391 protein-coding genes, 2 pseudogenes and 2 riboswitches (2 of these 395 only partly in view) are annotated in these 461,373 nt (G+C 49.2%); of the genes and pseudogenes, 94 read left to right on the forward strand and 299 right to left on the reverse strand.

Features of this window, described 5'->3' with window-relative positions; genetic code table 11:
• Nucleotides 1-1,315, forward strand: partial view of a VanW family protein gene (locus MHB82_RS26980; RefSeq protein WP_341176261.1) — the 3' portion only. Its footprint begins 116 nt before the window's first position; the window shows 1,315 of its 1,431 coding nt (coding positions 117-1,431); its start codon lies beyond the left edge, outside the window; its stop codon occupies nucleotides 1,313-1,315.
• Between the two features lie 79 nt (nucleotides 1,316-1,394).
• On the opposite strand, the gene MHB82_RS26985 is transcribed toward MHB82_RS26980, so the two are convergent.
• The 4 genes from MHB82_RS26985 to MHB82_RS27000 form a co-directional block, all read right to left on the reverse strand.
• Nucleotides 1,395-2,960 (reverse strand): MDR family MFS transporter, encoded by a 1,566-nt coding sequence (locus MHB82_RS26985; RefSeq protein ID WP_341176262.1) that lies wholly within the window; start codon nucleotides 2,958-2,960, stop codon nucleotides 1,395-1,397.
• A 72-nt stretch (nucleotides 2,961-3,032) separates the two neighbouring features.
• The gene (locus tag MHB82_RS26990; protein WP_341176263.1) at nucleotides 3,033-3,725 is read right to left on the reverse strand and encodes a hypothetical protein; all 693 of its coding nucleotides are present in this window, start codon (nucleotides 3,723-3,725) and stop codon (nucleotides 3,033-3,035) included.
• A gap of 33 nt (nucleotides 3,726-3,758) precedes the next feature.
• Nucleotides 3,759-4,484: a polymer-forming cytoskeletal protein gene (locus MHB82_RS26995; RefSeq protein ID WP_341176264.1), complete on the reverse strand. Its 726-nt coding sequence runs from the start codon at nucleotides 4,482-4,484 to the stop codon at nucleotides 3,759-3,761.
• A gap of 14 nt (nucleotides 4,485-4,498) precedes the next feature.
• Nucleotides 4,499-5,122 carry a YhbD family protein gene (locus MHB82_RS27000; RefSeq protein ID WP_095359903.1) on the reverse strand — a complete coding sequence of 208 codons (624 nt, stop codon included), beginning with the start codon at nucleotides 5,120-5,122 and terminating at the stop codon, nucleotides 4,499-4,501.
• A gap of 293 nt (nucleotides 5,123-5,415) precedes the next feature.
• Between MHB82_RS27000 and MHB82_RS27005 the strand changes: the two genes are divergently transcribed.
• On the forward strand, nucleotides 5,416-6,204 hold the full coding sequence (locus tag MHB82_RS27005) for an alpha/beta hydrolase (protein ID WP_341176265.1): 789 nt from the start codon (nucleotides 5,416-5,418) through the stop codon (nucleotides 6,202-6,204).
• A 171-nt stretch (nucleotides 6,205-6,375) separates the two neighbouring features.
• On the opposite strand, the gene argH is transcribed toward MHB82_RS27005, so the two are convergent.
• The 7 genes from argH to argC all read right to left on the reverse strand — a co-directional run bounded on the left by argH (nucleotide 6,376) and on the right by argC (nucleotide 15,789).
• Entirely contained in the window at nucleotides 6,376-7,779 is a 1,404-nt protein-coding gene (gene argH / locus MHB82_RS27010; protein ID WP_341176266.1) for an argininosuccinate lyase, read from the reverse strand.
• A gap of 108 nt (nucleotides 7,780-7,887) precedes the next feature.
• Nucleotides 7,888-9,123, reverse strand: a complete 1,236-nt coding sequence (locus MHB82_RS27015; protein ID WP_095291411.1) for an argininosuccinate synthase — start codon at nucleotides 9,121-9,123, stop codon at nucleotides 7,888-7,890.
• 473 nt (nucleotides 9,124-9,596) lie between these two features.
• A complete protein-coding gene (gene argF, locus MHB82_RS27020) occupies nucleotides 9,597-10,562 on the reverse strand; it encodes an ornithine carbamoyltransferase (RefSeq protein ID WP_095359908.1) in 966 nt (321 codons plus the stop codon).
• A 206-nt stretch (nucleotides 10,563-10,768) separates the two neighbouring features.
• Nucleotides 10,769-12,025: an aspartate aminotransferase family protein gene (locus MHB82_RS27025; protein ID WP_341176267.1), complete on the reverse strand. Its 1,257-nt coding sequence runs from the start codon at nucleotides 12,023-12,025 to the stop codon at nucleotides 10,769-10,771.
• Nucleotides 12,026-12,303: 278 nt separating this feature from the next.
• Entirely contained in the window at nucleotides 12,304-13,143 is an 840-nt protein-coding gene (gene argB / locus MHB82_RS27030) for an acetylglutamate kinase (protein ID WP_341176268.1), read from the reverse strand.
• Nucleotides 13,144-13,384: 241 nt separating this feature from the next.
• Nucleotides 13,385-14,623 (reverse strand): bifunctional glutamate N-acetyltransferase/amino-acid acetyltransferase ArgJ, encoded by a 1,239-nt coding sequence (gene argJ / locus MHB82_RS27035; RefSeq protein ID WP_445671241.1) that lies wholly within the window; start codon nucleotides 14,621-14,623, stop codon nucleotides 13,385-13,387.
• Between the two features lie 116 nt (nucleotides 14,624-14,739).
• A complete protein-coding gene (argC, locus tag MHB82_RS27040) occupies nucleotides 14,740-15,789 on the reverse strand; it encodes an N-acetyl-gamma-glutamyl-phosphate reductase (protein WP_341176269.1) in 1,050 nt (349 codons plus the stop codon).
• A gap of 333 nt (nucleotides 15,790-16,122) precedes the next feature.
• On the opposite strand from argC, the gene cls reads away from it, so the two are divergent.
• Complete coding sequence (gene cls, locus MHB82_RS27045; protein WP_095359913.1) at nucleotides 16,123-17,571, forward strand: cardiolipin synthase; 1,449 nt, start codon at nucleotides 16,123-16,125, stop codon at nucleotides 17,569-17,571.
• 107 nt (nucleotides 17,572-17,678) lie between these two features.
• Here the strand turns inward: cls and MHB82_RS27050 are convergent, their stop codons facing one another.
• The 20 genes from MHB82_RS27050 to MHB82_RS27145 all read right to left on the reverse strand — a co-directional run bounded on the left by MHB82_RS27050 (nucleotide 17,679) and on the right by MHB82_RS27145 (nucleotide 41,777).
• Nucleotides 17,679-18,584 carry a YitT family protein gene (locus MHB82_RS27050; protein WP_341176270.1) on the reverse strand — a complete coding sequence of 302 codons (906 nt, stop codon included), beginning with the start codon at nucleotides 18,582-18,584 and terminating at the stop codon, nucleotides 17,679-17,681.
• A gap of 127 nt (nucleotides 18,585-18,711) precedes the next feature.
• Nucleotides 18,712-19,825, reverse strand: a protein-coding gene (gene prfB, locus MHB82_RS27055) for a peptide chain release factor 2 (protein ID WP_341176271.1) whose coding sequence is annotated in 2 segments (ribosomal slippage) — nucleotides 18,712-19,752 and nucleotides 19,754-19,825 — 1,113 coding nt in all. Because the reading frame shifts where the segments join, the coding sequence is not laid out codon by codon here.
• Between the two features lie 409 nt (nucleotides 19,826-20,234).
• Nucleotides 20,235-22,739, reverse strand: coding sequence for a preprotein translocase subunit SecA (gene secA / locus MHB82_RS27060; RefSeq protein WP_341176272.1), 2,505 nt, complete (start codon nucleotides 22,737-22,739; stop codon nucleotides 20,235-20,237).
• An 809-nt stretch (nucleotides 22,740-23,548) separates the two neighbouring features.
• Entirely contained in the window at nucleotides 23,549-24,112 is a 564-nt protein-coding gene (hpf, locus tag MHB82_RS27065) for a ribosome hibernation-promoting factor, HPF/YfiA family (protein WP_095359917.1), read from the reverse strand.
• A 357-nt stretch (nucleotides 24,113-24,469) separates the two neighbouring features.
• Nucleotides 24,470-24,667 carry a cold shock domain-containing protein gene (locus MHB82_RS27070; protein WP_024631599.1) on the reverse strand — a complete coding sequence of 66 codons (198 nt, stop codon included), beginning with the start codon at nucleotides 24,665-24,667 and terminating at the stop codon, nucleotides 24,470-24,472.
• Nucleotides 24,668-25,223: 556 nt separating this feature from the next.
• Nucleotides 25,224-25,559 (reverse strand): hypothetical protein, encoded by a 336-nt coding sequence (locus tag MHB82_RS27075; RefSeq protein WP_341176273.1) that lies wholly within the window; start codon nucleotides 25,557-25,559, stop codon nucleotides 25,224-25,226.
• Nucleotides 25,552-25,941 carry a flagellar export chaperone FliS gene (gene fliS / locus MHB82_RS27080; RefSeq protein WP_341176274.1) on the reverse strand — a complete coding sequence of 130 codons (390 nt, stop codon included), beginning with the start codon at nucleotides 25,939-25,941 and terminating at the stop codon, nucleotides 25,552-25,554. The genes MHB82_RS27075 and fliS overlap by 8 nt, the downstream gene beginning before the upstream one ends.
• 22 nt (nucleotides 25,942-25,963) lie before the next feature.
• Nucleotides 25,964-27,460: a flagellar filament capping protein FliD gene (gene fliD / locus MHB82_RS27085; protein WP_341176275.1), complete on the reverse strand. Its 1,497-nt coding sequence runs from the start codon at nucleotides 27,458-27,460 to the stop codon at nucleotides 25,964-25,966.
• Nucleotides 27,461-27,472: 12 nt separating this feature from the next.
• Complete coding sequence (locus MHB82_RS27090; RefSeq protein ID WP_341176276.1) at nucleotides 27,473-27,856, reverse strand: flagellar protein FlaG; 384 nt, start codon at nucleotides 27,854-27,856, stop codon at nucleotides 27,473-27,475.
• 187 nt (nucleotides 27,857-28,043) lie between these two features.
• On the reverse strand, nucleotides 28,044-34,355 hold the full coding sequence (locus MHB82_RS27095; protein ID WP_341176277.1) for an Ig-like domain-containing protein: 6,312 nt from the start codon (nucleotides 34,353-34,355) through the stop codon (nucleotides 28,044-28,046).
• Between the two features lie 174 nt (nucleotides 34,356-34,529).
• The gene (locus MHB82_RS27100; protein WP_341176278.1) at nucleotides 34,530-35,711 is read right to left on the reverse strand and encodes a flagellin N-terminal helical domain-containing protein; all 1,182 of its coding nucleotides are present in this window, start codon (nucleotides 35,709-35,711) and stop codon (nucleotides 34,530-34,532) included.
• A 144-nt stretch (nucleotides 35,712-35,855) separates the two neighbouring features.
• Entirely contained in the window at nucleotides 35,856-36,101 is a 246-nt protein-coding gene (gene csrA, locus MHB82_RS27105; RefSeq protein ID WP_341176279.1) for a carbon storage regulator CsrA, read from the reverse strand.
• Nucleotide 36,102: 1 nt separating this feature from the next.
• Nucleotides 36,103-36,519, reverse strand: coding sequence for a flagellar assembly protein FliW (gene fliW / locus MHB82_RS27110; RefSeq protein WP_341176280.1), 417 nt, complete (start codon nucleotides 36,517-36,519; stop codon nucleotides 36,103-36,105).
• Nucleotides 36,520-36,637: 118 nt separating this feature from the next.
• Nucleotides 36,638-37,207 carry a DUF6470 family protein gene (locus tag MHB82_RS27115; RefSeq protein WP_341176281.1) on the reverse strand — a complete coding sequence of 190 codons (570 nt, stop codon included), beginning with the start codon at nucleotides 37,205-37,207 and terminating at the stop codon, nucleotides 36,638-36,640.
• 19 nt (nucleotides 37,208-37,226) lie between these two features.
• Nucleotides 37,227-38,147 (reverse strand): flagellar hook-associated protein FlgL, encoded by a 921-nt coding sequence (flgL, locus tag MHB82_RS27120; RefSeq protein ID WP_341176282.1) that lies wholly within the window; start codon nucleotides 38,145-38,147, stop codon nucleotides 37,227-37,229.
• Nucleotides 38,148-38,170: 23 nt separating this feature from the next.
• Nucleotides 38,171-39,727 carry a flagellar hook-associated protein FlgK gene (flgK, locus tag MHB82_RS27125; protein WP_341176283.1) on the reverse strand — a complete coding sequence of 519 codons (1,557 nt, stop codon included), beginning with the start codon at nucleotides 39,725-39,727 and terminating at the stop codon, nucleotides 38,171-38,173.
• A 20-nt stretch (nucleotides 39,728-39,747) separates the two neighbouring features.
• Nucleotides 39,748-40,251: a flagellar protein FlgN gene (locus MHB82_RS27130; protein WP_341176284.1), complete on the reverse strand. Its 504-nt coding sequence runs from the start codon at nucleotides 40,249-40,251 to the stop codon at nucleotides 39,748-39,750.
• A gap of 11 nt (nucleotides 40,252-40,262) precedes the next feature.
• Complete coding sequence (gene flgM, locus MHB82_RS27135; protein ID WP_341176285.1) at nucleotides 40,263-40,547, reverse strand: flagellar biosynthesis anti-sigma factor FlgM; 285 nt, start codon at nucleotides 40,545-40,547, stop codon at nucleotides 40,263-40,265.
• A gap of 150 nt (nucleotides 40,548-40,697) precedes the next feature.
• Nucleotides 40,698-41,105 (reverse strand): TIGR03826 family flagellar region protein, encoded by a 408-nt coding sequence (locus MHB82_RS27140; protein ID WP_095359935.1) that lies wholly within the window; start codon nucleotides 41,103-41,105, stop codon nucleotides 40,698-40,700.
• Between the two features lie 261 nt (nucleotides 41,106-41,366).
• On the reverse strand, nucleotides 41,367-41,777 hold the full coding sequence (locus MHB82_RS27145; protein ID WP_341176286.1) for a ComF family protein: 411 nt from the start codon (nucleotides 41,775-41,777) through the stop codon (nucleotides 41,367-41,369).
• 297 nt (nucleotides 41,778-42,074) lie between these two features.
• On the opposite strand from MHB82_RS27145, the gene MHB82_RS27150 reads away from it, so the two are divergent.
• Complete coding sequence (locus MHB82_RS27150; protein ID WP_341176287.1) at nucleotides 42,075-42,287, forward strand: hypothetical protein; 213 nt, start codon at nucleotides 42,075-42,077, stop codon at nucleotides 42,285-42,287.
• A gap of 144 nt (nucleotides 42,288-42,431) precedes the next feature.
• Here the strand turns inward: MHB82_RS27150 and MHB82_RS32115 are convergent, their stop codons facing one another.
• The 53 genes from MHB82_RS32115 to MHB82_RS27420 all read right to left on the reverse strand — a co-directional run bounded on the left by MHB82_RS32115 (nucleotide 42,432) and on the right by MHB82_RS27420 (nucleotide 109,212).
• Nucleotides 42,432-44,345, reverse strand: a complete 1,914-nt coding sequence (locus MHB82_RS32115; RefSeq protein WP_445671242.1) for a helicase-related protein — start codon at nucleotides 44,343-44,345, stop codon at nucleotides 42,432-42,434.
• Between the two features lie 463 nt (nucleotides 44,346-44,808).
• Nucleotides 44,809-45,189, reverse strand: coding sequence for a hypothetical protein (locus tag MHB82_RS27165; protein WP_341176290.1), 381 nt, complete (start codon nucleotides 45,187-45,189; stop codon nucleotides 44,809-44,811).
• Between the two features lie 334 nt (nucleotides 45,190-45,523).
• Complete coding sequence (locus MHB82_RS27170; RefSeq protein ID WP_095291355.1) at nucleotides 45,524-46,246, reverse strand: response regulator transcription factor; 723 nt, start codon at nucleotides 46,244-46,246, stop codon at nucleotides 45,524-45,526.
• A gap of 4 nt (nucleotides 46,247-46,250) precedes the next feature.
• A complete protein-coding gene (locus tag MHB82_RS27175; protein WP_095359942.1) occupies nucleotides 46,251-47,411 on the reverse strand; it encodes a sensor histidine kinase in 1,161 nt (386 codons plus the stop codon).
• Between the two features lie 47 nt (nucleotides 47,412-47,458).
• Nucleotides 47,459-50,182, reverse strand: coding sequence for a stalk domain-containing protein (locus MHB82_RS27180; RefSeq protein WP_341176705.1), 2,724 nt, complete (start codon nucleotides 50,180-50,182; stop codon nucleotides 47,459-47,461).
• A 324-nt stretch (nucleotides 50,183-50,506) separates the two neighbouring features.
• The gene (locus tag MHB82_RS27185) at nucleotides 50,507-54,235 is read right to left on the reverse strand and encodes a SwmB domain-containing protein (RefSeq protein ID WP_341176291.1); all 3,729 of its coding nucleotides are present in this window, start codon (nucleotides 54,233-54,235) and stop codon (nucleotides 50,507-50,509) included.
• A 212-nt stretch (nucleotides 54,236-54,447) separates the two neighbouring features.
• Complete coding sequence (gene metK, locus MHB82_RS27190; RefSeq protein ID WP_095291347.1) at nucleotides 54,448-55,650, reverse strand: methionine adenosyltransferase; 1,203 nt, start codon at nucleotides 55,648-55,650, stop codon at nucleotides 54,448-54,450.
• A 255-nt stretch (nucleotides 55,651-55,905) separates the two neighbouring features.
• The gene (locus MHB82_RS27195) at nucleotides 55,906-56,181 is read right to left on the reverse strand and encodes an alpha/beta-type small acid-soluble spore protein (protein ID WP_221805727.1); all 276 of its coding nucleotides are present in this window, start codon (nucleotides 56,179-56,181) and stop codon (nucleotides 55,906-55,908) included.
• Between the two features lie 138 nt (nucleotides 56,182-56,319).
• A complete protein-coding gene (locus MHB82_RS27200; protein ID WP_341176292.1) occupies nucleotides 56,320-56,877 on the reverse strand; it encodes a hypothetical protein in 558 nt (185 codons plus the stop codon).
• 105 nt (nucleotides 56,878-56,982) lie between these two features.
• Nucleotides 56,983-59,544 carry a DUF4352 domain-containing protein gene (locus MHB82_RS27205; RefSeq protein ID WP_341176293.1) on the reverse strand — a complete coding sequence of 854 codons (2,562 nt, stop codon included), beginning with the start codon at nucleotides 59,542-59,544 and terminating at the stop codon, nucleotides 56,983-56,985.
• Nucleotides 59,545-59,715: 171 nt separating this feature from the next.
• Nucleotides 59,716-62,628 carry an S-layer homology domain-containing protein gene (locus MHB82_RS27210; protein WP_341176294.1) on the reverse strand — a complete coding sequence of 971 codons (2,913 nt, stop codon included), beginning with the start codon at nucleotides 62,626-62,628 and terminating at the stop codon, nucleotides 59,716-59,718.
• Nucleotides 62,629-63,217: 589 nt separating this feature from the next.
• A complete protein-coding gene (locus MHB82_RS27215) occupies nucleotides 63,218-63,559 on the reverse strand; it encodes a hypothetical protein (protein ID WP_095359948.1) in 342 nt (113 codons plus the stop codon).
• Nucleotides 63,560-63,763: 204 nt separating this feature from the next.
• Entirely contained in the window at nucleotides 63,764-67,618 is a 3,855-nt protein-coding gene (locus MHB82_RS27220) for an S-layer homology domain-containing protein (RefSeq protein WP_341176295.1), read from the reverse strand.
• Nucleotides 67,619-67,813: 195 nt separating this feature from the next.
• Nucleotides 67,814-68,941, reverse strand: a complete 1,128-nt coding sequence (locus MHB82_RS27225) for a glycosyltransferase family 4 protein (RefSeq protein WP_341176296.1) — start codon at nucleotides 68,939-68,941, stop codon at nucleotides 67,814-67,816.
• Between the two features lie 371 nt (nucleotides 68,942-69,312).
• Nucleotides 69,313-70,071, reverse strand: coding sequence for a WecB/TagA/CpsF family glycosyltransferase (locus tag MHB82_RS27230; RefSeq protein WP_095359951.1), 759 nt, complete (start codon nucleotides 70,069-70,071; stop codon nucleotides 69,313-69,315).
• A 7-nt stretch (nucleotides 70,072-70,078) separates the two neighbouring features.
• Nucleotides 70,079-71,248, reverse strand: coding sequence for a polysaccharide pyruvyl transferase CsaB (csaB, locus tag MHB82_RS27235; RefSeq protein ID WP_110758620.1), 1,170 nt, complete (start codon nucleotides 71,246-71,248; stop codon nucleotides 70,079-70,081).
• Entirely contained in the window at nucleotides 71,224-73,245 is a 2,022-nt protein-coding gene (locus tag MHB82_RS27240; protein WP_341176297.1) for a DUF5693 family protein, read from the reverse strand. The genes csaB and MHB82_RS27240 overlap by 25 nt, the downstream gene beginning before the upstream one ends.
• Before the next feature lie 225 nt (nucleotides 73,246-73,470).
• Complete coding sequence (locus MHB82_RS27245) at nucleotides 73,471-75,192, reverse strand: phospho-sugar mutase (RefSeq protein ID WP_341176298.1); 1,722 nt, start codon at nucleotides 75,190-75,192, stop codon at nucleotides 73,471-73,473.
• Nucleotides 75,193-75,305: 113 nt separating this feature from the next.
• Nucleotides 75,306-75,737, reverse strand: coding sequence for a 3-hydroxyacyl-ACP dehydratase FabZ (fabZ, locus tag MHB82_RS27250; RefSeq protein WP_095291326.1), 432 nt, complete (start codon nucleotides 75,735-75,737; stop codon nucleotides 75,306-75,308).
• Between the two features lie 481 nt (nucleotides 75,738-76,218).
• Nucleotides 76,219-76,443: a DNA-directed RNA polymerase subunit beta gene (locus MHB82_RS27255; protein ID WP_095359955.1), complete on the reverse strand. Its 225-nt coding sequence runs from the start codon at nucleotides 76,441-76,443 to the stop codon at nucleotides 76,219-76,221.
• 11 nt (nucleotides 76,444-76,454) lie between these two features.
• A complete protein-coding gene (locus MHB82_RS27260; protein ID WP_095359956.1) occupies nucleotides 76,455-77,294 on the reverse strand; it encodes a flagellar hook-basal body protein in 840 nt (279 codons plus the stop codon).
• A 30-nt stretch (nucleotides 77,295-77,324) separates the two neighbouring features.
• Nucleotides 77,325-78,209, reverse strand: a complete 885-nt coding sequence (locus MHB82_RS27265) for a flagellar hook-basal body protein (RefSeq protein WP_095359957.1) — start codon at nucleotides 78,207-78,209, stop codon at nucleotides 77,325-77,327.
• A gap of 102 nt (nucleotides 78,210-78,311) precedes the next feature.
• Nucleotides 78,312-79,310, reverse strand: coding sequence for a rod shape-determining protein (locus MHB82_RS27270; protein ID WP_095291319.1), 999 nt, complete (start codon nucleotides 79,308-79,310; stop codon nucleotides 78,312-78,314).
• Nucleotides 79,311-79,528: 218 nt separating this feature from the next.
• Complete coding sequence (gene spoIIID, locus MHB82_RS27275; RefSeq protein ID WP_024632710.1) at nucleotides 79,529-79,816, reverse strand: sporulation transcriptional regulator SpoIIID; 288 nt, start codon at nucleotides 79,814-79,816, stop codon at nucleotides 79,529-79,531.
• 170 nt (nucleotides 79,817-79,986) lie between these two features.
• Nucleotides 79,987-80,721, reverse strand: a complete 735-nt coding sequence (locus MHB82_RS27280; RefSeq protein ID WP_341176299.1) for a M23 family metallopeptidase — start codon at nucleotides 80,719-80,721, stop codon at nucleotides 79,987-79,989.
• A gap of 375 nt (nucleotides 80,722-81,096) precedes the next feature.
• Nucleotides 81,097-82,188, reverse strand: coding sequence for a stage II sporulation protein D (gene spoIID, locus MHB82_RS27285; RefSeq protein WP_441339398.1), 1,092 nt, complete (start codon nucleotides 82,186-82,188; stop codon nucleotides 81,097-81,099).
• 654 nt (nucleotides 82,189-82,842) lie between these two features.
• Nucleotides 82,843-84,189, reverse strand: a complete 1,347-nt coding sequence (gene murA, locus MHB82_RS27290; RefSeq protein ID WP_095359959.1) for a UDP-N-acetylglucosamine 1-carboxyvinyltransferase — start codon at nucleotides 84,187-84,189, stop codon at nucleotides 82,843-82,845.
• Nucleotides 84,190-84,705: 516 nt separating this feature from the next.
• Nucleotides 84,706-84,963, reverse strand: coding sequence for a DUF1146 family protein (locus MHB82_RS27295; RefSeq protein ID WP_095359960.1), 258 nt, complete (start codon nucleotides 84,961-84,963; stop codon nucleotides 84,706-84,708).
• A gap of 601 nt (nucleotides 84,964-85,564) precedes the next feature.
• Nucleotides 85,565-85,969: a F0F1 ATP synthase subunit epsilon gene (locus MHB82_RS27300; protein ID WP_341176301.1), complete on the reverse strand. Its 405-nt coding sequence runs from the start codon at nucleotides 85,967-85,969 to the stop codon at nucleotides 85,565-85,567.
• 63 nt (nucleotides 85,970-86,032) lie between these two features.
• A complete protein-coding gene (atpD, locus tag MHB82_RS27305; protein ID WP_095359962.1) occupies nucleotides 86,033-87,436 on the reverse strand; it encodes a F0F1 ATP synthase subunit beta in 1,404 nt (467 codons plus the stop codon).
• Between the two features lie 95 nt (nucleotides 87,437-87,531).
• Nucleotides 87,532-88,404: an ATP synthase F1 subunit gamma gene (gene atpG / locus MHB82_RS27310; protein WP_095359963.1), complete on the reverse strand. Its 873-nt coding sequence runs from the start codon at nucleotides 88,402-88,404 to the stop codon at nucleotides 87,532-87,534.
• 169 nt (nucleotides 88,405-88,573) lie between these two features.
• Nucleotides 88,574-90,088 carry a F0F1 ATP synthase subunit alpha gene (atpA, locus tag MHB82_RS27315; RefSeq protein ID WP_095291229.1) on the reverse strand — a complete coding sequence of 505 codons (1,515 nt, stop codon included), beginning with the start codon at nucleotides 90,086-90,088 and terminating at the stop codon, nucleotides 88,574-88,576.
• A gap of 16 nt (nucleotides 90,089-90,104) precedes the next feature.
• Complete coding sequence (locus MHB82_RS27320) at nucleotides 90,105-90,653, reverse strand: F0F1 ATP synthase subunit delta (protein WP_183523643.1); 549 nt, start codon at nucleotides 90,651-90,653, stop codon at nucleotides 90,105-90,107.
• Nucleotides 90,650-91,138 (reverse strand): F0F1 ATP synthase subunit B, encoded by a 489-nt coding sequence (atpF, locus tag MHB82_RS27325; protein ID WP_095291225.1) that lies wholly within the window; start codon nucleotides 91,136-91,138, stop codon nucleotides 90,650-90,652. The genes MHB82_RS27320 and atpF overlap by 4 nt, the downstream gene beginning before the upstream one ends.
• Nucleotides 91,139-91,252: 114 nt before the next feature.
• The gene (atpE, locus tag MHB82_RS27330; RefSeq protein ID WP_017691934.1) at nucleotides 91,253-91,477 is read right to left on the reverse strand and encodes a F0F1 ATP synthase subunit C; all 225 of its coding nucleotides are present in this window, start codon (nucleotides 91,475-91,477) and stop codon (nucleotides 91,253-91,255) included.
• Between the two features lie 79 nt (nucleotides 91,478-91,556).
• Nucleotides 91,557-92,375 carry a F0F1 ATP synthase subunit A gene (gene atpB, locus MHB82_RS27335; RefSeq protein ID WP_095291222.1) on the reverse strand — a complete coding sequence of 273 codons (819 nt, stop codon included), beginning with the start codon at nucleotides 92,373-92,375 and terminating at the stop codon, nucleotides 91,557-91,559.
• Between the two features lie 45 nt (nucleotides 92,376-92,420).
• Nucleotides 92,421-92,798 (reverse strand): ATP synthase subunit I, encoded by a 378-nt coding sequence (locus MHB82_RS27340; RefSeq protein WP_095291219.1) that lies wholly within the window; start codon nucleotides 92,796-92,798, stop codon nucleotides 92,421-92,423.
• Nucleotides 92,791-93,045, reverse strand: a complete 255-nt coding sequence (locus tag MHB82_RS27345) for an AtpZ/AtpI family protein (RefSeq protein WP_079350324.1) — start codon at nucleotides 93,043-93,045, stop codon at nucleotides 92,791-92,793. Before MHB82_RS27345 ends, MHB82_RS27340 begins: the two co-directional genes overlap by 8 nt.
• Nucleotides 93,046-93,232: 187 nt before the next feature.
• Entirely contained in the window at nucleotides 93,233-94,390 is a 1,158-nt protein-coding gene (gene wecB, locus MHB82_RS27350) for a non-hydrolyzing UDP-N-acetylglucosamine 2-epimerase (RefSeq protein ID WP_095359964.1), read from the reverse strand.
• Between the two features lie 38 nt (nucleotides 94,391-94,428).
• The gene (gene upp / locus MHB82_RS27355; protein ID WP_053782842.1) at nucleotides 94,429-95,058 is read right to left on the reverse strand and encodes a uracil phosphoribosyltransferase; all 630 of its coding nucleotides are present in this window, start codon (nucleotides 95,056-95,058) and stop codon (nucleotides 94,429-94,431) included.
• A gap of 230 nt (nucleotides 95,059-95,288) precedes the next feature.
• Nucleotides 95,289-96,536: a serine hydroxymethyltransferase gene (gene glyA / locus MHB82_RS27360; protein ID WP_095359965.1), complete on the reverse strand. Its 1,248-nt coding sequence runs from the start codon at nucleotides 96,534-96,536 to the stop codon at nucleotides 95,289-95,291.
• A gap of 230 nt (nucleotides 96,537-96,766) precedes the next feature.
• Complete coding sequence (locus tag MHB82_RS27365; RefSeq protein WP_095359966.1) at nucleotides 96,767-97,360, reverse strand: TIGR01440 family protein; 594 nt, start codon at nucleotides 97,358-97,360, stop codon at nucleotides 96,767-96,769.
• Nucleotides 97,361-97,502: 142 nt separating this feature from the next.
• Nucleotides 97,503-97,584, reverse strand: a riboswitch (ZMP/ZTP riboswitch).
• Nucleotides 97,585-97,721: 137 nt separating this feature from the next.
• Nucleotides 97,722-98,294 carry a low molecular weight protein arginine phosphatase gene (locus MHB82_RS27370; protein ID WP_110758615.1) on the reverse strand — a complete coding sequence of 191 codons (573 nt, stop codon included), beginning with the start codon at nucleotides 98,292-98,294 and terminating at the stop codon, nucleotides 97,722-97,724.
• 125 nt (nucleotides 98,295-98,419) lie between these two features.
• Nucleotides 98,420-98,980 (reverse strand): manganese efflux pump MntP, encoded by a 561-nt coding sequence (locus MHB82_RS27375; RefSeq protein ID WP_095291207.1) that lies wholly within the window; start codon nucleotides 98,978-98,980, stop codon nucleotides 98,420-98,422.
• Between the two features lie 215 nt (nucleotides 98,981-99,195).
• Nucleotides 99,196-100,329, reverse strand: a complete 1,134-nt coding sequence (locus tag MHB82_RS27380) for an L-threonylcarbamoyladenylate synthase (RefSeq protein ID WP_445671276.1) — start codon at nucleotides 100,327-100,329, stop codon at nucleotides 99,196-99,198.
• Between the two features lie 327 nt (nucleotides 100,330-100,656).
• The gene (spoIIR, locus tag MHB82_RS27385; RefSeq protein WP_341176302.1) at nucleotides 100,657-101,319 is read right to left on the reverse strand and encodes a stage II sporulation protein R; all 663 of its coding nucleotides are present in this window, start codon (nucleotides 101,317-101,319) and stop codon (nucleotides 100,657-100,659) included.
• Between the two features lie 240 nt (nucleotides 101,320-101,559).
• A complete protein-coding gene (locus tag MHB82_RS27390) occupies nucleotides 101,560-102,780 on the reverse strand; it encodes an FtsW/RodA/SpoVE family cell cycle protein (protein WP_341176303.1) in 1,221 nt (406 codons plus the stop codon).
• 250 nt (nucleotides 102,781-103,030) lie between these two features.
• A complete protein-coding gene (locus MHB82_RS27395; protein ID WP_095359971.1) occupies nucleotides 103,031-104,251 on the reverse strand; it encodes an FtsW/RodA/SpoVE family cell cycle protein in 1,221 nt (406 codons plus the stop codon).
• Nucleotides 104,252-104,336: 85 nt separating this feature from the next.
• Nucleotides 104,337-105,221, reverse strand: a complete 885-nt coding sequence (prmC, locus tag MHB82_RS27400) for a peptide chain release factor N(5)-glutamine methyltransferase (RefSeq protein WP_341176707.1) — start codon at nucleotides 105,219-105,221, stop codon at nucleotides 104,337-104,339.
• A gap of 25 nt (nucleotides 105,222-105,246) precedes the next feature.
• Complete coding sequence (gene prfA / locus MHB82_RS27405) at nucleotides 105,247-106,314, reverse strand: peptide chain release factor 1 (protein WP_095291198.1); 1,068 nt, start codon at nucleotides 106,312-106,314, stop codon at nucleotides 105,247-105,249.
• A 391-nt stretch (nucleotides 106,315-106,705) separates the two neighbouring features.
• A complete protein-coding gene (locus MHB82_RS27410; protein ID WP_341176304.1) occupies nucleotides 106,706-107,311 on the reverse strand; it encodes an SUKH-4 family immunity protein in 606 nt (201 codons plus the stop codon).
• A 222-nt stretch (nucleotides 107,312-107,533) separates the two neighbouring features.
• A complete protein-coding gene (ychF, locus tag MHB82_RS27415; protein ID WP_095291196.1) occupies nucleotides 107,534-108,634 on the reverse strand; it encodes a redox-regulated ATPase YchF in 1,101 nt (366 codons plus the stop codon).
• Between the two features lie 107 nt (nucleotides 108,635-108,741).
• Nucleotides 108,742-109,212 carry a GNAT family N-acetyltransferase gene (locus MHB82_RS27420; RefSeq protein WP_110758609.1) on the reverse strand — a complete coding sequence of 157 codons (471 nt, stop codon included), beginning with the start codon at nucleotides 109,210-109,212 and terminating at the stop codon, nucleotides 108,742-108,744.
• 159 nt (nucleotides 109,213-109,371) lie between these two features.
• Here MHB82_RS27420 and MHB82_RS27425 point away from each other — a divergent pair, with 159 nt between their 5' ends.
• Complete coding sequence (locus MHB82_RS27425) at nucleotides 109,372-109,806, forward strand: hypothetical protein (RefSeq protein WP_341176305.1); 435 nt, start codon at nucleotides 109,372-109,374, stop codon at nucleotides 109,804-109,806.
• A gap of 79 nt (nucleotides 109,807-109,885) precedes the next feature.
• Here the strand turns inward: MHB82_RS27425 and fni are convergent, their stop codons facing one another.
• The 9 genes from fni to MHB82_RS27470 all read right to left on the reverse strand — a co-directional run bounded on the left by fni (nucleotide 109,886) and on the right by MHB82_RS27470 (nucleotide 120,446).
• A complete protein-coding gene (gene fni / locus MHB82_RS27430; RefSeq protein WP_341176306.1) occupies nucleotides 109,886-110,953 on the reverse strand; it encodes a type 2 isopentenyl-diphosphate Delta-isomerase in 1,068 nt (355 codons plus the stop codon).
• A 230-nt stretch (nucleotides 110,954-111,183) separates the two neighbouring features.
• Entirely contained in the window at nucleotides 111,184-112,662 is a 1,479-nt protein-coding gene (locus MHB82_RS27435; protein WP_341176307.1) for a phytoene desaturase family protein, read from the reverse strand.
• Complete coding sequence (locus MHB82_RS27440) at nucleotides 112,659-113,807, reverse strand: glycosyltransferase (protein ID WP_095359977.1); 1,149 nt, start codon at nucleotides 113,805-113,807, stop codon at nucleotides 112,659-112,661. Before MHB82_RS27440 ends, MHB82_RS27435 begins: the two co-directional genes overlap by 4 nt.
• 1 nt (nucleotide 113,808) lies before the next feature.
• The gene (locus MHB82_RS27445; protein ID WP_095359978.1) at nucleotides 113,809-114,570 is read right to left on the reverse strand and encodes a lysophospholipid acyltransferase family protein; all 762 of its coding nucleotides are present in this window, start codon (nucleotides 114,568-114,570) and stop codon (nucleotides 113,809-113,811) included.
• Nucleotides 114,539-115,306, reverse strand: coding sequence for a carotenoid biosynthesis protein (locus MHB82_RS27450; RefSeq protein ID WP_095359979.1), 768 nt, complete (start codon nucleotides 115,304-115,306; stop codon nucleotides 114,539-114,541). Before MHB82_RS27450 ends, MHB82_RS27445 begins: the two co-directional genes overlap by 32 nt.
• Nucleotides 115,306-116,178: a phytoene/squalene synthase family protein gene (locus tag MHB82_RS27455; RefSeq protein WP_095359980.1), complete on the reverse strand. Its 873-nt coding sequence runs from the start codon at nucleotides 116,176-116,178 to the stop codon at nucleotides 115,306-115,308. Before MHB82_RS27455 ends, MHB82_RS27450 begins: the two co-directional genes overlap by 1 nt.
• Nucleotides 116,175-117,638 carry a phytoene desaturase family protein gene (locus tag MHB82_RS27460; protein WP_341176308.1) on the reverse strand — a complete coding sequence of 488 codons (1,464 nt, stop codon included), beginning with the start codon at nucleotides 117,636-117,638 and terminating at the stop codon, nucleotides 116,175-116,177. Before MHB82_RS27460 ends, MHB82_RS27455 begins: the two co-directional genes overlap by 4 nt.
• Entirely contained in the window at nucleotides 117,635-119,185 is a 1,551-nt protein-coding gene (locus MHB82_RS27465; protein ID WP_095359982.1) for a phytoene desaturase family protein, read from the reverse strand. The genes MHB82_RS27460 and MHB82_RS27465 overlap by 4 nt, the downstream gene beginning before the upstream one ends.
• 316 nt (nucleotides 119,186-119,501) lie before the next feature.
• Entirely contained in the window at nucleotides 119,502-120,446 is a 945-nt protein-coding gene (locus MHB82_RS27470) for a MerR family transcriptional regulator (protein WP_258377655.1), read from the reverse strand.
• Nucleotides 120,447-120,805: 359 nt separating this feature from the next.
• Here MHB82_RS27470 and MHB82_RS27475 point away from each other — a divergent pair, with 359 nt between their 5' ends.
• The 8 genes from MHB82_RS27475 to MHB82_RS27510 all read left to right on the forward strand — a co-directional run bounded on the left by MHB82_RS27475 (nucleotide 120,806) and on the right by MHB82_RS27510 (nucleotide 130,306).
• On the forward strand, nucleotides 120,806-122,176 hold the full coding sequence (locus MHB82_RS27475) for a phospholipase D family protein (protein WP_375335095.1): 1,371 nt from the start codon (nucleotides 120,806-120,808) through the stop codon (nucleotides 122,174-122,176).
• Nucleotides 122,177-122,300: 124 nt separating this feature from the next.
• Nucleotides 122,301-122,924: a TetR/AcrR family transcriptional regulator gene (locus MHB82_RS27480; RefSeq protein WP_095359985.1), complete on the forward strand. Its 624-nt coding sequence runs from the start codon at nucleotides 122,301-122,303 to the stop codon at nucleotides 122,922-122,924.
• Nucleotides 122,921-123,265, forward strand: a complete 345-nt coding sequence (locus tag MHB82_RS27485) for a DMT family transporter (RefSeq protein WP_110758598.1) — start codon at nucleotides 122,921-122,923, stop codon at nucleotides 123,263-123,265. The genes MHB82_RS27480 and MHB82_RS27485 overlap by 4 nt, the downstream gene beginning before the upstream one ends.
• Entirely contained in the window at nucleotides 123,265-123,579 is a 315-nt protein-coding gene (locus MHB82_RS27490; protein WP_095359987.1) for a DMT family transporter, read from the forward strand. The genes MHB82_RS27485 and MHB82_RS27490 overlap by 1 nt, the downstream gene beginning before the upstream one ends.
• A 111-nt stretch (nucleotides 123,580-123,690) precedes the next feature.
• Entirely contained in the window at nucleotides 123,691-123,822 is a 132-nt protein-coding gene (locus MHB82_RS27495; RefSeq protein ID WP_255247946.1) for a hypothetical protein, read from the forward strand.
• A gap of 201 nt (nucleotides 123,823-124,023) precedes the next feature.
• Nucleotides 124,024-124,974 carry a TetR/AcrR family transcriptional regulator gene (locus MHB82_RS27500; RefSeq protein ID WP_341176309.1) on the forward strand — a complete coding sequence of 317 codons (951 nt, stop codon included), beginning with the start codon at nucleotides 124,024-124,026 and terminating at the stop codon, nucleotides 124,972-124,974.
• A gap of 35 nt (nucleotides 124,975-125,009) precedes the next feature.
• Entirely contained in the window at nucleotides 125,010-128,222 is a 3,213-nt protein-coding gene (locus MHB82_RS27505) for an efflux RND transporter permease subunit (protein ID WP_341176310.1), read from the forward strand.
• A 434-nt stretch (nucleotides 128,223-128,656) separates the two neighbouring features.
• Complete coding sequence (locus MHB82_RS27510; RefSeq protein ID WP_341176311.1) at nucleotides 128,657-130,306, forward strand: PucR family transcriptional regulator; 1,650 nt, start codon at nucleotides 128,657-128,659, stop codon at nucleotides 130,304-130,306.
• Between the two features lie 12 nt (nucleotides 130,307-130,318).
• Here MHB82_RS27510 and MHB82_RS27515 read toward each other — a convergent pair whose 3' ends face one another.
• From MHB82_RS27515 to MHB82_RS27565, 11 genes are all read right to left on the reverse strand, one after another.
• The gene (locus tag MHB82_RS27515; protein ID WP_095359991.1) at nucleotides 130,319-130,546 is read right to left on the reverse strand and encodes a hypothetical protein; all 228 of its coding nucleotides are present in this window, start codon (nucleotides 130,544-130,546) and stop codon (nucleotides 130,319-130,321) included.
• Nucleotides 130,547-130,551: 5 nt separating this feature from the next.
• Complete coding sequence (gene hydA / locus MHB82_RS27520) at nucleotides 130,552-131,991, reverse strand: dihydropyrimidinase (protein WP_341176312.1); 1,440 nt, start codon at nucleotides 131,989-131,991, stop codon at nucleotides 130,552-130,554.
• Nucleotides 131,988-133,283 (reverse strand): NAD-dependent dihydropyrimidine dehydrogenase subunit PreA, encoded by a 1,296-nt coding sequence (gene preA, locus MHB82_RS27525; RefSeq protein WP_110758593.1) that lies wholly within the window; start codon nucleotides 133,281-133,283, stop codon nucleotides 131,988-131,990. Before preA ends, hydA begins: the two co-directional genes overlap by 4 nt.
• 92 nt (nucleotides 133,284-133,375) lie before the next feature.
• The gene (locus MHB82_RS27530) at nucleotides 133,376-134,746 is read right to left on the reverse strand and encodes an NAD(P)-dependent oxidoreductase (protein WP_341176313.1); all 1,371 of its coding nucleotides are present in this window, start codon (nucleotides 134,744-134,746) and stop codon (nucleotides 133,376-133,378) included.
• Nucleotides 134,747-134,817: 71 nt separating this feature from the next.
• The gene (locus MHB82_RS27535) at nucleotides 134,818-135,699 is read right to left on the reverse strand and encodes a nitrilase-related carbon-nitrogen hydrolase (RefSeq protein WP_110758591.1); all 882 of its coding nucleotides are present in this window, start codon (nucleotides 135,697-135,699) and stop codon (nucleotides 134,818-134,820) included.
• Nucleotides 135,700-135,791: 92 nt separating this feature from the next.
• Nucleotides 135,792-137,072 (reverse strand): M20 family metallo-hydrolase, encoded by a 1,281-nt coding sequence (locus tag MHB82_RS27540; protein ID WP_341176314.1) that lies wholly within the window; start codon nucleotides 137,070-137,072, stop codon nucleotides 135,792-135,794.
• A gap of 75 nt (nucleotides 137,073-137,147) precedes the next feature.
• Complete coding sequence (locus MHB82_RS27545; RefSeq protein WP_341176315.1) at nucleotides 137,148-138,521, reverse strand: aspartate aminotransferase family protein; 1,374 nt, start codon at nucleotides 138,519-138,521, stop codon at nucleotides 137,148-137,150.
• A gap of 22 nt (nucleotides 138,522-138,543) precedes the next feature.
• Nucleotides 138,544-139,605 carry an ABC transporter substrate-binding protein gene (locus tag MHB82_RS27550; protein WP_095359998.1) on the reverse strand — a complete coding sequence of 354 codons (1,062 nt, stop codon included), beginning with the start codon at nucleotides 139,603-139,605 and terminating at the stop codon, nucleotides 138,544-138,546.
• A gap of 80 nt (nucleotides 139,606-139,685) precedes the next feature.
• On the reverse strand, nucleotides 139,686-140,621 hold the full coding sequence (locus tag MHB82_RS27555; RefSeq protein ID WP_255247947.1) for an ABC transporter permease: 936 nt from the start codon (nucleotides 140,619-140,621) through the stop codon (nucleotides 139,686-139,688).
• Complete coding sequence (locus MHB82_RS27560) at nucleotides 140,618-141,430, reverse strand: ABC transporter permease (protein WP_341176316.1); 813 nt, start codon at nucleotides 141,428-141,430, stop codon at nucleotides 140,618-140,620. Before MHB82_RS27560 ends, MHB82_RS27555 begins: the two co-directional genes overlap by 4 nt.
• Nucleotides 141,411-142,226: an ABC transporter ATP-binding protein gene (locus MHB82_RS27565; protein ID WP_341176317.1), complete on the reverse strand. Its 816-nt coding sequence runs from the start codon at nucleotides 142,224-142,226 to the stop codon at nucleotides 141,411-141,413. The genes MHB82_RS27560 and MHB82_RS27565 overlap by 20 nt, the downstream gene beginning before the upstream one ends.
• A 577-nt stretch (nucleotides 142,227-142,803) precedes the next feature.
• Between MHB82_RS27565 and MHB82_RS27570 the strand changes: the two genes are divergently transcribed.
• The gene (locus MHB82_RS27570; protein WP_341176318.1) at nucleotides 142,804-145,026 is read left to right on the forward strand and encodes a methyl-accepting chemotaxis protein; all 2,223 of its coding nucleotides are present in this window, start codon (nucleotides 142,804-142,806) and stop codon (nucleotides 145,024-145,026) included.
• A 79-nt stretch (nucleotides 145,027-145,105) separates the two neighbouring features.
• On the opposite strand, the gene MHB82_RS27575 is transcribed toward MHB82_RS27570, so the two are convergent.
• Nucleotides 145,106-145,276: a hypothetical protein gene (locus tag MHB82_RS27575; RefSeq protein ID WP_341176726.1), complete on the reverse strand. Its 171-nt coding sequence runs from the start codon at nucleotides 145,274-145,276 to the stop codon at nucleotides 145,106-145,108.
• Between MHB82_RS27575 and moaA the strand changes: the two genes are divergently transcribed.
• Nucleotides 145,202-146,155, forward strand: a complete 954-nt coding sequence (moaA, locus tag MHB82_RS27580) for a GTP 3',8-cyclase MoaA (protein WP_341176708.1) — start codon at nucleotides 145,202-145,204, stop codon at nucleotides 146,153-146,155. The two genes, MHB82_RS27575 and moaA, sit on opposite strands and share 75 nt — an antisense overlap.
• 314 nt (nucleotides 146,156-146,469) lie before the next feature.
• A complete protein-coding gene (locus MHB82_RS27585; protein WP_341176319.1) occupies nucleotides 146,470-147,306 on the forward strand; it encodes a methyl-accepting chemotaxis protein in 837 nt (278 codons plus the stop codon).
• A 111-nt stretch (nucleotides 147,307-147,417) separates the two neighbouring features.
• On the opposite strand, the gene MHB82_RS27590 is transcribed toward MHB82_RS27585, so the two are convergent.
• A complete protein-coding gene (locus tag MHB82_RS27590) occupies nucleotides 147,418-148,026 on the reverse strand; it encodes a LysE/ArgO family amino acid transporter (RefSeq protein WP_341176320.1) in 609 nt (202 codons plus the stop codon).
• Nucleotides 148,027-148,205: 179 nt separating this feature from the next.
• On the opposite strand from MHB82_RS27590, the gene MHB82_RS27595 reads away from it, so the two are divergent.
• Nucleotides 148,206-149,693, forward strand: coding sequence for an aminotransferase-like domain-containing protein (locus MHB82_RS27595; RefSeq protein WP_095360003.1), 1,488 nt, complete (start codon nucleotides 148,206-148,208; stop codon nucleotides 149,691-149,693).
• A gap of 64 nt (nucleotides 149,694-149,757) precedes the next feature.
• On the opposite strand, the gene MHB82_RS27600 is transcribed toward MHB82_RS27595, so the two are convergent.
• From MHB82_RS27600 to MHB82_RS27625, 6 genes are all read right to left on the reverse strand, one after another.
• A complete protein-coding gene (locus MHB82_RS27600; RefSeq protein WP_095360004.1) occupies nucleotides 149,758-150,585 on the reverse strand; it encodes a carbohydrate ABC transporter permease in 828 nt (275 codons plus the stop codon).
• On the reverse strand, nucleotides 150,582-151,466 hold the full coding sequence (locus MHB82_RS27605) for a carbohydrate ABC transporter permease (protein ID WP_341176321.1): 885 nt from the start codon (nucleotides 151,464-151,466) through the stop codon (nucleotides 150,582-150,584). Before MHB82_RS27605 ends, MHB82_RS27600 begins: the two co-directional genes overlap by 4 nt.
• Before the next feature lie 78 nt (nucleotides 151,467-151,544).
• Nucleotides 151,545-152,825 carry an ABC transporter substrate-binding protein gene (locus MHB82_RS27610; protein ID WP_341176322.1) on the reverse strand — a complete coding sequence of 427 codons (1,281 nt, stop codon included), beginning with the start codon at nucleotides 152,823-152,825 and terminating at the stop codon, nucleotides 151,545-151,547.
• Between the two features lie 113 nt (nucleotides 152,826-152,938).
• A complete protein-coding gene (locus tag MHB82_RS27615) occupies nucleotides 152,939-154,039 on the reverse strand; it encodes a response regulator (protein ID WP_341176323.1) in 1,101 nt (366 codons plus the stop codon).
• Complete coding sequence (locus MHB82_RS27620; protein ID WP_341176324.1) at nucleotides 154,036-155,826, reverse strand: sensor histidine kinase; 1,791 nt, start codon at nucleotides 155,824-155,826, stop codon at nucleotides 154,036-154,038. The genes MHB82_RS27615 and MHB82_RS27620 overlap by 4 nt, the downstream gene beginning before the upstream one ends.
• A gap of 124 nt (nucleotides 155,827-155,950) precedes the next feature.
• Complete coding sequence (locus MHB82_RS27625; RefSeq protein WP_341176325.1) at nucleotides 155,951-157,954, reverse strand: beta-galactosidase; 2,004 nt, start codon at nucleotides 157,952-157,954, stop codon at nucleotides 155,951-155,953.
• Nucleotides 157,955-158,158: 204 nt separating this feature from the next.
• Here MHB82_RS27625 and MHB82_RS27630 point away from each other — a divergent pair, with 204 nt between their 5' ends.
• Nucleotides 158,159-159,133: an AraC family transcriptional regulator gene (locus tag MHB82_RS27630; RefSeq protein WP_341176326.1), complete on the forward strand. Its 975-nt coding sequence runs from the start codon at nucleotides 158,159-158,161 to the stop codon at nucleotides 159,131-159,133.
• Nucleotides 159,134-159,189: 56 nt separating this feature from the next.
• On the opposite strand, the gene mobA is transcribed toward MHB82_RS27630, so the two are convergent.
• Complete coding sequence (gene mobA / locus MHB82_RS27635; protein WP_341176327.1) at nucleotides 159,190-159,819, reverse strand: molybdenum cofactor guanylyltransferase; 630 nt, start codon at nucleotides 159,817-159,819, stop codon at nucleotides 159,190-159,192.
• A 135-nt stretch (nucleotides 159,820-159,954) separates the two neighbouring features.
• Between mobA and MHB82_RS27640 the strand changes: the two genes are divergently transcribed.
• A complete protein-coding gene (locus MHB82_RS27640) occupies nucleotides 159,955-161,148 on the forward strand; it encodes an MFS transporter (protein WP_341176328.1) in 1,194 nt (397 codons plus the stop codon).
• Nucleotides 161,149-161,526: 378 nt separating this feature from the next.
• On the opposite strand, the gene MHB82_RS27645 is transcribed toward MHB82_RS27640, so the two are convergent.
• Entirely contained in the window at nucleotides 161,527-163,254 is a 1,728-nt protein-coding gene (locus MHB82_RS27645) for a glutamine--tRNA ligase/YqeY domain fusion protein (protein WP_341176329.1), read from the reverse strand.
• Between the two features lie 191 nt (nucleotides 163,255-163,445).
• Here MHB82_RS27645 and MHB82_RS27650 point away from each other — a divergent pair, with 191 nt between their 5' ends.
• The 4 genes from MHB82_RS27650 (at nucleotide 163,446) to MHB82_RS27665 (ending at nucleotide 165,080) form a co-directional block, all read left to right on the forward strand.
• Nucleotides 163,446-163,601, forward strand: coding sequence for a DUF2164 family protein (locus MHB82_RS27650; protein ID WP_341176330.1), 156 nt, complete (start codon nucleotides 163,446-163,448; stop codon nucleotides 163,599-163,601).
• Entirely contained in the window at nucleotides 163,573-163,704 is a 132-nt protein-coding gene (locus MHB82_RS27655) for a DUF2164 family protein (RefSeq protein WP_341176331.1), read from the forward strand. The genes MHB82_RS27650 and MHB82_RS27655 overlap by 29 nt, the downstream gene beginning before the upstream one ends.
• A 32-nt stretch (nucleotides 163,705-163,736) precedes the next feature.
• The gene (locus tag MHB82_RS27660; RefSeq protein ID WP_095291130.1) at nucleotides 163,737-164,285 is read left to right on the forward strand and encodes a GNAT family N-acetyltransferase; all 549 of its coding nucleotides are present in this window, start codon (nucleotides 163,737-163,739) and stop codon (nucleotides 164,283-164,285) included.
• 213 nt (nucleotides 164,286-164,498) lie between these two features.
• A complete protein-coding gene (locus tag MHB82_RS27665) occupies nucleotides 164,499-165,080 on the forward strand; it encodes a hypothetical protein (protein WP_341176332.1) in 582 nt (193 codons plus the stop codon).
• Nucleotides 165,081-165,216: 136 nt separating this feature from the next.
• Here MHB82_RS27665 and MHB82_RS27670 read toward each other — a convergent pair whose 3' ends face one another.
• Nucleotides 165,217-166,005, reverse strand: a complete 789-nt coding sequence (locus MHB82_RS27670; RefSeq protein WP_341176333.1) for an SDR family oxidoreductase — start codon at nucleotides 166,003-166,005, stop codon at nucleotides 165,217-165,219.
• Nucleotides 166,006-166,031: 26 nt separating this feature from the next.
• Entirely contained in the window at nucleotides 166,032-166,535 is a 504-nt protein-coding gene (locus tag MHB82_RS27675; protein ID WP_110758571.1) for a GNAT family N-acetyltransferase, read from the reverse strand.
• A gap of 196 nt (nucleotides 166,536-166,731) precedes the next feature.
• On the opposite strand from MHB82_RS27675, the gene MHB82_RS27680 reads away from it, so the two are divergent.
• Entirely contained in the window at nucleotides 166,732-167,904 is a 1,173-nt protein-coding gene (locus tag MHB82_RS27680) for a methyltransferase domain-containing protein (protein WP_367076820.1), read from the forward strand.
• Nucleotides 167,905-168,046: 142 nt separating this feature from the next.
• On the opposite strand, the gene MHB82_RS27685 is transcribed toward MHB82_RS27680, so the two are convergent.
• From MHB82_RS27685 to MHB82_RS27695, 3 genes are all read right to left on the reverse strand, one after another.
• Entirely contained in the window at nucleotides 168,047-171,427 is a 3,381-nt protein-coding gene (locus MHB82_RS27685) for a GH36-type glycosyl hydrolase domain-containing protein (protein ID WP_341176335.1), read from the reverse strand.
• Between the two features lie 130 nt (nucleotides 171,428-171,557).
• Nucleotides 171,558-172,325 carry an alpha/beta hydrolase gene (locus MHB82_RS27690; RefSeq protein WP_341176336.1) on the reverse strand — a complete coding sequence of 256 codons (768 nt, stop codon included), beginning with the start codon at nucleotides 172,323-172,325 and terminating at the stop codon, nucleotides 171,558-171,560.
• 114 nt (nucleotides 172,326-172,439) lie between these two features.
• Nucleotides 172,440-173,456: a LacI family DNA-binding transcriptional regulator gene (locus tag MHB82_RS27695; protein WP_095360020.1), complete on the reverse strand. Its 1,017-nt coding sequence runs from the start codon at nucleotides 173,454-173,456 to the stop codon at nucleotides 172,440-172,442.
• Nucleotides 173,457-173,780: 324 nt separating this feature from the next.
• On the opposite strand from MHB82_RS27695, the gene MHB82_RS27700 reads away from it, so the two are divergent.
• The 3 genes from MHB82_RS27700 (at nucleotide 173,781) to MHB82_RS27710 (ending at nucleotide 176,097) form a co-directional block, all read left to right on the forward strand.
• Nucleotides 173,781-173,951, forward strand: coding sequence for a hypothetical protein (locus tag MHB82_RS27700; protein WP_341176337.1), 171 nt, complete (start codon nucleotides 173,781-173,783; stop codon nucleotides 173,949-173,951).
• Between the two features lie 95 nt (nucleotides 173,952-174,046).
• Nucleotides 174,047-174,250 carry a hypothetical protein gene (locus MHB82_RS27705; protein ID WP_341176338.1) on the forward strand — a complete coding sequence of 68 codons (204 nt, stop codon included), beginning with the start codon at nucleotides 174,047-174,049 and terminating at the stop codon, nucleotides 174,248-174,250.
• A 134-nt stretch (nucleotides 174,251-174,384) separates the two neighbouring features.
• Nucleotides 174,385-176,097, forward strand: coding sequence for an ABC transporter ATP-binding protein (locus tag MHB82_RS27710; RefSeq protein ID WP_341176339.1), 1,713 nt, complete (start codon nucleotides 174,385-174,387; stop codon nucleotides 176,095-176,097).
• A 98-nt stretch (nucleotides 176,098-176,195) separates the two neighbouring features.
• Here the strand turns inward: MHB82_RS27710 and MHB82_RS27715 are convergent, their stop codons facing one another.
• The 6 genes from MHB82_RS27715 to MHB82_RS27740 all read right to left on the reverse strand — a co-directional run bounded on the left by MHB82_RS27715 (nucleotide 176,196) and on the right by MHB82_RS27740 (nucleotide 184,137).
• The gene (locus MHB82_RS27715) at nucleotides 176,196-177,110 is read right to left on the reverse strand and encodes a class I SAM-dependent methyltransferase (protein ID WP_341176340.1); all 915 of its coding nucleotides are present in this window, start codon (nucleotides 177,108-177,110) and stop codon (nucleotides 176,196-176,198) included.
• Nucleotides 177,111-177,306: 196 nt separating this feature from the next.
• Nucleotides 177,307-178,530, reverse strand: a complete 1,224-nt coding sequence (locus MHB82_RS27720; protein WP_341176709.1) for an MFS transporter — start codon at nucleotides 178,528-178,530, stop codon at nucleotides 177,307-177,309.
• A 171-nt stretch (nucleotides 178,531-178,701) separates the two neighbouring features.
• Nucleotides 178,702-180,765 (reverse strand): molybdopterin-containing oxidoreductase family protein, encoded by a 2,064-nt coding sequence (locus tag MHB82_RS27725; RefSeq protein ID WP_341176341.1) that lies wholly within the window; start codon nucleotides 180,763-180,765, stop codon nucleotides 178,702-178,704.
• A 391-nt stretch (nucleotides 180,766-181,156) separates the two neighbouring features.
• On the reverse strand, nucleotides 181,157-181,996 hold the full coding sequence (locus MHB82_RS27730; RefSeq protein ID WP_110758564.1) for a formate/nitrite transporter family protein: 840 nt from the start codon (nucleotides 181,994-181,996) through the stop codon (nucleotides 181,157-181,159).
• A gap of 164 nt (nucleotides 181,997-182,160) precedes the next feature.
• The gene (locus MHB82_RS27735) at nucleotides 182,161-182,631 is read right to left on the reverse strand and encodes a DinB family protein (RefSeq protein ID WP_341176342.1); all 471 of its coding nucleotides are present in this window, start codon (nucleotides 182,629-182,631) and stop codon (nucleotides 182,161-182,163) included.
• 144 nt (nucleotides 182,632-182,775) lie between these two features.
• Nucleotides 182,776-184,137, reverse strand: coding sequence for an FAD-dependent oxidoreductase (locus MHB82_RS27740; RefSeq protein WP_341176343.1), 1,362 nt, complete (start codon nucleotides 184,135-184,137; stop codon nucleotides 182,776-182,778).
• A gap of 515 nt (nucleotides 184,138-184,652) precedes the next feature.
• Between MHB82_RS27740 and pelA the strand changes: the two genes are divergently transcribed.
• On the forward strand, nucleotides 184,653-185,825 hold the full coding sequence (pelA, locus tag MHB82_RS27745; protein ID WP_341176344.1) for a pectate lyase: 1,173 nt from the start codon (nucleotides 184,653-184,655) through the stop codon (nucleotides 185,823-185,825).
• Nucleotides 185,826-185,898: 73 nt separating this feature from the next.
• Here the strand turns inward: pelA and MHB82_RS27750 are convergent, their stop codons facing one another.
• The 11 genes from MHB82_RS27750 to MHB82_RS27800 form a co-directional block, all read right to left on the reverse strand.
• Nucleotides 185,899-186,378: a glutathione peroxidase gene (locus MHB82_RS27750; RefSeq protein WP_095291109.1), complete on the reverse strand. Its 480-nt coding sequence runs from the start codon at nucleotides 186,376-186,378 to the stop codon at nucleotides 185,899-185,901.
• A 143-nt stretch (nucleotides 186,379-186,521) separates the two neighbouring features.
• The gene (locus MHB82_RS27755; RefSeq protein WP_341176345.1) at nucleotides 186,522-187,334 is read right to left on the reverse strand and encodes a ferric iron reductase; all 813 of its coding nucleotides are present in this window, start codon (nucleotides 187,332-187,334) and stop codon (nucleotides 186,522-186,524) included.
• 91 nt (nucleotides 187,335-187,425) lie between these two features.
• The gene (locus MHB82_RS27760) at nucleotides 187,426-188,331 is read right to left on the reverse strand and encodes an ABC transporter ATP-binding protein (protein ID WP_095360030.1); all 906 of its coding nucleotides are present in this window, start codon (nucleotides 188,329-188,331) and stop codon (nucleotides 187,426-187,428) included.
• Nucleotides 188,332-188,654: 323 nt separating this feature from the next.
• Nucleotides 188,655-189,170 (reverse strand): hypothetical protein, encoded by a 516-nt coding sequence (locus tag MHB82_RS27765; RefSeq protein ID WP_341176346.1) that lies wholly within the window; start codon nucleotides 189,168-189,170, stop codon nucleotides 188,655-188,657.
• 221 nt (nucleotides 189,171-189,391) lie between these two features.
• Nucleotides 189,392-192,580, reverse strand: coding sequence for a GAP1-N2 domain-containing protein (locus MHB82_RS27770; protein WP_341176347.1), 3,189 nt, complete (start codon nucleotides 192,578-192,580; stop codon nucleotides 189,392-189,394).
• Nucleotides 192,580-193,839 (reverse strand): TRAFAC clade GTPase domain-containing protein, encoded by a 1,260-nt coding sequence (locus tag MHB82_RS27775; protein WP_110758559.1) that lies wholly within the window; start codon nucleotides 193,837-193,839, stop codon nucleotides 192,580-192,582. Before MHB82_RS27775 ends, MHB82_RS27770 begins: the two co-directional genes overlap by 1 nt.
• Nucleotides 193,840-193,886: 47 nt before the next feature.
• Nucleotides 193,887-194,534, reverse strand: coding sequence for a beta-mannanase (locus MHB82_RS27780; protein ID WP_341176348.1), 648 nt, complete (start codon nucleotides 194,532-194,534; stop codon nucleotides 193,887-193,889).
• 21 nt (nucleotides 194,535-194,555) lie between these two features.
• Nucleotides 194,556-195,839 carry a vWA domain-containing protein gene (locus tag MHB82_RS27785; RefSeq protein ID WP_341176349.1) on the reverse strand — a complete coding sequence of 428 codons (1,284 nt, stop codon included), beginning with the start codon at nucleotides 195,837-195,839 and terminating at the stop codon, nucleotides 194,556-194,558.
• Between the two features lie 72 nt (nucleotides 195,840-195,911).
• Complete coding sequence (locus MHB82_RS27790; RefSeq protein ID WP_341176350.1) at nucleotides 195,912-198,356, reverse strand: transcription initiation factor TFIID; 2,445 nt, start codon at nucleotides 198,354-198,356, stop codon at nucleotides 195,912-195,914.
• A gap of 1 nt (nucleotide 198,357) precedes the next feature.
• On the reverse strand, nucleotides 198,358-201,747 hold the full coding sequence (locus MHB82_RS27795) for a tubulin-like doman-containing protein (protein ID WP_341176351.1): 3,390 nt from the start codon (nucleotides 201,745-201,747) through the stop codon (nucleotides 198,358-198,360).
• A 53-nt stretch (nucleotides 201,748-201,800) separates the two neighbouring features.
• Complete coding sequence (locus MHB82_RS27800; RefSeq protein ID WP_095360037.1) at nucleotides 201,801-203,594, reverse strand: vWA domain-containing protein; 1,794 nt, start codon at nucleotides 203,592-203,594, stop codon at nucleotides 201,801-201,803.
• A gap of 433 nt (nucleotides 203,595-204,027) precedes the next feature.
• Between MHB82_RS27800 and MHB82_RS27805 the strand changes: the two genes are divergently transcribed.
• The gene (locus MHB82_RS27805) at nucleotides 204,028-204,960 is read left to right on the forward strand and encodes a hypothetical protein (RefSeq protein WP_095360038.1); all 933 of its coding nucleotides are present in this window, start codon (nucleotides 204,028-204,030) and stop codon (nucleotides 204,958-204,960) included.
• A gap of 468 nt (nucleotides 204,961-205,428) precedes the next feature.
• Here the strand turns inward: MHB82_RS27805 and MHB82_RS27810 are convergent, their stop codons facing one another.
• From MHB82_RS27810 to MHB82_RS27975, 34 genes are all read right to left on the reverse strand, one after another.
• The gene (locus tag MHB82_RS27810; protein WP_341176352.1) at nucleotides 205,429-206,958 is read right to left on the reverse strand and encodes a DEAD/DEAH box helicase; all 1,530 of its coding nucleotides are present in this window, start codon (nucleotides 206,956-206,958) and stop codon (nucleotides 205,429-205,431) included.
• A gap of 68 nt (nucleotides 206,959-207,026) precedes the next feature.
• Nucleotides 207,027-207,164 (reverse strand): hypothetical protein, encoded by a 138-nt coding sequence (locus tag MHB82_RS27815; RefSeq protein WP_341176353.1) that lies wholly within the window; start codon nucleotides 207,162-207,164, stop codon nucleotides 207,027-207,029.
• A complete protein-coding gene (locus MHB82_RS27820; protein ID WP_341176354.1) occupies nucleotides 207,164-208,612 on the reverse strand; it encodes a SulP family inorganic anion transporter in 1,449 nt (482 codons plus the stop codon). The genes MHB82_RS27815 and MHB82_RS27820 overlap by 1 nt, the downstream gene beginning before the upstream one ends.
• Nucleotides 208,613-209,154: 542 nt before the next feature.
• Nucleotides 209,155-210,825: an ABC1 kinase family protein gene (locus tag MHB82_RS27825; protein ID WP_341176355.1), complete on the reverse strand. Its 1,671-nt coding sequence runs from the start codon at nucleotides 210,823-210,825 to the stop codon at nucleotides 209,155-209,157.
• Nucleotides 210,826-211,206 carry a phasin family protein gene (locus MHB82_RS27830; protein WP_095360042.1) on the reverse strand — a complete coding sequence of 127 codons (381 nt, stop codon included), beginning with the start codon at nucleotides 211,204-211,206 and terminating at the stop codon, nucleotides 210,826-210,828.
• Nucleotides 211,207-211,278: 72 nt separating this feature from the next.
• Nucleotides 211,279-211,917: a ThuA domain-containing protein gene (locus tag MHB82_RS27835; protein ID WP_110758551.1), complete on the reverse strand. Its 639-nt coding sequence runs from the start codon at nucleotides 211,915-211,917 to the stop codon at nucleotides 211,279-211,281.
• Between the two features lie 36 nt (nucleotides 211,918-211,953).
• Nucleotides 211,954-212,676 carry an SDR family NAD(P)-dependent oxidoreductase gene (locus MHB82_RS27840; protein ID WP_341176356.1) on the reverse strand — a complete coding sequence of 241 codons (723 nt, stop codon included), beginning with the start codon at nucleotides 212,674-212,676 and terminating at the stop codon, nucleotides 211,954-211,956.
• A gap of 165 nt (nucleotides 212,677-212,841) precedes the next feature.
• Complete coding sequence (locus MHB82_RS27845; protein ID WP_341176357.1) at nucleotides 212,842-214,344, reverse strand: cobyrinate a,c-diamide synthase; 1,503 nt, start codon at nucleotides 214,342-214,344, stop codon at nucleotides 212,842-212,844.
• A 108-nt stretch (nucleotides 214,345-214,452) separates the two neighbouring features.
• Nucleotides 214,453-215,541, reverse strand: coding sequence for a cobalt-precorrin 5A hydrolase (locus MHB82_RS27850; protein ID WP_341176358.1), 1,089 nt, complete (start codon nucleotides 215,539-215,541; stop codon nucleotides 214,453-214,455).
• Nucleotides 215,534-216,331 (reverse strand): precorrin-4 C(11)-methyltransferase, encoded by a 798-nt coding sequence (gene cobM / locus MHB82_RS27855; RefSeq protein WP_127537319.1) that lies wholly within the window; start codon nucleotides 216,329-216,331, stop codon nucleotides 215,534-215,536. The genes MHB82_RS27850 and cobM overlap by 8 nt, the downstream gene beginning before the upstream one ends.
• Nucleotides 216,328-217,044, reverse strand: a complete 717-nt coding sequence (gene cobI / locus MHB82_RS27860) for a precorrin-2 C(20)-methyltransferase (RefSeq protein WP_095291300.1) — start codon at nucleotides 217,042-217,044, stop codon at nucleotides 216,328-216,330. The genes cobM and cobI overlap by 4 nt, the downstream gene beginning before the upstream one ends.
• A 32-nt stretch (nucleotides 217,045-217,076) precedes the next feature.
• On the reverse strand, nucleotides 217,077-218,357 hold the full coding sequence (cbiE, locus tag MHB82_RS27865; RefSeq protein WP_341176359.1) for a precorrin-6y C5,15-methyltransferase (decarboxylating) subunit CbiE: 1,281 nt from the start codon (nucleotides 218,355-218,357) through the stop codon (nucleotides 217,077-217,079).
• A complete protein-coding gene (locus MHB82_RS27870; protein ID WP_095360048.1) occupies nucleotides 218,320-219,474 on the reverse strand; it encodes a cobalt-precorrin-5B (C(1))-methyltransferase in 1,155 nt (384 codons plus the stop codon). The genes cbiE and MHB82_RS27870 overlap by 38 nt, the downstream gene beginning before the upstream one ends.
• Nucleotides 219,475-220,200: 726 nt before the next feature.
• Nucleotides 220,201-220,848 (reverse strand): precorrin-8X methylmutase, encoded by a 648-nt coding sequence (locus MHB82_RS27875; protein WP_183523483.1) that lies wholly within the window; start codon nucleotides 220,846-220,848, stop codon nucleotides 220,201-220,203.
• Nucleotides 220,849-220,917: 69 nt separating this feature from the next.
• The gene (gene cobK / locus MHB82_RS27880) at nucleotides 220,918-221,688 is read right to left on the reverse strand and encodes a precorrin-6A reductase (RefSeq protein WP_095360050.1); all 771 of its coding nucleotides are present in this window, start codon (nucleotides 221,686-221,688) and stop codon (nucleotides 220,918-220,920) included.
• Nucleotides 221,685-222,914, reverse strand: coding sequence for a sirohydrochlorin chelatase (locus MHB82_RS27885; RefSeq protein WP_341176710.1), 1,230 nt, complete (start codon nucleotides 222,912-222,914; stop codon nucleotides 221,685-221,687). The genes cobK and MHB82_RS27885 overlap by 4 nt, the downstream gene beginning before the upstream one ends.
• 203 nt (nucleotides 222,915-223,117) lie before the next feature.
• Complete coding sequence (gene cobJ, locus MHB82_RS27890; protein ID WP_341176360.1) at nucleotides 223,118-225,013, reverse strand: precorrin-3B C(17)-methyltransferase; 1,896 nt, start codon at nucleotides 225,011-225,013, stop codon at nucleotides 223,118-223,120.
• A 400-nt stretch (nucleotides 225,014-225,413) separates the two neighbouring features.
• Nucleotides 225,414-225,602, reverse strand: a riboswitch (cobalamin riboswitch).
• Nucleotides 225,603-225,798: 196 nt separating this feature from the next.
• On the reverse strand, nucleotides 225,799-226,623 hold the full coding sequence (locus MHB82_RS27895) for a uroporphyrinogen-III synthase (protein WP_110758542.1): 825 nt from the start codon (nucleotides 226,621-226,623) through the stop codon (nucleotides 225,799-225,801).
• Between the two features lie 131 nt (nucleotides 226,624-226,754).
• The gene (locus MHB82_RS27900; RefSeq protein ID WP_341176361.1) at nucleotides 226,755-227,957 is read right to left on the reverse strand and encodes a GerAB/ArcD/ProY family transporter; all 1,203 of its coding nucleotides are present in this window, start codon (nucleotides 227,955-227,957) and stop codon (nucleotides 226,755-226,757) included.
• Nucleotides 227,958-228,010: 53 nt separating this feature from the next.
• Entirely contained in the window at nucleotides 228,011-228,232 is a 222-nt protein-coding gene (locus MHB82_RS27905) for a hypothetical protein (protein WP_095360054.1), read from the reverse strand.
• Nucleotides 228,225-229,424 carry a Ger(x)C family spore germination protein gene (locus MHB82_RS27910; RefSeq protein WP_341176362.1) on the reverse strand — a complete coding sequence of 400 codons (1,200 nt, stop codon included), beginning with the start codon at nucleotides 229,422-229,424 and terminating at the stop codon, nucleotides 228,225-228,227. Before MHB82_RS27910 ends, MHB82_RS27905 begins: the two co-directional genes overlap by 8 nt.
• Nucleotides 229,425-229,428: 4 nt before the next feature.
• Nucleotides 229,429-231,012, reverse strand: a complete 1,584-nt coding sequence (locus tag MHB82_RS27915; RefSeq protein WP_341176363.1) for a spore germination protein — start codon at nucleotides 231,010-231,012, stop codon at nucleotides 229,429-229,431.
• A gap of 174 nt (nucleotides 231,013-231,186) precedes the next feature.
• Complete coding sequence (locus MHB82_RS27920; RefSeq protein WP_341176364.1) at nucleotides 231,187-232,173, reverse strand: siderophore ABC transporter substrate-binding protein; 987 nt, start codon at nucleotides 232,171-232,173, stop codon at nucleotides 231,187-231,189.
• A 39-nt stretch (nucleotides 232,174-232,212) separates the two neighbouring features.
• Nucleotides 232,213-232,971: an iron ABC transporter ATP-binding protein gene (locus MHB82_RS27925; protein WP_095360058.1), complete on the reverse strand. Its 759-nt coding sequence runs from the start codon at nucleotides 232,969-232,971 to the stop codon at nucleotides 232,213-232,215.
• Entirely contained in the window at nucleotides 232,965-233,927 is a 963-nt protein-coding gene (locus tag MHB82_RS27930) for an iron chelate uptake ABC transporter family permease subunit (RefSeq protein WP_095360324.1), read from the reverse strand. Before MHB82_RS27930 ends, MHB82_RS27925 begins: the two co-directional genes overlap by 7 nt.
• Nucleotides 233,928-233,929: 2 nt before the next feature.
• On the reverse strand, nucleotides 233,930-234,883 hold the full coding sequence (locus tag MHB82_RS27935) for an ABC transporter permease (protein ID WP_095360059.1): 954 nt from the start codon (nucleotides 234,881-234,883) through the stop codon (nucleotides 233,930-233,932).
• A 242-nt stretch (nucleotides 234,884-235,125) separates the two neighbouring features.
• Entirely contained in the window at nucleotides 235,126-235,461 is a 336-nt protein-coding gene (locus MHB82_RS27940; protein ID WP_341176365.1) for a hypothetical protein, read from the reverse strand.
• 55 nt (nucleotides 235,462-235,516) lie between these two features.
• Nucleotides 235,517-236,218: a pirin family protein gene (locus tag MHB82_RS27945; protein WP_341176366.1), complete on the reverse strand. Its 702-nt coding sequence runs from the start codon at nucleotides 236,216-236,218 to the stop codon at nucleotides 235,517-235,519.
• Nucleotides 236,219-236,429: 211 nt separating this feature from the next.
• A complete protein-coding gene (locus MHB82_RS27950) occupies nucleotides 236,430-236,840 on the reverse strand; it encodes a DoxX family protein (RefSeq protein ID WP_095360062.1) in 411 nt (136 codons plus the stop codon).
• Between the two features lie 26 nt (nucleotides 236,841-236,866).
• Nucleotides 236,867-237,727, reverse strand: coding sequence for a M56 family metallopeptidase (locus tag MHB82_RS27955; RefSeq protein ID WP_110758535.1), 861 nt, complete (start codon nucleotides 237,725-237,727; stop codon nucleotides 236,867-236,869).
• 1 nt (nucleotide 237,728) lies between these two features.
• The gene (locus MHB82_RS27960; protein WP_095291044.1) at nucleotides 237,729-238,145 is read right to left on the reverse strand and encodes a BlaI/MecI/CopY family transcriptional regulator; all 417 of its coding nucleotides are present in this window, start codon (nucleotides 238,143-238,145) and stop codon (nucleotides 237,729-237,731) included.
• A 254-nt stretch (nucleotides 238,146-238,399) separates the two neighbouring features.
• Nucleotides 238,400-239,860, reverse strand: coding sequence for a catalase (locus MHB82_RS27965; protein ID WP_341176367.1), 1,461 nt, complete (start codon nucleotides 239,858-239,860; stop codon nucleotides 238,400-238,402).
• A 234-nt stretch (nucleotides 239,861-240,094) separates the two neighbouring features.
• Nucleotides 240,095-240,901, reverse strand: a complete 807-nt coding sequence (locus MHB82_RS27970) for a winged helix-turn-helix domain-containing protein (RefSeq protein ID WP_095360065.1) — start codon at nucleotides 240,899-240,901, stop codon at nucleotides 240,095-240,097.
• On the reverse strand, nucleotides 240,877-241,272 hold the full coding sequence (locus tag MHB82_RS27975) for a Fur family transcriptional regulator (RefSeq protein WP_095291039.1): 396 nt from the start codon (nucleotides 241,270-241,272) through the stop codon (nucleotides 240,877-240,879). Before MHB82_RS27975 ends, MHB82_RS27970 begins: the two co-directional genes overlap by 25 nt.
• Nucleotides 241,273-241,546: 274 nt before the next feature.
• Here MHB82_RS27975 and MHB82_RS27980 point away from each other — a divergent pair, with 274 nt between their 5' ends.
• Nucleotides 241,547-242,671: a GGDEF domain-containing protein gene (locus MHB82_RS27980; RefSeq protein ID WP_110758533.1), complete on the forward strand. Its 1,125-nt coding sequence runs from the start codon at nucleotides 241,547-241,549 to the stop codon at nucleotides 242,669-242,671.
• A gap of 105 nt (nucleotides 242,672-242,776) precedes the next feature.
• Here MHB82_RS27980 and MHB82_RS27985 read toward each other — a convergent pair whose 3' ends face one another.
• Both MHB82_RS27985 and MHB82_RS27990 read right to left on the reverse strand, forming a co-directional pair.
• Nucleotides 242,777-243,715 carry an aldo/keto reductase family protein gene (locus MHB82_RS27985; RefSeq protein WP_095360067.1) on the reverse strand — a complete coding sequence of 313 codons (939 nt, stop codon included), beginning with the start codon at nucleotides 243,713-243,715 and terminating at the stop codon, nucleotides 242,777-242,779.
• Nucleotides 243,716-243,899: 184 nt separating this feature from the next.
• Entirely contained in the window at nucleotides 243,900-245,543 is a 1,644-nt protein-coding gene (locus MHB82_RS27990) for a GAF domain-containing sensor histidine kinase (RefSeq protein WP_341176368.1), read from the reverse strand.
• A 382-nt stretch (nucleotides 245,544-245,925) separates the two neighbouring features.
• On the opposite strand from MHB82_RS27990, the gene MHB82_RS27995 reads away from it, so the two are divergent.
• From MHB82_RS27995 to MHB82_RS28005, 3 genes are all read left to right on the forward strand, one after another.
• On the forward strand, nucleotides 245,926-247,887 hold the full coding sequence (locus MHB82_RS27995; protein WP_341176369.1) for an anaerobic ribonucleoside triphosphate reductase: 1,962 nt from the start codon (nucleotides 245,926-245,928) through the stop codon (nucleotides 247,885-247,887).
• Nucleotides 247,884-248,393, forward strand: coding sequence for an anaerobic ribonucleoside-triphosphate reductase activating protein (nrdG, locus tag MHB82_RS28000; RefSeq protein ID WP_095360070.1), 510 nt, complete (start codon nucleotides 247,884-247,886; stop codon nucleotides 248,391-248,393). Before MHB82_RS27995 ends, nrdG begins: the two co-directional genes overlap by 4 nt.
• Before the next feature lie 186 nt (nucleotides 248,394-248,579).
• On the forward strand, nucleotides 248,580-249,419 hold the full coding sequence (locus MHB82_RS28005; RefSeq protein ID WP_095360071.1) for a methyl-accepting chemotaxis protein: 840 nt from the start codon (nucleotides 248,580-248,582) through the stop codon (nucleotides 249,417-249,419).
• Between the two features lie 96 nt (nucleotides 249,420-249,515).
• Here MHB82_RS28005 and MHB82_RS28010 read toward each other — a convergent pair whose 3' ends face one another.
• Nucleotides 249,516-252,335 (reverse strand): glycoside hydrolase family 3 C-terminal domain-containing protein, encoded by a 2,820-nt coding sequence (locus MHB82_RS28010; RefSeq protein ID WP_341176370.1) that lies wholly within the window; start codon nucleotides 252,333-252,335, stop codon nucleotides 249,516-249,518.
• 385 nt (nucleotides 252,336-252,720) lie between these two features.
• Between MHB82_RS28010 and MHB82_RS28015 the strand changes: the two genes are divergently transcribed.
• From MHB82_RS28015 to MHB82_RS28035, 5 genes are all read left to right on the forward strand, one after another.
• The gene (locus tag MHB82_RS28015; RefSeq protein WP_341176371.1) at nucleotides 252,721-254,265 is read left to right on the forward strand and encodes an FAD-dependent oxidoreductase; all 1,545 of its coding nucleotides are present in this window, start codon (nucleotides 252,721-252,723) and stop codon (nucleotides 254,263-254,265) included.
• A gap of 261 nt (nucleotides 254,266-254,526) precedes the next feature.
• Nucleotides 254,527-254,856, forward strand: coding sequence for a PadR family transcriptional regulator (locus MHB82_RS28020; RefSeq protein ID WP_095360074.1), 330 nt, complete (start codon nucleotides 254,527-254,529; stop codon nucleotides 254,854-254,856).
• Complete coding sequence (locus MHB82_RS28025) at nucleotides 254,849-255,442, forward strand: DUF1700 domain-containing protein (protein WP_110758527.1); 594 nt, start codon at nucleotides 254,849-254,851, stop codon at nucleotides 255,440-255,442. Before MHB82_RS28020 ends, MHB82_RS28025 begins: the two co-directional genes overlap by 8 nt.
• Nucleotides 255,439-256,338 (forward strand): DUF4097 family beta strand repeat-containing protein, encoded by a 900-nt coding sequence (locus tag MHB82_RS28030; protein WP_110758526.1) that lies wholly within the window; start codon nucleotides 255,439-255,441, stop codon nucleotides 256,336-256,338. Before MHB82_RS28025 ends, MHB82_RS28030 begins: the two co-directional genes overlap by 4 nt.
• A gap of 78 nt (nucleotides 256,339-256,416) precedes the next feature.
• On the forward strand, nucleotides 256,417-257,136 hold the full coding sequence (locus tag MHB82_RS28035) for a 3-ketoacyl-ACP reductase (protein ID WP_153980267.1): 720 nt from the start codon (nucleotides 256,417-256,419) through the stop codon (nucleotides 257,134-257,136).
• 75 nt (nucleotides 257,137-257,211) lie between these two features.
• Here the strand turns inward: MHB82_RS28035 and MHB82_RS28040 are convergent, their stop codons facing one another.
• Nucleotides 257,212-257,760 (reverse strand): helix-turn-helix domain-containing protein, encoded by a 549-nt coding sequence (locus MHB82_RS28040; RefSeq protein WP_095360078.1) that lies wholly within the window; start codon nucleotides 257,758-257,760, stop codon nucleotides 257,212-257,214.
• A gap of 32 nt (nucleotides 257,761-257,792) precedes the next feature.
• A complete protein-coding gene (locus tag MHB82_RS28045; RefSeq protein WP_095360079.1) occupies nucleotides 257,793-258,164 on the reverse strand; it encodes a glyoxalase superfamily protein in 372 nt (123 codons plus the stop codon).
• A 211-nt stretch (nucleotides 258,165-258,375) separates the two neighbouring features.
• Here MHB82_RS28045 and MHB82_RS28050 point away from each other — a divergent pair, with 211 nt between their 5' ends.
• From MHB82_RS28050 to MHB82_RS28060, 3 genes are all read left to right on the forward strand, one after another.
• The gene (locus tag MHB82_RS28050; protein WP_095360080.1) at nucleotides 258,376-259,053 is read left to right on the forward strand and encodes an alpha/beta hydrolase; all 678 of its coding nucleotides are present in this window, start codon (nucleotides 258,376-258,378) and stop codon (nucleotides 259,051-259,053) included.
• Nucleotides 259,050-259,820 (forward strand): DODA-type extradiol aromatic ring-opening family dioxygenase, encoded by a 771-nt coding sequence (locus MHB82_RS28055; RefSeq protein WP_095360081.1) that lies wholly within the window; start codon nucleotides 259,050-259,052, stop codon nucleotides 259,818-259,820. The genes MHB82_RS28050 and MHB82_RS28055 overlap by 4 nt, the downstream gene beginning before the upstream one ends.
• Nucleotides 259,821-260,124: 304 nt before the next feature.
• On the forward strand, nucleotides 260,125-261,096 hold the full coding sequence (locus tag MHB82_RS28060; RefSeq protein ID WP_095360325.1) for a cation diffusion facilitator family transporter: 972 nt from the start codon (nucleotides 260,125-260,127) through the stop codon (nucleotides 261,094-261,096).
• Between the two features lie 149 nt (nucleotides 261,097-261,245).
• Here MHB82_RS28060 and MHB82_RS28065 read toward each other — a convergent pair whose 3' ends face one another.
• Nucleotides 261,246-261,833 carry an NAD(P)H-dependent oxidoreductase gene (locus MHB82_RS28065; protein WP_341176372.1) on the reverse strand — a complete coding sequence of 196 codons (588 nt, stop codon included), beginning with the start codon at nucleotides 261,831-261,833 and terminating at the stop codon, nucleotides 261,246-261,248.
• 129 nt (nucleotides 261,834-261,962) lie between these two features.
• Between MHB82_RS28065 and MHB82_RS28070 the strand changes: the two genes are divergently transcribed.
• A complete protein-coding gene (locus MHB82_RS28070) occupies nucleotides 261,963-262,982 on the forward strand; it encodes an AraC family transcriptional regulator (RefSeq protein ID WP_341176373.1) in 1,020 nt (339 codons plus the stop codon).
• Nucleotides 262,983-263,196: 214 nt separating this feature from the next.
• Nucleotides 263,197-263,697 (forward strand): hypothetical protein, encoded by a 501-nt coding sequence (locus MHB82_RS28075; RefSeq protein WP_095360084.1) that lies wholly within the window; start codon nucleotides 263,197-263,199, stop codon nucleotides 263,695-263,697.
• A 357-nt stretch (nucleotides 263,698-264,054) separates the two neighbouring features.
• Here the strand turns inward: MHB82_RS28075 and MHB82_RS28080 are convergent, their stop codons facing one another.
• From MHB82_RS28080 to MHB82_RS28095, 4 genes are read right to left on the reverse strand one after another with little or no spacing between them, the layout of a single operon-like run.
• The gene (locus tag MHB82_RS28080; RefSeq protein WP_095291007.1) at nucleotides 264,055-265,128 is read right to left on the reverse strand and encodes an ABC transporter substrate-binding protein; all 1,074 of its coding nucleotides are present in this window, start codon (nucleotides 265,126-265,128) and stop codon (nucleotides 264,055-264,057) included.
• The gene (locus MHB82_RS28085; protein WP_095360086.1) at nucleotides 265,125-265,931 is read right to left on the reverse strand and encodes an ABC transporter permease; all 807 of its coding nucleotides are present in this window, start codon (nucleotides 265,929-265,931) and stop codon (nucleotides 265,125-265,127) included. The genes MHB82_RS28080 and MHB82_RS28085 overlap by 4 nt, the downstream gene beginning before the upstream one ends.
• Entirely contained in the window at nucleotides 265,906-266,739 is an 834-nt protein-coding gene (locus MHB82_RS28090; RefSeq protein WP_095360087.1) for an ABC transporter permease, read from the reverse strand. The genes MHB82_RS28085 and MHB82_RS28090 overlap by 26 nt, the downstream gene beginning before the upstream one ends.
• Nucleotides 266,729-267,838 (reverse strand): ABC transporter ATP-binding protein, encoded by a 1,110-nt coding sequence (locus tag MHB82_RS28095; RefSeq protein ID WP_095360088.1) that lies wholly within the window; start codon nucleotides 267,836-267,838, stop codon nucleotides 266,729-266,731. Before MHB82_RS28095 ends, MHB82_RS28090 begins: the two co-directional genes overlap by 11 nt.
• A gap of 258 nt (nucleotides 267,839-268,096) precedes the next feature.
• Between MHB82_RS28095 and MHB82_RS28100 the strand changes: the two genes are divergently transcribed.
• Nucleotides 268,097-269,437, forward strand: a complete 1,341-nt coding sequence (locus tag MHB82_RS28100; protein ID WP_341176374.1) for an MFS transporter — start codon at nucleotides 268,097-268,099, stop codon at nucleotides 269,435-269,437.
• A 41-nt stretch (nucleotides 269,438-269,478) separates the two neighbouring features.
• Here MHB82_RS28100 and MHB82_RS28105 read toward each other — a convergent pair whose 3' ends face one another.
• The 11 genes from MHB82_RS28105 to MHB82_RS28155 form a co-directional block, all read right to left on the reverse strand.
• Nucleotides 269,479-269,946, reverse strand: a complete 468-nt coding sequence (locus tag MHB82_RS28105; protein WP_341176375.1) for an NUDIX hydrolase — start codon at nucleotides 269,944-269,946, stop codon at nucleotides 269,479-269,481.
• Nucleotides 269,947-270,083: 137 nt separating this feature from the next.
• Nucleotides 270,084-271,292: a nitric oxide synthase oxygenase gene (locus MHB82_RS28110; protein ID WP_341176376.1), complete on the reverse strand. Its 1,209-nt coding sequence runs from the start codon at nucleotides 271,290-271,292 to the stop codon at nucleotides 270,084-270,086.
• A 128-nt stretch (nucleotides 271,293-271,420) separates the two neighbouring features.
• The gene (locus MHB82_RS28115; protein ID WP_445671243.1) at nucleotides 271,421-271,900 is read right to left on the reverse strand and encodes a Dps family protein; all 480 of its coding nucleotides are present in this window, start codon (nucleotides 271,898-271,900) and stop codon (nucleotides 271,421-271,423) included.
• Between the two features lie 344 nt (nucleotides 271,901-272,244).
• Nucleotides 272,245-272,985, reverse strand: a complete 741-nt coding sequence (locus tag MHB82_RS28120) for an HAD family hydrolase (protein ID WP_341176377.1) — start codon at nucleotides 272,983-272,985, stop codon at nucleotides 272,245-272,247.
• Between the two features lie 500 nt (nucleotides 272,986-273,485).
• Nucleotides 273,486-275,225: an adenine deaminase gene (locus MHB82_RS28125; RefSeq protein WP_341176378.1), complete on the reverse strand. Its 1,740-nt coding sequence runs from the start codon at nucleotides 275,223-275,225 to the stop codon at nucleotides 273,486-273,488.
• 105 nt (nucleotides 275,226-275,330) lie between these two features.
• Nucleotides 275,331-276,389 carry an ABC transporter ATP-binding protein gene (locus MHB82_RS28130; RefSeq protein WP_095290989.1) on the reverse strand — a complete coding sequence of 353 codons (1,059 nt, stop codon included), beginning with the start codon at nucleotides 276,387-276,389 and terminating at the stop codon, nucleotides 275,331-275,333.
• Between the two features lie 18 nt (nucleotides 276,390-276,407).
• Nucleotides 276,408-277,199 carry an ABC transporter permease gene (locus MHB82_RS28135; RefSeq protein ID WP_095360095.1) on the reverse strand — a complete coding sequence of 264 codons (792 nt, stop codon included), beginning with the start codon at nucleotides 277,197-277,199 and terminating at the stop codon, nucleotides 276,408-276,410.
• Between the two features lie 6 nt (nucleotides 277,200-277,205).
• Nucleotides 277,206-278,027: an ABC transporter permease gene (locus MHB82_RS28140; RefSeq protein ID WP_095290986.1), complete on the reverse strand. Its 822-nt coding sequence runs from the start codon at nucleotides 278,025-278,027 to the stop codon at nucleotides 277,206-277,208.
• A gap of 277 nt (nucleotides 278,028-278,304) precedes the next feature.
• A complete protein-coding gene (locus MHB82_RS28145; protein WP_341176379.1) occupies nucleotides 278,305-279,243 on the reverse strand; it encodes a nucleoside hydrolase in 939 nt (312 codons plus the stop codon).
• A gap of 99 nt (nucleotides 279,244-279,342) precedes the next feature.
• Nucleotides 279,343-280,413 carry an ABC transporter substrate-binding protein gene (locus tag MHB82_RS28150; RefSeq protein WP_095360327.1) on the reverse strand — a complete coding sequence of 357 codons (1,071 nt, stop codon included), beginning with the start codon at nucleotides 280,411-280,413 and terminating at the stop codon, nucleotides 279,343-279,345.
• Between the two features lie 237 nt (nucleotides 280,414-280,650).
• Nucleotides 280,651-280,995 carry a Na-translocating system protein MpsC family protein gene (locus MHB82_RS28155; protein ID WP_095290982.1) on the reverse strand — a complete coding sequence of 115 codons (345 nt, stop codon included), beginning with the start codon at nucleotides 280,993-280,995 and terminating at the stop codon, nucleotides 280,651-280,653.
• 359 nt (nucleotides 280,996-281,354) lie between these two features.
• Between MHB82_RS28155 and MHB82_RS28160 the strand changes: the two genes are divergently transcribed.
• Both MHB82_RS28160 and MHB82_RS28165 read left to right on the forward strand, forming a co-directional pair.
• Nucleotides 281,355-282,263: a hypothetical protein gene (locus MHB82_RS28160; protein WP_341176380.1), complete on the forward strand. Its 909-nt coding sequence runs from the start codon at nucleotides 281,355-281,357 to the stop codon at nucleotides 282,261-282,263.
• A gap of 259 nt (nucleotides 282,264-282,522) precedes the next feature.
• A complete protein-coding gene (locus MHB82_RS28165) occupies nucleotides 282,523-283,263 on the forward strand; it encodes a DUF3105 domain-containing protein (protein WP_341176381.1) in 741 nt (246 codons plus the stop codon).
• Nucleotides 283,264-283,441: 178 nt separating this feature from the next.
• Here MHB82_RS28165 and MHB82_RS28170 read toward each other — a convergent pair whose 3' ends face one another.
• Together MHB82_RS28170 and MHB82_RS28175 are read right to left on the reverse strand one after the other, a co-directional pair.
• Nucleotides 283,442-284,395 (reverse strand): nucleoside hydrolase, encoded by a 954-nt coding sequence (locus MHB82_RS28170; RefSeq protein ID WP_095290977.1) that lies wholly within the window; start codon nucleotides 284,393-284,395, stop codon nucleotides 283,442-283,444.
• Between the two features lie 232 nt (nucleotides 284,396-284,627).
• Nucleotides 284,628-286,862 carry an MMPL family transporter gene (locus MHB82_RS28175; RefSeq protein WP_110758510.1) on the reverse strand — a complete coding sequence of 745 codons (2,235 nt, stop codon included), beginning with the start codon at nucleotides 286,860-286,862 and terminating at the stop codon, nucleotides 284,628-284,630.
• A gap of 175 nt (nucleotides 286,863-287,037) precedes the next feature.
• Between MHB82_RS28175 and MHB82_RS28180 the strand changes: the two genes are divergently transcribed.
• Nucleotides 287,038-287,661 (forward strand): TetR/AcrR family transcriptional regulator, encoded by a 624-nt coding sequence (locus tag MHB82_RS28180; RefSeq protein WP_341176382.1) that lies wholly within the window; start codon nucleotides 287,038-287,040, stop codon nucleotides 287,659-287,661.
• Between the two features lie 25 nt (nucleotides 287,662-287,686).
• Nucleotides 287,687-288,289 carry a GNAT family N-acetyltransferase gene (locus MHB82_RS28185; RefSeq protein WP_341176383.1) on the forward strand — a complete coding sequence of 201 codons (603 nt, stop codon included), beginning with the start codon at nucleotides 287,687-287,689 and terminating at the stop codon, nucleotides 288,287-288,289.
• A gap of 26 nt (nucleotides 288,290-288,315) precedes the next feature.
• Here MHB82_RS28185 and MHB82_RS28190 read toward each other — a convergent pair whose 3' ends face one another.
• Both MHB82_RS28190 and MHB82_RS28195 read right to left on the reverse strand, forming a co-directional pair.
• Nucleotides 288,316-289,212, reverse strand: a complete 897-nt coding sequence (locus tag MHB82_RS28190) for a diacylglycerol/lipid kinase family protein (protein ID WP_095360102.1) — start codon at nucleotides 289,210-289,212, stop codon at nucleotides 288,316-288,318.
• A 107-nt stretch (nucleotides 289,213-289,319) separates the two neighbouring features.
• Complete coding sequence (locus tag MHB82_RS28195; RefSeq protein ID WP_341176384.1) at nucleotides 289,320-290,531, reverse strand: serpin family protein; 1,212 nt, start codon at nucleotides 290,529-290,531, stop codon at nucleotides 289,320-289,322.
• A 278-nt stretch (nucleotides 290,532-290,809) separates the two neighbouring features.
• Here MHB82_RS28195 and MHB82_RS28200 point away from each other — a divergent pair, with 278 nt between their 5' ends.
• Nucleotides 290,810-291,403: a hypothetical protein gene (locus MHB82_RS28200; protein WP_095360104.1), complete on the forward strand. Its 594-nt coding sequence runs from the start codon at nucleotides 290,810-290,812 to the stop codon at nucleotides 291,401-291,403.
• 103 nt (nucleotides 291,404-291,506) lie between these two features.
• Here MHB82_RS28200 and MHB82_RS28205 read toward each other — a convergent pair whose 3' ends face one another.
• From MHB82_RS28205 to uxaC, 4 genes are all read right to left on the reverse strand, one after another.
• Nucleotides 291,507-293,390 (reverse strand): ABC transporter ATP-binding protein, encoded by a 1,884-nt coding sequence (locus MHB82_RS28205; RefSeq protein ID WP_095360105.1) that lies wholly within the window; start codon nucleotides 293,388-293,390, stop codon nucleotides 291,507-291,509.
• On the reverse strand, nucleotides 293,387-295,114 hold the full coding sequence (locus MHB82_RS28210) for an ABC transporter ATP-binding protein (protein WP_095360106.1): 1,728 nt from the start codon (nucleotides 295,112-295,114) through the stop codon (nucleotides 293,387-293,389). Before MHB82_RS28210 ends, MHB82_RS28205 begins: the two co-directional genes overlap by 4 nt.
• A complete protein-coding gene (locus MHB82_RS28215) occupies nucleotides 295,111-295,653 on the reverse strand; it encodes a MarR family winged helix-turn-helix transcriptional regulator (protein ID WP_095360107.1) in 543 nt (180 codons plus the stop codon). Before MHB82_RS28215 ends, MHB82_RS28210 begins: the two co-directional genes overlap by 4 nt.
• Before the next feature lie 182 nt (nucleotides 295,654-295,835).
• Nucleotides 295,836-297,278 (reverse strand): glucuronate isomerase, encoded by a 1,443-nt coding sequence (gene uxaC / locus MHB82_RS28220; protein ID WP_110758504.1) that lies wholly within the window; start codon nucleotides 297,276-297,278, stop codon nucleotides 295,836-295,838.
• A gap of 203 nt (nucleotides 297,279-297,481) precedes the next feature.
• Between uxaC and MHB82_RS28225 the strand changes: the two genes are divergently transcribed.
• Entirely contained in the window at nucleotides 297,482-298,231 is a 750-nt protein-coding gene (locus tag MHB82_RS28225; RefSeq protein WP_341176385.1) for an MBL fold metallo-hydrolase, read from the forward strand.
• Nucleotides 298,232-298,440: 209 nt separating this feature from the next.
• On the opposite strand, the gene MHB82_RS28230 is transcribed toward MHB82_RS28225, so the two are convergent.
• Together MHB82_RS28230 and MHB82_RS28235 are read right to left on the reverse strand one after the other, a co-directional pair.
• Nucleotides 298,441-299,913, reverse strand: a complete 1,473-nt coding sequence (locus MHB82_RS28230) for an alpha-amylase (protein WP_341176386.1) — start codon at nucleotides 299,911-299,913, stop codon at nucleotides 298,441-298,443.
• Nucleotides 299,914-300,020: 107 nt separating this feature from the next.
• On the reverse strand, nucleotides 300,021-302,366 hold the full coding sequence (locus MHB82_RS28235; RefSeq protein WP_341176387.1) for an ATP-dependent DNA helicase: 2,346 nt from the start codon (nucleotides 302,364-302,366) through the stop codon (nucleotides 300,021-300,023).
• Nucleotides 302,367-302,501: 135 nt separating this feature from the next.
• On the opposite strand from MHB82_RS28235, the gene MHB82_RS28240 reads away from it, so the two are divergent.
• Nucleotides 302,502-302,999 (forward strand): antibiotic biosynthesis monooxygenase family protein, encoded by a 498-nt coding sequence (locus MHB82_RS28240; RefSeq protein ID WP_095360112.1) that lies wholly within the window; start codon nucleotides 302,502-302,504, stop codon nucleotides 302,997-302,999.
• 158 nt (nucleotides 303,000-303,157) lie between these two features.
• The gene (locus tag MHB82_RS28245) at nucleotides 303,158-305,140 is read left to right on the forward strand and encodes an LTA synthase family protein (protein ID WP_341176388.1); all 1,983 of its coding nucleotides are present in this window, start codon (nucleotides 303,158-303,160) and stop codon (nucleotides 305,138-305,140) included.
• Nucleotides 305,141-305,260: 120 nt separating this feature from the next.
• Here MHB82_RS28245 and MHB82_RS28250 read toward each other — a convergent pair.
• The 4 genes and pseudogenes from MHB82_RS28250 to cidR all read right to left on the reverse strand — a co-directional run bounded on the left by MHB82_RS28250 (nucleotide 305,261) and on the right by cidR (nucleotide 308,502).
• Nucleotides 305,261-305,933: pseudogene (locus MHB82_RS28250) on the reverse strand (GNAT family N-acetyltransferase).
• Nucleotides 305,934-305,964: 31 nt separating this feature from the next.
• Nucleotides 305,965-306,642 (reverse strand): GNAT family N-acetyltransferase, encoded by a 678-nt coding sequence (locus tag MHB82_RS28255; protein WP_341176389.1) that lies wholly within the window; start codon nucleotides 306,640-306,642, stop codon nucleotides 305,965-305,967.
• A 51-nt stretch (nucleotides 306,643-306,693) separates the two neighbouring features.
• A complete protein-coding gene (locus MHB82_RS28260; protein WP_095290949.1) occupies nucleotides 306,694-307,551 on the reverse strand; it encodes a carbon-nitrogen hydrolase family protein in 858 nt (285 codons plus the stop codon).
• 57 nt (nucleotides 307,552-307,608) lie between these two features.
• On the reverse strand, nucleotides 307,609-308,502 hold the full coding sequence (cidR, locus tag MHB82_RS28265) for a cidABC operon transcriptional activator CidR (protein ID WP_095360115.1): 894 nt from the start codon (nucleotides 308,500-308,502) through the stop codon (nucleotides 307,609-307,611).
• 164 nt (nucleotides 308,503-308,666) lie between these two features.
• Here cidR and MHB82_RS28270 point away from each other — a divergent pair, with 164 nt between their 5' ends.
• The 3 genes from MHB82_RS28270 to MHB82_RS28280 all read left to right on the forward strand — a co-directional run bounded on the left by MHB82_RS28270 (nucleotide 308,667) and on the right by MHB82_RS28280 (nucleotide 310,339).
• Nucleotides 308,667-309,038 (forward strand): CidA/LrgA family protein, encoded by a 372-nt coding sequence (locus tag MHB82_RS28270; protein WP_341176390.1) that lies wholly within the window; start codon nucleotides 308,667-308,669, stop codon nucleotides 309,036-309,038.
• Nucleotides 309,035-309,715 carry a CidB/LrgB family autolysis modulator gene (locus tag MHB82_RS28275; RefSeq protein WP_095290944.1) on the forward strand — a complete coding sequence of 227 codons (681 nt, stop codon included), beginning with the start codon at nucleotides 309,035-309,037 and terminating at the stop codon, nucleotides 309,713-309,715. The genes MHB82_RS28270 and MHB82_RS28275 overlap by 4 nt, the downstream gene beginning before the upstream one ends.
• Before the next feature lie 105 nt (nucleotides 309,716-309,820).
• The gene (locus MHB82_RS28280) at nucleotides 309,821-310,339 is read left to right on the forward strand and encodes an AbrB/MazE/SpoVT family DNA-binding domain-containing protein (protein ID WP_095360117.1); all 519 of its coding nucleotides are present in this window, start codon (nucleotides 309,821-309,823) and stop codon (nucleotides 310,337-310,339) included.
• A gap of 196 nt (nucleotides 310,340-310,535) precedes the next feature.
• On the opposite strand, the gene MHB82_RS28285 is transcribed toward MHB82_RS28280, so the two are convergent.
• Nucleotides 310,536-310,907 (reverse strand): DoxX family protein, encoded by a 372-nt coding sequence (locus MHB82_RS28285; protein ID WP_095360118.1) that lies wholly within the window; start codon nucleotides 310,905-310,907, stop codon nucleotides 310,536-310,538.
• A 481-nt stretch (nucleotides 310,908-311,388) separates the two neighbouring features.
• Between MHB82_RS28285 and MHB82_RS28290 the strand changes: the two genes are divergently transcribed.
• Nucleotides 311,389-311,661 carry a winged helix-turn-helix transcriptional regulator gene (locus tag MHB82_RS28290; RefSeq protein ID WP_236146850.1) on the forward strand — a complete coding sequence of 91 codons (273 nt, stop codon included), beginning with the start codon at nucleotides 311,389-311,391 and terminating at the stop codon, nucleotides 311,659-311,661.
• 115 nt (nucleotides 311,662-311,776) lie between these two features.
• On the opposite strand, the gene MHB82_RS28295 is transcribed toward MHB82_RS28290, so the two are convergent.
• From MHB82_RS28295 to MHB82_RS28315, 5 genes are all read right to left on the reverse strand, one after another.
• Nucleotides 311,777-312,781, reverse strand: coding sequence for a Gfo/Idh/MocA family protein (locus tag MHB82_RS28295; protein ID WP_341176391.1), 1,005 nt, complete (start codon nucleotides 312,779-312,781; stop codon nucleotides 311,777-311,779).
• A gap of 68 nt (nucleotides 312,782-312,849) precedes the next feature.
• Nucleotides 312,850-314,511: a glycerol-3-phosphate dehydrogenase/oxidase gene (locus tag MHB82_RS28300; RefSeq protein ID WP_341176392.1), complete on the reverse strand. Its 1,662-nt coding sequence runs from the start codon at nucleotides 314,509-314,511 to the stop codon at nucleotides 312,850-312,852.
• A 403-nt stretch (nucleotides 314,512-314,914) separates the two neighbouring features.
• Nucleotides 314,915-316,402: a glycerol kinase GlpK gene (glpK, locus tag MHB82_RS28305; protein WP_341176393.1), complete on the reverse strand. Its 1,488-nt coding sequence runs from the start codon at nucleotides 316,400-316,402 to the stop codon at nucleotides 314,915-314,917.
• 81 nt (nucleotides 316,403-316,483) lie between these two features.
• Nucleotides 316,484-317,062 (reverse strand): glycerol-3-phosphate responsive antiterminator, encoded by a 579-nt coding sequence (locus MHB82_RS28310; RefSeq protein WP_110758811.1) that lies wholly within the window; start codon nucleotides 317,060-317,062, stop codon nucleotides 316,484-316,486.
• A gap of 233 nt (nucleotides 317,063-317,295) precedes the next feature.
• Nucleotides 317,296-318,063 (reverse strand): GTP cyclohydrolase II, encoded by a 768-nt coding sequence (locus tag MHB82_RS28315; protein ID WP_110758492.1) that lies wholly within the window; start codon nucleotides 318,061-318,063, stop codon nucleotides 317,296-317,298.
• A 324-nt stretch (nucleotides 318,064-318,387) separates the two neighbouring features.
• Here MHB82_RS28315 and MHB82_RS28320 point away from each other — a divergent pair, with 324 nt between their 5' ends.
• The 4 genes from MHB82_RS28320 (at nucleotide 318,388) to gntK (ending at nucleotide 323,145) form a co-directional block, all read left to right on the forward strand.
• Entirely contained in the window at nucleotides 318,388-319,662 is a 1,275-nt protein-coding gene (locus MHB82_RS28320; protein WP_445671244.1) for an ABC transporter substrate-binding protein, read from the forward strand.
• 45 nt (nucleotides 319,663-319,707) lie between these two features.
• Entirely contained in the window at nucleotides 319,708-320,658 is a 951-nt protein-coding gene (locus tag MHB82_RS28325) for a carbohydrate ABC transporter permease (RefSeq protein ID WP_227779678.1), read from the forward strand.
• Between the two features lie 21 nt (nucleotides 320,659-320,679).
• Nucleotides 320,680-321,507: a carbohydrate ABC transporter permease gene (locus MHB82_RS28330; protein WP_095360124.1), complete on the forward strand. Its 828-nt coding sequence runs from the start codon at nucleotides 320,680-320,682 to the stop codon at nucleotides 321,505-321,507.
• An 84-nt stretch (nucleotides 321,508-321,591) separates the two neighbouring features.
• Nucleotides 321,592-323,145, forward strand: coding sequence for a gluconokinase (gene gntK, locus MHB82_RS28335; RefSeq protein WP_110758490.1), 1,554 nt, complete (start codon nucleotides 321,592-321,594; stop codon nucleotides 323,143-323,145).
• 64 nt (nucleotides 323,146-323,209) lie between these two features.
• Here the strand turns inward: gntK and MHB82_RS28340 are convergent, their stop codons facing one another.
• Nucleotides 323,210-323,581, reverse strand: a complete 372-nt coding sequence (locus MHB82_RS28340; protein ID WP_341176394.1) for a nuclear transport factor 2 family protein — start codon at nucleotides 323,579-323,581, stop codon at nucleotides 323,210-323,212.
• A 158-nt stretch (nucleotides 323,582-323,739) separates the two neighbouring features.
• Here MHB82_RS28340 and MHB82_RS28345 point away from each other — a divergent pair, with 158 nt between their 5' ends.
• From MHB82_RS28345 to MHB82_RS28355, 3 genes are all read left to right on the forward strand, one after another.
• Nucleotides 323,740-324,048: an ArsR/SmtB family transcription factor gene (locus tag MHB82_RS28345; RefSeq protein WP_258377645.1), complete on the forward strand. Its 309-nt coding sequence runs from the start codon at nucleotides 323,740-323,742 to the stop codon at nucleotides 324,046-324,048.
• Between the two features lie 8 nt (nucleotides 324,049-324,056).
• Nucleotides 324,057-324,863: a hypothetical protein gene (locus MHB82_RS28350; RefSeq protein ID WP_341176713.1), complete on the forward strand. Its 807-nt coding sequence runs from the start codon at nucleotides 324,057-324,059 to the stop codon at nucleotides 324,861-324,863.
• 128 nt (nucleotides 324,864-324,991) lie between these two features.
• On the forward strand, nucleotides 324,992-325,951 hold the full coding sequence (locus MHB82_RS28355) for an MraY family glycosyltransferase (protein ID WP_095291280.1): 960 nt from the start codon (nucleotides 324,992-324,994) through the stop codon (nucleotides 325,949-325,951).
• A gap of 168 nt (nucleotides 325,952-326,119) precedes the next feature.
• Here the strand turns inward: MHB82_RS28355 and cydC are convergent, their stop codons facing one another.
• The 4 genes from cydC to MHB82_RS28375 are packed head-to-tail and all read right to left on the reverse strand — an operon-like array spanning nucleotide 326,120 to nucleotide 332,308.
• Nucleotides 326,120-328,021, reverse strand: a complete 1,902-nt coding sequence (cydC, locus tag MHB82_RS28360) for a thiol reductant ABC exporter subunit CydC (RefSeq protein ID WP_341176395.1) — start codon at nucleotides 328,019-328,021, stop codon at nucleotides 326,120-326,122.
• Nucleotide 328,022: 1 nt separating this feature from the next.
• Nucleotides 328,023-329,891 (reverse strand): thiol reductant ABC exporter subunit CydD, encoded by a 1,869-nt coding sequence (gene cydD / locus MHB82_RS28365; RefSeq protein WP_341176396.1) that lies wholly within the window; start codon nucleotides 329,889-329,891, stop codon nucleotides 328,023-328,025.
• Between the two features lies 1 nt (nucleotide 329,892).
• Nucleotides 329,893-330,948 (reverse strand): cytochrome d ubiquinol oxidase subunit II, encoded by a 1,056-nt coding sequence (cydB, locus tag MHB82_RS28370; protein ID WP_341176397.1) that lies wholly within the window; start codon nucleotides 330,946-330,948, stop codon nucleotides 329,893-329,895.
• The gene (locus MHB82_RS28375; protein ID WP_341176398.1) at nucleotides 330,893-332,308 is read right to left on the reverse strand and encodes a cytochrome ubiquinol oxidase subunit I; all 1,416 of its coding nucleotides are present in this window, start codon (nucleotides 332,306-332,308) and stop codon (nucleotides 330,893-330,895) included. Before MHB82_RS28375 ends, cydB begins: the two co-directional genes overlap by 56 nt.
• A gap of 389 nt (nucleotides 332,309-332,697) precedes the next feature.
• Here MHB82_RS28375 and MHB82_RS28380 point away from each other — a divergent pair, with 389 nt between their 5' ends.
• The 4 genes from MHB82_RS28380 to MHB82_RS28395 are packed head-to-tail and all read left to right on the forward strand — an operon-like array spanning nucleotide 332,698 to nucleotide 336,887.
• A complete protein-coding gene (locus tag MHB82_RS28380) occupies nucleotides 332,698-333,990 on the forward strand; it encodes a hypothetical protein (RefSeq protein WP_341176399.1) in 1,293 nt (430 codons plus the stop codon).
• Nucleotides 333,990-334,880, forward strand: coding sequence for a glycosyltransferase (locus MHB82_RS28385; RefSeq protein WP_110758484.1), 891 nt, complete (start codon nucleotides 333,990-333,992; stop codon nucleotides 334,878-334,880). The genes MHB82_RS28380 and MHB82_RS28385 overlap by 1 nt, the downstream gene beginning before the upstream one ends.
• Nucleotide 334,881: 1 nt before the next feature.
• Nucleotides 334,882-336,219 carry a glycosyltransferase family 4 protein gene (locus tag MHB82_RS28390; protein WP_341176400.1) on the forward strand — a complete coding sequence of 446 codons (1,338 nt, stop codon included), beginning with the start codon at nucleotides 334,882-334,884 and terminating at the stop codon, nucleotides 336,217-336,219.
• On the forward strand, nucleotides 336,216-336,887 hold the full coding sequence (locus tag MHB82_RS28395; RefSeq protein ID WP_341176401.1) for a class I SAM-dependent methyltransferase: 672 nt from the start codon (nucleotides 336,216-336,218) through the stop codon (nucleotides 336,885-336,887). The genes MHB82_RS28390 and MHB82_RS28395 overlap by 4 nt, the downstream gene beginning before the upstream one ends.
• Before the next feature lie 76 nt (nucleotides 336,888-336,963).
• Here MHB82_RS28395 and MHB82_RS28400 read toward each other — a convergent pair whose 3' ends face one another.
• The 5 genes from MHB82_RS28400 to MHB82_RS28420 form a co-directional block, all read right to left on the reverse strand.
• Nucleotides 336,964-339,027 (reverse strand): glycosyltransferase family 2 protein, encoded by a 2,064-nt coding sequence (locus MHB82_RS28400; protein WP_341176402.1) that lies wholly within the window; start codon nucleotides 339,025-339,027, stop codon nucleotides 336,964-336,966.
• 20 nt (nucleotides 339,028-339,047) lie between these two features.
• Nucleotides 339,048-341,000: a glycosyltransferase gene (locus tag MHB82_RS28405; protein WP_341176403.1), complete on the reverse strand. Its 1,953-nt coding sequence runs from the start codon at nucleotides 340,998-341,000 to the stop codon at nucleotides 339,048-339,050.
• Nucleotides 340,963-343,119: a glycosyltransferase gene (locus tag MHB82_RS28410; RefSeq protein ID WP_341176404.1), complete on the reverse strand. Its 2,157-nt coding sequence runs from the start codon at nucleotides 343,117-343,119 to the stop codon at nucleotides 340,963-340,965. The genes MHB82_RS28405 and MHB82_RS28410 overlap by 38 nt, the downstream gene beginning before the upstream one ends.
• 79 nt (nucleotides 343,120-343,198) lie before the next feature.
• Nucleotides 343,199-344,605 carry a DUF6385 domain-containing protein gene (locus MHB82_RS28415; protein WP_255247956.1) on the reverse strand — a complete coding sequence of 469 codons (1,407 nt, stop codon included), beginning with the start codon at nucleotides 344,603-344,605 and terminating at the stop codon, nucleotides 343,199-343,201.
• 43 nt (nucleotides 344,606-344,648) lie between these two features.
• Nucleotides 344,649-345,143, reverse strand: coding sequence for a DUF6385 domain-containing protein (locus MHB82_RS28420; RefSeq protein WP_095360138.1), 495 nt, complete (start codon nucleotides 345,141-345,143; stop codon nucleotides 344,649-344,651).
• 191 nt (nucleotides 345,144-345,334) lie between these two features.
• Between MHB82_RS28420 and MHB82_RS28425 the strand changes: the two genes are divergently transcribed.
• Both MHB82_RS28425 and MHB82_RS28430 read left to right on the forward strand, forming a co-directional pair.
• Nucleotides 345,335-345,877 (forward strand): hypothetical protein, encoded by a 543-nt coding sequence (locus MHB82_RS28425; RefSeq protein WP_341176405.1) that lies wholly within the window; start codon nucleotides 345,335-345,337, stop codon nucleotides 345,875-345,877.
• A gap of 9 nt (nucleotides 345,878-345,886) precedes the next feature.
• Entirely contained in the window at nucleotides 345,887-346,492 is a 606-nt protein-coding gene (locus MHB82_RS28430; protein ID WP_341176406.1) for a hypothetical protein, read from the forward strand.
• A gap of 90 nt (nucleotides 346,493-346,582) precedes the next feature.
• On the opposite strand, the gene MHB82_RS28435 is transcribed toward MHB82_RS28430, so the two are convergent.
• The 7 genes from MHB82_RS28435 to trhO form a co-directional block, all read right to left on the reverse strand.
• Complete coding sequence (locus MHB82_RS28435) at nucleotides 346,583-347,902, reverse strand: MFS transporter (RefSeq protein ID WP_341176407.1); 1,320 nt, start codon at nucleotides 347,900-347,902, stop codon at nucleotides 346,583-346,585.
• 79 nt (nucleotides 347,903-347,981) lie between these two features.
• Complete coding sequence (locus tag MHB82_RS28440; protein WP_341176408.1) at nucleotides 347,982-349,160, reverse strand: winged helix-turn-helix domain-containing protein; 1,179 nt, start codon at nucleotides 349,158-349,160, stop codon at nucleotides 347,982-347,984.
• 164 nt (nucleotides 349,161-349,324) lie between these two features.
• Nucleotides 349,325-350,119 (reverse strand): ABC transporter ATP-binding protein, encoded by a 795-nt coding sequence (locus MHB82_RS28445; RefSeq protein WP_341176409.1) that lies wholly within the window; start codon nucleotides 350,117-350,119, stop codon nucleotides 349,325-349,327.
• A gap of 2 nt (nucleotides 350,120-350,121) precedes the next feature.
• Nucleotides 350,122-350,982: an ABC transporter permease gene (locus tag MHB82_RS28450; protein WP_236146853.1), complete on the reverse strand. Its 861-nt coding sequence runs from the start codon at nucleotides 350,980-350,982 to the stop codon at nucleotides 350,122-350,124.
• Nucleotides 350,983-351,131: 149 nt separating this feature from the next.
• Entirely contained in the window at nucleotides 351,132-352,187 is a 1,056-nt protein-coding gene (locus MHB82_RS28455; RefSeq protein ID WP_341176410.1) for an ABC transporter substrate-binding protein, read from the reverse strand.
• A gap of 313 nt (nucleotides 352,188-352,500) precedes the next feature.
• Nucleotides 352,501-353,142, reverse strand: a complete 642-nt coding sequence (locus MHB82_RS28460; protein ID WP_341176411.1) for a helix-turn-helix transcriptional regulator — start codon at nucleotides 353,140-353,142, stop codon at nucleotides 352,501-352,503.
• 21 nt (nucleotides 353,143-353,163) lie between these two features.
• Nucleotides 353,164-354,051 carry an oxygen-dependent tRNA uridine(34) hydroxylase TrhO gene (gene trhO, locus MHB82_RS28465; protein ID WP_341176412.1) on the reverse strand — a complete coding sequence of 296 codons (888 nt, stop codon included), beginning with the start codon at nucleotides 354,049-354,051 and terminating at the stop codon, nucleotides 353,164-353,166.
• A 417-nt stretch (nucleotides 354,052-354,468) separates the two neighbouring features.
• Here trhO and MHB82_RS28470 point away from each other — a divergent pair, with 417 nt between their 5' ends.
• Entirely contained in the window at nucleotides 354,469-358,521 is a 4,053-nt protein-coding gene (locus tag MHB82_RS28470) for an InlB B-repeat-containing protein (protein WP_341176413.1), read from the forward strand.
• A gap of 99 nt (nucleotides 358,522-358,620) precedes the next feature.
• Here MHB82_RS28470 and MHB82_RS28475 read toward each other — a convergent pair whose 3' ends face one another.
• From MHB82_RS28475 to lspA, 14 genes are all read right to left on the reverse strand, one after another.
• The gene (locus MHB82_RS28475; protein ID WP_341176414.1) at nucleotides 358,621-359,727 is read right to left on the reverse strand and encodes a hypothetical protein; all 1,107 of its coding nucleotides are present in this window, start codon (nucleotides 359,725-359,727) and stop codon (nucleotides 358,621-358,623) included.
• A 60-nt stretch (nucleotides 359,728-359,787) separates the two neighbouring features.
• Nucleotides 359,788-361,293, reverse strand: a complete 1,506-nt coding sequence (locus MHB82_RS28480) for a sensor histidine kinase (protein WP_341176415.1) — start codon at nucleotides 361,291-361,293, stop codon at nucleotides 359,788-359,790.
• Nucleotides 361,290-362,000, reverse strand: coding sequence for a response regulator transcription factor (locus MHB82_RS28485; protein WP_110758457.1), 711 nt, complete (start codon nucleotides 361,998-362,000; stop codon nucleotides 361,290-361,292). Before MHB82_RS28485 ends, MHB82_RS28480 begins: the two co-directional genes overlap by 4 nt.
• A gap of 225 nt (nucleotides 362,001-362,225) precedes the next feature.
• On the reverse strand, nucleotides 362,226-363,104 hold the full coding sequence (locus tag MHB82_RS28490; protein WP_341176714.1) for a helix-turn-helix transcriptional regulator: 879 nt from the start codon (nucleotides 363,102-363,104) through the stop codon (nucleotides 362,226-362,228).
• Between the two features lie 180 nt (nucleotides 363,105-363,284).
• Complete coding sequence (locus MHB82_RS28495) at nucleotides 363,285-364,694, reverse strand: MATE family efflux transporter (protein ID WP_095290892.1); 1,410 nt, start codon at nucleotides 364,692-364,694, stop codon at nucleotides 363,285-363,287.
• Nucleotides 364,695-364,947: 253 nt separating this feature from the next.
• Nucleotides 364,948-365,811 (reverse strand): carbohydrate ABC transporter permease, encoded by an 864-nt coding sequence (locus MHB82_RS28500; RefSeq protein ID WP_110758790.1) that lies wholly within the window; start codon nucleotides 365,809-365,811, stop codon nucleotides 364,948-364,950.
• 56 nt (nucleotides 365,812-365,867) lie between these two features.
• The gene (locus tag MHB82_RS28505; protein ID WP_095290890.1) at nucleotides 365,868-366,749 is read right to left on the reverse strand and encodes a carbohydrate ABC transporter permease; all 882 of its coding nucleotides are present in this window, start codon (nucleotides 366,747-366,749) and stop codon (nucleotides 365,868-365,870) included.
• A 56-nt stretch (nucleotides 366,750-366,805) separates the two neighbouring features.
• The gene (locus tag MHB82_RS28510; RefSeq protein ID WP_341176416.1) at nucleotides 366,806-368,143 is read right to left on the reverse strand and encodes an extracellular solute-binding protein; all 1,338 of its coding nucleotides are present in this window, start codon (nucleotides 368,141-368,143) and stop codon (nucleotides 366,806-366,808) included.
• Nucleotides 368,144-368,268: 125 nt separating this feature from the next.
• Entirely contained in the window at nucleotides 368,269-369,057 is a 789-nt protein-coding gene (locus MHB82_RS28515) for a response regulator (RefSeq protein WP_095360151.1), read from the reverse strand.
• The gene (locus MHB82_RS28520; protein WP_341176417.1) at nucleotides 369,047-370,834 is read right to left on the reverse strand and encodes a cache domain-containing sensor histidine kinase; all 1,788 of its coding nucleotides are present in this window, start codon (nucleotides 370,832-370,834) and stop codon (nucleotides 369,047-369,049) included. Before MHB82_RS28520 ends, MHB82_RS28515 begins: the two co-directional genes overlap by 11 nt.
• A 249-nt stretch (nucleotides 370,835-371,083) precedes the next feature.
• Nucleotides 371,084-371,911 carry a carbohydrate ABC transporter permease gene (locus MHB82_RS28525; RefSeq protein WP_095290886.1) on the reverse strand — a complete coding sequence of 276 codons (828 nt, stop codon included), beginning with the start codon at nucleotides 371,909-371,911 and terminating at the stop codon, nucleotides 371,084-371,086.
• On the reverse strand, nucleotides 371,911-372,777 hold the full coding sequence (locus MHB82_RS28530; RefSeq protein WP_095290884.1) for a carbohydrate ABC transporter permease: 867 nt from the start codon (nucleotides 372,775-372,777) through the stop codon (nucleotides 371,911-371,913). The genes MHB82_RS28525 and MHB82_RS28530 overlap by 1 nt, the downstream gene beginning before the upstream one ends.
• 24 nt (nucleotides 372,778-372,801) lie before the next feature.
• Nucleotides 372,802-373,989 (reverse strand): ABC transporter substrate-binding protein, encoded by a 1,188-nt coding sequence (locus MHB82_RS28535; protein ID WP_445671277.1) that lies wholly within the window; start codon nucleotides 373,987-373,989, stop codon nucleotides 372,802-372,804.
• A gap of 315 nt (nucleotides 373,990-374,304) precedes the next feature.
• Nucleotides 374,305-374,796, reverse strand: coding sequence for a signal peptidase II (gene lspA / locus MHB82_RS28540; RefSeq protein WP_110758452.1), 492 nt, complete (start codon nucleotides 374,794-374,796; stop codon nucleotides 374,305-374,307).
• A gap of 240 nt (nucleotides 374,797-375,036) precedes the next feature.
• Between lspA and MHB82_RS28545 the strand changes: the two genes are divergently transcribed.
• Nucleotides 375,037-375,504, forward strand: coding sequence for a heme-degrading domain-containing protein (locus MHB82_RS28545; RefSeq protein WP_341176418.1), 468 nt, complete (start codon nucleotides 375,037-375,039; stop codon nucleotides 375,502-375,504).
• 75 nt (nucleotides 375,505-375,579) lie between these two features.
• Here the strand turns inward: MHB82_RS28545 and MHB82_RS28550 are convergent, their stop codons facing one another.
• From MHB82_RS28550 to MHB82_RS28625, 16 genes are all read right to left on the reverse strand, one after another.
• A complete protein-coding gene (locus tag MHB82_RS28550; RefSeq protein ID WP_341176419.1) occupies nucleotides 375,580-376,527 on the reverse strand; it encodes a nucleoside hydrolase in 948 nt (315 codons plus the stop codon).
• Nucleotides 376,528-376,772: 245 nt separating this feature from the next.
• A complete protein-coding gene (locus MHB82_RS28555) occupies nucleotides 376,773-377,177 on the reverse strand; it encodes a DUF350 domain-containing protein (RefSeq protein WP_110758448.1) in 405 nt (134 codons plus the stop codon).
• A 15-nt stretch (nucleotides 377,178-377,192) separates the two neighbouring features.
• On the reverse strand, nucleotides 377,193-378,509 hold the full coding sequence (locus tag MHB82_RS28560) for a glutathionylspermidine synthase family protein (RefSeq protein WP_341176420.1): 1,317 nt from the start codon (nucleotides 378,507-378,509) through the stop codon (nucleotides 377,193-377,195).
• 5 nt (nucleotides 378,510-378,514) lie between these two features.
• Nucleotides 378,515-378,799 (reverse strand): hypothetical protein, encoded by a 285-nt coding sequence (locus MHB82_RS28565; RefSeq protein ID WP_341176421.1) that lies wholly within the window; start codon nucleotides 378,797-378,799, stop codon nucleotides 378,515-378,517.
• Entirely contained in the window at nucleotides 378,799-379,266 is a 468-nt protein-coding gene (locus MHB82_RS28570; protein ID WP_341176422.1) for a hypothetical protein, read from the reverse strand. The genes MHB82_RS28565 and MHB82_RS28570 overlap by 1 nt, the downstream gene beginning before the upstream one ends.
• Before the next feature lie 250 nt (nucleotides 379,267-379,516).
• Nucleotides 379,517-381,442: a ribosomal protection-like ABC-F family protein gene (gene abc-f, locus MHB82_RS28575; protein WP_341176423.1), complete on the reverse strand. Its 1,926-nt coding sequence runs from the start codon at nucleotides 381,440-381,442 to the stop codon at nucleotides 379,517-379,519.
• Nucleotides 381,443-381,539: 97 nt separating this feature from the next.
• Nucleotides 381,540-381,701: a hypothetical protein gene (locus MHB82_RS28580; protein ID WP_176476091.1), complete on the reverse strand. Its 162-nt coding sequence runs from the start codon at nucleotides 381,699-381,701 to the stop codon at nucleotides 381,540-381,542.
• 124 nt (nucleotides 381,702-381,825) lie between these two features.
• Nucleotides 381,826-382,293: a hypothetical protein gene (locus MHB82_RS28585; protein ID WP_341176424.1), complete on the reverse strand. Its 468-nt coding sequence runs from the start codon at nucleotides 382,291-382,293 to the stop codon at nucleotides 381,826-381,828.
• 57 nt (nucleotides 382,294-382,350) lie between these two features.
• Nucleotides 382,351-382,635: a hypothetical protein gene (locus MHB82_RS28590; protein ID WP_095360163.1), complete on the reverse strand. Its 285-nt coding sequence runs from the start codon at nucleotides 382,633-382,635 to the stop codon at nucleotides 382,351-382,353.
• 40 nt (nucleotides 382,636-382,675) lie between these two features.
• A complete protein-coding gene (locus tag MHB82_RS28595) occupies nucleotides 382,676-383,674 on the reverse strand; it encodes a glycosyltransferase (RefSeq protein WP_341176425.1) in 999 nt (332 codons plus the stop codon).
• A 17-nt stretch (nucleotides 383,675-383,691) separates the two neighbouring features.
• Nucleotides 383,692-384,657, reverse strand: a complete 966-nt coding sequence (locus MHB82_RS28600; protein WP_341176426.1) for a phosphotransferase family protein — start codon at nucleotides 384,655-384,657, stop codon at nucleotides 383,692-383,694.
• Between the two features lie 236 nt (nucleotides 384,658-384,893).
• On the reverse strand, nucleotides 384,894-385,835 hold the full coding sequence (locus MHB82_RS28605; protein ID WP_110758782.1) for a glycoside hydrolase family 113: 942 nt from the start codon (nucleotides 385,833-385,835) through the stop codon (nucleotides 384,894-384,896).
• 45 nt (nucleotides 385,836-385,880) lie between these two features.
• Nucleotides 385,881-386,918, reverse strand: a complete 1,038-nt coding sequence (locus MHB82_RS28610) for a glycoside hydrolase family 130 protein (protein ID WP_341176427.1) — start codon at nucleotides 386,916-386,918, stop codon at nucleotides 385,881-385,883.
• A gap of 110 nt (nucleotides 386,919-387,028) precedes the next feature.
• Complete coding sequence (locus MHB82_RS28615; RefSeq protein ID WP_418039757.1) at nucleotides 387,029-387,868, reverse strand: carbohydrate ABC transporter permease; 840 nt, start codon at nucleotides 387,866-387,868, stop codon at nucleotides 387,029-387,031.
• Entirely contained in the window at nucleotides 387,865-388,752 is an 888-nt protein-coding gene (locus tag MHB82_RS28620) for a carbohydrate ABC transporter permease (protein ID WP_095290862.1), read from the reverse strand. Before MHB82_RS28620 ends, MHB82_RS28615 begins: the two co-directional genes overlap by 4 nt.
• Before the next feature lie 233 nt (nucleotides 388,753-388,985).
• Entirely contained in the window at nucleotides 388,986-390,299 is a 1,314-nt protein-coding gene (locus tag MHB82_RS28625; protein ID WP_095360168.1) for an ABC transporter substrate-binding protein, read from the reverse strand.
• A 221-nt stretch (nucleotides 390,300-390,520) separates the two neighbouring features.
• On the opposite strand from MHB82_RS28625, the gene MHB82_RS28630 reads away from it, so the two are divergent.
• From MHB82_RS28630 to MHB82_RS28640, 3 genes are all read left to right on the forward strand, one after another.
• On the forward strand, nucleotides 390,521-391,702 hold the full coding sequence (locus tag MHB82_RS28630) for an AGE family epimerase/isomerase (RefSeq protein WP_341176428.1): 1,182 nt from the start codon (nucleotides 390,521-390,523) through the stop codon (nucleotides 391,700-391,702).
• 2 nt (nucleotides 391,703-391,704) lie between these two features.
• Entirely contained in the window at nucleotides 391,705-392,889 is a 1,185-nt protein-coding gene (locus tag MHB82_RS28635) for a glycoside hydrolase family 130 protein (protein WP_095360170.1), read from the forward strand.
• Between the two features lie 202 nt (nucleotides 392,890-393,091).
• Nucleotides 393,092-394,105 (forward strand): LacI family DNA-binding transcriptional regulator, encoded by a 1,014-nt coding sequence (locus MHB82_RS28640; protein ID WP_110758423.1) that lies wholly within the window; start codon nucleotides 393,092-393,094, stop codon nucleotides 394,103-394,105.
• 144 nt (nucleotides 394,106-394,249) lie between these two features.
• Here MHB82_RS28640 and MHB82_RS28645 read toward each other — a convergent pair whose 3' ends face one another.
• Together MHB82_RS28645 and MHB82_RS28650 are read right to left on the reverse strand one after the other, a co-directional pair.
• A complete protein-coding gene (locus MHB82_RS28645; RefSeq protein ID WP_341176429.1) occupies nucleotides 394,250-395,677 on the reverse strand; it encodes a pectate lyase family protein in 1,428 nt (475 codons plus the stop codon).
• Nucleotides 395,678-395,969: 292 nt separating this feature from the next.
• A complete protein-coding gene (locus tag MHB82_RS28650) occupies nucleotides 395,970-396,485 on the reverse strand; it encodes a DUF2179 domain-containing protein (RefSeq protein WP_095290851.1) in 516 nt (171 codons plus the stop codon).
• A 314-nt stretch (nucleotides 396,486-396,799) separates the two neighbouring features.
• Here MHB82_RS28650 and MHB82_RS28655 point away from each other — a divergent pair, with 314 nt between their 5' ends.
• Nucleotides 396,800-397,900, forward strand: coding sequence for a Leu/Phe/Val dehydrogenase (locus MHB82_RS28655; protein WP_341176430.1), 1,101 nt, complete (start codon nucleotides 396,800-396,802; stop codon nucleotides 397,898-397,900).
• A gap of 141 nt (nucleotides 397,901-398,041) precedes the next feature.
• On the opposite strand, the gene MHB82_RS28660 is transcribed toward MHB82_RS28655, so the two are convergent.
• The 9 genes from MHB82_RS28660 to MHB82_RS28700 form a co-directional block, all read right to left on the reverse strand.
• Entirely contained in the window at nucleotides 398,042-399,697 is a 1,656-nt protein-coding gene (locus MHB82_RS28660) for a hypothetical protein (RefSeq protein ID WP_341176431.1), read from the reverse strand.
• A gap of 1 nt (nucleotide 399,698) precedes the next feature.
• Entirely contained in the window at nucleotides 399,699-400,484 is a 786-nt protein-coding gene (locus MHB82_RS28665) for an ABC transporter ATP-binding protein (protein WP_153980352.1), read from the reverse strand.
• A gap of 251 nt (nucleotides 400,485-400,735) precedes the next feature.
• Nucleotides 400,736-401,368, reverse strand: a complete 633-nt coding sequence (locus MHB82_RS28670; RefSeq protein WP_127537447.1) for a PepSY domain-containing protein — start codon at nucleotides 401,366-401,368, stop codon at nucleotides 400,736-400,738.
• Nucleotides 401,369-401,521: 153 nt separating this feature from the next.
• Nucleotides 401,522-402,310 (reverse strand): PepSY domain-containing protein, encoded by a 789-nt coding sequence (locus MHB82_RS28675; protein WP_341176432.1) that lies wholly within the window; start codon nucleotides 402,308-402,310, stop codon nucleotides 401,522-401,524.
• A 76-nt stretch (nucleotides 402,311-402,386) separates the two neighbouring features.
• Complete coding sequence (locus MHB82_RS28680; protein WP_341176433.1) at nucleotides 402,387-403,775, reverse strand: sensor histidine kinase; 1,389 nt, start codon at nucleotides 403,773-403,775, stop codon at nucleotides 402,387-402,389.
• On the reverse strand, nucleotides 403,772-404,515 hold the full coding sequence (locus MHB82_RS28685) for a response regulator transcription factor (RefSeq protein WP_110758407.1): 744 nt from the start codon (nucleotides 404,513-404,515) through the stop codon (nucleotides 403,772-403,774). Before MHB82_RS28685 ends, MHB82_RS28680 begins: the two co-directional genes overlap by 4 nt.
• A gap of 47 nt (nucleotides 404,516-404,562) precedes the next feature.
• Complete coding sequence (locus tag MHB82_RS28690) at nucleotides 404,563-405,207, reverse strand: SDR family oxidoreductase (RefSeq protein ID WP_341176434.1); 645 nt, start codon at nucleotides 405,205-405,207, stop codon at nucleotides 404,563-404,565.
• A gap of 317 nt (nucleotides 405,208-405,524) precedes the next feature.
• The gene (locus MHB82_RS28695) at nucleotides 405,525-406,706 is read right to left on the reverse strand and encodes an NAD(P)/FAD-dependent oxidoreductase (RefSeq protein WP_095290835.1); all 1,182 of its coding nucleotides are present in this window, start codon (nucleotides 406,704-406,706) and stop codon (nucleotides 405,525-405,527) included.
• A gap of 23 nt (nucleotides 406,707-406,729) precedes the next feature.
• Nucleotides 406,730-407,176: a DUF1641 domain-containing protein gene (locus tag MHB82_RS28700; protein WP_095290826.1), complete on the reverse strand. Its 447-nt coding sequence runs from the start codon at nucleotides 407,174-407,176 to the stop codon at nucleotides 406,730-406,732.
• 681 nt (nucleotides 407,177-407,857) lie between these two features.
• Here MHB82_RS28700 and MHB82_RS28705 point away from each other — a divergent pair.
• Nucleotides 407,858-408,031: a CsbD family protein gene (locus MHB82_RS28705; RefSeq protein WP_082704104.1), complete on the forward strand. Its 174-nt coding sequence runs from the start codon at nucleotides 407,858-407,860 to the stop codon at nucleotides 408,029-408,031.
• A gap of 169 nt (nucleotides 408,032-408,200) precedes the next feature.
• On the opposite strand, the gene MHB82_RS28710 is transcribed toward MHB82_RS28705, so the two are convergent.
• On the reverse strand, nucleotides 408,201-409,202 hold the full coding sequence (locus MHB82_RS28710) for an NAD-dependent epimerase/dehydratase family protein (RefSeq protein ID WP_341176435.1): 1,002 nt from the start codon (nucleotides 409,200-409,202) through the stop codon (nucleotides 408,201-408,203).
• A 168-nt stretch (nucleotides 409,203-409,370) separates the two neighbouring features.
• Here MHB82_RS28710 and MHB82_RS28715 point away from each other — a divergent pair, with 168 nt between their 5' ends.
• On the forward strand, nucleotides 409,371-409,886 hold the full coding sequence (locus tag MHB82_RS28715; RefSeq protein WP_341176436.1) for a hypothetical protein: 516 nt from the start codon (nucleotides 409,371-409,373) through the stop codon (nucleotides 409,884-409,886).
• 85 nt (nucleotides 409,887-409,971) lie between these two features.
• Here the strand turns inward: MHB82_RS28715 and MHB82_RS28720 are convergent, their stop codons facing one another.
• The 11 genes and pseudogenes from MHB82_RS28720 to MHB82_RS28770 all read right to left on the reverse strand — a co-directional run bounded on the left by MHB82_RS28720 (nucleotide 409,972) and on the right by MHB82_RS28770 (nucleotide 423,122).
• A complete protein-coding gene (locus MHB82_RS28720; protein WP_341176437.1) occupies nucleotides 409,972-410,826 on the reverse strand; it encodes a DUF1835 domain-containing protein in 855 nt (284 codons plus the stop codon).
• Entirely contained in the window at nucleotides 410,769-411,044 is a 276-nt protein-coding gene (locus MHB82_RS28725) for a hypothetical protein (RefSeq protein WP_341176438.1), read from the reverse strand. Before MHB82_RS28725 ends, MHB82_RS28720 begins: the two co-directional genes overlap by 58 nt.
• 73 nt (nucleotides 411,045-411,117) lie before the next feature.
• Nucleotides 411,118-411,774 (reverse strand): TVP38/TMEM64 family protein, encoded by a 657-nt coding sequence (locus MHB82_RS28730; protein WP_445671245.1) that lies wholly within the window; start codon nucleotides 411,772-411,774, stop codon nucleotides 411,118-411,120.
• Between the two features lie 251 nt (nucleotides 411,775-412,025).
• Nucleotides 412,026-412,463 (reverse strand): annotated as a pseudogene (locus MHB82_RS32120) (HNH endonuclease); the annotation flags it as partial.
• 1,097 nt (nucleotides 412,464-413,560) lie between these two features.
• A complete protein-coding gene (locus tag MHB82_RS28740) occupies nucleotides 413,561-413,686 on the reverse strand; it encodes a hypothetical protein (protein WP_255247963.1) in 126 nt (41 codons plus the stop codon).
• 225 nt (nucleotides 413,687-413,911) lie between these two features.
• Entirely contained in the window at nucleotides 413,912-415,087 is a 1,176-nt protein-coding gene (locus MHB82_RS28745) for an acyltransferase (RefSeq protein WP_110758396.1), read from the reverse strand.
• 321 nt (nucleotides 415,088-415,408) lie between these two features.
• Nucleotides 415,409-416,752, reverse strand: coding sequence for a cryptochrome/photolyase family protein (locus MHB82_RS28750; protein WP_341176441.1), 1,344 nt, complete (start codon nucleotides 416,750-416,752; stop codon nucleotides 415,409-415,411).
• Nucleotides 416,753-416,777: 25 nt separating this feature from the next.
• Nucleotides 416,778-417,941 carry a response regulator gene (locus MHB82_RS28755; RefSeq protein WP_341176442.1) on the reverse strand — a complete coding sequence of 388 codons (1,164 nt, stop codon included), beginning with the start codon at nucleotides 417,939-417,941 and terminating at the stop codon, nucleotides 416,778-416,780.
• A 126-nt stretch (nucleotides 417,942-418,067) separates the two neighbouring features.
• On the reverse strand, nucleotides 418,068-421,151 hold the full coding sequence (locus MHB82_RS28760) for an ATP-binding protein (RefSeq protein WP_341176443.1): 3,084 nt from the start codon (nucleotides 421,149-421,151) through the stop codon (nucleotides 418,068-418,070).
• Between the two features lie 234 nt (nucleotides 421,152-421,385).
• Complete coding sequence (locus MHB82_RS28765; RefSeq protein ID WP_375335088.1) at nucleotides 421,386-421,808, reverse strand: SRPBCC family protein; 423 nt, start codon at nucleotides 421,806-421,808, stop codon at nucleotides 421,386-421,388.
• A gap of 279 nt (nucleotides 421,809-422,087) precedes the next feature.
• Nucleotides 422,088-423,122, reverse strand: a complete 1,035-nt coding sequence (locus tag MHB82_RS28770) for an NADH:flavin oxidoreductase/NADH oxidase (RefSeq protein WP_095360190.1) — start codon at nucleotides 423,120-423,122, stop codon at nucleotides 422,088-422,090.
• Between the two features lie 535 nt (nucleotides 423,123-423,657).
• Here MHB82_RS28770 and pepT point away from each other — a divergent pair.
• Complete coding sequence (gene pepT, locus MHB82_RS28775) at nucleotides 423,658-424,896, forward strand: peptidase T (RefSeq protein ID WP_341176444.1); 1,239 nt, start codon at nucleotides 423,658-423,660, stop codon at nucleotides 424,894-424,896.
• Nucleotides 424,897-425,008: 112 nt separating this feature from the next.
• On the opposite strand, the gene MHB82_RS28780 is transcribed toward pepT, so the two are convergent.
• Complete coding sequence (locus MHB82_RS28780; RefSeq protein WP_095360191.1) at nucleotides 425,009-425,701, reverse strand: Crp/Fnr family transcriptional regulator; 693 nt, start codon at nucleotides 425,699-425,701, stop codon at nucleotides 425,009-425,011.
• Between the two features lie 287 nt (nucleotides 425,702-425,988).
• Here MHB82_RS28780 and MHB82_RS28785 point away from each other — a divergent pair, with 287 nt between their 5' ends.
• The gene (locus MHB82_RS28785) at nucleotides 425,989-426,831 is read left to right on the forward strand and encodes a methyl-accepting chemotaxis protein (protein ID WP_110758380.1); all 843 of its coding nucleotides are present in this window, start codon (nucleotides 425,989-425,991) and stop codon (nucleotides 426,829-426,831) included.
• Nucleotides 426,832-426,974: 143 nt separating this feature from the next.
• Here MHB82_RS28785 and MHB82_RS28790 read toward each other — a convergent pair whose 3' ends face one another.
• Nucleotides 426,975-428,411: an alanine/glycine:cation symporter family protein gene (locus MHB82_RS28790; RefSeq protein ID WP_341176445.1), complete on the reverse strand. Its 1,437-nt coding sequence runs from the start codon at nucleotides 428,409-428,411 to the stop codon at nucleotides 426,975-426,977.
• Between the two features lie 436 nt (nucleotides 428,412-428,847).
• On the opposite strand from MHB82_RS28790, the gene MHB82_RS28795 reads away from it, so the two are divergent.
• Nucleotides 428,848-429,777: a response regulator gene (locus MHB82_RS28795; protein WP_095360194.1), complete on the forward strand. Its 930-nt coding sequence runs from the start codon at nucleotides 428,848-428,850 to the stop codon at nucleotides 429,775-429,777.
• Between the two features lie 137 nt (nucleotides 429,778-429,914).
• Here the strand turns inward: MHB82_RS28795 and MHB82_RS28800 are convergent, their stop codons facing one another.
• On the reverse strand, nucleotides 429,915-430,091 hold the full coding sequence (locus MHB82_RS28800; RefSeq protein WP_095290779.1) for an aspartyl-phosphate phosphatase Spo0E family protein: 177 nt from the start codon (nucleotides 430,089-430,091) through the stop codon (nucleotides 429,915-429,917).
• 504 nt (nucleotides 430,092-430,595) lie between these two features.
• On the opposite strand from MHB82_RS28800, the gene MHB82_RS28805 reads away from it, so the two are divergent.
• The gene (locus tag MHB82_RS28805) at nucleotides 430,596-431,219 is read left to right on the forward strand and encodes an acetate uptake transporter (RefSeq protein WP_095290778.1); all 624 of its coding nucleotides are present in this window, start codon (nucleotides 430,596-430,598) and stop codon (nucleotides 431,217-431,219) included.
• Between the two features lie 176 nt (nucleotides 431,220-431,395).
• A complete protein-coding gene (locus MHB82_RS28810) occupies nucleotides 431,396-431,944 on the forward strand; it encodes an acyl-CoA thioesterase (RefSeq protein WP_095360196.1) in 549 nt (182 codons plus the stop codon).
• Between the two features lie 8 nt (nucleotides 431,945-431,952).
• Here the strand turns inward: MHB82_RS28810 and MHB82_RS28815 are convergent, their stop codons facing one another.
• Both MHB82_RS28815 and MHB82_RS28820 read right to left on the reverse strand, forming a co-directional pair.
• Nucleotides 431,953-433,029, reverse strand: a complete 1,077-nt coding sequence (locus MHB82_RS28815) for an anthranilate phosphoribosyltransferase (RefSeq protein ID WP_341176446.1) — start codon at nucleotides 433,027-433,029, stop codon at nucleotides 431,953-431,955.
• A gap of 18 nt (nucleotides 433,030-433,047) precedes the next feature.
• On the reverse strand, nucleotides 433,048-433,641 hold the full coding sequence (locus tag MHB82_RS28820; protein WP_095360198.1) for an ANTAR domain-containing response regulator: 594 nt from the start codon (nucleotides 433,639-433,641) through the stop codon (nucleotides 433,048-433,050).
• Between the two features lie 595 nt (nucleotides 433,642-434,236).
• Here MHB82_RS28820 and nirB point away from each other — a divergent pair.
• Genes nirB through cobA form a run of 4 tightly spaced genes read left to right on the forward strand, consistent with a single transcriptional unit; the run spans nucleotide 434,237 to nucleotide 438,717 of the window.
• Entirely contained in the window at nucleotides 434,237-436,681 is a 2,445-nt protein-coding gene (gene nirB, locus MHB82_RS28825) for a nitrite reductase large subunit NirB (protein WP_341176447.1), read from the forward strand.
• 16 nt (nucleotides 436,682-436,697) lie between these two features.
• Nucleotides 436,698-437,015, forward strand: a complete 318-nt coding sequence (nirD, locus tag MHB82_RS28830; protein ID WP_095360200.1) for a nitrite reductase small subunit NirD — start codon at nucleotides 436,698-436,700, stop codon at nucleotides 437,013-437,015.
• A gap of 53 nt (nucleotides 437,016-437,068) precedes the next feature.
• Nucleotides 437,069-437,950 (forward strand): formate/nitrite transporter family protein, encoded by an 882-nt coding sequence (locus MHB82_RS28835; RefSeq protein ID WP_341176448.1) that lies wholly within the window; start codon nucleotides 437,069-437,071, stop codon nucleotides 437,948-437,950.
• Nucleotides 437,947-438,717 (forward strand): uroporphyrinogen-III C-methyltransferase, encoded by a 771-nt coding sequence (cobA, locus tag MHB82_RS28840; protein ID WP_341176449.1) that lies wholly within the window; start codon nucleotides 437,947-437,949, stop codon nucleotides 438,715-438,717. Before MHB82_RS28835 ends, cobA begins: the two co-directional genes overlap by 4 nt.
• An 18-nt stretch (nucleotides 438,718-438,735) precedes the next feature.
• On the opposite strand, the gene MHB82_RS28845 is transcribed toward cobA, so the two are convergent.
• Complete coding sequence (locus MHB82_RS28845) at nucleotides 438,736-439,371, reverse strand: TetR/AcrR family transcriptional regulator (protein WP_341176450.1); 636 nt, start codon at nucleotides 439,369-439,371, stop codon at nucleotides 438,736-438,738.
• Between the two features lie 199 nt (nucleotides 439,372-439,570).
• On the opposite strand from MHB82_RS28845, the gene MHB82_RS28850 reads away from it, so the two are divergent.
• Nucleotides 439,571-440,335, forward strand: a complete 765-nt coding sequence (locus MHB82_RS28850) for an SDR family NAD(P)-dependent oxidoreductase (protein ID WP_095360204.1) — start codon at nucleotides 439,571-439,573, stop codon at nucleotides 440,333-440,335.
• Between the two features lie 161 nt (nucleotides 440,336-440,496).
• On the opposite strand, the gene MHB82_RS28855 is transcribed toward MHB82_RS28850, so the two are convergent.
• The 3 genes from MHB82_RS28855 to MHB82_RS28865 form a co-directional block, all read right to left on the reverse strand.
• Nucleotides 440,497-440,781: a hypothetical protein gene (locus MHB82_RS28855; protein ID WP_371859949.1), complete on the reverse strand. Its 285-nt coding sequence runs from the start codon at nucleotides 440,779-440,781 to the stop codon at nucleotides 440,497-440,499.
• 81 nt (nucleotides 440,782-440,862) lie between these two features.
• Nucleotides 440,863-442,155 (reverse strand): sensor histidine kinase, encoded by a 1,293-nt coding sequence (locus MHB82_RS28860; RefSeq protein WP_341176451.1) that lies wholly within the window; start codon nucleotides 442,153-442,155, stop codon nucleotides 440,863-440,865.
• Nucleotides 442,155-442,832, reverse strand: a complete 678-nt coding sequence (locus tag MHB82_RS28865) for a response regulator transcription factor (protein ID WP_341176452.1) — start codon at nucleotides 442,830-442,832, stop codon at nucleotides 442,155-442,157. The genes MHB82_RS28860 and MHB82_RS28865 overlap by 1 nt, the downstream gene beginning before the upstream one ends.
• A gap of 252 nt (nucleotides 442,833-443,084) precedes the next feature.
• Here MHB82_RS28865 and MHB82_RS28870 point away from each other — a divergent pair, with 252 nt between their 5' ends.
• From MHB82_RS28870 to MHB82_RS28880, 3 genes are read left to right on the forward strand one after another with little or no spacing between them, the layout of a single operon-like run.
• Nucleotides 443,085-443,903 (forward strand): polyphosphate polymerase domain-containing protein, encoded by an 819-nt coding sequence (locus MHB82_RS28870; RefSeq protein WP_110758360.1) that lies wholly within the window; start codon nucleotides 443,085-443,087, stop codon nucleotides 443,901-443,903.
• Nucleotides 443,896-444,576 (forward strand): DUF4956 domain-containing protein, encoded by a 681-nt coding sequence (locus tag MHB82_RS28875; RefSeq protein ID WP_341176453.1) that lies wholly within the window; start codon nucleotides 443,896-443,898, stop codon nucleotides 444,574-444,576. The genes MHB82_RS28870 and MHB82_RS28875 overlap by 8 nt, the downstream gene beginning before the upstream one ends.
• Nucleotides 444,577-444,612: 36 nt before the next feature.
• A complete protein-coding gene (locus tag MHB82_RS28880) occupies nucleotides 444,613-446,940 on the forward strand; it encodes a carbohydrate-binding domain-containing protein (protein ID WP_341176454.1) in 2,328 nt (775 codons plus the stop codon).
• A gap of 165 nt (nucleotides 446,941-447,105) precedes the next feature.
• On the opposite strand, the gene MHB82_RS28885 is transcribed toward MHB82_RS28880, so the two are convergent.
• Together MHB82_RS28885 and MHB82_RS28890 are read right to left on the reverse strand one after the other, a co-directional pair.
• Nucleotides 447,106-447,684 (reverse strand): class I SAM-dependent methyltransferase, encoded by a 579-nt coding sequence (locus MHB82_RS28885; RefSeq protein ID WP_110758353.1) that lies wholly within the window; start codon nucleotides 447,682-447,684, stop codon nucleotides 447,106-447,108.
• A gap of 29 nt (nucleotides 447,685-447,713) precedes the next feature.
• Nucleotides 447,714-448,403 (reverse strand): FHA domain-containing protein, encoded by a 690-nt coding sequence (locus MHB82_RS28890; protein WP_095360212.1) that lies wholly within the window; start codon nucleotides 448,401-448,403, stop codon nucleotides 447,714-447,716.
• Between the two features lie 211 nt (nucleotides 448,404-448,614).
• On the opposite strand from MHB82_RS28890, the gene MHB82_RS28895 reads away from it, so the two are divergent.
• Nucleotides 448,615-448,770, forward strand: a complete 156-nt coding sequence (locus MHB82_RS28895; RefSeq protein WP_176476095.1) for a hypothetical protein — start codon at nucleotides 448,615-448,617, stop codon at nucleotides 448,768-448,770.
• Nucleotides 448,771-448,992: 222 nt separating this feature from the next.
• Here MHB82_RS28895 and MHB82_RS28900 read toward each other — a convergent pair whose 3' ends face one another.
• Together MHB82_RS28900 and MHB82_RS28905 are read right to left on the reverse strand one after the other, a co-directional pair.
• Nucleotides 448,993-451,569 (reverse strand): DUF2339 domain-containing protein, encoded by a 2,577-nt coding sequence (locus MHB82_RS28900; protein ID WP_341176455.1) that lies wholly within the window; start codon nucleotides 451,567-451,569, stop codon nucleotides 448,993-448,995.
• Nucleotides 451,570-451,742: 173 nt separating this feature from the next.
• On the reverse strand, nucleotides 451,743-452,786 hold the full coding sequence (locus tag MHB82_RS28905) for an LCP family protein (protein ID WP_110758348.1): 1,044 nt from the start codon (nucleotides 452,784-452,786) through the stop codon (nucleotides 451,743-451,745).
• Between the two features lie 115 nt (nucleotides 452,787-452,901).
• Between MHB82_RS28905 and MHB82_RS28910 the strand changes: the two genes are divergently transcribed.
• Nucleotides 452,902-453,876: an aldo/keto reductase gene (locus MHB82_RS28910; RefSeq protein WP_341176456.1), complete on the forward strand. Its 975-nt coding sequence runs from the start codon at nucleotides 452,902-452,904 to the stop codon at nucleotides 453,874-453,876.
• A gap of 145 nt (nucleotides 453,877-454,021) precedes the next feature.
• Here the strand turns inward: MHB82_RS28910 and MHB82_RS28915 are convergent, their stop codons facing one another.
• The 3 genes from MHB82_RS28915 to MHB82_RS28925 are packed head-to-tail and all read right to left on the reverse strand — an operon-like array spanning nucleotide 454,022 to nucleotide 455,633.
• The gene (locus MHB82_RS28915; protein WP_341176457.1) at nucleotides 454,022-454,591 is read right to left on the reverse strand and encodes a MarR family winged helix-turn-helix transcriptional regulator; all 570 of its coding nucleotides are present in this window, start codon (nucleotides 454,589-454,591) and stop codon (nucleotides 454,022-454,024) included.
• The gene (locus MHB82_RS28920; RefSeq protein ID WP_341176458.1) at nucleotides 454,561-455,238 is read right to left on the reverse strand and encodes a TIGR00266 family protein; all 678 of its coding nucleotides are present in this window, start codon (nucleotides 455,236-455,238) and stop codon (nucleotides 454,561-454,563) included. The genes MHB82_RS28915 and MHB82_RS28920 overlap by 31 nt, the downstream gene beginning before the upstream one ends.
• Nucleotides 455,235-455,633, reverse strand: a complete 399-nt coding sequence (locus MHB82_RS28925) for a winged helix-turn-helix transcriptional regulator (protein ID WP_095290738.1) — start codon at nucleotides 455,631-455,633, stop codon at nucleotides 455,235-455,237. Before MHB82_RS28925 ends, MHB82_RS28920 begins: the two co-directional genes overlap by 4 nt.
• A 167-nt stretch (nucleotides 455,634-455,800) precedes the next feature.
• Between MHB82_RS28925 and MHB82_RS28930 the strand changes: the two genes are divergently transcribed.
• Both MHB82_RS28930 and MHB82_RS28935 read left to right on the forward strand, forming a co-directional pair.
• Nucleotides 455,801-456,988, forward strand: coding sequence for an MFS transporter (locus tag MHB82_RS28930; RefSeq protein ID WP_095360218.1), 1,188 nt, complete (start codon nucleotides 455,801-455,803; stop codon nucleotides 456,986-456,988).
• Nucleotides 456,989-457,211: 223 nt separating this feature from the next.
• On the forward strand, nucleotides 457,212-458,057 hold the full coding sequence (locus MHB82_RS28935) for an aldo/keto reductase (RefSeq protein WP_095290736.1): 846 nt from the start codon (nucleotides 457,212-457,214) through the stop codon (nucleotides 458,055-458,057).
• A gap of 148 nt (nucleotides 458,058-458,205) precedes the next feature.
• Here the strand turns inward: MHB82_RS28935 and MHB82_RS28940 are convergent, their stop codons facing one another.
• Nucleotides 458,206-460,308: a glycosyl hydrolase family 18 protein gene (locus MHB82_RS28940; protein WP_341176459.1), complete on the reverse strand. Its 2,103-nt coding sequence runs from the start codon at nucleotides 460,306-460,308 to the stop codon at nucleotides 458,206-458,208.
• Nucleotides 460,308-461,373, reverse strand: the 3' portion of a protein-coding gene (locus tag MHB82_RS28945) for a chitinase (RefSeq protein ID WP_341176460.1). It continues 512 nt past the right edge of the window; only the last 1,066 of its 1,578 coding nucleotides appear in the window; its start codon lies off the right edge, out of view; the stop codon is at nucleotides 460,308-460,310. Before MHB82_RS28945 ends, MHB82_RS28940 begins: the two co-directional genes overlap by 1 nt.

Below are 461,373 nucleotides of genomic sequence, written 5' to 3' on the forward strand. Positions count from 1 at the left end.
GGTTGGCGGCTGGCAGATCAGCGGCGTCAATCGGAGCGAGGCGCTTCTGGGACTGGACGAACGTTTGAAAAAGCTGGGGGACTGGCCTGTTACGCTGGAGGTGGATGAGCCCTCCCTGACGCTGAACATGACTGCGATCGAAGCCGGTGCGGAATACAGTGCGGACGCCTTTCGTGCGGCGGTACATGAGCTGGAGGAAGGGAATGTGTGGGAACGGGCGTATGCCCGTTATCATTTCGCGGAGGAATGGCCTCTCGAACAACGGTACAATAACCAATCCCTTAGAACACGTTTGAGCCCTGAGTGGGAAAAGGAAACCTTCGGCACCCCCGCAGACGCTGTCCGGCGGATCACCTCAAACGACAAGGTCCAGTACATCCCGGAGAAGGGCGTCCGGCGGATCGCTTGGGATGAACTGGAGGCTAGGCTGCTGGCGAAGCTTCCCCACGATTTCACCGTGCTGGACAATGCGAACACACCTGCTTCACTATTAATTCAGCTGCCGCTGTACACCCAGCAGCCTGAAGTCACGGTGGAGTCTTTACGGAAGGAAGGCATTGAGCGGAAGATCATCCAGTTCTCCACAGGGCTTGGCAACAGCACGGAAGGACGCATACATAATGTCAGCGCAGCAGCACAATCCGTGAACGGCATGATTTTGGAGCCTGGCGGCATGTTCGACTATGAAAAGATCATTCGACATGCCGAGAAGGAATACGGCTTCCGCGAAGCCCCGGTTATTGTAAGGGGGCGTCTCACCCCAGGGATTGGCGGAGGCATATGTCAGGTGTCGAGCACCGTATACAATGCTGCCTTGTTAACTGGACTCGATATTGTCGAGCGGCGCAACCATTCGATACCCGTCAAATATTTGCCGAAAGGACTGGACGCCACTTTTGCTTCTGGCGCTATCAATTTCCGTTTCAAGAATAATACGGGCAAATCCCTGCTGATCCTTGCTGAAGTGAAGAATCACCAATTAACCGTCAAATTTTTTGGTACTTTTCCCGAGAATGTCAGCTACGCGCTCGAATCCCACACCATCGAAACGCTAAGCGCCCCTGTAAAGTATGTATCCAGCAATGTGCTGCCGGATGGTGCCCAGCAGGTTTTGCAAAACGGACAGCCTGGCTACATTGTGGAAACCGTACGTATCAAGAAGGTGGATGGCAAAGTGGTGGAGTCCAAAACCATTTCGCGAGACACCTACAAAGCTCAGAATCGCCTTATCGCACGTTCAGGTCATAGCAGCCTGCCAGATCCGCAGGAGCCTTCTGTTGTAGAGGACGGCGTGAGTGATACCAAACAGCCATAAGAGTTGGACAAAGTAAAAACACACCATTCTATTGCTCCCATTGGAGACAGAATGGTGCGTCTTTGTTGTTCACTTCATATTAATGCCCTGCTGTGTATTCTCCCTGTTCCTCGCCGATCACCATCTTTTCTTTTCCCATAAAGAAAGCAGCAATCAGAGCCAGTGCCGCCGGAATGGCCGCCCAGGCAAACAACTGAACGATCGAGGAGGATAATGCTTGAGTGATAGCCTCCAGCACCTGAGGAGGAATTGCCTGTCTAAGCTCCGGAGAGAGCAAGGCGTGCGGGTCGCTCAGATTCAAGCCCTCCGGCATACCGCCCGCTGGTACTCCAGCTCCCGCACCGCCTGCTTCTGCAGCAGAACCGGCTAGGGCATCGTTCATTTTGCGCGTAAATACCTGGCTCTGAACAATTCCAAAGATCGTAATCCCCATTGTCATCCCGAGCGACCGCAAAAAGTTAAGCGTAGAACTTGCGGCACCCCGTCTCTGCGGTTCGAAGGCATTCATGGCCGCATTGCTGAGCACGGAGAACGAGGCTCCCACACCCAGGCCAACGAGCACCATAAATACCCGAATTGTCCAAAGGGAGGAGTTCTCGTCCAGTGTCGTCAGTAAGCCAAGACCAAGAACCAGCAGCGCCAGTGTCGGGATCATAATGTTCCGATATTTGATCTTGGTCATCAGCACCCCGCCCATCGAAGCGGTGACGACTGACCCCAGCATCATGGGCAGCAGCACAAGACCCGAATTGGTCGCTTTACCCCCGAGTACACCCTGAATAAAGATGGGAATGTACACCGATGCCGTGATAAATGCCGCACCACTGAACATGGCAATGACATTGCTGGACCAGTACACGCGATTGCGGAACATGTTAAAGGATATAATGGGTTCCTTCGCTCTTGATTCGGCAAATACGAACAGCAGCGCCAGCACTGCAAATCCGGCAAACAAACCGAGAATTTGCCACGAGTTCCAGGCATACGTTTTACCACCCAGTTCAAGGCCGAAGATCAGACATACGACAGCACCAATCAACGTCACTGCACCCAGCCAGTCAATCTGCTGGGATTGATGCTGATGTGATTCCTTGTAGAAAAATGCAATAAACACAAACGCAATCAGTCCGAGCGGCAGGTTAATATAAAATACCCATTCCCACGTGGCATACTGTGTGATGTATGCACCCAGCAGCGGTCCGAATACGCTGGATAATCCGAAGACAGCTCCAAACAATCCGCCCAGCTTGCCTCGCGCTTCCGGTGCAACCACGTCAAACATGATGGTAAATGCAATCGGCACCAAGGCACCTGCACCAATCCCCTGAATGGCTCTGTACATGGTCAACTCCACAATGGATGTTGCTGTTCCACATAACGCCGAACCAAGCATAAACACGATAATTCCGAATACAAAAAACTTCTTCCGTCCATACATGTCGGACAATTTACCGAAGATCGGCATGCCTGCCATCTCGGCCACCATGTAAGCTGAAGTAACCCAAACGAATTTGTCGAGGCCACCCAGCTTCCCGACGATATCCCCCATCGCCGTTGCCACGATGGTGTTATCCATCGAAGCCATCAGTATGCTGAGCAGCAGCCCTGCCAGCACCAATCCAATACTGTTTTTACGTGCAACCATTGTACTCAATCTCTCCATTCACGCTCTATTCATATGACTGAAATAGTATATCCGAAAAGCCGCCCCCAATAATCAGTCCACGGACCGATTGCGCTGAACCAAAACTTCGGATTGTGAATGGATCTGCAGCGAAGAACGGTATTCAACCGTACCAATTCGGCAGCCTGGGCCAATTTTTATTTTATCTCCCCGGACAACCTCGGCTACCGTGTTCTCTAACTCAATGTCATCTCCTTCAATCATGTTTGCCTTGAGAATCGATTGATTACTCGAGAACAAACCTTCAAGCAGCTTCCCCCGGCCGCTTTTCACAGAGATGATTGAACCGCCAATTTCCCTGGCTTCAGACGGACCCATAATTTTAAGTATCATTTGTTCTGCGGTAAGCATACCTCCGACCGTAAAACGACCATTGAGTTTGAGATTCTCCGCCTGGCAGTCACCCGGTAGATGAAACTCACCTACCACTTTCATTTTTTCAGCTTTTGCATGTAAGCTGGTTTCGCCACTCCCACTCTCATCTTCAGGGCCGACAGCTCGTTCTGTTAGGGTAAGGGTTCCCGTAATTTTAATATCGTCTGATTCAAGAGATCCGTAGATGACCGACGTACCCGTACATTTGAATTGATCACAATATAAATCATTGTTAAAGGAGGAGTCTCCTACAACCTTGACCTTGCCGTACACACCGCCAGCGGAGCTTCCTTCACCGATAATGCTGATGTCATTTCTTTTGTCTGATGGACTAACGTTATGGTTATTCAAGTCTCATCCCATTCCCTTCTCTACAAATTCCACTTAAATGCGCTGGCTGCTGCCCACCCTGGCATCCGGATCAATCTCAAGCTCGCCTGAGTATTCAACAAGTCTGATGCTGCAGCCACGGCCGATATATACTTTGCTTCCACGAACAATATCAGCTTCCGTATCTTCCAATACGATCTCATCCCCTTCAATTAAAGATGTTTTAAAGGAGGGTGTACCGCCCAGACCGATACTTTTCCAAAAGCCACTTTGTTCCTTTCGACGAATATCAATACGTTCTCCGCCAATCTCTTTGGCTGAAGAAGATGTGTGCAGCTTGATCTCAACGGATCCTGCATTCAGGAAGCCACTAATTTTGATGTTGCCCTGGACGTTCAGGGACTCACATTGTACGTCACCATCAATCGTGATCATGCCGCCAATCTCGATGCGTTCTCCATCCACTCGTCCACGTACGGTACACTTGCCGTTTACTTCAAGCTCAGGACTAATGAGGTTTCCATGAATGGTTGTCAGTCCATCCACACGAACACGGGAACTGTTCAGGGGGCCGTTCAGCGTGCACATGCCGTTAATGGTTGCACTATCCGCACTTAAGGCTCCGTGCATCTTCAATGTCCCATTCACACTCAAGGAGGTACAATCCAGATTGCCGTTTACTTTAGCCATGCCATCAATGGAAACCCGGTGAAAAGCTCCACCTGCTGTTTGGCTCAAGCCTGATACATTCAGATCATTTCTCAAATGACGTTCTTCCATGTCCATTCTCCCCTTTATCCCAATTTAAGTTTCAGCTCTTCCATATACGTGCCCAGCGGAAGTCTCAGTACCACTTTGACGCCCTGATCAAAATAAAGCTCTGATCCTGAACCAGTAAGCATGAATGTCGGTACGCCCATCTTGCGAATAAGCAGCAGCTCACTTGCTCTGTTTGCAAAACGATAATAATGCTCAGACATGACATCTATCAGCAATGAGCCCTCCTGACGGGTGATTTCTCCGCTAAGTAACAACTTCTCAAGGACATAGAGCATCATAATCTGCTCCAAGGCATACATGGGTTGTTCCCGTCCTGCCTCTCTTACCAATTCAAGCGAAGGCAATGAAACAATGTTTCGGTCCATTAATTGCTCCGCAGACATTTCAACCTCACCCAGTGTGGGCGAAAATACGTCTGCCAGCTCATCTAGTGATAAACCATCCTTCATATTGAGGATCTTATCGATACGTGTCAGCATCTGTTTTTTAGGAAAAAAAGTTTCTTGCCCTGTGTATGAAGACTTCCGAATAAACCATTCTTCCGGAATAAGGTTTTTCCGCTTCCAGCGGTATAACTGACCATAGGAAATCCCTGTAAGGTCCAGCAAGTCTTTTTTGGAGATCAACTCATCCGTCATATATGGTCCCCCTTTGTGTTGAAGTCAGTGTAACATAACATTGTTACGTTGTGAAGTATAGAAATCATTTTGCTCAACATGGAGCTCAATTAACCGCTACCTATTTAACTTTTTTTACGCTACCTGATCTTAGTTAATACATCACTTTCTTTAGCTATGAATGTTGTTGTTGCAATGGACGGGGTTTGGGTATAACCTGTGTGATAGAAACGAAGGAGCCATTAACTGTGAACGCATTCAACTCAAGCAGGACATTCAGTTAATGAATTCATGAAAGGGGTTACTTTGTAAAGATGGCACTCATTAAATGTGATTTTTACTCCGACACGCTAGGACTCAGCACGAGCATGCATGTTATTCTGCCACAGCAGACCCATAATCAGATTGGGATGGATAACGTTTCGGGCAAAGGACTTCATCCTACGCTGTATTTGCTGCATGGCCTATCGGATGATGATTCCATCTGGCTGCGCCGGACATCTATTGAACGTTATGTAGCAAACCTCGGAATCGCTGTTGTCATGCCGCAAGTGCATCGCAGCTTCTATACGGATATGGCCGAAGGCGGACGTTACTGGACATTCATCAGTGAAGAGCTGCCGGCCCTGGCACGCTCCTTCTTCCCGCTGTCTTCCAAACGAGAAGACAACTACGTTGCCGGCTTGTCCATGGGTGGTTACGGGGCATTCAAACTGGCCCTGCGCAAACCGGAGCAATATGCCGCAGCAGCAAGCTTATCGGGGGCTCTGGATATGGCTGCACATATGGATAACAAAATTCTCTCCGCACTGCAGCAGACCGAAATGGAGCGCATCTTCGGACCAGAGATCAAGGGCTCGGAGAATGACCTGCTTCATTTGCTAAAAGAAAGTCAGACAAGCCAAGGGCCACGTCCACTTCTCTATCAATGCTGCGGCACGGAAGATTTCTTGTATGAAGAAAACCAATCTTTCCGTGAGGCTTGTGCACAGACCGATTTTCATTTGACCTATGAAGAAGAACCTGGCGGACATGACTGGGCATACTGGGATGAGAAGATTCAGAATGTGCTGCGGTGGCTGCCACTGCCTGAACGGAAATAAAGAGAAGCGCGCCTCGGAGCATTGAAAGAAAGTAAGAGGATTTCCTGTTGAGAGAGCCTTCATATTCAGCTTGATTTGAAATATAAAAAAAGAAGCAGGCCGCGGAGGAATCTCCACTGGCTTGCTTCTTTTTATATCGTTCAACTTCAAACCGCCATAGCAGCCTTGGCATTAACCTCGGCTAGTGATCCATTGCGCCGTAATTTCCAGCACCTTTTCACTGCGTCCGATGGCTTCAGCCACTTGTCCGGAAGCTGTACCACCATACACGTTACGTGCGTTAACCACCGCTTCCGGTTGGAGCACATCGTAGATGCGGTCGTCGAACAACGGGGAGAACTGACGGAACTCATCCATGCTCAGATCCAGCAAATACTTGCCGTTCTGGATGCAGTACAGCACCGTTTTACCGATAACTTCATGCGCCTGACGGAATGGCAAACCTTCGCCGACGAGGAAGTCAGCAATATCCGTTGCGTTGGAGAAGTCCTGGTTCACCGCTTGACGCATCCGGTCCTTGTTCACTTTCATCGTCGCAATCATCGGTGCGAACAATTGCAGCGCGCCTTCGAGCGTAGCAACTGTATCGAACATGCCTTCCTTGTCTTCCTGCATGTCTTTGTTGTAAGCCAAAGGAAGAGATTTCAAAACGGTCAGTAAACCGATCAGGTTGCCGTATACACGTCCGGTTTTACCGCGAACAAGCTCCGGAACATCCGGGTTCTTCTTCTGCGGCATAATGCTGCTGCCTGTGCAGAACGCATCGTCCAGCTCAACAAAACCAAACTCGGTACTGCTCCACAGCACCAGTTCTTCACTCAGACGGGACAGGTGAGTCATGATAAGGGAAGCAGCTGCCAGAAACTCCACGATAAAGTCACGATCACTAACCGCGTCCAGGCTGTTCTCATAAACACCATCGAAGCCCAGCTGCTCGGCCACGAAGTGGCGGTCAATCGGGAATGTTGTTCCTGCAAGTGCACCTGCACCCAGCGGCAGAACGTTAATCCGTTTGTAGCTGTCCATCAGACGCTCTGCATCCCGCTGGAACATGGAGACATACGCCATCAGGTGATGAGCGAACAGAATCGGTTGTGCACGTTGAAGATGGGTATAGCCTGGTACGATTGTATCCAGGTTGTCCTTGGCCTGTCCGATCAACGCCTCCTGCAGCGCATGCAGCATGCCGACAAAACCAACTACACGCTCACGCAGGTACAAGTGCATGTCTGTTGCGACTTGGTCATTCCGGCTGCGACCTGTGTGCAATTTGCCACCGACAGGGCCAATGGTTTCGATCAGGTTTTTCTCAATGTTCATGTGGATGTCTTCATCCGAAACAGAGAATTCCACTTCGCCTGCACGGATTTTGTGCAGTACTGTAATCAAACCTTCCTTGATCGTCTCCACATCTTCCGCAGGCAAAATACCGCATTTGCCCAGCATGGTAACATGGGCGAGACTGCCCTGAATATCTTCCTCAGCCAAAGCTTTGTCAAAGTTGATTGATGCCGTGTATTCCTCAACCAGATGATTGGTTTGTTTGGTAAAACGTCCTCCCCACAGCTTGCTCACGGTGAGTTCTCCCCTTTCGTTCATGGACAAAGCCGCCCCTGCCCGATGTGCAAGAACGGCCTGCCCTGTAAAGTTATATTGGTCATGATATGAGGCTATTTCAAAGTATTATTTCTTGTTTTGTTCCACGCCGGAATTAACTTTCAGACGCAGGGCGTTCAAGCGGATAAAGCCGGTTGCATCCCCTTGATCATACGCTTGTGTTGGATCAGCTTCCATCGTAGCAATGTCCGGGTTGTACAGGCTGACAGGGCTTTTCACGCCTGCGCCAATGATGTTGCCTTTGTACAGTTTTACACGTACGGTACCTGTTACGTTTTTCTGGCTTTCGCTTACCAGCGCTTGCAGTGCCAGACGTTCCGGTGCAAACCAGAAGCCGTTGTACACGAGTGTGCTGTAACGGGTGATCAGACTATCACGCAGGTTCATCACTTCACGGTCCATGGTGATGGATTCCATTTTACGATGTGCCGTAAACAGGATCGTTCCACCTGGTGTCTCGTATACGCCGCGGCTCTTCATGCCAACAAAACGGTTTTCAACCATGTCGACACGACCAATGCCGTGCTTGCCACCCAGTTCGTTCAACTGCTCCATCACTTGAAGTGGGCTCAAACGCTCGCCATTGAGTGCTACGCAGTTACCTTGTTCGAATTCCAGTTCAACATATTCCGCTTGATCGGGTGCATCTTCCGGTGCGTTGCTGAGCAGGAACATGTCTTTGTTCTCGTCCGTGCTTGGGTCAAACCAAGGATCTTCAAGCACACCGCTCTCATAGCTGATATGCAGCAGGTTACGGTCTGTGGAGTAAGGCTTAGCAGCAGATGCCGTTACCGGAATACCGTGTTTCTCTGCATAAGCAATCATCTCGGCGCGTCCCGGGAACTGGTTGCGGAATTCTTCCAAACGCCATGGCGCAATTACTTGAACATCCGGTGTCAGCGCAGCTGCGTTCAGTTCGAAACGAACTTGGTCATTTCCTTTACCCGTAGCGCCGTGAGCGATCGCAGTAGCGCCTTCTGCACGAGCGATATCAACCATGCGTTTCGCTATTAGCGGACGAGCGATACTTGTGCCGAGCAGGTATTGTCCTTCATACAGAGCACCCGCTTGGAACATCGGGTAGATGAAGTCTTTCGCGAACTCGTCGCGCAGATCGTCGATATATACTTTGGAAGCGCCGGTAGCGAGTGCTTTTTCCTCGAGGCCGTCCAGCTCATCCTTTTGTCCGATATCTGCAGTAAATGCGATAATCTCTGCATCATAGGTTTCTTTCAACCATTTCAAAATTACAGATGTGTCCAGCCCGCCGGAGTAGGCGAGTACGATTTTTTCCTTAGCCATGTTCGTTGGTCCTCCCCAAATTCAATTGCCAATAAGTTAACAAGCTATGCATCTGTTAAAACTACGAGCCAGAAAACCCTCCGGTCGCTCTTATCCTCAGATCCATCGTTTCTTTTATATAGATAGCCTTTTAGAATGTTACACTACAACACTCCGATTGCAGTACCATCTTCCGATCACTCTTATCCCCAGATTTTTTTGATTCCCCTCTAAAGGGGAAAATCCGGGGATAAAGGCGAACGCTCCGCTTCTTCAGATTGGTTCTGCACTCTCCGTTATCGTGTTTTATTCAGGTTCAACTTATATAAATTTGAAAGACGTCCCAGGATAGATAAAAATCGGTCACCTCTACAAGTCTTTTCTGTCTCTCCGTTTTTGCGAATGCACCAATTTATCTTATTTTAGAGTATAAATAGATGAATCTATCATCGCTAACCCTGCGCCTAAAATCAACTCATTTAGACAAACAGCGGCTATTCGCTCATTAACGCGGCCATCAAGGCCTTTTGTGCATGCAGCCGGTTCTCTGCCTGATCAAAGATCAGGGAGTTCGGTCCATCAATGACGCCCGCACTTACTTCTTCCCCGCGGTGTGCCGGCAGACAATGCAGGAACATGTAATCTGGCTTCGCGCCTTTCATCAGTTCCTCATCGACCTGGTACGCAGCAAAAGCCTGCTCACGAACCTTTTGCTCCTCTTCAAAGCCCATGCTTGCCCATACATCGGTATACACGATATCCGCATCCTTCACAGCTTCCTGAGCACTGTACGTCACAGTCACTTCAGAACCACTTTCCTTCGCAATGCTGCGCGCCTGCTCTACCACTGCACTATCCGGCTCATACCCTTTTGGCGTCGCTACAGCAACATGCATGCCCATCTTCGCTGCACCCAGCATGAGAGAGTGTGCCATGTTGTTACCATCACCGACATATGCCATTTTCAGGCCAGCCAGTTTGCCTTTGTGCTCCAGTACCGTTTGGAAGTCCGCCAGTACTTGGCACGGATGAGCGGCATCGCTCAGGCCGTTAATGACCGGGATATCGGCATGCTCCGCCAATTCAGTTACATTATGGTGTCCAAAGGTACGAATCATGATGCCATCCAGGTAGCGAGACAATACTTTAGCTGTATCATGCGTTGTTTCCCCGCGACCAAGCTGGATATCGTTTTTACTCAGGAAGAGTGCGTGTCCACCCAACTGGAACATGCCTACTTCGAAGGATACACGCGTACGCGTGGATGATTTTTCAAAAATAAGTCCGATCGTTTTGCCCTTCAGCGGCTGATAGGCTACGCCGTTTTTTTGCTTGCCTTTAATCTCAATAGCCAAGTCCAGCAAGTAGCGGATCTCTTCGGCTGTGTAATCCGTAAACTCAATAAAGTCACGGCCTCTAAGATCAATCTTCTGGATTTTCTCCGTTTGTTGTGCTGTCATGTGAATGTTGTCCTCCTTATATCCGGTTCCCTGCACCCGCTCGGGGAGAAGAGAGCAGCCGTGGCAGCGCATTCTCAGGCAGCCTTGGCTTACTTTATCTTCCGCAGGTTCTCCGCGCGGCTACAGGGATTCATCATCTAGTTCTGCGCCGGGGCCATGCGAGGCCCCAGTACAGCATGCTTTTCATTTTGTCTAAATGGATTAGTTTAAGCCTTCTTCGCTGCTACGTGTTCTTCAATCAACGTTGCCACCAGGGATACCGCTTCATCAATCTCTTCCTTGCTCACATACAGATTCGGAAGCAGACGAATGACATTCGGTCCTGCGTTGACGAACAAGATGCCACGTTTCTGTCCTTTCAAAACGATATCGCCTACTGGCTCTGCACATTCGATTCCGACCAGAAGCCCCAATCCGCGAACTTCCTTCACAAATGAATGGCCTGCCAAACGCTTCCGCAGGGAACTCATCAGATAGTCACCCATCTCAGCAGCGCGCTCAGGCAAGCGATCTTCCAACATCGTTTCAATCGTGGCAATCACCACGGACGAAGCTAGTGGCGTACCCCCGAATGTCGTTGCATGGCTGCCTGGCGTAAACGCATCCCGCAGGAAACCTTTACCCAGCATCGCGCCTACCGGGAAACCACTGCCGATCCCTTTGGCCACCGTAAACACATCTGGCTCAATGCCATAGTGTTCATGTGCGAACAGCTTGCCTGTACGTCCCATTCCTGTCTGTACTTCGTCTACGATCAATAAGAGGCCATGCTCGTCACACAATTTCCGCACATGCTTGACGAATTCTAATTCAACCGGATATACACCACCCTCGGCTTGAACCATTTCCAGCATAATTGCAGCTGTTTTAGGGCCAATCGCCGCTTCCAAAGCTGCAATATCGTGTAAAGGAACGGTCACGAATCCGGCTGGCAATGGCAAAAATCCTTCTTTTACCTTATCCTGCCCTGTTGCTGTCAGTGTTGCGAGCGTCCGCCCGTGGAAGGACTGGGCAAACGTAATCACTTCATAACGGTCGTTCCCTTTCACCTTCTGGTGATAACGACGTGCAACCTTAATGGCAGCCTCATTGGCTTCCGCGCCACTGTTGCAGAAGAACACCGCATCGGCACATGTATTGGCTGTCAGCAACGCGGCTGCTTTCTCTTGGCCCGGAATCTGGAACAGGTTGGAGACATGCCATAGCTCATCGATCTGAGCTTTCAGCTTGGCTCCCACTTTCTCCGGTGCATGGCCAAGGCTCGTTACAGCGAGTCCGCACATGAAGTCGAGATAACGGTTGCCCTGATCATCCCATAACCAGCTGCCTTTACCCTTGACCAGACTGATTGGATAACGCGCATACGTTTGGAAAAGAGAGCTTTCCGTCTGTGCCGCTGCACCTGTTGCTGCTGCTCCCGCTACTGCTGTGCCAGAACCTGGCTGTTCATTGCCTTTTGCCATCACCTTTCACACTCCTATTCCTTTTTGTAAGTATACCGGTACTCCATATAAGACAAACCAACCTACACAGAGCCACTCCGATTGCAGCACCATCTTCCGATCGCTGTTATCCCAGGATCTTTTTGATCTAATTTTTTTAGTGGTTAACATCCGGGGATAAACGTGAACGCGCTGCTTCTCCAGATTGGTTCTGCACTCTACGTTCTTGTGTAACGTTGCTATTCAACTAATATAAATCCGTACAGAATATTAATCTATCTGTTTGCTTGAAATTCACTTTATTGCATGCGGATAATTCGGGTTCCGATCGTTTCACCCTTCAGCACGCGGCTCAAGATTTGTGGCTCGCTTCCGTCCACGATAATAACCTCGCGTACTTTGCCATGAATGCAAGCAATTGCTGCGCGCACCTTAGGGATCATGCCGCCGTAGATTTCTCCGGTTTGAATCATGTCCTCGATCTCTTGTACAGAGACTGATGGCAGAACTTTTTTCGCCCCGTTAACGGTCTTCATAATTCCAGGTACATCCGTCACAACAATCATCCGGCTTACACCGAGGTGGGAAGCTACCGCTCCTGCGGCTGTATCTGCATTGATATTATACCGTTGTCCGGTTGCATCCACGCCCACCGGCGCAATCACCGGCATATATCCCATGTTCACTATGCCTTGAATGATTTCTGCTTGAACGCCTGTTACGTCTCCAACCCAGCCGATCTCTGCATGATTCGCCACAGGTTTGGCTTGGATTAGTCCACCGTCTACGCCGGACAAGCCCAGCGCATGTCCTCCGACGCGCTCTATCAGGCGTACGATCTGTTTGTTGATACTCCCGGCCAGCACCATCTCCACGACATCCAGCACGGGTTCCGTTGTTTTGCGGAGTCCATTCACGAACTCGGTTTCAATGCCCAGCTTCGCCAGATTCTCCGATATTGCCGGACCTCCACCATGCACGATGACGGGCTGAGTTCCCTGGGACTGCAAGTCGCGCAAATCCGCAAAAAAGGATTCTGGCAAAGCCGCGAGCGTGCTGCCTCCGCATTTCATGACAAACGTCTGCTTCTCTGCACCTTTTTCCACTCCGGCACTCTTATTTTGCAATGTTGAATTCATGAGGAGCACTCCCTTCGTGTTCTCGTTCTATATAAAATCAACCTTTTACATTTGCCACTCCGATTGCAGCACCATCTTCCGATCGCTGTTATCCCCAGATTTTTTGATCCCTTTTCTAAAGGGTAAATCCGGGGATAAAGGCGAGCGCTTTGCTTCTACAGATTGGTTCTGCACTCTCCGTTACCATGTAAAATTGCACTTGTTAATATTGAATATCACAAGATAGTTTAAAGATGGTTTATTAAGTGCGGTATGCCGCGTTAATTCTTACATAATCATAAGTCAGGTCACAGCCCCATGCTGTAGCCTTTCCTTCGCCGTGGTGCAGATCCACCACAATGCGAACCGTATCAGTTTGCAAGTAGGCCAGTGCCGCTTCTTCGTCAAATACAACTGGACGGGACTGCTCAAGTACCAAGATATCTCCCAAACGGATATCTACGGTGTCCGGGTTAACCGGCTGTCCTGCACGCCCCACGGCTGCAATAATCCGTCCCCAGTTTGCGTCCGCACCAAACATCGCTGATTTCACCAGGCTGGAGCCGATAACCGTTTTGGCAATCGCCTGTGCCGACTCATCACTCACTCCACCCGTAACCTGCACCTCGACCAGTTTGGTTGCCCCTTCACCATCACGTGCAATTGCTTTGGCCAGCACTTCACACACATAAGTGAATCCTGCAGCAAAAGCTTCCCAGTCCGGATGGTCCGTAGTCAGTTCTTCGTTCCCCGCCATTCCACTGGACATCGCAACCAACATGTCGTTCGTGCTCGTATCTCCATCTACGGTGATCATGTTAAATGTATGGTTGGTCGCCTGACGAAGCAAACTTTGCAGTGCTTCTGCGCCAATAACCGCATCACTCGTCATAAAGGCGAGCATGGTCGCCATGTTGGGATGAATCATCCCAGATCCCTTGGCTGCACCTGCAATCGTAACGTTCTTGCCGTTTACAACGACAGATACGCAGGCTTCCTTTTTCACCAAATCGGTCGTCAGGATCGCTTGAGAGAATTGCTCTGCTTCATTGGGATCCTGCCCCAAACTTGCCGGCAATGCGCTGATACCCGAGTGTACTGCGTCCATTTTCAACAACTCACCGATCACACCGGTCGATGCCACAGCAACATCCTCTTCAGCTACGCCAAGTTCACGTGCGGCTGCCGAACGCATCGCATATGCATCCTTTTCGCCCTGCTGCCCGGTACAAGCATTGGCATTACCACTGTTAACAACCACGGCCTGAAGGCGTCCATTGCTCAAGCTCTCGCGAGTTACCTTCAGCGGCGCAGCCTGGAATACGTTCGTCGTATACACGGCAGCTGCCGTGGCTGGCACTTCACAACGGATCGCTCCGATATCGTTGCGTGATGTTTTTTTCAAACCGCAATGAAGTCCGCCAGCAGCGAACCCGCGCGGGGTTACAATCGTTCCGTTTTCCACTATGGTGTAAGCCTGTTGCTTCACATTTGTTCCCATATGTTATCCCCCGTTTGCGTTCGGCTGCATGCCGATTGACCGCCTGCTAATCCTGAATTCGGTGATCTCCTGAATGGCTCCGGAAGTGCAGCAGCCTGCTCTCCCGATCCCCTTCTTTACGGATATACCGGCGTCATGTTCAGCCCGAGGTTTTCCTCCCATCCCATCATCAGGTTCATATTTTGAATCGCTTGCCCGGAAGCACCCTTCACCAGGTTGTCGATGACCGATATGATTGTTAAGCGTCCGGTTCTTGGATCCACTGCAAATCCGATATCACAGTAGTTGGATCCTTGCACTTCTTTGGTCGAAGGCCAGATTCCTGGTTCACGTACCCTTACAAACGGTCGATTCTCATAATACTTGCGGTACAGATCTACCAGATCCCGATCACTGTGATCTCCCACCAGGCTGGTGTACATCGTACTCATGATCCCTCGTGTCATTGGCACCAGGTGCGTCGTAAACGTCACCGTTACCGGACTTCCGGTAATATTGCCGAGCACTTGCTCAATCTCAGGGATATGTTGGTGTTTGTTGAGTTTATAGGCTTTGAAATTTTCGTTCATCTCTGCATAATGGTATGCCTGAGCTGTTCCCCGTCCAGCACCGGATACACCGGATTTGGCATCGATAATAATTGTGGATGGATCGATCCATCCTGCTTCCACTGCAGGAATAAGTCCAAGAAGGGTAGCTGTAGGATAACAGCCCGGGTTGGAAATAAAGTTTTTGCCTTTTACTTCATCCCCGTACACTTCGGCCATCCCGTATACAGCCTTTTCGAGCAGATCACTCGGCGGAGCCGGGTGCTTATACCACTCTTCATACACGGCTCCATCCTTCAATCTGAAGTCCCCAGACAGATCGATCACCTTCAGCTCTGCTTCGAGCAGGCTCGGGACGAGCTTCGCGCTTACTCCGGATGGGGTAGCCGTGAATACCAGATCTGCACGTTCGGCAATCTCAGCTGGAACTACGCCATCCAGTGGCCTGCGAATCACATCCGTCAAATGCGGAAATCCGTCTGCAATAGACTCGCCGCTGCTGGATGAAGAGATCACCGAAGTGATTTCAACCTGTGGATGGTTCTGAAAAAAACGAATCAGCTCCACCCCGCCATAGCCGGTGGAACCGACAATTGCCACTCTCAATTTGTTACTCACTCTCGCTCCCCCAATCCTGTTGTATGCGATACTTATACGATGCTCACGCCCTCAAACGGCCCTCACACGGTAATTCCGTCGCTTCTATGCATATTTGTGTATTATTATACGACTCTAGTTATATAAATACAACACTCTACCATCAATTTCACATGGATTCTTATCAAATCCGAACATATCTTTCCAATATCTGCGGGACGAACCCGAATACTTCTGCTAAAATACGTTTTATAGGAAAGATTACATACCAAGGTCTTATTCATAACAAATTCTACACGAGGAAGGGTTTATGAATGGATTCACGTTGGTCATTACGAGACATGGGGGACTACAGTGCATATCGAATCCATTTTACTTATGGTACTCCTGGGCCTGAATATTATCTTCGCTGCAGCAGTCGTGTTCTTCGAACGTAAGGATGCCAGTGCATCCTGGGCTTGGCTGCTGGTATTGAACTTTATTCCTGTGCTTGGGTTTGTACTTTATCTACTAACAGGTCAGAATCTGACCCGCTACCGGCTGTTCCAATGGAAAGAGAGAAAGAAGCTTGGTCTGGAGGAACGCATCGCCGCACAACTCGAACAGCTGCATGACAATCGGACGCCATTCAACAACAGAGCCACCGAAAGCAGCCAGGACATGATCTATATGAATCTGAAACAGAACGGCGCTCTCCTTACGGAAGACAATGCTGTAGAGATCATCACCGATGGAACGGACAAATTCCAACGGTTACTCGATGATATTGAAGCCGCGCAGGATCATGTTCACGTGCAATATTACATTTACCGGGGCGACCGGCTGGGTAAACGCATTCGGGATGCTCTGATCCGCAAAGCGCGGGAAGGCATCAAGGTTCGTCTGCTGTACGACGCGCTTGGATCGCGGCGGGTATCGAACCGCTTTTTCAAAGAATTGCGCGAGGCAGGCGGTTTGGTGGAAGTCTTTTTCCCATCGAAATTCAGCCTGATTAACCTGCGTATGAATTACCGCAACCACCGTAAAATCGTCATCATTGACGGTAACCTCGGTTATACAGGCGGATTCAATGTGGGGGACGAGTACCTCGGGTTGAACTCCAAGTTTGGTTATTGGCGCGATACCCACCTGCGGATTCAGGGAAATGCCGTTCATGCGCTTCAGACGCGCTTCCTTCTCGATTGGAACGAGGCATCCAAGCAGCATGATACCCCTTATGTTCCTGAACATTTCCCGCATATTGAGGGTACAGGAACGACGGCGATGCAGATTGTCTCCAGCGGACCAGATGCAGAGACAGAGCACATCAAGAACAGTTATCTGAAGATGATTAATGGAGCCAAACATTCCATTCTGATTCAGACGCCTTACTTTATCCCGGATGCCAGTGTATTCGAAGCCATACGTCTCGCGTGCCTGTCAGGTATCGATGTACGCATCATGATTCCCAATAAACCGGATCACGCCTTCGTATATTGGGCCACGCTGTCTTACATTGGTGAGCTGTTAAAAGTCGGAGCAAAAGTATTTATATACGATAACGGCTTCATCCATGCCAAAACGCTCATTATTGACAGCATGGTCGCATCGGTGGGTACTGCCAATATTGATTACCGCAGTTTCCGGTTGAACTTTGAGGTGAATGCCTTTATGTATGATGAGGTCATCGCCACGGCATTGGTCAACACTTTCGAGCATGACCTTAAGGTATCTCGCGAGATGACGCAGGAGGAGTACAACAAGCGCAGCCTGAAGATTCGTTTCAAAGAAGCGATCTCCCGCTTACTGTCTCCAATTTTGTAACAGGGTCATTCAAAACGTAAAAAGCAGGGACATCCTCCGCCATGTTGGCTGGAATGGACATCCCTGCTTTTTTATTTTAAATGTCACCTCTTTAATAAGCGCTGAAATTATGCCTCGTCTCGCTTAAAGCCCTCGCCAAGCACTTCGTGCGCATTACTGATAATAACAAAAGCACCCGGGTCCACGGACCGGATCAGTGCTTTCAGTCTCGGCACCTCATTTTGCCCAACGACGACCATCAATACGATACGCTGGTCGTCCGTGTAGCCACCCTTCGCCTCCAGCTTCGTTAATCCACGATCCAGATCGGCTAGAATGACTTTAGTGATCGGCTCCGTCTTGTTGGAAATAATATAAGCAACCTTCGAGTAGCCAAGTCCCATCTCCACAGCATCAATGACTTTTCCGGTAACGTATAATCCAATCAGTGCATAAAGTGACTGTTCCAACGACAATACAAACGCAGCCATAATGATAACGGTAGCATCCATGATTACGACGCAAAGAGAGTAACTGAGTCCACTGTATTTCTGTACGATTCTGGCGAGGATACTCATCCCACCTGTTGAACCTCTTCCCCGGTATACAATGCCGATGCCGAGCCCCACACCAATACCTCCATATAGAGATCCAAGCAAAGGATTCGTCGTCGGAATGGCCCAGTCTTTCGTCAGATAAACAAACAGGGGCAGCACAATACTGCCGAGCACTGAACGGATCCCGTACTGTTTACCAATAAGCAGAAACCCTGCGATGAGAAGTGGAATATTGATGGCCCACTGCGTGTATGCGGGCTCGAGCCCCAGCCATTCCTTTCCGAGAATAGACAGCCCGGATACTCCACCTGAAGCGATCTGATTAGGTAATAAAAATAAATTAAAGGCTACCGCAATGAGAAACGAACCAAAAATAATGGATGCCGTATCTACTACGTTTCTCCAGGGTCCATTCAGGGGAATAAGGGTGGCTAACCTCTTTTTGCGGTTTGAAACGAAATGCTGATGCTCTTGCATGGTTGTCGTGCTCTCCTTTTATATGACTGATAAGTTGCTGATTTTTCTTCCCTATTTGGGCTCAAAAAAAAGCCCCTGTATACACCAGCATACGCCTACACGTATCCGGTCCATACAGGAACTTTGATTAATCGGTTTCTACTTTAATCTGGCTGCGCAAATAACCGTCGATGAATGCATCGAGGTCGCCGTCCATGACTGCACCTGTATTCCCTGTCTCTACGCTCGTACGGTGATCCTTTACCATACTATAGGGATGGAATACATAGGAGCGAATCTGGCTTCCCCATGAAATATCCGACTGATCGCCTCGGATTTCATCCAGCTGTTGTTTTTGCTCTTCAATTTTACGCTCATACAGTTTGGAACGAAGCATCGTCATCGCGCGCTCACGGTTCTTGATCTGTGAACGTTCGTTCTGACACGTTACCACGACTCCGGTAGGAATGTGTGTGATCCGTACGGCAGAGTCGGTGGTATTGATGTGCTGTCCACCCGCACCACTCGCACGATACGTATCGATCTTCAAATCCTCTGTCCGGATGTCCACTTCCACCGTATCATCAATCTCTGGAACAACGTCACAGGATACGAAGGATGTATGTCTGCGGCCCGAAGAGTCAAAAGGAGAGATCCGCACCAATCGATGGACACCCTTCTCTGCTTTCAAATAACCATAAGCATTGTGTCCCTTGATGGACAACGTAACACTTTTAATCCCGGCTTCATCACCTGGCAGATAATCGAGCACCTCTACCTTAAAGCCGCGTTTCTCAGCCCAGCGAGTGTACATCCGGAGCAGCATTTGTCCCCAATCCTGTGACTCGGTACCACCTGCCCCCGGGTGAAGCTCAAGAATGGCATTCATTTTATCGTACGGTTGATTCAGCAGAAGCTGAAGCTCAAACTCTTCCAGCTTGCTCACGATTGCCGTTACGCTGCTACCAACCTCGGCGGCCAGATCTTCGTCGCCTTCTTCATCGGCCAGTTCAACCATCATTAGGGCATCATCATAGTCCTGCTGGAGTTTGGCGTATTGATCAACCGATCCCTTCACCGCATTCATCTCAGCGATCACAGACTGTGCCTTCTCATTATCATCCCAGAAGTCGGGAGCCGACATCTTCTCTTCAAAGTTCTCAATCATTTCCTGTTTGAGATCTAAGTCAAAGAGACCCCCTAAGGTTTGTTAGTTTCTTGCCTATTTCACGCAGGTCCTGCTTCACGCTTGGATCAATCATGTGCAATTCCTCTTTTCATTAAGATAAGCTCCCCGCAAACCGGGCACTTCTCCAGATCGGGTGTCAGATGCTTCACCTTGGTGTCCAGATTACCATTATAGCGGCAATTCTCTTCACCTGGATCATGGCTGCATAGTTATAACTATGCACCAATCACCGGTTATGCATCCTTCATTTGATCATTTGAAATGCCCGGCTGCAAGGAGCCGTTCATGTATTCTATATAAGTTAATCTAGGAACTATTACACCATAACACTCCGATTGCAGTAGCATCTTCCGATCGCTGTTATCCCCAGATTTTTTTGATTCCCTTTTATAAAAGGAACAAATCTGGTGATAAAGGCGAACGCTTCGCTTCTCCAGATTGCTTCTGCAATCTCCGTTATGGTGTAAGAGAATATCGCTTAACTATTCTTGGCCGTGGCAGTGTTTATACTTTTTGCCGCTGCCGCATGGACAAGGATCGTTGCGGCCGATTTGGTCGGAGACTTTTACCGGACGCTTCTCAGCAGGTTCTCCGCTAGTCGAGATCTGGCTCTCTTCCACTACCGCCTGACGCTCCTGATTGCTCTCGATTTGAGCTCTCATCACATAAGTTGCCACTTCTTCCTGAATCGAAGCAATCATCTGATGGAACATTTCGAAGCCTTCAAATTGATACTCACGCAGTGGATCTGTACCGCCGTATGCACGAAGGTGGATACCTTGACGCAGTTGATCCATTGCATCAATGTGGTCCATCCATTTGCTGTCGACTGCACGAAGCACAACAACTTTCTCGAATTCACGAACCATCTCTTCACCGATACGCTCTTCACGTGCATTGTACTTCTTCTGCACTTTATCAAACAGGTACTCGATGATCTCTTCGGCTTCCTTGCCCCACAGATCGTCTTTGGTAATCGAACCATCATCCAGCAATTTGCTGTTCATATAGTCCGCTACTTCCTGCAGTTCCCAGTTCTCTGGAATGTCGTCACTGCAGTGCGCTTCAACAATACGTTCAATGGAAGGCTTGATCATATCCATAACGATCTGTTTGATATTTTCCGATTCAAGCACCTCGCGGCGCTGTTTATAAATAATTTCACGCTGTTGGTTCATGACGTCATCATATTGAAGAACGACTTTACGTACATCAAAGTTGTTTCCTTCAACACGTTTCTGTGCGGACTCAACTGCACGAGTGATCATGCGGCTCTCAATCGGTTGGTCCTCTTCAAAGCCAAGACGCTCCATCATGTTCAATACATTATCTGCACCGAAACGTCTCATCAGCTCATCACCAAGTGACAGATAGAACTGTGTAGAACCCGGGTCACCCTGACGTCCTGCACGTCCGCGCAGCTGGTTATCGATCCGGCGTGATTCGTGACGCTCTGTACCGATGATATGAAGACCGCCGACTTCAGCTACGCCTTCACCCAAAATAATATCTGTACCCCGGCCAGCCATGTTGGTTGCGATCGTAACCGCACCAGCTTGACCAGCTCCAGAGATAATTTCTGCTTCTTCCGCATGGTACTTGGCATTCAGCACCTGGTGTTTCACACCACGGCGTTTCAGCATGTCGGAAAGACGCTCAGAGTTCTCGATCGATACTGTACCGACCAGAACCGGCTGGTTTTTGCTGTGGCGTTCTACGATCTCTTCAACTACAGCTTTAAACTTGCCGTCGATGCTCTTGTATACAACATCTGCCATGTCATTCCGTTTGTTCGGACGGTTGGTAGGAATCTGCAATACTTCGAGGCCGTAGATTTTCTTAAATTCTTCTTCCTCGGTTTTCGCTGTACCCGTCATCCCCGCAAGCTTGCGGTACATCCGGAAATAGTTCTGGAACGTAATTGTAGCGAGCGTCATACTCTCGTTCTGTACCTCAATGCCTTCCTTCGCTTCAATCGCTTGGTGCAAACCATCGCTGTAACGACGTCCTGCCATCAGACGGCCTGTAAACTCATCGACGATCATGACTTCTTCTTCGCTGACTACGTAGTCGACGTCACGACGCATGATTACGTTCGCTTTCAGCGCCTGTACGATGTGATGGTTAAGCGTGACATTGGCGTGATCATACAAGTTCTCAATGCCGAATGCTTTCTCCGCTTTAGCTACCCCACCTTCAGTAAGGGCAACGGATTTCACTTTGATATCTACTGTAAAGTCATCTTCCGGCGTCAGACGTTTGACAAAACGGTCTGCAGCATAGTACATATCCGTCGACTTCTGAGCTTGTCCGGAAATGATCAGAGGCGTACGCGCCTCATCGACCAGGATGGAATCCACTTCGTCAATGATACAGAAGAACAGCGGACGTTGTACCATCTGCTCTTTGTAGAGCACCATATTGTCACGCAGATAGTCGAATCCAAATTCATTGTTCGTTCCGTACGTGATATCACAAGCATATGCATGCTGTTTCAGCGCATGATCCATGCCGCTCAGGTTAACCCCAACCGTCATGCCCAGGAATTCGTAGATCTGTCCCATTTCCTGGCTGTCACGCTGTGCCAAATAGTCATTGACGGTAACGACGTGTACCCCTTTGGACATCAATGCATTCAGGTAAACCGGGAGAGTTCCCACGAGGGTTTTACCTTCACCCGTTTTCATCTCGGAGATGCGGCCCTCATGCAGAGCAATACCACCCAGCATCTGTACGTCATAGTGACGTTTGCCCAGAACCCGGCGGGATGCTTCACGTACCGTTGCGAATGCTTCCGGCAGAAGCTCATCCGTTGTTTCCCCTTTTTCAATACGGGCACGAAACTCCTCGGTTTTGGATTTCAGTTGCTCATCAGACAATGCCTGAAATTGTGGTTCCAGTTTATTGATCACATCGACCGTCTTCATCAGACGTTTAACATCACGTTCGTTCATGTCGCCGAAGATCTTTTTGACAAGTCCTAGCATGGTATACCCCTTTCGTGCAAAACAGAATAGACCCCCTGCTGCCGCCATGCGACACCATCGGATGGATATGTGCATCCACTTGCCCGGGGGTGACAAACGATATAAAACATTAATATGGATGAATCAACTCCAGGCTTGGCCAGGATTACTCATGAAGCTGATTCGATATTCACGGACTCGCTCCTTGCATAATAAGGGCAAATCCAAACCTTACGAATCATGTTCATGGTGCTGTGCCTGTCATTGATTATGATTAGCGATCATTCGTTGACAATTCCTCATCAGGACAATGATTCTCTTGCATAAATTGTAACAGTTTGTAAGGGTCGCCGCAACACGCCGAGGCATACTTCTTAGAACTTCTGGAGCCTCTTCGTACACGTTTAAGTGCAAAAAATCATAGCCGTTAGCGGAAGCCTTTCTTTTCGCTGTTATATTTTCAGATCATATGGTGAGTCCAAGGAAATGTTCATGGTAAAATTGGAACCTTTTCTCAGTTTACTGAGTCTATCATAAAACTCCATTATTTACACTTTAAGAGTAAAAGTTCATCTTTTAGGTGGGCAGTGATCCTTCTTCCTACTCTCTATTAGACGCGTCTGCATGGGAAATAGTTTCATAAACTTGCTTGCACAAATTTTCCCGGCTGCGTCCATGCAGAAAAGAGCCCCATCCCGTATGGGACTGAGGCTCTTGTTAGTTTGTTCATTTAATCATACAGGATACTAAGATGTCCTCCTGTAGTCCAATTTTCGTAAGTACTCATTTTACCTTTTAATGGTTCAATCAGAGTCATTTGTACAAGGTGATTAACCTTGCTCGATTAAACCATATTTCCCATCGTTCCGTTTGTAAACAACGCTGACCTCTTCATTCTCAATGTTGGAGAATACGAAGAAATTGTGGCCGACCATGTTCATTTGGAGGATTGCCTCTTCCACGTCCATCGGTTTCAACATAAACCGTTTCGTCCGTACCACTTCAAAATCATCGTCCTCTGTATCCACATCCAGTTCAGCCGTAGCTACTGTACCTGTCGGATCTTCAACGAAGAGTGTCTTCAAGCTGCCTTCCTGGCGGAACTTCCGGTTAACTTTCGTTTTGTGTTTACGGATCTGACGTTCCAGCTTGTCTACCACAGCGTCAATGGAAGCGTACATATCATCGCTCTCATCCTCAGCGCGGAGCACAATGCCTTTCAAAGGGATCGTCACCTCGACCGTATGCAAGCCTCTCGTCGTGCTCAATGTAACAGCACCGTCAGAGTTAAGGGGTGCATCGAAATACTTCTCGAGTCTACTTAACTTTTTGTCGACATAATCTTTCAAAGCATCGGTAACCTCGATTTGTTGACCTCGAATACTTAAATTCATAGGGCACTCCTCCTTTTCCTTTGCCACTTCATTATAACACGAATGTAAGCGCCATGTAAAAACTCCGGGTGACCGAATCATGACATCTGTGCAAGTCACATCTGCCCACCTACGTGTAACGCCATATTTCGCGATATTTCATCATATTTAGGCGAAATTCTTTATTTACATGATGTTGATATAGGGCGCTTGAAGAAGTAATTAACCGTTTTCCTCATTCCTCAATCTATTATGTAATATCTTAAAAAGAATCTATTAGAAAAACAAAAAAAGACCCCGGAAAACCGGAGTCTATTGCTAGCGATAATTCAATTGGTAACCATCTAACCATATATGTAGGTCGGATTGTCCGGATGATTATAATTTGATTACGTTAGCGGCTTGAGGTCCACGTGCGCCTTCGACGATGTCGAATTCTACGGATTGACCTTCTTCCAAAGTTTTGAAGCCTTCGGATTGAATTGCGGAGAAGTGTACGAATACGTCGCCGCCATCTTCAGTCTCGATGAAACCGTAACCTTTTTCTGCGTTGAACCATTTTACTTTACCTTGCATGCACTAACATTCCCTTCGTCGTCAAATGAAGTGAGGCTCTTGCCCGAGGCCTTAGCCCACAATTCAGACTATACCATCCAAACTTATCCATTGTCAATTGGTAAAGAAAATGTTTTATTGGTATTTTTTGTAGGATAATATGGGTTTATGTTGAACCATGAAACATTGTGTAGTACAAAGCCTATTAAACTTCTAATTAGCTTAAAGTATTTTTAGGTGTCCAACAATTTATTACACTAAAAGTAGAACAAGAAAACGCAGACTTAGCAATAACTTTTTTTCACACTGAGTTCATTACAAGAGTTTATATTATTATAATGCTATATCAAAGGACCTACCACGGCTGTAATTCTGATAAAACAAATAAAGGAAACTATTCATTATAAAAATAACACCTCACGGAAATAAAATGGAAGATGCACTTACATTCCGTCCATTCTAACACCTTGAAACCTTTTGTTTATAGAATTTTTCCCTACAAAATTAAGCGCACCAGATCGAGCAAAAAATAAGATCCCTAGTTCAGTTATTTACTGTACTTAGGGATCTCTGTTTATCATTTTCTTTTGTCCATTAGGAAGCTATCTGGCGCATATCCCGCTTCGTATGCATTTCGCTGCATCTTGGCTTGTCCATGATTCTTGAGCCAGCTGCCAGCCTCCTCCTTCAAGCTATTCATTCTCTCAAGGAGAAGAGAGTCCTGCTCAAGGACGGCTCTTAAACGCTGCTGTTGCTCAGGCGTAAGCTGGGCTACCTCAATCATGTCAAGAATATGATCCACCAGTCCTTGACGCTTATCAACAAACTCCGCCAATTCTTCCGAGCTCACTTGATTGATCTGATCAATCATCTGCTGGGTCAGAGCCTCAAGGTCAGCAATACGTTCATCCATGAACTTTCTCCTGACCTGTAGTTACCTTTATAGCCTGCGCCCAGGTTGCTCTTAATTCTGTGAGGTAGCCTAGAGCCTCCTCAGCAGGCTCAGATTCCTTCTTCACATTTGACTGGGTCAGAAGGTGGTTCACATACTCATAAAGTGCTGAAAGTCCCTTGGAAACTTCATAAGAAGAATCCAGCGTAGACATGAGCTCACTAACTATGGTCTGAGCCTTCCCCAGGTTCAAATTTATTTTTTCCAAATCCTGATGTTTAAGCCCATCTATACCCGCACGTATAAAGCGTATAGCCCCATCATAAAGCATAATTAGAAGCTGCTCAGGTGTTGAAGTTTGAACGGACGACTGACGATACTTTTCATAAGGAGATGTAATCAATTGCTTTCACCCTTTACCTACTTTAGTACGAAGCACCAAACAAACTGGACGACTGGGACTGGAGTCTATTAATTGCTGTTTCCATAGCTGAAAACTGTTTATAATAACGTGTCTCTGCATCATTTAATCGAGTTGTAAGCGTAAGGATCTGAGCGTCAAATTCTCTTAATCTTCTTCCCATTACGCTACTTGGTGTAAATGTACCCGTCAGATCACCGCTGAACCTGTTCGTACCGGCACGATTTGCCAGGTTCTGCATGGTGTTTGTCATAGCCGTGCTCATTTTGCTGAACAATCCATCGCTCTTGGATTCGGAATTCCCTTGAAATAGGTTAATAACCTGCTGGGGATTATTCTCAAGCATCTTCTTCAGCTTATCCTCGTCTACATATAACTTACCACCTTCAGAGTACTCACCAGTGGTAATACCCATTGCACTTAACTGTCCCATATTACCACTTATAAGGGATCGCATGGAAGTAATTGCAGAGTTAAGAATACCATCGTTTTTGAGCAGACCGCTCTTCGCTTTAGCCTCCCAAGCTGTAATATCGCTTTCTTTCATCGCCTCTTTTTGCTCATCTGTAAGAGGCTGGAAGTCACGATATTTGGCTTCACCGACCTTGGTGTTCAAGAAGCTTAATAGATCATTATAACTTTGAACAAAAGCTTTAATGGTGTCCATTGCCTGTGTAGAATCTGCTGTTGTCGTTATTGTTGATGGATCCGTAGCTGCTGTTGTACTTAATAAAGTCATGGTAATTCCATTTACAGTTATCGAATTCGTTTTGGAGGTGAATTTCTCTGTTACTTTTGTGCCATTTAATGACTCTGTAGTTACACTGACTTCAGCATCTGCCGCTGGTGTAACTGAACTTGGGTTCAATTTTAACACTTGTAACAACGGAGAATCAGCATAACTCTGTGCTACCTCTATACTTGCATTACCGAAGTCTTTGGCACTTATTGAAAACTCCCCACTCACTTCGTTGTAGGAAGCATTGACACCAGCTGATGAACTATTAATTTTGCTGATTACAGCAGATATGGTATCTGTACTTGTAATTTTGATTTCTGTTTTGTTTATTGTTAAACTCATTGTTTCATCAATACTTGCATTTAGTTCATTTAGTTTAGTTGAAAGTGGAGCTTTCTTGCCAGGTGCTACCTCTATTGGACCTTGAGGTTGTATAGTTGCTTTCGTAGCAAGCTTTGTAACTGTAACCGTCATAGGAGTTGTCGAAGCACTTGGAGTAGCCACCGCTTTAATAGCAGATGTGTTGCCGGTCACCGTAGACTGCAGTGTGGTCATTGCCATTGATTTATTAAATGTATCTGTCAGCTTGTTTTGCTTAAAATCGAATAGCTTACTGTTGACTTCACGGTAACTATCCCGCTGCCAGTTGAGAAGTGTCTTTTGTTGGTTAAGTTTATCGAGCGGAACTCGTTTGGCTTGCATCAATTTGGTGACGGTACCATCAACGTCAAATCCTGAGAAGCCATTTACTCTTAATACCATTTGTAGTCCTCCTTATATTTTTTCATCAACGATAATTCCTACCAGTTCCATCATGTTTGCTACGATGTCCAACGTTTTCTCAGGTGGAATCTCTCGAATAACTTCTCCAGTATCCTTATTTAGAACCTTGACCATAATTTGATGTGTCCTATCGTGAATGCTGACATCCAGCGTAGTCTCTGGTCCTTCCAAGGTTCTCAGAGCCTTGTCAATATTACGAATCAGCTGCTCTTCACCAAATGGGACCGACACTCCCTGTAGTCCTTTTTCTGTGAGATCTTTAAGATTGCGAATCTTATCCGTACTGTATACTGAAGAAACTGACTCAGCTGAAAGTGCTGGTTCTGAAGTACCTCTGGTTGCCGCGCTTGTGGTTAACGAAAACTGTATATTCATCCAGATAACCCCCGACAAATTTGTATTGTATTTCTTATATCGGTCAATTCCATTTCTATATTTAGTTCAGACACTGATTTTCTTTGGCAATTTAATGATGGAATATATATAAATAACCTCATTTCTAAAAAAACAGGGTCTTTCTTATAAGAAAGACCCTGTTTACAACATAAAGCAGCTTTAAAGACTATTTAACAACTCGAATGATAACGGATTTGCTGAATTTACCGTTTTTAACCGTAATTGTTGCCGTTCCGGCTGTTGCATTCGCAGGAATCGTGATGTTTCCTTCGGAATCAACCGCTGCCCGACTTGAGTTGCTGCTCGTATATATGGTTTCTGTAGAACTGCTCGTTAAATCTTTCAGGCTGTCATCCCCCATCAAAGCAGTGACAGACAGTTGCTGAGTACTGCCAGCAGTCAAGCTTACTTCCTCAGGCGTAATCGTGATGCTCTTAATCTCCGATGCCGGATCTTTACTTATCGTTAACACTACTGAGGACGTTATACTTCCGTTCTTAACGGTAATTGTTGCTGAACCTAAAGTAGCGTTAGTTGGGATGGTGATCCGACCATCTGTGTCAATTAGAGCACGGGCAACATTACTGCTTGTATAAAGCGTACCGTTGTTTGAAGTGATATCTTTAAGGCTTTCATCACCCATGGTTCCAGTGACGGTTAATTGCAGATTTCCCCCAATGGCTAGTGTAGCACTATTTGGAGTTACAAGAATCCCCTTGACTTCCGTGGAAAGATCTTTGCTAACCGTTATAACAAGATTTGTTTGAAGCTTACCATTCTTTGCTACAATAACTACTGTTCCTGCACTTGCACTCACAGGGATTGTAACGAATCCTTCTGCATTCACAGTTGCTCGTGCGGGAATGGTACTGGAATACTCAGTTCCTTGGCTACTGGATGTAATATCTCTCTGACTTCCATCACCCATAACAGCATTAAGACTCAACTGATAAGTACTGCCCGTTTGCAATGCTAATGAATCCGGATTGAATGCCAAGCGGGAAACCTCTGTCGCAGGGTCTTGGCCAACGGTCACAGTGACCGAAGTTCGCGAACTTCCAATACTAGCAGTAATTACGACTGTACCTAAAGTCGCATCTCCAGGGATCGTTATCTGCCCTGATGCGTTAACTACTGCACGTGTCGGGATACTGCTTGTGTATTGAATATCTTTATTATTGGTCATGTCCTGTTGGCTACCGTCTCCCATGTTCGCGAGTACCGTTAATTGCTGCGTTTTACCTGCATGCATGTTGATCGGATCAGGACTGATGACCATACTTTTGATCTCAGTGGCCGGGTTCTTCTTCACTGTAATTATAAGTGTAGTTTGTTGCTTTTCATTTTTAGCAGTAATCACTACCGTTCCTGCTGATGCATAGGTTGGAATCGTAACCAATCCTTCCGCACTCACCACAGCACGCTCTGCATTACTACTAGTATATATCGTTCCAGCTGCACTGGAGGTTGCCTCTCTCTCACTGCCGTCTCCCATGGTCATTTTCACGGTCAATTGCTGCATTTCACCAGTCTGGATAGTCAATGGATTTGGCGTAATCGACAGTCCCTTGACTTCCGTTGCCGGATCATTCCCAACGGTTACTGTGACCGAAGTTCGGGAAGTTCCAATACTAGCAGTAATGACTACCGTTCCAAGTGTTGCATCTCTCGGGATTGTAATCTGTCCTGAAGCATCAACTACTGCACGCGCCGGAATACTGCTTGTGTATTGAATATCTTTATTATTGGTCATGTCCTGCTGGCTGCCGTCTCCCATATTCGCAAGCACTGTTAGTTGCTGTGTTTTGCCTGCATACATCGTTATTGGGCTAGGACTGATGACCATACTTTTGATTTCCGTAGCTGGGTTCTTCTTCACTGTAATCACAATCGTTGTTTGTTTGGTACCATTCTTGACAGTGATAACAACTGTACCAGCTGAAGCATACGTCGGAATAGTAACAAGTCCTTCTGCACTCACCACAGCACGCTCTGTATTGCTGCTGCTATATGCGGTTCCTGCTTGACTCGTAGTCACATCGATCTCACTTCCATCTCCCATAACCCTTCTTACGGTCAGTTGCTGCGTTTCCCCTGTTTGGAGCATCAACGGATTTGGCGTGATTACAAGTTCTTTAACTACAGTCGCTGGATCTTGTTCAACAGTTACTGTAACTGACGCTTGCTGAGTTCCAAGCTTAGCAGTAATGACCACTGTTCCCAAAGATGGATCTGCTGGAATGGTGATTAGTCCCGCTGCATCTACTGATGCACGTGTTGGATTACTGCTTGTATATGCAACTCCTTCAGCACTCGTCATGTCCTGTTGACTGTCGTCTCCCATATTTGCAATGACTGCAAGTTGCTGTGTTTTACCAGCATACAATGTAATCGGATTCGGTGTAAGGACCAAACTTTTAATTTCAGTAGCTGGATTTTTGGTTATCGTAATAACTACTGTTGCCTTTTGGCTTCCGTTTTGTACAGTGATGACGACCGTACCTGTTGTTGCATACGCCGGGATTGTAACAAAACCATCTGCATTTACTACAGCACGCTCTGTATTACTACTACTGTATGTGGTTCCGGCTTGGCTTGCGGTTACATCGGTTTCACTTTCATCTCCCATGACCCTTTTCACGGTCAACTGCTGTGTATCTCCTGTTTGAATAGTCAACGGATTTGGTGTAATGGTTAAGCCTTTCACGACAGTTGATGGGTCCGGTTCGACGGTTATTGTAACCGCAGCTTGCTTGGTTCCAATCTTAGCGGTGATCACTACCGTTCCCAGAGAGGCATCCGCGGGAATTGTAATAAGCCCTGTTGAATTTACTGAAGCACGTGCTGAATTGCTGCTCGTATATTCAATACCTTCAGAACTACTCATATCCTTTTGACTACCGTCTCCCATATTCGCAATAACTGTTAGCTGCTGCGTTTTACCTGGATATGTTGTGATTGGATTCGGTGTAATGACCAGACTCTTAATTTCAGTGGCAGGATTTTGAGTTACCGTAATTGCCACTGTCGCCTTTTGAGTTTTATTTTGGACTGTAATTACTACTGTACCTACAGAAGCGTAAGCTGGAATCGTAACTAGCCCTTCAGCACTCACCACAGCGCGTTCTGTATTGCTGCTGCTATACACCGTCTCTGCTTGACTCGCAGTTACATCAGTTTCACTACCATCTCCCATAACCTTTTTAACGGTCAACTGCTGCTTTTCTCCCGTTTGTAATGTTAACGGATTTGGTGTGATGGACAAACCTTTCACAACAGATGCTGGGTCCGGTTCAATATTTACTGTAACCGATGATTGAACAGTTCCAAGCTTCGCTGTGATCACAACTGCTCCCAGAGAGGCATCTGCCGGGACGGTGATTAATCCCGCTGCATCTACTGATGCACGTGCCGGAATACTGCTCGTATACTCCATCCTATCTTCGTGAGTTACATCTTTCTCACTGCCATCACCCATTAACGCTGTTACCGTTAACTGCTGCTCTTTACCTACGTACAGTGTGATGGGATTGGGCTTAATTGATATCGATTTAAGTTCTTTCGCAGGATCATTAGTTATCGTCAAAGCGATAGACTTTTGGAATGAGCCATTTTTGACCGAGACTACGACTGTCCCTACAGTTGCTGATTTTGGAATGGTAATTAATCCTTCAGCATCCACCAATGCTCGCTCCATGTTACTGCTTGTATATGTCGTTCCTGCTGTACTTGCCGTAATATCCTTCAGCGTGTCGTTCCCCATCTTCGCCGTTACCTTGACCTGCTGCGTATCTTCAGGCATCAAGGATGCAGTAGCAGGATCAACCTCGATGGATAGAATGTCATTCGAAGTATCCTTAACAACATTCAACACTGCTGTCGTACGGAAAGTCTCATAATTCACTGTAATAACCACTGTGCCCAGAGAAGCATCTTTGGGAATCGTAACTTTCCCTTCCGTGTTCACCAGAGCACGTGCCGGATTACTGCTTGTATAGAGAGTCCCTGCGCTGCTGGCGGTAATATCCTTCGTCGTATCGTTCGAGTATGTGGATACAACCGTCAGCTGTTTCTCTTCTCCCGGGAATACACTTAGTTTATCCGTCGTGATCTTGATGCCCGTAAGCTCTGGATTCCCGTCAATCGTGAGGACGCTCTGTACGACTAAGTTACTGTTTGTGGCTTTGATCGTAACAGTACCGCTAATGGCATCTGACGGGATTACCACCAACCCGTTCGCATCTACCCGAGCCCGTTTTGGATCAGACGAAGTGTATTTGGTCCCGTCGGATTCCTTGGTTACGTCTTTGCTTGTTCCATCGTTCATGAGTGCTTTCAATACCAATTGAAGCTTGTTATTGGTGAGTGAAAGGGTCTCTTCTGTTGGTGAGATCGAAAGGGACTTCACTACAGGTTGAGATAACTTGACTGTCGTGGTCGCTTTCAAGCCCTTATATTCCATATTAATATAGTATGTTCCTTGCTGATTCACTGAAGTCGTTTGGATTAAACCATCGGGGGTAACCGTCACAACCGCAGGATTACTACTCGTATAGGTGATTCCGCTAGAAGATTTAGTTACATCTTTGCGTTCACCATCATTAATTTCTACCACTTTAATCTGTTCCGATTGCCCAGTATGCATCGTTACCATAAGTGGAGTCACTGACAGAAATGATTCTGTAGCGCCACCATTAACTTTAACATCTACCGTTTTGCGCACGTTCCCGTAAGTTACCTCAATCGTTGCGTATCCTGAACCCGCATTAGCAGGAACCTGGATAAGTCCTTGTGCGCTGACTGTCAGCAAATTCGCATTGGATGAAGTATATTTGGTTAATGGATCTTTGGTAATATCCAACGGTGCAATCGCAGCATTGCTATACTCCAGAATTGGTTTCAGTTGATGACTCTGTCCTCGATTCATTTCCGCTGGAGCCGTTACAGAAATACTATTTGGTGTTCCTGGTGTAATCGTAATTTTGCCTAGTACGTTGAAATTAAATTCCGATAATGGGGAGACACCCAGTGTTTTTGCTGTACTGGTGTTACCGACATTATCACGTACTGTCAACCCACTAAGCACATATTCACCTAACTCATCATACTTGTCGATGGGAATAGTAGCTCTATACTTATCTCCGTCAACCTTTATAAAGTTAAGATTAACCGTTCTTCCACTTGGTTTTTTATAATTTCCTGTCAGTGATCCATTCGCTACCCCTGATAAGAGGTCTCCAACACCAATTGTCAGGATAACTTCTGCTTGCACATTAGAGATTTGCTTGACCGTAATGGAGCCTGAAGTAAATTCCGGACCTTCCCAGTCAGGTGTCGTTCCTGTTACTTCTACAGTGCAATGCTCAAATGTCTTCAGTTGGTTGTTATTGTCAGTATAACTAGTGATTGTACGATTATTTCCTAATATGTCGCTCAAGTATACCGAGGTTAACGTCCGTAACCCACGCTCTTCATACTGACCGACTGTCACTGATCCGACGAATTGACCGGTGGCATCCTTGCGCAAATCAATTGTGCTATTGCTTCCATCTGGTTTCTTGTATGTTACTCGTACTGTACCCACGCCGGATTCATTATCCGTTACTTCAGCGCGTACTTCAATTTTCTCATTTGGGTGCACCACACGGGAAGTTACCGATATATCGTGCAGCATTGGTGCTTCTTTGTCGACCGTCGTGCCACTAACCACAACCAGACAGTTATTGAAGTTTACCGTTTTGCCATTTTGATCTTGGTAACTTGTATAGGTTTTGGAATTCCCTACACGATCTCGCGCTGTTACCGAAGCAAGAACCCATTCCCCGCTGTCATCATATTTCCCTATGATATACGAACCCTCAAATTTATTGTTTCCACTCGCAGCCAAAGAAATTGACTTTGTCGCACCACTAGGTGTTCTGTAATACGCCACTACAGAAGCTACCCCTGAGTCATTGTCTGTAACTTCGGCAGTCAACAGTAATTTGTCATTTACGGTTAATTGATTCGCATTTACTTGAATGGAGTGCAGAACCGGTGCCTCTTTGTCAGTGGACGGAGGCGTTACTCCACTTAAATTCAAGTGCAGTGGTGTAAAATCAATTTTTTGCCCATTGCTCTGGGTAGAATTATGACCAAGCGTAATGGCATTATCCTTTTTATCTTTCAAATAGATTGTTGTAGCCTTCCATGAGCCAGCTGTATCATTACTGGCTGCAGTAATATTAGCTTCATAGAGCTTGGTATTTACATTATATACAAAAGACGCTCTAAAACTCTGATTGTTCGCTTTCGTATAGATGATATAACCGTCACTAAACCCAGAGAGATCATCCGTAATATCCGCGATCACCTTCACAGGTGTTGTGGGAGTGAGTTCAGTACTTGAAACACTGATGCTGTTAATTACAGGGGCTGTCAAGTCAGGGGTTGGGTCCTCAATGACAACATCTGTTGCATAAACTACAGTCTGTGTCATGATTAGCACCATAGCCATACAAAGAATAGTCCACTTTCTGAATAGTCGCTTCATCATTTATGCATTTTTCTCCATTTCAACTAGATATTTTAAAATGTATCTAAAATTAGGCTTAAAAAAATAGACCCCAGGAAATTCTGGAGTCTATTGTCGAAATAGGATATTCGACGAAAATTAACGAAGCAATTGCAGAACACTTTGTGGTTGTTGATTCGCTTGAGCAAGCATCGCTTGAGCAGCTTGAGCAAGGATGTTGTTCTTAGTTTGCTCCATCATTTCTTTTGCCATGTCTACGTCACGCACACGGGACTCGGCAGCTGACAGGTTCTCGGAAGAAGTACCCAAGTTGTTGATTGTGTGCTCCAGACGGTTTTGAACAGCACCCAATTTAGAACGCTCAGCAGATACGTTTTTGATTGCATCATCCAGTGTGGAGATGGCTGCAGTAGCGCCTGTTTGTGTAGAGATGTTTACGTTTTGTAGGAACAAGTCCGAAGTTTTCATTGATTCAACGCCTACACTAATTGTTTGGTTAGAGTTAGCACCGATTTGGAAATTAATTTCTTGAGTTGCCTCACCAGTTTTATTTTGCTCTTGGCGAGTCACCAACGTGAAGGAATCTCCAACTTTAATCTTTGTTGAATCCACGTTAACATCCAACCCTGATCCACCTAGGTTAGCAATTGCATCAGCTGCAGCGCCACCCGCTGTAAAAGTTGCTTCAGCACTTTCTACTCCAGTAGATTCCGGGGTGATAGTGTAGGAATACTGGTTCAAACTAGCATCAAATCCAGTTACTTTAACGACATAAGTATCATTCGTTTGTACAGCTCCAGTACCTGTTGGATCAGTTACCAAAGCAGTATCGATTTCTACAGTAAAATCTCCTGTTTTGCTTGCAATTGAAGCTGACTCAGCTTTGAATGCTTTGGATGACAAATCACCATTCAACAATTTCTTAGTGTTGAATTCAGTGTTGTTCGAAATACGATCCACTTCATCTTTCAATTGTTGAACTTCTTTTTGAAGCTCTTCACGGTCAGAAGCAGTGTTCGTATCATTCGCAGATTGAACAGCCAATTCACGAACACGTTGCAGGATGCTGTGTGTTTCGTTCAGTGCACCCTCAGCTGTTTGGATAAGGGAAATACCATCTTGAGCGTTTTTGGAAGCCATGTCCAAACCGCGGATTTGACCACGCATTTTTTCGGAAATTGCCAGACCAGCAGCGTCATCACCAGCACGGTTGATGCGAAGACCGGAAGACAGTTTTTCGATATTTTTGCTTGTAGCAGAAGTGTTTGCAGATAATTGACGGTGCGTGTTAAGCGCTGTGATATTGTGATTGATAATCATTTTTGTGTTTCCTCCCTGAAATAAGTTAGTTCCACATCCTTGTGGTAAACGCTGCGACATTAAGGTCGGCCGCCCTGCTGAAGCAGCGTCTAAATAATATATCGACGGGAGGTTAGCAACTGTTTATAGCAAAATGTAATTTTTTTAATCTTTTTTCTTATTTTCATTTCGCAGCCGTTCCATAAAGGCTTCGATGTTGGCTGCAAGTGGTGTTGCCGATTCCTTATTAGCTTCCTGAATGGCGGCATACACCTCCTGACGGAAGATATCAATGTGAGCGGGTGCTGAAATCCCCAGCTTCACAGTGTCTCCGTCTACTGCCAATACAGTGACTTCAATATGATCCTGAATGACGATGGACTCACCTTTTTTTCGAGAGAGCACCAACATGCTAGATCCCACCTTTCACTGATCTCGCTTCATCCGCTGCCCAAATAAGATGACGTGTTTCGTAATTCGATTGATGGAGAACAACCTGTTTACCCACTCTTTTTTCGGGGTTAAGAACAATTGGTGCAAGCAGGTTCATTGTTGACTTGCTTGCCTCTGCCTGAATTGTCACAATAGAATACACCGATACCTGATCTTGTATCTCCAGTTCTTCTTTGTCTGCCTCTGATAACTCAAAACTGTAATCTGGTACAAACAGGAATGGACTAACGAGAAGGAAAGCCAATGCTGGCTCTTTCACCGATTGTAAATAGCTGAATGGGGTATCCTCCCAAGGGACTATAACAAAAGCATCTTCCTCGTCAAAACCAGGCAGACCTTTGGGAAAGCAATATACGTCCTCTTCGGATAATTCCATTTCTCCCCATAACGTAGTCTGAATATGAATAATAAACGCCTCCTTATCATACGAAGTGTAGATAGAAAAAAAAGAGCCATAGCGGCTTATTTCAGACCGTATAGCTCTACATTATACCCTATAACCCAATGTCAATCTCTGGCGGAGTATACTGTATGGACCCATATTGTTTAACATACACATCCAATTTCCCACGATGGTATTCAATTTCAGGCTTGTTCACAATGACATTCAGTTCAGAAACTGCAGGTTCATAATGAAGGTCAGGCTGCCTTGTATTAAACCGCACATCCACATTACCTGAGGAAGCCGGTCCACGTGTCTCTGGAAAGGGTCTGGCCTGCCAATCCGAGCCCACAATGTTCGCAATCGTGTTCCCTGGTTTATGAATGGAAGCCAGCTGATTCCCTTGCTGAACGCGTTCAGCCATATTCTGAAGAAACAACTGCTCAATGCCCGAATAGATTCGTGCATTAAGTTCAGGCATTTTACCACCTGTATAGGCAGAGAAAGCTCTGCTCTGATCCACACTCATCTCTATGGGATGGCTCTGCACGGTCAATTGGGCAGGTTTCGTATTCATCTGAAGTTCTGCCTTCGGCTGGCGAATGGAGTATTCACCCAGCTTTGCTTCGAAATTCAGAACGGTTGGAGTCGTACGAATCTGAACAACGGGAAGAGTCTTCAAATCTTTCCCCTCCCTTGGCTTATCTTAGGAAATCAACTAAAGTAGGGCTGATAATTTTCGCACCTGTGGACAACGATGCGTTATAGATGTTTTCCTGAATTTTGGACTGCATGGCCAGTTCGGCAAAGTCTGCATCTTCCACCTTGGACTGCAAGTCGGTCAAGTTAATCCCCAGATCATCCAGGCGATTCATCATCAGATCCACGCGGTTCGTTTTGGCACCAATCTCAGCCCGGTGAGCCAAGATTTTACTCACACGACTATCAATAACGTCCAGTTGATCAGACAACTCCTTCTGCTTGCCTTCCGTTAAAGATTCGATAATGGTATTGAACATGACAAAAACATTATCATCTTCTGTCGCAGAACCGAACACTTCATTACCAGTAATATTAATAGGTAACTGCACCGACTCACCAACAATAAAATTAATTTTACCCGGGTCAGTCACAACGTTCCCAGCATTGGTAGTATCTATGGAACCATCAATATTTTTCGGGAAGTCGTATGGCATGGTATCGTACGTTTCACCATTAAAGATATATTTTCCGTTAAATTTGCTATTTGCAATATCAATCATCTGTTCTTTCAACTGCTTCATTTCTTCGTTGATACTATCCAATGCGGATTGCGGATTGGTACCTGTCGAACCTTGTACAACCAATTCCCGGACCCGCTGCAATACATCTCCTGCCTGAGTCAAGACAGTTTCATTAAAATCCAGCCACGATACTGCACTATCTACGTTCTTTTGGTATTGTTCATTGGAAGAAAGTTCTGCACGGTAACGAAGGGAATATGTAATCCCTACCGGATCATCAGAAGGTTTGTTGATTTTACGGCCCGTTGCCAGTTGAATTTGTGTGTTATTCATCTGTTGCGCATTGCGGTTCAAGTTAAGCAGCAATTGTGAGCTTAGCATATTATTAGTAACTCTCATCGTTTAAGCGACCTCCCTTCTACTTATCTTCCTACCACACCGGTGGAATTGATTAATTTATCGAGCAATTGGTCAAATGTTGTCATAAAACGTGCGGATGCACTATAGGCATGCTGGAATTTAATCATGTTAGCCATCTCTTCGTCCAAGGACACCCCACTAACCGACTGACGACGCATATCAACTTGCTCTACCAAGAACTCAGAATTGGACGTTTGACGTGCCGTTTCCTGAGATTGGACTCCCAGTTGGCCTACAATCGCATTAAACTGTGCTCCGATCGTAGCATTACGCAGGCCATCAGGCGATTTCATCGGTGTATCTTTCAGGTTGGCAAGCAAAATGGCAAGCGTGTTGTTCCCTTTAATTACAGTCTCTGCTCCTGAAGCGTCAGTAGTTGTCCTCAAAGAAGTGGCGATCTTGTTCGGATCAGCTAAAATGGCGGCATTTAATGAGATATTCCCTGCCGTAATGGCAGCACTGCCATCAGATGATGTAAAGAATGGCAATCCGGCAGAAGTCGTTCCATCCATGCTGTATCCCAGCTGGTGCAGCCCATTCAAGCCTTTAACCGTTACGGTCAGTTCAGCTGTCAATGTACGTGCAGCACCAGTGTATGTCACACCATTCAGAACCGTATTATTCGGAAGGACGGACCCTGCTGGCAGCGTTATTTCGATATCTCCAGTGGCTAGCGTATTGGCCAGATCATCCATTTGTTTGCGGTAATCACTTACCAAGGTATCCCGAGATGTTATCATCCCGTGAACCTCACCATTCGTCAGAGTCCCTGCAGTATATGCTGCATTTAAGAAGGCCGAATCAACGACAACCTGAACCGCTTCACCTGTAACCAGCGCCTGTCCATTCATTTGAATCGAGTATCCTTGCGGAGAGTCTGTAACCGTAACATTCATGATTTTGGATAGCTTATCTGCCATAAGATCCCGTTGGTCGCGCAAATCATTGGCATTGTCGCCTAGCGATTCGATCTTGATTATTGCACCATTCAAATTCGCAATATTACTTAGATACCCTTGAACCTCACTACTTTTTACATCAATGTTATTATCCAAGTCCTGGCTCAGCGCATCCAGCTGGCGGCTAATTTGGTTCATCGCATCTGTAAGTGCCAGAGTGGTTTCCTTCACAATACGGCGTGCAGTAACATCCTCCGGATTTTTGCTCAGATCAGACCAGGATTTATAGAAGTTATCCATTACGGTACGAAAACCGGTATCAGAGGGTTCATTCACGATAGCTTCCAATTTTTCCAGCGTATCACGCTGAATGGACCAACTCCCGAAGCTGGTATTTTCATTACGATATTGATCATCCAGGAATTTCTCACGAACACGAGTGATTGAGTCAAACTCTACCCCCGTTCCGAGTTGTCCCGGTGTAGTGCTGTGCAAAAAGGCAAATGGTTCCATTGGAATAGAGGCTTGCATATTTACTCTCTGCCGGGAGTATCCTTCCGTATTGGCATTGGCTACGTTATGGCCCGTTGTGCTAAGTGCTGCCGTTTGTGTAAACAAGCTTCGTTTAGCTGTTTCAATTGAATGAAAAGTAGATGTCACCTGGTTTCCCCCTAAATTAATCAGGCACGTGTATCAAAAAGTCCGATTCGTCCTGGATTTCCGTTCTTATCAGCAGGATGCTGATAAGTGGCATCCTGTTCTGGTCGTGAAGCAAATATGTCCATGGAAAAATCGATAAACATTAATGATTGCTCGATCAGTTTTTGATTTAATTGATTAGCTTCTTTTAGTTCCAGCAATGTTCCCGCCAGCTTATTCTGAACCTCGATTAAACGCTGTTTATCAGCCGGATCAAATATCAATTTGGAGATTTCGGTGATGTTCAAATTCAATAAGGATTTGATTCCTCGCTCTTGAAGCAGTTCATGAACTGCACTAAGCCGTTCGCTTTCCAGTGGCTCCTGCTGTTTCATAAACTTGGATTCCTTGTTCATTACGGCAATCAACTGATCCACATCGTTTTTGACAATGACCTGCCTTTTGATCTCGCTTAGTGCCAGCATCTCACGATGACTTTGTTCCATTTGCTGTAAAACTGCAATTAATCTGTCCAGTGCTGCCATTACGTAATCACCTATTCCTTATCAAAAGACTTAAAATACGGCAGAAGCTTGTCAGCAAGTTTACTGCTGTCTACCTGGTACGTTCCAGAACTTACCTGTTCCTTCAGTTCCTGTATACGTTGCATGCGTTCCGCATCTTGTGTACGACTTTGCTCTTCAAGCATCTTCATCGCCTCCGGAGAGATGGATACTTCGTCCTTACGGCGGCTTTTCTTAGCGTCAGCCTGCTGATTGGATTCAATGTTCCTTTGATAGGAGTTAATAGCACCAATTCTATTCGGTTCATTGATTTTCATTCGAAATACACTTCCTTCACCTTAGGATTTTACATTATCTTTATCATTGCGAACAATTCGGATAATAAAAAAAACCGATAATCTTTAATAAGTTTATCGGTACATTCCAAAACATTTGTTATAGCAGGAACTGCATTTAAGCCCTCGTTCCTATGAATCCCGTAGTTTGTCGACAGCATTGTAGGCTCGTCCGCCTATATTGCCATTATCCTTCTGACCTACCTCACGTGCTGCCCCAGCCAAGTCTTTCGTTAAGCGATTACGGCATGAGTCACACATATGCCCTTCACGGATTAGCGTTCCGCATACCTCACAAGGATACATCATATTCGGGGCGTTTTCGATGGAAATCCGTCCCTCCCGGATGAACTTGGTGATCTGCTTAATGGAAATCTCCGTTGCATCAGATAGTTCCTGTATGTTAGTGCCCCTATTCTCCCGTAAATAATCTACGCAAGTTTGATATTCCTGTTCTATTTCCTTAATGCAATTCGAGCATACATCCCGAAAGTTCAATGCATATAACCTGCCACAGCGAGGACAATTACCCAGATTCATCGCTTAAACGCCCCTCTCAAACTTCCTCATTCCGATGGATAATACCTATACATTACCTTATTTTCTCACATCTAGTCCATAGTCTATTTGCGCACCAAGAGGACCAAGAATGCGTACATACGCAAATTTTCAGAAGATATTTTATGGCTATAATTGAATAATTCCTATAATTTCCTCATTGTGAAAAAGATTTTTTTCTTTTATTTCATGATAATCTATTACATCTCTAAAATTCAAACTCTCCTGCAATCTTAAATATTACTATGATCGCGCCAAGGATAAGGTATAGATCTCTACTGGAATATCACTTGAGACAGCCCCATTTAAAATAACCCTACCACAAGCATCCAAGGTACTGCCCGTTGTGTAAATATCATCGATTAATAGCAATTGAAGTGGACAAGAGTACACTCTAGTAGAATTAAATCCTGCTTTGCCTATGTAGAGGTTCCTTAAAGTATCCATTACGCCGGGGCTTATTGAAAAAGCTTCCTTCATCGTCTCAATCCGTTCGCCACGTGTCTTAAAACTCTGCTTGGTGGTGTTGATCCGGCGCTGCAGCAGATCAACTACAGGTAGACGGCAGGCTACTGCGAGTCCTGAAGCGAGCCGCTCTGCCTGGTTGAAGCCGCGCTCGGCAAGGCGCTCGTTACTGACGGGGACGTAAGTCACCGCGTCAGGCCGCCATCGCGGCTTGGGGCCTGGGAGCAGCGATGGCGGATGGCGCGTCGCTGCTTGAGGGTTGGTGCGCACGGCTGCTGATGCGTGTGCACTTGGTGGCTGAACGTGCGCGTAAGTTGACGCGCGCGGGCTCGGTGGATGCAAGCTGGCATCCACCGGAGGTGAAGCAGAGGTGGCGGGATGAGCCACGGAAGCTTGGGTTTCTTTCGCCGCAACCAGACTCAGTTCTTCACTCATGGCTTGAAAGGCTTGAATGAGTAGTGACGTTAACAGCGGTGCGTAGCGCTCGTGGCCCCTGAATTTGTACATGCCGATCCATTCTTTCATAAGAGCATTGTATTGGACGGCACTGCGGTTGCAGATGAACGAGCGATTGGCCATATGTGGGCGGATGCAGTCCGGACAACCGATGGCCCGGCCACAACGCAGACAGCGGATGGAGCGAATCCAAGGAATTTGCTGAGCGCATCTTGTGCAAATACCCGGGTAGGTTGGAGATAGTACAGCACGAGTGCCACAGGTCAGGCAGGTTGCCCCAGGCGGAGCAAACAGGTTATGTAGGCAATGGGTCAGTTGGTGAACAAAGTCGGTTATATCGTTAAGCCGATCGAACATGATGCCAGTACCTCCTTAAATGGGGCGGATTTATCGTTGGGTCTGCTGGTACAGGTAACCCTTGCGACGGGCGATAGTGTTCATTTTCCGAATCTGTGCCACCGCTTTGACCTGAGAACGGGTGCGCCTAGAGGATGCGAAGACGACTCTGCCTGCCGGATCATCCATGGAACGCCCTGCTCTGCCCGCCATCTGTACCAATGAGGCCTCGTCGAAGAGCCCATTATCTGCATCCAAAATAAAGACATCACTGCGCGGAATGGTCACGCCCCGCTCCAGAATGGTGGTCGTCACCAACAGACGGATGTCTCGTTCGCGGAATGCCATGACTTTACTTGCCCGGTCCGTATCTTGGGATGATGTCCCTTGGATATGGATTTGGGGAAATATTCGCCGCATCAGGTTAACAAAGGCCTCAATCTGGGCAATGCGAGTTACGAATACAAACACCTGGGCATCACGCTGCAAGGAGGTTTGGATGCTATTCTTCAGGGCAGCGGGAAGACTCCTTTTTTTGATACACTCAGCAACAGTCGGTATCTTGATCAAATGCGGAACGGGCAGTGGATAGCGGTGAAAGCGTACCGGCACCCTCGCATGAGCGAGTTTCCGCTGTGAAACTTCTTTTTGCAGCCGGGCTGGCGGGGTAGCCGAGAGATATATGAAATTCCCATCTGGTTTGCAGGAAGCGGCCGCGGCATGAGCGAGCATGGGATCATTGTGATAGGGAAAGGCGTCCAGCTCATCAATGATGACCAGGTCGAATCCTTGGTAAAAACGCATCAACTGATGCGTGGTCGCGAGGGTGAGCTGTGCGTCTTTCCACCGCTCGGTACTGCCTCCGTACAGGGTGGCCAGCGCAACGTCAGGAAAGGCTTTGGCCAGACGTGGTGCCAGCTCCAACACCACGTCTCTGCGCGGCGTTGCTACAAGCGCTCTCCCTCCGCGGTCTAGCGTATGCTGGAGCAGCGGAAAGATCATCTCGGTCTTGCCGGCCCCGGTCACGGCCCAGAGCAAGAACCGCCCTGGCCCATCCTCGGCGGAGGTGGGCCGGGCCAAGTACGCCAGCGCCGCAGAAGCTGCCGCGCTCTGCGCTGCGCTTAGCCCCCACCGGGCGAGACCGCCGCCGGTGGCAAGAGCGGCCGTGCCACGCACGGCCGCAGGCGCTGCGCTGCGCAGCAGCAGCGCACAGGCACGGCTGCGCCCCAATGCGAGGCAGGCCTCGCAGTAGGCGCACGCCGCCAGGCCGCAGGCAGCGCAGGGCACGCGCTGCCTGGCAACGCTGCCGCACCGGCGGCAGCGGAGCGCGCCTTGCGCGCTGAGCCACGCGGGCCGGCGGCGCGTGGGCAGTTCCAGGGCGGCTGTGATGCTCAGCCGCCCATGCAAGCGCGCGAGCTGCGCAGCCGCGCGCCAGGAGGCCAGCTGCTGGACTGTGTCCGCCAGCAGCGCCTCCGCCTCGGCCGCCAGCAATTGGCGGCCGCGAAGCCGCTCAGCAAGCAGAGCTGCGCCCTGCTCCAGCTGAGCCCACCCTTCGGCGGGGTAAGCAGCAGGCATCCCGCCAACCCCAGCTCCCCTGGAGGCAGCAGCAATCCCACTTGTCCCAGCCCTACGTTCAGCTGCAGCTATCCCCGCTTCTCCCCCCAAACCTGCACCTTCTCTTCTGGCTGCTTGTTCTCCCGACAGCTTGTCATACGCCTCCACTTTACGGCGCATATATGCCAGCCAATGTCCCTCACTCCACTGATCCATTCCGCGCTCCGGCTCAAAATGTTCAACCAGCCATGACGCCTGACTTAGCGGCAACGCTTCATCCAACAACAACCAGCTCTGTACCTGCTGACCACTCGCTCCTTCCAACCACCATGTGACATCCACCCGCAGATCCAAGGACAATAGCATGTTCCACCTATCCTTGACTCGGCACACATAGAGCGCAACTCTCATCCAATCCCTCCTCAAACTTGAACTTCCATGAACGCAAAAAAAGCACACGCTTACCCGGCTATCTGCCGGAGCATGTGCTTCATGTCCTGATTTCATCCAATGTCTTATCTTACTTGTCTTTTTACTATATCAATTGCTCCAGTGCAGGACAAGCTTTGGGAAATTAAAATTCAGGTTTTAGGCCCATTTTACCAATTTAACGAATACCCCAAATCAATCTCATAAAGTGCGAAACTTTTTCCAATCGGTACCGTCTATACTTTTAAGTTAAGATGTACGGTTTCGAATCGCTTCATACTTCAATCTCAGGAGCTCAACATCCAAACAATAACCATAGATTGCATAAAAACCCATTTTTAATTTAACAGCAGACTTGGCTACAATGAACAAAAAAAGATTACAGCTATGCTGTAATCTTCATGTGGATCTATGGAAACGAATTCGATTCAGGCTTTACATAAAATTAATGCTCAGGCTCACGCAGATCAATAAGTCGAAACGCACGATCTCCATATGGTTTTGGACGTTCCATATCAGGTGGTACAGCTGCCAGGTATGAAGGCTCCAACCCCTGCTTGCGCATCAGCTTTTCAATAATCCGAACCGTTTCCGATTCCATACGATCAGCAACAACTGTCAATGTGAAGCTCTTTCCACGGTAAAACAGCTCCCGGCAAAGTGCTCTTACAACGCCTTCGATCCGCTGTTCCTGATTGGAAGGAATGAGCAAAATCTGCTCGTAACCCTCGGGTTCCGGACGAGAAAGATGACGCTGGTGCATGGCATGAACGGCCACTGCCGCCAGGAAGTATATGAGCAGAATCATAGTCAAATGAGCAACCATGGCAACTGCACCTCCTCGGAAGGTCATGCTCACCCATGGCGAACATCCCTGTATACGACAGTATATGCCGTACTTTCGAAAGGGTTACACCTGCACATTGCAAGCGCCATATTTCTTTCTAGTGACTTCGTCAAGGAAACGACAGGCCAGGTCATTCGTCCACTCATTCATAACCAAGCATGAACATTTGTTCCGCATGATTCCATACTTTGTTCTTATGCAGTAATAAAGTCCATTAACCCGCAGACCAATCCGGGCAATCGGGAAGGGTGCGAGTGAACAGATATCTATGGTACCATTCTAATTTTATTAACAGGAAATTCTTATACGTGTATTAGAGCGTAACCCAACCATACTTGATGGAGTTAATAACGGCTTGTGTACGGTCATCCACTTCCATCTTCTGCAGAATGCTGCTGACATGGTTTTTCACCGTTTTTTCACTGATGAACAGGAATTCACCAATCATTTTGTTACTCTTACCTTCAGCCATCAGACGAAGCACTTCTGCTTCACGACGAGTGAGCGGATTGTTATCGCCAGCGACAAATTTAACCCCAGCTTCTTTTGAAGCCCCTTCGCTCATCGCACCTGTTTCATTAAGATACGTCATACGACGCAGCTGCATGATCAGTTTGCCTGTTACTTTAGGGTGAATGAACGCATGCCCCTCATGAACGGAACGAATCGCATTGATTAGGGATTCAGCTTCCATATCCTTCAGCAAGTATCCGTTGGCACCTTTACGCAAAGTCTCAAATACATAACTTTCATCATCATGAATGGACAGAATAATGACTTTAACGTCCGGGAACAGCTCACGCAGTTTCTCCGTCGCTTCAACCCCGTTCTCCACAGGCATGTTGATATCCATTAGAACGATATCCGGCTTCTCTTGGTTGCAGAATTCAAGCACCTGAATCCCATCGCCACATTCGCCGATGACCTCAATATCGTCCTCCATGTTCAAAATGCGTTTTAGCCCTTCACGGAACAGCTGATGATCGTCAGCCAAAAGAACTTTAATTGATGTATTACCAGTATCACGGTTTTCCATCCTGCTACTCCTTTCCCTTATCCACGTTTGTCGGGATATGAATCACGATTTTGGTTCCTTGATTTTCTGCGGATTCAATCTCTATTCTGCCTTCCAGCAGTTCAACCCGTTCTCTCATCCCAATCAGACCGAAATGGTTGTGATCCTTGCTTTTCTTCGCAAGAAGCTCCGGTTTGAAGCCAAGCCCATTGTCCTGAACGACAATTTTGACGAGCTGAGCCTGGTATGTAATTTCCACTACAACATGAGTGGGATAAGCATGCTTTGCAGCATTGGACAGACCCTCCTGCACGAGACGGTAGATTGCAGCCTCCATTGCAGAAGACAAGCGGTGTTCCTTGCCTCTTGTTTCAAAAATCGAGCGAATTTTTGTTTTTACTTCAAAATCCTGCACGTATTTCCGAAGCGTTGGAATCAATCCCAGGTCATCCAGTGCCATAGGACGCAAATTGAATATTACTTTTCTCATTTCTTCAAGACTGGAACGAACCTGGCCTTTCAAATCTACTATTTCGGCCTGGACCATCTTAAAATCCTGCTTAATGAGCATTCTTTCTACAATTTCCGTCCTAAGTACTAGATTGGCGAGCATCTGCGCAGGCCCGTCATGTATCTCACGTGCAATGCGCTTCCGCTCTTCTTCCTGGGCCAAAATTATTTTCAAACCAATCATTTGTCGATTCTTGGCGGATTCGATAATCCGGGTCACTTGACCCAGCTCACCCGACAAGTACTCCAGTACGACCCCCATCTGCGAACCAATCGTTTCGGCACGCTCCACAGAAGCCTCCACATTTTTGGCACGCTTCTGCAGATCATCCCGACGGGCCTTCAGATACATTTCCTTCTCACGATAAATCATCAGGTCCAGCTGCAACTGCGTCGCTTTCTCATACGCCTGCTTGATATCATGCTCGGAATAACGGACGAAGTCACGGCTAACCTCAGTCAGACGGATCCGGGAGCGGCGGTAGTTGAGCTCCAATTGATCTACTTTCTCGATCGTTTCCGCCGTCTCCTTCAGAACCGACTTCAACTCCTCATTCAGAGTTTTTAGCTCCTCACGGGTTGAGTCCATGATTTCGAACATTTGATATTTGCTGTTTTCCATGACTTGTATGGCGTTTTTAATGACGCGGTCTATGGCATCGGCTTGTAAATCCACGTTAGTTCGACTCCATTTCTATCGTTTCCGGTATATATCATACCATATCACGATGAGATGGTAACGGTCTTCGTTTTCTGTTCCCATTTTACAGTCAATCCAAGTTGCTCGGAAACGAGTCGAAGAGGGACTAAAGTCCTACCTCCAGATACATATGGGGCTACTGTTGCGCTCTGTCTTTTTCCATTCAAAATGAATTCTTTCTGTCCCACGACCAGATCAATCAGTTTCCCGCCGCGAATAACGGTGATCCGCTGATTTTTGCTATCCCAGCTTGCCTGTCCGCCAAAGGCATCCAGTACATGTTTGATTGGGACATATGTTGTACCATTTTTCAGCACGGGTGCTGCATCAATTGCCTTTTTCGTTCCGTTCACGGTCATCGACTTCTGTCCAAGTACCAGGGAAGCTGTTCCTGTAGGCAGTCCCACTTCACTGGATTTCGATGGCATGGTGAAGGCAATGTTATCAAATGCAACGGTACCTGTCATGGTGCGCTCATCCTGGCCCTCTTCTACATTGACTACATAGACACGTTTCAGCTTGGCTGGATATGCAATGTTCAGACCGCTCAGGTCCACGTTCACTTTTTTCCACCCGCTCCAGTCAATGGCCTTCGCAAGATCGGCATACACTGTTTTTCCATTGGCATCCGTAAACTCTGCACGGAGCCAGTTCAGGCTCTTGTCACCCATTACATCCATCGACATGGTCGTTGCAGCTGAAGATACTTCTCTGCCTGTTGTCCCGTTCAATTGGGCATAAGCATACATTTTCCCTGTACCTGCAGTCATGTCGTAGCTCAGCTGAAGCACTTTGGAGCCAGCCTTTTCACCTGTACCCGCCGTTACGGCTGCTGAACCAGTTACGCCAGCGGCGTTCGTTGTAAAGTTGATTGGATAACTTACATTCTCGAAGTTCTCCCAGGTGGTTTCGCTGTCAGCAGCCGTAAGAACAACGACCGTACTGTAGCCGTCATAACGACCGATTGCATATCCAACCTGTGCTCCTGAATTTACAGAAGATACCGTTAATTGATCGTCAGCCACTTTACCTTTGAAACCGATAAATTCCCATGTCAGCGAATCAGCCGGAACGGTTACACTTTGTCCGTCTTTCGTCTTCGCAGTCACAGGGATGGACATGGTCGTTCCCGCTTTCAGCGAGCCAAGACCAGAACCCGCAGTCAGAGAGGATAGCTCGCTTCCACCGAGCACCGTTACTTTAATGGTAGAAGATGCCCCGCTGCTTGTGGCTGTGAGCGTAGCTGTTCCTGGTTTAACACCCTTGATCACGCCATTACTTACGCTGACGATGCCGTTGTTGCTTGATTTCCAGGTCAGCTTGATGTCTCCGGTCGCAATCGGGTTGTAATACGTGTCATACCCTTTGGCTGAATACTTGCCCTCTTGTCCTACCAGCAGCGTTTGGCTGCCACTTACAGCAAAGCCTTTCAGCTTGCCTTCCGGAGCCGTAGAGAATACGCCGAGCGTGTTTACGACCTGACGCTGCTCAGTGCCATATTCTGTGTTGAATGTGAGACTAGCATTTTCTTCCCCAAGCGGACGTGTCACCATGGTGGTAGAGCCGCCGCCGTCCAGGTTCATGCCTTTCCATACGCCGATACTGGTCATGAAGGATTGCAATTCAGTCAGCGACATGCCGCTGCTGTTACTGTTTTTCTCAGCCGCAATAATATAGACATATCGACCGTCCTGCGAATAACCTACCGCTGTTCTCGCACGAATACCTCCAATGCCGGAAGAGGCGATATCACGGGAGAACGTAGCTGCTTTGCCTCCATTGACAAGGATCGTATGACCACCAATCATCATCTCGAGATTACTCGGATCAACCGATTGTCCTGTTGTTTTGGCTACGAGCTTGTAGTCCGCACTTAATGTCTGTCCTACGGAGAGATGAGTCATAATCCAGGTAGCCGCTGTTCCATGTGCCCGCAAAATGTAACCGTCTTCCGGTACCGTCATGTCCAATGCTTTTTTGTCAGAAATTTGCGTAATGACGCCGTTCTGCACAAGCACCTCTGTTGGTGTGGTAGAAGGATCGTTCGGACGTTTGGTTGATGTCCAGGCTGGTGTATAAATATACATCGAGTTGGCGTGACTGTATTTGACCGAGCCTGATTCTACCGTATAGTCTTCCTTGTTAATTCCACGCAGAGCAAAGGTTGAACCGTCATCAGCCTTCACCGTACCGTCAAAAGAGTATTCGTCGATCATCGGTTTGCCATCTTTAGTCACGGTGAGGGCATACATTCCCGTCAGTTCCGATGGTGTGGAGATTAGAACCCCATCAGAGACCTGTCCACCAATTGGAGCAAGCTCCCCGGAAACGTTAAAATAATCACCGTTCACAGCAGCAACCGCATCATTTTCCTTGGCCATACCACCTGTGCTTTGTTTACTGTTCAAGTTGCCGCCCTTACCTGTCATCACATCGAGTTTCACATAAGGGTTTTGTAAATCCACCTGGATCACGTCTGCCAGTACATTCACTTTCGAACCGGATCTTGTGGTTGTATATTTGTATTTCATGAGCTTCGCGCCGGAAGTCAGAATTTCCTCACTTAACTTGCTTGTACTTGTAGATGCCGCAGCAGCTACCGACTGCCACGTCGTTCCCGACCAGACCTGCTGCCCTGCTCCCAAGACCGGTGCAATCCAGATCACACCTGCCAGTGTCACAATTGCCCATTTCTTCGCCTTGCTGCCCTTCACGTCTTCCTGCGGTTTCCCGTGTTTCCCCAGCATGTTTGAAACGTCTCTCCCATCTTGTATATCAATCTTAGACATCACGTGTCCTGCCGCCAGATGGCAGAGAACAGCCGGATCCCTAGTATACTCTACTATTAATAGACTGCTTTTCGTGGAAAAAGTTACGCCCGCAGCCAACTTTGAGGGTATTCCGCACAAAAAAAGACCCCAAGCATGGCATGGAATTGCCACACTTGAAGTCACATGTTAAATAATAGATTATTGTTTATACTGCTACTAACTTGGCATAAAAGAGAGAATCAATCTGATAAACTGTCACTCTCCACATTAACTAGATAGAACAGTTTAATCCCACTCGGACTACAGATAACCCAATTTGTTCAGGACACGTTTCAACATTACTGCTGCTTGTGCACGTGTTGCATTACCTTGTGGTACAAACGTCTTCGATGTCATTCCCTGAATAATGCCTTCCTGTACGGCCTTGGCAACAGAATCCTTGGATTGAATCTTGTTACTATCCTTAAACTTGGACAGTGTTGATGCAGCCGAAGTTTTGAGTACGGTTGGCTGACCTGCATAATCCAAAGCTCGAACCATCATAATAGCCATCTGCTCACGAGTAACGAGGCTATCCGGTTTGAAAGTACCGTCCGTATTACCCGTGACGATACCTGCTTTAGCCGCTGCACCAATATATGCACCCGATATATCACCATAACGAACATCTTTGAATTGTTGAGCACTAGCATAGTCGCCTGGCAATCCCAACCCTTTTGCCACTAAAGTAGCAAATTCTGCTCGTGATATCTGCTGATCAGGAACATACAAGGTTCCATTTTGTCCATTGATAATCCATTTCGCAGACAGCTCACCAATGACGTCCTTAGCCCAGTGTGAAGTAGTATCCCGATATGAAACGGGATGGGATGCAGCCACAATGGCCTGATTGCCTTTCAGCTGTCCTGTTATAATAACCGCTCCAGTTGCATTGGAGAAATGATGAGGAATATTAGCCAGAGCTGAAGTACCTTGATCAATGTAGACCAGACCCGTAGCCGGTCCTGTTGTCGTTGAAGGCAATCTCAGTGCAATTGAGCTCTTAACCAGTTGTTCTGCACGCTGGCCACTGTAGCCATTATATGCTGATAGATAAACATCCGTAATGTCAGATACTCTTTGTGCTCCGGCGGATGCAAGCATACCATCCATTGTACCGGAGACCGTTACAGGAACCGATTCGAGTTGAACATAAAAGTATGAAGAGCCCGAACCTGCATTCACGCTTTGTGCAATACTGGAAGGATTCAAATCCGACAAAGGCACTGACCACAGACGGTCTCCATATTTAACCCCAATAAATGAAAAACGTTCACGGGAAGCGATTTCTGTTAGCGTGTCTATTGGGAATCCTACATAAGCTGATGCTTCTGTTGAAGGAACTTCAAATACGACCATTCGACTTGAATTGTTGCTTAAGCTTGCATATTGAAAAGCCTGATTTAACTTGCTAGCATCCACATTAAACTGACGAGTAGAGCGACTATTGCGAGACTGGGCGGAAGTTATTTTCGCTGCTTCCGTGCTCATGACATACATGGACTGGTTAAAAGCCAATGTGTCCGATACGGTTAGCCATGATGGCAGGTTGCCACTTAAACTTCCAGTATTGGTAGTTGAACCTGTGCTTTGAGTTTGACTAATCGATAAAGGTCCAAATGCCTCAACAATGACGTTATCAAGCGTACGCAGCGGGATGATCCCCGGTGCATAACTTACCGTTCCTGTTTGTCCGTTGGTGCCCGAGCTGGACAACTTCAGAGTTAGTGTTGTACCAGTTGATGCTGCAGAAACCACACTTACCTGTGAGCCTCCCAACTGTACACCGAATTGAGATGGGGTAAGCAGCGTCTGTGACTGTAGAGATTCCCTAAAAGTAATAGTCACGGTATCTCCTTGCAATATAGCTGATTTCACCATACCATTACCCGCTGTGTAGCTTACAGGTGTTAAGTTGATATAACCAGCAGGATTACCGTTTAGGTCTGTTAAACGCAATGCACCCGGTACATAAGAAAGTGTTACATTCTGGTTCGTGCCTACGGCTGAGGCCAAAGTCAGCGTGACGGTTTCATCTTCAATATCCGTATCATTCACAAATAGTGGTTTGCCATCTACAAGGACAGAATACTGGCTTTTTAACGGTTTGTTGGTTGTTCTAAGTGGCTCGTTATAACGGATCCATAGCTTGGAGCCACTTATTTCGGCACTCTGAAATTCAGGTGCCTTGGTATCGATGCTATTCCGAACATAGAAGCCGCTGAATCCCGCAAGAGCTTGTCCACGACTGTCTTTTACAGGAGAAGAGCCAGGTGCATACGAGACACGAACCACTTCTCCATCGGTAATGGAACGGCTCAGATTCAATGTAACCATTGAACTATTAGTTAAGGATATGCTGTTAATCCCTACCGAAGACTGGTTTGCAGTCACACTGAATTGTGACGCCGCATCACTAGAGTTGATATATACCGTCTCGGGGTAGTATAGGTTAATTGTGCTGTAATATACAGTACCTTCCCTTGGTTTGGACATGACCGAATCAAGTGTATTCTCCACATCACGTGCTGCAAAAGAAGCAGCCGGGTTCAGGGAAGTATCCTGTATTGGACGCAATCCAGGTGTATACCCGATCCGGACAACCTGCCCTACAGCTACACCTGTATCGAGTACAACATATACGCTATCTCCTGATACATATGCAGTGCTGACATTACGCGCTTCCCCATTTACGGTTACCGTGAAGCTGCTATAAGCTGGATTCGCACTGAACAGACTTTCATCGTAAGTAAGTCGAATCGTATTGTTACTATACATCTTGACTGTTTTAAGTACTGGGGCTGTAGTATCTCTGCTCAGCGTCTTAAAGCCCCATGAACTGGTCCCTGTCAATCCAGTGAACAGGTTACCAGTCTTGTCCCTGAACACATTTGCAGGGATATCCACATAATAGCTCGTGTTGCTTTCCAGTGCACTCTGTGGGACGATTCGCAGCTGTCTATTGTTTGAACTGTTAATGGTCGTTGTTACTGCCACAGTTCCACCATTGGCCTTTCTCAACGTCGCATTGCCTGGATAATTAGTATCAAGCTCTTTATTAAATGTAACCGTTAGTTCTCCCGTCAAAGGCGCATTCGTCGTACCGTTCGTTGGGGAAACAGATGATACGGTGAGAGCAGTAGGATCCGAAATGACGCCAAAACCCCACTCGGTTCCTGTAATTCCACTGGTGTCGTTCCCCAGTTCATCCCTTAAAAAGCCTTCTGGCGTAACAACATAATATGTGCTGCTACTGTTCCAGTTTTTCTCTGGATTAATCACAATGGAATTCGTACCCAGACCAGTAATACGTGGGGAACCCGCGTTCACAGGTATTTCCTCATATAATGTAGTCCCTTGAAAAATCTGCAGTATCCCAGCACCTGCAAAAACCTTTTTATTAAATGTCATTGTTATGTTAGATGAAGGTGATACCTGCATCGCTGCATTCGCAGGAATCTTCTCTACCAATGATGCTGTGCCTACACCTTGTGTATGGAACGTCCATTCTTTGCTCAGTCCGTTGAAAGCTGTATTATTCTCATCCGCGTATACAAATGAATTTTTATCAATTTGAACATAGTATGTTCCTCCTGGCAGAGGGGCATGATTAATCGTCACTTTTCTCCCTACATCCGGAACACTGGCGTCATCTGGTATAATGCTAATATTACTTGATTCCGTTGGGTCCACTAAGATAGGTGGAATTACCTCCGTATCATCTGACACACGTTTTATTGATATGTATCCACTAGTAGTCCCCGCTGCTTTTCGAACAGGTTGGCCAAATTCGATCTCCAATGGGGCTGCTCCATTTACGTTCTTCTCTCCCGTTACAGGTAACGTTGCCGTGACCCCTAACGTAGTTAAGTCATCTGCTGCATAAGCCGTATTTTCCACTCCAAGCAAACCTGTTAGCCAACCTTGGGCAGTTAATAGTACGATTAAAAGCCCGATTGTACTCTTCTTGGCCATTCGTTTCAAACGCACGATTCGTCCCCCTCATCTTATATTTCTTCTCCTGTCTAATGAACAGACCTCATTATGTATGTCGGTTAGAACAGACATTTTATTTAGCCAAAAGGGAATAAAAGGAATCTTATTTCATTTATAAAACCTCCTAGTTAGCCAACTACTTATGTACGCAAAAAAGCCCCTGATTCCTGATCGGAACCAAAGGCTTTGATCGATCGCAATTAAACTTACAGACCCGCTTGAGCTTTCAAAGCATCAGCTTTGTCTACTTGCTCCCAAGGTACATCCAGGTCTGTGCGGCCAAAGTGACCGTAAGCAGCCGTTTGTTTGTAAATTGGGCGACGCAGATCCAGCATACGAATGATGCCAGCAGGGCGAAGATCGAAGTTGCTACGGACTAACTCAACCAGCTTCTCTTCGCTGACTTTGCCAGTTCCGTATGTATCTACGTTGATCGATACCGGGTTGGCTACACCAATCGCATAAGCGAGCTGGATTTCCACTTTGTCTGCAAGACCTGCAGCAACGAGGTTTTTCGCTACGTAGCGAGCCGCATAAGCAGCGGAACGGTCTACTTTTGTCGGATCTTTACCGGAGAAAGCACCACCGCCGTGACGTGCATAACCGCCGTAAGTATCTACGATGATTTTACGTCCAGTCAGGCCTGCATCTCCTTGAGGTCCGCCAATAACGAAACGTCCTGTTGGGTTGATGAAATATTTAGTCTGCTCATCCAGCAATTCAGCCGGAACAACAGGCAGGATAACTTGTTCTTTAATGTCTTTTTGGATTTGCTCAAGGGTAGTCTCTTCAGCGTGCTGAGTGGATACTACAATTGTATCGACACGAACTACTTTGTCGCCGTCGTATTCGATTGTTACTTGAGTTTTACCATCCGGACGGAGGTAATCCAATGTACCGTTTTTACGTACCTCAGCGAGGCGACGTGCGATACGGTGGGACAATGCGATTGGCAATGGCATGAGTTCTGGTGTTTCGTTCGTTGCAAACCCGAACATCAGACCTTGGTCACCCGCACCGATGTTTTCTGTTTCGCGAGCGACTTGAGCCGGATCACGGTTCTCCAGTGCTGCGTTAACCCCTTGCGCGATATCCGCAGACTGCTCATTCAGAGAAGTCAAAACGGCACAAGTATTGTAGTCAAAACCATATTTGGCACGTGTGTACCCGATTTCCTTAACCGTATTACGTACAATGGCCGGAATGTCTACGTACTCAGAAGCTGAACTGATTTCACCGATGACAAGCACTAGGCCTGTAGCCACGGAAACTTCGCACGCTACGCGAGCGTTTGGATCATTCGCCAGAAACGCGTCCAATACGGCGTCCGAGATCTGGTCGCAAATCTTATCCGGATGTCCTTCGGTTACAGACTCCGATGTGAATAGATGTCGGCCTTTAACAGACATGAAGTTTCAACCTCCCATAACTAGTAGTATGGCGATTGCCCGAACAAAACATTTACGGTGATTCGTTCACTGTACCCTCGAAAGCTTTCCGGGCGGAATAAGGACGCGGGGTCCGCAGTTACGAAGATAAGGATTTTTCAGGTAATTGCCCTAACAAAAAATCAACCTTTTCCTCCTGGAAAAGGTTGCATACCTCAAATGCCATCTTATCGCATTTGTCAAGCCGTGTCAAACCAAGTCGGATAAGGAAAAACCTTATAATAACTGCTTTTCTGCCTGACGAATCAGCCTTTTCGTAATCTCGCCACCAACCGATCCGTTCTCACGGGATGTCAGATGTCCCCAGCCTTTATACTGACCAAAGGAATGATCACTCACAGCTCCCAGCTCAGAACCAAACTCGGTATCTGCACCAGCAAGAGCATTTTGACCATACCCTACATTCAGACCAAATTCGGCAGCAATCTCATATTTCATCTGATCCAGCATCTGACGACTTTCCGGTACCACTCTGCGGTTACTTCTAGCCATGATTCCTGCACCTCCGTTAAATTGGTTTTGTACAATTATAGAGTGAGCAGGAACCCTGATGGCTAGCCGTATAAATGTTTGTTAGAACTGGTTAATCTACACATATGAAATGAATAAAAATGCGAATAATTGCTTAACCTATTTCAAAGAATATCCGCCGCGAACCATGACCGTCAGACTGTACTTGTTACCATCCAATACCGATATACCCCGTCCATCCCTTGGAAAAGAGAGCAGGTGATTGGTCGGCGCTGCCTGTCCATTCGTCAGGTCAACCCCGTCCGTCAGATCAGCTACACCGTTCGTACCTTCACTGACGATCACAGCCTTGCCGCTCCGTACAATGAACTCCGCGCCGGAGGCACCGATCAGCTGTTGACCCGGCTTCACGGTAACAATCTCTACCGCATCAGATGCTCCAGATACCACTGGTGGAAGCGAGGTGTCACCACCTGTGCTGCCTGTCCCGGTAGATCCGCTATTATTGCCAGCGGAGCTTCCCGATCCGGCATTAGTACCGCCGTTTAGTGCCTTTTGAATTTGTTGATCTACATAACTCTTCGTCACAACCGGATCATCCGCTGTTCCTGGTTGAATGGTTCCTGCACCGATAGCTGTGTTGCTGTATACAGACCCAACCCACACGCCAACACCAATAGCCAGTGCAGCCAGGGATACTTTCATATAAGGTTTCATTAATGATTGTACCTTCCCTTCTATTAAAACAATCTACATATATTTGTCGTCATTTTCTATCATATCTTTAATAGAAAGATTTAACAACGATGCTTACTCTATCATTTATTCAGCACCTGTTAGATTGCCGACAGCTGGAACAAAGCCCATCGCCTGTGTTGCCAGTTTAATCCGTTGACCTTGGAACTCATCATATATGGCAATGGTATAAGCTCCACTGCGTCGATCTTCAAAAACAACATCCTGAATGGTCCAATTCAAAAATTGATTGTTACCTTCCTTCAAGTCTTTATCAAGCACAATTTCTTTATCAAATACTTTTCCAGTAGGTTCAATTAGCTGCACAATAAGTTTGTGTTCACTTTCCGGCAAGTTCAATTCATTATTTCGAACAGCATCATAATTCCATGAAAGGTTTACGGTAGACCCACCACTAAGTGAAGCTTTAAAATCTCTCGTTTGAAGACTATATGGGTAAATCTCAAGATTCTTAATTGTATTTAATGTGGACTCCTGATCCGGTTTAAGTTCAAACGAAGCGGCATCAACATATCCCGCACCCGTAGTCGTTCCTTCTTTACCCGTGCTTTCACCACTTACTGTTTCACCAATTAACAACCTCATATCGGAGACAACGGTCTTCCTTGGGATTTTGGACCACATGGTTACTAAAGCAGAATCACCTGGTCCTGCTGGATAATCAATCTGTTTAACCGTTGTTTTATAATACTCACCATTCTTAGATTCGTAATATCCCGTTAATTTTGCTAGGTCGATCTGCCGATCCTCAACGTTCTTCACCTGAAGCTCTGTGTATACGATATCCGACGATGTTCCAGGATAGATGAGCGTTCTCCTTACCTGAATCTCAGATTTCTTACCAGGGGTATTTAATCCATGGCTAGTCCCCAACTCCACTTGTGGAACTTGCGGGAGTTGGCCAATGTGGGTAAGTCTGATCAATTCAGATGTGTTCTCACCCACAACTTCAGACAATGCCACCTGTAACTGAGCTACATCCAAATTGGTAGGTAGCGATGTTAATAGATGTACATCAACCGACATGCCTGGCCCAAGCAAAGCGGAGTTCTGACTAATTAACAGTTGCGTATCTGCTATATCTGCTGAATCTATGGATAACATACCTTTTAGCTGCGGGAGTTTAAGCGTATTGGTTGAAATATTACGCAAAGTAACTCTCGCTGACAGAACATCCGCGTTATCCCAAGGAAGACGCTGAATGGAGTTCCATGTTACACCCAATGTTCCATTCTCAATTTGAAGAGTACTCTCTGTACCAACAGACTGCTGCATGGAGTTAGCTTTCGGCAGAATGTACGTTCCAGCAGGATATGAAAATTTAATTTCTTTGCTTTCTGTACCCCCAGTACCCTCAGCTTTTGGAGTATTCATAACTAATTTCAGTGTTCCATCAGCTTCATCATAAGGCAAACTAAATGTCAGACGAACTAAGCGCTCTTCATCTGGTTTCAATTTCAAATTATCCAGTGCCTTGGTAGACAACGGATAATCATTTCCCTTTTTGTTTTGAACCGAGAAATCATATTTGGGTACGGTAACTTCCCTTGATCCCGTGTTTTTGAATTTGAAGTTGACCGTATAGTAGTTATTGCCATGAGTCTGACTGACACTGACATCTCCCACACTTGTAGCCATCTTGCCCTTGTTATCTTCGAGCATTATGGTATGGACCTTTCCAACCTTAACTTCTGTATTCTGCAACGAAGTTGATTTCGGCATTTGCATGGTCGCAAGTGGAATTACCGATTTCTCGGCTTCGTTCTCTTGTACCATAATAAGCTCAGCCCCATCCAACTTTACCTTCTTGGGAACAGTTGTTATATAATTGATGCTTTTGGACTCTTGAGGCTGTACGTTGTACGTTGTATCGTTCGAATTTAGATTAAGCGGGTAGCTGCTGCCACCTTTTGTTCTCAAAACCCACTTTACATTTGGATTCTCCAACCCCTTATAACCAACGTTATGCAAATTAATTTTCACACTTGCATAGTTGGATGTGTCCGAGGCAGAGAATGTCTGTAGACCCTGGACTTTAATTTTTACCGGAATATCATTGATCCGTACCTTTTTGACTGTATTCACTGGGGTAGCCACCGTGTACGAGGCAGGAATATTGATTTTCCCCAGAACGCTTTCATAATTTGGCTTACTGAAGTCCCATTTAACAATTTCAAAATTCAGATTGCTGAGCTGCACGTTTTTCCCAACAGTCGTCACATATGTAACGGATAAGGTAGAGCCAGCCGCAACACTCTTTTTCTCAGCATCCTGCGTCAGCAATTTGGAAGTATAGATCGTCCCACCCTTGCTTCGAACCTTTGTCCAGTAATCAACTAACTGCAAGCTTTTTTTCTCATTGTTCGTATATGTGAGGGTGTACGTAATCAACTTGCCTTCATCTTGAGTTAATATGTTGACATCAGTGATTTTTACACTGCTTTTGTTAGAGAGTTTTACCGATGGAAGGTTAGCCAATGTTTTTACAACTGTTTTTTTCGATTGCAAAGTGGCATTAGATTTCGAAGCCTCTGCAGCATCAACAGTTGCTATAGATCCACCCCATGCACTTTGCGTAATCGCCAACAAAGTTCCAGTAATGATTACTTTCTTCAAATTATTCTTCACTTGAAACCTCCATACATAGATTTCCATAATACTTATATTATAGACGAACAATAGAAACAGGAAGTTTCAAAGAGGTAACTTTTAATGATATTTAACATTTCTTGAATAAGAACATAACAAAAAAGCAGCCTTGCATCAATAAGATGCAAGGCTGCTTTAGGAAGATATAAATTACAGCTCTTTACCGAATGAGAACTCACCCAGTGCGTTGCCGTTTTCGTCGTTAATAGCTTTTGCTGCTTTGTTTTTAGCACCGTCGAATTTAACAGTAGCTACTTTACCATCAGTGTTACCAGCTACAGTTGCAGTAACAGTGATTGTTCTATTATCTGAACCGATAGAAGCACCTGTAACTGTAGTAGTCACGCCGCTACCTGCATCAACGCTGAACAATCCTCGAATGTAAGCAGAACCATAGCTGCCATCTGGTTTAAGATTTTCAGAAGCATATACTGTAAATGTAACAGTGTTACCAGTTCTAACGATATCTTTCAGTTCTACTGTTGGAGCAATACCGTCTAGTACTGGTGCAGAGAATGCTTTCAATTTGTTACCGAAGCTATCTTGAGTGCTAGGGTTAGTAGCAGTCAAAGTATAACCGTTAACATCATTAGCGATTGTGTTGTCAGCGAACTTCAGAACAAGAGTTTTGTTAGAATCAGCCATTGTGTAGCTTGTTGGGCTAGTTCCGTTCAGTTTGAAGTCTCCCAAGTTAACATTCGACAAAGCTGTGTTGAATTTAACTTTAACTTCGTTACGGCTTGTAGCGTATACATCGTCAGTTGTCGCGATTACTTCGGAAGAACCAACGTTAGATCCTACAGTGTAATTACCAGTGTTGAAGTATTTACCTTCAGAATCTTTAATGTAGCTTGCGGAAACTTTAACAGGTTGATCCCAGTCGATTCCAGTATCATTTGTAACAGCGATTCTAACAGTGTTTGTGGAGATCAATGTGATGTCATTGTTCTCTTTAGCGAGTTGCTTAGCTGTTCCAGTAGCAACACCGTCAGTATTAACGTTCACTGCCATATATTTAGCTGCATCCAGAGCATTACCATCACCGGAAGTAGCCAGAGTTTTGTTGAATTGAACATACACGTAACGAACACCGCTAGTCACATCGGACCATACACGTGTCACACTACCGTTTTGAGCAGTGTTAGCGTTCAATGTCGCAGTGTAAGGCAACAATACATTTCCGATAGTTGCAGTATCAACAACACCGGATACTGTCAATGTGTAAGTAGCATCAGATTTCAAGCTGCTTCCCAGGTTAACTTTAACAGTTTTGGTGTTTTCAGTATAACCTGGTGTGATTACTGGGTGACCTTTAGAAGTCAGTCCAGACTCAGTTACCACTTTACCTTCTGCATCTTTAAGAACATAGTTCTCAGCGTCTTCTGCAGAAGAAACTTTCAGGGATTTGCTGAATTGAATTTCAGCAATGTAGTTACCATTTTCCATTTTGAACTTAGTATCTACAACTGTAGGACGAACTGTATCCAGAGTTGGAGTTACTTTTGTATCAACGTTAGCAGAGTTATTGCTGTAGTCAGATACTGCAGTCAAGTAAACTGTGTTCTCAGATACATTCAACGGATTGTTGAATTTCAATGTAACTTTTGTGTCGTTGATTTCAATGGATTGTGCAGTGTTGCCTGAAGTGTTAGCATATGCACTTGCTACACTTTTCACAGTCTCATCAAATTCTACAGTAATTTCTTTCAAGTCGTTGGATTTAACGCCAACTACTTTAGGAGCAGCTGTATCTTCAGTTGCTGTGAATTTGCTTTCCACTGGAACGATTGCCAGACCAGAGTAGTCTTGTACGCCGCTCACACGCAATGTGTGCTCACCAGCAGTCAGATCAGTAGTTACAATTGCAACGTTAGGATAAGCGTATTTTACAGAAGCAGCAATTACGTTGTTATCCACACGGAAAGAAGTAGCGTTAACAGTTTCAGGTTTAACTGGCTCACTGAAAACTACTTTGAAAGCTTTTGTTCCCAAAGCTTTAACTTCTTTTACTTCTGGAACTGCAACATCAAGTGGAGTAAACTCTACTTTTTGTGTGAAAGTTTTTGTTGCATCAGCGTTTTTAACATTGTTGATTTGAAGACTAGTGGATCTTTGGTTAGTCAAAGAAGTGTTACCTTCAGATACCAACAAAGTTACAGTAGTTTTGTCATCGGACAATGTAGCGCTTTTGAAAGTCAATCCGCTAACAACATAGTTATTAGTGCTTTCAGCAGAGTTAGGATCTACAGTACCATCAAACTTAACTGTGATTTCTTTCAAGTTTGTAGCAGATACAGAAGATACTGCTTGAGCTACTGTAGTTACATAAGTAACTTTCTCAGTGAACTCTTTTTCTTTATAAGTAAATTTCACTTCAGTTTCTTTGTTAGCTTCAAGAGCTTTATCCAAAGTTACTTTAACGGATTCGCCGTCGCTCATTTTGAAAGTAACAACTTTACCAGCTTCAGTTACATCGTAAGAAGCAACTTTCAGGCTTTGCTCTTGATCAACTGCATAAGCAGCGCCAACGAGCAATTCGCGGGAAGCGTTGGATTGGAAGTTCAGGCTGGAATCAAGCAATCCTGCATTGATTGCCGCTTGAACATAACCTTTAGCCCATGCGGATGCTGTGTTGTTAGTTTCAGTTGGAACTTCAAGGTCAAGTGCACGAGTCAAGATGGTAGCCATCTCTTCGATTGTTACTTTACCGTTGAAATCGAAGATTTTTTTCTCAGTGTTTTTACCTTCCATGATGCCTGCAGCTGTTACTGCTTCGATGTAAGGAGCAGCCCAGTTTTTAGCATTGTAGTTTTTGTCAGTGTAAGAATATACACCAGTGATTTCTTTCAGGCCTAGCAATTTAGTGATGACTTTAGCGAACTCAGCGCGAGTCATTTCTTTGTTCAGTCCTGCAGTACCATCCGGATAACCGTTGAAGATACCTTTTGCTTTCAATGCATCAAACTGTTGTTGTGGTGAAGTAGCTGTATCACCAAATGCTACAGATGCAAACATCGAGAATGCCATTGCTGTAGACAAAGCTACGGATAAAATTTTCTTCATAACCTTTTTTTCTCCTCCTTGGGTGTTCATAACATGGGAATTTTCTTTAATAGTTTCGCTCGTGTTCCTCATATATTGTTGCACCCCCTTTCCAGAGTCCTGAGCAAGTTAATATAAATGATGTCTGTGAGCTTATCACAGAAACTTGTAAACTAGCTTAATATTAGAATCATACGAAAATAGAGTAGTTTCCTAATCCTACCTAACGTATTATACAATGGGTTACTCTCGCCGTAAAGCAATTTTTTCTAATAAATAGACAAGATTCTTCACGAGGTCATTCTTGGTAAGAGGCCCAATGTTTTTGACTCTACATCTTAAACGCAGTAGATTTCAAAAAGTTGCGGGTTCTGCAAAAAAAGTTTTGAACTTATTTATGTATTGATGCAGTGCGGGTAATTTACTGGGTCCAAAACTTTAAAATCAGTACTGTTGTGGTAGCCATAATGGGTTTCTATTGCGTCTGGGTTGATCTGAACGTTTATTTATACCCGCTTAGCCTGTACATGAAGCGACAAATTGTCCCAAAACAAAAAATAAAAGGCATTCCGTAAGGAATGCCTTCGTATCCAGTTCTTGCTATATAGACTTAGCGGATTTTCATCGCAAGATCAATAATTTGTGCACGCATCTCTGGATCACTATTCAGTCTCAGATACATATCATCAATTGGTTGTCTGTTTTCACGGTACGTCTTTTCATGCTTCATGGTGGTGTGAGACCATTCAATCAATTCATTCTCGGCGAGTACCAATTGGTTATATGCGTCATGGAAGCCAGTCGCTTGCACGAGTCCTTCCATCACTTCCTGGGTTACTTCCTGCGTTTTACGTGTATCTTCTATTTTCTTTTCCAGAATGACTGCCTGCTTCTCAAACTGTGTCTTTGCCTTCATGTAGCCCAACTGGGCCTTCGAATAAATCGGTTTCATTAGCTAACTTCACCCTCTAGATCATTGTGTATTTACCGTTATTGTATCTTAAACTCTAGCAAATTACAAAAATAGTTATTGGTAAAAAACAGTTTTCTTCTATTATAAAAGTGTTCTTTTGCCGATTCCTTTACAGTCAAAAGACCCGCCCCATTAGCACAAGGGACAGGTCCTTCCAATAATGCATACATGAACTCTGATGAATTAGCTCAAGTTTTTAGGGAATACTTTGGTGCTTTTCTTAAGCAGTTCAACAGCAATCTTACCCGCTTCTGCACGAGTCAAATTACCCTTTGGATTAAAGTTGTATTGTGGCTTCTTCTGGCCTGGAACCGTTACAGCAGCCCCTTCCATAATTTTGGCTTTAGATACAGCCACAATGGACGGTCCTGCATACGTTTCAATGCGTCCAGAATCTAGGAATGACTTCGCTAATGTAGCTTGCAGCTTACTATCATTGTTAGCGAGCTTCAATTTTAATGCGCGAGCAATCATTACTGCAGCCTGTTCACGTGTAAGCGGCTGATCCGGTCCGAATACTCCATCAGTAAGTCCAGTAACGATACCTGCTCTTGCCGCTGTTTCAATATGATCATAATCCCATGTAGCTGAACGTGCACCCGGCACCAGATCTGCGAAGGTTCGATTGCTGTCAGAATTAATCGGGAGGCTGAGCCCCTTAACCAACAAAGTAGCAAACTCACCGCGTGTTGTTTGATCATCTGTTCCGAATTGTTCAAATCTCAGATTGTTCATGAAACCTTTGGAATATAGCCCATTCAAGATATTACGTGCCCAGTTATGATTCGTAATATCATTATAACCACGGTTCAATTTCATTACTTTGTAATATCCAAACTCATCAAACGGAACAGTTACTGTATGGCTCTTCGTATCAACTTCCCCACCAATGTTCTCCCACTGGCGCTTGTCAGTGTACCGGTACACTGTGATTGTCGAACCTGCTTCGTCGACCACATTAGGATCAAACGATAGCGTCAACTCACCACGGTTAGATGGTGTAATTTTACGTTCAACCGGTGTCTGAGGATTACCAAACAATCCTTCCATTGAATACGGAGCTAAACCATTCGTAGGCGCTTTGTATGTTGCTGAACCTGCGTCACCACTCTCACCCAACCCACCATTAATCCAGTAAATTTCTGAGATTAATCCAAAGTTTCTGGAGGCGGTTGTTGAGCCAAAATTAAGAGTGTACTCATCCGGAATACTCCAAGAAGGCGCACCACTGTCTTCACCCGTCCCTGGGAATCCAATAATATTACCATAATCATTGCGTCGCTCTACAATACCTGTCACTGAATCAGCAATACCAAACAATAACTTGGTATCCGGATAGTACTTCGTGATCCCTCTAGGGGTCGTACTCTGCATTACAGTTCCTTTGGGAAATGTCAGTTGCAGTCCTTTGTTAAACACAGTGTATTTGTTAGCCACCTTAGGTGCCATATACTGTGCATCCACACCAACAGTTCCCGTATAAAATACTTCTATGGTATCGGTGTTGCTTGCACCAGTACGGTTAATGGTAATTTTGATTTTGTTTGACTTGTCCTGTTTTAATCCTACATAGTCGTAGACAAAACGATTTGGCCCCAAATCCGTGCGTTTGACAGCTGGGTCTTTACCAATGAGTACAGATGTTGCGCCTTCGGCTTCAATGTCAAAATGTACAAAGTTTTTATTGACGACTATTTGATCACCCACCGTTGGCTGCGGAGCAAGAATACGATATGCACTCACTTCTCGCACAATTTCTAATTTTCGGGATGTTTTAGCTCCGAGTTCGTTTACTAGTTCTAAGGTGTATACGTATGTTCCTGGTGCATCTGAAGTCAGATCCTGAATACGCATCATGAAGTCTTTTTGGTCCCCCGCAAACTCATAAGTGTATCTGGTATCCGCAAAAGTTACTACAGGATTACCCACTGCAGCAGTTGCCGGAATATCTACGGAAAGGATATTTTTCGTCCCCATGTTCAGGTTCAGCTTCGTGGCCCCGCTACCACGCAGAACGAGGTCATACTCCTTCAAGGAAGTTGTATACTTATTATCATTAAAAATAAATTCAGGTGTAAGATTGAAAATGTTTTTTACAACTTCACTCTCTCCACTATATTCTTTTGGAGGGAATGTTGGACGGTCTTTTCCCACTGCAGGCTGAAAATTCACAACCGTCGACACGTTGTTGTCAACCACATATATCCGAAGTTCTTTTCTAACTTCACGAGCCTGTCCTGTATTGTCCTTGCCTGTACCCGTAAAGATAATCCGGTTTTCACCGTAAACCAGCGGACCTTTATCGAGTGATATTGGAAGACTGAATTCGAATTCACCTGTATCTGTATCTAACCAGTCTGGAGTTTTGTTCTCTGCTGGTTCTGTCGAATACTCCTTAGCACCGTTCACTAGTACTTCAGCAACAAAATAGTCGCTTTTCAACGTATCGAAATCAATATATTGTCCTTTTACCAGCAAGCTTTTCGATGCCGAGGAGTCTACATTGTATGTCTGACCATCTGTCAGATTCTCAACATAGATGTAGTTCTTGGACGCATAAGAAATAGTTGCATCCCTATACGCTGTGGATTTTTCATAATTAAAACGTACAGTCTGGTTCCCGTTTTTCAATCCCTCAATTTTGTATACATATTGAAGTTTTTTTGTAGTTGCGTCAGTAGGTACTGTGTAAATGTATTTAACAGTAATTGAGCTAGTACCCAAAGGCAAATAGTTTGCCAATAATTTTTCCAAGTCAGCTGGTGTACTATTAGTTTCGACTAGGATATAAAAATCTCCTGAATCCACTTTGGCATTATTCAAAGGTTCTCCTGAAGGAACGTTTGCTTTATTATCTTCAGAATATCCTTTGAGATATTTCAGATTCGTAATTACCGTCTGACCTTCCATATATTGAAAGTCCATCGGTTTGCTTATTGTTTTCGTACCATAACTTACAGAAAGTGTATGATTTTGATCAACATCTACAACACTATTGGTCTTGGTAAAAGGCACTGCATCAATGTCAAATGACGCAAGCCAGTAAGAAGGTGTATTATCCTTTAAACTTGGAATAAACAACTCTGTCACGTTGGACGGTGTTATCGTTTGGTCGTCTACTGCAATAACCGCACCATCTTTAAAACTCTTTTTGGTTACTTCATCATTTGGTACCAACATTTGTACGTGTACTCTGGCAGATTCCGCTTTCTCAGTAAATACAGGTTCTGTACCAAGCAAGCTCTGTGCATTATTTAAAGAGTCCAAAATATCAAGTTTAACAACGGGATTTTTCTCATCATAAAAATAAAGGGAATAATTAAATGTGAGTTTATCCGATCCATTCTCCACAATCAGCTTAAGATCATTCACGCCCGGATTCATTAAAAGCTGAGGAGAAAAGAAGCTACCATTTTGTAGTAAAGAGGTTCCTTCAATATTTCCTCCATTCACTTGAATAGTCACCTTCGTTGCATTAACTGCCGTACCTTCGAGTGTGATCTCATCTTTGTTAATTACAATCTGAGTCCCCTCGTTCAATTCAAGGTTATCAGATCCACCTAGAACTTGAAGTCTCTCAACATAAGGCACTTTGTCAAATAGAACATAGAACGTTTCGGACCGTTCATTTTGCCCTTGTGCTCCCGTGAAAGTAATCTGGTTCATCCCTGGATACAAGGTTACATTTGCCTTAAAACGATTATCAGGCTGATCCGGATCAATCGTCACTACAGCTGGAGCAACTCGAGCCGGATCCTTGATCCACTTTTTTTCAGTTTGATCATAATTTATCAACTGAACATTGGCTCCCAATGTTGATCCTGTAACTTTGGTGAATGTTCCTGTAATCAGTTGCTCCGCACTGGTTACTTTATATACTTTTTCTCTCGTGACCTGATTCGTACCTTCTAGGGTAAGATCAACCGTATTTCTAAGATCAGATACGTCCGGAGTAAAATAACTCGTCTGTTTGTCTGCCGCCGATGCGACTGGTGCCAAGCCTGCCGGTATCAACGATACAACCAGTGCCACCATCATAAGCCAAATCATCGGCTTCTTCGTACGCTGCATGCAATCATCTCTCCTCTTTTTAAGTCAGTTACCTCTTATATCGGTGCCTAGGTTCCAATTATTTAGTAAAAACAGCAAATTAAACAAAAAAACCTTATCCATAACGGATAAGGTTTGGGGCTTGGATAATATTCAAGAATTGCAGTAAACAACCATTTATATCTAGGATTTTGAGCGGGTTTCCGGATTAATTTTGACACGCATGCGCATCAGGAAATTAATAACCGGTCTTCTGGTTTTACTTACAAGTCCAATCACTTCTGCACCAACCTGCAGGAAGAACATCATGATACAGATCACGACAAACGTTACCCAGTTGGCTTCGAACATGGCTGCCGACGATTGAATGATCGCCAGTACACCGAAGAATGCAGCAATACCGTAGATGATCAGCACCGTTTGACGGTGGCTGAATCCGAGCTCACGTAAGCAGTGATGCAGGTGACCTTTGTCCGGTGAGAAGATCGGCTTCCGTTGTACCGCACGACGGATGATCGCGAAGAAAGTATCCGAGAGTGGTACACCGATAATGATCAGCGGCGTGATGAAGGACACAACTGCAATTTGTTTAAACCCAAGCATGGATAGCATCGCCAGAGAGAAACCAAGGAATAGTGATCCCGTATCTCCCATGAAGATCTTGGCCGGGTGGAAGTTGAAGAACAGGAACCCGATAATGCTGCCCAACAATATAAGACACATCAAGGCAATCATCATATTGCCCATCAAGAAGGACATCACAGCAATGGTACCAATGGCGATACCGGATACACCGGCTGCAAGACCATCGAGACCGTCAATCAGGTTAATCGCATTCGTCACACCAACGATCCACAGAATCGTCAGCGGAATGGATACCCAAGCTTCAAGTGAAGAGTACGCATCCTGAAAAGGAATGTTCACAAAATCCACTCGGATGTTAAATCCGAATACTACGACTGCAGCAGCAATGAGCTGCCCGAGCAGTTTTACTTTGGCTGACAGTTCGAAACGGTCATCTAGTGCGCCGATCAGAACGATAATCGATCCACCGATCAGAAAAGCGCTGACAAAGCTCATATCTCTTGTTGTAAACCATGCAGATACAAAAGGAAGAAGTGCAGCTACTGTAATTATAAAAGCAAGAAAGATTCCCAAACCACCGAGACGTGGCATGATCCGAGTATGCACTTTACGTGCATTCGGTGTGTCCATTGCACCTATTCTAACCGCGAACTTTTTGACAAGCGGTGTCAGGGCAAGAGCCAGTCCCATCGACACGATAAATCCAATGATAAAGATCGCTACCATTTGAACATTCGACCCCCAATTATAATACCCATACGAAATTATAAATCCCCTGATCTCTTTTATATATATAAAGAAATATTGTTAGCCATATTTAATGAAGACTATTGGTTACACGATAACGAAGAGTGCAAGGAAAACCTGGTTAACGTTTGCCTTTATCACCGGATTTCTCCCTATCCAAAGGGAATAAAAGAAATCTGGGGATTACAGCAATCGGAAGGCTGCCTTGCAATCGTAGTGCCAAGTGTAACGGTTTAATTCATTGTTTGCGAACACACATGTAATCCGGAATGAATTATACGCTGATCACACGCGAAACGCCAACCTCAATTTTTAGCAAAAACGTGCATTTTTCTCGTAATAGCCTGTATTTAACGGGCTTTAGTCACGTTTTCTTTGTCCTGGATCACTTTAATCGCGAATTTTGGAAGCGCAAGCATGCGGCCTGCACGACTTGGTTCGCGAAGCAGTCGATAAAACCACTCCAGTCTTAGCTTCTGGAACAGTTTTGGGGCACGTTTACTTTTGCCGGAAATGACATCGAAACTGCCGCCAACGCCCATGGTTACAGGAACCTGAAGCGCCTCCTTATACTTGTGAATCCAGGGCTCCTGCGTATCTGCGCCGCGTGCCACAAACAGCAGATCAGGTGCCGCTTCGCGAATGGAAGCAACCACCTCTTCGTCCTCAGCCGGGCCAAAATAACCGTCGCGATAGCCTACAATACGGATCGCCGGATATTGCTGTTGTAACCGAACTGCCGTTTCTTGAATCACCTCAGGGGTGGAACCGAGCAAATACACACCCCAACGATAGTTTTCTCCAACCCGCAGCAATTCATGTAAAAGCTCAAATCCGGGTACTCGCTCTGCTACAGGATCCCCACAATAATTGGCAGCCCACACGACGCCTGTACCATCCGGTACAATCAATTCGGCAGATTGCATCACTTGCATCATGGACGGATTCTCCAGTGCTGCCATCACCATGATCGGGTTCGCTGTAATAACCTGATGCGGCTTCTTCGACAACACAGCTTCCCGGAGAGTCTCCACCGTTTCTTTCATCGTCAGTTTGGAAAAAGGAATGCCATAGATCGAAACGGTAGGTATTGGTCCGGTCTGATTCATCTTTATCTCACCCTTTGCGGCCTAAATAGTTAATAATTTGCTGTGCAGGCACTCTGGCCTCCTGCTTCAGTTCGGTAATGCGATCTTCGTTTTCCTTCAACCACTGTGAACGTTGATCCAGTAGAGAGGCTACGCTCTTCGCCAGCTTGTCCCCATCGAGTGCAGTCGTGCTTCCTACAGGCTCACTATCCAGACGAAGCATGAACTGATCAATTTTGGGATCATATGAGATAGCCACAGGTGGCACATACTGCGATGCGGCATAGATCAAGCTGTGCAGACGCATGCCAATAACAACATCACATTTGCTGACTTCCTCCAGCATGAGCTGTGGATCAGTCAGATTCGGAGTTATGCTGACCTCGCTGCCTTTAGTAGTGACGTCTCCGAGCATCTCCATAATAAAACGGGAGGCCTGTTCGTCTTTTGGCAAATGAAATGGCATAAAACGCAGATGCACTGCTTTTTTGGCACATAGCTTCTTCAGTCCTGAGGCAATCGCCGTCAGTTCCTTCCGATCGGATTCCCAGAAACGCACGGATACACCGATGACCGGAAGCTTGGTTTGCCCCGCAGATGAACCTTCACTCGATTGATCCGGCGCATTCCCCATCGTAACATCCTTTTCTCTGCTGCCCACAGGCAAAGGCAGTCCCATCACCGGATCAGGCACAACATGAATCTGATTCCACTGCAATCCAAGTCCGCGCAGATAATCAGCCGATTGTTCATCCCGAACCGATATATACTTACACCCCTTGAATACGGAACGGATCATCGGATTGAAGAATTTACGGTTAACGGGCCCAATTCCCTGAGCATAAATAAACGTAGGTTTTTTCAGCCACTGGGCCAGCTTGATTACCCCAAGATAATAGGGAATGGATTTCAGTCCGGTTGCATCCTGCAGCAAGCTTCCACCGCCACTGATCAGTCCGTCACTTTCCTTGATCGCTTCACGAACTTCCTTCAATTTCATACGGTGAACGGAACGTACCCCATACATGGAGGTCGTTGACTCCGGATCGATGGAGAGCACGATCGGCTCAATGTTGACGCCAGATCTGTGACTCTCCTCTTCCAGTGCAGTCAGAATCGACTTAAGTACCGCTTCGTCTCCGCTATTGCGGAATCCGTAATATCCCGAGATGACTAACTTTTGAGAAGTGGTGACCATTTTTTCCAACATCCTTCCGCTACTTGCCACACACCCACAGCAATGATACCGAAGATTAAGCCAATTCCGAGTCCCATCACTCCGCGAATGAGAGATAGTACAGCCGGTGTATGGATATGCGCGAACGTATCCACCATGGACAACTGTCCAATCGCAGCAATAATGAGTACAAAGATGACTTGACGATATTTTAAAGCGGCGAACACGCCTACGATAAACAGCGGGTGTCCCAGCACAAATTCTTTGAACCTTGGTCGTACGCCAAATGTATCCTCCAGCGTTGTACGCAGGAACATCTCAAATGGGGTTACTGAACCCGAGTTCCCTGTACGTGTCAAATAATAATATCCAGCTGCGGCTGCAACAACCGCCAGAACAACCATCAGTACATTAACCGGTGTACGCAGAATTCCTTTGAGCTGCTTAATGGAAATCGTACCCGATCCACGATAAAACAAGATATAAATAGCTACCAGTCCCATTGGAGCAAAGTGCAGCAGGCTCACGCCCCTAAACTGGTTAATGACCAGACTATACGTAATGCTGTTAAGCAATGCGATCATAAACGGCACGGCAAGGAACGACAGAATGGACGTTCTTACATATAAGATCAACGTTTGTGCCAATCGACGACCCGCAGATGCATTGGGTTGACGCTGCTGCTGATAATTCACGGTTCTCACCGCAAGCACCATCGCGATGGTTGGTGCCGAGATCGCAACGAGTAAGGCAATCCCCTGCTCAAGCAAGGTCGGTTTCAGCAGGAACAAGCCTGCACTTCCAATCAAACCTAGTACAAACACAAGCAAAGTCAACAGTGGTACGAAGTATGACACCATCAAGGTTATCATGGCAATTGCACCAACCAGCGCAACCAGCTTGGCATAACGCTGAATCGAAGATTCTTTTACTGTAAATGCCTCAGCCTGTCCAAGCTCGAATCCACGCTTCTCCATGCGTTCAATGGCATGTCCTGGCTCACCCAGACTGTTAATCAGGTTCTCAATCGGATCTGTAATCATGGCTTTGGCCGTGTTCCGGCTAGGCCCTGCATTCAAATAGAGCATGCGGATGTTACGGTCCTTGGTAGCAAGCACAAAACGGTCCGCAATGACATCTACATCCAGATTGGCATCTCCCTCACTTAACGAATACAAACGAGCAACGTTGTAGTCCGTTTTGTAGGCAAGGGTTTCAAATCCGGATTGAGGCTTCTTCAAGTTTTCAATGGCTGCAAGTCCAATGTCATGTTTGTTCAACAATTGTGCGAATTGATCGAGACTCTTCATCTCCGCATTATCATTGTACCCTTTCACTGCATCGCCATCAAACAGGATGCGTTTCACGCCATTCTCTTCAAAGAAGGTCAGCAGGCGCTCCATGGATTCCTGGCTGTATGGCACACTATCTGCGATCCTTGGCAAAATGTAAAACCCTTTATCACGCAGCATTTGGATGGCAACCGGATCCGGCTGCATCGGCTGCATGTTGGCATTCTCCGGAGGAGTCTGCAAAATCAAGCCGCTACGACCTTCAAATTCCCATGGTACCACCGGAATCTGACGATCCGCGAACGTTTGTTCAATGATGGGTGTATAGGTTTGAGCATTTTCTTCGGAAGTGAACAACACATACGTGAAGTTCTCGTTAGGAGAAACCACGTTCTGAGTCAGGTTAGCAACATCCTGCCCGTTATATACTGTCAGTTTCCGTGACTTTCTAAGCTCATCCAGCGTACTTTCGAATACGGCCATCGTTGTGACGCCGGCATCTTTCAGACGAGTCAATTGCTCATTCATAAAATCCTGGGGATGGGCTTGATAAGCCGATATATCCAACAAACCTCTATAATTGAATACAAGCTCCACCTTTTTGGCGGACGATTCCGTCTGTACCCGATCACTGATGACAGGGATGGAAGCGATCAGTCCTATAATGACAACAAGCCACAGCCACTTCCGGGAAGCGGTATTCCAATAAAGCCATTTTTGACGCACTACATGTACCTCCTCAAGTGTTGGAACCAAATCCACGTTCAGCTCAAGTAATTCATTCAAATAATTAACGGGTATATACACAGCTTGTGTCAACAAGCCTTCGAATATCCGATCAATCTGCTTCTGACTCTGTAAAAATCACACCTAAAAGAAAAGCCCCTCCGCCAACCAACCTTACGGTGCGGAGAGGCTTTTAACCATTCGTGCTTCGTACAACAACCGTACTTATTGTGCGTCTACTCGCGACATTACCGTGGAAGCCAAACGTTCAATGCGGCCTTCCGCATCTTCCAGGCTATCACCACGTACTGCGAAGTACACTTTGATCTTCGGCTCTGTACCGGAAGGACGTAGGCAGAACCATGATCCATCTGCCAAAATGAACTTCAGGACGTTTTCTTTTGGCAAGCCATCCAGACCAAGAGAGTAATCAAGCACATCTTGTACCGCGATACCCGCTACTTCTTGTGGCGGGTTCGAACGCCAATCCGTCATTTTCGCCTGGATTTGCGCTACACCGTCCTTGCCTTTCAGCGTACGGGACTCCAGCTTCTCCAGGAAATACCCGAACTGGCTATAGAGCTCCTGCAGGACATCGTACAGCGTTTTACCTTGGTTTTTGTAATATGCAGCAGCTTCTGCAATGAGCATCGAAGCCAGGATGGCATCTTTGTCACGGGCATAGCTGCCTGCCAGGTAGCCATAACTCTCTTCATATCCGAACAAGAAGGTATGGCTGCCAGTTGCTTCGAACTGGTTCATTTTTTCACCAATATATTTGAAGCCTGTCAGGGTGTTCATCACTTCTGCACCGTAATGCTCCGCAATGACCGCTCCCATCTCGCTCGTTACAATCGTTTTGACGACTGCGCTGTTGCTTGGCAGCTTGCCTGTCTCTTGCAGACGACTCAGCACGTAGTGCACCATAATCGCACCGGATTGGTTACCAGACAGTACGAAATACTTGCCATCATTGTCTTTCACAACTGCACCCATGCGGTCTGCATCCGGGTCCGTACCAATCAGAATGTCAGCACCTACGGATTCACCCAGTTTCATGGCAAGTGTGAATGCTTCGCGTTCTTCCGGGTTAGGAGACTTCACGGTGGAGAATTCAGCATCCGGCTGTTCCTGTTCTGCTACCACGTGTACCTGCTCAAAGCCGATTTGTTCCAATACACGGCGAACTGGAATATTTCCTGTGCCGTGCAGCGGCGTAAACACGATTTTGAAGTCACGGCCAACACCGGATTGAATCAAGTCACGACTCAGACTCACGCTGGCAACTGTATCGACAAATGCCTGATCTTCCTCTTCACCCAGCCATACCAGCAAGCCCTGTGCTTCAGCTTCTTCCTGGGTCAGCTTTTTCACATCGGCAAGGGAAGGAACTTCCTGAATGTACTGGATGACTTTCTCTGCTTCGTGCGGTACCAGTTGGCCACCTTCGTGGTTGTACACTTTGTATCCGTTATATTCCGGTGGGTTATGACTTGCCGTTACCACAATACCGCCCGTCGCTTGCAAGTGACGCACACTGAAGGACAACTGCGGTGTAGGGCGCAGGGATGTGAACAGCTTGGCTACAATGCCGTTTCCGGCAAGAACCAACGCAGCATCCAGCGTAAATTCAGGCGAGTAGTGACGGGAGTCATGGGCAATAACCACAGAAGGTCTGCCCTCCTTGTCCCCATGCTGTTCGAGCAGATAACGTGCAAAACCTTGAGTCGCCCGACCAACGGTGTACTTGTTCATCCGGTTGCTCCCGGCGCCAATGACCCCGCGCAATCCACCTGTACCAAACTCCAGATTTCGATAGAAACGATCCTCCAGCTCTTTCGGCTGATCCTGCAAATCACGAAGCTCCTGTTTCGTCGCTTCATCAATCGAAGCATCCTCCAACCACTGCTTTAACGTCTGTGCTGCTGTTCCGCTTAACTGTTCCATTCCTATAAACCCCTTCCGTCTATATAAATTCAATGGTTTGCTGAGCTGCTTCAGCATCTTGCATCAATCCGTTATATACACACTCTGACTGATGCAAATGCTCATGGTTGTAATCAGCTTGGGTCAGACAGGGCAAACATGATTTCGCCTTCAGCGACGACTTTGTCTTCCACACGGGCTGTCGCTTTGCCTTTACCGATCGAACCCTTCAGACGTGTAATTTCCACTTCCAGCATCAACGTATCTCCGGGCACGACTTGTCCACGGAATCGGAAATTATCCAGTCCCGCCAAAAAGCCGATTTTGCCTTTGTTGCTCTCCACGTTAAGAATCGCTGCTGCGCCAACTTGAGCCAGTGCTTCGGTGATCAACACCCCTGGCATTACCGGATATTCCGGGAAATGACCGATGAAGAACGGTTCGTTAATCGTTACGTTCTTCAGACCAACGGCGCGTTTTCCATCCTCCATTTCTACAATCTTGTCCACCAGCAGAAACGGGGGACGGTGCGGGATAATGGCTTGAATCTGTTTGCTATCGAGCACAGTGTAATCTCCTTTCAGGGTCATTTATTATGAAACTCTCCATAATGGACTGACCATGTGCGTGCTTGCGACCGTTACGGTTACGGATCGTTCTTTCGATCGCTGTTGTTTCTCGAATGTGTACTGAACTATTAATTAATGGTATACATTCGAAAACAAAGGCGAACGCTTCGCTTCTTTAGAATCGATTCCGTTCCCTCCACTAGTTCTCAGCATGAAATGGACAACCCAACTATTATAAAGTCGAGCTCATATAAATGTGGTTATTTTTATTTGGTATGAAAAACGCATTTTCAGTTAACACTACTAATATCCTTCATGACTGCAGTAGTGAAGGTTGAGATAAGGGGTCTCTCTTCGCGATGACAATCGTCTTTCGCAGGGGAGGCCTCTTTTGACGTCAAACGTCATCCATCATTATACTGTTTTCAACGCGAAAAAGAAAACTCCTGCCTGCGCAGGAGTTTTCGCTATTTCACGATCATGAAGCGAACACCAGATCATATACATGTTTCCAGGTACTCCACTGGAATACGGAGCCAATATCCTGTTTGCCCAGTACCACATAACCAGCGACCATGCCGCCAGCGAGGGCAAGAACAAGCAAGACCGGGATCAGGAACCATCTGGCGACGCGCCATCCACTCTTTTTCTTCTTGACTTCCTTCTTCTCTGGCTTGCTGTTCTGCTTCTGTGTATCTGTCATCGCATTCACCTTTATGCTCTTATAGTGTTGGCAAGACCTGCCATCGAATCACTTGATGTCAGTGCACGTGCTGCCAGCTGATAGGTCCGCTGTCCTTGCATCAATAGTGCCATCTCCTGTGTCAGATCCACGTTGGATTGCTCCAGAAAGCCCGCACGAATCGTAGCTACGGAATCACGTGTAGCCGCATTAGCGCCAAACACATCATCCTCGGTCAAGCCGGCATCCAGACCAAACAGATTATCTGCGTATTGCACAAGTCCTTCCGGACGTTCGATGTCTACAAGCTGCAGCTGGGCACCAATCGTTGCATTGGCTTCATTGCCGCGACGAATCAATAGATTACCCTTCTCGTCGAAGGCCACTTTACTATTGTTCGGAGCCGTGATCCGGTTACCTTGACGATCCAGCGCGAAGTAGCCTTCCCCATTAACCAGCACCATCATCTGAGGTGCATTGGGGTTCGGGTTAGGTGTTGGATCAGGGACAAAATGGAATGCTCCCTGACGTGTCCACATTTTCTGACCATTCGCTTCAACGGCAAACATCGCGTTGCCTTCGATTGCCAAATCCGTTGGACTGCCTGTCTCATTCAGTGTCCCCTGAGACATATCCTTCGTCACGCTCGTCAAACGGGCACCAAATCCCAGATTATATCCCATTGGGGTGGAACGTCCATCGAGCTTATACTTGTCCGGCTGCTGCTGCACCCGGGTCAGTACATCCTCGAACGCCGCCTGCTTGCTTTTATAGCCTGCCGTATTCACGTTGGCAATATTATCGGAAATGACATCCAGACGTTGCTGTATCGCGGTCATCGAGACCTTCGCACTAATCATGGAATTATTCATTTAGTAATTCATCCTCTCTATTGCCGCGCGTTATACACGACCTACATCATTGACAGCTTTGTCCAAACTTCGATCATAGAACTGCACAACCTTCTGATTCGCTTCATACGCACGATAGGCGGCATTCATATCCACCGTAGCTTGAGAAGCATCCACATTCGATCCTTCCAGGTAGCCCTGACGGATCTGCACATTATCTCCCGCAGCCATCATTCGCGCTGTAGCACCTTCCTGGTCATACAGACTAAAATTACCGTCACCCTGCCGAACCAGTTGGTTAGGTTGATCAATGACGCTGATTCCAAGCGTAACCCCCGTCGGTGCTCCCGTGCCTGCATCCACAAGACGGCCTTGCTCATCCACTTTAAATTGGTCCACTGAGCCTGTCAACACAACCGGCTGTCCATCATTATCCAGAACCTGAGCTCCCGTTGAGCTTAATAGTTCTCCCGTTCCGGTAACCTGGAAGTGACCATCACGTGTATATCTTGTATTGCCTTCCGCATCCCGCACCGTGAAATACGCTTGAGGCTGGTAGATCACCGTGCCATCAGCTCGTACAAATTTGCCTGAACCGTCAAAAGCGACAGGTTGTCCCGTCTGCGGATCATTAACGGACAGATTGGACGAAATGGCAAAATCACTCTTTTGACCACTCTCCATAATCGCTCCCTGCAAATTCATGGACAAGCTCTCTTCCGCGAACACCCCTGTGTTCAGCCTGCCCAGCCTCTTCGTCGGAACATTGGCATCTCCACCGACCAACGTAATGAGCATTTCCGGGAATGAACGGCTTACGCTGTTCACCTGTTTATATCCCGTCGTGTTGGCATTAACAATATTTTGAGTCGCTGTATCATGGCGGCGTTGCTGCGTAATCATTCCCGCGGTAGCGGTGTACAAACCTCTTAGCATGAATAAACCCCTCTCCTCAAGCGCTTGTCCTGCACTGCAGGATCAATGCTTGTCCGTTCTATTGCCGAGCATAGGCGAACCTTTGATACTTATATCGGCAGATCAGAACTTTTTCTTAACCACTTGATCCAAATTATTGAGCATAATGCCTGTCCCTTTTACGACACAATGCATCGGATCCTCTGCAACCCATACCGGTACATGCAGTTCATTGGACAAAAGCTCGTCCAGCCCATTAAGCAAAGCGCCTCCGCCTGTCAGCACGACACCCCGGTCAATAATATCCGCCGACAGCTCTGGTGGCGTCCGCTCCAATACCGATTTTGCTGCAACGATAATGGATTGCACGGAATCCCATAACGCTTCCTGTACTTCACTTCCCGACACCGTTACGGTAACAGGCAATCCGGATACCATATCCCGTCCGCGAATGTCCATCTCGGTTTGACGTCCAGCCGGGTTTACGGAACCAATCGCAATCTTCAGGTCCTCGGCAGTGCGTTCACCGATCATGAGTTTGTACTTGGCTTTGATAAACTTGATAATCGCTTCGTCGAACTTGTCCCCTGCGACTTTAATAGAAGAGGCGGTGACTACGTCGCCCATAGACAGGACTGCAACGTCAGTCGTTCCGCCGCCGATATCCACGACCATATTGCCGCTCGGCTGAAAAATATCCATTCCTGCACCAATGGCTGCCGCTTTTGGCTCTTCTTCCAAAAATACTTCTTTGGCACCACTGCGCTCCGCAGCCTCACGGATAGCCTTCTGCTCCACGGAAGTAATATTCGTCGGTGCACAGATCAGAATACGCGGGTGGCTGTACCAGCTTCTCGCCCCCACGCGATTAATGAAATGTCTGAGCATCGCTTCCGTAATTTCGAAGTCCGCAATAACACCGTCACGCAGCGGTCGGATGGCAACAATGTTACCCGGAGTACGCCCCACCATACGACGCGCTTCCTCCCCAACAGCAAGGACCCGCTTCGTATCGCTTTCAATGGTCACGACGGAAGGTTCATCGAGGACGACCCCACTTCCTTTCACGTGAATAAGCACGTTCGCCGTGCCAAGATCAATACCGATATCCTTGCTTAACATAAAAGAGCCCCCAAAGTGATATTATTTGGTCAGCGTATCCTGTGAAAAAGAGTCCCTTATCACGTCACCGCTCGTTCGACAAAGTGCAACATATATATGTAAAAATCGGGCTGATAAGATGTCATAATTCGATCCTGTACCAGCTTTTAACATATCATACTTCAGGGGAGGGATTCAATCCATGTGTGAGCTTTTTGGCCTACGTCTTTTCGCGATGTTTACGATTTAGCGGAAGCCAGTACTTCACGCTTTTTGCCGCTTGTTTTTTTGTATTTGATTTTGGTCGCTTCGCCGCCCCGCAAGTGGCGGATGGACTTGTGGTACTCCAGGATATGTTTCACCTGGTCAGCAAGATCAGGGTTGATTTCCGGCAGACGCTCCGTCAGGTCCTTATGCACAGTACTCTTTGACACGCCGAACTCTTTGGCAATGGTACGGACCGTATTCCTCGTCTCGACAATGCAGCGACCTATTTTTATGGTCCGTTCCTTGATGTAATCGTGCACGCTCCCGCCTCCCTACTGTGTGGATAGTTTGGTACATTATATGAGGAGCATGCCTATATATTCGCGGTTTAAAGGTGTGACAAGCTTCGGAGGTCCCAATAATTTCTGAAAACCACAAAAAAAGCAGAGGGGATTTCCCTCTGCCCTTTTCATTCTGCGTTAAAAATCATTTATTTTTCCGGAAGATATCCTTGTGGGTTAACCGGTTGACCGTCTTCGTATACTTCGAAGTGCAGGTGGTTGCCGAGCGTTTTTTCCAGTTCATTTACGCCAGCGGATGCAATTGCATCTCCCTGTTTCACTTCATCATCCTGTTTCACTTTGACGTCAGACAGGCTTTGGTATACGGTTTTGAGGTTATCACTGTGCGTGATTTCCACAACTTGACCCGTCAGCGGATTTTGCTCCACCCGTGTCACTTTACCGCCGAGTGCTGCTTTTACTTCAAATGATTTGTTATCCCCACGCGCCAGGTCTACGCCGGTGTTCGGAATAAACGTATCGTTGTACTGCACCATTGCGGCTTCATGTTCTTCGGTAGAGCCTTCGTTCTCATAGAACGGTTTAACAACAGAGATTTCCGACGGACTTGCTACTGGCCATGCAAAACTTTCCGACTGAGCGACAACTTCCACACTTTCTTCTCCACCAACTGCTGCTTCTTCTGTACCCGATGCTCCTGTTTCTACTACTCCACTAGCAGGATCGGAGTTCAGCGTTTTCTCGCCTGTACCCTGATAGACCCACACTAATGTTAGTATAATGCCTGCTGCTGCGATGTAGGCTGCCGGGAAGACCCAACGTTTGGACATTGCTCTTTTCCATGAAGAGGGCTGGCTGGCCGGTACTCCTTGAGTTGTTTTAGGAGTTTCTTCTTGGACTGTTTTTTTGTTTTGTTCATTCATCTTGATCACCTCAGTAACAAGTGTTACCGGGTGCAACTCTTTTATACACGCGCGACTCTAATTTTTTTCACGAAGGTTTCAGAGAGTGCTATATATGACTGATATGGGGATGTCCGTGCACCGCTCCGGGGCCAGAAAACCTTCCGACCGGCTGTTATCCCCGTATTTCCATATTATATTCTCCCAAGGGAGAAATCCGGTGATAAAGGCGGACGCTACGCTTCTAAAGGTCTTTTCTGTCCCCTGCGCTCTCCATATACTCTCACTTTCTGCATAAATAGCCGAATCTCGAAAGCTCCGGAATGGGTATTTGGTTGGTAGAGAAGCCGGATTAATTCAGATTGATTCGCATTTATTCAACTGTCTTGATGTCTCTTATTTCGAGGCCAGCATCTTCGATGCCTGTCCAAAGGAGATGCCTGTATAGTAGTGTTTCAGAATCTGTGTCGCAGTGTGTCCCTCCTGCGCCATGCCATTCGCTCCCCACTGGCTCATTCCCACGCCATGTCCGTAACCGAAGGTCGTAATCTGCACCTCGTCACCCTCTGTCGTCCAGCTGAATTGACTGGATCTCAATCCAAGCAGTTTACGCACCTCTGGTCCACTGAACGTTGAACCTGCGATCTGCATCTCCTTAATTCGGTGACCTTCTGTTGTAGACAGCACTTCCATCCAGGAGCCACCTTCCTGGGCAGTGACCGGGATAGCATTGGCACTCAAATTCAACTTCTGGAGAATTTCGCTGCGCTTCATTGTGACGGTCTCCTTGAATCCCGGGGCTAACTTCTGATCCCATGGACTCGCTACACTTTTCAAATAGGGTACGACATTTCCCCATACATCCTCAGCGTTCTCTGTATAACCGTTACTTGTAGAAAAAAAGGATGCGGTAATGGCCTTACCCTGATATGTCATCACGGCGTCCCGGCTTTCGCGGATGGCCTGCTGTAACTTCTCCCATTCCTCCGCTTTCCCCAACCGTGTCCATTCCTTTTCTACCTGGTCCGGTGGAAGAAACACCTGATGACTAACCGTATCCGTTACATCCGCATCACCCGATGGTACACCGCTGGTATCATGTGCTGCCAGCCTTCTGACGATAAAGGTCCGCGCTGCAATTGCCTGGGCTTTCAATGCCTCAAGCCTGAACTCGGCAGGCATCTCTGCAGCAACAACACCCGTCACGTACTCCTCAAGCGGAAGATTCATTGTTGTTCCCGTTGCAGACAGATACACTCTTACATGGGGTTCTGGGTATGTCACTGGCACAGCTGGGGCAGGGACGGTGTTCGTTACACTGCCTGTTGATGGTGCAACAGGGATCGGCTTCACCGGATCACTTGTCCGGGGCCACACTAATATAGCAGGGATCAGGAGTGCCAGCGCCAAGAGCCCTGATACAGCAGCAGCTGGTTGCCAGCGCCTGGATCCGCTTGACCACCTGCGTCCTCTTCCGAATGTCCTCATCCGACGTCTCTTTACTGGGCGGAACTGATCCAGTTCTATGACAGGTCCGCGGATTCCCCTTGACTCACGCTCAGACTGGTCTGATGCTCCTGTTGGGTTTGGATTGATTATTCTTTTGGCCTCTGCAGCTGAACTTCTGGTATTCATCGCTGTGAGCTTGTCTTTCTCCATTCCGGCATCCGAAGTCTGCTTGGACTCCTCCATCATTGGACGGGGGACAAGGGGCACCTTAACCTGTATACGAGCTTCTTTCATTTCGACATACCCTCCGTTGTACATAGGCCGTCATAGACCGGTCCTTTTGTTCAAATCCATAGTTTAGGGTATGAGCTGTTTCGATCTGATAGAACCTGATTTGAGAGAAAGAAAGAGCTTTTGATTCTTTTTAATGTTAGATTAACATTGCTCTGTTATAGTGGATAAACCGCCGATATACAGCCATTTTTGACATCCATAACCTTGCACCGCATTCTCTATTGAAATTCGTTTATTTGATTGTATATATTTAAAAATTTGACCCACAGTTCTTCCATTAGGACCAGCTATTAATAGAATCAGGTACTGAATTGTTGGCCATACTTTAATAGCATAGTGTCAAAAAAAGGCATAAAAAAAGCCAAGCCAGATGGCTTAGCTTTTTACTAAAAACATGATTTAAGCCCAAGTCGGTTGTACCTTGAACATCGGCACTTCTTCCTCAGCTTTTTCGGTTGCAGGCTTAGCTGCGTCCAGTTTCGGTTCTTCAACCGAAATACGGTAGATGTCGGCTCCGAGTCCATTTAGCTTTTCAGCCAGGTGAACGTAGCCGCGGTCGATGTGATGAACACCGCCGACTTCAGTTGTGCCTTCAGCAACCAGACCCGCAATAATGAGTGCAGCACCCGCACGCAAATCGGTAGCTGTAACTTTGGCACCCTTCAGTTTCGCATTACCTGTAATGATGGACGAACGGCCTTCCACTTTGATCTCCGCATTCATCAATTGGAATTCATCCACATGCATGAAGCGATTCTCAAATACCGTCTCTGTTACAACACTTGTTCCTTCTGATGCCAGCAAGAGCGCCATCATCTGGGACTGCATGTCAGTAGGGAATCCAGGGTATGGTAATGTTTTCACATCTACTGCCTTGAGTGGACGGTCCGCAATGACACGTACCCCATTCTCATCTGGCAGGATGGTCACTCCCATCTCTTCCATCTTGGCAATAACCGAACCCAAATGATCGGAGATTGCACCTTCGATGTAGACGTCGCCACCAGAAATAGCAGCAGCAGCCATGTAGGTACCCGCTTCTACCCGGTCAGGAATCACTGTGTGCTTCACTCCAGTGAGTTTCTCCACACCTTCGATGCGAATAACTCCTGTACCCGCTCCACGCACTTTGGCACCCATTCCGTTAAGGAAGTTGGCCAGATCCACAATCTCAGGTTCTTTCGCTGCGTTCTCCAGCACGGTAACACCGTCAGCCAGCGTTGCAGCCATCATAATATTTTGAGTAGCTCCGACGGAAGCTACATCCAGATAAATTTTTGCACCGCGCAACCGTCCTTGGCTGCGAGCTTCGATATAGCCTTGGCCCAAGCTGATCTCGGCACCCATGGCTTCAAAACCTTTCAAATGCTGATCAATCGGCCGTGTTCCGATGGCACATCCACCAGGAAGCGAAATTCTTGTATGACCCATACGCGTCAATAAAGGCCCCATGACCAGAAAAGACGCCCGCATTTTACTTACCCATTCATACGGGGCTTCGCAGGAAGTAAGTTTTTCCGCATTCACGGTAATCACCTCGTCCCGGTATGTAACACCCGCTCCCAGCGATTCCAACACTTTGTTAATCGTCATCACATCGTCTAGAGGAGGTGCGTCAATAATAACGCTTTGTCCTTCTTCCCCTAGTAGAGAGGCAGCGATGATCGGAAGAACAGAATTTTTAGCGCCGCTAACTTTGACACTTCCGGTCAACCTTTTGCCACCGCGGACGATAAATTTGCTCATCATGGTTCCCTCCGCGCTTTTATTCCCTTTTCTTCATTCCGGAATACGTAAGCCCTCTGTGTTAGAAAGGACTGTTGCTGTGTGTGGAATTTCGACATTCCCCGGCAAAAAACGCCTGATGTCTGTTCAGAAAAGAATTGGTTTATAATCCAAAATTGATGATAACACTTGCCGTGCTGATTGCCTGCAAACTTGTAATTAAGGCTTACAGGTCAGCAAAACATCAGGACAGACGGATTGGGATAATTATTAGCCGGCAAATACCGGGGATCCCGTTTATAACCTAAGGTTAAAGTGAACAATAGTTAATTCCCTAACTTCCATCATAACATTTTTGAATTGTACGATACAAGCATTTTTACATAAAACATCTCAGTTCAACCAATTATACGTCACACATTTTTCTTAATTGTTAACAGGTTGGTCATACTCTAATTGTTGACACAAACAATCGATGTTATTCGACAATCAGGCTGCATGAAGAACCTAACAGATGATTAACCAACCATCTCAACATTAAAACAAATGACGCAACATTTGGGTCCATGATAAATAATCAATAACGAACCCGGATACGGCATGACCCAGAATAATGGCAAACAGCAAATGCAGCAATCTTCCTTGAGCACCCTTCGGCTGTCTGATAATCAGATCAAGTTTCAGGTTTTGCAGTGCCCACCATGCGAGTGCTATACACAATAGCGAAACGACAATCGAAACTAACCCATTTGTGCTTAATGACTGGTTCAACTGATTCGTCAGATCAATATCCATATATTCATTACCTCCACATTTGTTGCAGCAACCAGCGCAATTTTGCTTGTCATCCTTAATTTAAAAGTCATAAGAATGGTTTGTTCCAGCAGAACACAACTGACTCACCGCTGAAGTACCCCATATGGAGATCCTTCGTGTTGCCCATTCATCGAGCAGCACAATCGGGCTGGAATGATCATGGAATTCATCTTCGCAGCTGCATTCTCTGCTGACTCTATGGAATATAGGCTCTTTCATCATACATTGTCAATTACATTGATTTCCACTTTGAGAATATTTTAATTTTAAACCATCGGGATTTTGTGACTAAAACGACATAAAAGAGCGCTATTTCGATATCGATCTTGTCATTTCCTCGGAAATAATTTGGTTTGAACTGGCCAAAAATGGGTCTATTAGTGGTAACTATCACCACTACTATAGTCCTATACTATATTCAATATCACACGAACGGTGATCATTGTTTACAAAAATTAACGGAGAATCTACATAAAATCATCCAGTAAATTACGATTGCATTAAATAAATATGGAAGCCATTTCTGCGAAACACAGCGAAAAAGCCCGGCAGACCAAGCCGCCGGGCTTCCTTTAATCGTTTATTTGCCGTATACGTTGATCCGGTTAACCGCTTTTTGCAGAGCAATCTCTGCCCGGCGGTGATCAAAGTGGTCCTGGTTGCTTTGGCTGCTGAGACGGCGTTCTGCCCGTTCCTTCGCTGCACGCGCACGATCCACATCGATATTTTCCGGGAATTCGGCACTTTCTGCGAGAACAACAACCTTATCTTTGCGGACTTCGATAAAACCGCCGCCAATAGCGACCTGCTTGTTCTCTTTTCCGTTCCTGATAATAATTGGTGCAATCTGCAATGGTGTAACCATAGGGATATGGCCTGGCAAGATCCCCAGTTCCCCTTCAATACCACGAGCGATGATGCTATCTGCTTGCTCCGAATAGACCAAACGCTCAGGCGTTACGATTTCCAACAAAAAGGTGCTCAATTCCATCCCTCCTGAAACTATCCGAAGGATAGCTCGCTTCATAAGGACAATCCTGGATTCAGATTATACCAGTGTTTTAGCTTTCTCCACTGCCTCTTCAATCGTACCCACGAAGAGGAATGCTGCTTCCGGCAGATCGTCATGCTTGCCTTCGAGAATCTCTTTAAAGCTGCGCACTGTTTCTTTAACCGGAACGTATTTACCCGGAATACCGTTAAATGCTTCAGCAACGTGGAAAGGCTGGGACAAGAAACGTTGAATTTTACGAGCACGGTAAACGAGCGCTCTGTCTTCTTCACTCAGCTCGTCCATACCCAGGATCGCAATGATATCCTGCAGCTCATTATAACGCGCCAAGATGCGTTTAACGCCTTGTGCTACGCTATAGTGTTCTTCACCTACAACTTCTGGTGCCAAGATCCGGGAGCTGGATGCAAGTGGATCTACCGCAGGGTAGATACCCATCTCGGAAATTTTACGCTCCAGGTTCGTTGTTGCATCCAAGTGAGCAAACGTTGTTGCAGGAGCTGGATCCGTATAGTCATCCGCAGGTACGTAGATCGCCTGGATCGATGTAACCGATCCTTTTTTCGTGGAAGTGATACGCTCTTGCAATTGACCCATTTCTGTTGCCAGCGTAGGCTGGTAACCTACCGCGGAAGGCATACGTCCGAGCAAGGCAGATACTTCTGAACCCGCTTGGGTGAAACGGAAGATGTTATCGATAAAGAGCAACACGTCACGGCCTTCTTCATCACGGAAATATTCCGCCATCGTCAGACCTGTGAGGGCTACACGAAGACGTGCGCCTGGAGGCTCGTTCATTTGTCCGAAGACCATTGCTGTTTTGTTGATAACGCCGGAATCACTCATCTCGTGATACAAGTCGTTACCTTCACGTGTACGCTCACCAACACCCGCGAATACGGAAATACCACCGTGCTCTTGCGCAATGTTGTTGATCAATTCTTGAATTGTAACGGTTTTACCTACACCGGCACCACCGAACAAACCGATTTTACCACCTTTGGCGTAAGGAGCCAGCAAGTCGATAACTTTGATACCTGTCTCCAGCATTTCAGCTTGAGTCGTCAGTTCATCGAATGCAGGAGCAGAGCGGTGAATCGGGTTTTTATGTTCAGCAGCTACAGTACCGCCAGTATCAATTGCTTCGCCGAGTACGTTAAATACACGACCCAGTGTCGCTTCCCCAACAGGTACAGAGATTGGAGCTCCTGTATCTACTGCTTCCATACCACGTACGAGACCGTCCGTGGAGGACATCGCGATACAACGTACCCGGTTGTCACCCAGATGTTTCGAAGCTTCGAGTGTAAGACTTACACTTACGCCGCTTTCGCTTACTGTAGTGATCGTAATGGCATTGAGGATTTCCGGCAGACCGCCGCGATCAAACTCGACGTCAACAACCGGACCCATGATGCTCACAACGCGTCCTTTGTTCATCTTAACGTTCCCCTCCTACAAGCCTGCTACTTTGACAAAAATAAAGTTCCGTTCGTTTATCTTTGCAGTGCAAGCCTTCATTAAATAAAAAACGGTTAGCCTTGTGCTGCGTTGGCACCTGCCACAATTTCCGTAATCTCCTGCGTGATCGCCGCTTGACGGGCACGGTTGTATGTCAATGACAAATCGTTAATGAGTTTGGATGCATTTTTGGTTGCATTACCCATTGCCGTCATTTTCGCGCCCAGCTCACTCGCCTTACCGTTCAGAAGTGCACCGTAGATCAGCGTTTCCGCATAACGCGGTAGCAAAACTTCCAGTACAGCTTCAGCTGAAGGCTCGTATTCGTAGCTCGCCGTCGGTCCTTCCGCAGCAGTTACCTCAGGTGTTTCCATTGGAAGAAGTTTTTCTACCGTAGGAATCTGGGTCAACGCATTCACAAAGCGGTTATAACAAATGTACAATTCATCAAATTTAGCCAACTCAAATCCTTGAACAGCCTCGTGTGCAATAGATTTGATGTCTGCAAATGCTGGTGAATCGGATAGATCCGTTGTAACGGATGCCATCGCAATTTCGCGCCGTCTGAAGTAATCGCGTCCTTTACGCCCAATAACGAACAACTCGTAGTCATCTTGGGAGTTATGGCGCTCTTTGAGCGTCAGATTGACCTGACGCAAAACGTTCGCATTGTATCCACCCGCAAGACCGCGGTCCGATGTAATGATCAGGTAAGCTGTCTTTTTGACCGGACGGCTCTCGAGCATCGGATGCTGGATCCCTTGCGTGCTTGATGCAATACTAGCCACAACTTCTTTCAGTTTCTCCGAATACGGACGGGCTGCCTCAGCTTTTTCCTGCGCTTTACGCAGTTTTGCAGCTGCAACCATCTCCATTGCTTTGGTGATTTGCTTGGTGCTTTGTACGCTTTTAATTTGCCGCTTAATTTCGCGCATGCCTTTTGCCATGATTTCACCACCTCAAAACTTTGACAAAGTCAAAGTTACTTCGTAAGCCCAAACCAGTTTTGACGTAGTCAAAACTACTTCGTAAGCATAATCTTACTTTGAAAGCATCAAAGTTTTACACGCAGACATGCGGAATCGGTTAAACAACTCCGCAGCTGCAATCATCTATTTAGACAGAGACAGCGAAGCTCTTTCTGAACTTCTCGATTGCACCTTTCAGTGCATTTTCATTGTCTGCAGTCAATTCTTTTGTATCACGGATGGATCCGAGAATTTCCGGATGGTTGCTCTCCATGAACGCGAGGAATTCGTGTTCAAAACGAGTCACATCACCTGTAGGGATTTCATCCAGGAATCCTTTAACTGCTGTGTACAAGCTTACAACCTGTTGTTCAACAGGCAGAGGCTGGTTTACACCCTGCTTCAGGATTTCCATCATACGAGCACCACGATTCAGGCGGGCCTGAGTGGCTTTATCCAGATCGGAACCGAACTGGGAGAACGCTTGAAGCTCACGATATTGAGCGAGGTCGAGACGCAGGGAACCTGCAACCTTTTTCATCGCTTTGATCTGAGCAGAACCACCGACACGAGATACGGAGATACCTACGTTGATCGCCGGGCGTTGTCCAGCATTGAACAAGTCGGCTTCCAGGAAGATTTGTCCGTCCGTAATGGAGATTACGTTCGTCGGGATGTAAGCAGATACGTCGGAAGCTTGTGTTTCAATAAACGGAAGTGCGGTTAAAGAACCACCACCAAGTTCATCATTCAGCTTCGCAGCACGCTCCAGCAAACGGGAGTGCAAGTAGAAGACGTCACCCGGATAAGCCTCACGGCCTGGAGGACGACGAAGCAGCAAGGAAAGCTCACGGTAAGCAGAAGCTTGTTTAGTCAAGTCATCATAGATAACCAGAACATGCTCGCCTTTGTACATGAAGTACTCGCCCATCGAACAACCGGAATACGGTGCGATGTACAAGAGTGGTGATGGATCGGAAGCAGCTGCAGTTACAACGATTGTGTACTCCATTGCGCCTTTACGACGAAGAGTTTCCACAACTTGTGCAACTGTAGATTGTTTCTGACCAATAGCCACATAGATACACTTCATGCCGCTGCCTTTTTGGTTCAGGATCGCATCAATTGCGATCGAAGTTTTACCTGTTTGACGGTCACCGATGATCAACTCACGTTGTCCGCGACCGATTGGTACCATGGCATCAATCGCTTTGATACCTGTTTGCATCGGCTCATGAACGGATTTACGATCCATTACGCCTGGTGCTTTACCTTCAACCGGACGGAATTCCGTTGTCGCGATTGGCCCTTTGCCATCGACTGGAATACCGAGCGGGTTCACAACACGTCCAATCAATGCTTCGCCTACAGGCACTTGCATGATTTGGCCAGTACGCTTCACTTGGTCGCCTTCACGAATATCATAGTAAGGTCCCAGGATAACGACACCGACATTGCTTTCTTCCACGTTCATGGCGAGTCCCATTACACCGCTTGGGAATTCAACCAACTCGTTGGACATGACGTTCTCAAGTCCGTATACACGAGCAATACCATCACCAACCTCGATAACCGTCCCGACTTCGACTACATCGATATCGGTCTTGTATTGTTCGATTTGGCTCTTAATTAATGTACTGATTTCTTCTGGTTTGATACTCAAGTGTCCTCACCCCAATCTACTGTACTCGTCTGTTAAAAGACTGCTCAAGACGTTCGAGCTTGCCAGCCAAGCTGCCGTCATAGATCGTATCGCCAATGGCGACTTTCAATCCGCCCAGCAGAGTCGAATCGACAATGTTCTCGATACGGATCTTTTTATTCACACGGCCTCCGAATTCACGGGCTACCGCTTCTTTTTCTTCATCATTCAATGCATAAGTCGAGTAAACGCGAGCATCGGCAATGCCGAGCGAGTCGCCCTCGATCTTCAGATAATCACTCAAAAGAGCTTCCAGCAGTTCAACGCGACCACGCTCAATCAAGAGCAGAACCGTGCGCAGGACAGGTTCGGACACTTTGCCATCAAGGCTCGCATGAAGCACGTTCCGCTTGGCTTCATCAGAGATGTTCGGAGATACGATGAACTTGATGATCTCAGCATCCCCAGTCAATCCGCTGACAACCGCACGCAGTTCCTGTTCAACTTCAAGCACCTGCTGCTGCTGGAGAGCGACTTCGAACAATGCTTTCGCATAACGCTTGGCAACAATCGTATCACGGCTCATTGTCGGCCCCCTACCTCATTGAGGTATTGGTTCACAAGCTCTTCTTGTGCTGGACCGTTCTCAACTTCTTTTTTGATCAATTTGGAAGCAATCTGAACGGAAGCTGTACCCAGTTCGCTGCGAAGCGCTGCAACCGCTTTGTTCTTCTCGCTTTCAATTTCACGTACCGCATCGTCTTTCAGACGATTAGCCTCAGCTTTTGCGTCAGCCAGAATTGACTCAGCCTGTTTGCCGCCCGTTTGTTTGGACTGTTCAATGATGTCGTGAGCTTCCTTGCGCGCTTGCTCCAGAGCTTGTTTTTGTTCCTCCACATAGGCAATGGCCTGTTCCCGAGTCTGAGCAGCCTCATTCATCTGCGTCAGCACGAGTTCGCGACGTTTTTCCATGATGGAGAACAAAGGACCGAAAGCATAACGGCTAAGCAGCCAATATAAAATTGCAAATGCGATAATCGCAAGAAGCGTATTTTCCCATACGAAACTCAATCTGTTCACTCCTTCCTGGAGGTATCCTTGAAACGTTCATCCGCATGAACGGACATTACCTAAAAAGAAGGCGCGGATGGCTATGGCCTTCCCCGCCAAACCTTATCAATTTAATTAAGCCATACCGTAGAACATGAACGCGAGTACCACACCGATGATCGGCAATACCTCGATCAGACCTACCCCGATAAACATTGTTGTTTGAAGAGTGGATTTTGCTTCTGGTTGACGCGCGATTCCTTCTACTGTCTTGCTGATTACCATACCGTTACCGATACCTGCGCCAAACGCGCCCAGTCCTGCAACAATTGCTGCTGCGATTAATGCCATTGCTCCCATTTGTATATCCTCCTTAAAATTATAAATCGAATTTTTTTATTGTTCAGCCTGGTGAAGAAATCTTCGTCGGGCTTGGAACTTAATGTTCGTCGTGCGTCTCGATGCTCTGTGAAATGTACACCATCATCAAGATTACAAAAACAAATGCCTGGATCGCGCCGATAAAGATACTAAAGCCTTGCCACACCATCAGCAACGGAATGGCAGCAATTGCGCCAAACACTTTGAATGTCGTCAGTTTCAGGATCGTTGTGATCAGTACCTCACCCGCGAAGATATTCGCGAATAGACGCATACCGTGTGTCAACAGCTTGGATGCCGTCTCAATCAAGTTGATGGGCAAGAACAAGGCGAATGGCTGAAGGTAGTGCTTGAGATAACCTCTCGTGTTGCGGAACAATCCGAGTCCATGAGATACCATGAACGCAACAAGCGCCAGTCCCATGGTTACCGATAAATCAGCTGTAGGTGATTTCCACCATGCCAATTCAACGTGTGGGTGTGCTTCAGGGTCTTTGGCATGCGCTTCTTCAAACGCATCGACCGCTGTAACGATCGGCTGACCAAACACCTGCGCATGCTCTGCGCTGTCCACTGCGGTTACTGCCTGGAACGGAAGACCCAGCATGTTACCGACAAAGATGAACATGATCATGGAAAGAGCGAGAGAGATAAAGTGCTTCCCTTTCTTCATATCCATCGTACTGGAAATCAGATTGCGGACGAATTCGACTGCCCACTCCATAAAATTTTGCAGCTTGCCGGGGTTTTCAACGGACAACCTCCGTGTAGCCAGTACAGCAAAGATAAAAACGAGGGCACCTGTAACAACCAGCATCAACACAACCGATAGATCCAATCGAAATCCGCCAAGCATAATAATTGGAGCTTCATGCATATTTTTCTCACCCCTTTCTCGACTTGAAAGCTGCAGCACCTAACATCATTCTGCTCTGCGGGAATAGACGATCCCTATAATCAGTAAGGAAAATTGCGCAATGACCAGACCGCCTGCAACCGCGTATGTATTGAAGTACTGCGGAAAGCGCATCGATATGAATATACCGAGCACAGCGAGTGCCGCTCTTGTCAAAAATCCCAGGTTCACACGCTTCAAGTTACCTTCTGCCGCATCATCAGACATTTTCCTTACTTTGTAGCCCAGGTAAAATGCATTGATCCAGCTAATTCCTGTACCCAGGGCCAGTCCCAAAGCAATTGTCTCCACACGTGGCATAAAGGCCGCTGCGAGAAAACAAATCATAAGAAAGTACATGATGAAAACAGTCATCCATCTGCGGTATCTGGTTAGTTCACTCATCACTTTCCCCCATGAATTTTTTCGCGATAAAGTAGATGCTCACGCCGCCGGCGGCCAGAAAAAAGAGAACGCTTACGGCGATCCATATTCCGTTACCTCCAATGGTCTTGTCCAACCAGGAGCCAACGTAATATCCGGCAACAGCGAGAATGGCAATCTCGATCCCAAAAGCTGTCACGAGTCCCATCGCTTTCCATACGTTATCGTCATGGTTACGGGATGAATTTGGTTTGTTCGAATCGGCCATTTTCCACGCCACCCTTGCAATCCCAGTTAATTTTACTGAATGATGAGAGCCTTTGTCAATTGATTGATTTTAGCGTTTTAAAGGGTAAAACGACGGGTTTACAGGCCCCCGGGAGCCCATAAACCCGCGTAAACCGTACAGTTTAACTGTATGCTGTACCCTTTATGATTCAGTCAGAAAAAACGAATTATTTTTTGAATTTTCTGTGAAATGATTCCGGACGCTCACTATTTACGCCAAAATGGTGCAAAATCGCATTGACAATTCTTTCCGATGCATGTCCATCACCGTATGGATTGGCAGCTTGACTCATGCTTGCATACAGCGTTTCATCTGTAAGCAGAGCTTTGGTCCGTTCATAAACACGTTCCTCATCCGTACCCACCAGTTCCAACGTTCCGGCCTCGATGCCTTCCGGGCGCTCCGTAGTATCCCGCAGAACCAGCACGGGCACACCAAACGAAGGCGCTTCTTCCTGCAAACCGCCTGAATCGGTCAAAATCAAGTGAGTATGCGGATAAAAGTTATGCAAATCCACCACGTCTAGTGGATCAATTAATTGAATACGGGGGTGATTCCCCAAAATCGCGTGAGCCGGCTCCTTCACAGCAGGACTTGGATGCACCGGGTACACGATGGCAATATCTTCGAACTCGTCGGCAATCCGTTTGACGGCCTGGAAAATGTTGCGGTGAGGCTCGCCTTGGGATTCACGGCGGTGAGCTGTCATCAGCACAAGACGTTTGCCCTGTGCCCATTCAAGTACCGGATGTGTGTAATCCTGCCTTACTGTATATTGAAACACATCTGTTACCGTGTTGCCTGTGACATAGGTACTAGACTCCGGTTTATTTTCTTTGGCAAGGTTGGAGAACGACCAATCTGTCGGTGCAAAATGCAAGTCTGCAAGTACACCGGTCAACTGGCGGTTCATTTCCTCCGGATACGGAGACAGCTTATTCCATGTACGAAGACCTGCTTCCACATGGCCCACCTGAATCTGCTGCAGGAACGCTGCGTAGCTGGCTACAAACGTAGTCAGCGTATCCCCGTGAACAAGCACGATGTCGGGTTTTGCTTCGCGCAGTACAGGCTCCAGGCCACCAAGCACACGAATCGTGATTTCATTCAGCGTTTGGCGATCTTTCATCACGTCCAGATCATAGTCCGGTTGAATGTTAAACACTTCAAGAACCTGATCCAGCATTTGACGATGTTGTGCGGTCACACAGACGATGGATTCGATAGATTCGGGATGTTTCTGAAGTTCCAAAATAAGCGGAGCCATCTTGATGGCTTCCGGACGAACTCCGAATATCGTCATGACTTTAATTTTCTTGGACATTCAAACAAAGCCCCTTTTCTATTCAGCATGCAGCATGCTTATTTAGTGCCGTACAGACGGTCTCCTGCATCTCCCAATCCGGGAACGATATAACCGTGATCGTCCAGACGATCGTCCAGAGCAGCCACATAGATGTCCACATCCGGATGCGCGTCCTGAACTGCTTTTACACCTTCAGGTGCTGCCACAAGGTTCATCATTTTAATTTGCGTACAGCCTCGTTTTTTGAGCACGTCAATAGCAGCAATGGCAGAACCGCCAGTCGCCAGCATCGGGTCGATGACAATCAATTGACGCTCTGTAACGTCGGTAGGCAGTTTGGTGTAGTATTCTACCGGTTGCAATGTTTCCGGATCACGGAACAGACCAACATGTCCAACTTTTGCAGCTGGCAACAATTTCACAACGCCATCGAGCATTCCGAGTCCTGCACGCAGAATCGGCACCAGTCCGAGCATACGTCCGGAAATAACTTTGCCTTGTGTTTCAGCTACAGGAGTTTGTACATCAATAGTCTCCAGTTCAACATCTCTTGTAATCTCGTAAGCCATCAGTGTAGCCACTTCATCCACCAATTCACGGAAATCTTTCGTATTCGTACGCATGTCGCGTATAAACGTCAGTTTGTGTTGAATCAAAGGGTGATCACATATTACTAATTTTCCCATCTAATTTGTCCCTCCGGTAAGTTCTTCATGTTCAGCATTTCCAATAATGCCTAATCATCATTCATAGGCCCGATAAATCCTGTATATTATATCATCACCTACACCGAATTACACCATCAAAGGACATGTAATCATTACAGAAAACCGAATACTATAAAAATAGGACCGGAAACTTGGCATGTTCCGGTCCTTTTTGCTCTAGTTGTACAATAATTCCATGTGTAGATGGACTAGTATTTCAGATCTGTGTACAGCGGGAATTGGTCTGTCAATGCCGTCACTTCCGCGCGGGCTTCATCCAGTTTCGCTGTATCTTTAGGATTTTTCAATGTTTTGGCAATGATTTTACCGATAGCTACCATGGCTTCTTCGTTCATGCCGCGGGAAGTAGCTGCCGGAGTACCAATACGAATGCCGCTCGTTACAAACGGGCTTGTCGGATCAAATGGAATTGCATTTTTGTTCACGGTAATACCGATGGAATCGAGGACATGCTCAGCTTCCTTACCAGTGATGTTCACGCTGCGCGTGTCGATCAGCATCAAGTGGTTGTCTGTACCGCCGGACACGATGTTCAATCCTTCGGCAATCAGTGTTTCAGCCAAAACCTGAGCGTTCTTCACTACGTTTTGTGCATAAGTTTTGAACGAAGGCTGCAGAGCCTCACCCAGTGCTACCGCTTTGGAAGCAATAACGTGCATCAAAGGTCCACCTTGGGAACCTGGGAATACCGCTTTATCAATTGCAGCTGCCCAGGATTTGCGGCACAGGATCATACCGCCACGAGGTCCGCGCAGCGTTTTGTGTGTTGTCGTTGTTACGAAATGGGCATGTGGAACCGGGCTCGGATGCAATCCAGCAGCAACCAGTCCTGCAATGTGGGCCATGTCCACCATGAACAATGCGCCTACATCATTGGCGATAGAAGCCATTTTTTCGAAATCAATGGTACGCGGGTATGCACTTGCGCCTGCTACAATCAGACGAGGACGGTGCTTGAACGCTGCTTTACGCACTTCATCATAATCGATCAAGAATGTATCTTCCTGTACGCCATAGGCCACGAAGTTGTAGAGCAAACCAGATGCATTCACCGGGCTGCCGTGAGTCAGGTGTCCACCATGGGCAAGATTCATACCCAGTACCGTGTCACCAGGTTTCAATGCTGCAAGGTAAACTGCCATATTTGCTTGTGCACCGGAGTGAGGCTGTACGTTTACGTGCTCAGCTCCAAACAGTTCCTTCGCACGGTCACGTGCGATATCTTCCACGACATCCACGTGCTCGCAGCCACCATAATAACGTTTGCCTGGGTATCCTTCAGCGTACTTGTTTGTCAGTACAGATCCAAGTGCCTCAATTACCGCTTCACTTACGATGTTCTCGGATGCAATCAGCTCAATGTTGTTCTGTTGGCGTTTCAGTTCCAAATTCATCGCTTCAAGTACTGCAGGGTCATTCTTACGCAATTGTTCCATGTTTAAATTCCTCCCAGTATATTTAGTGAAGTTATAAAGCAAAATTGATGTTTACACGAAAACGGAGAGTGCAGGACCAATCTAAAGAAACGAAGTGTTCGCCTTTATCACCGGATTTCCCCTTTAAAAGGGGATTCAAAAAATCTGGGGATAACAGCGATCGGAAGATGGTACTGCAATCGTAGTTAGGAGTGTAACCTTTCAGTTTCGCTTTATAGTAGGTTGAAGATTTAGTCGCAAAATGTCGAATCTGGTTGCTCTTCCATCTGATACACCGCACGTTCGCCGCCAATCAGCTTCGGACGGGTCAAGGCTGTCGTCACACGGGCTTCCCCGATGTAGCGAAGCGTTGTACGGAAGGGGACCGCCACATGCCGCAAGTGCATGCCAATCATCGTTTCCCCGATATCCACTCCTGCATGAGCCTGCACATGTTCAGCCAGACAAGGATCACTCAGCGAACGATATGCTGCGGATGCCATGGAACCGCCTGCCTTGGGAACCGGTACGGCGCCCACTTCAGTCAAACCAAGACGTGTGAGCAGTGAACGTTCCATCACCAATGCGCGATTCAAGTGTTCACAGCACTGAAACACAGGATCGAAGCCGAATTCCTGCTGCACCTCGCGAATCCCTGCAAGAAGCTGCTGTGCTACATCAACGGCACCACTCGTACCAATCTTTTGGCCTGCAACCTCGCTTGTGCTTGTACCGATCACAACGATCTGTCCAGGTCCAAGCTTTCCGGCAAGTGCCAGTTCACGCAGAATGGTTACGGTCTGTTCCTGCAATCCGGGTTGATCCGAATCTAACTCAATAGTCATCCTATCGCCTCCCGATAAAATCATGCCTGACTCCCACACGGCTGCCCGCTCTTGTATGCATGCACGGCATTTCAGGTACTATTATAGCGAATAATCAGATGAAAGACGAAAAAAAGAGCAGTCTGCGGGTATCGCAGAATTGCTCTTTTGCCCAGGCGACCGGCCGTTTGTTCCGGTGCTCCATTGTGGTTGTGCCCACTTCGTCGCCAGTTACACCGGATCCCTGTTTTCCCCTTCATCATAAAACAACCCACGCTTAAAATCAACGGGTAATTTACATTACATGTCCGTTTTTGCATAACAAATTAATTTAAAAATTCAATCTTCACTGCCTAATTACTATGACCTGCACAATCCCGGTTTATCCCAACTTGTCCAGGAGACGATCCAGCGCAGTTCTGATCTCCGCAGCGGCGATATTATAATCATCACGACTGCCGCCAAACGGGTCAGATATATCAAAGCTTGGAATACGCTGCCGGATCTCGATCACGCGCTCACGCTCTGATGCCAGAATCTCCTGACCGAGTGCACGCTTCAACTCCAGTGTGGCGAACAGGCTGTCCAGTTCCTGAAGATCATTCAGGACCTGATTATCATTCTCTACATACTCTTTCAGCGTGTACGTCTTGTGTACCGAATCCGGAAAAACCTGCAGGACATGCTGTTTATGGCTTCGCGTTAACGTAAGGACCAAATCTGCCCAGCCAATCAGGCTCGCGTTAAGCTGTGTGGAATGACCAGGCCCTTCCGCCTGATGATCTCTTAATACAGCTTCGGCATGACGGGAAATCGGCATTCCCGATGCTGCCGCCACACCTGCAGAACGAACCTCTACCTGAATGCCCCGTTCCGCTGCCAGCTTGCGCAAAAGCCCCTCCGCCATGGGGCTGCGGCACGTATTCCCTGTACATACAAACAAAATATGTTTCATTGTGAGATAGCCTCCCCATTTCGCAAATGTTGTCGAATGATGCAATATTTTAATTTTAAATGATGAAAATTTAAAGAGTATCGTTATGACTGCGCAATAGCTGCATCTGCTCCGCTCTATGACTATTAAAAAATAAACAACAGTCCAAACGCAAGCAGAATGGCTCCGCCAATCGCTTCACCATAATCGCCAAGGTTTTGGCTCACTCGTCGTCCCAGCAGCAGACCCATGACGGACATGATTCCACCACATGCACCAAAGGCAAGTACTGTCAGTACCAGATCACTGCTAAACATGCCGAGGGACACACCAACGGAAAACGAATCCACACTCACACTAAGTGAAAATAAAATCACACCGAGCATAGAGCGATGGTCCACCAGCTTGGTGTCTCCTTCACGAAATGCATTCAGAATCATGTGACCCCCGAGCAGAACGAGCAATCCACCTGCGGCATACGTCGTAATATCTCCTAAGAGAGAGCTGACGTATTTTCCCGTGTACATGCCGATCAGCGGCATGATGACATGAAACAAGGCCGTAACCAAACTGATTCGCAGCACATCACGCAAACGAATGCCTTTCATGCCGATCCCAATACCCAGCGAGAAGGCATCTAGCCCAAGGGCGACGGCCATAATCAAAATGGTTACCAACTGCCCCAGATGGGCAGACACATCCCACATTCCCATACCCCCAAGTCACGTAAAGGTTCTTGTACACGATATGCGGACAAGGACACAAACATGACGGGAGAACGAGAATGAATAGTCGGCAGAGACGCTGGCAGGCGTGTCAAAAGAGGATTGGTCTAATCGCCAGGCCGCGAGGTGGTTGTGCTTGCTGCCACGGCCTGCCGATTAGGTGGACCGGAGAGACATCGTCAGCTCCGGTCATGGTGTTACTGGTCCCCAACCTGTATAAGTTGGTGACCAGCAGCTTTGAGCAGCCGATTCATGACGGCTGCTCCCAGCCCTTCGCGTGAGCAGGCTTCAGCCACAATGTATGTGGCGCCCTGCTCATCGCAGCTGCGCAGCGCGGCGTACAGCCGGCGCGCTGCTTCTTCAAGCTCGCTGGCATCGCCCAGCGAGAATACGGCATCGGCGCGGTACTGCTCCGCGTGCTCGGCAAACGCCAGCACCGCAGTGCGCTCTCCGCGCTGCGCCGCCTCCGCGAGGGCGGCGCTGATCCAGGCCGCCACAGCTGGGGGCGGCCCCTCTACCACGCACAGCGCCCCTGTGGGCGCATAGTGCGTGTACTTCATGCCCGGCGAGCGCGGCGCCGGGCTGCCTTCGCCTTCGGACCCCTCAGCGAGAATCGCCGGGTCCGTGGCGACACGGGCGGCAACGGCGGACAACTGTTCCGCCGTAATGCCGCCAGGGCGCAGGATGGTGACGGTACCGTCGTCACCGACCTGCACTACCGTGGACTCGACGCCCACACCCGTGGGGCCGCCGTCCACAATGCCGCCGATGCGGCCAGCCAGATCCTCGCTTACATGTGAAGCGCGCGTTGGGCTCGGCCGCCCGGAGCGGTTAGCGCTTGGCGCAGCCACCGGACACGCGGCCGCTGCGAGCAGCTGCAGAGCAACCGGGTGATCCGGCATGCGAACACCCACCGTGTCCAAGCCAGCCGTAACCCGCGGGGATACGGCACCTGGCTTAACGGGCAGCACAATCGTGAGCGGACCTGGCCAAAAGGCTTTGATCAGCGCTTCTGCTGCCTCATTCACTTCCGTAACCAGTGAATCCAGCTGATCGCGATGTGCAATATGCACAATGAGCGGATTGTCTGACGGACGGCCTTTGGCTTCAAATATAGCCTCTACCGCAGCTGTACTGCGCGCATCCGCGCCCAAACCGTATACCGTCTCTGTCGGAAACGCAATGGTCTGGCCTTCACGAATGCAGGCAGCGGCAGCCTGCAAGTCAGCGAGTGCCTGCTCATAGGCGCTCTTTTTTTTCTCATCAGATCCCTGTCCCTCAGGTTCACCCATAACCAAATTACCCACAACATGCGGCTGTTTCTCACTCATCAATGCTCTGACATCCCACACCGAGGTAAGCAATCCTTCTGGGTTTCCCGAATCTTTGTTTCCTGTGTATTGGTCTTGTTCTCTACTCATATATCCATCATCCCTAAACTTCAATAGGTTAGTACCGCGGGGCCTCGACCTTGACGGTAGCTGTCTTGCTTTCATTTCGAATACCTATAATTATAGCATATCTGTTCAACCTAAGAACGGGCTCGCTATCTCTCTTATAACTCCCATCCGTTAAGCATGACAGCTTTTCATTTGAAAAATCGGGCAAAAGGGCAGCTTCCTGTATCGAAGTCGCCCTTCCCTATCATTCTCACGATATTATGCAAACAACCCGGCTGCCCAATCCCATAGTTTAACCGCCAGATCCACCAGGAAAAAACGCGCTTCCGGTGTTGCTCCCTGGACAGATGCTTCAGCATCTCCAGGCTCAGCAGCCGCCGCCGCAGATACCGTAGACGGATTTGCCAGCGCATCCCCTGTGCTTGCATCAATGAAGCATAATGGCGGAAACAGCACACACCACCAGTTCTGACCCTTTCCTTCTCCCAGTGTTATACGCACTGCTTCATAATCACCTGCGGGATATACCGTACCTCCATATAGTTTGGTAGGGAACGGAACGACACCAAGCTCTACTTGAAATGGATAGTCCAGTCCACGGCTGGCCAGCTCTTCTCCCACCCGATCTTCAACTTCAGACAAATGCTCACGAATGACATGGCGTGCTTCATCCAGACTTTGCGGATTATCCAGCTCTGTAACCCACTCACTCATCTGGGCAACCACTGCATCCCGAATCTCGCGTTTCACCAGTTGATCCCCTGGCGCATCCGAATTCGCAAGAATCCGCAAACGGATGGATTGCTCCGGAATCGCTGTAGCGGCTACAGCTGCATCCGTCTTCTGACCTTCCCACATCATAATAATCATCATAAGACAAACGATAATAAGTCCAATTTGCTTCACTGTTCTTCTGCTCATCCCGTTCTCCCCCTCGGCTCCCGTGATCATGTTCCCTGCAACTCTCTCATGTCTATCAGTATGCCCGGAAGAGACAGAAGTAAACCTAGCAATAATCATAAATCTAGCAAATTCATTCTCTCACTTAAACGTGGTTGAGCCGGATTAAGAAAAGGCCGACCACATCTGTTACAGATGTGCATCAGCCATGTTTAAGAGACCTATCGAACCTAACTGTTAATACAAAACCGTATTCAGTGATTACAACGCGCTCTTTTCTTTTCTCAGCAAATGCAGTAACCGGTCTGGCAAACCGGGCTTCTGCTCTCCAAGCAGCAGGTCATCTTCCTCTTCATCTCCATATAATTTAATGCTCATGACCAATCCGATACAAGCCATATTAATGAGCAATGAAGTCCCGCCATAACTGATGAACGGAAGGGTAATCCCTGTTAGTGGCATCAGTCCAAGGAACGCGCCTATGTTTTCAAACACTTGGTATAAGAGCATGCCAATAATGCCTACAATAATGACCGGTCCCGCCCGATCCTTGCATTCCATACCGATCAGAACCATTCGGTGAATCAGAATGAAGTACAGCAGTAACAGCACCGACGCTCCCACAAAACCGAATTCCTCAGCGATAACGACAAAGATGGAATCCGAATAGGTATACGGCACGCGTCCACTTTGGACGGAAGTTCCCTGCAAATACCCTTTGCCGACAATGCCTCCTGAGCCTATAGCCAAGCCGGCATTTTTGGTGTGCCATGTCGCCTTGGATGTGGCCTTTTCCGGTACGAGCCAGGGATCTATCCGTTCCGCCCAGTGTTCACGGCCTACCTTCTCGAGAAAGGTAAAGATTTCATCATGATATGTCGTGTAGGCTTTGACGAAACCAAAGAAAGTTACAGCTATAATAACAAGGCCAATGATTGCATGTTTTAGCTTGATATTACCGATCCACAATACCGCGGCCAAGATGACGACGTAACCGAGCGCGTTGCCCAAATCATTCTGAATCATGACGAGTGCAAACGGAACGAACGCCCAACATCCGATGGGAATGATATCCCTCCAGAACCCGAGCGTGTTTCGCTGGCGCTTCACGAGCAAATGTGCGAGAAATAGAATCAGGATCATCTTGAACAACTCCGCAGGTTGAAACGAAAGATTATCCCCAAGCTTGATCCAGCCATTGGCATTATTAATAGGTCCGCCCACAAAGTTGACGAGAACAAGCAGAACGATTCCTAAGGCATACAGATAAAAAGCATAATTCACATATAGTTTGTAATTTACTAGTCCGATGCCCACTACTGCGACAAATCCGATGATATAAAACAACAAGGTTTTGATATGATGCTTGGCCAAAGTGGCATCCGTCTGTGTACCACTATAAATGGCAAACACACTTGCGATCATCAGCAAAAACAATACAAAAAGAATAACACCGTCCATCTTTTTCAGCATTCTCCACATAACTGCAATCGTCCTCCCGGATACCTGTATACGCATTTTCCAAATTGACTTATAATTTCCATTGTATAAAATAGAGAGATAAATTGGAAATTTTAATCACTGCGTGGATGATCGATTTCAACTTACATAACCATTAGAGAAAATCTAGCAAAAGAAAAACCCTGGAAGCACCAAATCCAAATGGCTTGGATTGATCTTTCCAGGGTTCTATGACTCTCTTGTTTTTGTTTCCTGTACCTGATAAAAGGAATTACTGTTCCTGCTGGGACGGTTTCCTTCTGAACAACTTGAGGACGATATCCGTAATCCCCGGTTGTTCTGCAGAGCCCAGAATATCCTCGTTCTCTTCCGTATGAACCTTGATACTCATCACGATCCCCATACTGATCATGTTAATCATGATAGAGGTACCACCCGAACTGATAAACGGCAAGGTAATCCCTGTCAGCGGCATTAGACCAATAAACGGACCGATGTTGACAAAAATTTGGTACAGCAGCATCGCTATAATGCCGACAATGAGATAAGGCCCAGCGCGATCTTTACATTCGAGCGCAATAAGTACCAGCCTGTGGATGAGAATAAAGTACAGCAGCAGCAGCACTGAAGCACCTACAAAGCCAAACTCCTCCCCAATCTGCACAAAGATCGAGTCGGCATAAGCCAGCGGTACCCGATTTGACTGAATCGTTGTACCTTCCAAGTATCCTTTACCACTAATGCCCCCAGAACCAATCGCCAGCTTCGCGTTATAGGTCTGCCAGAGCACGTCTCTGGAAGTCTGATCCGGCACGAGCCATGGGTCGAAACGGTCTGCCCAGTGTGAACGCCCAACGTCCTTCAGAAATTTAACAATCTCATCATGATAATGAATATAAGCTTGTATACCGCCAATAAAAGCAGCCACTGCAATAACAAAACCAATAAGAGCATGAGAGAATTTAATATTACCAATCCATAACAGGCCCACGAGAATGATTACATAACTTAAAGCATTCCCCAAGTCGTTTTGAAGTAATACGAGTAGTAATGGCGGCAAAACACAGAGTGAGACCGGAATGACATCACGTCCAAAATAAAGCGGACGATTCTTCTTTCGGGCCAATAAGGCTGATAAGAACACAATCAGGCATAGCTTGAACAATTCAGCAGGCTGCAAACTTACACCGAATATGGATAACCAGCCCTTTGCCCCATAATACTCTTTACCAAAAAACATAACAAAAATAAGCAAGAGCATACCTACGCCATAGATATACAGATAGTTTTTGATAATGAATTTGTAATTAATCATCGACATTCCAAAAAAGACTACGAAGCCCAAAATATAATACATAATGGAACTTTGCGTGAGTCCCTCCAGCTTTGGCCTGCCAAAGGTCGTACTATAAATCGACAAAATACTGATAACCATCAATATAACCAATATAAAAACAATCGAGTAATCTATCTTTTTGAATTTATGCAGCATGTAGTTATGTTCCCCCAAGCATTCAGCAATCTTCGGTATATCCCATTGTAGAGGATTTCGCGGCAAAAAGAAAACCCGCAGAACCTTACATTTTCGTCACCTGTTCCGAAGTACGAACACCCAGGACATGCCGCTCGATCCCGGCAAGGTCCGGAACAATGATAATTTCCGGCCAGTGTCCGGCAGATTCAAGCAATGCGGCGATGTCGCGAGCCTGTCCCTGACCGAGTTCAAAACCAATGACCTGCGGTGGCGCAGGCAGCAGTGCCAGCTGCTCCAGCATAACCCGGTACGGTGCCAGTCCGTCCGGACCGCCGTCCAGTGCCGTGCGCGGCTCATGATCGCGCACCTCAGGCTGCAGCCCGGCGATATCCGCCGCCGGGATATATGGCGGGTTGGACACCAGAATGTCCACCCGCATCCCTGCGAACGGGGCCAGCAGATCGCCTTCGCGGAAGTCGATCTGTACTCCGTTCGCGGCCGCGTTCCGTGCGGCCACTTGCAGCGCCGCCGCCGAGATGTCTCCGGCGCCGACCTGCCAGCGCGGGCGCTGCGAGGCGATCGTCACCGCGATCGCACCGCTGCCCGTGCCAATATCGACGGCGAGCGGAGCGCCTCCGGGAAACACGCGGTCGGCTTCGCGCAGCACAGCCTCGACCAGCAGCTCCGTCTCCGGCCGCGGAATCAGCACGGCCGGCGTGACCTCGAACGGCAGCCCATAGAACTCCTGGCTGCCGATGATATACTGCGCCGGCTCACCCGCAGCCTTGCGCGTGACGGCGTCCTCCCAGCGGCTGCGCAGCTCGCTGGGGAAGGGTTCCGGCTGCATCATGTAATACGCGGCGCCATAGACGCCGAGTACATGCTCCAGCAGCAGCCGGGCATTATTCTGCGGCTCGTACACACCGCTCTTTTCCAAAAAAGAGGAAGCCTCCACGAAGGCTTCCCGACAGCTCTGTTCCGGCGTCATTACAAACTGCGCGCGGTTCACAGCATTATTCTCCTCTATCCATCATCTCCGTCTGCTCGGCAATCGTCAGCGCAGACAGGATTTCTTCAATCTCTCCGTTCATGACCTGATCCAATTTGTGCATGGTCAGACCAATGCGGTGATCGGTTACACGGCTTTGCGGGAAGTTGTACGTACGAATCCGCTCACTGCGGTCCCCTGTACCCACTTTACTCTTCCGTTCCCCTGCAATTTTCGCTTCTTCTTCCTGGCGCATCATATCGAAGATCCGGGTACGCAATACTTGCAGCGCTTTTTCCTTGTTCGAGTTCTGCGATTTACCATCCTGACATGTCGCTACGATTCCGGTTGGAACGTGCGTTACCCGTACAGCAGATTTCGTCGTGTTAACCGACTGTCCGCCGGCACCGCTGGAACAGAATGTATCCACGCGAATGTCTTTATCATGAATTTCAATATCGAAATCTTCGGCTTCAGGCATAACGGCTACCGTTGAAGTGGAAGTATGAATCCGTCCACCTGATTCGGTTGTCGGGATACGTTGTACACGGTGTGCACCACTCTCGTACTTCATTTTGCTGTATGCACCGCGGCCGTTGATGAGGAAAATAACCTCTTTGAATCCGCCGACATCATTCGTATTGGCATCCATCAATTCCACGCGCCAGCCTTGATTATCGGCATAACGTGTGTACATGCGGTATAGATCCGCTGCAAACAATGCCGCTTCATCTCCACCCGCAGCTCCGCGAATTTCCACGATGACGTTTTTGTCGTCATTCGGATCTTTGGGCAGCATGAGAACACGAATCAGTTCGTCCAGTTCTTTCTGACGGGCGCTGAGTTCTTCGATTTCCATTTTGACCATTTCACGCATCTCGTCATCCAGCTTCTCGCCTTGCATTTCTTTGGCTGCTTCGAGATCCTGACTCACCTGTTTGTACTCATTGTATGCTTCGTACGTAGGCTGCAGATCGGATTGCTCTTTGGAATACTCACGCAGCTTTTTGTTATCGCTTGCCACATCCGGGTCACAGAGCAGCTCGCTTAGCTTGTCATAACGGTCCGCCAATGCCTGTAATTTATCCAACATATATAGTCACCTCACGATTTATTTTCGGTTATACGCTGCACGTCTCCGGGCAGGCGTTCCATGTTTATTATCTATATCATCTATTTTCATAACGCATAGGTTCTCAGTCCAACCGAACCCTGACCGTAACATTCATTAATGACCGACGCAACATCGCTACAACGTCATCAAATCCTTTACTTTTAAGTTATATAAAAGAGCTCATGTACCTTACGCGAAGCCCCGCTTAAGTCTTACAAAAAGCTAGCTGAATCAACCTAGGTACACGACTCTTAATTATAGCATATTCTTCTCAGCCTGAACAGATGCTTTTCCACCTGCCTACAGGTTCGCTTTAGATTATGGCACAACTGACAATGGCATTATTACATTATTCTTCAATGGATATCAGCTACAACAAGCCATCTTCAAGCTGTTCAAGAACCAGGCTCCACCAAGCTTTTTCATTCGATAAACTACCTGGATCCTGTTCGGCAAAGAAAGCACGGAGTTCGCTTATGGCCTCTTTTCGGCCGGATACATGGCCCTTTTTCTTTCCTGGTGTAAGCTCTCCCCTTTGAAAAGCTGCCAGTTTGGCTTGGGCTTCTTCCAGTGTCATCACACTGGGCTCATGCACTTCGGAGAAATTCTCAATGAATTGAGCGTAACGCTGGAGAAATTCAAGAAACCGAACCAGACTGGTGTTGATCAACCCGTGTTCCCCTGACGATGCTTCTACCGAGTAAACTGCGCCCGTTCCTGTCTCCACACCGAACAAGGCGGATTTTTCCTCCCACTCATATCCGATCGGCAGAAGCGTAGTGAAGCCGTCATCACGTTGTACCTGAATCAAGCCTCGTTCCGGCATGGACCGAAAATGGACACCCAGCAGATCGTTACCCTCATCGCGAAACTGGGGTACTCCCTCAACAAGAAGCAGATCGCTAATCTCTCTCGGTAAATGCATCGCTTTCACATATGCTTCATCATATTGAATACGAGTTACTGCATTCTCCATTGTCCATCCTCCCCCATGCCCTTTTCCTCTATTATATCCACACCGCGCAAACAATCCAGTATAAGCAGAACAAGCGGTCGCTATCAGGGATCCTTCCCTGCTATTCTCGCCTACTCCCTCTAATCTGCTGTTCCCTTCATCCCAATTAAAAACCCTGCCATCTTCAGAGAAGACAGCAGGGCTGTTCATGTCTATCATGTACTGCTTAAATTGGTTAACCGATTATACGTTGAAACGGAAGTGCATAACATCTCCGTCATTGACAACATATTCTTTACCTTCCAAACGAAGCTGTCCGCGTTCTTTGGCACCGTTCATGGAACCAGCTGCGACCAGGTCTTCGTAGGAAACCACTTCTGCACGAATGAATCCGCGCTCGAAGTCCGTATGAATTACACCTGCTGCGCCCGGTGCTTTTGTACCCTTGCGGATCGTCCACGCACGAACTTCCTGTACACCTGCCGTGAAGTATGTGTACAGACCCAGCAGCTTGTAAGCGGCTTTGATCAACAGGTTCAGACCGGAATCCTCGATACCGAGCTCTTCCAGGAACATTTGTTTATCTTCGCCTTCCAGCTCGGAGATTTCTTCTTCGACTTTTGCACTGATCGGCACCACTTCTGCATTTTCAGCAGCCGCGAATTCTCTTACTTTTTGCACATAGGCATTGTTCGCCACATCACCGATCTCATCCTCGGCTACGTTAGCTGCGTACAGAACCGGCTTCAGGGTAAGCAGGTGCAGATCACGTACGATCAGACGCTCTTCGTCTGTCAATTCCATGCTGCGTGCCGGCTTATCTTCGTACAGAACTGCCTTCACTTTCTCCAGTACTTCCACTTCTTGAGCAGCCTGCTTGTTACCGCCCTTCATGTTTTTCTTGGAGCGATCGATTTTTTTCTCAACACTTTCAATATCGGCCAGGATCAGCTCCAGATTAATCGTCTGGATGTCGCTTACCGGGTCAATTTTGCCATCTACGTGTGTGATATTCTCATCAACAAAGCAGCGTACCACATGAACAATCGCATCGACTTCACGAATGTGGGCAAGAAACTTGTTACCCAAACCTTCGCCTTTACTTGCGCCGCGCACAAGACCTGCGATATCTACGAATTCAAACGCTGTTGGCACAGTCTTCTTCGGCACAACGAGTTCTGTCAATTTGTCCAAACGCTCGTCCGGTACTTCAACGATCCCCACGTTCGGGTCAATCGTACAGAACGGATAGTTTGCCGACTCGGCACCTGCTTGTGTAATTGCGTTAAACAGAGTGGATTTACCAACGTTAGGCAGGCCCACGATTCCAGCTTTCAAAGCCATGTATATGACAACTCCTCATTCATTACTTGTTCGGTATGGATAATCCTATACATTATATATGACAAACCCGGAGGCATCAAGGAACTTCGGGTTTCGTTTCTACCTGACTACCGTTTAAGTTCCTTGTACATCGTCAGATCAGTGATCTCGTACCCCATCTTGCGATACAAGCTGCTCGCCCGCACATTATGTCCAAACACATGCAAACCAATTCGATCCACCTGAAGACGGCGGGCCGCTTGTTCAAGTGCTTCCATCGTTTCGGTACCATACCCCTTGCCCCGATATGCTTCTTCGACAACAATATCGAGCAAGAAGGCTTCCTTACCCCGACGATTGTCCGTAATGTTAAACCAGATGTACCCCACATTACCGTCTACCGGATGCACCAGGTTATAGATGTAGGCTCCAGGCGTATTCAGTCCTTCAGGCAAATAGCGATCATAGGATGCCTCAGCGAGCTCCTGCGCTTCTTCCTCCGCCCATGCCCCTGCTTCTACTTTCTCAACTGCAAAATCCGTAATTGAACGCTTTCGGAAATTCGCAAACTCCTGATCATTCATGGATACAAGCTCCATAGTATTCCCTCCCAGGTTCCAATTCCGTTTTCAATCTTCTAACGACTTATCTTGATTGAAACGTTTTATTGTTCATCATACATGAAGTGAAAAAAAATCTGCATAACATTTATCAGACTTTCATTGTTTATTAACCATAACGAGAGGAGCACATATAAGATGAACAGACGTCGCAAACGGCCTTCAAGGAAAATCATCATTCTCTTGGCGGGTTTGGTTATCTTCATTGGAATCATCATAGGGATGGCGTATCCAACCATAGACCAATTCCGATCGCTCAGGATCACTATTCACAATCAATCAGACTTCGATCTTACAAATGTTAATGCAAGCCTGGTCCAAGGTGAAGGCCCAGTTAACAGTGAAAGAGATGGCTCCGTGTACAAGCTGAAGAAGGACATCGCCAGCGGTGATAAAGTAAAGTTCGCTCCTAGGCTTAGCCCTTCCGGGGAATCATCTGTCCACCTGGAATTTACGGATAGCCGAGGGGAAATTCATACCAAAGTCGTCTGTGGTTATACGGAGTATCTATCAGGCAAAACCTATGTCAACGTAACCAACGACAATATCACGGTAAAAGAAGAGTGTTGGTAATCCTTCTGTCTTTTCATAATAAAAAAGAGGGCTTCCCCCATGTCATCAGGTGAACATGACAGGTTGCCCCTCTTCCGTATTAACGCCGCTCGACCAATCGCTCTGTCTGCTGCAAATCTTCGATTCGCCCGGCTCCGATACCGAACATGACCGTACGAAGTTCGAACTCTACCTGCTCCAGCCGCCCATCCAACGCTTCATCCGAAGCCACTGCCGATTCGAGCAGGGAACGACCGAAACCGGCCAGGTCTGCACCCAGTGCGAGCGCCTTGGCTGCATCCACTCCATGATGAAGTCCGCCGCTGCCAATCACAACCCCTTCGGGATTTAGTGCTCTGACTTCCCGGATGCACTCGGCAGTGGGAATGCCCCAATCGGCAAAAGCCTCGGCTGCTGCCCGGCGAACCGGATTGTTGTTCCGGTATTTCTCCACCTGTACCCAGCTGGTGCCTCCCGCTCCGGCCACGTCGATAAATGCTGCACCTGCATCATACAGCCGCTGTGCCGTTATTCCATCAATGCCCCAGCCTACTTCTTTCACTCCAACAGGTACATCCAGCGTACGGCACAGATCTTCAATCCGGTTCAACAACCCGCTGAAGTCCGTATTGCCCTCCGGCTGGAAGATCTCCTGCAAACCGTTCAGGTGAAGTACCAGCACATCCGCACCGGCGATCTCAACGGCACGCTGGAAGTCGGCAGTGTTAAAGCCGTAATTCAACTGCACTGCACCCAGGTTGGCAATTACCGGGATGTCAGGGGCCCAGCGCCGTACATCGAAGGTCGGCGCCAGTTCAGGTTGTTCCACTGCTGCCCGTATGGAGCCTACGCCAAGCGCCCAACCTCTGGCATTGGCCACGCGGGCAAGCCGCTCGTTAATGGCACCGGTCGTTTGGCTTCCACCCGTCATCGAGCTGATGAGCAGCGGTGTACGCACCTCTTTTCCCAAGAACATCGTGTTCAGACTGACCTCATCAAAATTCAGTTCAGGCAGGGGGTTATGACGAAATACGTACCGCTCCATTCCGCTCGTGATCCCTTCTCCTGCCACATTCTCTTCCAGACAGAGGCGCACATGCTCCAGCTTCCGTTCTCCCGTAGCCACCTCGGGAAGCAGCCGCTTGCCGGCTCGCTCTTGTTCATTCATGATGAGACCTCCTTATGTGAGAAATTGTGCGGATGGACAGGGACCCCCTGCCGGTTCCGTTCAATTGAAATACTGCATTTGTTTGCTTTATTTTTGCTCATATGTAACGCACAATTCTGCAAGTAATAAATTCCTAGTAAGTCGCCGGTGATATCTTCCACGCGTCAACTCTACCCAGTATACCGTTCCGGACATGCTAATGAAAGGGCGCACTGCTCATCTCTGATGAATCATAAGAGCACGGATGCAAGCTGTTCGCCGACCAGCTGTCCGGATAGCGTTACGATCGGTGTCCCGCCTCCCGGATGCGTCGTTCCCCCCACGTACCATAACCCCTGTACATCCCTGCTTTTGTTCCCGGGGCGAGAGAAGGTCTGCCTCACTGAATTGGAGGAAATCCCGTAGATCGATCCTTGATGCGCCAATGTATCGCGTTCAATATCCTGTGGTGTATACCGTATTAACACATCGGATTGCTTTAATCCTGTAATTCCCCGCTGTTCAAGCTTATCCAGTACCAACTCGCCGTAGCGTTCCGTTTGCTCTTCCCAATTCCATGCATCCGACAGATACGGGGCGTTTACCAATATAAACAGATTACTCGCTCCTGCCGGAGCCATACCTGCCTCCGAATAACCGGAATAACAGATGTAGATGGTCGGATCCAGCGGCATCCTGCGTTCACGGAAAATATGGTCGAACTCCGGTTCATACCTATCCGGGAAAAAGACAGTATGATGCAGCAGGGAGTCATACTCCTTCCGCACACCTGCCAGAGTCACATAGCCGGAAATGGACGGCTCATATTTGCGAATTCTACCATCATTCATCTGCTTTCGATGTTCCGGCGCAAGCAGGAGACGGTTTACACTGAGCACATCCCCGTTGGCCACCACCTGATCGGCTTCATGGAAGCCTTGATCCGTATCCACACCTATGACCTTGCCATGCCGAACGATAATTTGCCGGACCTCGGTGCCCGTCATTATCCGTACTCCTTTTTCCTCAGCAAGCTTCGCCATGGCTTTGATCAGCTCATAGGTTCCGCCTTTTACACCGTATACCCCTTCATCTGCCTCTACATGGCCCATCATCGCGAAGATGGATGGAGCCTGATAAGGCGATGATCCGACGTAGGTCGCGTAACGACCGAACAGCGCCAAGGTGTTGGGATGACTGAAATAGGATCGCAGCAGCTGATTGAGCTTCACGGCCGGGCGCACGCGCAGCAAGCTGCGAAGCATCTGGAGATTGTACTTGTCTTTTGCGGTCAGCAGCAGTTTGCCAAGAAAATGACGATCGGCTTCCGCATAAAGCGCTGCAGATTCATCCATGAATGCATCGTAACGCAGTGCATCTTCCGGACTGTACACTGCAATCTGTTCCTCCATCCATTCACGCTTGCCGGACAGATCCACGACGGTACCGTCTGCAAATACATTGCGTGTTCGGGGCTCCAGCTCATACAGCTGGACGTAATCCTCCATTTTGGTACCTGCATGTTCAAAGACAGAGCGGAAGGTGGAAGGCATCGTAATCGTACTTGGACCACGGTCAAAATGATATCCGTTCCGTTCCACTTGCTGCAGCTTGCCACCCACATGTGTCTGACGCTCCAGCATGGTTACATGTATGCCTTGTGATGCAAGGCGAATGGCACAGGACAAGCCACCGAAGCCCGCGCCAATAATGACCACTTTTCTGCTCAACTATACCGCCTGCCTTTCCAAACGTATCCTTTCCCTGAGCGACCGGCACGCCAGGATGCCATTCCAATACCAATCACGCAGGCCATGCTGACAGATTGCAGACATGCAAGCCACCAGGGTTGGCCTCCTGTCTGGTCTGCCACCCTTTTCACCCCCATGCCCAGCAGCGTGCCAATAAGTCCATACATGATAGCTACAGAGCTTCCTGACAGTAATCCGAACAGCAATCCAAGTGGAGGGACAAGGTACATTAAGGTATACATAACTAGGGTACCCAGCAGGAGCACATCCCTGCGTCCCGTTCCTTCGTACATGTTCTTCTTATACCCGTTCCATACTTCGGTCCCATTCTGATACATCCGCGTGCTGACCAATTCATGCACATCCGCCAGCATAACTGGATGACCTGCACGCTTGACCGCCTTCGCCAGACTCATGTCATCCACCAGATCTCCTTGAATGGCTGCATGGCCACCGGAAGCTTCGTAACTCGAACGATGAATCAGTAGGAAGGCTCCGGTTGCTGCTACAAATAGCGGACTTGATGATCTGCGTATCATGAAGATGGGAAGATGACTGATGATCGTGAATACCATCATCGGTACGACCAGCTTCTCCATCCAGGTCTTGGCCACCTGATAGGGAAACCCTGTCACCAGACCTCTCCCCATCTCACAGCCGGCAGCTACGGTCTGCCGAATAGCCTCTGGCTCAAGCCTTACATCCGCGTCAACGAACATAAACCACTCGCCTTTGGCCTCCTGAACCAGTTGGTGGCACGCATATGACTTGCCCATCCAACCAGGTGGCGGCTCCACCCCATCAAGCAGCTGCACACGCGCATCCCGATTCGCAATCTCCTGAACCAATGCCGCCGTTTCATCCTCGGAACGATCATTCAGTACAAGCACTTCCATCCGGTAGCCGGTTGTGTTGCTTGCGAGTACACTCTCCAGGCATCCTTCAATATGCAGCCTTTCATTCCGAGCCGGAATCAGGACAGATACGAGCGTATCCTGGTGCAGCAGCCGGTCTGCAGAGAACGAACGAATTTTGGGAAGACAGGTCGCATTCCAGAGAGCAAAAATCAACTGCACACCGAGTGCAGTTGTCAATATGATCCATAATATTTCGGATGCACTCATGTTAACGGACCCCCCGCTTTCGTGCTGCATCGTATTTTTCACTTGTGGATCTTCCGTTACGAATCAGGGAAACTGCCCCCGGCAGACTCCCTTGTCCGATGCGAACCAGCTGAGACTTATGCTCATCTAACTGCTGTTCCAGCACCCGGCCAAGCCTGGCTGCAATTTCCTCGCTCTTCCATACATGCCAGTCTTCCATTAGAGGCGGACCGGCGAGCATCGAAACCTCCGGCATATCATGCTGAACCATACCATGACACAGGGTCACAGGAACGGCTAGCGTCTGCGGAGAGCGGCGAAGCAGTAACCCGATGCCGGGGCGAAATCGAATGGGTCTTGCATCCTGATGCAGGATTTCACCCTGCGGAAAGATCCACACCCTTTTGCCGGATTGAAGCAGGCCTGTTGTGTACTGCATGGTCTTTCGGATCGCAGAAGCGCTCTCCTTGTTGATGGAGTACGCGCCGAGCTTGCGAAAGAAGGCATACTGCTGCAGCTGCCTCTCTTCCATCATGACGTAATGATCCCCTGTTGAAGTACGGCGGGATGCATGATAGAGCAGCAGTCCGTCCCACCAGGAGCTATGATTCATGAAATAGAGAACAGGCCAGTTCGGGTCAATGGTAGAGCCTGACACGCTGTCAAACTGTGGATCCAGCGTCCCCGATAGCGTGAACGAACGAAAGCGACGACGCAGCAAGTAATACTGATTGTATAAATAAAACATTCGGTTAAACGGTTTTGATTTTGCGGCGGGAATCATAGAACCAGCTCCCTTCTGCTAGCAGCATGCCCACAAGCGCAATGATGAAACTGCCTGTGATGCCTTCCTTCCATGCGAGCAGACCGAATAGCAGGATAAACAACTGATACAGCCACTTTGCCCGCAGCAGCGAACTGCGGTCAGCAGGCATGGCTGGAAGAAAGAGCGACAGGAATGCACCCATAATGAACCAACTGATGTAATTGGACCAAGGGACGCCATAGAAGCCACCAGGGGCTTCCCAATGCCAGAAACCTCTGGCGTGCGCAACCGGATCCAATACCAGATCCAGCAAAATAGCCCAGAAGCCGGTCTTGATCGCCCGAATCAGCTTTCCCTTCCATGTCGAACCCCCGCCGCTTAACAGCGCAGAATTCCCGACGACGGCGATCCAGGCAAATCCCAGGGTAACCGGCACACTGAACAAGTGAATGCCGAAGAAGTCTGAATAGCCATATTCACCAAAGGGCCAATTCGTATGGACACCAATCCACTCGATCCCCATGCCACCCAGCCACAGAATGGCAGAAGACACCCATAGTCCTGGCTTCTTCCATATGACTGACTGGTCGGACATTCCATTCCTTCTTCGTCCCTGATAGATCAGTTCCACGACATAAAGTGCATAGAACACAAGAAACAGTCCGTTGGAAAACGATAATGGTTTAGGTACTCCAATGGTTAGCATTAGCGTGGCTCCAATGATGTACCATGCCCAATACAGACCCTGAATCATCAGGAGACCGCCGTACGGGAAGCCTGATAGGCGAGTACCGGATAACGTTTCACAATGGCTCCAAGCATCTCCAATTTCAGCTCATCGGTCACAAATGCCCGTTTGTTATATACGTCATATTCGTTACGTTCTACCGCATGTAATATAGTGGAGTAGAAGGCTGCCGCCAGTTCAATGGCAAATGCACTTTCCGTAGGATAAGTCTCCAGCCGATCCATGCCAAGACGGAACCATTCGAGTGCTGAGGCTTTCAATTCCTGAATGATGGCTACAAACCGTTCGTCCACAATACCTTCTGCCCAATCCTCTTCGGAGTACCCATGCTTTTCCATGATTTCGAGCGGAACATAACGGCGTGCTCTTGCCCGATCTTCCCCCACGTCACGAATAATGTTGACAATCTGCATGCCCTTGCCAAGAGCAATGCCGTTTACAGCCACTTCGGCGCCATTGTCATCACGCAGCACAGGAAGCAGCATCTCCCCTACCGTTCCTGCTACAAGATAGCAGTAATGCTCCAAATCCTTCATCGTTGCATAGTGAGTTACCTCGAGATCGGTCATCTGTCCATCCATCTGCCGAAAGAAAGGTCCTTTGTCCAGGTGGGGAAAGTTCGAGAATAACCATCTCAATGCAGGCCAGATAAAATGACCCTCTGCCTCTTCCAGATATTCAAAATGATCCCGAATCTCATGTATGGTATACATCGACTTCTCCGGTTCATCCACACTGTCATCAATGATGCGGCAAAATGCATAGATCACATACACCGCTTCACGGCGCGGACTGGGCAAGCCTCTGAAAGCCTGATAAAAAGAAGAAGATCCCTTCTGCATCAACTCTTCGCACCTGTTCAAAATCATTTCATTCATGTTCCCATCTCCTTCATGAGTAGATTGACGGCCATGCGTGCACTTTGCATTACGATCGGAACGCCACCGCCTGGATGCACCGATGCTCCTGCTGCGTACAATCCGCGTATCGTCGGAAACGGCTTCGGCTGCGGCCGATACACGCCCGATTGAAACAGAATTGGTGCAATACCGAAGCTTCCACCGCCGTAGAGTCCATCTCGCTCGGCATCTGCTGGCGTGCGTACCTTCTTCCACCTAATCGCTGCACGAAGTCCCGGGAAACCGCGTTGTTCCGCTTCCTCCAGAACACGTTCCACCAGAGCCCCACTCTCCCTGGACCAGTCCACACCTTCCGCATCTGGCACCGGAACAAGAAAATACAAAACACTTTGACCGGCTGGCGCAGCGGAATCATCAACAGCTACCGGGTTAAATACATAAAATGAAGGCTGTTCCGGAATACGGCGCTGATTGAATACTTCCCGCAAGCTTCCATCAAGACTGGGTGGCAGGAAAAATTGATGCGTCGTTGCATCTTCCCAGGTCTTGTCTACCCCTACATAAATCAACACACAACCGGATGAGGGACGATAGGGTTTCTTTTTGCGCACTGCTTCCGGTATGCCGCCGAATAGACCTGTCAGATGAGGGAAATCGCCATTATAGATGACTGCGTCCACATCTTCCGAACCTGCGGCCGTTTCAATACCTCGGCAAACGCCGTGTTCAATACGCAGTCCCGTTACTTCCGTATTCAGCACAACACGCCCGCCACGCGCGATCAGTTCCGATTCCAGAATCCCCGGTAATGCTGCATATCCACCCTTCACCATCCAGATTCCATATTCATGCTCTGCATAAGGAAGAAGGGAATAGATTCCCGGAGTACCGAACGGCGAACCGCCAATATAGAGACTCTGAAGTGAATAGGCGTCAACCAGTTCCTCATGATGAAAATAATCTCCTACGGCTTTACGTACGCTTTTGTGTGCACGGAGCCTGCCCATCAGGGAGAGGAGAGACGGTGTGAAGAAATCCCTTTTCCGCGGAAAAGCTCTTTCCAGGAAAGCAGACCGTCCTGCCGGGAACAGGGTATCCATGTCCCTCATGAATCTTGTGAATCCTCGGCTCTCCCCTGGGAATAACCGCTCAATCTCCTCGGCCTGCTGACCGCGATCTGTCATCTTGGTCATGACGCGTCCGCTGCTGTAGTGAACCCTGTATAACGGATCACAGCGGAGCAGCTCCACTTTGGAGCGATCCACGCCAGCCTCCTCCAGAATGCCATGCAGCATGTCGGGCAGAAGTACGATGGTTGGACCCTGGTCAATCCGATATTCCCCGTTCTGTTCGTAGCCGATGCGTCCGCCAACCCGGGAACCCCGTTCGTAAACGGTGACGTCCCAGCCCTGCTGATTCAGCAGAAGTGCCGAGGTCAGCCCGCCAATGCCTGCTCCTACAATGGCTGCCCGCTTCATGAATGACCTCCGGCTTCAGCGGTTTTCACATAAGAAGACCGGTTCGAGCGGGTTTTGGCATCCTCTTCCTGGATCAGCCTGACACTGATTCGAGCAGACTCAAATATGGTAGGCAGTCCGCTGCCCGGGTGGGTTCCACCGCCGACCAGCCATACCCCTTTCAGCTCTTCGAACTGGTTATGCGGACGCAGATACATCATCTGACCCAGATTGTGAGCCATGTTAAATGTCGCACCTCGGTACACATCCAGTTCATTTTCCCAGTCAAGCGGGGTAAACATCATGGACTCTTCGATACGACTCCGAATGTCTGCGAGCTCCGGGATCGCTTCAAGCCGCTGCATCATCGCCTCGCGTACATTCTCTCGTTCCACATCCCAATCAATGTCCCCTGTAAGGTTCGGAGAGGGCATAAGCACATATAATGCAGATTTTCCTGCAGGTGCGAGTGTCGAATCGAGTTTGGAAGGGTTATGAATATATAGAGACGGGTCAGCGGACAACACTTTGTGCTTCGTGATCTCATCCACGTTCAATCGGTAATCTTCGGGAAAATAAATCGAGTGATGCGGCAGATCAATCTCGCCGTCTACTCCCAGATAGAGCATCGCAGTAGAGCAGGAGTACTTCTTGCGTTTCATTTTCTCCGGGGTATATTTCTTAAGCACACCTGGTTCGAACAGATGGTTCACCGCATGGGCAAAGTCGGCATTAACGACCACGTGATCCGCTTCAATACGTTCACCGTTCTCAAGCAGTAGGCCCTCCGCACGGCCATTGTGCACGATAACCTTCTTCACCGGGCAGGATGTATGTATACGCCCACCATATTCCTTTACAATGTCAGCCATGCCCTGGAATACGCGATTTACACCGCCAATCGGATGAAACAGCCCATAATGGTGCTCGATGAATGACAGAATCGTGAATGTACCCGGACAATCCCAGGCAGACATGCCCAAATATTTGGATTGAAACGTAAAGGCCCAGCGCAAACGCTCGTCAGTAAAATAACGGGACAGGATTCCATAGACGGTATTGTTCACGTCCAGCTTCGGAAGAGCCGTTACCGCATCCTTGCGCAGATAATCTGTCAGCTTGCCGAAAGGCCGACGCAGCAAAGGCATGACTTTACCAAACTTAACTTCCTCATCCTGCATGAACCTCAGGTAATTGTCTTCATTACCAGGGAATAATTCCTTGATCTGAGCAGCAGTATCTTCACGATTACGGGAAGGCGTGAACACCTTATCCCCGAAGTTCAGGGCATACAAGGGCGTCAGTTCCTTCAGGTCCACGTAATCGGATAGTTTGCGTCCTACCAACTCGAACATCTCTTCAAGCAGCCCGGGCATCATCAAGAACGTCGCGCCCCGGTCGAATCGGTATTCTCCGAGCTCCAGCCTGGCAGAGCGTCCACCAATCACCGGTTGTTTCTCATAAACGTCCACTTCATATCCCTGACCGGACAATAACATGGCCGCTGCAAGCCCGCCTGGACCCGCACCAATTACAGCCGCACGTTTACGTTGCTGATTAGATATCATGCCACTCACCTTTCTTATGGTCCGAAACGCACTTATACCATTCTTAGTCTATTATTAAACCTTTGAAGAATCACCGAAGCGGATTATAGCTGAAACGTTATACAAATATAATACAAATATTATACGAACTTGTAAACATAAATATGACTCATGGGTCAAATAACTACAAAAATGATCGTTAATTTCAAAAAAAGACACCCCCTGACGCACTTGCGTCAAAGGATGCCTTTTCAACCATAGCCCTACATTATTATAGGAGAACATTCGCTTATTCAACTCTTCGGTCACATACACTAATCGTCTGATGAATGGGCGCTTAGCCCTGTGTTCGGGTTGGATTGTCGGTCAGATACTCACGCTCAAGCCATGCCTGCCAGTCTGATGAATCCTCCGGCATGATCCACTCCGGATAAGCTGCATTCTCATTGTGCTCATAACCCTTGCCTCCAAGGATAAAGCGCATATGCGGAAACTCAGTCATAATGCGATCGACAAGCCGGTCACACTGCTCGCTTAAGGCCGGATTCGTAATGGAGAGGCAGACCAGCTTGATCTTCTGCTCCCGGATTATAGGGAATACCCCTTCCTCGGGAGTATTGGCACCGAGATATAATACTTCGGCTCCATTTTTGCGCATAAACAACGAGAACAACAGCAATCCCACCTGATGATGCTCCCCCTCCGGACAGAGCGCCAGAACTTTGGGCAGATGCGGATAGATCGGGAACAGATGGAAAAACTGATAGAACCGCTGTGAGATCAGCTGGGTCATAAAGTGCTCCTGTGCGACTGATGCTCTGCCCTGCTCCCATGCATCCCCCACGCGAACGAGAATGGGTACAAGCACATGGTAAAACATCGAATCATATCCATACATGGTGAAACCAAAATCAATTAACCCGTTGGCACGTTCACCTTGGAAATGGTAGAGCGAGTCGTATATCTGATCAGCCATGCGTAAGTAAGCCTCTTCCATTGTGGGAACAGGTGCAGTAAGCGGGGCCGGAATGACCGCTTCTGGTGGTGTTGCTTTGTTTTCTTTTAACATGCGTACGGCTTCTGATATGTTGGTCTGATGCTGTTCAACCTGCTCCTTCAGCCAACGCAAATCTTCAACATTTTCATCCGTGTACAACCGATAACCCGATTCTGTCCGTTCAGGGGTTACCGCACTGTACCGATTCTCCCAAGCCCGGAGCGTAACCGTTGGAATGTCCAGCATGGCAGCGACTTGTTTGATGGAATACACTTGATTACCCACTCTCTTTTCTGAAATATCCCGACCACCTATAGGTTAACGAATACTTCCTCCGTCCTTGTCAGGTATATGGAAATCCCAACATTCTACAAAAATAATACACTCATTATACACAACGGCCACACACCTGTCGATTGCATTCAGGCAAATCATATATCGATAAAATACATTTCTCTCTGTCCCCTGCGCAGCCTGCGTCAATGTTCATGACAGAGTGGTAATAGTAGTCAGCACGTTTACAGAAAGGGGATATGCCGTTGTTTACTACAAGGCGCTCATCATCAGAACACCAAACATCCAGACGTCGTTTTCCATACATACGAACAGCTCTTGGACTCCTTATTCTATGGCTTGTGGCTGTCATGTTATATCAAACCTACAAACCACTTCCCGCAGGCATTTCCTATGAAAGCCCAGAATATCGCGTAGACGAGGTGGCATTCCTTCATGATCTCACTTATCCGTCGGCAGACGGGCAGATGGAACACGAGCAGCAGATTTTTCAGCGCATGCTGCAGATTGTGGAGGAGGCGGAGCAATTTGTGGTGGTGGATATGTTCCTGTTTAACAACTATCAGCATAAGGGTCAGCACTTTCCGCCGGTTAGCGTAGAATTCACAGATGCTCTGGTCGCCAAAAAAAAGCAGCATCCCGACATGCAGATTCTGTTCATTACGGATGAAGTGAACACCAATTATAATTCGGCACCCAATGAACTGCTGGAGCGAATGAAGCAGGCCGGCATTGAAGTTGTGATTACCAATGTGGATCCACTCCGGGATTCAACGCCCGTATACTCTGCAGTCTGGCGTACGTTCTTTCAATGGTTTGGCCAGTCGGGTGATGGCTGGATTCCGAATCTGATGGCAAGCGATGGCCCGGACGTTACCATGCGCTCTTACCTTAAGCTGCTTAATGTAAAAGCCAATCATCGCAAGGTCGTAGCCAGTGAGAAAAAAGCGATTGTCTCCTCAGGCAACATCCATGATGCAAGTGCCTACCACTCCAATGTGGCGTTTGAAGTAACTGGACCCGTCATTGGAGATATACTTCATTCGGAACAAGCCGTACTGGACATATCAGGGGGAGGTCAGGTTCCTTCCTACACAGCTCCTTCCACCGATCCAAACCAAGGCGATCTGCGCATTCGCTATCTGACGGAAGGAAAAGTGAATGATGCCGTATTGCATGAGATCAAACTGATGGAAAAAGGGGATACCTTGTGGATGGGCATGTTCTACATTGCTTCTCCAAAAGTACTGGACGCATTGCTTGATGCTTCCAAACGAGAAGTAGATATCCGGCTGGTGCTCGATCCAAACGAGAATGCATTTGGTCAGGAGAAAATCGGTATTCCGAATCGGCCTGTAGCCGCCGAGCTGCATAATAAATCGGATGGCAAGATCCAAATCCGCTGGTACAACACAACCAAGGAGCAGTATCACACCAAAATGCTGTATATTGCCAAAGCCACCGGGGATCATATTGTGCTTGGCGGATCAACCAACCTTACGCCTCGAAACATGAATGACTATAATCTTGAAAATGAACTATGGGTCGCTGCGCCTGCGGACAATGAGTTCAGTCGCAATGTGGCGGATTATTTTGAACGCGTGTGGAATAATGAGGATGCCGAGTTCACTCTGAATCTGGACGAATTCCAGGAGAAAACCACTTTCCTGAAGGGAATTCTCTATAAACTGCAGCTCATATTGGGATTTACCACGTTCTAAGCTACTCTGAGCTGTGTATTGGTCGCCTGTGAAATTTCTGCAGGCGGCTTTTTTAAATAGACTTGACATCTGATGTGAAATATGAAAATATGGTCTCCTAACGACCGTTAGGAAGGTGAATAAAATGACAGCACAATCCATTCGTAACGCAGCCTTGTTCCACTTTGCCAGAGATGGATATGAAGGGGCCTCCCTTCGCGCTATTGCTGACGATGTAGGAATTAAGAAACCGTCCATATATGCTCACTTCAGCGGCAAGGAAGACTTGTTCCTCCAGGCACTGGCTCATGCTTTTCAAGAAGTAAAACGCCATACATTGGAATATTTCCGCGATCATGCCGAACTTCCCCTGGAAGACAGACTTAAGGGTGTGTTTCCCTGGTTCGAAAAGGAGTATAACGCCAGCCCTTCAACACGCTTGATGCTGCGCATGTCCTACTTCCCCCCTCCCGGACTGTACAACGAAGTCATGGACATCGCGCATCCATTTCTGGATGGCATGGAGCGATCACTGAACCGGCTCCTGCAGCGAGCGGTACGTCATGGAGAATTACCTTCGATTCCAACGGAACAAGCTGCCATTGCCTTTATGACTTCTCTCGATGGAATTACCGTGGAGATCATCTATGGAAGTTCACGCCGTTACAATAGACGTCTTGAGGCGGCATGGCCTGTCTTTTGGCATGGCATTCATCATTTGAACGAAGAGGCACAGAAGATCGTGCTGGAAGGAGAATCATCATCATGAACCGCAATTGGTTATATGTATTTATCGGAGGCATCATCGAAATTGTCTGGGTAAGTGGACTGAAGCATGCCTCCAATCTATGGGAATGGGCGCTGACCGCTGCAGCCATCATCATCAGCTTCGCCCTAATCATCGCAGCTTCCAAGAGATTGCCGGTGGGCACGGTCTATGCCGTATTTACCGGAATCGGTACCGCAGGCACCGTGCTTGCAGAAATGCTGCTGTTCGGGGAGCCATTCCGTCTGGCCAAAATCCTGCTGATCGGACTGCTGCTCTGTGGCGTAATCGGACTGAAGCTGGTGACCGATCAACAAGAAGAAGCGAAAGAAGGTGTGGCATAATGGCATGGTTAGCAATCGTAGGCGCAGGTATCTGTGAGATTTTTGGCGTAATCGGAATCAACGGCGCTTCGACCAAAAAGGGCTGGCCTTATATCGTGCTTATGCTCATTTCCTTTGTATTCAGCTTCTCGCTGCTGTCCTATGCGATGACCTCCATTCCGATGGGCACCGCCTACGCTGTCTGGACAGGCATTGGTACCGTAGGCAGCACATTAACGGGCATGTTCCTGTTCGGCGAGCGCAAGGAGGTCAAAAGGCTGCTGTTCATTGCCATGATTCTGGTGGCTGCAGTCGGACTGAAACTGATTACGTAAATATGGTATTCATTCTGTAAAAACTAGGGCGACTTCCATCTGGAAGTCGTCTTTTTGGTATATCATGTAAATAGGCATATGGACTCTGTGAATGTGGAAAGGATGATTTGTATGAAGAAATGGTTGGTCCGTCTCAGCACGCTTGCAGGCTATTCATCCTTAGCCCTCCTGGCTGCATTTTATCTGGTCGCACTGACAGCCATCATTATTCTGGCCATACATGCCTTCGGGAATGGAGCATAGTTCTTACAGGTTCTTACATTTATCCGCGGCAACGCTCACTTCCACCTCTCTCTCCTTCTTGAAAAACGGGACTGCTCTGATTGTTCGAATTTCCAATTCCCTACCATTTGAATTCGCCCTTCCACTTCGTTTATACTTGTTCTGACCCTAAAGTCAATTCAAGAACTCATAAGTTCCGCAGATGAGGTGAAGGTATCGTTAATGAACCCAATTCATGAAATGAATGAGAAGAAAAAACTCATTATAACGACAGCTCTCAAGCTGTTTTCTGCCAAAGGCAGTGCTGCAACGTCCATGCAGGAAATTGCGGAGCTATGCGGAATGTCCAAGGGAAGCCTCTACCTGATTTTTAAATCCAAAGAGGAGTTGGAAGCCAGTACGATGGAGTACTGCATCTATACCCTGCTGGATGAAATGTCACAGATTGAACATGAGGCTGGCCTCACATCACGAGAACGTCTGCACAAGCAGATCGAGACGCTGCTGCTTCATGTATCCGAATTAAAAGAATTCCTTCGGGTGCAGCTGCGCAGCATGATGATGGATGATGAGCAGCAGCATCCCGGCAGAAAATGCGACCCGCATCACAGGGATATGGAGATCCGAACCCTGCACTGGTTCAAGGATAAGCTGGAGGATCTGTACGGTCCCGAGATTGAGCCATATACTGTGGATCTTATTTTGCTGACGCACGGCCTTTTCCTGTCCTACGTCAAGATCTGGTTTACGGAGATGCCTTCCCTTACCGTATCCAAAATGGCCGCGAATCTGCTGCAAACGATGGATTATGCAGCGCACGGTTTGCTGGATCAGCGACCTGAGCCTTTGATCAGCTTGGAAAACTGGCCGGCATGGACCAGCGAATCCAAATCGGATTCCACCATGATGCGTCACCCCATTCACATCATCAAACAGATGCAGGATATCGTAACTACCGATCTGTCCGCAGGACAATCCCGAAACGATGCGCTAGAAACCATCGCCATTCTCAAGCAGGAAATGATGGAATTCACGCCGCGCCGGGCTATTATCCTGGGCATGATGCACAACCTGGAGAACATTCCAGCCATCGAATCGTTGCACTCCGAGCTTCAGCATATTCTGGATGCCATGTATAGCCGGTTCATCCAGGCTGACTCGTCAAACAAATAGAAACAGGGAGAACAGAGAGGAGAAGAGACCATCGTATGAAAGGAATCATTAATTTTTCACTGAACAACAAGTTTGCGATCTGGATCCTGACCATTATCATTTCCTTCGCTGGTTTGTACAGCGGACTGACGATGAAACAGGAAACCATCCCAAACATCAATGTGCCATTTCTAAGTGTCACGGCGATTGATCCCGGAGCGGCTCCAGAGGGTATCGTAGAAGATGTGACCAAGCCGCTGGAACAGACTCTGCGCAATGTGGAGGGAATCAAGACACTCACTTCCACATCCATGGAGAATGCTGCTTCCATCACACTGGAATTTGATTATGGAACAGATCTGAACAACGCTACAGCAGCTGTTCGGGAGGCGCTAAATGAAGTGCAGCTTCCGGACGGTGTACAGAAACCGACCATTTCCAAATTCAGCATCAATTCATTCCCGGTTGTCTCACTGAGCTTGTCCGATAAGGACGGCGGAGATCTGGAGCAGTTGACCAGACTCGTTGAATCCGATATTCAGCCTGCACTCGAAGATATCGACGGTGTAGCCCAAGTACAGGTTTCCGGTCAGTATGTCAAGGAAGTCCAACTGAAGTTCAACCAGGACAAAATGAATGAACTCGGCCTGACAGAAGATACCGTTAACGGCATCGTTCAAGGTTCATCTGTCCGCGTTCCACTCGGATTGTTCGAACTGGACGAAGCACAAAAAGCCGTTGTGGTTGATGGTAATATCATTGATCTCGATGACCTGAAGAACCTTGCCATTCCTGTGGTGCCTAGCGGCGCAGGTGCAGCAGCAGATCCATCTGCTCAAGCAGGCGGTGCTGCAGGCCAAGCAACAGCTCCGGATGCCGCACAGGGGTCAACCCCGTCTGCCGCACCATCCGCGGGTGGAAATGCAAGTGCAGGCAGTGCTTCCGGTGCTGCCAATGCCGCAGGAATTCCTACGGTGAAATTAAGCGAGATCGCGAACATTGAGGTTATCGGTCAGGCCGAATCCATTTCACGGACAGATGGCATGGAGTCCATTGGTATCTCCATCGTGAAATCCAATGACGCCAATACCGTGGATGTCGTGAATGCCGTTAAAGACAAAGCGGAAGAATTGCAGTCGCAATTCAAAAACGCCCAACTGACGGTATTGCTTGACCAAGGTAAGCCGATTCAGGATTCCGTCAATACGATGCTTGGCAAAGCAATCTTTGGTGCCCTGTTTGCCATCCTGATTATCCTGTTGTTCCTGCGTAATATACGTTCGACCATTATCTCGATTATCTCGATCCCGCTCTCCTTGCTCATGGCATTGACTGCGCTCCTGCTCATGGACATTACACTGAACATGATGACTCTGGGCGCCATGACCGTTGCCATTGGACGGGTCGTGGATGACTCGATCGTTGTTATCGAGAACATTTATCGCAGATTGACCCTGAAGGGAGAGAAACTGAAAGGCCGTGAACTGATCCGGGAAGCGACTCGTGAAATGTTCATTCCGATCCTCTCTTCCACAATTGTAACCATCGCCGTGTTCCTGCCACTGGCACTCGTTAGCGGTATGGTAGGCGAGCTCTTCATGCCATTTGCATTAACTATGGTATTTGCGCTGCTGGCATCCTTGCTCGTGGCGATCACCATCGTTCCGATGCTGGCTCATACCCTGTTCCGCAAAGGTCTGAAGAACAAGCAAAATCATGAGGAAAAACCAGGGAAGATGGCAGAGGGTTACAAACGCCTGCTGAACTGGACACTTTCGCACAAAATCATTACCGTCGGCATCGCCGTGGTCTTGCTCGTCGGCAGTTTGTTCCTGTATCCATTCATCGGTGCAAGCTTCTTGCCAGAACAGCAGGATAAATATGTGACGATCACATACAGCCCGGAAACCGGCTCCCTGCGTGAAGACGTTGAAAAAGAAGCGCTTGCTGCTGAAAAATATTTGCTGAAGCAGCCTGGCCTGGAGAAAATGCAGTATTCCATCGGCGGCAGCAATCCACTGAGCAGCATGGGTGGAGGAAGCTCGAACTCGGCACTCTTCTATATCGAATACAATGAAGATACCAAAGATTTCAGCCAAGTGAAGGAACAGCTTGTAGAAGGTTTGCGTAAAGAAGTTCCCGTAGGTACCTGGAGTGAACTGGATATGTCCGGCGGTCTGGGAGGCAGCAGCCTGAGCATCTCCATCTACGGCGACAATGTGGAACAGCTTAAGCCTGTCACAGATGAAGTGTTCAAGCTGGTTGAAGAAGATACCGAAAACTTCGAAAAAGCAGACACCACACTCTCTGACACGTATGGTCAATATACCCTCGTTGCAGATCAGGAAAAGCTGAGCTCGCTCGGTCTGACTGCAGGCCAATTGGCTATGGCACTGAGCCCTGTACAGGAACGCCCGGTACTGACGGAAGTGGATATTGATAACAAAACCTATAAAGTGTATGTCGAGACAGATCAGAAGACATTCGACAGCATCACTGACATTGAAAATGAGACAGTGACTTCTCCGCTCGGCATCCAAGTACCGATCAAGGATGTTGCAAATGTTGAAGAGGGCACTTCTCCGAACTCAATCATGCGCATTGACGGCAAAGTCGTTGCACAAGTTTCGGCTACCATCCTGGCTTCCGATGTGCAGAAGGCTTCACAAACCCTGCAGGATAACATCGACAAGCTGGACCTGCCTGATGGTGTTGAGGTGAAATTTGGCGGTACAACCGAGCAGATCAATGACACCTTTACCCAACTCGGTCTTGCCATGCTGGCAGCCATCGCCATTGTATACTTTGTACTTGTCGTTACATTTGGCGGCGGACTCGCACCATTCGCCATCCTGTTCTCCCTGCCGTTTACCGTTATTGGTATCATGGTAGGACTGTTCCTGGCTGGCGGCACCATTGATGTCTCTGCCATGATGGGTGGACTGATGCTGATCGGGATCGTAGTCACCAATGCAATCGTCCTGATCGACCGTGTCATTCACATGGAGAAAGACGGCATGTCTACGCGTGAAGCCTTGCTTGAAGCAGGGGCAACACGTCTGCGTCCAATCCTGATGACTGCACTTGCAACGATTGGCGCCTTGCTGCCACTCGTTACCGGACTGGAAGAAAGTGCGGGAATCATCTCGAAAGGCCTGGGTATTACCGTTATCGGCGGTCTGATCAGCTCTACGCTGCTCACCCTGGTTATTGTGCCGATCGTGTACGAATTCCTGATGAAATTCAAGAAGAAAAGAATCGAAGACTAAGCTGTTCAATTGAACTTCGGTCCATAAAGAGCAATACGGAAATATAATAAACCTCCTGGTTCTCCATTGGAATGACTAATGACTGTCCATTCCAATGAGATCAGGAGGTTTTTTGGTTTGCCATTAAGGGGCTCCCTCCCTAAATGTCAGGTAAAACAACACCAATCCGAACCTGGATTATTCCAGATTACAAAAAAAGGAGCTTACTTTGTTATGTAAAACAAATCAGCGTCAGATTTCAGCCCATCATCGGTAAATGGACTTATAATATAGATTAATTATGTAAGTTAACGGATTTTAGACAGGTCATCCAGCTCGTACATCACAACATAACAGAAGCTCTTCAGAAACCTGCATCATGAGGCGGGATTGCAATCGGCATGCAATTGGGGAAGGACGGTGGTTGTATGGGGGAAACGACGCTCCAACTTCAGATGAGAGACATGTTGAAACGGCCTGTATTTCGCAAGGCAGAGGTACTGGCCAGTGAACGGGCACTGGAGAGGTATGTCCGTTGGGTCCATATTATGGAGGTACCGGATGTGGGCGATCTGTTAAACGGAGGAGAACTGGTACTGACTACCGGCATCGGCTGGCAGGCTGATGAGCAGCAAGGTTTGTCTTTCCTGCGGCAGTTAATTGCCCGTGGTGCGGCTGGACTCTGTATCGAACTGGGGATTCACACCAAGTCACAACTTGGAGCGATGAAGGAAATCGCAGCAGCAGATGACTTTCCCCTGATCTGGTTCCATGAACAAGTCCGCTACATTGATATTACACAAGACCTGCACTTCGCCCTGATTCGCAGTCATCAGCGGATGCTCGCCGAACTCGACAATCTGACTACCTCGTTCAACCAGCTCCTGCTAAACGGAGACGGCGTACAGCCGCTGCTTCGCTTGTTATCACGCACAACCGGCTGCCCGGTTGCATTATACCCGCTCGAGGGGGAAGCCAGTGCTGTTCCTTATTGTCCGCCAAAGCAATTGGAGAACCGCAGAATGGCTTGGTTAAGCCAGCGCAACCATTCACCTGAGACAGGACAATCAAGCCATTCCCATCGTTTGGAGCAGCCTATGGATGCCTATACCCTGCCTGTTCAGGCGCTCGATTACACCTTCGCAGACCTGGTACTCTTTCTTGAGAAACTTCCCGAACACGAGCCGGAGTCACTGCGTCACAAGCCTACTGATGAATTTGTCATTCAGGCGCTGGAGCGCTGCGCAGCCGCTATTGCACAGGACTGGATGCGAACCAAATACATGGAAGAGAAGCGTCGTTATAAGGAGGACATGTGGGTCATTGACTGGCTGAACGGACATCACACGGCCAAGGAAATCCAAGAGTACCTGTCCGCCAGCCCCCTGCTTGCTGCCAGCAAGGGCACCGTTGTTTTGTTTGACAGTAATCCGAATTATACGGACAGCCTCAAGCTGCAGAAGCTGCTTATCCAGCGCAATATCGTCGCCCGTTCTGTATTCTCCAGGGAAGGGTTCTCCCTGTTCAGCACGGTATTGAATCATCAGATCATCCTGATCATCCTCGATCCTCAGCCAGGTCCTCAGCGCAAAAGCCATCTCTGGCGCTGCATAGAGCAGCTACAGCACCACGAAACGGACCAGACCCATCGTCTGTTCTCCGGTCTGCTGGGCATTGGTCACAGCTGTGCCGATTTGTCACGACTCAAGGACAGCCTGGATACGGCGAAGGAAACGCTGCGCATTCAAAAGGATACCGGACCCATGCAGCAGCCGTTTTACAGCAATCTCCATGGTTACCGCATCATCGCAGGGATGAAGCAGAGCGGTAATCTGGAGGATTTTATTGAGGAATACCTCGGCCCCGTCATCCGGCATGATGCAGAGAAAGGCGGCCAGCTGCTGCGCACACTCAAGCAATATTTCGTGCTGTGCTGCTCCAAACAGGAGACCGCTACTGCCCTATTCATTGTCAGACAGACCCTCTATCACCGGCTCGACAAAATCGAAGCTTTGCTCGGAGAAGACTATATCCTCCCCGAGAAACGCGTCGCCATCGAACTCGCCATCTACGCTTATGAATACGTTCATGGTCCAATTGCATAAATGGCAAGAGGACTATGCCCCCCGCTGTTCCTGAAGCTGCCGGATCAGAAAGTGGACGAACCACTTTCGTCCGGACGCTGTACCCACATGCTGCTCTTTCATTTCGCCCGGATGATCGGGATGTTCCCATACGACACTGGCACCCTCCAGATGCTCCTGAACCGAATAGATTCGATATCCCAGCGCAACCATTCGTTCGATCGCCAATTTCTCCGCTTCAAATGCTTCATTCTCCATCATTCGCCTCAACCTCTCGTCACTGTCGTAACCGCCTGCCGCCCAGGCATGGGGGCACCTGCATCGTATTTGGCACGCTTCACATACTGGCCTGATCCTGCCACACCTGCAAACTGACGATCTTTAATGACATACTCCCCCCGACACAGCACGGTAACGGGACATCCCTCTACCTGCATGCCTTCGAAGGCGCTATAATCCACATTCATATGATGTGTACTCGCCGATATCTCCCGGGAAATGGACGGATCGAAAATAACGATATCCGCATCAGTACCGACTGCAAGTGTCCCTTTCTGCGGAAACATCCCAAACAGCTTGCTCGCCCGGGTAGAACACAGATCTACCCATTGATTCAATGAGATGCGTCCCTTCGCAACTCCCTCCGAATATAAAATGCTAAGCCGGTCCTCAATGACAGGCCCACCATTAGGAATTTTGCTAAAGTCATTCTTCCCCAGATCCTTCTGCCCCTTGAAATTAAATGAGCAGTGATCGGACCCAATGGTCTGCAACTGGCCGCTCTTCAGTGCGTTCCACAACACCTCCTGATGGGAGGCTTCCCGCAGAGGCGGGGACCAGACATACTTCGCCCCTTCAAAATCAGGCTGATCCATGATGGACTGATCCAGCGTCAGATACTGCGGGCATGTCTCGCCCCAAATCCGGTAGCCCATGTCGCGCATGCGTGCAATCTGCTCCACGGCTTCGGCACACGTCACATGCACAACATACAGCTGTGAATCCGCAAGGGCAGCCAGACGTGCAGCGCGTCCTGTCGCCTCTCCTTCCAGGATGGAAGGACGGGTAAGGGCGTGATGAATCGGCTCGGTCCGCCCTTCAGCGAGCGCCTGTCGCACAAGCAGATCGATGACATCGCCGTTCTCAGCATGCACCATGACCAGTGCACCGTACTCCTTGGCCTTTTGCAGCGTCTGATAGAGGATGCCATCATCCGCCTGGAACTGGTTTTTATAGGCCATGAACACTTTGAAGGAAGACACCCCTTCTTCCTCAATGACCTGCGGCAGTTCCTCCAATACCTGGTCATTCATCTCTCCGATCATCAGATGAAATCCATAGTCGATGGCAGCCTTCCCCTTGGCCTTCGCATGCCATTCCTTCAGGGATTCGGTAAGCGGTTTGCCTTTCTGAGTCAGACAGAAATCAAGGATTGTCGTTGTTCCACCAAACGCTGCAGCTGCGGTTCCCGTTGCAAAATCATCCGCGGTTACTGTCCCGCCAAAAGGCATATCCAGATGTGTATGCGGATCAATACCGCCGGGAATGACGTAACAGCCGGAGGCATCCACGATCTCCGTTCGGTCATCCGCCACCATGCCCATGCCAATCTGCGTGATTTTCCCGTTCTCGATGAGTATATCTGCTTCAAATGTGTCCGCTGCCGTGACCAACACGCCATTCCGAATCAGTTTGCGCCCACTCATGATATCGCCTCCTTGGTTGATTGATCTCTAATCGATTGCAGCACAGCAATTGCAGATTGACGTTCATTCCAGGTTAATGGAGTCTGTTCAGGTGCTACCTCGACCATTTCAATAGCCCCGTCCACCGGACACACAATCGAGCATAGGTTACATCCCACACAATCTTCCTCGACTACTTCCAGATAGGCGCCGGAAGGATCGGTCAGCATATCAATACACTGATGCGATGTGTCCTCACAAGCGATATGGCACTTGTTGCAGTTAATACAGACATCACGGTTGATGCGGGCGACCACTTTGTAGTTGAGATCCAGATCACCCCAGTCCGAGTATCGGGGGACTGTCTGGCCCACAAGTTCCGCTACACTGCTCAGGCCCTTCTCATCCAAATAATCATTCAGCCCATCGATCATATCCTCCACGATGCGAAAACCATGATGCATCGCTGCCGTGCACACTTGCACGCCTGTCGCTCCCATGAGCAAAAACTCGGCCGTATCCCGCCAATCGGATATGCCGCCAATTCCCGAAATGGGCACGCCCACTTCCGGATGGCGGGCACATTCGGCCACCATGTTGAGGGCAATAGGCTTCACCGCTGGTCCGCAATAGCCGCCATGGGCCCCTTTGCCGCCTACATGGGGCACGGTATTCCACGAATCCAGATCCACCCCCGCCAGAGAGTTAATGGTGTTGATAAGAGAAATGGCATCCGCACCGCCGCGCACTGCGGCCCGGGCCGTTGCCGTAATATCCGTAATATTCGGTGTCAGCTTCACGATCACGGGGGTCGTCGCGACTTCCTTCACCCACATCGTCTGCAGCTCAACCAGATCCGGCTGCTGACCGGAAGCCGCCCCCATCCCCCGTTCTGCCATGCCGTGAGGGCAGCCAAAATTCAGCTCCAGTCCGTCTACCCCAACGGCTTCTACCTTTTTGACAATTTCATGCCACTTCTCCCGCTTCGGTTCTACCATCAATGATGCAATGACCGCGCGATCCGGGAAACGTTTCTTTGTTTCAGCAATCTCTCGCAGATTGACCTCCAGTGGACGATCGGAGATCAGCTCAATATTGTTGAAGCCCGCTACCCGCTGTCCGCCGAAATGTACAGCGGCAAAACGGGATGACGTGTTAATGATCGGTTCACCCAGCGTCTTCCACACCGCACCTCCCCAGCCTGCCTCGAAGGCGCGCTGCACCTGATATCCTGTATTGGTCGGTGGCGCGGATGCCAGCCAAAATGGATTGGGTGATCGAATACCTGCCAGATTTATCGATAAGTCAGCCATAACGATCCCTCCTTGGTGTTGTTTGCATATATGGTCTTGCTCTGCACTCGGTGGCTTCGTAGTCTGAACAGCATACGAAGCACAAGCTCATCTCAAGCTGTCTCCTCCACCTGTCCAGGCAGTGCCTTCATCAGTGCTGCTGCGGCCAGCTTGCCCTGCTGTGCTGCTGAGACAACCATGGCTTCGCCTTGCCCCTGGCCGAAAACCACATCCCCTGCCGCATAGATCTGCGGATGAGACGTTCGGTAGGTCTGCTGCTCCACCTCGACAACGCCCCAGTGATGACGCAGACCGAAAGCTTCAATGAGAGGCAACAGCCGGTTCTGTCCGATTGCCCGGACGACGGTGTCACATTTAATCATGAACTCCGTTCCTTCTTGGGGTACGGGTAATGCACGCCCGCCTCCTGGCGGCGTGACCAGCTCCATTTTCACACACTCCACAGCCCGGACTCGCCCATTCTCATCGCCAATAATACGCTTCGGCATCGTAAACCAGCGGAACTCTATACCTTCCTGCTTCGCAAACGCATATTCAAACGCATAGGCCGTCATCTGACCCTCTCCGCGCCGGTAAAGCATCTGTACACGTTCTGCTCCCAGACGTACCGAGCAGGTGGCTGCATCCACTGCCGTGTTGCCCGCACCTATGACGGCTACTCTCAGACCCTTCAGCGCAGGCGGTACGCCCTGTTTCGTGGATTCCACCAGTTCAATGGCATCGTACACCCCTTCCAAGCTCTCTCCTTCGATCCCAAGCATCGGAACGGAACCCATACCACAAGCCAGAATGACAGCTTCATGCTGTTCCAGCAGTTGTTCAGGAGACAGATCCACGCCTATGCGTACACCGTACCGGATGTGTACTCCCAGCGCTTCAACCTGCTCCACTTCCCACAGGGACACTTCCAAAGGTAAACGAAAGGAGACGATCCCGTACGTATTTAATCCACCACCCTTAGGCTTCGCTTCATAGATCGTCACCTCATACCCTGCACGGCCAAGCTCTCTGGCTGCGGACAAGCCGGCAGGCCCGGCGCCAACAACTGCGATGGAACGGCCATTGGAGGGGGCTGCCTGAAACAAAGGTTCGTTGGCTGCCCGTGCCCAGTCCGTGGCATATCGCTGCAGATCACCGATGCGAATGGGCTTCGACGATTCGTTCAATACACAGGCGCCTTCGCACAATTCCTCGGTTGGACAGACTCTTGCACAGCTGGCTCCTACCGGATTGGCATCCATAATGGTTCGGGCCGAGCCTTTCAGATGACCTGTCGAGATTTTCCGGATAAACGAAGGGATATTGATGTCCGTTGGGCACGCCTTGATGCAAGGTGCATCGTAACAGTACAGACAGCGATTGGATTCCTCCATCGCTTCCTTGCCTGTCATGGCGGGTTTCATCTCGGCAAAACGGCTCTCCCATCCATAATCGGATAACGCTGCTCCCGTGCTGTTTATCATGAACATGCACCTCCTAGGGATTGAATTAGGGTCCGGGTTCTTCTTTTTGAATACAACCTTTCAAATGCCAGTTACAGGTTAACCAGATGCTCATACGTCTCAGGGCGCCGATCCCGGTAAAATTGCCACACATTGCGCACTTCACGGATGATTTCGGTATCCATCTCGCCGATGACAATCTCATCCTGATCCCTGCTGCCCATGGCGACCATTCGTCCGCGCGGGTCCACCAGATACGACTGACCATAAAATTCACCCATGTTCCAAGGCGCCTCCACGCCTACCCGGTTAATGGCAGCCACGTAATAGCCGTTGGCAACGGCGTGGGCAGGCTGTTCCAATTTCCACAGATATTCCGATGTACCCGCCACCGTGGCTGACGGATTGAACACAATCTCCGCTCCGGCGAGTCCGAGCAGGCGCGCTCCTTCCGGAAAGTGCCGATCGTAGCAGATGTACACGCCTACTCTGGCGTAAACCGTATCAAATACCGGATATCCGAGATTCCCGGGCCTGAAATAATATTTTTCCCAGAAGCCGTTCGTGCCCTCGCCTGCTTCTACATGCGGGATATGGTGCTTGCGATATTTGCCAAGATAGGAGCCATCGGCATCAATCACGGCAGCCGTATTGTAATATGATGCAATGCCTTCTACCTCGTACACAGGCAAAATGATCACAACGCCAAGTTCCTTCGCAAGCGCCTGAAATCGCCTGGTTGTCGGTCCCTCCGGCACCGGTTCGGCAGATGCGTACCATTTGGGATTTTGTTCGGTGCAAAAGTAGGGTCCATAGAAGACCTCCTGCAGTCCGATAATCTGTGCTCCTCGTGCTGCAGCCTCACGGACCAGGGTGATATGCTTCTGAATGGCAGCCTCCTTGTGATCTTCAACCGGTGCCGATCCTTCCACTTCATGCGAAGCCTGAATCAGGCCTATATTGATTTTCCCCATACGCCAGTAACGCCTCCTTCTACCCAGATTAGGATGTATTAAAGATGAATCCGATCGTCCATCGGTTCCTTTTTCATATCAGAAAAGGTGAATCAGCCCTCGGATTCATCGTCAGCAGGCAGCACCCTGCATATCTGCCGAATCGTGCGGTATAATACCTCCGTTCCCAGCGCAATGTCCTCCGGGGAGGAATACTCACTCGGATGATGGCTGATCCCATCCTTGCTGCGGACAAAAATCATGCCATAATCGCACACATAAGATAGCGCCAGTGCATCATGGAATGGACCACTCATAAGCTCCGGCAAGGACAAGTCCATCTCCTCTGCAGATGAGCGAATGGCTGCCTTGATTCGTTCCGCACAGTAGCGCGGTTCACTATTGGTATCTTCAGCCACGGAATAGGTAAGCCTATGCTGACCGCATACTTCAGCAAGCACATTCATCAGCCGGGCTTCAAGCTGGTTGCGGCGTTCCATCTCCATATCGCGCAAGTCCAAGGTGAAGCTGACTTCCTCAGGGATAATGTTGCGCGAGTCGGGGAATACCCTCAGACTGCCCACAGTACCAACCGTGGGTGCAGCCGGATCTGCTCTAACCATGTCGTCAAACGCTGCAATGACTCTGGCACTGCCTACGAGCGCATCATGACGCATGGCCATCGGTACCGAACCGGCATGCCCTGCCATGCCCTTGATCGTAATCGTGAGCCATAATGGACCGGAGATGCCCGTGACCAGTCCCACCGGGGCATCCAGCGATTCCAGCACAGGGCCCTGTTCGATGTGCAGCTCCAGATAGCTGCCGATGGAACCAGGTGCATAGACTCCTTCAGCGAATTTCTCTACCCAGTATCCGAAGGATTCCAGCGCCTCCCGGCGAGTCACCCCATTCCTGTCCTGCCGCTCCAGTTCTCCCTCTTCCAACTGCCCGGTCATTCCCCGGGAGCCGAACAGACCTTTGTTGAAACGTGAGCCCTCTTCATCGCAAAAGGCAACGACCTCTATCGGCATGGCAGGCTGGATGCCACTCTCCATCAGGCACTGCACAGCTTCCAGGGCACCCAGGACACCAATGGCACCATCATACCGACCGCCATAAGGCTGTGAATCAATATGCGAGCCGATCATCAAAATGGGCTGCGCAGGATCAGCACCTTCCATGCGGCCAATCAGATTCCCGAATGGATCCAGACGGGTCACCAGTCCAGCTTCTTCCATCCAGAGACGCACCTGGATAATGCCTTCCATATCTTCAGGGGTGAGGGCCAGTCGGCAAACGCCCGTCTCACCGATTCGTCCAATACGGGACAATTGTTCAATTCGTTCATTCAACCGAAGATGGTTAATGCCTATTCCGGTTGTGGTCTGCATCTTCCCTCGCCTCCACATGGTTTATTATTCACACGAGTCATACAAGAGTCGTTCCTGGAATTCTCTATCCATCCACTATCCTGCCTCCACACTCCGCAGTGCCTTAAGCAAACTTTCCGCGATCAGCTCCAGCTCTTCCTCCGTGGTGACAAAGGGCGGTGATATCGTCAAAATGTTGGCGAAACCGGGTACCGTGTCCCCGTTCTTACCAATAAGAATGCCGTCCCTCTTACAGCTGGCCAGCACGTGTGCTACCTTCCCAGCATCAGCTGGGGAGCCATCCGCTTCTATAAGCTCGATGCCGCAGGCGAAGCCAAACATTCGAACATCTCCGACCGCAGGCAGCTCCTGCAGCGGCTCCAGCTTCTCACGAAGGACTCGCCCCAGTTCATCGGCACGCTCCACCAGATTTTCACGCTCCAGAATTTCGATGTTGGCCAGTGCTACCCGGCAGGAGACCGGATTGCCGCCGAAGGTGTTCACATGGCGAAAGTGAGCATCCGGTCCGGGTTCCCGGAACGTATCATACAGATCCGCTCGCACGGCTGTAGCCGATAATGGAGAGTACGCGCTGGTCATCCCCTTGGCCATGGTGACTATATCCGGCTGCACCCCGTAATTCTGGTGTCCGAACTTCTGTCCCGAACGACCGAACCCGCAGATCACTTCATCCACGATCAGCAGTACACCATAACGCTCACAGATTTCCTTCACTGTACGCATGTAGTCCGAAGGTGGGACAATCATGCCGCCCCCCGTAATCACCGGTTCCATGATCACTGCGGCCACGGTCTCTGGGCCTTCCCAGCGGATGACCTCTTCATAGATGGTTGCACATTCGAGTCCGCACCCCTCCTTGTTCCGTCCAAACGGACAGCGGTAGCAATACGGGGGTGGGACATGGGAGAAGCCCACACCCAGCGGCTCATACTTGATCTTGCGGGCAGCTTGCCCGGTGGCACCGAGTGCGCCCATGGAGTTCCCATGATAAGCCCGGTGACGGGAGATGAACTTGTGCCTCGTTGGCTCACCATTCTGGTGATGAAACTGACGGGCTATTTTGAACGCCACCTCATTGGCATCCGATCCGGAATTGGAGAAAAAGATTCGATAGTCCCCCTCCAGCCATTCGTTCAGCTTCTCTGCCAGCAAAATCGCCGGCTCGTGGCTCTGGGTCATCGGCACATAAGCGAGTGATTTCATCTGCTCATATGCGCTCTTCGCAATCTCCTCCCGTCCATGCCCCACATTCACGCACCATAACCCGGACATGGCATCCAGATACCGCGTTCCATCCTGATCCGTGATCCAGCTGCCTTCCCCGCTGACCGCAATCATTGGATGATCATTATGAGGCGAGATGTGATGCCACACATATTTGCGGTCTTTCTCCAGCCATTCTTCCTTGGTACCGCTAAGCGGCTGAGGTTGCTGATCCACGGAGCTCATTCGCCATCCTCCTTCGACTGCCTTATTTCACCGCTTCTTCGTAAATGCTCTTCTCCAGCGCTTCATCCAGATTGGCTGCCTTCTTGATCAATCCATAATTCAGTGCAATATCTGCTGTACGGGCAAACGATTCATCCACAAAACTGCCCACCTGCTGCTCCGTAAATCCTTCCGGACGAATCAGCTTCGCAATCTCCTCCAGCATCGTAACCTGATGTTCACGGGTCGTACTGCCGTCGGTCACGTTGCTCATGACGATATCCACGGTTTCCTCCTGGTTGTCGATGGCATAGTTCCAGCCTTTCAGAATGGCACGGGTGACTTTAACGGCAAGATCGCGGTTGCCATCGACCCAGTCCTTCTTCGCGATCAATGTATCTTCCAGCATGCCTACGCCAGCGTCCTCAATGTTGAACACATCCAGATCGGACTCCTGTACGCCGCTCTCCAGCACGACGTGATATTCGTTATATATGGTTGCTGTCGCGACATCCACCTGGTCATTGAAAAACTGATCCATCGTAAACCCCTGCTTCACCAGCTCAATATCCTTCTTCGGATCAAGTCCGTTCTTCTCCATAAAAGCGAGGACCTGGAACTGCTGGCTGCCGAACCATGTGCTTACCTTTTTGCCTTTCATCTGGGCAGGATCCGTAATTCCTGCCGACTTCTTTGCGATCAGGCGGTAGCTGCTCTTCTGTGAAATCTGGGCAAGGGAGACCAGCGGCAGACCGTTGTCACGGCTCACCAGCAGACTGTCAACCCCCGTGATGCCGACATCGGCTGCACCGTTGACCACCTGCTGTTCAATAACGATATCCGGGCCACCCGGAATAATCTCTGCATCAATGCCTTCATCTTCAAAAAAACCTTGCTCCTTCGCGGCATAAATTCCGGCAAACTGGGCCTGCGGAACCCATTTAAGCTGAATTTTCACTTTCGTTAAGGACTGCTCTGCGTCTCCTCCTGAACTTGCAGCAGCAGGGTCAGCAGACGGCTCCGTCTTCGCGGAACATGCTGCCAGCAAGGCAACCGCCAGCATCAGCACAACGACCATCAAACCCGATTTCAACGTTTTGTACATATACAAACAACCCCCTGTTTATATAAGAATTCAATCAGGTACTGCAGCGGATCTGTGGTGTTCCCGCACGATGGTGAGGGTTATGCGTTAGTGCGCACACGGTTCCATGGAATGAGCCGCTTCTCCGCCAGTACAACGGCTTCATAGAGCACGATGCCGAGAGCGGCGGCAATGACGATACAAGACCAGGCAAGCGGCATGTTGGCGAGCCGAATCTGATCCGACAGCAGATATCCAAGACCTTGGGAAGCGATAAAAAACTCGCCCACAATGGCACCGATAATACTGGTGGACATGTTGATCTTCAGTCCGGCAAAGAGGGACGGCATGGCGTGTGGCAAACGCAACTTCAAGAACACCTGCATACGGCTTGCAGCCAGTCCGTCCAGCAGTTCACCGTACTGCGGCTGTATGGAAGTGAGCCCTTTGAACAGACTGACTGCCATGGCTGCCATCGTAATGACGGCCACTACGGCAATCCGTGACCAGATGCCGTCCCCAAACCAGTTGTTCATGATGGGCGCCAGTGCAACAATTGGTACTGCGTTAAGAGCCGACATCACTGCAATCCCTGCCTTGCCGCTGATGGGGAAGAACGAGGCACCTGCGGCTGCGACCGCCCCCAGAAGAGAACCGAGCAAGAAACCTCCCAGCATTTCCGTTCCACTATATAGAGCATATCGAAAGAGCATTTCCGCATTATCCCGGATGGAAGCTGCAATGGCTGAAGGTACAGGAAGCTGGTAACTTTCCAGTGAAAATAATTGATGAAACAACCGGAGCTGCCACAAGGCGAGAAAACATAGGCCCGCCAGCCAGGGGAGCAAATGTAGAATGACCCGTTTACTCGGCGCATTACCTACTGGCCGTTCCTGTTCTGCTTGTCCCTGCTGCCCCTGAATCTCCGAGCCGGGGACAGAAGCAGCCATAGCTGAACCGGGCAAAGCTGCAGAGCCGGATACAGCAGCCGTTCCGTTCTCATCCCGGCTGCGCTTCACCATTACCCCTTCCCTCATACCGTGTTCCCTCCCTTGGCTCTAAATTCGGGCTGCCAAGGCGTTAACCAACGCTCGGCCAGGCTGATGACCAGATACGAAATTAGGCCAATACCGATGCTAAGCATGATCGTAGCCCAGAACATGCCGGCTTGAGCACTGCCATAATACAAGGAACTGACCATCAGGACACCGAGTCCATCGGGTGCACCCATCAGTTCAACGACGATGGAAGAAGTAACAGCTAGCGGGGCAGCGATTTTCATGCCGGAGAACAGTCCTGGTAGGGCTGAAGGCAGCAGGCATTTGATATATCTGGCCGGCAGCGAGGCTCCGCAGGAACGCATCAGCTCCAGATGCTCCGGTGCGGCACTTTTTAACCCTTTTAACGTGTGAATGACAATGGGGAAGAATGTAACATAAGCCGCCATGACGATCCTGGCCCACTCGGCATGATGAATAATGCCGTACACGATCGGTGCGAGACCGATAATTGGGATCATCTGTGAGGAGATAACATAGGGAGATAATGTACGTTCCAGCCAGACGGCCGCACTCATAAGAAGTGCCAGCATTAGACCCAGCATTGCTCCCCCTGCGAATCCAATTGCTGCATTGCCGAACGTCACTGCCCCCTGCTCAGCGAGAGTGCCGGAGTAGCGAACCAGTGCGGCAAGAACGTCATGAAGATATGGCAGACGGGATGCAGCCTGCTGTGGCGACATCCACATGTGGAGAATCCAAGCTATGCCTTCCCACAGCAGCAATAGCGATAGAATCCATATCACGATCCAGGAACGGTAATCCAGTTTAAGTGAGCTCAGGGACATGGCCCGGATCACGCTCCTCATGAAAACAATTGCGAATGGTGGTCAGCATGTGGTAGAAGTCCTCGGTCTCTCTCAGGTCATTGGTTCGATCCGAAGGCAGCGCCACAGAGTGAATGGAATGTACTTGCCCGGGATGTGCCGAGAGGACAATAATGCGATCTGACAGAAATACGGCTTCGGGGATACTGTGCGTGACAAAGAGGAAGGTTTTGCCCGTGGACCGCTTGATCTCAAGCAGTTCCAGTTGAAGCTTCTCTTTCGTGAATTCATCCAGCGCGGAGAACGGCTCATCCATCAGCAGCAGCGGCGGATCCAGCGAGAGCGCACGGGCAATGGATACCCGCTGCTGCATGCCTCCACTGAGCTGCCAAGGATAGTGGTCAGCAAATCGGGTGAGCCCCACCATCTCAAGCAGCTCACTGCTGATGCGACGGCATTCTTTTTTGCTTGTGCCCAGGATCTCCAGCGGCAGCTCTACATTGTGACGTACCGTGCGCCAGTCAAACAGGGCTGGCGTCTGGAATACGATCCCGAATTGTCGCTGCAGACGCGCCTTTTCAGGTTCTGAGCCTGCAATGCGGACGCTGCCTGAAGTCGGCTGCAGCAGATCGGCTATGATTCTGAGCAATGTCGACTTGCCGCAGCCTGAGGGACCAAGCAGCGAGACGAATTCATTGGACTGGATGTGGAACGTCACATCAGACAGTGCGGTGACCTGTTTGGTTCCAGTACCAAAAACGACAGATACATGATCAATTTCAATGTGGCGATTTTCGGGGACGTTCATGGATGACATGGGCATTCTCCTTTTCGCGGGGAAGTTAGGTTTCATTTCACACCAAGGCCGAATGGAAGGTTTGCGTTCACGAACGTAACAGGTTTTTCTGGTTAGGTAATACTATAAATCATTGGGCGGAGATTACATTATACAGACTGTTTTGAGTATGGGCCTGTTCATGTTACACAGTGTAAAATGAGACAAATTCTCATTCAGAACGATGTCAGCCCATGGATGGTTTATCTGACACCATGTTATTCGATATGCATATATAGCCTTTATTTCAATGTTCTTTATGAATGGCTTATTCGAGCATACGTATAGAACTGGGTACGGATTCCAGTACATTAAGACCTATAATATAGGTCCTTCGCATACTAGTCCTCCTTAAAAAGCGCATGTTTCTTTGTATTTATTGAATAAATATTCGGAAAATTTGACATATACCCTCGTATTCTTGTCGTTTTTCTTGTATAACGTTTTATATGGAAAAGATAGGAATACCACTTCTTTTGGAAATGACAGAATCCATATCGTTTTATCAGGAAAGGGCTGTGCAATTAAGCTTTCAACTTCAAAGATCGGGGTGGTCTGTATGTTTGATTGGCTTGGCTGGAGAAAAGGGTGGCCGTTATGGCGGTCGTATCGGTTGAACGCACATATCAAGAATGATGTGGAGCAGATTTTTGAGGGAATTGCCGAAACTAGGCGGCAGCTTCTACTGGATTGGGCAGATGAACAGTGGCGTCATATGGATCAATTCGTGCACCAGATCCAGTCAGCAGGACTTCTGGACACAGCACATATCGTACAAAATAGCAGCAAATGGGATGCATGCTTCAAAGCAGCGTACATCCGGGCAGCAGATAGCACAGAGATTTTTATGTTGGACGAACAGAATCAGGTTGTATTTTCTACATATAAAAAACATATTGGGCAGATCTATGAAGATAACGAAGCTTCCATTGGACCTGGCTTGAAATATGCCAGAGCAGATGCGACCGGGAAAAGATGTCTCTATGGACCCTATTCGGACCCAGTGACCTTGGAGATCGGGCCTCGCTCCTCCTCTTTTCACGATGATGTCACGCTCATGTTCATTGAACCCATGATACAGGGAGGACGCTACATCGGTTCACTGTGCTGCCGAATCCCCAATGATGTACTCGGGGACTTGATCCAACGGGAGTCTGGACATGTCTATCCCGATTCGGGAGACAATTATCTCTTCATGGCCGAGTCGAAACTGCGTCCGCATCTGCAGCCAGGAACAGCTCTGTCTCGCAGCCGATTTGAGGATCATACATTTACACATGGCGAAAATCTCAAGGATGGTGTCACAACCAATTGGGGGATTGTATCCGTCAAAGAGCATACCGAACTGGAGTTGATGTTCACCGACCCTTCCACTGGGGAGCTGCATCCTGGCGTTGCTAATACCATTCGTAACGGGTCGAATCTGTTTGCAGCCTATCCGGGCTATTCCGATTACCGTCACATTTCTGTTATCGGCAAAGGCATCACCTTCCAGCTTCCCCACTGTCCCGATCGATGGGGCATGATGTGCGAAGGTGATCTGGAGGAAGTATACCGGGTACGCAGTATCGGCTGGCGTCAGTTCAAGCTGCACAGCCTGTTTATCGGTTTGTCTGGCATTGGGGGAGCTGCCCTCGTATATGCCTTATCAGGAAGTGCTTGGAGTGCAGCAGCTCTGGCGGCATTTAATATCATTCTGGGTTTGGTCACTGCAGATCAGCTGCAACGGAGACACAATCAACGTGTGCACGAGGACTTGCGGCGCATCAGCCGATTTATTCGGATCAACGCGGAAGGTCAGGGCGATCTGACCCAGCGGTTGGAACCATCCACTTTTGCACAGGATGAATCCGGTGAACTCGCAAAATGGATCAATAACATGATTGACTCGCTCGAAGGCATCATGCTCAAGGTTCAGGTTGCCACCGTGGATGTAATGAACAACCAGTATCAGATGCGCACTTCCACCAAAACGACCCAAGTTACGACCGAACGTGTAAATCATAAGATTGGGTCCATGATCCACGGCATACGTGAACAGCTGGAGAATCTCGATCAAGCCAAGCTGGCTGCCGATCATATGCGTCTTACCCTGCAGCAGCTGGAAGCCTCGGCTACAGAACAGATTGTGGTCGCACGTCAGGAAGTGGAGCGCATTGGCGGCAAAATGACACAGATCTCGGGGACCGTCAAGGATACGAACCGTACGATTCTTTCCTTTATGGAGACCATGCAGGACATTTACCGTGCACTTGCAGCCATTGATGAGATATCGGCTCAAACGAACCTGCTTGCGCTGAATGCATCCATTGAAGCAGCACGTGTCGGTGAGCATGGCCGCGGTTTCGCTGTCGTTGCCGGGGAGATTCGCAAGCTGGCTGAGCTGTCCCGTTCCTCTACCGAGGACATCCATCAGATTCTGAACAATATCACTACCGCAGCCGATACCGCTGCCCGCTCCATTCATGAGGGAGATCAGGTGCTTGCTGAAGGAAGCACACTGGTTCAAGCAGCTGCACAACTGCTGCAAAGTGCGTCAGCCGAAGATTCGCAGAGGACACAGGTCGTGGATCAAGTCGTTAGACTTATGGAAAATATCGCTGCCATCAGTCAACAAAACCGCTCCACGTCCGCAGAGGTGGAGACCGAGATGATGGCACTGCTGAGTGACATGATGCATGTTCAACAGTCTTCGCATAATGTGGAAGCCATCACTGTATTTCTGCAGCAAATCGTGGGTCAATTCCAGCTGACTCATCCCGAAAAAATTGCTGCCACCTGACGTTATCGTTGACGTGGATTGGAGAAATAGCTAAAATTTGATGCAACTGTTCTTTTGAATTTCGACATTGTCGTCTCGTTCATTTTATAGAAGCTTTCCAATCTGAATCAATGAAAGGGTGGTCTGCATGGATATGCTCCAGGATTCGTTTGGCAGGATCCATGACTACATCCGTATTTCCGTTACGGACCGCTGTAATTTGCGTTGTGTGTACTGCATGCCAGCCGAAGGCATGGAGTTCGCCCCGCATGATGAAATTATGAGCTACGAGGAAATCACCCAGGTGCTCAAGGTGCTCGCCCCGATGGGCATGCGCAAAGTTCGCCTGACTGGCGGTGAACCTCTGGTACGCAAGGATCTGCATAAACTTGTTGGCATGATCTCGGCGATCGACGGGATTGAGGATATTGCGCTGACGACCAATGCGCTCCTGCTGGACAAACAGGCCCAGGCACTGAAAGACGCTGGGTTAAACCGGATTAACATCAGTCTCGATTCCCTTCATGCGGACCGATTCTCCATGATTACCCGCGGAGGAGACGTCAATAAAGTGCTCAAGGGGATTGAAGCTGCAACGGCTGCTGGACTTGCGCCAATCAAGCTGAATGTGGTCCTGATGAAGGGCATCAATGATGACGAAATCAAGGATTTCATTGCGATGACGATCGATCAACCGCTGCATGTGCGTTTTATCGAATACATGCCAATCGGGCATGCTTCGGATTCATGGCGCAAATCGTATCTCCCGCTGGAAACCGTCACCGATGTGTGTGCGGAAGCCGGTTGGACTGTAGAGAGCACATCCGGACCAGCAGGGAATGGTCCTTCCCGCAACATGAAGATTGCTGGTTCACAGGGAACCTTCGGACTGATCCACCCGGTTAGCGATCACTTCTGTGATAACTGCAACCGGCTGCGCCTGACGGCAGACGGACACATTAAGGCCTGCCTGTACTGGTCGGATGAGTACAATGTTCGCCGCTATGTTGATGATCCGGATGCGATGGCTGCCCTCTTCCTCAAGGCACTCGGCACAAAGCCGAAGAATCATGAGATGGCGCTGGCGCTTGAGCAAAAAATGCAAAGCCATACCCCAACCGTACGGCGCATGTCCCAGATCGGCGGGTAGGTCTTCTTTTGAACCCTATAATGGGTACGAACGAATGAAGGAATTATGGATGGCAAGTGAGCTCAACCAACGTTGTGCTGCCAATACTAGCTTGTTCTGAAGTCGCGAAGGAGATATCCTTAGCGGCTTTTTTTTCATAGAATCCTAAGAGGATGACTATAAAATAGAACTTCCTTTTTCCTTACTGCTACTAAAATTGTTACAATAAAAGAGGATTTTATATATTTCCCTCTAGGTCTTCATAATCTCTGTGATCTGGACGATGTATAGTCAAAGAAAATCAAACAAATATACCGCACTTAGGAGCTGACTGGATGAACATTGTTGAAGCCATGGTCGCAGCAAGTCCATATTTCAAAACCATGCTTAAGGGACAAAATCTAATGATTGCTGTAACCGATACCGAGAAATTCTGGTATTATGCACCAAGTGAGGATCTTGACCTCGGCATTAAGGCAGGTGACCCCATTTCACTTGAGGATCCGACATTACGCCGTGCCCTGATTAATGGTGAGACTTCTGCCAATCATATTGAAGCACAGCATTACGGAACAGCCCTTAATTCCACAGCTACGCCTCTGCGCGATGATGCGGGAAACATTGTGGGTACCCTGGCCATTGGTTTCTCCCTCAAAAATGAAGAGCAGCTTGGACATTTCACCGAATTAATCAGCAGCATTAGCGGCAGGCTGACGGACATGGTCCAAACTGTTGCGGCCCAATCCGAAGAGCTGACTGCCTCCTCTTCACAAATTCTGGACAATACCAAGGTTGCCGTTCAAAATGCAGCGGAAGTCAATAAAGTGGCCTCGTTTATCCGGGAAGTCTCTGAACAAACCAATTTACTCGGCCTCAACGCAGCTATTGAAGCGGCACGAGCGGGTGAAGCGGGCGCTGGATTCAGTGTAGTGGCCTCCGAAGTGCGCAAGCTGTCCACCGGAACGAAGGAAGCTACCGTGAATATCGAACGCTCCCTTAAGGACGTGCAACATTCCATCCGTCAGATGGAGCAGGAGATTGCGTCCATCTCCCAGTCCAGCACCCAGCAGGCTGAACTCGTCACGGAATTTAGCGAGGTAATTGATCAGTTGAACAGTGTGAGTGATGAACTGAAGTCCTTCATTCAATCCATGATTCTGAAGACAGAATAACGATACACAGCAGCATGACCATATGTTACGACTGGCTGCAGCTCAGCTTATAACACAAAGAACCCCGCACGAGAGCGTGCGGGGTTTTTCTGAGCATAAATTCCCGAAACATTACATATGAATCAGTTTCCATATCATCATGGCGGCCATCACGATCATCACCACTGCCGATAACCGGTTGAAGACCAGACTGATTCGGCCAGTGGTATCTGTTCTTCCCATCCACCTTCCAGCACTTGCGAGTCCAAGGAACCATATCCACGAAACCGCCGCTGCCGTGATAGCAAAAGCAATCCGGTCCATCCTTTCATACTGAAGTGAGCTGGTGCCAATGACAGCTACCGTATCCAGCAGCGCATGCGGATTAAGCAGGGATACGGAAGCGGCGAAGGCGATCTGACGTCCTGCAGTGAGCGCGGATGCTGACTCACTCATGGTTCCGGATGATTTCCATATGCTCCATGCCATATACAGCAGAAATGCACTGCCGCCTGCATACAGCACACCGGAGAGCAGCGGCCACTGCAGCAAAATGAGGGACACCCCTCCGACCGCAGCTCCAATTAATAAGGTATCGCTAATACCAGCAGTGACTACTGCCGGAAGTGCACGCAGTAAACTTCGCTGGCTCATCCCCTGGTTAAAAATAAACACGTTCTGCACGCCAAGTGGCAGGATCAGGCCAAACGCCAGTACCACGGCGTGAATAATTACACTCATTGTACATCCCCCTTGTATATGTCTCTATATTAGCGGGGATGACTTTCCGTGTGACCAACCAATTGGATGGCATGGAGACCAACCAAAATGATATAGTTGTCGGTATACAATGTTGGTGTACAAATTCGGTATACAAATAAATGCCTGAATCATCTTATCCCACTGGAGGCTAGCTCCGTATGAAGCATTCCGATCCAAGACAGGGCATTGACTGGAAACCTGATCCTGCAATCCCCCTGCCTCTATTCCGTCAGATTGAAATATATATCCGTGAAAAAATAACGACCGGAGAGTGGACCGCGGGCTACCGCCTGCCTTCCCAGCGTGTACTGGCTCAGTCCATGGGCGTCAACCGCAGTACACTGGTCGCTGCGCTGGACAACCTGATCGCTGCCGGCATGATTGAAGGCAGACGCGGCGGAGGAACCTATGTCTCCGGTTCCGGCTGGCATGCACTTGCCCACGGGACGCCGCCCAACTGGAATGAAGCCATTGAGGAAGGCTGGTATTATCCCAACCTTCCTGAAGTACAGCTCATTAACCGCGCCGAGTTCCAGCCTGGCATCATTCGGCTCGGTACCGGAGAGCTAGCGCCTGAACTAATGCCGGAAGAGGCCTTCAATGACATCCTGCGCTCCCTCTCGGAACGTGCCCGTACGTTAAACTACCTTCAGCCTCAAGGCAGCCTGGAGCTGCGCGAGGCCTTGTCTGACTATTTGCTGACTTGCGGCATTCAGGCGTCTCCCAGTGCCATTCTAATTGTCTCGGGCTCGCTGCAGGCGCTGCATTTGATATCGGTGGGCCTGCTTCCCCGAGGGTCGGCTGTCCTGCTGGAGAAGCCCTCCTACCTCTACTCCATTCATGCCTTTCAATCCGCCGGATTAAAAATGCATGGCGTTCCCATGGATGCAGGTGGATTACACATACCGCGTCTGGAAGATTTGATCGAGAGTGGCACTCATCAGGGACATCCTTCGCCGCTGCTCTACACCATACCGAGTTTTCACAATCCGACGGGTTCCGTCATGAGTGATACTCGCCGAAACGAGTTGATGTCTGCAGCCCGTGCCGGAGGTGTGTCCATTCTGGAGGATGCTGCCTACACGGACCTGTGGCTGGACATGCCCCCGCCCCTATCGTTAAAAGCGAGGGACACGGATGGACGTGTGCTTCACATGGGCACACTGTCCAAGGCTGTCAGCCCTGGTCTACGTCTGGGCTGGCTGGTAGGACCTGAGCCGGTTATTCGCCGCCTGGCAGACATCAAGATGCAAACGGACTATGGTACCAGTTCACTGGCGCAGGAAGCGGCCACACTCTGGTTTGCAGAGGGATATCACACACGGCACATGGAGTGTCTGCGGCCAGAGCTTCGCCGCCGGAGGGACTTCATGCTGGATCTGCTGGAACGTTACTTCAACAGCATTGCAGAGTGGAACAAACCAGCCGGAGGCTTTTACATCTGGCTCAAGTTCACTACCGGCCCCCTTTCGATCCGCCAGCTGTTCCATACCTGCCTCCAGGATGGCGTGCTCATTCATCCTGGTTTTCTGTATGACCGCCTCGATGCGGACCACCTCAGACTGTCCTATGCGTATGCTTCGGAAAAAGAGATGGAGCGTGGAATGCAGCTGTTAGCCAAAGCAGCCAAAAAGCTGTTGGGTTAACAACAAATAAACCGCCTTGTACTGGAAGGAGGACATCCTTCAGCTCAAAGCGGTTTTTCACCTGTTATCCCTTAACTGCGCCTTCTGCAATGCCCTCCATAATGAACTTTTGGAAGAAGGCATAGATCACAACAACCGGAATGGCAGTGAGCACCAGGGATGACAGAATCAGCGGCCATTCCTTGTTATATTCGCCAAACAGCATATTGGTGGAGAGAATCAGCGTATAGCGATTCACATCAGTCAGCATAAGCAGCGGGAGTAAGAAGTCATTCCAGATCCACAGAAAGTCCAGAATGGCGATCGTAACCGTAATCGGCAGCAGCAGCGGAAAAATAATCTGGAAAAAGGTCTGCACCTCATTGCAACCATCCATCTGTGCTGATTCTTCCAATTCACGCGGAATAGACTTCACAAACCCGTGATAGAGGAAGATCGCCATATTGACACCAAGCCCAATATAGATCAGTGCGAGTCCGTATGTGCTTCCCTGTACCGCCATTCCTTTGGCAACCCGGGTGAGCGGAATCATGATGGAATGAAAAGGCACTAGCATCGAAGCCACGAACAGGAAGAAAATCAGGTTGCTCAGTCTTCCTGCAGTACGGGACAGCTTGTATCCGGCCAGCGAAGCGCAGAACACAATGCCGCCAATACCCAGGAAGGATACAATCGCTGAATTCATCGAGCTGCCCAGCAGATTGATTTTGTTAAACGCATCGGAGTAATTCTCCCAATGAAGCGTCGTCGGCAGTGCGATAAACGACTGGAACATCTCACCCTGTGTTTTGAACGAGTTTACGACAGCCATGTAGATTGGCAGCATGGCCACGAGGGAACCCAGCACGAGCAGCAGTCGGATCAGGTAGCTGTTTAATCGTTGCATCCTCATGCTTCCACCTCTTTCTTCTTCATGACGGTAATCTGGATGAGTGTGAAGATGAGCACGATAATAAACAGTACAACTGATTTGGCACTGGCATAGCCGTATCTGAAGTTGTTGGAGAAGGCTTCTTCATAAATATTCATAGTGATGACTTGCGTGGCTCTGCCCGGACCGCCACCTGTCAGACCATACACCACTTCAAACACCTTGAATGCACCGTTCAGCGTCAGGAAGAAACAGATGGTAACAGCGTGGGTGATCATCGGCAGCACCACATTGCGAAGCACCTGAAAAGCGTTGGCTCCGTCAATAACAGCCGCTTCCTTAAGGCTCTTCGGCACGCCTTGCAGGGCAGCCAGATAGATAATCATCATGTACCCTACACCGTTCCAGAGTGATACAGTCAGGATCGAGTAAAATGAAAACTTCGGATCCCCTAGCCATTGCTGATCCAAAAACGTGAAGGCCAGTTCCTCGGCCAGCTGTGGCAGAACTTGAGAGAAAATGAACGTCCACATGAAGGCACTGATGATTGTACTGATCATGTTCGGCATGAAGAACAGAGTCCGGAAGAGCCCCTTGCTGCGCGTCCGTGTCTCGATGAACACGGCGAGCAGCAAGGCAATCCCATTTTGCAGAATCAGCATAAACACCACGTACTTGAGTGTGAACCAAAGGGAATTCAGAAAGTCGGGATCCTCCTTGAACAATTCAACAAAATTTCCAAGTCCAATAAAGCTGTAATCCTGATTCAAGCCGTTCCAGTCCGTCAAACTGTAGAACATGCCGCTAAACGTGGGGTACAGCAGGAAAATCGCATAGATGACAAAGGCAGGCGCAGTGAACGCGAGCAGTGACAGATACTTTTTGAATACATTCGTAGCCATAGGTTCTCCCCCTCTTCACTATAAGCAGACTCGTGTAAACGGGGGAACGAAGACCGTTCTGCCAGCCGTTTCATCTGCCTACTTGTTGACTTTGTTGTAGGATTTCCACGCCTTGTCGAGCGCATCGATAACCTGCTGTTGATCCAGTTGACCGGAATAGTAACCTTGCAGTGCTTTGCCTGACTCGTCCTTAACGGCTTGAGGAATCGAAGGATCCTGATAGGCTTTGCCTTCATTGACATACTTCAATGCATCATCTACCCATGGGAAGCTTTTGAAGTCATGAATCTTCGCTACCGGATTAAATTTCAGGGCTTCGTAGAATGCACTTGAGTCCTTATCATCGAGAATATAGTTTACAAAGTCGAGTGCAACTTCCTTGTTTTTGCTTGAAGAGGATACCGCCAGTGACGTGGAGGTGCTCAGGTTGATTTTCGTATCATCCGGTTTATCATTGATCGGCAGTGGAGCCACGCCAAAGTTTATTTCCGGATTGGACTTCAGGATGGTCTCCGCGAACCACGGCCCCTGAATCCACATGGCTGCTTTGCTTGTTGCAAAAGCTGCTGATCCATCGTCTCCGCCTACTTCCAGTGCTTTATCCGTACCATTAGCATTCACGAGATCGAAGACATCGAACAATGCTTTCATATCCGCAAATGATCCCTGATCCTGATTCATCTTATCGATGAAGTCCTTGTGCTCCGATTGTGTTAGTGCACCCACGGTAAGCGGCAGGAAGAGCTGCGGGATCCAAGCCTCCTTGTAGGACAGTTCAAATGGTGTAATTCCCGCCGATTTGAGTTTTTCCACGACTGCTTTCATTTCCGTTAATGTCGTTGGTACCTCCAGTCCCTGCTCCTCGAAAATATCCTTGTTATAGAGGTAACCCCATGATAACGTTTCCATAGGGACGGCCACGACTTTGCCTTCCGCATCCATAACGGATGGTTTAACGGAATCGAGTAATTTGTCCACAAAAGGCTGATCGGACAGATCCTCCAGGTAGCCCGCTTTGCTGAATGGCGGGATTTCGTTCACGGCATGAAGCGCGAACACATCCGGAGCATCATTGGAGGCCAGCCTTGTCTTCAGAATCTGCGGTGCATTATCCGCTGGCGGCATCTCCAGTTGTACGTTAACCTCGATGTTTTTCTCGGCTTTCTCCTTGGCTTTGAACTGTTCTATATATTTATCGTAATGTTCTTTCAGCCGCGGCTGTGCTATGAAAACCTTGAGTGACACGGTGCTGCCTGATGCAGACCCTTCTGCCGAACCATCCGTACCTGCATTAGAACCGCAGCCTGCGAGCAACACACTCACCAGTACCGCACTTGCTACGCTTTTCCATACTTTCATCTCTTATGACCTCCCGGTGTGGCTGGTTTGTCTTTCATAGGCCCATTATATCTCACGAAATGAAAGCGCTTCATTGGATAAAATTAGACTCGTTTATTGGATTATTTTAAACCTTAATCCAGCCTTGGATTCTGCAGACCAGCCTCTCCTTTCCTCATCTCCCCAGGCGAAATTCCGAAATGCTTCTTGAATACCCGGTAAAAATAAGATACATCCTCATAGCCTGCCATCTCTGCAATATGCTTGAATGGAATCTGCTCGTCCAGCACCCATTCCCTGGCTCTGGTCATGCGCAGCTGTACAACGTAGTCCGTCACGGTCAAGCCGTATTCTTTCTTGAACATCTTGCTCAAATACTCCTTGCTGACAAAAAAGATCTGAGCCAGCTGCTCCAGCGTAATCAGCTCCATGCAATGGTGCTCAATGTGATGCTTCACCTCATCCAGATTCAGCTTGTTTTTGAACTTGCGCTGGGCAATCAATTGCTCCAAAGCCTGGTAATACGGCGCAGATACCCAGTCCACAGCCGAAGATATGGATGCCAGTGAGACAGAAGGTGGCAGCACGGCCGCAGAAGGCTGGTCACACAGCCCATTGGAAACACACAGCTCACCCATTAGTGTCTGCAATTCATATGCTATCCGTCCAAGCTGCTGGGGCCTGTGAATTAGGTTGATCTCCAACCTGTGCTCCAACTGCTGGAACAGTTCACGCAGCCCTTGTACATTGAGATCGTTGAAACGCAGGCGTACCTGCTGCTGGAACAGTGCAAACTCTCCGGAAAAGGCGGCGGGGTAAGGTTCCCAGAACTCCGGCCCCGATTCAGCCTTTTCCAATTCCCTTTTACATTTGGCGAGAACCGCATTCAATTCATCCGGATTCACTGGCTTCAGCAGATAATCCGTGGCACGATGGCGAATCGCATGTTTGGCATAATTGAAATCATCATATCCACTGACCACAACCACCTTGATGTGCGGAAACTGCCCGCTTAATGTCTGCAGCAACTCCACACCATCTATACCCGGCATTCGCATGTCCGTAATGATAATATGGGGCTGATGCTGTTCAATCAAGCGAATGGCCTCTTCGCCATCCTCCGCCTCTCCTGCTACAGTCATGCCGAGCGTCTCCCATTCGCCGAGACTGCGCAGTATATCCCGATTCCACGGCTCATCGTCCACCAATAACACTCTGTAATGTTCCTTGTTCACCCAGTTTCGCCTCCTGTGTCGCAGGGAATGACAACCGTAACCCTTGTTCCCTGGCCTTCTCCACTCTCCATCTTCATGCCGTATGCAGGCCCAAAGTGCATCACGATTCGCGATGCTGCATTGATCAGTCCGATGCTGGTGCCTGAATTCCATACCCTGTCTCCTTGCCTTGACAGCCGGGACAACCTCGATTGAATCTCTGCCAGCGTGCCCGCATCCATGCCAACTCCGTTGTCACGAATGCAAATGATGACTTGCTCGTCCTCGCGGGTAACTTCGATTTCAAGCCTCCACTCACCCTGCTTCTTCTCCAGCCCATGTACAAATGCATTCTCCACGATCGGTTGCAACGATAATTTGGGAATGTAACAATTCCCCAGGCCTTCTTCGACGTCCAAGGTATATTCTAACCTGCTGGCAAAACGCTGCTTCTGGATCAACATGTAATGTTCAAGCTGATCGAGTTCAGCCTGCAGCGGTACCAGACCATCTGGTGCACGTATAATGTAGCGGAACATTTCGCTGAGGGCACGAATAACCCGATAACTGTCCGCGGGTTTTTGGGAGTACACCATGCCACCAATCATCTGCAGCGTATTTTGCAGAAAATGCGGGTGAATCTGTGATTGCAGAGCCTTGAGCTCTGCTGTACGTTTTTCTAGATTCATATGGTAATTTTCACGGATATGCTCTCTGATCCGGCTTGCCATCCCGTGCAGATTTTTCTCAAGCAAGCCAATCTCATCGACCCGTCCACTGCGCACCAATTCCTTATCCTTGATCAGCTGGATGCCCTTCATGGAATTGGCCAGTCTCACGATGGGCTTCGACGTTTGCCATGCAAGGAATGCTGCCAATCCTATGGAAATCAGCGTAGCCAATCCGCCAACCACAAGTCCATACTTCATTGTTGCCAGCGCACTTTCATTAATGACATGGTCAGGGACAACTTTGATTAGACGCAACCCGGACGGATCTATCGAATGGTAGAATACATATTCCTTCGCAGTCCGAATGAAACCGGAGTTATTATTCGTCTGTGCAAGCTTCTCCAACGCTTCTGCCGATGGTTGTATCTCCTTGTTCGGCTGATAGACAGGATGGCCCGTCCCATCAGCAATGTAAGCCGAGTACTCGCCCCGGCTGTCCAGTAGCTCCAGCGTCTGATCGAATTCGGCCCACTTGATCTCCAGACTGATCGCCCCAATCTGCGCCTGATCTTCAAAGCGATTCATACTGCGGGTCATATGGAATTTCTCCGAATCGTTAGAATCATTGATAATGGTGAAGTCCTTATGCTGATCGAAAAGTTCATGATAGCCAGCCGGAACATCGTTGACCGTTCGGATCCGGCTTTCCATCGAATTGAATGTGAACAGCGTGTCCAATTCCTTCAGGTAAAGCTCGACACCAAATACGTAATTGCCAGCTGAATAATATACGCTATTCAGCATGTTGAATACGGCCTTCTGTTCATCAAACCGGCTGGCAGCCGGTGCTTCCATGTTCAGCGCCAAATACTGATGAAGCTCATCACTGATCTGAATGGAATAGATAATATTGTTCATCCGGGCAAACTGTTCTCCCAAATACACCGAGGCCCAGTTCATGTTGGCCCGATTGGTTTGCATAATTTCCTCCTCCATGGAAGATCGGGCATTCTCAGCTGCCATCGCGGTCATGGCAATGACCGGCAGAACCGCCAACAAGGTCATCGTCAGAATCAGCTTATTGCGAATGCTGCGTTTGAACGGATCTGTAAGCTTCCGGTAGAAGTCGGTAAACATGGCGCATCCACTCCCAGGCTTTAAATAAGACAAACGCCCTGGCATAAGCTGCAAGGGCGCTTTGATCTTGGTATCCTTTTTATATCATTGGAGTAAGGGTTGTCAATTCATTTATGATTTCCCATTATTGCTCAATGATTCGTATTCCCCACGGTTCCAGTTCGATGCTCTGTTCTCCGGCCACCACTGCCCCGGACAGAAGCTCCATCCCTTTTCCATGCGGGTTCACGAATGTTACCGCCTGATCGGAGTAGTTGAAGTAGTAGCGAATCGTATTCCCCTGATCATTCATACCTGTCTTCACGATGAGTGGGAAGGCAAGTTCCTGGTCGGCTCCCCATATTCCGGCTTCTTTCATAACACGCTCCAGCACCTTGCGGATCACGGCTGAACTGGTATAGCAGCCCACATAGGTTACCTTGCCTTTGCCATAGACATTCTCGGTGATCGCTGCATATTTGCCCCAATGAGGATGTTCATACCAGGCGAGCACCTCTGCTGTGGTCGGTGTAATCAGTTCCATCCAGGTATGAACCTGGTTCTGTTCCTCCCCAACCTGGAATGGATCATCACGGAGGCTAACCTTTTTCGGTTCTACGAAAAGATTGTAACTGATGCCACAAGCTTCGCTAATAATCCCTGGTTGGCGGGTAGAGCGTACCTTGATATGTTCATTGGCGAATCCGCTTTTGAAGGAATACACCACATGCCCGCCGTCCCGGGCAAATTGGTTCAACCTCTCCAGCAGTGCATCCGAAGCTGCATACAATGCCGGTACAACAATGACATCATAGCCTTTATAACTTTCAACTGACGGATCGATCAGATCACAGCCAATGTTCATCTTGTACAATTCGTCATACATCCAGCGCACCACGTCGTTGTAGTTTTTGTCACTGGTAAAATTAAATCCAAACCACTTGATTGACGTCAGGGCCTCATTGCTGAACAATACGGCAACTCGATTCGTTTTTTTCAAATTAACGAGCTGCGGGCTTAGTCTGGCAAAATCGCTCCCAATCGTTTTGGCCTCATCATAAACCGGGTTCGGTTCAAAATCGTGACTCAGCAGGCCTTTCCAGTAGGTTTCGAATGAGTTGTGTAACGAATGCCAGTGCCAGTAAGCGACCATGTTCGCTCCGGAAGCCAGATGGCTGAACGCCTGCAAACGGAGCTGTCCCGGATAGGGAACCCAGTGCCAGAATGCCTGCGCTTCAGTCTCCAGTACGAGATAGTTCGATTGCTTAGTTGAACGCGCCACGTCACCGCCGAATGAAATCTCAATGCCTGTCAGATCATCCTGGGAAGGATGGTAGATATCCACACTCGTGATGTCAAAAGGTTTGGATGCGGCAAAATGATCCACATCTCCCTGAATGCCGTACGAATATCCGCGCCAATCAAAGTCAAAGTTCTGGGTGACAAACTGGCCAGCCTGTTTGTATTCGTTCACGATCCCGACTTGCCACGCGAGAAAGTTTGTTACGAGCAGCCGCTGAAATTTGGCAAATTCGGCGCCGAGGCTGCCATTGATCGTCCCCACAACCGAAGGGAAGTCCTCCCAGCTATTGATGCGGTTGCTCCAATAATCGAGACCAAATTCCTTGTTTAGCTCATCCAGTGAGCTGAACTTGTTCCGCATATATTTGACGAATTGCAGTTGTACATTATCTCCGGCTGTATTGTAATGCTTCGTTTCATTATCGGTCTGATAGCCAATTACAGCGGGATGTGTGCTAACCCGGGAGATGAGCCTGCGGATAATGCGTTCAGCATAAAACAGATAGGTTGGATGTGTAATATCCATAATCTGGCGTGCACCGTATTTCCCTGGTCCCTGTACGGTAGTTGCCAAAACATCCGGATGTTCCTTGACCATCCAGGTGGGAACAGCATACGTTGGTGTGCCAACGATAACCTGAATTCCCGCATCATGCATGGCATCCAGTACACGATCCACGGAGGAAAAATCAAATACGCCATTTTGCGGCTCATGCGTACTCCAGGTCGATTCGGCGATACGCACAACATTAATCCCCGCATCCTTCATCATCTGAATATCCTTGTCCAATCTTTCATAGGGCATATATTCATCGTAGTAGGCTACTCCGTATAACAACTTGTTCATCTTCATATCTCCTTCTCTGCACTGAACTCGAATGTGATTCCAGCTATAGTTCAACTCCACAAATGTTAGCGTTTACAATGTTATCCATTCAAGTGTACTGTTATTGGAAACGACCTGCTTGGTTAAACCGATTATAATGAAGTATACTCAAGGTGCCGATTGCACAAAACGAGATATTTTTACCCTTTTCCGAGGTGAATGTATATGGATATCCGATCACAGTTAAGAGAAATGCCACATCATCCGCTGGCCCATTGGTTGCCCATCATTGACTGTAACATCAAGTTTTTTGGCGCACACAGCCAGCAGGTACCCCATGGCTGGACCATGCCGGAAGAATCCCATCCGGGATTCGAGATCATGTTGATTTTAAAAGGGACCCAGGCAAGTATAATTCATGGTTACACCTATACTGTTGAAGAGGGAGATATTCTGTTGATTCCCCCGGGATTCAAACATACCAATCAATGTGTTTCCGCAGAGGGCATGACGTATTTCAGCGCCCATTTCCATGTGGACGATCCGGTCTTCACCCTCAAGCTGATGTCACGGCATAGTGGTATCTATGAGGCGGGTACAGAGCACAATCTCCAGATGCGTGCTGTATTGGAGAACTGGATGGGCATGATCAAAACATCTGAGCCCTACACATCTACGGACAAATTTGTCATGCAAGCGCGCATGTTCGAACTGTTCGCTCTCCTGTCCCAGGCAACCGACCAGGAACCGCTACCTGTCCTATCCGGTGATGGGCCGAATACTCCGGCACCCTCTGCAATGCACTACGCAGGGGCCATCGCAGAGGCCATCAAACAAGCCTTTTACGCACAGCTTCGAAGCAAGGAAGGCCATGCTTCCACCGTGAAAGTGGAACAGATCATATCCTCCTTTGGCATCAGCCCAGGGTACGGCCTGCAGATCTTTCGCAAAGTATACGGGCAATCTCCACGAGCCTATCTGTCGAGTCTGAAGCTGCAGGAGGCCAAGTTCATGATTGAACAACCGGAACTCTCTCTCGGACAAATTGCATGGAAGCTGGGCTATACCCACCTATCCCACTTCAGCAGGCAATTCAAACGCTGGACAGGCCAGAGTCCGCTTCAATATCGGAATACCCTGCAGGAGACATCTCTCGATGTCAGCCAAAGACACCATGGTTGGCCAGTTGAATTAGAGTAAGGATGCTACAAAATCTACATGAGACATGGGCTGCATACTGAAATATGATGATCGATTCACATGCTCGGCGGAAGGTTGCCCACCAGGTTCCGATAATCCTGCATGGTGTTCATATTGATTAACTGTGCTGCTGCATCCTGGACCCCTGCTCTTTCCAGATCCTCTGCTTCCACATATCGGCACCCAACCTCATCCAGCCAGCGAGTGACCCGCAATCGGTCTTCGATCAGGCACTGTTCGAGGCTGGGAAGTACATCAATATGATAAATGCCTACCAGTGGATGGACCCGTCCTTCCAGACGCGGCACGATCGCCCGATGTGTCTTGTCCGATGCGGCTAACCGTTGCAATGTGGTAAAAAAGGAGGGCTGGATCAAAGGCAGGTCACAGGCACAGACCAGATTCCACTCGGTCTCCGATGCTTCAAGTGCGGCATGCAGCCCGGCCAGCGGCCCCTTTCCAGGATAGCCATCCTCAACACACGTATAACCTAGCGCTTGATAAGCATCCACATTGGGTCCGGCAGCAACGATGACACGGGATACTGCAGGAGCTATAGCCGAAGCCACATGCTCCAGCACAATGGAGCCATCCAGAGGCAGCAGTGCCTTGTTGGAACCCATCCGGCTGGATAAACCCCCTGCCAGTATAATGCCAGTCCATTCCTTCATGTCCACGGTTATCATCCCTTCCTGCTCTCATATAATAAACTTATTCTATACATTGAATCCCCTTTCAACAAATGATACATTGTAGAATATTGATTCTGAAAGGAATGGCTCTATTTGGACAGATATGCACCCGGAAGAGGCAATCCCTCTTTGGTTTCGCTGAAGCTATATAACTTTTTCATATATGGAGCCATCTCCATCTTCGCTGGCTTCCTCCAATTGTATCTGCAGGAGATCGGCATGACCAAGCTGGAAATCGGCAGTCTGATGGCCATTGGCCCCTTTGTCTCTTTATTTGCCAATCCGTTCTGGGGCTTCTGGAGCGACAAGTCCCGCAATATTCGCATCATTCTGATGATGATGATGGGGGGCACCTTCGTGCTGGCCCAAGCGGTCTTTCATGCGCCGACCTATGCCTGGATTTATGGAGCCATGATCTTCTTTTATTTCTTCCAAAGTCCGCTGTTTGCCCAAACCAACAGTCTTATTCTCGGGTATATCGATGGGACCACGCAGAAATTCGGTACATTCCGGCTGTGGGGCTCGCTCGGCTGGGCTCTGACTGCCGTAGCAGCAGGACCGCTTATCGACCGATTGGGTGTCGGCAGTGTTTCGATTGTGTTTGCCTGCTTGATTATCATTGCATTTGCGTTTGCCATGTTTCTGCCAAGGCAGCCGATTGCGTCGGACACTCCTGTAGTGACCTTCCGTCGTTTCGGCAGAGTGATGTTCAATCCGTATTTCATGACGTTTATCGGACTGGGTGTGCTGGTGTCGGTTCCCAATGCGATGAACAGTACATTTATGTCCCTCTATATAACAGAGATGGGCGGCAACAAACAGATGGTCGGGTGGGCCATCTTCACCTCATCCATTCTTGAAGTGGGTGTGTTCCTGCTGCTGGATCGCTTCCTGAAACGAAAAATGAGCATGCTGCTTGCAAGTCTCGTGCTCGTCAGCCTGTTATTCGCCGTTCGTTGGCAGCTGATGGCCGAGGCCGTTAATCCCCTGGAGATTGTATTTATCCAGCTGATGCATTCCATTACGTTTGGCGGATACTTCTATGTCGGGACCCAGCTGACCATGCTATTTATTCCGAGACCTTATCGTTCCTCTGGCCAAGCTGTGTATACGATGGCCTGGGGCGGTATATCCGGTGTCATTGCCGGCTTGTTCGGCGGCTGGTTATTCCAGAGCTTCGGTGCCGAGGTCATGTATAACATTGGCGTCTTCTTCTCTCTTATTGGTGCAGCAGGCTTTGGCGTCATGTGGCTAATCAATCGCAGAAATGGCTACCAGCCTATTGTGCTGACTGAAATGGGAAGCATGGATGAGGACGGATAATGGTTTGTTTCACAGAGGTTGAACCTTTGGAGCTACACTAGGCCACTGCGTGGACAGAACAATCTTCGATCGCTGTTATTCCCGGATTATTTGATTCCCTTTTTCAGAGGGTAAAATCACGGTGATAACGTATGCTTTCGAAGTGCTTTCTTGCAGAAAGCTTGCAGCGAACGCTTCGCTTCTCCAGCTTTATTCTGTCCTCTCCGTTATGGTGTATATAAAAAGATCAAACATTCAAACAAATGATTAAGAATTGTAGTAGAGAAAAAGGCGTCTCCATGGGCTTGTTGCCCCAGAGACGCCTTTTACGTTTATGACTCTAACTTGCAGCCTGACCTCAAACCCTATGCTTTACCTATTGTTGTACCTCTGTCCTACTTATGCCTTCGGCAGTTGGAACGAGCTTTTCAGCGATACGACCCGGTTGAATACAGGGCGGCCTGGCTCCGAATGCTTCGGATCCACACTGAAGTAACCATGGCGGAAGAACTGGAATTTATCCTGTGCTTTCGCCTCCTGCATCTCTTGCTCCACATACCCGTGAACAATCTCAAGGGAATTCGGATTCAATTGATCCAGGAATGTTTTTTCCGGTTGCTCTTCCACGATCTCAGCTCCGGCTACTTCCGGTTCTACATCAGCATCCGGTGCTTCTGCCAAGATCAATGGCTCATACAGACGGAATTCAGCAGGTACCGCTTGAGTGGCTTCTACCCAGTGAATCGTACCTTTAACTTTACGGCCTGTGAAGCCACTGCCGCTCTTCGTCTCCACATCATAGGTACAATGAATCTCGGTCACATTGCCTTCAGCGTCCTTGATCACATCATTACATTTGATGAAGTACGCATGTTTCAATCGAACCTCATTACCAGGGAACAGACGGAAGTACTTGTTCGGCGGATTCTCCATGAAGTCATCTTGCTCAATGTAAATCTCGCGGGAGAATGGAATTTTACGACTGCCCATCTCCGGATTTTCCACATTGTTCTCTGCTTCCAGCCACTCCACTTCCCCTTCAGGGTAGTTGGTGATGACTACTTTCAGCGGGTGCAGAACGGCCATGGTGCGCGGAGCTTTCAGCTTCAGATCCTCACGGACAAAGTGTTCCAACGTTTGCAGGTCAATAACGCCCTGACTTTTCGAAATACCTGTCTCGAATACAAAATCACGAATCGCTTCCGGTGTGTAACCCCGGCGACGGAGACCTGAAATCGTTGGCATGCGCGGATCGTCCCATCCATCCACATGTCCTTCGTCCACAAGCAATTTCAGTTTCCGTTTGCTCGTTACCATCTGGGACAGGTTCAGGCGACCGAATTCATACTGATGCGGCTGACTCTCCATCTCACATTCAGCGATTACCCAGTCATAGAATGGTCGTTGATCTTCGAATTCCAGGGAACAGAGGGAATGTGTCACACCTTCAATGGCATCTTCCAGCGGATGAGCAAAGGCATACATCGGATAGATACACCATTTGTCCCCAGTGTTGTGATGGTGTGCATGAGCGATACGGTAGATGACCGGATCACGCAAGTTGATATTAGGCGAAGCCATATCGATCTTCGCACGCAGCACTTTTTCTCCATTTTGGAACTCGCCTGCCCGCATCCGGGCGAACAGATCCAGGTTCTCTTCAACGGTACGATCACGATACGGGCTGTTCTTGCCCGGTTCGGTCAGCGTGCCGCGCATTTCCCGAATTTCCTCGGCGCTTTGGTCGTCGACGTAGGCCTTTCCTTTTTGGATCAGCAGGACAGCACGGTTGTACATCTCGTCAAAATAGTCCGAGGCAAAACGTTTTTCGTTCCACTCAAAGCCGAGCCATTTGACATCCTCCTGAATGGATTGTACGTATTCCACATCTTCCTTCACCGGATTCGTGTCGTCAAAACGCAGGTTCGTCTTGCCGCCGAATTCAGCGCCCAGCGTGAAGTTGATCCAGATGGCCTTGGCATGACCAATATGCAGATAACCGTTCGGTTCCGGAGGAAAACGGGTAATGACTTCCTGGACTTTTCCTGACCGGAGATCTTCGGTAATAATATTTTTGATAAAGTTAGGAGGGGTTGTACGATTGTCCACAGGTATCAAACCTTTCATGAATTGATTGGAGCTTTCAGAAATTACAAAGTGTTTCATCTAAATATACCTTTAACGAGGGACGAGTTCAATAAAGAACGGCACCAAAGTCCGGATTGCCTGTATACAAGATAGGCCAAAAACCATTTTGACGGGTTCGCACGAATCATGTAGCATGATAGTAAAAACAAAATATAGGGAGGGATTCCCACTTGAACACGCTGAAACTGACCAAAGAACAGCAGGATGAAGCCATTCGCACGATCCAGTCGTATTTCCAAGAGGAACGCGGCGAAGAACTTGGCGACCTGGCCGCTTGGGGGGGTGCTCGATCTGTTTATGACGAAGCTCGCTCCCTACATATATAATCAGGCTCTCGGTGATGCTCGCACCACTGTGAATCAACGCATGGCCTCCATGGAAGAAGATCTGTTTGCTTTGGAGCGCAAACTGCCCTCTGCTTCCCGCTAAACCACTACTTATAAAGAAAGAAGGTTGCACTCATGTTTACCTATTCATTGGATGAATATACCGAACTCCGTCCACTCTCTATAGAGCACACGAAGCCGCTGTTTGAACTTACGGATCGTTCCCGCGATCAATTGAGGCACTGGCTTCCATGGGTGGACCATGTCACCGAAATTGAACATACCTCAAGTTTCATTAATAACGCACTGAAGCAGGCTGCCGAGAACGGAGGCTTCACCGCAGGTGTATGGCTGAAGGGCGAGCTCGCTGGCATTATCGGATTCCACGAGATTAACTGGACCAATCGTTCGGTGAGCATTGGATACTGGCTTGGCAAGGGCTTTGAAGGACAGGGACTCATGACCAGCGCTTGTCGTGTTCTGGTCGATTATGCTCTGGTCACCCTGGACCTGAACCGGGTCGAGATTCGTTCAGCAACGAACAACAAGCGCAGCCGCGCCATCCCTGAGCGTCTTGGATTTGTCCTGGAAGGCGTTATTCGTCAGGCAGAGAAACTGCCTAAGGGATACGTCAATCATGCCGTGTACGGCATGCTGCAGCATGAATGGGAGCTTTTACGCTAACCCGCATACATATGGATACAACATGGAATGCCCCTACCTGCACGAAGCTACCTTCATGCAGGTAAGGGGCATTTTGGATTGGGCCGACAAATTCAACTTTTACTGCCCCTTAAGGTCATTTTCAGCCTCTCTTCATCCTGGATGCTTAAGATAACGTTGTGGGTTCTTGGCCCATACCATACACAACCATACTGAGAAAGAGGATGATCGCTGATGAAGAGAAGCAGAACATCAAGAACCATGATGATTACCAGCACGATGGCTTTGACGATCGCACTTGGCGGAGGATGGTTTGCAAACACCACCGCGAGTGCCGATCCTGCTGCAGGCACTTCCGCTCAGAAGAAAAATGCCAGCCCCGCAACGAATTCACATACATCAAAATCATCAAAATCCATAAATGCTAACAAGGGAGCCGGGCATGGCCGATACACCGATGAACTGGTCTCCGCCCTTGGCGTGACAGCAGACGAGCTGAAGGAAGCCCGCAAGGCAGGCAGCACGATTGCCGAGATTGCTGCCAGCAATCATGTGGACATGCAGACTGTAATCGACAAGCTAGTCGCTGCCGGGAAGAGCGAGCTGCAGCAGCAGCTGTCTGACGGGAATATTACACAAAGCCAGTATGACAAACGGATAGCCGGCCTGAACGAACGGGTGACGGACTTGGTAAACGGCGTATTGCCGGAAGCACGACAAGGTTCCAGAGGCAAACGTGGCGAGGCATCAGGAACTGAATCCGATTCGGGTAGCTCAGACGAATCCACCAGCACGAACAGCACGGATCAAGCCTGATGGATCGTGCCAGCTCGTTTGCATGATTCTACATGTTTTTGATCAAAAACCCTCTGTCTTCACCTATGGTGTGACAGAGGGTTTTACATCGTTCCTATATATAACCGGAACTCTTCATACAAATTACCTTTCCATCTTAGAGAGCTCGTACCATCCCGCCATCCACCACTAGCGAAGTGCCAGTAATGTAAGTATTGGCCCCGGATAACAGGAACACAACCGCTTTGGCGAACTCTTCAGGCTGACCGTATCGTCCCAGAGGGATTTCCTTGCGGAACTGTTCGGCTACCTCTTCTTCACTAATTCCATTCTGCTCTGCGCGGGCTGTGTCGAGTTCACGTATCCGATCTGTTCCGATTCGTCCGGGTGCCACCGTATTGATCAGAATCCCATAAGGGGCAAGCTCCTGTGACAACGTCTTCGCCAGACCAAAGACACCCGTGCGGAACGTGTTGGACAGTATCAGCCCCGGAATGGGCTGTTTCACCGAAGTTGAAGCAATATTCACAATATGTCCGCCGTTGGTCTTCATATAAGGCAGGGCCCCACGAATCATACGTACATAGCTCATCACATTCAACTCAAATGCACGTTCCCAATCCTCATCTGTCAATGATTCAAATGTTCCCGAAGGAGGACCGCCAGAGTTATTCACCAGAATATCAATCTGCCCGAACAGCTCCCCTGTCTTATGGATTAATGCGTTAATGTCTTCCTTGCGTGTAACATCCGTTACGCAGTATTCAACGCATCCTCCGCCGTCCAGTTCCAGCAGTTCTTGCTTGACGGCTGCGAGCTTGTCCTCGTTTCTGCTCGCAAGCATCACGTCTGCCCCTTCTGCGGCCAGCTGTGCTGCCACCGCCTTGCCCAGTCCCTGACTGGATGCCAGCACCAGCGCTTTTTTACCCCGAAGTCCCATATCCATTATATTGTTCCTCCTTCGTCATCGAACTACTGTTCATTCCGGATAAAATAACTCATGAGAATATCGTCCACATACTTCCCGGCGATATAAAATTCCGAAACCAGTCGGCCCTCCGTCTCAAATCCACATTGGGTATAAAAAGCGATCGCACCCGGATTGCTCGACAGCACGCGAAGACGCAGCTTATGAATCCCCTGTTCACGAGCATATTCTTTCATGGCATGCATCAGGGACGTGGCCACGCCACTGCGCCGGTCATTGGGATGGACAGCAATATTAATCTCGTAGACATGACGATTGACAGGCATCCCCGTAGGCGGATAAAAGCCCACATAGCCGCAGACCCGTTCTCCCTGAACGGCAACCAGCTGGCTGCCGGGTGGACAATGCTGCAGAAATTGCTGTCTGGACTTCCAATGGAATGGCGCTGGAGAGGTATGTATGTCCCACACGAGAGCATCCATCTCCATTAGTTGGGGTGCATCCTTCATCTCGGATGGCCGAATTTTATACGTTTGACGGGTAAGCATCGCATTTCAACCTTTCATACAGGTAATTACATTATTACAGCGCGTTGCATGGCCCTTGGATTATAGCTGATAGATGCCACTAGCGCATTTTTTTCATTTGATTCTATTGTAGCACAGCCCTAAGTCCGAGCTAAAATGGGGATCGCCTCTTAACCTTAACGTTACGTCATCGTTTATACTGATTATCATGAAGGAGGTGCGGCCATTGAATATCAAAGAGGCGGCAGGCAGGCTTGGCATATCCCCCAGAGCGATCCGTTTTTATGAGGAAAAAGGATTAATTCTTCCCGCCAAGCAGGCCAGTAATGGATACCGGAGCTACACGGAAAATGACATCTGGCGGCTTCAGACGATTGCCGCACTGCGGGAGATCGGCATGTCACTTCAGGATATTACTCAGGCGCTCGGTGAGATTGATCAAGGCAACCAGCAGCGTCTGGAGGAATATCTGGAGCTGCAGCAGGCCGTCATGTATGCCCAGTGGATTGAACTGAAACGCATGCTGGATACGACCGAGCGCATGATTGATCTCAATCGTCAGGACGGGCCGCTGGATGTTAGCCATCTCCATGAGCTCGCAGACAGTTCACGTCGCCTGCGGGAAGCACGCCAGAACTGGCATGATCGTTGGAACTATGATACCCAGGCAGCTATCCATGATGAGCGTGTTCACGCCAAGAGCGGCAGCATCCCTGCATCTTCCCCATCTTTCCCGGAAGAAGCCGGCAGCATGCCTTATAACGAATCCAGGGACGCCTTAGAACACCAGGATACCAATAAGGCCCCATCGTCTTCCTTTTATCTATATCACAACTATGACGAGGCGCTGGAACAGACTGCGAATTGGATCTCCCCTGTTCCCGGTGAACACGGACTCGATATCGGAACAGGTACAGGCAATCTTGCAGGCAAGTTATTGGAACGCCAAGCCATCATGACAGGGATTGACCAGTCCAGAGAAATGCTGCGCACATGCCGTACCAAGTATCCCGGGATGCATGTGAAGCTTGGGAACTTCCTTGCGCTGCCTTTTGCCGATCATACCTTTGATTTTCTTGTATCCAGCTTCGCCTTCCATCATCTGAGTCCGGACCAGCAGCAGCTGGCACTGCAGGAGATGCAGCGGGTACTAACCCCGCGGGGACGAATCTGTCTAACCGATCTCATGTTTGCGGACGCACTTCACCGCGAAGCTTATATAAGACAAGCTGAGGCAGATGGAAACGGTGAGCAGCTGCTTGCCATAAGAGAACGCCATTTCCCCCTGCTGGATGAATTAACCGGGTGGCTTGAGATGCATGGCTACGTTACGAAAACCGTTCGTCACAATGAGCTGCTGCATACGATGCTGGCAGTTCCGCTGCGTTGATAAAAGTGATCAGCCAGCGCGCTCTCCACATAAGACACAGGCCGTGGACCCTTGTCTCTTACTTATATAGAAAAAGGCCATCCTGCCTGTTAAGGAGGATGGCCTTTTCATTACACTCAAGCATCAAGCTATAAGGAGTGAGTTACATATAAATATCAACGATGGTACGGTCCGAAGTACGCAGCTGTCTGAACTCATCCAATGAGATGCAGACTCCGCCCTGACGGTAACGGTTCGCTGTAACTTCTGTGCGGATCTCCTTACCGTTTACGGTTATACGGTTAACCGATCCTTCGTTCAGGTGATAGATGAACGTTACCGGTTCACCTGCATATTCAAACTCGAATTGCATGCCGTCCAGCTCCGCTGGCAGGACAGGGTCAATGACCAGATCTCCACCTTCCTGACGGATACCGAGTGCATTCGAGATCAGCTGGTTCATGTAGATCCCAGGGCCGCTGGAGTAGATTCTCCATCCACCCTTCACCTGCACGGTACCTTTGCGCAATTGATCAAAATGCTCCTGCGCCTCATAACGCGTGTTGAATTTGCCGTCGGAACTGCTGAAGTACGCATTGGCCTGACGGATCTCTGCGTTAGGCACAACTTCACCGATTCCAACCGGATTGATCATCGCGAGTCCATTCCATACCTGATCGGTCTTACCGAGCTTGGCCATCGCTTCCACATAACGAATATGGGCGTGTACGTACTGCAACCCGATCTCGCGTCCGAAGTTGGATGCCTGTTCTGCCCGCTTGAAGTGGCTGCTTACACCGCCGGCATACTGAGCCGGACGATTCATCAAGCGCACGCCATCCGGGCACAGGAAATGCTCGCGAATCAGTGCATAATGCGATTCAGCTTGTTCTGCCGTAAGCAATTCACCGATCATGCTGCGTGTCATAGGCAGCAGACGATACTGAATGCCTGTCTCTGTATCGGTCGGATGCAGCATCAGCTTCGCCTGATCCGCGTCCTCCATGTACACAAAGCCCGGAATAACATCGGTTCCCAGCATGTAACGGTTGAAGTCTTCACGGATACCCTGAGCCAGAGCTTCAAGCTCCTCAGCGAAGGAAGCATCCTTGTATTTCAAGGCCTGAGACAGCACGTTGACGGATTGATACGTCAGAGCTACCGTCCAGCTGCTCACCATAAACTGCTTGAGCTGTGCATTGGCTGGCTGCAGGGTATCGTCCCAGTCCCCATCGCCATAGGAAGACAGGAACGTATCGTGCAGGAAGTGCGAACGAATGTATTCGATCTCTTTCTTCGCATGATCCAGTACGGTTGCTGTGTCTTCCGTGAATCCGAAGCTGTGTTTGACGGTGTAAGGCACCTTCTCATCCAGAATCGCATAGTCACGCGTCGCCGTCAGATAGTCTGCCAGCACTTTCAGCGGCCAGACGATGATATCGCCGTGACTCTCTTCCTGTTGAATGGCAAAGTATTTGTCAAACATGAACCATTGCGGCCAGTTGCCGTCATCCTCGTATTGATGCGTGTAGACCATTTTGATGATGTCGCGTACCTGCTCGTATTTTTGAGTAGCCATGAAGTATTCAACCGGACCCTGACATACGTCCCGTGTACCCCATGCTGCGCCGCCGTATTGCTCCAGACCGTGAGGCACGGAATAGTGAACCAGCATGTTGTGTGTGTACCACCAGGCCAAGGCATTCACTTTGAACAGATCCTCAGCGCGCTGACCTTCTCCGCGGGACAAACGGAAGCCATTCATTACACCCGCGAAGAATTCGCGATAAGCCTGTACTTCCTCTTCAAATGTAAGAGTTGATCCAGCTTCATCAGCTTGGCCTTCCAGTACACCCTGCACTTTAAGCGTCCATTCTGCACTCTCTTCCAGGCTAAGCGTAACGAGCGAAGCAGATCCACTGCGAATACCACTTGCCAGCAGCGTCTCGTCGCCTGCGTTCATCGAAGCACCTTCTACAGACATGCGATATTGCAAGTCAGGATATGTGCCGACACTGATTGCTTTTGGGTCTGCTTTGAAAACCAATGTATTACCATCCTGCATCATGTGCAGTGGATATTCGTATTCGTTCACGTTCATTGTGATCTGGTTGGTTACCAGATAGCGATAGGCTTTACCGCTTGTAGAACGTACATTCATGCTCACTTCGGTTGTGTGTGCACCTGTATAGTTCGTTACGATGATTGTATCGGATTCAGTTTTGTACATCCAGCGCACATAGTTGAAGCCAATTTCGAACAATGACGGCATTGTGAGCAGACGATATTGACCCTCCATCTCTACGTAAATGCGTTGTCCGGCAGTCTTCGGTACGTTCAGTGCATTGCGGGCGTTACTGATCATTTTGTTAAAATTGGTGTTGCCGATAACCAACTGCGAGTTGAAGATACCGTACATATAGGATGTTGTTGTAATAACCGGTGCTCCAAGCTTCACGTTGCCACCGCTCATCAGGATATGACCGTGAGGACGCTCCACCAGCAGTTCCTTGGCTTTCAGCACGATATGTTCGTAACTACCTGTGAAGAAGGACAGGAGTGAATCCTCATTACGCTCTTCCTGATGACGATCAGGGAACAGGTTCTTGATTTCCTCTTCCGTCATGTCCAGTGCCACAAGCGGCTCGCCCAGGCTGGAAGACAGCTTCACTTGCTCGAGTGTTTCACCGTGCTGAACTTCGAGTTTCTGTACAGCGTCCCAAGCCGCAGTCACTTCATCTGCATACTCCAGTGCGGAAATGCCTTCTGGATGATTGGACTTCGCCAGTCCATAGAAGACAACCTCAGCTTCCCCGTTCAGGTTCAGCAGCTCGGATTGCAGCGCCGTATATGCGAACTCATATTGATAAGTCTCATTAGCCAGAGTTTTACGGCTGAGACTTTCCGGTTCGTTGGTTTCCTTGTAGGACAGACCGAAGAACTGGAAGCCATCTGTAGAGTAACCGACTGCCTTGGTCAAAGAACCCTGCTGCATATATGGGAATGCGCCGCCCTGAGGCTGGTTTTGACGGGAACAAACGACATATCCCTTCGCTCCATCTTCAAAGACAGTATGGTCAATATACTGTGACAGATAGGCCTCGTTGCTGCGTACCGCACCCGGATCAGCCAGTCCAATATCCTGTCCGTAGACGATATCCACTCCGTTATGCTGCCCTTTCAGCTTGACATCCCAGAACCAAACGCCTTGCGATGTTGCCGTGAACACGACCTGATAACCAATGCCTTGTTCCTGGCCTTCCATTGGAACGCTGCCTTCCCAGATCAGTTGATTGTCTGGCTGAGTCTTGCTTGTAATCACTTTACTGTTCGAACGTGCACCCAGCAGCGGGAAAGAGCTAATGTTCTCGCCCTCATGTACTCGCAGGTACAGATTGTTCAGAGAACCATCGATCTGGTTGCTTAGCAGCTGGTTCAGCATGGTTGTACCGGATGTTGCCTGATACAAATCCCCACTGTTCAAAAAGGTAAACGTCAATTCCCCGGCAGTCAGCCGGATCGGTTCATTAATCATCGTTGTCATGTCTTTCACTCCTTCATTTAGTAAAAATCGAAACGTTTCGAATCGACCGAAAAAGAATAGGGTTCCTCTGCAAACCGACCTGTTAAAAGGCCAATTCGGTTACGAACCCCTGGTTTTATTTTCACGCTGGCTATACCTGAACAGGCAACCATTCCAGAACACGCTTGATCTTCATATCCCAATAACTCCACTCATGGCCACCTGGCTCTTCTTCATACGTCACCTGTACATCCAGTTCCTTCATCGTATGCCGAAATGTCTGGTTGGCTTCATACAGAAAATCTTCTGTCCCGCAGCATTGATACAATTGCGGGAACGCCGTCCCTGACGCAGCCAGCCTGCGGCTAACGGCCAGCAGATCGTCATCACTGCCTTCAATTCGCTCCGGACTCCCGAAGATGCTCTGCATTTCTGCAGGGGTGAAGTTCCCCTCGCCACGTACCCTGCTTGTCAGATCAAGTCCGCCCGAGAGGCTGGCTGCCGCAGCATATCGCTCCGGAAAACGCAGACCCAGCTTGAATGCACCATACCCGCCCATGGAAACGCCGGTTACAAATGTATCTTCACGGCGGTCCGAGATGGGAAAGAGCGACTTCACAAATGCAGGTAGTTCCTCACTTATATATGTAAAATAAGACCCGCCCTGCTGCATATCCATATAGTAGCTTCGCCCTGCCGATGGCATCACAACCGCAATTCCCCGGGCCTCGGCCAATCGTTCGATGGATGAATGCCGTGTCCATTCGGAGTGGTCTGCACCGCGTCCATGCAGCAGATACAGGACAGGCAGTTTTCCATCCCGGCTTGCGCGAAGCGGTGAATGCTCAGGCAGTATAAGTGTAATGTCTGTAGACACGCTAAGACTTTCGGCGAACAACTGGCATTGGATCAAAGCCATTGCTTCATCTCCTGTTCAACGAGATTTACGTAATGATCATTAGATTATTTAGTTGAGATACGGTCCCTTATGCTCCCGGCATACTAGGGACCATTCCCATTCAAATGCTGCTTCTTACGCGGGCTGGGTACCCGACTCTGCCTGCACAGAGCGTACAGACTCGCGTTCCACCATATCAATCGTCAACGTATATGATGGGTTCACGGCTTCACCATTCAGCATCTGGAACAGCAGATGTCCTGCAAGTGATCCGGCCTCGTGCTTCGGCTGCCTTATGGTAGTGAGGGGGGGACGAACGAATTCAGACAATTGAATGTCATCAAACCCGATAACCGAAATATCATTTGGCACGGATATGCCGCTCTCTTCCAATGCCTTCAAACCACCTATAGCCATTTCGTCATTCCCGTAAAATACAGCGGTTGGAAGCTCGCCCTGCATAATCATCATTTTGGTTGCGCTATGCCCACCTTCACGAACGAAATTGCCGCTTAGACGCCATTTGGATTTCTCCTCAAGCCCTGCTTCCTTCATGGCTCTCAGATATCCCTGGTAACGCAGGGCATTATCATACGAGTTGGATGGACCGCTAATGTAGGCAATCTTCCGGTGCCCCTCATTGATCAGGTGACGCGTAGCCAGGTATCCACCTTGTTCACCGTCAACCAGCACATTGACCAGATGGTCACCCGATAAATGACGATCCATTACAATAATAGGAAAACGCTGCCCGGCCGATTCCACCAAAATGTCATCATGGATGTTGTGTGCGAGTACAATCGCACCATCCACTCTCTTTTCCCGCAAAAACCGGACTGCAGTCGAATCACGACCACCCATCGAACTGCATGCAATCAGATCATATCCATTCGCAAGCGCCACATCCTGAACACTGCGAATCAACTCCGAGTAATACGGACCCGAAAGATCAGTCAGAATTAACGCAATCGTATTCGTCCGGCTCCGTTTCAGGTCCATGGCAAAGCCGTTTTTGCGATAATTCAGTTCCCGGGCTGCCTCCAGCACTTTTGCCTTGGTCTTGGCGCTAACCTTGCTGTCCCCGTTTAATGCATAGGAAGCGGTCGAGAGCGCCACACCTGCCAGCTTTGCCACATCCTTAATCGTTGCCATTCCACGCTCGCTCCTTCTAACTTGACCAATTATAAGTTACCTACATTTTATACTGTAAATGGTTGTGACAACCACCAAATTCTATACTTTATCATTAAATGATAGCCGTTTTTATTCAATCGAAACGTTTCGAAGCAATATCAAAAAAAATTCTTCCATTTGACTTCTTGCCCAACGGCTCATTTGGTCCAGCTTTAACCGGATATCCATTAGCATCGAGACAGGCCTTTCAATGTACAACTCAACAGGCAGTTCCTTACAAAGATCGTATGGACATGCTTCTTGGCAAGACATTGAAACGTTTCGACATTTTTATTATAGTCGGTGTTGATAGCGATTTCAACCTCTTTATTCATTTTCACCGAAATAAATGCCGTTGGCAATGGTCAAGTCTATGAGATTGAAGAAAACAAGTTTTACGGATTTGATCCACTATCGGTTATTGAACAGCTGCAGACTATAATGCACAAAATAACATTGTCCATGGAACATTGATCATAGTTGTCCATTTACAAATGTAAAATCTTCATCTATGTTATTAATGAGAATAATAATCATTATTGATTATCACAGGAGGAGCTTACCGATGTTTGCCGTCAATTAACGTTTTGGGCCATCATTATGATTCTGTCTGCCTGCAGCAGTGGTGCAGGTACGAAAACTATCAACGGTTCGACCGAAACAATCTGCCGGCTGTGAAGAACAACCAGGTGTACGAACTACAGGAGGATCGCTACTGGTACGTCGATCTGATCACAATCCAGGGTCAGGCAGGGGACAGAGGACTTCGCTGATATGATCGTGGAACGTGCGCAGCAGAACCGCAAGTTAATAGCATTTATAAAATAATCCAACACGACTGAACGCTGTGTCTGGACAGGCCTTGAAGCCTGCCTGGGCTTTTGCGTTATAGAAGGGAGAAATACATATGCTTCGCCGTTTCATGGCGTATTACCGTCCTTACAGAGGACTTTTTATTCTGGATTTCTCTTGTGCCATTGCAGCTGCCCTGCTGGAACTCGTGTTTCCGCTGGCAGTAAACCAGGTGGTGGACAAGCTGCTCCCTGAGGGCAACTGGTCTATGATTCTAACCGCATGTGCCGCATTGCTCGGCATTTATCTGCTCAGCTCCTTTTTCCATTTTGCAGTCACCTATTGGGGACATAAGCTGGGGATTAACATTGAGTCCGATATGCGGAGAGAACTGTTCACGCGTGTACAGAAGCAGTCCTTCCGCTTCTTCGACAATAACAAGACAGGCCACCTCGTTTCACGTATGACCAATGATCTAATGGATATCGGAGAGATCGCCCACCATGGACCGGAGGATCTATTTATCGCCCTGATGACTCTGGCAGGTGCCTTCGGTATCATGCTCAGCATCAATTGGCAGCTCGCCGTACTGACCTTCATCATCGTGCCGCTGATGATCTACCTGTCCCTGTATTTCAGCCGCAAGATGTCCAGTGCCTTCAAACGCATGTTTGCCGATATTGCAGACTATAATGCACGGGTCGAGAACACGGTCAGCGGAATCCGTGTGGTACAGGCTTTTGCCAATGAAAATCACGAAATCGGTCGTTTTACTGAAAATAATGAACGCTTCCGCCTCACTAAACTAATCACCTACCGCATTATGGCGTGGAACTCCTCGCTTAGCTTTATTTTGATGAAATTCGTCTCGCTGTTTGTGCTTGTATGCGGAACATGGTTTGTCATTCAAGGAAGTATGACCTACGGGGAATTTATCGCCTTCGTAATGCTGTCGAATATTTTCCTGGGTCCGATCAAACAGATTAACTCTGTCATTGAAACCTATCCAAAAGGCATTGCGGGTTTCAAGCGGTACCTGGAACTGCTCGAAGCTGTGTCAGATGTAGAAGATACACCGCAGGCCAAGCCTATCAAAAGTGTAAGCGGAGATATCGCTTTCCATAATGTTAGCTTTTCCTATGGTGAACATAAGCCTACATTGGACCAGGTCAATCTGGAGATTCAAGCCGGGCAGACCGTTGCACTGGTTGGACCCTCCGGAGCGGGCAAATCCACGCTGTGCAGCCTGATCCCGCGCTTCTATGATGTGGATGCAGGCCATATCACCATTGACGGCATTCCGGTCAAGAATATGACACTGGAGTCGCTGCGTTCCAATATCGGCATTGTTCAGCAGGACATATTCCTGTTTGACGGCACCATTCGTGAAAATATTGCCTACGGCAAATTGAATGCATCGGATGAGGAAATCTGGGAAGCCATCCGCCGGGCACAATTGGAAGAGCTGGTACGGTCACAGCCGGAAGGACTCGACACCATGATTGGTGAACGCGGCGTGAAATTGTCCGGAGGACAGAAACAGCGCCTGTCCATCGCGCGTATGATTCTGAAAAATCCGCCAATCCTCATCCTGGACGAGGCAACTTCGGCTCTGGATACCGAAACAGAAGCCGCCATTCAGCTGGCACTGTCTGAGCTTGCTCAGGGGCGTACAACGCTTGTTATTGCGCACCGACTGGCAACCATTCGGCATGCGGACCGCATTATTGTCGTAGAGAATGGTGGCGTGGCCGAACAGGGCAGCCATGATGAACTTCTCGAACGAGAAGGCTCCTATAGCCGACTGCATCAGGCGCAATTTGGATAAATTGTTTCATTATTAAGCTCAAACACCCTTCCTCCTGACTTATCGGAGGAAGGGTGCTTTACTAATTTAGAGTATGCCAAGCTACACCCTAAATTCGCTTATTTTTTTACAACATGGATAAAATGAATCGTCTCAAAAGCAATCAATTCATCTGTACGATTGTTGAAGTATCTCTCCTGAATATCGTCCGGTGTCAGATGCTCATAGATGAGAAGTCCTGCATCCGCCAGCAGGCGTTCGATCTCGTGATACGCAAAACAGGATTGCATTGGCTCGCCCGAGAACGCAGCCAGCTTCAACATGTTTTCTACCCGATTAAAGATGCCTTTCTCCTCAAAGAGTCGTTCATCTGCATAATCCAGTACCAACGAGCTTCCGGATGGAAGGTTGGCGAAAGCCTGCCGCAACAGATTGAACAATACCTCTTTGGGCAGGTAATACGAAACGCCAAGCAGGCTGAGGAACGTTTTCTGATTTTTGAAACCTCTGCTGGTCAGATTTTCATAAGCAAACCCATGCGTAAAGTCCATTGGGATCAAGTGCAAGTTGTCTGGGATCGACAGGTTGGCCCAACTCAGCCTATCACTCTTAAACTGCTGCGTGGCCGGATGGTCAACTTCAAAAATATTCAGCCTGTCGCCCAGTTCCGGGGTTCTTAACGCAAAAGTATCCATTCCGGCTCCCAGAATGACGTATTGTTTGGCTCCCAGGTTGACTTCGTGAAGCAGCACCTGCTCGCAATAGGCTGCCCTCGCCAAAGCAATGGGAGACAACTGGACTTGGGTGATCCACCTCAATACTTTATCGGGGTCCTCCTTCACCATATCGGCCATCTCGGGATTGAAGAAATGAATGCCCTGCACCATATTCTCCCGAATCTGTTCAAACTCCTGTGGAGAAATCAGAGCCTTGGCTATGTGATCATTGAAAATCAAAGGTGAGTCATACTGGCTGTGATAGGCGCGGCCAAAGGCCGAGATCAAAGACGTAATGCTGGATTCATTTGGCTTCATATTTATCCTCCCGCATAACAAAATAAGGTCCCCCTGGCCAGGAGAACCTTAGTATATACGGAATCAATCAATATGTAAATTATAGCATAAAAACACATTTTTGTCAATCGCAATTTTGTGGAACATACAGACAAGCTGGATGGATCTTCTGCTCATCCAACAAGTCTGCTCCAATGATACTCCCGCTTAGAAGACTCTAGGTATCCAACCCATACTCCTTCACCTCGCGGTGGCGATTCAGGACGGCATGAAGTGCAAAACCGAGCAGTGCCACCCCTGCCATCGCCGTTGCCAGCCAGGCTACGGAGATCAAGCCCTGTTTATCATACATCACACCCATCACATAAGGGCCGATGACACGACCAATCGATCCGATCCCGCCGGAGACTCCAATGTAAAATGGTGCAGCTCTGCCCGCATGGTCGGAAATGAAGGCAGGGGTTGCGGGTGAGATCAGCATTTCTCCAAAGGTAGCCAGCACCATCGCAAACACCATGCCCGGATAGCTGTACATCGTGATCATGACGATATAAGCCATTCCATAGAAAATCGCACTCGCTGCCATCTGCGCAGTGGAGGTGCGAGCCATGGTGCGTTTAACCCAGCTCGTGAAAGGTTGGCCCACGAAGATCAGAACCCCGTTCAATGTCCAGAGAAGCCCGTACATTCGTTTCTCCATCCCTTCCGAGATGATATACGGCGATACACCTGTATTCCAGATGGAATTGCCAAACAGGATGAATAATACCCCCAGGCTCATAAACAGGTATAACCTGGTGTTGCCAAGCAGCGCCCAGATCCCGGGACCATTCTGGACCGTTTTGCGTTTCGTCAGATGCACTTCTCCCTGGTCGGTATCCACCCGCGACAGATAGTACCAGAAGAAGACTGCAAACCCGGCAGAGGTCACGCCGTTCAGTACAAAGCTGAGGTGATAGGAAAAGTCAGCCAAGAAACCGCTGAGTGCCGTCCCAATCGCTACACCGATATTGTTCGCTACATAAATAATATTGAACAGCTCTCCCCGCCGCTCCGCAAACCGAAAGCCAATAAAGGCCTGGATTGCAGGCAGCGACAAGGAACTGAACAAACCGATCCAGCCCATGGCACATATAAATACAACCCAGTACGCACTAATCCAGGGCAGGGCAAACAGGCCAATTGAATTAAGGGCAAGCGATCCAATGATCAACTTCTTCACGCCGACCCTGTGATATAATGCACCGCCGAGCAGCTGGCCGAAGATGCCGCCGAGCGACTGGATCAAAATGACGAATCCCGCGTTAGCCATCGTCCGCCCGAGTTCATCAAATACGTACATTGTGGTCAGCGGCCACATCAGGGCACTGCCTGTCGCGTTAACCAGACTTGCCAGCAAAAATACTTTGACTTCTTTTGGATATGTATCCAACCATCTCATCATCTTCATTCATTCTCCTTGCTACCATAAACGAACAAAACAAACCTCCACTCACGGCGGCTTAAACTACCTGAGCGGAGGCCATTTGTATATTAAACATTGCCTTTTATTCTTGCTTCAAGGTTTATCCCTTGTTCATCTTACCTGAAAAGCCTCATTCTGCAAGTACACTCATTGACGCTTCACTTCGACAGTGGCCGAGAAGAACGTTGCCCCGTTGCCCATGTCCGACAGCCGATTAGATGTCAGTGAATTCACCCGCTGTTTCCGTCCGCTTCCATCCCACCATAAGCCTTGGCTAATAACCGTACCCGGCAGCATGGATTCGCTCACCTTGGCAATCAGTTCGATCCGTCCCCGGTCATTCCACACGACCACGGCATCGCCATCTTCAATGTTTCTGTGAGCCGCATCCTCCGGATGAATCTGCAGCATGGGCATTTTCTCCATACGTTGATGCTTCTCCGTATTGGCAAAGGTTGAATTCAAGAAATTGTGATTCGGTGGCGACAGGAACATAAGTGGATGCACATCATCAGGTCCAGCCGGATGTTCCCCGTCATACCCTTCAACTAGAGCACGATATGTAGGCAGCGGCGGAAGGCCTCTTTCTGCCATCGTTTCGGAATACAGCTCGATCTTCCCGGATGGTGTTGGCAGCTGTTCCAGGAATGAATCATGCGACGACATGTCCAGTTTCACAAAACGATGCTCCTGAAGGGCCTCCAGCGTTACTCCATTCATATAAGGATTACCTGTATCCGCGAGAGCGTCTGCAATCATCCGTTCCGGCGTCTCACCGAAAATCTCCGGGTCATATCCCATCGCCTGTCCCAGCAGCGAAAACAGCTCCACATTGCTCTTGCTCTCGCCCATTGGGGCAATGACCGGTTCCTGCAGATGAACATATTGATGCCAGTAGGACGTATACAGATCTGTCGCTTCAAACGAAGACTTGGCCGGCAGCACAATGTCTGCATACTTAGCCGTGTCCGTCATGAACAGATCATGCACAACAGTAAACAGATCTTCCCGTGCAAAACCTCGCTCCACCCGCTCGGTATCCGGTGCCACCACCAGTGGATTGCTGCAGTAGACCATCAACGCCCGGATCGACTGCTGGTCTTCCAGCAATGCTTCGCCAATCCGGTTCATGTTCACAACCCGTGCTTCCGGGTTGCTCCGAAGCTCTGGACGCTCCAGCGCGTCGCTATTGGTGCTCGCATAGCTGTTGGTGCGTACGGCTCCGCCGCCTCGCTTCAGCCATTGTCCCGTGATGGCAGGCAGACAGGCTATGCTTCGCACATTCATGCCTCCATTGTCATGGTGCTGAAGACCGTTACCGATATGAATATGTGCCGCCTGTGCGTTTCCGTACAGCTCAGCCAGCTTCACGATGTCTGCTTCCGGTACACCTGTTATATGCGCGACCCGTTCAGGGGTGTAGTCGCGGACATGATCACGCAGTGCCTCATGACCCACAGTGTACTTTTGCATAAAGGCCTCATCCGTCAGGCCCCGGTCAAACAGTACATTCATCAGTCCCAGTGCGAGTGCGCTGTCTGTCCCCGGGTAGAGCGGAATAAACCAGTCTCCCCATTGAGCTGTACGATTCCGGTGAACATCAATGACCACGATTTGAGCACCTTTTTTGCGGGCTTTTTCAGCCAGGACAACCTGGTGCATGTTTGTACTGACAATGTTGCCTCCCCAGACCAGAATAAGGTCCGAATGCTCCGTATCTTCGGGCAAAGTTCCCCGATTGGCGCCCATCGTATATTTCCATCCGGTATTCCCGGCCGCATTGCAGATGGTTTGCTCCAGCATACTTGCACCAAGCGCATTGAAGAAACGACGATCCATCCCATCTACTCCAAGAATCCCCATGTTGCCGTAGAAGCTGTATGGCAGGATACTCTCCGAGCCGTACTTCGCGGATATCGATTTGAATTTTCCCGCAATCTCATGGATAGCCTCATCCCAGCTTATACGTTCGAACTTGCCTTCACCTTTCGCGCCGACACGTCTCATTGGATATTGCAGCCGTTCAGGATGATATACTCGCTCTGCCATGTTTCTGACTTTATTGCAGATGGCACCTTTTGTAATCGGATGGTCAGGGTTCCCCGTCACCTTCACGATTTTACCGTTCTCCTTATGAAGCAGCAGGCCGCAAGTATCCGGGCAGTCAAGCGGGCAAACCGCCGGAAACACGCCATTCTCCTGATCGATCATATGTACAAGTCCTCCCCAATTAAATCTATCCTTACATCATATAATTTTGGAGGTAATGGCGTAAAGAGAACAGTCATGTTTTCCGCGTTTCAGGCCTGATGCTTTTATTCCAAAAAAAGTTTTGGCCCTATGATTCATCCTCGAATTTCAGGGGTAAATTAAAAACAAGGCATTAGGTTAGTGTTTCCCCACTTCCTCCTCATGCCATATCATGGACCACTCCCGAAATTCGCCATGAACAGGTTTCGTTCCCCCGAACCTTGTCATGGCGAATTTATTTTGTCTGCAAAAAAAGCGATCCCATCTTCGCCGGCTTACGGTATAACATACACCGTGACCTCATGGCAGTAAGGGATCGCTTTAATATATTCAGTTTTAATTGTGCAAGTGATTAGGCCTGTTTGCTCCACATCGGTCTGGCCTCCGTCTCTACTGGCTGAACAACCGCTTTGACATCGGGTTCGGCCTTCCGCAGGTACACCATCCAGTAGGCAGCAGCAACGAACAATGCGCCTCCCGTCAGATTACCGAGCCATACAGGGATAAAGTTCATGATGTACTGCCCCCATGAGTAATGTCCTTCGAAGATGGCAGCCGGAATAAGAAACATATTGGCAACCACGTGCTGGAAGCCAATAGCGACAAAGGCCATCGTCGGAAACCAGATGCCGAGCACCTTGCCGCTCATCGTATCCGAAGCGTAAGACAGCCACACCGCCAGGGCTACCAGCCAGTTACACCCAATTCCGGATATAAACGCCTGTAGCAAGCCGTCATGCAGCTTGTGACCTGCCATATCCACAACCTTGGTCAGATATACTCCTTCTCCTGTGAGACCAAGCACATGCCCGAACGCATATGCCACGAACAACGCACCCAAAAAGTTCCCGATCGTGACCAGAGTAAGATTCTTCAACATGCTTCCTACGGACAGTTTACGGGCTAGCGTAGCAAGCGGTACTGCCATCATATTGCCTGTCAGGAGTTCTCCCCCGCCAATCAATACCATGATCAAGCCTACAGGGAATACCGCTGCACCGATCAGGTTAACCAAGCTGCCCCATTCCGCCGGGGCGGAGGCAATCACGCGAATATCCAGCAGGAAGCCAAGCGCAATAAATGCCCCTGCCAGGAAACTGAGAACAAGCACAGAGGACACCTGGTTCTGTCCTTTCTTCATCCCTGTGTTCACCGTATATTGTGCAACCTCAAGAGGTGTCTTTGCCGCCATGCCATCCTCTCCTTCACTATTCATGAACGAAATCAGCTTACATTGTTGATATGTTCATTGTATCGCGAAGGACTCAGCAGGTTTGTTACTTTTATCACAAAGTTCTAAAAGTCCCCTTTTTCCAGCTTTTATACTCTCTTGCTTGAGTGCAGCTGGTTGGTTACTTATTCTGTTTCCAGGTTATGATGTTCACCAAAAATTTGCTGCAGATGGTGCTTCAGATGCTGGACGTAATCTTGTGCCAGCCATTCCATCGTAACCACACTTCCATCAGGTAGGACGCACGTTGGTGATTCTCCTGTCTCCGGCATGCTGGATAGAATACGTATGACGGACTGATTCAGACTGATCCAGAGATTTAACACCTCTTCAATTGGTGCACTGACATATTGTTGGCTCTCTACCCATTGGTCTTGATGATAAGGCGTTATAGACAATGGTTCGGTCTGATGCTGCATTTGGACAAACCGGCTTACGTTATGAAGAGCCGAGTCACATAAATGACCAAGAATCTGAAGACGCGACCATTTTCCTTCCATGCGTGGCTGTACAAGTTCATCTGGATTCAGCGCAAGAAACGAGCGAGGTACGGATTGTAGCAGAACTTTGAGCTCGGATACTGTAGTTGTAAGCATGTTGTGAACCACTCCTTCATGTTCATTATCTATTGCGGTATGACCTCTAAACTGTTGTTAATATATCACCAATTTCTAAAACCAACTACATCAAGTTAATTAAAAAAACTGCCGCATTTCTGCGGCAGTTCTCGGATTCATTAGTTATACCATCGCTGGTGCTTTTACTTCTACTGGAGGCAAAGCCTGAAGACCAGCCGAATTCAGGAAGTTCCATGGTTTGTTGTAATGCGGTTGGAAGAAGAAGTCGATGAAGGCCAGCTCATCTACGGTCATGTTGTTCTGAATGCAAACCGAGATCGTATTGATCGATTGCGTCAGATCCGCTTTGGACATCACTTGTGCTCCGACGATTCGGCGTGTAGCCTGTTCGTAAATGACTTTGAGCAGCAGTTTCTCAGCCGTTGGCATGAACTCCGGACGATAAGCATCTTCAAGCGTTACAGCTTCCACCACCAGCCCGTCATCTGTAGCAGATGTTTCGGTTAGTCCTGTACCTGCAATATTCTGGTCGTAAATTTTAATTCCTGATGTCCCTTGTGTACCCATGTACGGCGTTGTTGGACGAACCAGGTTACGAGCTACCAATGTACCCATTCTTACGGCATTGGTTGCCAGTGGAATGTAAGAAGCCTTGCCTGTTGGATTATAGTGAATGGCACAGCTGTCACCTGCAGCGAACACGTCTTTTTGGCTTGTTTGCATATATTTATCCACGATAATTGCGCCGTTCGGCAGCATATCCACCTGGCCTTTGAGCAATTCGGTATTTGGACGGAAACCGATGCACAGGATTACGAGGTCTGTCTCGAATTCACCTTTCGATGTGATCACCTTCGTTACCTTGCCATTCTTTCCGGTGAATTTCTGTACCGTCTGACCCAGTGCAAGCTTGATCCCGCGTTCAGTCAGTGTGTCCTCAATGGTATCTGTAAACTCGGGGTCCAAATACTTATTGAGAATCCGGTCCACACTATCGATCAAGGTGACTTCCTTACCGTTCATTTGGAATGCTTCAACCAGTTCAATACCGATGTACCCTGCACCGACAACGGTAACGCGTTTGGCTTCTTTGGCTTTTTCGATGATCGTATTGGAATGGTTGTAGTTTTTGCAGAGCAAGATGTTCTCCATCTCGATCCCCTCAAGTTTTGGAACGACCGGCCATGAACCTGTTGTCACGATGAGCTTGTCGAACGTATCTTCAAATTCTTCCCCTGTTTTCAGGTTTTTAGCCTGAAGTTTATGATTCGTGGCATCCACTGCTGTAACCTCATGCAGCATCTTGGTGACTACACCCAGCTCAGCCAACTGGTTTGGCGAAGAGTAGAACAGTCCATCCGGATCCTTCACAACCCCGCCGACATAAAGGGCAATACCGCAAGACAGGAAGGAAATGTTGTCATTGCGCTCATACACCGTGATGGTAGCATCCGGGTACAATTTGGCGGTATTGATAATAGCTGCGGTTCCTGCATGTGTACATCCGATAACTGCGATTTTCATAATAAAGGTCCCCCTTGGAGTTATAAAATATATGTGCTTCATTTATCAGTTTGCTGCGCTTGATTCCTGGAATTTAAGTCGACAATGGTTTTACTCTCTTGTGAATACATTCACTAATGAAACTAAACGATTATGTGAAAATATTCACTACCAACTTGGTGACTTTGTGATTTATTTCACTTCATGTACTCATTATAATGTGATCTTTTTCACATTACAAGTGTTTTCTTAAAAATATTTAAAAAATAGGATATCTCCCCTGCGGACGACCCGTTGCCTCAATCTCTAAGACCTATTGTCCCCTGACTAATAACTGTTTATGCTATTGAACCTTTTGGAGTAAAAAGGCCTTCATCCTCACCGCATAGTTAGGCTAGCGGTTGATCGGTGAGTAATAACAAATATAAATTTTAAGTTATCAGTTGATTTTTGTATTAGAAAGCGCTTACAATGATATCGACCCTTTATTTGGATTTTATATGAATAGAATACCAATTATGTTGGGAGGCATTCATTTGAAGAAACGTTCCATCTCTGTTTCATTAACACTGGTTCCTGTCACGGCAATCATCGCCATGTTGACCGCAGATATCGCCAGGCCCGTTGTTGCTTTTGCAGATTCCCCGCCTGTCACCATTAAAACGGAGGTGTTATCCTCCAAAACTTCTGCAGGGGTTGATGTATCTTCACTACTGAATAAGTTCAGGGATTACAGTACGTTCTCTACGGGAGACTTGGCCAAGGACACTGCTTATGCGCTAAACATCGTGTCCTGGCAGCTGCCGCATGGTGGATTCTTCAAAGCAATGGAGGAGAAGTACAAGTCTTCATGGGATGGCGTGACACCGCGTTCGGATTGGAAAGATCCCAAAGGCGTAGAGCTCGGAACGTTTGATAATGATGCAACTACAACCGAGATCCGCTTCTTGGCTGATATGTATGAAAAGACGGGCAACCCCCTCTTCCGGGACAGTGTCCGCAAAGCGGTGGATTTTATCCTCGTCTCCCAATATCCTTCAGGCGGATGGCCTCAGGTTTATCCACAGCGGAGCAATTACTCCGACAGCGTTACATATAATGACAATGCCATGGTGCGAACCATGGTGCTCATCGACGATATCATTGAGAAGCGTAAAGGCTTCAAAAACGATATTCTGAGTGAGGATACACGGTCGAAACTGGCTTCAGCCTTGGATCAAGGAATCGCATATACATTGAAAGCTCAAATTAAAAACGGCGGTGTGCCTACAGTTTGGGGTGCCCAGCATGACCCTGTAACCTATGCACCTGTATCCGGCAGAGCCTATGAGCTACCCTCCAAATCCGGATCGGAGTCTGTTGCCATCACGGCTTTCCTCATGTCTAGGCCTCAGACACCCGAGATTGAACGTGCAGCTAAAAGCGCCCTCCGCTGGTTTGACCAGGTCCGAGAAGATGGAACCAAATATAATCGTCAAGGACCGGTGTATTTCGAGCCTGACCCGTCCAGCGTGATCTGGTACCGTTTCTACAATGTAGATGAAGATGTGCCCTTCTACGCGGACCGTGACGGCAAGAAGTACATGGATATTATGGACATCAGCGAGGAGCGGCGGCACGGCTATTCCTGGGCAGGAAACTATGCCCGTAATCTCCTGCAGCTTGCCTCGGACCAGGGATATTACAATTTAAGCAAACCGCTTCCTTAACTTTCTTGGTAAAAATAGCATCAAAAAAGCCTGTCCTCCGACAATGGAGGCAGGCTTGATCTGTTCTATTTGATTATCCCAGCAGTTTCTCAATCTCTGCAGTCATCGCTTCAGGAGACTCTTTGGGTTCAAATCGTCCCACCACTTCACCTTCACGATTGACCAGGAACTTGGTGAAATTCCATTGAATCGTGTCGTCTTCAGCTGCCCCTGGCTGCTGCTGGCGAAGATACTGGAACAAAGGATGCGCATCCTCACCGTTCACGTCCACTTTGGCGAATACAGGGAAGTTCACACCATAGTTTATTTGGCAGAAGGATTCGGCTTCCTCGCTTGTACCCGGCTCCTGTCCTCCAAACTGATTACAAGGGAAACCCAGTACGACCAAACCCTGATCGCGGTAACGATCATACAGCTTCTGCAGCTCTCCATATTGCGGAGTCAATCCACACTTGCTGGCTGTATTGGCGATGACAAGAACTTTACCTTGGTACAGATCCAGTGATACTTCCTGATTGGCTGGTGTTACGGCCTGATATGAATATACGGACATGACTGATTCCTCCCATGATCGATGTTGGTTTTGGGGCAGCCGTCATTACCTTGTATGTATACAACATAATACAGCGCCTGTCTCCATATTATAGACCCGGTGCTTACCAATTACCAAATTCAGCCTTGAGGCCTTCCTGCCTGTTAGCCAGACTTGGATGCCAAGATGTCATCATAACGCTTCTGCCGTTCGGCCTTACTAAGTTTGGGACAGCTATAACAATAATTTTGGCCTCCGTACACCTGGTGATGAAGGCAGCATACCGGCTTCATCAGCATGGTCTCTCCCGGTTGATGTGGATTATCAATCTCTACCGGCTTGAACGATAACAGATTCTTCTTCATCCCGAGCAGACTGGCAGGTAGAGCAATGACATGTTCATACCCTTCAATCAACGCGTCTCGCTCAGCTTCTTCGATGTTCATTTGTAACGCTGTCATCTTGTACCAGCGGAGCATAGAGGCAAGCTGTGACCACATCTGACCAAGGTTCGCTTCTCCGGCAGAGGCAACCTCTTCGATTAAAGGACGAAGCTGCTCCGTGTAGTATGCGGTTAGGATATCTTTTCGCCATGAGGATTGGGCTGTATCTATGAGATTCACTGGTGCAGGGTGAGGATGCTCTGTTCCATCCAGCAGTTGAAAACGAAAAGCTGCACGGCCATCCTGAACCTCGAGCTGCAGCTTCATGTTCTCCAGTGAAAGATCAAGCCATGTATCACATAGTGCCGTCATATAATGAATCCCCAGCATCAGCCCACGCACCGAATGCATGAAGTACACCGCTGCGGTTCGGATTGAATCTGCCTGAAGATGTTGATTATATACATCCAGCAGCTCTCTCGCCTTCTCCGGTTGTCTAAGCTCGGTCATGTTAATCTCCCAAACTGGTTCATCCCCAGGAACGGTTGTGATTCTTCCATATTGCTGTAACCAGGTATAGTTGATTGCTCCCATCTCATCATGCCTCCCATGAATGCGAATGAGCCGCCTGCATATATGCAAAGCGGCTTATTCTATATTTCAGGACCACATATGGTCCGATATATTAACTTCCTGTTGCAGTGCGAACACGCTGTTCGGAGCGTCCTGCAGCATTCATCATGGCACCGTTCATCACCATTTGCTCTGACGCTGCAGTTTGCTCTGGCACTGCCGTTTGCTGGCGTTCGCCGGCAAGAGCATATGGCAGGCACAGCGGCACGCCGGAACGTGGATCAATTACGATATCGGCCTCAATGTTGAACACTTCGCGAAGCACGTCACAGTTCATGACTTCTACAGGGGAGCCTGTAGCGATTGCTTTACCTTTCTTAATGCCGATCATGTGATGGGCATAGCGGGAAGCATGATTCAGGTCATGTACAACCATAACGATAGTGCGGTTCGCTGTCTCGTTCAGCATCTCCAGCAATTGCAAAACTTCAAGCTGATGAGCCATGTCGAGGAATGTTGTCGGCTCGTCCAGGAACAGGATATCTGTTTCTTGTGCAAGAGCCATGGCAATCCATGCACGTTGACGCTGTCCGCCTGACAATTGATCAATTGGGCGGTCGTGGAACTCTGTCATGCCCGTTACTTCGATGGCCCACTCAATCATGCGCTTGTCTTCAGCACGCATGGAACCGAAGCCTTTTTGATAAGGAAATCTTCCGTAGGATACCAGTTCCGTTACTGTGAGTCCCTCTGGTGCTGTAGGATTCTGCGGCAAAATCGCAAGCTGCTTGGCTACTTCACGGGTGGATTGCTTATGAATGGACTTCCCGTCGAGCAAAACACTACCTGCTTTTGGATTCATGATCCGTGCCATCGTCTTCAGGATGGTTGATTTACCTGAACCATTGGCTCCAACAAGCGCTGTAATTTTTCCTTGGGGAATTTGAATATTCAGATCTTCAACAATCAGTCTTTCCTCATAAGCGATATCCAGCTTGGACGTCTCCAGACGAAACATGCGATCATCCCTCTCTCATTTATCCCGGTTATGTATTCCGGCTATCGATAACGAAAACGAATTTATATGTTCAGCGTATTTCCGGCGCAACAAATCTTCTATAACAAAGATACTGATAATCATTATCATTTGTCAATAAGAAATACCAAACTTCTTGCTTGTTTGGAGCGATTATATAGCAGTTTAGAGGACTTTCCGATCGGAATTCATCTCATTTATATGAGAGCTTTTCTCAACGTATACGTGCAGTTGGTCCCTGTTGGGGATTGTCCAAAAATGATGAATCCAGATTTTGTGTCTGATTTGTGAACTTAAGAAAGAATCTACTCTTCTTTCTGCATCAGAGCTTGGGAAGCACTTAGAATCATCTTCTTCTCGTCCTCATAACCTGACTGTCCGCCCTCAAAATAGGCATGCAGCACAATGTTGGCTTCTGATCCATCCATCTTTTCGAGCTGTGCTTGAGTCAGTGTTATTTCATACGGTTCCGTGTACCAATCCTCATTCGTCAATTCCGTTGTGAGACCTATATTCGTTGTTGTTCTTGGAGGTAAAATCGACTCCCCGTTTGCCTGTATATCCACCATAAACACTTGTTTGGAGTGAGCAATCGTATGGCTCGTATCCCTCCCCATATACTTCATCCCTGAGTGAAACATATACGTCTTCTCACCTGCCGGTTGAAGGACCAATCGAAGCAGGTATTCCCCAACTTGTTTCGTTGCGGTCACTGAGCCCCCATCTTCTAACTGAATGTGATCTGGCTGAGCATCCCTGCTTGCATCATTCGAAAAACCAAAGAGTACAATGCACATCATCAATATAAAATATGAACGCATTATGGTCCCCTGCTTTCCTTCGGTTTTGGTTTTGGAATTGGCCCCTCTCTTGTCAGACACCTCAGGAAACCGGAAAGTTGCATGATTTGTATCATCTCATCAAATAAGATCGTCCTTAAAGGATTGGGAGCAGGAAAAGTCAAAAAAAAGATGACCCCGATTTATAATCGAAGGTCATCCTGCAATGATTTCATTTTGGTTAAAAACAAATCATAACGGTCCTACAGCTTAGGCTCTGGCACCAATTGGATAACCATTGTACCGCTCTGGACACTTACGATATCTTCCGGAATAACCTCATCAGGCAGCTGCACTTGCTGACCATAAGGATACAGACGATCTGCCTCAGCAGGCGTCAATTCCGTTGAAGAGGAACTTCCTGACTCACCTGCTGTCCCTGAAGGTTCGGACGATGTGGTTCCTGTTCCTTCTCCAAGATCTTCATTCGTGTCCGCAGAACCGGACGCATTCCCGCTCGCCTCTGTGCCCTCCGCTGAATCTGCAGCAGAATCATCTGACGTAGTCGAATCTGTCCCCTGAACAGACTCCTCTCCCTGCTGATTGTCATTCACCGATCCGGTAGATGGTTCCTCATCGGTTTCCTCCGTAGAAGATGTACCGCCTGCTGAACCTGTCGTATCCGGGTCCTCATTGCGGTTAAAACTCTCCCAGTCCGACGCAGCATCCATCTCCAGCGTGGTGCCATCCTGCAAAGTTAATTGAACCGGACCAGGCAATAACGCATTGCTGTCCGCTTCATTCATGAAACGGATTACGAGCTGCGCTTCGATCGTCGTGCCATCCACCTCGGCTCCCGGAATCACATAGGCAATCTGCTCAGCTAACTGTACCTCAGGCTCTGCCGGAACCACGGGTTCCTGTGTCGATGGCGCTGCCTCTTCTGGCGCGTCCGTCTTATTCGTCAGGGCATACGTTACTCCGGCGATACCCAGGATCAGGATCACAATAACAGACCCTAGAAAAAGATTTTTTCTTTTGCCTGTCAGCATGCGCACAAGCGGTGATGAAAGTTCGTTCTTGGCCCGATCATAGACCGGCTTCATTGTTTTACTCGCTCTCGCGTAATACGGCTTGAATGCCGATTTGGACTTGAACGCTTCACGGTCATGTTCTTTGAAATAGGCTACAATGGCATCTGAGTAGGCTTTGCTCGCCTGGGAACTCCGTATGAACAACCTTTGGCTTCCCGACCATTCAAAAAATGAATACAATACTTCCTTACTGCCAGCACTGCTGCGGACAAACTCAATCAGCCCTGCATAGTCCAGTTTGCTGCCGCTTCCTCCCCGGTAAAAAGCCAGCGGAAGCGCCTCATATGCAGGTGTTCCCGGTTGATCCCGCAGTTCCCCTACGAGCCATCTTCGTACCCAACGCTGAAGTTCACTCCGCTCCGCAAGGCTAAGAGAATCAAGCACCTCTTCTTCACGGTCTTCACCGCTCAGCCATGCTCTGGCTGCCAGCATCATATTCGTACGAGCCGTTACATCCTGTCCCTGACGCGCCGCCCAATCACGCACCTCGCTGTCATGCAGCAAAATATCAATGCTCAGTAACTGCTCACGGTTCACTCGTTCCAGATCAAGGTCCTGAATCAAAAACAGGTTAATGACATAGGCCAGCTTGTCAGCCAGGCGTGTCAGTTCTTCCTGATACGCGGATAATCCCGATGCCTCGGCTCCACTCGAACGTCCGGATCGGGTGACCGTCTGAGACTGCCCAATTCGGGCCTTAATTCCATCACCCACGAGCATGTCAGAAGAAAGGCGATCCAGCACGCTAACTCGCTTAAGTGCTTCACTCGCAGCATGAACCGGATTCGGCGCCGAACATAAACGTTCACGCAGCTCTGTCGCGGTCCGGTCAAGCAGGAAGCTGTTGTATACCGCAGATACATGCGTGGTTACCCAGCGTTCAATTACGCCGATCACATCCGAAGCCGTCTCGGTACGTTTTAGCTGATTGTCCAGATAAGGCTCAAACAGCAGTTTTGTCAGTGATTCATTGGCCAGTACCTTATCGAAGAATGCACGATTCAGCCCGGAATCGCGGTCGAGCAGATCATACAGTTCCTGTACTGCCCTCATCCGCTTCTGAGACCTGGCATTGTTCACCGCATAGATGAAATAATCCACGATGCGGGATTGAACGACAGGCGCAGCGACACGGAAATATTCCGCGATGCGTGAGGCGACCGTCTCTTCAGGTACGTTCTCTCTTTTGACGCTGTCCAGTTCCCGGCTGAGCAGGGTGAGGAACAGTTCGTTCAAGCGAGAACGTCGCTGTACTCCGCCTTCAGGTTTTAGATAAGTAAGCAGCCCACTCAGAACCCCTCCCTTATCATTCAGGTAGAGGTCTTCCATCCCTTGTTCGAGACGATAAAACATCGACAACTCCCCATAGGACTGGATGGAAAGCTCGCGTCCCGGTTCTGTGCCGGCTAACATCTCGTCTGCAAAAGCATAAAACGCATCCGCCATACCTGGCTCCTGCAGAAGCGACCAGGCAAATTCCGCATAGGGAAGCTGGGCAACCGACACTTCCGCATGGGTTACCCTGCCCGTAGCCAAGTCGAAGGTAAAGTCCTTCTCCGTATTCCGGTCTTTTGGACGGAGCGTACCCCGCTCTACAAACTGAAGATGGACTCCCTTCTTGGCCTGAGGCTCCTTGGCAAATGTCATGAAGCCGAGCTGCCGCCTAAACGCATAGGGCAGTGCGGCATAGAGCAGGCGAAGCAGTTCCTTGGCTCCGGCTGTGATCTCCTCGGCAGGAAGGTCGAGTGCAATGTATACCTTCCGCCGGGTTGCTACAGCCTGCATGACGGCATAGAGCAGGCGCTTGAAGAGAGTTTCGTTCATTTTCAGTGAGGCCAGCAGATCTGCTGGCGCTACGGAGCGGGCACTTGGGCCTGCTCCTGCTCCGGTGGCAGCTCGGCCATTCAGTGGTGCACCCGGCAGTTCCATCAGGGAAGGCAATACCGTACCTTGTTCGATGTCATATGACGTGGCGAATACGGCATCCAGCCAGTTCCCCTGCTTCATCTGTTCCTCGGAGCGTTCCGGAGACAGGACATAGTTGTGTGCAAAAAAGGCGCTGCGCAGCCCGGTAAAATCTGCAGACTGGTACACATTCTGACCAAGGATCGTCTCTCCGCTCTCCAGATGAATCAGATGTATGGATGGCGGGAATTTCGCCTGGTCCTTCTCGCTCCGACCCGTTAATTCCGCTGGAGCGTCATAGACGCAATAAGGATGAAGTACTTTTTTAATAAAGGAAGGGTCTAGTCCCGGTGATGCTGCAACCGTATCGAACCCCTCCGTTGTGCGAAACACCCCACGCCGCTCTCTTGTGTACATCTGTTGTTCAATGGGCGGGGTCATGGAAGAACTCATCATTCCACTCTCCCCTCAATGTACTTCAGCTTGTACAGCAGCCATAGGAAAGGCTCGTCCACTCGGATGGGGCTTACGACGCCCTGCAGCTTCATATCCACCGGATTGCTGCCCAGCGCAGATACCGCGAAATAGGCCGTATCCTTGAAGTACACATCCATCGTGCCTTTGAACGGACGGTCCACCTTCTCGATAAAGCGCCGAATCTCCCCGTCGATATTCTCGAATTCGGTCAGATTGAACCAATCGCGGTGTACCATATTGCGGAATACATTGCTGTTGGATTTGATATAGTCCCCCTCTTCATCCTTAAGGGAATGCAGCATGTCGCTCTTGGTAAGCACAACAGCTGTAGGAATATTTGTCTTGGCTTTATCCTGATAAGCGATAAAATCACCGAACAGAGTCAGCACAACATCGCGTGGTTCATCATACCTTGGCGTCCACTCGCCCGGCTCGTTGCCGAGGTTAATGCGGATTTTGTCCCGAATGGAACGAATCTGGAGCGGATCCACCATGAACAAAATGCCCGCTGAGTTCTTGATATGCTGACCATGCAGACCCAGATAATCCTGCTCGACCATACCTTCACCTGCCACATCAAAAAAGACCAGTGTCAGCGGTGCCTTATCTTCATCCTTGAATACAAATTGGAAAATAAACGGCTCCTGCAGCTTCTCCTTCTGGGTGGAATCCAGCAGATCTCCCCGCTCAAACAGCGGTTCTTCGTAATCTGCGCGGAATCTGCGGCTAATTTCGGCATTCAGCGGCATGCAGGCCGCATCAAAATGGTCAGCCGTATAATGCTGAAGCGTATGAATCAACGATGTCATATACACCGATTTTCCCACCTGGGATGCCCCAATAATGGAAATGATATTGCTTGGTGCCTTGCCTGCCGTCACCGGCAGCTCATTATGACAATGCGGGCACAGTCGGCGCCGTGTAACCACACCATACCGGTCGTTCAGTCCCATCACGATGTTATCCGAATAAATGCGGTGTTCCTCAGGCACATCATGCGGAGCCAGAACGGCCTCCATATCAAATACCGTGTCCAGCCCAAAACGTTCACGATACCGATTAAGCTTCGCATCTTCCCCCAGTGCATAATCCTCATCATCATCCCGGTGATGCGCAGCCCGGAACACCACTTCTTCCGGCGAAAACTTGCTGAAGCAATATGGACAGACAATATCATAAAACAGCGGACGTTCTACAGGCTGCTGTTTCTTCAAAAACCGACTAAAAAAGCTCATAGCCACTCCCCTCCCTTTTCAGGCAGACTGAACTGCCTCACATTCATCTATTCTGATATTAGGCGGTAAACGGCTCCGTATCTCGGTCCGTCCGTGAAAAACAGCCTCACATAGTCATCCTTGGCCACTTCCACGGGCGGCATCTCATTTCTACCTGGAGTAAAATCACTGACAAAAGGATAGACCGTGCCATCTTCCTTATTGAGAGGAACTCCGCCCTGCTTGCGTACATAACAGAGGGCTTCCTTCGGCACGGGCACTTCAGCTGTCACAGTCATGAGAACCGTCTTCCTTTTTTGAAAAAAGCTGCTTTTGTAACGAATGGAGAAACGGATATCCGCTTTCCCTGCACTGGCGATGACCGTATTCTCTTCATTCTGCTGACGCAGCAGCACAGGACCGTCTTCGTCCATTCGGCAAACATGTATCGTGTACCGGATGGCACCAAATCCTGTCATCCGGTCTGTATATCCGTTACTCGCCTTGTATTCTTCTCTCGTATACAGTTTCAGCTTGCCATTCACAGTCTGATCCCTGTTCTGTCCACCTTCGACCATTTCCAGCTCCAACCGCTCCACGTACACGGCTTCTACGCCTTCGGGCCAGAGCCAGCGCAGGGTACAGTAACCATCATCCACAGCAAGTGTAAGTCTGCGAATCAGAGGTACCGAAGGGTCCGCATCTGCATATCGCATGTGTCGCCAACCTCCCGATGTTTAAAATCCTTTGCTGCGTGTGTCTCTCCCCCGCTGACCGAACCCGTCTGCGGTCGGAGTTCCCCTGCCCGCCTCACGGCGGCCCTTGCTCTTCCGCGGCGTATTCTCCTTGACCGGAATAATCCAGGTAAACAGGGTGAGTACCCCAGATAATATGAACATGGCACCCAGTCTCACCAATGCATCTCCAACAGAAGAACCGTCCAGTCCCCACTCCAGCAAAAGGCCTGCTAGCAGGCCTGACACCGCTCCACCGATGCCGAAGCTGACGGCCAGATGGCGGTTATCGAACACCAGCCCAAGCGATACGCCCAGTGCTACACCAATCAACAGCATAGCAGCAACGCGGAAGATGGCCAGATAGGTACTGTGTTCCATCATGCCTGTACGTTCCGTCACCAGCGTCCGTTCATCAATCGTATCGTAAATTTGCTGAAATGCCATGCTGAGTCCACCGGAATCCGGCACGTCATAGTACATGCCACCTGTCTGTTGAGCGATACTGCGCAGCAAGTCGGTACCCGATGGGTCGACCAGACTCAGACCTACCGTATTCACGGCAATCTGTTCGTTCGCGTACTGGGATAAGATATCCGAAGTATCGGCTTCACTGAATCCATCTGACAGTAAAATAGCTACGGTACCGCGTTTTGGATCCTGCTTGTTTTGGATCTGCTCCATGGCTTCCCGGAGCACGGCATCGAAGTTTGTACCGCCCGACGTTGTGACAATGCCGTCGATCTTATCGTTCACCTCTGCTTTTGCCGCATCACTATCTAGTGCGGTAAAAGGCTGCAATAACTGCGGCTGATCATCAAATGTAATGACTGCGACCTGCTTGTCACTTTCCATCTGACTGATTAACGTCTTGGCTGCCTCGAAACGTCCATTATCCGGGTCCGTTTCCGACATGCTGCCCGAGTTATCGATCATCAGTACAATGTCCTTCACCTGCTTCACGCCGCCTGGATTGATCTGATACAACAATTGAAAGACCAGCCCAACGACAAACAGGAACACCAGTGTTGCCGGAACGAGCAGTTTCCACGACAAGCCAAGATATCTCAGCTTCCAGGAAGCTCCGTTAAGCTTCGGCGAGATCATCTCGGCGAGCAGACAGAACAGACCTACGCTCAGCGCCAGCACGCCGAAGTATAACCCCATCAGCAGCAGGCGAGGCATCTCCCCAAGCCACTGATGCAGCATGATTTCTCCTGCCGCAAACCCCACGGCTCCGCCAATCAGGCTGAACAGGACCAGGAGAAGATTGATTTTTCGCTGCATGTTCGCATGCATCCTTTCCAAACCAGCCCATCTAGGCTGAATTAATACCGGAGTCGATCATGACATGTCGTTCTACCGCATAGGTGATAGCTTATCAGCCAGGCCGGAGGGATGAAGCTCATAACCGTTCTCCGTATACGACTCGTAATACACCTTGCCGTTGCGATAGACCATCAGATCCTCCAGATGGAACCCTCCCATCAGGTTCAACTTTTCCACACCACTGCTGCGTTCTTCGTACACAACTCCCAGCTTATAAATGCGGGACGTTTCCTCGGCATGCGCCGCATAATCCATAAAAGCACTGTGATGATCGCCAAAGAAATACTTTTCTTCATACCGATGTTCCTGGGTATAATCGAATACCCGTATTCTCACAACCGCTTGGTCTTCCAGCGTACGATACAGCCTGCGGAACAGATCATCGCGGGTCAATACGTTTTTGTCTCCATAGGTAATCGTTACATTCGCTCGCTGCAGCAGTTCTTCCTCAAAAGGTAATCTCAGTGGTTCTGCTGTGAGCAGCAGCGCATGGCATACCTCCATCAGACGTTGAAGCAGACGCTCGTTGCCTTCGGCAGCAAGCCGGTTAATGTCTCCCATATAACGCTCTTCGAACCAAACATCCCGGCCCCGCTTGGCCTCCAAATCGGCAATCAATGCTTCCGTTACCTTCCCGTAATACTCCATCACATTCTGTCCGATATATTCATCCGCTGCCGCGATACGCTCTTCTGCCGTTTCACGCAGCGTGCGTTCCAGCGCTTCCAGTGCTGTCGTTATGCTGCGGCTGAAGCTATGAAGCTGTTCCATCTCCGAATCGTAGATGCGAAGCAATTGCAGTTCATTTTCCAGCCGTAACAGCTCTGTCTTGGGCACATACACTCGTTCCAACAAACAATCGATCAGATTCCGTACATTCTGCTTGTCCCGAAATAACGCCCGCTTGATTGGCTGATCCTCCACTTGCTCCTGCTGACGCTGTTCCAGCAGGGCACGTGCCGATTCAAGCTGAACCGATTTGTCGCGAATGAGTCCCAGCAAAGCCTCACGTACGCTTCCAGGACTGCTGTCACTCCATGAAGCCCATTGGAAATAGCCAATCTCCGGGTACTCTGTCCGTGACTGCTCTGCCCGGCGGAGTAGGGAACTCTGACTGCTGCGCTGACGGAGACGTTCTTCCGCCGGACGTACCATATTGTCACGGAAGTACGCCTCTGCACCCTGACCGAATAGCGCCCGCTCTGCTTCACGCAGTGATAGCGGCTTGAGATCGGAGAAGCTGACGTTATGCGTCATAATGCCGCTCATACCACCCACCAGGTCCTGCTCGGGCAGCAGCCCTTCGACCTTGCGCTCTACGGATGAAGTGTCCAGACCGAAGAAAGCAAGCTTGTCTTTCATGCTCCATTCCGGCTCCTGTCGCATAAGATCCAACAGATAGCGATATAGATGATATAGTACCGCGAGCGCAATCGGTTGGTTGGGCCGTCTAATCTCTGCAAAACCCGCACTGGCATAGCCATGCTGATCCGAGGTTGTTCGAATGTTGTTTTTGAACGATGTATTATTGTAGGTATTGGCCCCTGTACTTGCAACCGCACCGAGTGCATCCGGATCCTGTTTCCGATTCTTCAGCAGGCAGATGCGGCAGATAATCTCGGCATTCTCTATCCATCCCCCAGCCACGCCGGTTCCTCGCTCATTTTTGTCAGACAGGATATAGACGAGATCAAACAAAGGCGAAGAAGGGTGCACAACGGGAATGGAAATCCCATCTTCCGTTACGAGCAGATTACCGCTGAACGTATAGTCCAGTGCTTGCATATGATCCAGTTCCCGCAAAAAGGCAAGACCGGCTGCACTTGCATATCCGAAGGACTCCACCTGCTCCATCTCGCTGACCAGTACATGCAGGTCTGTCTGAACCGACTTGAATGATTGGGCCAAAATGTTCTCGGTGAGCTTCGTCAATTCCGGAAGAAGCACATTCAGCGGATCATCTGCCCTTGTCACGACGGTTACATAGATCCGGTCAAACGACGAATATAATCGGCCGTATTCAGCGATCCGATTGCTCACCCGGCGCAGCGTGCGATTCAGACCAAAGAGTGCCTGCTCCGAATCGTGAAAACTGCGGTGTACATCCTTGCGCATGGTCTTCGAAGGACGTCCAGTCTGTTCGGTGGATAGAGGCAGGATATGACGGGTCACCTGACCGTCTTCCGAGGAATCTCGATGCTCCCTTCCCCCTTGTTCCTCCCGGCCCTCTGTTCCAATCTGGAGATACACCACACCTTCTCCGTTATCCCATTTCAACTGATTAATCTCGCGCACTGCAGCCATGGCAGGTTCGACCAGGTCACCAACAAACAGAAACAGGGCCGGGTAATGGATACTGCTTCGTCCATCACCCAGGCTGCCTTGCCGCTCCTGCTCTGCCGCATATTGTGCTGCGTACTTCTCCAGATCCCGCTTCAGGGTATTGTTCAACTTGAACTCCATCCCGGCACCCATGTTACTTCAGCCTTCTGCGGATGTCATTCAGCTTCGACGACATCGTTCTGTAGAACTGATAGATGTCTTCGCCGTTTGCCAGCTCCACGCGTTCATATTCCAGACGGTCGCGCGATTCCATAAACAGGGCAGCCAGATCATCCAGTTTGGCCAGCAGCGGAGCGATATCCTCTGAAGCCGTTAGTTCGTTATCCCGGCGGGAAGCTTTGCGCAGCAGTGTACTGCGATCTTTTTCAGGCAAACCGCGGAAGTTGCCAAACACTTCATACTCGGCAAAGTTGCGGCTCTTCATCAGGTTCGCGAACGGTTCCCAAGCATCCTCTTCCGGATCGCGGTCGTAGACGTAAAGTGCACCTTTCTTGACGATCGTATCGGTATATAGAGCTTCGATGAAGCGATCATACCACTGTTCCTCATCCTGATGCTGTGCCAGAATGCCTTCCAGTTCAGCCACTTTGGCCGAGATGGCATTCATCTTCGCCAGTTCTTCACGTACCCGTGCGATAAGCTGCGGGGAACGTACCAGGTTTTCTTTGGCCATATCTTCATTAATACTGCCGAAAATATCCTTGACCCCTACACGCGGCAGCCCTTCGGATTGCAGTCGTTTCAGTTCGGTCACTGCCCGTTTTACCTCACCCAGATTCGGGGTCGTCGACGTCAGACGCATGTCGTAAGCATTCAGCTTCGCGGTCAGGTCAAACGGTTCCGTTGTAACCACGGCGTACCGATTGCTCGTATTCTCATCGATTGTTTTGGCCGTAATGATGTTGTATCCAATCGCTTGCTCGAATTCGGTACGTACCCGCGCGTTATACTGCTTCACCCGGGCATTCTCGTAGACATCACCCCAGGACTTTTCGGGAATCGGAGATGGCAGGTAGGTCCAGTTGTTTTTCTCTGTCTGTACCAGATGGCGTCCGATGCCTTCCTTGTCCAAAATGGTGCGTTCATAGCTTTCCTCATAAACTTTGAGCGGCGTATACACAAATAGCGGCACCCCGTTGCGCGTATTCAGCCAGAAAATCCGGTTGCGGACTTCGCTTTCCTTGACGGTAAAGTGGGATTTGCCCACCGCATTGTTCTGATAATTGCGAATCCCTTTTAGAATGCCTGGCGCCTGTGTCGGCACAGAGACGAATCCCCATGACGGGAAATGCAGACTGCCTGTGCTGTTGCTGAGGTTGAACACCGGAACGGCCTCATCATCCAGCTTGCCAGCGATGTGACGCTCCACGAATTTCTCAACAGACTCGTCCTGCCCGTACTTAATCACCAGGAAATCTTCCATGGAACGGGTAATGAGGTCCCCGAACTTCTCAGTCAGGAAGTCCGAAATGGAGCTGACCACGTCGATTTCGTTCTCTTTCACCCACTGGTTGGAGTTCTCCAGCAGCTCACGTGAGAAGTCGCGGATCAGGTCATCCGTGTCGCGCTTGTCCAGCAGCCCATCCACCACATTGACGATATCCGGTACACTAACGACGTTCCAGTAGTAGGTTTTGTTGCCTTTGTGATCGGACTGTTCTTCCCCGCGAGTCAGAATATCTCCATTCTTGGAGAAAATCGAACTGAGCGCATTCAGCGTCTCGGTAAATACGTTATAGATGCGGCTGTTTTCCTGATTCAGCAGTTCATACAGATCCTCATAGAACTCGATCATCTGATCGTTGCGTTCCACGTCGGCGTGCAGCCAGTACTCATGAATTTTAGCTTCTATATAAGCATTCTTTTTCTTCTCTTTGGAGACGAAGGCACTCTTCGCGTCACCCAGTTTCTCCTCCGATTGCTCCTGCGCAGCTTCAATGTCGCGCGGAATCCGGAATGCATTCTCCCGCAGCGTTTCGATATACGACTGAATCATCTTCAGTACACAGAAGCCTTTTTCGGTGTAGATCAGACGGGAGACGTAGAACGGACCCTGTTCGGGATGCAAAAACATGCGCCGGATCTGTTCGGTAAACTGACCGGCAATCTCGCCCGGCAGCTGTTTCTTCGCCTTGATATATTCTTCGCGGGCACGGGCCAGGAAGTTCTGCTCCAGCTCGGTGTCCATGTTCACGACCTGTGATTTCACGACATTGCCGTATGACAGACGCTCACTGTTCTGATAACCCGGCAGCGGCTCTGGCACGCGGGACTCGAAGGACTTCACGACACTTTCGAGATCGATGCCCAGCTTGCGGGCGAACTTCTCCGTATCCTCCTGGTTCGGGGCTTTGGAGAACATGGTGCTCATTTTGTCGAACATCCGGTAAGCCAGATACGTCGTCATCTCTTCAATCGGCAGTACGGCTGAGGAAGCACCGATAATGTTGTAATCATAGTTGGCCGGATACGCCTTGTTCATCTGTGCAATGTTGGTACGAATGTTGCTGATATAATCGTGTATCGCGAATTCTTCGCCCGACTGTTTCTCCTCGCTGGCCATGAAGTTGGTGATGTTCTCGGCCGTTACGTTCATGCAATAATCATAGGCATTCTCCAGCAGCTTGCCTTCCGTATTCGTTGCCGATATCAGGTGACACAGGTTAAACGGCGGCAGCGGTGAATTAACGTTCAGGATATTGCCGTATTTCTGTGTGAATCGTTCCCCGCGGCTGTCGACGTTCATCCAGTAATCCAGCTCTTTGAGTGCAGCGTAGCCGTTTTTGCGAATATATTCGCGTGTGTGCTCGCTCAAACTTTTGTTCGATAGATTCACGTCTGGCGTAAACAGGTAACCCAGCGTATTGACGCGGTCGATCCCGGCAGAACCGTGATCCCGTTCAATGATGCCGCGTACGATATAGGAGATATCGAGGAAGCAGCCACTGCCTGTACCACCGGACAAACCGGTAAGCAGGAATACCATCAGTTTTTTGTTGGTTCCTACGGATAACGTTTTGATCTTTTTGTCAATCGCCTGCACGACCTGATTGATTTTGGTGAACAGCAGCAACCGTCCGGCCTGGCGTACCCCTGCTGCACCATTCATGCCGTCCGTGATGCTCAGCTCCGGAGACAACCAGTCCGTAATATACGGCTCCAGCACGCTGCGGTTCTGGAGCAGTCCACCGATCTCGGCATTGGACAGCAGGACGAATTCGTTAATCGGGTCCAGCCCGATGCCTTTGTACTTCTTCGCACGGTCCTGCTCGTTGGTTTCAAACGCGAGAAATTCCACGTTGTCCGGCTTGTCCATTTTCTTCTTGGATACCGGGTCCTGAGGCAGCTTGAAGCGGCGGTTAATCTGATATTTAAGACGCAGCAGCGCATCAATTCCCGTTCCTCCAAGACCGATAATCAGGATCGGGTTATCAATTGTATCGACCCTGATCTTCTCGCTGACAATTCCTCCGCCTAGCGATACATCCAGCTGCTGAATATGTTCTCTGACAATTGGTTTCATTCCATGTCCTCCCTTTGGTTAACGCACTACCTTGCTTAGGCACTCCAAACTTCTTAGACCAGATACTCAATCAAAATCGTCTTATCCGCCTGTTGCAGCGGGATGCTCAGCCGGTCACCATTCTTCAGTTCAACGCCTGAGCTTGCATCCACGGCACGTCCAGATTTCTCCAATGTACCGCCTGCGGTATTGCGAATGATGATTCGGTCCCCATTGCTGGGCGTAAATATATATTTCTCGGTTTCCTTCAATTCCGGATCCAGCTGTAAAAGCTGGTGCAGATGGAATCTGCCTCGGAAGGATGCCAGTTTTTTGTATTGGGGATAGGACTTGTCTCCGGTGTTCTCATCCCGAATCTCGACAATGATCTGGCCGACAAAGCCGCGGTTTTTGCGTTTCAGCCAGCCCATCAGGAACCAGGCACCAACTCCAATCACCAGCAAGGCTACGACTCCCAAAATCACAGGTAACCATGGAAACGGCTTGTCCTGCTCACTACCTGAGGTGGTTGGCTGTGTTCCCGCACCTGCCGTACCGCCTGCATTGATGGTAATAGGCGCACTTTCACGGTAGAAGCTGTCCTCCTCCGCACGAATCACCAGTTCATAGTTATGATTGTCCGGCACTTCAAAGGTACCTGCAAAGCCGCTGCCTGTATTCTCCAACGGTTGTTCCTTACTTTTGTTCGTATCCAGATCGTTCACGACCAATGTCGCCTTCATATCTGCATACAGATCGTTATCCTGAAGCGGCTGACCTCCATTTTCAAGCTTGGCTGTCAGATCTACCTTGTCACCCTTCGTATAGGACTTGGTCTTAATTGGGTCCACGACGAGCTGCAGATCATAGTTGAACAGCAGGTTGATATCAATGCTGTCTTTCGGAGCCCCTTTTACCCGAAGTTTCCAGTCGCCTTCCTGAGGCTTGAGCAGCTTAACCAGTGAATAACTTTTGGATGTCGAGAGCTTGGCTGCATCCGAGTTCAGATCCACCGCTTTGCCCGAAGGATCGGTCAATTCAATCTCTACCTGCTTGGAAGACATAATTGAAATGTTGGCCTCAAGCACGCTGTCATTCGGCACGTTGACCGTAACTTCCTGAAAATTGCCGTTGCCTGTGATGGAAGGCAATTTCACGACATTCAGCTTGGCATGATCTGCAAATATCTCACTCAGAATCTGCGGCAGATCATCCGGCGTATCTGTGATGAATGACTTGCCTCCTGTCTGACTGGCCAGATCGGCTAGCGCATCCTTGTTCAATTTTCCATCTGCGTTCAATCCGATCGTATAGACCGGAATGCCCTGATCTTGGGCTTCTTGAACGGCCTTCGCCAGATCTGCATCAGACTGTGCCTGGGTGCGGCCTTTGGTTTTGTTAAAATCATTGTTGCCGTCTGCAAGCAGTACGATCATGGGTGAGTGCGATGCATCTGCACCATGATTCAGCACATTCACCGCTTCGGCCACCCCGACGGAAATATCAGTGTATGGCCCGCGGCCGAGCTGATCAATAAAGTTCTTCAGGCTGCTCTTGTCCGCATCGGACTGAATCTCCAGCAGCGCTTTTTCCCGCTCTACCTGATCGGTATAAGCAACAATCCCTACCTTGTCCCCCTGGACCGGCAGCATATCAATAAACATTTTCATGGCTTCATTACTGATCTTGTCACGGTCACTTGTATTCATCGAATTACTTACATCGGCTACAAGTACGGCGTCGATCCCGCTCGTCTGTGCCTGAGCAGCTGCAGCTTGGGGCAGCAACGCCTTAGGAAGCAGCAGCGTTAGAAATGTCAGCAGAACCAGGGTTCCGCTAAGCCAGCGTATTTTGCGTGTCCGCAGCATTGGGTGTACTCCTTCACGTTTGAGATTAAAATGGGAATAGTTTATTATAGGCGTCAAGCCTTAAGGAAATCTTAACAGTCTACTAATATATTCTGAAAAGCACCCCTATCTTGAGTTACAGTTTTGTAATGACTGACAAAAATCGACCTATTCGGCGCTTATACTGGCATTTTAATTCCAACTATGGAAATATGATATATTTATTGCCAGCAAACTGCAATATAACGAAACCGTGTTTCAGATTTACACTATTCTGCATAACAACTATGCCTAGAAAGGAATCGATTATGGTTACATACGGATGCCTCGCCATATTGTTTCTTTTTGTCCTTATAAAAGGAATCTCGCTCTTTTTCCAGGGTCGCAAACCCGTGACCAGGGAGGATTCGGACCGTACCCTATACACTATACTGAATGGTGAGCGTGATTAAGCATGAGTGCCAAACAAGTGGTATCCATCAGACCTTTTAACCGAACGACCTATGCTTTTGAGAAGCTGCATGTCTGCAAGCATTGTGGACAATATACCTGCTTGTGGGAGGAGGAGTGTACCTCCTGTGGTCGCAGCGCCCTCGTTTCTGTCCAGGAGCGTGCCGGCTCACGAGTGAAACGCCGGATTGCACGCGATCTGTTCCTTGCCGTTATACTCGGATCTGCCGCCACCTACTTCGGTGAAACAACGGATCAGACCATGATGGCAGCCACCGTGACCCTGCTGCTGATCGGATGGCTCATCTTCATGCATCACCGTACATTCCCTGCCCAGCAAAACCGGCAGATGAAGCGCATGTTATACGAAGACCGGGAAGAGATTCGTCAGGGGATCAACCGTAACTGGGCGCTCGTGGCCGAAGCCCGCAAAGAAGACGAGGCGCTCGCTTACGAGATGCTGCGCGAAATTGGATCGCTCGTCTTTAATGACCGGATTCGCCTTCAGCAGGTTGCCCTGCTGCAATCCTTCGTGCTTCGAAGTGATATGGATCTGCAGCTCCAGCCCCTGCTGCTGCGCAGCTTCGAGCGGCTTCTCGCCGAATATATCGGTGAAATCGCCCGGCTTAAGCCGGAGTTGATTCGTGAAGATGCGATCCGATATATCGCCACGTACGAAGTTAATATTTTACAGCTGCACAACGGAATTCAGATTCTGACTGCTGTAGCAGCAGCGGCTGTGCGTAAAAGCAAATATATCGAGTTATTCCCAAGTCTTATTACCCGCTACGCACGCTTTATGCCCAAAGACCGATTCATGCGTCTCTATCGTACTCTTGAGCTGTATCCTGGCAAGGCACGTGGCGGCTTGGCTGAATCCGTTGGGAGAGTATATAACGAGAAATATCGGGACAACGTTGCAGATGTTCATGTCTAGAGCTAACGCATGTGGGTTGCATACGTAAATTAGTGCAAACTCATTCCCCATATATAGACGAGCCAAAATGGATGTACCCCTGCATATCTTTCGGGATTGGCTTGTAATCGCATGATTGTAATCATATAAGCTTCGATAAAAAAACACCCCATCCTTAGGTCTAGGATGAGGTGTTTTGATGTTTGGAAATTTTTTGTCTTGGATACCCTCATATGCCGCATCTGCAACATTTATGATTTACATGAGTGGATGCTTCAACCATATTCATACAAGTTATTACGATGTAAGGAGAATCCGGTAGTGTATAGGCATATCAAAAAAGGCCGCAACGAGATTACGTTGCGCCCCTTCATTGAGGACTCGGTACATCAGTGCCCGAGTGCTCTCGTATTCTCGCCATGCCGTTATCCTAGGCATGGCGTCAAACTCCTCGTCCAGCGCGGCTGCACTGCCGCGGACGACAAGGTCTTACCGTCCGCGACGAGAATCGCGGCGGTCACTCTTGGCTGGCCCGCGCCCGCCTGAATTACGCTTGTCCGCACTGCGGCCAGCCCAGCCGCTGCTGCGCTCATCACCGCTGCGACCTGCACTGCGCCCGCCGCGGCCACCTTGGCCTGCTGCACCGCGACTGCTGTCGCTGCTGCGCGCGGAGCCACGGCCTGCGCTGCGCTCGTCGCCACTGCGGCCGCCACTACGACCACTGCTGCGTCCACCTTCACCGCCGCGGGAACCACGGCCTCCACGGCCGCCTTCACTCCGGCCGCTGCGGCCTGCGCCGCGACGGGCACTGCCTGTTCCGGCAGAGCGTCCACCCGAACGTTCATCATTATCCTGACTGTTGATGGAACGTCTGGTTGCTCCCGTGGAGGCCACTGGACCTTCGCTCGTCCACTGAATGCGGGTCAGCTTCTGATTGGTGCCTTCCTCAATACGTGCAAGCTCCGGTCTGTCATGCTGCGTTGCAAACGTCACGGCAAGACCCGTTCCTCCGGCACGACCCGTACGGCCGATCCGGTGGATATAGCTCTCTGCGTCATGTGGAATGTCATAGTTGAATACATGCGTTACACCTTCAACATCCAGTCCGCGTGCCGCCACATCGGTAGCCACGAGGATTTGCAGTTTTGCATCGCGGAAGGCTTTCATGACATTCTCACGCTTGGATTGGGATAGATCCCCATGAAGCTCGTCACTTTCGTATCCTGCTTCGCGCAGATCTTCATTCAGCTTGGATGCACGGCGCTTGGTCCGGCAGAAAATAATCGCCAGGTACGGGCGATACGTATCAATCATGCCGCGAAGCGCATCGAACTTGCCACGATCCGTACACTCCAGCACCTGCTGACGAATCTGATTGATTGGGATAACCGATTTCGAAGATACTTTTACATCCTCGGGATCTTTCATGTAATTCTTCGCCAGGTTGCGAATACCTTTCGGCATCGTTGCCGAGAAGAGCATCGTCTGACGTTTATGCGGCAGTTCACGTAGAATGGTTTCTACATCATCCAGGAAGCCCATGTGCAGCATTTGGTCCGCTTCATCCAGCACCAGTTTCTTCACATTATCCAGCTTCAGCGTGCCACGGCGCAAGTGATCCAGAAGACGCCCCGGTGTACCGATGACGATCTGAGTCCCATTTTGCAGCTTACGCAGCTGTTTCTCCACGTCCTGTCCGCCATACACAGCAAGCACATGAAGCTTATCGTCATTGGCCGTCAGCTTCTTCGCTTCCTCTGTAATTTGCAGAGCCAGCTCACGCGTAGGGGCGATAATCAATGCCTGTGGTGAGCGGTCCGATACGTTGATTTTTTGAATAATCGGCAGCAAAAAAGCCAGCGTTTTCCCTGTACCTGTCTGTGCCTCAGCAATAATGTCACGTCCGCCCAACAGTACGGGAATCGAGCGCTCCTGTACCGGTGTCGGCACGGCGATCCCCTGATGTTTCAGGATTTCGCACCATTCCGGGCGAATGCCCAGTTGTTCAAAGTTTGCCAATCGTTACACCTCTGTATGTTCATTTAGATAAGCCCATTTCGATGTATTCTTCCCCATGAAATGGATTTTCAAAAAGCAATCAGTCCGCCTGCTCTTTTTCTCCATACCGTGTAGTTTACACGTTTGTCCAGCAAAACAAAAGGGCACCGGACATGTTCCGGCACCCTTTTATTGTATTTCATCTTCCAGAGATCAATTATCTTCATTAGCCATGGCTCTGTGAGACCGCAAACCCGCTTCTCTCCAGCAAACGCGAGCTTTCCTCGTTCAAGCCTCGGAGATGCACCGTTTTGCCCAGTTTCGCATATTTGAACTTCACCTTGCCGATGGCAACAACTGCCGTGTTATCCCAGATATGTGATCCGCCAAAATCAATCGTGATCTCCTCCGGATCCGTCTCGGCATGAAACTCATCCACGAAGCGGGATGAAGAGCCGAAGAAAAACGGACCGTTAACACGATACACCTTTTGACCCTGCTCCTCGCTGGCATGAACACGAATCTTGGCCTGTTTCCACCCAAAATGCAGGGCGCTGAGCACAACGCCAACCAGTACCCCGATGGATAGATCATTGGTGATGACGACGATCACAACCGTAACTACCATAACGAAGGCCTCTGCGCGTGGAACACGTGCAATATTTTTGACGGAACTCCAGTCAAACGTACCGATACACACCATAAACATGACACCCACCAGCGCACCCATCGGCACCTGTTTTACCACTCCACTGAGCAGCAGCAGCAGGATGGCCAGAAAGGCGCCTGCCGTAAATGTGGACAGCCTACCCCGGCCGCCGGACTTCACATTAATGACGGATTGTCCGATCATCGCACAGCCGCCCATGCCGCCGAATAATCCGTTAACGAAGTTAGCAATCCCTTGACCGCGCACCTCACGGTTTTTACTGCTCTTGGTCTCCGTCATCTCATCCACGATAGTAGCGGTCAGCAGGGATTCCAGTAAACCTACCAGCGCCATCGTGAATGAATAGGGCAGCAAAATCATCAGCGTGTTGAAGGACCACTCAATATTGGGCAGATGGAACATCGGGAGGGTACTCGTCAAATTCCCCATGTCGCCTACCTGCTTCACATCCAGATGGAACACCACCGTAATAATCGTCATGACGATAATCGCAATGAGAGGGGCCGGAACGCCTTTGAAAAACCGTGGCAAAATATAAATGATGGCCAGCGTACCTGCGACCATTGTATACATGATCCAGTTCGCACCTGTAAAATGCGTCAGCTGAGCCATGAAGATCAATATCGCCAGGGCATTTACGAATCCGGTAAGTACCGAGTGCGGCACAAACGTAATAAACTTCCCAACTTTAAAAATCCCCAAAATAAACTGAATAATTCCCGTCAATATCGTGGCCGCGAACAGGTATTCCACGCCGTAATCCTTGACGAGACCAACCATCAGCACCGCCATGGCGCCCGTAGCAGCCGAGATCATTCCCGGTCTGCCGCCTGCAATCGAGATCACAATTGCAATCGTAATTGATGCGTACAATCCGACCATCGGATCGACACCTGCAATGATGGAAAAGGCAATTGCTTCCGGGATCAGCGCCAGCGCTACCGTAATGCCTGCCAGCACGTCTCCGCGAATGTTGCCAAACCATTGTTGTTTTAACGTATTCATATGTTCTTACCGTTCCTCCTACACCGTTAACCTCGTGGGTTGATTACCTGTAATGCAGCAGCTAGGCACGTCACTGACCAACCCCGACAGGGCAGCACAAAACAGCGGAACACTCCCTCCGCATCATGGCCTGTACGTGTTGATATAAGAAGCTCTTTATCCGGAGTAAAGGATGTCCGAAGTCTGCAGCTATCCTGCTTAATCCGTTCCAGTGCGTTCCACATGATTCTGTTACATTATTCACAGGTTCGAGCTAAGAAGACATCAAAAGCCGACTCTTGATGTCGCTGGTCTTCCCCTCTCAGAAAGACCGGGTCCGTTATGTACTGACCTATTATTATAGACAGGGTGATCCTTTTATACGAACAGGCTATATCTTCGCAAACGATAGATTATCCTTGAATTGCTCTTATTTTTATAATATATCTCGGTCATGCTCTGTTTATCTGTTTTAGAGTTGATGCATTATTTTCCAGACCAAAAAAAGCTGTTAACGCTCCTTCGCCAAGAAGCATTAACAGCTCTTTCCTACCTAAATGTAACTAGAATCTTCCCGATTTAAAAATGGAATAGAGCAGAAAGGCCACCATCAGAATGGCAACCAGAAAGCCGATCTCAATGACCGGAATATCCCACAGCATCGTTGACTGATGACTGATTGAGGAACCAATAATGAGTCCGACCATAATGATACAAAAGGCGAGCAGCACGATACTGAAGGACAGACGATTACTGATCTGGTCCAGCCTGCGCATTAGCGTGTCCAGTTCGGGTACGCTGACCTCAAGCCGCAGCTTGCCTTTACTGATAATGGAGGATAGCTGCCGGAGCTGCCCCGGCAGTCCAATCACACTCTCAGTCAGGTCTGCCGCACTGCGGAACAGCCGATTCTTGATTCGGCCCGGACTGAACCGGTCCTTGATCAGCTTCCGGCCGAAGGGTTCCGCCATATCCACAATGCTGAGCGATGGATCCAGATGTTCGATCACGCCCTCCATCGTGAGCAGCGATTTCCCCAGCAGCACGATGTCGGCTGGCATAATGACCCGGTGTCTCTGCGCGACACCGAACAGATCGTTAAGCGCCTGACCCACACTGATTTTGGAAAAGGGAATATCATAGTATTTACTGCGCAGCTTGTCCAGGTCATGATGGAGGCCGCGGAGATCCATGTCATCAGGCATCATGCCCAGTTTCTCAATCGCCCGGATCATGCTGTCTGTATCCTTGCGCATCAACCCGATGATGAGCGAAGCCAGATGCTGCTTCATCTCATCGCTCAGAGTGCCAACCATGCCGAAATCAATAAATGCCAGTCGTCCGTCTTTTAACACCATTAGATTGCCAGGATGCGGATCGGCATGGAAGAAACCATGAATAAAGATCTGATTCAACAAGGAATCCACCAGTCGCTGGGCGATGTCATTCAGGTCATGCCCACGTCTGACCAGTTCGTCACGGTCATTCAGTTTGATGCCCTCCACGTATTCCATGGTTAACACACGCGAGGAAGTCTGATCCCAGTAGATTAGCGGGATTTTGACCTTGTTATCCTGCTGGTACTGCTGCGCGATCTTCTCGGTATTCCGCCCCTCGACGGTATAATCCAGCTCAGCCATCAGCGCCTGGGCATACTCTTCTACCATCTGCGGAATTTGGTACTGCTTCACCCAGTCCCATCGCTTCTCCGCCATCGCCGTCAGCTCACGCAAAATATCCAAATCTCGCTGCATAATCCGTGAGATGCCGGGACGCTGGATCTTAATAGCGACGGCCTCTCCGCTTCGAAGCTTGCCCAGATGCACCTGCCCGATGCTGGCTGCAGCCACAGGGGTATCCTCGAACCGGGAAAAGATCTCTTCCAGCGGTGTATCCAATTCCTGTTCCAAAATCCCCCGAGCCGTTTCCGAAGAGAAAGGGGGCACCTGATCCTGCAGCTTCACCAGTTCACGGATGACCGGCTCAGGCAGCAGATCCGCCCTTGTGCTTGCCAATTGCCCCAGCTTCACGAAAGCCGGCCCCAGCTCCTGCAGCACAAGCCTGATCCGTTCACTCAGCGTTTTGGTCGTGTGTGCTTCACGTGACATCCACCGCCGGGGTATGGCCAGCAGCTGGAACAGCCCCAGTTCCTCGACCATATAACCGAAGCCATGACGCACCAGCGCCATGGCAATTTCCCGGTATCTGCCGACATGTTTAATTCGCACAGCCATCTACTCGATCTCGTTTCCTTTGTGCGGAGGAGGAACTTCAAGTGGAGCTGGGGATACATCTGGTTGCATTTGTGGTGTTTGACCCAGTTCGGCGAGCTTTTTCTCCAGTACAGCAACGCGCTGTTCCAGACTGGTCACATCACTCTCCGAAGGTACGCCTACTTCCTGAAGCACCCGCTTGACCTGCTCATGAATCACTCGCTTGAGCTGACCCTGCTCTTCGTCGCCTCGTTCCATTAGACGCTCGACCAAGGCTTTGGATTCACCTGGCGCAAGTTCCCCGCGTTTGACCAGATCGTCTACGGTTTTTTCAATTTTTTCCTTACTTACGACGGTAAGACCCAACCCTAATGAGATCGCCTTTTTGAACAAATCGCTCATTCTTGTCATCCTCCTCTTCATTGATTTCTATATTATACCCTTTATACCCAGCACAACAAATAAGCGATCAGGTTACACGTATCGTGCTGCCCATTTGCCTGCCTGCAAAATCAGCTGGCGATAGGATTCGTGTGCAAAAGAAGGCACATGATGTCCTGGCATGAGGTATACAATCCGGCCCAGTCCATAGGTATGTGCCCAAGCCGCAGGCTTAGGTCCGTCTTCAGTCTGGTATTCAAGCAGAATCGTGGTTTCGGCGAATGATCCGAACTCGAACAGATAAGGCTCTTCTTCCATGGTGAATCCGGTAATCCCCTCGGTCACAGGGTGTTTATGATCCGTTACGGTAAACTCCAGCGGTCCATACGGTGGATGATGCAGGAATTTCGCACCAATCATCTGCTTGAGTTCATAACGATTTTGAAGCGAAATTCCGTTATGTAGAATAACCAGTCCGCCTCCATTGCTCACATACGACAGCAATCCAGCTGTCTGCTGAGGAGAGACTTTCCCCTTCCAATCGTCCATGTATGAAATACACACATCAAATCCCGATATGTTCTCCTGCAGCAGCATATTGCGATTCTCACTGCACTGCACGGTCATGCTATCATGAAAAATACGGCTGATCTCTGCGTCAACACCCTGCAGTGGATGCCAGTCCGGATGTGTATAATCACCGAGCAACAACGCCTTTTTACGATGGTCCATTAATAAAACTCCTTTCATGTTAAAGCTGTAACAAGATTACCAGGGAAGCTCATCCCCCTTGTAGTCTACATAGGCAGGCTGATCTCCCATAAAATCCTTGTGGCGGTCAATAAGTGCTGCGATATGCTGTGCCGATTGTTCTGACGTAAGGTCTGCGGCTGTGTTCAATTCACCGCTCATATAGCTCTGCACCCACCCGGGATGAATCAGCATGACCTGTCCACCTTCATCCTTAATCCCATTATGCACAAGCCGGGCCTGCATGTTTAGTGCAGATTTGGACATGCAGTAAGCGAACCAGCCATGTCTGTCGCATTGCTCAATACTGCCCGCCTCCGATGAGATGTCCACAATCAGCTTGCCCGCGCCCGCAAGAAGGAGGGGCAGCAATGCGTGAGTTACACGCAGCGAACCCAGCGTATTCACGTTGAATACCTCCGCCATTTCGGCAAAGTTTAATGGCCCGCGGACATGATCCGTAATATTCCCTAGTATAGCCGCATTATTGATAAGCATATCCAGACGAACTGTATCCAGTTTGATCGTTTCGGTAAACAGCGCAACGGACAGATCATCGGCAATATCCAGCTCAATGACCCGAAGATGCTTCGGATAAGCTTGCAAGAGCAGACGAATCCCCTCAGAATCCTCCATGTCTAAGCCCGCAGCATACACCGTATATCCTCTCTTCAGCATTTGTGCTGTCAGTGCCAATCCAAGTCCCCGGGCTGCCCCGGTCACACATACGGTTTTCACCATGCTTCCCCTCCTTATCCAGGCTACGCTGTCTTTTAATTCATTCCACATGGTCAGGCAAAAACCTTTAAATGTAAACAGGAATGCTCAACTTCACGACCAAAGTCTCATGATGTGATGAATGCAGGATTCTCTTTTCTTCTGTCACTTCATTTGATATATCTACACTTATATATGCTGACCACTTCTTCTCAGTCGGTATGACTGACAATGCTGCACCCATCTCCCTGCTGCACCCGGATGAGAACCGAGATGAACATGGGTATACCCGGCTACAACGTTACCTCTGGCATATCCCTCCTGCTTCATGCCCCGTAATCCCTTAGTCTCATAAGCATAGGGAATGTCGCCTTCCTCTTGGTAGGTCATGGTAGAGTAATGAAATTCATGGCCCCGGATCACCTCTCCTTTTTTCAGCAAAAAGGAATCCTCTACAGCTCTGGCCTCACGATATCCAAGTGCTGCACGCTTCGCTTGCATCTGTACTTGGGCAGGTATAATCCCTGCCATGTTATACGTTAGCCCTTCCCGGTTTGTTAATGTCTCCGCGAGCACCATATAACCTCCGCATTCCGCAAACAAAGGCATCTCACTGCGAAAGGCCTCACGCAGTCCCTCCAGAAACGAGACGTTATCTGCGATCAATGCCGCAAACTCCTCCGGGAAGCCCCCGCCAAGATAAATGCCATCTGCCTCAGACGGTATGTCTTCCCCTGCGAGCGGGCTGAAGTACTTCAATCGGGCTCCTGCTGCTTCGAGCAGCTCCAGATTATCCGGGTAATAGAAATTAAACGCCGCATCCCGGGCAACAGCTATTACCGGACTGGACGAAGTTCTGCGTTCATCGGACACGCCAGATGTGCTGTCTTCGCTGCACTTCAAATGGGCACCGGTCGACATTGGATCTGGGTTTTGCCGTGAAACATCCTCATGGTTCATGAATAACTCTTCTTCTATGTCAGGTGCTGCCTTCGCTATCGCAATAATCGCATCCAGATCGGTGCCTTCCAGCAATGCGTCCGCAGCCCGCTCGAACAGAGGCTCCAACTCTCCCCGTTCAATGGCAGGGACCAGCCCTAAGTGACGCTCGGGAATTGACATGTCCTCCTCCCGTTTCAGCCATCCGACCACAGGAATGCCGCACATCTGCTCAATGGCTTTCTTCACAATACTGTAGTGGCCGGCACTTCCGCAGCGATTGACGATGACACCAGCGATGTTAAGCTCAGGCTCCAGCTGCTGAAAACCAAGCACGATCGCAGCTGCACTGCGAGCCATGCTGCGAACATCCACGACCAGAATGACCGGAGTCTGTGTAACGAGAGCAATCTCCGCAGTAGACCCTGTGTTGCTTAAGGGATCTTTGCCATCATACAATCCCATGACACCTTCAATAATAGAAATATCGTGTCCCGCTGACGCTTTGGCAAATGCTTCTTTTACGTACTCCGGGGAGGTCATCCACGCATCCAGATTTCGCGATGCTCTGCCCGTTACAGCCGTATGATAGGTTGGATCAATATAATCCGGCCCGCATTTGAAGCCCTGTACGCTCATTCCGCTCCGGGCCAGGGCTTTCATCAGGCCCAGGGTCACGGTTGTTTTTCCTGCACCGCTCCCCGTTCCGGCTATGATCAGTCGGGGTCTGGCATGTTGATTTGAAATGGTCATGATCTATTCCCACCTTTCTTCGATATAACAAAACCGCACCAATAAACGATGCGGCTTAAATCAGCGATAATGGCTTCATCTCGTGAAGCGCATGATTCCAAATATAGTTTAGTCAAAAGGGATTCGCGTTACGGAAATCGTCAGGTTCCCGCTCTTTTTCTTCTCCAGCAGCCAGTGGTCCGCTCCGGAAGACAGTAATGCCGCTGGCTCGCTCACACCGTAAGCTCCAGTATATTTATATACCGTCTCCGATGGATTTGGAAGCTTGACGGTATTCAGCTCGGCTGGCGTATACGTCACAAGTTCCCAGCCGTATTTGGCGCATAGACCCAGCAGGCCTTCTTCATCCTTTTTCAGATCAATCGTCGCTATGTTTCGTACGCTTTTCACCGAAAGAGACAGCTCTTCCAATGTGGTGAGCATCCCCTGCTCCAGTTCCTCCATAGATGTGCCGCGATTGCAGCCCATGCCGAGTACGAGGCTCTTCGGTCGATACAACACCCCATTTGTCAGAAAACGTGTCTGTTCATCTTCCGTGAGCAGGCGGTCGCTGATCACAAGTGCCGCATTGAATGGAAATGACTCGGTTTCCTCCATGCTGCTGAAGACGCGGATATGATCCGGTACAGGCTTGTTATATCGCCACCAGTTCCGTTCTCCCGTCTCCTGAATCAGCGCAACCGGCTCCTCGTTAACAACTGCTGCACTGACTGGCGTGGCCTTGTCGAAGCTGTCCACGATCCAGCCCAGCTCCCGTCCGAACATGTCTACCGGGATTGTTCCTTGCACATCCGAAGCGGTTGTAATTACTGCGCGTGCACCGAGTACTTCCGCAACCTGACGAGTCAGTTCATTCGCACCGCCAAGATGGCCGGACAGGACACTGATGACATTCTCTCCGCGGTCATCAATGACCAGCACGGCAGGATCCACTTTTTTGTCCACCAGAATCGGAGCGATCATGCGGACTACCGCTCCCAGCGAAATAAATAGAATGATGCCATTGTATCGCTTGAACAGATCCGGCAGAATCAGCTTCACCGAGCCTTCGAACAGCTGATAACCCAGCTCCTCTTCGTCCCCGCGAGCGAACTTGCTCATGTAATACACATCCGTACCCTGGAATTGTCCAGCCAGATGGCGTACCATCTCCACGCCATGCTTCGTGATAGCCACGGCTGCAAACGGATTACTCACCGGACTTCACTCCTTTGCGATAACCATGGGTGAAGGATTTGTCATACAGCTTGGAACGATGGGCATCCCGGTTCACGAGATCGGGATCAAGTGCCCAGCCTGCCAGAATCATCGCATGCATCGTAATACCAGCGGCACGCAGATCGGCAGCCAGATTGGCGAGCGTGGTCCGTACAATTTTCTGATCCGGCCAAGTCGCCCGCTGCACGACCGCCACCGGTGTATCTTCGCTCCACCCTGCGGCGAGGAATTCAACCACGACCTTTTTCGCCAGCGTAGCACTCAGGAATAGGGCCACCGTACAGTGATGTGACGCCAGATCACGCAGCTTCTCGCGTTCAGGCACTGGTGTGCGTCCTTCTGCGCGTGTCAGAATAACCGTCTGCGTCAGTTCCGGTACAGTTAATTCCGCTCCGAGGGCGGCCGCCGAAGCAAAGACCGAGCTAACACCCGGAATAATCTCATACTCCACGCCCTGCTGCTTCAGCAGTACCATCTGTTCCAGAATTGCGCCGTACATCGCCGGATCACCGGTATGCACACGAGCTACACTGCGGCCTGCACGAGTGGCTTCACACATGAGTTCAACCTGCTGCTCCAGATCCATGCCGGAGCTTTGCAGCACTTCTGCTTCAGGTTTTGCCGTCGCTATCAGTTCATCGTTTACGAGGGAGTCTGTGTACAGGACCAGATCCGCATTTCTCAAAATGTTCGAGCCCTTCACCGTAATCAGTTCGGGGTCACCCGGGCCTGCACCTACGATATATACTTTCGGTTCCAGCGTTTTCATTTGCTCACCACCATCAGGCTCAGATATTCCAGCTCCTGCCCTTTCAGTTCACGGGCATCGCGCCAGACCAGTTCATATGGAGAAGTGACTTTGGTGACTACCGAGGCTTTGCCGCCGAGACCCATCTCGTCCAGCAGTTCAAGCATCGGGTCAAGAACCTTCGCCACTTTGATAAACACAATCGTATCGTGATGCTCAATTGCCTGACGCATCGCTTCCTTATCGGCAGTCGCGGGGATAATGCCCACCTGCTCATCGCCGTCTGCCAGATGGATATCCAGTGCAGCTGCGGCGCCCAGTACAGATGAAATTCCCGGAATCGAAGCAATCGGTACCTCGGGATGCAGTTCACGCATCAGCCTTGCCAGATGAATGAAGGTGCTGTACAGATTCGGATCGCCTTCAGTTACAAAGGCCACATCCTTACCCTCCTTCAGCGCACCCCAGCAGGCTTCGACGGTTTTGCCCCACTCCCGTTCAAGGACAACCGGGTCCTTGGTCATCGGAAAGATCAGGCCGAGCATCTCTTTCTCTTCCGGGTTAACATACAGTTCCACGATCTCGTGGGCATACGATTTGCCGCCTTTGCGTTTCTTGGGATATGCCACCACCGGACACTCCCGGATCATTCGGTATGCCTTCACCGTAATCAATTCCGGGTCTCCCGGCCCGACTCCCACGCCATACAGCGTACCTACTGCTGCCGTACTCATGTTGTTTTCCCCCTTGTCCTGTCCTTGAAAAGTCATTCTTCCGCTCCGGCTACCGCTTCCTCTGTCACGGAGTGCTGGCCCGTGATCACGTAGATCGGATTCAATCCGTCAAAACGGGTCATGTTCAGAATCGGCTTGCTGCGCGCCGTCTGAAGCAGTGTCACGGAGGCGTCCATGCCTGCATCGCGCATGGCCTTCATGCTGTCATGCAGCGTCTCGATTGTCGCTGCATTCACGACGATGCGTCCCTCGGGGCTCAGCCGGGACGCGCACAGGGCGATCAGCTGCGCGAGCTCGCCGCCGCTGCCGCCAATGAACACCGCATCCGGATTCGGTAGTTCGTCCAGCCCTGCTGGTGCTTTGGCATGAAGGACGGTAAAGTCTGTCCGGAATTTGATCCGGTTGGCCTCGATGTTCACGAGGTCACCTTCGTTCTTCTCGATGGCGAAAACCTGGCCCCGCGGCGCCAGCCGCGTGCACTCCACCGCCACCGAGCCGGAACCTGCGCCGATATCCCACACGATGCTGTCCTCGCCAAGCCGCAGCTCTGACAAGCTGAAGGCGCGGACCTCGCGCTTGGTAATCAGGCCCTTCTCCGGTTTGCGCTGATGGAATTCCTCATCCGCAAACCCAAACCCTTTGCGCGGCGCAGGCGCATCCTTGCGGCGCAGCAAAATGACGACGTTCAGCGGGCTGCATTCGGCTACTGCCAATTCGTCCAGGGTGTAATGGCGGGCACGCTCGTCTGGCCCGCCGAGGTTCTCGGCAACGTAGGCATCATACTCGGTCATGCCGAACTGCTGCAGATAAGCCCCAACCGCAGCGGGGCTGTTATGCTCGTCCGTGAGCAGCGCAATTTTGGCTTGGCCATTAATGCGCTGTGCAAGGCCTTTGAGCGGACGACCGTGCACGCTTTCGAGCACGGCGTCGTGCCAGCTCTCGCCAAGCTTGGCGAATGCCAGCTGCAGCGAACTGAGATTAGGCCGGATCTCCAGTTGATCCGGGCCCAGCTTGCGCGCAAGGTACCCGGCGATGCCGTAGAACAGCGGATCTCCCGAGGCAAGCACAACGATGTTGTGCGTGTCCTGCAGCGCTTTTATTTTCACAACCAAGTCGCTTAATCCACTCTTAATCGTGTGTTTCTCTCCCGCAAATGCAGGGAAGTACTGCAGCTGACGTTCACCGCCCACCAGTACATCCGCTTCCTGAATCAGATTCAGGCTATCCGCCGTCAATCCTGCCGCACCTTCTTCACCTACGCCGATGATACGGATTCTATGATTCTTTGCTCCAGCTGCTGTCGTCCAGTTCACTGATTTCCGCCCTCCCCAATTCCATTCCTTTCATCGTGACCAATACCACTTCGACCGTTACCCCGCCTCCGGCATGCTCCAGGCAGTGCCTACAGGCATATGTACATAGCTTTTCAAAATAGGGCAAATAACCCGCCTCAGTCATCATGTCGGCCACTTGAGTCGCCGTGTTGGCTTCCTCGATCGCTTGCGCCAGTTCATCTCCAGCCCCGGTCTCGCGGGCCACGGACGCAAGAAATCCAAAATCCACCGGCGCACTCTTGGAGTGCACCATCATGACCCCTTGGGCCACTTTGGCAAATTTGCCCGGCATCCCCACCAGGCTGATGCGCTTCATGCCCAGTCGTTTCCCGTGTTTGATGGCGAACCCGACAAAGTCACCCATCTGAATGAAGGCTTCTTCGGGCAATTCGGGCATCATTTTCATCGCATATTTCTCACTGCTGCCGCCTGTCGTCAGCACAATGTGATCACAGCCAGATGCCTGCGCAACTGAAATGGCTTGTACCACACTTGCTTTGTATGCAGAGGTGGAGAATGGAACGACCACGCCACGTGTGCCCAAAATGGAGATGCCGCCCAAAATGCCGAGACGCGAATTCAGCGTCTTCTTGGCAATCTCTTCGCCGTCCGGCACGCTAATGACGACCCTCACACCTCTGGCTGTCCCATGTTCGGCAAGCACCTGGGTCACGGCCTCGGTAATCATGCGGCGCGGAACGGGATTAATCGCAGCTTCGCCGACAGGAACAGGCAAGCCGGGTTTGGTCACACGACCTACCCCGATGCCGCCATCCAGCTCCACACCAGGCTCCTCCCGCCAGGATACATGTGCGATGATCTTCGCCAGATGCGTAGCATCCGGATCATCCCCGGCATCTTTGATGGTGGCACAGGTAGCCGTGCCGTCCGTCATCAGTTCCTGCTCGATCAGTTCGAACGAGTGGTCAAAACCCGCGGGCAATGAAACCACAGCCTGTGCAGGGGTAACCCCGGTTAACAGAATCTGCGTGGCCCCCTTGGCAACGGCCGTAGCGCAGGCTCCAGTGGTGAAACCGGAACGCATCGGTTTGTCCGGATCGGGTGCTTCCCCGCTTTTCATGCGTTTCTTTTCCATGGCTTTGAACCTCCCGTCCTTTCTTATCACATTACATAGTAGATGACACTTGGCTCACCGCGTATGCGAAAACTATGGGGTAGCCGCTACGGGTACGGATCGTTCTTCCGATCGCTGTTGTCTCCAGATTTCTTTGATTCCCTTATGTATAGGGAGAATTCCGGAGACAAAGGCGAACGCTGTCGCTTCTACAGAATCGATTCCGTCCCCTTCGCTACTCCCTGCGTCTTTGCATACCTAACAAAGTTCGTGATCAAACCTCATGAGCTAAACAATGTCATGAGGTTTATTATGGGTAACTGGACATTCCATGCTACTAGCAGATAGCTTGGAATGTAGTTACCAAGTTTACGGTTCATGCCATCACAATTTAGCAATTGAGCGATGTTTAAGGATTGAATCTACCTCATGCACTTTATACCCTGCATGCTCCAACATTCGCTCCGGTTTAGTTGATGATTGCTATTCTCTAACGAACTCAGGAAGTGCTATTCGAGCCGATTTCCACACACTGAAAATCTAACGAATCGTAGCGATGCTATTTCACCAGGAATTCGATGCCTCCACCGTTTTTGGCATCTTTGAGCAGAATAGCTTCACTCAGGTTCGTTAGAGTTTAAAACTCATGATTATCTGCGAAATAAGGCTCTTGATGTTCGTTAGTACTGCCCTTGTACTCCCTGCTAGGTACGCTCTAGCTACGCTCAGCGTAGGCTGAAGCAGCGACTAGGCCTTCACTGCCATCAGCGAGATGGCGTTCAGGGCCGCTACCACGATGGTGCTGCCGCCTTTGCGGCCGATGTTCGTGATAAATGGGATGTCCAGCTTGCGCAGCTCATCCTTGGATTCGGCTGCGGACACGAAGCCAACAGGCATACCAATGATCAAGCCTGGCTTGGCTTCGCCTTCTTTTACCAAACGGATCAGCTCAAGCAATGCTGTCGGTGCGTTACCGATGGCATAAATTCCGCCATCGTAGGCCTTGGTTGCTTTGCGAGTCGAGATGATGGCCCGCGTTGTATTCAATCGCTTCGCTTCCTCCATCACATCTGGGTCGGAAATATGCACGTGCACATCTCCACCGAACCCGCGAATACGATCCTTGCTTACTCCAGCCTGGATCATCTGTACGTCGGCAATAACGGATTGTCCTGCACGAAGGGCTGCAATTCCTGCCTGAATGGCATCCGGATGAAACACCATGCTGCGGCCAAGTTCGAAGTCAGCTGAGGCATGAATGACACGCTGTACAACGGGATATTGTTCTTCCGTGAATGGGTGCTCACCCAGCTCCTCGGTAATCATCTCGAAGCTTTTCCCCTCAATCTCCTGAGGCTGTACAGTTAAAGGTTTAAATTCCGTTTTGAAATCCATATGCACTCACTCCTTCAATCGTAATATGATTCAAAATGGGTCTATCCTAATTTGATCTATTCGGGTGTCCTACTCCATCAATACGCGCTTCAACTCGGAGAGTACGCCTTCAAATTCATCAAACACCGTTCCGAATTCAGCTTCTGGGCGGGATATCAATACAACCTGAATGCCAAGCTCCAGCGCAGATTGAATCTTCTCATCTACAGCCCCGGTCTTGCCGCTTTCCTTGGTCACCATCACGGTGGTGGCATAATGCTTGTACAATGCTTCATTCATTTCACGGGAAAAGGGCCCCTGCATCGCAATAATATTGCGCTGTTCCACACCCAGTTCACCGCATTTCTCCATATTGTCGAGACGCGGAAGCATACGGGCAACGAGACGAATATCAGGATCACCGAGCAGATGCTTGGTGAAAATCTGCAGCGTTTTGCTTCCAGTCGTTAACATGACAGAACCTTTGAGTTCTTTTGCCTTAAGAGCTGCTTCCTCATAGGAAGGCACGACATGAAGCAGCGGATGGTCATCGTAGGCAAGTCCCGTCCGCTCGTAACGGATATAAGGAATTTCTGCCTGTCTAGCTGCTTCCATGGCATTGGCATGGGCCTCTTCCGCAAAGGGATGACTTGCATCCACTATGGCACGGCTACCTTTTTCACGGACAAGCTGGACCATTGCCTCTATCGTCAGCCTGCCTGTTCGAACCGGCAGCCCCGCCTCGGACAGACTGTGCGCTGCACTCTCAGTTACAACCGATGTGAGTACGTCCATCCCCTGCTGCTGAATCTGTACAGCCAATTCCCGCGCATCACTTGTACCGCATAACATCAAAATCATGGACGGTTCACCCGCTCCGAAGCAGCTGCGATCTGAGCATGCCCTGCATCTTCTAGTGAGATGTTCTCTCCGTCTCCGCCCTCTTCATCTTGATTATGTAACGCACCTTCGTGGTCATGATGCGAATGGTGAAGTTCTCCGTCGTGGTCATGATGATAATCCAGCGATGCTTCACGGCTGCTCACGGCATGTTCGTGAGTATGATGCTCCTCATTGTGGTGCTCGTGATCATGGGCGTGATGATCGTGACTGTGTCCATGGTCTTGGTCATGATGATGATGGTCATGACTGTGATCATGTGCATGATCATGATGGTGGTCATGGTCATGATCGTGATGATGATCGTGCCCGTGATCGTGATCATGGTGATGGTGGTGATGTTTGGCAGCCTCAAGTCTGAATTGGCAGTTGTCACAGTTGGCCGCTACCCGTCCATTCAATCCTTCGTTCGCGCGTTCCAATACCAGTTCCACCAATTTCGGATGGAATCCAAAATATCCACCGATCTCTACCTGAACTTCCGGATGTGCCGCAGCAAATTCTGCGGTCATCTCATCAATCCGTTTGATCAGCACCCCTGTGAAAAGGAAATAAGGCATGATGACGATTTTCTTCGCCCCGAGCAGGAGACAACGCTGCAATCCATCCGGGAATGAAGGCTGCGTCACGCCGATAAAGCTGCCTTCGGCCCATTTGTACGGTAGCTTCTCCCATAACATCCGGGTCATTTTGAAGAAATCACTGTTGGCATCTGGGTCACTGCTTCCCCGTCCAAGGACAAGTACGGCTGTCTCTTCATCCGTAACAGGAGCGGGTGGAGCCGCCACTGCTGCGCCGCCTTGCTTGGCGGTAACAAGGACAGGCTGTGCTTCCTGCAGACGGGTCTGCATAATTTGTACGACTTTTTCATGTACGCCAATCGGACGCCCATATACGAATTCCACTTGCGGATAACGGATCTTGGCCCGGTCGATGGCATTCGGGATATCAATTTTGGCGTGGCCCGCAGCAAACAAAATAATCGGCACCAATACGAGGCGCGTTGCCCCTTTATCTACACAAGCCGTAACCCCTTCGGCGATGCTCGGTCTTGTTAATTCTAGAAAACAGGTCTCTACCACGGTATTCTCCGGCGCTTTCTCCGCTACCGCTCGTGCAAACTCCATTAACTCCCGGTTTCCCTCTGGATCACGGCTGCCGTGTCCAACCAGCAAAATGGCATTCATCATGGCTTCTTCCTCCCCCGCCTGATCCATAGACCAGGCATCTCAATTTTAGGTTGTGCTTACTTGGTAAACGAGCCTTTCACGAAGGGTAACCTGGTTACCCAATCATTTCGATCTATATAAAAGTGCAATGGAATTTTTCCGGTATAACTACAAACGCTGGTTAAAAAAATATTCAGATGGTAACAAAACTGGCACAATCCCTAGTCGCCGCATACCGGGTTTACTTCCACGGTCACAGGCGCATCGACGTGACGGAAGCCTTGGATTACTCCAACGCGTTTGAAAAATTTATGGAACCTCTCATTCGGGTGTCCTTTTTCCTTGTACTCCGCTACGATTCGCTCCACAATCCCGCCAATCTGATCACCTGGAATCCCTTCGGCTACCGGCTGGGCAGGGTGAGCGTTTCGTCCGAACTTCTTGCCGCCAAGGAACAGGTCGTATCCGCCCTTGCGGTAGACGATACCGATGTCCTCCAGCACGGCGCCGTAACACGCCATGCCGCAGCCATTCAGAGCTACGCTGGTCTCTTTCGGCGCACTAAGTCCGCCTATAACAGCCTGCAAATGATTGGCCATCGGAACAGCATCATCCTTCTCCATATTGCAGAAGTCACAGGCCTTCACCTTGATAACGTCACCGATCGGCACCACGATGAAATTCGCTGCACGCAGTTCTTCTACCAGCTGATCCGGCTCAAAGGTCGGTACCCGCAAAATAATCTGATGCTCCGGCGTGTATTCCAGCTCGCCTTCTTCACTCGCGCATTGTGCCAGCAGCGCCATCTGGGCTGCGGTAAACTTCTTGTTGCCAACGCCAGGCGACACGCCAATCTCAAACAGCGGTGCCTTGCGTCCCGGCTCGGGTGCTGTCCGCACAGCAGCTGCCCCTGCAGCCTGCGTTCCGGCTGGAACACCAGACCCGGCTGCATCCAGCCAGCGGCTGGCCGCTTCGCCAGCGAGCTTGCCGCCTGCCGCAAGCCGCGTCAGTGCTTCGGCAGCCAGTTCGGCTGGACCAGCATGCGGCACCGCCAAGGCAGCACGAGGTGCGCCTTCGACCGCTGCAGGCCGCTCGGCTGCAAGCACCGCGGTGCTGCCGCTCGCTGGCTGAGCAGCAGGCAGGCCAGCGCCCTGCTGCCCTTGCGGGCCCATGCCCGTACTGGCGCTAGCGCCGCGCAGGGCTGGTTCCGCAGCCGGCTGCGCGATCTGCGTATCGCGGGCCGCGCTTGCTGCATCGGCGGAAGCGGCAGAGCGGGCCTCCATCGCACCGAGCGACCAAGGCTCAGCTTCCGTGCGGAGCCGCTCATGCGGTCTGAGCGGCTGTTCCACGGTATTCAGCGTGTATTTCCGCTGATATCCGCGCGGTGTGACCATGAGTCCTTCGTACATCATGGTCGAGGAGTTACCAATGATCACAGTCGTAAGCATGCCGATATCATGATTCAACATGTCTTCCAGCGTGGTCATCACAACATCTTGACGTTCTCGATAGGCACTTTTTACAAGCCCCACGGGTGTCTGAGGACTACGGTACCGCAGCAGCATCTCCTGCGTCTCCACGATCTGGCGTGTCCGGCGTCCACTGCGAGGGTTGTACAGAGCAATGACAAAATCAGCTGATGCTGCTGCTTCAACACGGCGAATAATCGTCTCCCATGGCGTAAGGTGGTCACTCAGACTGATCGTACATGCATCATGCATCACGGGTGCACCCAGCAAGGAAGCACAGGATTGAATGGCAGATACACCCGGGATAACTTCAACGCCAACGCCCGTTTCCGGCTTCCAGCCTTGCTCCATCAGCACCTCATACACTAATCCGGCCATGCCATATACACCTGCATCGCCACTGGAGATTACTGCAACGATTTTGCCCATCTCGGCCTGTCTGACCGCTTCCTGTGCCCGGCTTACTTCCTCGGTCATGCCTGTCCGTACAATCTCCTGTCCGTCCAGGAGTGGACGAATCAGATCAACGTAAGTGTTATAACCAATGATGACCTCACTCTCCCGAAGTGCCTCCAATGCCCGTGTGGTGATATGCTCCATCGCTCCTGGGCCAAATCCGATAATCAGCAGCTTTCCTTGACTCTGCATTGCTTCTCCTCCTCCATCTCCCTGTTCACCCTTAACACGCCAACCACATCTATATCATCGCTACTTTAGCCGTTGTCTGTAGCGAGCTCTTGATTATTGAGTTGCTCCGTGCAGCTCAACCTTCTTATCCCGGCTATTCCAAAACAGTGAAAAAGGACGGCTTGACCGACCTTCTTCTTCGCGGCATGTTCGATTAAATCCAGTTCCAGATCGACTGTAAAAAAACAAAAAAATCCCATCCTTATAACGGATGGGATACGCATGTACGTACACTCAAGAAGACAGTCCACGGCCCTATAGAGGATAGACCTGTGGCTGCATGGCCGCAAAGGGCCTGCCAGGCGAACCGGTTGTTCGCCCGTTTCCTGATTCTTCGTACACCACTCCTTTCCGCGAAGGGTTCGGTGACACATGCAAGGTAGGTCTCCTGGCTCTGGATCATCAGCTTCCTTTTCTGTCTTCCCCGAATGTACGAGTGACCTGGATGAAAAGGGCTTCACCATTACAGTGGCGGGACCGCTCGGGATTTGCACCCGATTCCCTGTTACCTCTTGCTCGACGCAAGAGCACCTTGCTTGTTTTCATGAATGATATTGCTTTCATCATAACATCGCTCAGGAAAAAATGTCCATGCTTATGATGTTTGTCCTTGATTCTATTTTCAGACAAAACAGAAAAAAAGTTCTGATCCAGAACCGATCAGAACTTGAATTATGATATGCATATGAGAAACCCTCATAACAATCTTACTAGATACTATATTAGACTACGTCCTGATCTGCTTATCAGGATTGATCTGCGTGTGCTGCAGCAATATATCGTCCCAGCTCAACGATGAGCGCTCCCATCTTTTCTTCCTCCGGAACAACTCGTGCTTCAATCCCTTCTTCACGCATGGCGTTCGCAGTCACTTTGCCAACAGATGCAGGAATGACACCGTCCCGGAAGGCCTGCTGCATCTGTTCCAGCTTTCCTTGGGAAGCCGCATACGCTGCCAAAAACCTTACTTGGGGACCGCTCGTGAATGCTACGGCATCAACCTCACGCTGCACGATCTCATTCAAAAGCAGTTCCAGTTCAGCCTCTTCCGGCGGTACATGGCGATAAGGCAGAACCTGTCTTACCTCGGCACCCTGTTCTTCCAGCCAGTTGACCAGCTTCGGCGCAGTCTCCCCATGAAGCTGGAGCATGACTTTCTTGCCGGCAAGATCATGTGGCGTGAATTCGCGGATCAGCCCGTCCGTACTGCCATCATCATCCCGGACCAGCGGTACGAGCTTGCGCTTGCGAAGTGCATTCACCGTTTTGTATCCTCTTGCCGCAATTGAAGCTTCCGACAGGACATCCAGCAGTTGACCAGCTATGTCCATATCCTCTGCCATTTCAAATATGGCATCGAGCCCCATGCCAGTAGTTAATACTGCCCAATCGGGTGGATCAGAGATTAAGGATACGAGACCATTACGTATGTTCCGATCATCCAGGAATACCGTTCCCTGTGCTGGCCGCACGAGTGGAATGCCACCCATTTTCTCAACTAACAACGCCATTTCCTTGGATTTACGCGGTCCCGTCAGTGCTACACGTATACCTGCCAAATGTTGAGCCATTCATGTTTCCCCCCAGTTCGTTCGTCCGAACGTCATTCGTTTGACTACAGTATACAGGGTAGTTTCATGGAGGGAAACCACGTTTCACGTCATTTGGCCTGATCTTCTATAACGATTTTTTATGATTGGCATCAGGAAGGCTGAAGCTCGCCCCCCTGCATGTCATCCTTTCCAGTTTCGTCTTCCTGGTCCGAACCACGTCTTTTCTTCTCCTGTTCATGCTGCTTTTTGGATGGTTCACGATGCTTCTCTCCTTGACGTGAAGAGTCTCTTTCCTTTTTACGTGGTCGGAGAAACACGAAAAGAATGATGGGAAAGAGAACTTCGAACAGAATGGCAATCCATGTCCATTCCCGCGTGAAGCGGAACAGTTGAATCGCATTCTTGAAAAACCAAAATGCACATACGAATCCTAACAGTGCAATTGGACCCGTCATGAGCTTCCCGGAAACTTTGGGAATGATCCGTTTCAGACCCCAACAGATAAAATACAGGTCAAACCCAATCTTCGTAATCATCGCTGGCATGGTTACTGCAGCTAGGGCCAGGTCAAACCGGTCCAGAAAGTCACTTACCTGCAGCTGTCTGGCAAGTTCGTATGACGGGTATACCAGCCTCGACGCAATCGGCACACCAATGGAGGTAATGGTCTCGATCATAATCAGCATCATCAGCAAGGCACCGATCGTTATTCCCCATGTTATCGGTTTGAACCGAAAGTCGCTTCCCTTAACGACAAAAGGCAGTGCAATCATCTCTCCAAAGAAGGAAAAGATGTACCAGCTTCCCTTGCCTACACCAGCTACATCAATATCAAAGTACGGCATCAGATTATCCAGGTTAACTTGTTGAATCAACATGAATGGGACAATGACTGAGTTGAGCAGAAACAAGGTAATGTACAGCTCAGACATCCCAATTAAGGAACCCAGCCCTCCTCTGACAATAAACACAGCCATGACCAAGAGAGATAACACGATAATGGATATGGGCGTCGTCTCAAGCAAGGTTATACTTACATAGTCACCGATTAACCGGATATCACGAGCAAATATCAAAAGAAAAAACATGATATACATCAGGCCCGTCACCCTTCCCAAGAAGGGGAATCTTTTGACCAGTGACTCGAAGAGGTCCTGATCGGGAAACCGGCTTTGGACACGATTTAACATCCACATAGATGCAAATGTGACCAGAAACACAGGAATATAGGATAGATAGGCATGCTGTTCGGCATAGAAAATGGCCTGTGCATGGGGCTGAATCAGCGTACCTGTTACACTCAGCAGCAAGATTAGCAGCGTTAGCTGCCGGCTAGTCACTGCCTGATTCATCAAATTACCTCCTTTCTATCTGCTCAACCGGAATGTCGATATGTGACAAACATCTATGGCAGCGGTAAATTCCGCTGGATCCAATGGGTCAGCCAAACCGTAATAAAGAACGTTTTGCTTAAATGAGTAACATAGAACCAAATTCCGGTACTGCCTGCTATCACCACATAAGATAACCAACGGTTGATCGCCGCCGCCTGCTTCAGATGCTTAAAATCCATGATAATGACGATGATGACCATCGCCAGGTAAGTAAACACGAGCGGCTTAATCATGGACGATCTCCTCCTCAGTCAATCCAATCGGTTTATTAGTAATACCTACATTCTCTATGATGATATGGGGCTCTACCACAACCTCCATATTTGGATATATGTCATACCAACGGTCCTTGATCCTGTCCCATTCTTTTGGCATCTGCTGATGGATGGACCGACCAATCCCCAAAATATCGGCATTATACTTACGCTGGAGCAGCCTTACGCCCTCCTCGATATCTTCCTTCACTTTTTTGTGAAAAGCTTCGTTAAGCGTCAAAATCTCACGTTCCCGCAGATCGCCGTAATTCGATTCGTTATCCACCAAAACTCCCTTGGCGTATAGTTGAATCGTGACACTCACTTTGTCATTACGAATATGCGGCTGGAACGAAGAATTGTTTTCGTTCAGCTTCAGGAACAACATCCCCTCTCCCTCTGGAGCTTTAACCATTACCTCTGGGGTATTGGCTTCACCCATGGCCAAAATCAGTGCATCCGCAGGAGCCTTTTCGATCATTCCCACCAGTTTGTCCTTTTTGAAGATTGCCAGTCCATCCAGCTTGATATTGGTTTTGACATCCTTCCAATCCTTCGGTACGTTTTCCGTAAGGGAAGCGATCGGAAGAAAGGGATCTATGCCGTCGGCAAGAATGGAGTCTATAAACAATTTGAGCGAACGCGGATGCCGCATATTCAGGAAGCATAACTCCCGTACCATTTCCGAAGGAAATTTTTCAATGGGTGCGTCTGCATCAAGAACCTTAAATGCTTCTCCCTTGGTCACGACTGGCATGGCTGACAGGCGGTTCAGCGGATATCTGGTTAATAGGTCCAGCATCGGAGCAATGCCTTCCCTGGCCAGGTCCTCTCCGATCAGCAGCGTACGACGATGAGCATAATAGAGACGCCGGGATAAGGCCTTTTGCCCTTCTAGCGAGGTCCCGCGAAACGTTTTGGCTGTCGTGGACAGCATGAACCAGGATTTGTCCCCGCTTGTCCCTCCCCCGCCACCTTCACTTCCGGAAGCGCCAGACTGACCAGGTAACGCTATTTGCAAACTTGTCCTATAATCCTGCTTCTCCTTGTCCACTGCAATTCCAATCACAAATGCAACATCATTAATCTCTTCGCGATCCCAACAGCCTGATAACAGGAGGGTACACAGGAAAAGCAGCACCACGGTGCGATACTTATGCATGAAATGCATGAGCTTACCATCCCTCCTCAGCTTCTGGCGAACCATTGATCTTGGCATTCATACGCTTCTGATCCCGATGCACCGTAGAAGGACGATTGATCATCTTCCACCAAGGTGTACGAATCACAATATCCTTGGTATCCGTTCTGTTATAAGGACTAAGACCTGACAGATACGGTACACCGAAAGAGGTCATTTGCGTCAGATGCACAGAGATCAACACCAATCCAACCACAATCCCATACAACCCAAGCGCTCCGGCAAGAAGCATGATGGGAAACCGCAGCAAGCGAACCGTGATGGCAAAGTTAAAGCGTGGAATGGTAAAAGACGCAATACCAGTCATGGATACAATAATAACCATCGGTGCAGATACAATTCCGGCCTGAACTGCTGCTTGCCCGATCACGAGCGCACCTAGGATACTGACGGCTTGGCCTACCGTTTTCGGCAACCTGACCCCGGCCTCTCGTAAAGCTTCGAATGACAATTCCATAATGAGAGCTTCCACAAGGGCTGGAAACGGAATGGCTTCCCTTGCACCGGCAATACTCAGAATCAGCGTGGTTGGCAGCATATCCTGATGAAAAGTTGTTACAGCGATATATAGTGCTGGCAGAAACAGTGCGATGGCTACAAACAAAAACCGGATCCACCGTATCAAATTACTGATAAAGAACCGTTCATAATAATCCTCGCTGGCCTGCAGCATTTGCCACATGGTAACTGGCCCAATCAACGCAAACGGGCTGCCGTCCACAAGTATGGCAAAACGGCCCTCCAGCAGATTACCAACCAGCGTATCGGGCCGTTCGGTATAATGCATCTGCGGGAACGGGGAATACGGATGATCTTCGATCAATTCCTCAATATATCCCGTTTCTAGAACGCCATCAATTTTAATCTTGTTTAGGCGTTTTTTGACATCCTTGATCAGTTTGGGGTCCGCAATGTCATCCAGATACGTCAGTACAACATTGGTTTTGGTCTCTGTTCCGATGTTCATGCTCAGCATCTTGAGCGAAGGACTTTTTAATTTGAAACGAATCAGTGCCGTGTTTACACGCAATGTCTCCGTAAAACCTTCACGGGGGCCCCGAATAACCGATTCCGTTTGAGGTTCCTCTACTCCCCGGCGGACGCCGCCTTTGACATTAAAGAGCCAGGCTTCCCGGCTTCCATTAAGCAGCAGCAGTGCCGAGGATTCCAGCACACCATCGGCTGCGGCAGCCCAGGTGTCTACCTTTTTCACCTGAGTTAGTGCAATCCGGGTATCATCGATGGGGACGTCAGGTTCATCGGTACGCTGCTCGATCAGTCCCCGAATCAGTGGACGGAGCATATGATCCTGGATATCAGCCGAATTGACAATCCCTTCGATATACACCAGAAGTCCCTGAACTTCAGGGGATATCATGACATTGCGGAACACCACATCCGAACTGTCCGAGAAAATGTCTTCCAGGGCAAGCATATGGCTCTCATGTGTCAATCCGATGGGCTGCTTCAATATGGGCGGAGATGGCAGCCCCAAGGGGATATGTTTTTTTTCGGCTGCGTTTGAGGCAGCTTCTTTTCCTGTTGTCCTGTCGGCCATGTCCGTCCCTCCGCTCTTTTTTATACAAGGTAGCTTGTGCCAAATGAACGGGAATTATGTGGACGATTTACAAAAATCCATGCATCCTTCCGTCTTCAGGAAAACAAAAAAAGATCCCTGCGTTCGCAGAGATCCTTCTTCCCAATTCCAATACGTTGCTGTTATATACTTCCGTTATTTGACGCTTGCGTCCACTTCCTTGATCATTTCCTGAATGGATTCCAGGCCGCCACCGGACAAGTACCAGTAGTTGGGGTCAAGGTACACGATATGTCCTTCTTTGTACGCTGTTGTATTCTTAACCAGATCATTCTCGATGACCTGTTTAGCTGGAGCTGCTTCCCCACTGCCTGCAACCACTGCACTGCGGTCTACCACAAACAAATAATCCGGATTAGTCTCCATCACATATTCAAAGGAAACGCTCTGTCCATGCGTTGACACTTCAATATTGGCATCTGCTGGTTTAAAACCAAATACGTCATGAATGACTCCAAATCGAGAGCCTGCACCATATGCGCTCAGTTTGCCTTCATTTGTCAACACGATCAGTGCGTTTTTGCCTGCAGCCGTTACTTTGTCTTTCAAGGCTTGAGCAGAGGCTTCAATGGTAGTCAACGCTTGTTCTGCTTCAGCTTCCTTGCCGAAAATCTCACCAAGTGTCTTCACGTTTTCCGTCAGGGAATTCATGTAATCCTCGGTGTCTACCGCCATATAAATGGTCGGTGCAATCTTGCTCAATTCTTCATATGAATCGGCCAAACGTCCCGAGATGATAATCAGGTCAGGACTCATGGCATTTACCTTTTCAAAATCGGCTTCTTTCAAGCCACCAACGTTGGTGTACTTTGCATCATTATACTTTTCCAGATATGGAGGAACGCCTTCTTGGGGAACACCGGCAACTTCTACGCCCAACTGATCCAGGGTATCCAGCACGCCATAGTCAAACACCACCACGTTTTGCGGATTTTTCTTCACTTTGGTTTCGCCAAGTTGATGTTTAATAACAATCTCCTTATTGGACTGTGCTGCCCCCGCATTGGCCTCTGAACCTGTTCCTGTACTTGCACCCGCATTCTCCGCTGTTTTATTACCCCCGCATGCTGCCAGCACCACAGACAATACAACGAGCAGCGTAAACAACCAACCCTTTTTCATAAATAGACACCTCTCACTCTCTATATTGGTTTAATTTCCTTACGAAAAGTACACACAAATCTTGCGTCCATCGATCACCTGCACTGGTATATGCATGTCATATACCTGCTGTAATACTTCCGTATCAATGATGTCCTCCGTTTTACCTTCCTGAACGACACGGCCCTCTTTGAGCGCAACAATATAATCGGAGTAGCAGGATGCAAAATTGATGTCATGAATGACAATGACTATCGTTTTGCCAAGCTCATCCACCATTTTGCGCAGCACCTTCATAATCTGCACGGAATGTTTCATGTCCAGGTTGTTCAGCGGTTCATCCAGCAGGATATATTCGGTGTTCTGCGCAATAACCATGGCGATGTACGCCCGCTGCCGCTGTCCACCGCTGAGCTCATCCAAATACCGTTTGCGGTACGGACCAAGATCCATATAATCAATGGCTTCCTGTACCCACTGGCGGTCTTCTGGCGTAAGCCGTCCTTGTGAGTAAGGGAAACGCCCGAACGCCACCAGATCCTCCACTGTCAGCCTGATATTGATATGATTGGATTGTTTGAGCACAGATATTTTCTTGGATAACTCCTTGCTCTTCCAGCCTTCAATTTCCTTGCCTTCAATCAGGACCTGACCAGTGTCTTTGCCAATGAGCCTGGTAATCATGGATAACAGTGTACTCTTACCGGCGCCGTTCGGTCCGATAAAGGACGTGATCTTCCCTTTGGCAATATTCAGTGATACGTCATCCACTACCCGGACGCCGCCGTATTGTTTTGAAACATTTCTGACTTCTACCACGACTTACTCTCCTTTAGCAGCAAATAGATGAAATACACACCGCCTACAAAGTTGATAATGACACTTACGGTTGTAGAGAAGGTGAATACCCGTTCCACGATCAGCTGTCCGCCTACCAAGGCAACGACGGCGATGATGACCGAGCCCCAGATCAGCACGGTATGCCGGTGCGTCCGGAACACCTGATGAGCCAGATTCACCACCAGCAATCCTAGGAACATAATCGGACCTACAAGTGCAGTAGAGATGGACACCAGCACCATGACAACGAGCAGCAGCCGTTTGACGATATAGTGGTAATCCACACCGAGGTTCACCGCATGATCCTTCCCAAGTGCCAGAACATCAAGATACTTGGTGAATTTCCGCGCATACAGCAGGATCAGAAGGATGGAAGCCATCGAAATGATCAACAGATCCGTATTTACATTGTTAAAACTGGCAAACATTTTGCCTTGCAGAATGAGAAATTCATTGGGATCAATCAGGACCTCCATGAAGGAGGACAGGCTCTGAAAGAGCGTTCCTAGAATCAGACCCACAAGCAGCAGCAGATAAATATTGCGCCCTCGTTCCCGCTTGAACATGAATTGATGCAGCAGCAGGGCAAAGAGGGTCATTAGCAGGACAGACACTGCAAAATTAAGATTTTTATTTACAAAGCTGATATGACTGCTTCCAAACACAAACACCGCAAACGTCTGAAACAACATATACAGGGAGTCGAGTCCCATGATGCCAGGTGTTAGGATGCGATTGTTGGTTATCGTTTGGAAGATGGCCGTTGAGTATGCAATACATGCTCCCGTGAGCACGATGGCCAGAATCTTCTTTCCCCGGCGCGGCAGGATATAATCCCAATTGCCCCCGGACTGAATAACCAGAAACACACCAATCAGAATGAGCGCCGCTGCGATCAAGATGCCAAACTTTAGAGTATTCGCTGAATATTTCATTCTCATGACCCATTTGCCTTTCTTCGAAGCAATAAATACAGAAACAGCACACTGCCTACGACTCCCACTGTCAAACTGATGGACAGCTGATACGGATAAATAATTAATTGACCCAGAATGTCACAGACCAGAACGAATATCGCCCCCAATACTGCCGTATGAGGCAGTGTGTCACGCAAGTTATCTCCCTTATAGAGCGTAACAATGTTAGGCACGACCAGACCCAAAAACGGAATGGTTCCTACGGTGATAATGACCACAGCCGAGACCATGGCTACCAAAATCAATCCGAGGTTCACCACTCTCCGATACGCCAGGCCTAGGTTGGTAGCGAAGTCTTCTCCCATCCCCGCCAGTGTGAACCGGTTGGCGAAGAGATAGACGATAATCAGCAGCGGAATACTGATATAGATCAATTCATATCGGCCCTTCATGATGGTGGAAAAGTCACCCTGCAGCCAAGAGGATATGTTTTGGATCAAATCGTTTTTGTAGGCAAAAAAGGTCGTCACCGAACTAACGATGTTACCGAACATCAAGCCCAGAAGAGCGATGTAGATCGTGTCCTTGAATTTGACCTTCTCGAGAATTCGCATAAAGATCAGCGTACCTGCCAGGGCAAAGGCGAAGGCGACCAGCATTTTTTGCAGAGAGGACGCTCCAGGGAACCACATCAGGGTCACCAGAATTCCAAGCCTTGCGGAATCCATGGTACCTGCTGTTGTAGGCGAAACAAAGCGGTTGCGTGTCAGCTGCTGCATAATCAGACCAATAACACTCATACTGATGCCCGCGACCAGAATGCTGATCAGACGGGGAAACCGGCTGACTTGCAGTACCTGCAGCTGCACTGGGGTCAAGTGGAATATATCCAGGGGCGAAATGTCCGAATTGCCGATAAATATGTAAACGATAGACAGAACAACCAGTGCGATCAACATATAACCTAACTTCATCTCTCTACTAAACCCCTCACCGATAGCCTTATGACAACGTAATGACTCTATTCTTCCATATGATATTGATATTCATTATCAATTAATATGGATTATATCTATATTAATTTCCAGATGTCAACCTTCTTTGTCTTCGCGATTTCTGGGATTTCCTAAAACAACCTGAAAGGCATCACATCCCATATGAAATAGACAAAAAGAAATAGGCCTTCCGGTTTGGAAGACCCATCTAAGTATGATCATTAATCAGCAAAGTAATCTTCAGGCACATATCGAATCTCTGAATTCGCAAAAATTGTAAGGGTACCACGATCCTTATCGTATGCAACCCGGTCTCCATGGACGTAGTACCAGTGCTTCAGGAGGGGTTGATCCTTGCGCTGTACGAATCGAAAGACGTTCAGCTCCTGCCTGAGCTCAATGATCTGTTCCACGGTTTGATCATCCAAACCTGTAACTGTGAATACGAAGCCTTTGCCCTCTTTTTGGAACCGATAGGACAGGGAATCTGTTTTGCTATTCGCCAGACCTCGCCCGGTTACCCCATGTTTAACCATAAACCATTCCTGCTGTGCCATAGACGTATATCCTCCCTTAGTGCTCGTGTCTATTAAATGCTGCGTTCCACTCAAGTTAAGGCAAATCAATGAGCATGAAGATCGCATCCTCACTTGCCTGAAATTCCGTGACCTGAGTCTGTTCTACCCTCGCTGTATCGCCTGCAGTTAAATCGTGCTCACCATTCAGTCCAATCTTACCCTCAATCACAAAAATATACTGGCGGCGCCCCTCATCCTGGTTATATGTTAATGCCTCACCTTTAGCCAAACGGCTTAGATATATCGTCATATCCTGATGAATGGATGCAACCCGCGGTCCGCCTTCAGGAGATACTACAGGCAGGAGCGCTCCCGTTAGTGCAGCAGGATCAAATGATGTCGTCTCATACGAAGGCTGCAGCCCCCTAGTCGTAGGCATGAACCAGAGCTGAAGCAAACGTACCTCTTCCGTATCGGACGCATTGTGCTCTGTGTGAATCATGCCGCTGCCCGCGGACATTCGCTGAATCCCCCCAAACGAGGTTACAGCTACATTGCCAAGATTGTCTTCATGACGAAGCTTGCCGTTCAGCACGATAGACACGATCTCCATGTCACTGTGCGGATGTGCACCAAAACCACGCCCAGGTGCAATCACATCATCATTTGCTACCCGCATCGGCCCAAACGCTGTGTTCTCCGCATCCTGATATTCTCCAAAGGAAAAGCTATGACTGCCGCGCAACCAGCCCCGGTCGAAGCTGGCACGGGCTTCAGATGGAATGATATTAATCATAAAGCACATCCTCCGTAATGTTCTTATTTTTTCTTAGTAGCATACTTATTCTCATTGTACCAAAAGTTTAGGCTTGGCGTCCAAAATAAAAAACCTTCTCCTGCCAGAGCAGTTCACAAGTATAATTACCCGCAAACCAATCCAGCAGAAAAAGGCTTCGATGCAGGCTTAGCCTGCTTTTTATGAAATACATGCTCACAAACGGTGAGTCTTATGAGCTTGCATTCTGAACCTTACTTTGTCTGGCTATAAACTGATCCACCGCGAGGAAGCGGCTGCCTGTGAATAGCAAGGTCAGGGAACCTGCCAGCGTCAGATAATCAAATTCAGTACCACCAATAAATGGCTGATCTACTTTGGCCGTAAACAGAACCCCTGCCATCAAGATAATAAACAACGCAGCAAACACACGTGTTCCCAATCCCAGAATCATCGCGGCCCCGCCGGCCAGCTCAATAATGGCTACAACAGATGCGAGGAACCCAGGGATACCCATGCTCTCAAAAAAACCTACTGCACCACTGATTCCACCTTCAAACTTGCTCCACCCATGCAATACAAAGATGAGACCGATCATGATTCTTAAGAAGAACAAACCAATCTCTACACTCCTACTATTCATGTACATCTTCCTCCTTGACATTCAAATTATCCGATCGACCACACAAACAAAACAGACATCAACAGAAACACTGTCGCCGACATTATTATGGCGAACCATGGGAGAGCCAGCTCAACATCTTGTTCCGGATCAAGCAAACGAGAGATGCGCACATTCACCGACGTATCGGCAAACGAGGATTGCACAGCCATCTCCCGTACCCGCCATGGTTCCGGACAAGCGCGGATCAGTTTGAGCAAGGCACTGCCAATTCCCGCTGCATTTCCCGTACGTTCAATCGCTTCATTATCGGCTAAAATTTCGCGGACGATATGATATTGTTTCGAAGTATGCTTCAAAACAGGAATATACGGCATCATCATGGCAAACACCGACAGCAGCGTGGTCTTCAACGGATCACGGTGCCATAGATGATGGACTTCATGATACACAACAGCTGCTTCTTCTTCAGCATCGAGCATGCCGAGCAACCCCGTCGAGAGAACAATGTAAGGCCTCCATAAACCAATCGTAAAAGCAATCGGTGACTGCTTGTCCACGACGATGAACCCCGGTTGTTTGAGATGGCGGTACTTGACCTCAAGGGCTCTGGACATCGCTTGGTTCTCGATCGCATGGAGCTTGCGTACGGCTGCTCGCGTCTTCATCATTCGATGCATGAACAGCCAGCCTGTTCCTCCAAAAGTTAGCACGACAAGCAGCATCAAAAAGTGGCCTACCGACAACCAGCCTATCCGGCTCATCCAGTGATTGCACAGCCAGAGCAGATTAAAGGGAATGTCCCAGCCAAACAGTTTGTACATGGCGTACATAAACATTTGAATGAACACAAGTAGCGGAATGCCAAACCCGACAGTAAACAACAGTTTCGAGCGGGCCTTCCACATATCAGTCGCTATCCTTTTTCCATTGTTTGATCTTCTGCTCCAGACGTTCAATCAACCCCGCATCGGCTTCATCCAGTGCATCCAGCATGTGGCTCACTGCAAGTGCACCGAATTCGTCTACCAGTTCATGCGACAGCTCCTTCGATTGGTCGTTCATAAACTCCTCCTTGCTCTGTACAGGGTGATACAGTGACGTCCGGCCTTTCTGTGTTTTGCGAAGCAGCCCCTTGTCCACGAGCCGGTTCATAACCGTCATGACGGTATTGAAATTAACATCTTTATCTTGTTCAAGTGCTGTTTGCACCTCACGGATGCTGCTGCCTGGACGCGCCCATAAGATATCCATAATCTTCGCTTCCAGCGGGCCAAAAAAACGATTCAGCCCACGCTCACCCACTTTAAAATTGTGTATTTTCATGTTCAGACACCCCTCACACTACCCATTGTAGTGCCATCAAACGAGAAGTCAACCTCTATGTCAGCTATTTATTGTAAATGATTTGTAAATTTGTTTTCCATTTCAGAATATCACTGGGAGCGTATATGAGAAACCAGGTCGGCTGCAAAGACAGCAAAAAGACTGGACAGTCCTGCATTTCCTGCAGTCATGCCCAGCCTTATCAGTATTAATTTTATTTCACGTTATGAAAATATATTAATAATGTCTTTTATTTACGGTCTGCCGGGTGGCATGTATGCCGAGATATCTACACCAAGTCCACGAGCCAGACGTCCACCAAGCTGTCCGTCAGCCTGGAAGAAGTGACATAATGCACGCATCTGCGTCTGGGCCGGAACACCTTTCAGGTCATTAATCAGATTATCAAGCAGATTTTTCTGTTCTTCCGCCGTAAAGGAACGGAACAATTCGCCAGCCTGCGTGTAATCATCGGTTTTCTCAATTTTCTCCCGTGTGACATGACCGTGCAGCGGCACCTGAGTATCCCGGTATGCCGGATCTTCCTGTGGACTGCTGGAGGAGCTGTTCGGCTCATAATTCACAGGGGAGGGATCCTGATTCACATTCATGAGTCCATCGCGCTGATGGTTGCGAACCGGTGCATACGGGCAGTTCACCGGAATCTGCAGATAGTTTGGTCCAAGCCGGTGACGCTGGGTATCCGGATAGGAGAACAGGCGTCCTTGCAGCAGTTTATCCTCAGATGGCTCAATCCCAGGCACCAATGCACTTGGCGAGAAAGCCGCCTGTTCTACTTCAGCGAAGAAGTTTTGCGGATTGCGATTCAGGGTCATGGTTCCTACCGTTTGAAACGGAATGATATCTTCCGGCCAGGTTTTGGTCGGATCAAGCGGATCAAATGAGAAATCATCCATCTGCTCCGGCTTCAGAAGCTGTACCTGCAGCTTCCACTGCGGATACTGGCCGTTTTTGATATGGTCATACAGATCCCGGGTAGCGTGGTTGAAGTCCTGTCCTTGCACTTCAGACGCTTCCTGAAGAGAGAAGCCGCGCACACCCTGCGCAGATTCCCACTTATACTTCACGTAGTGGATCTCGCCTTGAGCATTAATCCATTTGAACGCGTGCACACCGAATCCATCCATCTCACGGTAACTCGCAGGCGTACCCAGATCAGAGAACAACCACGTCATCATATGTGTGGATTCAGGTGAAAGGGTCATGAAATCCCAGTACCGTGCAGGGTCTTGAATATTCGTATCTGGCGCAGGCTTCAGGGAATGCACCATATCCGGGAATTTCATCGCATCACGGATGAAGAATACAGGCAGATGGTTACCGACAATATCATAGTTGCCCTCCCGTGTGTATAGCTTGACGGCAAACCCCCGTGGATCACGCGCAGTCTCTGGCGAACCCGTTCCGTGAATTACCGTGGAGAAACGGACCAGTACTGGTGTTTCCGTTCCAGGCTCCTGCAGGAAATCCGCTTTGGTGAACTCTTTCATGCTATTCTCCAGGGTAAATACCCCATGAGCACCTGCACCTCTAGCATGCACTACCCGTTCCGGAATACGTTCACGGTCAAAATGGGCAATCTTCTCGATCAAATGATAATCTTCAAGTAGAGTGGGTCCTCTTCTGCCTGCTGTGCGGGAATTCTGGTTATCACCCACGGGTGCTCCCTGGTTAGTTGTCATACGTTCTGTCATTTCTGCATCCTCCTCATGATGGCCTCATGCCTGCGTATCTATTATTTAAATCATATTCGTCATTACTTTAAATATACATTTAGACTTGATCTAACTGTTAAAATGATTCTAACATGTCCCATATAGCGTCTGCATGAGCTTCACATGAGGTTATCATGAGCATCCTGATCGTTTCATGAATGAAGGATGAATATCTGCTTATGTCATAAATAACTGGAAATAAAAAAAAGCGGACTAATCCGCCAGGCGGTAGCCCACTCCTCTTACTGTAACAATATATTGCGGGGAAGCTGCGTTATCTCCAAGCTTTTTGCGCAAGCTTTTGATATGAACATCGACTACATTGCTTCCACCCGTAAAGTCAGTCTCCCAAATATCGCTGAGCATCTCCTCCCGCGAAATGACAGCTCCTTTGGCATCAATCAGCTTCAGCAGCAAATCGTATTCGGTCTTCGTCAAGTGAATCCGCTCATTGTCCCGCTGAACACTCATCCGCTCACGATCCAGCCACAAGTCTTTGAAGCTGATCCGTTGTCCTTCCTCGGGCAAGAAGCCGCGCTTGGGCGTAACCGGACTATTGCCAATCATGCGCTGCACCCGGTACAGTGCTTCCTGCGGACGGGCTGGCCACACCAGCAACTCTTCCTGAAGCATGGGTCCGCTTGCGCTTCCTATCATATTCTCGCCCACCAGATAGAGGCAAGGTGCCATACGCTCTGCCTCCCGGTTCAAACGGCTGCTGATGCCAGCGAACGCATCAATCGTTCCAGCCACAGACAGATCATAGATCAACAGATCAAATACCAGCCGTTCATGAAGATCCGGTTCCCAGCGATGAAACACCAATACATCGAAGCAGCTGTCCGTCAATGCTTTGACCAGTTCATGAACCTGGCCTGGCATCGGACTTATCAGAATGACACGCCGTGTAACAGGACAAGCCTCCACAAAGGGAGCTGGATCAGCAAGAGCTGGCTTGACCCGCAGCGGCAAACGTCGATCAGACATCCTGATTTTTACTTGATCCGTTTGTTTTTGCATTCCCCGCAGACACCTCCAAAGACCACATGAGCGTGATCAATTGCATATCCGGTTTCCTCGGCCACCTGCTGCATCCACGCCGAAGGGACCTCTGTCATAACCTCATCCACTTTGCCACAGACTTCACACATAATATGCTGGTGGTCATCCATGCGGGCGTCATATCGGCTGGCAGTCTCACCAAGCTTAAGCTCCCGGATCAATTCCTTGTCCGTTAAATAACGCAGCGAATTATATACGGTGCCATAAGCGAGATTATAGCCTTGTTCGACCAGACGGTTCATCACGTCTGCAGCAGTCGGATGGTCTTCCGAGTGGCGTACTACATCATATACGGCCTGTCTTTGTATCGTCAGATTTAGAGTTCTCACGGCAATTCTCCTTTATTAATCCATTCCAGAATATATACAATGACACAGCAATCCATCGATCGCTATGATTCCCAAAAACGTTGAAACAAATTTTGATTTAGATTAAGTATAAATCTTAATGTATAATGAAGTCAATACGAGTTCATTACCAGAAAACTTATATTAATAATAGACCTTTTCCAGCAATCGAATTGCACATTTGCTATAATATGGTTCGCTACTGTGCTCTTTTTCAGATAAAATATAGTAATGTGCGTTAAAGGAGGGCTGTTCATTGTTAAGCACGTTCTTTATAAATATTTGTGTTATGATCACATTCATGTACATATCCGGAATTATTGCCAAATACTATAACATTCGCGTCCCGTTCCCCTCATTACGTGTGCAGATGATCGGCGGCTTCCTGTTTGGTATCTATGGTACTGTGCTAATGAACTATTCCTTCCCTCTTAATGAAGATACCATTGTGGATCTGCGCCATCTTGCGATTGTTACAGCCGCAGTGTATCTGGGAGGTCTGGCATCGGTCATCTCTGGACTTGTCATCTCCATCCTGCGCATTGCCATCTTTGGTATGTCGTCTCCAGCGATTGATGCCGGTTTCGTCATGACACTAATCGGTTTATCCGGTGTATATTTTGCCTATGCTTCCTGGTCGAGATTAACCAAAATCATAACGATGAACCTGCTGGGCATAACACTGATTTTTGTGATTCTGGTGTTGAATTCCAGCAGCATGAATTCATTAATGAAAGTATATCCGTTACAAATGACGATTTCTTTTGTCGGTGGGATCTTTATTTATTTTATCGCCGAATTTATTAATAAATCGAATGAGATGTTATTCCTTCTGGAACGCAGAGCATCCACAGACCACCTCACTAATCTCAGCAATCGCCGTCAGTTTGAGAAATCCCTGGAACTGCAGCTGGAGCGTGCCCGGGAAAACAGACAGAAGCTTTCCCTGCTCGTCATTGACATCGACCGCTTCAAAAAAGTGAATGATACGTACGGTCACAGCGCTGGAGACGCTGTTCTGAAACAGCTGGGGCAATTACTAATTGAACATTCGCGATCAGCTGACATGGTCTCACGTAACGGTGGCGAGGAATTTGCAATCCTGCTGCTGGACTGCGGCAATCATCAAGCCCTGGCCATTGCAGAATCCATTCGCCAGTCTGTTGAAAAGTATCTGTTCGCTCTGCCGGATGGCACAACCATTCGCCTGACCATTTCGATTGGGGTGGCCGTCTTTCCGGACCATTGCGACGAGCAGGATGACGCTGACTTCTTCGAGCAGGCAGACCGTGCATTATATGAAGCCAAAAATACCGGGAGAAATCGGGTCTGCGCCATTCCGAAGCGATCCAAGGTGCTTATTGGCAATCGCTTGCTCTAGCTTAAAACCCAAAAAGGATGTCCCGCAGTTAAGCCTTATCTGGCTGCGGAGCATCCTTTTTTACGATTTAGTTTACATAACTACGCCTTGAAAGACGGTTAACCACTAAGACAGGATCTGCTCGATCTCTTCAATAATGGCTGAATCCAGCTTCACACCTGAAGCAGCAGCATTCTCCTTCACCTGCTCCGGACGGCTTGCCCCTACAAGTGCACTGGACACATTGTTTTGACGCAAAATCCATGCAAGTGCCAGCTGCCCAACCTTCAGATCCAGCTTGTCCGCTACTTCAATCAGCTGACGCACTTTTCCGATTTTGTCTGCATTGATCTTGCCTTCATCCCAGCCGAGCTTCGCCGCACGGGAATTCTCCGGAAGGTCTGAAGCCGAGGTGTACTTGCCGGTTAACAGGCCTTGTGCAAGTGGAGAATAGACAACTTGTCCGATTCCCTTGCGCTCACCAAGTGGAATAATCTCCTTCTCAATATAGCGGTCAAACATGTTATAAACCGGCTGGTTGACCACGATATGATCGAGCAGCAGACGGTCAGCGGTACCGAGCGCTGCCTCCATCTGAGCAGCAGTCCATTGGCTCACGCCTACGTACAGCACTTTTCCTTGACGAACCAGGTCATCCAGTGCCCGCAGCGTTTCTTCGATCGGTGTTTCCGTATGATAACGATGGCAATAGTAGATGTCCACATATTCCACGCCTAAGCGTTTCAAACTGGCATCACATTGCTCCTTAATATGTTTGCGGGATAAGCCCTGATCATTCGGACCGTCGCCCATTTTGCCGAACACTTTGGTTGCAAGAACATAGGAATCACGGGAATATGCTTTCAAAGTCTGCCCAAGCAGCTCTTCCGCCGCGCCGCGTTCGTATACGTTTGCTGTATCAAAAAAGTTGATGCCTTCATCGAATGCGGTTTCAATCGACTTCACCGCATTTTCACGCTCCACATATCCTCCGTACGTCAGCCAGCTGCCCAAGCTGATCTCGCTTACTTTCAGTCCGCTTCCACCCAATCTGCGGTATTCCATTGAATGCACATCCTCCTCTAGATTAATTAGTATGATTCTTACTTTTCTATTGTAACGTAACCAGCGTGGATGAAAAGGGATTTAACAAAAGAAAACGGATAAATAAACAGATCGGATTTGAGGCGCGCTCTTTTCGTATACAATAAAAAAAGCGTACCTGATTAGGTACGCTGCTTATATTTTATTATGCCCGGTGCAATGTCGCGCTCAGTGCGTTCAGCAAGTCCAACTGTCTAACCGGCTTGGTTAAGACAGCATTAACGTTCCCCGTCTCCTGTGGATCCATATGCATTCCGTAGGGGACCAGGATGATGATGGGCAGTTGTTTTGCCATTCCCTTTAATTCATGAATAAACTCCATGGCCTTGTCTGGCTCTAACCCCATGTCAATAACCGTAATTTCAGGCTCAAGTCCATCTTCAATCCAGTGTTTTGCCTGGCTCGTGTCTGATGTCATATTTACATCCATCTGCCACCTGCGCATGAGGGAAGATACCCCCTGCAGAATATCAGGAGCTTTGACCAGCAGTACCGTTTTACCTTTCAACCGATCTTGAATGCCTGTAAGCTGCGGAAGTTCCCAGTGCTTCATCAGGGGCAGCCTGATCTGAAATTCCGTCTCCTCTTCACCCAGGCTGCTCACCTCTATACAGCCATGCATGAGAATGGCGAGATTTTGGCTGACGGCCAAACTGAGGTTGGTACCCACAAGCTTTTGAATGCTGATATTTCCGTCCAGTGTATTAAACGCCTGCAGTTTTTTGTCCGATGTCAGCATCCGACCTGTATATTTGATATGAAGCAGCAGCGTACCCACCTCATCCACATTCTGACTATCGACGGCTGCCGTAACGAGCACGGAACCTGTACGCGTGGAATCAATGGCATATTTCAGCACATTTGCGAGCAGCTGACCGATCTTGACCTCGTCTCCCACGAAGACCTGAGAGACATTCAGTTCAAGGTTCAGTCCCAGCTCGATTCCTTTCTCCATCGCCAGCCCGGCATGAAGATACACGGTACTCTCAATAGTAGAAACCAGATCAAAGGGATCATCATGAACTACCGTTCTACCTGTTTCATTAATATTAAAGTTCATTATATTATTCAGCAAAGACAGGAGGATGTGGCCACTGGTCTCAATCATGTCCACATATTCCACATGCTCTTCGGGCATATCCGGTGTACGCATCAGATCGGTTAAACCAAGAATGCCATTGAGCGGGTTGCGAATCTCATGACTCATTAGCGCAATCATCTGGGACTTCGTCATCGCTTCCGATTCAGCACGTTCCTTCTCCATCTGCAGCTGTTGTTTCAGCTGCTCCGTATCGTTCAGCTTTTGTTTCTGTATGAGCAAATTGTTCTCCAAGTCAACGACATATCCAAGAAATACTGCCATGGCGTTCAACGTCTTCATATCTGTCTCACGGATAACATAGTCCGGGTTGTCCATTAAACAAATCGTCCCAAAGGTTTCACCCGAACGCCGCATAATGGGTATGCCCACAAAAAAACGGTTACCGAGCGCCTTGGTTACATCCATTGAGCAAGTCAGCGGATGTGCTGCAGTATCCGTTATGGTCAGGTTTTCTTTTGTATTTCGCAGTACCAGACTGCAGTAGGAAGAATCAAATGGAAGTTCACTGCCATTGATAACCAGTTCCTCGTTTCGGTTAAAAGCTTCCAAAATGACATTGGTCGTTCCGTCATTGGTGGCAACAAAGATCGTATTGACCTCCAATATACCGCTTAACACGTCCACGATGTGGGACGCTGCTTCCTGTACATTTTCATAGAAGCCTCTTGTTATCCCTGCCGTTCCCATGATCCACCCCTCAAATCTTAGCTGTATTTCTACATCTTTATCTCAAAATGAATCTATCCTGTATATGAGGGTCAAATTTCTCAAGTTAACTGTCACAACATGTACATATGTGTTTACCACCATAGAAGCCCAAGAGAATCATAGTGCACGAAAACCACTCTTATCCCTAGTGCAGCATAAATAGGAATTATACTCTTCCAGGTTCACTTTGAAAACCATTATCCACTCTCCCTGATGCAGTTCCTGCCGGTAGAAGGTTACGGTGTGAGAATGATCACACCCAAAAATCCACATATAGTTTATAAATGGATAATGCAAATCTACATATAGTGTTTAGATGAAATAACCGATATTATAAATCAATATTTGGGAGGAATCTCACATGAACCTGCTTGAGTATGCCACTCCACCGGCATCCGATCTATTATCCGACCTGGGAAGACGAATAATTGGCGCAGAAGACGCAGACACACTGAGGGAGAACGCTAACCTCAATGGTGATTCGTTCAGCGGCAAGATGAGCAGACTCGGCTCGGAGACAGCCAAGTGGCATGCTCTTCGTCATGTGCTGCCGGAAGAGCTTGCTGCATCTGTGGAGAATGGAGATCTCTACGTTCATGATCTGGATCAGTATGCGCTTGGAACAACCAATTGCATCTTTATCCCGTTTGATCGACTGCTGGCCTCCGGCTTCAATACGGGTAACGGCTCCGTGCGTACCCCTCAGACCATCATGTCGGCAATGGCGCTTGTCGCCATCATATTTCAATCACAGCAAAACAGTCAGTACGGCGGGGTATCCGCCAACAAAATCGACTGGGATCTGGCTCCTTATGTACAACGCTCCTTCCGCAAACATTATCGCAAAGGACAGCGTTTGCTTGGAGAGCACACACAGATTGACGACGAGCATCTGCACCTGGACAGTTCACTGGCACGGGAAGCATGCCCGCGTGCTTTCGCTTTTGCCTGCGAGGAAACAGAACTGGAGACCGGACAGGCTGCCGAATCCCTGATTCACAATCTGAATACCATGAGCAGCCGGGCAGGTGGACAGATTCCTTTTACCTCGCTGAACTATGGACTATGTACCTCAGCCGAAGGCAGGCTTGTATCCCGTTCCCTGCTGGAAGCAACCATCCGCGGCCTTGGTGGCGGGGAAACCCCCGTGTTTCCACAGCATATCTTCCAGTGCAAACAGGGAATTAACCAGGCACAAGGGGAACCCAACTACGACTTGTTCCGACTAGCCGTGACTTGCTCTTCCCGGCGCATGTATCCGAACTTTGTCAACGTGGATGCCTCATTCAACCTGCCTTATTATCGTCCTGAAGATCCGGATACCATCATCGCCACCATGGGATGCCGTACACGTACGCTGGCAGACCGCTTCGGACGCAATCGGCAGAGTGGCAAAGGCAACCTTTCGTTCAACACCATCAATCTGGTCAAACTTGGCATTCGCTATGGCATCTGTCAGGGTGCACGGGCCGTCGCCGACCGTACGGGGTTCTATAAAGCTCTTGAAAAGGTCATGGAACGTGCTGCTTCCGGACTGCTGCACCGCTATCGTATCCAAACGGCACAGCCTGCCAAGGCATCTGATTTCATGATGCGGGAAGGTGTGTGGGAAGGCGGTGAGCAGCTCGCACCAGATGAACCGGTAGCCGAACTATTGAAGCATGGCACCTTGTCTATTGGTTTTATCGGGCTTGCCGAATGCATGACCGCACTGTATGGCCGGCACCATGGACAGGACCCCCATATCCACCGTGAGGCGTTGAACATTATCCGCACCATGCGTGAATTCTGTGATCGCATGAGTGAACTGCATAACCTGAATGTTACGCTCTTTGCCACGCCTGCCGAAGGGTTATCCGGCAAGTTCACCAAGATTGACCGCGAGCGATATGGCCTCATTGCTGGGGTCAATGACCGGGAATATTACACAAATTCATTTCACATTCCGGTCTATTACACCCTGCCAGCCTACCGCAAAATTGAACTGGAGGCTCCCTTCCATACGCTATGTAATGCCGGGGCCATTTCCTATGTTGAACTGGATGGAAATGTACGGGCCAATACCAGCGCCTTCCAGCGTATTGTTCAATATGCACTCGCACAGGATATTGGATATTTCTCCATTAATCACCCGATTGACCGCTGTCCGGCATGCGGATATGAAGGTGTCATCGGTGATGTATGTCCTGGGTGTGAGGCACATGAGGACCACGTGCACTTCCAGCGATTGCGCCGGGTCACCGGTTATCTTACGGGCGACTACAAGGTACGCTTCAATTCCGCGAAACAGGCAGAAGTGCGGGATCGGGTGAAGCACAAGTGAATCTGTACGGTTATATTCCCGAGTCTGTAAATGAAGGACCTGGTCTGCGAGCTGTCATCTTTATCAGCGGGTGCCATCATGCCTGCCCAGGATGCTTCAGTCCGGATTCATGGAGCTTCCGGGCAGGAGAACATTTCACCGCAGAGCGGCAGCAGCAGATTATGCATGAGGTAACTGCCCATCCCCTGCTGGATGGGGTTACATTATGCGGGGGTGATCCCTTTTTCTCAGCAGAGGAATGCATCCCTTGGGTTCGCCGTTTCCGCGATGCATGCCCTGACCGGACCGTGTGGGCCTATACGGGATTCACCTATGAAGAGCTTGTCGCTGATCCCATACGGGCTGAACTGGCTTGGCTGTGTGATGTCATTGTAGATGGCCCCTACGTGGCTGCCGAACGGGATATATCCTTACCTTTTCGGGGCAGCCGCAATCAGCGCTTGGTGGATGTGCAGGCGACGTTAAGAGATCAACAAATTGTTACAATTAGCCTTGATTCGTTGTAGCCCCATCTCAATCGATATTCTCATTGAAAATACGCAGAGAATGAATTGCGTGTATTTTCCGATGAGAATTTTTTTGTTTTTCACTACTCACTTCTTTATTGCATGTCGATATACTATATAGGTGGTTACTAAAATAAACTTTGGTACTTTTCTATATTAAACATTTTAGGAGGCATTTACCCAATTATGGATATTATTCAAGCACTCATTACATGCATGCCGTTTTTCCGTGATACCATACGCCAGGATGTAACCCTTTCCATTATCGATCGGGAGAAGTTCCTGTACTTTTCTGCAGGAGAGTCCTTAAAACAATTGGAATTCAAAGCGGGAGATCCTTTGCTTGAACCCAATCGTAATTTTGCCGATCTGAAAGGCACTACGGAGAAGCAGTTCGATCATTACCCCAAGGAATTATTCGGTGTTCCATTTGATGTATCGTACCTGCCGATCAAAAACGAACAGGGTGAGGTCATCGCCATATTCAATCTGCTCTACAGCATGGACGACCAGGCTCAGTTACAACAGCTCATGGAAGCAACGGAGCATCTGACCAATCAGCTTATTGATAGCGTGCAGCATGTAGCTGCACATTCCCAGGAGCTGAGCGCCACGACCGAGGAAATTCGGAATAACTCCAAACAAGCTGTACAGAAATCAGGAAACGTAACTCAGGTTGCGAGCTTCATCCGGGAAATCTCCGAACAAACCAACCTGCTCGGTTTAAATGCTGCCATTGAAGCTGCCCGTGTAGGTGATGCAGGAGCAGGTTTCGGCGTCGTTGCGAAAGAAATCCGTAAACTGTCGGTAGATACCAAGCAAGCCACCACCCAAATTGAAGAATCCCTCCTCGCTGTCCGGCAATCCATTCAAATGATGGAAAATGAGCTTGGAGAGATTACCGCCAGCTCGCAGGAACAGGCGGAACTCGTCAACAATTTCATGAGTACCATTGAACAGCTGAATGAAACCAGCCAGCAACTGAAACAATTCGTGAACAAACTGATTACGTTTGACGGCAGATAATTTACATACGATGTTCAAGTCGAAAAGCCCCCGAATCTGATTCGGAGGCTTTTTTATTCAATTATTCAATAGGCTGTACGCTCATTCTATTTGTTTTTAGCGAATCTCAAAATGGCTTATGCGTACACCCGCAGACAATACAAGATAGATGTCTCGCTGACCTGCTGCGCCTTGAAGATCGGCTTTCACCGTAGACCATTGCTGTGCACCACTTTGTGCAATATCGATACGTCCTGCCAGCGTTCCATCCGCTGCATCCAGACGAACTTCCAGCACCGCACCTGGCTGTTCTGACGATACACGCGCTTCAATGGCTGCTGCATGAGCGCCCAGATCGGCGTCTTTGAAAGCAATCCATCCTTGTTCACCCGTCACGCGGACAGAAGTTCCACCTTCTTTGCTCTCATCCAGATCCACACCAAAGTAAGCATCATAATTCTCAGCACGGGTCGCGACGCTCAAATTACGGGCAGGGATCGTTTCACCATCAACCGTCAGATCAGCTACAAGCTGAATATCGGATGACGACTTGCCGACCATGATCGAATACGTTCCTGCTTCAACCACATAACGATCACGGGTGACATCCCAGATGGCCAGTTCCTGTACTGGCAAGTTGAAACTCACTTTTACGGTTGCGCCAGCTTCAACATGGAGACGACGGAATCCTTTTAACGTTTTGAGTGGACGTTTCACCCGGGATTTGCCGGCGCGTACATACAACTGTACCACTTCATCACTGGCAATGGTTCCGGTGTTGGTTACGTCGACGGTTACTTTGACCGTTCCTTCTGTTCCCGCTTGGTCAGGATTCAACTCCAGGTTGCTGTATTTGAACGCAGCATACGTTAATCCATGTCCGAATGGATACAGTACATTGCCTTCAAAATACTGATACGTACGTCCGGATTGGATGATGTCATAGTCCTTGATATCCGTTAACTGATCTGCGGATTGCACCCACGTCATGTTCAAACGGCCTGCTGGTGCGTAATCTCCGTAGAGCACATCGGCCACAGCATTACCCAGTTCCTGTCCTGCATGGGAAGTGTACAATACAGCCGGGATGTTCTCTTGAACCCAATTGGATGTGAATGGGTAACTGCCCACAATAACCACAATGGTGTTCGGATTGGCCGCATATACAGCTTCAACCAGACGTTGTTGGGATTCAGCCAGATCCAGGCTTGGACGGTCAATCTCTTCTTTCCCGTTCACAAGCGGATTGTTCCCGACAAATACAATGGCCGTTTCTGCTTCTTTCGCAGCTGCTACCGCTTCATCCAACCCGTTCACAACGATATCCTTCTTAAACGTCTCAGTCACACCAAAAGACTTCAGCTCTTCTGACACGGCAAATGCGTCGTTTCCGCCATTTGGCGCGGTTACCGTTTTGCCATTCCATGTTGTCAGACCAACACCGCCATCTTCCTGCGGAAGCAAGTGGAATACTTCCTTCACGAACCAGCCGTACACTTCATCTGCTGAAGCCGTTACCGATTCTTCGTCTGTAGTCAGATATTTGCCATTGCTTTCTGCCTGCAAAGTAAGACTTCCGAACCCCCAATCCGTCAGCGTGAACGTCTCCGCTTCTCCCGAGGCAATGAGAGGTGATTTCTCGCCTTCGCCCAGTCCGATTGCTTTTCCATTCGCTACGGAAGTTAATGTAATCCGGTCATTTCCATCCTTGAACGCAACCTTATCGCTGCCTACCTTGCCGCTGATCGCCTCAAGCGGAGATACACTGTAAGGCATGGTGCCAGCATACCAGTCACGGTAAACGGTGCCGCCCAGCTGACCAATGACAGCCACTTTGCCTGATTTTGTTTTATCCAACGGCAGGGTACCTTTAGCGTTTTTGAGCAGTACAACCTGTTCTCTTGCTGCTCTTAGCGACAGGGCCTTCGCCTTCTCTGTCATCATCGCTTCTTCGCCAATAGATGCATACGGATTGCCTTCAGCTGGATCGAATTCACCCAGACGGAAACGTACACGGAATGTATTGAACAATGCCTGGTCGATATCTTCCATTGTTAGCGTTCCTTGTTCCAACCCCTCGCGCAGTGCTTGCTTGGACAGATCCGCATCATCGGTAATACTGTCGATTCCCGCTTTTACAGACTCCACCGTGCCCGGTGTATGAGAATCATAGTACTTATGATCGTTCTTGATCCCCATCACATCACCTGCATCGCTGACGATGAAACCATCCATGCCCCACTCGCCTTTGACAATTTCGTTCACAAAAGGATGAAGCAGTGCCGGCGTACCGTTAATGGAGTTATACGCGGTCATCATCGACTGCGCTCCGCCTTCCTTGAAGGGCTTCTCGAATGCTTTCAGATAATATTCACGCATATTGCGCGGATCAATGCTCGATGAGCCGCTTCCGCGATCCACTTCATTATTGTTGGCAAGGAAATGCTTGAGCGTTGCAACAGCCTTGTAATATTTCGGATGGTCTCCCTGAATCCCCTTAACCAGTGCGGTGGTAAGTTCGGCAGTCAGTTCCGGATCTTCGCCATAAGCCTCTTCATTGCGACCCCAACGCGGGTCACGTTCCATATCAACTGTAGGTGCCCACAGGGTGAGACCATTTACAGCTGGATTGCGTTTGTAGAACACGCGCGCCTCGTCCCCAATGACAGAACCGATTTCTTTCATAAGTTCCGCATCCCATGTGCAAGCCAGTCCAACAGGCTGCGGGAAGGAAGTAGCTTCGCCAAGCCATGCCAGGCCATGAGCGGCTTCTGTTCCGTGTTTATAAGCAGCAATACCCAGGCGTTCTACCGCTGGCTGGTATTGCAGCATGGATTCAATCTTTTCATCTTCCGTCAGACGGGATACCAGGTCCTTAACCCTTGCGTCCAGTTCGAGCGTTGTATCCTGAAATGGATATTTGGTTTGATTAGTCATGGGTTGAAATCTCCTTTATACTTCAGATCGTTTATTGGCTAATGATAGCGAATACATGAAATGTAATGAACACTGTGCACTTCAATAAATATTTGACTCGTTTTATATAAGTAAAAACATTGTTAAATCAGCATTTTCACATCTGTATATATTACCTTATTACATTTACTAAAACGGTTTCGATAATCCTATCATAATGCATGTCTGGCAAAAAAAACAGGGGTCCTCTCCAGGAAAATGTGAACAATGATTTGTAAAGTCTCTGCCACCTCGTTTTATTCGGACATAGTGTGGCAATCATGGATAGGAGTACATCCCCTTCGTGCTTGCCTGGGATACGAACCATTTAATTATAACCTGAAGAAAGATCAAGGAGGACAACCGAATGAGCAACAATCAACAGCCCCCGGCGGGCCTGCCCCCCATACCGGAATCGATCTGGAGGGCTACTCATAAATTTGATGCCTATCCGAAGCTTACTGAAGACATCACTGCAGATGTAGCCATTATTGGTGCAGGGATTGCAGGCATCACAACAGCCTATTTGCTTGCCCAAACCGGGATGCGTGTTGTGATGCTGGAAGCCGGGAAAGTACTCGATGGTACAACCGGACATACCACAGCCAAGGTTTCTGCGCAGCATGGGGTCATTTTCGATGAACTGCTTCACCACTTCGGACAGGAGCAGGCACGCATGTATTATGAAGGCAATGCTAATGCTGCCAATTGGATGCGCAATCTGGTGAAAGAAAAACAGATCGATTGCCAGTGGGCAGAGGAGGATGCCTATGTCTATATACAATCCGAAGATAACCTGAAAAAGCTGGAGATCGAGCTCACCGCTTACGGCAAGCTGAACATTCCAGGTCAGTGGGTCGATCCGCTTCCGATTCAAGTTCCAACGAGAGCAGGCATTAAGATGCCGGGTCAAGCCCGCTTTGACCCTCTCGCCTATTTACACCATTTGCTTGATTCTGCCGTTAAGCAGGGAGTACAGATCTATGAGCATACGACCGTCACCGACGTGGAAGAAGATGCATCACTTCATGTACGGACTTATGGTAATGGTCCATCCGTGACAGCAGAACATGTTGTTGTAGCCTCCCACTTTCCCGTGTATGACCCCGGCTTTTATTTCACAAGGTTGCACGCCGAGCGTTCTTATGCCGTTGCCGTAGAACCTCAAAAGCCCTATGCTGGCGGCATGTATATCTCGGATGATGAGCCAGCCCGTTCCCTTCGCAAGGTGATCCATGAAGGAAAGGAACTCATCCTTTTCGGCGGGGAAAACCATAAAACCGGACAAGGAATCTGCACCTATGGTCATTATGAACGCCTCGAGCGGTTCGCAGAGGAAACGTACGGCATCCGCAGCATTCCGTTCCGCTGGTCCGCCCAGGATCTGATATCCATTGATAAGGTTCCCTATATTGGACCGATTACCGGAAGGCATGAACGAGTTTATGTTGCTACCGGATTCGCCAAGTGGGGCATGACCACCGGAACGATGGCCGGACATATCCTGGCAGATCGTATCACCGGTCGTGACAATCCCCATGCCGCTGTCTTCGATCCAGCCAGATTCAAGACAGATCCAGGTGTGAAAAACTTTATCATCGAAAACGCAAATGTAGCGAAAGAGCTGATCTCTGGAAAAGTAGGCATCGTTCACAAGGACGTCAGCGAGATCGGCAATGACGAAGGTGCCGTTGTTCGTCATAACGGCAAACGTGCCGGTGCTTACAAGGACACCAGCGGCAAACTGTTTTTGGTCGATACAACCTGCACGCATCTGGGTTGCGAAGTGGAATGGAATGAAGGGGAACGCTCGTGGGATTGCCCTTGCCACGGTTCCCGCTTCGATTTTGCCGGCAAAGTCATTGAAGGACCGGCTGTCAAAGATCTTAAAGTGCTTGAAGCCACAGAATAAACAGAGTAGATTCAGTTTCCAGACCCGGGTAGGATTCCGTCTTCGGACGGAGGCATCCTACCCGGGTTTTACGTATGCTGTTCTTATGGGAAGTCAATCGAAGTTTACACCAACATCGGGTGTCTGTTCTTGAGCACAACCATGACACGGAACTATTTTTAAATCACTACCTTGCAATATACAGTACTGAATGGTATTATGATTTCACAACTACTGATCAATACACACTAGTGATTGAAGAAGGATTAAGGAGGAACCTGTGTGAACGTGAATATCCAGTTCAAAAAGGGAGTACTGGAGCTATGCGTCCTGGTGCTGATTAACCGCCAGGATCGGTATGGCTACGAACTGGCTCAGGCGGTTTCCAAACATATTGAAGTTGCCGAGGGTGCACTGTACCCATTACTTCGCAGACTTGTTCAAGACGGGTACTGCACCACCTATTTGCAGGAATCAAGCGAGGGTCCGCCCCGTAAATATTACAAGCTGTCGGACACAGGTCGTGACTACATGCAGGCACTGACTACGGAATGGAATGAATTTGTGCGCAACGTCGCAAATCTGATTGAGGAAGGAACCGATAATGAATAGACAACAATTTATGCAGGCCATGGAAATCCATCTGCGGCCGATGGAGCCTCAGGAACGGGCGGAGCTGCTCGCTGACTATGATCAGCACTTCGAGCTTGGGCTTCAGGAAGGAAGAACTGAAGAGGAGATCGCCCGCGAGTTAGGCCATCCGGAAGAGATTGCACGGGAAGCACTCGGTGCCCGCTATGACGTGAACACGCCGGGTTCCGATCCCTTCTACGCTCCGACTTATGGTGAAATGCGGCCGCCGAAGAACAGCAACCGGGCAGCTCGCAACTTTTTTACAGGTATTGGCCTGATTTTTCTGAACTTGATTCTGGGCATTCCTCTGGGGTTAACCCTCTGGTCGCTATGGCTCGCCATTGCCAGTATGTCCTTGCTGGTATTGGCCCCGGTCGCAGCTGCGGTGGACTTCCTGTTCCTCAGTCAATTTGATAAGGCAGAGCTGTTCGTGGCTATTGGAGCATTTGGTGTTGGGATTCTGTTCTTTTTGGCCGCAAAGCGAGTATTCAATGCCTTCAAGGCCGTCACGCTACAATACATTAGATGGAATAGTAAAACAATGAAAGGAGACGTTTCCGCATGAGTACAAAAAAGTGGTTGGCTCTGGCTGTCATCTGTATCGGAATAGGTTTGCTCGGAACGTCCATATATGGAGTTCAGTTCGGAGATGATCGGGAAGCTTACTCCAAACGGTGGGATTTCAAAAATGATGAGTTGCAAAATGTAATTATGGATGCCAATTTTAGCGCAGATATCGAATTCGTGGTCAGCCCGGATTCCAATGGTTATATTGAGGTAGACGGTAAATGGGACCCGGTCGTCATCCAAAGTTTCGAACAGGCCACGTTATCTGGCGGCACGTTCAAGCTGGCGCAGACACAACGTGAGCGAATACAGTTTTTCACCCTGTATTGGAGTGATCGGGATTCCAAAATCACCGTAGCCCTGCCTGAAGGTCACCAATTAAATGAGGTTAAACTCGATTCATCCTCAAGCGACTGGAAGTTGGCCGGTTTACATGCCAATCTGCTTGAGCTCAACAATACCTCGGGATCCATTCGTCTGGAAGATATATCGGCCCCGCGTATTGATCTGGACCTCACTTCAGGGGACATCAAGGTATCAACTATCGATGGTGACATGACTGTAACTCAAACCTCCGGAAGCTTCACCGCAGATCAATTAGAAGGTAATGTGAACAGTGAAATAACATCAGGAGATGTAGAAATCACACAGTTAAATGGAGCAGCGAATATCCGCTTCACTTCTGGAAGTGTTCATATCGAACAGACCCATTCTGCAGCGGTAGATGTGTCGGGACAATCAGGCGATGTTTTCATTCAAGCTGCACCCGATTTTGAAGGAATCTACGACGCTCGTGCCACTTCCGGAGATGTAAATGTACCGGAATCTACGATGAACAGCAAGGAAGTCATCAAGGCCCGTACCACCTCTGGCAGCATCCGTATCACCAAGTAGTGATGAAGCAAATATCAGAACTGTGGGTAATATAGTATAATCAACTGCCATTCCAACATATAAGGAGGAATTACCCACATGGAACTTAAAAATAAAACGGCTGTCATTACAGGAGCCGGTAAAGGTATTGGCCGCGCCATTGCCGAAGCACTTGCCAAGGAAGGTGTGCATCTCGGCTTGATTGCACGTACGGCTTCCGATCTGGAGGCCCTTCAGCTAACGTTAAGCGAGGCATATGGCATTAAAGTCACAAGTGCTGTAGCTGACATTTCTGATCGTACACAGGCAGAAGCAGCAGTAGCAGCAATAGAAATGGAGCTTGGTGCGGTTGACATCCTCATTAATAATGCAGGTATTGCCAGCTTCGGCACCTTGCTCGACATGGAGCCTGAAGAATGGGAGCGTATCCTGCATGTCAACGTTATGGGTACATACTACGTAACACGTGCCGTCCTGCCGAGCATGATAAAGGAAAGCAGCGGCAGTATTATCAACATTGCTTCTACAGCAGGTGAACGTGGTTTTGCTACAGGTTCAGCATACTGTGCATCCAAGTTCGCACTGCTAGGGATGACCGAATCCCTGATGCAGGAAGTACGCAAATCCAACATTCGTGTAACGGCGTTAACCCCAAGTACAGTCAATACAGAGCTTGCTACCAATGCCGGATTGAAAATCGGAGACGAGGATCGCATGATGCAAGCGGAAGATGTAGCCGAGCTTGCCCTGGCAACACTTAAGCTCTCCGATCGTGTATTTGTCAAAGCTGCTGGAATCTGGACAACCAATCCGCAGTAACAGCATAAATAAATCTGGCCGCCCGGAAACCTCCTGGCGGTCTATTCATTTTGCCTATGAGGAGCTGCCACGCCCCTATTTGTCCCACAAACGGTCCAGATCCAGCTCTTTGGACACTGCGATTAACACGACTGCTGGCTCATCTCCAACATTCGTAACCTCATGAGGAACAATGGCATTCCAGCTAAACGAATCCCCCACTTCCAATATCTCAACGTCTTCACACTGTGCTGCACGAATCCTGCCCTGGAGGACCAGGTGACTCTCTTCCCCAGCATGCTTGTTAACCCCTGTGGAAACACCCGGCGGCAGTTCTACAATCGACATGCGCATGGCCCCTTTTGCCGTCAGATGCTGTACCTTGATTGAACCGCTCCCCGCAGTCGTTTCCTCCCGCTCATCCTTGCGCACCACATTCATCCGCTGTTCTGGTGTAAGCAGTAGGTAAGGCAGGGGAACCTCCAGATAATCCGCGATACTTTCAAGTGTAGCAATGGAAGGGGATGTCTTGTTATTTTCGACGTTGCTTATGAAGCCCTTTGACAACCCCGTTCCCTCGCACATTTGCATGATCGTAATCTGTTTCTGCTTCCGAATCGTACGAATGGCCAAACCGATATCCATAATGCTTCTCCTACCCTTCTCTTCCTAAATCCTCAGTCTGTCACACGGGGAGACTCATAATAAATGATCCGATTGCCAAACGGATCTGTCACGGTCATTTCCCTTAATCCCCAAGGCGTATCCGTAATCCCCGGCCTGGACTGTTTGTATTTTTTCTGATTAAGCCTGCCACAGAGTGCACCCAGATCATTCGTTTCTATTCGCAGCGCAGCTCCCGGAGTACAGTCGCCGTGATGCTCGGACAGGTGAAGAACAATGGAATCAAGCGATATCTGCATATATAAGGGCATCCCCTCTTCAAATCGATGCTCCCAATCTACGACAAACTCCAAGTAGTCGACGTAAAACTCTTTGGCCTTATCCTCATCAAATATTCTCAAAATAGGCACGATCCCTTGCAGCATCCTGATCACATCCTCGGAATTATTATGAAAATCACAATCAGCAACGTTATTTTAGTATTTAATTAGATATTCTAATACGTAACATATTTTCATAATACAAAAAAAATATTGACCCTACAATGGATCCATGATAAATTTTGTTCATCAATAAGAATATTTATTTCATATTAGTGAACTATTATCTTATCACTTTCTTCAGGCGGTGATTCCAATGAATACCTCATTTACTTATGAAGTTCGATTGCCTTCGGATTACCATACAGATCAGCAATATCCCGTTATTTTCGCCCTCCATGGCATGGGTTCGGACGAGCAGGATATGCTTCGTCTAATGGAACCCCTGCAATCTGATTTTATTATCATAGCTGTTCGGGGGCCCCTTGTTCAGGGCAGCGGTTATGCCTATTTTCAAATTAAAAGCATTGGTAATCCTGTTCGTGAGCTGTTTGACGCTTCGGTTCAAGGCTTGCATCAGCTGATCGGAGATTTGTCCTCTGAATATGCCATTGACCCGGCTCGGCGTTATATTGCAGGATTCAGTCAGGGTGCTATTATGGCGATGACGCTCTCCTTGATCATGGACGATGCTATCAAAGGAATCGTAGCCATGAGCGGATACATTCCGCAATTTGTAAAAGACGAATACCCAATAGAGCCTGGAACAGCGTTATCCGTATTTATCTCCCATGGAGACCAGGATCACATGTTTCCCCTGCAGTTGGGGGAAGACAATGCGAATTATTTCCGTGAACATGCTCGAAGTGTAACTTACGTTCCTTATCATGGCGGACATCACGTCACCGCAGAGCTTCACGATCAATTCCAATTATGGCTTCGCAGCGATGCTGAACTGGCTGCCGTCAATACGAAAGGACTGAATGCACAATGATGCCATCCTTCTTTATCGCACATGGTGCGCCTTCACTTGCACTGGAGGAGAATGTTTATACCGAATTCCTGCAAAAACTCGGACAGGAACTGCCGAAACCGCGAGCCATCGTTTTATTCTCCGCCCATTGGGAGTCTGCAACTCAACTTGTATCCTCTACGGCTCAATATGAGACAATCTATGACTTTGGTGGTTTCCAGCCGGAACTGTATCAGATCAAATATCCGGCTCAAGGGCACGCAGAGACAACGGCAGATGTTCTTCGTCTGCTCAAGAAAGCTGGCATTCCCGCTGAGGCTGATTCCGTGCGCGGGCTGGATCACGGTGCCTGGGTTGTTCTTCGCTTGCTCTACCCGGATGCGGATATCCCGGTCATTGCGCTTTCCGTGAATCGCTACTTGACGAATGAGCAGCAGTATCAGATCGGTCAAGCCCTTGCTGCACTTCGCGAACAGGATATCCTTGTGATTGGCAGCGGCGGCACAGTCCACAATTTGCGCCAGCTGAACTGGGAAAGTAACGGCGTGGACTCCTGGGCCATGGAGTTTGACCAATGGCTGGAGGACAAGCTTGTCCAGTGGGATACGGAAGCCCTCTTCGCTTATGACAAGGTCGCACCATCCGCTTGTGCTGCAGTCCCTACACCAGAGCATTTTGTTCCCCTGCTGCTGGCTATGGGAGCTGGCGATCAGACCAAGAAGGCATCCCTGTTATTCAAAGCATATCAATACGGCAATCTAAGCTTGTCCTGCTGGAAGTTTGAATAAAAATTTTAAGCAGGAGTATTCATCGCTGAACGCAAGGAATACATCAATCGGCACTCCCTGGGAGTGCCTTTTTTCATGCCTATTGTATGAATTGAATATCTACGATTCCTCCTTATTCAAGATCTTAAAATTTGTCCATATTATAATATGGCCTTTTTTGCATAATGCTGGGATATGTAAAGCAGGTTATAATAACATTTAGTGGTAATGCACAAGATGTAACTAAGAATCTTAAATTTTACACCTATCAAATCTTCTGGGAGGAACAATCAACGTGGCTGATCAAGCAAAGTCAGAGAGCTTTATGTCTCTCGTCAAAAAGGGGAATACGTCCTCGGCTGTAGCTATGGCAGGTAATGCCGTACTTGCATTGTGCAAAGGAGGAGCCTTTCTATTCAGTGGCAGTGGGGCCATGTTTGCCTCAGCCATGCACTCGCTCGCCGATGCCATCAATCAGGGGTTCGTCTTTGTCGGAAGTGTGTTATCCGAGAAAAAACCGACACGCCGCTTCCCGACCGGTTTTGGACGGGTCATCAACATCTTCTGTATGATTGCCGTCATCGTGGTTACGATTATGGCTTATGAAACGATCCATGAAGGCATTCATCTGCTGCAGCACCCTGCGGGTCATTCAGGCGGACTCTGGATCAACATCGGCGTACTCATCTTGAACATTGTGATTGATGGTGCCATTCTGATTAAAGCGATGAAGGAAATTCTCGTGGAAGCACGTGCGCCCAAGGCTTCCGGTTTCTCCCTTGTTCCGGCAGCGATCAAAAACGTAGGACGCGCTGCACCGCCGACACGCCTTGTGTTCTACGAAGATGTGGTGGCTGTACTCGGAGCTACACTTGCCCTCGTCTCTGTCGTTGTTATTGCATTGACCAATTTCGCATTGCTGGATGGCATTGTGACTACCCTAATCGGCTGTCTGATGATTGCTGTAGCCTTCCGCGTCGGATATGACAATATGATTGGACTCATTGGTGTAGCTGCACCACAGGATATCGAGGACAAGGTGTCCCAAACGATCTTGGCAGACTCCCATGTGGCCGATATCCAGATGATGCGTATTATCCAGGAAGGCCGTTATTATCATGTTGAAGGACTGATTGAGCTGACCAAAGGCCTGTCCTTGGCCGATGCCGATGATATCAAGTTCCGTATTCAGGAGAAATTGATGACCAATCCGGATATTGCCGATGCAGCCATTTCCATTATCGAAGATGATGGTGTGAACAGCTGGGGCAAGAAACATTCGGACGTTGTAAAATAACGCCTTTTTATTGTATATCCAAAGTGAGCAAGCCCACTCTTCGGAGTGGGCTTGCTGCATGTTCAACGAATAATCTTCAACCATTGTCTTTGGATAAGACTTTAATTGGAATAGTAGAATTCGTGCCTATCGCCGGGATTGGTACCTTATCATCTCTTTCCCTGTTTGGCTCCCATTTCCTCGATTTTCCCCAGCCATTTCATCCGGAATGCTTCGGTAGACCCCTTGATCGGACTAATCTCCGTAACCCGTACCGGGGATACACCAGAGAATTTCAATATATTTGAACTCATGACCCGGTGCCCGGCTTGCCTGTAGATCAATCGGTAATACCAGCGGGGTGTATCCATCGTCACGATGAGCTGTGCGGACTTTCCCTTTAACAATTTGTCCCACAGGGGCGAGCCTTCCCGATATCTCATGGCAAACCCCGGCAGGAATACCCGGTCGAAAAACCCTTTCAGAACAGCTGGCATCGCCCCCCACCACAACGGATACACAAACACCAAATGATCGGCTTGACGGATCAATTCCTGGGCTTTGACCAGATCCTCCTCAAGTTCGGTCCGCTTACGATAACCGTATTTAAGGTTCGGATTAAATTCCATTTGGCTCAAATCAAGCAAATTCACGTCACTGCCGGATTTCCGGGCGCCTTGGATATAAGCATCCGATAACGCTCTACAATAGCTCTCGGGATCCGGGTGGCCGTTAATCACCAGAATATTAGATTTCATACTTAGGTTCCTCCTGTATAATAAATGAAAGCCGAAGAAGCTGGCGTATCCCCATCATAAAGTGACTTTACATCTAAACAAATGATCGAGGGCGCCGAAAATGTTGCTAATTCGCGCAAATGGAGGTACATGAACAACCACAATATCGGAGTATCCATATCCTTGCTTTATCCAATTATGAAAACTCTTGTTCACAAAGGGTTTGAACCCGAAGCATTTTTCAAATATGCCGATTTCGATTCGGCTGTCCTGGAACATGCCGACGCCCGAATTCCGGTTGAGGAACTGGAACGAATAATGCAGCAAGCTTCTGCATATTCAAACGATTTGTATTTTGGCCTCAATCAGGGTCTGCTGCTCGACTTCGCAGATCTGGGCCTTCCCGGTTACATGATGATGCATTCCCAGACCATTGGTGATGCCCTCGCCGCATATCAGCGATATAACATCATTCTGTACAGCGGCTTCAATCTCGATTGGGAGATTCAGGGACAGGATGTGGTCCTTCGTCTGTTTTTGCAATCGCCGCAGCAGATGTCCCGTCATTGTGTGGAAGACATGGCCGTATCTGTTATGTATCTGATCCGCAAGCTGGCGAATCGTCCGGCAGAGGTAAAAGAGGTCCGTTTTAGCCATGAAGCTCCGGATAATTCAGGAAATCTCAGCCCATATGTTGACATGTTCGGCGTGGTTCCCCAATTCGGGGATCCCCATAATCTGCTGCGTCTGCACAAAGACATTCTCCGTCAGCCTGTGCTCTATTCGGATGCCAAAATGCTGCAGGTATTTGAAACGATGGCCGAGAAAAGCAAGGATCTGCTGCAGCCTTCTCATACGTTCTCTGGCAAGGTCAGCCGCTGGCTGATCAACAGCCTTCCGGCCTCCTTCCCCACATTACAACACACCGCAGAACATCTCGGCGTGAGCATTCGCACACTTCAAAGCAGGTTGCGTGAAGAAGGTACGACGTACCATGAAATCTCCGTTCAGGTACGGAAGGAGCTTGCCCTGAATTATTTGCAGGAAGGACAGTATTCTGTCGGTGAAATTGCCTATGCCCTTCATTTTTCAGAGCAAAGTGCGTTTCAGAATGCTTTCAAAAAATGGACTGGACAGACGCCGGGACAATATCGAGCGGGTCTGACCTGAATCCTTTATAGGCACCTGTGCAGGAAACACACGGGTTAAGGCCTGATGATGAAAGTCACCCTGTGGTTCCTACCTAGACTTAAGTCTAGGTTCTTTTTAACGCCAAAGACCGAGGATGGAGAATTCCAGTTCATGGTATGCTGTGTGTAACGAGAAAAAGAATTACATATCTGTTCGGAACGACGCTAATGAAACGATGAAAAGGAGAGATATCATGGCTAAACGTACGATCCTGGCGCCTGTACTCATTTTGCTGGGCGTGTATCTGATTCTGAACCAGGGAGGTTCACTCGGTCCGGGTACGATCTTTGCCAACTTCTGGCCTACCCTGTTCGTCATCCCGCTCGGCCTGTTCTTTCACTGGCTGTACTTCTCCATGATTGGCAGAGGGGTGGGCTTGCTTGTACCGGGCGGTATTTTGCTGACTGCCGGCGTAGTTAGCCAGATCGCCATGCTCTTTGGTAACTGGGGCACGATGTGGCCTGGCTTTATCCTTGCGGTTGCTGTAGGTTTGTTTGAATTGTACTGGTTTGGCGGACGAAACAAGTGGCTGCTCATTCCCATCAACATCCTGACGGTGATCTCGCTGCTCTTCTTCACGGTGATGTCCATCGGTTCGATGCTGAGCAGCATGTCCTTCATTCAGCCATTTGTGGCCATTGTGCTTATTATGGGCGGGGCTTGGTTAATCGTGGGCCGCAAAAGAAACATGTAGGGATATAAGTTTATTACACTAGGCCACTCCGATGACAGAACAACTTCCGATCGCTGTTATTCCCGGATTTCCTTGATTCCCCCTTCGACAGGGAGAAATCCGGGAATAGCTTATGCTTCCGAAGTAGCTTTCTATCAGAAAGCTTTTAGGCGAGCGCTTCGCTTCTACAGTTTGTTCCGTCCTCTCCGTTCCGTGTAATCCGAAAGTTCATCTTATATACCAATAGCAAGTACATTTTGCTCTAAAGGTAAGGGTAAGAGAAAACCCCGATCATCCTGGAATGGATGATCGGGGTTTTGACTTTATAAAGCACATTCAAGTATGCAGATCATGCGGCATCTGTTATGCCGATCAGTGTTATTTGCTGTGCATTTTAAACTCAAGGAACAGGTCGTTATAATGCGAAAGCATTTTTTTACCCAGATTATCGTACACTTCCAACTTGCTTGTCAGTGAATCATCCGGATAGAACCGCTCATCACTGGAGATATCCTCTGGCAGCAGTTTGAGCGCCTCAGCGTTTGGTGTGGAATATCCGACATATTCGGCATTACGTGCGGCATGATCAGGGTCCAGCATAAAGTTGATAAACTGGTGTGCTCCTTCAATATTGCTTGCCGTCTTCGGAATGACCATGTTATCGAACCAGAGGTTCGATCCTTCCTCAGGCACCACGTAATCGAGCTTGTCATTCTCATCCATAATCTCCGAAGCGTCTCCAGACCAGACGAGTCCAACCGCCGCTTCCTCATTGGCCAGCAGCATTTTGATCTCATCACCGACGATGGCTCTGACGTTAGGCGTTAGGGTAGACAGTTTCGCCAGCGCCTCCTGAAGATGGTCTTCATTGGTGTCATTCAGGGAATAATGCAGACTGTTTAGTCCCATCCCGATGACTTCACGGGCACCATCCAGCAGCAGAATTTGATTTTTTAGACGCGGGTCCCACAGGTCATCCCAGCTCTCAAACGTCAATCCGTCAACCAGCTCAGGATTGTAGACAATTCCCACTGTTCCCCAGAAGTATGGAATCGAATACTGATTGCCTTCGTCAAAGGACAAGTTCAGGAAATCAGGATCTATATTGTCCAGATTGGTTAATTTGCTGTGATCAAGTGGAACGAGCAGGTTCTCTTCTTTCATTTTGCTAATCGCATATTCGGAAGGAATCGCTACGTCAAAGGTTGTTCCTCCCTGCTCAATTTTGGTGAGCATCGCTTCATTGGAGTCAAACGTCTGGTAGATGACCTTGATGCCAGTCTCTTCCTCAAACTCCGCCAGCAGATCCGGGTCGATATAATCGCCCCAGTTGTAGATGGTCAGCGTATTGCCGCCCGAGTATCCCTGACTCTTGTTGAGATAGGAGGCCAGGATCATGAGGGCAAAGGCTGCCACAAATACAATCGCAAATGTCCGTACCAATTGCTTCATGGACGCAGCCCCCTTCCGGCAGGTGTCCGTGCAGCACGGCGGTTAATGAAGTAATAGCCAATAACCAGCAGCACCGTTAGCAGGAAGAGCAGTGTCGACAGTGCGTTAATGGACAACGACACACCCTGTCTCGCCCGGGAATAGATCTCTACGGATAGCGTCGAGTACCCGTTCCCCGTTACAAAGAATGTTACCGCGAAGTCATCCAGGGAGTACGTCAGCGCCATGAAGAATCCGGCAAAAATCCCCGGTTTAACGTATGGCAGTACTACACGTGTGAGGATCTGCCATGAGCCTGCGCCCAGATCGCGTGCCGCATCCATCAGCGTTGGGCTCATCTCCTGCAGTTTTGGCAGCACCATGATGACAACAATCGGCACGCTGAACGCAATATGGGACAGCAGGACCGATGTGAAGCCCAGCTTGATCCCGATCATGGTGAACAAAATCAGGAAGGATGCACCGATGATGACATCAGGGCTTACGATCAATACGTTATTGAGAGATAACAGCGTATTCTTGGTCCGTTTACGCCGCACATGATAGATCGCGAGCGCTCCGGCCACGCCAAGGATCGTCGAGATGGCCGATGACAGCAGCGCGATAATAAATGTATTGAGTACAATAATCAGCAGCCGGGTATCGGCAAATACCTCCCTGTACCATTCCAGTGTGAATCCTTCGAAATTACGCATGTGACCGCCGCTGTTGAAGGAATAGAAGATCAGGTACGCAATCGGTGCATACAGGATCGCAAAGACGACAGCCAGATAGACGTTAGACAGCTTTCCGTTTCTTCCCATTACGCACCTCCTTCTTACCTGATCCGGTCAGAAACATAATGATCGCCATCGCAATAATCAAAAAGACGGCAATCGTCGACCCCATCCCCCAGTCCTGGGTGACGAGGAAATGCTGTTCAATGGCTGTTCCCAGCGTAATAACCCGGTTACCCGCAATAAGGCGGGTGATCATGAACAGGGACAACGCAGGGATAAATACAGCCTGACATCCCGATTTGACTCCAGTGAGCGTCAGCGGGAAGATGACCCGGCGAAATGTCAGCCAGGATGAAGCCCCGAGATCCCGGGCCGCATAGATCAGCGAAGGGTTCATCTCTTCCAGCGCGTTGAAGATCGGCAGAATCATGAACGGGATGAAGATGTACACCGAAACGAAGATAAAGCTGAAATCGGTGAACAAGATCTGCTGTGAACCGATGCCAATCACCTCAAGCAAGGAATTGGTCAAGCCGTATGTTCCGAACAGGCCGATGAAGGCATAGGCTTTTAACAACAGATTGATCCAGCTAGGCAAAATGATAAGCAGCAGCCACAGCTGCTTATGCTTCGTCCGGGTCAGCAAGTATGCCGTCGGATACGAAACCAACAGGGCAAACACCGTAATCAGCAGCGCATACCAGAATGAACTCAGTGTCATCTGCATATATACGGGCGTGAAGAAGCGGGCATAGTTGCCAAACGTGAAATTGCCCTCTACATCAAAGAATGAATAATAGACAACCAGCAGTACCGGAGCGACAACGAACAGCACCATCCATAATACATATGGAATCAGATACGCATTGCGTGTACTCGCCTTACTCTGCATGGATGGCCTCTTGATAGGCTTCGAGTCGTTTGTCGAATTCCTCTTCGGTCTCGTTGAAGCGCATGACGTGAATGGCCTCCGGATCAAAATACAGCCCGATACGTTCACCCACGACTGCTTTCTTCGTGGAATGTACCAGCCATTCATTCCCTGCATCGTCATAACTGGAAATCTCGTAATGCACCCCGCGGAACAGCTGGGAGTCGACATTGACCTTCAGCTTGCCCTGATCCTCGGTCGTAATCTCCAGATCTTCCGGCCGGATCACGATCTCAACTGGCTCGTTTGGCTGCAATCCCTGGTCGACACATTCATACTGTGCACCAGCGAATTCCACCACGAAGTCCTGTTTCATCTTGCCGGATACGATGTTCGATTCACCGATAAAGTCGGCCACAAAACGGTTAATCGGTTCATCATAGATGTCATTCGGCGTACCGCTCTGCTGAATTACGCCGCCATTCAGAACGAAAATCTCATCCGACATGGCCAGTGCTTCCTCCTGGTCATGCGTAACGAAAATAAACGTAATGCCCAGGCGCTGCTGCAGCTCACGCAGCTCGTATTGCATTTCGGTCCGGAGCTTCAGATCGAGTGCGGACAACGGCTCGTCCAGCAGCAGGATCTCAGGCTCATTGACAATCGCACGTGCAATGGCGACACGCTGACGTTGTCCACCGGACATTTCGCCAATCTCACGGTTTTCATACCCCGACAGGTTGACGAATTTGAGGGCTTCCAATACTTTGCTGCGTATTTCAGCCGTTTTCATCTTTTTGATCCGCAAACCGAAAGCCACGTTCTCAAATACATTCAAATGTGGAAATAATGCGTAATCCTGAAATACGGTATTCACCTGGCGCTGGTGGGCAGGAACACGGTTGATCAATGCTCCGTTAAAATAAATGCTGCCCTGAGTCGGCTCCGCAAAGCCGGCGATCAGCCGCAATATCGTCGTTTTGCCGCAGCCCGAAGGGCCAAGCAGCGTATAAAATTTACCCCGCTCAATCTCGAAGCTGACTTCCTTCAATACGGCTTCATCCTGATCGTATTGCTGGGTCACCCGGTCGAACCGGATAATTGGTTGTTGATCTGACATGTTTCATCTCGCCCCCTTAAACTTGAGGTACAACTTACCCTGTACACTTTCTATAATCACATCATTATTACAAATCCCATCTATTATATATGATTCAGCTATATCCGCAATGGTTTTGATGTAAACGCAGTATGTCTTTTCTTCTTATTTTCACAAATCCTGCATACATTACGTTTATATGTCGATATCTACGCATCCTATAAGGCGATTGGAGGGTTTTTGAGCTTACCTGAGTTCGTAGGAAAGGAGTCTTCGAACGTGGACATTCGCCGTAACCTGCCTTTGCTGATGATCATTTGTTTTCTTAGTCAGATGGGCGGTTTCATGATCCTCCCCCTGTTTCCTTTATTTATTGAGGAATTCGGCCTGTCCGGCTGGATGATGGGGGTTATTTTTGCACTCTTTTATGTTGGAAAAGTCATTGGAGGGGTTCCGGCTGCAGCACTCTACCGCAAACTGGGAGGTCAACGGGCGTTAATCGTCATGCTGCTCATTCTCGCGGTCTGTATGGGTGGCTTCGCAATCTCTTCTGCTGCACTTCTGTTTGGTTTGCTGCGGCTGCTGCAGGGGCTCGCTTCCACTGGACTCACCGTCATTGTCCGGTCCATCATCGGGGATGGGGGCAATGCGGATAACCGCGGTCTGTACAATGGATATATCAGCAGCAGTGAAGGCGGAGGCATGGTGCTTGGGCCGGTGATTAGCGGCTGGCTTGCGCTGCACTGGCCGTTATCGGTTCCATTTCTGCTCGTTACGCTATGCTGCCTGATCGCCATGGGAACGGCTATGGGGATCAAGAACAGGCCAGAATCTAAACAGATGTTTACAACCGACGAGCGCGAGCAGATGCCAGAACTGGACTCAGGGGCAGACCCAGACATTCGGATAAATCATGCCCATGAGAATAAACGTCTCCCTTCGGCATCTAAGGATACCGCCATCAACGATATTGCAGTGCACGATACGGTTGCTGCTTCTCCAACACCTAGTGCTCCCGACCATATCCATGCAGGATCTCGGACAAGGTTGACCCTACGACAGCAGTTAATCGGTTACGGTACGGTACATTTCCTCGAGATGAGTGCATATGCGGTATTTCTGACGTACTTCGCTCTCTATGCAGCCCACATGATGCATTGGGACCCATTTGCGACCAGCCTGGCTTTTACCGTGGCAGGGATCTCCACGCTCGCTGCTGCACCCGTAGCCGGTTATCTATCCGATCGCATGGGTGACCGACTGCTGCTCTGCATGCTCGGCATGCTGATGATCGGCATTGAAGTGGTTGTTTTTCTAAGCACCTCTTCTTATGCGTGGGTTTACATGGGCATGCTGATTGGCGGGGTTGGCGGTGCCTGTTACATGGATTCCTTTTTCGCTCATATCGGGGACCACATCCCTGATGCAGGCAGAAGCGAGGCCATTGGCAAAATCGTCTCTGCGGCGGAGATCGGCTCCATCATTTCTCCTCTGATTGCTGCGCTGCTTGTAGAGTACGTTTCGCTCTACGCCGTGTTTGTATTCAATCTGGTGCTGATCGTTGCTGCTATTGCCGTGCAGGCAGTGATGCGGAGCCGGTACAGAGCGAAACAGGGGTAACGTACAAAAACCGCTCACATGAGTGGGCGGTCCTTATCCTTTTATTTTCTTCCTATTAAAGAGACGATATGTTGAGCATTTTCTTGAATTTTTCTTTTTAAGTATGGGTCTGTCTTGTCAGGTAATTCTGTTGGTTTGTAAAACTTCGCTTCTAAAACTTCTACGCCATCGGGCTTAGGTTCACCTTCAAATTCCGTACAAACGTATCCAATGACCACATTATGATATTCATGCCCGTTTCTTAACTTCGTATATAATTCTTTACCGGAAAAGACGCCGAATAGCTCCAGTTTCTTTATTTTTATCCCAATCTCTTCTTGAACCTCTCTCATCGCTGCCTCTTCTACAGACTCTCCCAACTCCATGAATCCACCGGGCACTCCCCAAGTATCATCATTATGCCGAACTAACAGAATTTCACCAGCCTTATTCAAAATCAGAATACTCGGTCTCACCAAAATTACAGGAGCATTGCCAACCAAGCCCCTCAATGTCTCAATGTAACCCATGGATTATCCCCTCCTATGCGGATTCATGACTCATTATAGAAGAGTTTTATCTATCCATATAGAGAAAGATTCCCCTTAACCTTTTCCTATTTTGCAGACCTTAAGCTGATGGAAAAAGAAAAAAACCGCTCGCACATCTAGTGTGCAAACGGGCATCTCATGGATGAATCTCCAGCCTGTGGCCGATGGTGATTGACATCTGTATTCTGTTGTTCAACATTCTCTGGTTCAGCACCAGATGATTCTCCATCTAATGTATACGCTGATTCCTGACGGAAAAAGTTCGGCTTCACGATTTCATTGCGATAGGAGCTGTGGAAAATATGCGTCGTTGCCGGTGAAACAGGTGGGATCAGCCAGACCCAATCTCCAGTCAGCTCACGTCCCGCTACTTCCTCCCTCTGCTCAAACAAAGCAAATTGCGATGCCGCCGTATGGTGATCCACCATGCTGACACCTGCTTTCTTGAAGGAATGCAGTACGGCTACATTCAATTCAACAAGCGAACGATCCTTCCATAGCGTCGTTTCGCTGGATGTGTTCAGTCCGAGTGCTGCCGCCACTGCAGGCAGTTTATTGTAGCGGAAGGTGTCTGCCAGATTACGTGCCCCAATTTCCGTCTCCATATACCAGCCGTTAAACGGCGCGGCCGGATAAGAGATGCCTCCAATCTCAAGCCGCATATCCGCAATCATCGGTACACCGTACCAACGCATGCCGAGTTCGGCAATTTCAGATCGCTCGGGGTGTTCAATGTTCACTTCTACAAGGTCCTCATGGGGTACAGCGTACCACTCGGGAGCTTGCCCTTGCGCCTGAATAATGAGCGGTAATACATCGTAATCTCCCCCTGTCCCTTGCCAGCCAAGTGACAGGGCCGCCTTGGTCAGTTCCAGGGATGCAGGATCTCCAATGATCCCTTGTTCCGTCTCGTATCCGGCATAACGGATAAGCTGGTGATTCCAGATCCGCACAGGAGCTCCACTTGGCCCATTTGGCGGAAGAATCGTAATCATGGGGATAATCTTACCCCCATTGGATGCCAGTCGGATGTGATTCATTACGGCCTCCGCAGCAGTTCCGGCTGTGTCTGCATGACGCGCATCCACAATCCGCAGCTTGTCCCAGAACAATCGTCCGATACAGCGGTTGCTGTTCCGCCATGCCATTTTGCAGCCGTGCTCCAGTTCTTCGGTCGTATGCACATAAGTGCCCGTATCTACAATCTCCTGATGAACAGCAATAAGCCGGGCCTCCGCGTCTTCTCGCGAATGGCCCAGCTCTTCATAACATGTATATATAAACCGTTCAGCTTCTCCCTGTAATGGATCCAGGTCTGTCCGCATCATTCATTCCACCAATCTGTGTCTCTCGAATGCCATTATTATACGGCAAGCACACCGGATTTGTAAGCGAACGGGGACTTTGTTCACGGACTCTACATATCGTTTGTCAGGATGCAGGTTATCTTAGCTTATTTGCCCAGAAATGCGTTTAACATCCAGATTTCTTTGTCCAATGCCGCTGTGAATCCAATCAGCATATCTTCCGTAGCGTTATCCTCTGCTTCTCCTGCTGCATGGATGCCTTGCTTAATCACTTCTACCATGGTGTGCAGATCAGCAACCACCGACTCTACCATACGCTCAGCAGACAACTGTCCATGTGCCTCATCAACTGGAGACAAACGAAGCTGTTCAGACATCGTAGCTACCGGACGTCCACCAATAGCAAGCAAACGTTCTGCGACTTCATCCATGTTCGCTGTAGCCAGGTTATACAGTTCTTCGAATTTGGCGTGAAGTGTGAAGAAATGTGGTCCTTGAACATACCAGTGGAAATGGTGCAGTTTCGTATACAATACAGACCAGCCTGCAATCTGACGGTTCAGGACCTCTTGCAATGCTGCGGTATGGTTGGCAATAGTGTTCATTGATGTTTGAAATGTGCTCATGGATAGGTTCCCCTCTCATATACAATATAATGTGATTTTGATTCAATAAATTCTGATTATTCGTTGCACTCTTTAATTTAGACTTAATCTAAATCTTGTTTTAATTATAACACCACCTATCTACTTTGTGAAGGCTTTAGCCTGCTCTTCCAAATGAAGATTCCATGAAGTTCCACTTCATCTTCCTATAAAAGTGAGATCTTGCTGCTTGTCAGAATACACACCGCATTTATACCTCGGATTCACTTGATGTGCAGCGATTATCCTCACATTGTCCACAATCTAAAAAGCCCTGTTGCCTACCTTAGTATGGCAAACAGGGCTGCAAAACACACAATCTCTCTTTATTGTAGAACAAATTCGGATGTAAGAATGCGAGTTATTTCATTATAATCTTGTGCCACATGATGGGGCTGATGATCGGATTCTGGCAGAGCATTCCGATGGTTGAACCAGATGACATTCCATCCGGCGTTTACCGCACCTACTACATCATTACGCCATGAGTCCCCGACATAATAACTGGAACGAGCAGCCGTGCCCGTCTGTTTATTCACATGTTCAAACAATTGCCGATCCGGCTTGGCATACCCGAGGGTTCCTGAGATGAAGATTCGCTCCTCCGGGACGAGGTCAAACACCTTCAGCGCTTCGAGCTTGCGTCTCTGATGTTCCCCCTCACCATTCGTAATAAGTCCTACAACGTGTCCGTCTGCCATAAGGCTCCTCATCAGATCATAAGCACCATCAAATGGCTGAATCTGAAACTGTCTGCTCAGATACTGCGCTTGCAGTGCTTCAGCCTGTCCTTCAATTAAGGGTACCCCGAACTCCTTCATCGTCAGTTCAAATCTGCGTCTGCGCATCCGTTCTACGGCTTCTGCTTCCGGAACGGCAGAGAGACCCTCCTGATCGGACAACCAGTCGCTGTAGTAGCGGAATCGGTGATAAACCTCGGCATAAGGAACATCAACGGCTAGACCAAGAACCTCCTGCAATGCTCCTCTAAGAGGCTCCAAGTGGTCATACAATGTATCATCTACATCAAAAAATATGGCCTTTTGAGTTTGGTCTTTGGATATCATAATGGTCCTCCTTCTCTATCTTCAATGAAGTGAGTTATAGTTCATTCATAAAATCAATAAAATATTAGAATATTATGGGAACAAACTTTAATAAATGATACAATAACTTTTTAACAAATCTGCAAGGAGGCAGCCAAACTGCATGACATTCTCCACATACCCGAAAGAAAAGAAACAACATAATATTTATAGCTTAGTCCTAAATCTCATTTTTTTCGTGATTACTGCATTTATACTAGTCTACGCCTATTATACTTACGATGCCAAACCCTCTTCCAGCTATCTGTTAATCGTAATCCCGATGACGGGGTGTGCAATAAGGTCAGTGTACCACGCAGTAAAGCTCATAAAAATGAAGAAGCGTAAAAATGAATATTGAACGTGGAAAAGAAAGATCGACGTTATCTCGCCTTAAACCAACAGCAAAAAAGGTAGATATACTGCACTCTTTCTACAGCATACCTACCTATTCATGTTCTTCAATTGAATGAACTATCCATTCACTCTACAACCAGCGGTACAACCTTGCCTGCATTCACATCAATCAAACCGTGATCTGTAATTTTCAGCGCAGGGCTCACTGCAAGGGAATGGGTGCTGATCGACATGATCGGGTTATAGTGAACATAACCAAGAGAGAGCATCGCTGCCCGCAATTCCTTCACTTGATGAGACACAACGGCGAGCGGTTCTTCTGTCAAAATGCCGCCTACAGGCAGTTCCAGATGAGACAGCACTTTGCCATCCTCTACCACACAGAAGCCACCCTGGCTCGAAATGACGGTGTTAGCCGCCAGAATCATATCTTCACGGTTGCGGCCAACGACCAGAAGGTTGTGGTTATCATGTGAATATGTCGTCGCGATGGCTCCCCGTTTAATCGTATCTCCACCGATCAAGCCATGTGCCCGATTGCCGTTCACACCATATCGTTCAAAGGTCGCAATCTGTCCGTATCCACTATCTTCCCACTGAAGTTCGCCACTCGCTGCCTGAACCTCTGCGATATGTTCTTCCACAAAGGTCGAGCCGTCCTTCACCATCATTACACGGCAGTTGAATGAATCTTGTTCCGCCTGATTAGCAGTATCCCTAACTTTGGGATCGCTCAATGAAATCGTGAAGTCCTCTGCTGTCAGCTTGTCCAATTGCACACTGTTATAGAAATGGGGCGGGAACTGCCCTGTCATCCGTTCCTGCTTATACGGTTCGTAGTCGTCATAAGCTTTCCGGCCATTTTTGTACACTTGATCAATCGCCAATGTTTCCAGATTCGATATGAGAACGTAATCTGCCACCTTGCCTGGGGCGATGCTGCCCCGATCCGTCATTTTCATTCGGGATGCTGGTGTAGACGTTGCTGCATAGATGGCATCCTCCGGACGCATGCCCATCTGAATGGCCTTACGCACAATATGATCCAGATGACCTCGTTCGACGAGGGAGTCCGGCATAACGTCATCCGTCACGAAGCAGAAATGCTGAGCCACATCATGCTGAATTAGGTATTCCATAACTTCAGGGGTCATCGATTTCTCCTGGATCTCAATGAACATGCCTGCTGAAATCCGCGCCTGCAGTCCTTCAATGCTCTGATGGGTATGATCCGAGTCCACACCTGCATAGATCAATCGGTGCAGGTCAAGCCCTAGCAATTTCGGTGTATGACCTTCAATCACGAGATCCGGATAATTTCGGCGAATATGCTGGAGAATCTGGTTGGTCTTACATTCCGGATCACGGATGACATCCACGTAGTTCATGATTTCACCCAGACAGATGATCTCTCCGGTTGCGAGAAGTACATCCATATCTTCGATCTCAATAGATCCGCCCGTTGTTTCCATCGGCGTTGCCGGAACGGAGCTCGGGATGGCATAGAACATGTTGACCGTGGTCTCCCGACTCGCAGCCATCATCTCCTGTACACCCTCCAGTCCGAACACATTTGCCATTTCATGCGGTTCCGCTACAATGGACGTTACTCCGCAGCGAATCAGGCCATGGGAAAAGGTAGCCGGCGTCACCATGGTACTCTCAATGTGCAGGTGAATATCGATCAGGCCAGGAATCATGTATCTTCCCCGCGCATCGATCACTTCGTCTGCCTGAATCAGCTCAGGACCGCCGGGTCCGACATACATGAATCTGCCGTTAAGTACGGCAACGTTATTCAATTCAAACCGTTTATAATAACTGTTATACACATTTACATTCACAATCAGTTGATCTGCACGCATGGGGCATAATCTCCTTCTTTTGAGCATGCTGCATATCCAATCATGCAGCATGCTGCCTTTGCTGCTTCTGTTCCTGCTTCCTGCTGCTATTCACGAATATTACTTCTATTCAACGAGGACAAGCTTGTCCTGTGGGAAAATCAGGCTGACACGCTGACCGCTGAGGTACGGTGTCTCCATCTCCTGGTTTGCCGTAAAATCACCGAGTTCGGTCTCAATCACATATTGATAGCTGCGTCCAAGATACGTACTCACCTTCACGATACCTGGCAACGCGTTGGCCAGATCCGCTGACGTATCTCCACTGACGATCAGATCATCCGGGCGAATTGCACCTTTGCGAGCCCCAGGACGTGCTGTTCCAGGATGAGCTGTCGCTGTAAACAAACGACCTCCCGCTTTTAGCGAGATCTGGTCTCCTGCATCACTGCGTTCAGCAAACTCAATAAAGTTATGGAATCCAATAAATTGGGCTACAAATTCCGTTGCCGGATATTTGAAAATGGTCTCCGGGCGATCGAGCTGCTCGACAACGCCCTTGTTCATGATGGCTACCTGATCCGAGATCGAGAAGCATTCTTCCTGGTCATGGGATACATACAGTGTTGTAATACCAAGCTCCTGTTGAATCCGGCGAATCTCCACCCGCATGTTCAGTCGCAGGTTGGCATCCAGGTTACTGAGCGGTTCGTCAAACAGCAGCAGATCCGGTTCGATTACGAGTGCACGTGCAATCGCCACCCGCTGCCGCTGTCCACCGGACAGTTCCTGCGGAAAACGCTTCTCGAAGCCGTTCAGGTTCACCACTTCCAGAATACGCATAACGCGTGCAGAGATATCCTTGTCTTTTACCTTGCGCATCCGCAGGCCGAAGGCCACGTTGTCATAGACAGACAGATGCGGGAATAGCGCATAACTCTGAAATACAAATCCGAAGTTCCGCTTGTTTACCGGAACCTTCGTATAGTCCTTGCCGCCGAACATAAACTTGCCCTGTGTTGCTTCCAGGAATCCGGCGATGAGGCGCAGCGTAGTTGTTTTGCCGCAACCGCTCGGTCCGAGCAGGGAGAGCAGCTTACCTTTTTCCAGCTCCAATTGAAAATCCTTCAGGATCGTCTGGTTATCGTAAGCCACCGATACGCGATCCAATGTCAGCAATGCCATAGCGTTCTGCGCCTCCAATTAACGTTTAGTAAAGTATGAAAATCCGCCCATGATCCGTTCGATCACGAACATTAAAAGTCCAGTCAGTACCATCAGCAGCACGGAAATGGCTGCGATTGTTGGGTCAAAGTAGTTCTCCACATACGTCAGCATCTGAATCGGCAGTGTACTTACCCCTGGTCCGGTCATGAACACGGAGATATCCACGTTGTTGAACGACTCCAGGAAGGCAATCAGCACGGCCGCCAGAATCCCCGAACGAATGTTGGGCAGCACGATCTGGAAGAACGTTCTTACCCGTCCTGCCCCGAGACTCAGTGCAGCTTCTTCCACAGCAAAATCAAAGCTCGAAAGACTGGAAGCAATGACGCGAATGATAAATGGAAGCATGATAATCGTATGACCGATCAGCAGACCCAGATACATCGGCAGATGATAGATTACGATCAGATATTTCATCAATGTAAAACCAAGCACGATTCCCGGAATGAGTACCGGGGACAGGAACAATGCGTTCAGCACAGACTTGCCTTTGAAATCGTAACGACTGAGTGCATAGGCAGCCGGTACTCCGAGCAGCAGTGCCAACAGATTCCCCAGCAGGGAAATGATGATCGACGTCTGGAACGTTCGGAGGAACCCGCCTGTGTTAAAAATATTTTCGTACCAGCGGAAGGAGAAACCCTCCGGTGGAAATTTGAGTACCGTTCCCGGTTCAAACGAAGTGACCGATATGATCAGAAGCGGGCCCAGCAGAAAGATAAAGACCAGCAGACTGAACAGGCCCAGCCCGATATGTTTCTCCCGCATATGTGTCTACCCCTTCGGATTTAAAGTTTTGGCCATTTTGTTCATGACACCGACCACGACAAACGTGATGACAATCATAATTGCGGCAACGACCGAGGCCAGATACCAGTCGTTAAGGGTCATGGCATTTTGATACAGGAACGTGGCAATAACGCGCTGCTTGCCTCCAAGAAGCGCAGGTGTCGTATAAGCTGTGAGGCTTCCGACAAAGACAAGCACGGCTCCGATCACAAGCCCTGGCACAGCCAGCGGGAATACGACCCGGCGGAATGCCGTGATACGTGAGGCTCCCAGACTTTGTGCCGCTTTGAGCAGATCATTATCGATGTTCTCAAGCACACCGACCAGAGAAATGATCATGAGCGGCAGGAACAAGTGAGTCAGACCAATCATCATGGCTGCCGGCGTGTACAGGATATCCAGCGGTTTGTCCACGATGCCCAAGCCAACGAGTGCATTGTTGATCAGACCTTTGCGTCCAAGGATGATCATCCAGCTAAACGAGCGCACAACCGGGCTTGTCAGCAATGGGAAAATGGCCAGTGCCAGCAGGATACCTTTGCGGCGCGGCGCTTTCTGCGAAATATAATAAGCTGTCGGGAATCCGAGCACCACACAGACGAGGGTGGTGACCACGCTGACCTGCAGCGTCGTAAGCAATATTTTCAAAAAGTAAGGGTCTCTGAAAAAATGCATGTATCCTTCAAACGTGAAGGAGTTTTCCTGGAAAAACGTTGATCCGATCGTCAGGACAATCGGAATGATCATAAATGCCGCCAAAAACACGAACCCCGGCAGCAATAGCCAGTAGATTACTGATTTCTTCATCGCGGTACTCCTGACTTATAAAATGGTTTGTATCGAAAGTTTAGATCATTTCAAAAACAAGTACTTACTATCTCTGCTTGGCAACCGTTCCGGTCCGAATCGTTCTTCCGATCGCTGTTATCCCCGGATTTCTTTGATTCTTAATTAAAGGTTAAAATCCGGGGATAAAGGCGAACACTGCGTTTCTTCAGAATCGATTTCGTCCCTCCACTATCAGCGAATCATATTAAGAACTAATTTTAAGACTGAGCCTAACTTTACTCACTGAATAGAGTAGCTACGCATTTAATGCGTTAATAAAAAGTTCAAGGAACGCTTCCGCGTCCACCGTTTCGCAGACAAGCGTGTTAGGCTGCTGGCCCAAACGGTTTTGAAAGTCACATACCATCTGGCCATCGCACAGGCGGCTGGCCGTTTCGACATCCACGTAATATGATTTGCGTCCTACCAGTTCGGGTGCAAGGGCAACGCCCACTGCCAGCGGATCATGCAGTGCGCAAGCCCGGATGCCGTTCATTTGTTCGTAACGGTTGATGTAAATCTCTGTGCTTTGAGCCACGTACGCGCGCAGCGCAGGATCTGTGAGACGTTCAATCGTAGCTTCATTCAGCAGCGTTTGACGCGTGACATCCAGGCCAACCTGCGTAAGCTTCTCAATGCCTGCATGCAGAACAATACGTGCAGCTTCCGGATCAGCGTACGTATTGTACTCTGCGGTCGGTGTAATATTGCCATGTCCACGAACAACGCCACCCATGAAGATCACTTCCTTCAATAAAGAAGGCAATTCTGGACACTTCAGCAAGGCAAGTGCCAGGTTGGTTAAAGGCGCAGTCATAATCAGCGTAAGTTCACCCGGATACAGCTTGGCTTGCTCTATAATATAGTCCGGCGCAAAACCCTCTTCCGCTTGCTTGGACACGGCCGGATCAGGCAGTGCTCCGCCCAATCCATCCTGTCCATGTACCCGATGTTCATAATGTGATTGTCGGGTGAGCGGACTGGCCGCTCCAGCAATCACTGGAATATCAGGCGCATCCGCCAGTTCAAGAATCTTGCATGTATTATCCGTTGCCTGCTGGAGCGATACGTTCCCGCAGACTGTGGTAATGCCGAGAATGTCCAGCTTCCGGCTCTTGACGGCCAGCAAAATGGCCAGCGCATCATCAATACCCGTATCCACATCCAAGATGATACGTTGTAACGCCTCACTCATACGTTCTCCACTCCTTACCATTGATCGTGCTTGCTGCAAAGGTTATTCATTTCGATAAGTCGCTATCTGTCTTTCTGATCTAGCTCTATTTAATGTTTCTTATTGTGCAATTTCACGGTTCCAACGATCCGTCCAAGCTTTCGCTTGTTGGTTCACGAATTCCATATCCAGCTTGTTCAGCTTCTCAACCACGTCAGCGCCATACGTCACGCCTTCTGCTTCTTCTGCAGTCAATTCAACCTTGGTATTTACCGGTGAATCCACTTTGGCTTTGGCGGACTTCGCTTGTACATCCTGGCTCAGCTGCCAGTTGATGAACTCTTCAGCCAGTTCTTTGTTTTTGCTGCCCTTCACGACGTTAATTGTATTCATGACTGCATATGCGCCTTCACTAGGTGCAACAAACTTCGCATTTGGCACAGCTGCTTTCAGATCTTTGAAGTACATTTCCATGATCGGTCCGCCTGCAATCTCTTCTTGCGAGAACATGTTCACGAACTCGGACGTTTGGCTGTAGAATTTAACGACATTGCCGCTCAATTCTTTCAGTTTCGTAAATGCCGCATCTTCATTAAATGTATCGTTTCCAGCTACGCGGGAAGCTGCATCCACGACCATTGGGCCTGCTGTTGCCGTAATATTCGGGATCGTCAGGTTGTTCTCGAATGCCGGATCCCACAGATCACTCCATGAAGTCACTTCTTTGGAAACGAGGTCAGGATTGTAGGCAATTCCGAGCTGTCCAACCGTGTAAGCCGGGCCATAATCTTCGCCAAGTGGTGCTTTGGCAATATCGTAAATATCATTAACATTCGGAATTTTGGAACGATCGATTTTCTCAAACAGACCTTCATCGATACCTTGTTGTGCATAGTAGTCGGAGAGGTAAATGACATCAACATTCGATGTACCTTGACGGATTTTGTTCAGACGCTCAGCGTTGTTGCCGACTTCAAGCACGATGTCCACATTATGTTCTTTTTCGAATGGACCAAATACTTCTTCATTGAAGAAATCTTCGGAGAAGCCCCAAGTGGAGATCACCAGTTTGTTCGCTGCTGTTCCCTCGCTGCCTGATCCACCTGTCGCATCATCCGTGCTGCTGCCGCAACCTGCAAGTAATACCGATGTCATTGCCACTGCTGCCAAACCGCTAACCCACTTTTTCATCATGATCCTGAATTCCTCCTGAAATGTGTGATGTGTATAAAAAAAACAAAAAGAAAAGCATTCTTGTAAGAACAAGAACACTTTTCTTCGTAAACAAAGGAAAGCGACACCCGCTGCCGGTACATCATTGGTTTCTGCTTCAGAATCAATCCGAAGACTAGACGCCATCATATGAAATTGTTGGGGACGATATAATCGAAACGCACGCATGACCCGAATCGAACCAGTCGATCCACGTTATGCCTGTTCCAGAATGATATTCGTAATGGCCCACTGTGTGGACGCATCGTAATCCCTTAGTACAGCTTCAATTGGCAAACCCATGTGCTGCTCGAGCTTCTCCCGGAATTTCTTCTTATATAAGACAGACATGCGGAAGTCCACTTCCAGCTTCAAGCCGGGGGCCTCCCCTTCCAGGGCGTCAGAGCGTGGCGAACGTCGGTGCTTGGCAAAGAAGGTCACAATATTCTGATCCACGGTCACTCTCAGGAGAGTGGTACCGAAGCCGAATAGTTCCTTCGAAATTTCGTTGTAATACTGGCACATCTTTTTCTTACTTTCATTACTGTCCAGCAGTTCCATGAATTCACCTTCATCATTTACTACCGTACATTCGACGTGTTAACACGTTTGATTATACATAAATATGAGGTAGGAGGCAACCCAAAAGATATACTTAACATGCAAATAACACATAAAAGCGAACGATGACCAAAAAAACACCGAAATTCATATGCCAATTCCACTGTAAACGAAAACTCTCTACCTGATGACTTCCTATAATATTGTTGCTTGGAAAATCATTTTTGATACACCGTTCGTTTGATTTGGGAAATTACGGTTATTAATTACGCTGTAAACATAGACAAACTTCGGCACCAACCGTTAAAATGAGACAAAATGTCTATATTACTTCATATATGAAATTGGAGGCCCCTGTTATGAAATGCCCGGTATGCAATCATGAAAATGGAAATGCACATTACTGCGAGAGGTGTGGTACAGATCTGACTCAATCCCCATCTTCTTCTACCACTCCCCGTGACCACGAATCAGCAGCTGCTGCCCAATCGGAATATACACGTTGGTCCAGTACGCAAGCAGCACCTTCTTCATCCGTTCCATCCCGTACACCTTCTGCTCCAACACCTCATGACCAGACATATGGCAATTCCGGCCCGAATGACCACTCGACTGCAGGAGACACCAATCAGTGGAACAATGTCATGCAAAATGAGAAGGTGCAGCAAGCCAAAGAAGTCAGCAAACAGTACATATCCTATTTTCTTAGCGTCCTAGCCCGTCCTTACCAAACGATGAAAACTGTCGGCGATCAACACGCGCTGAACGGATTAATTACGATGGCTCTCATTGCAATCCTTTCCTCTACATACTTTTTGCTTACCTTCAGTCGCTTGGATATGGGTGGTTTATTCGTAGCCGGATTCATTCGCCCGCTGCTGTTTACCGCCATAATCCTAATTGTGGCCGTAGTACTAATCTACGCTGTATTGAAAATAGAGAAAGTTACGTTCAGGCCCAAAACGCTGGTAGCACAGTATGGTACCCTACTCGTTCCGTCTGTTGCATCGCTCGTACTCGCGAACTTATTTATCTTTATTTCATATCCGATCGCGATCTTCCTTCTGGTTGTTTCGTATGTCATTGTTTTTGCAGGCATGAATGCGGTGCTGTTCCAACATCCGCTCAATCGTACGAAGTCAGCCATCGACAGCATGTATACAGTCCTTATTGCCAACGTTGTTTTGCTCTACATTTTGTACCGTTTGCTCGCAGGCTCCATTCTTGGAATTCTGGGCATGATGCTTTCACCATTTGGTCGTTTGTAATCCGATTTTCATTTCAAAATTACATCTACGAAAAGACTCCTCTGCTTTGTTCAGAAGAGTCTTTTTTCGTTTCCCGATCCAGGATTGCACTGGCATCTTCGATACACTATAATGTGTAGTGCAAACCTTATGTTTGAATTTACGTACCGAGACAATTCAATGTCCTTTTGATGAGTAGTTCTCGGCGCACTTATACACTACATCATGTAGTGTTATTAAGGACATTTCCATTTTCGAAAAGAAAGAAGAGGATCAATCGATGAATCACGATATGAATCACATGCAAATGAACCAGGCAGGAACATCCTATCTGTGGCTCGTTGTAGGGGCAGTCCTGCTGCTGCTATCCATCGCAGCTTATATTCTAGCTTCGCGTACACAGGGCAAAGTACTCAGTCATATGAAGAAGGATGAACGAGCCACCATCAAAAAGAAAAGCCGCTCCATCCGGCTGGCTGCACACGCATTGCTCGGCGTCTCTGTCATAATCCTTATTCTGTTCTTCACGCAAGGTGCATTCGACAAATATGACGTGGTTGATCTTAACGCTAATGCCAACATTGAAGTAACGGATGACCCTTACTATGGTGCAGAACATACGAAAGACCCTATTGATTACGACATGACTATTCCCACTTCAGGGCCTCATAACCCACATGACATCAAGTTTGGCTTTTACACCGATTTCCCGGGATATCCTTATCTTGTTCACAATCTGGAGCATGGCGATATCATCATCTATTATCGGGAGAACGCCAGTGACGAACTGAAGGAGCACCTGAAATATCTGACCAAGTTCCGTGAGGCCGGGGCCGGTATACTGGCTGTACCAAACAAGGATATTCCAGAGGGCAGTGAAGTCGTCGTGACGGCCTGGACCAAAACGATGAAGCTGAACACCTTCGACGATGCCAAAGTCGGTACATTTATTAACCGGTACATTAACCAGGGACCTGAGAAAATCCCTCCTTCTATTCGCCAAGGTGGCGGAACGATGTAATCGTTGATGCTCCATTACACGTCGAATCCTGGATTCACGGAGAACGCAATGACACGCAGCTATGTTTGTGTGATTAAAAAAAGCCGCACGGCAGCACCCGGGAGAAATCCCGGGCGCTCTGCCTGCGGCTTTTTTTATGATCTTCTAATAGCAGAAGACAACGCTGTGGTTGTCTGGATTAGTAGCGCTGCGGAGCAGCCTTTTTACCCAGATCGGTCATATAAGTAAAGAATGCATCCGGATCCGTATCGTACACCAGCTGCACAGGACGTCCGTCCGCTTGCTCTACCGTACGGCCCTGGCTTGGACCATCCGGAATTACGATGCAGTTCACGGTTTTCTTCTTCACGATATCTTCGCGACCAACGGAAGCTGTTGTCAGCACGTCCCACAGATAATATGTGGAGTTTGTTTCACTGTACACCAGTGGCGGGCATCCTGCGTAACAGTTTCCGAGGAAGTCCACGCCTTCGAAGCGGCGCTCTGCTGCCCAGCGATTACGCACAGCAGGTGTAAGAGGTACTTTGTTTGTGCTCTCCAGCGCAACCAGGTCAATCTGGATGCCGCTTTCCCATACGCGGTAAGCCGCTTCCGGATCCCAGAATACGTTCCATTCGGCTGTGCCGTCATGCTCAGGCTCTTCCACGTTTCCTTTTTCGAACGTACCGCCCATCCACACCAGCTTGTCGATTTTCTCTTCAATGTCTGGTGCTTCGTCAAGTGCACGTGCGAGGTCCGTCAGTGGGCCTGTGAACAAAAGAAGTGTTTTGCCTTCCGTGTTACGTACCTTCTCAATCAGGTGCTGGTGAGCCGGAACAGCTGACAAAGGCGCTTCCATTTTGCCAGATTCGTTCAGTATAGGTAGTGCATCTACATAGAAGGAGTGCAATCTCCACGCTGCAGGAAACGGATTTTTACCTCTGGAGTTGGATTTCGATACTTCGACGGAATATGTACCGAAGCGATCAATAATCTTACGGCTGGCATCCGTCGCTGGCTCCAAATATCCGTCTGCCGGAATAACCGATACACCTGTAACTTTTACATTATCCATCTGCAGAAGCATGAACAGCGATACGAGGTCATCCACGCCGCCGTCATGGTTAAAATACACATTAAGTTGGTTCGTCATTACTTACTTTCATCCTTCCCCTGGTTGTCCCATTGATGTACTTTCATCCGTCAGCCCCTGGACCAACGTTCCCTCTATTATGTCCCAAAACCCTGTTATACGTAAACCATCCCCTCAGAGTTGCCATAAAAATGCGGGCAGTGCTGTTGTTCGCACTGCCCGCATCTTCTAAACCCATGCACTGCTCATCGAGGGTGGAATGGATCCATCCTGGCTGAATTCGGACTTCAAATTACATGGAGGAGGACGTTTGCTTCTCTCTTGCTTCCTCGGCGACAGGCTTGTATTTGCCTGGCCAGAATGCCCATTTGCCCAACAAGGCTGTAATGGCCGGTACCATGAATGGACGAACAAGGAATGTATCGAGCAGCACACCCGCTGCCGTAATAATTCCGAACTGCACCAATACCTGAATAGGCAGTGTTGCCAGCACGGCAAACGTACCTGCAAGAATCAGACCTGCGGAAGTAATAACAGAACCTGTCTCGCCTACACCTTCCTTGATCGCTTGGCGTAAAGGCATCGTTTTGCGTTTCTGCCAGATACTTGAGATCATGAAGATGTTATAGTCCTCACCGAGTGCTACCAGGAATACGAATGAATACAGCGGAATCGCACCCTGAATGGCATCTGCACCCAAGCCATAATGGATGATAAGCCATCCGAGACCCAGGGCCGAGAAATAGGAGAGCACCACTGTTGCAATCAGATACGCCGTCGCTACAACAGAGCGCAGGTATAACAAAAGCAGCAGTGTAATCATGCCGATGACAACAGGGATAATGATGCTCGCATCCCGCTCTCCGGTTACTTCGATGTCGTACTGCTCCGCAGTCTGACCATCAATCCAGACGTGACTGTCCACACTGGTAATTCCTGCGTCAGTTAATGCCTGCTCAGCCGTCGCCCGCAAGTCCGGAATATGCTGCATGGCCTCCATGGAGTATGGATTCAAGTTAAACTCGACATCATAGGCGGTGATGTTGGCATTCTCAGCACCCTGCTGGGCTTCACCTACCTTACTTACATAATCCAATGCTTCGAGACGCTGCTTCAGATCGGTTTCCTTGCCCTCTGAATCTATAATGACCTTGGCTGGAGCCAATTCGCCTTCGGAAAACTGTTCCCCAATGACCGTAAATCCTTCACGTGAAGGTACGTCTTCCGGGAAGGAAGACAGCAGGTCATACGTAAATTTGATCTGGCTGGAGAAGGCAGCCAGTCCACCGAGCAGTACCAGCGTAATGGCCAGTACAGTCCATGGTTTGGTGATGACTGTGCGACCAATCCAGCTTTCCTTGATTTTGCGCGGAGCCGGAGCTGGTTTGCCTTTTCTCTTGGCACGCTCCACTTCCATTTCGTGCGTACGTGGTACGAACGGGTAGAATGATCCTCGCCCGAAGATGGCAAGCAGTGCCGGAACCAGCGTCAAGCTGGCAATAAACATGATGAAAATGGACAAACTGAATGGAACAGCAAAACGGTGATATGCACCGTACTCAGCCAGCAGCAGCACGAGCAGGGCTGCAACGACTGTGAATCCACTCATGGCGATCGCACCTGATGATCCGGTGATGGCCTGGAACAACGCCTTCTTTTTGTCCGGCTCATGATAGAGAATCTGGCGGAATCTGGAGATCATGAACAGGCAGTAGTCCGTACCCGCTCCGAACAATAATACGGTCATGATGGAAATGGACTGTGCATCAACCGTAATCCAGCCCTGATCCGCCATGAAGCCGAGTATCGGACTCGTGACCATGTAGGCGAAACCAACCGCAATAATGGGGATGATCGCCAGTACCGGAGAACGGTAGATTAGCAGCAGGAGTACCAGAACAAGTACCACCGTTGCGATCAACAGGGATACGTCGGCCGATGAAAATAGTCCGCTCGCGTCAATGGATATCCCTACAGGTCCGGTGACCCGTGCAGTTAAAGCACTGGCATCATCTATAGCGACATCAAACGGATTGGAGCCAAAAATGTCCTCCGTTTTCTGCTCGACCGCCTCAATGCCTTCCTTCAATTGTTCAGAGTCTGCTCCTTCATTGAAGAAAAGCGGCATAACCAGCGTACTTCCGTCTTCCGACAGCTGGCCTTGAATCGCCTGTGGCGGCAATTGATACAATGGCACAACCGCTTGCTGCTGCTCTACCGGATCCTGATCCAGCCGCTCGGTCAGCGCCTGAATCTGTTCGATCTGCTGGTCTGTCAGCCCGCCGGCTTGATGCCAAACAATTAATGCAGGGAGGCCTTCTCCACCCGGAAACTCCCGCTGGGCAATCGCAGCTGCCTGTACGGACGGCTTGGAATCACTCAGGTCTTGTGCGTTATTCGTCTCGCGCTCGCCTACGGCTGGCCACACCACGCCGAGTACAACCGCAATAATAATCCATACTAACAGTGTAATCCATTTGGTTCGTTTGCCCGCAACCCAGCGGCCGTAGCCCGATCCTTCTTGCATCGTTTCTTCATCTCCTGTTCTGTTTCTATGAAACCGTATTGTATATGAATTGTAGAAATGAACCACGGGTCATAGTATAATCGAGTTAATTATATATACCGTAAGGTTAATTTTGCAATACTAATTTTTTGAACACTTTATGCCAAGATAATTTTTATGTAAAGAGGTATGCCGCATGACTAAAAAAACTACGCCTTCCCGGTCACCAGGAAGACCAAAAGCAGGTACCGATCAGACATCAGTCCAGTCCAAGATACTAATGACTGCTTCGCAGTTATTTATGGAATATGGTTATGAACCCGTCTCTCTACAGCAGATTGCCACACTATGTCATGTGACCAAGGCGTCCATCTATTATCACTTTTCCAGCAAACCGGAGCTCTTCACTGTCGCCATAACGCGTATGATGGCCATGGGCCAGCAGCAGACGGCACTTCGTTTGGAAGAGCCCGGATCCTTGCAGCAGCGGCTGGAGAATGTTGCTGCAGCCAAAATGCAGCAGTCCCATGTGGACACGGAAACAATGATGCGTGAAGCTGAATCCTATCTCAATGCCGACCAGCTTGCGCAGATCCGTGAAGCCGAGACTCAGATCTTCGATGTTCTCGCCACACATTTTAAGCGGGAGATGGACAGCGGCTATTTGCGCTCTGCGAACCCTATGCTGCTCGCCCAAGCATTCACATCCCTGCTCATGCTCGCGAACAGGGAGGATGTGCGCAGCATGCATGGAAGCATTGAAGACTTGGCTCATGAGCTGGTTTCCTTATTTCTGGAGGGTGCCGTTCAGCGAAAGTGATGTATACTTTAAGGAGGTATCACGAATGTCCCAACCAACATCATCCCCACGTGTTCCCCGTCTGCTCGAGACAGAACGCATCTATCTTCGTCCGTTTGAGACGACGGATGTCAATGACTACTTTCCAGGTCTGTTTGACCCTGAGATGCGAAAACTTACTGGAACACAGAACAGCTTTACCCGTACACAGGTGGAACGCTTTGTCGAGAACGCAGGTCAGGACGATTCCCGGCTCATGCTGCTCATCGCCTTACAGGAAAATGATCAGCTCATCGGCGAGGTTGTCCTCATGGACATGCACGCCAAGAACCGCAGTGCACACCTGCGAATAGGAATCGATCGTGCGGAGCACCAAGGCAAGGGCTATGGCAGCGAGGCGTTGCTGTTGATGCTTGATTACGGCTTTGGCATTTGCAACCTGCATCGAATTGAGCTCGAGGTGTATGCCTTCAATGAGCGAGCCGTTCGTACCTATGAGAAGCTGGGCTTCCAGCGCGAAGGTATCCGAAGAGATGCACTGTACTACAACCATCAATATCATGATGCCATTCTCATGAGTATGTTGGAGCATGAATTCCGTGAGCGGCATGCCCCAGGGCAGATGACAGGCCCTGCGCAGCAGGGGTAATTTATATAAAAAAACCGGAGAAGTGCTTAGTAAACATCTCCGGTCAAAAACGTCAGATGACCCGCCAGCACCGACAGCTCGGCGGGTGTCTTCATGTACAATTCGCCATCCGTATCAACGGGCATGGGAGCATCCGTCTCCAGCAGCAGGGTTGACGCCTTGAAGTAACTGATGCTTTCATTCTGTGGCTGCCACTCTCCCTCCGGTTTGTGCGACAGGATCTCTCGCAGCAGCGGAATGCCCGTCTCATGAATAATGAGGATATCCAGTTCACCGTCCTGCAGCGCATCTGGCGCAAATGGAAGTGAATTCGTTCCAAGAAACCGTCCGTTCGCCGCGTAGATCATGACGGCTTCCCCTTCCATCGTTTTGCCGTCTGCCTCCATCCGGTAATGAAAAGGCTCGGTATTACTAATGGTCTGCAATGTGCTGATGAAATAGCTCAGCTTACCCAGCGTACCCTTCAGGTTGGAGTTAATATTCTGCGATGTATCACTGATTAATCCAATGCCGAAAAAGTTCGTGAATACCCGGTCATTGGCCCGTCCAATGTCGATCGAAACAGCATGACCTTCAAGCAGCTGACGTGCCGCAACCTCCACATCCGGTGACAATCCGAGAGAACGTGCAAAATCATTACAGGTCCCCCCAGGCAAAATCCCGATCAGCGGCGGGTTCTGCAGACTCGCCAGTCCATTCACGCATTCATGCACCGTACCGTCCCCACCCAAAATAAAAACGACATCGAACTGTTCCCCGCGATCCCGGCACAAGGCTTCCCCCTCTCCGGGTTCGTCCGTGCGTACAACAACAAGCTCACCAACAGCAGGTGCTAGTACCCCGGTTGCAGTACCTACAGCATCTGCACGATTTGCTTTTCCGGCATGATTGTGATGAATTAACAACGCTTTGTTAAATGTCATCGCTCTCTTCCTCCATTCTAATGCTTGTTTACCCTTTAGCCGTCAAGGTTGAAGCAGTAGCGATATGATTTGGGTAGAGCCAATACTTCTAACTTACAGCTAAAATGTCAGTGGGAAGCGACCTGTTCAGGTTGCTGAATGGCTCCAGCGAAAACCCATGCTCCAGTTGAATCATCTACCAAAGCAACCATGAATGGACGATTAACCTCCATCTTGACACGATCCGTAGGTGGAGCACTCCCAGCTCTCATCTCCAACAGTGTAGAAGCAGCCGCTACGGTTCCTTGCTCACTCACTTCCATCACAGCTCGGTGGATAATTTGTCCAATATAGGCCTGCCAGTCCGGTCCACGCGGGATCATTTTTGTAAAATCAGCAGCATACGGATCAAAGGCCTTCTCTATCCCAAGCTGCTGCATGGCTTCTTTTAAATGAACTCCATACTCGGATCGAAAACGGGGCAAAGACAAGTCTACCAACCTGAAGTCAGATGTTTCATTCAACTTTTGGGGATGATCCTCCAGCTGCTGCTGGATTTCTTCCAACGTATGACCTTCCCGGGGCAATACAACCAGCATATACATTTGTCCATCCCCATAGGGAAGCCGAATAGCCTGCCAATCCTCATTTTCCGTGTAATGAAACTGCTCCGATTGATGCATCATCGGCACAGACATCGTGCTTCCGTTTGCAAGCCGGAAATCGCTGTCCTTGGTATGCTCAGGTTGAAATTCATTCATCCAATTGCCGTCAAATGCTATGGCATTCACGAGAATCATGAGTGTTTCCGCTGCAGGCGGTTTCTGCATCATTTGAGGGATCATGCCACGAGTATGCTTTTCCACCCAACGATTAATCTCATCCTTGGCCTGTTCGGGTTGTGCATGTAATGACCCCATTTCGGCTTCAAATGTTTGCCGTAGTTTCGCTTTATACTCATTTTCTACCTTGATTCCATTCTTAATCCACACCGCATTGGCAATCTGCATCTCTATTCCAGAGCCAGGATGCATTAATAATTGATGCAGTGCGGCATCCGCAGTATTTAACTGCCTATCATCCCATTCCGACCAACCCATCGCTTCTGCCATTTCCCGCCTTGTTTCTCCCTCACTTCCAAGGTATGCCATACCCATAGCTACTGCGATACTGTAAGGAGAGATCAGCAGATTCTTCGCTCTCGATTCCTCCTGCGCTCCAAGCTCTCTGATCAGCTGCAGCCCCAATCTGTTCATCGCCTCAATTTGTTTCGGCTCGATTTTCTTCAGAAGTGCATTCTGTTCTTCAGCGGATAATTCCTGATTGGTACTGGATTCCACCTTGTCCTTCCCCTCCTGTGCTGAACAGCTTGTAATGAACAGCCAACATACACAACATAATAACAGGTGTACATATAACCGTGTATGCATCGTAATCCCCTCACATCCGTAATAAATAGAAATCGTACATGGCCAATGAGTATTTTCCTTTTTTTACTAAACGCATGGTAGAGGGAAAAGGTTACTTCACGCTCAATATTCAGCCCCACGGGGGAAACGCCATTCAAAAGGAGTTAAATCGGTTATATCTTTACCATATACGAATGGAGGGATTTCCTATGATTCCGGCAACGTTGGAACAATTGGAGCAAGTCCGCAAGGAATGCCGCACGATGGTCCGCAAGAGAGCAACCGCTTCTGCTGGTACTACACTTGTCCCTTTACCTGGTACAGACGTACTGGCTGATGTGGGGATGCTTATGCAGCTATTGCCTGCCATTAACAATAAATTCGGATTGTCGCAAAAACAGCTCGACGGCATGGATCCTGAAACCAAATCCATGATTTACGGATTCGTCATGTCCATCGGAAGCAAAGTCATCGGCCGCATGGTAACGAAGGAACTTGTCGTTCAGGTACTGAAACGGGTCGGAGTACGCGTAGCCACTAAATCCGTTGCCAAGTTCGTTCCACTTGCAGGCCAAGGTCTAGCCGCAGCTCTCAGCTTCACAGCCATGCGTTATGTGGGTAACAAACATGTCGATGACTGTTATGAGGTCGTGAAACGCATGCTTGAACAGCGTGAGCAAATTCCGGGCGAACCCGCCCCGTCAGCTCTTCAAGAAGCGAACACGGACGCAAAGTCCGAAGAGAAGGCCGATTCCCGTGATGACGCAGATCGTACAGCTGTGGTGGAATCCAAAGACAAGTAATTCATTTCAACTTTGCGGCAAAATGGATGCTGCCCAACAAATAAGCCGGGCTCCCAACAAGGGAGTCCGGCTTATTTTCATATCATTATATGCATCGTTTCAATTAGATCGCCTGGGGCTGCTGCTCAGCAAACTGGCTGTTGTACAGATCCGCATAGAATCCTTGCTGTGCCATCAATTCCTCATGATTGCCCTGTTCAATCACATTACCGTGATCCATGACAAGGATGAGATCCGCCCCACGAATGGTAGACAAGCGGTGAGCAATGACGAAGCTGGTACGATCCTTCATCAGGTCATTCATTGCTTTCTGAATAAATACCTCAGTCCGGGTATCCACGCTGCTTGTTGCTTCATCCAGAATAAGAATGGACGGATTCGCCAAGATGGCTCTTGCAATTGTCAACAGCTGTTTCTGTCCCTGAGAGATGTTGGATGCTTCTTCGTTCAGCACGGTATCATAGCCATCCGGCAGCGTACGGATAAAGTGATCGGCATGGGCTGCATCTGCCGCCTTAACCACTTCTGCTTCGGTTGCACCCTCACGTCCATACGCGATGTTGTCCCGAATGGTTCCGTTAAACAGCCATGTATCCTGAAGCACCATTCCGAACAGACTGCGCAGCTTGCCGCGTTCCATGTCCCGGATATCAATACCATCAATCGTGATTTTTCCATCCTGAATTTCGTAGAAACGCATCAACAGGTTGATCAGTGTCGTCTTACCGGCGCCGGTTGGTCCTACGATGGCTACGGTTTGACCCGGCTTAACATCAATGTTCATATTTTTGATAAGCAGTTCATCCGGTTTATATCCAAAATTAACGCCTTGGAACGCAACCGCTCCTTTGGGTTGCTGTATTTGCAGAGGCTGTTTTGACTCAGGAACCTCTTCCTCTTCATCCAGCAGTTCGAACACCCGCTCCGCCGAAGCGATAGTGGACTGAATGATATTGGAGATGTTGGCAATCTGGTTAATCGGTTGTGTGAATTGACGAGAGTACTGCGTGAACGCCAGAATATCCCCGATCGAGATGGCGCCACGTGTAACAAAGATCCCGCCGACCACGCAGATCAAAACATAACCCAGGTTACCGACAAAGCTCATGAGCGGCATGATGATCCCTGAGATAAACTGAGCCTTCCAGCCCGATTCATACAGCTCTTCATTCACTTTCTCGAATTGCTGCACCGACTGTTCTTCGCGTCCAAATGCTTTTACGACCTTGTGTCCGGTGTACATCTCCTCGACATGTCCGTTCAGCTCACCCAGTGATTTCTGCTGTCCCGCGAAATGCTTTTGTGAACGGGATGCCACCAGCATCACAACGATTACACTGAGTGGCAGCGTCAAAATGGTGATCAGTGTCATCCATGGACTAATCGTCAGCATCATGATAATTACGCCGACAATGGTTACGACAGAAGTAATAAACTGGGCCAAACTCTGCTGAAGCGTATTACTGATGTTGTCCACATCATTGGTCGCCCGGCTGAGCGTCTCCCCGTGAGTGCGGGAGTCAAAGTATTTCAGTGGCAGCCGGCCCACTTTGGCGCTGATCTGCTCACGCATGTCATAAACCACTCGCTGAGCAACGCCAGCCATCAGGTATTGCTGAATATACATAAATGCTGCACTGAACAGGTACAATCCCAGGAGCAGATACAACACTTTCATTAATGCAGGAAAATCAATACCCGCGCCCTGTATCCCCTGTAGAATGGCGATGGCGCCTTGGCTCAGTATATCGGTTCCTTCAGCCATAACCTTCGGACTGATAATACTGAACACGGTACTGAGAATCGCTGCGACAAGCACACCAAGCAGACGATAACGGTGTGGCTGGAGATACTGAATCAGCCGCCGCAGTGTACCTTTGAAGTCCTTCGGCTTCTCGCCCGGAGGACGCATGCCCATACCGCCACCAGGGTGACCTGGTCCGCCGGAACGTGGTGCTCTGCTTTTATGTTCGGTACGTTCACTCATGCGATCTCCTCCTCTGTCAGCTGGGATGATACGATCTCGCGGTACACTTCATTGTTCGCGAGCAGTTCCTTATGGGTACCGGAACCAACAATGCGTCCTTCATCCATAACCAGAATGCGATCTGCATCCATAACTGTACTTACTCGCTGTGCAACAATCAGTACCGCCGCTTCGGTCGTTTCAGATTTCAGCGCAGCACGAAGTTTGGCATCTGTTTTGAAATCCAAAGCGGAGAAGCTGTCGTCGAAAATATACACTTCCGGGCGACGAACCAGTGCGCGTGCAATGGACAAACGCTGTTTCTGTCCACCAGAAACGTTATTACCACCTTGAGCAATAAGACTGTCATACCCGTCTTTCATCTCGGAAATGAAGTTCTCGGCCTGAGCAGTCCGGGCTGCTTGAACGATCTCCTCCATCGAGGCATCTTCTTTCCCGTGTCGGATATTCTCCGCAATCGTTCCCGTGAAGAGGACTGCCTTTTGTGGCACAAAGCCAATTTTCGCTCGTAAATCTTCCTGACTAATCTCACGTACATCCGTACCGTTAACCCGCACACTGCCTTCTGTTACATCATAGAAACGGGGAATAAGGCTGAGCAGCGTGGATTTCCCTGATCCTGTACCGCCAATAATGGCTGTGGTCTCTCCGGGACGGGCCGTAAACGAAATACCCGACAATGCCGCATTCTCTGCTCCCGGATATCGGAAGGTAACATTGTCGAATTCAATGGTGCCCTGCAGGGATTTCATGCCACGAGGCTGCTCTGGATCACTAAGATCAGGCTGCATATCCAGTACTTCGTTAATCCGTTCTGCGGATGCAGAAGCTCTTGGAATCATGACAAAAATAATGGAAACCATAATCAGTGAGAACATGATCTGCATCGCATACTGGATAAACGCAATCAGGGAACCAATATTCATGTTTCCACTGTCTATTCGCTGTCCTCCGAAGTATAGAATGGCGATCATGGAGAAGTTCATGACAAGCATCATGACAGGCATCAATGTTGCCATAAGAACGTTAACTTTAATAGAAGCATCTCTCAGATCCGTATTTGCTCCGTTAAAACGAACGCGTTCATGTTCTCCGCGGTTGAAAGAACGAACAACACGAATACCTGTCAATTGCTCACGCAGAACCAAGTTCAGTCGGTCCAGCTTCTTTTGGATTTGTTTAAATAGCGGCAGACCCTTGGCCCCAATCAGTGCAATAGCACCAGCCAGTACAGGCAGCACGACCAGGAAGATCGTAGACAACTTGGCGTCCTGGGATACAGCCATGAAGATACCACCGATACACATCATCGGAGCCATGATCATCATGCGCAGCATCATCGTTAATACGTTCTGAACCTGTGTAATGTCATTCGTTGTACGAGTAATCAGTGATGCGGTACCGAGCTTATCAAATTCCTGCAGCGAGAAATTCTCCACATGGCGGAAAACCCGGCTGCGCAGCTGCTTGGCGAATCCGCCTGCTGTACGGGAAGACAAGTAACTGGCCAATACGGAACACGCTGTGCCCCCAATGGCAATGACCAGCATCCAGCCGCCAATTTGCCAGATGTACGGAACATCACCTTTGACGATACCATCATTGACGATATCCGCCATCAAGGTTGGCAGGTACAGCTCGGCGAGCGATTGCAGCAATACCAGACCCAAAATGAAGATAATGGGGATTTGATAAGGCTTGAGCATGCGAAACAATTTCATCATGGCGTGTCATCTCCTTCTGTTGAATGCCCCTTTTGCTGGGAAGCGAGCGAGTCAAAAAAGCTATATACTTTCGTCAGCAGCTCGGCTAACTGGGTACTGTCTTCCTCTCCCAGATGCTCAACCAATCTGTTGAATATCTGCATGCGCTCTTCATGAGCAGCCCGAATAATATCACGGCCTGCTTCCGTAATCGTAATACGCACGGCACGGCGGTCATCGGGGTCCATGGTTCGCTTGACCAGCCCCTCGTCCTCAAGTCCACGAATGACTGGGGTAATCGTCGGTGATTTTACTCGCAGCAGCGCACTGATCTCCGATACTTTCAGTCCTGGATGATCTTCATTCAATTCGCTGTTGAAATCAGGGGGATTATCTCGCCAATCCAGACGCTCTCCCGGATGTGAACCGTGGAGCAAACAGGCCAATACCATAATTTCATTATGGTTGCGCCCGTGGGGTTTATGCTGTCTCCATTTGCCTTTATTAAACTGCATGATGGAATACAGCAGCTTCTGGGCCACTGGATCCAGACCTGTCATATAGGGTTCCTCCTTTTTACATTCTCATTGAATTCTCAATTAACATAGGATCACTATTAAATAGTACATCAATTAATTAGGTATCCTAATTATATTTTCGTCAGCGGTGGAAGTCAAATAGGTAAATGACACCACAAAAAAACCGCGGCAGATCGCCACGGTTTCGAAAAATTCTATGTTTATTAGGACTGCGAAGCAGATACTTTTTTGAGGGAAGCCGAGAATGGGAAATACTCCTTGGCATTGTTGTAGGCAATGCCCTGAACCATCTGTCCGAGCAATTCCATATCATGCGGTGCCTCTCCTTGCTCCACCCATTCCCCGATCAGATTGCAGACCAGACGGCGGAAATATTCGTGTCTTGTATAGGAGAGGAAGCTGCGAGAGTCCGTCAGCATCCCCACAAAACGGCTCAGCAAACCGACGTTGGCCAGTGCTCTCATCTGAGCGAGCATGCCATCCTTGGTATCGTTGAACCACCATGCTGCGCCAAGCTGAATTTTGCCAGGTATACCGCCACCCTGGAAGCTGCCGACAATGGCAGCCAGCACTTCATTATCACGCGGATTCAATGAATATAGAATGGTTTTGGGCAGTGCCTTCTCCTGCTCCAGTGCGTCCAGCAGACCGATCATCGCAGAAGAGAGCGGTGTATCATTCACCGCATCATATCCGGTATCCGGTCCAAGCTGAGCGAACATCCGGCTGTTATTGTTACGGGCTGCATTCATATGGAACTGCATCACCCAGCCCCGCTCCGCATATAGCTTGCCCAGGAATGTCAGTGTAACGGTCTTATACTTATTCTCTTCCTCACGGCTTACTTGATGACCTGCGAGTGCTTTGGCAAAAATGGCTGCCGCTTCTTCTCGTGTTGCCCTGCCATATGGCACATAGTCCAGTGCATGGTCGGAAACTCTGCCACCTACGGAATGGAAAAACTCCACCCGGGATTCCAGCGCAGAGAGGAATGAATCATAATCCGAGATTGCTGTACCCGAAGCCTGAGACAGCTTGCTCACCCATTCGATGAAGGTATCCCGATTCAGTTCAAGCCCTTTATCCGGACGGAAAGAAGGCAGCACAGCTGTATCAAAGCCTTCGATTTCCTGAATCTTCAAATGGTATTCCAGTGAATCACAAGGATCATCGGTCGTGCACACAACCGTGACATTGGATTTCGTAATCAGGTCACGTGCGCCAAATCCTTCACTGTTCAGCTTGGCATTTACCTTTTCCCAGATTCCTGGAGCACTGCTCTCATTCAACACTTCATATACCCCGAAGTACCGCTGCAGCTCCAGGTGGGACCATGCATATAACGGGTTGCCGATCATCATGGGTACCGTTTTGGCATAAGCCAGGAAGCGATCGTAATCGGTCACGCCCTCACCACCTGTGATGTACTGCTCTTCGATACCGTTTGCCCGCATTAGCCGCCACTTGTAGTGATCCCCGTACAACCAGGCTTCCGTAATATTGCCAAACGTCTTGTTCTCGTAGATCTCCTGTGGACTGAGATGGCAGTGATAGTCAATAATCGGCATGTCCTTGGCGTAATCCTCATATAACTTGACGGCCGTCTCATTGTGCAGCAAAAATTGTTCATCCAAAAAAGACTTCATTCGCTTCGCACGCTCCCTTTGGGTGAGTTTACGTTCATATGGGTACACTTCCCATCTTTACGCTACACTGTTTCCTATCAAAGTTCAATAAAAAATGATAGCGTATTCAAAAAAGGTTGATTTAGGCATATGCCCCCGAACAAGATATACTGGTTTTAATGAACGATATGCTGATCTGAAGATCATACAAGGAGATGAAATCGTTGAAAATTACATTTCTGGGCACAGGGGACATGTTCAGCGTAGAGCAGCATCACAACAGCATGCTCGCCGAATTTGGTGGCACGCACCTGGTCATTGATTTTCCGGAATCGAATGCCAAAGCGCTCAAAGAGGTCGGGTTCCCCATGACTGATATCCATAATGTATTTATCACACATTTGCATGAAGACCACATTAACGGTGTACAGATGCTAGGATACTATTCGCAAATTGTGGGTGACCGCAAACCGCGCCTGTTTATCCACGAACAGCTGGTCGAGCCGCTATGGAGCATCTTATCTCCAGGCATGCGCTACACCACCGATGGCGAGCGTACAATGAGCGATTATTATGATATCGTTTCACTGCCGGATGGTGGCACATTCGAACTGGGCGGTGTGACGTTTGAGACATTCCGTACACAGCACGTTCCGGGCATGGTCAGCAATGGTATTGTTGCGAAGCCCTACTTCTACTACAGTGCAGATAGCACGCTGGATCAGGAACGGGTAGAACAGGCTGCCGCAGATGTGCAGCTGATTTTCCATGAATGCCATATGCATGATTTGGTGATCAAATCCCATACCTCGCTGAAGGACCTGGAACAGCTTCCTGCGGAAGTACGGCAAAAGACCGTCTTAATGCATTATCATGACGAATATGCAGATGCAAGTACCCGGGAACGGTTCAACCACGAGCATGACCTGCGCATGGTCGGTACACTGGAATCGTTTGAGCTGGATGAGAAATAAGGTAAGTATAGGATGCTTCGAGTAGTTTCAGGAGCTGAAGCACCGTTCTACTAGAAGATGAGGTGGCCTTCGTTCACGTTCCCAAATGGAGCCGAATAGAGGCTGCCTTCATTAGCACAATAATAAAAGCTGGACCCAGCAGAAAAACCACCTGCAGGCATTCCGTCGCCATTTCAGGTGGTTTAGTTGTCTTTATTTATATCCCGATCTTACTCATTCACACTCTCGTCATCAGGCAAAGCCCATACGGATAAACCTCCGCCACACACATGGAACGTAGCCCAACCGTCCTTCTCAATGGTGATACTATCCTCGCAGCTGTGCGTCAGATCGGTCCATACTTCACCTGCACGATGTTCGCCGACAAACATTCGTTTCTCGCCATCATCCCCGTTCGAGACCACCACCGCGCAACCGGAGCCCTCGATTTCTTCCACGCCGCGGCGTACCCATCCAATGGTATTGGGATGGTCGAAATAATCCTCCTGCTCGCCATAAGCTTTGTTATAACGTGCAGATAGCAGGATATCCAGAATCTCCTTTTTACCCTCAACAGGCTCGGGGCCACCAATACCATAATAATCTCCGTAAAAGACGACCGGATACCCATCACGACGCAACAGGGTCAATGCATACGCGCTGGGTTTAAACCAGTCCCCAATCCACGATTCCAGTGCTTCATGCGGCTGGGAATCATGATTATCGACAAACGTTACAGCATGCGTTGGGTGTGTCTGAACGAGCGTATCATCGAAGATTTTGGACAGGTCGAAGTCTCTGCCTGCCAGTGATGCCTCATGCAGCTTGTAGTGAAGGGACACATCGAACAGATCGATCTGATAATCCACCGTATCCAGGAATTGACGGCAGGCATCAAGATTGGAATTCCAGAACTCCCCTACGATGTAGAAGTCCTGCCCCCGCTTGCGAATCATCTCTGCTGCAAATTCCTTGATGAATTCATGGTTAATATGCTTGATCGCATCCAGGCGGAAACCACTGCATTGCAACGTGTCGATCAGCCATTTTCCCCATTGGAGCATCTCCTTGCGGACGTCCGGGTGATTGTAGTCGATATTGGCAAACATCAGGTAATCATAGTTGCCGAACTCGTCATCGACATTCTGATTCCATTTCTTGTTCTCTCCTGCGATGCGGAATATGCCGCTCCGTTCTGTCTTGGCATCAAAGTCCGTACCGTTAAAGTGCTCGGATGTCCACTTGAAGGACGAGTATTGGTCGCCACGACCCGGAAACGTAAATTTGGTCCAGCCTTCGATCTCGAACGGTTTAGATATATCCTTCGTCCGGTCGTTAGGGTCAACTTCGATGACTTTGAACACTTCCTTCTCGTCGGCACCTGCCTTGTGGTTCATCACCAGGTCGACATAGACGGCAACACCGTTTTTCTGACACTCGGCAATGGCATCCACCAATTCCTGTTTGGTACCGTACTTCGTCCGCACACTGCCCTTCTGGTCGAACTCCCCGAGATCGTACAGATCATAGACACCATATCCGGTATCCTCCGGGGTAATAGCTTTGGTCACAGGGGGCACCCATACCGAATCAATGCCTTTGGCTTTCAGCTCCGGAGCCATTTGGGCCAGTCGTTTCCAATGCTTACCGTCTGCAGCCAAATGCCATTCAAAAAACTGCATCATCGTATGATTTCTTTTCATCAAAAACCGACCTCCTTGATTGCTTTCGAAGCGGACGTTGGAACGGATATGTATTCGCCCTTGTTCGTTCGTTTGCTATCCAAGTAATACCCTTTTTGGCCTATGCTTCAATCACCTGCAGAGAAGTTTCCGGTTGAAGGCGAGATGCGCTTGTAGTCCAGCCACTCCTCGGGCAGAAGGGAACGATACGGCTCCTGGGTGAACCGATCATCCACCAATACGAGTACGCCCGTATCCTCTTCTGTCCGAATCAGCCTGCCGCCTGCCTGCAGCACCTTGTTCATCCCCGGAAAAACATAAGCATAATTGAAGCCATTGCGTCCTGAGCGGTCAAAATAGTCACGAAGCACGTTGTTTTCCAGTCCAATCTGCGGAAGCCCTGCACCAACCACAACAACCCCATTGAGACGATCTCCCGGCAGATCCACCCCTTCTGAAAATACGCCGCCCATCACGGCAAATACGAGCCTGGTTCGTACCGGATGCGGCTGGAATGCATTCAGGAATGCCTCCCTTTCCAACTCATTCATGCCTTGTTCCTGCATGACCGTATCGGCCTCACCAGGAAGCTGCATGTAGGTCTCGTAGACTTCACGCATATACGGATATGAAGGGAAAAAGACAAGCAGGTTGCTCCGCGGCCACTCGGATACGAGCTGATGCAGCATGTTAGCAATCGGCTGCCTGGAACGCTGTCGGTCCTTGTAGCGAATGGACAAGGGAAGCAGCCTTACATCCAATTGTTCCCGCTGAAAGGGTGAAGGGATACGCAACGTGTAGTCCTCTTCCTCCGCACCAAGCATGTCCCGGTAATAACCCAGTGGTGACAAGGTTGCCGAGAAATGAATGATGGAACGGAACCCCTTCGCTGTCTGACGGAGCAGCACGGATGGATCAAGACAGAACAGCTTCACTCTCACTTCGCTTCGCACACATTCAGCATACGTGACGAATCGTTCATCATACAGCTTGGCGATACGCAGAAAGTTCTGGGCTGTGAAGTAGGCATCCAGCAGCAGTTGATCCGTCTCGGGATTTCCCGAACCGCCTTCCACAAGATTCTGCTCCGCTACCATGACAAAGGGCTCCAGCAATTCAATCAGTTCCTCCGGTGCCTCCTGCTGCAGCAGCTTGCCCTCTTCTCCTCCATTTTTGCGCAGGGTGATCAGGTACTTATCGATAGCTCCCGCATGGTCTGTAATGGCCTTCGCAGCAGCGACACTGCTGCCCAGCGTCTTAAACTCCCTTTTGACATCCAGAAAAACAGCCTTCTCCAGCTCAGCGGAGAACATCATGCGGCCGCGATCGACCAGATTATGCGCCTCATCGACCAGCAGAACCGTCTTGCGTTTCTGCTCCTCCAGCATGCGTTTGAGGGAAATACGCGGGTCGAAAATGTAGTTATAGTCACAGATGACTGCATCGGCCGCATATGCCGCATCCAGTGAAAATTCGAACGGACACACCCGGTGCTTGCGAGCATACTGTTCAATGACTGGGCGTGTCATCAATGTTTCATGCTCCAGCATATCCAGCACTGCCCCATTAATGCGATCATAATACCCTTCACACATGCCGCACTGTCCGGTATCACAAGCTTCCTCTTCCTTGAAGCAGATCTTGTCCTTGGCAGTCAAACTGATCACGTGCATGTTCAGCCCTTCCGCCTGCATTCTGGCAAAAGCCTCTTCTGCGGCAACACGAGTCGTCGTTCTTGCCGTAAGGTAGAACAATCGACTGGCTTCGCCTTCACCAATTGCCTTCACTGCAGGAAATAAGACGGACATTGTTTTCCCAATTCCGGTCGGTGCCTTGGCCATCAGTCCCTTGCCTTCACGGATAGTCTGATATACTGCGCCTGCCAGCTTGCGCTGCCCTTCCCGATATTTGCGAAAGGGAAACGGCAGTTCTTTAACAGTGACATCCCGCTTCTCTTCATATGCAGCAATCATCTCGGCATAAGGAGCATATCCGGCAATGACCTCAGCAGCAAATTGCTCAAGCTCCTCACGTTCGAGCATCCGCCGATATCTTCTCTCCTGACTATTCACGGTCTGCACATAGGTAAGCTGTACTTGCATTCTTGGCTCATCATGCTGAACGGCATACATATATGCATACATGATGGCCTGCGCCCAGTGGACCGGAAGTCCGTCGCCCAGATCATCCAGGTTGCCGGCTGTATATTTGATCTCATCCACAGTCAGCTGACCCTCCAGACGAATCAGACCGTCACATCGCCCTTCCACTACATAGATCAGGTCCCCGTGCTGGATTTCAGCTTCAAGCACAACTTCTTTCAGATCTTCTTCCGTATAGTCCTTTTGCACCCGCTGGTGAATTCGGGTTCCCTCCTGCATGGATGCATTGGAGCGGAATCCAGGACGAATACTGCCGCTGCGATATACATATTCAACCAAAGGCCTGACTGATATTCGAATGGTATTTGTCATACGATCACCCGTTCTGTTTTAGTCTTTCTACTTTATCATGAAAAGACCTGGCCAAACCAGCCATTCGGCAGATTGGACTCGTCCCTCCCCATATGCTATGTTGAAGAGGAACGTACATTTAAGGAGGCAGATTCCATGTATATTTATTTGGTTCCTTCCCCGATTCCGGACGTGCTCGCTGCATATCCGCACCTGACCTTGCGGAGCGAAGAACAGGTTCGTCTTGCCATCGAAACGTCTGAACGTCTGCTTCATATTGAGTCAGATGACAGCATAGCCGCATATGAGGCATTTGATGCCGCAGGCTCCTGGACAGGTGGCAGCTTTGCGGTTTTGAATAATATCCCGGTGACGGAAGACGGCCGTGGTGACTTCGAGGATCGGTTCAAAAACCGTGCACGCAAAGTGGAGGACGAGCCAGGTTTTGTCGGTATCCGTGTGCTCCGTCCCCTGAAAGATGATACGTATGTTGTACTTACCCTGTGGGAGTCAGAGGATCACTTCAAAAGCTGGCAGCAGTCTCAGGCCTATAATCATGCCCACCGCAATCGCAGTACAAGTGAGGGGCTGACCGCACAGAAACCAGCCATGTTCCCAAGAGCCTCTTATGTCACGACATATACGATAGAATAATGGGTAGCCTGACAGACTCAAGCGCCCCATTACTTTTTCAGCAGATCACAAGGCCTCTCCCCGAATGGGAGGGGCTTTTTCTATTTCATACTTTTGACACGACATACCATGAGGTAGCATAATACTTGTTAAATGAAACTTCGGAAGGGAAGGCGGTTATGTTGTCACGCAGTTCACTCACCCGGTTTCTAAGCGGACCGTTTATATTGTTTACCGTGATCATGATTATCAAAAGCTCCCTGGCCTGGATCGTCATTTTCGATGATATCCCGGTCTGGAAACCTTTGCTCACTGAGCTGCCGCTGATCTGGATCTGCTTCTGTCTGATTGAGTGGTTTGCAGCCAAAAGACGGATGTGGGCCTATCTTGCACTGAACCTGGTGCTGTCAGGTATTTTTTTCGCTGCCATTATGTATTACAAATATTATGGGGTCATCGTCAATTATCATGCGCTCGCGCAGGTGAATCAGGTGACGTCGGTGAAGAGCAGCATGTTCTCCCTGCTGGACCCGTATTACTTGTTTATTTTTGCGGATATTCTGATTATTGGCGGCATCCTGATCCGGCGCCGGATCAAGCTCGGCGTTACCGAACGTCCGGGAAAGATACCTCTGGATCGGAGAAGCAGACGCAGAGTCGCCTCCGTTATTCTGATGATTTCCCTGATAATCTGCATGCTGAACATATACCCGAACCGGGCAAGCATGAGCGAAATCACGCAAGCGGAACAAATGGGAATCCTCGGTTACGAGGCTTATACCATTCTGGCGGATCGGCCTGACAAGCCCGTTCCCCTTGATGAAATTGATCAGGATCGAATCGATCAGATCAAACAAACGACAAATCTGGAGGCAATCGTGGATTCGGGGGCAGCTAAAGGCCGAAATGTGATTATCCTCCAGCTGGAATCATTTCAGAATTTCCTGATTGGTCTGAAGGTGGATGGCCTGGAAGTCACGCCACATCTTAACCAGCTTGCACAGGAAAGCCTGTATTTCCCGAACTTCTATCAGCAGGTAGGTCAGGGGAATACATCGGATGCCGAGTTTGTTGTAAACACATCATTCTATACACCGCCAAACGGAGCGGCATCGACGGTCTATGCCGATAAAGCCCTGCCAAGTCTCCCTAAACTATTGTCGTCAAACGGGTATCAGACGGCTACATTCCATTCAAACGATGTTCGTTTCTGGAATCGGGATCAGCTCTACCAGGCGCTTGGTTTTGACCAATATTATGATATCGATTATTTTGGCACAGCGGACTCCATTGCTTTCTCGGCATCGGATGAGGTGCTGTATTCCAAAACGCTCGATAAATTGGAAGAATTGCAGGCAGAGGGCTCGCCCTTCTATGCACAGATCATCTCCATGTCTGCACATCACCCGTACCATTTGCCAGAGAGAAAGGTTAGCCTGACGCTGCCGGAGCGGTACACGGACACCCTGCCTGGCGATTATCTGGTATCCCAGCATTATGCTGATCAGGCGGTGGGACAATTCATCGATGGTTTGAAACAACGCGGACTATGGGAAAACAGCCTGCTGGTGGTATACGGAGACCACCTTGGCCTGCCCATCTACTCGCTGGACCGGGATGATAAAGAGTTAATGAAGGAAATCTATGGCCGGGAGTATACATCTGCGGACATGATTAACATTCCGCTCATCATGACGGCTCCCGGTGTCACGCCTGCAGAGCAGCTGGATCAGATCGGCGGACAGGTGGACATTCTGCCGACGATAGCCGGACTCACGGGAGCATCTCTCCAGGATCAACTGCACTTCGGGCAAGATCTGCTGCGGGAGTCAGGCAATCTGCTGCCGGAACGCTATTATCTGCCTACCGGTTCCGTGCTTAATGATGCCTCATTATTCATTCCGGAGACCGGTTATGGTGACGGAACCCATTACTCGCTTGCCGATGCCGGAAGGCAGGACATCAGGCAGGTGGAGAACCGTTCGGAACCAAAAAAGGAGTCATCGGAAGAGGCAGCTGTTCCGGCAACTGCCACAACGGATGACGACACAGTGTCCTCCTCGGGTTACATTACCAAGGACGAGTATGAGCGTGCTTTGGATCTTATGCATTTGTCCAACAGTTATTTGATTCAATTGCCTGATCGAAATACAAAAAAGTAGCTGGAAGCAATCATCAATCTATTAAAAGAGCCCATGATACAGGAATGGAATCCTGCTTCATGGGCTTTATGCATTTCCAGCCGTTCGCAGGCTGTGTCATGCTGTATATTCAATTCGTAATTACAAAGGCAGCAGCGGCACCGAGGTGCGAGCTTTCAGCTGATCCACCAATCGCAAGCCATTCCTGCGGTTTATTCGGCAGGACAGCATAATAGCGATTCAGGAAATCGGCCACCAGGCTGGCTGGCAGCTCCCCTTGCTCCTCATTGCCCGGCATGAAGCAGAGGTCAAGTCCACCCACCGCTTCTCCGTCTCCTTGCCAGGAAGGATGAACGTACGGGAAATCCAGTCGTTGATATCCCAGATGGGACAACACTTCGCGCCGTACATACGGATCCATGGGCTTAATGCCGCCAAATTCATGATCCTGGCTAAGATACGGGTTATAGATCTCGGCGAACATGCCGAACAGTTCCTTGCCGTTTGCCGCGGCAAGCTGCTGCAGGTCACGCTTCCGGTGGTTGGCAAGGAAACTGCCGATGCCCAAACCTTCGCGGCCGATGATCGTAAAATCTGTCATGGCCACATTCCAGTCTTCGTAGTAGCGGTATTCAGTCGCTCCCACAACGTTCCCTTCATGCACAGCCACAAATACGCGAATGCCGGGGTCTTCCAGCGGTTCCTGCCACAGCGGAAAGTCCAGCACTTCCTCAGGCGGGAAAATCTCCTGCATCAGCTTGTGCATTTGGGCAAACAAAGGATCATTAATTGAAGTAATTCGTGTAAATTCCATGGATTCATCTACCTCCAATGTTAAATGTGCTTTATGTCTTGAATGGATTGCGCCATTCCATAAGGGCTGCATAGTTGCAGGACTCCTCATCATCCAGATACTCCGTCGCCACGCCCACCGGCATACGCCCGCAGCGCAGCAGGAATGAGATTACCGGATCATGTTTCTCGCCGGATACCACCTGCTCCAGGTACGATTCAGCCGTCATTTCATCTGCCACCAGGTGGTACCCGGGCATTCTGCCGGCACCAAGCAGCCGATCGAGCCCCTGTGCAATGACCAGATGATACATGGCCTGCATCATGAGCTGTGCCAGCCCCCACTTGCGAAATTTCGGACGTACACAGAGATCAACAATGTAGAGCGTGTTGCCAGCTGGCTGATGATTGCGGATATACCCGTCATCGGTCACTTCAGCCCACGTGTGGCTTACCGGATGTGAAGGGTCCCATTGCATGCGCAGCGAGGTCATCGATCCCGCCAGCTCACCATCTACCTCAATGCAGATGGCCCCATCCGGGTAATTGGCTACATGACTGGCAAGCTGCTCATGGTTCCAGAGCAGCTCTTCCGGATAAGGCGGAGGAAAGCTCTCGGCCTGGATGCGAATCAGTTCATCGAAGTCAGCCTCCTGATACGTACGAACGACAGCTTTTACGGGCTTACCGTGCTTATCCGGACCGGTAATCAACATTTCTTTTTGATACATGCTGATAATCTCCTCCTCCCAACAGACAATACGGGTAGTTCAAGCCTCGAACTACTCCCAGTCGGTATATAGATCGGTGCGGCGGTCACGCCAAGTCGTTACAGATCCACGCTCACGTACTTCATAGAGCAAATCCAGATCCAGATCTGCTGTTACGATCATATCATCGTTAATCTCACCTTCGGCCAGAATACCGCGCGGCGGGAACGGGACATCATTCGGCGTAATGATGGCAGCCTGTCCGTAGTTGGCACGCATGAAGTCCACTGTCGGCAGATTGCCTACTGTTCCGGTCAGTACAACATAAACCTGATTCTCCACTGCGCGCGCATGACTTGTATAGCGCACCCGGTAGAATCCGTGCCGATCATCCGTGCAGGAAGGACAGAAGATGACGTCAGCTCCTTTGGCTTTTGCCATACGCACAATTTCCGGGAACTCAATATCGTAACAGGTTAGCATCGCAATTCTGCCTTTATCCGTGTCGAAAACTTCAAGGCCATCACCCGGTGCCATATTCCATTCCTGTACTTCGGTCGGTGTAATATGGATCTTGGCCTGGCGTGCAATACGACCATCCGGATAGAACATGTGGGCGGTATTATACAATTTCCCTTCACGCCGGATGACATGGGTTCCCCCGATCAGATGCATGTTGTACTTCGCTGCCAGGGATGTAAACAGCTGTTCATACTGCTCCGTAAAATCTGGCAAGTCCTCAATAGTCAGCGCGTTGCCCTTACCGTCACCAATGGACATGAGCTGAGTTGTAAAAAATTCAGGGAACAGCACAAATTCAGTTCCGAATTCGTCGGCTGTCCGTATGTAATGCTCGGCTTGAGCAGCAAACTGCTCAAAGGAGCTGATGGTTTGCAATTGGTACTGTACAGCGGATACCCGCAATTTCATGTTTCTCCACCTCCATCATTATTCTGCTCTCATTGTATCAACGATATGAAGTAATTTCTATTTCCTTTCTTCGCTCAACATCGCCTTGGTGAAACCGATCCATTCCCTTGTGGCAAAAGAAAGATAACGGTCCTTGCGCCAGATCATGCCGAGCTGCCAAGGGATCACAGGTTCCACAACAGGCATAATGCGTACACGCATATGATCCACTTCACGGCAGATGGTCTCGGGGAGTAATGCCACACCCAGATTGGCCGCAACCATTGCACTGAGCAAATCCCACTGGGAGCTCTCATAGACAACCCTCGGCTGGAATCCTACATGCTGACAGGCAGCAATAATCCGATCATGCAGGGCGAAATCCTCCCTGAACAGCACAAAGGCATCATGCTCCAGTTCAAGCAGGGCAACCGATTCTTTGCCTGCCAGCGGATGCGAAGGGTGAACGAGCAGATTCAGCTTTTCTTCCACGAACACAAAATGATCGAGCAGCTCATCCACCGTCGGCAGCACAGCCACACCAATGTCCAGTGCACCACTGATGACGTCGGCCTCTACCTTTTTCGCACCATCCTCAAACAGTTGAATGCTCACTTGCGGATAGGCCTTATGAAATTCACCGATGATCATGGGAAAAAAGCTCGAGCCTACCATAGGCGGCAGTCCGATGCGCAGATGTCCCTTCTTCAGGTTCATCAGATCATCGAGTTCCGACGACAAGCTGCGAAACGATTTTTCAATTTCCAGTGCCTGCCGAAAAAAAACATGCCCTGCATCGGTCAATTCGACTCTCTTGCCGTACCGATCCAGCAGCGTAACCCCCAGCTCATCTTCAAGACTTTTCACGGTTTTGCTGATGGTTGGCTGCGTGATAAACAGCACCTCGGCTGCCTTGGTAAAGCTCTGCTGACGGGCAACTTCCAGAAAATATTGCAAATGGCGGATATCCATCGTCTGATTCCAGCCTCTCATAGATAAATGGAATAGAAAACATTCTTAATATGCATTTTACTCATGAAAGAATGCGATGTAAAATTTGTAACAAGAAAGTATGTTTCCATTCATTTTCATAAACAATCAAATCAATTACGTTGATGATATAAGGAGGAATTGAAGTGAAAAAATGGGGACTTGGTATATTGCAGGTTGCTCTCCTCATGGTCTTTTCACTGCTCATGGACCTGTTGGCCCGTGCTCTCCATTTGCCTGTGCCGGGTTCGATAATCGGTATGGTTGTACTGTTTATTTTGCTTCAGACTCGGGTCGTGAAGCTGCGCTGGATTGAAGTCGGAGCCGCATGGCTGCTCGGAGAACTGCTGCTGTTCTTCATTCCTTCAGCCGTTGGCATCATGAACTACATGCCCATGCTTGAACATGACGGACTGCAGATTCTGTTCATCGTCCTGCTGAGTACATTTCTGGTTATGGCCTGCACCGGCCTGGTTGCTACACGAATCGCCAAACGAAAGGAGCGTCACACCGGATGATTGGATTTCTCTGCTTGTTGTTAACTGTAGGTATTTACTTGATTGCCAAACGCATGTATCGCCAATTGCCCAAGGTTTATCTGTCTCCACTGCTAATCACGCCCCTGCTTGTCGTTGGCGTTCTGCTTGCGACCGGGACAGATTATGCAGATTACAGCAGCGGCGGCAAATGGCTTAGTCTTCTGCTGCAACCGGCTACGGTAGCTTTTGCTGTACCGCTCTATACCTTTTTCCATGTGCTTAAAAAGCATATATCCGAGATTGTCTTCAGTGTCATGACCGGATCAGTGGTGGCCGTACTCTCTTCAGCCCTGCTCGCCAAATGGCTTCAGCTGGACTCCGGGCTGATTCACAGCCTGATTCCACGTTCCATTACAACTCCGATTGCCATGAATGTCTCGGCTACCATTGGGGGTATCCCCGCTGTTACTGCGGTTTTTGTCATCATGACCGGTTTGCTTGGTGCGATTATGGGTCCTTCTATCGTTAAAATGCTCCGTATTGATGGAGAGATTGCCCGCGGAACCCTGCTCGGAACGGGTGCCCACGGCACAGGGACTTCCAAGGCTTTTGAGCTCAGTTCCCTGACAGGAACCATCTCCAGTATCTCCATGGTACTCGCTGCATTGTTCACTCTAGCGGTGGCACCTATTCTTTCTAAACTTATTTTCCCATAATAGATAGAATTGTCCCTATTATTTGAAATATTATTGTTGTATTAAAGCCCTTTCTTCCTTACAATAAGGACATGTTTTATAAGCGAATATTGCGGGGGAGATGCGATGAAAAGAACCGGAATGAAGAGATCTCTGGACCGCCTTGGACGAATTGTCCTTCCCAAAGAAATGCGGGATACGATGGAAATCCATATCGGCGATCCGCTTGAGTTTTTCATTGAAGGGAAAGAGTTGATTTTGAGAAAGTACAAATCAACGTTGTGTGTGTTTTGCGGTGATATGGATACGGATATGTATTTCAAAGAGCAATTCATCTGCCGGACGTGTGCTGTTCAATTAAAACACCCGGATGACACTCCCGAATGGTTCGTTCCTCAGAACAAACAGGCTCCTGCAGCCGTGGAGCGTCCTGCTTCCGATTCCGCCAAAGTCTCGTCTCCAACATGGGATGAGGGAACTGTACCTGCCAGCACTGAGTATCCTGACCTGCGGCCCAAGACGGCTCGCATGCTGCAACAGATGAAAGAAATTGTTGAACAGAATCCTGGTTTGGCTCAGCAGCAGATTGCGGAAAAGCTTGGTATTAGCCAAGGACGCGTCTCCCAATTAAAGAAATTGCTATAATATGATTTCATTTTATTATTTATAATCAGGAGATCTTCCGATGAGGAAGTCCTACTGCAAGAGAACCCTGTGTATGTGTGGGTTCTTCTTTTTTTCCTCTAAAGAAAAATGAATTACATGAAGGCATCGTAAAAGAGGGCAACTGTTTTGGCAGCCGCCCTCTTTGATTATTCAATCTATACGTGCTCTATCTAGGTTACGCCTGAATGACTTCCAGGACCTCTTCTTCCTCCAGCTTGCGCATACCGATCGCCAGAACGACAATATTGGCAACGAGCAAGATTGCCGGAAGCGCAACTGCCCCGTATTGTCCGTAGATCAGATGACTTCCGAGTGCACCAATCAGAATAAATGTCAGCACACCTGCTGCTACCATGCGGGTACGCGGGATCAATAAACCTACTGCACTAAGCAGTTCTACCGCGCCGAGCAGATACATCGTCCACTTGGGATACGAGAAGCTCTCGAACGTCTGCACCATCATCTCAGCACCCATTACCTTGTTAAGCCCCGTCATCACAAATACACCTGCAAGCACCACCAGAAAAATATATCCAATAACTCTCATTATGTATGTTCCTCCTGTAACTGATCTAAAGGTTAGATGAAAAGAAAAGCTGGAGCATCTTGTCTGCTGCACATGCCGAATTCAATTCAAATCTGCAAGATGCTAAATCTATGTCAAAGCCGTCTTACGACGACTCGGTTTTCAAGCCAACATGTGAACGAATAATTGGTCCGTATCTATCTATTAGGTATTATTAGATACTGACTTACTTTTATGAAGTGAGTATATAATAATAAGATTATTTATTCAAGTAATTTTTTGATAAATAGTGTATAATACATACAAAAGGGTTGTTGCATGGATTTTTGCCGTAACCTTTATGAATGAATGCTTCTTATTTTTCGTCAGAGTGGCGGTAAGCCAGGCACTTTTTTTATATACAAGACAGTTAGACCATTCCAACATTGTTATGCGAATTGAGGTGAACACGTTGAAGCTGAGAAAAGCAAAATCACCAAGTCCCTGTTTGATCACACAAGCTATGGACATCATTGGTAAGAAGTGGGTTCTGCTGATCATGTATCAGCTGCTCTCCGGACCTAAGCGCTTCACAGAGCTGGAAGCGGAAATGGCCATTAGCGGCCGTCTGTTATCCGAGCGTTTGAAGGAAATGGAGATGGAAGGCATCGTAACCCGTCATATGTATCCTGAAATTCCGCCACGGGTTGAATACGAGCTGACTCCCAAAGGCAAGGCTATTGAGCCGGTGATCAACCAAATTTATGGCTGGTCCTCCGACTGGCTGAAACGATAGCAATGCAGATCCCTTTAATCTAAAACACCAAAAGCCTGAATAGGTGCTGATCTTCTCCAGATCAGCTTCCCATTCAGGCTTTTTTCTTGAATTACCATATAACTATTGAAATAAATTAATGTGAAAGGTTTCTAATAGGCTTCAGCTGCACCGGCAGACCGGAATCGGCAGATGCCAGCGCTGCTGTTGTAATCTCCTGAGTACGGCAGGCATCCGCGTAATCAGACAGAATCCGCGTACGGTCACCCGTCCGAAGAGCATGAATGAATGCCTCGTTCTCCCGTTCATACGGGTTATGTCCTGCCGGAATCTCCTGACCTGCCATTGCGTGAGCAGCAGCACTCGGCAGCAGCAGACGGTCCGGTGTCCAGTCCCATACCCCCGCTTCCGTGTAGAACTGAAGTCCGGCACCACCTTCTCCATCCGGCAGCAGACATGTATTGGCAATGCTCGCAATGGCACCGCTCTCCAGCTTAAGCGTAACATTCGCCACATCTGCCACGGTAACATGATCGTGCTTCTCATGCATCACACGCTGGGCTGCTGCAGCATACACCTCAGTAACTTCGCCTGCACAGTACCGGAGCAGATCTACAATATGTGTTGTCTGCTCGACAAACTGTCCTCCGGATCCTTCCTGACGGCGCCACCAGGCTACGCCTGGCATACCACCCATCCAGCGTCCAAGTGCCATGCCGATCGTCTGATCCTTCATTGCCCCCCGAAGCACCTGGGCTGCTTCCTGATAGCGGAAGTGATAACCTACCGAAGTAAGCAAACCTGTATCCTTCACCTGATCTAAAATCTTGCGCGGAATATCCATTCCTGTACTTAGTGGTTTCTCTACAAGGAAAGGGATGCCGCGACGAATCAGTTCCAATTCGATTGAACCATGCGACATTGGCGGAACGCAGATGTAAACTGCATCCAGCTTCTCCCCGTCCAGCATATGTTCAAGCTCGCTGTAGCCAGCTGCATCATACACGGAAGCCATGGCCTCAGCTTTCTCCAAGGTGGTCCCGAGCACACTTGCCACACGGACGCCTTCCATTCGTGCCAAAATATCTGCATGTACTTTGCTGAACCAGCCTGTTCCAATGATGCCGATCTGTAACGTCATGGATGTAATCCCCTCTCTTTGTTACGCGCTTACATGTTCCATTCGACCCCATCATACAAAATCCTGCATTATATTTTGCCAGATGCCCCCAATATCAGCTGGTCCAGCTCTTGTTCATACCCTGTTCTCTGCTCATCCGTCCAGTACAGCCGATCATTCATGTATTGGATAACTGCCGACTTATACTGACGCACCTCGTCAATTCGGAAAAATAAATCGCCTGTTCGTCGCACCAAGAAGTCTGCCGGGGTTACGGCCATTTCTTCCTCAATTGCATAATTCAGCATGAGCAGCAGTTCCTGCGGCATGCCATGCAGTTCGGCCGCCTTGGCCCGTGGATCAGGCAACCGGTCATACAGGGCATCCACATTGGATCCATAGGTACGAGCCAGCCGCTCTGCAGCTTGCCGATTGAGTCCGAGCGCTACCCCATCCTTAATCTTGCGCTCTATATAGACGGAATACCCTGCTGAGCCACCAACGTCCCCACCGGAAATCGGCATCTTCTTCGTTATGCAGGGCCCAATCGATTTCCCTGTTTCCTGTTTCAGCTCCCGGGCAGCCAGATCCACGACCATTTCAGCCATTTTGCGATACCCGGTCAGCTTGCCCCCCGCAATGGTGATCAATCCGGAGGGGGAGACCCATACTTCATCCTTGCGCGAGATTTCGGAAGGACTCTTGCCTTCCTCATGGATTAATGGACGTATGCCAGCCCAGCCTGATTCCACATCTTCGGCATCAATCTGAATATCTGGAAACATGCCATTTACCGCATCGATTACATAATTCCGATCTGCTTCAGAGATCAGAGGATGCGCCGGGTCATCTCGGAAAACAGTATCGGTGGTACCCACATATGTTTTGCCATCACGCGGAACTGCGAAAACCATTCGCCCATCAGGGGTATCAAAATATACAGCTTGCCGAAGAGGAAACCTGGACCCGTCGAATACCAAATGAATGCCTTTAGTCATTTGCAGTGTCTTGCCCTGACGTGAACCATCTACCTTGCGGAGCTCATCCACCCATGGACCCGAAGCATTGATTACCTTGCTTGCCCTTAATTGAACACGCTCGCCTGTGATCTGGTCCGTGGCCTGGATGCCAATGATCTTTCCGTTTTCCTTCACAAATCCGTCTGCTTTTACATAATTCACAGCTTGGGCTCCACGCTTTACCGCTTCTTTCATCACTTCAATGGTAAGCCGTGCATCATCCGTCCGGTATTCCACATATAACCCACCACCCAGCAGTCCATCTCGGCGCAGCAAAGGTTCGCTGTCTGAGACAGCTCCAGCATTAAGCATCGTACGGCGCTCGCTGCGCTTCACACCCGCGAGCCGGTCATACACCATCAAACCAATGGATGTGCTGAAGCGCCCAAACGTACCTCCCGTATAGATGGGTAGGAGCATCGGCTCCGGTGTCGTCACATGAGGTCCATTTTCATAGACAATTGCCCGTTCGCGTCCTACCTCAGCCACCATTTTCATTTCGAATTGCTTCAGATATCGTAAACCTCCGTGGACCAGTTTGGTTGAACGACTAGACGTGCCCGCTGCAAAATCCTGCATTTCAACCAGCGCAGTCTTCAGTCCGCGGGACACAGCATCAAGGGCAATGCCTGCCCCAGTGATCCCCCCGCCTATAACCAATATGTCAAAATGTGCATTCGCCATGGATTGTAGATACTCGCCGCGCATCGCTGCCGAGAAAGGTAAAGTCATCGGTATGCCTCCCATTCATTGCCTTTATTTTTGCTAACCCATCCTCAAAAAAGAACAAAAAAAAGACCACGTCATTCGCTGCAGCAATTGCTGAGCGGTACGTGGTCTCTCCCGATCTCCAGACATCATTTTTTAACTTGTGCCTTAATCCTATCACACATTTTGAGTGGCGTGAAGGCCTGAAATGACACATTATTCAAAAAAAATTCAAAAAGTTGTTCTGCCCAAGGACGTAATTTCAAACTGATCCACTAACCTCTTTATTTTCCTAATCATGGATATATGCATTTCGTTCTCCAGGAAAATATCCCCTGTAAGTTATGCATCTTTTTCCACCAATAATTATCATGTATTGAATTTGTTTAATGAAAAAGTACAAATAGCTAAATCTTCATATTCCTACTTATTTGAAGGCCATCGCAGCCTTCACTGCTCGCTGCCAACCGGCGTACAGATCATTTCTGGTATCCTCTTCCATCAGCGGATTGAATACACGCTCCGTGTTCTCATGATCCTTCAGTTCATCGGCACTTTCCCAGTACCCGACAGCAAGACCTGCCAAATAAGCAGCCCCTAGAGCCGTTGTCTCGTTCACCGTTGGGCGCTCAACCGGTATGCCCAGAATGTCGCTCTGGAATTGCATCAGAAAGTCATTGGCCGCTGCGCCGCCATCGACGCGTAACGAATTGACAGCAATCCCCGAATCGGATTCCATAGCCGCCAGGACATCCTTGGTTTGATACGCCAGCGCTTCAAGCGTCGCTCGAATAAAATGTTCCTTCGTGGTGCCGCGTGTCAGACCGAATACGGCACCCTTCACCTCGCTGTCCCAATACGGACTACCTAGCCCCACGAAGGCCGGTACCATATACACACCGTCTGTGGAAGGTACCCGTGCAGCATAATCCTCACTATCCTTGGAGGAACGCAGCATCCGTAATCCGTCACGAAGCCACTGAATGGCGGAACCCGCCACAAAAATGCTGCCTTCAAGTGCATACTCTACCTTGCCATTAACACCCCAGGCAATCGTTGTGATCAATCCATGGTCCGACTTTACCGGATCTTTCCCGGTATTCATGAGCATGAAGCACCCGGTACCATATGTGTTTTTCATACTGCCCTTGTGATAACATCCCTGACCAAATAAAGCTGCCTGCTGATCCCCCGCTGCGCCAGCAATGGGAACCCGGTGGCCGAAGAAATGATAATCCATCGTGTGCGCATACACTTCAGAGGAACCTCGTACTTCCGGCAGCATCGCTTTTGGAATATCGAGAATACGGAGCAGTTCGTCATCCCATTGCAGATCATAGATGTTGTACATCAATGTACGGGAAGCATTGGATACGTCCGTTACATGGGTACCTCCGCTGAGCTTCCAGATCAGCCAGCTGTCGATCGTGCCAAATAGCAGTTCTCCCTGCTCCGCGCGTTCACGCGCTCCTGGCACATGGTCCAGAACCCACTTGACTTTCGTACCGGAAAAATAGGGATCAATAAGCAGTCCCGTTTTCTCACGAAAAAGGTTAGCCAGTCCCTTCGTCTTCAGCTCATCACAGATATCAGCAGTTTGTCTCGACTGCCAGACTACGGCATTATAGATGGGGCGGCCAGTCTCCTTGTCCCACACCACAACCGTCTCGCGCTGGTTCGTAATCCCGATGCCGGCAATCTGGGCAGGCTTAATTCCGCTCTCTGCCAAGCATGAAGCCATAACCGCAAGAATGGAGCTCCAGATTTCATTCGCATTCTGCTCGACCCAGCCTGGTTTGGGGAAATACTGCGGAAACTCCTGCTGGGCAATATGTACAATCTCCCCATTGTGGTTAAACAGAATAGCCCGTGAACTCGTGGTTCCCTGATCAAGGGCCATAATATACTTTTCCATATCGACAACCTCCTGTAAGCATATTGCATTATTCGATATCACAGGTGCCTGATTGACAGATGCAATAATGTTGAAACTATGCTATTGTTTCGGTTCTGTAAGCGATTCCCCAAAATGTCGGATCAGGTCAAAATTGGACGTCGTCACCGCTGTTGCCCCGGCCTGCAGCGCGAGCTCAACCTCTTGGGCAGACCGGATCAGCCCTCCGGCAATAATGGGAATCCCAGTCCGTTCCGCTACCTCGGTAATAATATGCGGAATAACGCCAGGAAGCACTTCAATATAATCCGGCTGTGTCTTCGTCAGCAGTTGATAACTTTTCTCCAACGCATTTGTATCTAGCAAAAACACTCGCTGAATTGCGGTGATCCCCTTTTGTTTCGCCTTTTGAATTACTGTCGCCCGTGTAGAGATCAAACCCGCCGGTCGAATATGCTGACACAAATATTCTGCCGCGTACTCATCGTTCTTCAGCCCTTGGACCAGATCGGCATGCAGCAGGATTTTTTTGCTTCGCCGCCTTGCCTCATCCAGCAAACTCTCCAGCTGAGCAATGTGGGTATCCAGCAAAACCCCATAGGTGTAAGGGCCATCAATAATCGCTTCGAACTGCTTCATGCTCTTGGCAGCGGGTAACATGCTCTGTCCCTCAAATGGCACCATCGTTCCTCCTGCATCATTCAGATTGCCTATATTGTATAATCCGTATGGTAGATCGGCAAGCAGAGCCCGGCACCAGGAAGCATCCCCATAGTGTTCATTACTCTGTCGTAAACACCAAAAGGCCGTTGTCGTGCACCCCTAAGGAGTGAACAACAACAGCCACTTTTTGTCGATTTCACAGCAAGATACCTTCACTGGAATCAACGCTGATTTAACACAAAAGGTGAAATTTAAGCTTGCGCATGCGGAAGCAGCACATCTGCACCGGCCCAGCCATCGTTCTCAGCCAGGTGACCTGAACGACTCACTTTCGTTTGCAGGTATTTCTCATTGAACGCCGAACGATCGCCCCACAGCGGAACACGTCCACCCACATTCAGTCCCGCTTCCTGCAGTGCAGCCAGCTTCCGCGGATTGTTGGTAATCAACGTAACAGGTGCAGAACGCAGTGCACGCAATACAGCAATGGCATCGTCATAGTTACGAGCATCGTCCGTAAAGCCAAGCTGCAGGTTCGCATCTACGGTATCCAGACCTTCCTCTTGCAGGATGTACGCCATCGCTTTGCTGAACAGACCAATCCCGCGACCTTCATGGTTCGCCAGGTAGAACAAGGCACCCGCTCCATGGGCTGCGATCATTTTCATGGATTGCTCCAGTTGGAAGCCACAATCACAGCGCTTGCTGCCAAAAATATCGCCTGTATGACAGATGCTGTGCATCCGGATCAGCGCTTCCTGGGCTTCGGCAAAATCGCCGTACACGAGCACACTCGACTGCTGACGTTCTGCCAGCTCGGCAGTAGCCAGCGATTCAATCAGCTCGCCGCTCTCCATGACCTTATCCGATTTCAGCCAGCTATACCACTGGAATGTATGCGTCTCTCCATCCAGATTGACCGGGAGCTTAATCGGTCCAACCAGATATATAAATTCTTTTCCACTCGGAAAAGTCTGGATTTTGGGGGCAAGTAGTTGAATAATATGTGAATTGATCATAATGTTTCGTTCCTCCTGTTAAGCCATTTGATATACAGATTGATTCGTATCCAGATCGAAAAAAGATCACTGGACGTTTATAGTACGTATCTATATTATTGTCATCATCATTAGTTACTTTATGTAAGCAAGTTTAAAATAAAAATTATATTGTGTCAAGTAACTTTTGTTTTTAAAGTAACTAATAAAATCAGGATACGAAACCGACACAAATTTGTGTTTCATTTTCGGAATATTGGGTATGAGTTTATAAACTGCTCATAGAATGATGTTGTAGTCCAAAGTACTTCATGCCTCGAACTTAACGATGAGGGGGTTGTGCACATGATCCGCCGGAAAAGAACCTGCTGGACAGCCATCATGATGGTCTGCGTCCTGCTTATAAGCGGATGCTCCATCTGGCCAGGACAAGACGATTCTGCGAACAACAAAAAGGTAACGCTTACACTTTGGTACTGGAACCGTTCCATTGATGATAAGCTGATTGCCAAGGCCAAGGAACAGTTCCCCAATATTGAACTGACTGCCCAGAAGATCGGCGGTGACTTCAAGGCGAAGCTCAAGACAACGCTGGCCGCCAAATCAGGCGAGCCCGATATTGTTGCCCTAAACGACTGGATCATGGAACTCTTCCCCAGTGAAGACCGTTTTTATAATCTGTATGATCTCGGCGCTGGGGACGTCGAAGACCAGTACCTTGAATGGAAATGGAAGCAGGGCGTCACGCCCAGCGGACAGATGATCGGTTTCCCGATGGATACGGGACCGACAGCTCTCTTTTACCGAGCAGACCTCTTCAAGGAGGCTGGACTGCCATCTGAACCCGAGGATGTAAGCCGACAGCTGAATAGCTGGGAAGCATACGCCGCAGCAGGCGAACAGATCAAAGAGAAACTTGGGGGCAAGGTATTTCTGACCGATAACATTGGAAGCGTTTACAACCAAGTGTTGTCCCAAGGAGCTGAGCGCTACTTCCGCCCGGATGGTTCGTTTATCGGCATGGATTCTCCTCTGGTACGCACAAGCTGGGATACGGCCATTGATTTCAAGCAAAAGGGATTGCTGGCGAATGCAGACGGCTGGACTCCAGGCTGGAATGCAGCGATGAATAATGGGGAAATTGCATCCTTCGTGGGTGCGGTCTGGATGAAGCAGGTGCTGCAGGAAGCTGCGCCAGATACATCGGGTAAGTGGCGGGTGGCCCGTGCTCCTGGCGGAGATGGCAATAACGGCGGTTCTTTCCTGTCCATTCTGAAGTCCAGTGAGCATCCTCAGGAAGCCTTCGAGCTGGTGCGCTGGCTGCAGAGTCCGGAAAATCAGCTGGAGCAATATCAGACGTTGAACCTCTTCCCTTCTGCTCCGGGTGTGTTCGACTCTCCCGCAATGAAAGAAGAGGAGCCCTTCTTCGGCGGACAGGCGACAGGGCCTGTATTTGCCGAATCGGCACAGCATGTTCCAGACGCTTTTTTTGGTGAACGTTACCCATCGGTACACAACATTATTACGCGGCGCCTGAATGATGTCGCGAAGCAAAATGCAGATCCCCAGCAGGTCTGGACCGATACCGTACACCGCGTTGAGCGGGAACTCCAGCGTTGACCTGAAGAACGTGTGTGTTCGATATCCGCATAAGGAGGAATTCATATGGCTGTAACCGAACCCCATCTCACTCCCGAACCCGGAGCTGTGCGTCCGGACCTGGATCGGAAGAAATCTCTCCTGTCCCAAATTTGGGAACATCGTGCCCTATATGCAGCGATCTCGCCGTTTTATATTCTCTTTGCCGTGTTTGGCCTGTTTCCCATCGGCTTCTCATTGTACCTGGCCTTCCATAAGTGGGACGGCATTGGCGTAATGACCTATAACGGGCTGAACAATTTTAAATACATGCTGACGGATGCCGAGTTCTGGCAGGCAGTGGGCAATACGTTCATGATCTGGATATACTCGACCATTCCCATGCTGTTCTTCGCCCTGATTGTTGCCTTTTTGCTGCATGCGCCGTTCGTGAAGTTCCGTACACTGTTTCGGGTCGGTTACTTCCTGCCGAACGTCACATCCATCGTGGCCGTGGCGATCATCTTTGGTGCACTGTTTGCCAACAACTATGGCTTTCTCAACTATCTCCTGCAGTCGGTCGGGCTTCCGGTCGTGGAATGGCTTAATGCGCCTTGGGGTATTAAAGTGGCGATCTCCTCCATGGTCGTCTGGCGCTGGACAGGGTACAATGCGGTCATTTATCTGGCCGGACTTCAGAGTATACCCCAGACCTTGTATGAAGCAGCCAAAATTGACGGCGCATCCGGTATACAGTCCTTCTTCCGAATTACAATTCCGATGCTGCGCCCTGTGATTCTGTTCACGGTGATTACATCAACGATTGGCGGCATGCAGCTGTTCACCGAACCTCAGATTCTCGTGGGCAACGACGGCGGTGCAGGCGCAGCCGGGATGACCATTGTTCTGTACCTTTACCGTGAATCGTTCATCAACAATTACTTCGGATATGGTGCAGCGGTGGGTTGGGGCATGTTCCTTATTATCGCCCTGTTCTCCATCGTGAACTGGAAGCTTGTTCAAGGCAAGTCATCCTGATGTGACAAGGGGGGAGCGCTCATGACATCCAAATACCTCAAATCGCTCGTATTGTATACCGGTCTTATCGGGGGCATGCTCATTTCCATGTTCCCGTTCTATTGGCTGATTGTAATGTCCACACGGACAACGTCCGACATCTATGCATTTCCGCCCCAGCTCTGGTTCGGTGGCGAACTATGGAATAATATCAGCCGGGTGCTGGAGCAGATCGACTTCTGGGGTGCATTTGTCAATACACTGTTTGTATCCGGCATGGTGACCGTGCTCGTGCTGTTCTTTGACTCATTAGCGGGTTTTGCGTTTGCGAAGTTTGAATTTCCAGGCAAAAAGTGGCTCTTCGTCCTGCTGCTGGCCACCATGATGGTGCCTTCCCAGCTGTCGCTCGTGCCTTCCTTCGTGCTCATGGCCACGTTCGGTTGGGTCGGTTCCTTCAAGGCCCTGATTATCCCGGGCATGGTGAATGCCTTCGGCATCTTCTGGATCCGGCAGTATGCCACGGAGTCCATCCCGAATGACCTGCTCGATGCAGGCCGGATCGACGGCTGTAATTTTTTCCGTCTCTATTGGAATGTGGCGCTGCCCATCCTGCGACCTGCGTTTGCGTTTCTCGGCGCATTTACCTTTATCGGAGTATGGAACGACTACCTGTGGCCGCTCATTGTGCTGACAGATGAACGGAAATACACGCTGCAGATTGCTCTCTCACAACTAAACGGACTGTACAACACGGATTACGCGATGGTTATCGCCGGTACTCTGCTGGCTGTTATTCCGCTCATTATCATGTTCTTGTTCATCAGCCGCCAGTTCATTTCGGACATTGCCGCAGGAGCAGTGAAAGATTAAGACACGGCATTTTGATCCATCCCTCAAGTCTGATATTCTTATCTAAAGATAAATACCAGATGCTCCAGAGAAAGGGATGACAAAATGGCTTCTTCACCCTATATGATTGGCGTAGATATCGGCACCACATCCACCAAGGCCGTATTGTTCGAACAAAACGGCACCATCGTGGCTCAGGGCGGTGCCGATTATCCGCTATATACCCCTACTCCTGCGATTGCTGAGCAGGATGCGGACGATATTTTTCAAGCTGTTGTAGAATCCGTTAAACAGGCGACATCCAAGGCGGGTGTCAAACCGGATGAGATTCTGTTTGTATCGTTCAGCTCGGCGATGCACAGCATCCTGCCTGTTGACGGGCAGGGTAAACCGCTGATGCGTGCCATGACGTGGGCAGACAATCGCAGCGCCGAATGGACCGAAGCACTCAAAACTGAGATGAACGGTCATGAAATCTATCTGAGAACAGGAACACCCATTCATCCGATGTCACCGCTGACCAAGATCATGTGGCTGACCCGGGAACAGCCGGAACTGTTCAAGCAAACTCACAAATTCATTTCCATGAAAGAATACGTGTTCCTCAAGCTGTTCAATGAGTACGTGATTGACCACTCCATGGCGTCTGCCACCGGAATGATGAATCTGGAGAAGCTGGACTGGGATGAGGAAGCTCTGCATGTAGCAGGAATTACACCAGATCATTTATCCCAGCTTGTGCCGACCACGCATGTGCTCAAGCAAGGTCTGAACCCGGATTATGCCGAGAAAATGGGCATTGCAGACACGACGCCATTTGTCATCGGGGCAAGTGACGGTGTGCTCTCCAATCTTGGCGTAAATGCAATTGATCCTGGCGTGGTAGCAGTAACCATCGGCACCAGCGGAGCCATTCGTACGGTCGTGGACAAACCGGTTACCGATCCGAAAGGACGCTTTTTCTGTTACGCGCTCACCGAGGATGCGTGGGTGATCGGTGGGCCCGTGAATAATGGCGGGGTCATTTTCCGCTGGATTCGGGACGAGTTTGCAGCATCTGAGGTAGAAACAGCGAAGCGGCTGGGGATCGACCCTTATGAAGTGCTCACGCGTGTCGCGGAAAATGTACCACCGGGATCGGAAGGTCTGCTCTTCCATCCGTATATGACAGGTGAGCGTGCTCCGCTCTGGAATCCGAATGCCCGCGGCTCGTTCTTCGGTCTGACACTTCATCATAAGAAGGAGCACATGATCCGTGCGGCCCTGGAAGGTGTGTTGTTCAATCTGTATACGGTCATGCTGGCTATTGAGGAGAAGATCGGCCGTCCTACCAAAATTCAGGCAACGGGCGGCTTCGCCCGCTCCGAATTATGGCGGCAGATGATGGCCGATATTTTCGACCAGGATGTGATTATTCCCGAAAGCATTGAGAGCTCCTGCCTTGGCGCAGCCGTGCTTGGCTTATATGCACTAGGCCGAATTGATTCCCTGAGTGCGGTATCCGGCATGATCGGATCCACACATCGCCATCAGCCTGACCCGGATCATGTCCGCATCTACCGGGAATTGCTGCCGATCTTTATTCGGATCTCCCGCAAATTTGAGGAAGAGTATGCGGATATCGCTGCTTTTCAAAATAAAACGATGCATCAGAAATAGTTCCAGAAAAAACAGGTGTCCATTTAAGGGCACCTGTTTTTTTACCTACTTATGAATACATTACTCATTTATATTTACTGAATGCATCCTTGTCGCCCTGCACATTTTCCAGATACATAATCTGTCCCTCATCATTCACGCGGGCGATATCAATCCCTGTTTTGGCATATACCGTGCCATCAGCAGCTTGCCCACATACGGCCCAGTTCGTCTGATAGCTGCCATCCGGCTGAAGCACCCACCCGTCCCACATATGTTTGACGTCCATGTTGTACTCGTAGAATGCTTTCATAAAACCTTCAAATCCCCTTCTGCTGGTTCCGTTCAGCACAATCTCAGCATCCGGTGTGAACAGGGACAGTAAATCCTCCATCGCACGTGCATCCGTACGGGAAGCGTCAAATAAACGAAAATAGTTGTTTAACAAGGTAATCATGGTGTTCCTCCTGATGGTCATAAACCGATATGAATTACAGTTCGAATAATTTCGAACTATTGAACAGAAATGTATCACACGACCAGTCTCCTTACAACCCTCAGTTCGAAAAAAATCAAACATTGAAAGAGACGTTTCAATATGCTACCGTCATAGATATGAAAACACCTACGATACCCATGACTTCGGAAATGGAGTTTACCACGGTCTGCAATGCACTTGGTGATCCAGTGCGCATGAAGATTGCACACTGCCTGGCCAGCTCCGGCGAGAAAAACTGTTCCGCCTTCGAAGTAGACCATATTTCCAAATCAACATTGTCCCATCACATCAAAATCCTTCGTGAAGCAGGCCTGATCCAGCCACGTATTGAAGGCAAACAGCATTTTTACTCTTTGCGAAAGGATGATCTAAACAGTCGTTTCCCCGGTCTTGTAGAATTAATATTGAATACGACAGGAGGTTAATTGCATTGTTGGATAAAAAAGCGGCAAAAATACTGCTGAGCACATTCTGGGGAGGTGGCGGCTGGAAGACAGAACGTGCACCATTCTCCGGAGATGATTTTGAATATGCCAAGAGCAAGCATGTCATGTTCGATCCGCAGACCACCACCCACGACGAGATTGTCCGGCGTCTGCATGAAATTCATCAGGACATCACCTTGAAGGACAGGGTCGTTTCGGCTTTTCTGCACAGCCTGTCTACCAAAAAAGTATATTTGCGCAGTGTGCTCTCCAGTTGGGCACTAACCTCACGTTTACCTCTGCATACCTATGCGGAACGGCCCGCGCTTCATGCCAATACTAGTGCATGTGGGGATTGCAATTACCTGCGGTTACAGTCGGACAAGCAGTATGTGAACGTGGATCTGAACGTCCTGAATTTTGAGCGGATCAAATGGGGCGGGGTCCGTCATGGATGGCTGCTCTACTGTTTAATGGATCTGGAGCTGCTGCTTCTTGATAACGATTCAAGCTACGAGGTAACCTCGGAAGACAAGGCCATCCTTGAACAGCTTCTCGCAGCCTGCCAGACTGGTGATCCCAAGGATAGTGCCCGCTCGCTTGAAAAGCTGTGGAAAGGTCTTCTCCCTTCGAGCAAACAGGAACGGGATGCCCTGATTGAGATCTGGGCTGCTGCCGGACTGCTGGTTCCTGGTGATACGCCGAGAAGAGGCAAGGGTGGTTCCGGCGATTTTATCTTTGCAGCTACTTGGCAAGGAGATGACGGCTATCATGTGGAAACAGCTAACCACTTCTTTGGATCTTATTTGCGATAAATATTCTGAACTTTGGCTTTCTGCCAACATGTGCGATCTTGCAGGTTACAATAATGACATCGACAGATTTCCGCTTTAGCTCGTATAATAGGGGAAAAATGGTAGATGGGAGTGAATCAAGCAATTTTATGGTATACATAATGGCCTTTTTGCTGTCTTTTGTTGTCGTGCTTCTGCTCATTCCTCCGCTTAGCCGACTGGCCCACCGCCTTGATTTTGTGGACAAGCCACGGGAGGACGTAGAGCGCAAGCTGCACAGGCAGCCCATTCCACTGACGGCGAGTTACGCGATATTCACCGGATTCTTCCTGACATACATTGCTTTTACGAAGCAGTTATCCATGGAGACAGCCGCACTGGTTGCAGGCGGTATGCTCCTATTAACGATTGGCACCATTGATGACTGGTACAAAACAAAAGGCAAAGACTTTCCCGCCCTGCCCAAAATGATCATTCAGATCTCTGCAGCCGTGCTCGTATTTGCTTCCGGCATTGCATTCACCGGGTTTGTGAACCCGCTGACCTCGGAATACATCATGCTTCCGTTCTGGCTGCAGTTCATTCTGACAATCCTGTGGATCTTCGGCGTAACCACGGTCATTAACTTCTCGGATGGCATGGATGGTCTTGCTGGCGGATTGTCAGCGATCTCGGCAGTCACGCTGTTTGTCGTTGCCCTGGCCAAAGGCCAGAGCGATTCGGCACTCATGTCCATCGTGCTTGTTGGTGTTACGCTTGGGTACCTGAAATACAACAAACCTCCGGCTAAGGTATTTATGGGTGATGCCGGAGCGACATTTCTTGGTTTTATTCTGGCTGTCATTGCCCTTGACGGGGCATTCAAGCAAGCCACCATGCTGTCCCTATTCATCCCGATTCTGGCCCTTGGTGTACCGATCTTCGACAATATCTTTGTCGTTATCAAACGTTTCATTCAAGGCAAAGCCATCTATCAGGCCGATGCAAGCCAGGCTCATTACCGCCTCCTGCGTGCAGGGCTGAACCATAAGCAGGTGGTTGGCGTTTTGTATCTCATCAGTACCTGCCTCTGTCTCTCTTCCATCATTCTCATGTTGGTCGAAATGTAGGGACGGACAATATTGCTTTATACAGGTAAAAAAAAAGAAGAGCCCGTGAATCCACGGGCTCTTCTTTTTGCTGATATGACCCTTACATCAGCTCTGTAACTTGGAGTAAGTCTCTCTTTTCATCCGATCAACGTGATCTCAGCCCTCAATTCTCGAAACCAACCACACTTACCTGGAAGCTGCCGGCGGCAAGGGAACCCCTGGCTTTTGCCAGTCTGTCCATCCTGGTCGGTCAAGTTCCACGAGGCGACGATAGCGCTCTTCCCGAGCCAGCAGCTGTTCGTGAGAACCCTGCATGGCAATCTGTCCATTTTCCATAAAAATGACCTCGTCCATCTGTTCAGCACCAATGAGATGATGGGTAACCCAGATCATCGTTTTGCCCTGCATGCTGTCCAGAATGGTGCGCATCAGTGCGCGTTCCGTCACAGGATCAAGTCCCACTGTAGGTTCGTCGAAGATGACGACAGGTGTCTCCCGCAGCAGCACCCTGGCCAGGGCGATCCGCTGTCGTTCGCCACCCGAAAAACGCATACCCGTCTCCAGCATCGGGGTATTGTACTCCTGCGGCAGAGATTCGATAAGGCCGGACAAACCGACTTGTTCAGCCACGCGTCTGATCTCCTCATCCGTTGCGTGTGGACGGCCAATTCTCAGATTGTTCGCGACCGTCGTATCGAAAAGGTGCGGATTTTGATTTAGCACCGCAATGACATCAGGTACATTCTCCCCCAGCGTCTGAATAGGCTGATCATTGATCAGAACTTCCCCGGCTGAAGGGAGCAGAGCGCCTTGAATCAGTTTGAGCAGTGTGGATTTGCCTCCACCACTGCGCCCGAGAATCGCTAACCGTTTGCCTTGGGGCAGATGGAGAGATACACCCTGTACCGCATGGGCATCTTCGGAAGCATAGCGGTAACTTACATGATCAATTTGAATATCCGCCCTCAGCTTCGGAGGGATACGCAGACGAATACGTTGATCTCGTGAACGATTCGTCATCTCCGCTGATTCAGAAGGGGCTTCAGCCAACTGCTTCGTTTCATCTATGCCTGACTTAACACCATGAGTATGTCCCTTACCCTCCAGATGCTGCAATCGATCCAGCGATTGACGGTACTCGGGGATACGCTCCACCGCATCGGACACAGGCAGTAAGGCTTCCGTAAGTGGAAACAGAACCAATACAAATGCCGCGATCATAACGGCGGGCAGCTGTCCTGCCGCAGCCTCGTTTCCTGCCCACAATGTCACGGACACCACCATCAGTCCGATGATACATTGTGCAATCAGGTCACGCCAGCGCGTCCATCTTCGCAGGCTGCGCCGAACGGAATCTGCCCGTTCCTCCCCCTCTTCCTGAAGACAAACGAACTCCGCTGCCCGGCCACTTGCCAGCCAGTCTCCAAGGCCAAGTACACCGTCAGTAAGCCGCGTATATAGATGGCTGTTCTCCTTTTTCAACCGCACTTTCTGTTTCCATGTAATCTTTAGCGTAATGGCTGGAAGCAACCCAATAAGGAATAACAAGTACAGACCCATCCACAATGCAAAACCCAGATCCACGGTTCCAAAAGAGATAACTGCCGCACCGTACAGGATCAATGCTGTGATGGCTGGGAAAACCGTACGCAGATAAATATCCTGCAGCCGTTCGACATCCTCTGCAAGTGCACCAAGCACATCCCCCGTTTGCATTCGTGAACGCAGGAACAGGGCTTGGGGCTCCAAAATTCGGTACAGCTTCACCCGTTGATCGGCAAGCACACGCAGTACGGCATCATGACCAGCCAGACGCTCAATATATCGAAACACCGCACGGAAAATCCCGAACGCACGAACACCCACAATCGGTACATATACCATCAGAATGTTTTCAGGGCGGAGCGCAGACTTGGAGATCAGGAACCCTGAAGTAAAGAGCAGCAGCACGGCACAACATGCAGCACATGTCCCCAGTGCAACAACTCCGGCAAATCTCCAGCGGTACTGTACCACGTAAGGAGAAATCCAGCTGCTCTTCACACTCCCGTTTCGGGCCGTTTCTATCTGCTCATGTTCAGCTTCCATGTTATACCGCCTCCATCTGGGCCCGAATCATCTGGTAATATACGCCTTGTCTTGCAAGTAACTCTTCATGTGTTCCCGTCTCGGCAACCGTCCCGCTGTCCATCACGATGATGCGGTCCATATGCGGCATCCAGTGCAGGCGATGCGTAGCCAAAAATATGAGTTTGTTCTCAAAACACGGAAGCATCGTCTGTTTCAGCTCGTACTCGGTCTCTACATCCAGATGTGCGGTTGGCTCGTCCAGCAGCAGTACCGGCCGTGCACTTAGCAAGGCTCTCGCCAAAGCTACCCGTTGCTCCTGCCCACCACTGAGCTGTCTACCGCCGGCTCCAATTCGCTCATGCAGTCCGTTTGGCAGAGAAGAGACCAGCTGGTTCAAGCCTGCTGCATTAGCAGCCACTGCAACCTCCGCATCCGATGCTTCCGGCATATAAAAGCGGACGTTATCAGCAAGGGTTCCACTGAATATATAGGGATGCTGCGGAATGGCAGCCGTTTGCATTCTCCAGGATTCCATCATCTCCGGGGACACGGGCTGACCGTTCACCAACACTCGTCCTGATGTGGGCAGTTGAAAACCAGCCAGCACGTCAATCAATGTGGATTTCCCTGCACCGCTTGCACCGATAATACCAACCTTGATCATACCGGAAATCTGAAAGGTGACATCCTCCAGCGAGGTGGCTCCGTCCTCTTCATGACGCACTTGGATGTCGGTAAGCGCCAGTCGGCTGCCCTTGTTCCAGAGCAGATTCGATGAAGCTGCAGACACTTGTCTGGCAGTGCGATCATCATCCAACACAACGCGTATGGTCGAGGCATGTTTACATTCGGAAGAAGACTGCTGTACAGATCTCACTCCGTCCGTCCCTGCCTGTGTCTGAAGAAAAGTAGTGGTGTACACTTCTCGCTGTCTCTGCTCGACTGCCTTCCCCCGCTCAATCATCTGTACAATTGCTTCGCCGGCTTCCTTGCCATCCAATGTGGCATGATAATCCGCACCCACCATACGCACAGGCAGGAAATACTCCGGTGCCAGAATAAGTACCGTCAGTGCCGGTCCGAGCAGCATCTGTCCTTCCGTTAGCCGCAAGCCAAGGCCAACCGCGACCGAGGCAACCGAGAGCATGGTGAAGAAGTCCAGCGCGAAGGAAGACAAAAAGGCCATCCGCAGTGTAGACATCGTTGCTTTTCGGTAGCGCTGGCTGACTCGAATAATCGTATCTGTATGTTTGCCGCTCTGGCCCAGCGTTTTCAACGTTTCGAGTCCGCGAAGCGTATCCACAAAGTGATTGGCCAGTGCCTTGTATGACTTGAATTGTCCATCAATCTTACGCTGTGCAGCCAGACCTACCAGAATCATGAACACAATTAGTATGGGAAGGGTCACCGTCAAAATAACACCGGACATGATATCCAGCTTGAATACATACAAGAGAATAACAATTGGGGTAAATCCCATGCCCAGCATGCGGGGGATAAATAGCTCCAGATACGTCTTGTACTGAGCTGTTCCTTCGCGTGCCAACGTGACCAGATGCCCTGTCCCTTCCGTTTTGGCAAAACGCGGGCCAAGCCTGAACCACTGCTCCACCATTTGCCTGCGCAGGTCTGTTCCCGTTTTCTCTGCATATCGCATGGCCACCAGCTGCAGCCAGAAGGAAATGGCGTACCGGGCAGCAAAAGCAGCCAGAAACAGCAGCAGCACAGGGTACTGCTCTGCGATGGATGACCCTTCGAACAATGCCGTTATGGCCTCGGCAAGCCATTTTGCCTGCATAATGATCGTCATCGCCTGCAGCAGTACCAGCGCTGAAGCCAGCGCCAGTACAGGCCGGATCCCCGGCAGCTTCAGCAATCCCCGTCCCATGTCAGTACTCCAGGTGATGCTGCTCGTTCAGACGTTTACGGAAAATGTAATAACTCCAGATCTGATATCCGAGGACAAAAGGCAGCAGTGTGCAGGCTACAATCGTCATCACTTTCAGTGAATACGCACCGGAAGCCGCATTATACACGGTCAGATCGAACGCTGAGCCCAAGGAACTGACCATGACTCTTGGAAACAGGCCAATGAATACAGAGGCAAACGCGATGGCAATAACGGCTCCAGTCATGCCAAAAGCCCAGCCCTCACGCTTATGCCGCACGAAGTAAGCAGCGAGACCCAATGAAACGGCACCAAGGACCACCATGATCCAGAGCGCCCAGCCGCGAACCGCGAACACATCTGTCATGAAGTAGGTCATCACCGCATACACCGCAAGAATGGCGGCCAGCGGCAGCATTAATTTATTTGCCATATTCAATGCCCGTTCCCTGAGATCGCCAACGGTCCGCAAGGAAGCGAACAGCAGACCATGAACGAGACATAACAAGGTTACACTTAGACCGCCAACAACAGTATACGGGTTGACGATGTCCAGGAATCCCGCACGCATCTGCATCTCTGCATCAATGGGCAAACCCTTCATGAGCGTTGCAAAGACAACTCCGAACAGAAATGGCAGGAGGCTGCTTGAGACGACAATGATGATATCCCATGTTTTGCGCCAGCGCTGCTGCTTCATCTTGCTCCGGAATTCAAAAGCGACTCCACGGCCGATCAATGCGAGTAATACAACGACAAGCGGCAGGTAAAAACCGCTGAACAAGGTGGCATACCAATGCGGAAAAGCAGCGAACATGGCGCCGCCTGCCGTGATTAGCCAGACCTCGTTTCCATCCCAGAACGGACCGATGGAGTTGATCAGGGTACGACGTTCACGATCTGATTTGGCAATCAGGCCTGTGGACATTCCCACACCAAAATCGAAGCCTTCCAAAAAGAAAAAACCGACAAACAATACAGCGATCAACAGGAACCAAAGCTCACTTAGTGACAACGGAATACCCCCCATCCATGCCGAACGGATCGGCCGATTCATCGTGTTCCTCCGGCTTATCTACTGCGTGCGGACCTGCCTTGATCTCACGAACGAACAGATAGACCATGACAATGCCCAGAACCGTATAAGCCGCCGTAAATGCAATGGTAGAGAACAGAATCTGGCCTGCGCTCACGTTAGGCGATACACTGGCTTCGGTCGTCATATATCCGAATACCGTCCAAGGCTGCCGCCCCACCTCCGTCATAATCCAGCCCGACGTATTGGCGATGAAAGGCAGGGATATGGCAAAAACCATCAGGCGCATAAACCATGTTCCAGCTACCTCCAGCTTCTTGCGCATCGCCAGAAATGTACCGTACAGGGCGAGTACAATCATTAAACCACCCGCAGCAATCATGATACGGAAGCTCCAGAACGTCGTCCGTACTGGCGGGATGTAGTTCCCTGGCCCATATGTCTGCTGATACTCGGCATTGAGTTCCTTCATGCCTTGAACACTGCCAGAGAATTTGCTGTAGGATAGATAACTGAGCAATCCAGGAATCTTGATCTCACCGGAGTTCTCCTGTTTGTCCGGATCTATTGATGCGATGACCGTCCAAGGCGCGGGATCCTCCGTTGTTGTCCAAGTTCCTTCACTGGCTGCCATCTTCATCGGCTGCGTCTCCACCAGATATTGCGCCTGGAAGTGCCCGGAGAACGCCACACCGAATGAGGAAACAAGACCAATGATGATGGCAATATTGAACGATTTGCGGAAAATCTCCACATCCTGCTTTTTCATTAATTTGTATGCACTGATGCCAGTTACCACGAAGGCCCCTGTCATTAATGCGCCAAAGATCGTATGCGGGAATTCAACCAGCAGCTGACCATTGGTAAGCAGCGCGAGGAAATCATTCATCTCGGCACGGCCGTTGTTAATCTCGAAACCAACTGGATGCTGCATGAATGAATTGGCTGCCAGAATCCACAATGCGGACAGGAATGTGCCGACAAATACAAGCCAGATGCAGGCCAGATGCACCTTTTTGGATAACCGGTCCCACCCGAAAATCCAGAGCCCGATAAATGTAGACTCCATAAAAAACGCCAGTAAGGCTTCAACCGCCAGTGGCGCCCCGAACACATCCCCGACAAAGCGTGAATACTCGGACCAGTTCATGCCGAACTGGAACTCTTGCAGAATACCTGTCACGACCCCGACGGCAAAGTTAATCAGGAACAGCTTGCCCCAGAACTTGGCCATCGTTTTGTAGATCTCCTTGCCCTTGACTACGTACAACGTCTCCATAATGGCAACCAGCAGTACAAGACCGATGGACAGCGGTACAAAAAAGAAATGGAAGATCGTTGTGAGTGCATATTGGATACGCGATAGCATAATCGGATCCATACCGTTACCCCTTCTTTCTGTTTACATCGCAGTGATTTGCATTTGGCATGGAAGCTGCACCTTCGCTGTCTGTCTGTCCGCCAAATACGTGATGAACGTATTGTGCCAGATTGCCTATTTTGTACATGTGACAATTATCACAATCTACATCGGAATTGCGAAAAAAATGTGACGATGGTCACACATTGGATAAAATTCAGCCTAATATGCGGCTTATCTGCTTCGTCTATTCAGGGAAGTTGCTCATGTTTGGCACAACATGCCCATATGCTAGAGTCAGACATATCATGCGAAGTGCCTTAAGGGCTGTACATATGATGTGGAGAGATGGAACACCTCCGGAAGCGGGGGCGGAACGTTAGAATGCAGTCAAAGTGAGGTGATGACCTATGGATAAGCCTGAATCGATACCGGAGATCAACGGGAAAACAGCGTCAAATGAGGATGGCAGCAAATGTCCTCCCAATCGGTACATTCTTTTTCCCCGCAAAGGGGGATGGTCCACTTTTCCTTATCCGGACATTGCTGCCCTACTCTCGGCCGAGGGAGAGGTCTTACATGTAAGCAGTCAGGAACGTTCTGAAGAGATGCCCCCGGCCATTTCAGTAATCACCCTGCCAGAAGCAGAGATTCTGCTGCAGCAGAACCGCACCGCTGCCGTCATTGCACACCCTTACTGGCTTACAGCAGTTCAATCGATGCATCCGAAGATCAGCATTGTGCTGCTTCCCGAGCCTGCAGGCGATGAAGCAAGCTCTCCGCTGTGGGAGGGTTGCATATCCAGACTGGTTGGTACTGCCGATCTGATCGGCACGTCTTCGGAAACACGGTACATGAAGCTTGCCTTTCAGGGCGTCCGCGCGGTCTGGCTGGGCGGTGAAGACAAGGCTCCGGCTGGCTCCATACACAAGGATGATCTCGAAATTCCGCTAAGAGATTATGAGCTGCTTTTTCTTCATGCCCTCAGACAAACCGTTTCCGAAGCACCGGACATCATCACTCCGCTCCAGTGCAGCATGCGTGCAGACTATTACCGCCAGCTCCGTTCCAAAACGGGGCCGCATGAGACGATCTCCTTTTTGCTGGCAGCCTACGAATATTTGCTGGACGACTCCCGTGCAGCAGCGTCCCTGAAGGAGGCCTTTACACATGCGATCATGAACGGACGAAGTGATTGTGTGCAATCACACTATCGGTTTCTATCAGCCATTCATGCCAAAGCAGGAGAAGTTGAATCTGCGCTGCAAGTCTACGGAATCAGTGCAGGCAGCGAACAGGAACGGCATCACTATGAACAGCTGTGCCGCTGGCTGGAGGCAGGAGAGAATCAGCTTGTGCAGGCAGAGCTGCTGCGGTTAAACGATGATTACGGAGCTGCGCTGGGGATATTGGATGCGCTTGGAGGAGAAACCGCCCGGCATTGGAAGTTCCGGATATATCAGGAGACCGAATGTGTGGAGGATGCTCTGGCTCTGGTCCATGCGGCAGATATTCAGGATCGTTCCAGCCGCAGGGATTATCAGGAGTTATCTGGGACTGCCATGGCCTTGCGGGGAGATCGTCACGGGGCAGTGCGACAGTTTCTCGAAGCTGCAATGGAGAATGAAGAGGCTCTCGCACGGATTGTGGAGATGGAACTGCTGGATCACGCTGTACAGCAGCTGCTTGGGGAGGTGCCGTGATGCTGGACCCGAAGAAGCGCACGCAGCATAATCGGGGGCTGGGCATGCAGTCTGACATTCGGACTGAAGTTCCCCCCTCCTCTTCCGAAACATTGGCAGACCATCAGATGGACTCGAAGAGCAATGAGGTGGAAAGCGAGCATTCACGCCCCACATCTTCTTCCATCCGCCGTATCCGCAAAAGTCAGGGAAACAAACTGACTGCCATGCTGCAGGTCCGTAACGAACGCGGACGATACCTCGAGGAAGTCCTCCGTGATCTGAGTGAATTCGTGGATGAGATCGTTATCGTGGATGATGCGAGTACCGATGGAACACCAGACATATGCAGGTCCTATCCAAAAGTGATTCGGCTCGAGATCCTGGAGAAGCCTCTATTTGCAGAGGAATGGCGGCTCCGCAATGCGTTATGGCAAGCGGCTGTAAGTACTTCACCGGACTGGCTGCTGTCCGTCGATGCGGATGAACTGTACAGTACGGAGGCCAAGGAAGCGATACGCGATCTGATCAACCAGGACCATGCAGACTGGGTGGCATTCCGATTCTACGATATGTGGGGCGGACGGACCCACTACCGGGATGACGAACTTTGGGGTCTGCACAGACGGCATACGGCATCACTTGTCCGCTATCTGCCGGAGTATCCCTACTTTTACCCACAGCAGAACCATCATGTTCCCCGTCTCCCCTTGTCCAGTTCAGTATTGCCAGGCATTCGCACAGAATTAAAAGTACAGCATCTGGGATGGGCGGGCAGCCTCGAAGACCGGGTTCGCAAGTATCTGCGTTACAAACGCATTGATCCCAGCGGCGAGTGGGGCAGTCTGGAACATTACGAATCCATCCTGGACCCGGAACCTCGGCTGGTTCCCTGGAAGGAGGAGCAGTGAGATGGGAGTGGTCAGCATTTTGACACACAGCTTCACGGATGGATACAACCGGGAGTTCGGACGGGTATTCGGAGGGGGGCTTGAACGTTATATTCTGGATCTGTGCAGTGTGATCCGCGAGCTGGGGCATAATCCCGAAGTGCATCAGTTGTCTTATTATGAAGCCTTTCAGACACGTACGGAGCAGATTGATGTATTCGGGTACGCCTACGATATGGATGATGTGCCTGAAGCCTTTGCCCGGATGGCAGCTGCAGCTCGCGGCCCTGTCATCTATGCCAGCTGTCTCTGGCAGCCCATCAGCTACAAGCCCGGCAGTCTGGGCATCTGCCACGGCATTAACTGGGATCGCCCCGGATTGCCGCTGGAGACCAAGCAGCAGGTGGCTGAGCACATCCAATTGGCACTGGATGGACTGGTCCGCATCGTATCGGTAGACTCCCATTTTCAGACCTTTTGCCGGGCAGCATGCACGTTTGATGATCCCCAACAGGTTGTCCTTATTCCCAATGCTGTGGATACCTCCTACTTCACTCCCGCTCCCCCCAGACCGAGGTTCGGACAGGAACAGGAAGCGGAATGGCTGTCTGCATGGAAGGAGGACCTCGCCAGCCAGGAAGAAGCCGGGGTCGCCATCTCCGGATTGAGTGCAAAGGAAGCTATTTTGCTTGATAACGCTGACAATTCCGATCAGGCAAACGAGATCGCTGATTCTGCTTACAGCATCCCCAGTACTGCTCTGTCATCAAAGATTGTCCGTCCTCTGCGAATTCTGTATCCGCGCCGGATCAGTATGGAACGGGGCATCATCCCCATGATGCTGGCGGCAGATCGGCTGCTGGGCGCCTATCCGGATCTGGAGATTGAATTTGCAGGAGAACTGGTTGAAGGCAGCACGGTGGGCAGGGTGTTTCGGTATTGGCACCGCACTCATCCGCACCAGGATCGCATCTTGCAGCGTACGTACGACTTCAGGGATATCCGCGAGGCCTACCATCAGGCTGATATTGCCGTGATTCCCACGGTGTTCTCGGAGGGAACCTCCTATGCCTGCCTGGAAGCCATGAGCTGCGGCATTCCGGTCGTTGCCTCCAACGTGGGCGGGTTAAACGATCTCATACAGGACGGTTTCAATGGGCTGCTTGTGCCCCCTGGCGATGAAGCACTAACCGCCGCTCTGGTTCGCTTGCTGGAGGACAGAGCTGAGCGGGAGCGCCTCGGCATATACGCTAGGGAAACAGCTGTCGCCTACGATCTATCCGGATGGCGGCGCAAGTGGCGTTCGGTATTGGAAACGTTCTTGGCAGATGCAGGATTGAGAGAGGGGATACGGGGATGATGGACACACCTAATCAGAATGAGGCATTAGTATCCAGATATGTTCGGCAAAGCGATCCCAAAACAGATACGCTGGTATTTCCACTGCATCCGGCATGGTGGAGCAGACCTTACGAATATGAATGGGCCCGCCAGTTCGCCCAACAAAACGACGTGGTACTGGATGCAGCCTGCGGCATTTCCCATCCGTTCAAGTTTTGGCTGGCCGAACACTGCCGGGAAGCTCACGCCTGTGATTGGGATGAACGCATCTTGTCGGAGGAAGCAATCCGTCAGGATATTGCCTCCGATTTCGGCGAAGAAGCTGCGCGCCATTTACCGGAGCACTACTTGACCAGGCTGCATCGCGCTCAGGCAAACCTGGCGCAGCTGCCTTATGCCTCCGGCATGTTTGACCGAATATTCTGCATTTCGGTTCTGGAGCATCTGGATACAGGCACGATGCTGCGTGCCTTTCGCGAATTCGCCCGGGTTATGAAGCCGGATGGACAATTAATTGCAACCTTTGATGTGCCGGAGATGCGGCCCGATTTACTCGAGACCATCATGGCCGTTACCGGTCTCACCATTGATGGAAAGCTCGTGGTGGAAGAGCCTGATGATGCCATCTGGTCCGACATGTATGGGACGCCAATTCGCTGCTTCCGGGCGATCATTCGGAAAGGGTAGCCATTTTCGGTAGCAAGATGAAGCTGTCAAACGCTAGCAATTGGGTTGGCTGTTATGTGGGTGAAAGCCGGGTATGTCAGAGATGGACGAATAGCATCTTACAGCGGGATGCAAAGCCTTCGGTTGCTGATGCGCCGGGAGATGTCAGGCGCAGCAGCATGTGCAGCCCCGGCGAAGATACATTCGCCGGGCGGCCAGAGGCGGCAGGCTGAAGCGCGATATGCCGGGCCCTCCTGGCCCATTCCTGCGCGGCGGACTGCCGCCCGGCGAGCAGCGCGAGCGTGCCTGCCAGCAGTGCCTCTGTGGCACCAGCTGCGGCGGGCATTTCGTCCATGAAGGGCTGCTGCATGGCCGGCGGCAAGCCGAATAGCTCCAGCAGCCCTTCACGGACGCTTGCGGGCGCGCGCAGCAGACCGCAGCGTGCCGCAGGCGGAAGCGCCGCGAGCAGCGCCGGGGCTGCACCTTGCGGCAGAGCCTGCAGCAGGCGCAGCCATGCGGCCCAGGCGTTCACGCGCGCGAGCGCCTGCGCAGCGGCGTGCACGGCCTGCAGCGGCGCAGCTGCTTCGGCGCGTGACGCAGGGGCTGCGCTGCGCGGAGCAGCATTGCACGGCGCTGCATTGCCCGCCGCCGAGCCGCACAGCAGCGCATCGGCAGCATGTGCCGTTGCAGGGAGCGCGCATGCTGTGCGGCCCTGCAGCGGCTGGTGGGCGCCTGCGCATGCAAATGCGCGCCCATCGCTGCGCTTGTGGCCGAGCGCCCACAGCGCCAGCGACGCCTCGGGCCCGAGCTGCGCATGCGCTGCCCAAGGCTGCAGCGATGCCCGCGCTGCTGCATCTTCGCCCAGCTGGGCCAGCACCAGCCCGGCGGCGAGCGGCTGCTGCCGCAGCACAGCCGCCAGCGGTGCGGCATGGCGCAGCAGCCATTCCGGCCGGTGCGCATCCAGCGCGGCCGGAACAAGTGCCTGCCATGCAGCAGGCGGCAGCAGTGCACGCGATGCGGCATCTGCAATGGCGTTTGGCCGCTCGGTGGCTGCGGCCAACAGCAGCAGTCGCTGCCACGCAGCCATGCTTCCGGGCTGCGCTGCCAGTGCAGCAATATAGGCTGCCTCAGCCTCTTCCCAGCGGCCCAAACGCTCATGCGCGATGCCTTCCAGCGTTAGGCTTCGGTACGTTCCGGCACCTGAAACGGAAGTGTACTGTCCGGTTGTTTTCGCTGCGGATCGAGCCTTCTTCAACCAGGCCAGCGCTGCTTCTTCTCTGCCGAGGTCCAATTCCAGCACCGCGCCAAGTTCCAGCACATCCGCGAAGTCAGCATATACAGTAGTCCACGCCTGTACCACAGCCAGCGCCCGTTCCGGTCGCCCACTTTCCCTTAAGGCATATGCTGTTTTGAGTACCAGATCCGAATGATAACCGCAGGATGGCCCAAGCCGGGCAAGCAGCGGTTCCAGCAGTCGCAGTGCCTCATTGTACATCCCTTGCTGAAACCACTCCGCAGCCAGCGCATACAGCAGCTCCGGCTGCTCATCGGCCCCATCGTTCAGAGCGGAACGAATCAGACGCATATTCCGCTCTGTTTTATTTTTGCGTACAATTACTTTTTCCAGATAGCCATAATGCAGGACTTCCAGCTCCGAATACACCAAGCCTTCAGGAGCAAAAGCCAGGATGGATGATGCGACCTCTTCGTGGATTCTACCCTTGAATGTAATCCGGCGATCGTTCCTGAATAAGCGGCACACCGCATCCGTCACCCGTTCTTCACCAGACCGCCCCAAGAGACTCGTCACCTTGATCCAGTATCCCCAGACATGATCAGGGCTCACGGGTAGTATGTGCGTAAGCTCTGTCTTCATTTGCTCCGTCTGCCCCCATACTTCATCTGCATCCAATACCAGAATCCAGGGCTGGGTTGCAGCGGTAAGAGACTGATTGCGAGCAGCAGCAAAATCCCCGTTCCATTCTGCACGAATGATCTTGGCACCATAGAGGGCGGCAATTCGAAGCGTATCATCTGCTGAACCGGTATCGACAATGATTATCTCATCCACGATTCCCCTGACAGATTCCAAGCAGCGCCTAAGACCATCCTCCTCGTCCTTCACAATCATGCACAGGCTGATTCCAGGCTCCAAGCTCATCCCTCCATACTGACAATGATTCAGATCTCAAAACCATCCGGTCCCGGCAATTCCAGCCGAAGCTGTTGAATCACTGGCCAGCAGCGGTGACGTTCACCATTCGGTTCTCCGGCCAACTCCTGTAAATGATAATCTGCGGCACCTACGAGACTCTTCGCCAGCCAGCCCGCTCCTGCAGCGGTATTGAAACCTCCGACAAAAGGTTCCTGCACATATTTCGAATTCCGGTTCAGCGCTTGCCCTTGATGGAGCTCTTCCGACGAGCGGACATCCGCTGCCAAAAATCGTTGGCAGATCTGAACGAGCCCAAGCAGCTCGGCCCATTTACCGGAGTGTACGCATCCCTCCATCAGCAGAGCCAAGGCCTGCCAGCCCTCGTAAGCTGTTGCTTCAGTCTTTGATTCAGCATCACCAGGCTTTCCATTGACTTCGGCATTGGCATTAGTACTGGCAGTGGTATGCAAGACGGCCTTCTCTTGTCCTGCAGATTGTTCTGGCCCCGATTGCACACCGTGATTCAGCCATATCGTTAACGGATCCGATGCTGCTGTCTCTCGCCCTTCCAGCCAGTTCACACGCTCCAGCCAACTGGCTGCTTGGAGCGCGTAATCACCTTTTTTACGCCGAACGGTATCCAGCTTGAGCCTAGCCTTGTTCCATCTCCCCTGTCCGATATGAAGCAGCGCCTCAGCAAATGACAGCCGTTCTCTCATTTCCTTCGAAGGTTGCGAAGCTGCGCCTGGCAGCATCTCCAGCGCTGCATCATAACAACGGGTCTGCTCCAGAATGCCAATGATCTTGTGAGTGGCCTCTTCGGAAGACAGGGCGAAACGATGGGTAATCAGTGCGGGTATAACCGATTGCTGCCCCGATACCCGCATGATCCGGAATATTCGGTAGAGAGGTGGCAGCAAACTGGATTTGGCACGTACGGCTTCCACGTAAGCATCGACTGCACCCTCAAGGTCTGCCCGCCCTTCCAGCAGCCGCCCGAGGGCGTACCAGGTCTGATAGGTGCCCATTCCTTCTTCCGTATGGTACACAGGAGGCGGCGGTCCCAACTGAATGGCTTCACGCAATGAATGCTCTGCCTGCTCCGTGTGACCCAATGCTTCCTGACACACTCCGCGGTTATGCAGCAGATCCGTATAATCCGGGAATAACACAAGTGCTTCCTCAATGTGGCCCAATGCTTCCTGCCAGCGATTCAAGTGTTGAAGGCATCGTAACTCATACTTGAATAACAAGTGGGCATAACTGGTCACCAGAGGATCGATGCCTGCCTTAGCCACACGAAAGGTCTGAAGTGCCCGCTCCGCTTGCCCCACACGCAAGTACTCGACGCCGAGATTATAATAATGGAACGATTGCTCCGGCTCTTCCTCCACCGCCTGTTCCAATAATTTCAGATTCCGATTCACCTTGCCCTTGCGCTCCACAACCGCAGTCTGATAACCATAATGATGGATCATCATGTCTGTCACATGAAAAGCAGCATCCGGATTCTTCCGGCAAATGGCCCCTGCAATCTGTTCATGAATCCGCCCTTCGAACCGATGCTCAGGAGCATTACGGAACAACCGCAATACCGGATTCACTGTAGCTCCCTGCTGACCCGTACCTGTATAGTTATGAATGTTCAAAAACAATCCGTCGCATGGGCTGGCTGCCGTCCAGCTCCGAAGCTGCTCCTGCGCTGCTGCATCCAGTGCCTCGTCCGCATCCAGGAACAGAATCCATTCCCCTGTCGCCTGCTCCAGACCTGCATTACGTGCAGCCGCAAAATCATCACACCACACATATGGCACTATCCTAGCCCCGTATTGCCGCGCAATATCGTTGCTCCGATCCGAAGAGCCGGTGTCCACGACGATAATTTCATCTACAGCTCCCTGGACACTCTCCAGACATTGCGCGAGCCACTCCTCCTCATCCTTAACGATCATGCATAGCGAAATGCGGTTGCTCGGCAAGCTGGTTCCTCCTCTCTCTGGCATGCCAATCTGTACGCCAAGGAATGCCTTGGGCTGTCCTTAACCTTTGAAGAAGGGCATCCTGCTCCGCTATAAGGCCCGGGTTAGAAGGAGAGCGAATCAGCTCCATTTGAATAACGCCCAGAGCCAAATACAAATAACTTATGGCAGCTCCGGCTCGTGCCTGATGCGATCCTGTATCTCGCTCCAGCGCCTGCTGAAATAGAGACACAGCCTGATCGTAATGCCCTTTGGCAAACAACGCTTCCCCGAGGTAAAAGGTACCCTCAGCATCCAGCTTCCCTTCCGTCATGCAGCCAATTAGGAGATCAGCGGCCGCCCGGGTATATCCTTCGCGATAAAGAATGCCTGCAAGCCATCTGCTGAACTCTATACATCGGTCCTTATCCGTGCATCCATCCATCCACTTCTCAAACCACTGCTGGGCCACTCTCAATTGTCCTGTTTGGACAGATCGCTGCACGATGTCCCGGACCAAGTTAAGCGCAGGCGATTGCAGTACTTCAGGCAACCTTTCCCCACTCTGTCTCATGGGGCTCCACGCCTGCACCTGTTGTCCTCTGAACCACCCGTCCACCGTCCCCCAGACTTCGCGATCTTCCTGCTCAGATGACTCCAGAAAAGCAGGAGAAAGGCCTGATCCACTGGCCCAACAAGCAACTGCCCATTCCAGTCGCTGCTCGGGCAGGAGAGGTTCGACACTCACATCACGTTCACCCCACAGCTGTTCTGCAAGTTGTACGGCTTCCAGGCGCCGGCCCGCACATAACATCCAGTGCAGCTGAACTGCAGGGTCAATCTGAACCTTCCGGGCCAGATCCTGGAGCAGGGACAAAGCCTGCCCATAAGCTCCGCAGGATGCAAGCGCGTGAATAATCTTCCTGATCTCATCTGCACCTTCTCCTGTATGGTCCTGCTCCCGCAAATTCAACCGTTTCTTCCAGCGAAGCAGTAATGCCTCAGCAATGACCTCATCGGATTCTCCAGATTGCTGCAATACATCTGCGAGCCCCTGCAGTGCAGGGGGATATGCAGACATGTAGTCCAAGGCCAGACCATACAGATGGGCCGATTCCTGCAGGAACCCTCTCTTCTGTGCCAGACGTGCCATGGCGGTATAGGGTCTGTATGTGTCTGTACCTTGTTCATGTACATATTCGGACTGACTGCGAACATCTTCGGATGTATCCACTGCTCTTGCATAGAATTGATAGGCTCGTTCTTCGAGACCTTGTTGTTCAAGAAAGTCACCGTATAGAAAGTGAAGGTCAGCGTAGTCCGGGTAATGCTGCGTTTCCACTGCCAGAAGCGCGCGGCCTTTATCATAACGTTCCAGGGCTCCAAGAACTTTCACATAATCGCGCACAAGTGTAGACCGGTACGGTGCACCAAGCTCCGTTAGGCGCAGTGAATGGGCAAACGAATCCGCTGCCTTCCCCATCTCTCCCAGCTGGCAATACGTCACTCCCAAGTTGTAGAGATGAAAAGGCTGATCCGGGTGCTCCTTTAATTCCTGCTGCAAAAGTTTAAAATTCCGCAAAGGTTTGCGCCCCTGAGCGATTTGGGAAGCAAGATACCCATCATGCCCAAGCCGCAGCGGAGCCACGGGGTCGGATTCCTGCCTGGTGTTCTCCGTATCATCACACACCAGCTGCTCATGAATTCGACCTTCATAGCGGTATCCGTAACCCGATCGAAACAGGCGTACTGGCTGAAAGATAACTTGATCTTCCGTCTTTTCATCGATCCGATTCTCTATTGTCACTTTTAACTTCGATACGCTCTTATGGACTGTGGGCAGATAATTCATTAACTCTTCCAAACCATCTATGGCATATTCATCCGCGTCTACACACAGAATCCACTCGGTACCTGCCAGCGGCAGGCTAATATTGCGTGCCCGTGCAAAGTGATCTTCCCACTGGGCATGAAGTACGGTTGCCCCGAATTGTCTCGCGATCGCTGGCGTGCGGTCACCCGAGCCTGTATCTGTAATAAACCATTCCATACCGGGTTGATAGAAACTATTCAGACAGCGGGGCAAATGTTGTTCCTCATTTTGAACAATCATGTGAATTCCAAGCAGCCTGTTCTGCATATGCTGTCACCTCCAACGCAAAAAAGTACATGAAGTCCATTAAATGGGACTCCATGTACCTATATGATTGAGAACCTGGTTATGTGCCTTGTCCATTGAAGAACACATCGATTGTACTTGGTGCACCGATGAGACTGGAACGATAGGAAAGGCGTGTATATTTGAGAAAACGCTGGGGAACCAGTACATCCACGGAGCCTGCCAGAATTCCCGTTACTGTCGTCACATCCGTGTACCAGTTCGAGCCGTTGGCGCTGATTTCTACCTGGGCATCCACACGATTGATCCCTGGCCCCCTGTTGTATACAAAGAAGGAATATGTGCCAAATACACTGGTTGTCACCGCTGGTAGAGGCGTAAACGTATTGGCAGTGGGAGTATTGATCAGCTGCGATTCCTGGAAGCTCTTTTGGGAAATCGACGTTACGCTGCTAAGTGTTCCGGCTGTGATGGTCGCGCCGAGTACACTGGTGATCGTTCCGTTCAGTAGATTCGACAACGTTCCCGCGGTAATTGTGGCACCAAGCACGTTCGTGATTGTACCGTTAAGCAGGTTCGTTAATGTTCCGGCCGTGACCGTTGCACCAAGTACACTGGTGATGGTTCCGTTCAGCAAGTTTGTCAGCGTGCCCGCCGTGATGGTCGCGCCGAGCACACTTGTGAGGGTACCATTCAGCAGATTCGTCAACGTTCCGGCTGTAAGCGTCGCTCCCAGAATGCCTGTGATTGTACCTGCAGTAATCGTCGCACCCAGTACACTGGTGATTGTTCCTGCTGTAATTGTGGCACCAAGCACATTCGTGATTGTACCGTTAAGCAGGTTCGTCAAGGTGCCTGCGGTTACCGTGGCTCCGAGTACGCTGGTGATTGTTCCTGCTGTGATTGTGGCGCCGAGTACACTCGTAATCGTACCATTCAGCAAGTTCGTCAAAGTCCCCGCTGTGACCGTGGCCCCAAGCACGCTTGTAATGGTTCCGGCTGTGATGGTTGCTCCAAGTAAACTTGTAATCGTACCATTTAACAAGTTCGTCAGTGTGCCTGCCGTGATGGTCGCTCCGAGCACACTCGTGAGGGTACCATTCAGCAGGTTCGTCAACGTTCCCGCTGTCACCGTAGCTCCAAGCACGCTCGTAATGGTTCCGGCTGTAATGGTTGCTCCGAGCACACTGGTGATCGTACCATTCAGCAAGTTCGTCAAGGTCCCCGCTGTCACCGTAGCTCCAAGCACACTTGTAATCGTACCTGCTGTAATGGTGGCCCCGAGTACACTCGTAAGGGTACCATTCAGAAGGTTGGTGATTGTGCCTGCATTAATGGTGACCGTCGTCAAACCCGAGATGTTACTGATCGTTCCGTCCAAAATGATCCCGACAACATTACCACTCGTATCCGTTCTGACGGGCTGGGCCGTACCGGTAGCATCCTGACCAAAGATCAGGGTCCGCAGATTGTCCGGATTCGTGTTAAACGTTGTGAAGTTAGGCATAAACCCCGTCCTCCTCCCTGGAAATCAGTCATGTTATTTCACCTTAGGGCATGCGCTGTGCCTGAAAGTAAACATCCAGCCTGGTGGGTTGATCCGGTTCCACCGATTGAATCGCAAGCCGCGTATATCGAAGGAACCGCTGCGGAACCAAAGCTTTGGTTTGGCCCTCCGCAATCACCTCCTGGCTGTCCACCGCATAATCCACTGCATTGGGACTAATCTGGATCTGTACCAGAGCCGGATTCTTGCCCCGGTTCACAATGCCATATGTGTACAAGCTGAGCGATGATGTATCCTGAGCAGGAAGAGCACTGGTGGAACTGCTGGTTTCGGCCCCGACATAGGTATGCTCTGTAAAACAGTGAGTAGCACCAGGGAGTATCGTGCGTGAGGGACGACCCTGCTTGACCCGGGGACGATTAATCCGGGAACAAGGAGGTTTCAGCAGTTTAGCGCGGCAGGATCGGCGGGGTCGGCGGCGGCTCACATATTTAGTTGGTCTCAATCTCTTCTTGCTTCGCTTCGCTGTTCGGCTCATCTCGATTCCCCTTAAAAAATGTGCTTCCGCATCGTATGCCCGGACTTAAAATACGGGCACGGCATCTGCCGCGATTTTCAATTTTGCCGTTCTTGCCCCAAACGCTTCCTCGATGTTGTACATACACTGTAAGTACAAGGACGAGAGTATCATTTGCATACCAAAGTCAGTTCAGTTCTATCAAATCGGAGGTGGGTAAGATAACGAACTATAACGTGTTCAACCAATCTAACGGTCCCCTGTTTACCCAGCTTACCAATACATTTTCCGCCCCCGGAATAGAGGCTTCGGCAGAGAGCGGTGCAGCCTCGGCCGGCAGCTTCTTCGCTTTAACCACCAATAATGCCGCGATTCCTTCCAACCAAAACCTACTTCTGCAAATTCTCAATGCTGCTGGCAGCGGCAGAACCTTGCGAATATCGAGCATATCAGGTGGAACAACCGCTGCGGCTACGCTTGTCGTATATTCCGGGGGTACTGTTACGGTGGGAAGTACACCCGTCCCAGTGAATACATTGCTTGGCAGTACGAATACCAGTGTAGTCACGACGAGGCAAAATACAGGGACGCTGGGCGGTGCGTTTACAAGCCTGCTAAGTCTTCCGCTAACCGCCGGCATGTTTCGGATGAACTTCAACGGTTCCATTATCGTGCCACCGGGACAGACGTTATCCGTTAGCGTGGGTGTTGGGAATCAGACGGCAGCCATTAATTTGTTCTGGTGGGAATTCTGACAGATAACCATGAAGGAAAGGGTGGTGAATACCTTGCCGAATAATAATGTGTTCAACCGGCTAACTCAGCCTGTGTATACATCCAACACCAATACCTATACATCTCCAGGCATTGTTGCCCCACCGGAAAATAATGCAGGAATCTCTGGGAGCTTGTTCAATTCTGGCACAACCAACTCCACCACCCTTGGATTATTGGGCGGAAGCGTAATTGCGACGGTCCAGTTAAGCAACCCTTCGGGAAGTGGGAGAACGCTGTACTTATCAAAGCTCTCCGGTGGAATTACGGTTGCACTCAACCTCCTGTCCTCCTTCAGCGGCTCCATGGTCCTGAGTGCCAATGGAACACTGACCTCGCCAAGTACGCTGCCATCCGTGAACAGCAATCTGTCCAGTACCAACACCAGTGTTGCAATTGTACGATTTTCCACCGCTGCACCTACCGGAGCAACTACGCTAATGACGATGCCTTTACAGGCAGGGCCCTTTTCATCCAGCGTATTTGGGAGCTATGTTGTCCCCCCAGGTCAGGCCATTAATCTGACGGTCAGTGGTTCTCTTTCCGTTGGAGGCTTGCTGGCGTCCACAGCCTACTTTGTTTGGTGGGAGGTCTAATGGCCACCTCTACCTTTCCAAATGATCAAAGCCGCCTCCGGCGAACCGGAAGCGGCTTTAGCGTATTTCTTTTCACACCAGATATAGATGTTATACGTGTTCCTTCAGGACATTGCCATGTGATTCCCGGATTCCCCACAATACACGCTGCAATACGATGCCTGCCACTCCAATAGCGAGCGTAGCAATGCCGATGAATTGAAAGGTAAGGTCGGGCCCCATAATATGAATCAGCGCACCACCTGCCAGCGGAGCAACGACAAGCACAACACTGGACATCGAATTTTGGATGCCGAAGACACGTCCTACATAAGCAGGAGGGGTTTCCTTTTGCAGCAAATAATTCAAAGTGACCATAGAGAGGCCGTTTCCGAGACCAATGCACAGCCCCCAAACGATAATCCATACATCCGGGGTAAGGGGAACTACCCAGCCTAGTGCAGCAATACCTGCGCCAATAAGGACAAAACCTCCACCGAGCCCCCATCCATAACTGACTCGCGGCAGCCGATTCAGCAGCAGAATCATGATAACAGCACCTGCACCTGCCGATGAGCCCAGCCACCCGATCAAAGTTTCATTCCCCGGCTTGATGCTTCGGAAAAGGGTTACGAACTGATAATCAATCATCAGAATGGCCATTAGGCCCAAACAGCCAAACAACAGCGTGCATAGAATGGCCCGGCTGTTTCGTATAAAGCTCCAGCCTTTCGTCCATTGCGTCAGCACCGATTCCGTCTCTGCTTGGTCCTGCTGATCTTGTGTCTCATTACCTATAGAGTGTTCCGGCTTCTCCGTTAACCGTCGCAATGGCCATAATACCAACCCGGATATTAGACGGGTGCAGGCATTGATCACAATACAAATCTGGGGTGAAAATACCGCCAGGATGACGGCACCCAGAAGCGGTCCGGCCACCTTGGAGCACTGTCCGACAAAGCCGTTCAGAGACGATGCCTGAAACAGATGCTCCTCGGCCACCACTTGACGCGTCAGCGCCTGCTGGGCCGGAATGTGGAATACGCCCATCATGGCTCGCAGGGCCAGAAGCGGAAGCAGCCATGCCGCGCTTGGGGCGAACAAAATGGCAACCGTAAGCACAACGGTGATTACATCACAGAGCAGCATGATCTTTACTTTGTGCAGACGATCTGCAAGTGTACCCGCGACCGAACCCAGCAGGATACCCGGGACAGCCATACAGACGGGAATCAGTGCGATGATCAGTGGATCGGCACCCCATCGATAGGCCACCAATATCTGAATGGCAAGGGCATCGAACCAATCCCCGAAGGTAGCGAGCGCATACGCGATAAACATGCGCATGAAGCGGAAGTTGGTCCACAAACTTTCGGGTGGCATTTGGGACGAAGGTGATGAGCGATGAGATTCATTTGAAACAGTATTCATTATGGGGGTTTCCTCCTACTCCTCTGATTACAGCCTTGTTGTCAGGCTTACATGTCCCTTGGCTGTAATCATACGAGAGTTATATCAGAGGAAGATCAGACGCTGGAGAAAATGGGGATAAATACGCGCGGACTTCATTCGTAATACGCTGCCCATACATAGGGACACCGTATTCTTTGGCAATTTCAGCATAGACTTGACGGTATTTATGAACCAGACGTCCCTCAATGCGGTGGTGTGCCATGAATAATAAGATCTGATTCGCTGAATTAATGTATAGTGGTGCGTTCAATGTCATTTTGAGAACATCCAGCCCGTCATCCATTCTAGGCTCTGCTTCTCGAGCTCTCCCCTGCCTCAGCAGCCACAGCCCCTCCATGACCTGAAATCGTCCAATCTCACGCAAATATGGCGCGTCCTTCAGACTTGAACGTAACATGCTCATCTGTTCTTCTACTCTTTCACCACTGCCGCCCCACAACTCTACATACAACTCCGACAGGGATACGGGCAGCTTGAAATTGATCAGATGATCTGTCTCAATGACGTGATACGTCTCTACTAATTGTGCTTTGGCACGCCGATATTGGCCAACCTCTGCATAGACCTCGACAATATTCAAGATACGGAGCTCCCGAAGCTGATCCGCAGACAGCGCGGGTGAATTCAACGCCCGCTCATACAGATGCAAACTCTCCGCTGGTTCGATTAACGCATGTACAAAAATCAGCAGCCAGTATAAACGCTCCTCAAAAGGGAATTCCTCGGTGGTCATTAGCCATTCCAGATCCCCCTGGATAAAATGGATATACAGCTGATAGAACGAATCAATCTGGATACCCAGAGCATCCTGCTGATCAAACAAGGTTAACATCGATTTCCCCTGTCCAAACAAATGATATTTGCGGAACAATCCATGAATCACTTCCCGCATCTCCAGATCGTGTGCGGAGGGGTTCGCGGGCAGCACTGCCATATTCGTCCGTATGGTTAGTCTGTAACCGTAGCCCCGCACCGTATCCAGCGAAACTTCTTCCCAATGCTTCAGTTTCTTACGCAGCCGGTACACATGGTCATCCACAGTGCGTTCAACCGGATACTCCAGCGGCCATACGCTATCCAGCAGCTGGCTGCGGGTAAATGCCTTTTCCTTGTTTTCATATAGAAAATGAAAAAGCGCGAATTCCTTCGCGAGCAGCTGGATGGAATCCGTGCGCCGGGTTACGGTATATGTACCTTCATCAAATTGCAATGACATGCCTGTTCCCCCTGTATATGCTTGCTTATCTCTTGTTTGGGTTCATTCATAATGTGATTAAACTAAACCTGGTATTCGTTCATGTAGAAAACAACATACCACAAAAAACCTCTTGCGGGTACGCAAAAGGTTTTCTGTATAATACGCCCAGCGTATGGACTGGCTTAGCCAAGTACCACGCGGTCGTCTGCCATCTTTTTGCCGCTGATGCGCTCGAATTCGCCCAGCAGCTCAGGTACGGTCAATGTGCGCTTGCGCTCTTCACTGACGTCCAGAATGATTCTGCCCTTATCCATCATGATCAGACGGTTACCCAGACGAATCGCTTGCTCCATATTGTGAGTTACCATCAGGGTCGTTAATTTCATCTCACGGACCAGCGTTTCGGTCAGCTCGGTAATCAATTCGGCACGTGAAGGGTCAAGTGCCGCCGTATGTTCATCAAGCAGCAGAATCTGCGGCTGGGTAAAGGTTGCCATCAGAAGGCTGAGTGCCTGGCGCTCCCCGCCCGAGAGAAGACCCACTTTGGCATTGGGACGCTTATCGAGTCCAATCCCCAGCTTCTGCAGCTGGGCGTTGAAGATCTCCCGTCTTGCCCGGGTAACCCCGAAGCCAAGGCCACGTCCTTTACCGCGTTTATACGCCATTGTCATGTTTTCTTCAATGGACATATGCGGGGCCGTTCCTGCCATCGGATCCTGGAACACCCGGCCGATCCAGCTGCTGCGCTTATGCTCAGGCAGGTTTTTGATGGACCGGTCATTGATCAGCACATCACCCATATCCGGCTTCATTACACCAGATATGATATTCATCAACGTAGATTTTCCCGCACCATTACTGCCGATGACCGTTACAAAATCCCCCGGATTCATCGTCAAATTCACGCCAACCAGTGCTGTCTTCTCGTCTGTCGTTCCCGGATTGAATAGCTTCGTCACATGTGAAATCTCCAGCATGATCACATGCCTCCCTTCGCTTGTTGACCCGTGGATCGCATGAGCTCTTCCGTTCGTTTGCGAGCAAGGCTCTTCTGCTTCATGGAGCGCTGCATGGTTGGGAAGACAAGAGCAATAATGACGATTACCGCGGTAATCAGCTTCAGATCAGAGGTATCGAACCATTCGACCTGAAGAGCAAGCGCAACGACAATCCGGTAAATAATCGAACCGACCACAGCAGCGAGCGTTGCCCAGAATACCGTTCTTGCACCCAGAATGGCTTCTCCGATAATAACAGAGGCCAATCCGATCACGATCATACCAATCCCCATCGTAATGTCTGCGAAGCCTGATTGCTGGGCAATAAATGCCCCGGACAAGGCAACCAGTCCGTTGGACAAACTGACACCGACGATAGTCGTTACATCGGTATTTGCACCGAAGCTGCGGATCATGCGTTTATTGTCGCCTGTGGCGCGCAATGCAAGTCCAATATCGGTTTTCATAAACAGGTCCAGCATGATTTTAAATACCAGTACAACAATGATGATCAGCACCATGACATGCTCGCCCGAGAATGGATTATCCATTCCCATAATGGATTTGTTCGGCGCACCAAGAATGCGCATATTAATGGAATAGAGAGCGATCATCATGAGAATCCCGGATAACAATCCATTGATTTTGCCTTTGGTATGCAGCAGACCGGTACAGGCTCCAGCTATCATTCCTCCAGCCATTGCCGCCAAACAGGCGAGCCAAGGAGAAAAGTCATTGGAGATCATAACCGCCGCGATTGCGCCTCCTGTTGTAAAACTTCCGTCTACGGTAAGATCGGGAAAATCGAGAATCCGGAACGTAATATATACACCAAGGGCCATGAGGGCATATAACAGACCGAGCTCGATTGCCCCTTCGATTGAATTCCAACTTATACTCACGCTACTTCCTCCCTGTCTATCGAAAAGAATGAGGCGAACCCACTGCACGTCCGCCTCGCTTCCGTACTGCCGGTTGTCATCCGGTCAGATTATTGAATAATGTTGTTATCCTGATCTTGTACTTCAGCCTTCATCTCGTCCGTAACCGTGATGCCTTGAGCTTCAGCTGCTTTAAGATTCAGGATCAGATCGAGCTTGTCCGGAACCGTTACTTTCATATCGCCAGGCTTCGTGCCATTCTTCAGGATATCCGCAGCCATTTCGCCCACTTGATATCCATGGTCATAGTATTTGAAACCTACGGTAGCAAAAGCACCTTTTTCAACCGTGTCCCGGTCACTGGAGAAGAACGGAATTTTGTTGCTGTTTGCTGTCTGGATGATTGTATCCACTGCACTGACAACCGAGTTGTCGAGTGTGATATAGAAGGCATCCACTTTGCCTACCAGAGAGTCTGTTGCCTGTTTAACTTCAGATGTATTCGTAACTGGAGCTTTGACCAGCTTGATTCCGTGTGTTGCCAGTGCTTTTTCGGCATTGTCTGCCATGACAACGGCATTCGGCTCGCCCTCGTTAATGACCAAACCTACCGTTTTTACGTCCGTCATGTATTTCGCGATAAAATCAGCCAACTGCACAATTGCTTCCGGATTCGTATCCGATGCACCAGTGACATTGCCGCCTGGCTTGTCCAAGTCACTAACCAGTTTGGCACCCAGCGGGTCCGTTACTGCTGCGAAGAGCAATGGCTTTTCTTTGACCTGCTGAGCCAGTGCCAGTGCAGATGGGGTAGCAATCCCGAGCACCAGGTCATTCTTCGAATCCCCTGCGATTTTTTGGGCAATGGACAGGTTGTTGGTTGAATCCCCTTGTGCATTGTTGTAGTCAATGGTCAGGTTTTTGTTTTCTTCGATTCCCACTTCCTTCAGTGCCGCAATGAATCCTTCACGTGTTGCATCCAGGGATGGATGTTCCACAATTTGCGAGATGGCAATGCGGTAGGATTTTTCTGCAGTACCTTCACTTGCTGGAGTACCGGATCCTTCGGATTCCGTACCCGTACCCGTGCTGCTGTTATTTCCGCAACCTGCGGCTACAATCATTGAGGCAACCATCATCAGTGACATCCAGAATTTCTTTTTCATGTGAGAACCCCTCTCCATCTTCTAAATGTGTTGCCCATCTCTCATCCTAGTGACACGATAGGGCGGGACAAAGCGAACGCTTCAACGCATTGTTGCTTTTATCGACAAAAGCAGACAAACATAGACATTCCTCATGCGACTGAAGTCCATGACTCGTATTGGTCATTTTGTGTTTCTCTAATATTAAGGTGCGACTTCTTTCCCGTCAATGGTTGTACCGCTTCCAATTTGGTTTATTCCTTAAGCGTGATAGAAAACATTACACAAAATAAAAAAGAGACTGTTTCGAATAATCGAAACAATCTCCTTACGTTCATCCATTTCCCGCGGCTTCGCGAATCTGGTATGTGCATTTTTTGCCGCCCTCAGCGTAACATTCCGTGCGCTCAACATCTGCCTGCAGCAAGGAACGGAAAAGATCCAATTCACAGCGGCAAGCCTGACGATATACGCTCGCTACCTGTACAATCGGGCAGTTCAGCTCTGTCAGCACATAAGAACCGTCTTCTTCTCTCGACGCGTCAGCCATGTAGCCATTAGCATTCTGTATGCGTGCCAATTCCTCCACACGCCCGGCCAGATCCTGGCCCTCCATCTGTGGCAATTTGCTCCGAAGCAGCTTGTCGCGCCGGCTCTCGAATAACGTGTCTACAATGCCTTCACCGGCAGACTCCGTCAGTTCTTCCAGCAATTCAAGCGTAAGCGATGGATAGGATTTTGGGAAAAAACCATCTCCGCGTGCGGTCAAGTGGTACACCGACGATGGGCGTCCGGCTGTGGCCCGAGCCTCCCGAACTTCAATTAGTCCATCCTGCTCCAGTGCCGTCAGATGACGACGAATCGCCATGCCGGTCAGTCCCAGTTCGGCTGTCATTTCTCTTGCGGTCATCGTGCCCTGCCGCTTCAGCATGAACAAAATCCGTTCACGCGTCGTCATTTCGTCTTCACGCTTCACGTGCAGCACCTGCTCTCCTGCTTATGCGTGTACTGGTGCTGCCTCCCGGCAAGCATCCGAGCAAAAGCGGTTATGCGTCTCTTCGCAATCCTCACAGCACACATGCTGCAGGTTGCAGGTTGGACAATTTATATATCGGTCATGTGTCGTTCCACAGTGATAACAGCTGGCAATAACGATATCCTCATCTGTCTGGTTAATCGGCACGGAGATACGTTCGTCAAATACGTAGCACTTACCATCAAACAGTCGACCTTGTACCTCAGGGTCCTTACCGTAGGTTACGATGCCACCTTCCAGTTGAGCCACGTCCTGGAATCCCTCTTTGATCATGAAACCGGTCAGCTTCTCGCAGCGAATGCCGCCAGTACAGTAGGTAATGATCTTTTTGTCCTTCATGTCGCCCAGGTTCTCCCGGATCCACTCCGGAAACTCGCGGAACGACTCAACGTCCGGACGAATGGCTCCGCGGAAATGACCAATTTCGTATTCGTAGTCATTGCGGCCATCGATGACGATGACGTCATCACGTTGCAAATGCTCGTGGAATTCCTTCGGCGAGAGGCGTTTGCCGCTAGTCACGTTCGGGTCCAGGTCCTCGTCTACGCGGAAGGTTACCAGCTCCGCTTTGTGACGAACGAATATTTTTTTGAACGCATGCTCTTCCACGTCATCAATCTTGAATACCATATCGCTGAACAGCGGATTGGCATGCATATCCTTCATGTATTGCTCCGTCTGCTCCGGCGTGCCGGATACCGTACCATTAATACCTTCCGATGCAATTAGAATACGGCCTTTTACACCCAGGTCCTTGCAGTATTGCAGATGTTCTTGAGTAAATGTCTCGGGGTCTTCAATCTTCACGAACTTATAATATAAAAGCACGCGGTACGCGCTGTTACACATGTGTATCACCTGTTCCTATTCCATGTTGATATTGGCCGGATCATCCGACAAGCCTACAACGTTGCAACCTTGCTCATTAAAAAAGAAAATAAACAGCCGCCCGAAACATCGTCTCGAACTGCTGCCCAACATACGACTTTTATTCCTGCACTCTAGTTTATCGGAATCGGAAGGGCTTAGTCAATATAAATGTATAGAAAGGGATGAAAGTTATGGAACATTTCAACCATAATTGAGGTGTCTCTGGAAGATATCAAAATTTATTTTAAATTTGAATTAAAATCATATTCATTTTTGCCTTCGTATCCAGTACACTATGCTCATCATTATATGGCTTACCACTGTAAATCACGAAAGAACAGTGGATGGGGATAAGCATTACGTGAATATATCTATGAGGAAAATGGGGATGAGATTGTGAGTTTAACTTTATTGAAGAAAGTAAGTATCATCTGGTTGGTATTCCTGATTGGACTGAGTGGTCTGTGGAGTAACTCCGGTATTCTCGAACGGGCACAGGCAGCGGGAGCAGAGCCTTACCTTGGGGAGATCAGATTATTTCCCTACAGTGCAATACCTCGGGGCTGGATGCCAGCTAGAGGGCAATCAATGTCGATCACCCAAAATACGGCTCTTTACTCTCTCCTCGGAAATAATTTTGGGGGGGATGGAAAAACAACCTTCTCATTGCCCAATCTATCCGGGGCTGCACCTGATGGCATGGGCTATTACATAGCGTTAAACGGAAATTTCCCTTCGCGTGATGAAAGTATTTATGGTGCGGGACCATCTGTTCTTGGAGAAGTTCGTCTGTTTCCGTATCGGTTCACCCCTCCAGGTTGGTTAGCCTTGAATGGCCAAGAAGTATCCACATCCACTTACAGCGATTTATATCAGATGATCGGCACGACTTATGGCGGAGATGGGAGTACCACATTTAAACTTCCTAACATGCCCAAAATGAACGATATCATTTACTATGGGATTTCTACGGATCCAACCCAGCGTGCTGAGAATGGAACAGGTGACGAATATATAGGTGAGATCATACCTATGCTGGTTAGTCTCCCGACAAACCATTGGATACCGGCAAACGGACTAACACTGCCCATCAACCAAAATCAGCCCTTATTTAGTCTACTCGGCACCAGGTTCGGGGGTGATGGTCAAGTTAATTTTAACGTACCTAATCTCAACAGCAGCCAGTCTGCTTTCGTTTATTATGTTGCCAACACAGGCGTTTTCCCGACTTTAGACGGCGGGGAACTCCCGGAAGCCATTGAAGACAACTATGTTACTAACCAAAGCACCGCTTTGGTTGTTTCTGCCCCAGGCGTACTTTCCAACGATAGAGCCGCTTCTGCCGCTATATTGAAAAGTGGGCCGTTGTACGGAACACTCGTTATGAATGCCAACGGCTCGTTTATGTATACTCCGGTGACTGATTATGTAGGAACTGACAGTTTCACTTATAGTGCTTATAACGAATGGGGTGAAAGTATACCTGTGGCAGTTACCCTGACGATTGAGCAAACTACAGCCCCTATCGTTAGCGGCGTAACCGACGGCAAAATGTACAATCAAGCGGTCACACCTAGATTTAATAATGGAACCGCACTGCTAAATGGCGCTCCATTTACAAACGGCACTACAGTCACGGTAGATGGAGATTATACCCTGGCCGTTACCAATAGCATTGGTACAACAACGATTCACTTTACGGTGGATACTCACCCTCCTATTGTTACAGGCGTTACCCAAAACGGAGTCTATACCATTGGTCCAGTCATCACTTTTAATGAAGGTACAGCGACGTTGAATGGTTTCCCATTTAACAATGGAGATAACGTTCAGGCCGAAGGAGATCATGTACTGATTGTCACGGATCGTGCAGGCAAAACAACAACTATTCAATTCAGCTTTCATACGCCGCGGACCATTCATTTTGACAGTAATGGCGGTTCCGAGGTCCCTGAACAGAACGTGAATTACGGAGACAAAACGAACGAACCTGCTGATCCAACCAAAGCTGGACACAGTTTTGTTGGATGGTTCACCGATTCTGGTTTAAGTCAGGCTTTTGACTTTGACAATACACCTGTAACTACCGATCTTACCTTGTATGCAAAATGGACGATCAACTCCTACACCGTCAACTTTGAATCTAATGGCGGTACTGCGGTCGATGATCAGTCCGTTCCATATAGCGAGTTGGCGACGGCTCCTACTGATCCAACCAAAGCTGGACACACTTTCGCTGGGTGGTTCACCGATTCAGGTTTGAGTCAGGCTTTTGACTTTGACAACACACCTGTAACTGGCGATCTCACCCTTTATGCAAAATGGTCGATTAACTCCTACACCGTCAACTTCGACTCTAACGGCGGTACAGTGGTTGATGATCAATCGATTCAATACGGTGAGTTGGCGACCGCTCCTGATGCCCCAACCAAAGATGGGCATACTTTCGCTGGATGGTTCGCGGATTCAGGTTTGAATCAGGCTTTTGATTTTGACAATACAACTGTAACAAGTGATCTTACCCTTTATGCAAAATGGTCGATCAACTCCTACACCGTCAACTTCGACTCTAACGGCGGTACAGTGGTCGATAATCAATCGATTCAATACGGTGAATTGGCGGCGGCTCCTACTGATCCAACCAAAGTGGGATACGCTTTCGCTGGGTGGTTCACCGATTCAGGTCTAAGTCAGGCTTTTGATTTTGACAATACACCTGTAACTGGCGATCTTACTCTGTATGCAAAATGGTCGATTAACTCCTACACCGTCAACTTCAACTCTAATGGCGGTACGACGGTCGATGACCAGTCCGTTCCATATAGTGAGTTGGCATCGGCTCCTGATGCTCCAGCCAAAGATGGGCATACTTTCGCTGGGTGGTTCACGGATTCAGGTTTGAGTCAGGCTTTTGATTTCAACAACACAGTCGTAACCAAAGATATCACCCTGTATGCGAAATGGTCGATCAACTCCTACACCGTTAACTTCGACTCTAACGGCGGTACGGCGGTCGACGATCAATCGATTCAATATAATGAATTGGTAGCGGCTCCTGATGACCCAACCAAAGATGGGCACACTTTTGCTGGATGGTTCACCGATTCAAGTTTGAGTCAGGCTTTTGACTTTGACAACACACCTGTAACCGGCGATATCACCCTGTATGCGAAATGGACTGCTGACAAGTACACCATCTCCTTCGATACTCTTGGTGGATCTACCGTAGATGATGTATTGATTGAGCACGGGAATAAGCTTACAGCTCCGGTTTCACCAAGCCGTTCAGGCTACACGTTTAGTGGATGGTACGTCGATCCTGAGTTGAAGACACCGTTTGACTTTGATCAAACGGAGATGATCGCCGATCTTACCTTATATGCGAAATGGAACGTAATTCCTTCTCCACCATCAGGCGGCAATGGTAATAACGGCGGTGGTTCCGGTAGCCAGAACAGTAACGGATCGAGCAGTAACTCCTCGTCACCCAACTCGGCGAACTCATCAACAAATGGCCGTTTAACACTGGCAGCGGGGCAGGCAGGGCAAGTAAGTTTGGGAAATGGCATCACATTAACTATTCCTGCCGGGGCGATGAATCAGGAGCTGAAGATCACCATCGATCAGGTTAAAGATTCATCCGATCTGCTGACCAATCAAGCCCAGCTGCTCAGCCCGGTATATGAACTACTCAAAAATGTGACTAAGAATTTCGACAAACCCGTAACCTTGAAGATGGCCTTCGACGGATCAAGCTTGCGAAGCAATCAGCGAGCTGAACTATTTTATTTTGATGAACAAGAAAAGATATGGTTTTCTGCTGGAGAATCCTCTATGGATGGCGATCTGATCCAAGTCGACGTAAATCATTTCACCAAATTTGCTGTATTCGCGGTTGATCAGCCTAACGCTCCAGTAGAAGTCGCATTACACGATATAAAAGGTCACTGGGCGGAAGAGCTCATTCAGCAAGCTGTCCGTGATGGCATCGTGAAGGGATATGTGGATGGATCGTTTAAACCAAACGCATCCGTTACACGTGCCGAGTTCACAGTAATGCTGATGAATGCACTGCAAGCCGATTATGCAGAAGCACCTTTATCATTTACGGACCGCTCAAACATAGGCGCCTGGGCAGAGTCTGCCGTAGCGCGTGCCGTACAGGCAGGATTCATTCAAGGGGACTCGGGCGGTGCCTTCCGTCCAAATGATGCCGTAACCCGTGCAGAAATGGCCGTCATGGTGGCGAATGCCCTGCAATTGAAGACAGAATCCGGAACCAGCTCAACCTTTGCAGATAACGAACAGATTCCTGTATGGGCGAGAGCAGCTGTTGCTGGAATGCAACAGTCCGGGCTGTTGAATGGTAAGGGATTGAACACCTTTGCGCCAAGAGACAACACGACGCGTGCCGAAGCAGTGAAGCTGCTCATGAGTATGCCAAATTAAAGTTCCATAAATAAAGCCTGTGTTCTGGCAGCACCCTCTCTAAACTGTATAAAACAGTTGGAGAGGAGCTACCTTAGAACACAGGCTCTTTGTGTTTAGTTACTCCGAAATCGTAATAACAGAAGTGACAAAGTGATACGATTCATTCTGTAAAACCGCTTGAGACAGCAGAATCTTGTTGCCTTCCGGGCTCCATGCTAGTGGATCGGAGATGTCGTCCATATCGGCCGAGATCTGGAACTGCTCTGCTGATTCCGTGTTGGAGACGAACAGCCCTTTCTCATCATCGCTCTCCGAGTTAATCGTGTACGCAATCTTGGAATCATCCCCGGACCAACTGGTCCCGAAGATCTGAGTGCCTCTGGCAAGCGTCGCCTTCTCGTTGCCTTCCAGATCGGTAAGCACCAGCGCCCGTTTCGTATCCGCTGTTTTTTTCACAATGGCCAGCCTGGTTCCATCATTGGACGGAATAACCCACTCCACGCTCTTCAGGACCTGTTTTACATCACCTGTAGTTGTATCATAGGCATTCAGTTGTCCGTCTTCACCGGTAATATAGTAGATCATACTTCCCGAGACTCTGACGCTGCGCACGTTAAAATTGCCGGTCTCCACCAACACCTTGGTTGTTCCATCAATACTGGCTGAGACGAGGTCTCCCTTCATATTCGGAAAGACAACATGCTCATTATCCAGCCATGCGCCTTCCTGAACGAAACCATCTTCCTCACCCGCATTCACCGACTCCCCGTTGTGCAAATTCAGAAAGAAACCTTTGCCTGTCGATTCCTCCGGCTCCCGGTAGAACAGGTACTGCCCATCCGGTGAGACAATCGGCGAGCTTAGACTGACTTCGCTCTCCTTGAGCGGTGTATCGGTTCCTTTCGCCAGATCGTACATATATAAGTTATGCGGATATCTCTCCTGGCCTTCAACCGTGACGGGTTTCATTGACGTGTTCTCTTTGTCCGATACGATCCAGTCATCACTTAGCCAGGCCACGCCGCGCATATTGGGCAATTTGTCAATTTTCTCGAGTTTAAAGCTCTGATACACCGATGTATTCGTATTGTCTTTTACCGTGATATCCGTGCCCGTTTTTCCGCTTGGTGTACTGCCTCCCGGCGCCGTAGTCCCCCCGCAAGCTGCTGCGGACAACAGAGCTAACGCACCCAATGTACCCAATGCCGCCTGCTTCCAATTCATCATGGTCCCCCCCTGCTTTCTCTGCTATAGACCAAGCATACACATGTCATACTTCCAAAGTTATTCAGACTTGTTTCCAACTTGTAAACTTGAATCGGCGAGCGGGAGAACAAGCTGGAACGTTGTTCCTTCCTCATTCTTCATTTCACCCGGCAGCAGGGTGATCGTCCCGCCCTGTTTCTCTACAAATTGCTTCACGAGTGACAGACCGAGTCCGGTTCCGCCTGTTTTTCTCGCCCGGTCCTTGTTGACGGTATAAAAAGGTTCAAAGATCTTCTCTCTTGCCTCTTCCGGAATCGGCAGACCCGAGTTGTAGATGCGAATCATCGCTTCACGCGTCTGTGGCCGCTGCTCGCTCTGTACCCGAATGATGCCGCCAGGCACGTTATACTTGATCGCATTATCGAGCAGATTGATGAAGATATGCATGAGGCTCTCCCGATCACTGCGGATAACGGCAGGCTGAATGTCCAGCTCCATACGAAGCGCAAACTTCTCAGCTTTGCCTCGCATTCGTCCGCAGGCGTCCTCCAGCAGCGCACCCACCTCTACATCCTCCGCCTGGTTCTCAAAATCATATTTCTCCAATGCCGATAAATGCAGCACCTTCTCGACCATCTCGTATAACCGTTCCGTTTCCTTGCCAATGTTGCTGGATGCATCCTCCAGCAGCTGAGGGTCATCCCGATACATATCAAGCAGTTCCACATAGGCCATAATCGAGGTTAGCGGCGTTTTGAATTCATGGCTGATGTTGCCGATGTATTGTTTCTGCTGCTGCTCCAGTGCCTGCAGCTTCTCAATGGCCAGCTGGAGCTTCTGCTGCTCTGCATGCATGCCTGTAATGTTTTGCTGAATGGACGTGCTCATGTAATAAATGCCTTGCCCCAGTTCGCCCAGTTCATCTTTGCGTTTAACAGGAGATTCGCTGATATACTCGCCTTCCCGAATGGAATCCGCTGATTTCTTCAGCTTGGTTATCGCAACCGCGAACCGATTATAGAATAGGTACCCGAGAATAAAGCTCAATACAACGACGGCAATTCCCGCCCATAGGAACAACTGTAAAATGCGTGCGTAGAATTCATGGTAACTCTGGACAGAGTACTGCATCCATATCGCACCCATCTGACCATCCGGACCATCCAGCGGTGCCGCATAGAGCAGCGTGTCCCCCTGTTCACGATAGGCGATTTTATTTTGCAGAGCATAGTTCAGCGTCTCCTGGATCTCCAGACTCTCATCCGGTGTAATGGACGAGCCTACCTGTGTCCCATTCATGTCATAGAGCGCAATGGGCAGACCTGTCGAGTTCGCCAGTTCCTGGGCCAGCCTGCGGCCATTTTGCTTCAGAAAGGCATCCGTCTCCAGCCGTATGGCTTCCGTATAGTAGGCCTGACGCACATTCAGATTGACGAGACGCGTCTGCTGTGACAGAATGCCCTCGATCTGTGACTGCTGGTTGCGTTCAATTCCTCGCAGAACGAGTGAACTGAGCACCCCAACGGTCAGGATGAGCAATGCCGCCAGAAACACGCTGAATTTCAGCTTGATGCTGACCCTCATGCCGAACCGCCCGGTTCAGGAGCTGACGCTTTATAGCCAATGCCGTACACCGTCTGCAGCTTTTGCTGATCCGTATCGCCGATTTTTTTGCGCAAACGCTGAATATGAATATCCACTGTGCGTGTGCCTCCTGCGTATTCCATGCCCCACACCCGATCCAGCAGATCATCACGGGTGTACACCCGCTCCGGATTAGACATCAGGATCGTGAGCAGGTCGAACTCCTTGGGCGTCAGATCCAGCTTTTCTTCCTTCACCGTCACCGTCCGGTGAGCCACATGAATGCGCAAGTCCCCATTAACGATGGCCTGATTCTTCTGCTCGTCTGGCGGTGGGCTGCTCTTCTCCACCCGGCGCATGAGCGCCTTCACCCGGGCGAGCAGCTCGCGAATCTCAAAAGGCTTGGTCATGTAATCATCGGCGCCCATTTCCAGTCCAACGATTTTGTCCACGATGTCATTTTTCACGGTCAGCAAAATAATGCCGATATCCTCGCGGTCCTCCAGTCTGCGGCATACGCCGTATCCATCGAGCCTTGGCATCATGACATCCAGAATCATGACCTGCGGATGGAATGATGCCACCTTGACCAGTGCCTCCTCGCCATCATTTGCTGTCTCCACTTCATATCCTTCACGCCGGAGCGCATAAGCAATGGCACTGACGATGCTTGATTCGTCATCTACCACAAGCACTTTTTTAGTCATCGGATTCATCCTTTTTATTGATGTCATAAGTTCTATATTCCTGGATCTATGTTAACAAGGTCTGGCCGGATAATCCATGGAGGACGATATGATTTATACAACAAGCCGTATTCTCTAAGCTTGGACTTCGCTCCACTTTTTTTATACCCGTACAAGGCAAAAAGACCTCACCTGGAATGGATCGGCCTTCGTCTTTTACCACTTTTGAGCTTACGAACGATCAAGCTATTCTTCAAACGACAAATTCATCGGCTCGTCCGACATCTCAACTTCCGTCTCCATATGGGTCAAGGGCGTATTCAGGTCTACTTCCTCGAAGCGGAAGCTGTCCACCCAGACCTTGCCTTTACCGTTCAGGATCACGCCAAACGAGATTACTGCGCTCTCTGCGGGAACATCCAGCACAATGCTGTATTGATTCCAGGGCTGTGTTCCCGTAATCGGCCTGTCATGCATATTATCAAACTGCAGCACGTCCTGGACATGATTATCCACTCGCATCCATAGTCCGCAGAATGCGTCCACACGATCGGTTTTGACAAAGCCGGACAGCTTCATCCGTTTCCCCACATACTTGTCTGCAAGGAATTGCTGCATCATCGTGGCAAACTCATTCGGCTCCATTGGTGTAACGGCCTTCAAATACCCCGATGCCTTCCCTTGATGTACTTCGGAAGGATCAATGCCCATCTCATAATTTTGCGGGTGGCTTCCGGTTAACATCCAGCCTTTGATTGCCGTTGCAGAATTCATCTTTAACTCTCCTCCTCTGGTTTTTTGATCGAATATTCTCAGATCGAACAATTTGCGAAAACGTCCAGGCGGCATGCCATACATTTTGCGAAAGGCCCGGGTGAATGCTTCCTGACTTTCGAAGCCGCAGGCGAGAGAAATATCCAAAATGCCTGCATCCGTGGAGCGCAGTGCGGTAGAAGCCAAGCTCATCCGGCGATGACGAATGTAATCGATAACGGTCATGCCCACCTCATCCCGGAATACCCGGTGATAGTGATACGGCGATAACAAAGCCTCCGACGCCACCTCTTCCAGTCCGATCTCCTCATGCAGATGTGTCTCAATATAGAACAAGCTGTCCTGAATCATCTCCTGATAACGGCTCAAGTGGAGATTAACCCCCTTCCATATCCTTACTATACGTGTTCGACAAGCAGCCGTTTTGATCATTTTTGCGGAAAATATAAAAAAAGAAGAGCCGGATCAGGGACAACGATGTCCTTGACCAGCTCTTTCTTGAAAGCTGTATATCCAATAGTGGCAAACGAATCAGACTGCTGGAACCGGCTCTGCACCAACCTCGTCCTCATCATGTTCCACCAGTTCATGTTTCTCCCACGCCCGGCTCTTCCAGCGGAAGTACATAATGACCGCACGTGTCCATTCGTCTGCCGCAATGGCAAGCCACACACCTGCCAGACCCAGATCAAGCTGGAACACCAGCAGATATCCGAGAGGCAGACTCATGCATACCATTGAAATCAGCCCCATATATACCGGGAACTTGGCATCCCCTGCCGCACGCAGGGAACCGATAATGACAATGTTGCAGGTACGTCCGGTTTCAAGCAAAAGACTAAGCAGGAGTACCTGAGCGCCCAGCTTGATAATCTCCGGGTTTTCCGTAAAGATGCTCATTAATGGTACGCGGAAGATAATAATGATCACATCAATAATAACGGTGGCCAGAAGGGCCCATTTTACACTGTCGAATACCCGTTTGTATGCCTCATCTTTGCGGCGTGCCCCCACAAGACGACCAACAATGATGGATGTACCCATGCCGATCGCCATGCTGAACAGATAAATATAGCTGGAGATATTGCCGGCATATTGCTTGGTTGCCATGGCTTCCGCACCAAGATAGGTCACGTACAACGTAAATATGAGTTGGCAGGAATGATACACCATGGATTCCATCGCAGACGGAATGCCGATGCGCAGAATTTTGCCGATAAAATTTTTGGACAATTTAATGTAATAACCGAACTCTACCCGAACCTCACTCACACGGTACAACAGCCAGAAGAAGATCAGCAGGCAGATGAAACGGCTTCCCACCGTCGAGATCGCTGCCCCTTCCACGCCCAGCTTGGGCAGGCCAAAATGTCCAAAGATCAGGGCATAGTTACCAATCACGTGGATGACGTTCATAAACACGGATACGTACATCGTTTCCTTGGTATACCCGTGTGTACGAATGGTTGCAGCCAGCGCATTGATAAGAGCCTGCAGGAAAATCCCGCCCCCGACAATGCTTATATACGAACGAGCGTAATCATAGATTTCGCCTTGAATATTCAGAAGTGTCAATAAATGTCCACCAAACACCAGAAAAATAACACTCAGGATCAGCCCAACCATAAGGTTCAGCGTAATCGCATTCCCTGTAACCTGTGCTGCTTCACTCAGTTTTTTGGAACCTATATATTGGGCTACTACAATCGCAGCACCATGTCCGATAACTTCCAGTACAAGAATGGCAATCGAAATAATCTGGTTGGCTGCACCCACCCCGGAGACTGCATTATCCGATACCGAACTAAGCATGAGCGTATCTACGCTCCCCATCAACATAAACAAGAAGAGTTCCAGGAAAATCGGCCAGGTCAGCCGAATCAGCTTCAGATCCTTGGCATCTGAACGGAGGGACTCTTTGGTCGAGGATATTGCTGTCATTTTCTCACCTTTCTAACGTGGGCTTGATTTCATAGGGTATGTTAGCACAGGTAATTTGAAAATGCAGTAGTTTTGTGAAAATAATTGAAAGTTTTTTGAAATACCAGAAATAGGGATTTTTTTGTTTCATAAAACCTGTCATGCAGTCACCGCCACATTGCTCTGTAGACATCGCCGAGACATAGCAAAACCCTTCTATTAAACGCAGACGATGCGTCTAATAGAAGGGCATTACCGGACAATTACCGGACCATTATCCTTTGACCGAACCGGCCGCGATCCCTTCAACAATCCGTTCACTCAGCACCAGAAATGCAATCAGGATCGGCAGGATGCTGATCATCAGCGTAGCACCAATGGCACCCCAATCGGTGGTATACTGCCCAATAAAGTTCTGTACACCAACCGTCAGCGTTTTATACGCATCCGAGCTAATGAAGGTATTGACGAAAATAAATTCGTTCCAGTCATAGATCATGTTAATGATGGCTGTTGTCGCAATTACGGAAGCGGTCATCGGCAGTACAATGCGGAAGAAGATCCGGTTCACCGAGCATCCGTCCATCACCGCCGCCTCCTCGACCTCTCTCGGAAGTGAATAATAGAATCCAAGCAGGATCATAATCGTGATCGGCATATTAAATGCAATGTAAGACAGAATGACCGATAACGGATGGTCTGTGAGATTCAGCTTCAGGAACAAGCTGAACAGTGGGATCAGCGTGGAGTGCACCGGGATCATCAGACCCACCATGAACAGCCCCAGCACCAACGAACGTCCCTTCCAGCGCATCCGTGTGATGGCAAACGTGACGAGACTGGCAAACAGAACCGTGAACACCACAGAAACCACCGTAATCCATACACTGTTGAAAAAGTATAAGCTGATATTACCTTCCGTCCATACCTTGACATAGTTCTCCCAACGCGGCGTAGCCGGGAGGGCAAAAGGAGCCATGTCAAATACTTCCTGATTATTTTTGAGCGAGAATAACAGCAGCCAGATCAAGGGCAATATCTGAAGCACAGCCACCAGAGACAAGAGCACATACAGCAGCACATATCCAAACCTTCTTAACCATGCTGATCCTTGACCCGTCTCCGGATGTACGGGCAGCCGAACAGCCGTATCCGTCTTCACCAGGATAGACCTCCTTTCATTTTACGTTCACGTCAGGAATACTCGATCGTATCTTTGGAAGCCGTCGCCTTGCGGAGCAACCATGTGACCACCAGACAGATCAAGAGCAGGAAAAAACCTACAGCACTGCCGTAACCAAAGTCGAAACTGCGGAAAGCCTGACGATACATATAGGAGGCCATAACTTCACTGGAGCCATTTGGACCCCCATCGGTCATCACATAGATGAGGTCAAAATACTTAAGTGAGCCCACCACGGCGAGCACCACGGTTACCTTGATGACTTCCGTGATGAGTGGCAGCTTGATCCGAAAGGCAATCTGCCACGGATTCGCACCATCAATTCGGGCAGCCTCGACCAGAGATTCCGGGATGTTTTTCAGCGCCGCATAATAGATCAGAATATAGAAGCCCGCATACTGCCACAGAATCGGCACGAATAGTGCATACAGCACGAGCGATGGCTCCGCCAGCCAGGCCGGCGGATTGCTGAATCCGATCGCTTCCAGGAAGGTGTTCAGCACACCGTTACTGGGATGATAAATTTTCAGCCATAACTGAGCAATTGCAACCGAAGACAGCAGCATCGGGATCAGATATATTTTTCGAAATACATTCGCGCCCTTGATCTTGCCTGACAGCACAAGTGCAATCATCAGATAACCAATCAGGCTCAGCGCAGAGAACAGGGCGAGCAAAAACGTATGATTGGCGCTCTGCCAGAACGTACTGTCCTGAATCAATCTGGCGTAGTTATCCAAACCAATAAACGTCATTGCCCCAATCCCATCCCATTGCATCAAACCGTAATATCCGGTGAGCACAATCGGGATATAGACCAGAACCAGCAGCAGAAGCAGCGCAGGCAGCACATACAGCGCAGCAACCAGACGGTTCGACATGACTTTGTCCAAGACGTGATCCTCCCTTCAAACGTTCTAACCTTCAAATGGTGTAGGTGAGGTGTACATCAGTTGCCTTTATCAATTGCAGCCTGATGATTCTTCACAAAGTCCTCCGGGGTGACCGCTTTGCCAAACAATGCCTGAATCATGTCCAGATGCACCTGAGCAGCAGCCGGTTTCATCTGCACATCTGCAAAGAGTGTCAGGCTGCTTGCCTGATTCAACTCGTTCAGCAGATCGATATAGAGCTGTGGCAGCTGTACTGCCGCCGTATCGACTTTGGTTGCAGGAATGACCCCTGCTTCGGTCACGGAGCTTTCACCCCATTTTTCCACAAAGTACTGCACAAACTTCTGCGCTTCTTCCTTCACTTTGGAGTTCTGGGCCACAAACAGGCCTACGCCCGGTCCACCTACCCAGCTGTTGATGTCTCCTTTGCCGCCGTCAATCGTCGGAAATTTGAAAAATCCAACCTTATCCTTGAATTCCTGCGGAATATCCGGGTTCGTAGTAAAGTTCGGCAGTTCCCACGTTCCCATCAGGTACATGGCAGCCTTCTCATTCATGAATTCGGATTTGCCTTCGTCATTGGATAACCCGTTAAAGCCCTTGTTGAATGCGTTCATATCGACAAGCTTCTGCACTTCTGCCGCGGCCTGTGTCAGCGCAGGATCTTCAAACTTGCCTGATCCACTAATCGCTTTCTCCAGCGCATCCCCGCCTAAACGGTTCGCCAGATACATATACCAGAGTGAACCGGTCCAGCGGTCTTTATTCCCGAGTGCAATCGGCACTTCGCCGTTCTCGGTCAGCGTCTTCAGCACATTCAGGAATTCATCGTATGTGGCTGGCGGCTGCAAATTATATTTGGCAAAGATCGCTTTGTTGTAATAAATGGGGGATATATTCAGCTCAATCGGGAGCGCATAGGTTTTGCTGTCTACCGCGTAAGCCTCTGTTGTTCCAGCGATGAACTTCTCACCAAGGGATCCATTCAGCAGTTCATCGAGCGGCGCAAACAGATTGCCCTTAACATAAGGCTCCAGGAAGCCTGCGGCCCAGGTTACCCCGACATCGGGCAGTTCATTGGATGCGGACAAAATCTTCAGTTTATTCTTGTATTGTTCATTCTCCAGCACTTCCTGCTTGATCGTCACATTTGGATGATCCGTCTGATACTGCTGGATAATATCATTGACCAGCTTGTTCTGCTGTGCAGAACTGCCGGCCGGCCAGAGATGCATAAATTTCAGCGTGACCTTTCCGTCTGTGGTACCGCCCTCTCCACTGCCATTACTGCCGGATTCGCTGCCTCCACCGGAACCCGCGCTGCTGCACCCCGACAATATGACAGCGAGAACCAGCGTCCATGACAGAAGCATTGCCAGCGTTTTTTTGCTCATAATTCCAGCCCCCAATAGTGGTTTTTCGGTTAATGTAACCGCTTTATTGAAATTGTAGCACGGGCATAACCACGCTATAAGGTCAGGACGATTTGGTAAAACTCCACTATTTTAAGGTGAACTTGTTAACTCTTTTCATTTACGGCATGACGGTATTTGCTTGGACTGAGCCCCTCCAGGCTTTTGAAGACTTTGATAAAATATTTATCGGTCTGGTAGCCAACGCTCTCCGCGATCTCCGAGATGGGCATCGTTGTCTGCACCAGCAATTCCTTGGCCCGCTGTACCCGTTTACGCATAAGATACTCACTGAAATTCAGCCCGACCTGCTCCTTGAACAGCACGCTGAAATAACTGGAGTTCAGATGCAGCGAATCGGCAAGCTCACGCATGGTCATCGGTTCACCCAGATGTGCCTCAATGTATGCCAAAGCTTCGCCAATCGGGGTATTGCCCTGCTGTTCTCTTCGCTCCTTGACCTCGAACAGCTTCGGATCAACCATCTCCTGTATCGTTTGGATGCGCCGCTGCTGTTCATGGACGTGCAGTGCCTTCTGTACCGTTTGCAGCAGCTGCTCTTTGTCAATCGGCTTGAGCAGATAATCGACCACACCGAGCTTGATCGCCTGGTGGACATAATCAAAGTCCGCATACCCCGACATAATCAGGACAGCCGGCTTGCTGGGAAAATGCTGAATGGCCTCCACCAGCGACAAGCCCGAGAACTCCGGCATACGAACATCGGTGATCAGCAGATCTGCAGGCTGGCTGGCGAGCCAGTCCCTGGCTTCAACACCGCTTGCGGCCGTCTGAATCCGGTTTCGCCCAGTAGACCAGGCCTCAAGTGTTTTGCGTATGCCTTCTCTTGTACGCGGCTCGTCATCCACAATCAGAATGGTTTTCTCATGAATCATGTGCAGCCCCCATTTCCCTCGGAATTTCAAAACATATGATGGTGCCTCTCCCTATTTCGCTCTCCACCACAAGTTTGGCTGCATCGCCCAGTTGGCTGCCAAAGTAGACTTTCAGCCGGCGATGCACATTGATCAGCCCCACTCCCGTTCCCTTCGTGGATGCAGCAGGCCCGCCGTCCAAAGCTTGAACAATGGATAGCAGACGTTCCTCATCCATGCCCGGCCCATTATCTTGGACCTTGACGCGTACACGACCTTCTACCGAGGAAGGTTCAACACGAATCTCCACCTTTCCCGGTTTTAACGTATTTTCAATCCCGTGCAGTATCGCGTTTTCCACCAATGGCTGGATCAGCAGCTTGGGGATAGGCACGCTGCGCAGTTCCTCGCTCAGCCTGATCTCCCACTGCATTCTCTCGCCCAGCCGCATCTGCATAATGTTTAAATACCGCTCCGCATGCTCCAGTTCGTCCGTGATCGTAACCCATTCATCCTGATGAGGACCCGGGATGATGTAGCGAAATAACCGGGACATGGCAATAACTCTAAGTGCCAGCTCCTCTTCTCCTTTTTCCTCCAAAGACCAATAGAATGCCTCCAGAGTATTAAACAGAAAATGCGGATTAATCTGGGATTGCAGCGCCTTCAGCTCGGCCCGGGACTGCATGACTTCCTTCTCATGCACCACACGTGTCAATTCGTTCTGCCTGTACACCATCTGGTTATACACATCATTCAGCTCATTGATCTCCATGGTGGAACTGACCATCAGATTCGGTCTCATCGCTCCGGGCTGTGCCCCGCGCATGGCCCGCATCAGCCGAATCAACGGACGTGTGATCATGGTGGACAGGAAAAAGGACATCACAAGAAACAGCCCCACACCAATAATTCCCGAAACGAGCAGCGCTGTTCTGAGGATCGATACCCCTTCGGTTGTTTCTCCTAGCGGTGTCAGCACAGCAAGTGTCCATCCCGTCAGCTCGGACTTATGGCGGACAACGATATAGGATTCCTCTCCATTCTGAACGACGGATCCACTGTCCAAAATGGCCTTGGGATCAAGGTTAATCTGCAGATTGGAAGTCACCACTTCACCATCGCCGTCCAGCAGCAGGATGGAATCCTGCAAACCCTCAGCCTCATTCGAGTCATTCAGTTGAAAAAAACTGCGCTGCATCCGCACCACAACATAGCCACCATGTTCAAAAGAATGCTCCAGCAGGTTGATTCGACGAATGGCGAGAAGTACACCCGGGTCTTCAGGGTCAGAGCCCGCCCACACCAATCTGCCTTTGCCTTCATCCGCTTGGGTAATCCAGCTGCGCTCCACTCGGAGATCCAGGGATCGGTCATCCATCGGGAATATACGGTTGTATCCGGTTGTGTAGATCTCCATACTTTGCGCCCCGTTAATAAAAGATTGATAGCTGCCTGCAATCTGAAGCAGTGCCTGACGTTGATTAAAGGTGGCCGGTTTACCATGCTTCTCGTCACTGAGCAGACGCTGCACATACGAATCATCCGCGACCTGGGCCGTCAGGGAGTTCACCTGTGCAATGAGCGCATCCAACCGACCACTGGCCTGCACTGCGGTCTGATGGATATGTTTCTCGGCATTGCTCTTCAGCAATGCAGCCACCCGGTCATAGGCTGTTACACCTGCGAGCAGCAGAACAATGAGCATCACCATGACGAAACCGACGAAGATCTGATTGCGGAGCGAGTTATAACGCCCTGTTTTCCTCTGCAATTCCGTCCATTCTCCTTTCTGCATGTAAAAAAAACCACCATCCTACTCCCTTGCTCTTGAGATTGAGTACACCGATGCTGGTTTCATTCACTTATTTAATTAAAGCGCTTGCAAAACACGACACTCGCCTTCTTTGTTTAACGATTAAACTAACGAATAAAAAATAGCACAGTTTCCCGGGTTAATCAATCCGTTCGAAACGTTCAGGATGCGTCCTTGGAATAAAAAAAGAGAGGAGGACTCTTAGGTCCGCCCCTCTATATTCACATCCCTTTATTTTACAGAACCTTGGGTTACCCCGTTAATGATCCACTTCTGAGCAAACAGATAGATGATAATCATCGGCAGCAAGGCCAGCAGGTAGGATGCAAACGCCAGGTTGAAGTCGGTATTGAACTGACCCTGGAAGACGTATTGCACCAGCGGCAGTGTGTACTGTGCCGGATCACTGATAATGATGAGTGGCAGCAGGAAGTCATTGTAGGTGGACAGACAAGTCAGAATACCAACTGTAGCACTGATTGGTGCCATGAGCGGGAAAATGATTTTCCAGAATGTGCCCCAGGTTGTTGCTCCATCCACAAAAGCTGCCTCCTCAAGTGCCACCGGAATGGACCGGATATATCCAACATACACGAAGACGTTAAAGGCGAGTCCATACACCGTATGTAATAAGGTCAAGCCAAGCAGGTTCGTCATCTCCAGTGAAGATGTCAGTTTGACAATCGGCAGCATGATGATCGGAAACGGAATGAACATCGCACTGACGAAGTAATAGTACAGCCCTTTGAAAAACTTGCGTTTCTCCATATTGCGTGCGATAGCGTAAGCCACCATGGAGTTACTAAGGAGCGTCAAAATGACGGTAGATGCAGTAACGACAGCACTGTTACGGAACGATTGGAAGAAGTTCGTCATGTCGATGGCACTTGCGAAGTTCTCCCAGTGCAATTGGGTCGGGAAGGCAAATACCGACTGAGCCATTTGCTCCGGATTTTTCAACGCAATCGTCACCGTCATATAGAGCGGAAATAGTATGAATAATGTGCCCAGAATAACGAGCAGCATCACCAGCCAGTTGGTACGTGTACGGCTTCTCATTACAGATCCATCTCCCTTCTTTGCAGGAACCGGATTTGCAGAATCGAAATCACCGCAATAACGATGAAGTAAATAACCGAGTTCGCAGATTGATATGCATATTCGCCGCCTTCAAATCCACCTGTGTAGATCAGGTGAGAAATGGACTGTGTTGCTCGGCCGGGTCCACCGTTGGTCAAGGCAACGATCTGATCGAAGACCATCAGGGAATTTTTCATGGCCAGTACCATATTGATCGTGAAAAATGGGGCAATGAGCGGGAAGGTAATACTCCAGAATTCTCGCCATTTGCCTGCACCGTCGAGGTTGGATGCCTCGTACAGCGTTGTTGGTATCGTTTGCAGTCCGGCCAGATACAGAATCGTATTAAGTGCTACCGATTGCCATACGGCCACGATAACGATCCCGATCCATGCCAGGCTTTCGCTACCCAGAATGTTTGTCGATAGGGCATTAATCCCCAGGTTCTGTCCCCAGATTGGAAACACGTTGGAGAACAGGTAGTTAAATATGTAACCCACGATTAATACACTCAGGATGTTCGGAAGGAAGTAAATGCCGCGGAAAAAGTTGCGGAACTTGATCTTGGCATTCAGCCCAAGTGCGATGAGCAGGCTTAGAATATTGGTCAGAATGGTTACCACGATGGCAAACTTGAACGTAAACCAGTAAGCATTGCCCACATTGTCGTCCTGAAACAGGTTGAAATAGTTTTTGAAACCAACGAAATCATAGCTTTTCCCAAATCCGTTGTAGTTCGTAAAGGAATAATATATCCCCTGGAGAGCCGGCAGCGTCATAAACACGAAGAACAATACCACCGCCGGAACCGTCATCCAGTAATAGGGTGCCATACGTTTGTTCATACTCCATCCTCCTTTGGACAAGGCTTAACGCCGGTTCGCTACCTTGTCCCATTCTTTGTCGAGTGTATCCAGATAGTTGTCGATGTCTTTGTTCTGCAAAAAGGACTGTACGATGGAATTCAGCTGCACCGCAGCCGGAATGTAGTGATCGGCAAAATCAATAACCTTGCCCTGCTCGATATAAGGCGTCAGCTCCTGTACCGCAGGGTCGTCCTGCTCCACACCTTCGACTGCGGCAAATAACGTTTGCTCTTCAATGTATTTTCCGATGTTTTCGGGTTCCAGCAGGAATGCGATAAACGTCTCAGCCTGTTCCCGGTTTGGCGTATCCGCCGCGATCGTAAACAGGGAGTCGATACCGTTCACCAGCTTGATCTCGCTTGGATCATTTCCAGTCGGGAACGGGAAGAAGCCGATATCCACATTCGGGTTGGCTTTGCGAATCTCGGAGATCGCCCAGGTTCCCTGGATATACATGAATGCTTCACCGTTGGCAAAAGCACGGTTACCGTCGGAATAGGCCTTACCGAAGTTGTCGCCATGTCCGTAATTCATCAGTTCAAGCTGCTTTTCCGCCACCTCGAGGTATTTCTCCTTGAAGGTCACCTTGTTCTCGCGACGCTCGAGATAGAAATCAATACCGACCAGGTTGGGTCCAAGCGCATTGAACGGGAGATTGGTCTGCCAGTCATCCTTATAGGTGAAGTAAAACGGAATCTTGCCTGCATCCTTGATCTTTTGGGCGGTAGCAATCAGCTCGTCCCATGTCTTGGGAACGTCCAGGCCCATTTCCTTAAACAACGTTTTGTTGTACATGATGCCGTTTGCATTAGTTGCGTAAGGAATACCGGTCACTTCCTCCATACCCGTGACATCCTTCAGCATTTGTATGTAATTCGGATCAATCGTCTTGGTCAGGGAGCTATCCGTCAGATCGGCGAAAATTTCACTTTGGGCCAAAATCGAATATGTATCGGTTGCACCCATGGCCATAATGTCAGGCACATCGTTCTTCACGACGCGGGTCTTCAACACGGTCTCCGCATCTGGCGGATTCACCTGAGTGACCTGTATATCGGAATGCTCCGCATTGAAAGTTTTGATCAGTTCGTCAAAAGTTGCTTTGGCTTCGGGTTTGTTCTGGAAAAATTCGACCTGCACTTTGCCGTTTGCGCTCTCCCCACTTGTACAAGAGGATAGGAGCACAGCCATTATTCCACACAGCAGCATTGTCCCGAGTGCCTTGGTAAGCGATGTTCTCATGTTGTACCTCCCTCAGCGTTATATACGTAAAACTTTACCCATTAAACTGGTGAAATAACCATATGGTTAATCCTTTCACCTTATCCACCTTACAGAATGGCGTTATTCAACCCTTTTCTATTTCTAAAACGGTTTCGGTTAAAATGAATCATGGATGTATTTTCCAGATTATATGGCTGTATAACAAAAAGAAGGGCATCGGTAACTATCCAATGTCCTTCTTTTTTCCATTTTGTGTGATTGCAGCACTTGATTATTATCGTATTACCAACGTTCAATTTTGGGCAAGGCATTGCGCGATCGCTTGGCCCGGTAGCTCTTCCATGCACGGATTAACATTCCGATCACCAAGAGTATCACCCCAATGTTAATCGCTACATCAGCCAGGTTGAGGATCCCTCGGCCAGATGGAAATACTAGAAAATCCGTTACTTTTGCAAATACAAAACGGTCGATTGCATTTCCCAAGGCTCCACCGACCATGAAGCCTGCTCCTGCCTGCATCCAGAAACCACGAATTTCACCTTTTCTCCGATAATACAGAATGCCGGCAATAAACAGAATGGCGACAACGCCAAACAGACGCGCATTTCCCTGGAACATGCTTCCCGCCATCCCGCTATTCTCATAATGCTGCAGCTGCATGCCGGAGTCACCGAGTCTCATCATGTCGCCGACTTCCATATACATTCTCACGGCCAGCTTGGTACCCTGATCCACCAGCGTAACCAGCAGTGCTATAAAATAAAACAGCATATTATCTCTCCTCCAACCCAACTCATTTTGCCCTATCCTATGTAAACCTGTGGAATGTCCAAAGTTTCGTTCCCTTCACTTTACCACAGCCAAAGTCATGTCTCCAAATGGGCTCCTTTGAAAGGCAGATTTAGAGCCAAACGATAACCCAGCCTGCATCCGGAAGGGACCACCCTACCCTACGTCGAATGTAGACATAAACTACACATGTAAAGGGGCTGCCTTAGATTGAACCTGACGATGACAGAGAGATTAAAGGAAATGCAGCAGGAAGAAAAGGACTTGGTATTTCGTACATTTGACTCTGAACTGGCCCTACAGCTTGGGCTCCAACTGATCGAGGAGGCAAAAAGCCGTTCACAGGCCGTAACCATCGACATTACCCTCCGTGGGCACCGCCTTTTCCTGCATGCCATGGAAGGCACTCATCCGGACAATGAAGATTGGATCCGGCGTAAAAACAACGTGGTAAACCACTTCTCCTCCAGTTCATGGCATACCGCTCTTCGTCTGCGCAGCGAGAATAAAGCGCTTCAGCAGGATTTTAGCCTGCCTTCCTCTGACTTTGTACTGGCTGGTGGTGCCTTTCCATTGATTGTGGAAGGTCAGGGACAGATCGGAACAATTACGGTATCGGGTCTGCCTGATGAAGAGGACCACGACCTGGTCACCACCGGAATCCGTTCATTTTTGCTGCAGCAAGGCTAACGAAATGTATCAAGAAAAGCCCACCAGGTCCTTACGGACCCAGGTGGGCTTGCCGTGTTTAGATCATTCCTTGGTTCATTGAATAGCTGACAAAACATCCAGCAGCATGGATTTAAACTTCGGCCGACCGATGGCTTCACATACGCGCACGTTAGGTTCTTTGCCGAAACGTCCGTTGATGTCCACTACGCTGTATCCACGCGTGAGTTCTCCTGCGGCTTCCACATCCACGTAATATTGACCGGACTTCGTCATCAGCGATTCGTCTGCTGCTACCGCCATCAGCAGTGTATCCGGGTGTGTGGTGCCATTCAGCTTATGTACTGACTTGTTGAACTGCATAACCACTTTGTTGATCGCTGTGAAGAAATCGGCTCCGGATGTTCCGAGCGCTGCAATTTCTGCATGGTCATCATCATCCATAACGGAATATTGGGTACACATCTCCCAGCCGACCATCGTGGTTGGAATACCAGCATGCAGTACAATTTTGGCAGCTTCAGGGTCAACGTAGAAGTTGTATTCCGCCGCTGGCGTAATATTGCCCAGTGCATTATTCGTACCGCCCATGATGTAGAGATGAGCAATCTCTGGAATAATTGTCGGGTCCTTTTGAATCGCCATCGCAATGTTGGTCAGGGGTGCAATCGCCAGAAGAGAGATCTCTCCCGGATTGGCATGCACTTTCTCAATGATAAAATCAACCGCGTGGCCGCTTTCGGGACGCTGATCTGCCTTGGGGAAATGCGCGCCGCCCATGCCGTCGTCGCCATGCACATCTTCCACTGTGCGGTGCTGCACCTGCCCGTAGGCCATCAGCGGACGTTCGCACCCTTTGTATACAGGCACCTTGCCGCCATGTCCAGCCACCTGCACGGTGTACAGGGCATTTTCAACCTCTTGGTCAAACTGGACGTTACCGCCCGTAATGGTGATGCCTTCCACTTGGAAGTGGTGCAGAGCCGTCAGGATCGCAATTGTATCGTCTCCTGCTGTATCTGTATCAATGATGACTTTTCTCATGATGCCGCGCTCCTTCTTCCGTTTAATATTCATTTAGAACGAACATATAAGAAATACACACTTGCACTCCAAGTACAGAACAATCTTACGATCGCTGTTATCCTCAGATTTTTTTATACCTTCTGAAAAGGTGAAAATCCGATGATAAAGGCGAACGCTTCGCTTCTCCAGATTTTTTCTGTCCTCTTCATACCTGTGTAATTATTATATTCCCTCTAAATTATCATGTATCGCTAGGGTACATTTTACATCAAAAACGTACCGATGACGATGGAAACGCCGATGATGATGGAACGCAGCAGCTGTGCTACCGCCAGATTGCCTCTTGCGATTTCATCGCATACACGCATTTTCGGCGTCAGGAAATCAAATATAATATAGACCAGACACAAAATTATGATCCCTAATGCAGACCAGAGCAGCATATCAAGCCATGAGTGCGTGGAGAAAGACACCATACCAACAATGATGCACAGTCCCAGCAGCTTGCTGCCCATGTACATGCCCGCCGCTTCGTTGCCTTTGGCAATTTCCTCACTATCGTTATAGCGGGTCAGTTTGCTAAAAGCAAAATACCCACATACCAATACCACCAGCAGAATGCCGATACCCACCGCCACATTCAGCAGGTTCAATCCCAAGTTATCCATTCCTACTCCTCCTCATCATCCAGTACGTTTATTGACCGCAGCCGCACAATAATAGGCCATATCTCCGGTTACTTTCTCCCCTATCCGGGGCAGTACACCGGCGAAACGCCCCCCTATGACAAACACGCCTGTCAGCAGATAGCCGCTATATTCCCCGTCTTCTGTCACGATGCTTGCCTGTTCCATCGGAACCAGCTGCTGATAAATCTTCGGTTGGTTGTTATAATACGCAGCGATTTCTTCATCTTCGTCCTGTCCTGCTTCTGGTGCGTTACTCTCCGTTCCTTCACCCAGCAGCAGTGTGCCTCGGCCCTCACGGCCCCAATAGCTTTTCTCGACATAAGGAGTGGACTCCAGTTCAAAAGGTCCTGCTTCGAAATAAGTGGGCAACAGATACCGCGAAATGGACTCAAGCTCCGCATCCGTAAACAACCGAAAACCGCAGTACTCCGGTGTCTGTTCATTGCGCTCATACAGTGACCAGATCGCAGCCATGAAGCCTTTGCTCTGCATCAGGACATGCTGTACGGGGTTCATCAGCCCAAGCCGGCCTTCCTGTACCAGTGCAAGCAGTGCTGCACCGATGTCCACACCTGTTGTCTCATCCCGATCATCAACGAGATACTCCAGCGGATACAGACGATACAGCAGCTGAATCTCGTGTCCATCATGATACAGTGCCTCTCCGGGAACAATCTCAAGTTCCTCCAGAGGAGCATAACGCACCTCATATCCAGCCTCTTGGCAGCGTCTCATCAGATATTCCGTATTGGTCCGATCCTCCACATGCTCACCAAATGAAGTAAATGTCACTGGTCCTCGCAGCCCTTGCTCGGCATAAGACTCTAGCCACCTGCGGAAGCATTCCCGGATGCAGGCATCCATGTCTGCTGATGGTGCCCTGAAGTCATCACGTTCGGCCATGCCCACCATCATGCGCTCCAGCACTGCAGCTTCAGGTATGCCCGTAGGCGTGTCGGTATTGTTTTCGATACACTTGAACCCCGCCTCACCGATGATCCAGTCCTGACGCGTAATACCACCCGTCACTGTCTCCATCCTTGCTGTCGCAACGAGCCCTGGATGAATACCCAGCTGCTGCTCCAGAAAGCTATCCGGCATGTATTGCTGGATAAACCGCATGACTTTGCAGTATATTCCATCAACCTGTGCAGCGGCATGCTGCAATTCCTTCATTTCTTGAGGCGTATACAGGGTTAGTGAGGGTACACAATATTGCTTGCCATACATCCGGTGATATGGAACATGCTGCCCTGCTTCGCCCGCAAACACCTCTTCGTGTCCATATGGCAATGAGTGGATATGCCTCATATCCATTAGCCCCCCGAACTGCGGAAGAAGCTGCCAAATCCGCTCGATTTGGACTTCGAGCTACTATAGGAGCTGTTCTTACTACTACTGCTGCTGCCACCGTATGAACCGCCATAATAATAATGCCCACTGCTGGAATCATACTCACATCCGGTGTCATAATCCGGGTCGCACTCGTCATTGCTGCCGCAGCCCGACAATACCGCGGGTACAGCCAGCATCAGGGAAAAGGCAACCAGCTTTGCCTTTGACCCGGGTTTCGATGAATGGTACCGCTCTTCTTCTGTCATTACAGGTCTACCTCCTTCATAAAAAACAACACTTTCCGGCGATCCGCATCCAGCACCGAATACACGAATTCATACGTCGTTCCGTTACGAACCATATAATGGTCCAGCAGCCGCTCGGCGAGTTCCATCGTGTACGAGGACGAGTCTGCGAGTTCCAACTCCTGAAATGCCTTTCCATTCCACAGCATGTACTCTGCGCTGTACATCGAGGAGACTTTGCACATGGCCAGTGCAGCGTCCGCAATCGCTGTACCGTAATCTGCTGGCATCTGGCTGTCGTACGCAGTCACATAGATGGAATGATCCCGCAGATCCTCACACTCGTTGGACAGGTGGGCCCACAGTTTGTTTTTCATCAGGGTTGCATCCACCAGTTTGCGCATAAACAGTTCATCCCGGGTAACAGATACGTACTCCAGCTGCCCGGTCTCAGCCTGCCGATCGTCCGACCAGCTTCGATAAGTCAATGCGTAATAGATAACGATAACCTCCCTTTTGTGTAGCTCTAAGTTGAGCCGCTTCAAAATCATACAAACGTATTTAACGCATGAGAAGGGAAAAAGTTACACTATTCCCTATGACATGTAAATAAGGACATTCCCAATGCACCTTTTGAAGCCAATTGCAGTGTAGGATGACTGTATTCACCATTCAGAAAACAAAAAGGCCGGAGACCATTCTCCGACCTTTCATGTTCGTCCTTGCCTTGACGCACGATCATAATTCAGCCCATTGGGCCAATAACTCATTATATTCACCCGACAGCTGCTCACGCTCATTCCACAGCTGTTCCAGCTCAGCAGAGCTAGCCTGCAATTCAAGCTGGTGGTCGAGCTTCTGAATCTGTGCCTCCAGACGAGCCAGCTTCTGTTCGAACTGCTCGGCAGACTGTCGTTTCCCCGCTCCGTTCTCTCCTTGGCGAGAATTACGTTGTTCCTTAGATCCTGCACGCTCACGAGGAAGAGCCGGAATCGGAACGGCATGCTGGGCCGCTTCACCTACTCGGATTTGTAGTTCAAGCTTTTTCTCCCGATAGGCTTCATAATCCCCGAGATAGGTGGTCATCTCACCATTCTCCAGCTCCCAGACACGTGAAGCCATACGGTTCACGAAGTAGCGATCATGAGAGATGGCAAGCACCGTGCCTTCAAAGTCAACCAAGGACTCTTCCAGTGCTTCTCTTGAAGCAATGTCCAGGTGGTTGGTTGGTTCATCCAGCAGCAGTACGTTCGGCTTGCGATGCACCAGCAGGGATAACCGTAGACGGGTCCATTCCCCGCCAGATAACTGCCCAACCGAGCGGAATACATCTGCCCCATAGAACAGATACCTTGCCAGAATGCCACGTGCTTCGCCTTCTTCCACACCTGCCTCCAGGCGGAAATGTTCAAGCACGCTCAGCTTCGGATTGGAAGGCTCCTCCTGCTGTGCCAGATAGCCAACATCCACCCTTGCTCCCCATTCAAGCTGACCGGAAGTAGCCTGCTCTTCTCCCAGCAGCAGCTTGAACAATGTGGTCTTGCCTGAGCCATTACGGCCAATCAGGGCAACCTTGTCTCCGAACTCCAGCAGCGCTGAAACGCCGCGCAGGATCGGTCGTTCTCCGTAAGCCTTCTCCACCTGTTCAATTACCGCCACGCGGCTGCCCGTGCGGTCTGTAGGCCGCACATCGAAATCTGCATTGCGCCGCTCCAGCACAGGCCGCTTCACCTGCTCCATCCGCTCCAGTGCCTTCCGCATCGAAGCGGCCCGCCGGAAGAACTTCTCGTTCCCGCCAATGCGTCCCCATTCCTCCAACTGACGGATCGTTTCCTTCATTTTCTTCATGACCTTCTGCTGTTCCTTGAACTCCTCAAATTGCTGCAGCAGCCGTTGTTCCTTCACCTTCATGTATTCCGTATAACCACCTGCTGACGTTTGCGCTTCGCCATCTTCCAGCTCCAGTGTTCGGGTCACCACCCGGTCCAGAAAATAACGGTCATGGGAGATCAGCATGATCGTGCCTGTGTACTCCCGAAGATAGCCTTCCAGCCATTCCACCCGCTCCAGATCAAGGTGATTGGTCGGCTCATCCAGCAGCAGCAGATCAGGGCGGACGATCAGCTGTGAAGCAAGTACGACGCGGGTCTGCTCTCCTCCGGAGAGGGAACCGAACCTCCAGCCATAGTGTGCTTTGACAATATCCAGTCCGTCCGCCACCTGATCAATCCGTGCGTCCATCTCATATCCTCCCTCACGTTCAAACTGTTCCTGCAGTGCGGCATATCGTTTCAACAAGCGTTCCAATTGGTCTGGATCTGCTGCATAGTCCGGGTCAGACATCTGCTGCTCCATTTCCTTCATGCGGCTGCGGCACTCCATAAGCGATTTGAATCCCAGAGCCAGCACATCCAGTACCGTATAATCATCCAGTCCTTCTGGTACCTGGGCTACATAGCCGATCCGTGTATCTTTTTTGATCATCAATTGCCCTTCGTCCGGCTGATTCAGCCGGGCCATCAGGCGCATCAGTGTCGTTTTGCCGCTTCCGTTGCGGCCGATAAGGGCGACTTTGTCCCCCTCCATAATTTCAAAAGTAATGCCGTCCAGCACCAGATGTGCTCCGTGGTATTGAGTCAGTTGCTGCGCGCTAATGATCATCATAATAAGGTTCCTCCTATGGTATGGAAGATCCTGACCGCAACACAAAAAGAGCCGCAGAGGTTAGCTCCGCGGCCCTTCAGAATTCAAGCTTAATCGCTTATCGTCCGAATGAGGTCAAGGCAGGCATCTTCTCGCAATGGTTAACTTCCGTATATTCAAAATTGGACAGACTTCTCCCGTTGTCGCGAAAAGTGTGAACAATGCCAGCCATAGCAATCGGCAGCTGGCTAATACGGTTGTTAAGCATCTCGTGATTCACCTGTCTTCACCTCCCTTGTCATAATTAATGCCAATATATCACAGACGATTGCATCTCTGCAACCATGTCATGCGCCTATCATTTTCGTCCTTTTTGCAGACGTCACCTCAAATGGCTGCAGTTATTACCTAAGATATGTCATCTTAATATCTACCAGGGTATCCAAATTTATTTCAATACTCATGTCTCCATGTTCATTGATAGCAATCAGCGTTTTCCCTTTAACACTTAATTTTTTTATGGGATTGGTCTCATCCAAAAAAATACCCCAGACCAAACTGTCGTTTGCGTCTGTGCAGGCAATGAAGCCTTCATTCCCCATTTGGCCATCCCCGCCATAGATTTTCCCACCCTGATAGTCCATACTTGTCCAAGCATCAACTTCAGTCCAATAATCATCGTTATATTTATCAATGCTCTCGATGGTTGTATCACACAGGGGAGTACAGGAGATTGTGCGCTCATTGTTGTTAGGGTTGTAATATTTGCTGATATTTAAGATGATGATGTCTCCATTTGCAAAAGCAATGCAATTCATTCCGGGCAGCTCGCGTTGTTCGGCGGACCAGTGTTTTATGATTAGGCTGTTCATCTTGTTATCCTTTCAGTTAGTGCATCAAGTCCGTGGCTCCTTCCCCCAAAAACCCGATCATTTCCTTCCCCGACGCTGCAGCACCAGAGCAGTAATGGCAACCGTGATCAACGTCAATAAGCCCGATGTACCCAGAGCTGCACCAAGCAGTGCATACCCGATACCGTTCCATTCACCAATTTCGATGCTGATCATAATTACAATAGCCCCTCCGAGCAAAGTCACACAAGGCAGGATGGACTGAACCCATGTCATTCGGCGGCCCTGGATCCGGTACACAAGCCATTCCATTAACAGCTGTACTGCCCACATGCCAAGCGTCCAAAGAATAACGATATCCACAAAATCCTCTCCTCACAGTTGGAGTTTGCTACTCATCAGCTTATTTCAACCAATCTGCAAAAAACGTCCGGTACCCTTCCTTCATAATTGTGCGCGAAAAGGCTCCAAACGCATACTCACGGTTATCCTCCGATACATTGCGCGGTGCAGCAGCTGCCATATTCACCAGCTCAAACCAGTTATCCTCATTGCCTGCAAAGGCATGTGTAGAACGAATATGGCCGTAGCACGCATGCTCAGGCTTCACGATCATTTTGCCCATAGCCATCGCTTCCGTCAGGGGCATCGCAAACGTATCAAACGCAGAGCAGCTCCAATATACCTTGGCAGAGTTCATCAGAGTAAAGACCTCATCCTGGGTCAATGCAAACTGAAGTTTCACATTATCCGGAATGTCATACTTCTTCATGCTCTCCTCATAACGCCGTCCGCCAAATACCATGTACACTTCCTTGTCCGGGTTCTGCCGGGCATATTCCAGCACCAGATCCGGGCGACGATTCGCTTCATCCCGGCCGATCCAGAGCACGCGGTTGTGCACGACCTGACTTGGGTCATAATGGCGGTGTGCCAGTTCCTCATTGAAGCCGATCGGAATGACGCTCACGTCATGTACGCCGAAGTTGCGTCCGAGTTCCGTTTTCAAAAACTCTGTCTGCACAATGGCTTTATCCACCATGCTATAGAATGGCTTCATCATCTCATACCCCGTCAATGCCGGGTCAGGGAAGCTGTGCGGAAACAGTACACTTTTGGGCAAAAACATTTTCAAAAACGTAAACCCGGATACCGTGTAGATGACATGCTCTATATTTTGGCTATAAATCTGGTCAAGCACGATATCGTAGTTTACCAGATCTCCCTTCTCGTGTTCATAACCGGGCAGCCAGTCATACCCGCTCACATGGCGCTCCGGCGATATAAACACAATATCTACCCCAAGCTCCAGACCGATCTGCTTCAGCCGATCAGCGAATACGCGTGGTCCCTGCGCCTCGGTGAATTGAATTTTGCGCATAACGAGTCCTACTTTACGCATGTTCTGCCCCCTCATGTCTATTCAGTAAATAGCTGGTTCATGCACTGTTCCAGCGTGGTTGCCGTCTCATTCCATTGATTGCGCAGCTGCTCCTCCGGCCATACGCAGTCTGCCTTCTGCAGATCCGAATCAATCAAGCGCAGCATCCAGAGCGAGAATACAACGGCATACGCGGCATACCATCTTCGAAAAGAAATTCCCTCGGCCTGCCGCCCGCGCTGCTCCAGCTCGTTCAGATACGTCTGAATGATCCGCTCCCGAAGCTGTGGTGTAACTTGTCTCGGAAACAGCGGATGAGACAGATCCACCAGATGATATACATCCCAGAGGGGCGTATTCAGATGGGCATGTTCCCAATCGATAATGACAAGTCTGCCATTCACATCGGCCATATTACCGGGATGCAGATCCCCGTGACACAGGACAAGCGGAAGTTCTTTGTCAGCTGTTTGAATAAGCGCCCTGATCTCGTCCCAAGCAGGTGCAGAGAGCGTCATTCCCAGCTTGGACAGCAATTCATCCGTTGATTCCTGGGCATCCCAGAGTTCCTGCAGCATGTTCCCAATGGACGGCTTCTGGCCTACACGCGGCAGCTCGTCCCATTGGGGTGCCCAGAGCGTGTGCCATTCCGCCATATGTACAGCTGCGGACAGCATTGTATCTTCCTGCAAATCATGCACAAGCGGCCCCAGGTCCTCGTAGATCAGCCAGCTCTGTTCCGGAGCAATGGCTTCGTCCGAGGAATCTATTAGCCTCGGGTAGATGGAAGGCAGTAAGGACAGTACATGCATGGATACCCACCGTTCACGCCCATGCTGTCCCAGATTCGTGAGTGGTTTGAAAATGTAACTCTCTCCGCTGTGGACCGTAAATCGCTCCACATACCTGGCGTTCATCCCCTTATAGAGCCGTTCCCGGCTGGTTATAACCTGTTCATTCAGGGTCCCTTCAGCCGTGACCCAGCCATGTGCATGTTTGTTCATGATTGACACCTTCCATTCGTCTTTCCGTACCTGCTCATTGATATGTTCTATCCATCATACGTTGCTGCGCACATGCCCGCAAGCGTGAAACGAAGTACTCTCGCCCTAAGGAAAACAAAAAAAGACGCACATGAGGATAATCCAAGATTATCGACATGTACGCCTTTTTCTTCGTCATTGCTCGCTCTGCTTCATCATCAATGTCGCAGTTCGTAACTTCCCTATAGCTAGTGGGGCTAAACTTCGACCGACAACCTTTCATAGAAGCGACGAATAACACGCTCTGCCGGTTTACCATACACGCCGTAACCATCATCGGTCAGGGCATTCTTTTCCTGATACAGGTTCGCACTCCAGTCCCATAGACCGAATCCTCGCACCCATTCCCGCTGGCTGGCATGCCTAAACATGGCCTCGTAGAAACGCTCCTGTTCCTCTGCACTGACCACACCTTCCAGGCCCCAGTCATTCGGCACTTGGGCTGATCCACTGCGGCTGGGACAGCCTGCTTCGGCGAAGAAAAAGGGTTTCTTGTAAGGCGCAATCTCCTGTTCAATACGGTCCAGCTGCGCTTCCCAGTCTCCGATGGGATAATATCCGCTCGATGAGATCACATCCACTGCATCCCACCATGCCACATGACCTTCTTGATACTTGTCCGTATTGTATGACACAAGTCCGGTGTACACCTCACGTACAGCCGCAATCACCTCGCGCCATTCCGCGCTTCGACGCTCGGACTGTACCATCTCGCAGCCAACAATAAACATCTCGCATTTCTCCTGCTCCGCAATGGCTGCATAGTGCTTCTGATAAGCGGTATAACTGCGGAACCAGTCCGTCCACTTCGGCTCACACGGCACATCGATATCAAAAAAGTTAATGTGTGCACGCCACGTGCCATCGGTGCAATTAACGGTTGGTTTCAAAATCACGCGCAGCCCAAGGGTGCGAGCGTAACGAATCATGTCCAGCAATTCGTCATCCTCGACCATATGCTCTCCCCGATACTTCACTTCTACCGCTTGCGGGTGATCCTGGAGTGCCGCCAGCGCAAAGATGACATGCGAACTGCCCGTTCGTTCAGCCATTAGGCGTAGAGACTCTTTGGCTTCCGGTTTACGGAATTCCCCTCTGCCGCTCATCCAGCCAAATGTAAACCCCTTAATGTACTCCATATGCATTGCCTTGTAGAACCCCTTTCAATCTATAGAAATGTTCAATTACAGCTTGCCTTCCTCACGGTCTCCGGCGATGACTTCGTCCGTCTCGATGACGTAATTTACGATCTCTTCCACGGTGGTATACGCCACGCCAACATACGTATCTGCAGCTCCATAATAGATGGCGATTCGTCCTGTCTCCGCATCATGCAGTGTGGCGCATGGGAAGATGACATTGTCCACAAAGCCTTGCTCCTCATACCACTTCTCAGGCGTCAGCACGAAATTGGAGGAACGATATTTTACTTTTGATGGCTCCTCCAGATCCAGAATGACTGCACCCATGCTGTATACAAAACCGTTGCACGTTCCAGTGACGCCGTGGTAGAACATCAGCCAGCCTTCAGATGTTTCAATCGGAGCTGGACCGCCGCCAATCTTGACCGATTGCCACCAGCCCTGACCGCCTTTGCTCATGACATGGCGATGCTTGCCCCAGTACACAAAATCCGGACTTTCACTCAGGAAAATGTCGCCGAATGGCGTGTGGCCGCTGTCACTCGGTCTGGACAACATGACATAGTTATCATTGATTTTGCGTGGAAACAACACGCCATTGCGGTTGAACGGCAGCATCGGGTTTTCGAGGCGCACGAACGTTTTGAAATCATCCGTTTTGGCCAAGCCCAGCGCTGCACCGTAGAAATCTGTACACCAAATGATATAATACGTGTCTTCTACCTTCACCAGACGCGGATCGTACGCATAGTTCGGCATGAAGGGATCACCATTCTCATCCACAAAAGAAATGCGTTTCTCTTCAATGGTCCATGAAAGACCATCTTCACTCGAACCCATATGCAGGTGCGGACGGCCATTAATCGTTTCGGCGCGGAACACACCAATGAACTTCCCTTCATAAGGAACAACGGCACTGTTGAAAATGCGGGCAACTCCCTTGACCGGGTTACGCGGAACGACCGGATTGGCTGAATGTCTCCAGACCGGCCCTTCTGTTCCCTCCGGTTTATCCTCCCAAGGCATATTGGGCAAAGCATCTCCAACAATGTGTACATTTTTTGCATCAACTACTGTCATCGTTTCATTTCTCCCTTCGGTGATAAAGGCGAACACTACGTTTCTCCAGGTTTTTTCTGCCCTCTCCGTTCCTGTGAATTTTCATATTAATTTCATATAGCCTACGTTTTTTATTTCACAGAGCCTTGGGCGAAGCCGTTGTAGATGTACTTCTGTAACAGCAGGAAGATGATCATCGTTGGAATGATGGCGATCATGATGCCTGCGCTGATAACCTCCCACTGGGAACCAAATGGCCCCTTGAATTTGAACAAGGCAGTAGATATGACCTGCAAATCGGTCTTTGGCATGTATAGAAACGGTGTGTAGAAATCGTTATAGATGTTGACCCCTTTTACGATGATGACCGTAACAATGGCCGGTTTCAGCAAGGGCAAAATAATTTTCCAGTAGATCGTGAAGTAGGAGGCCCCATCCAGCATGGCGGATTCATCGAGTGCATTGGAGATGGAACCCAGGAACTGGAGGAAAATATACACGGCAATGATATCTGTCCCCAGGTACATCACAATGGCTGCCCAGCGGGTGTTGAACAGGTCCAGGGCGTTAATAATCTGGAATGTGGCGACCTGTGTCGTAACACTCGGGATGAGGGTAGCGAGCAGGAACGCGGCAACCATGATTTTTTTTCCTTTAAACTTGAAACGATCCAGCACGTAAGCGATCATGGAGCCCGTTAAAGTCGCACCCACGATGGAAATGATCAGGATAATAATCGTATTCTTGAAACCGACCAGCATGTTGCCGTCCACAAAAGCCTTGGTATAGTTTGCAAAGTTCAGCCAGTTGGCTGGTGGGGCAAGCGGACTGCTCGTGGCATATTCGGCGTTGGTCTTAAGCGATGCAAACAGCACCACAACGATGGGTACAAGCGCAATGAACGCTGCAAGAAGGAGTGAAGCATATTTGAATAGGCTCGCAAGGGTGTATTTGAGTTGATGCACGTTCATTCCTCCCCTTTCATGGTCACACGCTGAACGAGCGTAACGAGAATGACGATGAACAGCAGCACAACGGCCATTGCCGATGCCAAGCCCAGTTTGCCGTACTTAAATGCCAAGTGGACAGTCTGGATGACAAAGGTCTCACTTCCGTTGGAGCCGTCGGTCATAATATATGGAATATCGAACGCACTGATTGCGCCGCTAATCGCCAATATCAGGTTAAGCTGCAGGATACGTGTAATACTCGGCAGGATGATATGGCGGAACTGCTGCCAGCGATTGGCCCCGTCAATATCCGAAGCTTCATAGACATCCTTTTGAATGGAAGAGATCGCACCGAGGAAGATGATGAAGTTAAAACCCATGTATCTCCATACGGATGCGCCTGCGAGTGATACGTTAATAATGTTCGGATTCCCCAGCCAGAGCTGGGTATACTGCCCAAGTCCAACCGCCTGCATGAGCGTATCGAGGGTACCGTCCGGTTTGAAGAAAAAGAGGAAGATAAATCCGATAGCTACGCCATTCAGCAGATAGGGAAAGAACAATATCCCTTTGAAAAAGTTTTTGCCTCGAATTTTGAAACTCAGGATTGTTGCAAAGTAAAGGGCCAGGCCCATTTGTATGAACGTGGCAGCAAAATAGTAGAGACTGACAATAAACACTTTGAAATATTCAGGGTCACTGAATATCCGCGTGTAGTTCTCAAAACCAACATAGTCGAATCTTTTGCTGTATCCGTTCCAGTCGGTGAAGCTGTATTTGAACATGTTGATAACAGGTAAATAAGCAAACGTGAACAGCAGTGCCAACGGAATAATTGAGAAGGCACAGATGATAAATATGCGCTGCGCTGAATAACCCCAATTCGAAATCTTTAAGTATTTCATGCTCTCCACACCTCCAAGCGGTTCTGCCGCTTTTATATCGAAAGACTCCCGCCCAATTACGCTGATAAAACCACTACTGAAGATGGCATTTCACATCCGTTAATCAGATGCAAAATGCCTTGATGAAAAAGGGAAACCCTTCTTCCTTCAGTCCGTGTGCGATGCCTCGCTGTATGTCAACGGTGGTCAGACGTACGTATTGCAGTGACAACGATGCATCTGCTGTATACCGCTTACTTCGTGAGTTCTGCCCGCGCTTTCACCCATTTGTCATTCAGGTCCTTCATGATATCGTCATACGATTCGCTGCGGTTACCGATGGCTGCTTCGATAATGCGTTTCTTGAAGTCCGGCTGCCAGAGGCCGATCTCGCCTTCATTGTCGATTTTATCAACCAAGCCTTCCTGTCCTTCTTTGGCAGGGGTTAATGTGGAGAATGTAACGTCCTTGTATTGATCCAAGATGGGTGGCAGCTCCGCATTTTTGTCTGCGCTCATGCCTCCGCCCTGCTCAACCGCATAGTTTGATTCCGCGAGGAACCAGTCAATCCATGCTTTCGCGGCAGGTTTGTTCTCGCTGTTCACGTTCATGCCGATGTTATAGTCTGCGGCGAGCGGTACGACTACATCACTTGCATTTGTAGGGAATGGCAAGAATCCGATATTATCCGGTGTATCCGTCAAGCCCTGAATTTGCGTAATCGCCCATGATCCCAGCGCCATCGTTGCAATTTTGCCATTTGCAAGGTCAGCCTTGGAGCTTTCCCAATCGGTTGTGGTTGGATCCTTCTCGATCAGGCCATTCTTGGCTGCATCATAGAGCACTTTATACAATTCATAATGCGGCTTGCCGGCCACAAAGTTCTCATCCGTGTTCGGCTGATCAATGTTAACGTAGTCCACACTGCCTGCAACTGTCGCCAGATCGGATTCCCACTGCGTCAAAGCCCAACCGGACGCATAGTTGGTGTACAGAGGAATCGCATCCGTGTTGTCTTTCACAAGTTGGAGTGCTGCCTGGAACTGCTCAGGCGTCTTGGGCACTTCTGTAATGCCGGCATCCTTGAATACCTGCTTGTTATAGATAATTCCAGAGAACGTGATAACTGTTGGGATACCATATACCTGGCCATCGACCATGCGTTCTTCAATCCCTGTGTACTTGTCTTTCAACTCGTCATACGTGCCCAGCGGTTCAAAAAAGTCCGGGATATCGGCAATAGGTACGCTGGTCGGAATCATCAGCACGTCACCGTAGTCTTTGGTACTCATCCGGATTTTCACTTGGCCCTCGTAATCCGCCAGTGACTGGAAGTTAACTTTGACATCCGGATACTCCTTGTTAAATGCTGCTGCGTAATCCTTGAACACGGTATCAACGATATCCGTACGCTGCGTCAAAACGGTAATTTCACCCTTGATATCCGCAGGATCTGTGCTGATTTCCTCCCCTGCCTGTGAAGATTCACCTCCGGAAGAACAAGCTGCGAGTAGTGAAGTAATGAGCAGCATGGTAAGCAGAAGCATCCAGCCTTTGTTTTTCTTCAATTGATTCGACCCCTTTGCTAAGTTAATTTAAGTTATCGTTAAGGTTACAAAATGGATTTTATTATGGTAACGCTTACCTGTCAATTAAATTATTTATTACTTAACAAAAGTTTTTCTTAAACGATTCGTTGACAACGTCTATATCCGAATCTAATATTATTAAATAAAGTTACCGATAACTTAACTAAACTTGATCCTGTAATTCGAAGGGGCGCTTACTTATGACGAACAGCAGTGACATCCGGACTGAAATAAAAGAACACTGGGAAGGACATATTTTGCCATTCTGGTCTGCCCTCAAGGACCATAACCACGGCGGATTCTATGGTTGGGTTGCCAATGATCTTCAGGTCGACCCTCTCGCTCCCAAAGGCGGAATCGCCACGGCACGACAGCTGTGGTCTTTTGCAGCAGCTTATCGGGTGACCGGAAATGAAATCTGGCGCGATCACGCAGAACACGCCTACCGTTTTCTTGCGGACCATGTCCTTGATCCGGAATTCGGCGGCATGTATTGGATGGTGGATGCCCAAGGAGCACCACTCGATACAAGTAAACATGTGTATACGCAATCCTTCGGGGTGTATTCATTGAGCGAGTACTACCGTGCAACTGGGGATGCCTCTGCTTTGGAACTTGCAAAAATGCTTTTTGCTCTGATTGAGGATAAGGGCCTGAATGCAGAATTACCTGCGTATAAGGAACAATTCGACCGCTTCTGGAATGAACAACCGAATGAAATGCTGAGCGAGAATGGCGTGATTGCGGATTACACGATGAATACACATATCCATGTGCTGGAGGCCTACACCACCCTCTACCGAGTATGGCCGGATCAGCAGGTAAGAGCGGCACTAGAACGCCTGCTCGGCATCTTGTATGAACGGGTGTACGACAAGAACACGAAGTTTCTCGGGGTATTTTTCAACAAGGCTTGGGAATCCATTATCGATCTGCAATCCTTCGGGCATGACATTGAAGCCAGCTGGCTAATTGACGACACGTTGAGAGTGCTGGGGCTGGATCAACACCCGGAGTATTCCGCGATGGTGACGGATATTGCCTATAACATCTCCAATGTGGCCGTACAGGCCGACGGCTCTCTTATGAATGAACAAGAAGGAACTCATGTGGATGAGAAACGGATATGGTGGGTGCAGGCAGAGGCGATGGTCGGCTTCTATAACGCCTATCAGCGTACTGGCGACAATTTGTTTCTGGAGAGAGTGAACCGCTTGTGGGCATATACGAAGGAACATATTATTGATCGCCGTGCTGGCGGGGAATGGTACTGGTCGGTAGACGGGGACGGCATTCCGGATCAGAGTGAAATTGCAGGACCATGGAAATGCCCGTATCACAATAGCAGGTTTTGTATTGAACTAATCGAGAGGATGGGATAACGATGATACACCCAAAGTACAAGGAGTTACTGGAGCAACAGGAGCAGCTGCTTACACGCCAAAATGAGATTGATCCTACATTCTACAACGGTGTATATGATCGGTATCGTTATCCGGTGATTACTCGCCATCACGTGCCGCTCCACTGGAGATTCGATCTGGATGAAACGACCAACCCCCATTTCATGGAGCGCCTGGGTATTAACGCTACGCTTAATCCGGGGGCCATCTACTTCAATGGCAAATACGTGATGGTCATCCGAACCGAGGGATTGGACCGCAAATCGATCTTTGCTCTGGCTGAGAGCGACAACGGCATCGACGGATTCCGCTTCACGGGCAAGCCATTAGTGTGGGAAGACATCGATGCAGAAGAGACCAACCAATATGATATGCGATTGGTGCAGCATGAAGATGGCTGGATCTACGGCATTTATTGCTCTGAGCGCAAAGACCCCGAAGCTCCGGCATTTGATACGTCCAGCGCGGTGGCACAGGCAGGTCTTGTGCGCACACGAGATCTGGTTAGCTGGGAGCGCCTGCCCAACATTACGACAAGCTCACCACAACAGCGGAATGTGGTTCTGCACCCGGAGTTTGTAGATGGCAAATATGCATTTTACACCCGTCCTCAGGACGGATTCATCTCCACTGGCAGCGGCGGTGGAATCGCCTTCGGTCTGTGTGATGATATTCTGAATCCGGTTATTGACAAAGAAACCATTATCGACGAGCGCAAATATCATACGGTATACGAAGTGAAAAACGGCCAGGGACCTGCCCCGCTCAAGACAGATCGCGGCTGGATTCACATTGCGCACGGGGTACGCAACACGGCGGCGGGTCTGCGTTATGTACTGTACACATTCGCCACGGATCTGAATGATCCGGCACGAATCATTGCCAAGCCGGGCGGGCATTTCATTGCACCTTATGACGACGAGCGCGTAGGCGATGTATCCAATGTTATTTTTTGCAACGGTGCGGTGGTCAATGAACAGGGTAAGGTCTTCATTTATTACGCATCCAGCGATACCCGTTGTCATGTCGCCACAACGACGCTGGATAAACTGGTCGATTACACCTTCAACACCCCGGCCGATCCGTATCGTTCCCTGGATTGTGCCAGCCAGCGTGGTGATCTGATCGAACGGAATTTGGAACTTTTGCAAAAACAATCGTTTTAATATGAAGACCAACCTTCAACCATAAAACGCAAGATGCTGAAAAATTAGCGCAGATCCTGCCAGAATTTCTTTATTCCATGTGGGTAACGATGTATACTAATATGGATGGTTATTATGTTTAAGTAAGCGCTAATCATAATGACAGCACATTGTATGTAAACCGGCTTGAAGGAGGCGACCAAAGCTGAAGAACAATATCACCATGCGGGATATCGCCGACAAGCTCGGAGTTAGCAGTGTGACGGTCTCGAAAGCATTGAATGATAAAGATGGCGTCAGTGGCGAATTGAAGGAAAAAATTAAAGTGCTTGCCGTTCAGATGGGCTATCGGTATAATGCCGCAGCCCGCTCGATGAAGGAAGGCTTAACTCATAATATAGGCGTTATTATCCCGGAGCGTTTTACGGGTCCTACCCAATCGTTCTACGTACGTGTATTCCAGCGCATCACCAAGCATTTGGAGGACCAAGGATACTATGGTATTCTGCACATTCTGAATGGTCAGGACGAAGAGGATCTAACACTGCCCAAACTATACAGCGACAGCAAAGTGGATGGGTTCATTGTGCTTGGGCAGATCAGCAAAGAGTATATCGAACTGGTGCAATCGATGGACGTTCCCAAAATGTTTCTTGATTTCTACGACGAGCACGCGGATATCGATTCTGTCGTTACCGATAACTTTTACGCTGCTTACGAGCTGACCAACGTTCTGGTCCAGCAGGGACACCGACGTATTGCTTATGTCGGGAATCTATACTCTACAAGCAGTATTCAGGATCGATTCCTTGGATATTACAAATCATTGCTGGAGCATCGGTTGCCGATGAATCAGGATCTTGTGCTTAACGACAGGGATGAGCGGGGTACGTTCATTGAGATCGATCTGCCCGAGCAGCTGCCGACGGCTTTTGTATGCAACTGCGATCAGGTCGCTCATTTAGTCGTTCAGAAACTGACCTCCTTGGGGATACAGGTGCCCGCACAATGCTCCGTGGTTGGTTTCGATAACGATATCTATGCCACCCTCTCCGACCCCCAACTAACTACGGTTGAAGTCGATGTGGAACAGATGGCGCGCACGGCGGTTCAATCCATGCTCAAAAAGATTGATAACCCAAGTCGCAGCTTCGGACGTGTACATGTGAAGGGCAATATCATTTATCGTGATTCTGTGAGTGCTGCACCTGCCTCCCAGCATGATGAATTGGTTTAACTAAGGACTTCTGTTGCTTAAAAAGAGTGCTCCCGGCCATGGCGGCTGCAGGAGCACTCTTTGTATATAAAAAATGCGGTGGAGCGGGTTGGCATCCCTACCACCGCTCAGTCACTCATCTCATTACCTGTTCCATCAGGTTATTTAGTAGCTCGTCTTCAGCCAGTTGTCTTTGGACCAGGTTAATTGGCCTGCACCCGCTCCACTTGATCCTGTCAGTCGGGCATTCAGCGTCGCCGGATCATCCGTGGTATAACTGTAAGGAAGGGACGAAAATCCGTTCCAGGAGAAGCTCTTCACTGCAGCCGGTACCGGGCTGAGCGGACTGCCTGAAGTATCACTGCTGCCGCGGAATGAGCTTCCATCCAGCGAATACATCGTATCCGTCACCCGAATCTTGCCTGTATACGCGGCATCGGCCGGGTCCGTCTGATTATTGCGAACCGGGAACTGTACGTCTTGAATCACCGATTTCTCCACCAGCACCGCCCCGCTCTCTGTGGAGATGGCCCCGTTGCTGATGATATCAAAATGATAGCCTTTGGACGAGATCGCAGCAGCCATTGCCGACGTGATTCTGGATTTGGCCGCACGCGCTCCTGTCGCATCCATCACGATATTGTAGGCATGAGCGTTCCCTCCACGCAGGCGTGGCATGCGATCCTGAATGTCCTTGTACAGATTATGGTGCAGAGTCATGGACAGGTTGGCATTCGCTGATTCGAAGCTCGTTGAGCCGACCAAATGTCCTTTTTTCTGAGGGGACGAAATGGCAATGATATCGGCTTTGCTGAGTCCAACCGCGCTGCTGCGCAGGTAGTTGTACATCGGATAGGATGCTTTGTTCGCTTCCAGCTCATTGATCTGCTGGGTAACCCAGCTGTTCGCGCTGCCGTCATCCCCTTTGAACAGAGACCAGGAAATGGTCACACCGCTGGTTCCCTTTTTCGAATCCACAAGCCCGTCGTAGGCTTTATTGAATGTGCAGTGGTCAATCCATACATTACTGTTCTCTTCAAGGGTGATATAATCCCAGTCGTTTTTGTCATAATCGCCCTTGGTTGCTTCATCCCATTCCCATAACTCGTCAAATTCAAGGTTACGAATGATAACATTCGAACTGCGTTTGACGCTGATGGCTGCATGTTTGATCTTAGCCCCGTTAGCGGAGAAAATGGTCAGGCCATTGAAGCTATCGATCGTCAGCTTGCTTACGCCCGTCTGCTTCAGTACGGGATGAGTCAGTGCATCATTATGCTTCGCAAAAGGGGATGTCTGGGCAGTGCTCGGAATTTCGTTCCACCCCAGATTCAGGTCGTTCATGATCTCGACGACTTTGACACCGGAGTTCTTTTTCAACGCTGCAGCCAAATCCGCTGCATTATAGACCTTTTTATACTTGGACGTATCCGATTCGCTGATGGAACCCCCGCCCGTGTTCCCTTGGGAGAAACCTGTAAGATTGTAATCTGCGTTTCCTGCTGCCTGTACACTTATTGGGCCAGACAGTAGGGTCAGCCCCAATGTAAGAGCCAGTGCGGCGCTGCACCATGTTCGAATCCTGCTTTTCATCAAACCATTCCTCCCTGAATTATAATGAGCATGTCCGTCCATTCCTGCCAGTGCATGTCATGAAGGACATGTCCACAATGTACATCCTGGAAGCGATTACAACAATAATCCCTATTTTAGGTTCGTGATAACCGTTGTCGGTGCTGCATGGATGCTGCATGGAGTGTACTCTAGGCAACCACCAATCGTACGCAATTAACTTCTAAGGAAGTTCTTCAGGGATAAGGAAAAGCAATGAAACCGAAACTGCTCACAAAAAAACAGGCCTGCAGCGCGGCATGCCTGTCTTATCCTATTTTTTGATGGAGCGTGTCCAAAATCCGCCATGGAACTGCTTCGGTTCTACAGTGATCACAAATGCCTTCGGGTCCAGTTCCAGAATGGTCTGGTACAGCAATTTCTGATTTTTCCGTTTCGCCAGAATCTCCATGACCAAACGATCTCCGTCACGTCCACTGCCTACCCAGGCCGTAACCCCATAACCTCTATCTCGCAGTGCATTAGCTACATTCCCGCCCATCTGATTACAGATCACTTTAACCGTAACATAACCGAGCGCAATCTTTTCTTCAATCCAGGCTCCGAGCAATACACCCAGGCCATAGCCTACGGCATAAACGATCAATGCAGACGGTTGGGTCAGGTACTTCAAGACCAAATTCAGCCCCAGTACATAAATGACGATCTCACCCATGCTGATGAGGGCTGCGATATATTTCTGTCCTTTGAGTGTCAGAATCATCCGAAGCGTATACGCCGACACGTACACGATTTGGATCAAAAAGATAAACAACAATATTTTAAGCAACGACAATCCCTCTTTCCTGGCATGCACAACGGCTGGGCCCACGATCCTGGCTGCGGTCCGTTTCCTGTACGTTTTTCCATATCTCCATCATTGGACATTATGCGAGCTTTTTAAACGGTTGAAAGCAAATCTCGGGGTTTTCCTGTCGAATGCCACGCTGGAATTGCCATTATAGAACCGTTTGTCCCGATTATCAACCCGACAGAAGACCCAGGGGCGAAACCTGGTTTTTGTGAATAGAATGAAGAGCAGTGAACGGAGAGCAAACGCTCAGACGACAAGAGGGGTACAAGGTGACATAAGGGGGAAGGGCCATGCTGCTATGGCAGGAAATGGAGCGCGAAGGCCTCGAAGAACTCGTGTTTTGTCATGATCCGCACAGTGGACTGCGGGCTGTCATTGCCATCCACAGCACCGTCCTTGGACCGGCACTGGGAGGCTGCCGCTGCTGGTCGTATGCTTCGGAGGAAGACGCTGTTCGTGATGCAATCAAGCTGGCCAAAGGCATGACTTACAAAAATGCCGTTTCCAACCTGCCGTATGGCGGCGGAAAAGCCGTGGTCTGGGAGGTACCAGCGGCAGAGCAAGTATCGGGCGTGGAGCCGTCTGGCAATAACAGCTTGAACCCAAGTCTATCTCAACGTGCGCATATCTTCCGCTCACTGGGACGCTTCCTGGAACGGCTGAATGGCCGCTATGTTACAGGCCTTGATCTGGGAACTACGGCAGCGGACATGGACCAGATCCGATTGGAAACCACCCATGTGACGGATACGACTGGGTCACTGGGGGCTCAAAATGACTTCACCGCCGAAATGACTGCCTACGGGGTGTATACAGGCATTGTGACCTCGCTGCAGCATCAGGGGGTCACTTCTCTTCAGGGCATTCCCATTGCCGTCCAAGGACTGGGCAAGGTCGGGCATGCCCTGTGCCGCCACCTGCATGCAGCCGGGGCACGGCTCATTGTGGCAGACGTTGTACCGGAACGTGTACAACGTGCCCTTATGCAGTTCAGCGGCACTACCCCGGCCGATCCGGCCCATATTCACGCCGCTGACTGCAAGGTGTTCGCCCCCTGTGCACTGGGGGGCGTGTTGACCCCGGCAACGGTGGAGGAGCTGCGCTGCTCCATCGTTGCCGGGGCGGCGAACAACCAGCTCAGCGAGCGGGAGCCGGTTGTTCGCCGCATGCAGGCGCGGGGCATTCTGTACGCGCCTGACTATGTGCTTAACGCAGGCGGCATCATCAGCACCGCCTACGAGCTGGAGGGTGAAGGGCCGGACGAGATCCGCCAGCGGGTGGCGGAAATCGCGGATACACTCACCCAGGTCTACCAACTAGCTGCTGCATCAAGCATCTCCACTGCTGATGCAGCAGACCTGATGGCTGAGGCCCGACTTGCTCAGCCATGAATTCCCCTTCCTCTTTCTTTACCGAATGATCTTCAAAGGCAAAAGGCCAACCTGGTTCAGATGAACGGGTTGGCCTTCGTTCTTACGGTGTACTACGTGCATTTTGTTCCTTGCCTGTTCCTTGTCTGCTCCCCACTCACGTCAAACCTGAACATGCACCCGCTTAACCCGGTATAACATGGTCCAGAGCAGCACATTGGCCACAATCAGAAGTCCTCCGAAGATCCAGATGCCTCCTGGCAGCGTACGAAAGAAAACATGGATCCCCCACAGCAGGGCAATCACCGGAAATGCCGCGAATACGAACCACCCATCACTTTGCTGGGCAATACTAAAGGACAGGGAGAACGGCGGCTTGCGCAATAACAGTTTGCTTGTTAACGGGATCAGCGCCGTACCCACCAGCAGGATCACCGCCAGATCAGGCAGAATGCGCAGCCCGAATGTCCAGGCGAACACAATGGCATTCAGCAGAAAAACAGGCAAGAACATATTGCACATAAATGCCTTCAGTGCACCCTTATAGAGCACATTTTCATTCGCAATCGGTGCAGCCCGGAAGGTCCAGAAAGCCTTGTATTGGCCCGAATATTTCAGCATGATAATCACCGAAACCACAAGAATCAGCATGATGTACAACGTATAAAAGAACGAGCCCTCTCTAAGCTCCGCCCATGTCGAGGACTGCAGCTGGGTGAACCAGAATACATAAGGCAGGACAAAGGATAATCCAATGGATGGATATACCTTCAGCTTGAATTCCCGCTCATTCCGCATCATGCTCGCTGACAGCCGGAAGCACGCCTGCTCCTCTCCGGAACGGCAGAACGCTCTGGCAACCGTGCGATCCCATGACCCTTTTCTTCGCCCCGAGGTCGATCCGGAATGGGCCATTTTCTCCAAATACAGTTCAAAGGAAGGCATCAGCTTCACATAGATAACCAAACTGATCATTGGAACAACAACAGCCAGCGCGCTGAAGGTATACAGCCATGCATTCCCACCACCACTGAACAGCCATTCATATACAGCTGCATACCACACGGGAGGAAGTAAGAGCTGCCACCAGGCTGGCGTGAAGACCATGTCAAAATCAATGATACTGAATGACCGTGCAACGAGCTGATATCCAACAGCGATGCCAACGGATAACAAAATCTGTACCATGTTAATCATGTCTTTCAGCTTCTCTCCATCCAGAAACTTCATCATGAACAGGTAAACAAGAGAGGTGGTGACCAGAATGAACATATTGATCAGAATGAGTTCCGCAATGAATAACAGGAAGAATCCGATACCATGTGTGATTAAGCCTGCAACCAGTGGTACGGCTGTCAGGGAACCTGTCAGCAGCAGCAAATACACTCCGGCATGAATAGCCCGGGCCATGCTAACCGTACGGGCATTCACCGGCTTGGTCATAATGATATTCCGATCCCGGATATCCAGCAGCACGGACGAAAAGTCCGAGATCATGGATGTCATGATGATAAACATCAGCACAGCGGTGACCAGACCCATCTGGAGCATATAATGACCCGTATCCCAGACGACGAATGGCACCAGAAGCAAACCCATCAATCCGTACAACCAGAGGGACCGAAGATACAGGTTCCCTTCCTTCTGCTCTTTATTACCGCTGCGCGATGACAATACAGTCGGTACCCTGCGCTGATCCATCCTAAATTTCACTTTCAATATAAGCCGCAGTACATCATAATCCGCACCCGTCTTGGTAATGATATGGCGAAAATGATCCAGAATCTTCAGCGTACGGAATTCGGTGGATTCCGCCATATCAATACACCTCCTGTACAATCGACACAAAGCGTTCAGCTATCGCCTTATGCTCATTAAAGCCTGTCAACTGGTTAAACACCTCTTCAAGCGTGCCTTCCATGGACTGCTGCTGCAGCTGCCTGAATGTCCCGTCTGCCATCACTCTTCCTTCCGCAATGAGAATGATCCGGCTGCTGATCTTCTCGACCACATCCATGATGTGTGAGGAATAGAAGATGGTTGTCCCTTTGGCCGACAGCTGTGACAATATCTCCTTGACCACCATCACGCTGTTGGCATCGAGTCCACTGAGCGGTTCATCCAAAAACAACAGATCCGGATCATGCAGCAATGCTGAGATGAGCAGCACCTTCTGGCGCATCCCCTTCGAGAACGAGGCAATGCGGGAATGATAGGATTTTTCGAGTCCAAAGCAATCCATCAGCTGCTTTGCCTTGTAATCGGCATCCTCATAAGACAAGCCATACAGTTCCCCAATGAAGGTCAGGTATTCTGCTGGCGTCAGTTGTTCATACAGCTCTGCAACTTCGGGGACATAACCGATTCTCCGTTTATATTCCGTATCCCCATCTGCGATATCCTTGCCAAAGATGCAAACCTTGCCCACATATCCTTCAACCAATCCCAGCAGGATTTTGACCGTGGTGCTTTTGCCGGCTCCATTGGGACCGATGTACCCGATCATCTCTCCCCGCTTCACCTCAAGATCAATTCCGTTCAGGACATAACGTCCGTTATAACGCATCCGCAAGCCTTCAATGGAAAGTACTTGTTCTTCGTTCACTTCGTTATCCAGCTCCTGTCTCTATCTATTTCTATAATTCTACTAGTTTACCACAGTTTAGGATGCTGTGATCCGGAATGAACATCATAACTAACAACAGACCTTTAAGATAATGATGAAAAGACAGCAAAAAGGACGCTTCATATGAAGCGTCCTTTACCACGAGCATGCAGCTTTCAAGAGGTATTCTCTCAAGATGTAAGAGCATGCTATCTTGTATTTATTTTAATGGGTCTCTTAACGTTCTTTCATTAATCCTCGTCGTCAAAATCCTGGTCAAAGGACAGCACTTTACCTGTATTGGCATCCACATCAACATCCGCTTCACCATCTGCGGTTCTGATCTCGATCTCATAGACATAACGTCCGTCATCATGGTCAAGCTCAATTTCGGTTACTTTTCCACCTGTCACCTGTTTCAGGGCAATCGCAGAGGCTTGTGCTTCGGTCAGTTTAACCTGTTTTGCAGCAGACTGGTTGGAAGTACTTGTGGCAGAGCCATTGTAATTATAATCATCATCGTCGTCATAGTCTTCATCATCCACAACCGCCAGGATCTTGCCTGTGTAGGCATCCAGACGTACCACAACGTCATTGCTTCCTTTGCGGTCGATTTCGACTTCGTAGAACGTTTGGCCGTTTCTGCGCTCCAGATCGATGTCGTCCACTTTACCCTCAGCTGCTTTTAATGCCGCTGCTTTGGCCTGCGCTCCTGTCAGCAATTTTCCAGTACTGCTCTGATCCTGTGTGACCGACTGCGAAGTCGATGATGGCGTGGTTTGTACCGACTGTCCGTTTACACTGCTGCTCGCCGCTACCGCCGATCCTCCAAGAAGTACCGCTGCCGAAATGCTGCCAATCCATAGTTTGTGTTTGTTCATCATCATGTTTCATCTCCTCGTTGTTATTCTCGTTCTCGTCTACAGTTATAGAATAACCTGTGCGCATGAGAGATCAGAGAGAGTCAGATTAGAATTTGATGAGAAAATGAGACGAACATTCACAGCATTATTGCATCTCTATTGTTGAGTCTTTACTTAATCTTCTTCTTCATCCCAGGTCACGGACCGGATCGCTCCAGATATAGCGTTCACCTGCACGATAGCTTCCCTGCCGTCCTCCAGATCAATCTCGACCAGGTAATAGGGATTCCCACTATTCGTCCCACGGAGCTCCGTGTCATCCACTTCCCCGGGAACTCTGGCAAGTGCCTTTTGCTCAGCTTCCTTCTCACTAAGAAACTGAGGAGCATCATTTTCTTTTCCCGGTTCCGAAGCTGGCGCATCCAACGTCTGGGAAGATTGCTTCTCCCCGTTATAAGGATCAACTGTCCACTGCTCACGACGATTATCCTTCATTTTCAATACTGCCAGATAAACCGGACTCCCCTGCTGTTCCACCAGTTCCAGTGATACCAGCTGCTCATCGGTTTGCTTCCGTAACTCCGTCTTGATCTGCTCACGGCTGAGCAGTGTTTTTTCTTCAGCCTGAGGATTGGATTCCAGCCGCTTAATGGCATTGACTGTAGCGGTTACCGCATCCAGCTGTACATCATATAGCCCTGTATCGGAACGAAGCTGCATGATATACGTACCGTCCTTCAACGTGGAATTCACAATTTCTCCAGGGTATTGTTCCAATACGGCCTGAGCCGCTGCATCCGCACTCAGCATCACACGGCTGGATTGCCATGGCTGCCACCAGCCTACGATTGCGACAAGCAGCACAGCCACAATCCCTGCTCCCCACCATATCGGTCGCTTTAACCTTCCGCTCGTCTTCTGCTGTTCCCGTTTCATTTCCGGTGGTACTTGTGACTTTTCCAATCTGCCTCCCCCTTTCACACGTGCATCTGCTCCCGTGACACTCTTGGCATCAGTATACAAGAGAAGAATGAGAATTTCATGAGAACAGGGTCGTCTGAACGGATACTGGCAAAATAATCGAAGCCTCGGTGCCTACACCTTCTGCACTCTTCAGTTCAACACGTGCCCCTATAGCCCCTGCGATGTCCTTCGCGAGAGACAATCCCAAGCCCGATCCACTTGCTCCGCCGCTGCGAGTTCTTGCCGGGTCCACACGGTAGAAACGGTCAAATACTTTGGTTAGCTCTTCCTCCCGCATTCCAATCCCCGTATCAATGATGCATATCCGGCATTCCTGTCCTTTGGCTTCCAGTCTGACTTCAATGGCATCTTCGCTGTACTTGCGGGCATTGTCCAGCAGAATAAACAACATCTGCTTCAGCTTACTTTCATCACTGATCACCCAGATACTGCCTGGATCATCACAGTAAACTTCCCGGTGATAGGCTTCACGGAAGGCTCGAGTGGATTCCTGAGCCAAACGTGTGATATCAAGCTTTTCCAGCTGTATGTTCCATTGCTCTGGCTGCTTGGCCAGCAAGAGCAGCTGTTCGGTCATCTCCCGCATGCGAATGGATTCGGACAGTATGGCTTCAACAGCCTCATCGAACACCTCAGGTCGTTCCTTGCCCCGTCGCTGCAGCAGACTTGCATAACTCTCAATAATGGTCAGCGGTGTTTTAAGTTCATGTGAGGCATCCGAAACGAAACGCTCCTGCCGCTCGAAGTTGGATTCCAGCAGTTCCATCATGCGGTTGAACGTCTGCCCCATGGTACTCAGTTCATCCTTTGATTGGGCGGCCAGTGGAAGCCGCTTAAACTGGCCGCTTGACTGGATATCACTCATGGTACGGGTCATCTGCTGGATCGGCCTTGTCATCCGGTTCGCCAAAATTCGGCTGGAGATTATTGCAGGGATCAATGCGATGATCGTTACAACGACCAGAACCGTACGCAGCACGGACAGGCCATTCTCGGTATCTGCAACACTTTCAGTGACTTGTACATTCACCACTTCACCATCAGGCCAGATTACGGGCACAGACACCCACACATATTCCAGCTGTCCAACCCGGGTATACTCCGATTTCTTTTGGCTCTCGTACTTATACGGCAGCTTGCTCAACTTCTCGTTCAGTTGGGGCTCTGTCGCTGTCGTTACCGGATCGGAACTGGTACCATCTTCATTGACAATGCGGAGCATTCCTTCCACCGGCGCATAAGCACGCAGCAGATCGTCCGGTGGAATGGATTCGGCAGAATCACGCACTCCTGTTACGATCGAGCCGGCCTCAGCTTCGACACGCTTGATCTCATTAGATATTGAAATCCGTTCAAATACGATGTACACGGACAGGTTTACAGCAATGAGCAGTACCGCAAACAATACGGAGGAGTATCCATAGATTTTGCTCCGCAGACTCATGATTGCTCCTTCAGAACGTATCCAACACCACGAACGGTATGTATTAAGGGTGGGGTGAATCCGTTATCTACCTTTTTGCGCACATAACGGATATACACATCCACCACATTGGTATCTCCATAATAATCGTAACCCCAAACGGCCTGCACAATCTGATCACGACTCAATACCTGACGCTGATTCTGCAGCAGATACACGAGAAGATCGAACTCACGTGGAGTAAGCTCGATAGGTATTCCATCCCGGGATACCTCCCTTGTACCCTCATTCAACTTCAATCCAGCGGCAGTAAGCCAGCCTGTTTCTTCTTCAGTCATATGGCTTGTTGTGTCTTGATTGGCATGTCGTATTACCCCGGATGAAGAAGCGGCTGCGGCACTCAGCCGGAGCGCTGCCCGTACTCTGGCAAGCAATTCTTCAATTCGGAAAGGTTTAGTAATGTAATCATTGGCACCGAGATCAAGTCCCGACACCTTGTCCTCGACTGAATCCTTCGCTGTCAGCATCAGGATGGGCACCATGGCATCTCTGGCACGAATTCGCCGCAACACCTCAATTCCACTCAGGCCTGGCAGCATAATATCCAACAGAATCAGATCCCACTGGCCGCCATGATACATGTCCAATCCTTCCGTACCGCTCCCTGCCTTACCCACCTGATATCCCTCATACTGTAATTCAAGTTCAAGCAGGCGTGCGATTTTGGGTTCATCTTCAATCACCAGTATGGCTTCATTCATACCAAGTTCCCCCTCGTTCCATTCTCCCGATATCTTACAATAGAACTCTACAGTTTGCCCAATGCATCCTCCACGAAGTCATCCCCGGCAATCAGGTCAAATGCCATTCGATATGTCTTCTCTTCCTGCAGGGATGCCGCGATAACACGAGCCACATCCTCACGCGGTATACTCCCTGGTTTCAAGTCTGTTCCTACGGCGATTTTTCCTGTTCCTGGTTCATTTTTCAAGCCACCAGGACGAATAATCGTATAATTCAGCTCGCTCGCAAACAGCGCGCGATCGGCATAATGCTTCGCCACATAGTACGGTTTAATGGCATCCGACCATTTCTCCCGCTGATCTGCACCAAAAGCACTGACCAGAATGTATCTGGAAATGCCCTGCTGCAGTGCGGCCTCCATTGTTTTTACAGCTCCGTCGAGATCAATAAGAAGTGTCTTGTCTGCACCTGTAGAACCACCGGACCCTGCCGTGAATACGACAGCATCATGATCCTTCATCGCTTCAGCCAGATCATTCACGCTGCCCTCCAGATCACCCATGACTACATTTGCACCCAGCTGTTTCAAAGCATCTGCCTGTTCCGGTTTGCGAATTATTGCCGTTACCTGATGCTTGCCTTCCTGGGCGAGCTGTTCCACAAGCATCTTGCCAATTTGTCCGTTTGCTCCAATAACCAATACATTCATATGTCATGCTCCTCTCGGTTAAACGGGTAACCCCGTGTAGTTTTATCCTTCTCTGGACTTGTCTTTAATTTAAACGAAAGCCGGCGCTTCTAAGCGCCGGCTGCTGTGATCCCATCCGTTTAGCGCATTGTCAGCGCATAAATACTGTTTCCATATACATCTTAATATACCATACACCCTGTACTGTCTATACCTGACCCATCTCATCCAGTTCTACAGCCCTTTCAACCTCACTTGCTCCCCTTAGCGTTTAACCCTGGCTAAAGCAACGCAAAAAGGGTGCCCCGAGGGGCACCCTTATATGGATGGCTACTAAATTAGTAAGCCAGTGCGAACAATCCGTGGATGTGAGACAGGTAACGAATGTTACTTGCTTCTTTCATCATGGTTGCTGGCAGACCTTTCAGACGAGTCTGGTTGCCACCGATCATGCCGACAGCATCCTTACGACCCAGACTTCCCAGTGTACCGGAGAATACTGGTGTGAAGGATTCCATTGCGCCACCTTTGAACATTACGCTCAGGTTGTGACCAATGGTTTCACCCATTTGCCAAGCCAGTTGTGCAGTTGGAGGATAAGGGCGAGCGCCTTCGCTAGGGAAGACCACTGCGCTGTCACCAGCAACGAACACATCTTTGTGGGATGTGGATTGCAGAACTTCCGTAACTTTAGCACGGCCGCGATCCACTTCAATTCCACTGTTAGCAACAACCGCATTACCTTGTACGCCACCTGTCCATACGAGTGTGTTCGTAGGGATGGAGCTGCCGTCTTTCAGCAATACTTCGTTTTCTTTCATCTCTGTGATCGCTACGCCCACGATGAAGTTAACGCCACGTTTCTCGAGACTCGATTTTGCACGGTCAACCAATTCTGGCGGGAATCCTGCAAGAATGGATGGACCTGCTTCAACGGTATACAGGGAGATATCGTTGAAATCGATACCTTTTTCTTGGCATACGCCTGGCAGCAGGTCAGCGAATTCGCCGACAAGCTCGATACCAGTCAAACCGCCGCCACCAATAACAAACGTTGCGTCTGCTTTGTTGCCGGATTGTTTGTAAGCATCCAGACGTGCTTCAACGTGTGCACGAATGCGGTTAGCATCGCTAACGGATTTCAGCGTGAAGCTGTACTCCTGCAATCCCGGAATTCCGAAGAATGCCGTTTCGCTGCCCAGGGCAACGACGAGTGCATCATAAGAGTAAGTAGAGCCGCTGGTCATCAGAACTTTTTTCTCGTCCGGCTTGATTGTATCCACCGTATCGATTTTCAAGTTCACGTTTTTACCACGCAGCAATTTTTCAAGCGGAAGAGCAACTGCCTTTTCAGCAATGCTTCCTGCTGCAAGACGGTGCAGTTCCGTAATAATTTGGTGCGTAGGGTAACGGTTCACGACTGTAATTGTCGCTTCTTCCGGTGTCAGGTATTGACGCGCAGTCAGCGCAGTCAAAAGACCACCGTAACCTCCGCCCAAGATCAAAATTTGCTTCGACATATCCATCCTCCGTTCTTCTAATCTTAACGTTGCTGTTGTTGACGCTCGTTCAGAATGCTCAGGAATGATTGAGCAAAACGCAGCGTTTGTTGTACGTTTGGATCTTTAAGCATTTTGAGCATAGCGAACAGACCAACCGAAGTTTGCTCTGCTTGCGCACGATCACTTGCTTCGATTGCAGCGGAAGCTACACCTTTGGCTTTGTCTACAACTGGTTTAGCGAATTCACCCATTGCGCTCATTGTGTCGCTGATCAGAACTTTGTCTGTAGCTACGCTTTGTGCAAAGTCATAAGCTTTGGTCATGGCAGTAACCATTTCAGCCAATTTAGGCAGGTTTTCAACCAGAACGGTCAGAGACTCCTGTACCTCAGGCTTCATCAGTTGATCGAGCACGTCCAAGGACTGGCGCTCGGAAACGTTGGCACCTTCTGTAACTGGCACCTCTTGTTGAGTAGGCGATTGTGACATAAGAGAAAGTCCTCCTTTACTTTGGGATAGAAGTCCGCGACTTTCATGATGCCTGTCAAGCAGAGCCGAACCACGAATACAAGGGATACATTGAAATGTACCAAATTTCACACAATAGAAAGAGCGAAGCCCAAGGGCCGCTCTCGGATCATGTATTGTATTGGGTCTATTGCGGACAACATGTGTTGACGCAAAACGACAAGCAGGCCGAAACCGAACTCTATACCCTTATATTACACCTCTTACACATGAACATGAAAAAGAAATTTTTTACACTTGTGAAGATATTGTGAACATTGTAACAAATCCGATTTTTTTGTCAAGCTTCGCGGTCGGAATGTAACCGCTTATCCTTTTGATCCAGATCTGCATTCCTACCACATGTGGTATTAAGACAAGATCACATACGTCCATATGTGCGAAAAAGTACATATAGAGGTTTTTTTCAGTCTTATTTTTAGGAAGTGTTTTCCAAAATCATGAATTCCATGCAACGAATTTGGTCACTATCGTTATTATGCAGCTTGTCTTGCTGGCTTATTCCCTATTCGCTCAATTCTTCCCGATGAGAATCTTGACCTTATTTCAGGCCCTTACGACAGCTTCTTCTGACAGACAAAGTTTAAAATTACAGGAACCCGGTTAATAAGGACTACACCAGAAATGAAGGAGATGTTCGATATGAGTAATTCAACTAGCGATAAAATCAAAGCAGGCGTGAATAAAGCAAAAGGCGAAGTGAAGGATCAGATCGGTAACGCAACAAACAACAGATCCCTTCAGGCTGAGGGTAAAAAGGACAAGGCGAAAGGCGCGGTTCAAGATAAAATTGCCGATGTAAAAGATCGCCACTAGGATCCGGTCTCATATGCTTCGCACGATCAAGTCGTGCACTATATACGTGATGATGTGGGCCCGTAGACATGCAGTTTGAACATGCCTGCACCTACGGGACAGAAAAAAGCCAAGGAAGGTGTTATTCCAATCACCCTTCCCTGGCTTTTTTTGATTGCAGTAAGTTGTATCAAATTGCTGGAGCCACATATCTAGCCATATCCACGATAAACTCATGACTTCCTCTCGATGTTTGATACTGTCTGCTGAATTGTCGCACCCAATCCGGATGCTCCTGATACCAGCGGTATGTCTTCTCCAGCCCCTGTTCCAATGTAATCTGCGGTTTCCATCCCAGCTCTTCTCTTAATTTGCCCGAATAAACGACTAAACTCGAACCTCTGGACTGGGTCGGTTCCTGATCCCGAATCTCCACATCACCTGTGGAGCGCTGCAGAGATTGCAGCAGCTCGCCAATCTCCTGCATTGTTGTGCCTTGTCCTGTCGAGATGTTATACGTATGCCGATCTTGTCCATGCAGCATAATCTGTTCAATGGCTTTTAGTGCATCATCGATATACAGAAAATCACGTACAGCAGATCCTTGAATATCCAGCCGCAAACCATCCATCATCCGGCCAAAATTGCGGGGAATGATTCGGTCAGGCAGCTGCCATGGCCCATACAGGTTGGTTAGGCGGAAGATTTTGACGGGGAGGTTGTAACATTGGGCATAGGAATGAGCCAGCGTCTCACAGGCTACTTTGGATGCCGAATAGGGTGATACGGGAGCATATACGTCTGATTCGGAGTACACTCTGCCAAACTCGCCTCCATAGACCTCTACCGAGGAGGCCAGTACAACCGGAATACGATGATTGGCTGCATACTGCAAAATGGCCTGCGTGCTTAGTGTGTTGTTACGAAACACTTCTCCTGGGTGATGGTAGGAATAATCCACATGCGGCATGGCTGCCAGGTGAATAATATAATCGGTTCCCTGGGGCAAGCTGAAGCGGTCTGAAGCGAGGTCACAACAAATGAAGGTCATCTCATGCAGCGGGGAGCTGTGAACAAGTCTCTGACAATAGTCATCCCGGTCGATCAGAGTAATACGGTGGCCTTTTTGCGCCAAATAATGAGAAAGATTGAATCCCACAAATCCGGAAGCCCCTGTAATGACAATGTTCACCAAACCATTCCTCCTTGGATTTTACTCAGGCAGGCTCTTGAGGCGAGCGTATGTATTGAGTATAACCTCAAAATGATACGTTTTGTATCATTTTCCATTCATTTTTTATTTTTCTTTTTTCCGTAGAGCAGACCGCTAATGAGGGTAATAAACAGTGAGGTGATGATAATGAATGAATCCAGAGATAATCTAGAGACCTTTTACTTCAAAGACGATGGCGTGATTCCCAACAACCCAAACTTGCCAGTACTGTTGTATAAGGGCGTATGGTCAAAAGACCCGTCCCGAGCAGAGTCGCTGCTCAACAGCAATAACTGGGGAAACAGCTGGATTAATGGTGTGTTTGACTATCATCATTTTCATAGCAATGCCCATGAAGCACTAGCAGTGGTTAGCGGTTTCGTTCAACTGATTCTAGGCGGGGATAAGGGACAAAGAGTTTATCTGCAAACGGGAGATATTGTTGTGCTTCCTGCAGGAACAGGACATAAGCGTCTGGAAGCCAGCTCTGATTTTCGTATAGCAGGTGCTTACCCTGGCGGCACAAGCTACAATACCCGTACAGGTGATCCGCGAGAACGTCCTGAAGTGCTCCGGGAGATTGGCAATGTGCCCATCCCTGAAACGGATCCAGTCTACGGGAACGAGGGACCATTGTTGGAATTATGGAATAAAGGCAAATAAGAGGGTGCCTGCATATGAGTGAACCAAAAAGAAAAACAGACTGTTAACGAGAAAAATCCATGTCCTCGACAACAGTCTGTTTAGCTTATGCACGTAACCGGATGCCGTAGAACCGTATTGCATGCGGCTTGCCTTCCATTTCAAGCAACCCTTGCAGCACCAGCTGGCGTATTCGGTACTCAATAAATCCATCCCCAACAAATTGATCATATGTGCCGAGCACTTCACCCACAATGCGGGCAGATTTTATATACTTCGCAGGCTCCCAATAAGCAGTAAGCTCTTTAACCTTCTCCATGATGTATTCATCCATGGCATCTTCGGAGAAGCTCTGGAGCGTGCCATCTTTTATTAATCTCAAGAGACCTGGCTTGACCGAAAGTTCTAACCATTCCTGCTCCAGTTGATGGCGCTCTTCTATAGACAGCGGCCCCTTTTCGGAGCAAGCTTGCCACATCTTAAGCAACTTCTCTGGACCAATCTCACCAGTATTCAAGATCGTGTATTCGACATCCTGTCTGTTAAATAGCTGCTGATACAAACCACTGGTCTCTATCACATAAATAGGTGATTTCCGGTTACGCAGTAAATGGATAGCGTATAGAAGCCCTGTTCTCTCATGTGCAGTATTCGCATACCAGATGGTTATTCGGGTCTGTTCATCAATGGAACAGATCCTATCATTCAATTCATACAGTGAATCCAGACCATGTTCGGCATACTCTTGACGATCATTCAGGCTTAATCGCTCCATTAACCATAGATGCCTGCGATGCAAGTCAGCATTGCTCGTCAAATCCCCTAACGGACCAACGGCATAATAGTCGCTCATGGATATGAAACGCCTACCCTCACGCCCAGGGACGTTGGCCATCGCAATCTTCAGGCTGCCCAGCGAGGAATCTCCAATCGTGATATGAATTTCAGCGGGTCCATCCAATCCGCTAAGCTCCTGCTGTTCCTTTGCCTGAAATCCATCGGCTTGTCCATATCCTTCAACAAGGTTAAGACGTTGTTTGCAAAATCCATAACCTCTCCTTGTTCCTTCTGCCACTGGACCACCTGTTCGGATTTTATATAGAGCAGGCGCATGAATGAGCGCAGCTCATGTTCATTCATGCGATTGATGTGCCGACTAAATGCAAAAACATCATTCACGATGTGAAGCCCCCTCGGATTGTTTTATATAAAACTGCACAATTTGGGCTGTTATACGACAGGCTTTTCATTTTCAGGAATAAATGGAGTTCCCCGAAGGTTGATTGGATTCGTCCAGTTTCTCCTGTGCCGATGAACGGGTGAAGTGTCTCTCCAGCTTCCGACTGGCCCACAAGGATACAGCGATAAACAGCAATACACCAATCCACCTTACAGGATGATCCAGGAACTGTGCCACATTGGAGCCAATATAGGTCACGCAGAATATCATAATGCCCTTACCAAACCCTACGGCGAGCAGGAAAGACATAAGTCTCATTCGGGCAATACCTGCCGCCACATTAATGATGACAAACGGTCCGACCGGAAAGATGCTCAGCAAAAATACATAACTGAAGGCATTCCGCCGAATCCACACCATGCTCCGCTGAACACGCGGTTTGCTGGACCATCGTTCCACGAAGGCAGATTTCCCAATCTCCCGGACCAGCAAGAAGGTCAGGGTACAACCCAGCACCATCCCAATCCACGAGTACAAAAATCCCGCCCATAGGCCGTACACCGCCCCATTAACCCCCACGATCAGCAGGGTCGGCAGCGGTGGCACAAAGGACTTCATAAAGGTAAGCAGTATACCCGGAAGCGGCCCCAGGGAACGAAACTGCTCCAGCCAATAACGAATATTCTCTTCCGTAATATAGGACATGATGTCCAGAGGTACCGCGGTCATGTGCATCCTTCCAATCTATTCAGTCTCCATCCGTTTACACCGCAATTCCTGTGCTCGAATGATCTGGGTACGGTTGATCTTCTTCTCACAGTATAACGTACGAATCCACTTCAAACCGTTGTTAATTTGAAGAAATATTCACAGATGAGACCAACATAACAAAAAGCACACCCTGACCTGTACAACAAGTCTTGGTGTGCTTTTCTATATTGGTATCCCTCTCCCTAAAAGGAGAAGAAATAAACATAATTCTATTCCAGCTGCGCTTCCTGCAGCTGCAGTTCGTTCAGTTCCTCCTGATGAGCAGCATTCCATTCAGGTATACCGGACCGCATGAACTCGTCAGCATCCATCGCAGCTTTGGACTGGTTGCACAGATTGCAGGCACATACACAGTTTAACGGAGTTGTATGACCGCCTTTGGCCCGAGGCAGAAGATGATCGATCGTATCACCATATGATCCACAGAAGTAGCAGGTATACTGATCCCGGGTCATGATGTACCGTTTGAAATCCTTGTTGCTGAATAATCGGCGAATCGTGTACCGATTGACAACAACTGCCGCTTTTTCCTTGACCAGCGTGACCGCAAGCTCCATGTCAATCTCCTGATGCCAGCGGCGGCCTTTATCCGTCTTGCCACGCATGCGGACCATGCCCTGCCTGTTCGTACGGAGCGATGACGGATCTTCCGGATCAATGGCTGCCGGAACCGCCGGAGTCTGACGGCGCGGCCGGCCATCTGCGCCCGCGCTTCGGCTGCGGGCATGATGGGAATGGGAACGTTGCCCGGAAGTCGTTGTCCGGGCGCCGTCTTCACTCGCGGGCTTATGCGCACGTTCTTTGCGCATTGGCCGCGCCCTGCTCCCTTGCGGACCCTGTGGCCGCATGGGGGAAGACTCGGCTGTCCCGGCCACAGCAGCAGCTGCCTGGCCCGGGTCCAGCCCTGGAGCGGCAGGGTGTGCACCTGCCGCGAAAGGCCCATCGACCGTAGCGGCAGCGCCACGGTCGCTCGCTGGCACATCGGACTTGACCGCGATGCGGTCCGGTCCAGTGCCAGCGCCAGGCGGCGCCGAGCGTTTGCGGCGCCGCTTGCGCTTGCGCCCCGCTGCGACCTGCTGACCCGCAGCTGCTGTTCCTGCTGCCGGATCCTGCGGATCTTCCGGCAGCGAAGCCTCGCTGGCCGCCACAGCTGGCTGCGCAGCGGCCTGTTCAGCACGCACATTGGATATCGTGCGTCCACCAACCTTCGGATCACGATCTGTCTGGCCTGCGGCGCCTGATTCCGTGATCCGTTCAGACTGTTCAAGGCCTGGCTGTGCCTGCTGCCCTTTGGACTTTCGTCTCCGTCTTCTTTTCTTCCGATCACCTGATGGCTCCGAGGAAGCGGAAGATAGAGGTTCAGCTTGGCTGTGCTTTTTCTCAGAACCTTCATCCGATGTCTCCTGAATCACCCGTTGACTGGCTGCAGCACTCGATTCATTTGTAATCTTCTCCGTTCTTTGCATTCGCATGTGCAAGCTCTGACCCTGCTGCACCGGGATGTCGCTAACGTCAGCCTGTCCACTGCGCTGACGACAATGACGACAGGCCCCTCGTCTGGCACCGGGCCCTGCCCTCTTTCCGGTTCTGCGCCGAAATTCAGACAACGGACGCTGTTGCCCGCAATACATGCATACCTTGGTCTGTTGCGCTTCATGTTCCGTCATTTCCTGCCGGAAAGGGGCTGAGCCCGTCTCCATGTTGTCACCTCGGTTCCGTATGAATCCGGTTTCTTTCTATTGTATCACATCTGCTCGCGGACGCACTCATACCCCTGTGTCTGTGCCGGATAGCCATCTGTGCTGTACTCTGTTGTCTGTCCATTGCATTCATGAAGAATGTGCTCTACATATTCCAATATATCTTGCATCGGTTTCCCGCATTGTTCACATGTTTTCATTCATCTCACCTTAATCCTGTTCTGTAAGTCTCTGCATTTTTGATTTGTGTTCCGCCTTCTCATTACCCCTGGCAGCTCCAAAAGAAACATTCGTTCCCACATGATGCTCATTGATCGCATGAAAAAAACCGTTCCCCGCTCAACCCTAAGGTCGACCAAGAAACGGCTTATTATTCCTATAATGGCAATTAAATATTAACGAACATCGAGCTGGCCCGAATTGGACTGCGGGATGACCCGTGGTTTTGGTTTCGGCAGATTGCCGAAGATGACCCAGGCAAACGGAATGAACCTCGCAGTCAGCCCCACTACAATCCATGAAGCGAACAGCGCTACAGCAAAGCCTCCGGCATACCATAGGTGAACCAGCCAGGAGACCCCGGTTTGCGGCGGGAACTCCCGATACAACAGCAGGAAAAATGGATGGATCAGATAAATACCGAAGGACAGTGCACCAAGTCGATTAAGCGGCTTGGCAATCAATGCAGGCCCCTTGCGATACAACAGGTATGCAATCTGAATCAGTACGAGCGCACAAGCAAAGGTATGCAAATTCCAGAAAAACTCATACCACAGTGTGTTATACGTGGCAATCTTCATACGAAGCAGGTAATAAATATATACATGTCCGAGTCCGGCAGCAATCCAGACTGCCCACAGCAGAATCCAGGATGCTACGCGGCCTTTGGTCGCATTTTCACGGCTGATGACAAACCATTGCTTGATCTTTGGAAAATAGACCCCAATGAACGCTCCCAGCATGAAGTAGGAGAAGTATGAGAAGGCCCAGCTTCCCTTGTTCGGCACCTGGAAGCCGTATTTGTTACTTACGATAAATGCCCACTGGATCAGCAGCCCAATCGGTACAGACCACTTAACCACCGCAGGATACTTCTTCAACAGCCACAATACAAGCGGGAATAACAGATAGAATTGCATGTTGATGAATACAAAGTACAGATGCGTATACGCTTTACCCGTGAACAGTTTGGTAATGAAGCTGATGGCAGATTCACCAAACGGACGGCCTTGATAATGGGTGAAATGCAGAATAACAAAATAAAACAGGGAAAACAGGAAATACGGCAGCAAAATGTAAACGAATCTCTTTTTATAAAAATTGCTGACCAGTTTCTTGTCCAAGGGACGGGAATAATAGTTATAGAACAACACGAAGCTGCTCATGAAAATAAAAGTAGGCGTACCATATTTCATGAAGATATTAATAAAGTTATACAGCCAGTAGTAACCCGAACCCGTCATGTCCACCGTCGCATAAGACGTGGAATGCACACACAGCACGCCGATAATCGCCATGGCACGTACCAGGTTCAACTCCGGTATTCGCTCTCTTTTCAATGTCTCACTCATGTTTAGCGTTTCTCCTTAATGTGTTCGTCAATATGTCAGATATGACTTAGTACGATAAGCTCTCTATCTATTAAAAGGCATAATGCTTAAGATGGGTAGTCCATTTTCTTAACAATTCCTAAACTTTCAGTGGATTTCACACTATTTTCATGTCTATAAATGTAAAAAAGACCGCTATAATGCGGTCTTCGAGCGATGCTGCCTCAGCAGGATTTATTTCTGGTTCACTGGGATGAAAATGGTAAACTCGGGCTCCCTGTCTGTGTGAGCACACATCCTGAGGCACCCAATCAGGCCGGGATTGATCCATCCTGTCTCCTTCTAATCCTTCTGACGACTCGCCAGGATTTGTTTATAGACCTCTATAGCCGCCTGTCTGGATGCCTTCAGATCCACAATCGCACCCTCGCGTGGTTGATGGATATGCTTGCTGTGCAGATCCTTCAGTTCAGGCAGCCATTTCCGGATATAATCTCCCTGCGGATCATACTTCTCCGACTGTGTTACCGGATTGTTAACCCGGAAATACGGAGCAGCATTCTCACCCAGTGATGCGCACCATAACCAGTTCCCCCGATTCTGAATGTTGTCATAATCCATCAGCTTGCGTCTGAAGTAGGCCTCACCCAGGGGAAATGGGCACTGCAGGTTTTTGGTCAGAAACATCGCCGTCAGAATACGCAGTCGATTGGGCATGCGTCCCGTCTCATTCAGCTCGGTCATCGCAGCATCAATAATCGGTATTCCCGTCTCTGCCTTGCACCAGCGTTCGAAGTGATGATCACTTAACGGTGACAGATCGTATACCTTTTCATATGTAAAATAGTGACTCTCATATACTGCACGATACAGATAAAAGTCACGGAAGCACAGCTGTCTAATCCATTCATCCGGCTGTTCTGCCCGGTAAGCGGCATCGTACATCCTGCGGATCGAGATGGCCCCCACCGCCACATAGGAACTCAGATGGCTTGGTTCGTATGTTTCATATTCATCCCGGTGCTCCCCATACTCCGCGATACGCTCCTTCAGGAACGCATCGAGCAGCCCATAAGGCTCTTCTGCCGGCTCGACATCCATAAGTGCTGCGGGAACCCTGAATGAATCAGGAAACTCAATGGACAGCTTACTAATCTTAAGATCAGCTACCGTTAGTACCGAAGGAGGATTTGGGAATTCATTCATAAATTCCACCCAGCGCCGGTGGAAAGCAGCAAATACTTTATAAGGCTCCGATTTGCCTGTAAAGTCAGCGAACCGCGGAAGATCGATCAGCAGATGATCCGTCAGCTGTGTGAACTTGGCCTGGTATTGGTCCACAACCTTACGTATGCTGCGATCCCTTTCGATCGCGTAAGGTGTCATATCCCGGTGAACTACCACTTCATCGATAATTTCTTCTGTGTGTCCCAATATGTAATCCACAACTTCTGATGGCTTGCCATGTGCCACATGCAGCAGCTTGCCTGCCTCCCGGTACTGTCTCGCAAGCCCGGCTGCATGCCTCAGAAAGTTAATGCCGCTGTGTTCCTTATCGCGTCCCTGACGAAGCAAAAAGGGGTCGTAGATAAACAGGTGCAAACTCTCATCTTCCTGGTTCTGCAAATAATCAAAAGCGTGCAGATCCTCCGTACGCAAATCCTTGCGATGTATGAATAATTTCACTACAACCCTCCCGCCTGGCCTGTGCCTACTTCGCCGTTAGCTCCTGAAAGAGGCGGCTCGTTTCCGGTTCCGGCTGATGCCCCAAATCCTCCAAAAGTGTCTTGGCAAATGATGAATATACTTGGAGTATGGCTGATCCATCACCCATGGATGCATACACCCTCATCATTAATCGGCAAATCTCTTCAGCATAAGGCTCTCTTTCCTGTAAATCGAGTAACTGCTCGGTGGCATCCTTGCCGCGTCCATGCTTCATGTTCCAGTCAGCCAGGTCCATGACTAATCTTATATATTTTCGTCTCAGCTCACGGGCCTTTGATTGTGCCCAAGGGTAGTCATGCTCTTCAAGATAGTCCCCGCGATATAACAACATGATCTCCCGCAGCTCTTCCACATTAGTAGAAGTAACTTCTGCATATCCCGCTCCTAGTTCAAATTGCTCCACGTCACTCACCAGATTGCCCGGCAGCAAACGGTAACGATTCATGTTGTATTCCAATTTGCCTGTCATACTCCATTCCTTGAACAGTTTTCGGATCTGATATACGGATGTATGCAGATGAGTTAGCCCTTTTTCCAAGGTGACATCGGCCCATAATTTATCAAGCAGAATCTCTTTGCTTACCCATTCTCCACGATGGTGAAACAGAAAAGCGAATAACTCCTGGGATTTGGTCGTCCTCCATTTATGCTTGGTTGCCCCCGGTTTCAGGCTTCTGTAGATATCCAAATGTTTGAAGGTGAGCAGTCCCGGTAACTGGATGTCATCCTCGGCAGCATTGGAAACGGGTTCCTTTACTTCAGCGGTTGCTGCCATTTCGGGCATAGCAGACTTCCAAGCAGCAATCCGGTCAATGGTTTTGCCCAATCTTGCCGAGCTTACCGGCTTCAGAACATAATCCAATGCATGCAGTTCAAATGCTTCGACTGCATGATCGGCGTACGCTGTTACAAATATAATTCGAATGTTGTTATCCAGCTGCTGTATATACTCAGCCGCTTCCAGTCCGTTCATTTCTGGCATGCCAATATCCAGAAACACCACATCGACACGCTCTTTTGCCAGAAAATCCAGTCCATCACGAGCTGTTGAAAAACATTGCACGGGTGTAATCCGTCCGTCCGACAATAACAGGCGCTCCAGGTGGAGCTGCGCCGGCTTCTCGTCATCGATTACAATGGCTCTCACTGTTCTTCCAGCCTCCTGCCCTTACTTATTCTTCTTCGTTCTATATCAAAGGAATTACTGAATAAAATTCATCAACTTATTAGTCTGTTAACCATTATGATCGGTCACGGCACAATTTTGGGATAATTAACCTCTGGGCAGAGGAATACGGAAACGAATTTTCGTCCCTTTGCCCACATGGCTTTGAATATTCAATCCCTCGCCATATAAGGACACTAAACGCCGGTTGATATTTTGCAGGCCCACGCCTCCCGGTCCTTCCGTCCTTCCCGAATGAACCTGGGCCAAACGCTCCGCAGGGATGCCCACCCCATTATCTTCAACCTGGACGATGATACGATCGTCTTCTCTGACAATTTTCAGAGTCACGGTTCCACCCGCGGCCCGCTCCATCACACCATGACGAATGGCATTTTCAACGAGTGGCTGAATGCTGAGCGGCGGCACATAGATCCGAACGTCCGGTTCCACTTCATAGTTGACCACCAGCCGTTCTTCAAACCGGGCCTGTTCCAGATGTACATAGGACTCCACCAGCTCAAGTTCCTTGGTCAGCGGTACCAGCTGATCCCGGTTCTGAAAGTCGAAGCTCCCACGCAGATAGTGACTCAGCTCAATCAATAGATCTGTCGCTTTGTCCGGGTTAACGGCACAAGTAGCAATAATGACATTAAGCGCGTTATATAAAAAGTGGGGTTTGATCTGCGCCTGCAAAAAAGCCATCTCTGTGCGAATGGCGCCTTGAACGGAGGCCCGCATTTCAATCAGGGTTCGCACCCTAGCACGAAGCTCCCCCGCATCGACCGGCTTGCTTAGGAAATCATTGGCACCAGCCTGGAAACCCAACCTGATATCCTCAGGCAATCCACGCGCAGTCAGCATCAGGATAGGCAGTTCGGACAGGGAATTACGCTCACGCAGTTTGCGGCATAATTCAATTCCGGACATCTGCGGCATCATCCAGTCGGTAATCACCAAGTCGATTCCCGGGTATTGTTCTCGCATTTTCAAGGCGGCAGCACCACTATCAGCAGAAATGACCCGGTATCGCTCTGTTGATAACAGATTGTACAATACCTGCAGATTTACCGGATCGTCATCTACAATCAGAATCGTATGCTCTGCTGCAGGGCCTTCTTCTGATTCATCGAGTTCTGTAGGAAACCCTCCAGATGAATTAGCACGCTCGGCAGGCACGTAGCTCGCTGCAGTCGGTCTGGAAACCGTATGAAGCAGCGGCGTTTTGGCAATTGGCAGGGTGAAGTGAAAAATAGACCCCCGACCCGGTTCTGACTGGGCCCAAATCATGCCTCCGCCCAGCTCTACAAGTTTACGTGAAATACTGAGACCCAGCCCTGTCCCGCCGCTAATTCGTTCACTTGTACCATTCTCCTGCTCATAGGACTGGAATATATCCTCCAGCTTCTCTGGCGCAATGCCAACCCCGGTATCGGCCACTGACATTCGGATCTGATCCCTCTGCACAATCGCATATAGCCGTATCTCGCCTTGCTGCGTGTACTTGTATGCATTGCCAATCAGATTATACAGAATCTGCCGTAACCGATCCTCATCTGCTTCGACCAATGGCAGGGATGGAGGCCAGTCCTGTATTAACACAATAGGCTTATCCCCGAAGGTAAATCCCGAAACTTCAACCACTGCGCGGGCAACTGACTCCAGATCCACCGCCTCCCGCTTCAGCTCGATCTCACTATTCTTGAGCTTGGCGAAATCCAGAATGTCATTGACCAGCAGTGAAAGCCTCTTACCGGTAGACGTGATCATGGACAGGTTTCTGGCCTGCTTCGGCGTCACAGCCCCTGCTGCTCCTTCCAGCATGGACTGGGCAATATTAATGATGCCATGCAGCGGGGTCCTCAGTTCATGCGACGTATTGGCCATGAATTCATCCTTCAGGTTATCGATCACAAGCAAGCGTTCGGATAATGCCTCAACTTCACGAAAGGACTGCGCGAAGCGGATTGCCGTAAGAATCATCTGAGCAAAAACAAATAACAATAGCTCATACAGGGCGAGAAAGGCCGTATCCTGCGTCGTGAATGCGCCGATGGTATACAGAATAACGACCATGAGGATGCTCATCATGCTGATCAGCACATAATGGCTGTCATTGGGCCTCTTTTTCAACCAATAAAACATCGCTCGAAGAGTGTATACAATGACGCTAAGCGATACCATCAGCATTAGAGGCTCCAGTTGCGAGAATAGAACCGGAGACAAGGTCAGGCCAATAGTGCATTGTAGGATCACCAGCGTAATTCCCAGACGCACGTACCATTTGTGAATTGCACCCGGAACAAGCGCATCCATATAGCGAAGCAAATAGTAGTAGGCCAGTGCTGAACTTATTAATTGAAGCCTTAAAATTTCCGTATTCGGTAGAAACGGTACAAAGGTGCCCAGCAGTTTCTCCCCATGCGTCAGTGCATACATGGCACCGGAGAGACTGAATAAGCCCAGGTAGCGAAGTTCCTTCTCACTCCGGCGCAGCCTGAACAGCAGCAGGAAAAACGCTGCAGGGAGGATAAATCCGAAAAGGGTCATCAGATCCTTGAGCCAGTCCCACTGCTGGCTGTAAAGAATGCTATGTTCATCTCCAAATAACAGTGAAGCTACGATTCCTCCGGAAGAGTATGTATAGTTGGAAACTTGAATGATGATATCTGCACGGTCTCCCTCAATCGAGGTAAACCCGGTGAACGGCAAATTGTACTGGAGGTCCGTTTCCCTTGTTTCGCCAGGCAGTCCCTTGCCTCCGATCTCTTTTCCATCTATAAAAATACGGTGTGCCATACGAATATTCTGTGTACGAATGCCATAGTCATTCTTCTCGAAGCTGGGCCTGAGTTTGACACGAAGGTGATATGTTCCATAGCCATGGGCTTCACCCATCGTCTTATTCCACCTGGCCGGGACTTGAATAGCTGTAGGTGGCCCAATTGGCTTGCGTCCGGACACATCCGCCTCAAAATCAACCGGGGTTAATAATTGGTTCGGGTAGAAGTCCCAGACTCCGTCCAATGTGGCTGCACCCTTTTTGGTGAAATCCCATGTGGTCAAATCGATTAGGCCTTGTTTAACGACCGGATTCCCGCGCTCAGATACAATACTCTGCACAATCCACCCTACGGGAAAGACAACAATACAAATGAAACTAATCGTCAGCATAATCCAGTGCTTTTTCATCAACGAAATCCTTCTGACACGTGACGATAGGCGTCACTTTTTGTCGTTTTATCTTCATGATCCATGTTACACGTTTCTGCTGCCCACGGAAATAGAAGGAAACTAAAAAGAATCACATTTTTTAAGGCGGTTCACCATCTCGTGCGAACTCTCCATGAAAAGCTCACAAAATAAAAAAAGGACTGCCAGCTGTTCAATCAGAAAATGACCCTGATCGCAACTGACAATCCTCTCTTATTGGCTTACAACCTGTGCCAGTTTCTGCACGATGCCTGACCAGCCCTGCTCCATTCGCTCACGTACGATAGCATGAGCCTGTCCAAATTCAGTTAGTTTATCGGCATCCCAACCGCTGTGAATCAACGTAAATGCCGTACCTTCCGGCTGTTCCTGTAGTTCGAAGGTAAGTGCCCAATCCTTGCCCCATTGAAAGGATAGCTTATGAAGCGGCTGAACTTCCGTAACCCGGCATGGTGATTTGCCAAAAGGTCCAGCCTCCAGCACGAATTCATGTCCTTCCACCGGCTCCAGATTGCTTGGCATAAACCAGGCTTCCATGCCTTCTGCCGTTGAGACGGTCTCCCATACCTTTTCCAGCGGTGCATGAAGTACCAATTGCTGCCGAATGTCCGGCAGTGCGCTCGATGATGATGTCATAACCATCGCCTCCTTGAATAGATACTACTCATTGTTTGGGATATGAAGATGGGTGTCAAATGAATTCATTTAACAACTGAATCTAGCATTGGATCTCCTCTTAAACGAACCTCATCTTGAAACTCATATATTAAAGATGTGTAGCTCCCGTCTTAGTCTGCTCTGAACGATGGAATCCCAACCGTGACCGCTTGACTATCAAAATGCAAAATCAGGCCGCAGCTAAGGTTCACCCTTGCCGCGGCCTGTCGTACGAGCTGATATATGTTTTAGATAAAATTAATAACCGCGAGAATACTGCTCCGCAATCGCTGCTTTATCCTTGCTGACTCCAAGCTCCAGAGCCGCATGGTTAGCCCAGTACGGATCGCGCAGCATGCCTCTGCCCACTGCAACCAGATCGGCATCGCCGTTGCCAATAACGGCTTGAGCGAGAGCTGCATCATCCAGCAGCCCTACTGCAATCACCGGAACGTTCAGTTCTTCGCGGAAACGACGGGCAAATGGAACTTGATAACCTGGGTAGTTACCCGGCTTCCGTTGTCCTGCAGGTCCTTCTCCTCCAGAGCTGATGTGGAATATGTCCACACCTGCTGCCTGATAGGCACGAGCCATTTCCAAGGTGTGCTCGATATCGTAGCCGCCATCAGCGTATTCAATTGCAGATATGCGCATAATGAGCGGCATGTCTTCCGGCATTTCCTTTTTCACAGCATGAATAATCTCAACGCCGAATCGAGCCAAATCCTGTCCATATACATCTTCACGATGATTCATCAGCTTGGAATGGAACTGGTGAATGAGATATCCATGTGCTCCGTGCAGCTCAATGGCATCCACTCCAGCCTGAACTGCGCGGCGAACACCGTCCGCAAATTTCTGCACCATAGCTTCTACTTCTTCGGTAGTCAGTGCACGAGGCTCCCTAAAGTCTTCACCCGGGAAAGTGACCACGGATGGAGCTACCGGCTGTTCTGCATCCTCCGCTTTTCGCCCAGCATGCGCAATTTGAATCGCCACTTTCGAGCCATGGGCATGCATGCCATCCACCAGCTTGGCAAAAGCTGGAATATGCTCGTCCGACCAAATGCCCAGGTCGTTATCAGTAATGCGGCCATCTGGTTCAACATCTGTCATTTCGATGACAATCAGACCTGTACCCCCAACCGCACGACTTACATAGTGAACCTGATGCCAATCATTCGGGATGCCATCCTTGGCTGTTACCGAGTACTGGCACATTGGCGCCATAACTACACGGTTATTCAGTTGAAGCCCCTTGAACTGGTAGGGGGAAAATAATTTCTCTGACATATGGATACATCTCCTATTCAATATATTAGTATATGTTGAGGCAATCGCTTGTTTTTCAACATGAAAAACAGTTACCCAATCTTGTGCAGTCTTTCTCGCCAATCCGTGGACCATTCTTTATTATGAAGCAGCCTCCTCTGAATGCAAGTACGTACATTTTTGTGCCATAGTACCCTTTTTTATACCTAGAGCTACCTCGCCAGCACTTACAGCCCCTACACGAAGTAGCTCCAAAACATGATATGATACCTTCATACACAGGAGATAATGTACCCAACCTATAATATAAGTTGTATCTAACCCTTAGACGAAAACGGAGAGGGCAGAAACAACCTGTAGAAGCGAAGCTAAAAGCTTTCTGAAAGAAAGCTGCGTCGGAAGCATACACTTCGCCTTTATAACCGGATTTTCACCTTTATATGTAATCAAAAAATCTGGGGATAACAGCGATCAGAGGGTTGTTCTGACCTCGTAGTGATTCGTTCCAAGAATAGTGATAACTTATATATCAACCCAAACAGAAGGAGCGATGATGGTGAAAGATATTTTAATCGAGCGACTGACAACTTATGCTCAAATGGATACACAATCGGATGAAAACAGTGAAACCTGCCCCTCCACGCCGGGCCAACTCGCCTTGGGCGAATACCTTGTAGGGGAATGCAAAGCCATTGGTTTACAGGACGTAACGATGGACGAGAATGGCTATGTCATGGCTACTATGCCATCTAACACGGACAAGGAGGTACCCGTAATCGGCTTCCTGGCTCACTTGGATACAGCGACAGACTTCACTGGCAAAAATGTAAAGCCACAGGTCATCGACCAGTATGATGGTCAGGATATCGTATTGAACCAGGAGCTGGATGTGGTACTGTCTACCACTGATTTCCCCGAACTGCGTGAATATAAGGGCCACACCCTCATGACAACAGATGGGACAACCTTGCTTGGTGCGGACAACAAGGCAGGTATTGCCGAAATCATGACGGCAATGGCCTATCTGATCGATCACCCGGAGATCAAACACGGAAAGATCAGGGTTGCCTTCACTCCCGACGAAGAGATTGGACGCGGACCGCATAAGTTCGACGTGCCTGCTTTTGGAGCCAAGTATGCCTACACGGTAGATGGCGGACCACTGGGAGAGCTTGAATACGAGAGCTTCAATGCGGCTGCAGCCAAAATTACAGTCAAAGGTACGAATGTTCACCCTGGAACCGCGAAAAACAAAATGGTCAATTCGGCCAAAATCGCCATGGAGTTCAACCGCCGTCTGCCTGCGGAAGAAGCTCCCGAATTCACGGAGGGGTATGAAGGGTTCTACCATCTTATATCCATTGAAGGCGATGTTGAGCAAACGCAGCTCAGCTATATCATTCGTGATTTTGACCGGGCGAAGTTTGAAGAACGCAAAGCCTATGTATTGAAGGTTGCGGAAGAACTCCAAGGCAAGTATGGAGAGAAGAGCATCACCGTTCAGCTGAATGATCAATATTACAATATGCGTGAGAAGATCGAACCTGTGCGCCAAATTGTTGATATTGCGCATGAAGCCATGACTCGTCTGGACATTGAACCCGTTATTCGCCCCATCCGCGGAGGAACTGACGGTTCCCAGCTCTCGTATATGGGCATGCCTACACCAAACATCTTCACAGGCGGCGAAAACTACCACGGCAAATTCGAGTATGTTTCGGTTGATAACATGGTGAAAGCCACTCAGGTTATCGTGGAGATTGCTCAATTATTTGAAGAGCGCGGCGATATTTAATCATTGCCACTGTCCATTGATTACACTGTTCAGATAGTAAAGAGCACCCATTGCTTGAGGCATAGGTGCTCTTTGCGTTACATTTGAGACTTTTACGTCCATGGAGCCGATCTCATTCATACATGTTCCCTCCGGCAATCTCGCGCAATTGCTCCAGATGGCAGATAACAATCTTGCGCTGTTCCTTACGGATAATCTGCCGATCACAGAGGTCATGGATTACCCGGTTCAGATGTCGGTAGCTCGTCCCCAGCATATCCGCCAGCTCTGTCAGCTTGGACGTTTGAATCTCTTCCGTCACCTGCTCGCCCTGTTCCATCGTTGATAACAGATAGCTGGCAAACCTGCTCTCCACCGGGTACAACAGATTCAGGCTTGATAAATTGGAGAACGTATACAGTTTATGGGTCACATGACTAAGCATGAAATGCAGGAATTTCGGATTATCCGCATACGTGTTTTGAAGGTAACGGTAGCTAACGCCCAGCAGCAGACTTTTGTTGACAGATTCAACCGTATTCTTGGCTTCCTTCCCATTCACCAATTCCAGATCCCCTACAAGCGCTGGCGGCGTGCTAAAACGAAGCAGCAGTGACTTGCCGTTTGGCAGTGTCGTATAAATCTTGAGTTTGCCTTCAACAAGAAAATAAAACCGTTCCGGCCGTTCCCCCTTCGCACATATAATCTCACCCTTGGAAGCTTCCAACAGTCTTAATTCCGCAAGTGCAGGCTTATCCAGCACCTGATCCAGGCCATGTTCACGTGCCAGCTGACGCATTCGACCAAAATCCATGATTTCTCTCATTCCCGGTAACCCCCACCCAAGTATTTAACGTATAGAAATGGACATATGTCCCAATTTCGGACATCAGACAGCTCAATTATTCTGATATAAAAATAGTTACAACTAACACTTATATCCAATAAATCATTTTACATGGGAAAATTCTCAGATTTCGTCCGTAATTCGTCATCATTTTATATAAAAATGGAGTTAATGATAGCGCACTCTTATCCGATGATAATTAAAGCATTATGTACGTTTTTTGAATTCAATCGCAAATTAGGAATAATGAAAGGATGGTTCGACCCATGAATGTTGTAGATGCACTTCTGAAAGTTATGCCTTATATTAGCCTGATCCTTAGAGAACCAGCCGGATTGACTGTGTATGATCATGAGAAAGTATTGTACGCTGTCCCCACTGAGAGATTTAATCTCGGGTTCAAAGAAGGAGAACCACTGTTGGATGATTATAAAAACTTCACGGCTCTAACCAATGGACGTGAAGCTTCACTCACCCACCTGCCTGCGGAAGTCTACGGGATTGAACTAGATATTCTGAATATCCCCATATTTGATGACAGTAATGAAGTTGTCGCCATTTTCTGCATATCTTACGATCAATCCAATCAGAATCAGCTAGAAGCCATTATACAAGAAAATCAATCCATTAATAGCAACCTGGTGGAGATGGTTCAGCATGTGGCTGCTCATGCCGAGGAATTGCAGGCTACCAGTGAACAAATTCTGGAGAATACACGCCTTGCAGTGCAAAACTCCTCTCAGATCAATAAGGTTGCCGGATTCATCCGGGAAGTTTCGGAACAAACCAACCTGCTCGGTCTGAATGCCGCTATTGAAGCAGCACGTGTAGGCGAGGCCGGTGCAGGATTTGGCGTTGTTGCTTCCGAAGTACGCAAGCTCTCTGTGGACGCCAAACAGGCCACAACTGATATTGATGCAAGTCTGAAAGACGTTCAACAGGTCATTAAACAAATGGAAGTAGAAGTTTCGCAGATTGCTGCCTCTTCACAGGAACAAGCTACCCTTGTATCGTCCTTCACCGATGTCATTGAGAAACTGAATGAAACGGGCGATCGGATGAAAATGCTGGCAGATCAACTGATCAGTTACTCTGTTCATACAAAGTAAAGTTGTATCCTGAGCGATCAATATGTATCTGAAACTATACCAAATAATGAAACAGGACCCCGCGCGCCCTATTGGCATCGTCGGTGTCCTGTTTTTTTGTTCTTTTATCCTACCCGGCTCATATCAACCGAGCTTCGCTAATCCTATTTTGCAATCTTCATCTCTTGGGTTCCTGTTACGCCCGCTTCAGACTCCCAGCACTCCACCTCACCCGGAATACGAATAAGGTCACGGGTAAAGACTGGGTCAAGCCCCTCAGCCTTCTGTCTTTTGTAATCCTTCAGCGCTTCAAACGTGACCTTGGACAACATGAGGATCGCAATCAGATTGACGACGACCATCAGCCCCATAAAGAGATCAGCCAGATCCCAGACCAGCTGGACTTTGGCTATTGCACCAAACAGCACCATGGCGATGACGCCAATCCGGTACACCCACAGCCACATTTTATTGGACTTGATAAACTCAATATTGGTCTCCCCATAATAATAATTCCCGATGAGTGTACTGAAGGCAAACAGGAATACCATAACAGCCAAAAAGCCTGATGCCCAAGATCCGATATGCACACTTAATGCCGCCTGGGTCAATTCAATACCCCCCAGATTGGAGCCCTCGTAGACTCCGGACAGCAATATAATCATGGCCGTACTTGTACAAATGACAAGTGTATCGGTCAGGACGCCAAAAGCCTGAATAAGTCCCTGCTTGACCGGATGTGTCGTATCCGCCGTAGCTGCGGCATTAGGCGCACTGCCCATCCCAGCCTCGTTGGAGAACAATCCACGCTTGACGCCGTTCATCAGCGCAGCACCCAATGTACCGCCGGCGACCTGTTCAATGCCGAAGGCATTTTTTACAATTAGAGCAATCATGGCTGGAAGCTGGGTGATATTCGCCAGCACAACAAATGCAGCAACCCCGATATACAGCACAGCAAGGACCACTACAATGTATTCGGAAGCCTTGGCGATCCGTTTCACGCCGCCCAGAATGATTCCGGCAAAGATCACCGCCATTACAATACCTACCGTCAACCGATCGAGGCCGAACGAACTCTGGAATGCCACAGTGATCGTGTTGGACTGCACAGCGTTAAAGACAAGGCCGAATGAGAGTGTGATGAGAATGGCAAACAATACACCCATCCACCGTTTGCCTAGCCCACGTTCCATATAATAAGCCGGTCCTCCGCGGAATCCTCCGTTATCCTTCACTTTATAGATCTGTGCGAGTGTACTCTCTACGAAACTGGAGGCTGAGCCGATAATTGCAATGATCCACATCCAGAACACAGCACCCGGTCCCCCAAGGGCAATAGCCAGCGCAATTCCCGTAATATTACCGGTACCTACACGGGCAGCCATGCTAATACAGAATGCCTGAAAAGGCGAGATTTTATCCGCTTCCTTGCTCTTGGGCTCAACCAGCACCTTGACCATGTCTCCGATCATGCGGAACTGCATGAAACGGGTCTTGGTCGTGAAGTAAATCCCGCATACTACCAGCAATAGGATCAACAGCTTGGACCATAAAAAATCGTTGAAAACAACGACAATATCTTGTATCGTTTGCTCCATTAGCAATACTCCTTTTATTCAACTATTGTTAAACAGCATTCCATTTGCATGTCTGAGCGTAAAATTCCCATACTATTGCATATAGAATCTCATGGCATACTTCTGAATGATGATCTTTCGTTCCGTTTGGCATTTGTACCATTCCACACAATTCATAGCCAGCTCATTCAGATGTTACTTATACTACAGTCCTATCTACGAAAAACGACACTTTCCTACAACAAACATTGGATTTTTTTTATAAAAAGGACGTTTATAGCGAAACTCTGTTACGTTATCTGACATATTGGTTTATTACTGCATGGCTGGTTCTATGCAGAAAGGAAACGACGAAGTATGATAGGAATTAAATTGAACCACGACTCAGAACAGTTCATCTGTCTGCAACATACATTGGCCCAATTACATCCGCTGAGGAGAGGAGGATACCGAAAATATGCGTTATTTTATCGTGGATGATGATCCTGGCGTTCGTTCCATGCTGATGGATATTATTGAAGATGAAGGATTGGGCGAGATTGCCGGAGAAGCAGAGGACGGAGCTCACATCCATGCCGAGCTGCTGGAATTACAGAAGGTAGACGTGCTGCTGATTGATCTGCTCATGCCCCATCGGGACGGAATCCAAACCGTACGCGCACTGGAAGGAAGATTCGAGGGTAAGATCGTGATGATCTCCCAGATTGAATCCAAAAACATGATCGGTGAAGCCTACTCGCTAGGCATCGAATACTACATTACGAAGCCGATCAATCGGCTGGAGATTCTATCCGTTCTCCGTCTGGTCGAGGAACGTCTGCGGATGCAGCAGTCCATTCAAGATATTCAGCGGACATTGCAAGGATTGACCGGTATTCAATCTGCCGGACGCCATACCGCACCTGTCCCTAATAAAACCATTTCCACAGCAGGACATTTCCTTCTCTCGGAAATGGGCATGATTGGTGAAGCAGGCAGCAAGGATCTGCTGGACATGCTCGAATATCTGGAACAGATTGAAGCTGAAGATCATACCATCTCGCCTTATACATTCCCGTCACTCAAGGATATTTTCCAGAATATCGCGATACGCAAACTGGGAACGCATGCCTCTGCCACCGAGATAACCAAAGAGGTGAAGGCCTCAGAGCAGCGTGTTCGCCGGGCGATATTTCAGACGTTAAGTCATGTGGTATCCCTGGGATTAACGGATTATACACATCCCAAATTCGAGAACTATGCATCTAAATTCTTCGATTTCACAGAAATCCGCAAGAAAATGCTGGAGCTGCAGAACAATGTGGAGCCATCCTTGTCCCAGACGCGAATTAACACCAAAAAATTCGTTCAGGTACTGTATATGGAAGCCAAACGACTTTTACATTGAAACGCTTCCAAAACACATGCGGACATGAATTAACAGGAATCATGCAGCTTCGAGAAGAAAGCTGTCCTTCCGGTTATGTTCATGCCCGCATTGTCGTATGTACTCATCTATGGTTGTCCTACTATTATATGAATCCCTCAAGCTCTTGTCTGGCTTCGATTCATTCGATTGTATTCATTAATCAATTCATCCAATGCCATGGACTGCCTGATGACATCCGGATGCCCAAGCCCACCCTCGTGATGCTCTACCAACATATGAAGGTTATGTCTGGCTTTTTCGATTTGATTTTTTAAATCCAAACTCATAACCATGCCTTTGACCTCCTTATTTCTGTGTTATATTTTAGTTTTTACTGTCAATCTATAGTTGGATTAACATATGGCATAGTCGGCATGGATGTTTTGTATCCTTCCCCAGTTTTTGAAAGTCATGAATGACTATGTTTGCCCGGATGTTGTAAAAGTGGCTCTGCCAAGCCATTTCTGCAGTGAAATGAATGTTTTTGCATCCATATTTTCTTCCTCTATCCTACTTCTTGTATGAATGTGTCTTTATTGTGTATTTTGGAAAATGAACAACAAAAACACCCCTTTGGCAGGCAAACTGACCAAAAGAGGCCAACCTGCATGCTATAGAGGGGTGTTTGAACGTTCAGGATACCGGAATCGTGCGGTGAACAAATTCCTTTTCATAACCGGGCCATTCAGGTACAATAGGGCGATGTGTGTGTCCGGACCCGGCGGATACGAAAGTTACTAGAGGATTGTATTCTTGTTTACATCCTGATTTGATATCATTGGAGGCTCATCAACACCATGCAAACCGATTCACGGACTCAAGTTAAAATCATAAACGCCGATCCCAGCGCAATGGGATTATTTGGGCTGGCTATTGTGACCCTGGTCGCTTCCTCCCAGAAACTCGGCATTACTGACGGACTCAGCTATGCTATCCCATGGGCGATCTTCCTGGGGGCATTTGCCCAGTTGTTCGCCTGTATCCAAGATTCCAAACGCAATAATACATTTGGCACGACTGCTTTTGGCGCATACGCATTTTTCTGGTTTGCGATGGGTGCCAACTGGCTGATCAAAATGGGCGTGTTTGGCTCCACCCTGGCAGAACAGGCTGACGGTAAGCAGCTCGGATTTGCTTTTGCCGGATACCTCGTATTCACCCTGTTCATGACGCTGGGTGCTGTGGAAGCCAATAAAGTACTGCTCATCATTTTCATTCTGATTGACTTCCTGTTCCTTGGCCTGACGTTTGATGCTTTCGGCGTAGCTCCTCACGTGTTCCATACCATCGCAGCATATGCTGAAATGGGTATCGGTATCGTGTCGCTCTACGGCACAGGAGCTTCTGTACTGAACGCTCATTTCGGATATACTTTCCTGCCTGTAGGCGGACCGTCCGGCATCTTCAAAGCCAAGGTTTAATATACAGCAGCACCAAACCGCCCGCGCGCCGGTCCGCGCCTGGCGGTTTTTTTGGCAATCATGACATCATTGGAATATGAACTTGGTGGGCACCTATACTAGGAATAACATGAATAGACGATAGACCTGGCACATGCTTCAGAGACGCAGCAGCCAGAGGGTCAGGAGGAAGAAACATGAGAGAGATACCTAAAGCTACGGAGTCCGAACAAGCGGAGAAAAAATATGTGCGTGAGACGCGCTGCTTCAAGACCGCACGAGTATTCCCGACCGATGTGAACAACCATAACACTTTATTCGGCGGCAAGTTGATGTCCTACATTGATGATATTGCATCCATTGCCGCTTCCAAACTATGCCGGGTCAATACAGTAACCGCTTCAACCGACTCAGTCGACTTTCTGTACCCCATTAACCCAACCGATTCCGTTACACTGGAATCCTTTGCCACCTGGACGGGACGCAGCTCCATGGAGATATTTGTGAAGGTAATCCGTGAGGACTTGAAGACAGGGGAGAAAAAGATTGCGGCAACGGCATTTCTGACCTTTGTGGCGTTGGATGAAAATAATCGAAAACTTATTGTCCCCCGCCTCATTCCGGAAACGGAAGAAGAGAAGAAACTATATGAGACCGCTCCGGATCGGGCCGCCATGCGGAAGCAGCGGCGGGAAGAGAGCAAGAAATTTGCTGACTTCCTTACCGTCACCTATCCTTGGGAATAGTTACAACATCATCTGGAGGTAGCCGGATACGTGGACACCGTTCTGCTATCCGGTAGTTCCCCGCCCATGGAGACCGTCCATTGCTGATACTTCCGATACGCTGCACCGCTATCCAGTAAACCTTGGCAGGTATAGATGCCCTCTTCAATCGAATTGACGCGGCCTGTTACATACAGACGGAAGCCACCATTCAACAATACCTGATTCACAAAAGCGATATGCCCCTCTCCGCTGAGCACCGATTGTGCCACTTCAAGCTGTTTCGCGGCCGTCCATGCCATCTCGGGTACAGGAATATCCAGCTCATAAGCGGCAGGGTCCACCAGCTCCAGTCTTGTATCTCCATTTTCCACAGTATACACACGTGTAGGCCGATCAATATACAGATCTTCCGAACCTTCCATTCCCTGTACCACGTAAGCACGACGGTATCCAAAGCGAGTAAGCAGCTTCGCGATCCGATCCAGAAATGTATTATGAAATACGCCAAAAACAAGATACGGCGAATGGTTAAAATCAATCAGCTTCTCCGCTGTGTTAAACACGGTACGAAAGCCAAGTTCTTCTCGAAGCGGTCTTAGCTGCCGAAGCGGAGCGCACCAGTCTTCGGAGGATACGTACATGACATCCGTTCTCTGCGCCGCCTCCCTGGCTTCTTCCCGATCCATTTTCCTTGTATCAATACCCGCTTCCCTGAGCAGCATCGACAGGGTTACCCCCCACTTGGGCGGCAGAGGTTCGCTTCCGTGCAATGTCACCGGAAGCCCGGCTGCTGCCAGTACAAAAGCAACCGGAAAGGTAGCCATGAACGATTTGGTCCGTCCATCATACGGACCTGCACAGTCAAGTCCATCCTGGAATACGGACAGGCGATCTGCACTGTTCCGGCATGCGTGGACAAAGGCCTCCAGTTCCTCGACATTCTCCATCTTCATCCGCTCCGCCATTAGAAAAGCGGCTGTCTGAGCAGGTGATACCTCCTGTCTCAGAATGTGCTCGGCAACAGCCAGTGCTTCGGCATAATTCAGATCACGTGAACCACGTTTCCCACGTCCAACCTCCCTGAGAATCTCAGACATATCCATGATGCATCCTCCTTTCAATTACGACTGGAGCAGTTGATGCGCCTTAACGATTGCCGTAGCAACATCCACCATCCGTTTACGTTCATCCATGGCTCTCTTGCGTAACAGGTCATAAGCTTCCGACTCGGAGATCTGCTTCAGATCACATAAGATAGCCTTCGCCATATCAATCCACTTTCGATCCTCCAGCCGGGATTGCAGCTGTTTCCGTTCCTGCTCCCACTGCTTGCGTTCCATATAACGCTTGGCTGCAAAGTGCAGCGTCCAGTGAATTTCAGGCCCAATCATGGATGGGGTCAGTATTCCATCCAATGACGTTTCTACCTCGCAGGATTCTACTGAGGAAGAGGCTGTATCCGGTGCACACCACCATATCAATGGGGTGTTCGCCTTCCCCTTTCCCAGGCAGCGTACCCAATATTCCACATCGGCCAGCGACAGATGCAGGATGGATGCCTCTGCTTCAGCTGCCAGCTTCAGGGCCTCCGTCTCACTGTCTGTCACCTGCACATGGTACCCGTTTGCCCCCAGCAATCTCTCAGGAGTTAGAGGGATTGCATCGGATGAGGCCGCTATCGTTGGTTCTACACGGATGACCAATAATGATCGCATGATGGATCAATCCCTCCCTAATGCATAGGCAGAATGGTTAGCTTAAACACCTAAAATGGTTCACCAAGATAATATGTTATATAACCTAACAATATCTTAAGTTGAAAATATACATGTTTGAAACTGATTAGGCATGTCGGTAACCTATTGGGTTAATTTCCATTATCATAAAAATGGTTCTTTTCTAACTCCGTCTCTTGTTATTGCCGAGGGTTGTATGCCTCTTCTTCCCTGTAACCGCTGCGGCTGTTAGCTTGCACGTTGCGATACACGCTGTTCGTTCCTCGTTCAGATCTTGTTTCCATTACACACATGTAAACATAATTAACTTCAAATTTCAAATACTTTTTTGTGTTAACTATATTGACATGGAAGGAAGGATCTTTTATAGTTAGGCCATAACAACTCCATATTTAAACGATCACAGTTACAACGGCGTAGCTGGTTGAAACGGCAATGAAGCCTGTTTTGCAATCTCGGATCCATGGCATGCGTATGCATATGCGCAGTCCTCCGAGGCATGACAGGCTTTTTCTATTTTTCCTGAACGAAAAGCGAGGCAGTTCGCAGAATGGAACCAAGGGGGCTAATCACAATGAGTACAACGAAAAAACTGGTGCTGGTCGGCAATGGTATGGCAGGTATTCGTACAATTGAACATATTCTTAAACTCGCTCCGCATGCTTATGAAATTACGGTTTTTGGTGCTGAGCCGCACCCCAACTACAATCGCATCATGCTCTCCTCTGTACTTGCAGGCGGCACGAGCATTGAAGATATCGTAATCAACGAATGGAGCTGGTACGAGGATAACGGCATTCGGGTGTACCCAGGCGATCCCGTGATTCGGATTGATGCCGAGCGCAAGGAAGTGGTGTCCCAAGCTGGTGTCCGTGCTTCATATGACGAGCTGATTCTGGCAACCGGATCGCAGGCGTTCATTCTTCCAATACCCGGAGCAGATAAGGAAGGTGTCATCGGTTTCCGTGATATCAAGGACTGTGAGACGATGATGGCAGCCTCTCAAAAGTATCGCAAAGCGGCCGTAATCGGTGGTGGACTGCTTGGGCTGGAGGCCGCACGCGGGCTGCTGAATCTGGGAATGGATGTCACCGTTATTCATATTAACGGACATCTGATGGACCGGAATCTGGATCTGCCTGCAGGCCTGATGCTTCAACGAGAGCTTGAGGAACAGGGCATGAAATTTCTTTTGAAAAAACATACGGAAGAAATTACGGGTAAACATCGGGTAAAATCACTGCGCTTCACAGATCAGACGGTGCTCGAGACCGATCTGGTTGTTATGGCTGTCGGCATTCGCCCGCAGGTTGAACTGGCCCGTCAGGCAGGCCTGAACGTGAACCGCGGCGTCATCGTGGATGATTACATGAACACCAGTATTCCTGGCATTTCGGCAGTCGGTGAATGTGCAGAGCACCGCGGCATCGCATATGGATTGGTAGCCCCGCTGTATGAACAGGGCATGGTTCTGGCCAAACGCCTGGCGGGTGCAGCAACCGAAGGGTATGAAGGGTCTGTGACGTCTACCAAGCTGAAGGTATCCGGCGTGGATGTATTCTCTGCAGGGCAATTCAAGGATGCGGCTGATACTCGCAGCATTCGTATACAGGATGACGTAGACGGGGTTTACAAAAAGATGGTTATGAAGGACGGACAGCTTATCGGAGCTGTACTGTTCGGAGATACCACAGATGGCGCTTCCCTCTTCTCCCTCATTAAAAGCGGAGAGAATATCAGTGGACGTGAAAAGGAAATTTTACTCGGGGTATCTGCCGGCGGCGGTTCAGGGTCCGGCCCATCTGTTGCTGAGCGGATGGCTGCTATGCCAGACGATGAAATTGTCTGCGGTTGTAACGGTGTCACCAAAGCTGCCATCGGGGACGCAGTACTCAATAAGGGATGCAATACGTTTGGTGCCATCAAGTCCTGTACCAAAGCTTCCGCTTCCTGTGGGGGATGTAAGCCCATTGTTGAATCGCTGCTCGTCCATTATGCAGGGGATGCTGTCGGGGAACAGGTGAAAGAGGGCATCTGCGGCTGTACCTCATACGACCGTGACGAGATCGTTGCCCAGATCAAAGAGATGGGGCTGAAAACCGTCAAGGAAGTCATGAATGTACTTGGCTGGAATGAACCGGAAGGATGCTCCAAATGTCGTCCATCCCTTAACTATTACCTTGGCATGATCTGGCCGGCTGAGTATGAGGATGAGCGGGTATCCAAATTCACGAACGAACGCTACCACGCCAATATTCAAAAAGACGGAACCTATTCGGTCATCCCCCGAATTTATGGTGGCGTCACTTCCCCGGCAGAACTGATCAAGATCGCGACCGTTGCCGAGAAATATGATGTGCCGATGGTGAAATTCACAGGTGGACAGCGCCTTGACCTGCTTGGTGTACAAAAGGAAAACTTGCCGAAGATCTGGGAAGAGCTCGATATGCCTTCCGGATTTGGCTACGGGAAGGCGCTCCGCACGGTGAAAACATGTGTCGGCAACACCTTCTGTCGCTTCGGAACTCAGGATTCCATTGAGATGGGCATTCGTCTGGAGAAGAAACTCGACAAAATGGTTGCTCCAGCCAAAGTAAAGCTTGCAGTCTCTGGATGCCCGCGGAACTGTGCGGAAGCCACCATTAAGGATCTGGGGGTTGTCGCGATTGACGGTGCATGGGAACTGCACGTTGGTGGCAACGGCGGGGTCAAGGTGCGCGCAGCAGAATTGCTGTGCACCGTGAAAACCGATGCCGAAGTCGAAGAGTGGACTTATGCTTATCTTCAATATTATAGAGAAAACGCACGCTGGAATGAGAGAACGGCAGCCTGGATTGAACGTGTCGGTCTGGACCATGTGAAGAAGGCACTTGAGGACCGTGATGAGCGCCTGGCTCTGGTCGAACGGCTTGAACTGACACTGGGCCGCACCGTTGATCCGTGGAAGGAAATTATTGAAGACGAAAAATTGCGTAAAAACTTCACCCCACTCGCTGGCACCCAGCCGGCAGCCCACTAGAAGAGGAGGATCAGCGATGAATCGATTGCGAATTGGACATCTGGCGGATATTGATGAAAAGGGAGCTCGAACGTTTACGGTCTTGGATACCGAGATTGCCGTCTTCAAATTGAGTGATGGAACGCTGCATGCCGTAGAGAATCGCTGCCCTCACAAGGGCGGCAGACTGTCAGAAGGCATGGTATGTGGAACGGCTGTCCACTGCCCGCTGCATGATTGGAAAATCGACCTTCGCAGTGGCAAGGTACATGAGCCGGACGATGGATGTCTGAACACATATAAAACCGAGGTCGATGATCACAGCGGTGAGATCTACATTACCATTGCAGGTTAGTCTTTAACCAGAAGATATGCCTGACATCATCATGAATCAGGGAGGCGTGCACGATGGATTTTGTTAAACCGGCAGAAGTACTGCAATCGATGGTGGACGCAGGCGAGAATAAAGCCAGGATGAACCGGGTGCAGATGTTAATCCGTGGCTTTCTGGCCGGAGCAATTCTCGCTTTTGCAACAACGCTGGCATATACCGCTGTATCTCAAACTTCCGTTGGTTTGGCAGGTGCACTGATCTTCCCTGCAGGGTTCGTGATCATTATTCTGCTCGGACTTGAGCTGGTGACAGGCAGCTTCGCCATGATTCCCCTCGCGTTTATGAAACGCAGAGTCACACTGATGGATATGCTGCGTAATTACTTCTGGGTAATTGCAGGCCATATACTGGGATGCCTGTTCTACGCTCTGTTATATGAACTCACGCTAACGAAGATGGGAACTGATATGAGCAGTCCCCTCATTCAAACGCTGATTCAGACCAGCGAAGCCAAGACGCTCGGATATCAGCATCTGGGCGGCGCAGGTATTGTTTTGGTCATCATTAAGGCTATTCTATGTAACTGGATGGTGACACTAGGTGCGGTCATGGCGATGACATCCACCTCCACACTCGGTAAAATCGTAGCCATGTGGCTGCCGATTACGATATTTTTTGCTCAAGGATTCGAACACGCTGTTGTAAATATGTTTGTCATCCCGGCGGGCATAATGCTGGGTGCTGATGTCAGTATTGCCGACTGGTGGCTGTGGAATCAAATTCCGGTGCTGCTTGGTAATTTCATTGGTGGTGCCATATTTACCGGGTTAGGGCTGTACGCTGCACATCGCTGGGGAAACCCGATCCCGATGGCATCCAAACTCGCAACCATCCATGGCGGTCGTTCAGGATTAGCAAATGCAGAGTCTGCGTCCAAACTGGGGACACGATCATGAGCCGGGGCCTGGTAAGTATCGTTGGCGCTGGACCTGGAGATCCGGAACTCATTACGGTGAAAGCTCTGAGACGCATTCAAGCGGCAGATGTACTGCTGTATGACCGACTGGTGAATGATGACTTGCTTGCCGAAGCTCCTGAAGCAGCTCTCCGGATCTATTGTGGGAAGGCCCCTGGGCTGCATTCCATGAGTCAGGAGATGATTGGTCGGTTACTGGTTACTCACGCTGCGGAAGGCAAACAGGTGGTTCGGCTCAAAGGCGGTGACCCATTCATCTTCGGTCGCGGCGGTGAAGAAGCACTCGTGCTGGCTGAAGCCGGAATCCCTTTTGAGATCATTCCTGGCATCACTTCTGCTGTGGGTACGTCCGCTTCATCCCTGATTCCGCTAACCCATCGGGGAGTGGCTTCGACCTTCGCATGTGTCACAGGAACAGGAAGTGATGGCCGTGTATCTTCCGTTCGCTGGGATCTGCTCGCCCATAGTGTTGACACGCTGATAATCTACATGGGTATTAGCCAATTGCCACTCATTCAACGTGAATTGCTGCAATCCGGCAAAAGCAGTAGTACACCAGCAGCCTTGATTGAACGCGGAACCACCGCGAACGAACGAATCATTACTGGCACACTGGGCCAGCTTCAAGCTCTTTCCCTTTCGGAAAAGGTGACCAATCCCGCGCTAATCATTATTGGCGAAGCCGTTCTCGTACGCGAACAATTAATTCAGCTCCAGCAAGCAGCGGACACCTCTATGACGGGATAGCTGCCCGCTTTCATTCTCTTAATCCAACAGCATACGTTCGTGAATGGTCCGACCCTTCTGTCCTGGTTCTATCAGCAGACGGGTCGGTTTGATGTTTATTAATGCCGTCAACTGCTCCCCCATATAATGCGCAGAATATTTGAATCCTATCTCTGCCCAGTGCATGATGACACCCACCGTCGCAGAGATCAGGTAGCTCAGCATAATATCGTAATTGATTGTGTACTCACTATCTTCAGTTACCAGCACGAAATCCTCGGTCAAGTAAGTCCGGAACATATTGCACAGTCTTAAGGCCATATCGCCATGCATGGTGATCAAGGCACGGAAGATATCCTGGTGAGCTTCGATATATTCAAATACAGGCATAGTAGACGGAAGTAATCCGGTCATATCCACTTCCTTTAATTCAGCATACGGTTGCGCGTAGGCTTGGCCCACTCCCTGCATGAAATCCTCCAATATGAAATCAAGCAGTTCCGGCTTGCCAGGAAAATGCAAATAAAAAGTGCCCCGATTGTAATCTGCACGCTCTGTGATATCACGAATGGTGACGGCGTCGGCTCCCTTTTCCAATATTAATGAAACCGTCGCAGCGATAATTGCATCCTGCGTTCTTCGTGCTCTCCGGTCCTGGGGATGTTCGATAATCAACATTTTCGCCTCCTTTGTCCATTATTGTAACCTAAATGAACACCGCTTACATCTGTGTCCGATACCAGACATATACGCTGTCAATGATTATTGTCACACCGTTATGTATATCTTAACATTGAGACAGGAAAGATAGACGACAGGTTAAAACTTTTTTTAAAGAAAAACCTGCCAATAATAAATAAGGAGCGAATATATCATGAGTACTTATACACATACAGCAGTAATTACAGGAGCTGCCGGAGGCATTGGTAAAGAATTGGCACGCAGACTGGCTGAACGTAAAATCAATCTGGTTCTGGTGGATCTCAACGAAGAAGCCATTCAAAAAACAATCACTGAACTGAACCTCGACAAAGAGCATGTGATTGCGGTTAAAGCAAACGTATCCCAAGAAGCAGACGTGAAAAATTATGTTCAAAAAGCACTCGATGCTTTTGGCAGAATCGACTACTTCGCCAATAACGCAGGTATCGAAGGTCCTACTGGCCTGATCGAAGATCTCAGCGTGGAAGCACTGGATACAGTATATAACGTTAACGTTCGTGGCGTATTCCTTGGTCTGCAAAATGTCATTCCAGTAATGAAAAAACAAAAATCCGGTGCGATCCTGAATACATCTTCCCTTGCAGGTCTGATGGGTGCTCCAGCCGTATCTCCATATATTATGTCCAAACATGCCGTAGTTGGTCTCACTCGTACCGCAGCAAATGAACTTGCTCCTTACAATATCCGGGTAAACGCGGTATTACCAGGAACGATTAACACTCGCATGATGCGTCAAATCGAAGCAAACTCCGGTGACGTGGAAAACTATCAAGATGCTACTGTAGCCAGCATCCCAATGGGACGTTATGGCGAACCGGAAGAAGTTGCAGCCGTAATGAACTTCCTCTTGTCTGAAGAAGCTTCTTATGTAACAGCATCCCTCTACACTGTTGATGGCGGCATGATGGGTCAATAATAAGCTGTACCAATGTTTTACCAAAACGATCGGGTTATCCATTAAGACCCCTTCACAGGAATATAAAAGAAGACCTCAACATCCACCGTTACGTGGAGGTTGGGGTCTTTTTGGGGTACATTGTTTACGATGTGGATAGTACCTAAAATAATTCAATGATCTTAATCCACGTATCCCGCGTGGCCTTTTTCCATGAGGTAGTCCATTTCGGCATCCAGAATGCCTTCTACTGTCAATTCATCGAGCTTCACATCTTTGCGGCTCAGGATATAGTCAGCCAGATCATCGCCGTCAATGTCCACTTCGCCCTTGGCATTTTCATGCGCTTTGTTGATGTAGGCTTGCTCATGCTTCAGCACAAGCGAAATATTCGCCTGGCTCGCTTTGGTTTTGTCCGCAATATATTGCATCATTTCCTGCTCGTTAATCGAATTCGCTTCCGTCACGTTCAGTTCAGCTCCTTGGTTCATTCATACTGTTGCCATTGTAGCATAGGTTAACCCATAACAGACATGCCTTATTCAGAACTAAGTTAGACGAACGTAGAACGTTGCTCCCTCTCCTACTACACTACGAGCATAGATCTGACCTTTGTGCTGGTCCACGATGGATTTAGCAATCGCCAGACCGAGACCATGTCCACCATGCTTACGTGCTCTGGATGCATCCGTACGATAGAACCGATCGAAGATACGTTCCAAATGCTCCGGTGCAATACCTTCCCCTGTATTGGAGACGGCTAGTACCACCTCATGATTATGTTTCTTCAGTGAAACATTGACCGCGCCTTTGGCTTTGGAATACTTCACGGCGTTATCCAGCAGAATCAGAATGACCTGCTTGATCTGTTCACTATTGCCATGGACCATGAGCTCCGGCTCAATACTGTAGTCGAGAGATACATTTTTCTCAAAAATAACAGCTTCCATCGTCAAAATAATGGTCTCTACCGCATCGCTCATATCAAACTTGGAGTGGATCATCGTGGAACGTGAATCGTCGATCTCGGTCAGATATAACAGATCACTCGTTAACCGGGACATGCGCTCTGTCTCCGACTTGATATAATGCAGCCATTTGGACTGGTTATCAATTGTATCCTCCCGATTCGCAAGCAGCACGTCGGTGTTGGTATTAATGATGGCGAGAGGTGTCTTCAGCTCATGAGAGGCGTCCGCGATGAACTGTTTCTGTTTATCGAACGCTTCCTTGACCGGTGTAATGGAACGATTGGCAAAGTAACGGCTCAGGAAGTAAATGACGATTAACATAAACAGGCCTACAATGGTGAAGGTATAGATGAGATTCGTAAGAATGCCTTGCTGGGCAGTTACATCAATGAACACAATCATATGTCCATCGCTGCTCGGATCAATGACATACGCCCAGTTCGTTCCATTTAACGCAAATTGTCCAGTCTTACGCTCTGAATGATCAGCCTTGTCCACCTTCTCCAGTGCCTCTGCGTAAAATGATTCTTCCATGCTGAATCTGGATTGTGAATCCGTAATATTCCACTCATTATCCGTCTTCACCATGAACGAGACCGAACGCCCTGGCGGCGAATTGGGATCTCCACCCGGTCCGTTCTGCTGCAAGTCCGTTGGCGGATTACCTGTGATTGCATCGTCCCCACGCGGCATCTTGGATGAATTATATGGGTTGTGATAGAAATCGGATACCTTAAATAACTCCATATTGGTTTCCCGCTGCACATTCTGGTACGTAATGATATAGATCGTCGCAAAAGCAACCAGCATCATGATGGAGATCGATACCAGATTGACGACCAAAAACCGGTTTCGAAGTCTCTTAAACATTAGGTAGTCACCTCAAGTACATAACCTACACCCCGGATGGTATTGATGCGCACCTTGGAGTTCAGGAAGGTCAACTTCTTGCGCAAAAACGAGATGTATACCTCCACATTGTTATACTCCACTTCAGAATCGAACCCCCACAGCTTCTCGATGATCTGCTCCTTGGACGTGATGGCCTGTTTGCGTGTGATTAACAGTTCCAGCAGTTCGTTCTCTTTCAGATTGAGCTTGATTTCCTTGCCTTGTACGGTCAGCCTTAGCTGCGTCGTATTCAGTTCAATGTCACCAAACTTCAATCCATCCTCTGGAACGACTTCACCTTTTCTTCTAAGGGCTGCCCGAATCCGGGCCAGCAGTTCCTCCGTCGCAAACGGCTTTGCAATATAGTCATCCGCCCCATAATCGAGTCCGGTTACTTTATCCGATAGCTCACCCTTGGCAGTCAGCAGGATGACTGGGGTGTGGTTTCCCTCACTTCGCAGCTTCCTCAGCACGCTGATTCCATCCATCTCCGGCATCATGATGTCGAGCAGCAGCAGATCGTATATACCACTTAACGCATAATCGAGTCCTGATCTGCCATCATGGACCATGTCCACGGAGTAATTGTTTTTCTTCAATATCTGGGATACGGCCTCTGCCAAATGGACCTCATCTTCCGCAATTAATATTCTCATGATCTATTCATTCCTCTGCCTTGAATTGTTCGTCGTCACTTTCTTTTATTATATCAATCATTCTACCTGCGGAACCTTGAATCAATCTTAATTCAATTATTTTGCGAGAACTATTATAGGAAGGTAAAAAAAGATCAACGGAATGTAAAATCATTTAAGATTCATTCAAGGTTGGCGCTCTAAGATACAGACATGGAAGCGATACACGATGAAACAAAACATACAACCATGGATGAAAGGAATGAATCTTAAATGGCGATTGAAGTATTCAACCGATATGAGAGCAAGTATCTTCTGACCGATGAACAATATGAACGCTTCTACCGTGATCTGCTGAAGTACATGGAACTGGACGCGTACAACAAGAAACACGAGTTCTACTCCATCAGCAACCTGTACTTCGATACTCCGCAGGATTCCCTGATCCGCGCAAGCCTCTCCAAGCCCAAATACAAAGAGAAGCTGAGACTGCGGGCTTACGGGGTTCCTGAAGAAAATGCCAAGGTGTATCTGGAGATCAAAAAGAAAGTGTTTGGCCTGGTAAACAAAAGAAGAACGGCTCTGATGCTGGATGAGGCTTACGAATTCGTTCGTACAGGACAGGCGCCTGAGCTAGCAGACTACATGAACAAGCAGGTTGTCGATGAGATCGAATACTTCCTTCGCTTATACGATCTGGAACCGAAAGTGTATCTGGCCTATGAACGCAAAGCATTGTTCGATAAAAACAGCCGCGATCTCCGCATCACCTTTGACACCAATATCCGAAGCCGCAGATACGATCTGAAGCTGGAGCAGGGTGACTACGGAGAACCACTGGTGGAGGACGGTCGCTGGCTGATGGAAGTCAAGGCGGAGAAAACCGTTCCGTTCTGGCTATCCCAGCTATTGTCCGAGCACGGCTTGTACCGCGAGGGCTTCTCCAAATATGGCAACGAATTCAGGCGACTCGCAAGAACGACGAATCTGAACTACCAAGGTGAGCGTATACTTGTTCCCGGTACAGACTTCGATCCTGCCATGAAACCAAACCAAACGATCATAGAAAGAGAGAGTGTAGTATATGCTTGATTCCATTTTCAGTTCTGCTCTAACCGACACAACGCTGACATTCAGCAGCGCCGTAATCACGATTGGCCTAGCCATCCTTATGGGTGCAATTATCAGTCTCACATACATGAAAACCAATGCAAACACATATTCACAGAGCTTCACATTAACCATGGTTGTCCTGCCCGTCATTGTTGCGATCATCATCCTGCTAATCGGCAGCAACGTGGCCCGCGCCTTCAGCTTGGCCGGCGCCTTCTCGATCATCCGTTTCCGAAGTGCTCCTGGTGATCCCAAAGATATTTCGTACGTCCTGTTCACCATGGCTTCGGGTCTTGCCTGCGGCGTCGGTGCATTCGGATACGCAGTATTGTTCACCATCATCTTGTGTGTACTGATGTTTGTTCTGAGCCATTTCAAATTCGGAGCCAGAAAGAATCAGCAAAAATTGCTTAAGGTTACCATTCCTGAAAACCTGAGCTATGAAGAAGCTTTTGATGAAGTATTCAAAAAATTCAATGTCGAGTATCAGTTGAACAAAGTGAGAACAACCGAACTTGGCAGCTTGTACGAACTGGTCTATCTGGTTCACCTTGGCCAACACGTCAATCAGAAGGAATTCCTTGATGCCGTTCGCACACGTAACGGGAACCTGGATATCTCCCTCAACATGGCACCTACGCCAGAATATTAATTCGAGACATTTTATAATCGAAAGGAACGATACATGATGAATAAAAAATGGATTACAGGCAGCAAGTTATGGTCCGTAGCGATGATTACCGCAATGCTTGCAGCATGCAGTGCTCCGGCAGCAACCAACTCAACCGCCAACGCCGCAACGTCAACAACAGGCACAACCAAAACGGTTTCCGTTAGTGAGCAGACCTCCGTCAAATATGCGGATCTGGTCTCCCTGGATGCAGACGATACCAATGTAAGCTGGAGTGAAACCGACTCTACAACCATTAAACTGAGCGGGAAGACAGCAACCGTTACCGGCTCCGGAGCCAAAGCGGCGAACGGCTCGGTAACCATCTCCGAGGCAGGTACGTATGTGCTTAGCGGGGAACTGACAGACGGGCAGATTGTAGTTAATGTAACCGATAAAGGAACCGTTCACCTCGTGCTGAATGGGGCAACCATTCACGATAACGACAGTGCGGCCATCTATATTAAGGAAGCTGGCAAAGCTGTGATTACCCTGCAAGAAGGAACGGAAAATGCCGTTTCGGATGGTACAACCTACGTATACGCTGATGATGCAACGGATGAGCCTGATGCAGCCATCTTCAGTAAAGCAGATCTGACATTTAACGGCACAGGTAAACTCAACGTAACAGGTAACTACAACGAAGGGATCACAAGTAAAGATGATCTCATCATTGTAAGTGGTACTATTAACGTCAAAGCAGCAGATGACGGCATCAAAGGTAAGGATATGCTTGCTGTCCAAGAAGGTACCATTACAGTTGATGCTGAAGGCGACGGTATGAAATCGACCAACGATACTGATGCCGAAAAAGGTTTTGTAGCCATTGCCGGTGGTACATTCGATATCCAAAGTGGTAACGATGGTATTCAGGCTGAGACTGCGCTCGTTGCTGATGGCGGAACCTTTAACATCGTAACTGGCGGCGGCAGCGCCAATGCACCAGCCAAAGCAGAAGAGGGACCATTCGGCGGCGGTGGCGGTGGCTGGGGTGGTGGAACACCTCCAACAGACATGGGTACTCCACCAGATGGTGAACCGCCTGCTGATATGCCAGCAGCGGATGGAACGAATGCAGCAGGTACAGCACCGGCAAGTTCTGCTGATAAGGCATCGACTACTGCTTCAGATGCAGATGCTGCGACGACAACTACAACAGAAACAGAATCAACAAGTGCCAAAGCACTTAAAGCAGGGACAGATCTTACCGTTAACGGCGGTACGTACACCATTGATTCCATGGATGATTCCCTGCACAGCAACAGCAATGTAACGATTAATGACGGCAAGATCTCACTAGAATCCGGCGATGACGGCATTCATGCCGATCTGGCGCTGACCATTAACGGTGGAACAATTGTCATTGCGAAGAGCTATGAAGGGCTTGAAGGAGCATCCATTACACTGAATGATGGTGATGTTGATGTAACTTCTTCAGATGATGGCGTCAATGCTTCGGGTGACATCACTGCAGCAACTGCGGATGCTGAGGCAACGACAGGAGAAGACAGCACTCAAGCAGCAGACACAACTGCCACTTCCAATATCTCTGTAACAGAGACGACTGGAACAACATCAACAACTACAGATACGGATCAAGCAGATCAAAGCACAGACGCTAGTGGCAATACTCGCCCACAAGGTGGCGCTCCAGGCGGTATGCCGGGTGAATCCGCTGGAAACAGTGAGCTTCACATTAACGGTGGATCCCTTACTGTCAATGCAGGTGGCGATGGACTTGATTCCAATGGTTCCATCTACATGACCGGCGGAATCGTGATTGTGAACGGACCAACCGATAATGGCAACGGACCTCTGGATTATGACGGTACATTCGAGATGAGCGGTGGCTATCTGGTCGCAGCCGGCAGTTCCGGCATGGCACAAGGTACATCGGATTCCTCCACTCAAAACACCATTGTGATGACATTCCCTGAAACGCAAAAAGCAGGAACCCTGGTTCACGTACAAGATAGCGATGGCAACAACATCCTGACCTTTGCTCCGGCAAAAGATTATCAATCCGTTGTCATCAGCTCTCCAGACCTGAAAGAAGACGGCTCTTATGAGATCTACTCCGGCGGAACATCGTCTGGTACAGCCACAGATGGCCTATACACAGACGGTACGTACAGTGGCGGCACCAAAGTGGTTGCATTTCAATCCACTAGCAACGTTACCTGGGTGAATGAATCTGGTGTAACTACTGCAAATACCGGCATGGGTGGTCCTGGTGGAGGCCGTGGCCAAGGTGGTTTCGGAGGCGGACGAAACAGAACAGAGTCCGGTACATCGACAGACAGCACAAGTACCAACGCGACAGACTCCGAAAACTCCGCAAAATAAGTAATGACGCACGGAACGGAGCGGTATAAAATAAATCGCCTGTTCAGAATAACAATAGAAGGCGCCGAACTCACTGTAGAAGTGGGTTCGGCGCCTTCTTTCGTTATCTTTTGGTGACAGGATCACACTGCTTTCCGTTGGGGAAAGGTATAACCATTGTTCTCTTCAAAATGTGTAAACATAAACCTTCGTACGCAAAGCATCCTTGCACGTGATTGTTCGGAGAGGAACTTTGCCCGGAAGTGCGAAACATACACTGATAACCCGTGCCCCCGGTGGAAGCTCCCGGCTAAACTTGTCCACGAGCCGGGTCATGGCACCAGGAAATAGGTAACAGACCACACCGTCTGCGTGTTCATAGGAGCTCTTGTAGATATCGCCGCGTATGAACCGCAGCCGTCCCTTCATTGAATTCCGCTCGCCCTTGGCTTTCCTGAATCCAATCATCATGCTGGACATGACTTGAGAGAACCAGAAGGGAATGACCGAATTCTCAATGCCCGTAACACGCTTGCCCGGACAATGACGGATGATGTCCACGCCCAGCGTCCCCCAGCCGGAACCTGTCTCAATGATATCCCCATAACCCGGAATGCGATTAACTTCCTGAATGACCACCTGCCGGACCATTCTGGATGTGGGCATGGGCGAGATTCCATTTTTCCAGCTGACCAGCACAATCGATATTACGGCGATTAGCGTCACCACGGCAATCAGCCATGGAATGAATTGAATGATCAACATGGCCTCATCCCTTTGTTCATACAGACTGGTTACATCATGCCGCCCATAACACCAGGCACATGTGACTTCATGTATACACCCTTTTTGTAAACGGATTTGATCGTAAAATGGACACCCAACTTGCGATTGGTCCGATAGATCAGCGAGTTGATCTCATCGATTCCTACCGAATCGCTCTCCAGCATGCTTCGTTCAGGCCATACCTGGCTAATGATCTGCTCTCTCGTCACAAAATGATCCAATTGACTGTATAGCAGCTTGAACAGCTGGAACTCCTTCTTCGACAGCGGAATTTCCACCTCGCCAATCTGTACAGTCTGCAGATGATCATGCACCCGGACTCCCTCACCCAGCAGATCGGATATACGGTATTCGCGTGTTTCTTCGAGATCACCCTCCGTCCGAAGCTGGATCAAACCATTGACCATGGTCAGAATGTCTCCTTCGGCAAACGGGTATTTCTCATAGGGAACGAGCCGCTGTCCGTTCAATTCGGTGCCATTTTTGCTATCCAGATCCTCCACCCACAGCTGACGCTGTGCATCATAATGAATGCGGCAGTGCCGCTTCGATATCAACTGATTATACACGGACAAGTCCGATTCACCGCCGCCCGTATAACGTCCCACCGTGATGGAGCGTCCCTGGCTTACGTAAGCAAATGAACCGTCGCTCTCCTGCCCAGGTGTACGAATGACGATTTTTGCCGTCTCCCGCATGTTCATCTCCCACCTTCGATTTTCACTCTAGCTCTATACGTTTCATGAATAATGATAACTTCATCAGATTTGTTCCATTGTTTGCATCCCTGGCTATTTATATAGTGTATACAGGCAATGATGTATTCGTTTCTCTACTATACCAGACGTTGTGCTTTTTTTCTCATAACGGTCTTACATCCAGCCTAATCAACAAGAGAGGGTTATCATCATGAACAAAAAGAACATTTTCATATACGTACTACTCGCCTTTGCTCTGTCCATCACACTTACTGTGCTATCACGCCAAACGGACGAACGGAGCGAATTATTGAACGGCACACCCGCATCTGAAACATCATGGCTACATCTGAACACACAGCCGTGAGCTTACTCTATTATAACGCGATCCATGTCATAAACGTTTCACCAATGTCATAATCACCGCTTGGACAGAACATAACTCCCTGCCCGCATAATTGCATAAGTTCACATGAAGAAGCCCCTTACACGCTGACATCACAGCGGGAAGAGGCCTGTTTGCTTTGCTTAGAAATGTACCATTGAAAATGTGATCTGACGATTGTTCATATTTTAAAAAGCACTTAACTTACTCAGACCGATCCGATTCTTCCACCTGTGGGGTCTTCTTGGCCTGAACTTCCTCCATCCGACTGGATACCTTCTGATACAGATACGAAATGCCCAGCAATAACACACCGAAGCTAAAGTAGGCGATGATTTTGCTGCCCGTTGTCAGCAAACCGACATCGTAGAACACCATTTTCCCTGTGGAGAACAAGGTCAGACCGAGTCCGAGACGACGAATCATGACGTACCTTCTACGGAATCCGTACGCAATATAGAGAATCGCAAGCAGCAGATACATCAAGCTGAACATCAGACCGATGTCTCCCCATTGGAACTGCACCGTCAGGAAGACCGTGATGACACCCAGCAGGTAGATTCCCGCAATGACCGGGTACCACTCCACACTCTTGAACTGTCCGCGTATGCCCGCAATCAGCAAGTCTCTTCCAGCGAAAAACACGCCAATATTAAAGATAATCAGAACCAGCAATCCCACAATCTCCGCAGCCGTATGCTGCTCCGCTCCCGGATCGAGTGCTGGCATGGACAACGTCACTGCAAGTGCAATACAGCAGCCTGCTGCATGCAGAAAGGTTGTGTAGTACTTCACCATCTGGTCATGAAATAACTTAGCTCGGCTTAAGCCATACGCCAGTGCGATGGTTAATGCAGCAAACATCAGCCATTTGTAGAACAAGTAGAGCAGGAAGGTCCCATCAACCGCTCGGGTATAGAGTTCATTAGACTCGTACAGAACATATATCCATAGGTTGCCGAGGGTAACGTACTTGAATATATTCAGCGCGCCAAGCTCCAGCACACTATGATGAATTTTGGTTTTGGACCATATCCCTTTCCCGCTGCCAACCATGGCATAATACGATGTAATCAAAAGCGCACCCAGGGTAATGCAGGAGTATTTCAGCATAAAATAGGATTGCTCTCCCACCATGTACAGCACCAGCACATCATAATATACGAAAGTGAACACGCACAGGAGCACAACGCCCCAGCCCGCACGTTCTACCGACCTGAACTGTTTCAGATGACCTAGGATAACAAGCAAAATCCCCTCAATTAGCCACCCCATGGACAGCCACTTCGCCCCAAACTGGAACGGAATCATCAGAATGGCAAAGGTTAAGGATGTGATATAGAACAGTAGTATGGTTTGTTTCTCCTGAACCATATTGCGCTGTACCCACCCGGCGAGTCCGACATACACCAGGGAGAATACAAGCGCCAGCAATCCCTGCGCATCCTCCCAGCCTTCTGCGTCAAAGAGTACATACAGCATCAGACAGCTGATGCTCGTATTCATGGCCAGCAGAGCGAAATCCCACCAGGTCAGCTTGACCCGATGTTTGAATGGATACGCGAGTGTAATTCCCAGATATAATGCAAACGTAGCAACCGAATACACCATGCCCACAATGTTGTTCGGCGATAGCCACAAGAGGATTAACATGGACGGTGTATTAAACAGAAAACTGATATAATGCACGATCGGCCAACGTTTGCCGAAGGATATAAGTACAATAATGCCATTAAGAAGCAGCAAATAGACCATGGCAACATACACGGAGTTCCCGCTGAGACCAAAATAGGCCATGTACGAGAACAGGGGCAGATAACCGCCCACCAGACCAAGCGAGCAGATCGTCCTCGACTGATATCTTAGCGATAGCAGGACGGACACCGCCGATACAAGGACAGAAAGTCCAAGACCCGTATATAGACCGATAATATGGAGCAGAAAATAACTGTAGAAAATAGAGCCAAACAGTACCGAGATTCCGCCTCCAAGCAATCCCATCGCAAACGTCTGACGTTTCCGCCGAAACAGCCACTCCCCTCCGGCAAGCATCAGCATGCCGAGCAGGAAGAACGCACCGCCCTTCATCTCATCATTGAACCACGTGGAATACGAATACTGGAACGCTGCACCAACGCCAAGAATAATAAGCAGGATGGCAACCTTGTTGATCCAGCTTAGCCCGATCTTCATCTCCATCCGGTTCTGACGAATCCGGCGCTGAATGGTTTCTTCACTCAATCCTTCCTCCGCCATATGCTCATAGCCAAGCTGCATCTGCTGACGAACTGCTTCTTCCCGTTCCTGCAGCGTTTGTCTATGCCGTTCGATGCGTTCCTTCACCTCTGCAGCTAGATAAGCAATTCTCTCCTTGAACTCCATTGCATCTTCCTGAAGCTCCCCCGAAGCCTTATTGAATAGTGCGTTCATGTTTATTTTGGTACGATGTTCGTGAGCTTCCAACCGGTCATTATGTACCCCTGTTTTCCCGCGGAAGTATGTCTCCATTTTCTCCTGAGATACACGAATAAGATTCAGCTTCTCATCCAGCATCTGTTCGGACAACGCCATCCGAAGCCGGGCATTCTCCTCCTCCATCTTGCGTGCACGTGCCTCGATCTGACGCAGCTTCAACTCGTGTGCATCCACCTGCTCACGAAGCTGTTCATTCTGCACAATCAGGTCATCGGACTGATAGTCCTGAAGCAGCGTGTTGTAGTCTTTCACCAGCTGCCTCTGCTGTTCTTGAACCTGGCGAAGTCGGTCCTTGAAGTCCTTCATAGGGCTCCTCCATTGGTTGATGTTGATGTGTTTACCTATATTTTACTATACATATGCCATGAAATGATCCTATAGATTGTGATGGGTTGCAATAAATGCACAGCAAAAACCCCGGGAAGCAAGCTCGCTTCTCGGGGTTACACCATTTAAAATAAGACTACTTGATATACGCCTTATGCGGCATCTTTCTCTTCCCCATCTGCGGATTCCGGTTCGATGATTTCGGTGGCATCCGGGTCCAGCCAGTTGCTGAGCATGGTCCGTACATGCTGCAGATCATCCTCCGATAGATCATAATACCAAGTTCCACTGCGGGTTGCGCCTTCACCCTTCAGCATATAGTTGCTGATTGTTGGCGCGCTGTCTTTCATATATAACGACTCGGCAAAGTTCACGATGAAATCCGAGCTCATGTTGGTTGTAAAGTTCGATCCGGCAATCTTGATGACGTCCGGGATCTTGGTCAGATTTTTGACCTCCAATGCACGATTCATGAACGCGCTCAGGAAAATTCGGTGGCGCATCGTCCGGTTAAAATCGGAGTCCTCCCGGTATCTGACATAGCCAAGCGCTTCTTCGCCGCTATAGATGGGTTTGTTTGCTTCCACAAACAGCTTCTCATGACTCTTGAGCTTGTTCTCGATATTTTTCTTGATCGGCAGTTCAACGCCGCCAACCGCATCGACAATATCTTTGAGTCCGTTAAAATTAATCGCGGCATAGAAGTCCACCTTGTTCCCCAGCAGATTCTCCACCGTATCCATAGCCATCTTGGCTTCGCCATGGGCATAGGCTGAATTAATCTTCGATTTCACATCCCGCCCGACAATCTCGGTATAGGAGTCTCGCGGAATGGACAGCAGCAGCACTTTATTGTCTTCCGGACGCACGACGGAATAGATGATCGTATCCGAACGGCTGGGTTCATTATCCCGTTGATCAATCCCCAGCAGCAGTAGTGAGAATGGGTCAGTGTGTTGTACCACAGGGACTTCCGCATTCTGATCTCCAACCGGCTTGAAGGAATCATCCAGTGCTTCCTTCACCGTACCTGAGGCAAATAGGTTAAATGCCAGCAGGACAAGTTGTTTTTGGTAGACATATCCGAGTCCTCCCAGCACGATCAGCACGCTTAGGGTAATGATTAGAGGTTTCTTCCATCTCTTCTTCGGTTTCTTCGGCTTCCGGCGGGTTAAATGTGCAGCACTGTTTTCCATCATATCTCCTTTAATAACGGGTTCTTAGAATCATTTAACTATATTAATAACACGTTTTCAATAGATTACGTTATAATCTGCTATACAAGAACTGACACAGAAGGAGCGATGATGAATGGAATATCGACGTTTGGGCAACAGCGGCTTGCGTGTATCCGCACTTGGGCTCGGCACGAATGCTTTTGGTAAACGTGCAGATGACGCGGCTTCAACCCGCATTATTCATGCAGCACTGGATCAGGGAATCAACTTTATCGATACCGCCAACATCTACGCCGGAACCGAATCGGAACGGATTATTGGACAGGCCCTCCAGGGTCGTAGGGAAAACGCTGTGCTTGCAACCAAGGCCGGACTTCCCCGGCATGATGGTCCGCATGGGCGGGGTTCCTCCCGCTATCATTTGCAGCAAGAACTGGAACAGAGCCTCCGGCGTCTGCAGACGGACTACGTGGATCTGTATCAGATCCACACGTTTGATCCGCACACTCCGCTGGAGGAAACCTTGCGAACGCTGGACGATATGGTGTCCTCCGGTAAAGTTCGCTATATCGGGGCCTCGAACTATGCGGCCTGGGAACTCATGAAGGCTCTCGGCATCAGTGAAATGAAAGGTCATGTGCGCTATATTTCCACTCAAACCAGCTACTCCCTGGCAGACCGCACACCAGAGCTGGAACTTGTCCCAATGTGTCTTGATCAAGGCGTCGGAATCATCCCCTACTTCCCACTTGCGGGCGGCATTTTGACTGGCAAATATAACGGACAAGCGGGTATTCCTTCGGGCTCCCGAGCGGATACAGATCCATCCTTCAATCGGTTCCTGCTCGATCACAATGTCAGATTAGGAGAGCAGGTAAGCGAGAAAGCAGCAGAATACGGCTGCTCTCCAAGTGTTCTGTCGCTTGCCTGGTTGCTGGCTCGTCCAGCTGTTTCTACCGTTATCGTTGGTGCCACGCGTACCGAGCAGCTGGAGCACAACCTGGACAGCTTGAATCTGAAACTTACACCGGACATGATTACGGAGCTTGATCAACTTAGTGAATCGTTCCGTCATGGTGAGCCGTTCGCCTCGTACCGGCTCGAATAGAAGCTATTAAAAAAACCTCCCGGCTCATGGTCTGGGAGGTTTTCAATATCTGTATGTAGAGAAGGCCAGGTGCCAACTCATCTTACTTTGCTTCGATGGGTATATCATCTATGAGTTCAATAAATTGTAGGATGCCCTAGAGCAACTATTCCGATTTATTTTTGATAAGCTCCCGCATAATGTCCATATACTCTTCCTTATGATCGCTTACCAGGTCAAAGAATTGTCTGTCAGCCTCTTCAACAAGCTGAATTCCCCGATTGGCCAGTTCCGTGCCTTCCGGCGTTGTAGCAATAATGTTCGCACGGGTGTCGGTCTGATGGCGACTGCGAAGGATCAACCCCCGCTTTTCAAGCGCTCGAAGAACCTGCGAGGTTACATTCACATCCACGTTGGCAAAATGCGCAAGCTGAACCTGCGTTACGCCTTTCCCTTCCGTATCTCTCTCATTCAGCCATAAGCAGCCATGCAGAAGTACAAATTGCGGCGGGGTTAATCCCAAGGGATCAAGCACCCTCCGCACTTCCTTCTGCCACATCGTTGTAACCTGCCACAGCAGGTGTCCTGGACTTTCATGTGCGTTTTTATACTGTGAACTCATCTCATTTATTCCTCCATCACTTGATGCCTTGGGACTTGTTGTATGCCGTGCATTGTAGAGATAATCGGATGGCTGACTGATCGTCAGCGGGAAGGGATGAACTGCTTCACCCATTGTCCGAATCCCTGCGGATTGCGGCTCTGGATCAGGACTGTGCCCTCACCTCTGAATCGGCATACCAGTCCTTCACCACTGGTCACACTGGATAACCAGCCCTGCGATGCTTTTTCGATATGATACTCCATATATTGAGGCCAGGCAACCAGGTGTGCGTTATCCACAATGACTTCTTCTCCAGCTGCCAGATGAACGGCGTGAATTGCACCATAAGAGGACAGGAATACCGTGCCTCTTCCGCTGATCTCAATAATGAAGAAACCCTCTCCCGAGAAGAGGCCTTTCTTCAGGTTTTGCATTTTACTATTTACCTGGATGCCTTCTGTCCCCGCCAAAAAGCCATCCTTCTGCACATAAAGCGAATAGGAGCCATCCAGTTCAACAGCCTCCACACCGCCCATGGTGGAAGGTGACAGCAAAATTTCTGCAGGCCCTCCGGCAGCGGTTAACTCTTGAAAGAAGAACTTCTCCCCGCTGATCATTCTTCCAATTCCGGCAAACATGCCACCCTCCGCAGATCCCTTTAGCTGAACCGTTGGCGTCATGGATACCATGGCGCCGCTCTCAGCCTTGAATCGCTCGCCACGCTGCAAACGAACCTTGAGCATGGCAAAAGCACCCTCATGCAAAATCTCGTAATTCATTGCTTGATCAGCTCCTTGTTCTCATCCGAATCAAAATGGTTCAGTCCATTGTCCTCGAGCATTGCTGATTTGTCACCGTACTCCTTCACGATGTGCTGCTCTCCCCAATTGCATAGTGCATTCAGAATCGGCTCCAGACTCCAGCCATATTCACTGAGCTCATACTCTACCTTGGGCGGGACCTGATTATAGACAATCCGGTTCACGATTCCGTCATCCTCCAGCTCCCGGAGCTGCTGGGTTAACATCTTTTGGGTAATGGCGGGCATAATACGCTTAAGATCACTGGTGCGTTTTTTGCCATGCGTGAGATGACAGAGAATGACACACTTCCACTTGCCGCCGATCACCTCAAGCGTAGCCTCGACCGAGATATTGTATTTTTTTCTGTTCATTATATGCTTCCTCCCCTAATCATCTGATGAACTTACCAAGATTAGCTATATAGGCACCAAAAAGTACGTATGGTACTAAAAAGTACGTACTATTCATTTTATACCGAATAATTCATAATAGCATTTGCCGGTACGTAAATCTACATTCGGGGAGTTGAACAAGAAACATGGTACAAGATTCAAAACGCAGCACCTGGGCCCTACTCGCACTGGCCATTAGTGCATTTGCCATCGGCACCACTGAGTTTATCAGTGTTGGACTGCTGCCACTCATTGCGGGTGACCTGGGCATTTCCGTAACTACAGCGGGACTGACCGTTACTTTATATGCACTCGGTGTAACCTTCGGGGCGCCCATCCTGACCTCATTAACTTCAACCGTGTCACGCAAGACACTGTTGATGGCCATCATGGTTGTTTTCATTGCAGGCAATACGATGGCCGCGCTATCCAGTGGCATCACTATGCTGCTTATAGCCCGGATTATTTCAGCCCTGTCACATGGGGTGTTTATGTCCATCGGTTCCACTATTGCAGCTGATCTCGTGCCAGCAAACCGCCGGGCCAGTGCCATTGCCATCATGTTCTCGGGCCTGACCATCGCTACTGTGACCGGGGTGCCTCTGGGTACACTGATCGGTCAACACTTAGGCTGGCGTGCTGCTTTTATTCTCATTGTTATTGTCGGCATCATTGCCTTTATTGGTAATATGGTACTTGTTCCTTCCACCCTGCAGCGCGGAACACGCACAGCATTCCGTGACCAATTGAAGCTTGTAACGGGAGGAAGGCTGCTGCTGGCGTTTGCGATCACAGCGGTCGGGTATGGAGGGACTTTCGTCGTTTTCACGTACCTGTCTCCGCTTCTGCATGATATCAGCGGATATTCCGAGAAAACTGTGGCTGCCATTCTATTGTTATACGGGATCGCCATTGCGATCGGCAATATCATTGGGGGCAAAGCGGCCAACCGCAATCCGCTGAAGGCATTATTTTATATGTTTATCGTTCAGACCATCATTCTGGGCATACTGTACTTTACCGTACCGTTCAAGCTGGCAGCACTGCTCACCATTCTCGGCATGGGTCTGCTTGCCTTCATGAATGTACCCGGACTTCAGATGTATGTCGTCACGCTTGCAGAACGCTATGCACCACAAGCTAAAGATGTAGCTTCTGCCTTCAACATCGCTGCCTTTAATGCGGGTATTGCCATAGGCGCATACCTGGGCGGGGTCATTACCGACTCCATTGGGCTCGTGCATACGACTTGGGTTGGAGCAATTATGGTTCTTGCCGCCGTTCTCCTGACAGGATGGGCCAGAGTCCTTGAACGCAGATCATCAGTTGCATAAGCATTCGATATGAGAACGGGCTACACCGAATAATTTCAATTCTCAGACGGATCACGTTCAGCGACTCAGGAAGCCTTTATTTAAAGGAACCGGTTTCGCATGGTATAGTATTATAGTACGTTGGACCCTATTTAATCTACCCTCATTTAATTTTGGGGGATCAGATTGAACGTTTTGAGAATTACTTTTTTTGAAATTACGAACACACTTAGGAGGACATCACATGACAGCACAACACTTACAATCTACAGTAGCTTTGCATAACGGCGTTCAAATGCCTTGGTTTGGACTAGGGGTATTTAAGGTAGAAGAAGGCGCAGAATTGATCGAAGCGGTCAAAAAAGCAATCCAGCATGGCTACCGCAGCATTGATACTGCCGCAATATATGGTAACGAATCCGGTGTTGGACAGGCGATTGCCGAAGCATTGAAAGAAAACAACCTGAAGCGCGAAGAACTGTTCGTCACATCCAAAGCCTGGACTGCAGACCTTGGATATGAAGAGACTCTTGCAGCCTTCGATACAACTTTGAACAAGCTCGGTCTGGAATATCTGGATCTGTACCTGATTCACTGGCCAAAAGCAGGCAAATACAAAGGTGCATGGAAAGCGATGGAAGAGCTTTATGCTGCAGGACGTATCAAAGCGATTGGTGTAAGCAACTTCCAGATCCATCACCTTGAAGACCTGATGCAGGATGCCAAAGTGAAACCAATGGTTAACCAAGTCGAGTATCATCCTCGCCTTACTCAGGTTGAACTGAAAGCCTTCTGTGAGAAACATGGTATTCAGCTTGAAGCCTGGTCCCCGCTGATGCAGGGTCAACTGCTGGACAACCCGGTGCTTACCGAGATTGCTTCTGCCAAAGGCAAATCCGTGGCACAAGTCATCCTGCGCTGGGATCTGCAAAACGGTGTCATCACCATTCCGAAGTCCACTAAGGAAAATCGGATCATTGAGAACTCTTCCATCTTCGACTTTGAATTGTCCAATGATGAGATGGATCGAATCAGCGCCCTCAACGAAGATGTTCGTGTTGGACCAGACCCGGACAACTTTGATTTCTAATTTAAATGAAGCAAAAAGCCTCCATTCCCTCGCCCTATGCGAGGTATGGGGGCTTTTGTGTATTGCGGTTTGCAATCCTTCTCAAGGAAAAACCTTATCACATAGAGGACGCTCCGAGTTTATCAGGAGTGTCTCTTTTACAGGTATATTACGTTTGAAGCTGCCACAATGCAGCCACATTGGAAGGTTCCCACCCCGTTAAGGAGGTATGGGATTGCAGGCATTTATACGTTTTTCCATTATACGTAACCAGCTGCCCTACGACATAAGCCGTATTAGCCTGCCAAGCGGAAACGCCGGGATTCGTCGTACCCACTTCGGTTTTCACCGTCAAGGCACTGCTCGCAGCAGACACGTTGCCTGCCGCATCCTTCGCTTTTACTGTAAAAGTATAAGAGGTATCTGCCGCCAGGCCTGTAACAGTTGCCGATGTTCCACTAACGGTTGTCACCAAAACGGTTCCGTTGTATACCTCATATCCGGTTACACCAACGTTGTCCGTGGAGGCTGCCCAGCTAAGGGTGACCGTGGATGATGTTTTTGCAGTTGATGTGAGGTTCGTCGGCACGGTTGGTGCTTGGGTATCTCCCCCCGGCTGAACCGTAGTGCTTACCGTAACGCTATTACTAGCTGCGGATAGATTACCTGCGGCATCCTTTGCTTTTACCGTGAAGGTATAGGAAGTACCTGGTGCAAGCCCGCTAATTGTTGCAGTTGTTCCAGTAACGGAAGTCACAAGAGTAGTGCCATTGTAAACGTTATAACCGGTAACGCCAGCGTTATCCGTCGAAGCATTCCAGGCCAAGGTTACGGAATTTGCGGTTACTCCTGTCGAACGGGCATTACCCGGTACACTCGGTGCCGTCGTATCCGCAGGAGGCACTGTGCCTCCGGTTGACAGATCCGATTTCAACTTGTTTTGGAGTGTCTTGTTGCGGTCCCCACTGAGCTCCCAGAACATTGCTCCGCCAAGCCCTTTGCTCTTGATATATGCGGTTTTGTGTCCGATGGAATCCGCATCGTCATAGCTGATGAAGCGCTTGTTGGAGGCGTTATACAGAAACGGCACTTTGGCTGTATCGTTCCAATAGCGTGTGTATCCATTTTTATTAATGTAGTTCGCTTCCAGATCATAAAAGTCAAAGGAACCTGCCTCCCAAGTTCCTATAGAAGAACCACCCGAACACGTTTGATACTGGCCGTTATTCGCCTGTGCGCATCCATCCCAGCCCCGACCGTAAAATGGAACACCCAGCACCAGCTTGGCAGCCGGTACTCCTGCATTCAGATGCCCTTGTGCTCCGGCAGCCACATTAAATGTATTACTATCCGGTACTCCTGCACTTGCAGCGGCAGGATCCGCATTCAGTGGTGCATTGTGTGCACTGATTTTCTGCCAGGCTCCGTTAAAATCGTAGGTCATGATGTTAATCCAGTCTACGATGGAAGCGATGTTCGCAAGCTCCGTATTGGCAGCATAGGTTGGAGATGCTCCGCTTGCAATCGTAAGCAGATACTCTTTGCCGTCAGCGGCTTCCGCTGCATCCAGCTTCTCGCGGATTTTGCTTAGGAGAAGGGTATAATTTTGCTTATCTTCTGGACGTTTGCTGTTACCATCCAGCCCGCCTGATACCGGGTATTCCCAGTCGAGATCCACCCCGTCAAAGTTGTATTTCCGCAGGAAATCGACGGCAGAGTTTGCAAAGACCTCACGGGTAGCTGATGTTGCGGCTACATCAGAGAAACGGTTGGACCACGTCCATCCTCCAATGGAGATGATTGTTTTCAGATTCGGATTGACCTGCTTCAGCTTGTTGAGCTGATTGATATTCCCTGCATAGGGCTGATCCCATGTGTCCCCTGCAAATTGTTTGCCTGTGTCGATCCAGGGGTCTCCCAAAACAATCGTTCCATTCGGTACGTTGATTGTCTGGCTCTTCTCATTCTGGCAGCTCCAAGTCACCGGATTGGGGCCCGAAGGATCTGGATTTCCATGAATGCCGTTCCAGCAAATATCGGCAAAGGCATAGTTGATATGTGTCACCTTGGTGGGATCAATATCCGTTACATTGTAGTTTCGTCCGTATGCCGCCCAGGCAGGATAGTAACCGACAATTTTATAGGCATCTGCTGCTTCGGCCGTTCGGGATTGAAGTATAAATGAAGGGATGATGACAGATAAGAGCAGGACCAGACCGAGGAGAACCTTACCGACTTTTTTGAAATCCATGGGTTTGGCTTTATATGACATTAGTACACAACCTCCTTCGTCGTTTGCGTGCTGAGCCCGTTCAAATACGAACGATGTGCGTTTGAAAATTGATGGTTCGTATATGCATCCCAGTTAATGGACCAGGTCATAATGCCCTTAAGGCCCGGATATCCCGCGGGTTGGCGCAAGGTATAAGAACCACCGTATGATACACCCTTGATCAAGTAATTCAATGCCTTCTGCAGCTCGGCAGGTGATGTATAGCCCCCACCGGCTGCCTGCTGGGATGCCGGTACACCGATCGCAATCTGATCCGGACGCAATGGACTGAAGAATGAACCCGAGCTTCCACCTACCTGAAAGCCCTGAAGCAGCATCTCGGCCATGGCTACGTGGAAATCTGCTGTCCCCTGAGCGTAGGAGCGTCCGTCCAACCCGACCATGGAGCCACTATTGTAGTGCTGCACGTGGAGCAGCGTCAGGTCGTTACGCAAGGCATGAATTACCGGCAGATATGCCCCCCAGGGACCGCCATAGGACAGATAACCACCTTGGACATAAGCCGTCTCCGGTGCTGCTGTAAGTATGAACTCACTGCCAAAATGTGACTTGACCGCCTTGACACCCTGGATGAGATTAACGATCTTGGGTGTCGTCGGATTACGAAAATCGGTATCCCCTGCATTCAGGGAGAGGGAGCTTCCTTCTAGGTCGATATCAAGACCATTGAAACCGTAAGTCGAAATAATGGATTTAAGCGACTCCTCGAACTGCTGCCTCTTGCCTGCATCGGTAAGCTCAATCGTTCCATTGGCTCCTCCCATGGACAGCAGTACTTTTTTTCCCTGACTCTGAAGATAGGCAATATCCGATTTGAATTCGGCCGTCGTTGCGTTATACGGAGTAAAAGCGAGCGTGCCGCTGCCGTGCGAAACCGGTTCGGCAAATGAGACATTAATGATGTCGTAAGCTGTGGACACATTGCGAAGTCTAATATTGGTAGAGCCATTGTCGAAGTTGTGCCAGTAGCCGATCAGCCATTTGTTACCGATTGGCCCTGGATTCGGAGTTCCAGTGGAAGTCGTAACACTAAGGGGATTGCTT

Source organism: Paenibacillus sp. FSL K6-2862, assembly GCF_038005125.1.
In the GTDB taxonomy this organism is placed as follows: domain Bacteria; phylum Bacillota; class Bacilli; order Paenibacillales; family Paenibacillaceae; genus Paenibacillus; species Paenibacillus illinoisensis_A.

What these genes read in the sequence shown, in the direction of transcription:
- MHB82_RS27905 (WP_095360054.1), bottom strand. Translation starts at nt 228,232, where the DNA reads ATGATTAAGCCGCTCGTGTTTACTTACCTGGCGATGGTCATCATCGTC.
- MHB82_RS27775 (WP_110758559.1), bottom strand. Translation starts at nt 193,839, where the DNA reads ATGAGCTTTTTTAGTCGGTTTTTGAAGAAACAGCAGCCTGTAGAACGT.
- argF (WP_095359908.1), bottom strand. Translation starts at nt 10,562, where the DNA reads ATGACAGCACAACAAACGGAGAAAATCCAGAAGATTGATCTTAGAGGC.
- MHB82_RS28910 (WP_341176456.1), top strand. Translation starts at nt 452,902, where the DNA reads ATGGAATATCGACGTTTGGGCAACAGCGGCTTGCGTGTATCCGCACTT.
- nirD (WP_095360200.1), top strand. Translation starts at nt 436,698, where the DNA reads ATGAATCGATTGCGAATTGGACATCTGGCGGATATTGATGAAAAGGGA.
- MHB82_RS28890 (WP_095360212.1), bottom strand. Translation starts at nt 448,403, where the DNA reads ATGCGGGAGACGGCAAAAATCGTCATTCGTACACCTGGGCAGGAGAGC.
- MHB82_RS28920 (WP_341176458.1), bottom strand. Translation starts at nt 455,238, where the DNA reads ATGAATTACGAGATTTTGCATGAGGGTGCTTTTGCCATGCTCAAGGTT.
- MHB82_RS28190 (WP_095360102.1), bottom strand. Translation starts at nt 289,212, where the DNA reads ATGACATTTAACAAAGCGTTGTTAATTCATCACAATCATGCCGGAAAA.
- MHB82_RS28075 (WP_095360084.1), top strand. Translation starts at nt 263,197, where the DNA reads ATGGCTAAACGTACGATCCTGGCGCCTGTACTCATTTTGCTGGGCGTG.
- MHB82_RS27005 (WP_341176265.1), top strand. Translation starts at nt 5,416, where the DNA reads ATGGCACTCATTAAATGTGATTTTTACTCCGACACGCTAGGACTCAGC.
- MHB82_RS27610 (WP_341176322.1), bottom strand. Translation starts at nt 152,825, where the DNA reads ATGAAAGTATGGAAAAGCGTAGCAAGTGCGGTACTGGTGAGTGTGTTG.
- MHB82_RS27815 (WP_341176353.1), bottom strand. Translation starts at nt 207,164, where the DNA reads ATGAAGATAATTGATCTCTGGAAGATGAAATACAATAAAAGGGTGCCG.
- MHB82_RS28695 (WP_095290835.1), bottom strand. Translation starts at nt 406,706, where the DNA reads ATGTCGAAGCAAATTTTGATCTTGGGCGGAGGTTACGGTGGTCTTTTG.
- MHB82_RS27380 (WP_445671276.1), bottom strand. Translation starts at nt 100,329, where the DNA reads ATGAGTGAGAAACAGCCGCATGTTGTGGGTAATTTGGTTATGGGTGAA.
- MHB82_RS27885 (WP_341176710.1), bottom strand. Translation starts at nt 222,914, where the DNA reads ATGAATGCCATTTTGCTGGTTGGACACGGCAGCCGTGATCCAGAGGGA.
- MHB82_RS28685 (WP_110758407.1), bottom strand. Translation starts at nt 404,515, where the DNA reads ATGAATGAAGCCATACTGGTGATTGAAGATGAACCCAAAATCGCACGC.
- MHB82_RS28640 (WP_110758423.1), top strand. Translation starts at nt 393,092, where the DNA reads ATGCGGGATATCGCCGACAAGCTCGGAGTTAGCAGTGTGACGGTCTCG.
- MHB82_RS27915 (WP_341176363.1), bottom strand. Translation starts at nt 231,012, where the DNA reads ATGGCCGACAGGACAACAGGAAAAGAAGCTGCCTCAAACGCAGCCGAA.
- MHB82_RS28740 (WP_255247963.1), bottom strand. Translation starts at nt 413,686, where the DNA reads ATGCAAGATATATTGGAATATGTAGAGCACATTCTTCATGAATGCAAT.
- MHB82_RS27260 (WP_095359956.1), bottom strand. Translation starts at nt 77,294, where the DNA reads ATGAATAATTCCATGATTAGTGCGAAGGTCTCGATGACCGCGATACAG.
- atpE (WP_017691934.1), bottom strand. Translation starts at nt 91,477, where the DNA reads ATGGGAGCAATGGCATTAATCGCAGCAGCAATTGTTGCAGGACTGGGC.
- MHB82_RS28040 (WP_095360078.1), bottom strand. Translation starts at nt 257,760, where the DNA reads ATGGATATCGGTTTGGCCATTCGTACGATTCGGAAGCAGAAACAGATT.
- MHB82_RS28560 (WP_341176420.1), bottom strand. Translation starts at nt 378,509, where the DNA reads ATGAGGCATATCCACTCATTGCCATATGGACACGAAGAGGTGTTTGCG.
- MHB82_RS27965 (WP_341176367.1), bottom strand. Translation starts at nt 239,860, where the DNA reads ATGACAGAACGTATGACAACTAACCAGGGAGCACCCGTGGGTGATAAC.
- MHB82_RS28275 (WP_095290944.1), top strand. Translation starts at nt 309,035, where the DNA reads ATGATTGGATTTCTCTGCTTGTTGTTAACTGTAGGTATTTACTTGATT.
- MHB82_RS27670 (WP_341176333.1), bottom strand. Translation starts at nt 166,005, where the DNA reads ATGGATATGGGACTTCGGGGTAAAAAAGCGCTGGTGCTGGCATCCAGT.
- prmC (WP_341176707.1), bottom strand. Translation starts at nt 105,221, where the DNA reads ATGACGCCGGAACAGAGCTGTCGGGAAGCCTTCGTGGAGGCTTCCTCT.
- upp (WP_053782842.1), bottom strand. Translation starts at nt 95,058, where the DNA reads ATGGGAAAATTAGTAATATGTGATCACCCTTTGATTCAACACAAACTG.
- MHB82_RS28925 (WP_095290738.1), bottom strand. Translation starts at nt 455,633, where the DNA reads ATGAACAGAAAAAAATACAATATCTCGGTCGAGGCTACGCTTGAGGTG.
- MHB82_RS28115 (WP_445671243.1), bottom strand. Translation starts at nt 271,900, where the DNA reads ATGAGCACATTTCAAACATCAATGAACACTATTGCCAACCATACCGCA.
- MHB82_RS28435 (WP_341176407.1), bottom strand. Translation starts at nt 347,902, where the DNA reads ATGAATACTGTTTCAAATGAATCTCATCGCTCATCACCTTCGTCCCAA.
- MHB82_RS28240 (WP_095360112.1), top strand. Translation starts at nt 302,502, where the DNA reads ATGTATATTTATTTGGTTCCTTCCCCGATTCCGGACGTGCTCGCTGCA.
- MHB82_RS27475 (WP_375335095.1), top strand. Translation starts at nt 120,806, where the DNA reads ATGTTATATCAAACCTACAAACCACTTCCCGCAGGCATTTCCTATGAA.
- murA (WP_095359959.1), bottom strand. Translation starts at nt 84,189, where the DNA reads ATGAGCAAATTTATCGTCCGCGGTGGCAAAAGGTTGACCGGAAGTGTC.
- MHB82_RS28380 (WP_341176399.1), top strand. Translation starts at nt 332,698, where the DNA reads ATGGATAAGCCTGAATCGATACCGGAGATCAACGGGAAAACAGCGTCA.
- MHB82_RS28245 (WP_341176388.1), top strand. Translation starts at nt 303,158, where the DNA reads ATGTTGTCACGCAGTTCACTCACCCGGTTTCTAAGCGGACCGTTTATA.
- MHB82_RS27500 (WP_341176309.1), top strand. Translation starts at nt 124,024, where the DNA reads ATGAACCCAATTCATGAAATGAATGAGAAGAAAAAACTCATTATAACG.
- MHB82_RS27485 (WP_110758598.1), top strand. Translation starts at nt 122,921, where the DNA reads ATGAACCGCAATTGGTTATATGTATTTATCGGAGGCATCATCGAAATT.
- MHB82_RS28185 (WP_341176383.1), top strand. Translation starts at nt 287,687, where the DNA reads ATGTCCCAACCAACATCATCCCCACGTGTTCCCCGTCTGCTCGAGACA.
- MHB82_RS28345 (WP_258377645.1), top strand. Translation starts at nt 323,740, where the DNA reads ATGAAAACACCTACGATACCCATGACTTCGGAAATGGAGTTTACCACG.
- MHB82_RS27395 (WP_095359971.1), bottom strand. Translation starts at nt 104,251, where the DNA reads ATGCTGCATAAATTCAAAAAGATAGATTACTCGATTGTTTTTATATTG.
- MHB82_RS27210 (WP_341176294.1), bottom strand. Translation starts at nt 62,628, where the DNA reads ATGAAGAAAATTTTATCCGTAGCTTTGTCTACAGCAATGGCATTCTCG.
- MHB82_RS27075 (WP_341176273.1), bottom strand. Translation starts at nt 25,559, where the DNA reads ATGGATGAACGTATTGCTGACCTTGAGGCTCTGACCCAGCAGATGATT.
- MHB82_RS28025 (WP_110758527.1), top strand. Translation starts at nt 254,849, where the DNA reads ATGAATAGACAACAATTTATGCAGGCCATGGAAATCCATCTGCGGCCG.
- cobA (WP_341176449.1), top strand. Translation starts at nt 437,947, where the DNA reads ATGAGCCGGGGCCTGGTAAGTATCGTTGGCGCTGGACCTGGAGATCCG.
- MHB82_RS28255 (WP_341176389.1), bottom strand. Translation starts at nt 306,642, where the DNA reads ATGTATCAAAAAGAAATGTTGATTACCGGTCCGGATAAGCACGGTAAG.
- MHB82_RS28615 (WP_418039757.1), bottom strand. Translation starts at nt 387,868, where the DNA reads ATGAACGTGCATCAACTCAAATACACCCTTGCGAGCCTATTCAAATAT.
- MHB82_RS26985 (WP_341176262.1), bottom strand. Translation starts at nt 2,960, where the DNA reads ATGGTTGCACGTAAAAACAGTATTGGATTGGTGCTGGCAGGGCTGCTG.
- MHB82_RS27345 (WP_079350324.1), bottom strand. Translation starts at nt 93,045, where the DNA reads ATGGCCGATTCGAACAAACCAAATTCATCCCGTAACCATGACGATAAC.
- MHB82_RS27555 (WP_255247947.1), bottom strand. Translation starts at nt 140,621, where the DNA reads ATGAGGGAAGGGGTAATGGTGAAGCGCAGCCGGGATGAGAACGGAACG.
- MHB82_RS28870 (WP_110758360.1), top strand. Translation starts at nt 443,085, where the DNA reads ATGGCGATTGAAGTATTCAACCGATATGAGAGCAAGTATCTTCTGACC.
- MHB82_RS28280 (WP_095360117.1), top strand. Translation starts at nt 309,821, where the DNA reads ATGAAAAGAACCGGAATGAAGAGATCTCTGGACCGCCTTGGACGAATT.
- MHB82_RS28785 (WP_110758380.1), top strand. Translation starts at nt 425,989, where the DNA reads ATGAATGTTGTAGATGCACTTCTGAAAGTTATGCCTTATATTAGCCTG.
- MHB82_RS28105 (WP_341176375.1), bottom strand. Translation starts at nt 269,946, where the DNA reads ATGGGTTACATTGAGACATTGAGGGGCTTGGTTGGCAATGCTCCTGTA.
- MHB82_RS27770 (WP_341176347.1), bottom strand. Translation starts at nt 192,580, where the DNA reads ATGAGTTCTTCCATGACCCCGCCCATTGAACAACAGATGTACACAAGA.
- MHB82_RS28355 (WP_095291280.1), top strand. Translation starts at nt 324,992, where the DNA reads ATGGTATACATAATGGCCTTTTTGCTGTCTTTTGTTGTCGTGCTTCTG.
- MHB82_RS27830 (WP_095360042.1), bottom strand. Translation starts at nt 211,206, where the DNA reads ATGAGCGATTTGTTCAAAAAGGCGATCTCATTAGGGTTGGGTCTTACC.
- ychF (WP_095291196.1), bottom strand. Translation starts at nt 108,634, where the DNA reads ATGGCTTTGAAAGCTGGAATCGTGGGCCTGCCTAACGTTGGTAAATCC.
- MHB82_RS28375 (WP_341176398.1), bottom strand. Translation starts at nt 332,308, where the DNA reads ATGGATCCGATTATGCTATCGCGTATCCAATATGCACTCACAACGATC.
- cobK (WP_095360050.1), bottom strand. Translation starts at nt 221,688, where the DNA reads ATGATTTTGATGTTATGCGGTACAAGTGATGCGCGGGAATTGGCTGTA.
- MHB82_RS27490 (WP_095359987.1), top strand. Translation starts at nt 123,265, where the DNA reads ATGGCATGGTTAGCAATCGTAGGCGCAGGTATCTGTGAGATTTTTGGC.
- MHB82_RS27870 (WP_095360048.1), bottom strand. Translation starts at nt 219,474, where the DNA reads ATGGAAAAGAAACGCATGAAAAGCGGGGAAGCACCCGATCCGGACAAA.
- MHB82_RS27730 (WP_110758564.1), bottom strand. Translation starts at nt 181,996, where the DNA reads ATGGCGGCAAAGACACCTCTTGAGGTTGCACAATATACGGTGAACACA.
- MHB82_RS27920 (WP_341176364.1), bottom strand. Translation starts at nt 232,173, where the DNA reads ATGAAAAAGGGTTGGTTGTTTACGCTGCTCGTTGTATTGTCTGTGGTG.
- MHB82_RS27785 (WP_341176349.1), bottom strand. Translation starts at nt 195,839, where the DNA reads ATGCAGCGAAAAATCAATCTTCTCCTGGTCCTGTTCAGCCTGATTGGC.
- MHB82_RS27755 (WP_341176345.1), bottom strand. Translation starts at nt 187,334, where the DNA reads ATGGGAGCAATCAACTATACCTGGTTACAGCAATATGGAAGAATCACA.
- MHB82_RS28670 (WP_127537447.1), bottom strand. Translation starts at nt 401,368, where the DNA reads ATGATGAACAAACACAAACTATGGATTGGCAGCATTTCGGCAGCGGTA.
- MHB82_RS28680 (WP_341176433.1), bottom strand. Translation starts at nt 403,775, where the DNA reads ATGAGTCTGCGGAGCAAAATCTATGGATACTCCTCCGTATTGTTTGCG.
- MHB82_RS28290 (WP_236146850.1), top strand. Translation starts at nt 311,389, where the DNA reads ATGGACATCATTGGTAAGAAGTGGGTTCTGCTGATCATGTATCAGCTG.
- MHB82_RS27420 (WP_110758609.1), bottom strand. Translation starts at nt 109,212, where the DNA reads ATGGAGCTTGTATCCATGAATGATCAGGAGTTTGCGAATTTCCGAAAG.
- MHB82_RS28015 (WP_341176371.1), top strand. Translation starts at nt 252,721, where the DNA reads ATGAGCAACAATCAACAGCCCCCGGCGGGCCTGCCCCCCATACCGGAA.
- MHB82_RS27280 (WP_341176299.1), bottom strand. Translation starts at nt 80,721, where the DNA reads ATGAATGAACAAAACAAAAAAACAGTCCAAGAAGAAACTCCTAAAACA.
- MHB82_RS28155 (WP_095290982.1), bottom strand. Translation starts at nt 280,995, where the DNA reads ATGGAACTGCTGGACAGTAATGAAAGTAAGAAAAAGATGTGCCAGTAT.
- MHB82_RS27665 (WP_341176332.1), top strand. Translation starts at nt 164,499, where the DNA reads ATGAAGAGAAGCAGAACATCAAGAACCATGATGATTACCAGCACGATG.
- MHB82_RS27825 (WP_341176355.1), bottom strand. Translation starts at nt 210,825, where the DNA reads ATGGCTGTGCGAATTAAACATGTCGGCAGATACCGGGAAATTGCCATG.
- fliW (WP_341176280.1), bottom strand. Translation starts at nt 36,519, where the DNA reads ATGGAATTATCCGAAGAGGACGTATATTGCTTTCCCAAAGGTCTGCCT.
- MHB82_RS28585 (WP_341176424.1), bottom strand. Translation starts at nt 382,293, where the DNA reads ATGAACAGCCTAATCATAAAACACTGGTCCGCCGAACAACGCGAGCTG.
- fni (WP_341176306.1), bottom strand. Translation starts at nt 110,953, where the DNA reads ATGAATGAACAAGAGCGAGCCGGCAAGCGGCTGCTTCCCGAGGTGGCT.
- MHB82_RS27535 (WP_110758591.1), bottom strand. Translation starts at nt 135,699, where the DNA reads ATGGGGAAAATCAATATAGGCCTGATTCAGGCTTCGCATGAAGTGGAA.
- MHB82_RS27530 (WP_341176313.1), bottom strand. Translation starts at nt 134,746, where the DNA reads ATGATAAACAGCACGGGAGCAGCGTTATCCGATTATGGATGGGAGAGC.
- MHB82_RS28400 (WP_341176402.1), bottom strand. Translation starts at nt 339,027, where the DNA reads ATGAGCTTGGAGCCTGGAATCAGCCTGTGCATGATTGTGAAGGACGAG.
- MHB82_RS27365 (WP_095359966.1), bottom strand. Translation starts at nt 97,360, where the DNA reads ATGACTATTGAGTTAGATTCGGATCAACCCGGATTGCAGGAACAGACC.
- MHB82_RS28010 (WP_341176370.1), bottom strand. Translation starts at nt 252,335, where the DNA reads ATGACTAATCAAACCAAATATCCATTTCAGGATACAACGCTCGAACTG.
- MHB82_RS27600 (WP_095360004.1), bottom strand. Translation starts at nt 150,585, where the DNA reads ATGAGGATGCAACGATTAAACAGCTACCTGATCCGACTGCTGCTCGTG.
- MHB82_RS28395 (WP_341176401.1), top strand. Translation starts at nt 336,216, where the DNA reads ATGATGGACACACCTAATCAGAATGAGGCATTAGTATCCAGATATGTT.
- MHB82_RS28385 (WP_110758484.1), top strand. Translation starts at nt 333,990, where the DNA reads ATGCTGGACCCGAAGAAGCGCACGCAGCATAATCGGGGGCTGGGCATG.
- MHB82_RS27545 (WP_341176315.1), bottom strand. Translation starts at nt 138,521, where the DNA reads ATGAGCTCCGTGGATCAGCAACCTCAGCCGCTTAGCGGTACCAAGGAA.
- MHB82_RS28215 (WP_095360107.1), bottom strand. Translation starts at nt 295,653, where the DNA reads ATGACAGGTCTGGATCCAGTGGCCCAGAAGCTGCTGTATTCCATCATG.
- MHB82_RS27090 (WP_341176276.1), bottom strand. Translation starts at nt 27,856, where the DNA reads ATGAATATACAGTTTTCGTTAACCACAAGCGCGGCAACCAGAGGTACT.
- MHB82_RS27215 (WP_095359948.1), bottom strand. Translation starts at nt 63,559, where the DNA reads ATGAAACCGATTTATTCGAAGGCCCAGTTGGGCTACATGAAGGCAAAG.
- MHB82_RS28515 (WP_095360151.1), bottom strand. Translation starts at nt 369,057, where the DNA reads ATGATTCATGAGAAAACCATTCTGATTGTGGATGACGAGCCGCGTACA.
- MHB82_RS28160 (WP_341176380.1), top strand. Translation starts at nt 281,355, where the DNA reads ATGAAATGCCCGGTATGCAATCATGAAAATGGAAATGCACATTACTGC.
- MHB82_RS28320 (WP_445671244.1), top strand. Translation starts at nt 318,388, where the DNA reads ATGATCCGCCGGAAAAGAACCTGCTGGACAGCCATCATGATGGTCTGC.
- MHB82_RS27255 (WP_095359955.1), bottom strand. Translation starts at nt 76,443, where the DNA reads ATGACAGATACACAGAAGCAGAACAGCAAGCCAGAGAAGAAGGAAGTC.
- MHB82_RS28930 (WP_095360218.1), top strand. Translation starts at nt 455,801, where the DNA reads ATGGTACAAGATTCAAAACGCAGCACCTGGGCCCTACTCGCACTGGCC.
- MHB82_RS27985 (WP_095360067.1), bottom strand. Translation starts at nt 243,715, where the DNA reads ATGGAATACCGCAGATTGGGTGGAAGCGGACTGAAAGTAAGCGAGATC.
- MHB82_RS27265 (WP_095359957.1), bottom strand. Translation starts at nt 78,209, where the DNA reads ATGCTAAGAGGTTTGTACACCGCTACCGCGGGAATGATTACGCAGCAA.
- MHB82_RS27410 (WP_341176304.1), bottom strand. Translation starts at nt 107,311, where the DNA reads ATGGAGAATGCAGTAACTCGTATTCAATATGATGAAGCATATGTGAAA.
- MHB82_RS27170 (WP_095291355.1), bottom strand. Translation starts at nt 46,246, where the DNA reads ATGGAAAACCGTGATACTGGTAATACATCAATTAAAGTTCTTTTGGCT.
- MHB82_RS27200 (WP_341176292.1), bottom strand. Translation starts at nt 56,877, where the DNA reads ATGAAACCTTATATGAAAGTATCCCTGGCTGCACTGGCTATTGGTGTT.
- MHB82_RS28420 (WP_095360138.1), bottom strand. Translation starts at nt 345,143, where the DNA reads ATGAGCCGAACAGCGAAGCGAAGCAAGAAGAGATTGAGACCAACTAAA.
- MHB82_RS28030 (WP_110758526.1), top strand. Translation starts at nt 255,439, where the DNA reads ATGAGTACAAAAAAGTGGTTGGCTCTGGCTGTCATCTGTATCGGAATA.
- MHB82_RS27495 (WP_255247946.1), top strand. Translation starts at nt 123,691, where the DNA reads ATGAAGAAATGGTTGGTCCGTCTCAGCACGCTTGCAGGCTATTCATCC.
- MHB82_RS27720 (WP_341176709.1), bottom strand. Translation starts at nt 178,530, where the DNA reads ATGAGATGGTTGGATACATATCCAAAAGAAGTCAAAGTATTTTTGCTG.
- MHB82_RS28645 (WP_341176429.1), bottom strand. Translation starts at nt 395,677, where the DNA reads ATGAAAAGCAGGATTCGAACATGGTGCAGCGCCGCACTGGCTCTTACA.
- hpf (WP_095359917.1), bottom strand. Translation starts at nt 24,112, where the DNA reads ATGAATTTAAGTATTCGAGGTCAACAAATCGAGGTTACCGATGCTTTG.
- MHB82_RS27710 (WP_341176339.1), top strand. Translation starts at nt 174,385, where the DNA reads ATGCTTCGCCGTTTCATGGCGTATTACCGTCCTTACAGAGGACTTTTT.
- spoIID (WP_441339398.1), bottom strand. Translation starts at nt 82,188, where the DNA reads ATGAGGACATTCGGAAGAGGACGCAGGTGGTCAAGCGGATCCAGGCGC.
- argJ (WP_445671241.1), bottom strand. Translation starts at nt 14,623, where the DNA reads ATGGGAACAAATGTGAAGCAACAGGCTTACACCATAGTGGAAAACGGA.
- MHB82_RS27895 (WP_110758542.1), bottom strand. Translation starts at nt 226,623, where the DNA reads ATGGCTCAACATTTGGCAGGTATACGTGTAGCACTGACGGGACCGCGT.
- MHB82_RS28760 (WP_341176443.1), bottom strand. Translation starts at nt 421,151, where the DNA reads ATGAAAAAGCACTGGATTATGCTGACGATTAGTTTCATTTGTATTGTT.
- MHB82_RS27515 (WP_095359991.1), bottom strand. Translation starts at nt 130,546, where the DNA reads ATGATGGAGAATGAAGCATTTGAAGCGGAGAAATTGGCGATCGAACGA.
- gntK (WP_110758490.1), top strand. Translation starts at nt 321,592, where the DNA reads ATGGCTTCTTCACCCTATATGATTGGCGTAGATATCGGCACCACATCC.
- MHB82_RS28940 (WP_341176459.1), bottom strand. Translation starts at nt 460,308, where the DNA reads ATGTCATATAAAGCCAAACCCATGGATTTCAAAAAAGTCGGTAAGGTT.
- MHB82_RS27340 (WP_095291219.1), bottom strand. Translation starts at nt 92,798, where the DNA reads ATGAGTGAACTAACCAGATACCGCAGATGGATGACTGTTTTCATCATG.
- MHB82_RS27590 (WP_341176320.1), bottom strand. Translation starts at nt 148,026, where the DNA reads ATGAGTGTAATTATTCACGCCGTGGTACTGGCGTTTGGCCTGATCCTG.
- MHB82_RS28120 (WP_341176377.1), bottom strand. Translation starts at nt 272,985, where the DNA reads ATGATATCCAAAGACCAAACTCAAAAGGCCATATTTTTTGATGTAGAT.
- MHB82_RS27050 (WP_341176270.1), bottom strand. Translation starts at nt 18,584, where the DNA reads ATGCAAGAGCATCAGCATTTCGTTTCAAACCGCAAAAAGAGGTTAGCC.
- MHB82_RS28600 (WP_341176426.1), bottom strand. Translation starts at nt 384,657, where the DNA reads ATGAACAAACATGCACATGGCTGGGTCACGGCTGAAGGGACCCTGAAT.
- MHB82_RS27095 (WP_341176277.1), bottom strand. Translation starts at nt 34,355, where the DNA reads ATGACACAGACTGTAGTTTATGCAACAGATGTTGTCATTGAGGACCCA.
- MHB82_RS28700 (WP_095290826.1), bottom strand. Translation starts at nt 407,176, where the DNA reads ATGTCACAATCGCCTACTCAACAAGAGGTGCCAGTTACAGAAGGTGCC.
- MHB82_RS28660 (WP_341176431.1), bottom strand. Translation starts at nt 399,697, where the DNA reads ATGGCGGAATCCACCGAATTCCGTACGCTGAAGATTCTGGATCATTTT.
- MHB82_RS28060 (WP_095360325.1), top strand. Translation starts at nt 260,125, where the DNA reads ATGTCTCTCGTCAAAAAGGGGAATACGTCCTCGGCTGTAGCTATGGCA.
- MHB82_RS28655 (WP_341176430.1), top strand. Translation starts at nt 396,800, where the DNA reads ATGCTGCTATGGCAGGAAATGGAGCGCGAAGGCCTCGAAGAACTCGTG.
- MHB82_RS28730 (WP_445671245.1), bottom strand. Translation starts at nt 411,774, where the DNA reads ATGACCGCGGTACCTCTGGACATCATGTCCTATATTACGGAAGAGAAT.
- atpG (WP_095359963.1), bottom strand. Translation starts at nt 88,404, where the DNA reads ATGGCAAAAGGCATGCGCGAAATTAAGCGGCAAATTAAAAGCGTACAA.
- MHB82_RS28035 (WP_153980267.1), top strand. Translation starts at nt 256,417, where the DNA reads ATGGAACTTAAAAATAAAACGGCTGTCATTACAGGAGCCGGTAAAGGT.
- MHB82_RS28090 (WP_095360087.1), bottom strand. Translation starts at nt 266,739, where the DNA reads ATGCAGAGTAAGGCGAGTACACGCAATGCGTATCTGATTCCATATGTA.
- MHB82_RS28050 (WP_095360080.1), top strand. Translation starts at nt 258,376, where the DNA reads ATGAATACCTCATTTACTTATGAAGTTCGATTGCCTTCGGATTACCAT.
- MHB82_RS27970 (WP_095360065.1), bottom strand. Translation starts at nt 240,901, where the DNA reads ATGCAAAAACAAACGGATCAAGTAAAAATCAGGATGTCTGATCGACGT.
- MHB82_RS28495 (WP_095290892.1), bottom strand. Translation starts at nt 364,694, where the DNA reads ATGACAGCAATATCCTCGACCAAAGAGTCCCTCCGTTCAGATGCCAAG.
- MHB82_RS27440 (WP_095359977.1), bottom strand. Translation starts at nt 113,807, where the DNA reads ATGAGTGCATCCGAAATATTATGGATCATATTGACAACTGCACTCGGT.
- MHB82_RS28610 (WP_341176427.1), bottom strand. Translation starts at nt 386,918, where the DNA reads ATGACAGTAGTTGATGCAAAAAATGTACACATTGTTGGAGATGCTTTG.
- MHB82_RS28070 (WP_341176373.1), top strand. Translation starts at nt 261,963, where the DNA reads ATGAACAACCACAATATCGGAGTATCCATATCCTTGCTTTATCCAATT.
- MHB82_RS27935 (WP_095360059.1), bottom strand. Translation starts at nt 234,883, where the DNA reads ATGAAGTTAGGTTATATGTTGATCGCACTGGTTGTTCTGTCTATCGTT.
- MHB82_RS27245 (WP_341176298.1), bottom strand. Translation starts at nt 75,192, where the DNA reads ATGGAACAGTTAAGCGGAACAGCAGCACAGACGTTAAAGCAGTGGTTG.
- MHB82_RS28745 (WP_110758396.1), bottom strand. Translation starts at nt 415,087, where the DNA reads ATGAGTGAGACATTGAAAAGAGAGCGAATACCGGAGTTGAACCTGGTA.
- MHB82_RS27225 (WP_341176296.1), bottom strand. Translation starts at nt 68,941, where the DNA reads ATGGTAGCGATCTTTATCATTGGATTTATCGTGTCGATGGGACTGGCT.
- MHB82_RS27505 (WP_341176310.1), top strand. Translation starts at nt 125,010, where the DNA reads ATGAAAGGAATCATTAATTTTTCACTGAACAACAAGTTTGCGATCTGG.
- MHB82_RS27760 (WP_095360030.1), bottom strand. Translation starts at nt 188,331, where the DNA reads ATGTTTCGTCTGGAGACGTCCAAGCTGGATATCGCTTATGAGGAAAGA.
- MHB82_RS28765 (WP_375335088.1), bottom strand. Translation starts at nt 421,808, where the DNA reads ATGACATCATCATCGAGCGCACTGCCGGACATTCGGCAGCAATTGGTA.
- MHB82_RS28795 (WP_095360194.1), top strand. Translation starts at nt 428,848, where the DNA reads ATGCGTTATTTTATCGTGGATGATGATCCTGGCGTTCGTTCCATGCTG.
- MHB82_RS28860 (WP_341176451.1), bottom strand. Translation starts at nt 442,155, where the DNA reads ATGTTTAAGAGACTTCGAAACCGGTTTTTGGTCGTCAATCTGGTATCG.
- MHB82_RS28605 (WP_110758782.1), bottom strand. Translation starts at nt 385,835, where the DNA reads ATGGAGTACATTAAGGGGTTTACATTTGGCTGGATGAGCGGCAGAGGG.
- MHB82_RS28130 (WP_095290989.1), bottom strand. Translation starts at nt 276,389, where the DNA reads ATGGCATTGCTGACATTGGATCGCGTATCGGTGGCTTACGATAACCAG.
- MHB82_RS28065 (WP_341176372.1), bottom strand. Translation starts at nt 261,833, where the DNA reads ATGAAATCTAATATTCTGGTGATTAACGGCCACCCGGATCCCGAGAGC.
- MHB82_RS27790 (WP_341176350.1), bottom strand. Translation starts at nt 198,356, where the DNA reads ATGGGTGCCGGGATGGAGTTCAAGTTGAACAATACCCTGAAGCGGGAT.
- MHB82_RS27465 (WP_095359982.1), bottom strand. Translation starts at nt 119,185, where the DNA reads ATGATATCTAATCAGCAACGTAAACGTGCGGCTGTAATTGGTGCGGGT.
- MHB82_RS28475 (WP_341176414.1), bottom strand. Translation starts at nt 359,727, where the DNA reads ATGAATTGGAAGCAGGCGGCATTGGGTACATTGGGTGCGTTAGCTCTG.
- MHB82_RS27950 (WP_095360062.1), bottom strand. Translation starts at nt 236,840, where the DNA reads ATGAATAGTAGGAGTGTAGAGATTGGTTTGTTCTTCTTAAGAATCATG.
- MHB82_RS28325 (WP_227779678.1), top strand. Translation starts at nt 319,708, where the DNA reads ATGGCTGTAACCGAACCCCATCTCACTCCCGAACCCGGAGCTGTGCGT.
- MHB82_RS28095 (WP_095360088.1), bottom strand. Translation starts at nt 267,838, where the DNA reads ATGTCAGATCAACAACCAATTATCCGGTTCGACCGGGTGACCCAGCAA.
- MHB82_RS28145 (WP_341176379.1), bottom strand. Translation starts at nt 279,243, where the DNA reads ATGAGTGAGGCGTTACAACGTATCATCTTGGATGTGGATACGGGTATT.
- MHB82_RS28110 (WP_341176376.1), bottom strand. Translation starts at nt 271,292, where the DNA reads ATGCGGACAGACCTGGATCCATTACAGGGAGAAGCTGAACGGTTTATA.
- MHB82_RS28835 (WP_341176448.1), top strand. Translation starts at nt 437,069, where the DNA reads ATGGATTTTGTTAAACCGGCAGAAGTACTGCAATCGATGGTGGACGCA.
- metK (WP_095291347.1), bottom strand. Translation starts at nt 55,650, where the DNA reads ATGTCTGTTAAAGGCCGACATCTATTCACATCGGAGTCTGTAACCGAA.
- MHB82_RS27675 (WP_110758571.1), bottom strand. Translation starts at nt 166,535, where the DNA reads ATGCTTACCCGTCAAACGTATAAAATTCGGCCATCCGAGATGAAGGAT.
- MHB82_RS27450 (WP_095359979.1), bottom strand. Translation starts at nt 115,306, where the DNA reads ATGATTCAGGGTCTGTATTGGGCATGGTACATCATTGGAGCCACGCTA.
- MHB82_RS27655 (WP_341176331.1), top strand. Translation starts at nt 163,573, where the DNA reads ATGACGAAGCTCGCTCCCTACATATATAATCAGGCTCTCGGTGATGCT.
- MHB82_RS28200 (WP_095360104.1), top strand. Translation starts at nt 290,810, where the DNA reads ATGATTCCGGCAACGTTGGAACAATTGGAGCAAGTCCGCAAGGAATGC.
- MHB82_RS27685 (WP_341176335.1), bottom strand. Translation starts at nt 171,427, where the DNA reads ATGACAACGATGATTAATGAACCGATCCGGCTGACTGCCGGGGAATTG.
- MHB82_RS28430 (WP_341176406.1), top strand. Translation starts at nt 345,887, where the DNA reads ATGAAGGAAAGGGTGGTGAATACCTTGCCGAATAATAATGTGTTCAAC.
- MHB82_RS28180 (WP_341176382.1), top strand. Translation starts at nt 287,038, where the DNA reads ATGACTAAAAAAACTACGCCTTCCCGGTCACCAGGAAGACCAAAAGCA.
- MHB82_RS28715 (WP_341176436.1), top strand. Translation starts at nt 409,371, where the DNA reads ATGAATGAATCCAGAGATAATCTAGAGACCTTTTACTTCAAAGACGAT.
- MHB82_RS27620 (WP_341176324.1), bottom strand. Translation starts at nt 155,826, where the DNA reads ATGTTTACCGACTTCTACCGGAAGCTTACAGATCCGTTCAAACGCAGC.
- MHB82_RS27000 (WP_095359903.1), bottom strand. Translation starts at nt 5,122, where the DNA reads ATGACGGATGAGTTGATCTCCAAAAAAGACTTGCTGGACCTTACAGGG.
- MHB82_RS28235 (WP_341176387.1), bottom strand. Translation starts at nt 302,366, where the DNA reads ATGACAAATACCATTCGAATATCAGTCAGGCCTTTGGTTGAATATGTA.
- MHB82_RS28455 (WP_341176410.1), bottom strand. Translation starts at nt 352,187, where the DNA reads ATGAAAAAGAAATTCTGGATGTCACTGATGATGGTTGCCTCAATGATT.
- MHB82_RS28550 (WP_341176419.1), bottom strand. Translation starts at nt 376,527, where the DNA reads ATGAGAAAAGTCATCATTGATACAGATACAGCAGGAGACGATACAATT.
- MHB82_RS28885 (WP_110758353.1), bottom strand. Translation starts at nt 447,684, where the DNA reads ATGTTGATCATTCAATTCATTCCATGGCTGATTGCCGTGGTGACGCTA.
- MHB82_RS27540 (WP_341176314.1), bottom strand. Translation starts at nt 137,072, where the DNA reads ATGCAGACCACAACCGGAATAGGCATTAACCATCTTCGGTTGAATGAA.
- MHB82_RS28315 (WP_110758492.1), bottom strand. Translation starts at nt 318,063, where the DNA reads ATGATCAATTCACATATTATTCAACTACTTGCCCCCAAAATCCAGACT.
- MHB82_RS28485 (WP_110758457.1), bottom strand. Translation starts at nt 362,000, where the DNA reads ATGACTAAAAAAGTGCTTGTGGTAGATGACGAATCAAGCATCGTCAGT.
- MHB82_RS27295 (WP_095359960.1), bottom strand. Translation starts at nt 84,963, where the DNA reads ATGGATATTGATCTGACGAATCAGTTGAACCAGTCATTAAGCACAAAT.
- lspA (WP_110758452.1), bottom strand. Translation starts at nt 374,796, where the DNA reads ATGCTGTTTTATTTTATAGCACTGCTGGTTACGCTGGTGGATCAGGGT.
- MHB82_RS28055 (WP_095360081.1), top strand. Translation starts at nt 259,050, where the DNA reads ATGATGCCATCCTTCTTTATCGCACATGGTGCGCCTTCACTTGCACTG.
- atpD (WP_095359962.1), bottom strand. Translation starts at nt 87,436, where the DNA reads ATGAACAAAGGACGCGTTGTGAGCATCATGGGTCCGGTTGTTGACGTC.
- MHB82_RS27510 (WP_341176311.1), top strand. Translation starts at nt 128,657, where the DNA reads ATGAGAGACATGTTGAAACGGCCTGTATTTCGCAAGGCAGAGGTACTG.
- MHB82_RS27835 (WP_110758551.1), bottom strand. Translation starts at nt 211,917, where the DNA reads ATGGACCATCGTAAAAAGGCGTTGTTGCTCGGTGATTATACACATCCG.
- MHB82_RS28005 (WP_095360071.1), top strand. Translation starts at nt 248,580, where the DNA reads ATGGATATTATTCAAGCACTCATTACATGCATGCCGTTTTTCCGTGAT.
- MHB82_RS28820 (WP_095360198.1), bottom strand. Translation starts at nt 433,641, where the DNA reads ATGCGATCATTATTGGTCATCCGTGTAGAACCAACGATAGCGGCCTCA.
- MHB82_RS28205 (WP_095360105.1), bottom strand. Translation starts at nt 293,390, where the DNA reads ATGAGTGAACGTACCGAACATAAAAGCAGAGCACCACGTTCCGGCGGA.
- MHB82_RS28125 (WP_341176378.1), bottom strand. Translation starts at nt 275,225, where the DNA reads ATGCGTGCAGATCAACTGATTGTGAATGTAAATGTGTATAACAGTTAT.
- MHB82_RS27550 (WP_095359998.1), bottom strand. Translation starts at nt 139,605, where the DNA reads ATGTACAAAACGTTGAAATCGGGTTTGATGGTCGTTGTGCTGATGCTG.
- MHB82_RS28135 (WP_095360095.1), bottom strand. Translation starts at nt 277,199, where the DNA reads ATGCGGGAGAAACATATCGGGCTGGGCCTGTTCAGTCTGCTGGTCTTT.
- MHB82_RS27875 (WP_183523483.1), bottom strand. Translation starts at nt 220,848, where the DNA reads ATGGATTTCAAAACGGAATTTAAACCTTTAACTGTACAGCCTCAGGAG.
- MHB82_RS27725 (WP_341176341.1), bottom strand. Translation starts at nt 180,765, where the DNA reads ATGATCGATCAGGAGAATGGCGTGTTTCCGGCGGTTTGCCCGCTTGAC.
- MHB82_RS27840 (WP_341176356.1), bottom strand. Translation starts at nt 212,676, where the DNA reads ATGGTGAAAACCGTATGTGTGACCGGGGCAGCCCGGGGACTTGGATTG.
- MHB82_RS28165 (WP_341176381.1), top strand. Translation starts at nt 282,523, where the DNA reads ATGAATCACGATATGAATCACATGCAAATGAACCAGGCAGGAACATCC.
- spoIIR (WP_341176302.1), bottom strand. Translation starts at nt 101,319, where the DNA reads ATGAGCAGAAGAACAGTGAAGCAAATTGGACTTATTATCGTTTGTCTT.
- MHB82_RS28480 (WP_341176415.1), bottom strand. Translation starts at nt 361,293, where the DNA reads ATGAGGGTCAGCATCAAGCTGAAATTCAGCGTGTTTCTGGCGGCATTG.
- secA (WP_341176272.1), bottom strand. Translation starts at nt 22,739, where the DNA reads ATGCTAGGACTTGTCAAAAAGATCTTCGGCGACATGAACGAACGTGAT.
- MHB82_RS27715 (WP_341176340.1), bottom strand. Translation starts at nt 177,110, where the DNA reads ATGAAGCCAAATGAATCCAGCATTACGTCTTTGATCTCGGCCTTTGGC.
- MHB82_RS28530 (WP_095290884.1), bottom strand. Translation starts at nt 372,777, where the DNA reads ATGAACAAACGTATGGCACCCTATTACTGGATGACGGTTCCGGCGGTG.
- MHB82_RS27955 (WP_110758535.1), bottom strand. Translation starts at nt 237,727, where the DNA reads ATGTGGAAGGCCCGCTCGAAACTGTTGTTTACTGTCGGGTTTGGCATT.
- MHB82_RS27940 (WP_341176365.1), bottom strand. Translation starts at nt 235,461, where the DNA reads ATGGCACAGCAGGAATGGTTTATGGTTAAACATGGGGTAACCGGGCGA.
- MHB82_RS27605 (WP_341176321.1), bottom strand. Translation starts at nt 151,466, where the DNA reads ATGGCTACGAATGTATTCAAAAAGTATCTGTCACTGCTCGCGTTCACT.
- cobM (WP_127537319.1), bottom strand. Translation starts at nt 216,331, where the DNA reads ATGAAAACGCTGGAACCGAAAGTATATATCGTAGGTGCAGGCCCGGGT.
- MHB82_RS27220 (WP_341176295.1), bottom strand. Translation starts at nt 67,618, where the DNA reads ATGATGGTGGCACTGGTTGTATCGTTGATACCGGCAGGCTTGGCACCA.
- MHB82_RS27390 (WP_341176303.1), bottom strand. Translation starts at nt 102,780, where the DNA reads ATGTGGAGAATGCTGAAAAAGATGGACGGTGTTATTCTTTTTGTATTG.
- MHB82_RS28690 (WP_341176434.1), bottom strand. Translation starts at nt 405,207, where the DNA reads ATGAATGTATTGGTTATTGGAGCAAACGGACAAATTGGCAAGATGCTT.
- MHB82_RS28810 (WP_095360196.1), top strand. Translation starts at nt 431,396, where the DNA reads ATGAGAGAGATACCTAAAGCTACGGAGTCCGAACAAGCGGAGAAAAAA.
- MHB82_RS27930 (WP_095360324.1), bottom strand. Translation starts at nt 233,927, where the DNA reads ATGAAATATTCAGCGAATACTCTAAAGTTTGGCATCTTGATCGCAGCG.
- MHB82_RS28780 (WP_095360191.1), bottom strand. Translation starts at nt 425,701, where the DNA reads ATGAGAGAAATCATGGATTTTGGTCGAATGCGTCAGCTGGCACGTGAA.
- MHB82_RS28915 (WP_341176457.1), bottom strand. Translation starts at nt 454,591, where the DNA reads ATGGGTGAAGCAGTTCATCCCTTCCCGCTGACGATCAGTCAGCCATCC.
- MHB82_RS27690 (WP_341176336.1), bottom strand. Translation starts at nt 172,325, where the DNA reads ATGGCTTTGATCCAATGCCAGTTGTTCGCCGAAAGTCTTAGCGTGTCT.
- MHB82_RS27820 (WP_341176354.1), bottom strand. Translation starts at nt 208,612, where the DNA reads ATGAATACGTTAAAACAACAATGGTTTGGCAACATTCGCGGAGACGTG.
- MHB82_RS28210 (WP_095360106.1), bottom strand. Translation starts at nt 295,114, where the DNA reads ATGATGAAATTGTTTCGCATGCTCAAGCCTTATCAAATCCCCATTATC.
- cobJ (WP_341176360.1), bottom strand. Translation starts at nt 225,013, where the DNA reads ATGCAGAGTCAAGGAAAGCTGCTGATTATCGGATTTGGCCCAGGAGCG.
- MHB82_RS27195 (WP_221805727.1), bottom strand. Translation starts at nt 56,181, where the DNA reads ATGGCTAGAAGTAACCGCAGAGTGGTACCGGAAAGTCGTCAGATGCTG.
- MHB82_RS27695 (WP_095360020.1), bottom strand. Translation starts at nt 173,456, where the DNA reads ATGGCAACGATTAAGGATGTGGCAAAGCTGGCAGGTGTGGCGCTCTCG.
- MHB82_RS27750 (WP_095291109.1), bottom strand. Translation starts at nt 186,378, where the DNA reads ATGTCCGTATATTCATATCAGGCCGTAACACCAGCCAATCAGGAAGTA.
- MHB82_RS27945 (WP_341176366.1), bottom strand. Translation starts at nt 236,218, where the DNA reads ATGATTAATATCATTCCATCTGAAGCCCGTGCCAGCTTCGACCGGGGC.
- MHB82_RS28150 (WP_095360327.1), bottom strand. Translation starts at nt 280,413, where the DNA reads ATGAAAAAGTGGGTTAGCGGTTTGGCAGCAGTGGCAATGACATCGGTA.
- MHB82_RS28340 (WP_341176394.1), bottom strand. Translation starts at nt 323,581, where the DNA reads ATGATTACCTTGTTAAACAACTATTTTCGTTTATTTGACGCTTCCCGT.
- MHB82_RS27595 (WP_095360003.1), top strand. Translation starts at nt 148,206, where the DNA reads ATGAAGCATTCCGATCCAAGACAGGGCATTGACTGGAAACCTGATCCT.
- MHB82_RS28510 (WP_341176416.1), bottom strand. Translation starts at nt 368,143, where the DNA reads ATGAGCAAAAAAACGCTGGCAATGCTTCTGTCATGGACGCTGGTTCTC.
- hydA (WP_341176312.1), bottom strand. Translation starts at nt 131,991, where the DNA reads ATGAGTGGGCGCAAACTGATTCGGAATGGCGTGTTGGTCACGGCAGCG.
- MHB82_RS28935 (WP_095290736.1), top strand. Translation starts at nt 457,212, where the DNA reads ATGACAGCACAACACTTACAATCTACAGTAGCTTTGCATAACGGCGTT.
- MHB82_RS28330 (WP_095360124.1), top strand. Translation starts at nt 320,680, where the DNA reads ATGACATCCAAATACCTCAAATCGCTCGTATTGTATACCGGTCTTATC.
- MHB82_RS28415 (WP_255247956.1), bottom strand. Translation starts at nt 344,605, where the DNA reads ATGCCTAACTTCACAACGTTTAACACGAATCCGGACAATCTGCGGACC.
- MHB82_RS27015 (WP_095291411.1), bottom strand. Translation starts at nt 9,123, where the DNA reads ATGGCTAAGGAAAAAATCGTACTCGCCTACTCCGGCGGGCTGGACACA.
- flgL (WP_341176282.1), bottom strand. Translation starts at nt 38,147, where the DNA reads ATGAGAGTTACTAATAATATGCTAAGCTCACAATTGCTGCTTAACTTG.
- MHB82_RS28880 (WP_341176454.1), top strand. Translation starts at nt 444,613, where the DNA reads ATGAATAAAAAATGGATTACAGGCAGCAAGTTATGGTCCGTAGCGATG.
- MHB82_RS27070 (WP_024631599.1), bottom strand. Translation starts at nt 24,667, where the DNA reads ATGCAAGGTAAAGTAAAATGGTTCAACGCAGAAAAAGGTTACGGTTTC.
- MHB82_RS28390 (WP_341176400.1), top strand. Translation starts at nt 334,882, where the DNA reads ATGGGAGTGGTCAGCATTTTGACACACAGCTTCACGGATGGATACAAC.
- MHB82_RS27630 (WP_341176326.1), top strand. Translation starts at nt 158,159, where the DNA reads ATGGATATCCGATCACAGTTAAGAGAAATGCCACATCATCCGCTGGCC.
- MHB82_RS27140 (WP_095359935.1), bottom strand. Translation starts at nt 41,105, where the DNA reads ATGAATCTGGGTAATTGTCCTCGCTGTGGCAGGTTATATGCATTGAAC.
- MHB82_RS28490 (WP_341176714.1), bottom strand. Translation starts at nt 363,104, where the DNA reads ATGATTCAGGACAGCTTGTTCTATATTGAGACACATCTGCATGAGGAG.
- argB (WP_341176268.1), bottom strand. Translation starts at nt 13,143, where the DNA reads ATGAATTCAACATTGCAAAATAAGAGTGCCGGAGTGGAAAAAGGTGCA.
- MHB82_RS28295 (WP_341176391.1), bottom strand. Translation starts at nt 312,781, where the DNA reads ATGACGTTACAGATCGGCATCATTGGAACAGGCTGGTTCAGCAAAGTA.
- MHB82_RS27165 (WP_341176290.1), bottom strand. Translation starts at nt 45,189, where the DNA reads ATGGTTGCTCATTTGACTATGATTCTGCTCATATACTTCCTGGCGGCA.
- glpK (WP_341176393.1), bottom strand. Translation starts at nt 316,402, where the DNA reads ATGGAAAAGTATATTATGGCCCTTGATCAGGGAACCACGAGTTCACGG.
- MHB82_RS32115 (WP_445671242.1), bottom strand. Translation starts at nt 44,345, where the DNA reads ATGAGAGTTGCGCTCTATGTGTGCCGAGTCAAGGATAGGTGGAACATG.
- abc-f (WP_341176423.1), bottom strand. Translation starts at nt 381,442, where the DNA reads ATGATGATCATTAGCGCGCAGCAACTGACTCAATACCACGGAGCACAT.
- MHB82_RS28635 (WP_095360170.1), top strand. Translation starts at nt 391,705, where the DNA reads ATGATACACCCAAAGTACAAGGAGTTACTGGAGCAACAGGAGCAGCTG.
- MHB82_RS28045 (WP_095360079.1), bottom strand. Translation starts at nt 258,164, where the DNA reads ATGCTGCAAGGGATCGTGCCTATTTTGAGAATATTTGATGAGGATAAG.
- MHB82_RS27990 (WP_341176368.1), bottom strand. Translation starts at nt 245,543, where the DNA reads ATGGGAACGGCAGGGATAACAAGAGGCTTCTATGAAAATGTACAGGAA.
- MHB82_RS27455 (WP_095359980.1), bottom strand. Translation starts at nt 116,178, where the DNA reads ATGAATGAAATGATTTTGAACAGGTGCGAAGAGTTGATGCAGAAGGGA.
- MHB82_RS27230 (WP_095359951.1), bottom strand. Translation starts at nt 70,071, where the DNA reads ATGAATCAGACCGGACCAATACCTACCGTTTCGATCTATGGCATTCCT.
- MHB82_RS28545 (WP_341176418.1), top strand. Translation starts at nt 375,037, where the DNA reads ATGACAGAGAGATTAAAGGAAATGCAGCAGGAAGAAAAGGACTTGGTA.
- MHB82_RS28815 (WP_341176446.1), bottom strand. Translation starts at nt 433,029, where the DNA reads ATGGATATGTCTGAGATTCTCAGGGAGGTTGGACGTGGGAAACGTGGT.
- flgM (WP_341176285.1), bottom strand. Translation starts at nt 40,547, where the DNA reads ATGAAAATCAATGAACCGAATAGAATTGGTGCTATTAACTCCTATCAA.
- MHB82_RS27765 (WP_341176346.1), bottom strand. Translation starts at nt 189,170, where the DNA reads ATGCGTTCATATTTTATATTGATGATGTGCATTGTACTCTTTGGTTTT.
- MHB82_RS27780 (WP_341176348.1), bottom strand. Translation starts at nt 194,534, where the DNA reads ATGCGATATGCAGATGCGGACCCTTCGGTACCTCTGATTCGCAGACTT.
- cobI (WP_095291300.1), bottom strand. Translation starts at nt 217,044, where the DNA reads ATGAGTACGGCAGCAGTAGGTACGCTGTATGGCGTGGGAGTCGGGCCG.
- MHB82_RS27735 (WP_341176342.1), bottom strand. Translation starts at nt 182,631, where the DNA reads ATGCTTACAACTACAGTATCCGAGCTCAAAGTTCTGCTACAATCCGTA.
- MHB82_RS28285 (WP_095360118.1), bottom strand. Translation starts at nt 310,907, where the DNA reads ATGAGAGTTATTGGATATATTTTTCTGGTGGTGCTTGCAGGTGTATTT.
- MHB82_RS28620 (WP_095290862.1), bottom strand. Translation starts at nt 388,752, where the DNA reads ATGAAATACTTAAAGATTTCGAATTGGGGTTATTCAGCGCAGCGCATA.
- MHB82_RS27445 (WP_095359978.1), bottom strand. Translation starts at nt 114,570, where the DNA reads ATGATTCCCGCCGCAAAATCAAAACCGTTTAACCGAATGTTTTATTTA.
- MHB82_RS27180 (WP_341176705.1), bottom strand. Translation starts at nt 50,182, where the DNA reads ATGCTGGGGAAACACGGGAAACCGCAGGAAGACGTGAAGGGCAGCAAG.
- MHB82_RS27130 (WP_341176284.1), bottom strand. Translation starts at nt 40,251, where the DNA reads ATGGCAGCACTGGACAGATTAATTGCAGTTTTACAGCAAATGGAACAA.
- MHB82_RS28445 (WP_341176409.1), bottom strand. Translation starts at nt 350,119, where the DNA reads ATGCTGGAGATTTCACATGTGACGAAGCTATTCAATCCGGGAACGACA.
- MHB82_RS28520 (WP_341176417.1), bottom strand. Translation starts at nt 370,834, where the DNA reads ATGCAGAAAGGAGAATGGACGGAATTGCAGAGGAAAACAGGGCGTTAT.
- MHB82_RS27900 (WP_341176361.1), bottom strand. Translation starts at nt 227,957, where the DNA reads ATGAATCAGGCAGTGACTAGCCGGCAGCTAACGCTGCTAATCTTGCTG.
- atpB (WP_095291222.1), bottom strand. Translation starts at nt 92,375, where the DNA reads ATGCATGAAGCTCCAATTATTATGCTTGGCGGATTTCGATTGGATCTA.
- MHB82_RS27995 (WP_341176369.1), top strand. Translation starts at nt 245,926, where the DNA reads ATGAACCTGCTTGAGTATGCCACTCCACCGGCATCCGATCTATTATCC.
- MHB82_RS27585 (WP_341176319.1), top strand. Translation starts at nt 146,470, where the DNA reads ATGAACATTGTTGAAGCCATGGTCGCAGCAAGTCCATATTTCAAAACC.
- MHB82_RS27270 (WP_095291319.1), bottom strand. Translation starts at nt 79,310, where the DNA reads ATGTTAAGCAAGGATATCGGTATTGATCTTGGCACGGCGAACGTGCTT.
- cydD (WP_341176396.1), bottom strand. Translation starts at nt 329,891, where the DNA reads ATGGGACGGGGATTGCTGAAGCTGCCGGGGATCCGGCCTGTACTGGCG.
- nirB (WP_341176447.1), top strand. Translation starts at nt 434,237, where the DNA reads ATGAGTACAACGAAAAAACTGGTGCTGGTCGGCAATGGTATGGCAGGT.
- MHB82_RS27320 (WP_183523643.1), bottom strand. Translation starts at nt 90,653, where the DNA reads ATGAGCCGTGATACGATTGTTGCCAAGCGTTATGCGAAAGCATTGTTC.
- wecB (WP_095359964.1), bottom strand. Translation starts at nt 94,390, where the DNA reads ATGTCCAAGAAAATTAAAGTCATGACGATATTCGGAGTTCGTCCGGAA.
- MHB82_RS27560 (WP_341176316.1), bottom strand. Translation starts at nt 141,430, where the DNA reads ATGTCCCTGAGCTCACTTAAACTGGATTACCGTTCCTGGATCGTGATA.
- fliD (WP_341176275.1), bottom strand. Translation starts at nt 27,460, where the DNA reads ATGGTATTAAGAGTAAATGGCTTCTCAGGATTTGACGTTGATGGTACC.
- MHB82_RS27960 (WP_095291044.1), bottom strand. Translation starts at nt 238,145, where the DNA reads ATGAAAATACACAATTTTAAAGTGGGTGAGCGTGGGCTGAATCGTTTT.
- mobA (WP_341176327.1), bottom strand. Translation starts at nt 159,819, where the DNA reads ATGATAACCGTGGACATGAAGGAATGGACTGGCATTATACTGGCAGGG.
- MHB82_RS28800 (WP_095290779.1), bottom strand. Translation starts at nt 430,091, where the DNA reads ATGGTTATGAGTTTGGATTTAAAAAATCAAATCGAAAAAGCCAGACAT.
- MHB82_RS27845 (WP_341176357.1), bottom strand. Translation starts at nt 214,344, where the DNA reads ATGACCATTTCAAATCAACATGCCAGACCCCGACTGATCATAGCCGGA.
- MHB82_RS28410 (WP_341176404.1), bottom strand. Translation starts at nt 343,119, where the DNA reads ATGCAGAACAGGCTGCTTGGAATTCACATGATTGTTCAAAATGAGGAA.
- MHB82_RS27660 (WP_095291130.1), top strand. Translation starts at nt 163,737, where the DNA reads ATGTTTACCTATTCATTGGATGAATATACCGAACTCCGTCCACTCTCT.
- MHB82_RS27800 (WP_095360037.1), bottom strand. Translation starts at nt 203,594, where the DNA reads ATGCTGCGGACACGCAAAATACGCTGGCTTAGCGGAACCCTGGTTCTG.
- MHB82_RS28905 (WP_110758348.1), bottom strand. Translation starts at nt 452,786, where the DNA reads ATGGAAAACAGTGCTGCACATTTAACCCGCCGGAAGCCGAAGAAACCG.
- MHB82_RS28450 (WP_236146853.1), bottom strand. Translation starts at nt 350,982, where the DNA reads ATGGCCCTTGGTGTATATATTACGTTCCGGATTCTCGATTTTCCCGAT.
- MHB82_RS27625 (WP_341176325.1), bottom strand. Translation starts at nt 157,954, where the DNA reads ATGAACAAGTTGTTATACGGAGTAGCCTACTACGATGAATATATGCCC.
- MHB82_RS27740 (WP_341176343.1), bottom strand. Translation starts at nt 184,137, where the DNA reads ATGAAAATCGCAGTTATCGGATGTACACATGCAGGAACCGCAGCTATT.
- MHB82_RS28565 (WP_341176421.1), bottom strand. Translation starts at nt 378,799, where the DNA reads ATGACAGAAGAAGAGCGGTACCATTCATCGAAACCCGGGTCAAAGGCA.
- MHB82_RS28705 (WP_082704104.1), top strand. Translation starts at nt 407,858, where the DNA reads ATGAGTAATTCAACTAGCGATAAAATCAAAGCAGGCGTGAATAAAGCA.
- MHB82_RS28875 (WP_341176453.1), top strand. Translation starts at nt 443,896, where the DNA reads ATGCTTGATTCCATTTTCAGTTCTGCTCTAACCGACACAACGCTGACA.
- cydB (WP_341176397.1), bottom strand. Translation starts at nt 330,948, where the DNA reads ATGAATCGGCCGATCCGTTCGGCATGGATGGGGGGTATTCCGTTGTCA.
- preA (WP_110758593.1), bottom strand. Translation starts at nt 133,283, where the DNA reads ATGGCTGACTTATCGATAAATCTGGCAGGTATTCGATCACCCAATCCA.
- MHB82_RS26995 (WP_341176264.1), bottom strand. Translation starts at nt 4,484, where the DNA reads ATGGAAGAACGTCATTTGAGAAATGATCTGAATGTATCAGGCTTGAGC.
- MHB82_RS28790 (WP_341176445.1), bottom strand. Translation starts at nt 428,411, where the DNA reads ATGGAGCAAACGATACAAGATATTGTCGTTGTTTTCAACGATTTTTTA.
- glyA (WP_095359965.1), bottom strand. Translation starts at nt 96,536, where the DNA reads ATGGAACAATTGCGTAAGAATGACCCTGCAGTACTTGAAGCGATGAAT.
- MHB82_RS28525 (WP_095290886.1), bottom strand. Translation starts at nt 371,911, where the DNA reads ATGAGAAGCCGTACACGTACCAACTGGCTGGTGATGCTGCTCGTTATT.
- MHB82_RS27795 (WP_341176351.1), bottom strand. Translation starts at nt 201,747, where the DNA reads ATGAAACCAATTGTCAGAGAACATATTCAGCAGCTGGATGTATCGCTA.
- csaB (WP_110758620.1), bottom strand. Translation starts at nt 71,248, where the DNA reads ATGGTCACCACTTCTCAAAAGTTAGTCATCTCGGGATATTACGGATTC.
- MHB82_RS27375 (WP_095291207.1), bottom strand. Translation starts at nt 98,980, where the DNA reads ATGTGGGATGTGTCTGCCCATCTGGGGCAGTTGGTAACCATTTTGATT.
- MHB82_RS27805 (WP_095360038.1), top strand. Translation starts at nt 204,028, where the DNA reads ATGAGTGCCAAACAAGTGGTATCCATCAGACCTTTTAACCGAACGACC.
- MHB82_RS27460 (WP_341176308.1), bottom strand. Translation starts at nt 117,638, where the DNA reads ATGAAGCGGGCAGCCATTGTAGGAGCAGGCATTGGCGGGCTGACCTCG.
- MHB82_RS27565 (WP_341176317.1), bottom strand. Translation starts at nt 142,226, where the DNA reads ATGTCATCCATGAACGTCCCCGAAAATCGCCACATTGAAATTGATCAT.
- cidR (WP_095360115.1), bottom strand. Translation starts at nt 308,502, where the DNA reads ATGGATATCCGCCATTTGCAATATTTTCTGGAAGTTGCCCGTCAGCAG.
- prfA (WP_095291198.1), bottom strand. Translation starts at nt 106,314, where the DNA reads ATGTTGGATAAATTACAGGCATTGGCGGACCGTTATGACAAGCTAAGC.
- uxaC (WP_110758504.1), bottom strand. Translation starts at nt 297,278, where the DNA reads ATGAAGTCTTTTTTGGATGAACAATTTTTGCTGCACAATGAGACGGCC.
- MHB82_RS28850 (WP_095360204.1), top strand. Translation starts at nt 439,571, where the DNA reads ATGAGTACTTATACACATACAGCAGTAATTACAGGAGCTGCCGGAGGC.
- MHB82_RS28900 (WP_341176455.1), bottom strand. Translation starts at nt 451,569, where the DNA reads ATGAAGGACTTCAAGGACCGACTTCGCCAGGTTCAAGAACAGCAGAGG.
- MHB82_RS27645 (WP_341176329.1), bottom strand. Translation starts at nt 163,254, where the DNA reads ATGAAAGGTTTGATACCTGTGGACAATCGTACAACCCCTCCTAACTTT.
- trhO (WP_341176412.1), bottom strand. Translation starts at nt 354,051, where the DNA reads ATGTGTAACAGCGCGTACCGCGTGCTTTTATATTATAAGTTCGTGAAG.
- MHB82_RS28080 (WP_095291007.1), bottom strand. Translation starts at nt 265,128, where the DNA reads ATGAAGCAATTGGTACGGACATTTGCGATTGTATTTGTGGCAGCCTTT.
- MHB82_RS27480 (WP_095359985.1), top strand. Translation starts at nt 122,301, where the DNA reads ATGACAGCACAATCCATTCGTAACGCAGCCTTGTTCCACTTTGCCAGA.
- MHB82_RS28535 (WP_445671277.1), bottom strand. Translation starts at nt 373,989, where the DNA reads ATGGCTGTGCTCCTATCCTCTTGTACAAGTGGGGAGAGCGCAAACGGC.
- MHB82_RS28805 (WP_095290778.1), top strand. Translation starts at nt 430,596, where the DNA reads ATGCAAACCGATTCACGGACTCAAGTTAAAATCATAAACGCCGATCCC.
- csrA (WP_341176279.1), bottom strand. Translation starts at nt 36,101, where the DNA reads ATGTTGGTGCTCTCTCGAAAAAAAGGTGAGTCCATCGTCATTCAGGAT.
- cydC (WP_341176395.1), bottom strand. Translation starts at nt 328,021, where the DNA reads ATGGAAGCTGAACATGAGCAGATAGAAACGGCCCGAAACGGGAGTGTG.
- MHB82_RS27370 (WP_110758615.1), bottom strand. Translation starts at nt 98,294, where the DNA reads ATGAAACATATTTTGTTTGTATGTACAGGGAATACGTGCCGCAGCCCC.
- MHB82_RS28555 (WP_110758448.1), bottom strand. Translation starts at nt 377,177, where the DNA reads ATGGATAACTTGGGATTGAACCTGCTGAATGTGGCGGTGGGTATCGGC.
- MHB82_RS28595 (WP_341176425.1), bottom strand. Translation starts at nt 383,674, where the DNA reads ATGCGTAAAGTAGGACTCGTTATGCGCAAAATTCAATTCACCGAGGCG.
- MHB82_RS28085 (WP_095360086.1), bottom strand. Translation starts at nt 265,931, where the DNA reads ATGGGAAGAAACGGAAAGCTGTCTAACGTCTATCTGGCTGTCGTCTTT.
- MHB82_RS27575 (WP_341176726.1), bottom strand. Translation starts at nt 145,276, where the DNA reads ATGCGGGGCGAACTCCATGCCTTCGGCTGGCATGCAGTACACACAACG.
- MHB82_RS28770 (WP_095360190.1), bottom strand. Translation starts at nt 423,122, where the DNA reads ATGTCAGAGAAATTATTTTCCCCCTACCAGTTCAAGGGGCTTCAACTG.
- MHB82_RS28630 (WP_341176428.1), top strand. Translation starts at nt 390,521, where the DNA reads ATGACGAACAGCAGTGACATCCGGACTGAAATAAAAGAACACTGGGAA.
- MHB82_RS27425 (WP_341176305.1), top strand. Translation starts at nt 109,372, where the DNA reads ATGAACAGACGTCGCAAACGGCCTTCAAGGAAAATCATCATTCTCTTG.
- MHB82_RS27100 (WP_341176278.1), bottom strand. Translation starts at nt 35,711, where the DNA reads ATGATTATCAATCACAATATCACAGCGCTTAACACGCACCGTCAATTA.
- MHB82_RS28175 (WP_110758510.1), bottom strand. Translation starts at nt 286,862, where the DNA reads ATGCAAGAAGGATCGGGCTACGGCCGCTGGGTTGCGGGCAAACGAACC.
- MHB82_RS28140 (WP_095290986.1), bottom strand. Translation starts at nt 278,027, where the DNA reads ATGAAGAAATCAGTAATCTACTGGCTATTGCTGCCGGGGTTCGTGTTT.
- MHB82_RS27570 (WP_341176318.1), top strand. Translation starts at nt 142,804, where the DNA reads ATGTTTGATTGGCTTGGCTGGAGAAAAGGGTGGCCGTTATGGCGGTCG.
- MHB82_RS28865 (WP_341176452.1), bottom strand. Translation starts at nt 442,832, where the DNA reads ATGAGAATATTAATTGCGGAAGATGAGGTCCATTTGGCAGAGGCCGTA.
- MHB82_RS28170 (WP_095290977.1), bottom strand. Translation starts at nt 284,395, where the DNA reads ATGACGAACCAACTTAATGTGTATTTTAACCATGACGGCGGCGTGGAT.
- MHB82_RS28300 (WP_341176392.1), bottom strand. Translation starts at nt 314,511, where the DNA reads ATGACTTTACCTTTCTCGGCAGCGATGCGCGGCGAGTATCTACAATCC.
- MHB82_RS28260 (WP_095290949.1), bottom strand. Translation starts at nt 307,551, where the DNA reads ATGAAATTGCGGGTATCCGCTGTACAGTACCAATTGCAAACCATCAGC.
- MHB82_RS27910 (WP_341176362.1), bottom strand. Translation starts at nt 229,424, where the DNA reads ATGCATTTCATGCATAAGTATCGCACCGTGGTGCTGCTTTTCCTGTGT.
- MHB82_RS28895 (WP_176476095.1), top strand. Translation starts at nt 448,615, where the DNA reads ATGAACAAAAAGAACATTTTCATATACGTACTACTCGCCTTTGCTCTG.
- MHB82_RS28230 (WP_341176386.1), bottom strand. Translation starts at nt 299,913, where the DNA reads ATGAAAAGAAATCATACGATGATGCAGTTTTTTGAATGGCATTTGGCT.
- MHB82_RS28440 (WP_341176408.1), bottom strand. Translation starts at nt 349,160, where the DNA reads ATGTCATTGCAATTTGATGAAGGTACATATACCGTAACCCGGCGCACG.
- MHB82_RS27025 (WP_341176267.1), bottom strand. Translation starts at nt 12,025, where the DNA reads ATGGCAAAAGGCAATGAACAGCCAGGTTCTGGCACAGCAGTAGCGGGA.